Consider the following 457,591-nt stretch of genomic DNA (forward strand, 5'->3'; position numbering starts at 1 on the left):
GGCCTGAAGCTCCGGGGCAAGGAAGGGACGGCTGGCCGCGCCGGGGCGCGGCGACAAGCGAATGGTGCGGCGGAAGCCCCACGGTCCGCAAGTTGAAATTTGGCCGCGCCGGTCCGGGTTGTCGGTGGGATGCGAATTGTCACCTTGACATGGGTTAACATGCGGTAAAATTGCGTGATGGATCGCAGAATCGTCGTGGTATTTTTGATAGGGCGATGGCTGGGGAAGGGCGATGCCGCCGCCAATAGCCGTCGCTGTGGCGGCGGGATGTACCGTGGTTTGATTCTTGCCTTATTTTGCCGGACGCTCTTGCTGGATTGCGGGTCGGCGGGTGCCAACGAACTGGCCGACACCGTCGCCAAGGTCAAACCCTCCATCGTCGGCATCGGCACCTACCAACACACGCGGACGCCGCCCGCCGTGTTCCGGGGCACCGGCTTCGTGGTGACCGATGGCCTGCATGTGCTGACCAACGCCCACGTCCTGCCCGCGACGGTGGACCCGGCCAAATTCGAGAGCTTGGCGGTGTTCGCGGCCGATGGCAAGGGGCAGAACGCCCGGCAGGCGGCGGTGGTCGCCGTGGACCCGGATCATGATACGGCGTTGTTGCGGATCGGGGGAACGCCTTTGCCGGCGTTGCGGTTCGGCGATGGTGGCAAGGTGCGGGAAGGCGAGGAATATGCGTTCACGGGCTTTCCCATCGGCGTGGTGTTGGGTTTGTACCCCGTGACCCACCGGGGCATTGTGTCGGCCATCAGCCCTATCGCCATTCCCCAGCTCAACGCCAAGAGCCTTGATCCCAAAATGGTCCACCGTTTGACGACGCCCTATGAGATATTCCAATTGGACGCGACCGCCTATCCTGGAAACAGCGGTAGTCCTCTTTACAGTATCAAAACCGGCGAGGTAGTGGGTATTCTCAACAAGGTGTTCGTGCAGGAATCCAAGGAAAACCTGCTCGAAAGACCCAGCGGTATCAGTTATGCCATACCGATTAAGTATGCCGTTGATTTGATTGCAAAATAGATGTTTGTTTTGGCCGGCGCCCTTGCTGGGAGGTTGACCCCGATGCCGTCATTGGATACAAAGGCGTCCGGGTTCGGCCCGGCGCGGGGGAGCAGTCCCAAAACCCGTCGACAGGGGGCCATGCTTGGGTTTTTCGGCCCATGTTGTAACCGTATAGCACCGACTTATACCGCGCTATCCGCGCGTTGTCCAACTTGCCTATGAGAGGTTAGGGTTATGTCCGATGAAAACAAAAAGGCGGGGGTATTCGCCGAGCGGCGTGAGCGATCCACAGGGTTGAATTCGACCGCGGTGCCGGATTTCACCAAGCGGCGTTTGGTCCGGGGCGCGGTGGCGGGAGCGCCCGTGTTGCTGACTTTGCGCAGTGGCGCATTGGCGGCGGAATCCTGTAGTGGGGTTCAATCGGCGGGTATCAATACGGCGAATGTCACGGGTGGCAGTGGTACGATCCAGGCCGCGATCCAGGCCGGTACGGGCAGCCCGCCCTATACGCCCGCCCAAGGGGATTACTGCGTCACCCAATATTTCACATGCTCGAACACCAGCAACACCTTTCCGCGTGTGCAGAGCGATCTGCCCTTGGATGTGAATTCTTCCATCGGCGTCGTGACCGAGACCAGTTCGGGTTCCGGTGTCTACCAATGTAAGAATCTTTCGGGGACCCCCTTGAATGGCGCTTTGGCTATCGCGAGTTCGGTCACCAGTTTTTATTGACCGGGGGTGGCGCGGTGCTGGAAGCCGGGGGATCGATGCGGAGAGCGGTATCGGCGGATGAATTGCTATGGCAGGATTGGGGCGACGACTACATCGTCTACCAAGCTTCTTCCGGCGAAACCCATGTTTTCAATCAAACCACCGCCTTGATCTTGGAACGACTCAAACAGGGTCCGGCCTCCTTGGAACAGGTGTTGGTTTGGATCGTGCATTTGCTGGGAATCGAGCCGCAGGAGTTGGCCCTCGACCATTTGCGGATCGCCGCCAAGCGTTTGGATGAGCTGGGCCTGATCGAGTGGGTGGAACCGGCCCCGGCCCCTCCATGACCGTAGGCGGTTTGCCAGTGCCGACCGTGGCATCCTTGCTGGGCGGCGCGGGGTTGGCGGTTCGGATCGGACCTTTCAATATCAGAATCCGGGCGGTGCCGACGCGGTTGGCGGCGACCCTCCACCACCTCTATGGGCTGTATCCCCTGGCGCGGCCCGATGACTTCACCGATATCCACGTCGAGATCGCCTGGACCCACGCCTTGCGCCGCTGGATCCGCCCCCAGGTGTTGTTCCTGGTCGATGGCCGCCCCCCCTTCGCTCCGCATCCCGCCGAACACGCTTTTCCCGCCTTGGAATGGGGTATCAATTGGTGTGTGGCCACCCGCGCCCATCATTTCCTGATGCTGCATTCCGCCGTGGTCGAGCGCGGCGGTCACGCGATGTTGTTTCCCGCCGCGCCGGGTCACGGCAAATCCACCCTGTGCGCCGCGCTCATCCATTCCGGCTGGCGTTTGCTGTCCGACGAGTTCGGCTTGGTCAGGCCGGAGGACGGCCTGTTGCTGCCGATGCCGCGCTTGATCCCGCTCAAAAACGAGTCCATCGCGGTGCTGCGGCGGTTCCGGCCCGAAGCTGTGATCGGTCCTTCCTTCCACGGCACGCGCAAGGGCACCGTGGCCCATGTCCGGCCCCCGGAGGACAGCATCCGCCGCGCCGGCGAACCCGCCCGCGCCCGCTGGTTGGTGTTTCCGCGCTGGGCGGCGGGCGCAACGCTCCGCCTCGATCCCTTGCCGAAAAGCCAAGCCTTCCTCATGGTCGCCACCAACGCTTTCAATTACGAGGTGCTGGACGAAACCGCCTTCCGGCTGGTGGCGGAGATGGTGGACGCCTGCGATTGCTATGCGCTGGTCTATTCCGACCTCGACGAGGCCATGGCCCGTCTCGACGCCTTGTGCCGCGACGCCCATGGCTAGCGGCGCGGAACCGACCCAAAAGGCGCGGAGCCTGTTGCTGGCGGCCCTGCGCGATCCTGGCGGTTTGCCCGCGCGGTCGGCCAAGGAGTGGGAGTTGCTGGTGCGCCTCGCCCGCTCCGTCCGCTTGCTCGGGCGCTTGGAGGCCGATTTGGCGCGGATGGGCCTGCTCGGCGTGATCCCCCGCCCGGCGGCGGATCATTTGACGGCGGCCCGCCGTGTGATCGAACACCGCAACCGCTTGGTGGCCTGGGAAATCGACCGCATCCTGTGGGCGCTGAAGGGCTGCGAAGTACCCCTGATCCTGCTCAAGGGTTCGGCTTATCTGCTGGCCGGTTTGCCGCCGGCCCGGGGCCGGATTTTCGCCGATGTGGATTTGCTGGTACCGGAAACCGGGATCGGTGAAATCGAATCCCGCTTGACCGGGCGCGGCTGGTTCCAGCTCAAGCTCGACCCCTACGACGACCGTTATTACCGCCTGTTGATGCACGAGGTGCCGCCGTTGCGCCATCGCGAGCGCGGCACCGAGATCGATATCCACCACCGCATCCTGCCGCGCAGCAGCCGCCTCCCGTCCGAACCCGCGCCCTTGTTCGCCGCGGCCCGGCCCCTCGGCGAGGGTCGCCTCCACATCCTCGCGCCCATCGACATGGTGCTGCATTCGCTGGTGCATTTGTTCCTGGAGGGCGATCCGCAAGAAGGCTTGCGGCTGCGGGATTTGCTGGATACCCACGATCTGCTATGCCATTTCGGCGCGGTGCCTGGCTTCTGGGAGGACTTGCTGCCCAGGGCGCGGTTGTTGGGTTTGGAGCGGCCCTTGTACTACGGGCTGTGTTTCGCCCGGCGTTTCTTCGCCACCCCGGTGCCGCCGGAGGTGGTCCGCGCCGTCGAGGCCGTGGCCCCGCCCCAGCCCTTGGGCGGGTTGATGGATTATCTGTTCGGTTTCGCCTTGTTGCCGGACCATCCCGATCATCCTAGCCGCCGCGCGGCGGTGGCCCGTTGGCTGATCTATGTCCGCGCCCATTGGTTCCGCATGCCCACCGCCACCCTCGCCAGTCATTTGGCCTACAAGGCTTCCCTGAGGCTGCGCGGGGTCCGCAAGCGGGTCGATCTGACCCGGTTGGATTTGCGCCAGCAGTGAGGGCCGGGGGTGTTTCCCGGCGCGGAAAATCCGGTTAGAGTGGATAGCAGGCCCGCGCCGGAACCTCTGGCCCCGGCGCGGCTCCAGGCGCTTGCCTCGACCCAACTCCTAAGAGAATCCCCGACACCCGCATGACCACAGAGCAATTGCTTCAACTCGTATTATTCGCGCTGGACGACGGCAAGGGCCGCGACATCAAGATCATCGATGTGCGCGGCAAGACCAATATCGCCGATTTCATGGTGATCGCCAGCGGCACTTCGGAACGCCATGTGAAATCCCTCGCGGGCCATGTCGTCGAGGAAGCCAAGAAGAACGAAACCCAGCCCATCGGCGTGGAGGGCGAGAACGTCGGGGAATGGGTATTGGTCGATCTCGGCGACGTGGTCGTCCATGTGATGAAGCCCCAGACCCGCGAGTTCTATCAGCTCGAAAAATTCTGGTACGGCGATTATCCGGCGGCGGTACATTGAACGCCGCCCGCGTCCGGGAACCCCGCGCGGCACCCGGACCGGGCGGAAGCCTTCTCCTTCTCCCCCCTCCCGGCCCCCCCTGAGCGATGCTGCCCGAGTACCACCGGCAATCGGCTTCCCTGCGTGCCCGTTTGATCCTGCCCGCCACCCTGGTGCTGCTGGTGACCGTCATCGGTACCCTGGGCTATGCCTGGCTGGGCCGGGAACAGGGCGCGACCCTGCTCGACGCCTTGTTCATGACCGTCATCACCATCACCACCATCGGCTATGGGGAGGTGATCCGGCTGGACGCGGCGGGCCGCATCTTCACCATGGGCATTGCCATCACCGGCATCGGCAGTCTGTTCTACAGCCTCACGGTCATCATGGACAACCTGGTCGGCAGCCGCCTGCTCGACCCCTTCGGAGAGAAAAAAATGCAGCGCGAGGTGCGGAAGCTCAAGGACCACATCATCATCGCCGGGCTGGGCCGGGTGGGGAAACAGGCCGCCGCCGAGTTGGAAGAATCCAAGGTGCCGTTCATCATCGTCGATCCCAGGCCGGAGGTGCATGGTTACGCGGTGCAGCGCGATTATCTGTCGATGCAGGGCGACGCCAGCGACGACGCGGTGTTGGAACAGGCCGGCATCTACCGGGCCAAGGGTTTGATCGTGACCAGCGGCGACGACGCCAGCAACCTGTATATCGTGCTGTCGGCGCGGGTGTTGCGGCCCGATTTGTTCATCGTGTCGCGGGCGGTGGATGAATCCAGCGTGTCCAAGCTGATCCGGGCCGGGGCCAACCGCGCCATCAGTCCCTACGCCATCGGCGGGCGGCGCCTGGCGCATTTGATCCTCAGCCCGACCGTGATCGATTTCTTCGATACCGTGATCCGCAAGGGCGAGGAAAGCATCAACCTGGAGGGGATCGAGGTCCGCGGCGATGCCCGGGCGGTGGGCCAGAGCCTCGCCGGGTTGAAGCTCCGGGAAAAGACCGGGGCGTCGGTCCTGGTGGTGATGCGCGGCAACCGGGTGTTGCCCAATCCCGAGCCGGAATTAGTGTTGCACCCCGGCGACCGCTTGCTGGCCTTGGGCACGGTCGAGCAATTGGACCGGCTCGAAGCCTTGGTCGGGGAGTGAGCTTCCCGGTTTATTCCGCCGCGCCCGGTCCCGCGAATTGATGGGCGGCGACCGGGGTGCCGCCGATGAGATGCTCCTGGATGATGCGCTCGATGACTTCCGGCGTGCAGCCGCGATACCACACGCCTTCCGGGTAGACCACGGCGACCGGCCCCTCCATGCAGACCCGGAGGCAATTGGCCTTGGTGCGGCCGATCCCGCCCGTGTCGTTCAGTCCCAATTCCTTCAGCCGCCGCTTCAGGTAGTCCCAGGATTCCAGCCCGGTTTCCAGGCCGCAGCATTTGGCCTTGTCCGGCCCCGCGCACAGGAAAACGTGGTGTTTGAGTCCTTCCAGGTTCAGGGTTTCCTTCATGGTCCGCAGTTCGGGGGAGAGGGTCGGTTCGCTCATGGTTCGTCTCTTGGGGTGGGGAAATATGCGGTTCAAGGGTGTCCGGGCCAGACGCGCTGGAAACCGTCGCGGTTGGGCATTTTGATCGCGGCCAGGGTCCGGGCGTCGAGCGTGGCCTGTGCGCCGAGCAGGCCGTTGAGGTATAGCAGATAGGCGGTGACGGCGTAGACCTGGGAATCGTTCAGGCTACGCGGGGCGTCGATGGGCATGGCGCGGCGCACGTAGTCGAAGACCGTGGTGGCGTAGGGCCAATAGGCACCGATAGTGCGGTCGGGATGCGGACTGCCGGGCGGCGCGCCCCCGGCCAGTTCCTCGGCGCTGCCGCCCATGCCTTTAAGGCCGTGGCAACCGGCGCAGTGGCTGTCGTAGAGGGCGTGGCCCTCGGCCACCGTGCCCAGCCCGGTCGGGAGTCCGCCGCCGTCCGGGAAGATGGTGATATCCTGGGCGGCGATGTCTTGCGGGCTGGCGGGGCGGCCCAGGCGCGGGCCTTCGGGCGCGGCCTGGGCCGGGCCGGAGAGCGCCGCCATCGTCAGGAGCGCCGCCAACCGCCTAGGCGTAGACATGGCTGAGGCTCCCGTCGGCGGCCACCGCCCAGGCGACGATGGCGTTGTAGTGGAAATAGCCGTTGTGGCCCCGCGCGTCGATCAGGACCGAGCGTTCCGGTTGGACATAGCCGGTTTCGTCCACGGCCCGGCTTTTCAGCACCAAAGGCTGGCCGTTCCAGCGCCAGGGCAGGCGGAAGCGGGTAAAGCATTGCGCTAGCACCGGCTCCTGCAACGCGGCCTCGGCCCAACTCTTGCCCCCGTCGGCGGAGACTTCCACCCGTTTGATCTTGCCGCGTCCGCTCCAGGCCAGCCCGCTGATTTGATACAGCCCCGGCCCCCGCAGCCTGTGGCCGGGCGAGGGATGGGTGATGAAGGATTTCGCCTCCATGATGAAGCTGAATTGCCGGGCGATGCCCGAGGGTTGCGGTTCGGTGTACTGGGCGGTTTCGTTGCGGGCCATGGCCGGTTCTTGCGCGGCTTGCAGGCGGCGTAGCCATTTGACGTTCAGCACCGCTTCCCAGCCGGGCAGGATGATCCTCATGGGATAGCCGTTCTCCGGGCGCAGGCGCTCGCCGTTCTGGTAGAGGGCGACCAGGGCGTCGTCCAGGGCTTTTTCCACCGGGATGCTCATGTTCAACGCGTCGGCGTCGGCCCCTTCGGCGATCAGCCAGCGGGCCTGGGGCAGGAGTCCGGTTTCGTTCAGCAGGGTCGCCAAAGGTACGCCGGTCCATTCGCTGCATGAGGCCAACCCGTGGAAATAACCCGCCGGGGTCTGGATCGGCTCCGCGTGCCAGCCCGCGTTGCTGTTGCCGCCGCATTCGACGAAGCACAACCGCGACACCAAGGGATAGCGCAGCAAATCGTCCACGCCGAAGCTCAGGGGGTTTTTGACCAGGCCGTGGATCAGCAGGCGGTGTTGGTCCGGGTCGATGCGCGGCACGCCGTTGTGGTGGCGCTCGAAATGCAGGCCGTTGGGCGTGACGATGCCCTCCAACTTGTGCAGCGGGGTCCAGGAAATGCCGTTGCCGGGCGCGCCCGGATTGGCGGAAATCCAGCGGATGGCGTCTTTCTCGAACGGGGAAGGATGGCCGTAATTGGTGAAGGATGCCCCTGGGGTTTTCATCCAGGGCGGCGGTTCCGCGTCGGCCATGGCCTCGAATCCGGCCAAGGCGAGGCCGGTTCCCAGGCTGTGCCGCAGGAATAGGCGGCGGTCCAGCAGGCCGCCACCGGCGACTGGGATGTCGGGATCGGGGGGATGGGAGTATGGCATCGCGCTGCCCTGGAAGTGGGTTCGCACGGATATTAACCGATTTTTCCGTGCCCAAGCGCGGGCGGCGGGTGGGGTTTGGGCGGAAAGGATGGCGGTACCGGCCACCCTTTCCTAAGGCGGGGGCTTTATCATCGGGATAAAGCGCGGGGACACGAAACAATTATTCGCTACAAGGAACGTTTTAATCCCTTCTTGATCAGGTCTTGGAGCGATGGCCAGGCCGGAGGTAACGGAGACCCAAATTAACAATGCGCTGGTCTTAATCCCTTCTTCTTCAGGTCTCGATTCGCGCAAGGGGCATGAAAAACCGAGTCAAATCCAACGGCGGTATTAATGCCTTCTTCATCAGGCCCAACGGCAAAGGTGGCGCAAACTAAATGTCCAAGCCGAAGATGGTCGTAATCCCTGCTTGATCAGGTCGTGGCTTTGACATGGTGGAGGACCGGCCCGGCCCATCCCCAACGTTGCTTGCATGACCGCCCGCTTGGAAGCGGGCCGGTGATAAGCATAACCGAGCCGGGCGGATCGGTAAATCATGAAAATCCACGGTGCCGGGTTCGGAAAATAGCGCACGGGCCACCCCGCTTCTCCATTACAATGCCCGCCGCCATCGTTTATCGCAAGATTCCGGGAGGTTCCGCCATGCGTACGAAGGGGAATATCGTGTTGGGATTGTCGTCCCTGCTGGCGGTCGGCGCTTTGCCGCCTCCCGCGTTCGGCTTCGCGGTCGGCCATCATGGCGGCATCATTCTCAATTGCACCGCGCCGGTGTTCTTCGAGGAGTCGCCGCCCAAAGATGCCAAGGTGGCCGCGTTCGACCGATTTTCGTTCACCGCCTCCGACGACACCGATCCCGAAACCCTCAAGGTCTGGGTCAACGCCCAGCCCGTCGAAATCGCCATCACGCCCCAGCGCAGTGGCCGCTTGACGGTCTCGGGCAAGCTGGCGCAACCCCTCACCCAAGGCAAGGCTTGGATCAAGGCCACCGGCGTCAGCCACGATGGTTGCGACCAACTCCACACCTGGAATGTCTACATCGCCCCTTGAGCCGCGCTTAAAATCCATTGCGCCGAGAGGGCCGCGACCGGTCGAAGCTTTCTGGAAGGGCGGACTTCGGTTCTAGTCCATGTTAATCAGGCTATTTTGGATTCCCAAAACCGGCAGGTCCGGTTTTCCAGCCGGCTTCGCCGCCGCGATCCGCCGCCACGCCCTGTGGGGGCGGGTGGCCCGTGCCGGTCTATGCGCGGCCTTGGGTTTCCTCTTGTTGGTCTGCCTGTTGTTGGGGCTGGTGTTGCAGACCGAGCCCTTGCTCGAACTCGGCTCCCAACCCGCCCAGCGTTATTTCGCCCGGACCCGCGGCTTGATCCGGGAGACTGTCCACGCCGGCGACAACAGTGGGAAAACCCTGGTCCTCACCGCCGACGACCTGACCGCCGCCGCCAATTTCGCCATCCTCCGCAAGAAACTGGCAGGCCGCGCCGAGTGCCGCATCGAGGGCCGCCGCCTGAACCTGACCGCCAGCGTCCGTTTGCCGTTCCGCGCCTTCAAATTGTTCCTCAACCTCCGTTTGATCGCCGACGACGCCCAACCCCAGGCCATCATCAAGCGGCTGAAGCTGGGGCGGCTCAGTATCCCCGCGCCCTTGACCGGCTGGCTGTTGCGCGGCCTGCTGCATGGGACGCCGCTGGCCCGCTACAGCCGGGTCGGCGAGCGTTTGGTCGGGCAGGTCCGCATCCAGGACGATGGCCGTCTGACCCTGGTCCTCAACTGGAACCGGGACGCCCTGGCGCAGGCCGAGGGCTTGATTACCGACCTGGCGGACAAGGAGCGGCTCCTGGCCTATCACGACAAGTTGGCGGAAGTGGTGGGCCAGCCCAACCTCAAGCGTTTCGTGCGGCTGGGCGCGTTGTTCCAGCCTTTGTTCGCGTTGGCCAAAGCCCGCTCCCAGGACGATAACGACCCGGTGGCCGAGAACCGCGCCTTGATCTTCGTGCTGGGTGCCTATGTCAATGGCCGGAATCTGGCGCTGTCGCCGTTGTCGGCCAAGCCCCTACCTCTCGGCGTGTTGCTGAACCGCCGCATCGATACCGCCCAGCACTTCATGGGTTCGGCCAGCATCGCCACGGCGGGGCATGGTACCCTGGTCGATATGATCGGCTTGGCGAAGGAGATGAACGACACCCACGACGGCAGCGGCTTCAGTTTCATCGATCTGGCGGCGGACCAGGCCGGGGCGCTGTTCGGGATGACGGCGGTGCGTTCGGAGGAGAAGGCCCGTAGGTTCCAGGAGGTGTTGAGCCAGAGCAACGACGAGGGTTTGTTCATGCCGGCCATCCGGGATTTGCCGGAGAACCTGAGTCCCGAGGCGTTCGCGGCGCGGTTCAAGGAGGTCGATAGCCCGGAGTTCCAGGCCATGAAAGCGGGGATCGAGGCCCGTATCCTGGCGTGCCCGGTGTATCGGTAGCCCGGATGGAGTGGAATGGAATCCGGGCCGGGAAGCGCGGCGGTCTCAGGCGGTTTTGCGGGCCGTCACCCACTTCACGCTGTAATTCAGCAGGAAGAACAGCACCGCCGCCAGGGCGCAATATTTCCCGAGTTCCACCAAATCGGCCTGGATCGCGCCCGCGCCCATCAGACTGGCGGTCACGCCCAGCGGCAGGAAGCCCAGGAAGCTGCCGACCCAGAAATCCCGGTGCGTCACCGGACTCCAGCCCAACAGGATATCGTTGTACAGGCCGCTGATCGGCAATTGCCGCACCAGTAGCACCGACCACCAGCCCCGGCCCACCGGCACGGTGATGGTTTTGAGCTTGGGATATTTTTGCAATAGGCGCTCCGGGGCGATCCGCCGCGCCAGCAGGAACACCCCGTAAGCGCCCAGCAGCGTGCCGAATTGGCTGAGGACGAAGCCCCAGCCGAAACCGAAGCTCCATCCCGCCAGGAAGCAGAACAACAGCCGCGGCGCCCCCAGCCCGGTCAGGACGGCGGAGGCCAGGAAGAACACCAGCGGGGCGGCCAGTCCGGTGGCGGCGAGTTGGGCTTTGACTTGGGAGCCCAGGAGCAGCCAGTCCTTGGGCAGCGCGAGCAGGAGGGCGAGGCTGGCGGCGAGGGCGAGGCAAAGTAGCAGGGCGGAAAGCAGTTTCATGCGGGGGAGGTTCCGGGGGAATGGGGAAAGGCCATGCTAAGGCGCGGACACGGTGTCCGGGAATGGGTCGCGCATAGACGCAGCGTTCACGGAAAGGGTGGTGGCGGACGTGGCGAGGCCGACCACGCCGACTTCCTTGCAGACCTCGGTGAATTCCTTCTTCCAGGGTTCTTTGTTATAGCCCCAATCGCCCTCGCCCAGCAGTTTCAAGCCCAGGGCCAATTCCTTTTGCACCTGCTCGGCGATGCCGTCGCCTTCCACTTCCCACAGGGCCTGGGCGTAGAACAAATGGTTGAGCGGATGGCCGGGATATTGGTCCCGCGCCCGTTTCAGCAGGTCCAGCGCCTTGTCGCCATCGCCGATCCCGGCGGGCCAGGGCGGGGCTTTGAGATACAACATCCCCAAAAGGCGCAAAGGACCGCCATCGTCCAGTTCCGGGCTGAGTTCCACCGCCCGTTTCATTTCGCGTTCCAGCCGGGCCAGGTTCTGCGCGGCCAGGGCCACATCGTGGCGCACCGCCAGCCCGAGGTTGGCGGCGAGGTAATAATGCACCGCGCCTTTGTTTTCCCCGCCCAGGGCCAGCGCCTTGTCGGAGAAGCGCACGCCCTCCGAAGCCAGTTTGACCTGCCGCTCGGGGTCGGTTTCGCGCTCGGCCAGGTGCAGGCACAGGCGGCTGCCCAGCGAGGTCCGCAACAAGGCCGGGTCTTGGGTGTCGCGCAGGGCTTCCAGGGCGCATTCCAGCGCGGACGTGGCGCTGTGGGGACCGAGTTGGGTTTGGCGGGCGGCGAGGCTGGCGGTGGTTTCCTTGGGGCAGGCGGCGGGATGCTCGAAGCGCACTACATCGCGGTTGAGCCGGGCGCAGCCCCCGGACAGCGCCGCCAGCGCCAAGGCGGAAAACAACGATAGCGGGCGCAAGGCGTTATTTCCCCTGGTTCCATAGCTCGACCATGGGCGCGATGCGGCCCTCGTCGGCGGCCACGAAGGCGTCCACGCCGAATAATTCGCAGAGTTTTTTACCCTCGTCGTCGTGGCACATGCCTTCCAGGGCCTGGGTGAAGCGGGCGCGGTCTTCCGCCGTGGTGGCCTTGCCGTCGGCCACCAAGCCCATCAGCGGGATTTCTTCCGAGGTGAACACGGCTTCCAGCGGGTTTTTCAAAGGTAGGGCGGAGAGTCCCGCGTATTGCTGTTCGTTGAGGATCACCGCGTCCAATTCGCCGCCATCGAGCGAGCGCAAGGCCCGGATGGCCTGCCGCGAGGGCTTGAGGTCGAAATCCTGCAAGGGTTGTTGTCCGGCCAACACGATCTTGCCGATGAAATCGGGTTCTTCCAGCACGGTGCCGCCCAGGGATTTGCCTTTGAGGTCGGCCAGGGTCTTGTATTTGCCGCGCTGGACCACGACCCGGTAGCGTTCGGTGGTCGCGCCCTTGATCCTGGGCTGGACCAGGGGAATCAGGTGGTGGTCGGCCTGCGATTCCAGGAACAGGCCCAGCGAAGTGATCATGAAGCCGGGATGCTTGTCGGCCAAGAGTTGGCGGCATTCGGCGGCCTTGGCGGTGAAGACCGAACTCAGGCTGTTGGCGGGCCAGTGGCCGACCCGTTCCACCACCCGCAGCATGGAGGCCATGGCGGCGTTGGCGTCGTTCTCGTTGACCGGCCCGCCGGGATAGCAGACCAGGATGGGAGCTTTGGTCGCGGCGGATTCGGCGGCGGCCACGAGACAGGGAGCCAGCAAACCGGCCAGGAGGGCGGCGATACGGTGGGTTTTGCGCGTCATGGGGGGTTCCTCTCCGGTCATACAGGTCAAACGGACAACACTTGCGGTGGGCATGGGTCCGCGCCGCGGGGTGGCGATGGCGCGTCGGGTATTTGGGCGTGCGCGGGTGTTTGGCGCGGGGTCCGGTGGTCTAGGTCGGGATTTGCGGGGCCGGGGGGGCGGCGGATTGCCTATCACCATCGGGCGGAAGCCGTCATGGGAAATGATAAAGCGGGGTATTTTAAAGGGTAAACGTTCAAAGTCGAGGAGGGCGGCGATTTTGGCGGTTTCCAAGGTGTGCATGGGGCTTCCTGCCAGGGCGGAAGGGCGGATTGGACGGGGAGTATTCCTTGCGTCGTCCGGGGCGGTGGCGGTTCCGGCATGATAGCGGGAAACCGGCGCTTTGGGGGCGGGGACGGGCGCCGGGTTCCATAGGTTGAATTGCGGGGGGAGGTGGAGCGGGCCGCGACACTGCTGCCGGGCTGGTTATTTGTAGGGTGGACCCGTATTCCGCGCCCACCGGGATAGCCCGAAGCGGTGGGCATGAGTAGTGCCCACCCGACTGAAAATGCGCTAGGCCGGGCCATTCCGTCCGCGCCGGGGGTCCAGCAATTGCCCGATGGCCGGGGCGATCAACAAGGTGGCGGGCAGGCAGCACAACAGGCCGATGGTGATATCGACGCCCAGGGTGGATACGCCCCGGTAGCTCGCCAGGGTGATGGCCCCGAGCCCGGCCAATTCGGTGCCGGCCGCCAGCAAGATCACCTTCCCGGCCACCTGGCTGACTTGCAGCGGGCTGTGGTCCTTGAGTTCACGCCAACGGTGGCTGAACCACACGCCATAATCCACCGCCAAAGCGATCACCAAGGGCAGGGCGATGATATTGGCGTAGTTATATTTGATCCCGGCCAGGGCCATGATGCCCAGCATCCAGCCGCCACCGATCAACAAGGGCAGTGCCGCCAGCACGGTCCCGCGCACATCACGCAGGGCCAGGGCCAGCCAGATCAAGCACACCGCCAAGGCCAACAGCGTGCCGTGGAAGAAGCTCCGCACCACGATCCCGGTGAATTCCTGGTGGGTGATGGGGAAGCCGGTGGCTTCGGGGGAGACGGCGTAGGCGTCTTGGGTCAGGCGTTCCAGGTTGGCCGGATCGTAGACGTTCTCGGCAGGGAAGGCGTAGACGGCGATGGTGCCGTCCTGCGCGAAGAAGCGGTCGCGCAAGCTGGCCGGGACGCCCGCCTGGGTCAGCGGCAGGGCGGAACTCCAGGTCTCCAGCACCGCCAGTCCCTCGCCCGCCGCCGCCAGCAGGGCGCGGAAAAATAGCTCGCTGCGCTCCCGGCCCGCCGCGGGATTTTGATCGATGGCGGTTTGCAGGGCGGCGAGTTGGTTCCGTACCTGTTCCAGGGGATCGACCAGATCGCTATGCCCCGACGAAAAGGCTTGCTCCTGGTAATCCTCGATGCGGGCTAGGCTGGGCGGGAGCAGGGCGCGGAGCCGCTCGAAAGTCGGCATGGGCAAGCCGCCTTGCGCGAGTCCGGCGATTTTCCCACCGTAACCCTGGCCCGCCACTTCCGTGCCGAGGGCCTGGGCCTGGGCGAGGCGGTTTCCGGCATCGGGCGGGAATAGTTCGGTCAGGGATTGCACTTTGGCGAAGGTTTTGCGCTTTCCGGCGTCCTCGGCGATGCGGCGGGCCTCGGCCATGTCCTGGGCGGTGAAGATGACCACCTCGGCTTGGTAATCGCTTTCCGCCACCATGCGGCGCTGGTAATGGGCGGCTTCGGAATCCTGGGGCAGCAGGGACAGGGCGTCGTAGTCGAAGGGGATGGTGGTGCCGCGCCATGCGCCATAGCCCGCGCCCACCACCGCCACCACGACCAACAGGGCCGCGACCGGCAAGGGAAACGCGCCCCGGCCTTTGCGGGTCGCGGCGGGCCGGGGGTTATCCGGGGCGGGCGAATCCTTCAACTTGGGCGGCAGCACGGCGTACAGCGCGGGTTGGACCACCCAGGTGCTGACCAGGATCAACAACACGCCGCCCGCCGCCACCCGCCCGAGTTCGGCGAAGCCGGGGAATTCCACCGTGGCCAGGGCGCAGAAGATCAACACCGAAGCCCCGCCCGCCGTGAACACCGCTCCGAACGAGGAACCGATGCCGGCGCCGATGGCTTCGATCAGGGGTTTGCCCGCCCGGCGTTCCTCGGCGATGCGGGACGAGGTGAAGATGCCGTAGTCCGCGCCCAGCCCGAACAGGATGGCGAGGAAACCGGAGGTGATGATGGTCAGATGCCCCACGCTGAGCCAAGCTAGCCCCAGGCTCCACAACGCGCCCAGCCCCATCGGTACGAAAATCGCCAAGGCCCAGCGGATATCCCGCACCACGCCCAGGATCAACACCGCGATCAACACCGCCGCGCTGCCGACCACCAGGGTGATGTCATGCTCGATATCGATGTATTCCTCGTATTCCACGGCGGGCAGGCCGGTCAAGCCGACCTTGGGCGGGATGCGGCCCTGGGCCTGGGTTTCCGCCGCCAACGCCTGGGCGGTCCGCCGCACCTGTTCCACGAAGGGCGCGATGGCGGCGAATTCCTCCGAGGCGTCCTGGGCATGGACGAACAGGAACAGCATCCGGCCATCGCGCGAGGCGAAATAGCCCTGGGCCAGGGCGTCGGCTTCCGATTGTTGGGCCAGTAGTTGTGTCCAATCCAGCCCGGCGGGCGGTTCCGCCGCCGTGAGCCAGCGCCGCCATTCCGCCAGGATCGCGGCCAGGGTCCGCAAGCCTTGGCCGGCGCTGGAGGGATCGGTCCCGGCCAGCGCGGGCGGGGCTTCGAGCCAGGACCGCGCCTGGCCCAGGGCGGTGTCCAGTTCGGCGGTATTGCCCGGTGGTTTGAGGGCCGCGAGTTTATCCAGCCCTTGGCCGAATTGGCCGAGTTGTCCCGGCGTCATCAGGAGGTAGGCGTGTTCCAGGAAGAAGCGGGTGTCGAGCCGCTCGCTGGCCTGGGCGATGCCGGGCTGGGCGCGGAGCCTCTCGGCCAGTGCGCTGGCGTAGCGCTCCAATTCCCTGCGGGGCAGGCCCTCGACCACCACGATGAGGTCGGAGGCCGCGCCGAATTGCTTGAGGAAGTGGTTGAAGCGCTCGGCGACCACGGTGTTTTGCGGCAGCAGCGCCTGGCGGGAGGTGTAGACCGGCAGCCGGGTCATGGCCCAGGCCGACAGCCCGGAAATCACGAGGGTCAGGGCCAGCACCCACCAGGGATGCCGGGCGCAGCTTTGGGCGGCACGGGCCGCGTGGCGGGAAATGTCCAAGGTGGAAGGCTCCGATGGGTGGGATGGGTCCAGGGCGCTGGCGGCTTAGTGAGGGGCCAGGATAACAAAAAGGCTTGGCGTTTCCGCGCAAGCCTTGTGTGGGGTCGGACGCTCCGGGCGCCCGACGCCGGTCCCGTCCCGGTGTCCCGGTTACGCCTTGCCGTACAGTTCCTCGTCGCAGGCCGCTTGGTCCAGGTCTTCCATCTCGGAGAAATAGCTGTCCACGGCGGAGCCAGGGCCGGTCCGTTGCGGCGCGGGGGCGGCGGATTCGGTCAGGCGGGACATGAACACCCGCATCACATGGTCCACCCCGGCTTCGAGGACCGAGCGCCGGTCCGGGCCGTAATAGCCGCCGGCGGCGTGGGGTCCGGTGATGATTTCGTAGGACGGGAAATAGTAAACGTGGTCGAAAATCCGGGTGATTTCCTCGGCGGCCACCCGCAACACCGATTTGGAATAGGTGGTCGCCGCCAGCACATGCTGGTCGGTGCGGGTCGCCATCAGGGGGACCGGGGACACGGTCAGGATGGCCCGCGCCTTGGGATTGACCAGGCGCAGTTGCTCGAAGAACCGCTTGAGGTCCGCCACCACCTCGGCGACGCCGAAATTGACAAAGGCGTATTGATCTGAATCGTACACGCCGCCCGCGACGCCGGGGGCCACGGGATAGGCCGCGCCGTCGAGGCGGGAGATCCAGCATTCGGTCAGGCCCAGGGTGAATACCAAAACATCCAGTTCCAGGAACAGGCGGCGCACCGCCTTGAGGTGGGTTTCCATCTCCAGGCGGACCGCCTGCCGGGTGGGGAAGCCGTCCGGTTCGATGCGGGGCCGGAACGGATCGCAGAAGCTGGTGTTGTCGCGTCTCCACACCGGCTCGATGGGGGTGAAAAACCCGAACGCCCGGTCGAACAATTGCACAAGTTGACGGGCCGTATAGACATTGCCATAGCGGGCCGAGAAATCGTAGAACCCCCGCGCCCGGCTGGCTTCGTCGTCGGTCGCGGAGGCTTCGGTGACGAAGAAATTGAAGCCGCCACCGCGCAAGCGCTTGGAGATATGTTGGGCGAAGCAACTGCCCGCTGTGGCGACCTTGTCCTCGGGTTTGATTTTGAACCGGACCCCGGCGACCGGGTCCACCTCGCCCGGCGCGGGGTCGGCGACGGATTGTTTCCAATAGGCGCTGTCGGGCAGGCCGACGTAGGGATGGCGTTGGGTCTTGCGCGGGGTGCGGTGAGCGGTAGGCGGCACGCGGTGGGCAGTGGCACCTTCCGCCATGACCGAGGTCAGCATGGTCATGACACGGAAGCCGTATTCCGGATTGCCGTGCATGGGATCGCCGCCGTAGCACTCTTCCTGAAGTAGTCCTTCCGGGGTGAAGACCGAGGCGGGCGGTTCGAGGAAGTGGATGCCGTATTCGCCGCCGAGTTCCGCCGCCAGCTCGCAATAGCGCTTCCAGACGCTCCGCCGGATTTCCAAGGGTTCCAGCGGCAAATGGGCGATGCGCTCGATGCGTTCCGCGGGGAACAGCCCTTGCAGTTGGGTGGCGGCCACCGGGGGCGGGGGTGGCAGGAGGAAGGTTTGCGGCGGTAGCAGGGGGCGGAGGAATTCCAGCCAGGTCCTGAGCGGGCTGTTCGGGTCCAGCACCCTGGTGAGATGGGCGAGCTTGTCCGCGTGGCTGATGGCCTCACCGCCGCACAGGGCCGAGGCCGTGGAAAAGCCGTTGATGCAGATGACGCCGAAATCGGCGGCGGTGCTTTTGATCTTCGCCCGCACGGCTTTGGAGTTGATTCCGGAGACCTGGCTGGTGGCCCCCCGCGCCGGATCGCGGCGCAGGGCGGCGGGTCCGGCTTTTTGCTTCACCGGACCGCCCGCTTGGTATTGTTTCTCCCGTAGCCAGAGGAACTCGAAGGCCGGGTCGGTTTTACCGTCGAGCCTTTCCCGGTAGGCCGCCCTGAGGCAAAGGATGTGGCTGTGGCCGATGACGATCGCTTTACGCATGTTGTTCTACCCGCGACGCGCTGTGTTCGATGGTTTCAAGGGATGTTGCGGTTCCGCCCGTACTGCGCCGCGCCTGGATGCCGGTGGCTTGGGCTCGGCAGGTTTGTGGAGACGGGCTGTTGTGAACCGCCCGGACTGGATTCGGGGAAGGGCTGGGGTCGGCCCACGCGGGGTCGGTGGGTGGTGTGGCTGCTTGAATTAAGTGGTGCCCCGGGCCGGGGTCGAACCGGCACGGATTTTACTCCGAGGGATTTTAAGTCCGTTCCTAACCCCAATAGAATCATGAGTTTGTGTCTCAAGATATTGAAAATAAAGGATTTTAACGAAACCTAGCGTAATAGGACGCAGGATGGTTTGACCGAATCGGTTGGACAGAATCGGACAGGATTCTCCCACAAAAACCCCTCCCGGTCACGATCCAGTCATGGCCCAGATGCCAGCACGGTCGCCTTCTCGGGCGCGATGATCCCGCTATTCAATTCCCAGCGCCCGTCGAACTTGCGGCCCGGCTATGCCATCCGCCACCAGTCCTTGCGATGCCTGGAAACCTTCCAGTGCCCGCTCGATGCCGGGACCGAAGGCCGCAACGGCTGAGGCTGGATCATGTGGCAGCAAGAGGACGTGCGGACAAATGGCGAACTGCGACGAAGCCCGGCGCTATCTCACGGACTGCGGGATGTCGAAGCTGGATCAGTCGAAACCTGCGTCATTTCGGCGGACGGAACCGAAGTCGAGGAAGCCTTGCGGCCAGACGAGCGGGGATTGCTGGAAAGGATCGACGCGGCGCTCAAGGCTCACGCGGGATTCTGTGCCGCGTACCCCGGTGCGCCGCTGGTGCGAGCCGATTCCAACCATGAACTGCGCTACCAGCACCAGGGCGGAATCACCCAACTGTGGGCGCGCAGCAATGGGCAAGCCCGCAGTGGATTTCTCGTGGATGTGAGGAGTGGCAAGTATTGGGGGACTTATACGCGGGCTTCGGCGGCACCGCCCGATGTTGTTGTCGATCCGGTGTGGGCCTTGCCGGAGTTGCGGCAACCATCTTCGGTTTTGTAGGATTTTTCCTACAAAAAATCAGACTTTCCCTACACAAAAATCGGAACTGAATCACAAAAAGATCGATACGAAGTTGTTTCAATACCCGTATTATGGAATTCTGCGACATTGGAACAGGTTCTAGGCATTGGCGGGCGGAATAACAACTTCGAGGTGATGCTGATATGCGTAAAATCACAACGGTCATGGTAGGTCTGTTGCTGATGTGGACTATAGGGAGTGATACGGGTGTCGTATGGGCCGCAGGGGGAAAGGCCGTCGCCGTTCCTATCGGTGTGAATGGCAATGCCCGCCTCAAAACGAGGCGGGGCAGCGCCCTGGCCTCCCGGGCCATGGCAGAGCAATCCTATCCGACCGATACCGAGGTATTCCTGGTACTCCGCAACCAGGAAGCCGATATCTTTGGTTGGGGTTGCTACAACCCGAGCGATTGCTCTCCTTGTGGAACCTATATCCTCTCGGAAACCTCCCCACCCCAGCATGGATCGATCCGCTCCGAAGTGGAAAGCTATGTTGCCCCATCGGGGCATTATTGCGCTGGCTTTACCTTTCCCGTGACCAGGGCTTATTACACCTGGACCGACGGATCGAAAGCGCCCAGTGTGGACTTCTTCGCCCTCAACTGGTCGATTCCCGGCGTGCCAGAAGTCGACGAGAACGGCAATTACCTCGCGCTACTCGTCCCACCCCTCAAGAACCTCGGCGAATGCTGCCCCGCCGAGGGTAATCCCCTGAATCCGGGGACCGGCAATAAATTCCAGGTCGAGACCGACTATGTGGGGGCCGCCCACACCCAGCTCGAATTCCAGCGCTACTACAATAGCCAGGACGGCGGCAACTGGCACAGCACCTACCACCGCAACCTGACGCCACCGGCGGCTGTTGGCGACAACGTCCAGATCATCCGCGCCGATGGGCGTGTCGATACCTTCGCGCCGGTTGCGGGCGCATGGCAGGCCGACCCGGACGTGACCAGCCGCCTCGCCGCCGTTACCGATGGCGGCGGAACCCAGACCGGCTGGAAGCTCACTCTGGACGACGATAGCATCGAACGCTATGCCCTCGATGGCCGCTTGAACTCCATCACCACCCGCGCGGGCTTAGTCACCACACTTTCCTACAACGCCAACAATCAGTTGACCCAAGTGACCGGCCCCTTCGGCCATACGCTGGTTTTCGCCTACGACCCATACGGGACGCTCGTCAAGATGACGACGCCCGACGGCAAGGACTATCTCTATACCTACGATGGCTATAACAACCTGGCCGCCGTGACCTACCCCGACGGTACGGCGCGGAGCTATCAATACGAACACGCCACGTTCCACAACGCCCTGACCGGCATCACCGACGGGAACGGCCAACGCTACGCGACCTTCGGCTACGACGACCAGGGCCGGGCCATCTCCAGCGTCCACGCGGGTGGGGCCGACAGCACAACCCTGGCCTTCAACGCCAACGGTACCACCACCGTCACCGATGCCCGCAACAACACCCACAGCTATACCTTCTCCACCCAATTCGACCTGGTGAAGCCGACCGGCCTGACCGGAACCCCGGTGCCGAACATGGGGGGCAAATCCATCAGCTACGACGCCAACGGCTTCGTCGCCAGCCGGACCGACTTCAGGAACATCAGGACCACCTATAAGCACAACACCCGTGGCTTGGAGACCTCGCGCACGGAGGCCGTGGGCAAGCCGGAGGCGCGGACCATCACGACCGCGTGGCATCCCACCCTCCACTTGCCGACCCAGATCAACGAGCCGGGCCGGGTGACGGCCTTCACCTACGACGCCAAGGGAAATTTGACCCGTCTGACCGTGACCGCCGGGGCACTGGTCCAGACCTGGAACTACGGCTACAACGGCAAGGGGCAAGTCACCCAGATCGACGGCCCGCGCACCGACGCCGCCGACATCACCCAGTACGCCTACGACGCCCAAGGCAACCTGACCGCCATCACCGACGCACTGGGCCATATCACTTCGATCCCCAGCCACGACGCCAATGGCCGTCCGCTCAGCCTGGTGAACCCGAACGGCCTGACCACCACCCTGGCCTACGACGCCCACGGGCGGCTGCTGTCCAGTACGGTCGGCGGCGAGACGACGGCCTACACCTACGACAACGCGGGCCAATTGCTGAAGATCACCCGGCCCGACGGCAGCTATCTCAGCTACCAATACGACGCCGCCCACCGCCTGACCCAGGTCGGCGACAGCGCGGGCAACACCACCACCTATACCCTCGACGCCAGCGGCAACCCCACCAAGGTGGTGGTCGGCGGCACTGGCGCGGGCTTCACCCGCACCCTGGCCTACGACGCGCTCGACCGGCTTATCAAAATGGTCGGGGCGCAAGGCCAGACCACCAAATACACCTACGACGGCAACGGCAACCTCACCGGCATCACCGACCCCCTGCTCAACGCCACCGGCCTGGCCTACGACGCGCTCAACCGGCTGGTGTCCAACACCGACCCGGCCGGCAACCCGACCCAGTACCAGTACGATGCCAACGACAACCTGACCCAGGTGATCGACCCCCGCAATTTGGCGACCCAGTACGGCTACGACGGCCTAGGCCGCAGGCTGCAAACGCTCAGCCCCGACACCGGCAACACCCAGAACAGCTACGACGCCGCCGGGAATCTGCTGGCCTCGACCGACGCCCGCGGCAAGACCGCGCATTACACCTACGACGCCTTGAACCGGCTGACCGGCATCGATTACGGGAGCGGGACGCCGACGGTGTTGACCTACGACGGCGGCGGCAACGGCATCGGCCACCTGACCCGGATCGCCGACGACACCGGCAGCACCGACTGGACCTACGACGCGCACGGGCGGGTGCTGACCCGGACCCAGGCCATCGGCACGGTGGTCCGCCAGACGGCCTACGCCTACGACGCCTATGGCCGGGTCAGCCAGATCACCTACCCTTCCGGCAAGAAGATCGCGCTGGGCTACGACGGGGCCGGGCGGATCGCCCAGTTGAAGCTGGGTGCCACGACGCTGGTTCAGAACATCCAATACACCGCGTTCGGCGCGGTCGGCGGCTGGACCTGGGGCAACGGCCAGACCTATCAACGCGCCTTCGACGCGGATGGGCGTCCGGCCCAATACCCCCTGGGCGGGCGGACCCGGTCGCTGGCCTACGACAAGGCCGGGCGCATCACCGACTACGCCGACACCGACCCGACCCTCAGCCAGCGCTTCGGCTACGACAAGCTGGACCGGCTGGTGAGCGCGGCGCTGAACCCCACGGCGGCGCTGGGGTCCGGGCAGGTGTTGACCGGCTATGGCTACGACGCCGACGGCAACCGGCTGTCGGAGCAGGTCCAGGCAGGAAGCACGCTTTCGACCGGCTACGGCTACGATCCTGCCAGCAACCGGCTGGCCCAGGTGACGCCGCCGGGACAGGCGCCGCTGGCCTACGCCTACGACGCGGCGGGCAACACGCTCGGCGACGGCGCGAACACCTTCCTCTACAACGACCGGGGGCGGCTGGTCCAGGCGAACACCACCAAGTATCTGGTCAACGGGCTGGGGCAGCGGGTCAAGAAAAGCGGACCTTTGGGCACCTCCCTGTTCGCCTACGACGGGGATGGGCGGTTGGTCGGCGAGTACGCCTCCGCCGGGGGCCAGCCCCGCGAGGTGGTGTACCTGGGCGATATTCCGGTGGCGTACCTATCCCTGACCTCGGTGTACTACATCCACTCCGACCACCTCAACGCCCCCCGCGCCCTGGTGGACGCCACCAACAAGACCGTCTGGCGCTGGGATGCCGGTCCCTTCGGCGCGGAACTACCCGACGAAGACCCGGACGGCAACGGCACCAAGGTCGCCTTCAACTGGCGGTTGCCCGGCCAGTACTACGACGCCGAGACCGGGTTGCACTACAACTATGCGCGGGACTACGATCCGGGGACGGGGCGGTATGTCGAAAGCGATCCGATTGGATTGAAAGGTGGGATAAATACCTATGGATATGTAGGGAATAACCCGGTTGGGTTGGTCGATCCGAGTGGGCTGGATGGAACGGGGCCATGGACGGGCTTTGGGTCGGATATTCTGGTGCCTGGAAATCTTAAGGCGCTTGTAGAAGGTGCGCTCGTAGGGGCAATTGTCGAATCTGCTGCAATCGCAGCAGGAGAATTAGGAGCTACGGAAGCGGCAGGTACAATTATTTTTCGTGTGCAAGGAGGCATACTGCCTAATGCAAGCAAGGTAAGGTTCGCAGTAGACGAGGCAGGAAAATTAAGCATCCAAGGCAGTGACATGCTATTTATAAATGTCGGCCAGAAGGCGCGGGCATTGGAGTTTTTAGCTAAACGAGGTGATCAAGCTTACCTAATTCAATGCAAAGTTCGCCAAAAGTTCATTGATAAGCTTCGTGCTTCAGCCGTTGACCAAAGAGTAGGCAGGCAATCTCCTGGGGCACCTCAGCGTGTAGATGCAACGAGAGCCGCTGACCAGTACGGTATCCCTTCAAATATGTTTGAAGAGCTGCTCGACAATATTATATCTGGCACAATAAAGGTGACCATCCAATGAAAAATATCGAGCTTGAGAGAATTGATAACAATATATCTGGAGAGCCTCCGCCAGAAGTTTGGGTAAAAATCATTGGAAGATGTGATAATCCGGTCGAATGCTTGGAAAATATTAAAGGTGTTCAACGAATTATATCCAGTGTTAGAACCAGAGATTGGCCAGATGATGAATGGTGGAAAGACTCACTTCCCAGATGGTTTGTTGAGACATTCAACAAACCTATTGATGAAATCATCGCAAATAAAGACCTCTGGGATTTCGGCTCCTGGATTGACGCGATAAAAAACCCAGGGTGGGAATGGTGGAGTTCGAGATTGCTGGATGATCGATGGGAGATCAACTTGCAAGCCATCGAAGACCCGTTTTCCATAGGTCCCTTGGTATATATCGCCCGCACAGCAGGGTCTACTCAAATTGAAATCACGGAGCCTAGCCCGCATAGAGCGCGATAGCGTACCCTCATATTGCGCCGAATGAGCCAGCATTCTCCACAACCCCGCCCCGGCGGGGTTTTCTTTCCGCACGCTGATCACCGGACACCACCCGCAAAACCGTCTGGCGCTGGGATGCCGGTCCCTTCGGCGCGGAACTGCCCGACGAAGACCCGGACGGCGACGGCACCAAGGTCTCCTTCAACTGGCGGTTGCCCGGCCAGCCCGCGTAAGGCGGAATAGCCGGTACTCCGGCGTATTCCGCCGCATGAGAGCCTGTCCATCACCTCCGCAATCGCGGCGGGCCGGGAACCCAAAACACCACCACCGAACCCAACGCCGAAGCCCCGCCCCTGGTCTCCCCGGCCTGGACGATCAGAACCAATTGATCTGCAACGTGCCGGTCAGGACGGTGGACAACCCGCTGGCGGTCGAGGTGATCGTCAAGAACGTCACGCCGGGGTATTGCCCGCCATTGGCGGGCCAGAGGCCGCTGGGCGCGGGCACGGTGGGATCGTCGAAGGCGAAGGGCGGCGGGAAGCTCCACAGGAACTCCAGCGTCCCGCCGGCGGGATCGTAGGAACCGCTGGCGTCGATGCCGACCACCGCCGAGGCCGCGGATATGGACACGTTGACCACCCAGCCGCTCCCCATCCCCCCACCGCGCATCCCCCATGATCGACCCGGAATACCCTCCGCTTCCCAGGCTCAAAGCGATGCCCGAAGTCCAACAGATCAAGCGCATATACAACGGCACCGCCCGCCCAATCCCGCCGCGCCCGGTCGTGACGCCACCATACCCGCATGGCGCTCACGACGACCAACCCCACACCCCAAGCCGACAAGAACATCGGCTTCATCCTGGACCCCGGCCCGTTCGGCGGGCCGGTGGAATTCCATAACCTCGCCATCCGCCCGGAAGACCTGACCCGGACGGAACCCTCGCGCACCGTGGTCCAACAAACCCTGGGCGGTGCCTTCGTGGATTCCTTCGGGCGGGGCCTGGGGCAGATCACCCTTGCCGGGAACACCGGGTGGAAGCGGAAATTCCCCACCCACCGGGATTGGCTGGAGGAGTACCTGCAACTGCGGGAGCGGGTCTACGCCGGCTGGCATTATCATCGGGAATTCCTCGCCCTCGCGGGTAAAGACCCCAACGAGGTGAAGTTGGTCTTTGTCGATACCCTGGACCAGATTTGCTCGGTGGTGGTCCCGTCCCAGTTCGTCATCAAGCGTTCGAAATCCCGCCCGCTGCTCATCGCCTACCACATCGTGCTGTCGGTGGTGGAAGCCGAGGCCGGGAACGCCTACGTCAAGGCGTTCAAGGATTTCACGGATCAAGAGCGCTGGTTCGCGAGCCAGGCCTCGCTGGGCGACGGCATCGATGCGATCACCGCGTTCCTGGACGACCTCATCAACGACATCGACGGCATCGCCACGGCGATCACCCGGTTCGTCGATGCCTACATCGTCGGCCCGATGCGGGCGTTCACCACCTTGACGGCCAGGGTATTGGGGGTGGTGAACTCGGTCAACCGGGTGGTGGACGCCGTGTTCTCGGTGCCGATGGCCCTGGCCCAGGGCTTGACCCAAGCCGCCACCAATATTTTCCGCGCCGTGGCGAATATCGCCAACCTGCCGAACCGCGTGAAGGCCCGCTACATGGAAGTCGCGGGCGCCTTCCAGAACGCCTATTGCATCCTGACCAAGCTGGCCCGCAGGGCTCCGGCCACCCTGCCGAACTACCAGGATATCTACGGCGCGTCCAACTGCTCCTCGACCGTGCCGGGCACCGCGCCCCTGAGTCCGCTGCGCGGCGTGAATCCCTTCTACTCGCTGACCACGCCCGTCTCCACCACGGTTGCGGTGTCGATATCGCCCGAGGCCCAGGCCGGCATCGACGACATGGCGAAGAGCGATCCGGTGCTTTTCCCGCGCACCGGGGCCAACCTGCGGCGGGCGCTGGACATCATTTCCTCCGGCGTGGGATTGGCCGCATGACCGCCACGATCTACGACCAACCGATCCCGGGCGTCCGCCTCGTCGAACTGCGCCACGGGGAAAGCCTGCAACGGTTGGCCCTGCGGGAACTCGGCGACATGGGTCGATGGGTGGACATCGCCAACCTCAACGCGCTGAAACCGCCCTACACCAGCGACGACCCCGCCGACGCCGGGCCGGGCATGGCCATCGCGGGCGACAGGCTGTCGTTGCCGTCGCCCACCGCCCAGGTATCGGCCTCCGACGCGCCGGACGAGGTGTTCTTCCGTGATTTCGACCTGGGCGCGGACGGCCTGCTCCGCGCCGACGCCACGGGCGACCTCGCCACCCTGTCGGGGGTGCCCAACCTCCGGCAAGCCTTGCGGCACGCCCTCGTCACCGAACCCGGCGAACTCATGCTCCACCCGGACTATGGGTGCCATATCCGGCGGCTGATAGGCCGGACCAACGCCCCCACCATCGCCTTGTTGGGCGGCCAGTATGTGCGCGGCACGCTGTTGTCGGATGCGCGCATCGCGGCGGTGGATAGCGTCCAGGTCGAGGCGTCGGGCGATGTCCTGGCGATCATGGCGGACGCGCGGACCGTCGCCGGACGCACCATCACCACGGGGGTGGCGCTGTGACCTTCCAGATCAAGGACGCCGTTTCCATCGCGGCCAGCCATATCAACCTCGCCCGGTCCATGCAGGACCGGGTGACGGATTTCGGCGTCGGCAGCAAGGCCCGCACGCTGCTGGAAGCCCCGGCCATCGAGCTGGATATGCTCTACCAGGCCATGTTCCATGGGTTGCTGGAGGCTATCGAGGTCTCGGTCTACCAGAGCTTCGGTTTCGGCCAGCTTCCGGCCTCGGCGGCTTATAACTTCGTGCGCTTCGCGGTCGATGCCGCGCCGGATGCGCCCATCACCATCCCGGCGGGCACCCAGGTCCAGGTGCTGGGCGGAACCGTGAAATACGTCACGCGGACCGCCGCCACCCTCACGGCCCCGGCCACCAGCGTATCCGTGCTGGCCTATTGCGACACGGCGGGCAGCGTGGGCAACACGGCGGCCGATACCATCACCGAATGGGCCGACACGCCGGTCGATGGCATCGCCGCCATCACCAACCCCGCCGCGTTCGTCAATGGCGCGGACCTGGAAACCGCGGATGCCCGCAAGGCCAGGTTCCAAGCCTACATCCAATCGCTCGGCAAGGGGCAGGTGGCCGCCCTCCGCTATGCGGCCCTGCAATGCGTCCTGGCCGACGACACCGGCACCGTGATCGAGCGCGTGGCCTATGCCTATGTGGATGAGCCGTGGGAAGCCGAACCGGATACCTATCCCATCGGCCTGGTGAACGTGTACATCCATAACGGGGCCGGGGCCACGTCCGCCGGACTGGTGGCCTTGGTGAAGCGGACCATCGACGGCTATTGGGCCGACGCCGACACGCCGGTCATGGGCTGGAAGGCGGCGGGGGCGCATGTCGACGTGTATGCCGCCTCCGAAATAGGCGTGAATGTCACGGGCGTTTTGGCCCTCGCCGACGGCCATGCCGCAGCCTCGGTCATCGCCGCCGCCCGCGCCGCCACCACCACCTATATCCAGTCCATCCCGCAGGGCGGCACATTCGTCCTGTCCGAACTCGTCGCCCGCCTCAAGCGCGATATCGCCGGGGTGGCCTCCGTAATCATCTCCCTCCCCGACAACACGGATATCGGGTTCGCCCCCGGCCAGAAGCCCATGCCGGGCACAATCACCTTGACGGTAGACCCATGACCCAGGTTCAAGTCCTCGACAACGCCGTTTCCCAACTCCAGAACAAGGTCGTTGCCGGGGCTGTGGCTCTGGCGCTGCTGCCCGGCATGGGCACCCGGTTCCCGCTTCGGGCGGGCTATCACTCCTATGTGCGCCTGGGCACCGACAACGCCAACGAGGTCGTGAAACTCATCAACCGGAACGGCGATGTGCTGACGTGCCAGCCAACCACCCGGGCGTGGCCGGCCGGCACCTATGTCATCGCGACGATTTGCTCGGCCTTGTTGAACGACCTCAAGTCCAACGGCCAGGGCGATATCCTGGCGGAGGCGAACGCTTATACCGACGCGGCGATAGAGAACCTCTATTTGGACACAATCGCCGCCGACCATGTGACCTATGGCAATGACGGCTATCCGGCTATCGCCAATGTCCAGCAGGCGCTCGACACCCTGTTGTATGTGGCCCCCCAGGCATCCATCACGAACAGCGTCGGCACGGTCGAGATCGGCTCGACGGTCGCCGCCGTCACGCTGGACTGGACCGTCAACAAGGCGATCATCGCCCAGTCCATCGCCGCGCCCGGCCCCGGTACCATCGACCCGGCCCTGCGGACGCTGGCCCTGTCCGGGCTGCACCTCACGGCGGACACCACGTTCACCCTGGCCGTGGACGACGGCACCCATACCGCCAGCGCCGCGACCCCGGTGCTGTTCCGCCACCGGCGGCGCTGGGGCGTGTCGGCCCAGGCCGTGCCGGACGCGGCCTTGATCGACGCCCTGGCCGGGGCCGAATTCGCGGCGGGGCGGACACAGAGCCGGAGTTTCTCGCCGTCCGGCCAGTACCTCTATTTCGCCTGGCCGTCGAGCTTCGGCACCCCGGTTTTCCTGGTCAACGGCTTGCTCAACACCGCCTGGGTCAAGACCACGGTGGGCTACACCAACCCCAGCGGGTACACCGCCAACTTCGACGTGTACCGCAGCCAGTTCCTCCAATCCGGCGGCCAGCAGGTGGTGGTCCAATGACGGCGATCCAGGGCACCAACGTCGCCGCGCCCATCGTGCCGGGCGATACGGCGGACACCTTCCCCAGCCACGTCGATATTTACGGCAAAGGCGGCTACCGGGCGGTGGCCGACGACACGGCGCGGGATGCGATTCCGGCCCCGCGCCGTAGCGCCGGTATGTTGATCTGGCACGAGGCGGACCGGGCCTACTATCGCCTCGCCAGCGATCTGACCTCGTGGGAGGCTGGCCCCGGCGGCGGCGGCGGCGACATGTTCGGAGCGCACAACCTGAACGAAATCACCGACCCGGCGGAAGCGCGGGGCAACCTGGGTCTGGGCGAGGTGGACAACACCTCGGACCTGGACAAGCCGGTTTCGACGGCGACGCAAGCGGCGCTGGATTTGAAGCTGGACGCATCGGCTTATAACGACCGTTTCAAGGGGCTGTACGCCGCGTTGTCCGCCCTGCAAGCGGCCCATCCTGCGGGGGCGGCGGGCGACTATGCCCAGGTGGACAGCGGGGTCGGCGGGGCGCTGCACATCTATTCGTGGGACGTGAGCGACGGCGCGTGGGTGCTGACCAGTTCGGACGGCACCGGCGCGGCGAACACGGACCAACTGCCGGAGGGTTCGACCCACCTCTATTTCACGGCGGCGCGGGCCATCGCGGCCTGTACCGGGGTGTTCCAGCCGCTCAATACCTTATTGACGGCCCTCGCCGGGTTGTCCGGGACGGGATGGCTCAAATTCACATCCGGCGCACCTTCGGTGTCGGACATCGCCGCTGCGGACGTGTCCGGCCTGGGCACCGCCGCCACCCGTAACGTGGGCACCGGATCGGGCGACGTGGCGGCGGGGGACGCTCCGGCGGCGGCGATCACGGCCCATATCACGGCCACCGACCCCCATGGGGATCGCGTCTATGCCGACGCCATCGTGGCGACCAAAGCGCCCCTGGTCTCACCCGCGTTGACCGGCATCCCGACCGCGCCCACGGCGGCCCTGGGCACCAACACCAATCAAGTCGCCACCATGGCCGCCGTGAAGGCCGCCATCGACGCGCTGGTGGCGGGGGCACCGGGAGCGCTCGACACCCTCGACGAAATCGCCACGCAGCTTGCCAACGACGAAAGCGCCGTTGCCGCGCTGACGGCGGTGGTGGCGAACAAGCAGCCGCTGGACGCCACCCTGACCGCGCTGGCCGCCCTCGTGACGGCGGCGGATAGGCTGGTCTATGCCGATGGAGTGGATTCCTTCGCCACCACCGACCTCACCGCCTTCGGGCGGACCTTGGCCGGGTTGGCCAATGTGGCGGCGCTGAAAACCCTGCTCGGCCTGGCCGTGGGGGATATTACCGGCCTGGGCAGCGCAGCGACCCACGACGCCGACGACTTCGCCACCGCCGCCCAGGTCGCGGCGCTGGCGGGCTACGACCTGCCGTTTTGCTTCGAGGGGTCGCCCGCCGCCTCCGCGCGGCTGGTCGCCATTATCCTGGTCCGGCCCGTGTGGATGCCCTTCGACCTGGACGGGTCGATATTCCGGGTGGACGGGGCGGCGGGGGATTACGTGCTGGCCGTCCAGCAGGTCCGCGACGGGGAGGTGCTGGTCGCGGGCACGGCCACCCTGCACACCGACGGCACGGCCACGCTTCTCCTGGACGGCGACGTGGACGGCTGGACGGGCGACGAGATTTGGATATTCGCCCCGGCCACGCCCGATGCGGGCGTGACCTCGGTCCGGGGCGCGATCAAGGCGGAGGCCGTCTTGCCATGATGGGACATCGCGTCATCACCGGGATTGCGCGGCACGGGGGCGGCGGTGGCGAAGGGGCGCCGGTCCCGGTGTTCCAGTTCGCCGATTATTTCAGCCCCGACTCGTGGTCGAGCGTGTTCCCGGATGGGGAGGGCGGCTGGGTGGTCAACGTGTCCATATCCGCGGCTTCGGCGGTGGTCGGCATCGACGCCAGCGGTTCCTACGATCCCGCCGGCGGGACGCTGGAGTTCCTGTGGAGCTTCCCGCCGCCCTTCGCCTTCGACGACCCTACCGTGTCCGCGCCCAGCGGCCCCTGGCCCGCCAATGGCGGGCAATACCCCGGCGTGACGTTCTTGACGATCACCTCGACCGCCAGCGGGTTGTCCACCGTCCTGACCGGCCTGTTGCAGATCAATTGGTTTTGAATGTCCCCTTTTAACCGGAGGTTTCCATGGCGCTAGAAGGCGCGGGCGCATGGTCGACGATGCAAGCCCGGATGCTGGACTCCCTGCACCGGGTCTTCAACAAAGACCCCCTTCCGGTCTTGGCCTTCCGCTTGCGCTACGACGGCGACGCCATGACCTGGGCGGTCCAGGATGGGCTGCTGACGCTGACCGTTTCGGGCGGCTCCGGCGCGGGCGGAGTTATCGACCTGCGCGGCCATACCCTCGCTACCCTGGCCGATTTCCTGGCCGCGCAGGCGGGCTACACGGTCCTGGATGAAAACCCCGCCGTGGGCCATCTCTCGGCGCTGACGCTGTTCGGCGCGGGCGATCAGGCGGCCAGCGAGGGCGACCACCTCTATGCCTTCACCAACCTGCTGTGGGCCTTTTTGACGGCCTACGCGGTCGAGTTGGGCGCGGCGCGGGACCAGATCGCGGCGGCGCTGGCGCAAATGGTGTTGCAAACCGCCGATTTGGATTGGCTGCAAGAGCACAATACCTATTATGGGGTCGCCTGGATTCCCGGCGAGGTGCCGGTCGATTATGCCAACCGCACCGTGGCGGAGGTATTGCATCAGCGCGGGAATAACGTCGCTCTGGAATCCTTGATACTCAATGCGACCGGGATGCGCTGCGATGTTGTGGATGTGGGCGATGGCAGCATCTATTGGGATGGGGTGGAATCATTCGATGGGGATGTGCCGTTCTCTGGCTATCCAGCGGCCTATGGTTTATTCGATGTGATTATCCCGAATATTCCTTCCACACCGGACCAAGACGCCATATTGGTGGCGACGATCCGCCGGATCGTGGACGAAAACCGATGCGCTGGGTTCCACGTCCGCCAGATAGGCCGGGTCGTGGCGTGGAATGGCTCGTATTCATTCGATGGGGCTATCGCTTTCGATAGCGTCCCCGCTTAGCTTTTTATAGGGGTTATCCAAATGACAAACTTCACTGGGACCGCATCGTTCGATCCCGTCCGCCGGATCGAAATCTCCGACCGCGTCCTCGGGGGCGATCCCGTATCGTCGCCGATCAATGGCACACTGCAATCCCTGGTCAACCGCGACACCTACCTGCAAAGCGTGGCGGCGTCGGCGGCGGGCTTGGCGATCCGCTACGCCCGCGTGGCCGTGACCGGCAATGTGTCGGCGCTGTCGGGGTTGTCCGCCCGTGATGGCGTGACCCCGAACGCGGGCGACATTGTCCTGTTGACGGCACAAACCACCGCCGCGCAGAACGGCCTGTGGGTGGCGGCGTCCGGGGCATGGACCCGGTTCGCGAACGCGAACGGCGATACCGGCCTGCCGCCGGGGTGTCTGGTGTCGGTGTCGGAGGGTACGCTCGGTGGCGGTACGGTTTGGGGATTAATGACGGTCGCACCCATCGTCGTGGGTACCACCGGACTGGCGTTCCGCCTCGTTGTTGCCAACGATGTGGGCAAAATCGATTTGTTCGCCATGGGCACCCCGCCGCTGGGCTGGCTTGAATGCGATGGCACTGCAATATCCCGCACCACGTATGCAAGGCTATTCGCGAGGGTCGGCACTACATTTGGGGAGGGGGATGGTTCGACCACATTCGGGGTGCCCGATTTGCGCGGCGAGTTCGTGCGCGGCTGGGATCATGGGCGGGGCGTCGATACTGGCCGGGCATTTGGTTCATCGCAATTGGGCAGCCCTATCGCGGGGGAGGATAATACGGCGAATAACTCGGTGTTCGGGGGCACTATCAACGGCAATACGCCCACGCTATACGATGCCGTTCTCTCTGGATATAGCAGTTTTAATACCAAATATTTGGAGTCGGGAATTCCTGAGATCGGGAATGCGGGGTCGTTCGGCATCGCTCGGCCACGTAACGTCGCCTTTATGTATTGCATCAGGTATTGAGGGCGCGAAATGGCCAATGTCAAAATCGGCGTCGAAGCCGAACTGGATTCCGTCTCCCGCGACGTGGAACAACTCGTCGCCCGCGTCCGGTCGGCGACGGAAGACCTGCGGCGCGGCCTCGAAGTCACCCTCGACACCGGCCGCGCCCAGCGGGACATCGACGCGCTCATCGCCAAATTGGGCGAGCTCGACGCCAAGATCGGACAGGCCCGCGCCGTCGGCATCGACACGGCGGGCGCGGCCACGCAGTCCACCGAGGCCCGGCAGGCCCAGGGCGCGTACCAAGCCGAACTGGACCGGGCCAAGCGGGACATGGAGGCATGGCAGAAGTCCATCGGCGGTGGCCCCATGGCGTCATGGCAGGCCAATCTTTCCGGCGCGGGCGGCGGCGCTTTCGATTTCCGTCCGGCGGTCCAGATGGCCGAGACCCTCACGGGCAGGGTGGCGGCGGCGACCACCCACACCGACCGGCTCAGGCGGGCGCAGCGCGAATACCGCGAGGAGGTGCGCGGCACGGCGGAAGAATGGGCGAAGCTCACGGGACAAAGCTTCACCGAGCGACAGGCCGAGGCGGCGAATACATGGCTGGGCCAGCACATCGCCAGCGAGGGCCGGTTCGCGCCGTTCATGCGCGGCTTCGACGTGGGCGACGTGGGGTCCGACGAGTGGCGCGGACAATTCGGCACGCCCGGCGCGGCCAAGCGCATCGCCCAGGGTATCGGCGCGGGTGGCCTGGGCGCCGCCGGTATGGACGCGCCCGACCACAAATGGGCTTCCAGGATGCTCGGAAGTGCTGCGGGCGTGGCGGCGAACGCCGTTCTTAACGGTGGCGACGGCGGCGCGGCGGGATTGGCGGGGGGCGTCCTGGGCGGCATGCTCGGCCCGGCGGGCGCGATAGTCGGCGCGGTGGTGGGCGGCGCGGTGGATCGCGGCATGGAAAAGGCCCTGGCCGAAGCCCTGGAGACCTCGGCGCTCCGCAAGAACCTGGGTGGCCTGTCGGAGGAATTCGACCCACTGCGGGCCGTGGCGCGGGCGGCGTCGGACGGCCTGGGCATGACCGCCACCGAGTTCATGGGGGCGGAAAGGCGCTTCGCCGGGGTGGCCGGCACGCGCCCCGAGGAGGCCCGCAACCTTGTGGCCGAGACCCGCGGCGCTTCGCAGTTCGCCCGCTCGCTGGGCACCGGGCCGGATTCGGCCATCGCCTTCTTCGCCAACCAACGGCAGTTTGGCGTCACCCGCGACGAGGAAGGCTCGCGCCGGATGGCCCTCGTCATCGCCGAGGCCCTCAACAAGGGCGGCCTGTTCGCCAAGGCCGACGAACTCATGCAGGCCGTGGCCGAGTTCACGGTCCAGGCGGCGCGCACCGGCAGGACCGCGCCAGACGTGGGCGGCTATGTGGACCTGCTGGGGACGCTCACGGCGCGGGGCGGTCCCTATGAGCGGGACATCCAAGGGGCGGTGTCGCTGTTCCAGCGGATGGACGCCGGGTTCCGGGGGCCGGGCAGTGAAGGCTGGAACGCCTTCATGGTTGGGTCGTACCAGGGCATCGCCGGGCGGGGATTCAACGGGCTGGACCTACAGGTCGTGAAGGAGGGTGGGCTGCTGGGCACGCTGGCGGGCGCGTGGGACAGCATTAAGAAGGGCGCGGACCCGGCCACGATCCGCCATTGGAAGGCCATGGAGGCGGCGGCGGGGCCGGGCGCCAACCTGCCTATGATCGATGTGATGCTACCGCGCCTGCTGCAGCGGTTTGGTGGCAATACCGAATGGGCGGCGCAGGCCATACATGACAACACGGGTATCGGGGTACGGGAGGCGCATGACGTGATCACGCTCGCCAAGCAGCCCGGTGGCGTGAACGGAATCCTGGAACGGCTGAAGGGCTTCCATGTGGACACGGCCAACGTGCCCATGGGTAACCTGTTGGCCCTGGCCCAACTCGCCACCGGCAACCGCGAAGACCTGATGAAGCAGGCCCGGCGCTTGATGTCGGGCGACGGCTACGAGGCCGTGGCCGGGACCGACCGCGACCGGCTGGAAAAGGCCATGGGCGGTTCCGATGCCGACCTCCGGCAAACCGTCATCGACCTGACCGCGAACCGCGAAATGAAGGACATCGCGGAATCGAGCCTGGACACCCAGAAACGCATCGCGCAAAGCATCACGTCGATTTCCTCGAACCTGTTGAAGCTCAAGGACGCGGCGCTCGCCAAGATGTTCGGGACTCCGGGGACGTATGCCCAGGCCATGAAGGATTGGGCATTGGCGGGGGATGTCGCGGATCGGGATAGCGTGGTTGACCCCGTGTTGACCCGGATGAAAGAGCGGGGCGACCGTATCGCCTTCCTGCGTAATGCGTTGGCACATGGGGAATATCCGAATGGCCCCCATGGAACGCATGTGCCGCCGGAAACCTTGCAGGGTTATAAGACCGAATTGGATCGGTTGCTGGCGGAGCATCAGCGGGATTCGGCGCTCGTCAAGGGGGCGTTTGAGCGATACACCAGCAAGGAACAATCCTACGACCGCCAGGAATTCATCCGCCGGATCCAACCGGCGGCGGAGCGTGCCGCTGAGAAGTACCACATTCCCGCCGATGTGCTGATGGCGCACGCCGCCCAAGAGACCGGCTGGGGTAAACATGTCCACGACAACAACCTATTCAATATCACCGGCAGCTATCACGGCCAAAGCGTGGTGCGCGGCGATACCGATGCCGCCGGAAATCGCATCAGCCAGCGTTTCAAAGTCTATGGGTCCATCGACGAGAGCTTCGAGGACTTGGCCGACCTGTTGAGCCGCAAATATCCGGGCGCGGTCGGCGTGAAGTCGGCCTACGAATATGGCGCTGCCTTGAAAAAGGGAGGGTATGCCGCCGACCCTGGGTATGCCAAGCATATTGACGAGCGGGCGCAGGAGGTACGTCGCATTACGGGAACCCCGCTCCCGCCCGGCAAGGCGCAATACGGCGCGGACGGGCGCATCAGTGTGGACCCCATGAAGATCGAGGTCACGCATACCCATACCGACCCTTCCGGTGCCCCCATCGCGCCGCCGCAAATCCAAACCTACACCGCCAAGCCCCGCTTGAATCCGGGCCGTCCGCCGCTTTCGGAGATTTTCTAGCCGTTCCGCCCGATCATGACCACCACCCACAACCCCCAAGTCTCCGTCAAGCTCATCAAGGTCGTGAACCGCTCGGCCATCGCGCCCGGTATCGCCGTCGCCGGGCGCTACAAGAACCTGCTGGAAATCGACCTCACGCCCTACCTGGGCGATATGGGCGGCGTCCGCACCGTCAAGGGCGTGCGGGAACCGGCGGGCGGCTTCTCCATGACCTTCGCCGACCAGGCCACCGACCGGAGCGAATCGCTCTACGGCCTGATCGAGCCCATGGACCTCGTGGAAATCCGCATGGCCCGGAATCCTTCGGATTATCCCGGCGGGCGGTTGCCCATCGTCATGCGGGGCTTCGTGTCCCGTGTGTCGAGGCCGGAGCAGGTGGCGCACGATGGCCGGGTCCACCGCTCGGTGGTGGTGCAGGGCCAGGATTTCGGGAAGTTGTGGCAGATATTCCAGATCGTCTATTTACCGGATACAACGCTGGACGAGTATGTGCTGACGGCGTTCAAATTCGCGGAAAAATACCATATCGACATCACCAAGCCGCTGCCCGTGGCGCAGTTCATCGGGCAGGTGGTGGCGGCCATCCTCAATCCGCTGGTCCTGCAATTGCAGTGGTCCGGCAACGCCTTGGCTCCCGAATATTCCCGAATCCGGCCCGATGTCAGCACTATCGGCACGGTGTCGGATTCCACGGTGAACAACTGGCCGGGGAACCAGCCCATCTACAACCTGCTGGCCCTGGCCTGCGATGTGCAGAACGGCTTCAACGAGATGTTCATGGACGACCGGGAAGATGGCGTCGCCTTGGTCTTACGTCCCACGCCCTGGAAGCGCCCGGATGGCACCTATATCCAGACCGGCGTGCCGGACATCCCGACGGTCAAGCTGGACGCCGCGGATGTGGTGTCGCTGGCCGCGAGCCGGTCGGATGAGTGCGTGGCGAATTTGTTCTGGGTCTATAACCCACCGTTCGCGTTGTTGACCCAGGACACCATCCGCCTCAACCGGCGGCTCGCGCCCCTGACCGATTATTTCAACAACGACCCCAAATTCTACGGGCTCAGGATGATGGAGCAGGTGACGTACCTGGGGCCGCCCAACTGGCCCGCCAGCGACACCAATAGCCAGGAACGGCAGGCGCAACTCGACCCCCTGATGGATGCTTGGTTGATGCAAACCGCCGAGGTCATGCAGGCCGCCTCACAGGATGCCGTGGTGTTCGAGCAAGGCCATCTGCGACTGAAGGGCAACGAGAAGATCAAGGCCGGGAACTTCGTCGGCGTGGCCCGGAATTCGATGGTGGCGGAGTATTACGCCGCCAGGGTGGAGCATGAATTCGCCTTCGGCCAGCCCTTCATGACCACCGTGCATTTCGAGCGGGGGACCGGGTTTATCCAGCGGGCGCAGTGGACGGCGGGGCCGTATTGGGCGGAGTTGACGCCGACCTAGGGGAGGGCGGGGCCGCATCCTTGCGGCGGGGTTTCCTCAGAGGCTGTGAAAAAACCCCGGAAACGGATATAGCCCCGGTAAAATAGCGTCCTCCGCAGCGAAACGGCCCAACCGATGACGACCCGACTCCAGCCTTCCCTGTTTGCCTACCCGCCCGAGGACGCCGCCGAGGTGGCCTGCCCGGTCAAGCCGATCCCGCGCGGGGTGGCGCGGGTGCTGATGCCGAACCGGACCCAACTGGAACTGCGGGCCACCGATCTGGATTCGCTGTTGCCGGAGGGCCACCGGGCGCGGATCGTCTGGGCCTACGTGGCGCGGGCGGACCTCGGCGGGATGTATGCCGGGATCAAGGCGGTGCGGGGGGGCAGCGGGCGCACCCCGATCGCCCCGGAAATCCTGTTCGCGCTGTGGCTGTACGCCACGGTCGACGGGGTGGGGAGCGCCCGGGCCATCGCCCGGCTGTGCCGGGACCACGACGCCTACCGCTGGATTTGCGGGGGCGTCCCGGTCAACCACCACACGCTCTCCGATTTCAGGGCCGACCATGGCGAGGCCCTGGACGGCCTGCTGACGGACAGCGTGGCGGCCCTGCTGGCGGCGAAGGCGGTGAAGCTCAAGCGGGTGGCGCAGGACGGGATGCGGGTCCGGGCCAGCGCCGGGGCGGCCTCGTTCCGGCGCCGGGCGACCCTGGAGCGGCACCTGGAGGACGCCCGCGAACAAGTGGCCGCGCTCAAATCGGAGATCGACGCCGACCCCGCGGCGGCGGGTCGGCGCCAACAGGCCGCCCGGACCCGGGCGGCCCGCGAACGCCAAGAGAAAGTCCAAAAAGCCCTGGACCGCCTGCCGGAACTGGAGGAAATCAAGGCCCGGCAGGGCAAGAAGCCGGAAGAGGCCCGCGCCTCCGCCACCGGCGACCAGGCCACGGTCATGAAGATGGCCGACGGCGGCTACCGGCCCGCCTACAACGCCCAGTTCACCACCGACACCGAAACCCAAGTCATCGTCGGCGTCGAGGTCGTCACCACGGGCAGCGACATGGCCCAACTCGAGCCGATGGTCGACCAGGTCGCCGGGCGCCATGGCCAAATCCCCGAGGAATGGCTGGTGGACGGGGGCTACCCCGCTCATGAGCAATTGGAGGCGGTCGCGGATCGCACCACCGTCTATGCCCCGGTGCCGAACCCCAAAGATCCCGCAACGGATCCCCACGCCCCCAAGCCCAACGACAGCGAAGCGGTGGCCGAATGGCGGCAACGCATGGGTACCGACGACGCCAAGGAGATTTATAGGGAGCGCGCGGCCACCGCCGAATGCGTCAATGCCCTGGCGCGGAACCGGGGGTTGCAGCAGTTCCGGGTACGCGGGCCGGGCAAGGTCCGGTGCGTCCTGCTCCTCCACGCCTTGGCCCACAACCTGCTCCGCACCTTCGCCTTGGCGCCCGGGTTGCTCGGGCTGGGGATACCTGCGCCCGAAATGGCGGGAATGGCGGCCTAACCGGTCGCCGCCCCCCCAAAACGCGGCTTCCGGCTTCCCGCCGCTCAACGCCGGGTCGAAAACAAGCGAATTTCGTTGCCCGCCGGGCAATCCGTCCGCTCGAAAGCCGCTCCGCCGATCCCTCACTCCAAGGCGCTTTTCCGAAAAGTTCACAGGCTCTCAGTGGAGCGGAAGGGATTCCTGGCGCGGGACACGCGCCGCCAGGTGGTGGAAGGCCTTGTCGCGGATGGTGAGCGCGGTGCTGCCTTCGCCCAGCTTGGGTTCGGCCACGGCGGCCATGGCTTGCAGGATGGTGGTGGGCAACTCCCGCCGTGTCTCGTGGACCGGGACGTGCAGGGTTTGCAGCAGGGCCAATTCCAGGTTGAGGCAGGTCCACCACAGGCGGTAGGCCTGTCCGTGGAAGGCTTCCAGCAGGTTCAGCAATTCGTCGAGGCGGTCGGCGGGGATGTCGCGGACGTTGCCGACGCCGAACTTGGCCCGGAGGTGGGTGTGGATGCGGGGGCTGATCTGCTGGTTGGATCGGTTGAGGTAGCGCCCGAGGCTGCGGGTGTATTCACCCACCACCCATTGCGCGATCTCGCCCAGGGGGGCGGGGGTGGGTTGGGCCGCTTGGGCTTCCTGCTTGGCCCGGAAGTAGACCTTCACCAGTTGCCGCTGGACCTGCCACGCCAGATCGTCCGTGAAGCTCTTCACCAGCATGAGGTAGCCGGTTTCGGTCAGGACGATCAAGCCACGGGGCGGGACGGCGATTCCAAAAGTATGGAATTCATACTTTTAAGCAAAATCAATGCGATGCCAATCCTCGCCCTCAATGAAGTGCTTCCGGTTGGAGTTGAAACGATCCTTGGCAGTGCCTTCCGGTCTACCGTGGGCTTTGTCGATCAAGGCGAAGGTCAAAACGGGCTGGTCCTTGTAGAAGATCAACGGTAGCGCGGTATCGTCGGTGATTTGGATGACTTGTGCGCTCATTGTGTACCCCCTGCCATCGCTTGGAACACCTCAAAAATGCCGACTTTCTTGGTGCAGCGGATCACATCGCGCAATACCCGGTCCTTGCCTTTGCGCGACTTCGTGGCGTCCCGCAACCTGTCGATGATGATTTGACTAACACCGCGCTGCCTTGCCAAAGACATCCATCCATTGAAGATTTCAATGGATTTTGGATTCGGATCGTCCCCGGTGTTGTGCGATAGCGCCATTTCAATAATCAGCACGCCAGCGCCTTCTTGGGAAACATAAACGACCGGCTCCCCGTTCTCGTCTTTTTGCTCTGTTTCAACGAACAGCGGCCCATCGGGGCGGGGTCCGGCCTTCAACATGGAAATATGCGGATCGGGCTTTGGGATTTCGCCGCCACGCCGCCTGTAATCCTCCATGAAGGCGTCCAGGCTTTGCTGGGCCTCGTCCGTGGTCATGCCGTTCCGGCTGGCGTATTCCTCGGGATCAAGCCGGTATAGCGGTTCGCCATCGTTGGAATACGCGGCGGGCTTGTTGGAATCGATTCCCAAGATTTCCGCCGCCCGGCGGTCCATTTCTTCGCGGGTATCTAGCGGCAACGCGTCCATAAGCATTTGGAACTGCCCTGCGGTATGCGCTCCAGCTTTGAACGCATCGAAGGCTTCTTGAAGCTCTTTATCCATTACACAGCCTCCCGCAGCACTTCGATGACGGATTGATTCCACAGGATTTGATAGCCCGCGTGGCCGTTGCGTGTGAAGGGGATGGCCTCCCCATGCGTGGTTCCGGCTTCGGTCAACTCCCAATCCCCGCCTTCCGGCTTGCGCTGGAATCCCAGCAGAGCCAGCCGCCTGTTCGCGGCGATGGCGGAAATCCCGAGTTCTTTGCCGATTTGGGAGGCATTGAGTTTGCCGACCGCTTCCGGAGCTTCCGCCGGAAGCGTCTGCCGCATGGTGTCGAGCGCCAAGCCGGTGTTCTCGGCGATGCACGCCAGGGTTGCGGCGGCGACCATGGCCGGTTTGACGCCGGGGACTTCGGCGACGATCTTGCCGATCATCGAAATGGCCGCGATAGTGTCTTTCAAGCTGGCCTTGCCGAGCCGGGCCTGCTTCGCAGTCTGCTCGCTCGCGGCCACGGCCATTTGCTTGCTCAACTCGTCGTCCAGGTGGTGGATGAGTTCAGCTTGGAAGGTGGCGCTGATGAGCATGATCGGCTTGCCGAAAGTGGCTTTGAAAGCTGGCGCTAAATCTGCGCCAGCTTCGGCCCGAGTTAGCTCTACTATGTCGCCCCGTTCAAGATATAGGGGAAAAGCTTCCACTGAGCGGATTAGGCGATTGAAGTCCTTTAAGTCGCGATACTTTCCACCGCCCCCGTGGCTACGCCGATAATCGGCGTGGATGCGTTGGGACGCGAGATAGATGCGCTCGTTATGGTGGATGGGTTCCATCAAGGGGTTGGCCTTGGTGGGAAGGTCTTTGCTATTATCCATAGGGTGTTACCTACTTTTTAAGAGCGGTGGGAGTTCACATCGAAGCCTCGGGCGGTCGCAACGCTCGGGGCTTCATTCTTTTGTGCGTCCATGCACTGCTTCAACCGAAACACGATCTCTGAGTTCAGGGAACGGTAGTTTCGGCTGGCACCATCTGCGATCCATTCCTTAATATCGCTCGGCAATCGTACCGGCAATGGCATCACTTGCTTCTTTTTAGCCATAGAGTCCTCCTGATTGGTTGCGGACTGTGAGCGCTCACAGTGAGCTTATGATGCTCACATTGAGCTATTGCCGTCAAGCTCAATGTGAGCCATCATTTCTCACATGAGCAAAGAAGACCCACAAATGAGATTTAGGGCCCCGCCTGCCCTGAAAAAACAGATTGAGGATTCAGCCTGGAAAAACAGGCGGTCAGCTAGCGCTGAAATCATTGCCCGCCTTGAGGCGTCCTTTTCCAAGGATTGGGGCGACGATGAAGAAGTGGAGCGCCTCATGAAAGGTGCCGTACTGACGCTCAGCCCTGAAATGGTGGAGATATTCAAACGCCTTGAGGAGGAAATACGGAAAAATCCCGTCGATCTCTCCAAGTTACCGCTGGGACCACCGATCAACTCCGACACTTTAGATGACGAATAAAAAACCCGGCGCGGAAAGCATGGCTCAATTTAACTCATGAGTCAAATTAAATCATTGCTCTGAGTCAGAAAGAGTCAGAAAATTCCGGCATGACAACGAAACCAACACAACCCTACCCGATTCGGATGCCGCAAGAGATGCGGTCCCAGTTTGAGCGGGCCGCCAAAGAAAGTGGCAGGTCTTTACATGCCGAGATCATGATCCGGCTTGAAAGGTCACTTGAATACGATAGGGAAAAAGCAATACTCAGCCCCTTAGCGTCCAACTCGATAGGGAACGAACTCCTTGAAAAGCTTGCTGCGGTACTGAGTGAAATCTATGGGCAGGCCAACAAAATGGCGGAAGATACAAAAAAAACCAGCTAGGCTGACCCTTTGAACTAGACTAGATCAAATCAATTTAGGTCAACATTGGAGAACTGTCATGGATAAAGCTTTTCTCGATGGAATGGTGAAAATATTGGAATCCAATAAAAGCCAAGATATTCAAGAAGGATTTTCCAAGATGGTGAAAGCTATAGAAAAGCAAACAATCGCTTTCGGTACCAAGAAGAAACATATACAAGAGGATATCAAAAGTGGGTCAAGACTTACCAAGCATCGATTATCTTTATGACTTCCTATATTTGGATCGGTCACGCATGGGTTCCTATTGCGCCCAACTATTCGATGGCGGCATCCTGACCGGCACTAAGAGCATTAAAAAGAACACCGAAAGCAAAAGCGCCACTTTTAATGGAGACGCTTTGGTTGCCAAGGCTGGGTTTGGAGGCCAAGAAGCATTGGAGGAATCTTTAGAACACCAATTCGACGCGGGATGGTCCTTGCCGCTCAATGTATTAGATCGATTGGACGAGCTTGATTTCCTTCATCGAGACTTAGATTCAATACAGATTGGTCAATTACTATTAACGAAAGGTAGTATCACGGTCATTGATATAAAAATGCTGAAAAGCTTGTGGCGTCCTATTAGCCTTGCGATTACAAGCGAAGGAAAAGCCACCCATGCTAATAAAAAAGATAAGGAGCAGGCAAAAAAGCGGATGGAGTTGGTGGGAAGCGTATTGGACCAGCTTCCGCCAACAGTTCAGATGTTTTTTGAGGCTGGCAGGAACATTATTTGGTCGTCTCTAAGTGCAGATCAAATGATCATCAACCCCGACGACTTGGCCCTGAAATACGGCGGCAAAGTTGATGGAGAATGGCATATGCTTTCCGTTTTAGATGCTAAACCAGATCAAGCCGTTTTCTCTAGTTTGCCCACCTTCGTGCTGGAACATCAGTTCCTATGCGGGATAGCGGAAATAATAGAAAATATGCGTAAGTGGGTTGGAAGGCCGGGCTATGCATATGGCGCAACACCTATAGCGATATTCCGGGCATTGAAACCTGCTAACCAATCTTGATTCAATTTGATTACGCACAAAAACCCGGCCTAGCCGGGTTTTTTATGCGCGATGGTTTGGGCGGTAGCACAAACCGGGTGGATTGCAATGGTGAATATTTACATTGAATCCGGTCGATAATTGGGTGGATTGGCTTTTCATTTTACTTGAATGGCATTTGACACGGGCATTTTGTTGGCTAACTTGTGGTTAGGCATAGACTTCGCGTGAATTTCATAGCTTTACTTTTCAAGTAATTGTCTGCAGATATAACCAATCACATTGGTCAATTCGTTTTCAAATGGTCTAGTAACGTCGTCATGTCCTGTTTTGGCATGAACCAATTCATGGATCAATGTGCCGGCATAATCTGAAATTGTTTTCAGATTTTTTCGATCAATGACAATTGAATATGAATTTTCATCCCAGCATCCAAGCGTTTCAACCCCAGAAAATAAATCTCTTCTCATCGTAGATGAGATTTTTATCTCCCTGACTTTTTTAGGCTTTCCACCGAAAATGTCAATTATTTTTTGAGTGTGTTGGTAGACAATTTTTTCTTTTTCGCTAAGATTTTCGAAATCGATAAAGTTGAATGTAAAGCTGTCGTTGTAATTTGAAATAAATTGCCCAATATCGACTATGGGATTCCCTGATAAATCTCTTGAGTCTTGAATTTTTAGCTTTAGATTTTCTGGTATCGTAATAATTTCATGACCACTATTTCTTGCTTGGTCAATCATGTCGGGATGCTGCATCGCCTCAAAAGAGGTTATAAAAAGATATTTCCCTTCTTGATTTAAGATTTTTACAGAATGTTCTTGAACATCAATCCAACTCAACTCATCGTGGGCCGTTCCTGCGCTGATATTTGTCAAATCATTTGCGAGTATCTCAACAACTTCCTTTTTTGTGGATGACAATAATATTTTTTTAATTGAATCCGTATATGCGGTGCGTCCAACATTTGTCCGCTCTCTGTTCAGGGCTTTTTTAATTGAAGCATTTAATGTTGTAATGTTGTAGCTAAATAAAAAATTTTCCTCTTCGGCAACTTTTACGCCATTTATATAAATATTTCCATGGCCTTTGCTGTGCTTAACGATCTGTCCTTGCTTTGTTGTTTCAATTATTTCTTCACCTGAGAACTTTAAAAAAAGCTTTTTTGCGTCATCAATATCTTTGTCAGTAACTCCATTTAATTCAATTTCTGTACCCACAAGGTCGGGATCGACCGCATCCTCAATTATTGCATGTAAAGTAACAATATCTTGGAATCCTTGTTTTTGTGATTTTGCAATTGTGATTCTACCATATTTTGATTTAGCGCTTACTATAATCTCCCTTCTATCAAAAGTTGCTAAAGCATCTTTTAAACCGATTCCAAACTTTCCAATTACGTTCGTACTAGCTAATTTCTCTTCGTTTTCATTCTGAGTAAGGTGAGTATATTTTATGCCGCGCCCGAAGTCACGAATTATCCAAGAGTTTCCGCGCTTAAATATTTCTACATCCTTTGTTTTTGTCAAAATCTGCTCATCAAGCGCATTAGCAATTATTTCTCTAATTGCATGATACGTTTCCCAATTTTCAAGAATTCTTTCAATATTCAAATCAAATTTTTTCATGTGTCTGCTCCTTGTTTTTGACGCATATTCTTGGAAACAGGGTATTACATGCCATCGTCCGCCCCATGTGGATAACTGGTGTTATGGCAAACCCAGCACTGGGTGCTGGACATCCTACACCCGTTCAACAATCCCAACAACTGTCGTCCATCGTATGGCGCACCCAAAACACAACCACCGTCACGAATCCAGGGCCGAAGCCCCGTTCCTGACCTCCAGGACAGGCGAGATCGCCGACACTGGAACCTCCACTGCCCGGATGAAGCCATTCAGTTCAAAGCCCTATTCCCTACGCTGAGTAGCGTGTAAAACACGAAATAACCAAGCATTGAGAGAATGAAGAAGGCCGGGATCGTGGCAATCGCCCACTTCACCATCAGGAAAACCATGTCCCAAAATGGAATGTCCACGCCAACAAGCACCACATCATTGGCGTTTAGCGGCCTTAGTTGAGTGTTGATTTTGATTGTAGATGATCCCCTTTCTTGGGTGGTTTCCGTATCCGGCGATTTGCCGCCTTTTGCAAGGGTGACCAATAGCGCCAGAATAACCAAAACTATAAAAATGACCAAGCCGAGCAATGGATTTGCGTGGGATTCGCCTGTATAGCCATACGAATAAGCCGGGGCTAGCAAAGACGCGATTATAAAAGCGGGATATGTTTTCACGGCGAGCCTTCCTATGTTCGATGTGTCTTTGAATCCTAGTCGATACAGCGGACTGGTCAAGCCATAGGGACCACTTCCAGGAATAGTCACCAGCCCAACCGCGCCCTGGCGACTATTTGGACGAATAATCACCAGCCAGTGGTAGGTTCCCGCCGCATGATGCGCCGGCCCCGGTCGTGACTTCAAAATCCCGGCCATCTATCCAGCCGCGCCACGCCCATGCTCTACCTGCTGTTCACGCCCGCCGACCTCCTGAAGGCCGAACAACTCGGCCTCTTCGACATGCCCACCCAGGTCCGCGCCCACACCCGCAAGGACGGCGCGGTCGTCGCGCCGCACATCCGCTTGCAGAAAAAGCGCCTGCATCCGCAAGGCGGACAGCACGACCTATTCGGCCACGCCGAGCCCAGGACCGAGGCCCACAAACTGGGGCGGCTGGGCCAGTTCGTCCACAAGCACGGCGGCTATCGGCGGCTGCTGTCGATCCTGGCGGGCCTGCCCGAGCCGCAGCGCGACAAGCTCCACGAGAGCATGGCCGAGGTGGCCCGCAAGCCGGTGGCGATGGTGCGGGAGTTTTTGGCGTTGGGGGCGAAGCATGAGGCACCGGCGAAGGGTGGGACGGCGCTGACCGGCGAGGAGGTGGCGGGGGAGGTCAGCCCGCACGATGCGCCCAGCCGGGGCGAGGTTGGCCCAAGCGAAGGCGACACGAAGGAAGAAAACGGCCATCGCTACGTCCTGCGCGATAGCCGGTGGCATCGAATCAATGAGGAATCTACGGATGAAAATACTGGACCTACCCAGGGTGATGAAGAACAAGGTGCATCGGCTGGTGCGGGCGGAACTGCGGACGAGGTCTCTGGCGTTCCATCGGAGGGTGGCGCGGGCGCAGAACCGGAAAGCACTGAACCAGCGCATGACCCAGTGGCCCACGCCGAGGCCAAGCAAGACCTTGCCGACGAACTCCTGACCAACCCCGACAGCGAACGGGCGGCGGAGTTGGCGCGGAAGGTGGCGGACGGCTTCAAGGCCGGCCAACTGGAAAAGTTGCGGACCAAGATCGAGGAGATGGGCGGCAAGGCCAAGGTGGCCGAAGCCATCAAGCACGAAATCGGCAAGTCCGGCGGGTTGGATGCAGGCGGCGTCAAAAGCCGCGCGGTCGCCCTGGTCGATGGGCTGGCAACCTCCCTCAACCTGTCGCGCGATGAGGTGTTGGCCGAACTCGGCCTGAAGGAGGTCCGGCGCAAGGCCCGCGCCACCCCCCAGAAGCCCAAGAACACCTTGGAAACCGGCGGCGACTTTTCCGACGACGATCCCAATTCGCCCAACTATCGTTTCCGCGATACCGGCTACATCGGCGGCAGCCGCAAAGAACTGGCCGCCCAGATGATCCGGCAGGCGGGTCGCGAGGGACGGCAACTCCGCGCCACCGATATTGATTGGCAGGAGATCGAACAAAACCCCCGCGAGGCCAAGGAACTCATCACCAAGAGCAACCTGTTCGGCGCCGTCGATTGGGATGCGCTCAAGGCGGGTGGCATGGAACCGGGGGCCGGGTTCCTTGTGGACCGCGTTTATGCCAGCCTTGCGCCCGAACCCCCCGAAGACAGCGCCCAGGCCCGGCGGGATTATGCCGTCGGCCTGGAAAGCCTCCGTACCCGCCTTGAAGCCTGCAAAACCCCCGACGAGGTGACGGATGCCCTCAACACCCTGCGCGACGAATACGAGGGTGCGATCCTGAATGCCCAGGAAGCGGCGGACTACCAGAAGGCGCAGGGGATTTACCGGGGGATCGCCGACCGGCGATGGGCGCTTTCCAAAGAGCGCGATGCGCTGGTGCAGGCCATGATCAACCCCGGCCACGAGGCCAGCGCCCTGGGGTATAAGCAACAACGCCGATTGGATAAGGGATGGAAGGCCGACCCGGCCTTGGAGGGGCAAATCCGCCAACTCAAGGCCGCTGCCGAGCAAGCGCGGGCCGACCTGGAAGAGTGGGATGCCCGGCACCCCGAGGTGGCGAAGGGCCGCACCGACAGCCCGATGGCGCAGGCCGTGGGCCAAGCCTACGGTGTGATGCGCTCCATCGTCGAAAAGGCCAAGGCCCGCAACCAAGAGGAGAACCCGGTCCATCGCGCTTGGAAACTCATGGGGCCGCGATTCCTGGGCATCCTCAACTACCGGCGGCGCGAGGGGTCGGACGCTTTCCGCGAACACCTGGCCGCAGCCAAAATCGGCAAGATCGAGGATTGGTCCTGGGCCGAAAAGGAGCGCAAGACGGTCGATGCGCCCAAAGCCACGAAGGGCCAAGTCCGGTTTCAATTGCAAGTCGCCGAAACCTTCGAGCGCAAGGGCGGCCAGCCGGTCAAGGTGGCTTCCACGGCGGCGCTCAAGGCGATGTTCGGCCTGCGTGACGTGCAGTCCGGCAACTGGGTGCTGTCCGACCCGGCTGCGGCGGCATTCCACGTCCAGAAATCGGCGGAGGCATTGTCCGACTTGGCCGACCTGTTGGACGTGGAACCCGGCCAGATCGCGATGAATGGTCGCGTGGCCCTGGCCTTCGGGGCGCGTGGGCGCGGCGCGGCTGGCGGCATGGCGGCCAGGGCGCATTATGAGCCTGTCCACCGCACCATCAACCTCACGAAGCTGGGGGGCGGCGGCTCGCTGGGGCATGAGCTTTTCCATGCCATCGACAACCTCATCGGTGAAGTTGAAACCGGGCAAGCCAGCAGCAAGGACGTATATGCCAGCGAAGACCCCGCGCTACTGCCAGAGGGGGAGTTGCGCGATGCCATGATCGCATTCCGCCGCGCCATGCTGGACGGCCCCCACCGGCTGGGCGAGAAGATCAGGTACACCGACAAGGACGTGAAGACGGCACGCTACAACATCGACCGATCCATCACGCGGGGCGTGGCCGGGATCATCAAGGCCGCGGGCGATATCCATGCCGCCGTGCGGGCGGTGGATGCCCATTTCGCCGGACGCACGGACAAGATGTCCGAGAAGAACCGCAAGGACTGGCGCAAGATGGCCGCCGCCTATTACGACGCCAAGCCCGCCGGAGGGGAAGCCCTGGTCGAGTCCGGGCCGACCCTGTCCGCGTTCGCCTTCGAGGCCTCCAAACTCGACAGCGACGACCACGGCAAATATTGGAGCAAGCCCCGCGAAATGGCGGCCAGGGCGTTCCAAGCGTGGTGCGAAGACCGGTTGGCGGGGCAAGGGCGGCGCAACGATTACTTGTCTTCGATGGCCGACAACCGCTACTACCGTCTATTGGATCAAAAACCCTTCCCCGAAGGCGAGGAACGCGACCGTATCAACATGGCGCTGGATGGCTTGGTGGTGGCGCTGCGGAAGGCCGGGACGCTGGCGAAGGCGTTTGGGCTGCTGAAAGCCGCCTAGCGGGTCGTGACATTACGCTGGCTCCAATTTCGCACGGGAGACCCTTCCAATGTCCGACTCGCCACGGGATAACGCTCCGCTGACCGGGGGGCTCAAGTTCGCCGCCAAGTTCGTGGCCGGTGTGATGCACCTACGGGCCCTCTGCCAATTCGAGGGCGTGGACGGCATGGCCGACGTGTCGGCTGATAATCCGTTGCCGGTGGCGCTGATGGGCGGCGGCAGTATTGCCGTTTCGGGCACGTCTGCCTCCATGCCCGCCGTGGTCGATGTGTCCGGCTCGCCCGGCCCGGTCACAGTCACGGTGATTCCCGGCGCGGGCAACACCAGCAAGGCCGAATATTCGACCACGCCGGGCGCGGCCACCCACCCCGGTGCCGCGAACTGGCAGGCGTGGCCCCCCGGCACCGTCTCCGTCATCGCCACCGATGTCTTCCTGGGGCGGCTGGCGGCGCTGCGCTTCACCCGCGTCACCGGGTCCGCCACCGACACCTACGAGGTGCTGGCATGAACGGGTGGGCTTCCAGGATGGCGGCGCTACCCGCCTTCGCGTGGGCCGCCCGGCCATCGGCCCAGTCCTACGCGGGCCGGATGATCCGCGTCACCGATTACGGCGTGGGCCACGGCTCACTGTGGTTCTCCGATGGCTCCGCTTGGCGATTGGTCGGCCCCACGGAGGTCTACAACACCACGACCGATTTCGTCGGCACCTACGCCGGGGCCACGCTGGTGGCCCAGGCCATGTTCCCGGCGGGTCTGTTGCGGGTGGGCGATGTGCTGGCGTTGGTCATCCGCACGCTGAAATCGGGGACCGCCGATGCGTTCGCCCGGAATATCCGGTTCGGCGGCACCGGGGATATAGGCGTCGATAGCAGCGTGTTCTCGTTGGGGTATGGGTCCACCAATACCCACACCGCCGAGAATCCACGCCTCAAGATCGTTTCGGCCACGTCGATCCGGGTCACGACCATCGGCTCGACCACTTCGTTCAGCGGCGGCACGTCCGCCGTCGGCGCGACCGATACCACGATCCCGGACATCGCCGCGAACAATAGCTACCTCAGTATCACCTTCAACAAGAACGCCGGGTCGGCGGGGGAAACCCTCACCACCAAGGAATTGACGATCATCCACCATCCCGGACCCTAGTCGCCATGCAAAACGTCAAGACCCTCCAAGCCCGCGACGCCCTCAAGCCGGTCCTGGCCGTCCACGTGGAGGCCGATGATTCCTGGGATTGCTACTTGCATGGGGATGAATTGCCACCGGTGGCCGCGCCGATCCCTATCGCGGCCTGCTCGTCTTGGCAGTTGCGCCGGTATCTCAACCAGAGTGGGTTGAGGAACGCGGTGGATGCCTATATGGCGTCGGCGGACCAAGACACCCAGGATGGCTGGGCGACCGCTTCGGTGTTCCTCAGCACCGATCCTTTTGTCGCGGCGGCGGCTGGCGCCCTCGGTCTCGACCCCTACGCCATCATCGGCGCCGCCTCGGAAATGGTGGGTTGAGCATCGCGTCCCCGGTCGTGACTTGAAAATGCGGGCGGTTTCCCACGGACTGCCCGCGCCATGCCTTCTATCATCCTGGTCTTCCCCTCCGGCAACCGCTATCCCATCCCGCCCGGGCATTACCGCTTCGATGACGCCCTGGCCAAGAGCCACGGGGCGGCCCCTGCCGGAAGCCGCTGGATCACGGTCCATCCCAACGGCCACGAAGAAAAGGGCGTCCCGGTCCTGGTCCAGGAACACAAACCCGGCTCCGGCGTGTACCACGTCATCGGCGGCGCGGGCGGCAAGCTCAACCACCTGCGCTTGCGCGGCCTGAAGCCCCAATCCGATTACAAGCAGCACGCCCGCGAACGCCTGAAGGAAAAGCAACTCGTCGCCAAGCAACAGCGCAAACGCGACCAGGAAAGCGGCATGGCCGAGGCCAAGAAAGCGGCCAAGGCCGGTGTCCTGGACCGCAAGCGACAGAAGCAGGGCGAGTTCATCAATACCGTGGCCCAGGCCATGGGCTGGAAGGACCACGAGTTCAACGAAGCCGACCATGCCGACCTACCCGAGGCCGCGCAGAAGCAGGCCCGCGAACAGCATCACCGGGAAATGCTCAAGCGCGCCCACGAAGCCGTGAACCTGCAACGCGACCGGCTGGTATCGGATCAGGAGGCCCGCGCCGAGGCCGGTCTGGGCGGTGTGCCGCTGACCACCGAGGACCCCGACAAACTATCCGTCGCCGACATCGACCCGGTGAAGCCCGAGGGCGCGGGGGGACTGGGTTATTCCACCGATTTCAAGGCCCGCGCCGAGACCATGGGGGCGACCGACGAAGCCGTAAAGACCGAGGCCGCCCAGGTCAAGGCCGAACGGGAAGCCGGGAAGCCCAGGAAGGCGGAAGGGGAGGGTGGTGGTAAGAAAACCGCCGCCGGTGAAGGTGGGGGTACCGCCAAACCCAAGGGGACCGCCGGGAAGATCGCCCAGGCGTTGGAAACCCTCCGCGAGGAACCCGCCACGGCGCCCTTGAAGAAACTGGTGGACGCCAAGACCGCCGTGAAGCTGATGAAGGCGCAGAAGGCGCTCAAACTCACGGAAAAAGCCGCGGTCGACGCCAACAAGGACATTGATAAATCCGACCGCATCAAGGCGTACAACCTTGAAGTGTCCGCCGATGATCCCGACCTGGATACCAAGGTCGCCGAAGACTTGGAAAACAACCTGCGCACCGCCGCCACCCGTTCATTCTTGGCGGAAGTCGCCGACAAGGACGAACAACAACTCCGGCGGCATATCGGTGTCGGCGCGTTCAACTCGATCAATTCCCTGGCCTTGGCCGCCGGGGGCGATGCGCTGGTGGACCGCTCCGTGGTGGATGTGCTGGGCATCGCGGGCGCGGCGCAAGTCCTGGCCCGGCGGCTGCACGCCGATATGTCCAAGGCGGAAATCGAACAACTACAACAAGGCTTTGAGGATTGGCACGTAAACCATTACATGGAGACCTCCCAGGCCGTGCTGGACCAAGCCAAGGAACTACAAAAGCGGGCGGCGGAAATGGCGCTGGACGAGGCCCACGACGGCCACGACCTCGCCGCCGGGAAGGAAGTTATGCGGCGCAAGCTGGCCGCCCTGGCGGAATCCGACAAAATCCTCGGCACCGCCCTGGGCGAGATGGAGGCCAACGCCGCGTTGGTCATGGCGCTGCGGCAGGGCAGGACCGATAAACCAGTCGAGGTGCCCCTGGGCGGCATCGGTGACGAGGACGCCATCCGGCAGGTCCGCGCCATCGGCTTGAAGCCCGGCGACTACAGCCTCGACCGGATCGGCACCAACACGGTGTTGACGGTGACGCCGGCGGGGCTGGACCGGCTGGCGAAGCCCATGGCCCGCGACGAGTTGACCCGCGTGCGCCGGAACCTGGACATCATCGAGGGCAAGCACGACGAGGACGACTGGCTCCCGATGGGCGTGGCGAACCGGCCCGACCTCGGGATGCCGGATTTGAAACCGGGCATCGCGCCCACCCTGGCGGAACCCTTCCGGCCCGGCCCGGACCTTGCGCGGTCCATGCGCGACTATATCGGCGGGCGGATCGCGGATGGCGACAGCCCGGCGGACATCCTGGCGGACCTGCAATCGCAACCGATGATCGACAAGGCCGGGGCCGACCGTTACCGCGACTACATGGCGGCGCTGGATGCGGTGATGCCGCTCAAAGACCCGAAGACCGGCAAACTCCGGCCCGTGGAAGCACTCAAGCCGGAACTCGAAAAGATGGCCGACGAGTTCACGGCGTCGCGCCATGGCGGCACCCTGGCCCCACTGCACCGGCAACGGTTCGAGGTGGACCAGAAGGCGGTGGATGCACTGCATCGGGCATTGGCCGCGCACCCCGAAGGCGTGGCCGCCTACAAGTCCATCGGGGAACTGACGAACCAAGATCAGCGGGCGCTACGGGAATTCTTCCATGCCAACATCGCCAAGGAGGACGTGGACGCGGCGGACCTGCGGCACCGGTTGGAGCGAGTCCAGGGCGAGGAACCCGAGAAGGAAGTCGAGGATATGTTCGGGGAGGTTTCCGAGAACCCCGATTGGCGGGAATGGAAAGCGCACCGGGACCAACTCGCCGAAAAGGTCAACGCCGCTTCGTTGACTTGGGACAAGTACGCCAAGATGATGCGCGGCCACACCCACGCCTACGCCTCGATCCAGGATTTGATCCGGTCGAACGTCGCGCAGAAGTTCGCCGAGGAACACAACCGCCTGCGCCCCGACGCGCCGCTCAAACTGGGTCGGGAGGTGATCCGCGGCAACCTGAACCACCTGGACGCCGTGGACCCCAAGGCCCGCGACGAACGGCTGGCGAAGGAACGCGCCCTGGTGGATTCCCTGCGGAACCGCGAGGGCGGCAAATACGCGGCGGGGTCGGTGGCCGACAAGCTGGATGCGGCGCGGGAACGGCAGGAGGCGTTCGGACAGGCGCAAATCGGCCTGTTCGGCGGGGAGGACGACCTGTTCGGCGATACTTCGCCCGCGATGAAGGCGAAACCACTCGGGGCCGATGAGCGCCATACCCTCGGCCATGCCGCCGAATCGCAAATCGCCCGGATGATGTCGATTGTGGGGCCGAATTTTCGGCCAGGGAAGCCCACCAAGATTTGGCGGCCCGTGATGGGGAGCCGCGATGCGGAAGGTGGGAAGAACAAGGATTTCGTGCGGCAACGGGCCATCAAGCACATCGTCGCGAACGAGCGGACGGTGCTGGCCGCCGGGGTGGGCACCGGCAAGACGCTCGTGGGCCTGGGTGCCTTCACCCACCTGCACGGCCAGGGCAAGGCCAAGCGCGGCCTATTCTTGGTGCCGTCGGCGGTGCAGTCGCAGTTTTCCGGGGAAGCCCTGCGCTACCTCGAACCCGGCAAGTTCAATTGGCACATCGAACCCGGTGCCAGCCAGGCCGAACGCATCGCGGCCTACAAAGACCCGTCCAGGCACTTCGCGGTGATGACCCACGCGGGATTCCGCGACGACATGATCCACCTGGGCGCGAAACACGCCGGCATCGACGAAAAGGCCATGTCCGAGCGCTTGGGCGCGATGAAACCGGCGGAGCGGCGGGCCTGGGCCAAGGGCGTGATGGACAAGGAAGGGATCGATTTCGATTACCTGAACGTGGACGAGGGCGACAACCTCCTCAACCGGCGCGGGAAAGAGAATTCCACCCTGGCGAACGTGGTGGACTCGGTGTCGGCCCATACGCCCTATTACGTGTCGGCCTCGGCGGACCCGGTGAAGAACGACGTGTCGGAGTCGTTCGACGTGTTGGCGAAGATGGACCCCGAGCGCTACAACGACCGCGCCGCGTTCCTGCGCCGCTACGGCCCGAACACGGAAGCCGCGCAGGAGGGCTTGAGGCGCGAAATGGCCCGCTACTGGTTCCCGGCCAGCGTGGAATCCGGCGTGAAGGCCGATAAGCGCGAGGAGCCAGTCGAGTTGACCCCGGACCAGCACGCCGCGCTCAAGGAGGTGTCGAAGCTGGCGGCGCGGGCCAGGATCGCCCGCATGGAAGGCAAGGTGGACGTGGACGCGCTCAGGCGGCTGTCGCCGACCTCGTTCCATGGCGTGCCGGAGGAGCGGCACGAGGCGCTTGCCAAGCAACTACAGGCCGGGCTGGGCATGGTGAAGGCGGCGGCCACGCGGCGGATCATCGACGCGCATCCCCAGGGGGCGAAGGTCGGGCGCATCGCCCAACTGGCGAAGGAGCGCAAGGGCAAGCCGGGCGTGGTGTTCGCGCACAGCCTGGACGCCGTGAACGCCATCGCCGACCGGCTCAAGCGGGAAGGGCATCGCGTGGTGACGCTGACCGGGGTGGATTCCGGCAAGGACAAGGACGCCAAGCGGCTGGCGTTCCAACCGGAGGCCGGGGAGGCGAAGGCCGATATTATGGTGGCTTCGGACGCGGCGGCGGCAGGGATCAACTTGCAGCGGGGACAATGGCTCGTGCATAGCGACGTGCCCGACACGGCCCGGACCCACGCGCAGAGGTCGGGTCGGATCGACCGGGTGGGCCAAAGGAACGATGTGGAGTTGATCGACCTCGTTGCGAACCATCCAGCGGAACGGGCAGCGCGGGAACGGCTCAAGACCAAGTATGGTTTGCGGGAGTTGATGACTTCGCCGATGGAGGGGCTGGATGATAGCGGTCTGGGTTATTTTCTCAGGCGGAGACAGGCGGAGCAGGGCGGGTAAGTCCCATCCCGATAGTTCCCCACCCCCCAGGTCGTGACATCACCTTACCCGGAAACCAACCGCCATAGCTTCCGGCCATGACCCCCGACGCCCTCCGCCAAGCCCTCGCCCAAAACGCCCGACACCGCGCCCACGCCTCCGCCAGCCTGGCGAAGATCGACCGCGCCGGACGGGACCGCCTCGCCGCCATCAACCAGCGCTTGGATGTCCTGCGTCCCATCGCCCTGACCGACCCCGAAGCCGCCGACGAGTACCAAGCCCTGGTCTTCGAGCGTGGCCGCATCCTCGCGATGTAGTGCCGCCGCCCGGTCGTGACGCCACCATGGGCTCATGCCAACCGCTCAACAACTCCTATCCGCCTGCCCCGACTTCCTGAGCATCGACCTGATGCTCAAGGCCGAACTCGCGACCGAAGGCGGGAAGCGCTTCATCTATATCGAGGCCAGCAACGAAGCCATGGATCAGCAAGGCGAAGTGGTCTTGCAAAAAGCCTTGCGCGATTCATCGGACTGGTATTCCCGGTTCGGCAACCTCGATATCGACCACTACACCTTGATCGGCGCTAAAGCCGGTATCCCCGATTACATGCTGTTCGAGATCGGCCAGCCCCGCGAGGTTTCGTTCCATGGTGTGAAAACCTTCGTCAAGGGCGAGATTTATTCCGGCCAGGGGCCGGCGGCGGAACGCGCCAATTATTTCTGGTCCAGCCTGACCGATATCAATCCCCCGGCCCGCTGGAAGCCCTCGGTCGGTGGCGCGGTACTGGAAAAATCCATCGCGGTGGACCCGGAAACCGGCATGAAGAAGGCGATGATCGGGAAAGTGCGCTGGACCAATATCGGGTTCTCCAAGAACCCCGTCAACCAGGATGTCCCCATGGTGTCCACGGTGCCCTTCGACACCCTGGCGAAAAGCTGGGTGCCGGGCCTGGGCTACGACCTATCGAAGGCCCTGGATTCCACGGGCGCAACCACGAATACAGCCAGCCTGACCGGCGGCGCGGCCCTTGGGCGGCAGTCCTTGGACCGGAAGGCGCGCGGCTATTGGGACTTCCGGGACGCCTTCGCGGGCGACCTCGGCGAGGACCACCGCAGATTCAAGACCCACGCCGATATGGTGCGCCATGCGGCCCACAAGTACGGCCTCGACGACGACCTGGCTTCCGAGTTCGTTGAGCGCTTCATGCACGACTGGAAGACAGCAAGAGAGAAACGGCAATGAACTTCGATTTCAACGCGATGATGGAAGAACTGGACCTGCTCAAGTCCCAGCGCGGCGACGGCGACGGCAAGATCAAGAAAGCCGCCGAAGAAGGCCACGAGGAACTGGATGGCGACGAGGACGGCAGCTACGGCGATGGCGGCGAGGACGACGGCTACATGGGCAAGTCCTTCGAGTTCGAGGTGGACGGCGAAAAGGTCCGCGGCTTCGACGCCACCGCGCTCGTCAAGTCCTTGCAGGACCGGCAGGCGGGCATCGCCGACGAAATGCAGAAAGGCTTCGGCCAGGTCGCGGCCCTGCTCCAGGCGCAGACCGACCTCCTGAAGAGCCAGGGCGTGGAGATGGCGTCCCTCCGGGCGAAGGTCGCCGACCTGTCGGGCCAGGGCAAGGGGCGCAAGTCCGCCGTGGCCGTGCATGGGCGCGAGTCCCTGGACCCGCTCGCCAAGAGCCTGGGCGACGATGGCGGATGGACCGTCGATACCCTGTTGGCGAAGGCCGACGCGCTGTTCGAGGCGGGCAAGCTGGGCACCACGGAATATCGCCAACTGGATGTCTGCGTCCGCAATGGCATCCAGCCCGACGCCAAATTGCTCCGCAAGGTCGTGGCCACCCAGCTTTAACCAGAACCGATCCCACAGAGAGGAACGACACTTATGAATCCCACCATCATCGCCCAATTACAGGGCTTGGCCGCCGGTTCGCTCGGCGGTATGGGAGGGCACGGATCGGCTTCCGGTTCGCTGTCCGATTTCGGCGACCTGTTCAAGGCGCTGGACTCCACCTCGGCGCAATCGGATGTGGCGCAGTTGACCGGCGGCGCGGCCTTGGGTATCCAATCGCTCGACCGCATCATGAAGTCCACGGTGTTCGACCAGAAACATATCGTGTTCTTCAAGGATTTGATGGCCACCAACGCCACCAACATCGTGGACGAATATACCCGCATGAATTCGGTGGGCGGGTTCCCCGGTGGTAGTTTCAACGCGCAAATGGGTACGGTCCGCTCGGCGACCGGCGACTACCAGCGCGAGGTCGGCATGGTGAAGTTCATCATGCAGCTCCGCCAGGTCGGGTTCGTGACCAACATCACGAACAACATCGCCGACGCCATGTCGGTCGAGGAAAACAACGGCGCCCTGTCCATCTTGCAGGACTTGGAATACGCCCTGTTCTACGGTCATTCCGCCGCCTGTCCGGTGCAGTTCGACGGCATCTTCAAACAGATCGACGATAGCATCGCCAGCGGCTACATCTCCGGCGAGCATATCTACGACATGCAGGGCACCAGCCTGACCGATGTGGAGGCGTTCAACGCCATCAACTCGGCCATCATCGGCTATGGCTCCTGGGGTACGCCCACCGACGTGTACCTGCCGTCCAGTGTCCAGGGCGACCTCAACAGTGGGTTGGACCCCTCCTACCGCTGGAACCCGGACAACCAGAACCAGCCGATGATCGGCGGCCATGTGCCGGGCATCCGCTTGACCCATGGCGTGTTGAAAACCCACATCGACACGTTCCTGCATGACGCGAACATGCCGATGATCAAGCCGTTCGAGGTGACGTATTCGGCCTTCGCGAGCGCGTTGTCCACGATCACCCCGCAAGGCGTGGCCGCCGCCTGTGCATCCGATGCGTCCTCGCAGTTCACCGCTGGCCGCGCCGGTAATTATTACTACGCGGTCGAGGCCATCGACGCGCAGGGCCAGGGGTATAGCCCGGTGGTGAAGACCACGCAAACCGCCATCTCCGCCGGGCAGAAATGCACGCTGACCATCACGGCCAGCAGCGCCGGGACCGAAACCGGCTACCGCGTTTTCCGGTCCCGCCAGGATGCGGCCAACACCACCGGCGACATGCGCCTCGTCGCCGTGGTTCCGAAGGCGGGTTCCACCACGACCTATGTGGACCTGAACCGCAATATTCCCGGCACCTTCTCCGCGCCCATCGTGGACTTGGAGCGGGCCTCCGATGCCATCGGTTGGCGGCAATTCCAGCCGATGATCAAGATTCCGCTGCCGTTCGGTATCGGGCTGATGCCGGTCTATTCCTGGTTCCAATTCTTGTTCGGCTATCTGCGGATCACCAATCCGAAGCGGCACGGGTATATCAAGAACATACTCCCGGCCAACGCGGCTTGGCGCCCGCACACGGACGAGTAACCGGTTCTGGCCACCGTCGGACCTTGCGGGCGGGGCTTGCCCCCGCCCCCTCTTTAACCACCGGAAGGATCGCGCGATGCCCTACGTGCTTTGTACCCGCCCGAACGCCTCGGGCAACATCAACGGATTCCCATTTGTCCCCCATCCGGGTGGCGGCATGGTCAGCGCCGACGATCTGCCGGAGGACGTGGTCGCCAATTTCCTGGCCATCCCAGGCTATTCGCGGGTGGCCCCGGCGGGTGGATCGGCCCCCGAGCCCGTGGCCGCCCCGTCGCCCCAGAAACCCGCCAAATCCAAGTAAGGTAAGCCAGCATGGGAAGCACCACCAAGCGGATTCCGCTCCTCATCCAGCAATTGAACCGCGCCATACTCGCCGCCCGCGACGTGCAACTCGGTACCCTGCTCAACGACATCATCACCCAGTTCAATGCGCTCCGGGCCGATGTGGCCGCGCTCCGCACGCGCATGAACACGGCTTCCCTGGCATCCGCCGGGCTGGCGATCAAGACATCCAGTTCCGCCGTGGTCAAGTACACCGGCACCATTTCCGCCATTGTCGCGGGCGTGCCGATCCGCAAGACCGCGGGCGACATGCCCGCCCTGGCCGGTACGCTGGCGACCGCCAAGAGCGCGGCCTGGGCGTTCTATATCGACGAGTCCGGCACGCTGTCGGTGTCCGCCAAGACCGCCGACAAGACCACCCACGATCTGGCGTTGGCCGCGTTGCCCGCCAATCCCGACAACAAGGCGCTGGTGGGCTTCGTGGTCATCGACAACGCCACCGGCTCCAATTTCGTGGGCGGCACCACGGCGCTGGACACCGCCAGCCTGACCGTGACCTATTACAACGCCATCGGCATGACGGCTTTCGTCGCCGTGCTGGCTTCGGCGGATTTGGCGGCATTGAACGAGCGTTGATCGCCGATCCCACCGGGCCATGAGCATCTTCACCAACCCCGACGACGTGGCCAGCCTCCTGGCGATGTCGGTGTTCAAGACGCACCCGGCCTTTTCGGGCGTGTTGCCCTCCGAAGATGAAGCGTGGGCCGCGCTGCTGGCCGCCGAGGCCGACGCGCAGCGCCGTCTGCGCGTGTTTCTGGAGCCCACGGTCATGGTGCCCTCGCAGGCGCCGCCGCCGGAAATCGACGCCTTGGAAAACGCCGGGACCAAGTACGCCTTGGAGGCCCCGAGCGAGTACGAGGCGGAAACCTTCTCCAACACGTTCTTCGGCTGCGTCGAAACCAAACAGCGGCCCATCGTCCGGGGCTCCATCACCTCGATCCGTTTCGTCTATCCCGGCCCCGGAACGGCGGTGTTCGAGGTGCCTGCCGAGTGGATCAGGCCGGAACTCAAGTACGGCTTGATCCACCTGATTCCCACGGGGCTGGCGTCCTACGGCCCCATGAACGCCTTCGTGCTGCAAGCCCTGACCGGGCGGAAGACCGTGCCCATGATGATCGAGGTCCGCTACACGGCGGGCCTCACAGACGCGCACGGCCTCTGGCCGGACGTGGTGGACACCGTGAAGAAGATGGCGGTGCTAAGGCTGATTGAGGGAGCCTTCCCGGCGCAATCGGCTTCGATCTCGGCGGATGGCCTGTCGCAATCGGCCTCGGTGGATACTTCGAAGTATTCGGACATGATCGACAAGAAAATCTCGACTTTGAAGGATGCCCTGTGGGGCGTCCGAGTGGGTGTTTTGTGATGTGCTGGTGTACCCCGGACCTCCGAACCCCATCCTGCGGCAAGCCAGGATGCCACCCACCGGGCAAGCCGCAAAACAAAAAGGCGGCGAAACCCATGGAAACCCCGCTCATCAAGCGCTTCGGGAATGATGAGGGGCTGGGTGTGTTGCATCAATCGCCGCTTCCCGAAGGTCGCATTCCATGAATATCTCTCCCGAACAACTCGCCGCCGCCTGCGGTTGCCGCCTATCGGCCGCCCGGCGCTGGCTCGGCCCCCTCGTCCAGGCCATGGCCCGCTATGGCATCGACACGCCCGCCCGGCAAGCCGACTTCCTGGCCCAGGTCGGGCACGAGTCCGGCTCGCTGGCCCACGTGGAGGAGATCGCCAGCGGCGCGGACTACGAGGGGCGCAAGGACTTGGGCAACACCCGGCCCGGCGACGGCAAGCGCTTCAAGGGACGCGGCCTGATCCAGATCACGGGCCGGGCCAATTACGCCGCCGCCGGATCGGCGCTGGGGATCGACCTGTTGGCGAATCCCGAGCGCCTGGAGGAACCCGAGTTCGCGGCCCTGTCCGCCGCGTGGTTCTGGCGCTCCAAGGGGTTGAACGAGCTGTCCGACCTGGGCGAGTTCGATCAGATCACGCGCCGGATCAACGGCGGCACGAACGGCGCGGCGGACCGCCGGGAACGGCGCAAGCGGGCGCGGGCGGCGCTCGGGCTGGATCCGTCCCCGGCGTTGCGGCGCGGGGATTCCGGCCCGGAGGTGCTGGCCCTGCAAAAGGCGCTGGCGGCACGGGGCGTGCGGGTCGGCGCGGATGGGGTTTTCGGCCCCGCCACCGAGTCGGCGTTGCGGGGGTTCCAGGCATCGCACGGGCTGGTGGCGGATGGTATCGCCGGGCCGCAGACCATGCGGGCCTTGGGGCTATGATTTTTTGTTCAACGAACGGAGATCGACCATGAAAAGCGCTACTTCATTCTTACAGAACGCGGTCGCTTTCCTTTGGGAACGCCTGAAAGAACCCAGCACTTGGGCCGGGCTGGCCGCCGCGTGCGCGGCGATTCCTGGATTGCAGACGGGGGCGCTCATTTGCGGAGCCGTGGCGGCGGGCCTGAAGGAAAAGAGCGTTGCCGACCAGGGGGCTGCCCATCCAGCTTAGGCCATGCTCCTCAATCCACTCCAATTCAACGCTTTCCTCGCCCATTTGGGCCAGAACTTCGGCTGGCAGAAATCCTACGCCTGCCCCTGCCTGAATCCCAATAGCGGCGCGGCCCTGCCGACCTGTCCGCTGTGCGGCGGCAAGGGGCATGCCTGGGATGATCCGGTCGAGGGCGTGGCGGGCATCTCCGGCCAACAACTCCAACTCCGGTGGGCCAAGATGGACCTCTACGAACCGGGCGACGTGGTGCTGACCCTGCCGTCCGATTCGCCGATCTATGACATGGGCCAGTTCGACCGGGTGGCGATGCTGGATTCGTCCGCGCCGTTCTCGGACAAGTTCATCCGGGGGCGGGACGATGTGCTGCGCTACCCGAATGTCAGCATCGAACGGGTGTTCTGGCTGGTGGACGGGGAAGTGGTCGAGGGCGGTATCCCGGATGTGGGCGACGATGGCGTGCTGACGTGGCTGTCCGGCGGCGAACCCCCGGCGGGCATGGTCTACAGCATCACCGGGCGGCGCAGGCCGGAATATTTCTGCTGGGGACCGCTGCCGCAGGACCGGGCGCATCATGGGGGGCGGGATTTGCCGAGGAAGGTCGTGCTGCGGGCTTTCGATTTGTTCGGGCGGTGACGCGATGCCAACCTACGCTATCCGGGTGGACCTGTCCGCCCTAATCGAAGCCATCCCCTGCGTCATCGACGAAAGCGTGCTGCCGCGCCTGGCCCTAGCCGTCCGTAAATTTGCCGAGCAAGCTGAACTGGACTGGAAAGAGGATGTTCTGCGAGCCCACGGCGTCTGGATCGACCATAAGAAGCAGTATGCCGCCTCCATCCAAACCCGCCAACTCGGGCCATTCTCCTACGAGGTGTTCAGCGACCTCAAACTGGCCGAGGCAATCGAAACCGGACGCCCGGCCTACGACCTCAAGCGGATGCTGGATTCGTCGCTCAAGGTCCGCCGGACCAAGGACGGGCGGCGCTACCTCATCATCCCGTTCCGCCACAACACGCCGGGTAACGACGCCCTGGCCCGCCCGATGCCCCAGGACATCTACAAAATCGTGGGGAAGAAGGGTTTTGGGAAGTCGCTTATCACGGGCGTCGGCTGGCGCAATTCCGGCACGGGGGCGTTATCCACCCAAACGCGGCGCGGCCACAACCAAACCAAGGGCGAAGCGGTGCGCGTGGCGACCCGGAAATATGTGTGGGGCGACCGCCTGCCCGCCGGATTGGCCGGAAAACTCAAGCCGCATCATGCCACGGACATCTACGCCGGCATGGTCCGCATGAACACCAGCAGCGGCAAGCAAAAGTCCTCGAAGTACCTGACGTTCCGCGTGATGCGGGAGGGCGTTCCGAAGTGGATCATCCCGGCCCGGCCCGGCCTCAACATCGCCCAGGGCGTGGCGGATCGGCTGCGGCCCTTGGCGGAGGAGGCGTTCAGGGAGGCGGTGGTTCGGTCGGTGGAGGAGGCGTAAAGCGTGGCCGCGTCCTTGCGGCTGGCGGCGGATCAAGCCACATGCAGTTCCAGCCGCTTGCCCACGGCGGAAAAAGCCTTAGCCAAGGTGTCGATCTTGGTGGCGTGGTGCAAATCCATGATCCGGGTCATTTCCTGAGGCTTGACGCCAATCGCCCTTGCCAAATCGGCTGGACGGATTTGCTTTTCGATCATTTCGTTAAGCAACATTACCTTGGCGCTCATGGAAAGCGGTAGTTCGACCCATTCCTCACCCGCTTCCGCCGGGCTGGGTTCGGGAACGCGGCGGCTGTCCTCGATATAGAAATCCATCGCCGAGATGAGTACATCCAAAGCCATTCCACGCGCCTCTTCCAGGGTAAGCCCTTGGGTGACGGCTTCGGGAATATCCCGGAAGCTTACAAAATAAATCCCTTTCTCGTCGGGTTCAAAATGTGCCGGAAATTTAAGCATGGTCATTATATCCTGGTGTTTTTAAGTCGTATCTCTAAATGCCGGTTATGGTGCCCGGCGGCCTTTGCAAGTAACTCCTCCCCCCTGACGGAGGGAGCATTTGTTTAAATACCTAGCTGGCTTAGAATCGCTTTTCGTAGTTTTTCGTTCAGTTCCTGGCTGGGGTGTCTCGGTAGAAAGGAGACTTGCCCTTTATAGGTTAGTTTCCAGTGGTTGGTGGCGTTTGTCACCACCACACCTTTCGACTCAAGCCACCGTTTGAACTCGCTTACTTTCACATTACCCCCTTCGTTATTATGTTGGAATAAATTATAAACTAAAAAGTTTATAGCGTGAATGGCTTTGTTTAAAGCTGGGCGGGTGGGATTTTAAGCGGGGATTGGGGGGTTGGGGCCGCGTCCTTGCGGCGGGGGTTCCTCAGTGGAGCGGGAGGGATTCCTGGCGCGGGATGCGCGCCGCCAGTTGGTGGAAGGCCTTGTCGCGGATGGCGAGCGCGGCGCTGCCTTCGCCCAGCTTGGGTTCGGCCACGGCGGCCATGGCTTGCAGGATGGCGGCGGGCAGCTCCCGCCGTGTCTCGTGGACCGGGACGTGCAGGGTTTGCAGCAGGGCCAATTCCAGGTTGAGGCAGGTCCACCACAGGCGGTAGGCCTGTCCGTGGAAGGCTTCCAGCAGGTTCAGCAATTCGTCGAGGCGGTCGGCGGGGATGTCGCGGACGTTGCCGACGCCGAACTTGGCCCGGAGGTGGGTGTGGATGCGGGGGCTGATCTGCTGGTTGGAGCGGTTGAGGTAGCGCCCCAGGCTGCGGGTGTATTCGCCCACCACCCATTGCGCGATCTCGCCCAGGGGCGCGGGGGCGGGCTGGGCCGCTTCGGGGTGGACATAGCGCCCGGTCTTGCGGATGGCCGGGAGGACTTCCGCAGTCACCCACTTCTTGAACTTCTTGGCCTCGGGCTTGCGACTGGTGAGGATCAGGGAGTAGAGGCCGGATTCGTTGATGAGGGTCATTTCCTGGGGGCCGCCAGGGGTGTGCATAGTATGCACTCCCTTTTCGTCATCATCTAAACGGCGCAGGTTGCTGGCTGGGTGGGCGAATTCGAGGACGGCGCAGACATCGTTTGCGACGAACCAAGGTTCGCCCTCAATGACAAAAACGCGGATTTCGGTAGTGGTGTAGGGAAAAACGGTGGGTGCGGACGCACCTTGGGCGTGGTTGCTCATGACAAGCTCCGATTGATTGCTACTTGGAGCCGCCGCGTCTCGCTGCTAAACGAGATGGCGACGGGATGCACTGGGTTAGCAGACCGGCTCAATCGGACACCGGCAGACCTCGCGATCTCCCAGCGCATCCCGCCATAGAATGGGACCATAGGCACAAAAAAAGCGCCCATGGCAAAGAAGGCGCTTGCGCACCGATTGAAATCTCAGGCTGCTAAACCCGGCCAGCGAAATTTACCGTGGCTGGGGTAGCGTAAGCGGATTTTTGGATTGGTGTCAATGTGAATATTTACGTTGACGGGGAGGTGGGGGTGTTGCAGCCTTTTAACTGACACATTCGTATAGCACTCCAAATCCGGGTGTTAGACGGCTAGCTAGCTATTATAGTAAGGCGCATTGGAATATGCCGGAAAACGAAGCTCTGAAATATCTTGAAGATGAACTTGCTAAACAGGCTTTAAGCTTTGATGATAGCCGGAAATTCTATAGACGGAACTACTTCTACTATACATTAGCAACCGCCTCCCTATCTGCGCTTACAACTATTCTTATTGGAATTGGGCAAAGTTATGAATCTAAATTACTCTCAGTAATTTCTCTTATAACTAGTGCAAGTATTACAGTTGTGGCGGCTTGGGACGGGTTTTTACGTTCACGAGAGCTATGGGTTCAAAAAACAGATACTTGGATGGCATTGCAGAATCTTGATGCGAATATTAAATACGCCAAAGCAAAATCTGGAGGGGTTCTCGCTGAGAGTCAAATCGATGATTTTTATCAACGCTTTGATAAAATCCTTATGGGAGAACATGAGCTTTGGAAGAAAGTTCGCAGCACACAAACTGAAAGCACGAAGAAATCATGATGCATCGTAAGTTCGATAGGGTGTACATGTATATATACCCGCCGCATTCTAGCAGGTTAAACCAGCCTAAAACCCAACCCATACCCACCATGAAAACCGCAGACCTCAAGCGCTTGATGGGCGAGGTGCTGGCCTCCCTTCCGGCCCCCTATTCCGAACACATCACATAACCCATGCCAAATATAATCTATGTGCTTACCAATGAAGCCATGCCTAACATGGTTAAAATCGGGCTAACCAACGACAGCGTGGAAACACGGATTGCCCAACTCAGTTCGCATTCAGGTGTTCCGTTGCCGTTTGAGTGTTATTTCGCCGCTGAAGTCAATGACTGCGTCAAACTGGAAAAAACCCTCCATCAGCTTTTCTCGGAAAACCGCGTCAATCCAAAAAGGGAGTTTTTTAAAATCGACCCGGAAAAAGTGGTGCTTGCCATAAGCATCGGGGATTTTACGGAAGTCACCCCCGGAGTGGCCGAATTCGATAAGGAAGAACAAGCCGCCCTTGAGAAGGCAAAGGCGCGTCGTCCCAGGCTCAAGCTCGACGCTTTGGGCATCAAGCCTGGGGATGTCCTTACCTGCTCGCGGGATGAAACGCTTACCGCCACGGTAGTCGATGGCGGAAAAGTAGACTTCCAAGGGGAAACCCTTAGCCTTTCAGCGGCGGCCCTTAAGGCGCTCCATAGTCTGGGTTACAAAACACCTTCCGCAAGTGGTTCGGATTATTGGATATTCGATGGCGAATTGCTTGACGAAAGACGCCGCCGTATGGAAGCGGAGCAATTCGACGAAACTTTGCCCGTCAATGCCTGACTTGATATAGGCGTATATGGGGGACGCATTTTTCCCGTGCGTCGTTATCGCCGGTCCGCTGCTATTGCGCCGATACCCCTTGGCGGGCTTGATTATGCGGCATTGGAGGCGGGGCTAGATGGCTTTTAGTTTTTTAGCCTTCCCTGTCATGAGTAAGGTTCCGCCACCCGTCAGCGGTTTTGAAGACTTGTTTTCACATTAAAGGGATCAACATGCAGGATGGAAAACATGCCGGAAATGTCGTATTGCTCCGGGGCGCTACATTATGGATATTGATGGCTTTATTGCTGGCGTGGTGCATGGTGGGGCTATATCACAAAACACCCTACCTTGACGTGATATTCGCTGGTAAATTCATGAGGCTATTGCAGGCGCACATCGATTTTCTGCTGATGAGCGCTCTAATTCTGGGGTTTTATGCCGCTAAAGTGCCACTGCCCTGGCATGTGTGCTGGGCCATGGTGGTAGGTGGATTCACCAATTCCAGCCTGTTTCTGTTGCAAGCCATTTTCCCCGCACTTGATCCTACAATGGCCGCTCAAGTGCCTTCGATCGGCATCTGGTCGCAGGTGTTCGAAGTCTACCTCTTTGCCAGTCTCATCACGACCAGCTATGGCTTTGGCAAAGGGGCTGTGGTTATTTTTCGATCCACGCTCAAGAGCAATACCCATTAAAAATTACCGAAAGGAAAAAATATGATAGGTATTTTTGGAGACCATTCTGGCCAATTTTTATCAATCGTGGGCTGGTTGATTATGGTGGCTTTTGCCATACCTATCACCCTCTGGCCATTTCAGTGGGCAAAAGCGGTGGGATGGGAGATTCCGAATCAAACCGATTTAGCCCTATACTTCGGGCGATGTTTGGGTTGCGTGGGGGGCGCCGTTGCGTTATTTAGCATTTTGGCTGCGAACAGCCCGTTGGTGCAACCGTTCTATTTTAAACTCTTACTTACGATCTGGGCTTTAATGGTCATACTTCATATTTATGGAGCCATTAAGCAAATCCAGCCAGCTCTTGAAACCTATGAGATTGGTTTTTGGTTTGGATTGTTTTTACTCACGTTATGCTTTTTCCCAATCGGGTAATCAACAGGATGCCGGTGGATGGCAGGCCTGGAGCCTGGATTTTCCTCATGGGGTATCGGCCTCGCCTCACAGGCCGTTCCAGGGGACCCCGCTATCGCTCCCCCCCTGAACTCGGTCGTTAGGCACATGGAAACATCCCTCGTCCAAGCCGCCAAGCTTGCCATTGTTAGCGCAACCGGGCTCTCGAAAGACGCGCTCCATATCTACGTCGGCCTGACAGTGTATTGGGTCACTACACTGGCGATTGGCAAACATACACGCGCGTTCCACCCTCTTCTGATCGTCGTGTTCATCGCCTGTCTCGGTGAAATGCTGGACATGCGCGACGACATTAGCAGCCTGGGGTATTGGCGGTGGAGCGCGAGCCTACATGACGTCGTCAACACTTCATTTTGGCCCTTCGTTCTATACCTCATCGGGCGCAGAGCTTCGGCTTTTTCTCGCCACGATTAGAGCGGCTCTCATATCACTGTAGGGAATAGCCGCAATGCGCGACCAATAGCGGGCGTCGGCTAGGACGCTGGCGCACCGGGCCAGCGATGCCAAGCCGCCGGGGTTCCACCATGCCTCAAGCACCTATCCGGCGGTGGTGCCCAGGATACTGATTTGCTCCCTGGGATACCGCCGGTCCGGGGGTATCCGATACCTGCGGACCGGCCAACACATACTCAAACCTCCTCGAAATCATCCGGCATATCCTCCTCCCCACCGGATGATCCCCCTTCCTCGCGGTCCAATTCCGCGAATTCCGCCTCTAGCGCATCCGCATCGAAATCCTCGTCCTCGTGAATCTCGATACCCTGCCCGGCATTGAGCCTTTCGGTGAATTGGTGGGCGTAGAACTCGGTGAGGATTTCTTCCGGCGTAAGGGCCAGAAAACGCGGATCATTGGGCGGGACGCGGTAGAACGCCCGGAACCAAACCTCAGCCGTCCCCGCCAGTCTCAGGGCTTTCCGCTTCGCCTGGGCATCCTGCCTCCGGCGGAAAAAAGGCTTCCTGCGCCTCGATCAACGCCCAAAGCTCCAACACCTTGGCGTTGAACCGGCTGTCCCGGCGCGGGAACCGCTCATGGCCCTCCCAGCCCTTCGGCGTCTTCACCGCGCACACCTCGATCCAGGCCGCGACCTGGGCCATGCGGCCATGCCCGACCGAGGGCACCCTGTAGCCCACGAGGTTGTTGACGAATGTTTCCATCTGGGCCTGATCTCCCCACCCCGGTCGCCGGAAGATGAAATCGCCCACGCCGGGCAGGGCGACTAGGAATTGGCTGTCGGAGAATTGCGCTTGTGGTTGGGCCATGCGAGGTATGAATTTGAAGGGTGGAAGTCGGCCCGGCGGCGGTCCACGAGGCCGTGGATCAACGCGCCGAGCAGGAGCGGATAGACGTGCCAGGGAATCCGGGCGAAACCGTCGAAACAGGGCGATGCGGCCATGATGAACGCGCCCACGGCCATCAGGAGGCAAGCCATGCGGATCATGGGACTGGTTCCCCCATCGGCCCGGTTGAGTTGGGCCAAGGCCCGGACCATCAGCGGCAGGCCGACGACCTCGGCCAGGACGATGTGCAGCCAATCAGCGCCCACGGTGCCCCTCCCCCTTGGACGGCAGTCTCCAGACTGCCGAACCGGCCACGATGCGCCGGGCAAGGTTGTGCCCGACCAAGCCGATCAAGAAGGCCACGCCCAGGTCCGAATGCGGCGGGACGACGATATGGGTACCCACCAGCCTTTCCAGGTTGGCCGTCACCAGCGGCGTGAAATAGCAGGCGCTGAGGTAGCCGGACGAGATGCTGGGCACCCAGCCCCACCGGCCCTGGAACGGCGATAGCGTGAGGGCCACCGCCGCGCCCAAGAAGGCGGCGATGGCAACCCCATACTTGACGCCCAGGACGCTGTTGACGCCTTCCATATCCATCATGGGCTAGAGGCCGGTGCCCGCGGTCGTGAGGCAGCGGAAACTGGCCCGGCTCGATATGACGCTGCTCGCCCGGACATCGACGCTGCCGGATTCGAAAGTGGCACCGCGATGGACAAGCAACGGTTCCCCGGTCTCCTTATCCAAGACCACGATGTCGAACACCACCCCTTGCAGCGCCGCCGCCCCGTTCTCGGGTTGCAGCCCCTGGTCCTTCAAGCTGGTCCGGCGCAGGACCATCTGTTCGACGCTGACCCGGTATTCGGCGCGGTTCGGGATGTTTTCCACGGGATCGATGTCGCCGATCTGGTATTGCCCCTCGACGCCGAAATTGGTGTCCAGCGTGACGGAGCGGAAGCCGCCCACGAGTTTGCCGTCCAGCAAAATCTGGTGGGTATTGGCGTGGCGGAAAATGCGGTTGGTCTGTGCCATGGTGATGATTGCCCCCTTCAGGCGGCCAGCGTGCCGCTATAGGCCCGTGCGTGGACGACGATGGTGATGTAATTGATCGGGATGCCCACCGCCGCATCGACCTGGATCGCCAGCACATCGCCGGAAAGGTCCAGCCGCAGGTTTTTCCAGGGCGGGTTTTCCGCATCGCCCACCAGGAGGCCGATACCGTTCGGCTCGGGCTTCGAGAGTTCGTCCAGCACCGCCGCGCAGCGCGTGCGGGCGTCGGCCATGCGGAACGGGCTCCCGGTGCGGCCGACGATGGGCTGCAAGGCTTCGCGCAGGTTGCGGGCCAGGAAGTCGTAGCCCGCGCCGACCGAGATTTCCACCTTGTCGTAGTTGTCGTTGATGAGCCAAGCGCTGATCGACTTGCAGACAAAGTAGCCGGTGGGGCGGTTTTCCAGCGGGATGACGCCGCCCCGGATGAGCGGGTCGGTATCGGTGGGCACGCGCAGCTTGCGTTCCACGCCCTCGACATTCAGGGCGCGGTTGGTCATGGCCTGGCCGGGGTTCTGCCCGGCGAAGCCGGCGGCGATCATCGCGGCGGCGACATAGGCCGGGTACAGCGTCAGCGCGCCGTTGGCGTTGTAGAGGTAGGCCCCGAGGTGGACGAGCGCGGTGCGGTCGGAGTTCAGCGCCTTGGCGGCGGCGATGGCGGCGGCATCCGTGGTGCCCGTGGCGGTGCCCACGAAATTCCGGCGCTCGCTGCGCGCCACCTTGCTCATGTAGGCGCAATGCGCGTCGGCCATATCCCAGACCGCGGGGTTGGACGACAGCGGCGCGACCCACTGCACATCCTCCGCTTGCAGGGCGGTGAAGGCCGCCGTCCAATCCTGCACGGTGGTCGATCCGTCCGAGCCGCCGGCCAGGTAGGTCCAATCCTGGTTGGCGGGGGGTAACGCGCCGGCGCGGCGGGCGTTGACGAATCCCTCGCTGCCCGAGTTGAACCAATCCACGCACGCCTGTAGGTCGCCGGTCACGGTCACCGGGGTGAAACCGACGATCGCATAGGCCGAGGTTTTCACATCATGCTGGAGGGTTGTCCTGAGTTGGTACGCGGCCGTGAACGCCCCGAGCGATCCCGATACGGAAGCGGTCCAGCCCCCCAGTCCGTCGATGGCCGCCACCACATCGGCGATGGTCGGGTTGTCGGTCACGAGGTCCAGCGTGGCGACCGCGGTGCCCGTCGGGGCTTCCAGCACGATTTGCGTGGCCGTGATCGTAATCGCCGCCGATGCCGCCCCTCCCGTGAATTGGACGTTGGCGACAGTGGCGGAGGCCAGGGCTTGGTTGGCCAGGGCATCCAAACCATTGAGGGCGGGCTTGTCCTCGTTGCCGTCCAATACGGTGGCGAGCCAGCCCGGGGTCACGCTGATGCGGTCGGCCAGCGCCTGTACGGTGCCGAAATCGTTCAGGCCGATGGTCGCCACCGCCGTGCCCACGGGGGCTTCCAACGTGACCTGGGTATTCGTCACCGACAGCCGGGCGTCGGCCATCACGCCGTGGTACTGCACCGACAGCGCATCCCGGTGGATGTCGTCCTGGGTGTAGTAGCGGGTCCCGACCTGGGTGGTGATCTTCTTGCCCTTGTGGGTGCCGGACTCGACCTTCACCTTGTCGGCGTTGCCGCCCAACCCGTACCGGGTCGCGGTCAGGGCGATGGCGTTGCCCGAACCGGCGTCCAACAGCGTCAGCGCCGCCTGGGTGGACGGGGCCGGGCTCACGAACACGATGGTCGCGGGAGCGCCGGTTTCGGGGCTGGGGTCGAAACAGGCCGTGACCGCCACCAGGGCCTCGCCGTCCACGCCCGCGTCGATGGCGTCCTGTGGACCGCCGAAGCGATAGGCGGTCTTGGGTTCGAGGGCCGGGGCCGATCCCAGGATGGCAAGCACATTGCCGACGGTCAAATTGCGGTTTGCCAGCGCCGTATCGTCGATCCTGGAAACGACGGCAGGGGTTATGTATAGCTGGCCGTCAAAAAAAAACGCCATGTCGGCTTACCTCTCGCTCAGGCCGGGGTTTGCATGAAGGCATCGAAGCGGGCGCCATACGCCGCTTCGGTATCGCGCAGCCGTCCCGCGCGTTTTTCCGCGCCATAGAAGGCCGATACCGCCTCCGGGGCGTGCTGGCGGGATAGCGCCCGGCACGCCTCGTCCAGCGACGTGGCGAACCGCTCCGGGGCCATCGCCGTGGACGGCGGCGGCGCGGGCACGGGGGGCGATGCCACCAGCCCGGCGGCGGTGGCGGAGGGTTCTTCGGGGGATGGAGGAAGAGTCTTTGCCATGTCTGCGTCGTCGCTCATGATGTGTAAACGTGGTTGATGGCGGTGCCGGTGCGGTCGTCGTCGATGCCCGAGAACACGAGGCCGGCCAGGGTTCCGGCGACGGTATAGACCGGGGCGTCGAACTCGCCTTCCAGGTATTCCACGGCGGCGGGGTTCCATGCCGCGCCCTGTAGCCCGGCGGTCTCGAAGACCGGCACATTGCCGGCCATCAGCGCCCGCAAGGCCCGGTGCAAGGTCACGCGCTCATCCGGGTTGAGGCTCCATGCCCCCACCTCGATGGTGACGTTCGCCAGCCAGCCGGTGCGTTCGGTGAATTCGTCCTCGCCGGACGCCACGTACCACACGGCGCCCATATCCAGGCCGACGGCGTGTTCGGCGGGCGTCTCCGACCGGAGTTGTACCGTCACGACCGGCCAGCGCGTGTGCGCGGCCTGCGGGGGGCCGGTCAATACGTCGATGCGGGTGGATTGCAGCGTGCCGGCCTGCGGCAGGAGTTCCCCACGGGCCACGTAGACGGCCAGCCCCTCGTCCAACCGGTCGCGGACCAGGAGGACGGGATTCAGGGTTGCATCGCGGAAGGTGGCACGGGGCGTGGCAACGGTGGTTTCGGCGTCCAGGGTCCACAAGACGCCGTTCCAGTAGTAGGCCCGGTAGTAATAGGTGACGCCGTTCAGCAGGGCTTGGTAGTCCAGCGCGGCCCGCTCGTCGCCGTCGTAGACGACCGAGGCGGCGGGGTCCACGGGCAGCGGGTCGCCGACATAGAAGGCGTTCGGGGCATAGGTGTTGGACGCGCCCCAATCGCCGGTTTCGGGCGGGGCCAGCCAGTCGTCGGTGGTCTTGCGGAGGACGATCCAGCGCCACGCGCCCACCGGGGGCGCGATGTATAGGCGGATGGCGTTGCCTATGGCGAGGGGTTCGGCGCGGGTGATGCTCATGGGCGGGTAGGATGGCGTCACGACCCGACGCTGGGTTTGCGGGCATTGACGCCGCGCCGGTTCGGATATGAAAAAGCCCGGTCTAGCCGGGCTTTTTTATTCGCGGTCATCAATGACCAGTGGCGTTCCGGGCTTAAGCTTGGATAGATCAACTGGATTCTTCCGTATCTCTTCCTCAAGGCGCTTGAAGTCTGCCCTCAGTTTTTCAGCAAGCATGGAGGCCAGGCGCTCCTCCTGATCCTTTGCGTATTCTTTCAACTCGCTCGCGGCGGGGGCATACGAAGCCTCAAGCCGAGCAACGATCTCGGCGTTCATGCTGCGCCGGTTTTGGTAGGCGGACTCCTCAATTCTTGCCTTCAAGTCTTCGGGCAAGCGGATTTTCATTTGGGGTGCTTCTCTACTCATGCCCGAATAATACACCACGATGGTTCTTGCATGAATGAACCGTCGTGGTTTACGATAAACCACTCTGGTTCACTATAAAGGAGCGAATCATGACCACCGCAAAGTCGGCACCGTCAATGTCAGTGCGATTACCAAACGACCTAAAGGAATGGATTGCAGCGGAAGCTGGCCGGAACTACCGATCTCTGAATGCGGAGATCGTGGTCCGACTAAAGCAGTGCATGGACGCCGAAAAGAGAAAAGCCCCAAGTGTTGCAACCACTTGAGGCTTCGATGTGATGAACACTACCACTTCAAAAGTAGGTAACACCCTATGAATCCTACCACAGCCTTCCAATTCCAAGAATCCCGCGAACTCCGCGTCATCATCGTTGACGGTGAACCCTGGTTCGTCGCCAACGACGTTTGTGCTGTGCTGGAGCATGGCAACCCACGCCAAGTTATCAGCCGCCTGGATGACGATGAAAAGGGGGTCCACAATGTGGACACCCCTGGCGGCCCCCAGGAAATGACCCTCATCAACGAATCCGGCCTCTACTCCCTGATCCTCACCAGCCGCAAGCCCGAGGCCAAGAAGTTCAAGAAGTGGGTGACTGCGGAAGTCCTCCCGGCCATCCGCAAGACCGGGCGCTATGTCCACCCCGAAGCGGCCCAGCCCGCCCCCGCGCCCCTGGGCGAGATCGCGCAATGGGTGGTGGGCGAATACACCCGCAGCCTGGGGCGCTACCTCAACCGCTCCAACCAGCAGATCAGCCCCCGCATCCACACCCACCTCCGGGCCAAGTTCGGCGTCGGCAACGTCCGCGACATCCCCGCCGACCGCCTCGACGAATTGCTGAACCTGCTGGAAGCCTTCCACGGACAGGCCTACCGCCTGTGGTGGACCTGCCTCAACCTGGAATTGGCCCTGCTGCAAACCCTGCACGTCCCGGTCCACGAGACACGGCGGGAGCTGCCCGCCGCCATCCTGCAAGCCATGGCCGCCGTGGCCGAACCCAAGCTGGGCGAAGGCAGCGCCGCGCTCGCCATCCGCGACAAGGCCTTCCACCAACTGGCGGCGCGCATCCCGCGCCAGGAATCCCTCCCGCTCCACTGAGGAACCCCCGCCGCAAGGACGCGGCCCCTTGCCCAGGCCGCCCACATCAGAGTCCCGCCCCCGGCTTGGGCCCGCCAGAATCGCTGCTTCCAATCTGGACACCCTCGTGCTTGTGGTGGCGAAGGCCGATCTCGGCTCCACCATCAACGCCCCCGAGGACGACATCCCCATCCACCACCAGCGTCTTCGTGATATGCACATCGGCGGCGATGGTCAGGGCGTTGGATAGCGTCATCGTGGCCGTGCCGTCCGGATTCACCACAAGGTCGAAGGCGGGCGTCTGGATGCGGAAGTAGGTCGGCGTGCCGGAGGCCGGGACATGCCAATTCTTGTCGAAACCCTGGCCCTGGAACTCCCGGAACTCGGTGGACGCGCCCACCAGCACCTTGATCCCCGCCGGGTGTTGCCACTGGTAGTTCCCGGCGGCATCCACGGCGCTGAACACGCCCGAGGCGTGGCGCTGGATGCGCAGGTTCTTTTCCTTGAACGCCATCTGCGAAACCGGCGGGAACCGGAAGCCCAGGCAATGGGGCATCCCGTGTTGGTCGGTGGCGATGAGCGCCACCCGCTCCCGCTGGCCGAGCGGGGCCGTGGCCGGGTCTTGGCCGTGGCCCAAGACCGGGGCGGGCAGATCGATGGTGCCGCCGTCGGACGCGGCGTCCAGGCTGTAGACCGGCACCCCGACCAGGCGGCGGCCATCGCGCAGCGACACGCAGTCGATGGACGGGCCTTCGGGGTGGACGGCGATGACGCGGGCGTGTTCGAGCTTCATGCGGCGGCGCGGACGAACAGGAGGGGAATCGACTTTATCATCTTGGGCCTCCCGGAATGGTCGAGCACCTTATCCTTGAATTCGGCAAAAGGCATCGTGGTCACGGGGCCGAGGAAGCGCGGATCGTCGTAGTGGCCCAGATAGGCGGCGACGGCGCTTTCCTTGTCGGGAAAGCCGATCATGCACTTATCCTCGTCCCAGTCCTTCCAATTCCCGGCCTTGCGCTGGTGGACGATATAGACGCTCTCGGCGTCCTCGTCCGGGCCGACGTAGACATCGACAGGGTCGCCGTCCGGGGCCACGCCGAGGCTTCCCCGGATATATCCATAATCGTGTTTCATCTTGATCGACCACGCGTGGCCGTCCGGGTCCGTGCCGGAGCGGGTGGAACCGGCGGGATTCTCGATGCTGATGTCTAGACCACGGAAGCGGCGATGCCCTTTTTTGTAATTCCCGGCCTGGATTTGGGCTGCGGTGGGTTGGGCCTTGTGCAGGCTCATGTATTCCAAAATGGCCTTTGGCATGGGTTCGCCGTTGGCGTCCACGCCGCCTGAAAGCTTTGGCACATGCTTTAGGTTAACCCCATTGAATACGGACAAAAGGCGATGTATAGTTACGGTAGACCCGGAATGAGAGGGATGTACGACTTCGGCTGGATTAGCTGAAGTATCGAGTCCCGGTCCTACCGGGTCTTCCACCTTGCTTTTCAGCACAGCCACATCATAAAGCTTCAATCTAGCCATTTCTGGCGGTCCAGCTAACGATTCCCGCACCGTCAGCTTCACAGCATAAAGGTTCCCATTAACCTTTAATGGTGCCACGAAAGTATGGAATGCCTCCGTATCAGATACCCGTCTAGCATCTGGCGGATTCTTATCCAGCCAAACGGCGCGACGAACCAAGTGAGCCAATTTTTCCACCACTTGGGCATCCATTGGCGCTTTGATCCCAGAAAAAGATTCTCCCTTGCCCTCCGCAGTAAATCGGATTTTCCGATTCATGTCCAAGTTTAGAATCTCGTGGCCCTGCAAACGTTCGGCATATACGCGCCGGGCCATATTTTGCAATATCTTTAAATCGCCCTGCCACCCAGGTATAGACAAAGAAGTAATATAAGCTGATTTTACCGGAATTTCCCAATCCCCGAACCAAACCTTGAACTCGGGCGTCCGAACGAGATTCCACTGCGACTCATTCAAATTCGACGGCTTGCCATTCGGGGCCAACCGCGCGTGGGGCGGCGGATGACCGAAACCGCCCCTATCGTTGCGCTCGTGCGACGACCAATAGCCGCCATTATTGCGGTAATACCCGCGCACATGGGTTTTGAGGAATAAAACGGGTATCACCATCGATTTCCGCAGGGGTAGGGATCGGTCGGGGAAAGGCATCTTCATGGCCTGGATTCCTTATTTCCGTTTCAACAGGTTATCGAGATAGGCCGCGAACTGTGGATCGTCGTTGGGCTTGGCGTCCGGCAACTTGAGCCAAGTGCCGCGGCAATGGGGGTGCATGACGCCAGAAGCAAGCCACCAAAGCTCGTCCGGTTCTCGCGCTATCAGCACACCACCCACCCGCTTGCGGGGCGAGGCCGAGCGCCCGATGTTGGTTTTTCCGGCCCATATCATGGTCTCGCCGTCCAGCGGAACGGTATCGGGCGATACCACCTTCATGATCCGACCATCCACGCGGCGGCAGGCGCTACAAGCCCCCCGGTACATCTCCACCCGTTTGAGCCGGGCACTGGGCGGGAATCCCGCAACCATGCCCTGGTTCTGCATCTCCGCCGTTTCGGTCACGGCGATCCGCCGCCAATCGCGGTTCCACCGCCCGAATTGGTCCAGCAGTTCTCCCCGCAGGTCGTCCGCCTTGTTGCCCAGGCTGACCGCCTCCTGGTGCCCGACCAGCGTTTTGCGGATGGCGCTCCGCATGTTGTTGGTCAACTGGACGATGTTTTCCGCCGCCCTGGCCCGGCCATAGTCCAGCACGGCCCGCTGGACCTTCGTGGCTTCCAACTGTCGGGCCTGCCGCACCGCGTCGGCATCGAGGAGACGTTGCGCTTGCCGTTCGGTGATGTTCGCCATATTGGCCTGGACCCGCCCCATGAGCGTGGCCCGCGTCGCCAGCCAGTCGGCCTCGGCCACGAGTTGATCGTGCGGGAGGTAGCGCTGAAAGAGGTAATCCACCACCAGCATCCAGTCATCTAGGGCGAAGCGCTGGGGTGGGAGGGTTTCGAGGTAAAGCTTGGCGATGGATAGTTCGGCCCGGCTCCAGCGCCCCATCAGGCCGGGCCGTTCGACCGGGGCGCGGGTACCAGGCCGGTGCGGCTCGAACTTGAGCCAGCGGTCGAGTTCGGCCTGTAGCCCGGCGATTTGCATCAGGCCGCGCCGGGTGAAGCGCTCGATGAGATCGCGCAGGAACGGCGAGTGGTGCGGCTCCCAGATGTCGCCGCCGGGCGGTTCATCGGAGATAGCCTTGTAGATGTGTTCAAGCGCCGCGTCGGTTTGCGCGGGCGTGAGTGTGGAAATGTCGAGAAGCGTGGCGGTGTCGGGGTCGATCATGGCCCAAGGGTACGGTCACGACCTAAGCACCAGGATTTCTAATCGCGCTCTGCGTCGATTTTTTCCATCATCTTCCTAACTTCCGGTCCATCGATAATATACCCCCAGCTAATCGGTTTTTCCTTCCCGGCATCCGCATAGGGAATCCAACCTTTCCCGCCACCCACATAAACCTCAGTGGGGTTGCTACGGGATGGACCACGGAATAATGCACCTTCGTTTTCTATGAAAACCATTTTCGTTTGCCTTTTTTCAGAATACACAACAACATTATAGACTTTTGAAGGTTTTGCTTCAAACCTTTCGCCCTATCCCAGGCTTCCGCATATAGCCTCTTTGATTCGCTTTGAGCATGTCTATACCTAGACTTATCCTCTTCATGCCAATGATCTTCTAGCCCAGTATCCGTCCCATACTTGGCGTGAATATCGCGAATCACATTATAATGTTCATGTCCTGCGCTTTTCGCCGCCAATATATGTGACAGATGCAGCTGGATTTCCGCCAACATATCCGAACCTGGAACTTTTACGATCAACAGGGCGTCCCGATAACCTTCCGGCGTTGGATGCTGGAATCTATCCTTCGGGGCTTTGGCTAATTGGATGCCTGAGGCTTTCAAGCCTTCCACAACCTTATGAAGTTCTTCCACCGTGTCACATTTGATTGAAGCCCTAAGAACATCGCGGAGTTTTTTCCACTTCCCGGCGTAATCGGCTCGGACCTTTTGCCTAGCCCGCTCCTTACCCTTTAATGGAGCAACCACTATCGCTGGCCCTTTAGCGCCCAATGCCTCCTCGACGCTTCCAGAAACTTTGCCCCCTATAATTTCCGCCACGTTTGCCAATGCCTTTTTGAATTTTGGAAGAGCTTTTTCTGCCGAGGCATACAACTCGTTTTCGGTGTTATGTGGTTGGAATGCGTCTTCCGGTAAATCACTCACATCCCCGAACAGCGACTTATCTCTGCCCCCATTACCGGGATCAGCGGGGGGCTTCGATCCGCCACCACCACCATTCCCGGCCTTAAACCCTTTAACATCGTGCCACTCGACCTTGTGAATGCCTCCGCGCTCGTCGTGGACCGTGGCGCCCTGTTCACCCACCGAATGCACCCGCCCCGACATGCCGCCATCGCCAAAATGCAGGGTATCGCCGGGCTCGATGTTGTGCGTGCCGTAGCCGAGTTTGGACCCGCGAGGCGGCTCAAGCTTTTTCTGCCGCTTGTCGTCGTACTCGTGGACATAGGTGCCATCGCCACGGATATAGCCCTTGACGTGGGATTTCAGGAACAGGATCGGGATAGCCTTCATCATCGCCTTTCCCCCATTGTCGCCGCCCTCTTTCTCGGCATGCCGCACGAACACCCGCCGCCCGCGCTTATCCTCGGCCAGGAAACCATCCTCACCCCGGTCCACCACCTTGAGGGCGTGTTCGGCCCGTTTGCGGTGGCCCTGGACATCCTCCCACGGCACCCGGCGCTTGCCCTTGGCGTGGTGGACTACACAGCCAGCGGTCCCGGCGGACAACACCTTGCCGGGCATGACGCCATGTTCGGGGTGGCGGAAGTAGAGTTCGTCGCCGGGGAGGGCTGTGGGGGTGGATTGCGCTGTCTTCATACTTCGATCCGATAAACCGTCATGCCAAAACTCTTGCCCATGGGTTCGCCCGACGGTTGTTGGGCACCACCCTTTTTGCCAGCAAATCCGGGCTTTCCGGCGGAATTCCCACCCGGTTGCCCCCCTCCCTCATCCTCCCCTTGATCGCCCGCCACGGGCCGCCTGGGCGGCTGTTTGCCACCGTCCGCACCACCGTCCGCGCCCTCGTCCGGCTCGCCCTCCCCATCCTCATCGAACCCTTCCCCGAAGTCCTGGGAGTCCTGCTGCTGCCGGGCCTGCTGCATCTGCACATACAGCCCCATCAAATTGGGATTCACCGGGGCCGCGCCCATCGTCGGGTCGGGGTGCTTATCCTGACCGTCCTGGGCCCGCATCTCGTCCACGGTCAGGTAGAGCTTCTGCCGCTCCTGCTTGGCCTGCCGATCCTCCTCGTCCAGGCCGGTCCAGCGGAACACATACTTCTCATCGAAGGTCGGCAGGATGAAATCGGAAAAGGTGTCCTCGTAGAACCGCAGGAGCGGGATCAGCCCTTTGTCCCGGCTGTTGGCCAGTTTTTCCCCGGTATCGTTGCCGTTGCCGATACCACCATTGCGGGAGCTGAACGACTCGAAGTTGATTTCGTCCGGCGACATGCCGAAGATCGCGCACGAGATGGCCGTGAGGAAGGTCATCCATTTCGAGAAGTACATCTCGTTGAAATCGGCATTCAGCGGCGTATAGGTCGCGCCGGATTCCTTATCCTTGGCGGCCAGCACTGGCAGGGTCCATTTCTGGTTGATCCCCTTGACCATGGCGTTCCAATAGGTTTTGAACGCCAGCATGTCCTGCTTATCGAAATCCCCGTAGATTTGCAGCAATCCCTTCGGAATCGCGTTGTCCGTGAACCCGGTGATATTGAGGTTCATCGCGTTCAAGAACCCCGTCACCACCCGGATCAACAAATCCACCTCCGACAGGCCGTAGCCACCCGAGGCCACGTTCGATACCGGGTTCCGGCACTGGTAGATCAAATCATCATGGGTGTAGGCGCAGCGGATGCGGGATTGGATGACTTGGAGGGCGAAGATTTCGTCGTGGCCTTGGTAGCCCGCCTCCGTGCAGAGCCGGATCGTGGCCCCGTCGATGGCATAGAACCCATCCATCCCCAGGCGGGCATCGCGCTTCATTTCGGTTTCGATGGGCGCGGAATCCAGGGTCAGGCTATCCCGGACGCTCACCGCCATGAAGTCGCCCAGCGACGTGCGGCCCATGCGCTGGCGGGCGCGGGGATCGAATTCCCAGCCACAATTCGCCATGAACCGGGATAGGAGTCCGATGCCCTGCTTTTCGGGGCCGGTGAGCTTGTGGTCCTTGTCGCGGTGGCGGATGGCGAAACCCGGCCCCTCCCCGCTGTCGTTCTGGCGGGCGAAGCGGCGGACGTGGTTCAACCGGGTTTGGATGATGAGGCTGATCGGGGGCTGGGCAGCCATGGCCCGCAGGGTGTCGAAGCCGAGTTGCGAGGGCCGGTCGTAATACTCGCCCTGGATGCCGATTTGCCAGTCGTCGAGGCGGACGGACTTCATCCGCACGCCCTGGGCGTTCTCGCTCGGGAACGGCACGCGGACGGGGGCGGCGGCTTTCAGCAATTCTTGCCGGACCGCCTGTTCGCGCAGGTAATCCACCAGGATTTGCATGCTGTCGGGGCTGGAAAGCCCTTTGGCGAGGTCGCCGGCGGTGGGCGCGTAGGTTCGATGGAGTTCGCCGAGGGCGTCACGTCGCTCGCCGGGCGGGGCGCGGTCGTCGAAGGCTACGGATTGGGGGGGGTCGGGTGGGCGCGTCATGCGCCCAGTGTCATGTCACGACCTGGCGGGCGGGGCCGCGTCCTTGCGGTGGGAATCCCTCAGTGGAACAACCGCTCCTGGACATCGGCTCTCGGATGCTTCTACGGTCTACCGGGGGTCGTCGCGCATCCGTGCGCTCCTTCTCGGATAAAAATAAACAAAAGGGCGCGGAATGCGCCCTGGGTTTTGTCCCTGGGTTATGGCACGGCCAAGCCCTTGAATTATCTGGCTTGCCCGGTTGTGCCAAAATTCCTGAGTTTTGACATGAATCATTTTTTATGTAACGTCTAGTTAGACTGGGGTCGAACTATTAATTCAAATTGCACTTCTATACAATTTACTACGATTAGTTATCGGTATTATGTTCTTCATTGAAGATGGCTTTTTTATTTTTGTTATCTAAATCTGAGATCGTTTTTTGATTGTGCAAATAACGTTTTAAAAGCTTAATAAAAAAGTCATCGCCAAACATTCGGTCAAATTCTGTGAAATTCGCCATTCGATTGAGGATAAATTTTGCTTCCGCTTCGGATGTTGATTTATATAACCTTGCTAGGTCTTTGCGGATTTGAAACTTAACTTCAAAATTAATTTTGTTTGTATAAGATGAAAGCGTATAGTCGAAATCATGGTCTCTATATGATAATGAATTAGCTTCATTGTCAATCGGCACTATGATAGCATCTACCCAGTCACTACCATCCAATAAAATACTATAAGGGTCATTTGTCTTCAATTGATGGCTTTGCGTTAAAGATAAAGGTTCTGATAATAAAGGTCTAGCTGCAATTTTAATAAATTCTCCAATATAATTATTTTTTATATTAAACTCGCTAAACTTATTTGAATTCGTCCTTGAACACATGGCAGATAGCCCAAAAAAATATAAGTCAACTTGGCTGATTTTTGGATTTGGAAGAAAAAAGCTTTGAACTATTTCAACACGCATCCCATAAGATTTATAGCATTTATTATCAAAACCACATACTGCATTATCAATACTTGTGTACCCAACAACCTTTCCAATGAAAATATACTCTTCTGGATCAACTTCTTTATGACTTCTGAGTTCGCCTATTTTACATCCATACGCAAGGCAAGGGAGCATTGCCATTATGGATAATAAAGTTATTATTAACTTAACCATATTTATCAAAGTATCTTATCATCCCAAATAGCATGGTTTTAAGCCAGCGTCTAACACCGCCCCTGCGGATAACGGGCGTTATGTCCAAAAGCGGCGCAGGCTGCCCAATAATCCCACACCCGCCCAACGGTCAAGCTCCGGCCAAACCGCCTAGCCCCGAACCAGCCCAGCGTCATCCCGCATACCGTATTGCCTCCTCCCGATCCAACCCCAACCGCTCGGCAATCCGTCCATGGTCGTACCCGATGCGGCGCAGGCTCCGCACCTGGGCGGCGATCTGGACGTGGACGGGAGTTTCGGGCGCGGGGTCCACGGGAATCCCCGTAGCCCCCTTGGAGATTGGTTTGGGCCGGGCCAAGCCGGATTCGGACGGGGGACGGTGTCTTGGGCGGTTATGGCTCATGCTTGCTCCTTCGGTGCATTATTCATCTCTCACAAAAAACCCACATCCCCGGTCCCGCGCCCGGACCTGGAATCCCCGCCAGCCACAGGCCGCGCTTTCCCGCGCCTTGTCGCCATAGTGCCCGCAGCGCCCGCAGAGATCGCCCGCCGGAAGGTCCAGTTGGCTCAACATGGCCTGGACGGTCGGTGGCAGGGTATTCGACATCGCGTCCATGGCCTCCCGGACTTGGCCCTTCGGTTGCTCGCCCATCGGTTCCGCCTCCGGCAGGATGAACATGCCGGTCCCGTGGCTCCTGGCCCAGGCCACGTCGCAGAGCATGTTGGCGTAGCTGAAATGGGGGTCGATGCCGACCTTCTTGACTACCCGCCGGTACTTGTTCGTTTCCCCGTCCTTCTCGGCCACCAAGGCGGTCTTGGTGAAGTGGTGGAACGCCCGCGGCAATACCGCCACGGTCTGGCGGACGCCCTTCTCGACCACCTCTTGGACCAGCCCTTGCGGGTCCGGGAACAGGCATAGCGGGGTCTTGGCCGTCAACCGCGCCATGGAAACCTGCATGCACTTGTACTGGTCCATCCGCAGGGTATAGCGGTCGCGCTCCGATTCGTCCGTACGCCGGTCGGACGAATCCAGGCCGGCCGCGTCGCCCCAGGCGATCATCCCTTCCGCGATCTGCCCGAACGAATCGCAGATGAACACCCGGCGCGGCCAGCGGTTGGCGAAGCGCTTGGCGTCGTTGTAGTTGGGGTTGATCTCGACCACCGCCACGGCTACGCCGTAGGCCTCCATCAACTCGTCGCAGCGCCCGAACGGGTCGGCGGAGTAGATTTCCTCGACATGGACCACCGCTTGGCGACCATCGGGCATCCGCTCCTTGACGACCACCACATTGAAGTTGCCCATTTGGTCGATACCCATGAAGGTATCCCGCGCCCGCGTCTTCCAGACCACCCCGGCGGCGCGGCCCGCTGCGACACACCGCTCCAGGTGTTCCAGCGTGACCGGTACTTGGGTCGGGTCCAGGTAGGGCTTCCCCAGTTTGCGGTTGAAGAAATTCTTCAGGTCCGTCGCCGTGTTGTAGGCGAACATGATGTCGCCCGGCGAAATCGTGGGGCTCAGGAATTGCGGGAAATGGATGGAGCGGATTCGGAGCGGCCTATCCGCTTTCGGCACCGACAAATCGACCGTCGGATCGGCCAGGGGATTTTCCGCGATCCACTCGCCACGTTGGCTGTCCGCGATGACCGTCCCGCAGGCTGGGTTGCCGCACACGTAGCGCCATGCGTCCAAGGCTTCCACCCACCGGATGCAGGCCGGGAAATAGTCGTCCAGCGGTCGCGCCGCGCCGCAATGCGGACATGCGGTATGGAACCGGTATTGCGCCCCCCGCTTGTACCAATGGTGGATATCGGCATCCGGCCAGTTCGCCGTGGAGCCCATCAGCACGAAGCGCACATCGGAGGCGGACAGGCGCTCCAGGGTCTTCTCCATTTGCTCCAAGGTCATTTCCTGCACCTCGTCGAAGGCCAGGACATCCATGGGGATGGATTCCGTGGTGGCCTTGCCCGAGGTCCACGAGAACACGAACATGGCCTCGCCGATGCGGCGGGTGTAGACGTTGCCTTCGCCGGTTTTGCGCCCGGAGCCGTCCGGGGCGTCCATCGTCATCAGCTTGTGGATGCCGGGGGCCGAGCGTACCAGGGGCATGAACCGCTCGGACGACTTCAAGCCGGCCAGTTTCATGTCGGGAAGGAACAGGCCCACCGTGGCCGGGCCGAAACGCAGTCCGAGGTAGATCGTCGCCAGCATCTCCATGACCGTGAACCCGACCTGGGCGCACTTCATCAGGACCAGGACCAGCCGGTAGGCCTCGTCTTCGGTGCTGGGTATCTGGTCGTAAATCCAGGCCATCGCCGGGCGGTCGTCCAGGCGGAAGGGATGGCCGTCCACTTTCAAGCCTTGGGCGGCGAGGCTTTCGCACCATTGGCGGAAGGTTGTGCCTTCGGGGATGGGCTTGGCGAGGTCCGCGCCCTCGATCCTCGCCCGCCTGCGCCGCCTCAGCTCCAATTCGGCCTGGGCGCGGACGGAAAGGGGAATCCTCATGCCGGGGCTTTGCCCTTCGCCAGGGCCGCGAGTTGTTCGTCGGTCATCGCGCCCAGGTCCATCGGGGCATCCAAGCCGCGAATCCGGCGGATATTCTCAATCGCGGTCTTACTGGCTTCGGCGGCGGCTTTATAGGTTTTGAATCCCTTGGCCTTCGGCAAATCCTCCTCGATCTTTTCCAAGATCAAGCGATTCACCCGGACACCCCGTTCCATATCCTCCACATCGGCCTGGACTTCGCGATCCACTTCGCACGCGACCCTTTGCGAAGTTTCTTGCGAAGCCTCCTGCGAACCAGCGGCAAGCTGCGCATTAACCCGTTCCCGCTTGAGCGAGGCCGGATTCCTCACCCATCCATGTTTTTTAGCCCGCTGACGGATAGCGGCTTCGGTAATATCAAAGTCCCCGGCAATCGCCCGCAGCGGGCGCACCCCCGCCCTAAACTGAACCTCCACCGAATCCCAGTCAACGTCCTTGGCCACGATCAACCCTTACCCCCGCCGCCCCCACAAACTCCCTCAACTCATCATTCCAAGCCCCATACCGCCGCACCACCGAGGTGAATTCTTCGACGCTATGGCCGGTAAGCTTCCAGATGGGCCGCCCGGTCTCGTCGTCATACCGGGGCTCCCCGTCGCCATCGGTCGCATGGACGCAATGGCTCAACTCGTGGAATATCAGGATTTCCCTGTGCCGGTCATCCGCCGCCGTCCAATATTCCCCGTCCAGGACGACGAGGAAGTCCGGCATCGCGCCGAACATGCGCTCCACCATCCAGAGGAACACCCGATTCAATTTGCCCTGGACGCGGGGCAAGTGGACCGCGCCAAGGATGCGCCGGTCGGACTCGAACAGGGGATCGGTCCGCAGCAGGAAAGCCATGTGCGGCTCGCCGTCCTTCAAGTGGACATGCTCGGGGTATTCCAGGCAGCGGCGATACCAATTCGCGGGATGATCCGGGCCGGGTTCGGGGATGATGAAGGGGGAATCCATCATGGAAGCGCGATCCCATCATTCATCGTCGGGCTCTCCAACATACCTAGTCACAACCCCCTTCCTCTCCACCACCATATCCACCTCCTCGACCGGCACGACAATAACCTCGTTCGGATTCTGCGGGGTCCGCTCGGGGTTTCGCACACAGCGCAACCCCGCGTTCTTGCCCGTCGCCGTCTTCGCGCCACACCAGCACAGGTTCCGGGGCTCGCCCACCGCCTTGGTCCCGCACTCGGCACACCGGGCCTGTCCGCCGCCATTCGGCCCGGGACGCCACAGGAGCCGCCCAGAACATATCCGGCAGGCATGCTCGATCAGGAACCATCCGGCGTCCTCGTGGTTGATCCTACGCGGCTTGGCCGAGTTCAACATACGGCGGCGAACAAATCCGGTTCGGGCGGTTGGGCTGGATGGGCGGGAGCCCAACGGAACGCCACCTTGCGCGGCTCCTTGTGCATCACCATCCGCACCGCTTCGAGGGGCGTTGCCGCGGCGATGTCATGCCGGACCACACTGCGGCCTTCAACCACAATGCCCAGGCTCAGGCCACTGTGAACCCGGAGCAGTTTGCTCTTGACCGCCTCCCGGTCCAGCGACCAGAAAATATCCAGGGGGTGGGGTGGATGGCCGCGCCCGTCGCGACCTTTGGCGATCTCGTACTGGCGGTTGACGCAGGACTGGCAATAAAGCCCGTGGACATGCCGGGCCACGGCGGGGCCATCGCAGCGCACACACACCCGGCGGTGGTATTCGGAGTTGTCGCACGCCTGTCCGGCGTGGACGGCACCGATGGGGCAGTTCCGGCAGGACAGATACGAGGCGGCGGTTTCACCACCCTTTGTCGCGGCGACCCAGCGCGTGGCGCAAGATTCCACCGACCAGAATCCCGCCAGCCGGTCGCAGCGGAAATAATCGCCGGACAGGCCAGGGGGCGTGCTGTAGTTGATCGATGGATGGCGCGGCATCAGGCGTTGAGCGAATCCAACAGGGTTTTGGAAGGCTTGAACTTCACCTTGCGGCTGGCGGGCACGGTAATCACCGCACCCGTGCTGGGATTGCGGCCTTGCCGCTCCGGCTTGTCCTCGACCTTGAGCTTACCCAGGAACGGTATTTCTCCATCCTGCTGTAAGCCGGTTTCAATGGCCCGTTCCAAATCTTCCAAGACCACTTTGGCCTTGGTTTTGGATAGGTCGGATTCCGCCGCAAAGGCGGCGATGAGTTCAGCCCTGGTCATGCGGCGGCCTGCTGCGGCTTGAACTCCGGCAACAGGAAATCATCCGCGCCGGCCCCGGCATTGATCTTCTCCTGCAACCACTTGGGCTTCATGCCGCGCCCGGACCACTGGTTTTTTGGATTCGCGGGGTCGCGGTATTTAACCGGCACCTTGGTACCCGTCCGGCCCATCGGGACAACCTTCCGACCCTTCTCGGTCAATTCCACATCCATATTGATGGACGCCGCTAGTTCCTTGATCTTGGCGATAGTTTCAGCTCGGCTTTCACGGCGCTTGGTTTCCAGCGCTTTTTGGGCATTGGCGATAGTCTCGGCCAGTTCTTCCTCGTTCATACCTTCCAATGCTTCTGACATAACTTACCCACTTGTTTGTGAAAACCAAATAATACACCAACTCGATTGGCACATAAACCTGAACAAAGCGCATTTAAAAAATTTCAGGCGGATGCTTGAAAAGCGGCCGCAAATCCTTTTCTAGATGGACCGGATGCCCCGGCTGGCCGCTCCCGGCAATCTTGAAGCATTTGGGGCCGATGCCTTTCGATACCGGCATCGACAAAACCGCCGCGCCCCGGCCTAGCTGCATGCCGTCATTCCCTCAGCCCGCTTCGTTTCCACTCATGGCCTTGCCTTGTATGATTTATCGAAAAACCTCGCGACGACGCCTATCGCACGGCCATCCCGGACCATTTCCCCGGTGGCCCGCAATACCACCCAGCCGCCCAGCGCCGCCTCGTTGTATTTTTCGACATCGTTGGCGAAACCCTGGGCGCGGGTATGCCTTCCCCTGGAATGAATGCCCCCTTCTATTTCCAGGATCAGGCGGTATTCGGGCCAAGCGAAATCGGCCCGCCAATTCCTGCCGACACGGAACTCCCATTCGCGCACCGGAACCGGCAATTTGAGTGTCAAACACTGGCTTTCAAAAAGCCGTTCCAATGGGCTGGTCATTGGTTCCTCACGCGCAGATGGCCAGGAATTGGGAAGCGCGGGTGCAGGCCACGTACAGCGCCCGGTTGAACTGGTACGCCTCCACCATCCGGTTCAGGTCGCGGTAGTCCACCAGGGCGGTATCGAACGTGCTGCCCTGGCTCTTGTGGACGGTGATGGCGTAGGCGTGGCGGATGGGGGCGAAGGCGTTCTTCATGGCCCAGGCCCGTCCCGACGCGCCCTTGGAGTCCGTCAGCAGGCCTTCCTTCAGCTTCGGGTTCATTTCATCGTTGGCCCGGCGCTTGAGGTCGTTCGCCTGCGTGAACAGTTCGGACACCAGGCGCGCGACCAGGTCGGGATCGTGGGCCACGTGGACCATGATCTCGTTGTCGTCGCCGTCGTCCAGGTACAGGAGGTCGGCGCGGAGGCTCGGACGCTCGGGCACGTCCGGGTAGTAGCGGTGCCTGACGTCGCGCTCGATGCGCTTGATCGTGAGTTCCTGGCTGGTGTGGAGTTGGGTGGGGTCCGTGACCGGCGTGGACACCTCCACGCCGTCGATCAAGCGCACCATGTTCTCGGCCACCTTGTCGGCGTCGCAGGCGCTGTGGACGATGACGGGCTCGCCCACGTCGAACGGGGTGCGCCCGTCCGGCACCGGGCCGTACAGGGCTTCGTGGACGGCCCGGTTGAAGAACTCGACGGTGGCGTTGCGGAAGGCCAGCACCCGGCAATCCCGGCCCTCGCGGATTTCCGACACGGCCCATCCGGCGATTTCCTCGGGCCGCATCGAGAACGCCCCGATGGCCGTGGCATCCCGGGGGATGGCGGCCATGATGTCGGCCATGGTCATCCGCTGTTCGGCCTCGATGAAGCGGCGGATCACCATGGACAGCGCGATCATGGGATTGCCCTGGGCCTGCCGGACGACCTCCGTCAGCCGGGCCTGGCGCTCGACGTGGGAGAACACCGGGGACATGCCCACGCCGGCCTTCTCGACGGGCGGCAACTGGGCCGGGTCGCCGACGAACAGGATCAGGCAGTCGCGGCGCACGCGCAGCAGCAGCTTGAACATGTCGGTGCCGACCATCGAGGCCTCGTCCACCACCAGCACGTCCAGGTCGTGGATGGTGCTGTCGCGCTTCTGGGTGATCTGCTGGGTGCCGTCGTCGCGCTCCTGCATTTGCAGGCCCAGGAAGCTGTGGAGGGTGCCGACGCACACCTTGCCGCCCTGGCCGTCCCATTCGTCCCGGTCGAACCGCGAACCCCGCGGCCGCTTGTTGCCGAACCGGACCACGCCGAACTTGCGGAGGTTGGACGCCAGCACCTTCACCGCCTTGTTGGTGGGCGCCGCGACGCCGATCACGCGCTCCGCTTGCAGGTCGGCCACCAGCTTGCCGACGACGTGGCTCTTGCCCACCCCGGCGAAGCCTTCCAGCACCATCAGGGCCGCGTCCGTCTGGCCCCGGCAGAATTCCAGCATCCCGGCGTAGGCGTGCGCCTGCTGGGCCGTCAGGCCGTCCGGGGCGGGTTCCTGGCGCGGGGGTTCGAGGGCGGCGGCGATGGCGGCTAAGAATGGGTGCTCGTTCACCGCTAGGGCTTTCATTTGTTGCATATCAATCACCTGTCGTTGATCCGCCTGATTAAGATGCCGGGCCGCGCGATTCAGGCTTATCGCCTTTCGGGAGCGACCCTAGGCCCGGCAATTCGGTTGTTTTCGGTTCCGGGAGAGGGGTAGACGCGAAGTGGATGAGCCTTCCTCTCCCACTCAATCCCTTGCTACGTAAGGCTTCCAGCGTTCGGGTAGCGGGGTAGATGCTTATATAAAGAGGTCTAATCCTTTATATAGGGGGGGCATAAGCCCCAAGGGGATTCGCCTCTCCCATCTACCCGGAGGCCGGAAGCCAAGCCGGGCGCGGCTTTGGCGGGAGAGCGGCCAGCATCCACCACGCATCCCCCTTCTACCCGAGTTTTCCCGCCCAATAGGCTGGACCCCGCATGGATCAAGAACCCCCAGGTCCATTGGTCGGGATCACCGGCAAGGCCGGTACGGTCGGGGTGCGGGTCGAACTCGATCCGTCCGTTCTTGCCGACCACGGCGTGCAGGACGCCCTGGTGTCGTGGCGATGGGCCGTAGATCAAGTGGTAAACGTCGGTGCCGTCGCGCATAACCCAATCGAAACCGAACGGGTTGGCTTCGAGATGGGCGAGGCCACGGCGTCCCAACCATGCGTTGATGGCCCGGTCGAATTTCCGGGTGTCGGGGTGAAGTTGTGCGAAGTGGGGAACCTCGCCCAGGGGCAAATCCAACAGCGTGGCAAGGCAAGCCCTCACGCAATCGCCCGTCTGTCCCTGGGAAGGATCGTGCAAGAATTCTTGGGTGGTCGGAGTCATAGTGTTGCACCACCTATTGATCCAACATGGCTCCGCTTGAATTCTTCCCAAACCCTAATTCCTTCAACCACCCCATGGGTTGTCGGACCGCATTCCTCTACGAACTCCGCGATCAACCGGTCCAGGCGGACGGAATCGCGATGTTCTATCGCGGCATCGGTATCCTCGAATAACTGCCCATCCTCCGTCCGCGCCGCCCAAACCCAGTCGATCCCCTCGATCCGGGGCGGGCGCGGCCCCAGGACAAACCGCTCGGCCGGAATCGCCGTCTCCCGGAACTCGACCGCCGGGCCGTCGTGTTTCAATTCGGCTTCCAGCGCCAGGGCGGCGAATTTGGCGACGGCCCCGAGCGGGACGGGTGGAAGGCTTTCCTCCACCGTTGGGATGGAATCGTCCACCCCATTTTCCGGGGCGGACGTGTCCGCCCCGGCTCCGGCATCAGCGGTCCCCTCCGCTGCGCCGACCATCACCGCGTCCGTGCCAATATCACCCGGCCCATCCGGGGCTTCGTGGGGGTTCGAGGCCGGGGCGCTATCGACCTTGAACCAATTGAAAACGCCCGAGTTCTCGATTTCACGGGATTCAATCAACCCTTCGCGCCGCAATACCTGTAGGCAATTAGCGACTTCCTTTTTAGGATCGCTGGTGGTGAACCAGGATTTGGGCAGCTTTTCGAGGGCGGTTTTCACCGACACTCCGTCGTAATACCGCCCTACCAACGCCAACAACTCGTCTTTCTTACTGGCCATGGAATACCTCAATTCCAATCTTGATATACAGACACCCGCGTCAAGCGGCGGCTTTTTCCAACCCACCTTCCGCTTCCAGCAGGTCGAATAGCGTGGGCATGGCGTGGTCCCGTTCCGCCGCTTGCAGGTATTGCAGGCCGTCCAGGAAATAGGCCGGGTTGAGTTCCGACCCCCCGCCCCGCCTGCCCATCTTCACGGCGCAGTAGGGCACGGTCATCAGCCCGCCGAACGGGTCGTAGACCCGTTCGTCCCGGTTGCTGTAGCGCTCGATTAGGCGCTCCACGATGTCGAATTGCAGGGGACAGACATGGTTCTGCAAGCCCTTCGCCGACTGGTTGCCGTTGAGGGTCCGCATCCGGTTGATGTCGTGCCAGACGGCGGGATGGCCGGAACCGGGGGCGAGGCTCATGAAGCTGGACGGCAACGCGCCGCGGGCTTCGAGTTCCTCGCCGACCCTGACGTGGAACTCGTAGTCGTAGACGTGTTCCAGGCTGAACCGGGTGAAGGCCTTCGCCAGCTTGTCCGGCCCCATGCCCGCCAGATCATCGGCGGTCAAAGGCCGGTCGCCACGGGACCGCCACAGCGCATGGGCGTCCACCTGCCAGCGGGCGCGGGTGTAGGCGTCTTTGGATTTCTGCACCGGCACATCGGCGTAGCCTTTGGAGCGGTCGGTCTGGGGCTTGCGGAACAGCAGGATGTACTCGGGGGAACCCACGCCCATCTTGGTGCCGTCCTTGCACTGCTCCGACCAGCCCAGGCGGTAGGTCTGGTTGTTCTCGCGCACCACGTCGGTGACGACGGTGATCATGCCCAGGTATTGGAACCCGTGCCGGATGCCATGGAATATCGCCTCGGCATGGAACGGCGACACCGTGGGCACGCCCTGGCCGGTGACGTTGCCGAACAGGATGCGGTCCTTCACATGGCAGCAGTACAGCCGCCCCGGTTGCAGGATGCGCAGCAGCTCCGGCGTGAGGAAATCCATTTGCTCCCAGAAATGGGCGTTGTCCTCGGTGTGCCCGAAATCCTCGTAGGTCGGGGTGTATTCGTAGTGGTTGGCGAAGGGGATGCTGGTGACGATCAGGCCCACGGAGTTTTCCTCCACGCGCCGGGCCTCGTCCACGCAATCGTTGTTCGCCACCCGGAAACGCCCGTGCTTGCCGGAAACCTCCACCCGCTCCACGCCGATGGTCCGGGCCAGGGTGTCCGCGATGGATAGGGTGTTCAATCCGTGTTCTTGGATGATGTCGCTCATATTCGCCGCCAATTCGTTGTGCTGGGTCCACTTCTCCTGCAACGACCGCAGGATTTCCCGTTCCGCCTCGGTGTGGATGATGTGGATTTCACATTCTTCCGTCTGGAGGAACCGGTATATCCGGTGGATGGCCTGGATGAAGTCGTTGAACCGGTACCCGATGCTGGTGAATATCGCCTTGTGGCAATGCCGTTGGAAATTGCACCCGGAACCGGATATTTCCTCCTTGGTGGCGAGATACTTGGCGCGGCCCTCCGAGAACGCCACCACCCGCCGCTCCCGCTCGTCCAGGTCCAGCGTGCCGTAGACCTCGGTGGCTTCCGGCCATGCCGCCTTGATGGCGTGCCGCTCGGCCTCCAGATGGTGCCAGAGGATGTAGTGGGAACCGGGGTCGGCCTTGAGGATGTCCACCATCTTGCGGATGCGGGCCTGGATGGAATCCCGTTTTTCGCCGGCGGCTTCCTTGAGGCCCATGGCCGCGTCGGGGAACAGCAAGCCCTGGCCGTCGCGCCCGTGGCCCACCAATTCCCCGGCGGGCACCTCGTGGTAGACCACCTTGAGCGGCGGCAGGTCGTAGCCTTCGTCGCTGTAGCCCAGGTCGGAAGGGCGTTGCAGGAACACGGCCCAGGAGTTGAGCCAGAGCCAAAATTCCCGTTCCTTGTGCGGATAGAGCGTGAGGTTGTTCGCCTGGGTGGAATCCCTTTTGAAGAACCTCGTGAGCGCCTGCCCGGTGTCCATGATCCCCAGGAACCCGCCGTAGTGGATCAGTTCCTTGTAGCGGTTGGGGCTGGGGGTGGCCGTCGCCACGAACTTGTAGCGGACGCGGGCGAACAGGGGCAGGAACTCCTGGTAGGTCTTGGAGCCGAAGCTACGCAGCACGGACGCCTCGTCCAGGCTGACGGCGGTGAACCGGTTCGGATCGAGCTTCCCGTCCCGGAGGCTCTCGTAGTTGGTCAGGTAGAACCCGCTATCCACGTCCGGCCAAATTTCTTCGGTACGGCGGATGAACTTGAATTCCACCCCCAACATCTGGCCATCGCGGCGGAACTCCTGGCGAACACCCAAGGGCAGGACCACCAGCACCGGCCCGCCCGCATATTTGAGGATCAGCCGTAGAATCTCGATCTGGATGACCGACTTGCCCAGGCCGAACGCGGCGAACACGGCCCGCTGCCCGCCCTTCACCGCCCACCGCACGATGTCGCGCTGGTGGGGTTTCAGGATGGGGTTGATTTCCGACGGGGCCACGTCGAAGCCGCCGAATCCGGCCAGCTTGATCTTGTCCCGCAGGAATTCCTGGTAGGTTTTTCCGTTTTGGTTCATACGCTTCCCCCCGGAGGCGTATCGCCGGATTCCTCCGCGAATACCTCCGCGGCCCCGGCCTCCTTGACGAACCGCGCCGCGATGTAGACCTTGCCGCCGCGCCCCCTGGGCATCTGCACGACCTCCCCATCCTCCAGCAGCAAATCCATCGTCTCGGCCCGCTTTTCCTTGGAAAGCTTCTTGAAGGCCCAACAGCGCTGGCTCAGGTCTTTCGGGGTCCGGCCCTCCGCGCCGCCCTGGGCGATATGGTCGAGGATTTGCTGGTACTGGGTCAGCTTCCCGTCGTCGGTGCTGAGGATGTTGAAGGCTTCCAGGAACGCCCGGACGTTGGCGGCCACGTAACCGGAAGTCCAGGCCAGGATTTCCCGCGACACCACCGGATGGGGCGGGTTGGCCCACACCGCCAGGACGGCGCACAGCCGCCGCAGGATGGCCCGCGCCGACAGCAGGATGGGCCGGGCCTCGCGCCGGTCGGAGATCGCCATGATCGCCGCGTAGGCCGCGTCGAGCTTGGCGTCGAACCGCACGGTCCTCAGGTCCGGCTCTTGCGCGGGGTTGTCCTTCACCAGGTCGGTGTCGTCGCCTTGCTCGATCAGGCGGATGGCCTGGAGATGCGCGGCGATCCAGCCCGGCACGTCGCCGGGCTCGGGGTCGTTCATGGTGTAGGCGGCGGGGTCTTCCGGGGCCAGGACGAACAGGAATTGTTCGAGGGCGCCGCGCCCGAGTTCGGAGGCCCGGACCACGGTGGAGAGCTGGTCCGCCGAAATCATGGCCAGGATGGACAGCGCGGGGTGGTGGATGACCACCCGCTCGCCCTGCTTGCCAATCCCGGCCTCCTGCCCGTTGTTGAGGTATATGGGCTTGGCGTTGTGGATATCGGCGAAGATCGACAGGGTCTGCTCATGCGCCCCTGACGGCTGGCGCTTGGCGAACGCGAGCTGGGAGCCATAGTCGTCCGAGACGTAGAGCAGGGCGGGCGAGCGGTGCAGCATGTTGTAGAGCACGCCCGGCGACGAGAACCGGCCATTGGCGATCATGCCCGCGTATCCGGCTTCGGCCAGGGCGCGGTGCAGGGCCGGTTTGTAGTGCCGCACCAGGCCGATGGAATGGGTGACGATGCCGGTGTAGAGGTTCAGCGGGTCGCCGAACTCCGTCCGGTACCGGCGGCTGGCGGCGGCGCTGGCCAGGGCGATGGCCGCTATCTGCCCGGTCTGCCAACAGATTTCCGGGGCCTCCGATTGCAGCCACGCCGCCACCTCGTTCAGCGTCTCGCAGGGGAACGGCCTGTGTTGGGCCGGGGCTTCCGGCACCACCTCGTACTTCTTCTGCCGGTTCATTTCCGCGATGTTCTCGGGATCGAAGAACTCGTCGACGCCCGGATTGTTGGCCGGGTCGGAGAGGTCCACGTCCAGCCGGTTTTCCAACCTCCAGCGTTCCGCCTGGGCGCGGGCACGGGGAATCTGCCGGGCCACCCATTGCATGGCCGAGGCGCGGATGCCCTTGCGGTTCCCCAGCGGCTTCCCGCTCATCGCGTAGGCCGGGCATGTCGCCACGCCGCACATCGTTTCGTCGTCCAGGCCGGCGGCGGCCAGGGCGCAGAGCATGGCGAAGAAATACTCGGAACGGCTGGGCCAGCGCCCCTCGTCCTCCGGGGCCGGGCCGGACCTGATCTTTTCCTTGATGCCTTCCGGCAACGGCAGGGCGTCGAGGTCCACGTCGGCGGCGCTGATGGGGATGACGACGGCGCGGTGGATATCGGTTTCCGGGACGGTCTCCAGCGCCTCGTAGAAGGCTTCCGGCACGTCGGGGATGCGGTCGAGGGGCACCGCCTCGGTGTAGACGCCCCCCGACGGGTGGACCGAACCGGGGGCCACGAACTGCCGCCCGGTGGAACCGATATCCACCTCCCAGGCCGGTACCCGCTTCTTCCGGGCCGGGTCGTACACCGTGTCCTTGGAGCGCCGGAAGTGGCAGGTGTGGGGTAGCCGCTCGATCTCGACGGCGGCGTAGTAGTGGCGGGAGCCGTTGCCGCGCCCGGACAGGACGGTCGGATATTGGCCGGGGTTCTCCAGCAGTTCCTCGACGGCGGCGTAGGCTTCCTGGAAGTGGCGGGCCTCGTCCGAGCGCACGTCCATGTCCACGCCCACGCAACACACGCCCTCCCGCAGCACCGACCGGACGCCCAGCCGGATGCCCAGGTTGTAGCCTTGCCGCCAGCTTTGCTTGAGTTCGGACAGGGTCTTGCGGTCCTGGGTGGTCCATTGGTTTTGGACGGGCGCCTTGTCGCGCTCCCGGAGCCAGATCAAATCCAGGTCGACCGGCCATAGCCGGTTGATGGCCTGGAACAGGTTGGGTTGTTGGGCCGGTGCCGTCATTTCCGCGCCTCCGTTCCGTGGGAAGGGGCCATGAGCCCATCGAGGGTGCGTGGGTGCAGTGGTATACTGGGCATGTCGATCACCTCCTGTTTAGGTGGTTGAAGTGGAACCCGGCGCTGTGTCACCAGTGGCCGGGTTTTTTGTTGCCTTGAGCCGCCTTCCGGCCGCCCTGGTTCCATCGGCGTTCATCAGCTATCCCGCGAAATCATTCAGCTATCCTCACGACCCGGAACAGCGGCTTTTCCCACCGTTTCTTCGCGCAGGTCGGTGCCTTGGTTTCCCTGGGGCGGGAGGGGCACGACCATTCCCGGTGCCCTTGGGTCATGGCCGCGAAGGTCCAGCCCGCCGCTTCCAGGCTGGTCCCGGCCTCGGTGTCCAGGGTGTAGGTGACGATCCGGCGGTAGCCCATTGCCCGGCAGATCCGGGCGGCGGTGCCGTACAGTTTCGAGCAGGCGTTGCGGGTGCCGTCGGTGCAGCAGCGCGTGACTTCCGCGGTGAAACCGTCGTCCAGGGCGCGGGCCACGGGCCGGCCCACCACGATGACGCCCACCAGGTCATCCCCCCGCGACACCCCGACGCCGAACTTCCACGAGCGGGTGGGGCCGTGGTGGCGGTGGTGGCGGGCGATGAACGCCTTGGCCGTATCGAACGTCACCGGGCGGATTTCCAGGCTCATGGAGCCTTCTCCACCCGGTAGCCGACATCCCGCACGAGCTGGATCAGCGTCGGCATCATCCCTTGCAGGGTTTTGGCGGCCTGCTCGGCCTTCTGCTCCGGCTCCACCAGATGGGTCGCGTTCAACCAATACAGGATGGGCTTCCCTTCCTCCCCGAGCGCCGCGATGAGCAGCGAAAGCTTCTTGAGCGGGAAATTCACGTTGTCGGCACCGTTGGCCGAGAGCTTCCGGCTCAGCGCGTTCTCGTCACGTTCCCCGAGTTTGTCGGCCAGCACCTTGAGGGGGATGCCGGACGCCTTCACCGATGCCCGCACCACGGACATGAGGTCGGGGTATTGGTAGGTGATATCCGGTGGTACGTCGAGTTTCAGTTCCATGATCCTGGGGCGGTACGGCATAGCTGAACATTCCCTGTCATAGCTGATGGTTGCTGGTAGAGACGCACGCCGATCCAGGCGTGCATCATTTCCCCACCGAATATCGGAGGGGCTTTCCAAATGCGATACGAAATCATCAATTCCGGCCCGGATTCCTTGCTCCGGCTCCACTGCGCTTGCGGCCACGCCATCGATATACCTATGGCCTTGTTGGAAGCGGGCCACCTCATGCAATGCCCCGGATGCCAGGGCTATTTCCGGCTGCCCGGCGAGCGCGTCGCCGACGCGGACTACCAGGGGGCGGATGAATGAGCGCCCCACGCCTAGGCGGCTTGGTTCAAAGTTTCCGCATCCTCCGGCACGCGCTTGGCCGTGCCCCGGATGTAGGCCCAATGCTCGATCAGGTCGGGGCGCAGTTCCTCGACCGTAACCGCGCCGCCGGACTGGCGCTCGATGGCCATGGCGAGGGTTTCGGAAGCCTGCTTTGCCCGATACGCCACGAATTTGATGTGCTGCAAGGTGCAGCTACACCGGGTGGCGAAGTCTTCTTTCTGTTGTTGGCTCAAGGAGCGCAGATATGTCTTTAGGTCCATGCGGCAAAGATTACCTACTTGGGTACCATCATGCAATACCTATCCAGAGAATACCCAAGCCGGTAGCGGTGGGGTGTAATTACGCGATGAACATCAAATCGATCCGGCGCCAGAACCTACTCAAGCTCATCGAGGAGCGATTCGAGGGCAACAAAGCTGCATTTGCGCGGGCCATCGACCGTCCGGCCCCGAATGTTCATCGGATGCTGATCGACGTTGAGACCGTTCCTGTCGAGAAGGGGAAAAAAGACAATCGCGGGATTGGCGAAAAGCTAGCCCGCGACATTGAAGGCAAACTCGGCCTCGGCCCGCTTTGGCTGGACCAAGCAAACCCACACGAAACAATGGCACTGTCTCAGGACGAGGCGGTGTTCATTGAAAAAATCAAGCAAGAGATTGAAACGCGCCAGGTTCCCGACCATATGCGTGAAACCATTTTGGCCATCCTGGGCAGTTCTCCACAAAAAAAATGAATTCAATCCATGAAAATTCGTGTTGGCGTCCTTGTGTCCAAGGGCAAAAAAACTGGCGAGGGGCATACCAAGCCCTACAGGGCTGCGGTGAAAGTTGATGGTCAACAATATGCGGCTATTGTCAAGCATTTGCCTTTGGATACGGTGCTGGCGGAATGTGTTTGCGCCATGGTGATGCGCGGATGGGGGCTGCCCGTACCGGAACCGGTGCTGATCCGCGAGCATGGGGAGTGGTTATTCGCCAGCCTGGAGGTTGGGTATCCCAACCTTAAGCAGCGCTTGGGGTTGCACGACGGTTTACCACCAGACACCCAGGTGCTTTTAACGAAATATGCCGCCATGATTGTGTGTGGATGGGCTGACGCTCCACGCGCCCTGGCAGTGGACGAGCTTATCGCCAACGCCGACCGGAACTTGGGGAATTTCCTATGGGATGGCGTGGATCACGCTTATATTGACCACGAACGCACCCTCGGCTTAGCTCCCCATGAGCACAACATCATGGTTGTGCTGGCCGAACTCGCCGGAAAACTGGACGCGATGGAGTCCGGGGCTGTCGCTTCCGCTTTGGCATTGGACCGCAGCATTCCTAGCGAGATTGAATCGCCCGAAGACGTGGATTTTTCAGGCTATGTTCACTACATTGAAAAAAGGCTGGGAGAGCTTCCGGCCAAGGTTTTGGAGCGATTTCCCCAACCGGACGACCTTTTCGCGGTGAAGCCATGACCACTAATGCCTTATGGAGACCCGTCTTTTGGGAGCCTGTCGCGGATACCGGCGAACGGCTGATGGTGGGCGTTTTGCTGGATTTCGCCGACCAAATCACCGCCCATCGCATCATCCGCGACGATGTACTCGATTCCCTTTATGGCAATAAAGCTGCCGTTGGCGCGCGCACCTTGATCGAAACAGGATTGAAAATGCTGGTCGATGTGACCAGGGTAGGCTCTATCCGTGAAGCGTCTCCCACGTTGTTGGGCTTGGAGGCCGGCCCATTGAAAGAATCCTATGCGGAATCCTTGGCGGAAGCCTTGAGGACTGCCGCGCTTTTGCATTCGAGCCTAGCCAACATGGATAAACTTGAGGATATCGAGGAATCGGTGGAACCCGTGCCCGAGGAAGCCAACCGGTTGTTTGCTACCGAGGTCAGGATCCACGTACTTAACGAGCGCCCGGATCTGGAGAAGTGTTTCAACCGAGCTTTACCCTTAATTCCAAACGGCCAACCCATCAAGTTTGGTTTTTGCTCTCCGCGCTCGCTTATCCATTTCGGCATGATGTCCCCATCCCGGCAATCGGCGGGCTTGAGGGATGCCCATGCCCGTCTCTGGGAGCTTTACCGGGCCAAGGAATTCTCCGGCATTTCCATGGCGGCCTTGATTTTGGCCTCGCCCCGCCAGGATGATGCCATCCTGTCGCCGAAGCAGCGCGAATCGCTCGATAAAATCCTCCGCGAAATTGAGCGCGAAGCGGACAGCTACGAAATGCGCTTCATCCCCGTCACCACCGTGCGGGATGGAGCAAGCCGAGTGATTGAATTCGCCTGACGATTATCGAACCCGCCCCGAGCGGGTTTTTTAGTGCCCATCCCAGCCCGCCCAGCGCGGGCTTTTTCATGCCCATTCCTAGCCCGGCCCGTCCGGGCTTTTTTGTGTCCGCGTAAAAAATACCTACTTAGGTATTGCACAACAATACCCAAGTAGGTAGCATTTCTCCCAAGCCGCCCCGCCCACCACGCAAACCAACGGTCAGTCCCCCAAACCAGGCGCGGGCGGCTCCACAAGCGAACGAACAACGGGAAAAAGAACATGCCGACCCCAACCCGCCAAACCCTGATTGCCAGCATCCGCAAACACATTCTGGCCGCTCCCGACGAACCCGTCACCGTCGTCGCCGCCGCCGAGTCCACCGAAAAAACCTACCGCATCCCGGCCCCGCCCGCCGATGTCGTGCCCGGCGTCCCGACCTCCGGGACCACCTATCCGGTGTTCGAGAGCAAGGCGGAAATCGCCGCGGCGATGGCCGAGCCGAAAGCGCCCGCCACCAAACCGGACCCCGCCTTGGCCCTGGCCTACGCCTCGTCCGACCTGGACGCGCCCCGGACGCCCAGCCCCTCCCGCGTCCTGTTCAAGCAGGCCCACGGCGCGGCCCGGCTGGGATGGGATTTATCCAGCCTCCCCGAAGCCATCCAACGGGCCGCGAGAACGGCCCGTCGCCCGGGCCACTTGGAACGCCGCGTCCACGACGCCTACCGGACGCTGAGGGCCACATTCCGGGGCCGGCCGGAAGCGTTCCGGGCATTCATCCGGGCCAAGGCGGGGGTGGACACCATTATCCCGCCCACCTGAAAACCTCCCTTCCCCGGCGGCGACGTGGGTTCCGCCGGGATTTTTTAGGAGAACCCCAACATGCGAACCCTCAAGCACGCCAAGCTCCGCCAAATCCTGGCCCAAGGCCGCGCCCGCGCCCTGGTCGATGAACAGCATTTCGCGCAGCGCCGGGCCGAGAAGGCGCAAGCCGCCATCGCCGACCTGGAATGCGAGGCCAACGCCCCGCGCGGCCCGGTGCAACCGAAGGTATGGCCCCTGTGATAGCGATGTCGGCCTTGGTCCTCTTTCTGGCCCAGCCGCCGCCCGGCACGGCTGCCCCCCCCGCAGGGGCACCGGATACCGCGTGGAACTGGACCACGTAGGCTCGGGTGATAACACGAAATCGATGAATTCCCCCGCCGGGAATGGCCATCGCGGAAGCGAAAAAGTGCCTGGCGGGGAACCCCACGGGGTCATACGTCCCGGCCCTGGCCGGAACGGCAATATCAAACCATTTCATTCCATATTGGAGAAAACCATGTCCGAGAACGCCAACGAGATCGCCGAAACCACCTCCGCCGAAGCCGCCGAGGTGGCCACCGAGCGCTTGGACGAAGCGACGGAAGCCGACGACGAAACCGCCAGCGAATCCGATGGCCCCAGCGCGGCCTTCGTCGAGGGCCAGCAAGCCGCGCTGTCCGGCCTGACCGATGCCGACAATCCGCACCCCATCGGCAGCGGTGAAGCCGTGGATTGGAACGACGGTTGGGTATCCATCGATGTCGGCATCAACCAAAGCGCCGACCCGAACGCCGCCGATTACGAATAACCGGTCCCGACAACCCCAAGGGGGCGGCGACGCCCCCGCTCGAACCCCTCAAGGTGGGGAATATGGCTGAACCACAACAAAAGAAGATGTCGCTGGCGAACGTCACCATCGGCAGGATCCAGAGGCCGTTCATGATGGCGCTCTACGGCGTGGACGGGGTGGGCAAATCGACGCTCGCCGCCGGTGCCCCCAATCCCATTTTCATCAACGCCGAGGACGGCAGCAGCGAACTCGACGTGGCGCGGTTCCCCGGCGCGGAAAACAAGGCCGAGCTTGAGGAGGCCATCAACGTCTTGCTGAGGGAGGAACACGGGTTCAATACCGTGGTGCTGGACAGCATCGACTGGGCGGAAACCATGATCCGGCAGGACCTGTGCGACCAGTTCCGGGTGGAATCCCTGGAGGATGTGCGCGGGGGATTCGGCAAGGGCACGGTGGCCCTGCGCGAGCAATTCGTCCGTTTCCTGGATTTGCTTGCCTACCTCCGCACCTACCGGGACATGAACATCATCGTCATCGGGCACTGCGAGGTGAAGAAATTCGAGGACCCCACCACCGCCGCCGGTTACGACCGCTACCGGATCAAGCTCGACGAGGTGAACGCCGCCCGGCTGCGGGAAGCCTGCGACGTGGTGGCCTTCTACAACTACGACACCGCGCTCATGGCCAAGGAAAACCGCCAGGGCGAAATCCAGGGCAAGGCCCGCGGCAAATCCTTCGACAAGCACGAACTCCACTTCAGGCGCAGCGCGGCCTTCGACGCCAAGGCCCGCACCCTCAACGGCTATGCCCTGCCCGCCAAGATCGTCGTCCCGCCGGACGAACCGCCGGGAAACAGCTTCCGGGCGTTCGGGTATGCCATCGGCATCACCGACCCCCCTATCCAACCGGGGCCATAAGGATCAACGGGGTGCGCCCGCCGCCCCTTGATTATCCCAGCGGGAAACCAACGGTCATTCGGTCAAACGGTCACAACCAATAGGTCAACACTATGAACTACCCAGAATATGAAGATGATTTCGCGTTCGACAACGATATGGGTTCGGTCGATGAAAACGCGGGCAATTACGGCCCGATGCCCGCCGGGAAATATGGGATGCAGGCGGTGGAAATCGAGGTTAAAACCTGCAAGGAACCGAGCAACGGCAAGATGGTGGCCGTCACCTTCCAAGTGGTGGACGGCTCCAACAACCGCAAGATTTTCGAGAACTACTGCTTGCAGCATACCAACGACACCACCAAGCGGATCGCCGAACAGGCGGTCAAGCAATGGATGAAGGCGTGCGGCTATACCGGCAACGAACGCCTCGCCGCCAGGCTGCTGAAGACCCTGGAAGGCCGCGAATTCACGGCCCACGTCATCGTCGAGAAGAGCAAGGACCCGCAGTACGGCGACCGCAACCGCATCCGCCAGTTCGAGGCGTCCGGCGGGTATGCCCCCCAACAGCGCCCCACGCCGGCCCCCGCCCCCCAACAGCGTCCCGCGCCGGTCCCCCGCAGCAGCGGCCCGCCCCGGCTCCCCAGCAACAACGCCCGGCCCCGGCGCAATACCAGGACCCCAGCCAGGCCGCGCCCAGTCCACAGCCCCAGCCCGCCCAAGCCGCCATTCCGCCCCGCCCCACCGGCGGCAAGCCCTGGGAACGCCGCACATAACCTGACCGGATAAACCATCGGCCCGTGGCCCATGCCCCGGCGTGGGCCACGGGGGGCGGAGTATCGGAGGGAAACATGACCCAGAAAAAAATAACGCTACGCGACTACCAGCGCTGGGCGCTGGATAAGCTCTACGAATGGTTCGCCGAGAACCCGGAAGGAAACCCCATCGTTTCGGCCTGCGTGGGCGCGGGCAAATCGATCCTCATCGCCGCCCTGTGCCGGGAGGCCGTGGAATGGGATTCCCGCAATAAAAGCCGGATCCTGGTGATCGCCCCGTCCAAGGAATTGGCGGAGCAAAACCTGGAGAAGCTGGTGGAACTGTGCCCGGACCTGGGGATAGGCGTGCTGTCCGCCAGCCTGGGGCGCAAGCAATACAGCCACCGGGACGACGTGGTGATCGGCACGCCCGGCACCATCGTCAAGGTGGCGGAAAAGCTCGGGTTTTTCGATTTGGTTTTGTGTGATGAAAGCCACCTCATCAACCCGAAGGATACCGGCATGTACCGGGAAATCATCCGCAAGCTGAAAACCAACAACCACTACCTGCGGGTGGTGGGCTGGACCGGGACGGCGTTCCGGGGCAATGGCATCTGGCTCACCGAGGGCGGCGAAGCCCTGTTCACCGACATCGCGGCCAGCGTGGGCATGAAGGAATTGCTCAAAAAGGGATTCCTGGCCCCCCTGGTGATCGGGGCCACCGCCACCCAGGTTTCCGGCGACGGCCTCCGCACGGCGAGCGGCGACTACGTGGTGTCGGAGCTGGCCCAGCGCCTGGACCGCGACGAACTCACGGAGAAGATCGTCGGCGAGATCATGGAGCAGGGCCGGGACCGCAAGAAATGGCTGGTGTTCTGCGTCACAGTGGCCCACGCCGAACACATGGCCGCCGAGTTCAAGCGGCGCGGCATCGCGTCCGCCGTCGTCAGCGAGAAGACCCCCAAGTCGGAACGGGAGGCCATCGTCAAGGGCTTCAAGCTCGGGCGCGTCAAGGCGCTGTGCAACGTCGCCTGCCTCACCACCGGCTTCGACGTGCCCGACCTGGATTTGATCGCCCTGGTCCGCAACACCAAATCCCCCGTGCTGTATGTCCAGATCGCCGGGCGCGGGATGCGCATCGCGGGCAAGGACATCGAGGAATCCATCCGCAACGGCAAGGCCGACTGCCTGTGGCTCGACTTCACCGACACCACGGCCTTGCTCGGCCCCGTGGACGATATCCGCGGGCGTCCCGCGCCCCGCAAGAAAGACGGGGAAAACCACGGAACCCCGTTCAAGCCGTGCGCCGAATGCGGGGCCATCAACCCGGCGGGCGCCACCCGCTGCAAGACCTGCGGCACGGCCTTCCCGCCGCCCGCCCCCACCCTCAACACCGTGGCCTCCCAGGCCACCATCCTGACGGCGACCGGCCCGCGCCTGGAAACCTTCCCCGTCGATGGCATCGGCTACCAATCCCCGATATCCAACAAAACCGGAAAACCTTATCTACAAATCCTGTTCCAAAGCGACCTGTCGTATTTCCGCATCAATCTCTTTTTGGAACACGAGGGTTATGCGCGGGATAAATCGATCAGGCAATGGAAGGAATTGACCACGCCCCCCACGGAACCCCGCGACGTGGTGGATGCCGTTCAAAAAATCCAGCGCGGAGAGGTTCGGTTCAAGGACGTGGAATCGATAGCGGTGGATATGGTTTCCAAATGGAAGGACATAACCCAGGTGAATTATCGGCGGGAAGCGGAGGCGGCGTAATGGATGAAACCCTCCCCCAAACCCATCGACATCGAAATCCGCAACGGCAACGGCAAGGTATGCCTGCTGCATCCCGGCCCCTATCCCACCCCCGTAACCTTTTGCTTTTGGGATGAAAGACACCCTATGAACAATACCCCCGAAGATGAAGAAAGCCTGATCCTCGATACCACGGTCCACCGCATGGACGAGGTGCTGGAAAGCGAGCGGTTCATGGGCGGCGGCATCGGGTTCGGCGCCATCGGCGAAGCCGACGACAGGCTGCTGTGGCTGAATTTCCGCTGGTCGTTCGCCGATGCCCCGGTGCCGGACCGCCGCCGCACCATGATGATGGGCAACGCCATCGAAAAGGACATCGCGGCAACCCTGGCCAAAATCCAGGGCCTGGAATTCCTGGACCGCGACCCGAACACCGGCAAGCAGTTCAAGCACCAGTTCCTGGGCGGGCATTTCGCCGGGAAGATGGACGGGGTGGGCCTGGGTTTCCCCGAAGCCCCCAAGACCTGGCATGTGGTGGAGATCAAGGGGGTTTCCCACAAGGCCTTCCTGGAGGCCATCAAGCGGGGCGTCGAAAACTGGCGTCCCGAATATTGGGTGAACGTGCAATGCCACATGGGGGCCGCGGGCCTCGACCGGACACTGTTCATCGTCCAGGACCGCGACACCGGGGCCGTCCACGCCGAACGGATCAAGCTCGACGACACCGTGTTCGGCGCCTGCCTGGCCCGCGCCGAGCGGATCGTCCTGGCCGAAGAACCCCCGGCCCCGATGTACGAAACCCGGTCCAGGGTTCCGCACGACGTCATGGCCTTCAAGCCGGAATACAACACCCATATCTATTGGGGAATAGAACTACCCCGTCCCCATTGCCGGAATTGCCGGTTCGCCATCCCCCTGGTCGAGGGCACTTCCGGGGATTGGCTGTGCCAGATCGATTCCACCTCGTCGGCGACCGGCGCGCGCCTGGATTATTCCCAGCAGCGGGCCGGATGCCCCCGGCATAACTACCTGCCGTCCCTGCTATCCGAACTCGCGGAAGTCGTCCGGCAATACCCCGATTGCGTGGAGTACCGCGTGGGCCGGACCGTGTTCTGGAACGCCGAGGAAATGGTGGGCGAAACGCATCCCGGCGTGTTCTCCTCCAAGGAATTATGCGCCCTGAGCGGCAACGTCGCGGCGAATGGGCTATGCGAGGAATCGATCAAGGCGCGGTCGGGTTTGGCTGGGGTTAAACAGGGGGCATACACGATTGGGGGCGAAACGGTCATCGTCGATGAACCCAAGTCGGGTGCCGGGGGTGTCGATGATTATGACGACGATGATATCCCTTTTTGACGGGCGCTTCCTTTTTGATAAACCAAGAGATAACCCACATGTTCTTCAAAAACCTCCTGTTATTCCTATTCACCGAACCTTTCCCCCTGGACGCCACCGACCTGGATGGGCGCATCCGGCAACGTCGGTTCCAGGGCTGTGGCTCCCTTGAGCCCGCCAGCCTGGGGTGGGTTCCACCGACGGGCAAATCCGACGCCGCGTCCCTGGTCCACGCCGCCAACGGCTTCCTGATGATCTGCCTGCGCCGGGAAGAGAAGATACTCCCGGCCGGCGTGGTGAACGAGGTGCTGGCCGACCGGATTGAAGAGATCGAATCCCGGCGTGGAACCCCGGTGCGGCGCAAGGAGAAGGACGCGCTGCGCGACGAGGTGATGCAGGACTTGCTGCCGCGGGCCTTCGTCCACAGCAAGCGGACCTATGCCTACATCGATCCCAAGGGCGGCTGGCTGGTGGTGGACAGCGCCAGCGCCAAGAAGGCCGACGAACTCACCAGCCTGTTGCGGCAATGCCTGGGCAGTCTGCCGGTGGTGCCGTTCGCCACCAAGTACATGCCAAGCACCATCATGACCCATTGGTTGGCCGAGGATGGCCCGCCCGCCGGGGTCGTGCTGGACACCGATGCCGAACTGCGTTCCCCGGAGGAGGATGGCGGCACCGTGCGCTGCCGCAAGCACGACCTGGGCGCCCCGGAAATCCAGAATCACCTTGAGGCCGGGAAGGAGGTCATCAAGCTGGCCTTGACCTACCGGGACCGCATCGGCTTCGTGCTGGACGAGGCTTTGACCATCAAGCGCCTGCGGTTCCTCGACCTGGTGCAGGAGAAGGCGGAGGAGGTGGACACGGACGACGCGGAGGAACGGTTCGATGCGGATTTCGCGGTGATGACGCTGGAGTTGGCGGAATTCCTTCCGGCGCTGGCGGGGATGTTCGGGGGGGTGAATGTGGAGCGGCGGAAATGAGCGCAGATACCGGGAAAACGATAGCGATGCCAGAGCGGGCGTTTTTCAACGCCCATCCGATTAGCGGAATTTTGGAAGAGGGTACGGACGGCACGGAGTACCTTCGCGCCGACCTCGCCCAATCCCAAATAGACGCGGCACGGGCCGGGGGAGTACGGGAAGGGCTGGAAAGGGTGACATGAACTCCGAACCCTTCATGACCTGCACCTGCGGTGCCCAAACCCCGCTTTCGGCCATGCCCAACCACCTGCCCATCGATCATTTCGAGTGCGGCCAATGCCGGTCGATCCTGATCCGGCGGCACGCGCGCCCCACGGTCTATCCATCCGGGTTTGTCCTGCCGGGGAAAGTCACTGTCGAGCGGGTTGGATTTGGATTGCTGGGGGGTGTGGCATGACTATTCTGACTATCGCCCAAGTAGCTGGAGAGAGAGGAACCGAAGGATGAGACCAGAGCAAGCAATCCTCTACATCGCCGACGTAGCGGCCTTATTGGGGAAAAGCTACCCAGCAATCCAGGGGATGGATAGGCGCGGAGATTTGCCCCCATCGTTCCGGCTGGGCGGAAAGGTCGCATGGAAGCGTGAGACCATCATGGCGTGGATCGATGGCCAGGAATCCGAGGCCAGGGCGAAGCGGGAGGCGAAGGAAAAGGAGAAGGGGAGGGCGGGGCGGAAGCGGTTAGGGTATGAGGTGGAGATCGTGAGGGCATCAACCTAACTTGTCCGCCAGCCTTTCCGCGCTCATATGGGTGTAGCGCCTGAGCATCGCCAGGGTTTTATGCCCGGTGATGGTGGCGACCTCCATAATCCCCAATCCCTTCTCGAAAAACCGGCTTGTGGCTTCGTGCCGCAGGTCGTGGAAGCGGATTTCCGGGCATCCGGCCCGCGCCGCCGCTTCCCCGAACGCTTTCGTCACCCAATCCAGGTCCATCCCCAGCACGCGCCCATCGATCCGGCGGGGCAGGGCGGACAGCACATCCTGGGCGCGGGGGGACAGCGGCACATCGCGGGCGCTTCCGTTCTTCGTGTCCGGCAACCGCGCTACGCGGCCCTTGATCCACTCCCAGCGCAGTCCCGCCACCTCGCCTCGCCGCATCCCCGTCTCGACCGCCAGGACGATCCACGCGGGCAACTCGGGGTTAATTTGAGCGGCTTCGGCCAGGATGGCGGTTTCCTGGGTGGGCGACATACGGACCTCCCGGCCCGGCCCGGCACTGGGCTTGCGGATGTTGGCGCAGGGGTTGACGACGGGAAGCCCCCACTCTTTGGCGGCAATGGTGTAGAGATGGGAAATCAGGGCGAGTTCCAGGCGCACGGAGTTCGGCGACAGCCCGATCCTGATCTTGGCGTCGCGCCATGCGGCAAGATCGGAACTGCGGAGCGCGGCGATGGACTTGGACGCCAGGGGGTCGGCACGCCACCGCTCGATGCGGTCGGCCTCGCGCTTCGCGCCCTTCTTGCCAGGGGTGACCTCGCGCTTGTAGCGGTTCAGGGCGTCGGCGACCGTGAGAGATTCGGCCTCCCTGGTGTCCACATAGCGCCCGCCCAGCATCTGGGCCTCCACTTCCTTGCTCCATTTCTCGGCGTCGGCCTTGCGGTCGAAGGTCCGGGAAATCGGCTTGAAGCCTTTGCGGATGACTTCGGCCTGCCAGGAGTCGCCGCGTTTACGGATGCGGGCCATTTTTAGCGGATCGGACAGGAATCGGACAAACCGCGAGGGAATTGTCCGCGCGGAATCCCTTTCACCGGCCTATCCCCTTTGTTTGTATGGTGCCCCGGGCCGGGGTCGAACCGGCACGGATTTTACTCCGAGGGATTTTAAGTCCCTTGTGTCTACCAATTTCACCACCGGGGCTGTTTGGAAGCGATCAATTCATCCCGCGCCAAGTCGAACTGGACAGCTAATTTGGTCAGCTCCACGCCGTTTTTCACGCCCAGCTTCTCGAAGGCACGGTAACGGTAGGTGGTCACGGTCTTAGGGCTGATGTTCAGCAGGTCGCCCATTTGCTGCATCGATTTGCCTTGCAGGGTCATGAGGACGAACTGTAATTCCCGGTACGACAGTTGGTCGAAAGGGGTCGTGGTCTGGCCGGGGAGCGAGGCCAGGGCCATCTTGTTCGCCACGTCCTGGCTCAGATATTTCCCGCCCCCGTGGACCGTCCGCACGGCGGCCATGAGTTCGCTGGGCGGACAGTTCTTCGAGAGATAACCGTCAGCGCCCTGGCTCAGCAGTTGGTGCGGGTATGGGCCGTCGGCATAGACGCTCAGGGCCACGATCTTCACTTGCGGATGCTTGTGGTTGATCTTGCGGCAGGCTTCGATACCACCCATGCCGGGCATGTTGATGTCCATCAGGATGACATCGGGGCCGAGTTGTTCGGTCAACTCGATGGCCTCTTCCCCCGAAGCGCCCACGCCCACCACGTTCATATCCTTGCCCGCCCGCAACAGGTGTTCGATGCCAGTGCGAACCAGTTCATGATCGTCTACCAGCAGGATATTGATCATAGGATCGTGTGGGGTCGTTTCCAGGGGTGGCGGAGAGGGAGGGATTCGAACCCCCGGACGGGATCAACCGTCAACGGTTTTCAAGACCGCCGCTTTAAACCGCTCAGCCACCTCTCCTCGTGCTTGTGGCGCGTCGTCGAGCGGGCAAAGGATAACCGATTAGCGCCCCGGTTTCTATCCTTCGCCCTGCCAGAGGCAGCGCCCGCCCGCCGCCTTGGCGATTTCGGCCAGGCGGGCGGCGTGGGCTTCCAGTTCGGTCTCGGTGCAGCGCACGACTTTCAGCCGGGGGTGGTCGCCGGGGCGGGGCGCGCGGGGTTGGAGGCTCAGCGGCGTGGCGGTGGCTTGGGTGGCCGGGATGTCCGGCTCGGATTCGGGTTCCAGGACCAACAGCGTCTGGCCACCGGTCATGGCGAGATAGACCTCGGCCAGGATTTCGGCGTCGAGCAAGGCGCCGTGCAAATCGCGGTGGCGGTTATCGACGCCATAGCGCTTGCAGAGGGCGTCCAGGTTGTTGCGCTGTCCGGGGTGCTTTTTACGGGCCAGCAGCAGGGTGTCGAGGATGGGGCAGCGTGCGGCGAGTTCCGGTAGGGCCGGATTCCAGCGCCGCAATTCGTGGTTGAGGAAACCCACGTCGAAAGCCGCGTTGTGGATGACCAATTCCGCGCCGGTCACGAAGTCCAGGAACCGTTGGGCGACCTGGGCGAAGCGCGGTTTGTCGGCCAGGAAATCCCGGCTCAGGCCATGGACTTTGACCGCCTCGGCGTCGATATCGCGCTCGGGGTTCAGATAGGTATGGAAATGGTTGCCGGTCAGCTTGCGGTTGAGGATTTCGACGCAGCCGATTTCGATGATGCGATGGCCTTGGGCGGGTTCGAGGCCGGTGGTTTCGGTGTCGAGGACGATTTGGCGCATGGTGGATTAACGGCGGGCGGGGGGAAGTTCGTCGATGCCCCGGTTGGCGAGGCGGTCGGCGCGTTCGTTTTCGGGGTGGCCGGCGTGGCCTTTCACCCATTGCCATTCGACCTGATGATCGCGGCGGGCGGCGTCCAACAGCCGCCACAAATCGGCGTTCTTGACCGGGCTGTTGCCGGCGGTGCGCCAGCCCCGGCGGACCCAATTGGGCAGCCATTCCGAGATGCCCTTCATCACGTATTGCGAATCGGTGGCGAGCGTGACTATGCTGGGGCGCTTGAGGGCTTCCAAACCCCGGATGGCGGCGGTGAGTTCCATGCGGTTGTTGGTGGTGGCGGGTTCGCCGCCATATAACTCCAATTCCTTGTCCTTATAGCGCAACAAAACGCCCCAGCCGCCGGGACCGGGATTGCCCCGGCAGGCGCCGTCGGTGTAGATATAAACGGTATCGCTCATTCGTCGAGGGTGAGTATCTTGGGTTGTTCGAACATATGCCCCGCCGCCAAGCTCGGGGCGTTGATCCACTGGGGTTTGAGCGGGATCAAAGTGTAACGCCGTTTAATGGCTTTAATGGCGTAGGCGAAGGACAGCTCGGCCTTGGTGCGGTCCCAGAGGCTATCGGGCCGGCCCAGCACCTGCGAGGTGGAAATGGAAAAGGCCGCGTTGTATTCGGCCTCGAATTTCAAAAGCCCCAGCCAATCCAGCATGCGGTGGCTGCTGACGGAGCGGGTGTGCCAGACGGCGGGTTCGCGGGGCAGATGGCCGATGAGGCCATGCGGGTTCCAGGGGTTGATCCCCAGGATGAACAAGCGGCCCTCCGGCTTCAGGACGCGCTCGGCTTCCCGCAGGACCTGGTGGCGGTCGGTCTCGAATTCGATGACATGGGGCAGGATCAAGACATCGACACTTTCGCTATCGATGGGGAGTTCGGTGGCGGCGGCGATCAGCGAATGCGGCCTTAAACTGGAGGCGGGGGGAATATCATCGACCAGCACGAAATCGCCCAGGAATTCGGGGTCGATATATAGCGTTTCCGAGCCTAATAAACCAACTTGTAATGTTTTTTGATTATAAGTAAGCTTTAGGGCCGATTGCAGGTAGGATGCCTCTATTGTTTGCAGGATTTGTCCAAGGGTCGAGACGAGATACCATTCCAGAAACTTTTCACGCGAGTGGAGCAACGGCGTTTGATTGGTTTTCATACATGAAGCGCTGGCGTGCCGCAATAACCTACCCGAATTGAACGCAGAGGAAACGACCATGACCCGGCCTAAACCCAACGCGCAGTGGCTGTGCTGCGCATCGATCATCGTCCTGTCCTTGAGCGCCTGCTCGCATAACGGGGGTAAGCTGAAGAATGGGGCCAATTTAACCGAGAACGCGCAACCAGCGTCAACGTCCGGCGAAAAAAAATCCCGCTCATCGACCGCCCGGACTTCCGGCAAGTGGCTCCGCAAGAAGGATAAGACCGTAGCTTCCACGGGAGGCTCATCCAGTAGTACCTCGCAATACGACAACCTCTGGGAACGATTGTTCGATCTCTACGACCTCCCGCCCATCGAACACGAGGAGATCGACCGCGAGTTCTCGTGGTTCCTGAACCACCCGACCTACATCCAGCGCGTGCAGCAACGCGCCGAGCCTTTCCTCTATTCCATCGTCCGCCAGGTCGAGAAACACGATATTCCGGGCGAAATCGCGCTGTTGCCGGTGATCGAGAGCGCGTTCCAGCCGCATGTGGTGTCCCCGGCCAACGCCGCCGGCATCTGGCAATTCATCCCGTCCACCGGGCGCATGTACGGGCTGAAGCAGAGCCGCTATTACGACGGGCGGCGCGATGTCTACGCCTCCACCCGCGCCGCCATCAAATACCTGAAGAAGCTGCACAAGGATTTCAATGGCGATTGGCTGCTCGCCATCGCCGCCTACAATTGCGGCGAGGGCGCGGTGGGCCGGGCGGTCCAGCGGAACGCCAACCGTGGCCTGCCCACCGATTTCTGGTCCTTGGATTTGCCGCAGGAAACCCGGACCTACGTGCCGCGGTTGCTGGCGGTATCGAAAATCTTCGTCGAAGCCGACCAACACGGTATCGACCTCCGCGCCATCCCCAACCAAGCCCAATACAAAGCTGTCAAGCTTAACCAACCGCTTGATCTGGCCCTGGCCGCCGATGCCGCCGATATGTCGCTGGATCAACTGTTCGCGCTGAATCCGGGCTTCAAGCGCCAGCATACCGATGTCTCCGGCAGCTATCACCTGTTCATCCCCGCCGACAAGAAGACCGCCGATTTCAAGGAGGAATTGGAGCGGCTGGTCCAGGAAAGGCAGACCTCCGGCGGTTTCCAGGTCGGACAGCAAGAACTGGGATCGGATAGCGCCGCCGCTGTCGAGAGTAGCCCGGCCTTGGCTACTCTCGACAGCGTGGAGCCGGAAGCGACCCCGGTCGCCTATACGCCGGACCCAACCCCTGTTAAATCCAGGTTTTCGGCGCGGCAGGCGGCGGCCACCCTGGCCGTCTATCAGCCGGACGGCCCGGAACCCACCGCCACGCCCCAGCCCGTGGCCGAACCGGAACCGCCCCAGGACGGCCAGGAATCCGATTTTTCCAAGCCCTTGTCGGAACGGGAACTGACCCCGGTGTCCCCTTCTTCCAGCTATCGGCTTGATAGCCAGGATTCCACCGCCCCGGATGACGCGGCCCTTGAGGAAGAACAACGGGAAGCCAGGGCGCGCGCCGCCCGTGAGGAACGCGCCGCCGCCAAGGCCCGCGAGCGGGAAGAGCGCGAGGCCCAGAAAGAGCGCCTAGCCCGTGCCGAGCGTGAATCCGCCAAGGAACGGGAGAAGGAGGCCAAGGCACGCGAATTGCGCGAAAAGTTCGCCCATCGCGACGAAGCCACCGGCAAGCATTCCGCCAAGGACGCGGACAAAGGCCGCGACGCCCACGACCGTCGCCACCCAGGCGAACTCGCCGCCGCCGAGGACAAATTCCGCGATGCCGGTTCGAAGAAAGGCAATTACACCGTGCAGCCCGGCGAAACCCTGTGGGCCGTGGCCCGCAAGCATTCGGTCGATGTCGGGCAACTGGCCAAATGGAACAATATCTCCGAGCAAACCCAGGTCAAGGCCGGGCAGAACCTGGTGGTCTGGGGTAAGGATGCCGGTAAGAAGCTGGTGATGGCGAGTGCCGGGATACGGCCTTCCCAGTCGATCAAGAGCTACACCATCAAGGCCGGCGATACCCTGTTCTCGATTTCCCGCCGCTTCAATGTCAGCGTGGCAGAATTGCGCAAGTGGAACGGCGGCTCCAGCCTCGACAAGCAAATCCAGCCGGGCAAGAACATCACCGTCCAGAACGAGAAGGACTGATCCGGTCCTTGCCGCTTTCCGACCCGCCCCGCCGCCCGGCGGGGCAGTTGCCCTCACTCCCGCGGCGTCAAGTTTCCCGGCAGCGCTACATGGCTGATCACGTAGCGGTGCTTGCCGGAAGCCTCGGGCGGGAGGCTCCCCACCAGGTTCACCTCCACCCGCACCGGGCTTGCCATCCGCAGCCGTAACAGCCGGACGATCTCCTCCCGCGCCCCGTCGCGCCAAGCGGCGTTGGGGACGATGGACACCTCCAGATGCTCCGGCGTCCATTGCACGATCTTGAATTCCCCCACGCCCTCGACCGCTCTCGGCACGTAGATCAGCGCCAGGGCGTGCATGATGGTCCCGTCCGGGCGCACCACGAAATCCGTGGTCCGGCCCACGACCTCGGCCACGACATGCAGGCCGCGCCCGTCCCGGCAGGTTTCCCCGGAGGCGCGGGCCATGTCGCCGGTGCGGTAGCGGAGGAAGGGCTGGGCTTCGGAGCAAAGATTGGTCAGCGTGACTTCGCCGGTTTCGCCCGCCGCCACGGGCCGACCTTGCGGGTCCAGGAGTTCCAGCAGGATCGTTTCGCTATTGACCAGCAATTGCCCGGCGGGCGATTCCAGCGCGACCAGTCCGCCGTCGCGGCAGCCGTATTCGTTGGCGACCGGCACGCCGAATACTTCCCCGATGAGGCGCCGTTGTTCCGGCAACAGGGGTTCCCCGGTGGCGCAGACCACCTTGAGCCGGTGCGTGTTGAGGCTCGCGCCCCGGTTGCGGGCGTGTTGGGCCAATAGGGCCAGGCTGCTGGCATAGCCGTAGACGCAGGCGGGATCGAAACGCTGTATCCGCCCGAGATATTCGTCCATAGCCGGGACCGACATGGCGAAGGCATTCAACAGCAATTGGTTGAACAGCCGGTCGCGGAAGGTCTTGATCCGGTCGGTCTTGTTCAACTCCACCGGCGCACCCCACAGGAACACTTCCGGCTCGCCGACCTCGATCCCCCACCAACGCCGCGCCCGCATCCTCGTGGCGGCGTCGGCGGCCTGCCGGGACCGGCCATAGTAGAAGATCAAGGGCTGGCCGCTGGAACCGCCGGTGTTGTAGCGGAACGCCCCGCCCGGCACGGACTTCCAGACCATGGCCTCGCGGTGGGCCTGGGCATCGGTCTTGTCCATGGTCGGCAGCCGCCGGAAGTCCTCCAGGCTCAATTCCGCGTCGCCGTCGAGCGCCAGCCCGGCGGCGCGGAGGCGTCCGGCGTGCCAAGGGCTGTGTGCCAGGGCGGTGTGGAGCAACGCCTTGAGCTTCCGCAGTTGCAGGCGTTCCAGCGCCGTCCGGTCCAGCCATTGGCTGCGTTCCAATTCGGCCAGATAGGCGAAGGTCGGGCGTTGCATCAGGCGTTCGTGCAGCGGGAACCAGAGGTGTCGGACCAGGGCGGGATGCATGGGATTCCGTCGGGTTGGGGTGGGCGGGACGGATTGTAACACCCGGTTTCAACCGAGGGCCGTAACGGGCTTGTCCGCGCGCCGCGCCCGCCAGATCAAGACCAGGCCGAACGCCACCGCCGGGAGGCTGAGCCATTGCCCCATGCTAATGCTCCAACCGCCCTCGAATTCGGCCTGTCCTTCCTTGAAGAATTCCAGGAAGAACCGCGCCCCGAACACCAGCGCCAAGCAGCGCCCGAACAGATAACCCTCCGGACCGGCATCGCCGCGCTTCAGGTAATAGCGGAACTGGAACAGGAAAATCAGCAGGTAGCCCAGTGCCTCGTAAAGCTGCACCGGATGGCGCGGCACCAGATCGACACGGGAAAACACCACCGCCCAGGGCATGTCGGTGGCGCGGCCCAGGATTTCCGAATTGAAGAAATTGCCGATGCGGATCAACGCGCCGGACAGGGGCACGGCCATGCCGATGCGGTCGCAGACCCAGAGGAAGGAGGGGCCGGCGGCCCGCCGCGAATACAGCCAAACCCCGAGCAGGATGCCCGCCACCGCGCCATGGCTGGCCAGCCCGCCCTCCCACACCGCCGGTATCTTCCACGGATGGCTGAGGTAGAAGCCGGGTTGGTAGAACAACACATGGCCCAGTCGCGCCCCCAGCACCGTGCCGCCGATGACATAGAGGACTAAGTCGTAGACCTCGTCCTCCGGGCGGCCTTCGCGCCGGTAGAGCCAACGGAACAACAAGGTGCCGTAAACGAAGGTCGAGGCGAACAGCAGCCCGTACCAATAGACCGGATAGTGGAATTGGTTGAACGAAAGCGTGAACGCGACGGGGGAAATATCCCAGGTCATGGTGTGGTGCCCTGTGTGGCCGGTGGATTGCGGGGCGGAATTGTAGAACGCGCCGCCGGGACGCGGTAGGCGGGTTTATTTCGCCATCAGGATGAGTTCGTTGTGGGCGTCGTCGATGGTCATGCGGAAGCGTTGCAGGAAGCTCATGCCGAGTAGCAAGGTGCCTTGCAACTTGTCGTCGGCGATGAAGCTGACCTGTATGTTCTGGGCCGACACCGCCCCCACCCGCACCGAATCCAGCACGCCGATCCGCACCGGCACATGGCCGCTGGCGGTTTGGCTGATGCCGGGTTGCAGGCTGTCGGGCGCGAAACCCAGTTCGGCGATGAGCGAGTCGGGCAGCACCAGGGTGGTGGCCCCGGTATCGACCAGCAGGAACAGGTTCTTGGCGACCCCGTTGGGACCGACGATGGCGGCGGGGACTTGGTGGTGGCTACCGCTGCGCTGGGTTTTGATATAGGCGCGGTCGGCGGAGGCTTTGGGACCGTCCGTGGGTTTGCGGCTGGTGATGCGGACTTGCTCGATGGCCTTGGGCGTGCCGATCAGCAGGTAGTTGTAGTCTTCGAGCAGGGTTTTGATCCGCTGGGTGGGCGTGCCTTCGGCCCGCGCCGCCACCGCGCCGGGTTCCAGCCGGTCCAGGCCTTCGATGGTGAAACGGCCTTGCCGGGCGAGGGCTTCCAGTTCGTCGCGCAAATCGCCCGGCGCGGCCTGGACCGGCAGCGAAGCGCACACCACCGACAACAAGGCGGCGACCCGGTGGCGGAGGAGGACGGTTTTCATGGAGGGCCTCGGCGTGATGAAGGAGAAGGATACGCCCGGAATAACACCGGCGACGGCTATTTATCGCGGATATAGTGATAGATGTTCAGATAATCCCGCCCCGGATGGTTCCAGGAAAAATCGCAGCGGATGCCGTTCCGCATCAATTCGCGGAACTCGACCGGATGCCGGTAATAACAGCTGATCGCCCGGCCCAGCGCCGATTCCAACCCGCTGTAATCGTAATCCTTGAACACGTAGCCATTGCGCTCGTCCTCGGGCCGGTCCGAATAATCCCGGTCGAACACGGTATCGGCCAGGCCGCCGACCTCCCGCACCACCGGCACCGTGCCGTAGCGCAATGCGATCAACTGGGTCAGGCCGCACGGCTCGAAGCGGCTGGGCACCAGGATGATATCGGCCCCGGCGTAGATGAGATGGGACAGTTCCTCGTTGAAGCCGATTTCGATATGGATGTCTGGATTGTCGTCGAGCTGGTGTTTCAAGCCCCAGAAATAATGGTTGATCTGGCCGTTGGCGCTCGCGCCCAGCAGCACGAACTGGCCGCGCCGGTGCAAGGTGTAGAACAGGGCGTGGCGCAGCAATTCCAAGCCCTTCTGCGGGTCCAGCCTGCCGATGAAGGCGATGATGGGCTTGTCGCTGTCGGCCAGCATCAGCCGGTCGCGCAGCGCCCGCTTGTTCTTGTATTTGTCGTCGAGGCTGTCCAGTCCGTAACGGTAGGGGATGTAGGGGTCGATCTCGGGATTCCAGACCTTGTAATCGACGCCGTTGACCACGCCGCCGTACTTGGCGTGATGGATGTGCAGGGTCGGCTCCAGCCCGAAACCCTGGCCCTGGTCCTTGGCCTCGGCGGCGTGGCGCGGCGAGACCGTGGTCACGAAGTTGGAATACACCACCCCGGCCTTCATCAGGTTGAGGGCGTGCGGGTTGAAGTTGTCGCGCATCCGGTCGTAGTGGGCGTAATACTCGGGGCGGTTGAGCCCGGTGGCGGATAGGAGTTGGGGTCCGGTCACGCCCTGGTGTTTGAAATTGTGGATGGTGAAGCACACCCTGGGATGGGTCATGCCGAGGTGCTGGTAAATCTCGTACAGGAATACCGGGGCCAGCGCGGTTTGCCAATCGTGGCAATGGAGGATGTCGGGATGCTTGCCCGATTGCCAGAGGAATTCCATCGCCGCCCGCGAGAAGAAGGCGAAGCGCAGCACATCGTCGTCGAAGCCGTAGATGCCCCCCCGGTTGAAGAAGTTATCGCTGGAATGCGGCTCGATGAAGAAACACCGCCGGCCATGCACGAAGCCGAAGTACACGGTGCAATGGACGGTTCCGTTGAACCAGGGCACCCACAGGTCGCTATAGGCTTCGTGCAAATCCCAGATATGGTCGTGGCGCAGGCAATCGTACTTGGGCAGGAGGATTTCGACGTGGTGGCCCCTGAGCTGTAATTCGTGGGCCAGGCCGAACACCACGTCGGCCAGACCGCCGACCTTGGCGACCGGGGCCAGCTCCGGGGTGAGATGCACGATGAAGAGCTTGGGTTCCTGCGGTGTCGCGGGCGGATCGGCTTGGACTTCCGGGGTCGGGGGTTCGGGCGATTGCGGCCATTCCGGTTCGGGGATCAGGAAGGGCGGGTCCGGCTCGATGGCGGGATAGGCGGGTTCCAGCGGCGGCGCTGCGGGAGGTTCTGGGGTGGCGGCGTGGGTTGGGCGGCTTGGCGCGGTGTCCTGGAAGGGCGGTTGTCCGCCTCGGGTTGGTTGTTTCGTAGCCATGGGATGCGTCTGTTGTCCTGCGGATAAGGCTGCATATCGGCCATCGGTCCCGGTGGCGGGCTGGTGGCTGGGTATTTTCACGTTATGCGTGGGCACGTATTCCGTACCCACCGGGATAACCCGGAAGCGGTGGGCATGGGGGCATGCCCACCCCACGGTTGAGCGTAAACCCAAACCGCAAATGTTCTAGGTGGGTGGGCTGTAGTTTAAGCCATCCCTTATGGCGAAAGAATTGTGGGGGAGGAGCGGCCCCGGCTTGGCGCGGACGCCCGCCCGCCGGGGTGCTGGGTTCCGGGTCTCAGGCCCGGTCGGCCACCAGGATGCGCCCCATGCCGGGCGCGAGTTCGAAGCCGAACGGCGCGGGCAGGTACTCCATGGCCCATTCCGGCGAGGCATCGACCATGGGCGCGACGCTCTGCACGTAATGGTTGAGGTTGTCGGTCTGGAAATACTGCCGGTGCCAAACGTCCTTGTTGAGGATGATGAGGGCTTCGCTATGGGTTTTGGGCGAGGCTTTCCACAGCAACAGGATGGAATGGTTCGGGTGGTAGGGCAGCACCTCGGTGACGCTTTCCTCCATGAACACCGGATAGCGGCTCTTCACCGCGTTGACATGCTGGATGAAGCCGGTCAGGTCGATGGCGGGGGTTTCCCAGTCTTCCGGGCGGCTGTCCACCACATGCAGGCTTTTGCGGAAGCCGTACTCGAAACCCATCGGCATCATCACCCCGGCGGAGAACAGCGCGGCGAATAAATAGCGCTGTTTCATGGCGTCCGCGTTGCCATTGACCTCGGCGAACAAGCGGGCGGTGTCGTGGCTTTCCGGGAAGCTGATCGAGGGCACGGTTTCGCGGGTCAGATGATATTGCTCCATCAGCCACGGGCTGGAGAAATCCCACCATTTCGAGCTGTTGAAAATGTAGTCGAACCCGGCGCGGGCGGTGTCCTTGGTTTGCTCGGGATTGCAGCCCAGGGTTTCGGCGGCGAATACCGTATCCGGCCATTTTTTACGGACATCGGCGATCAGGCGCCGCCAAAAGTCGCTGGGCAATTGATAGGCCGCGTCGCAGCGCAAGCCCTTGAAACCCAATTCCAGCAGGTATTCGACCGTTTTCAGGCAATAGCGGTACAAGCCTTCGCGGTCGGAGGTATGCAGGTGGTCGAAGCGGGCCAAATCGCGCCACACCACTTCCTGGCCGTCGTGGACGCAGGACGGATGGGCGATCTGGCCGTTCTTCTTGGCGAACCATTCGGGATGCTGCTTGAGCAGGGCCGAATCGTAGGCGCAATGGTTGATGACCAAATCCACCATCATCGACAGGCCCAGCTTTTCGGCCTCGGCCACCACGGCCTTCATCTGGGCTTCGGGGGTGGCCGTGCCTTTCTCGGACAGCAGCTTGGGATTGAGGGCGAAATAATCTTTGATCGAATACAGGCTGCCGGATTGGCCGGTCAGTTGGACGGGATTGACGAAGATCCAATCGAAACCCATATGGGCGGCGCGTTCCAAATGGGGTTTCCATTGGTTCAAGCGGCCCGCCAATAGGGGGAATAGGTTGTAGATTTTCATGGACTGGGTGTACCGGATAGCGCCCGCCGCGGTATGGGCGGGAAGAAGGAGATTTTAAGTCGCGTCCGGCCTGTGGTTGGGCCAATAGACTGTTTCCCCTGGGCGCGGGCCGCGTTTGGCCCTATCCCGCCTTCATCGCCACGATAACTTTCCCCCGCGCCCGGCCCGTCCGGCTCTGGCCCAGGGCGGCGGCGAGTTCCGCCAGGGGATAAACGCTGTCGATCACGGTGCGGAGTTGGCCCTGCTGGGCCAATCCGGCCAGATAGACGAGGTCGGCCCGGTTCGGCTGGACGGCGGTGAAGCGCAGGCGTTGGCGCGAATACAGCGGCAGGGTCCGGGCCTGGAGCCAAGAGCCGGGTTTGGCCAACAGCGAGACGTAGACGCCCGCCTCGGCCAATAGCGGACGCCAAGTCCCGAACGGGCGGTTCATCACCGTGTCGAGGATGACATCGAAGCCCGGCTTCGAGGCCGCGGGTTCGCCTTGGGTGTAATCGACGACTTCATCCGCGCCCAGGCTGCGCACCAGTTCGATATTGCGGGTGCTGCACACGCCTGTGACCTCCGCGCCCAGGGCCTTGGCGATTTGCATCGCGTAATGGCCGACCCCACCCGCTGCGCCGATGATCAAGGCGCGTTGCCCGGCTTGTAAGCCGCCTTGGTCACGCAGGGCTTGCAGGGCGGTCATCCCGGCCAGGGGCAAGCCCGCCGCCGCCCGGTCGTCCAGCGCGGCGGGGACCGGGGCGGCATAGGCCGCGTCCAGCGCCAGATATTCCGCCGCCGCGCCCTGGGTTTTCAACGGCGACATGCCGAACACCCGGTCGCCGGGCTTGAAATCGACGACTTCCGCGCCGATGGCCTTGACCGCGCCCGCGAAATCGAAACACGGTGTGGCGGGAAAACCGGCCAGTCCCACCACCCAGCGCAGCACGCCACCGCGCAATTTCCAATCGATGGGGTTCACCGAACTGGCAGCCACTTCGACCAGGATTTGCCGGGAACCGGGCGTGGGGATGGGCGTTGCGACCGGGCCGAGTTGGGCGAGGCCGCCATAGGGTTTGAATTGCATGGTTTGCATGGGGGATTGCTCCTGTTGCGGGCTGGCGTGGCTCACCATTTCAGGCGGATGCCGATGGATAGGGTGGAACTCCATAGTTTACGCACCGAGCGCAGTTGGAACGACAAGGCTTTCGGCGCGGCGGGCAGCGGGGTGTAGGCATCGAGCAGGGCGCGGAGGAAGCTGCCGCGGGCCGTGCCGTGCCGGGCCGGGACCAGCCAGCGCAGGAAGGTGGTGGCGATCCGTTCGACGTGGGAGGCCGCCGGACCGCCATCCCGCCAAGAGCGCAGCAGCGCGGGCAGTGGATTCCTGGAGCGTGACCGTGGGCGTCTGGCCAGGGGGATTCGCATGGTGGGTTTCCTCGGGATGGGCCTGGGCGGTTGCGGGGATGTAGCCGGTGGACCGGAACGCCGCGCCATCATAGCCCAAACCCGTGCGGGGATCGCGGGGTCGCCGGGAGCGCGCCGGTTTGCTAGAGTTCCCCCCGCGCTAAGCGAACCGGAGGCGAACATGACCGCGATACTGTCGATGCTGGCCGTGCTGGGGACGGCCCTGTGGTATTACCAAACCGCCGGGCGGCGGGGCTTGCCGGGCTTGGCCTGGGCCATCGCCGGGGTGTTGGTCTATTACGGCGGGTTTTTGTTCTGGATGCACGCCATCCTGCGCCCCGCCATGGGTGGCGGGTTCCAGGTCCATGGCTTTTGGACCGGCATCGGCATGGACCTGACCGCGATTGCCTGCGGAGCGCTGTGCATGGCAGGTTTCCGTCGCCAGGTCTTGCTGAAGAAGGGCAACCCGCCCGCCGCAACCCCGTCCTGAACCGGCGCGGCGCTCACCAGGAGGTCGGCAGTTTGCGGACGATGCGCAGCACCTTGCCCTCGGTCTCGATATAGCCGCCCCGGCCCAAATCCTTCATGATCCGGCTGACCATCTCGCGGGAACAGCCCACCACGTTCGCCAAATCCTGGTGGCTGGGCTTGCCCCGGATCATCCAACCGCCTTCGCATTCCACCGCCATATTCTGCAAGGTCTTTACCAAGCGCCCGTAGACATCGGACAAGGCCAACCCGCGCACGCTCTCGGTCAGGGTGCGGATGCGCTTGGTCAGGTTGTGGATGATCGAGCCCGCCGCGTCGGGGTGGTCCTTCAGCCAGTTCTGGAAGGCGGTGCGCGGGATCAGGAAGCAGGAGGTGGGTTCTAGGGTGATGACCGAGGCCGAGCGCGGCTCGCCGTCGAGCAGGGACAGTTCGCCGAACACCGACCCGGCCTCCTGGGTCGAGAGTGTCACGGTGCGGCCCGATTCGTTGCTGAGATAGGCCTGTATCTTCCCGCTCAGCACGATGAACAGGGCACCGGCCTCGTCGCCCTCGTTGATGACCACGGCGTTTTTCGGGTAGGTCTTCTTGAGCGCGGATCCGGCCAGCCGTTCCAGCGCTTCGTCGGACACTTCCATGAAATAAGGGATGGTTTTCAATCCCGCCAGTGCTGGATTCGGCGCCATGGGCTAGAGCTCGCTGCGAATAGGGTGAAATCCTTCGCATTGTCCGGTTTAGGACGGCACTAGGCAAGGTAGGCGTTCAGTGCTGTGATGGGGTTCACGCCGGTCCCCCGGTTTGGGCGGGGGCGGCGGGGAGGAGGGGACGGGTAGGGGAGTCTTGTCCAAGGACCTGTGGGGGGCGCGGGGATTAGCGGTCCAAGCCCCGGATTTCGCGACGCAAGGTGGCGACTTCGGTTTCCAGGGTTCTGACCCGCTCGCGCAGCCTTTCTAGTTCGCGTTGGGAATCGACCCACTCCAAATCCTCCCGCTCCGGCACGCCGTCGGAATTGGTGGCGTTGACGATGGTCGGTGCGGGCCAAGCGCTCGGCGCCCTGCTTCCATGGGCATTCTCGTCATGCCGCAAAATCAACAGGCTCGCCACCGCGAGTATCAAGCCGCCCCATAATATTTTCATGCCGTTATCGCTGCTGCTATTTTCATGGTGTGACATATGCCAAAGACCTAGCTTCATCTTGATTTTGATTGTCTTTCCGCCGCGGCTTAGGGTTTGGGTCGAACCCATCGCGCCTCTTTTCCTGCGTGTTTCAGGATACAACGCGGACGCGGTATTCATAGTGAAGATTACCGCTGAAGTTGTGAACTATTCACATTCTTGGATTTCCCGCTTGACAAATACGCCCTGAGGGGGTGCCGATCCGGGGCAATCCGGTGGGGATCGGCGCTGGACGTGGACGGGGGATGGATCATGGGGGAGGTGGGGCTGCCCATTGGGGCAATGGGCGCGGAAGCCGTCAGAGCGCCCGTAGTCGCGAGGGCCGGAAATCCGCCACGAGGCTCACGGCCAGATAAAGCCCGAGCAGGGCGCTGCCGACGCCCCAGGGATTCCAACCGCAGTTCTGCACGAACTCGCGGTCCACCCCGTAGAGCGCCAGGCCGAACAGCAGATAGGCACCGATCCGCGCCAAGGGGTAGGGCACCGGGTAATAACGCCGCCCCAGCAGATAGGACACCAGGGCCATCCCGCCATACGAGGCCAGATGCGCCCAGGCCGAACCCCGGTAGCCCAGGGTCGGAATCCACCAGATATTGAGCCCGACCGTCAGCACCGCTGCCCCCAGCGACACCCACGCCCCCATCAGGGTGCGGTCGGTCAGTTTGTACCAGACCGAGAGGTTGACGTAGACGCCCAGGAATAAGTTCGCCATGAGCAGGATGGGCACCACGTCCAAACCCTCGCGGTATTCGGGGCCGATGAACAGCTTGAAGGCGTCCAGGTACAACGTCACCAGCAGGAAGATGAACACGCAGAGGATCACGAAATATTTCAGCACCAAGGCATAGGCTTTCTTGGCGTCGGCCCGGCCCGCATAGGCGAAGAAGAACGGCTCCCCGGCGTAGCGGAAGGCCTGCACGAACAAGGTCATCAGGATCGACAGCTTGTAGCACGCGCCATAGACGCCGAGGATGCGGAGGTTCTCGTCCGGGCCGTAGGGCAGCATGTATTTGAGGATGGCTCGGTCCAGCATCTCGTTGATGACGCCCGCGAAGCCGATGACCACCATGGGCAGCGAATAGGCCAGCAAGGGCCGGATCACCGGCAAGCCCGCCCGCCAGTCGCAGCCGCGCAGTTGTGGCAGCAACAACAGCATCTTGAACACGCTGGCGATGAGGTTGGCGAGGAAGATATAGCCCACGCCCAGGGCGGGATCATAGGCTGCGGCCAGCGGCGAATCCGGCCAGGCACCGGCCAGCCAGGGCCAGCCCAGTAGGAACCACAGGTTCAGGCCGATGGCGGCGGCGATTTCGGTCAACTTCACGCCCGCGAAGCGCCAAGCCCGTTCCTCCGCCCGCAGCCGGGCGAAGGGCAGGGCCGAGAGCGCGTCCAGGGCCAGGATCAGGGCGAACCACACCAGATATTCGGCGTGGTCGGGATAGCGCAAGGCCTCCGCCAAGGGTTGCCGGAACGCCACCACAACGGCCACGAACATCAGGTTCGCCAGCCACAGAACGCCCAAGGCCGCCGGATAAGCCCCGGCGGCCTGGGCGCCTTCCCGGTTGCGGAAGCGGAAGTAGCCGGTTTCCAGCCCGAAGGTCAGCAGCACCGCGAAAAAGCCGGCGTAGGCATAGAACTCCGATACCACGCCATAGGCTTCCGCCTTGAAGGTGTAGGTGTAGAGCGGCACCAGCAGATAGTTGAGGAAGCGGCCCACGATGCTGCTCAGCCCGTAGACGGCGGTTTGGGTGGCGAGTTTCTTGAGCGGATTCAAGGTGGCAAAGGGTGGGAAAGGGGTTCGTCGCGGGGCTTCAGACCAGTCCCAGCACCAAGCCCAGGGTCAACAGCCCGAGCATGATCAGGAGCGCCTTGAGCGTGAAATCGGCGACCTGGCGGAACAAGCGGTCGCGGACCTCGATGAAGCGGGCCAGGGGTTCGGCCTGGGCGGACGGCACCTGGGCCGAGGCTTCCAATTCCAGTTCGATCTGGCGGTGGGCGCGGAGTTGTTCGTGGACCTGGCCGCAGCGGAAGGCGAAATCGGCGATCCGGGCGTCGTCCGGGTCGGGTTCGGCTTGGAGGGAGGCGTGGGTCGCCACCAGTCCGGTCAGGGCTTGCGCGAGTTCGTCGGGAAGATCGGGGCCGATGGCTTGCGCCTTGGCGGCGAAATCCGGCGGGTCGGCGCGGTATTCGGTGGCGATGAGGGCGTCGAGCCGGGCGAGGCTGGCGGCGAGGATCGAGTCTTTGTTCATGGGTTTTAGCGCGGGTTCCAGGGGCGGGAAAAGCGGCAGAGTATGCCAGATGGCGGAAAGCCAGTCCGCGGCGAACCGCCGGTTCGCGCCGGAGGTCGGGCCATGCTTTTTCCGTGCCGCGACTTCGGCTACACTTAGTACTCCCAGCCGGTCGTACCGGCTCCCCTTTCGGAAAAGCTGGCGTAGCTCAGTCGGTAGAGCGGCTGATTTGTAATCAGCGGGTCGCGAGTTCGAATCTTGTCGCCAGCTCCATAAAATCAAAGGCTTGCGCGGTTTTACCGGCAAGCCTTTTTTGCGCGGTGGGAGCGGGGCCGAATCCCGCTCACCGGCATCCATCCCGAAGGCGGGTGGAAATCTTCCAGCATCAGCACGAGGCTCTATGAAAAAACTCATGCTCCTCGCCGCCCTATGGGCCGCTTCTGCGGAGGCCGAAACCTACCGCTGTAACGTCGATGGCAAGACGGTCTATTCCCAAACCCAATGTTCTCACGGGGCGGAGCGGGTGCGGATGGCCCCGGCACCCACCGATTCCCTCGACAATCCGGAGGCGGCGGAACGTCACCGGTTAAAACTCGAACAGGAACAGGCCCGCCAGGAAGCCGAACGCCAGGAACTCGAGCGGCAGGCGGAAGCGGCCCGCCAACGGACTTTGGAAGAGGAGCGCCTCCGCCATGACCGGGCCATGGAGTCCAATTTGGAGGTGGTCAAGTCCAAGCTGGACCGCATCGAAACCGACACCAAACAGTTGCGCCGGGAACAGGCCGAACAGGGTTCCGCGCTGGACCAGGCTCGCTCCGAGCAGGCGCGGTCGAAAGCCTTGGGGACGACCTGCCGACCCAATGGCGGCGGCACGTTGTATTGCGACTGACGGGAAGGGGAGTGCCCGCCGTGGTCGTCCAGCGCCCTGGCGGTGGTCCGCTCCCCGGCCTTGCTGAGCAGGCCCTTCAGCTTGGTGGAAGCCCGCTCAATGGGGTTGAGGTCCGGCCCCCCTTTCCGCGCAGTGTTCCACCATCCTAATCGCTGTTGAGCGAACCAATGGCGGCCTCTAGGAGCCTGTCGGACTTTCCGATAAAAAGATTGAATTGACCATTTTGTGGTCAATTTTGGCGCTTCTACATGAATTTTCGATCATTCGAATTCGATGAGTCGCCAAGTATTCGTGTACAAGCGCTTCACGCTTGGAAGTCCGACAGACTTCTAGGGCTTCCGCATCCGCCGCGAATCCGGCCCAATATCCTCCATCCTGAATTCGAACCCTCCCTTCCGCCGGTCCTCGAAGAAGAACCGCAAGGCCCGGTGGACCGTCTCGAACGAGATTTCGTCCCAGGGAATCTCCTCTTCCCGGAACAAGCGCACTTCCAGGCTTTCCTCCCCGGCGGCGTAGCGCTCTTCCACCATGTTCGCCCGGAAAAAGGCGTAGACCTGCGAGATATGCGGCAGGCTGAACAGGGTATACAAAGGCTCCAATTCAACCTCGACCGTGGCTTCCTCCCAAGCCTCGCGGCGGGCGGCTTCGGCCAGGGTTTCGCCCAATTCCATGAAACCGGCGGGCAGGGTCCAGAATCCCAGGCGCGGTTCGATGGCCCGCTTGCACAGCAACACCCGGTCGCCAAATACCGGGATGCAACCGGCGATCATCTTGGGATTCTGGTAATGGATGCTGCCGCAAACGCCGCAGATATGCCGGAGGCGGTCGTCGCCCTGGGGAATGCTTTGATGCAGCGGACCGCCGCAGTGCGTGCAAAATTTCATGGGGGATGCCGTGTGAGGTCGGGCGGTCCCGGCGTATGCGGAACCGCCTGGGGGCCGGGGTTACGAGGTCATGGCCGCGAGCAATTGGTCTTCCAGGTCGTTGCGCAATACCAGTTCCTCGCCGAGCTTGGACAGGTCTTCCGCCAGATGTTCGCGCAGGGCATCGCCGCTGAGTTTTTCGTATTTGTCGTTGAAATCCACGGCGGTGCCGGTGGCTTGGATGATGCGGGGATAGATTTTCTCCGCCACCCGGAGGATTCTGCCCCGCCGTTCGCTGCCGTCGGTCAGGCGTTGATAAATCCCGAAATGGCCCAGCGAGATGTAATCGACCAGGAGGCCGCAGAACTCCTGGATTTTGATATCCAGCGGTTCCCCGGAGGCGAAAGGTTGCATCCCGCTGAGGGCGCAATATTGCGACCAGAGTTGCTGGCGTTCTTCCAATAATTCCTGGATCAACTGGCCGGTGTTGTGCCGACGCTCTTGGAGGGTCTGGTTCATCGTCGTACCTTGCTGGGTCTTGAGCCCCCTCGGCGCGGGGCTGTGGAGATTCGCCGCCGGATCGGGCCGGACTTGTTGTTGGGATTGGGGGTTGGCGGGGCGGGGGGAACCCGGCAACGGCAGATATTATGCCATCTTCCGGGCGGGTGGAGAGGCGGTGCCGGACGGGGCGGATGGCCTGCCGGGCGGGGGTGCCCGGAGGGCGCCCCGGCCAAGCCGCCGGGGCGGGGCCGGTCCGGGTTATTCGGTCGGCGGTTCCTGGCCGGGTGGGGCCGGGGTCAGCGACATGAGGAATTCGGCCACCGATTGCGGGCGCTGTTCCGGGTGGATTTCCATGGCCCAATCGATGGCTTCCAGCCAGATCGGGGAATAGCGCCGCCGGTACGCCTTCGCCGCCGGGACCAGGATGTCGCGCTCGGCCCGCTCGGGGGCGGAGGGCGGGAACGTCCCGTCCAGGCACATCCGCATGGTGGCCCCGAGCGCATACAGATCGCTCCAAGGGCCGAGCATCCCGTCCTGGTCGTATTGCTCGATGGGCGAGAAGCCATTGCTCAACACCTTGCCGATGCGGCTGCGCTCTTCGTAGGGGTAGGGCTGGCAAGCGCCGAAATCCAGCAGCAAGGGATCGCCGCCGGAACGGATCAGGATGTTGTGGGGCTTGATATCCAGGTGGAGGAGACCGTTGTTGTGGATGGTGCGCACCCCGTCCAACAGCGGCAGGAATACCATGGTCAGGAATTGCTCGCTCACCCCGCCTTTTTTTTCCTTCAGCAGATAATCGCCCAAGACCTTGCCGTACTCGAAGGTCATCACCAGATAGACGGTGGCATTGGCGCGGAAGAAGTTCAGCACCTCGACGATGTTGCGGTGCTTGAGCCGGGTCAGCACCTTGGCCTCTTCCAGGAACAACTGGCGGCCGCGGATGAAGGCGCGGCGGGCGTCCTCGGTGACGGGGACGACTTCGAGCTGGCCGTTGCGGTGGGCGAGGCGGCGCGGCAGGTATTCCTTGATGGCGACCTGGGTTTGGTCCTCGGACTGGCGGGCCAGGTAGACCGAGCTGAAACCGCCGCCGGCCAAGGGGCGTTCGATGATGTACTGGTCGATCAGTGTGCCGGGTTCCAGGAAATAGGACGCCGCCCGTGGTTCCGTTGGCTCCGGTTTCCCTTCTGTCGTGCCGAACAATGGTTTTCTCATGGGCGGATTTCGGCTTACCATCAATGCTTTCAATCCGCGAAGTATAAACAACAATGACACACAGCATGACGGCTTTTGCCGGGGCCGAACGCGAGGTCCAGGGTTGGCGCTTTGCCTGGGAACTGCGCTCGGTCAACCACCGCTATCTCGATGTCGCCCTTAGGCTGCCGGACGCCTTGCGTTTTCTGGAGCCCGAGGCCCGCAACCGCATCGCCGGGCGGATCAAGCGGGGCCGGGTCGATGCCACCCTGTCCTGGAAGAAGACCGAACAGGGCGAGGCGGCGATCCACGTCAACCGCGCCCTGGTGGCGCAATTGCTGGCGGCGGCCCGCGAGGTGGAGGCATTGGGCGGTGCCGCCTTGGCCGGCTTCAACGCCTTCGAGGTGCTGAAATGGCCTGGCGCCCTGCATGAACCCGAGGCCGACCGCGAGGCGCTGGCGGCGGCGGTGTTGGACCTCCTGGCCGAAGCCTTGGACAAGATGGTGGCGGGGCGCGGGGCCGAGGGCCGTTTGCTGGCCGGGTTCATCGAGGAGCGCTGCTTGAAGATGAAGGAGCAGGTCGGCGCGGCGCGGGTGCGCTTGCCGGAGGTGTTGCAGGCTATGCGGCAGAAGGTGGTGGCGCGGCTACAGGAGGTCGCCGCCAATCCCGACGCCGACCGGCTGGAACAGGAATTGGTGTATCTGGCGCAGAAGCTGGACGTGGCCGAGGAACTGGATCGGCTGGGGGCGCATATCGACGAGGTGCTGCGGACTTTGAAGCAGAAGGAGCCGGTCGGGCGGCGGCTGGATTTCCTGCTGCAAGAACTCAACCGCGAGGCCAATACCCTGGGCTCGAAATCGGCGGATGCCGAAACCACCCGCGCCTCGGTGGAGATGAAGGTGTTGATCGAGCAGATGCGGGAACAGATACAAAACATTGAATAGCCTTCCACCCCATTTCATGCCATTCCACTTTTCCCCCGGAAGCCGCTAACCACGCGGCTTTCTTCATGCCATACTGTTTCAGGACATTTCACCGCATTCCGCTTTGAGCGTGTACCCAACCGTGTACCCAAGCGGATTGGGTACATATTTTTTGGGTACACACCCAAGGGGGCGCTATGGGCAAGCTGACCGACGTGGAAATCCGTAATTGGATCAAGGCCGGGGAACGGTTCGATATGCGGAGCATCGGCGATGGGCTTTATCTCCGGTATCGCGAAGCGGACGCCGTTCCCCTCTGGCGGTTCCGCTACCGCATCGGCGGGAAGCAACGGGTGATGAACCTGGGAGGCTATGGCGACCTATCCCTAGCCGATGCCAGGAAGACCGCCAAGGAACTCAGGGCGCGTGTCGCCTTGGGCCATGACGTGGCCGCAGAGAAGCAGGAACGCAAGGCGGAAGCCGTCGCCAAGATGGAAGCCGGGAAGAACGCTTTGACCGTGGCGAAGCTATCCGATGAATACTTTGAACGCATGATCCTGGGGCGCTGGAAACATCCCAACATCGTGCGGAGCCGGATCGAGAAGGACATCAAGCCGAGCATCGGCAAGTTGAAGGTCGAGGATGTGAAGCCCTCCCACATAGACGCGATGCTCCAAACCATCGTCAAGCGCGGCGCTCCCACCATCGCGAACGATGTACTGCGGTGGGCGCGGCGCATATTCGATTACGGCATCAAGCGCCACATGCTGCAATACAATCCGGCGTCTGCGTTCGACCTGTCCGATGCGGGCGGCAGGGAGGAAGCGCGGGAACGGGCGCTGTCCGGGGATGAACTGGTGTTGTTGTTCCAGGCCATGCGCGACGCCAAGGGTTTCAGCTATGAAAACCTGCTGGCCGTGAAGCTGTTGCTGCTGCTGGCTGTGCGGAAGGGCGAACTGGTCGGGGCGCGGTGGGCCGAATTCAACCTTGACCAAGCCGTCTGGTGTCTGCCAGCCGAGCGCACGAAAACCGAAGCGGCCATCGATATTCCCTTGCCGGTCCCGGCTGTGGACGCCTTGCGCGAGTTGCACCGGCTGGCGTGCGGTTCCGAGTGGGTATTTCCGGCGCGGAAGGTCCAACACCGGATGATTCCGCATATCCACGAAAATACCTTGAACGTCGCGCTTTCCAAGGTGAAGCCGCTTATGCCCGGCGTGGAACCCTTCTGCGTCCATGATTTCCGGCGCACGGCCCGTACCCACTTGGCGGCGCTTGGCGTCGATCCGCATATCGCCGAACGGTGCTTGAACCACAAAATCAAGGGTGTTGAGGGCATCTATAACCGGCACGATTATTTCGAGGAACGCCGGAAAGCCTTGGAGCTTTGGGCGAAGTATCTCGAATCGTGCGAGAAGGGGGAGGGCTGGAATGTGGTGCCATTCCGGCGCTCAATGGGGTGAAAACCGATTCCACGGTTCTACCCTCATTCCAATCAGAACCGGAAACCCTTGATTGGCGCGGGTTCCGGCGGGTGGGCGTTTTTAGATGCCCCCAAAAATGCCCCCCGTTTTGGATTTCAGCCTATTCCATGCCGTATCATCCCCGCTCATTTTCCCCGAATTGCCGCGCCTAGCCTTTGGCCGGGCGAAAACCGGGCACCCTTCACCCGGCGGGCGCGGCTCCTGAACCTTGGGTGGCTGGCCCGAAAAGGGTGGTCGTGGGCGATGCCCTGGCCGGAACCAAGGCGGGTGGCTGGGTGGCTGGCCCGGACAGCGGGGATAGCCGCCCCCCCACCCCCCCCGCGCACCCCGCACCCCCCATTCACCCGGCCCACGCCGAGAATCTTGAATTTTTTTCAAGCCCGGCCCGGCTGTCGCGCCGGAGGGTTGGTTTCCGGGGTTTGCCCTCCTGGTGCCAGGACCGGCCCCGTACCCAAGGACCAAGCCCGGCGGTCTCCCCCTCCTGGAGCTTGGGGCGGGTTTCCCTCCATCCCATGCCACGCCGTGCCATGGCGTATCATTGCCGCCCAGTCCGAATGGCCGCGCCCAGCCTTTGGCCGGGCAAACCACGGGATACCCTTCACCCGTTGGGCGCGGCCCCCATCTCGAAGGGCAAGCCCGAAGGGGGCCATGTGGAAATCAAAGATAAAACCGCCCAATATTGGTCCGCCCCCAGGCACAACGATTTCGATGAACGGCTTGCCGTATTTTTGATATGCGATTTTGAGCCGGGAGAAAGATTGGATGGCGGCGAGAAAATCATATTTGAAAGAGAGCGGGACCAATTAAAAAGGACGGTTTACCCTGCCTTTAGCGATGCGATTGACTTTCATGTCAAATCCGAAGGATATAGGTATAAAGCGCAAGAGTTAAGTTATTCCAGAAAGCAGATTGAAGAGTATTGAGAAAAAAGAGGGATTAGACCGAAATTTTTATTATCAAGCACAAGAATAGAGAAATTAAATCCAATTCAATCACCGCTCAAAGGAAGGAAAAAAATCGAAACAAATTTTGAAGAGCTTACTTGCCTAAATATAATTGGCGCAATGCTTGAAATTATAAAGGGAGAAATGCCAAAGCCAGGTGCCAAAGAAAGCAGTGCCTTTAAAAGTGAAGCCGAGCTTATAAGATTTATCGAAGACAAATATAAAGGCATACACGGGCTATCCAAGGCATCACTTGAAAGGGTTTTTGCCATGGCAAAAAAGAGCTTACTCCCTTCCCGGCCTAAGACCACCCACTTTTTGGCAGGCGGTAGATATGCCTGAGGATGTTTTTGATCTGCTGGGGCGTTTGCGGAGGGGCCTGGGCCAAGTGCCGACGGACACGCTCGGCCCGCTGCTGGACGGTCATGGCGTGGGGCAGGTGGTAGAGGGAGTTCTTCCTGACGAGGTGGATGAGGTATTTGGCCGGGTTGAACTTGGGGGAGTAGGCCGGGGTGTGGAGGAAGTCCACGGCGATGCCCTGGGCCAGGGCGATTTCCGCCAGCAGGTCTGCCAGCGCGGCCTTCATGGAGTCGTTGTGGATGGAGCAGTTGTCGAGGATGAACAGGATGTGGCGGAAGCCCAGGCGGGCATATCGCAGGACGATCAGGGCGATGACGTAGACGGCGTTGCCGGTTTTGGCCTGGGGCTGGAAGTCCACGGTGGTCCGGCCACTGTTCAGGTCCAGGGCCAGGAAGCCGTTCAGTTTCTCCCGCCGCTTCTCGTTGCTCGGCGGCGCCGGGGCGGTGTTCTTCTCCGCCCAGGCATAATGGGTGCCGGTCGTGGACAGCAGGGCGAACTCGTCGAGGGCTACAAGGGCGGTGTCGGTTCCGGCCTCGGCGGTTTTTTTTCGAGATCCTTCACGAAGCTGGCCCGCTCGGCGGGCTTGGCGGGGCCGTAGTCGCGGTGGGCGCGCTGGAGGGAGAGACCCAGTTCGTCGAAGATTTCGTAAAGCCGGTTGGCGCTCAGCGACAGGCCCCATTTCTTGCTGAGCAAGTCCTGGACGTGGACCGCCGTCCATTGGTAGCTGTCGATGCCATAGTCCGCCGGCGCCTTGTGGAGCAGGATGTAGCGCAGAACCTTGCGCCGCTGCGGGTTCAGGGTTTGCGGGCGGGGCCGCCTTTGCGGGGCCAGCAGGGCGTCGAAGCCGCCATGAAGGTAGCTGTCCAGCCACTTCTCCAGCGTCTTGCGCTGGACTCCCTGGCTGCGGCAGACCTCGGCCATGCTCTCGCCGTCCCACAGGGACCTCAAGGCCAGCAGCCTACGCCGCCGGCTCTGCTGCTGGTGGCGGTAGAACAGCGCCTGCCACCGTTCGCGGTCCTGCGGGGCCAGCCGTTGGATGCGGATAGAGCGGTTCATCTTGCCTTTCCCGGTCTAGTTCCATTGCCTAGAAGCTTAGCCGTTCTTTAGGCGGGAAGGGAGTAGCCGGAGATTTTGACGTGCCAGGAGAAACAGCGCGTCAATGGCTATTAAAGCCAAACCCACATGGCACGCCAAACAGCGAGATATTGCGCCCATTACGCAACGGAAACGACATTCTAAAAATCAACAAAGACAGATGGGTAATTGACTTTGGGACATCCACCGAAGAATTAGAAGCGGCTTTTTTTGAGCTTCCTTTTTAATATCTTTTAAAACATGTCAAACCCAAAAGGGAAATAAATAGAGAAGCTATTCGAGTACAAAAATGGTGGCGACTTGGGAGGCCAAGACCGGAATTGAGAAAGTCTTTGATTGGCTTAGATCGTTATATTGCTACAGTCGAGACAGCTAAGCATAGAGTCTTTTTCTGGCTTCCCGTCATAATCGCCTCTGAACACAAGCTTATAGTGATTCCTAGGCAAGATGAAACAACCTTTGGAGTATTATCTTCCCGGTTCCACGTTATTTGGGCTATTACCTCTGGTGGAAGGCTTGGAGTAGGGAATGATCCTGTCTATAACTCAACTCGATGCTTTGAAACCTTCCCCTTCCCCGAAGGCGTCTTAACCCACGAAAACCCGGACACCGCTTTTCCCGCCATCGCCGAAGCCGCCCAGCGCTTGCACGAATTGCGGGAAAACTGGCTCAACCCGCCCGAATGGACCGAGCGCGTGCCGGAAGTGGTGCCGGGCTATCCCGACCGCATCCTCCCCAAGCCGGGCCACGCAGCCGACCTGAAAAAGCGCACCCTGACCCACCTCTACAACACCCGCCCCGCTTGGCTGGATAACGCCCATAAAGCCTTGGATCAAGCCGTGGCCGCTGCCTACGGCTGGACCGACTACACGGAGGCCATGTCCGACGCGGAAATCCTGGGGCGGCTCTTGAAACTCAACCTGGAACGGGCGTGAGGGGGCGGAACTGGACGGGCCGGTTCCGCGCTTCACCGGGGCCGGGCGTGGCTTGGGCCGTGTCTTGAAAAGTAAACCTTGCGGGACGTTCCGAAACCATGTCTTAAAACATGTCTTCTTGGGAAGTTCCCGAATCCTTTAAAACGATTCGAGACACCAGTCCGGCCTTTCGGTTCGATCCGGCCCACGGCCAGCACCAGCACCAACCCGGCCCGTTGATCCGGGGCCGGGCTTCCTGGGACAGTGCCAGGGCGCGGCCACGGCCACGGCCACGGCCTCCCGCCCCGAACTTTCCCGCCCGGCACCAGCCCGACCTTGCCCGCTCTTGATCCGGGGCCGGATTTCCTGGGACTGCACCAGGACGCGGCCTTGCTGCCGATGAATTACCCCCACCATCCCGGCCTAAATTTTCCGCACCGGGCTTTTCGCGTGTACCCATATGTGTACCCGTGGAAAAGGCACAGTAAAACAATCCATTTGTAATCAGTGATTTAAGTCGTCACTCTAGGTTCAGATACGAGTGACATTTCAGGCCATTTCACAACGTCCCGCTAATCCTCTGAAAGCCGCTAACCACGCGGCTTTTTTTATGTCTTGACGGTACGCGGGGTCGCCCAATGGCCGCGCACCACCACCGCCAAGGCTTCCGGCAAACCCGCCAATACGATGAACCGGGGTGTTCCTGGCCGAACGCCTGGAGTCTGGCGGAAAACCCATTTTTCTAGGGGAAAGGTCGATATGCCGCATGGACCGGGTTGATCTTTTGTGAAAATCTTCTATACCTCTACATTGTCCATGATAAATCCATGGCTTTTTCTGCGGATTGATCTGCCTATAGGGAAAAGGCGCAGTATTGCTTGAGCTTTATATGAGTATGTTGAATGGGTAAACAAAAGACGAAATTGGCTGCGGCGATGGCATTTTCTGCTGCTTTGGTATGAATGCTAAAAACTCGGATTAAACCCTGATAAAACCAAGATATAGTTTATCTGATCAATGGCGGGAGAATGGCGATCCCAGTCAATCGATTAATTATTTACAGGAAGTGGCGCAGCTTGTGTTTATGAATATTGCTCATGGTTTTTCTCGGTATTTTGTGGGTGGATATATCACGCCCACCAAAATCGAAGGAGTCCAGCACGGGGTGAATATGGCGAGCGGATGTTCCACGGAGATACTGACGATCATCACCGCTACCAGCGCCTCTACCGTTGAGGTATCGATGAAGGGTTTGGATTCGAACGGTGACTTGGCGAAGGATTGGGTCGCCGTGGGTGTAGGCACTAGGGTCCGGTGATTTTATGGATTTGTCTCTATAATGTTGTGAGCCTATTTGGGCCCGTCAACAACGGCGATAACTGCTGGCGAGGGATTGCCCTCTTCCGGGATTTTGAATATGACGATCTATAAGAAAATGTTGCTACTGATAAGCTTCAGCTTATTGGGGTTGATCGGGCTGGCGGTCTTGGCGAACCACCAAATCCAACAAGTGTTCGTCGCGGCCAATTATGCCAACGTCAATAGCGTGCCTTCTTTGGTCGCCGTGAATTCGGCTATTAAAACATTCGGTCAGGTGCGGGTGCGCCTGTTCCGGCATGTGCTCAACGAGGACCGGAGCAAGCAGGATCGATTGGATCAGGAGTTGAAAAGCGCCGAGAGCGATTTGGCGGCGGCCTTCACGGCGTATGAACCGTTGATCTCGAATGACGAGGATCGCCGCTTATACCAAGCTAATCTGGTGAAATGGAGCCAATATGAGGCCGGGATTGTCCCGGTACAGACTTTTTCCCAGAACATGGATAAAAAACAGGCCCGGGAAGCCCTTGACCGGTTGACCGATCCTGGTCGGGATTTGCAGAACAGCCTTGAGGCCCATGCCAAATACAATGCCGACCTGGCGGGGAAGGCCGCCGCCGACGCCGCGCAAATCCAAGCGGCCGCTGTGTGGCAAAGCTGGGGCGGGGCGTTGCTCACGGCGTTCCTGGTCGCCGGGGTCGGCTACTACATCGTTCGGACCGTGGTGCGTCAATTGGGTGGCGAGCCAGAAATGGCCGCCGCCATCGCCAACCGCATCGCCGAGGGCGATCTATCCATGCCCATTACCTTGAAGGCCGGCGATACCGACAGTTTGATGGCCGCCATGGCGCATATGTCCGCCAATATCAAGGCCCTGGTCGATGACGCGCTGAGGCTGTCCCAAGCCGGCATAGAGGGCCAACTCGCCGTCCGCACGGACGCCGCCAAGCACCGTGGCGACTACCGCAGGATCGTCGAAGGCGTGAACGCCACCCTCGACGCCGTGGTCGGGCCGATGGAACGCATCCGCGAAGTCATGGGCCGCGTGGCCGGGGGCGACCTGACCGCCAGCGTCGATGGGGATTGCCGGGGCACTTTCCTGGATTTGCAGGAGGCGATCAATGCCAGCCTGCGCAAGTTGGCGGAAACCCTATCCGAGGTCAGCAACCTGGTGGGCACTTTGTCCAGCGCATCCGAACAACTGAGCGCCACTTCCCAATCCCTGTCCCAGGCCGCTTCCGAGCAGGCCGCCAGCGTCGAGGAGACCTCTTCCTCCACCGAGCAGATGGCGGCCTCCATCAACCAGAACAAGGACAATGCCAAGATCACCGACAACATCGCCGAGAAATCCTCCCGTGAGGCGGCGGAAGGCGGCGAGGCCGTCGCCCGGACCGTTCAGGCCATGAAGCAGATCGCCGGCAAGATCGGCATCATCGACGATATCGCCTACCAGACCAACCTGCTCGCCCTGAACGCCGCCATCGAAGCGGCCCGGGCCGGCGAGCATGGCAAGGGCTTCGCGGTGGTGGCCGCCGAGGTGCGGAAACTGGCCGAGCGTTCCCAGGTCGCCGCCCAGGAGATCGGTGAACTGGCCGCGTCCAGCGTCGGTATGGCCGAGCGGGCCGGGACGCTGCTGGGCGAGATCGTGCCCTCGATCAGGAAAACCGCCGGTTTGGTGCAGGAAATCGCCGCGGCCTCCGAGGAACAGGCGTCCGGCGCCAAGCAGATATCGGAAGCCATGAACCAACTGAGCCGGACCACCCAGCAGAATGCCTCGGCTTCCGAGGAACTGTCCGCCACGGCGGAGGAGATGAGCGGGCAGGCCATGGAATTGCAGCGGACCCTGGGTTTCTTCAAAACCTCGGTGGTCGAGGACAAGGACCCTATGGTCCTGCGCCACACGGCGAGGTCGGAACCCGTCCATCCCCAGGTCCGGCTGCGGGACGGTGCGAATCGGGGATGCGGCGAGCAGGGTTTCTCCCGCTTCTGAGCCGGGACCGATGGGGATAAGGTTCGGGACGCCGCCGCGGTGTGGGGGATAGCGTAAGCTATGGGATTCATCCATCGCCGTCCCGAGAGGAATCCGCATCTATGAAGCATCCCGTCCGCCTTCCCGGCTTGTCCATCCTGTGCATCGCCCTTGCCGCTTGCGCCAGCGTGCGCGACGGGGCCAACGCGGTCAAGGCCCAGGCCGTCGCCCCCGCTCCCGACCAGGGCTTCATCTGGCAGCCGGAGCAAGCCTCCCATCGTAACGATTTGCCGTTCCAGAAGGTTTGGATCAAGCCCGGCTTCGACAAGGGCGGCTATGGCGAATTGGTGGTCGCGCCGGTCAACACCCAGTACATGATGGAGATGGATTGGCTGCACAAGGCCAGTTCGGCCAGTTGGATCGGCGATGTGAAGAAGGATATCGCCGAACTCGCCGTGTATTTCCATGACCGCTTGGTGAAGGCGTTCAAGGAAGACCCCAACCACCGTTTCATGGTCCTGGAAAATCCCGCCGACCATAAGCGCCCGGCCCTAAGGCTGGAATTGGCCCTGATCGAGATCGATCCTTCAACCCCCGTCCTGCACGCGTTGTCCTGGGCCGGGCCAATCGGCACGGGTTCGGCCATGGGTGCGGTGAACCAGCGCCGGGCGGCGTTCGAGGGTCGCCTGCGCGATTTGCAGACCGGCGAGGTGGTCGCGACCTTCGCCGACCGCGACATGGCCGATGTCGGGCCGCTGGACCTGACCCGGCTTACTTGGTATGGCCCGGCCAAGGGCATCATGGACCGCTGGGCGCGGCAATTCGTGCAGATCGCCAATAAGAAGCCCGGCGAGGCCGTCACCGATCCCGTTCCGTATACCTTGAGGCCGTTCTAAAGCATTTTCGGTTGGGTGAAGGCCGGGCCGGTCCATCGATGGGCGACCCCCGCGCCGCCCTTGTATCATGGTCCGCCATCACCACGCCCGACACCGCCATGGATACCCATACACCCGCGTCCGCCCTGCTCACCGTCACCGATCTCCACATCGGTTTCCAACAAGGCCGGGACTACGCTCCCGCCGTGGCCGGCGTCTCCTTCGGGATAGGCCGGGGCGAAAGTTTCGCCCTGGTCGGCGAATCCGGCTCGGGGAAATCGGTCACGGCCTTGTCGGTGCTGCGCTTGTTGCCGCACAACGGGCGTGTCCGGGGCGGTTCGGTGCGGCTGGGCGAAACCGATGTGTTCGCCCTGCCCGAATACGCCATGGGCGGGGTGCGTGGACGGCGCATCGGCATCGTGTTCCAAGACCCCATGAGTTCGCTCAACCCGGTCATGGCTATCGGGCGGCAACTCGGCGAAACCCTGCGCCTGCACCTGGGCTTGAAGGGCGCGGCTTTGCGCCGCCGCGCCCTGGAACTTTTGGATCAGGTCGGCCTGCCCGACCCGGCCCGCCATCTGGACGAATACCCGCACCAACTCTCCGGCGGGATGCGCCAACGGGTCATGATCGCCCTGGCCCTGGCCGGGGAACCCGAACTCCTGATCGCCGACGAACCCACCACCGCCCTGGACGTGACCCTGCAAGCGCAAATCCTGGAGTTGCTCAAGCGCCTGCGCCGGGAACGCGGCATGGCGCTCTGGCTCATCACCCACGATTTCGGCATCGTCGCCGAACTGGCCGACCGGGTGGCGGTGATGCGCTCGGGCCGGATCGTCGAGCAGGGCGGTCCCGAATTCTTCCAGCGCCAGAAGCACGACTACAGCCGCGAGCTACTGGCCGCCATGCCCCGGATCGATGCCTGTCTGGATCGGCCCGTCCGCACCGAAACCGGCCCGGCGCTGTTGGAGGTCGAGGATTTCCGGGTGCATTACCCGATCAAGCGCGGGCTGTTGCAGCGCACGGTGGACCGAGTGCGGGCGGTGGACGGGGTGTCGTTCCGTCTGGGCCAGGGCGAGACCCTGGCCCTGGTGGGCGAATCGGGTTGCGGCAAGACCACGCTGGGCAAGGGCATCCTCAATCTGATCGAAACCTCCAGCGGGCGGGTGCGGTTCGAGGGCGCGGAAATCGCGGGGCTGGCGCGGGAAGCGCGGCGCAAACGCTGCGCCGAGATGCAGATCGTGTTCCAAGACCCTTATTCGTCCATGAATCCGCGCATGGTGGTGGGCGATATCATCGAGGAAGGTTTACGCGCCCAGCGCCCCGAACTCGGGGCCGGGGAACGGCGCGAGCGCTGCGAGGAGTTGCTGCGGGCGGTGGGTTTACCGGTGGCGGCGCGGCTCCGCTATCCGCACGAGTTTTCCGGGGGCCAGCGCCAGCGCATCTGCATCGCCCGCGCTCTGGCGGTCGAACCCAAGCTCATCGTCTGCGACGAGCCGACCAGCGCCTTGGATGTCTCGGTACAGGCGCAAATCCTCAAGCTGCTCAAGCAATTGCGGGAACGGCGCGGCTTGAGCTATCTCTTCATCACCCATGATTTGGCGGTGGTGGCGGAGCTGGCCGACCGGGTGGCGGTGATGCACCGGGGCCGCATCGTCGAGCTGGGGGAAACCCGCCAGGTGCTATACGAACCGGCCCACGACTACACCCGCAAGCTATTGGCCGCCGTGCCCAAACTGCGCTTGGGCCAAGCCGCGCGGTAGCGGGTGGGGCCGTCAACGCCCGCCCCGCTCTGCCAAGGCGTCGCGCAGGATTTCCCGGATCGCTGCTGGAACGCCCGGTGCCGCCGCCCCGGCCTGGAATCCGGCCCGTAGCGCCCGGTCGCGTTTAGACCCCGTTTCGTCATGGGCGAGGAACCCGCCGAGGCTGCCCACCGCCGCCATCCCCACCGTGATATCCGGGTCTTGCAGCGCCGCGAACAGCGCGTCCAAGGTGGCTGGATTGGGTTTGCGGACATGGCCCAGGCTGCGGGCGGCGGCGGCGCGGACTTCGGCTGCGGGGTCGCCGGCCAGCGCCTGGACCAGGGCGGTTTCCGCCGCCCGGTTGGCGTAGGCGGCGAGTTGCTCGGCGGCGTCGGCACGGCGTCCTGGGTCGATATCCCCGAGCCGGGCCAGGGCCGAGTCGCGTTGCCGCCCGGTGGGGGTTTCGTCTTCCCCGGCGGGGAGCGCGGGGCGCGGCGCTATGGAGGATGGGCCGGGCATCTGGGGAGCCACGGGCCGGGGAGATACCTGGGGCGGTGGGGTATCGGCAGGGCCCTGAGGCGTTTCCGGGGGAGGGCGATTCCCGGATGGCGCGATGGTTTCATGGAAGGTAAATACTATTATGGCGAAACCGGCGATCCAGGCGGCGGCGATAATTTTGTTGCGGTAATTGGACATGACGGTGGTTTATCGTGGATTCAGAGGGATGGGGTTTGGAAGCCATGGACGCGGGGCGGCGGGGTTTTATGGGCTTGTCCAAAAAACTGGGCGGATTCCCTTGAAATCCGAATCGCCGCTTGGATAATTGCCCGGTCGATTCTACGGGGTCGACCCGCGTCTTAATGGGCTTAGAAGAATTGGAGTGGACCTATGCATAAGAAGATACTCGACGGCGTTATCGCCGCGTTATTGGCCGTTTCGGCTTCCGGGGTTTGGGCCAAGTGCAACGATGTTTCCGACACCGACCTGGAAAATGCTATCGCGGCGGCGGCTAAGGCCAAAACCGGCGGCTATGGCTTGAAAATGTGGATCACTTGGGTCGATGAAACCGGCATGGTTTGCCGGGTTGAAACCAATGGCAGGGAAGGTCCCTTCGCGGGCAACCGGGAATGGTTGGGCAGCCGGGTGATCTCGGCCCAGAAAGCCTTCACCGCCAACGCCTTCAGCTTGGACGGCTACGCCATTTCCACCGCCAACCTCTACACCCCGGTGCAGCCGGGCGGTAGCCTCTACGGCCTGCAAGCGAGCAACCCGGTCGATGCCAGCCAAGCCTATTTGGGTTCCCCCAAGCTGTACGGCACCGAGAACGACCCGTTGGTCGGCAAGCGTATCGGCGGTATCAACGTCTTCGGCGGTGGTTTGGCGCTGTACAAGGATGGCAAGAAGATCGGGGCCATCGGCGTATCCGGCGATACCTCCTGCCGCGACCACGCTTTCGCATGGCAGGTGCGCGGGGCTTTGAACGCGCATCCGGGCGCGGGCACCGTGGGTATCACCACCTTCAACTACGGCGCGGACGGCACCGTGTACAGCGCGGCCCAGGGCAACCTGCTGCCCAATGCCGCGGTGGGCGACGAACTGGTCATGGGGAGCGGTACCGGCGGGCCTAGCACCTACTGGAGCGCCTGGGCGCACCCGATGTGCCCGAACTCCTTGCCCTTCGCCAACGCGGGCAACGGCACCTTGATGGCTCCCTGATACGGGGCGGTCCGGGTTGGCCACAAGGCCGGAAGCGGGCGGTCGCGCCCGCTTTTTTAATGCCTACGCAATGCTTATGCCGAACAAATCCTTGCCTACCCTGGTTTTGGCGGGCCTGCTCGCGGCCTGCGCCACCGACCGCCGGAGCCCGCTCCCCGCCGGTCCGCCCGCGCCGCCCGACCTCGCGGCCCTGGCCGCCGGATTGGGCGCGGGCCTTGCGCCCACGCCCGGCCAAGCCGCCGAACAGCGGCGCTTGGTAGATGCCCAGGTGGCCGCGGCTTCCCATTTGCTGGACAGCCCGGAGGCCGAAGCGCAGATCGCCGGGGCGGAGCAATTGGCGGCCTATCCCACGCCGGAAGCCGAGCGGGCGCTGCTGCGGTTCCTGGACGCGCCGCGCCGGGCCGAGGCCCAGGTCGCGGCGCTGCGGGCGCTGATGGCGTTCAAGGAGCCGGAAGCGGCCACGGTCGCCCTGCTGCTGAAGGCGGTGGAATGGCGCGGGGCGGGGGTTCAGGCGGCGGCGCTGGCCAGCCTGTCGGCCTACCTCGACCATCTCGACCCCGGCTCGGCGCGGTTCCGGGAGGTGTATCGGGGGCTTGAGGGTGCGGCGCGGTCAAAGCGGGTGGAACCGGCGGTCCGGCAGGGGATCAAGGACATGCTGGCCGGGTTCCCGCCCCTGGGCTGAGGGGCGGGCCGGGACTCAGTGGGTGGCCTGTTCCGCCTGGTCTTGCAGGATATCGTGGATGGCTTCCCGGATATCCTTGGGCGTGCCCCGGTTGTCCATCTTGGCCCGGAGGCCGGCGTCGAGTTGGCGGTAGCGCTTGGAGCCTTCGTCGGTGGCGGCGAGGTAATCCTCCAGGGAAGACAGGGCGCTGGCCCGGACCTCCTCGTTTTGATCCTCCAGCGCGGCCATCAGGGCGGCGACGGTGTCGTCCGAGGGTTGTTCCACATAGCCGAGGCTTTGCGCCGCCGCATTGCGGACATCGGCCTCCGGGTCGCTATTCAGCACCTGGGCCAGGGCCAGCTCGGTTTCCTCGCTGGGATAGGCCCCCAAAATCTCGGCCCCTTCCAGGCGTTGCGCCGGATCGGGGCTACCGAGCTGGGCCAGGGCGGCGTCCATTTCCTCTTGTTCGGTCCGGTCTTCTTCCTCTTCCGCGGCGGGCGTGGCCTGGGGCGGTGGCGGGACCGGACGCGCCGTGGACGGCGGCGGGATCGGGCGCGGCGTGGGTTGCGCCATGGAGGGTTTGGGCGGGGTCGGCGCGGCTTCGGGGGTCGGGACGGGTTCCGGCATGGGCGGGAACAGCGTGTCCACGAGGTACCACGATGCGGCGGCGAAGGACAATATCACCAGGATAAGCAGGCTGATTCTTTGGAACGACATGGGCGGTCGGCGGGTGCTGGGGGAAGGTAGGGGGCGGCTCGGCGCCTGTTGCCATAGTCTAGCAATTTATGGGGCACGGCTATCGGTAGGGTTCCGCTATGGGCCGGGCGGGGTCCAGAACACGCCCGCCGGTAGCGTGCCGCCCACCGCCGGGGACGCGCCGCCCGCGACCTCGCCCAGCCGCCGGTAAATCTCCCCGGCGGCTTGGATTTCCTGGGGGCCGAAGCCCACGACCCGGCCCGCGCAATAATCCCGCCGCAGGGCGTCCTGGACCTTGGGGTCGGTTTCCTGGGTCAGCGGGACGATCTTATGCCACGCGGCGTCGGATTCGCACAGGCGGCGCTGGGCCTCCGTGGCCATTTTCAGGAAGGCGTCCAAAGGGGCGGGATGGGCCTTGGCCCAGCGTTCGTGGAAGATATAGCCCAAGGCCGGCACCGGCACCTCCACCCCCAAGCCTTTCAATAGGCTGTGCCCGTCCAGGACCCGCCGGTAGCCCTGGGCTTCCAGCTTGGCGGCCGGGTTCCAATAGTTCAGCACGGCGTCGAGCCGGCCTTGTTCCAATTGCTGGTTCAGCAGCGGCGGGGCACCGAAGGTTTTTTCGACCACCCGGTCCAGGTCCAGCCCGTCGCGTTGCCGGGCCAGGGCGCGTAGCAGCAGCCAGTTCTTATCCAGACCGCCGCCGGCGATGCCGAGCTTCTTGCCCTTGAGGTCGGCGATGCCCTGGATCGGCGAGCCGGCCGGGACCATCAGGGCGCCATGGCTGGTGGAGTAGGGCGCGAAGCTGAAATCGGCCCCTTGCCCGCGCTGCTGGGCGACCCAAATCCAATCCCCCACGATCATATCCACGCCACCGCCTTGCAGGGCGATCCTGCCCGCCTCGGCGCTGGCGAGCGGGGTGGGTTCGAGCCGGACGCCCCGGCCCTGGTCCAGTCCTTCGCTTTGGATCGTGGCAAGTTCCCAGTTCAAGGTGCCGAAGGCCAGCACGCCGATGCGGAGGGTCTCGGGCGGGGCTTCGGCCAGGGCGGGCCGGGCCAGTCCGAGCAGCAGGAGCAGGGCGGGGAGGATGCGGGGGCGGTGCATGGTCGGGGAAACCGGAAGTGGATGGAAGCCTTATTGTAAGCCGGGGTGGGGGATAAACCACTAGGACATGATGCGCCTTGCGTCCGGCCCGGTTTTTTTTGGCCAAATTCCTGGGATATTTGATAGAATTTGATAATCACCGGCCTGACCATCCATTTGGGGCACGAGAGGGGTGTCCCAACGGATGGAAGCATGCTCCGTGGTGTCGGCGGTTTTACCGCGATCCATCCACCACGGGCCGGGCCGGACACGCCGACCATCTACGCCATTTTCCTGGTTTTCAATGCCTATTTTGCCTAGCGAGGGGACTATGCACACGGCGCGGCCATCCAAGGGCCGGTTTCCCGCCGACAGCCACGGGCCGTTGCTGGCGGGGTTTTTGGTCTTGCTCGTGGTGTTGGGCTTGGGCGGCGTGGCCGGGGTGGCGTTCTACCATGACCAGGTCGGGCAGTTGCGGCAAAAGGTCGAGACCGAACTCAACACGCTCGGAACCTTGAAGGTGGAAGCGCTGAGCGCTTGGCGGGCCCAGCAACTCGGCAACGCGGGCACGCTGATGGACGATCCGTTCTTGATCGCGGCCCTGACCCGTTGGCGTGCCGCGCCCAAGCCGGAACTGGGGCGGCAAGTCCTCGCCAAGTTCCAGAGCCTCGGGCGGCGCCATGGCTACCGGGATGTGTTGTTCGTGGCCCCGGATGGGCGGGTCGGCCCGAGCCTCACCGGCGTCACCGACACCGGGGGGGACAGGGACCGCAGCTTTGTCGAACTGGCCCTGCGCGAACACCGCCCCATCCTCACCGAACTGCACTACGATCCCAACCATGGCTTCCCGCATTTGGGGCTCATCGCGCCGCTGTTCGACCAGGACCGGCCGGTCGGGGCGCTCGAACTGATCATCGATGCCCGTCAATCGCTCTATCCCTTGCTGTTGTCCGCGCCTATCGCCAGCGCCACCCTGGAGAGTTTCCTGGTCCGGCGCGACCGGGGCGGGGCTTTGGTGCTGAGCCCGCTCCGGCACCGCGCCGAGGCCGAATTGGATTTCCATATGCCCTCCCAGCAGAACTGGCTACCTTCGGTGCGGGCGGTACGGGGACAGGTCGGCGTGGTCTACACGCGGAATTACCGGGGCCGGGAGGTGGCGGCCCTGTTGTCGCCGGTGCCGGAGTCGTCCTGGTTCCTGATCACCCAGATCGACACCGCCGAGGCCTTGGCGGAAGGGCGCCAGCGCGTCGCTGCCAGCCTGGGGATGTCGGTGCTGGGCGCGGGCTTGCTGGCCGTCTCGCTCTGGGGGCTGTGGTCGCGGCAAAAACGGGCCGAATACCAAGCCCTGTACGAGGCCGAGGCGGCCCGCCGCGCCAGCGAGGAGCGCTATGCCCTGGTGGTCCGTGGCATCAACGATGGGATTTGGGATTGGAACCTCGAAACCCACACGGCCTATATTTCCCCGCGTTGGAAGGCCATCCTGGGGTTCGCCCCGGACGAACTGCCGGACGCCGAGGCCAGCTTTTTCGAGCGACTGCACCCGGACGACCGGGTCGGCGTCCAGGAAGCCGTCCACCGCCATCTGGAGGCGGGCGAACCCTACAAGGCCGAATTCCGCCTCCGGCACAAGGATGGCGAATACCGTTGGGTGTTGTCGCGGGGCGAGGCCCTGCGCGACGCCGAGGGACGGCCCCTGCGCTTGTTGGGGGCGATCACCGATATCACCGAGCGCAAGCGCACCGAGCGGCAATTGCGCGAGGAGGTGGAGGCCCGCCGTAAGCGCGAGGTCGAGGTCGAGTCGCTCAACCGCCTGTACGCGGCGCTGGGCCAACTCAACCAGGCGCTGCTGCTCAGCCGGACGCGGGACGAGATTTTCGGGGAGGTCTGCCGCATCCTGGTGGATACCGGCCAAATCGCCATGGCCTGGGTGGGCTGGCTCGACCTCCCGACCCGGATCGTGGTGCCGGTGGCCGCGGTGGGCGACGACACCGGCTATCTGGACAGCGTCGCGATCCGGGTCGGGGACGCCTGCCCGGAAAGCCGGGGTCCGACCGGCATCGCGATCCGGGAGGACCGCATCCAGATTTGCCAGGAGTTTTTCCAGGACGAGAGTACCCGGCCCTGGCGGGCGGCGGCGGCGCGGGCCGGTTGGGTGGCCTCGGCCAGCCTGCCCATCCATTGGAACGGGCGGGTCGGCGGGGCCTTGACCCTGTACGCCCGCCAGCCGGGGGTGTTCGATGGCGGGGTGGCGGCCCTGTTGGAACGGGCGGCGGCCAATATTTCCTTCGCCCTGGAAACCTTGGACCGGGAGGAGCGGCGGCGGCGGGCCGAGGCCGGTTTGGCGCGGGCGGCGGATCGTTACGCCCGGATGCTGGCCACCACCAACGACGGTTTCTGGGTGGTTGACGCGGGCACCGGGCTGCTGCTGGACGTGAACGAAGCCGCCATCAGGATGAGCGGCTATGCGCGGGAGGAGTTGCTGGCGATGCGGGTGGTCGATTTGGATATTGAGTACGCCGAGGCGGGCCGGGGTGCCTGCGCCCACACGGGGGGGTGGGAGGTGTTCGAGACCCGGCACCGCACCAAGTCGGGCCAAATCGTCGATGTGGAAATGAGCGTGATGCCGGAGGCCGATTCCCAGACCCTGCTGGCCTTCCTGCGCGATATCACCGGGCGCAAGCGCGCCGAGCGCGAAATCCTGGCGCTGAACGCCGACCTGGAGGCGCGGGTCGCGGCGCGTACCGCCGAACTGGCCAAGGCCAGCCAGGAGGCCGAGGCCGCCAGCCGGGCCAAAAGCATGTTCCTCGCCAACATGAGCCACGAAATCCGCACGCCCATGAACGCCATCCTGGGTTTCACCTATCTGTTGCAGCGCGAGTTGTCCGACCCCACCCACCTGGACAAGCTCGGCAAGATCGATAGCTCGGCCAAGCATCTCCTGGGGATCATCAACGATATCCTCGACCTCTCCAAGATCGAGGCCGAGCATCTGATATTGGAGGCCATCCCCATCAACGTGTTCTCCATCACCGAACACGCCTACGCCATGGTGGCCGAACGCGCCGGGCAGAAACACCTGCTGCTGGTCAAGGAGATCGACCCGTGCTTGTTGGACCTGCCCTTGCTGGGCGATCCACTGCGCCTGGGCCAAATCCTGCTGAACTACCTGAGCAACGCCGTCAAGTTCACCGAGCAGGGCGGCATCACCCTCCGGGCCGGGGTGATCGAGGAGGACGCGGATTCGGCCCTGTTGATCTTCGAGGTCCAGGACACCGGCATCGGCATCTCCGAGGAACAGCAGGCGCGGGTGTTCGGGGCGTTCGAGCAGGCCGAGAACTCCACCACCCGGCTCTATGGCGGCACCGGCCTGGGGCTGGCCATCAGCCGGCACCTGGTGCGGATGATGGGGGGCGAGGTCGGCGTGGTCAGCGCTCCTGGGCAGGGCAGCCTGTTCTGGTTCACCGCGCGTTTGAAACGCGGGCTGGCCCTGCCGATGGCGGCCGCGAGGGGCGAGCGGCCCCGGCTGCGGGCCGGGGCGCGGGTCTTGCTGGCCGAGGACAACCCGATCAACCAGGAAGTCACCCTGGCCTTGCTGGACGAGGCCGGGCTGTGGGTGGAGGTGGCCGGGAACGGGGCCGAAGCCGTGGAACAAGCGCGGACCGGCGGCTACGACCTGATCCTGATGGATATGCGGATGCCGGTCATGGACGGCTTGGAAGCCACCCGCCGCATCCGGGCGCTGGACGCGGGCCGGAGCGTGCCCATCCTCGCCATGACCGCCAACGCCTTCGAGGAGGACCGCCAACTCTGCCTGGACGCCGGGATGAACGGCCATGTCGCCAAGCCGGTCGATCCCGACAACCTCTACGCCACCTTGGCCTGTTGGATACCCGCCGATCCGGCCCAGTTGCCGACGGCGTGCGCGGCCATGGAACGCCAACGCGCCGCCCGGTCCGGGACTCCGTGCTTGATCGACCAGGAAGACGGGTTGCGGCGCTTCGGCGGCCGGCTTGACCATTACCACCAAGTGTTGGGCGGTTTCGCCAGGTTGCACGGTGGCGACGCCGACGCGCTCCGGGCCGCGCTGGCCGGGGGCGACCAGGAAACGGCGGAGCGCATGGCCCATTCGCTTAAGAGCGCCGCCGCCACCCTGGGCGCGGAGCGTGTGTGGCGCTCGGCCCAAGACTTGGAAGCCCATATCCGCGAGGGCCGGGATGTCGGCGGCCTCGCGGGAGAATTGGACGGACTGGCCGAGAACCTGGCCGCGACCTGCGCCGAGGTCCAAATGCTTAGGATCGCCCGGCCGGTCTCGCAACCGCCCGACCCGGAGCGCCTCGAAGGCTTGCTGGAAGAGTTGGAATTCCTGCTGGACCAGGACGATATCCGGGCCATGAACGTGTGGCGGGAATTGCGGCCGCTCTTGATCCTCGTCCAGGGCGAGGTGCCGGTCATGCCCTTGGAGCGCCGCATCGACGGCTTCGATTTCCCGGTCGCCCTGGACCTCTTACGCGGCTTGCGTTTGCGTAGCCGGTCGAGTTAAATGGGCCGCTTTGCCGTAGCGCCGAGGTCGGCGGACGGGCGTGATCGATCATCGACAGGGTGGCTTATGGCGGGAATGGCGTTGCTGACGGGGATGGACGGTGGAACCGGCTCCGGTCCTCCAGGCCATGGCCGTTCCGCCGCCCTGGGGCTGGGCAAGGAATCCCGGCTTTGAGGGCGGGCCGTTCCAGCCAGGGGTCGGACGCCGCCGCGCATCCCGCCGATGTGTTCGCCCAATTGGGCTTGATGGTCTTCGCCCTGCTGGCGTTTTGCGCCCCTTTGGCCAGCGCGTCCGGTCTGGGACTGATCTTCCTGGCCGCGCTGTTTTCCCCCGAGGCCCGCCAATCCTTCCGCCGCGACCCCCTTCTGCGCTGGTCCTTGGTGTTGTGCGCCTATCTGGCGGTGGAAGCCGCCTGGGCCACCATCCGCTTCCCGGAAACCTGGGCGGTCCAACTCCGGTTCCTCGGCCAATGGAGCCTGTGCCTGGGGTTCCCGGTGCTGGCTTGGGGTTTGCGGGGCCGACCCGAGCGGGTCGGTTGGGTGTTGCTGGCGGCGTTCGCCGGTTTGGTGTTCGGGACGGCCTTGCACCTGCGTGGGGCCGACCTCTGGGCCTTCCGGGTCGGCCAGCAGACCGGCTTCCAGATGCGGGCGGGCTGCGCCGGGTTGGTGTGGGCCACGGCCTTGCTGGGGTTGCTCCTGTATGCGGGACCGGCGCTGCGGGCCGTGTGGGGCACGCCTAGGCTGTGGCCGCGGCTGCTGTTTTTCGGGGGAGGGCTTTATCTGGCGGTCTACACCTTGGTGGCGAGCCAGTCCCGGATTTCCTGGATCGCCCTGGCGCTGGCCGTGGCAGCCGGCGTCGTCTACCGCGTCCGCGACTCATGGGGTCGGGAAGATGGAGCCAAACGGCCCTACGTCCTGGTGTTGGCCCTGGTCCTGGTCGGCGCGGGCATCGCCCTCAACACGGATAGGATCGGGGAGCGCGTCGCCGCCGACCGTGTGGTGGTGGCGAAAATCCTGAGCGGCGATACCGCCGACCTGCCGCTGTCTTCCTTCAAATACCGATATTATGTGCAACGGTTCGGCCTGGAAAAATGGTGGGAAAGTCCTTGGTTCGGTTGGGGACCGGGTTCCACCGCGTATTTGATCAAACTGGCCGACCGCAAGGAACTCGTCAACGAGACCGACAACGGGCGGATGATGGGCCAGTTGCACAATACCTATCTGGAAATACTGATGCAGGGCGGTCTCGTGGGCCTGGGTTTGTTCCTGACCTGGGCGGCGATATTCGCCAAGCCATTGTTGCGGCCCGAATATCGCGACCGCTTGCCCGAACCCCTCGGGCTATTCGTCCTGGGTGGATGCTCGATACTCGCCATCTGGGGGTTCGCCGCCTATGGGATGATCGTCGAGAATTGGCCTTATTGGCGCTGCTATTGGCTATTATTGGCAGGTATCGCCCATACCTTTGTCGTCTACCCGCCCGTTGTGCGGGCGGGTGCTTTACATACCTGATTATGAGCGCAACTCGGGAAATCGTCATTACCCCAGGCCGGGCCATGAGCAATTATTGGCTGGACCTGTGGCGGTATCGGGAATTGTTTTACTTCATGGCGTGGCGCGATATTTTGCTGCGCTACAAGCGGATGAGTATCGGTTTCGCCTGGGCGGTGATCCGGCCCGTGCTGACCATGTTGATATTTACCCTGGTTTTCAGCCGCATCGCCAAATTGCCATCCGGGGGGGTACCCTATCCCCTTTTGATTTATACCGCCATGTTGCCTTGGCAGTTTTTCGCTACGGCTTTCACCGACGCGGGTAATAGCCTGACCAACAAGGAATCGATCATCGCCAAGGTGTATTTCCCCAGGTTGATCGTGCCGGCCAGCGCGGTCATCGTGAGCTTCGCCGATTTCGTGGTGGCCTTGGTGGTTTTGGCCGGGCTGATGGTGTGGTATGGCATCGTTCCCGATCTGCGGCTCTGTGCCTTGCCCGCGTTCGCGCTGCTGGTGGTCTTGGTCGCCCTGGGGGCGGGGCTGTGGATTTCCGCCCTCAGCGTCAAATACAAGGATTTCCGTTATATCATTCCGTTCGCGGTGCAACTGGGCTTATATATTTCTCCGGTGGGTTTCAATAGCACGGTGGTGCCGGAAACTTGGCGCTGGGTTTTCGCCTTGAATCCCATGGTGGGGGTCATCGATGGTTTCCGCTGGTCGGTGCTGGGGATGGAGCCGCCCGATCTGAGGTATAGCTTGGGGGTTTCCCTGGCACTCGCCCTATTTTTGCTAGTTAGCGGTACCGCTTACTTCCGTAGGTTGGAACGTTCCATAGCGGAGTTATTATGACGGTCGCCGTTGCCATCGAAGGTCTGGGCAAGAAATTCGCCCTGCACCATCAAGCCGGGCGCAAATCCTATTCCACATTCCGCGATGCTTTGACCGACGGGGTGAAAGCCCTGGGCAAAAAACTCGTGGGCCGGGGGAGCGGCAAGGATTCCATAGAGGAATTCTGGGCGCTCGACGATATTACCCTGGATATCCGCGAAGGCGAGAAAGTGGGTGTGATTGGGCGCAATGGGGCCGGGAAATCCACCTTGTTGAAAGTATTGTCCAGGATCATCGAGCCGACCCGTGGCCGTATCCGTATCCGTGGCCGCGTGGCCAGCCTATTGGAGGTGGGTACGGGGTTCCACCCGGAATTGACGGGCCGGGAGAATATCTTTTTCAATGGTTCGATTCTGGGAATGACCAAGGCCGAGATCGTCCGCAAATTCGACGAGATCGTCGCCTTCGCCGAGGTGGAGAAATTCCTCGATACCCCGGTCAAGCATTATTCGTCGGGGATGTATGTGCGTTTGGGATTTGCGGTGGCCGCCCATTTGGAACCGGAAATTCTGGTGGTGGACGAGGTCTTGGCGGTGGGGGATGCCAGATTCCAGAAAAAATGCCTGGGTAAACTTGAAGAGGTTGGGCGGCAGGGCCGGACCGTCATGTTTGTCAGCCACAATATGAGTTCCATACTGCAATTCACCGACCGCACTATTTTGCTGGGGGGCGGGCGCGTCCTGTTCGATGGCGATAGCGAAGCCGGGGTCATGCAATATATCCGGGTCAACGAGGAAGCCGGCAAAGCCACCGATCTCGATACCCATTTGCCTTGGTTCAAAATCGATAGCCTGATTTTCGACCAAAGCGATATGGCGATTGGTTTCAACCGGCCTTTGCGTTTCCGCCTGGATTTATCGGTGGGACGCAAGGTGAAGGAACTCATGATGACTTTCGGCATTTTCAATAGTATCGGTGCCCGCATTATCACCGCCCGGGGAATGCTGCCATTCTTGCCTTCCGGTACCCATGGCATCGCCTTGGAGATACCCGATCACCGCCTGATTCCGGGTAATTATTCTATTTCGGTGGTGCTGCGGTCCGGGGAGGATTTGATTTTCTCCAAGGAGCAGGTGATCGCTTTTGAATTATTAGCCGATGATATCGACGATCCCTTGTTGCTTCCTATCGTGGCGCGGGCCAAGGATCGTTGGGGGTCTTATTGCGCGATGAGCGCCAAACTCGATGGTTTCAAACGGACTGAATCTGCGGATAGCTGAGGGGGTTGCGATGAAGAACAGTTATCGGGTGCGTTCGGAAAATCCGATGCGGACCTTGGCCCGTTCTGTCCGGGATTTTCTGGTATGGGAGCGCTATCGATGGCATTGCCCGTTGGTGAAGGCGGCTTTGAAATATAAGCCCCCGCAAGACTTGTTGTTCAGCACCAATGTATCCCCGTGTTATCGGTATGTATATTTGGGGAATCCGAAAACCGGGGCTTCGAGCTTGAAGTCGGCCTTGGCGGACTTGGAGGCACGCACTCTCGATACCGATATGGATAAGTATGATATGGAGTTGATTCATAATACAGAAATTTCGCCTTTGAAAAGAATAACCTATTTCGGGGCACCAAACCCGTTATCGTATTTGGTGGATCATGGATTTCGCTTTTTCACCTTCGTGAGGAATCCTTATCATAGGTTATTGTCTTGCTATCGCGATAAGATTTTGAATTACCAAGCATACCAGATGCAAAAACCCAGGTTATTGCGGGCCATGGGGCGTTCAGAAAAAGATTTGGCGATGTCGATCACTTTCGAGCAATTTATCAGGGCCATCGTGCCGCAGAGCGATTACCGGATGGACCCCCATTGGCGCCCCCAGACTTCCAATACCTTGTACGAGGTACTGGATATTGCCTTTGTCGGCAGGTTCGAGAGGTATTCGGAGGATTTCGCGGCGGTGTTCGAGTGGATCGGCGTGGAGCCGGACCGGATACCGCGATACCGCCATTTGAACCGGTCGGGAGCGGCGACCGGCTGTGCCGAATTTTATACCCGAGAATTGCAGGATTTGGTTTATCAGAGATATGAAAAAGATTTCATCAACTTTTCCTATGGCTATGATCTCCCGGATTGAGGCTGGATAAATCGGATTGGAGGGGCATCTGGCTGAAGTTGTGGGTGGAAGATATGCCTAGGGTTACAGTTTTGATGCCGGTCTATAATGGCGGGGAATTCCTGCGACCGGCCATCGAAAGCGTTATCGGACAGACTTATACCGATTTCGAGTTTTTGATTATCGACGATGGCTCCACGGATTCCAGCTTCGCGGTCTGCCAGGAATACCGGGACCGGCGCATCCGCTTGGTCAGGAATGAAGCCAACCTGGGTTTGATCGCAACCTTGAACAAGGGTTTGGAGTTATGCGAGGGCGAGTTCATCGCCCGCATGGATTGCGACGATATTTGCCTGCCCTGGCGTTTGGAAAAGCAACTGGCCTTTTTGGACGCGCACCCCGATATCGGTATCTGCGGGACGTGGTTCGAGAAGTTCTATGGGAATTGCTCCCAGATCATGCGGGTGCCGGTGGAGGATGCCCATATCCGGTTTTCCCTGGTGATGGATAACGCCTTCGGCCATAACACCATCCTCATGCGGCGGGAGGTTTTGGAACGGCATGGCCTGCGCTACGACCCGGATTACCGCTATGCCGAGGATTATGAATTCTGGGTGCGCTGTTCGGCCCATACCCGCCTCGCCAACCTGCCCGAGGTGATGGTGCGCTACCGTTACCATCCCGGCAATACCAGCAACCGCTTCCGGCGCGAACAGGGCGCGACCGCCGACCGGGTCCGGCGGCGGCAGTTCGAGCGGCTGGGGCTGGCCTTGGACGAGGACGCGCTGGCCCTGTTCAACAGCTTGGTCAAATTCGAATTCCGGGGCGATTTCCGGCGTCTGGCCCAGGCCGGTTCGGGTTTGGTGGCGTTGGCCGACCGGGTCGCGGACCGGCTGGGGATTCCCAGGGCCTTCGCCTACCGCAAGCTCGGCCCGCATTGGTATGGGGCTTGCGGCAGTTTGGCGGACGAAGGCTTGCGGGTGTGGAGTTTGTTCCTCTCGACGCCGATAGGCCGGAGGGCGCTGTGGACCTGGGGCTGGAAACTGTTGGCCCGTTGCGCGGCGCACCGGCCCATCACCGGGCCGGGCCTGGGGGAAGGGCTATGAGGCTGGTCCTGTTGATTCCGGCGCTGGGCGCGGGCGGAGCGGAGCGGGTGATGTCGCTGATGGCGAACCACTGGGCTGGGCGGGGTTGGGATATCCGCCTCCTGACCCTGGACGACGGGACGCGGCCACCGTTCTTCCCCTTGCGCAAAGAAGTCCGGCACCGGCCCTTGGGCTTGCTGCGGGATTCCGCCAACCCGGTCCAGGCCGTGTGGAACAACGCGCGACGGCTCCTGGGGCTGCGGGCGGCGATCCGCGCCGAGCGGCCCGAGGCCGTCATCAGCTTCCTCGACACCACCAACGTCCTGTGCTTGCTGGCGACCCTGGGCCTGGGCCTGCCGGTGGTGGTGTCCGAACATACCAATCCAGAGCGCTACTGGCTGAAGCCGATATGGCACCGGCTGCGGCGCTGGGTCTATCCCCTGGCCCACCGGGTGGTGGTACTGACGCCCCGCACGCTGGATTTTTTCCCGGTTTCGCTGCGCCCGAAATTGCGGGTCGTCCCCAATCCCGTGGTCCCATCCGCGGCCGGGGGCCGGGTCGATATCGCCCTGCCCGCGGGCCGTTGGGTCGTTGCCTTGGGGCGTTTGGTGGAATCGAAGGGCTTCGATCTTTTGATCGAGGCGTTCGCCCGTTTGGGTCCGCGCTATCCAGACTGGTCCTTGCTGATCCTGGGCGAAGGCCCGGCCCGGACCGGGCTGGAAGCTTTGCGCGACCGCTTGGGACTCGGCGGGCGGGTGGGTTTACCGGGCTGGGTGTCCCGGCCCGAGGCGGTGCTGGGCCGGGCCGATTTGTTCGTGCTGTCCTCACGCTTCGAGGGCTTCCCGATGGCGCTGTGCGAGGCCATGGCGGCGGGGGTGGCGGTGGTCGCGGCGGATTGCCCGACCGGCCCGCGCGAAATCGTCCGCGATGGTGTCGATGGGCTGTTGGTGCCCGCCGAGGACGCCGCCGCCCTGGCGGCGGCGATGGAACGCTTGATGGCCGACGGGGCGGAACGGGAGCGGTTCGCGGCGCGGGCGGTCGAGGTGGCCGAACGGTTCGGCATGGACCGGGTCATGGCGCTGTGGGAGGCAGTACTCGAAGGGTGTGGCGATTTGCCCCGGACGGGGTTATGAGGGTATGGGAATGAAATATAAAAGTGTACTCGTCGTGACTTATGGGCGGAGCGGATCTACCCTATTGCAGGGGGTTTTGAATGGCATTCCCGGATGCTTGGTCCGGGGCGAGAATTATAATTTCATTTTCGATCTATATTCCGCCCACACCAAGCTAGTCGCGGCCAAGGCGAAAAAAGGCGAAAAACCCTCGAATTCCTGGTATGGGGCGGATTTGCTGGATGATAGCTTGTTTCTCAGGGAAACCACCGATCTGATCCGGCGGCTATTGCTGGCCGACCGCGCCGGGGACGCCTCGGTCCGCGCCTATGGCTTCAAGGAAATCCGCTATTTCCAGGTCGTGGACGGGTTGGAGGGATATTTGGATTTCCTGGGCCTGGTTTTCCCGGAGGTGGCTTTCGTTTTCCTGACCCGCGACCTGGACGAGGTATTGCAATCGGGTTGGTGGGTATTCGCCAATCCTTGGAAAACCAAGCGGTCCTTGCTGCGCTTCGAACAAAAATGCGCCGCTTATCGCGCCGGGAAGGCCAATTGCTTCCATGTGGATTATCGGGACATGGTGGAGAAAACCCCCAGGTTCCGGGAAATGTTCGCCTTCCTGGGCGCGGACTACGATCCTGCCGTGGTCGATGGGATACTGGCCGTGCGCCATAGTTATCCGGGCGGGCGGGAAGTGCCGCGTTGGCGGCGGCTACTCCATTATTACCGGGAGAAATGGCGGGGTGTGAACACCGACGGGTCGGCCCCGTGAAAATCATCCTGTTCATCCGCGCCTTGACCGTCGGCGGGGCCGAGCGGCGGGCGGCTTTGCTGGCCAGGGGGCTGCGCGGGCGCGGCCATGACGCCAAGGTCGTGGTGTATTACGGCGGCGGTGCCTTGGAGGACGACTTGCGCGCGGCGGACGTGCCCTTGATCGTGGTCGGCAAAAGCGGGCGCTGGGATGTGTTCGGTTTCCTGTGGCGCTTGGTCCGCGTCCTGCGGCGGGAGCGGCCCGATGTGGTGTATTCCTGGCTGCCGTCCTCGAACCTCCTGGCCTTGGCGCTCAAGCCTTTCGTGCCGGGGACCGGGTTGGCTTGGGCCGTTTGCGCTTCGAACCTGGATTTGAGCCGCTACGACGGGGTGTCGCGTTGGGCCATACGGGCGGAGGCGTGGGCCTCGCGCTTCGTGGCCCGCAGCATCGCCAATTCCCAGGCGGGCCGGGACCATGCCATCGGCGCGGGTTTCCCGGCGGATCGCCTCAAGGTGGTGCCGAACGGCATCGACACCGCCCGTTTCCATCCCGACCGGGCCTTGGGCCTGCCGCTCCGCGCCGAATGGGGCGTGGACGCGGGGCAAACCTTGATCGGCTTGGTCGGGCGGCTCGATCCCATGAAGGGCCATCCGGTGTTCCTGCGGGCGGCGGCGCGGTTGGCCGCAGGCCATCCCGAAGCGCGGTTCGTCTGCGTCGGCGATGGCGCGGCGGATTACCGCCTCGGCCTCCACGCCCTGGCGGCCGGGCTGGGCCTCGATGGCAAACTGGTCTGGGCCGGTACCCGCGTCGATATGCCGGAGGTCTACAACGCCCTGGATATTGCCGTGTCCGCCTCGTCCTATGGCGAGGGCTTGTCGAATATGCTGGGCGAGGCGATGGCCTGCGGCCTGCCTTGCGTGGCGACGGCGGTGGGCGATTCGGCCTGGGTGGTGGGCGATACCGGCATCGTGGTACTGCCCGAGGCGCCGGAAGCCCTGGCCGAAGCCCTGGCGGCGCTGCTGCTGCGGCGGGCGGAGCAAGGCCCGGAACTGGCGCGGGCGGCGCGGCAGCGTATCGTGGACCGGCTCAGTGTCGAGGCCATGGTGGCCGATACCCTGGCCGAGTTGGAGGCGCTGTCTTGACCCGCGTTTGCCATATCATCAGCGGACTGGGCACCGGCGGGGCCGAGATGATGCTTTATAACCTCGTCGGGCGGATGGACCGCTCGCGCTTCGATGTTTCGGTGATTTCGCTGCTGGACCGGGGCGATCTGGGCGGGCGGATCGAGCGGACCGGGACGCAGGTGCGGGTATTGGGCATGCAGCGCGGCCTACCCACGCCCACCGCGCTGTGGCGGCTGCGCAAGCAACTCAAGGCGCTGCGCCCGGAGGTGATCCAAGGCTGGATGTATCACGGCAATCTGGCGGCGACGCTGGGCGCGGCCCTGGCGGGCGGCGATATCCCGGTGGTCTGGGGCATCCATCATTCGCTGTACGACCTCGGCCAAGAGCGTTTTTTAACCCGGCAGGTGGTCCGGCTCGGTGCCCGGCTGTCCCGGAGTCCGGCGGCGACGGTCTATGTCAGTCGCCTGGGGGCCGGACAGCACGCGGCTTTCGGTTTCGATAACACGAGGGCGCGGGTGATCCCGAACGGCTTCGACGGCGAGCGCTTCCAGCCCGACCCGGATACCCGCGAAGCGGTACGCGCCGAACTGGGGTTGGCGGCGGATGCGGTCCTGGTCGGCCTGTTCGCCCGCTATCATCCGATGAAGGATCATGGCAATTTGCTCCGCGCCGCCGCCCGCTTGATCGGCAGCCAGCCCCAAGCCCGCTTCCTGTTGGCCGGTACCGGGGTGGATGCGGCCAATCCCGAACTCCGCGGCCAGATCGACCGGCTCGGCTTGCAAGGCAAGGTGATCCTCTTGGGCGAGCGCCGCGATATTCCGCGCTGGATGGCCGGGCTGGATATCCTGTGCATGAGTTCCTCGCATGGCGAAGCCTTCCCCATGGTGGTGGGCGAGGCCATGGCGTCCGGGGTGCCCTGTGTCGTGACCGACGTGGGCGATGCCGGGGGGTTGGTGGGCGATACGGGCCGGGTGGTGCCGCCCAGGGACGCCGAAGCCTTGGCCGCCGCGCTGGCCGCTCTGGTCGCGCTGAAGCCGCAACAACGGCTGGCGCTGGGCTTGGCGGCGCGGCGGCGGGTGCTGGAGCATTTTTCGCTGGACGGCGTGGTCGGCGAATACCAAGCCCTGTATCAAGCCCTGGCCCGGCCCCGCTGAATACGCGATTACGCGGCTGGATCGCGGGTTCCCGCCGCCATCCCTCAACCATCTCACGAGAGCAACCTCCCATGTGCGGATTCGCCGGCTTCCTGGACCGTTCCGAAAACACCTCTGCCGAGGATTTGGCCGTCATCGCGGGCCGCATGGCCGCTACCCTGGTCCATCGCGGTCCCGACGATGGCGGGGTGTGGACCGACGCTTTTTCCGGTTTGGCGCTGGGCCATCGGCGCTTGTCCATCCTCGATTTGTCGGTCGCGGGGCACCAGCCCATGCTGTCGCGGGGTGGGCGCTACGTGGTGGCGTTCAACGGGGAAATCTACAACCACCTGGACTTGCGCCGGGAGCTGGATCGCGGCGGGGCGGTGCCGGACCATCCCTTGTTCGATACGCCTGCCGAGGCGTTCGCCACCCAGGCCGGGACGGGCTGGCGCGGCCATTCCGACACCGAAACCCTGTTGGCGGCGGTGGAAACCTGGGGCGTGGGCGAGGCGCTGAAGCGATGCGTGGGCATGTTCGCCTTCGCGTTGTGGGACCGGCATGACCGGGTGTTGTACCTGGCCCGCGACCGGCTGGGCGAAAAGCCGCTGTATTACGGCTGGCAGGACGGGATGTTGCTGTTCGGCTCGGAGCTCAAGGCGTTCAAGCCGCATCCCGCTTTCAAGGCCGAAATCGACCGTTCCGCCCTGAGCTTGCTGCTGCGCTACGGCTATATCCCGGCCCCCTACACCATTTACCAGGGCATCCGAAAACTCCCGCCCGGCACCTTCATCGCCCTGAGCGCCCGCCGCCAAGACGGCGTGCCGGTGTCGTATTGGAGCGCCCACGATGTGGCTTTGCGCGGCCAGATGCAGCCTTTCGCCGGGACCGAAGCCGAGGCGGTCGAAACCTTGGATGGCCTGCTGCGGCAAGCGGTGGCCGGGCAGATGCTGGCCGATGTGCCGTTGGGCGCGTTCTTGTCGGGAGGGTTCGATTCCTCGACCGTGGTGGCCCTGATGCAGGCGCAATCATCCCGGCCGGTGCGGACCTTCAGCATCGGTTTCCACGAAACCGGCTACAACGAGGCCGAACACGCCAAGGCCGTGGCCGCGCATCTGGGCACCGACCATACCGAACTCTATGTCACCCCCGAACAAGCCATGGCGGTGATTCCCAATCTGCCGACCCTGTACGACGAGCCGTTCGCCGATTCTTCGCAGATTCCCACTTTCCTGGTGTCGCAACTGGCCCGTGGACAGGTCACGGTGAGCCTGTCGGGCGATGGCGGCGACGAGGTGTTCTGTGGCTATACCCGCTATCCCTCGGCGGCGAGTGTTTGGCGGCGGATCGGCTATGTGCCGCCGCCGCTGCGGGGCGCGGTCGCCGCCCTGGCAACCGTGGTGCCGCCGCATTTCTGGGATGCTTTGTTCCGGGGCGTGGGATTCGCGCTGCCGGGCGGGCTGCGGGCCGCGACGCCCGGCGACAAGCTCCGCAAGCTGGCTTTGTTGTTGCGGGCGCGGCAGCCGGAGGAGGTTTACCGGGAACTGGTTTCGCAATGGAAGGAACCGGCCCGCGTGGTGCGTGGCGCGACAGAGCCGGGGACGGTGCTGGACGATCCGGCGCAATGGCCGCGTTTGCGTGAATTCGAGCATCGCATGATGTTCCTCGATACCGTGAGCTACCTGCCCGACGATATTTTGGTGAAGGTGGACCGCGCCGCCATGGGCGTGAGCCTGGAGACGCGGGTGCCCTTGCTCGATCACCGGGTGGTGGAATTCGCCTGGAGCTTGCCAGCGTCGATGAAGCTGCGCGATGGGGTGGGCAAATGGCCGCTGCGGCAGGTCTTGTACCGCTACGTCCCCAAGGAGTTGATGGACCGGCCCAAGATGGGCTTCGGCGTGCCCATCGACCAATGGCTACGCGGCCCGCTCAAGGACTGGGCCGGGGCGCTGCTCGACCGTAAGCGCCTGAAACAGGAAGGCTATTTCAATCCCGCCTTGGTCCACGAGAAATGGACTCAGCATCTCGCGGGGCGGCGTGATTGGTCTTATTACCTGTGGGATGTGCTGATGTTCCAGGCCTGGCGGGAGGCCAACCCTTGAACCGGCGGCTGTTGTTCTTCTGCACGGAAGATTGGTTCGTCTGCTCGCACTGGCTGCCGCAGATCGCCGCCGCGCAGCGGGCGGGCTACGAGGTGCATGTCGTTACCCGCGTGCGCGAACATGCCGCCCCTATCGAAGCCACCGGGGCCAAGCTGGTGCCGCTCGACCTGTCGCGGCGTGGCATGAATCCGCTGGCCGAACTCAAACTGCTGTTCCGGTTGATCCGGTTGTACCGCCGCTTGCGGCCCGATCTGGTCCACCATGTCGCCATGAAGCCGATGGTTTATGGCACGCTCGCCGCCCGTCTCGCCGGTACCCGCGCCATCGTCAACTACATGGCCGGACTGGGCTGGCTGTTCACCGCCGACAGCGCCCAGGCCCGGCTGTTGCGGCCTATCGTGCGCTGGACGTTGGGGCGGTTGTTGGCGGCGGGGCGGGTGATCGTCGAGAACCCGGACGACTATGCCCAAATGCTGGCCTTGGGTTTGGAGGCCGGGCGCTTGCACCGGATACGCGGGGCCGGGGTGGATTTGGCCGTGTTCAGCCCCAGGCCGGAAGCGGCGGGCGTGCCCTTGGTGGTGTTGCCGGCCCGGATGTTGTGGACCAAGGGCGTGGGCGAATTCGTGGAAGCGGCGCGGCGCTTGAAGGCGGCGGGCGTGGCGGCCCGATTCGCCCTGGTCGGCGACCCCGACCCCGAGAATCCCGCCAGCGTGCCACAGGAACAACTCGAAGCCTGGGCCGAGGAAGGCGCGGTGGAATGCTGGGGGCGGCGCGGGGACATGCCGCAGGTGTTGGCCGAGGCCCATATCGTCTGCCTGCCGTCCTACCGCGAGGGCTTGCCCAAGGCTTTGATCGAGGCCGCCGCCGCCGGGCGGGCCATCGTCGCCACCGATGTGCCGGGCTGCCGGGAAGTGGTGGCGGCGGGCGATAACGGGCGGTTGGTCCCGGCCCGGAACGCGGCGGCCTTGGCGGAAGCCTTGCGGGCACTCATCGCCGATCCCGGCTCGCGGCGGCGGATGGGACGGCGCGGGCGGGAAATCGCCGAAGCGGAGTTCGCGGTGGAGCGGATCGTGGCGGAGACCTTGGCGGTCTACCGGGCCTTCTCCGCCTGAAAGACACGGGGAGCCTCCTTCCGGTCCAGCAATTCCCGGATCGCCGCCGCCACCGCCCCCGCCGGGTCGGGCGGCGTATAGGTCCAAGGCTCGAAACCGCCGTCCAGATGCCGGGCCGCGCCATATTCGAGCAACTTGCCGACGATGGCGCGATGGAAGCTTTCGGTGGCGCTCTCAGCCAGGTCCACCAACAAGGGTTTGCCGGTATGGCTGGCCTCGGAACACATCGAGACCGAATCCCCGGTGGCGATGAACACATCGCCTTCCGCCAGCAGGGCCGGATAGAGTCCGGGGTCTTGCCGCCAGTCGAAGCAACGGCAATCCAGGCTGTCGAATTCCGCCAACAGCGCCGCCCAGGCGTCCGCCGGGGTGCGGCGGCTGTTGGTCGCCACCAGGCTTCCGCCCAGGGATTCCACCACCCGCCGTGTCTTGCGGCCCAACGCCTGGGCGTGCGCCACGTCGAAGCCCGCGCAATAACGGGTGTTCCCGCCCACCAGCAGGCCCACCAGGGGCCGTTCCAGTCCCGCGAACCTGTCGGCGTGCGCCCGCCGCGCCGCTGCCAGCCGCGCCGGGTTGAGCTTATGGGCGACGCCCAGGGTGGTCACGACCTTGTCGCCCTGGATTTGGGGCGAGGCGATCAGGTCGTATTCGTGGAGGCGCGGATCGGGCGGGTCCGGTAGGATCGAAGCCAGGAAGACGTTCAACAGACGGCCATCGAAGTCGTGCCGGAGGTCGGCGACGGGGCCGAGGGTATCTTCGCCGGTGCCGCTCAACAGCACCAGGGACCGTCCGCCCCCCGCCCCGCAGGCGAGTTGGTAGCGCGCCCTGAGCATCCGGGCGTATGCCGCCGCGTCGGTGCCGGGGAGCGGGATGGTGTCGTAGCCGTAGCCTAGGCGTTCGGCCACGCCGACGCGGGCGCCGAGTTCGCCGGTATAGGTGCTGTCCAAGACCCAGACCAGCGGTTCGGCGGTGGGCGGGATGGGTTTGCTCATGGGGAAATCGGGGGGCTAGGGGCCGTGAGGTCCAGCGCGAGGGTCCGCGCCGCCATCGCGCCGTTGGCGATGGCGGCGACCACGGCGGGCAGGGCCGGATTGGCGACATCGCCGATGGCGTAGACGCCGGGTTGGGAGGCGCGGCGTTGCGCATCCACCCGCACATAGCCTTCGGCGTCCAGGTCCAGCCGGGCCAAGGGACCGAGCGCGGCGGGGAAATCGGTGTTGGGGACCAGCCCCGCCCGCACGAATATGCGGTCCACTTCGATGTGGTGCTGTCGGCCTTCCCGGTAGAAATCGATGGCGATGCCGTCGGCGGTGGTCTGGAAGGCGTCGAGGGTGGCACCGGGATATTCGGCCAATCCGCCCCGTTCCGCCAGCGCCCGGACTTCGGCCTGGAAGCGGGCTTGCGCCTTGGGTTGGCCGCGCAGCAGCAAATGGACCTGGACGGCCTGTCCGGCCAAGTCCAGGGCGGTGCAATAGGCGTTGTCGCCGCCGCCCAGCACCGCCACCCGCAGGCCGGGCTGCGCCAAGGCCGGGTCCAGATGGTCCAGTGGGAAATAGGACACCTGGCCGCTTGCGTGCGCCGTGCCGCCGCCGGGGATGGGGTCCAGCACTTCGCGGCTTCTGGGCCTGAGGCCGGTGGCGACGACCAGGGCGCGGGCCGTCAGGTTTTCCTTTCCCGCCGCGCCGTCCAGGTCCAGCCGGAACCCGCCGTCCGCCGCCGCGACCGCCACCACGCGCCGACCCAGCCAGGGTTCGATGCCCTCGTCCCGGACATGCCCGGCATAGAGCGCGGCCAGTTCCGGTCCGGTCTGCCCCGGCAAGCCCAGCACCCAGCGGTTCACCCGGTCGAGGCGCAGCAATTGTCCGCCGGGTGCCGCGCCGGGATCGATCAATACGGGCCGGAATCCCAAATGCTTGAGCCATAGGGCACAGGATAATCCCGCCGGGCCGCAGCCCAGGATGGCGACGCTATCCGCCGGAGGCCGGGTGGGTTCCATGGGGCGCGGTTCAGGCGGGGTATTCGGAAAGCGGGGGTGGATCGGCGGATTCCAGATCGAACACGAAATACAGCCGCTCCGATAGTTCCTCCACGAACAGCAGTCCTACCCGTTGTTGCGCCAGATCGACATGGTGGTAGGGCTGGCGGCGGAATACCGTCCCCGGATATTGCGCTTGCAAGAACGGAATGGCCCGGAACAACCCGTCCCAGCCGCCCGCGGTGGATGTGGGCGAGAAGGGCACCAATTGTTGAAACAAGGTGGCGGGAATCGGATCGTAGATTTCGGCATTCAAAGTGGGAATCCCCCAAAAACCATACAGAATTGTTTTGGTTCCACCCGAAATATAACGGCGGCGCATCACAAGACGATGAAACCGCCGAGGGTGGACCGGCAGGGGCGTTATTCGGCGGAGCCGTCCTGGCCGCCGGCCACCGTCATCTTATCGATCAAGATCGAGCCGGTCCGGGTATTGCCGCGCAAATCCACATCGCTCCCCACCGCTTGTATCCCGAGGTACATATCGCGCAGATTCCCGGCGATGGTGATTTCCTCGACCGGGTATTGGATGACGCCGTCCTCGACCCAGAATCCCGCCGCCCCGCGCGAATAATCCCCCGTCACCAGGTTCACGCCCTGGCCCATCAGGTCGGTGACGAGCAGTCCTGTGCCCATCCGCGCCAAGAGCGCCGCGAGGTCCAGTTCGCCCGGCTGTATGACGAGGTTATGCACCCCGCCCGCGTTGCCGGTGGTTTTCATGCCGAGCTTGCGGGCCGAGTAGGTGCTGAGGACGTAAGATTCCAGGATGCCTTCTCGCACCAGGTCGTGCGGCACGGTGCGGACGCCCTCGGCGTCGTAGGGCATGCTGCCCAAAGCCTTGATGAGATGCGGCTCCTCGCGGATGCATACGAACTCCGGGAAGACCCGCTTGCCCAGATGGTCCAGCAGGAACGAAGACTTGCGGTACAGGTTGCCGCCGCGGATGGCCCCGATGAAATGCCCGAGCAGGGTGGAGGCGATATCCGCCGCGTAGATCACGGGGCATTGCCGGGTGGTCAGCGTGCGCGAGCCGAGTTTGCGGATGGCGCGTTCCGCCGCCTTGCGGCCCACGGCCTCGGGGGCTTCGAGGTCGCGGGCGTCGCGGGCCACGGTCCACCAGTCGTCGCGCTGCATCTCGTCGCCGCGCTCGCCGATGACCGAACAACTCAGGCTGTGGCGGCTGGAAGCGTAGCCGTGCAGGAACCCGAGGCTGTTGCCCATGACCCGGACCCCTTGGAAGGTGTTGAGGCTCGCGCCCTCGGAATTGGCGATCTCGGGATGGTAGCCGCGGGCGGCGTCCTCGCAGGCGACGGCGATGCCGATGGCGGTTTCGGCGTCGGGTTCCCAGGGGTGGTAGACATCGAGATCGGGGAATTCGATGGCCAGCATGTCCTGATCGGGAAGCCCCGAGTATGTGTCCTCGGCGGCGTAGCGGGCGATGCGGACGGCGGCTTCGACCGTCTCGCGCATGGCTTCGCGGCTGAGATCGGTGGTGCTGGCCGAGCCTTTGCGCTGGCCGATGTAGACCGTGAGCCCCAGGCCGCGGCTGCGGTGGTGTTCGACGGTTTCCACCTCGCCCATGCGGGCGGTGACGGAAAGGCCCAGTTCGACGCTGACCCCGGCTTCGGTGCCGGTCGCGCCTTGCTTGGCGGCTTCTTCCAGGCAGTCGGCGACCAGTGATTCGAGGTGGGCGAGTTGGGCTTGGGTGGGGGCGGGTAGGTTGGACACGGGGACTCCTGGTGAAATTGATCTTCGTGCGTGCTTGCTGGGCGGGGTCAAAAAGCGGGGGGGGTTATTCCTGGGTTATACGTTTTGGATGCTCAAACCCTGGTCCCGCCCACCGTCAACCCATCCACCCGTAAGGTTGGCTGGCCCACGCCCACCGGCACGCTTTGCCCATCCTTGCCGCAGGTGCCGACGCCGAAATCGAGTTCCAGGTCGTTGCCCACCATGCTGACGCGGGTCAGCACATCGGGGCCGTTGCCGATCAGGGTCGCGCCCTTCACCGGGCGGGTGATCTTGCCGTCCTCGATCAAATACGCCTCGCTGGCCGAGAACACGAACTTGCCGGAGGTGATATCCACCTGCCCGCCGCCGAAATTCTTGGCGTACAGGCCGTGCTTGACCGAACGCAGGATTTCCTCGGGGTCGTGCGGGCCGGGCAGCATATAGGTATTGGTCATGCGCGGCATGGGCAGATGGGCATAGGACTCGCGGCGGCCATTGCCGGTCGGGGCCACGCCCATCAGCCGGGCGTTGAGCCGGTCCTGCATATAACCCTTGAGGATGCCGTTCTCGATTAGGGTGGTGCAGTGGGTCGGCGTGCCTTCGTCGTCGATGGTCAGGGAACCGCGCCGTCCCGGCAGGGTGCCGTCGTCCACCACGGTGCAGAGCGGCGAGGCCACCCGCTCGCCCACCCGGCCCGAGAAGGCCGAGGTGCCTTTGCGGTTGAAATCGCCTTCCAGGCCGTGGCCGATGGCTTCGTGCAGCAGGATGCCCGGCCAGCCGGAACCCAGCACCACGGTCAGGGTGCCCGCCGGGGCTTCCTCGGCTTCGAGGTTGACCAGGGCGAGCCGCACGGCTTCGCGGGCATAGCCGGAAGCGGTATCGCCTTCCAGGAAGGTGCGGTAATCGGTGCGTCCGCCGCCACCGCAGCTGCCTTGTTCGCGGCGTCCGTCCTGCTCCACGATCACGCTGACATTGAGCCGCACCAAGGGCCGCACATCGCCGTGCATCGTGCCGTCCTGGCCGATCACCATCACCACGTCGTGGCAGCCGGTGAGGCTCACGAAGACCTGTTCCACCCTGGGATCGAGTTGGCGGCATTCCTGGTCCAGCCGTTTCAGCAGGGCGATTTTTTCTTCTTCCGGCAGGGATTGCAGTGGGTCGATGGGGAGATAAAGCGCGGGCGGGCGTTCCACCGGGGCGATGGCGCTGCGGCCTTCGCCACCTAGCCGGGCGATGGCGCGGGCGTTCTTGGCGGCTTCGAGCAGGGTGGGGAGGGCGATCTCGTCGCTGTAGGCGAAGCCGGTTTTTTCGCCCGACACGGCGCGGACCCCGGCTCCTTGTTCGATGCTGTGGCTGCCTTCCTTGACGATGCCGTCTTCCAGCGCCCAGGACTCGTAGCGGGTGCTTTGCAGGTAGACATCGGCGGCGTCCACGTTCGCGCCGAGCAGTTGGCCCATCACCCGGTCGAGGTCGCCATCGGCGAGACCGGCGGGTTCGAGCAGGGTGTGTTGGGCGATGGCGATGGGGTCTTGGTTCATGGGTTTGGGTCTTGGGCTGGGGTACGCGGCGCGTACCGTGGGAAACTGGGGCGGGTGCGCGGCGGCGGGACGCGACCCGTCCTACGGTTAGCGGCAAAAGAGCTTGATGTGTTCCAGGGCCGGGAAGGCGCTGCGGACCTTGTCCAAGCGGTCGCGGTCGTATTCGGCCAGGACCACGCCCGCGCCCTGGGCTTGGCGGGCCAGCACCACGCCCCAGGGGTCCACGATCATGCTGTTGCCGTAGGTTTCGCGGCCATTGAGGTGGAAACCGCCCTGGTTGGCCGCGATGGTGTAGCACAGGTTCTCGACCGAGCGGGCGCGGACCAGGATTTCCCAATGGGCCGCGCCGGTGCGGGCGGTGAAGGCCGAGGGCACGGCCAGGATGTCCATGCCGACGGTGGACATCTGCCGGTACAGTTCCGGGAAACGGATGTCGTAGCACACGGTGAGTCCCAGCCGTCCGAACGGCGTGTCCATCACCAGGGCGCTCTCTCCGGCCTCGATGGTGGCGGATTCCTTGTAATGCTCCTCGGTGCCGGGCACGCTGACATCGAACAGGTGAATCTTGTCGTAGCGGCCCACGCGCTGGCCCTTGTCGTCGTGGACCACGCAGGCGGCGCGGACCTTGCCCGGCGCTTGGCCCCGGATCGGGAGGGTGCCGCCGACCAGCCAGATTTTATGGCGTTCGGCGGTCTTGGCCAGGAAATCCTGGATCGGTCCCTTGCCATCGTCCTCGCCCGCTTCCAGCTTGTCGCTATCCTGCTTGCCCATCAGGGCGAAATTCTCCGGCAGCACCACCAAACGCGCCCCCTGTTGGGCGGCTTTTTCGATCAGCCGTCCGGCCTCGATCAGGTTGGAGCCCACGTTGGGGCCGGAAGCCATTTGGATGGCGGCGAAGAGCGCTTTTCTCATCGGGATTGTTCCTCTTGCTGGGGGCCGAAACCGGATAGGTCTTTGATGCCGCCCCAAGCCCGGTCTAGCACATCGAGCGGCATATAGTCATGGTTGACGCGGGTGATCGTGGGATGTTCCCAGGGGCCGCGCAGGGCGTAGTGGGTGGCGGCGATGTGTTCGACCTGCTCGCCGATCAGCCTTTGGGCCACGAACATCGCCGCGCCGACCGCCGGGCCACCCGCCAAAGCGCCCGCGATGGGCAGGGCCACCGCGGTATGCGGGATGACCGTCACGGTTTGGTCCATATCCTTGGAGGCCAAACCGATGCGGCCATTGACCAGTATCCGGGCCGAGACGGCGTCGATCAACAGCCCTTCCGTGATCGCCTGGCCCCCACCGAGTTTAAAGGTTCCGGCGCTGCCATCATAGGCCAGCCCCTCGCCGAACAAATCGCTGAAATCGAGGCTGAGCCGCCGCCATAGGGTATTCAAGTTTAACATACCGATCATCCGCCCCAGGCCCGGCTCGACCTTGAGCAGGCTGCCCTTGCCGAGGTTCAGCTTGAGCTTGCCGGCCACCGCCGCCGCCGCGTAGCGCTTGGGAGAACCGGGCCAGTCCAGGGTGAATTCGGCGTCGGTCTGGGTTTCCCGTACATGGCCGCCCTGGCCGACGTGGGCCAGGAAATCGCCCAGGTTGTCGATGTGGAGCTTGCCTTCCAGATGGGTGCTGGCGGGCCGGGCCGGGGTGCGGGTCCAATCGCCCCGCAGTTCCAGCGCGTGGCCTTCGGTTTTGAGCGACAGGTGCCTGATGACCATGCCGTGGGCATGGCGCTCGGTGGCAAGGTCGAGGGGACCGAGTTCGGCGTTGCGCCAATAGAGTTTGTGGGCGTGTAGCTTGAGGCTGGGGAGGATGGCGGGATCGATTTCCGGGGCGGCGGCGGCGGGGTTGGCGCTGGGCGGCGGTTTGGGCGCGTCGGCGGGTTTGGGGATTTTCAGGGATTCTAGATCGAAAGCCACGAGGTCCGGCGTCGCGTCGATATCGCCCTTGGCGTAGGCGCTGTAGAGATGGCCTTGCCAGCGCCCGCCCGCCTGCTTCAGCCGGAGCGAGGCGGGGCCGAGCGGGGTGTTTTGCCAGAGCAATTGGCCGCAATGCAGGCTTAGTTCCCGCAACGGGGCGGCGGGGATGCCGCCCGCGCCACCGCCGTCGGCAAGCTTCCGGTCCCACCAGTCGCGCCAAGCGCTGGCGTCCCATTCGTCCAGATGCAGATAAAGGCCCAGGCCGGTCCCGCCACCCGTGGCGGGCAAGGGCTGGCCGAGGGCGAGGTCGGCGCTGTCCAGCTTGAAACCTTGCCCCAGGCGGTCCGCCACCCATTGCGCCTGGGCTTTGACCTCCGCGCCATAGGCCAGCTTGACCGGGATTGCCGCCCCGGCTTGGAAGCGGGTTTCCAGCATGAGCGGGCGCTCGTCCTGTTCTGGCTTGCCCAGGGGCGCGGGCAAATCCAGGGCCACGCCCTTGAGGTCGGATTGGAGCGCGAGCCGGAGCGGGGCGCTCTTGGCGTCCAGGCTGGCCGGGAAACGCAGGTCCAGCCGATAGCCCAGCGTGCCTTGGGCCGGGTTCCAGGCCGGCGAGGGGAATTGCTTGCGCAACTCGTCCAGGGTGGCGCTGCCCCGCACCGCGAGCGCGATGTCCTGGTGTTCGTCGGCCACGGCGACGGTGGCGGGACCGCCCAGGATGCGGGCTTGGAGGCGGTCGGCGTGGATGCCCTCGGCGTTGAAATGCAGCAGGCCCTCGATGGCTTCCACCCCCAGCTTGGGGTCGCGCAGATGGAACCCGGCCCGGTGCAAATCCGCCGTGCCGGTGACGACGATGGGGGCGCTGGCGGCATCCAGGGGGGCGAACAGGTCCAGGGTGATGTCGGCCTCGCCCGAGACCTCGGCGATGCGCCGCAGCCGTTCGGGAATCCGCCGCAGCGGCGAATGGGCCAGGACGTCCAGGCTGTCGGCCACCCCGGCGCGGGCCTTGCCGGTCAGGGTGAGTTGGGTGTTGTGCAGCAGGTTGGGGATATCGGCGTGGACTTCGACGATGCGGCCCGCACCGATCTGTCCGCCCTGGGCCGTGCCGACCACGCCGGGGCCGCGGAAGGCGACATGGGCGCTGGCCTCGGTCACGGGCGGCCAGTCCGGGTTGAAGCGCAGCTTGACGTGGTCGGCGTCGAACTCGGTCTGGAACACGCCTTCGCCATGGTAGAACGGGAAATCATCGACGAAACCGCTGAACAGCATGTCGGCCTGGGGGATGCGTCCGCTTTCCAGGGCTTGTTCCAGCCAGCGGCAGGTGGCGGACATCACGGCGCAGGGCAGGTAGCCGACCAGCCGGGCCGCGTCCACCTCGCTCAAGCGGGCCAGGAGTTCGAGAAACGGCGCTTGGTCCGGGCGTTTATAAAGCGCCGCCCGCAGCCGCAGCGCCAGGGCCAAATCCGGGGTCCGGGCCGAGAACCTGGGCAGGTCCAGCCACCAGGCGTCGGCGGTTTGTTCCCAGAATAGCCGTGCTTGGGCGGCCAGGAACCCGACCGGATGTTTGAGCTTGAGTTGGGCCAGGGTCAGGCCGTCCAGGGCGAAATCCACCCGGCCCACCGCGTCGGTGCCCCGGAAATCGCCGCCCAAGCCCGCCACGCCGGGGATGTTCCGCCAAGGCTCGAAGCCCACGGCGCGGAACTGTCCATATAAGCCCAGCCGTTGCCCCGCCGCCGCGTCCGGGGCGTAGAACAGCCCGGCGTTTTCCAAGGTGCCATGTGGGGCCAAACCCGCCAGCGCTGCCGTGGTTTCCGGGTCCGGTAGCCCCAAGCCGCGCAGTGCCGCCGCGATATCGCCCAGGTCCAACCGGGAAGCGGCGGCGGCGATGTGGTCCAGCCCGCCGTCGCCGCGCCGGGTGGATTCCAGGGCCAGCCGGGTGGCGGGCCAGGGTTCGCGCAGGGCGGGCCGGAACTGGGCGAGGTCCAAGCGCCAGCCATCCGGTCGGGCTTGCCAATGGAAATGCCCGGCCAGGGAGGCCAGGGACAAGGCCCGTTCGCCCTGTGGCCCGGCGCGGTGGACCAAGGTCGGTCTGGCCAGCTTGAATTCCCCGGTCGCCGAGCCGAGCCCATCCGCCCAATGCAGCCAAAGCCGCGCATCGGCGCTGCCGCCGCGTAGGCCGAAGGCGCTGGCTGGGAGCAGGGTTTGCAGTAGGGCGATATCCAGCCCTTGGGTTTCCAGATAGGCCGTGCCTTGCCAGTTTGCGCCGGATTCGGCCCGGCGGGCCTCCAAGACCACGCGCAAACTCCGGCCCAGGGCTTCCGGCAAATGGACTTCGGCACCGAGGCGGTGGCGGCCTTGCCGGTTGTCCAGGCTGAGGTCGGTGCGGCCCAGCTTGAGCGGCGGCGCGGCGGCGCGTTCGTCCTGCCAATCGACCTCGGCGTCGAGGATTTCGATGCGGCCATCGGCCAGCAGCCAAGCGGGCGGTGGACCGTCCCCGGCGGGGGCCAGTCCCAGGACGGCGATGCCGCCATCGGGCTTGCGTCGGAGCGAAAGCTTGGGACCGATGATTTCGGCCCGGTCGAAGCGCGGGGCGTGGTCGGCGAAACTGCGGAAAGGATCGATAGATAGCCGGACCTGGGCGAAGCGCAGCGCCGGCCGGCCTTGCGGGCCGAGGATGTCCAAGCCGGCGATGGCGAGTTCCGGCTTGAATCCGCGCAGCCGGGCGGAGAGGGTTTCGATCTGGACGGGCGCGCCCACCACGGCGGCGAGATGGGTTGCCAAATGCGCCCGATGCGCCGCCACCCTGGGTAGCAGCCAGTACCGCAGATAGCTCAGGCCCAGCGCGATGGCGACCAGGCCGGCCAATCCCAGATAGAAGGCCGTGCGTAGGGCGTGGCGGAGCAGCGGTTTCAAGGGGGCGGCTTCACAGCAGGACTACATCGTACTGTTCCTGGGTGTATTGGGATTCGGCGCGGAATTTGATCCTGACGCCCAGGAAGGTTTCCAGTTCCGACAAGGGATCGGCTTCTTCGTCCAGCAGGCGCTCGACCACTTCGTTCGAGGCCAGGACCAGGAGTTCCTGCACATTGTATTGGCGCACCTCGCGGATGATTTCCCGGAAGATTTCCAGGCACACGGTTTCCGCCGTCTTGAGGACGCCGCGCCCGCCGCAGGTGGGGCAGGGTTCGCACAGGATGTGTTCCAGGCTCTCGCGGGTGCGCTTGCGGGTCATCTCGACCAGCCCCAGGGCCGAGACTTCGCAGATGGTGTTCTTGGCGTGGTCTTTTTCCAGGCCTTTTTGCAGGCTATGCAGGACTTGGAAGCGGTGTTCCTCGTCGCGCATATCGATAAAGTCGATGATGATGATGCCGCCGAGGTTCCTGAGCCGGAGCTGGCGGGCGATGGCCTGGGCCGCTTCCAGGTTGGTCTTGAAGATGGTTTCTTCCAGGTTGCGCCCGCCGACGAAGCCGCCGGTGTTCACGTCGATGGTGGTCATGGCCTCGGTTTGGTCGAGGATCAGGTAGCCGCCGGATTTGAGCGCCACCCGGCGTTCCAGGGCTTTCTGGATTTCGTCCTCGACGCTGTAGAGGTCGAACAAGGGCCGTTCGCCCGAGTAATGTTCCAGCAAGGGGGCCAGTTCGGGCACGAATTCCTTGGCGAACTTGACGATGCGGCCATAGGTTTCCTTGGAATCGACCCGGACCTTTTCCACCTTGGCGCGGTGCATGTCGCGGAGGACGCGCATGCTGAGGGGCAGGTCTTCGTGCAGCAGGGTCTTGGGTTTGGCGGTTTTGCTGCGCTGGGAGATGGAGTTCCACAGCTTGAGCAGGAACAGCATATCGGCCCGGATCGCCGTTTCGTCGCTGCCTTCGGCGGCGGTGCGGGCGATGAAGCCGCCGGTAGAGTGTTCCTTCTGGAACGCCTCCACGCAATGGCGCAGCCGCGCTCGCTCGCGGTCGCATTCGATGCGCTGGGACACGCCGCAATTCTTGGCGTAGGGCATGTAGACCTCGTACACCGAGGGGATGGAGATTTCGGTGGTGAGCCGTGCGCCCTTGGCCCCGAGCGGGTCTTTCACCACCTGCACGATCAATTCCTGGCCGTCGCGGAAGGCGAGTTCGATCTGGTCGTGGACGGCACGTTCCTTGTCTGCCGCGTTGAGGTCGGAGATATGCAGGAAGGCGGCGCGTTCCAGGCCGATATCGACGAAGGCGGCTTGCATCCCCGGCAGGATGCGGCAGATTTTGCCTTTGTAGATATTGCCGACCAGGCCGCGGCGGCGCTGGCGTTCGATCAGGACTTCCTGGAGGACGCCGTTTTCGACGATGGCGACCCGGGTTTCCGGGGGGGTGACGTTGATGAGGATTTCGTCGCTCATGGGCGCTGGGAGTCCGTGGCCTCTGGGTGGGGGCGGACATGGTAACGCAATGGGGACGGGTTGGGCATGGCCGGTAAAGCGGGGCCGGTCATCGCCCGGTTGGGCGTCCGGGTATGATCGTTTAGCCGAAGCCGACGCGCCCCAGCAATTCCGCCGTCTCGTACAAGGGCAAGCCCATCACTCCCGAATAGCTGCCCGCGATATGGCGGATGAACCGCGCTCCCCGGCCCTGGATGGCATAGGCCCCGGCCTTGCCCTGGGGTTCGCCGCTGGCCCAATAGGCCGCGATTTCGGCGGGGGTCAAGGCGCGGAATTCCACGGTGCTGAGGCTCAAGGCTTCCCAGTGCTGGCCTTCCGCCCGCAACGACACCGCGCTCAAGACCCGGTGTTCCCGCCCGGACAGCCGGGCCAGCATCCAGGCGGCGTGTTCAAAGTTTTGGGGCTTGCCGAAAATCTCCCCGTCCAGCACCACTTCGGTATCCGCCGCCAGCACGGCGAGGCCGGAGCTTTGCGCCTCCCACACCGCCAGCGATTTTTCCGCCGCGATGCGCCGGACATAGGCTTCCGGGGGTTCGCCAGGGCGTGGGATTTCGGGAATATCGGCAGGCAGGACGCTGTGGGCGACGCCGATCTGGTCCAGGAGTTCACGGCGGCGCGGCGAGGCCGAGGCCAGGATGAGGCGGGGCGTGGGATCGTTCATGGTCCTAACGATGATAGGGATGGTTCTGCGACAGGCTCCAGGCCCGGTAAATCTGCTCGGCCACGATCACCCGCACGATGGGATGCGGGAAGGTCAGCCGTGACAGGCACCACACCTGCTGCGCCCGTTGCAAACAGGCCGGGGCCAAGCCATCCGGCCCGCCTACCAAGAGCGCCACGTCGCGGCCATTGCCGAGCCAGCGTTGTAGTTGCTGGGACAGGTCGGGCGTGGACCAATCCTGGCCGCCGAGGTCCAGGGCCACCACATGGCTATCGCGGGGCAGGGCGGCCAGCATCCGCCCGCCTTCGTCCTCGCGCAATTTGCCGATATCGGCATTCTTGCCGCGCTTGGCCGGGGCGATTTCCTTGAGGACCAGGGCGCATTCGCGGGGCAGGCGCTTGGCGTATTCTTCGTAGCCGGCCACGACCCAATCGGGCATGCGGTGGCCGACGGCCAGCAGATGGATTTGCATAGGGATGGGGCGGGACGGAAAAGCGGCGATTATAAGTCCGGGCCGGGTGCGATGGACTCGTCCAGCCATTCGATCCAATGCCGTACCGGCACATCCGTCTGGGTTTGGAGATGGCTCAGGCAGCCGATATTGGCGGTGGCGATGCAATCGGGTCCGCCCGCTTGCAAGGCCCGCAGTTTGTCCGCCAACAGTCGTTGCGACAGTTCCGGTTGCAGCAGCGAATACGTCCCCGCCGAACCGCAGCAGAGGTGCCCATCGGCCACCGGCACCGACTCGAAACCCAGTTCGACCAGCAGGCTTTCCACCAATCCACCGAGTTTCTGCCCATGTTGCAGGGTGCAGGGCGAGTGGAAGGCGATTTTGCGCGGCGTGGTGGTCTTGAAGCCGCTCAAATCCTCGCGGGCCAGGATTTCGCCGATATCCAGGGCCAGCGCCGCCACCCGCGCCGCCTTGTCGGCGTAGGCCGGATCGTGCCGCAAGGCATGGCCGTATTCTTTCACCATGGCCCCGCAGCCGCTGGCGGTCAGCACGATGGCTTCGGCCCCGTGCTGGAGATGCGGCCACCAGGCGTCGATATTGCGCCGCATGAAAGCGCGGGCTTCTTCCTGCGCCGCGAGATGGTGGCTCAGCGCCCCGCAACAGCCGCCCGCGACCGGAACCAAGCCGATGCCGAGCCGGTCCAGCACCCGCGCCGTGGCGGCGTTGATCGACGGGGCCAGGACGGGTTGCACACAGCCTTCGAGCATCAGCATCTTGCGGCGATGTGGTCTTGTGGGCCGGGGCGCGGGTGGTGTGGCGGGCGCGGGCAGCTTGGACTTGAACTGCTGCGGCAGGAAGGGACGCGCCAGCCGCGCCGCCCATAGCAACAGGCCGAACCTCCGGGGATGGGCCAGGAGCTTCCGCAAGGCCAGCCGTTGGAGCCGTTCGCGCCAGGGTCGCCGGGTTTTGGCTTCGATCAAGGGACGGCCCAGGTCCAGCAGCTTGCCGTATTCCACGCCGGAAGGGCAGGCGGTTTCGCAGGCGCGGCAGGTGAGGCAGCGGTCCAGGTGTTGGCGGGTGCGGGCGCTGGTATCCTGGCCTTCCAGCATCATCTTGAGCAGGTAAATCCGGCCGCGGGGTCCGTCGCGTTCGTCGCCCAAGATTTGGTAGGTCGGGCAAACGGCGTTGCAGAAGCCGCAATGCACGCACGCGCCCAGGATGGCGTCGGCTTCCCGGCCTGCCGGCGTGTCCTTGATGAAGTCGGCGAGTTGGGTTTGCATCAGTAGTCCGGGTGGAGCCGTCCGGGATTCAAGAGGCCGTCCGGGTCGAATCTGCGCTTCAAGTCCAGGTGCAGCCGGTGCAGGGCGGGCGCAAGCGGTTGGAATACCCGGTCCCCGGCGTTTCCGCCCCGGAACCGGGTCGCATGTCCGCCCGCCTGGGCGGCGGCGGCGAAGACAACGGCGGGATCGGCCTCCGACCGGAGCCAGCGCAAGGCACCGCCCCAGTCGTACAGCCAATGGCCGGGCAGGTCCAAAGGCGGCGTGGCGGGTGGTAGCGATAAGCGCCACAGCGTCCCGCCCAGGGCCGGATATTGGAAGAAGCGCGAGCGCTGCTCCCGCATATCTTCCCAGAAGCCGGGACCATCGGCGGCGGGATCGCCCCCGAGCCGCCGTTCCGCCGCCGCGACCGCCGCTTCCGCGCCCGCCAGCCGCAGATAGGCCCAACTGCCATCGTAGGCCAGCCCGGAAATCGGCCAGGGTTCGCGGCACCAACGGGTCATCGCCGCTAGGGCCGCGGGTGTGTCGAGGGCGTAGACCAGGGTGCGCTCGCATTCGGGCCGGGGCAGCACCTTCAGCGAGATTTCCAGCAACACGCCCAGCGTGCCCAAAGCCCCGACCATCAGCCGCGACAGGTCGAAGCCCGCCACGTTCTTGATGACCTGTCCGCCGAAAGCCAGGATTTGGCCCTGGCCGTCGAGGATTTTGCAGCCCAGTACGGCATCGCGCACCGAACCCGCGAACGGGCGGCGCGGTCCCGACAGTCCCGCCGCCACGGTGCCGCCCAAGGTCGCGCCCGCGCCGAAATGCGGCGGCTCGAAACCGAGCCTCTGGCCGTGCTGGGCCAAGCGGGCTTCGATTTCGGCCAGGGGCGTGCCCGCGCGGGCGGTGAGGACCAGTTCGCTAGGCTCGAAGCCGACGATGCCCCGGTGGGGCGAAGTGTCCAGTCTGCCGTGGCCGTCGGCGCTGTGGCGTCCGTAGAAGGCTTTGGTGCCGCCGCCCACGAGGGTCAAGGGACGGCGGTCGGCGCGGGCGGCCAGCAGGGTGTCGCGCAGGGCTGCGCTGTGGTCGGTGTTCATGGCGGGAGGCCGGTGGGTCTGGTCATCTGTGTGATTTCCTTGCGGGCGGGCCGGGGTAGTTTGTAGACCGGGAGGGTTTCGATCAAGTCCAGCCATGCCCATCATGCTTATAATCCCGCTATCCTGGTCCTACCCGCCATCACAGGAGATCAGCCCATGAGCCTGGCCCAGCGCGACGACGCCTACCACACCTATGCCGATTATCTGGCCTGGCCGGAAACCGTCCGCTACGAACTGATCGACGGGGTGGCCTATCTCATGGCCCCCGCGCCGGTACTGGATCATCAGCATATCGCCGGGGAGGTCTACTACCAGCTACGCCGTAGCTTGGCCGGCAAACCCTGCCGCCCCTTCATCGCCCCGGTGGATGTGCGCCTGCCCAAGCACGACGAGGCCGACGAATACATCGACACCGTGGTGCAGCCGGATGTGTTGGTGGTGTGCGATCCGGCCAAGCTGGACCGGCGCGGGGTGCGCGGCGCCCCGGATTTCGTGGTGGAGGTGCTGTCGCCCGCGACGGCGGGCCATGATCAGGTGCGGAAGCGCCGCCTCTACGAGCGTGCGGGGGTGAGGGAATATTGGCTGGTCCATCCCACCGACCGCCTCGTCATCGTCTACCGGCTGGCCGGGGATGAATACGGTAAGCCGGATATCCAGGAATTGAGCGGGGAGACGCCGGTCGGGGTGTTGCCCGGCGCCGCCATCGCCTGGGACGAAGTGGTGTCGGGCCTGTGGCCGCAGGAGCTTTGATCCCGCAGCCAGGGAGGCACTCCGGCCCTTATACGCTTAGGCTGTCGTCGTCGTCATCGTTGTAGGCATCGAAGCCGTCGTCCTGCAGATCGAAGCCGCTGTCCAGGAAGCCGTTGCTGTCCGGCGCGTTGTCGTCGTTGCCGTAATATTCGTTGATGGTGACGTTTTCGACCCGCTCGTCGTTGTCCACTCCCGCCGTGTCGAAGAAGCCGTTGCCGGAGTTATGGTGTCCGCCGAACAGGTTCTCCAGCCCTTGGAACAGGAACGCGCCGCCCGCGATCCCCGCCGCAGTCGCCGCCGCCGTGCCGAGGAAACCGCCCAAGCCGCCGCCGCCGGAACCGGCCTGCGGCGCCGCCGGAGCGCCCCAAGAAGAGGCGGGCGCAGCGGGACGGGGCGCGGCGCTGGCCCAAGGGTCACCGCCGCCGAGGAAGCCGCCGCTCCGGGTCGGAGCCGGAGCCGGGCGGGCTTGGGCCTGGGCGAGTTGGTTCCTGAGGTCGGCGATTTGGGCGCGGGCGTTGTTGAGCGCCTGTTCCTGCAACAACGCCTTCTGCACCAGCAGATAGCAGGCGTCGGGTTGTTTGGCGGCGGCCTGGGCGATCAAGCCGTCGGCGTCCGGGTCTTTCGCCACGCCCTTGACCTGGGCGAGTTGATCGAGGAATTCGCTAAGCAATCGGCGTTCTTCGCTGTTCATTGGGGGTACCTGCTGGTTTGGACCCTGGTCTAGGGTCTGAAATCGCCCGCGGCTTGCGGGATTATCCTGCCATGGGCCGGACTCCAAGGCGGGTGGGCCAACCACCGGCCCTTGGGACCGGCCCTTGGGTTGGCGACAATGTGCTGCCTAATTTCGCATCATTCAAGACCCGCAGGAGGGAAAAACCATGACCACCGTACTCATCACCGGGGCCAACCGTGGCCTGGGCCTGGAATTCTGCCGCCAATACGCCGAGTCGGGCTGGCGGGTGTTGGCGGGTTGCCGCGAGCCGGAAACCGCCGGGGCCTTGCGCGGCTTGGCTGACAGCTATCCGCAGTTGTCCTTGCACCGCCTGGACCTGGGCCAGTTCGGCCAGATCGACGCCTTGGCCCAGGAATTGGCGGATCAACCCATCGATGTGTTGCTCAGCAACGCCGGAGTGTACGGCGATTCGGCCCAGACCGGCTTCGGCAAACTCGATTACGCGGCCTGGCGGCGGGTGTTGGACATCAACCTGCTGGCCCCGGTCAAGCTGGCCGAGGCGTTCCAGCCCCAACTGGGCTTGGGTTCCCGCAAGCTCATCGTCGCCCTCACCAGCCTGATGGGCAGCATCGCCGACAACACCAGCGGCGGCTCGATCCTCTACCGCTCCAGCAAGGCCGCGCTGAACGCCGCCATGAAGAGCTTGTCGCTGGAACTGCGGCCCCAGGGCGTCGGTGTCCTGCTGCTGCATCCGGGCTGGGTCAAGACCGATATGGGCGGGCCGGACGCGCCGACCCTGCCGGAAGCGAGCGTCGCCGGGATGCGGCGGGTGATCGAATCCTACGGGCCGGGCGATAGTGGGCGGTTCCTGGATTTCCAGGGTCGGCCCTTGCCTTGGTGAGGGGACGGCGCGGAATCTTCGGGCATGGGTGCCCGCGTCCGGGCCACGCCGATGGGACATGGGTTTGAAAAAGCCCGCTGGCTTGCCTAATCTTAATAGGATTTTCCAGCCGTCCGGGGATGCGTCGCGCCGGTTCGGACGGGCGGTTCCCTCCTGTTTTGCCAGCCATCCCGCGAGGTCGCTATGTCGAAGATGCCCAGAATCCTGCTGCTCGCCGCGTTGACGGCGCTTTCCACCGCCGCCCCGGCCAGCCCGCCCCCGGCCCAGGGGGCGCTTAGCGTCGCCAACGCCCCGGTCCCGCCCGCCGACGACTATGGCGACAAGGTCCGGCTCAAGCTGGCTTCGGGCATCATGAACATGATGACCGGCTTCGTCGAAGTGCCCAAGAACATGATCAACACCGCCAACAACACCAGCAGCTACGGCAGCGCCTTCGACCGTGGCGGCTATGTGTTGTGGGGGATCACCGGCGGCGGGCTCAAGGGCGCGATGCACATGCTGGGCCGCACCTTGGCCGGCCTGACCGACTTCGTGACGTGTTTCGTGCCCACCGAACCCATCACCCATCCGGCCTTCGTCTGGCAGAACTTCTACACCGACACCCAATACGGTCCCTATTTCAAGGTCGATAGCCAGCCCAAGCCCGCCGCGCCCGCCCCCCGCAAATAAGGCCCGGGCCGATCCGGGCAACCGGGTCGGTCTTCCCGCAGGGTTCTCCCGGTTCCATCCCTCAATGCCGCCGGTTTTTCCGGTCCTTGCCCCGGCCCGGCGGGTCGTGCTTGCATAGCTCTCCGGGATCGGAACCCCGGCGGCGCACCGGGGGTCCGAAGGGTCATTGAAGGCGGCTTCCGCCGTCCTGCGAGGAGGGCATTGCCATCGATACCAAAAACCAAGCGTTCAGGCTGGCCGAACCAGGCGGTGGCGGGCCGGGGGGTGGGTTCGCGTTGCCGGGGCGGGAGCCCTTCGCGGCGCAACCCGATCCCGCCTGCGATATTGTCTCCAATTTCCGCGCCATCCTCGACACCATCGCCGACGGCGTGATCGTCATCGACGAGGCCGGGACCATGCATTGGTTCAACCCGGCGGCGGAGCGCCTGTTCGGCTACCACCGTGACGAGGTCATGGGCCGCAACGTCAGCCTGTTGATGCCCGAGCCCGATCATTCTCGCCACGACGGCTACCTGGCCGATTACCTGCGCACCGGCATCAAGAAGATCATCGGCGTGGGCCGCGAGGTCCAGGGGCGGCGCAAGGATGGCTCGCTGTTCCCCATGTATCTTTCCATCGGTGAGCAACGCCAGGGCGATCAGCGCTTGTTCGTCGGCATCGTCCACGACCTGACCCGCCGCAAGCAGGCCGAGGCCGCCCAGCGCCGCGACCACGAGGCGTTGCGGGAGAGCGAGGCGCGGTTCAGCCAGGTGGCCGATATGGTGGGCGAATGGTTGTGGGAACAGGACGCCGCCGGGCGCTATGTCTATTGCAGCAACGCGGTGGAGAGCATCCTGGGCTACCGGCCTGGGGATGTCCTGGGCCGTTCCTACCTGGACCTGATGACTTTCGAGGACCGCCGACACTGGTCGGAAGGCGTGCCACCGCAGGGACGCGACGCCCGCCCCTTCCAACGCCTGGTCAACCGCTACCGCCACCGCGACGGGCACGAGGTGTTCACCGAATCGACCGGCATGCCCATCTTCGACGAGGCCGGGCGCTTGCTGCGCTGGCGCGGCGTGGACTTGGATATCACCGCCCACAAGCGTTTCGAGGACGCCCTGCGCCTCCGCGAACGCGCCATCGAGGCGGCCAGCGTGGGCATCGCCATCGCCGACGCCCGCCGCGACGATTATCCCAACCTCTATGTCAACCCGGCCCTGGTCCGCATCACCGGCTACGCCCGCGAGGAACTCCTGGGCCAGGGCATGGCGATGTTGCAAGGTCCGGGCACCGACCCGGAGTCCAGGGCGGCGATCCGGTCGGCCTTGCGCGGGGGCGGGGTTTACGAAGGCGTCCTGTTGAATTACCGCAAGGACGGCACGCCGTTCTGGAACGAATTGTTGCTGTCGCCGGTGCGCGACGAGGCCGGGGCCGTGACCCATTACATCGGCGTGCAGACCGATGTCACCGAGCGCCGCCGGGCCGAGGCCGAGCGCCAGGAATTGGAAATCGCCAAGCAAATCCAGCTTTCCCTGCTGCCCAAAGCGCCCTTGCGCCTGCCCGGTGCCGAGATCGCCGGGATGTGCGTCCCGGCCACCCATGTCGGCGGCGACTATTTCGACTATTTCTCGCACGATGGCCGGGTGGACCTGGTGATCGCCGATGTGTCCGGCCATAGCGTCGGGGCCGCGCTCATCATGACCGAACTTCGCAGCACCCTGAAGGCCGAGTTGCGCCGCGCCCACGAAGACCGGGCCGCGCCCGGTCCCGCCGCCTTGCTGGGAGCGGTCAACGCCGCCTTGTTCGAGGATTTGCAAGGGGCCGAACTCTTCATCACCTTGTTCTATCTGCGCTATGAACTCGCCACCCGTCGGTTGCGCTTCGCCAATGCCGGGCATAACCGGGTCTTGCTGCGGCGACGGGCGGTGGCGGGCTGCGTCGAACTGGACGCCGATGGTTTGATCCTGGGCGTCAAGCGCGAACCGGGCTTCGAGGAGAGCGGTTTGGTGCTGGAGCCGGGGGATTGTTTGCTGCTCTACACCGACGGAGTGGTCGAGTCCCGCAACGAACAGGGGGAATTTTTCGGGGTCGGGCGCTTATGCCGCTGGATCGGGGCTTATGGGGACATGGCCCCCGGACAGATGGTCCGGTCTTTATTGGAGGAATTGCGTGGCTTTTGTGGCAAGGCCGCGTTCGAGGACGATATCAGCATGGTGGCGATGCGGGTGATGTGACGGGAGGCCCGCCCCGCCATCTTGGCGGCACCGGACCGGGATCGGTGCGCCGTCCCGGCCCGGTGGTACGGACCCTGGTCAACCCGGCCTTGTCTATCGGCGGGGAATATCGTGTCTGGATTTAAGGTTTCCAGGGTTTCGGGGCATCTTGTTTTTGTGCTAACCGGCTGCCGGGACGCTCGTCCTTTTTGGTAGGGGTTTCCTCGGCTTTGTCGGGTTGCGCCGACGGGTTGGGGTTCAGGCCGGCCAATTGCCCTATAGCTTGGTGTATTTGCTGGGCTTGGCTGGTGGGTATCAACAGGCGGACGGTATCCATGGGCTTGCCTTGTTGGTCCAACTGCATGAACTGGATACGGGCCACGTCGTTATGGATGGCGATGGTGGTAATACCATCGACCAGGAATGCGGGGTTGGGGTTGCTCATGATCTTTAGACAGATATTGTTGGCGGAGAAAGCGGTTGTGGCGAAGGTAATCTCGTGGCGTGATGTTGAATTTTTGGGACGCTACTTGCAAAAAATATTGACAGGTTTTTGTAGCCTCCGTTTGCCTTTTTAAGTTTAGCGAATTCAATGGAGTCGCGGAAAAGGTAGCGGATCGAATTTGTATCGGATTGTAGTGGCTTGCCACCCGCCTGGCTATCCCAGGATGGGCGGCAATACGCCTGCCAGGGATCGATCTTCCGCATCGCTTTCCCGGCGTCGGCGGTGGCGGGCAGGGGGCGGAGACCGTGGAATCGCCCGGTGCCCGACGGGCCTTGTCGTGGTTTCCAGGGGCCGGAATAATGCGCCGACGCGGGTGGATCATCAGGGAAGGACCATGGTCTTGACATTCAAGCTGCTGTTTTTGCTGGTCGTGGCCAACGGCGCACCGATCTTGCTGCGTAAAGCCTTGAAGGCCCGCTACGACTGGCCGGTGGATGGCGGCTCGCGCTATTTCGATGGCCGCCCGCTGTTGGGACCGTCCAAGACTTGGCGCGGCGTGGCTGCCGCCCTGTCGGCGACCGGGTGCGCCGCCTGGGCCATGGGCTTGCCGCCGGGCTTGGGGGTGTCGATGGGCGGCGCGGCCATGTTGGGCGATCTTTTCTCCAGTTTCCTCAAGCGCCGGCTTGGGGTGTCGTCCAGCGGCATGGTTTTGGGTTTGGACCAGGTGCCGGAATCTTTGTTTCCCTTGCTCGCGGTGCGGGCCGAACTCGGGTTGGAGCCGGGTTATATCGCCGGGATGGTACTGGCGTTCCTGGTGCTGGAACTGGCCTTGTCGCGCCTGTTGTTTTGGTTGCGCATCCGGGAACAGCCGCACTGAGTCCCGCTCATGCCCGCCGCAGCCGGTGCAAGGTGATTTCCGGCGGGCAATTCAGGCGCACATCCACGATGCTCGCCCCGCTCCCCGCCGAGGTATAACCCCGCAAATCCTGGTAGCGCCAAGGCCCGTGGCAGAACCGGCGCGGCGCGTTCGCGTTCAGCAGCAGGGCGATACCGCCCGGCAGGCAGATTTGCCCGCCGTGGGTGTGGCCGCTCAGCATCGCGCCGCAGCCGGCGTAGGCGGCGTGGCGGTACATTTCCGGCGAATGCGAGAGCAAAATCGACACGGCGTCCTCCGGGATACCCTCGACCGCCTTTTCCAGGTTGTCGGCCCGGTAATAATGCGGGTCGTCGATGCCGGCCAGATAGATCGCCGCCCCGTCCCGCCGCAGGGCCACCGCTTCGTTCAGCAGCAGGCGTATCCCCAAATCCTCCAGGCCCGGCACCATGCGGATGGTGTCGTGGTTGCCGAGGATGCCGTAGATCGGGCTATGGATATGCGGCACCACCCGCGCCATGGCGGCGAGCGCGTCCTGGTAGGGGCCGAAGGTGCGGGCGCGGTAGTCGCCGGTCAGGACGCAGAGGTCGTACCGGCCCGCCCGGCCCAGGGCGTCGATCAGCGCGTCCGGGAAATCGCCGCGCAAGTCCAGGTGCGGGTCGCTGATATGCAGCAGGGTGTAGCCCTCGAAGGCCGGGGGCAGGCGCGGCAGGTGGAAGTCATGATGGCGGACGACGATGCGGCGGGCGTTGGCCCGTCCCCGCCGGTGGAGTCCCAGCAGCCGCAGGGCGTGGCGCATCAGCCCATGCACCGAATACCAGTTCTCGATATGGAACCAGGTCCGGCCCTGGCCGAACACCCGCGCCTCGCAATCCTGTTCGATGCCGAGCCGCTGGCTCAGATGGCAAGGTTGGACCCGTTGCCGGAGGCGGGCCTGGGTCTGGGGGTCCAGGGGCGGGCAGCGGTGTGGCGGGTGCGGTGGGCGGGCGGTGGAACCCGGCGCAATGGGCTGCGGGAGCATGGTGAATTCCTCGGAAGGCCATGCCGTGAGCTTGGCCCCGCCGCCGGGGCACGGGGACGGGCGGGAGGGGCCGCGCCTTGGGCGGCGCGGCGGAAGCGGGATCAGGTCAGGACGTGGTTGAGCAGTTTGGTGAGCTTGCCGATGGCGTCGGTGACGGCGGGGAGCGCTTCCTTGATCTGGCCGGGGTCCTTGGCGGCTTTTTCGCAGCGGGAGGCGGCCAGCCCCATGGCTTGGTGGGCCTGCTGGTAGGGGGTCGCCGCCGGGTTGGTGTTGAGGTTGGCGAGATCGATCTTTTGCTGGAACAGCTGGTCGAGCAATTCTTCCACCCGCTCCACTTGGGGCGGATTCTTTTCGCTCAGGGCTTCCAGGGCGCGAATCGTGCGTTGTAGGCTTTGCTGTAAATTATCCATAGGCTTGTACCCTCGCGAGCGATTGTTTATGGTCCGTGGCGGCTGGCGCGGAGCCGCTGCCACTCGTTCTTATACCGGTTATTTTCGCTTATTTCCGAATCAATCAGAAAGACCTGTCGAGGGAGGGCCGCTGTCATGAATGTCGATGCGATTCAGAAGAGCCTCCGGGAGTTCGCCGAGGAGCGGGATTGGAACCGCTTCCACAGTCCCAAGAATATCGCGACCGCCCTGGCGGTGGAAGCGGCGGAGCTATTGGAGAACTTCCAGTGGCTCACCGAGGAAGAGTCGCGCCGCTTGGCGGAACGGCCCGAGGAGTTCCGCGCGGTGCGGGAGGAAATCGCCGATGTGCAGATTTACCTGCTGCGGCTGGCCGACCTGCTGGACATCGGGTTGGAGGCGGCGGTCCGCGACAAGCTGGCCCTGAACGCCGCCAAATATCCGGTGGCCTTAGCCAAGGGCAACGCGCTGAAATACAATCGCCTTTGCCCCTGAGACCGCCCGTTTTCCCGGAATTGCCCATGATCAAAACCCTTCCCAACCAAGCCATCGCCCTGGCCGGCCTGTCCCAGGCGGTCTGCCTCGTCCAGCAGATCGCCAAGAAGGGCGCGGCGGAGCCGGAACCCTTGCGGGCCAGCATCGCCAGCACCTTGAAGATCGACGCCGACGATGTGCTGGATGTCTACGGCGGCTTGGAGGGCGTCCGCCTGGGCCTCCGCTGCCTGGACAACCAATTGTCCGGCCCGGAACGGGCCAACCCGGAACAGGCCCGCTATGCCTCGACCCTGCTGTTCCTGGAACGCGCCCTGATGAAGGAGCCCGCGATGGTCGAGGCTATCGGCGTATCGGTACACCGGGCGGCGGAATTGGCCGAGACCGTGGGCGTGCTGGACGAAGGCGTCTTGAAAATCCTGGCCGAGGCCTATTCGCGCACCCTGAGCCAGTTGCGGCCCAGGGTCTTGGTGGCCGGGGAACAGAGGTTCCTGGCCGAAGGCGAGAACGCCGACAAAATCCGCGCCCTGCTGCTGGCGGGGGTGCGTTCGGCGGTGTTGTGGCGGCAGTGCGGCGGGGCGCGGTGGAAGCTGCTGTTCCAGCGGGGCCGCTTGCAGCAGGAAGCGCGGCAATTCCTCAAGGCGCTGTGAGCCGGTTCAATCGTATTTCAGGTATTTGAAGCGGGGATCGTCCGGCGTGCCTTCCAACACCCCGCCGCTCTCTTCCTGCGGCTTCCATTGCACCACCGCCTCGATCTGGCGGGCCAGGGCGAAATCCTTGTCGGTGATGCCCTTGGCCGAATGGGTCGTCAGTTTCACGATCACGAAGGCATAGGACACGGTGAGGTCCGGGTGGTGCCAGGCGGCTTCCGCCAGGTGCCCGACCGTGTTCACCACCATCAGGCTGGCCTTCCAGCCGCTGGTGCGGTATTTGCGCCGTATCCAGCCGTTCTCGTAATACCAGTGCGGTAGTTCCTGGGCGAGGCGCTCGCTGATTTGCGCCTCGGTGTAGGTGGTTTCCGTGGTCATGGCCGGGTTTCCTCTGGATTGAAGGGACGGCAGGTTCCGGTTTCCGCCAGGCCCTGTCAAGCGGGGCGTCAGGGCGCGACCACCGTGATCCGGCTGGTGGCGGGGGCGCTGTCGTAGGTGCCGTCGTTGACGATGAGCTGGACCTGGTAGGTGCCGGCTTGGTCGGCCACGAAACTGGGCGAATCGGTGTCGGCGTCGGCCAGGCTGGCTTGGCTGCCCTGGGGTTTCTGGGTGAAGGTCCAGCGGTAGTCCAGGTCCGCGCCCTCGGGATCGTAGGAAGCCGAGCCGTCCAGATAGACGGTGTCGCCGGTCGTGGCGGTTTGATCGAAGCCGGCGTCCGCCACCGGGGAAGTGTCCGCCTGGGCCGAGACCACGATATTGGCGAGGGCCGGGGCGCTATCCATGGCGCCATTGTTGACGATGAGCTGGACCTGGTAGGTGCCGGCCTGGTCGGCCACGAAGCTGGGCGAATCGGTGTCGGCGTCGGCCAGGCTGGCTTGGCTGCCCTGGGGTTTCTGGGTGAAGGTCCAGCGGTAGCCTAGGTCGGCGTCTTCGGGATCATAGGAATTGGTGCCATCCAGGTACACGGTATCGCCGATGCCGGCGGTTTGGTCGCCCCCGGCATCGGCCACGGGCGGCGGGCTGGCGACGGTCAAGGTCAGGGTGGTGGGGTCGCTGGCGGCGTTGCCGTCGGTGACCAGCAGCCGGATTTGGTAGCTGCCGGGCTGGTCTGGGGTCAGGCTGGGCTGGGCGCTGGCCGGGTCGCTGAGGCTGGCCGTGCTGCCGGTGGGCGCGGCGGCAATCGACCAGGCATAGCGCAAGGCCAAGCCCCTGGGATCGGTGGAGCCGGAACCGTCCAGGGTGACGGTATCGCCGAGGGCGGGGCTTTGGTCGGGACCGGGGACCGCCGTGGGCCGTTTGCTGCCGGGGTAGCCGTATAGCTTGCGCTGGAATTTGAAATGGGCGTCGTCCGCGTTGGCGAAGCTGAGGACGTTGTCCTTGATCCGCTGGTGCGGGGCCAGGCCATGATCCGGCAGGGCGATGGACAAATAGGACTTGCCGCCCGTTGTGGTGCCGCTGGCGTTGGCCAGGCTGATTCCGGCCGGTTCGATGGGGCCGACCACTAGGTTGAACGCGCCGTGGAAGGTTTTTTTGGCGCTGCGGTTATGGAGGGTGATCGGGGCGTCGTAGGTATCGGTGTCGGCGTTGTAGGTGGGAACCCCGACGCTGAGGCCGATCTGTGCGCCCAACGGAGTGCCCAGGGCGGGTTTCCGGGCCGTTTGGGCCCAGCCTGGGGTGGGCCACCAGCCCAGGCTCGCGCAGAGCCCGATGAGGGCGGGCAGGGAATGGAAACGGTGGCGTTGCGGGAGCATGGGTTTCCTCCTGGGAAGTGGAATCGAACTCGTGGGCCGGGAGGCCCGCGCCAAAAAAAGCCGGTCCAAGCTGGGGGAAGCCTGGACCGGCAAGCATGAACAAACGACACATCCAATGGGTGTGCGGATCGATGGAAGCAGGAAGCGTGCCGTCCATCCTGGAATAAAAAACCCAATGGAATCAGCGGTTCGCTGCCGCAGGGGGAGGTGCGGGCGCGGCGGGGTGGTGGAATTGCACAAGCGCCGCCGGGGGCTTGGAACCCACGGGAGCGGGGGCCGCCCGCCCGGTTTAAGCGGCGGGGGGCCGGTAGAGTCCCAGGGTCTGGATCGAGCGCAGCACCGCGTCGGGCAGCAAGTAACGGGCGCTCAGTCCTTGGGCGAGGGCGGCGCGGATGCGGGTCGCCGAAATCTCCAACTGCGAGACCTCGATGAAATGGATTTTGCCGCAAGCCCTGGTCCGTAGCGCCCCTGGGTCGGATGCAAGGCGGCGATCCAACCAGGTCCGCAGTTCGGCGGGGAAATCGGGGGCGGCACCGGGCCGCCGCAGCACCGCGATATGGGCGAGGCCGGGCAAATCCCGCCAGCGGTGCCAGCGGTGCAGTTGGAGAAAAGCGTCCAGCCCGGCGATCAGGCACAAGGGTTCGGTGTCGCCGATTTCGGCCCGGATCGATTCCAGGGTATCGACCATGTACGAGGGACCGGGCCGTTCCAGTTCGCGGGTATCGATGCGGAAGCCGGGTTCGGCGTCGGCGAGCGCGGCTTCCAGCAGGGCGAGGCGCTGCGCCGGGGTCGCGCCCGGCGTGGCCCGGTGCGGCGGGATTTGGCAGGGCACCAGGCGGAGCTGGTCCAAGCCCAGGATTTCCTTGGCCTCCAGTGCGGTGCGGAGGTGGCCGTAATGGATGGGGTCGAAAGTGCCGCCGTAGATGCCGATCATGGGGGAGTTTGCATGGGCCGGGAGGTGTGGAGGGCTGCGCCGGGGTGGCACGTTTCCGCATGGGCCTTGTTAATCTATAGTTTCATGTCTAATTCATTCGCGATGATTAATAGGGGCGGGAATTCCATGAAACTCATCCATATGGGCTGTATCGCCACGCTGCTGGGATTGTCGGGGCCGCCGCCATGTGCGATAGCCGACGAATCCCCGGAGGATTGGCGGGTCAAAGGCTCCGATCCCCAGGAAATGATCAGCCGACTCGAACTTCGCTACGAATACCTGGACCTGCCCGCCGGGGAGTATCTGAACCAGTTGTATTTCCATGGCGATTACGCGCCCAACGACAACATGGCGTTCGGGCTGCAACTGCCGGTGGCCTTCGGTGGCGACGCAACCACCAAGACTCAAGCCGGTATCGGCGACATAGCCGTGGGCGGGCGGGGCAAGCTCACCTTCGGCGAATCCATGGCCTGGATCAACGGTGTGGACCTGTGGTTCGACACCGCCAGCCATGAGGTGTTGGGGGCCGGGTGGAACCAGATCGTTCCCAGCACGGTCCTGACCTATTGGCCCAATCGGCGGCTGCTGGTATGGACCATGTATAAATACACCGGCTCCTTCGGCGATGGCCGGGACAAACCGCCGATCAGCGAATCCCTGTTCCAGTGGGGCGGGCTGTATAACTTTCCCGGCGGCTATTGGCTGCTGTTGACCCCCGGCGTCGCGCTCAACCACGAGCAAGGCGACCAGGCCAGCCTGTTCCTGGAGGGCGAGGTCGGCAAGGTGGTTGCGCCGGGGGTGGAATTCTGGATGCGGGGCGGCGACCATCTGTTCGGCATCGGACGCGACGAGCGGATGGGCTGGAAGGCCGAGACCGGTATCCGCTACCTGTTCCATTGAGCGCGGTTCAGGCCCGGACGTGGCCGTCGCCCAGCACCACGAATTTCAGCGTGGTCAGTCCTTCCAGGCCCACCGGCCCGCGGGCGTGCAGCTTGTCGGTGGAAATGCCGATCTCCGCGCCCAGGCCGTACTCGAAACCGTCGGCGAAACGGGTCGAGGCGTTCACCATCACCGAACTCGAATCCACTTCCCGCAGGAAGCGGCGGGCGCGGCCATAGTCCTCGGTGACGATGGCTTCGGTGTGCTTGGAGCTATGGCGGGCGATATGGTCCATGGCTTGGTCCAGGTCCGCCACCACCCGGATCGAGAGGATGGGCGCGAGGTATTCGGTATCCCAATCCTCCTCGGTCGCGGGAACGCAGTGTTCCACCAGTTCGCGGGTGCGCGGACAGCCGCGCAGTTCCACGCCTTTCCCGCGCAGTTGCGCCGCCAGTGCCGGCAGCAGCGTGGGCGCGACGCCTTCGGCGATGAGCAAGGTTTCCAGGGCGTTGCAGACGCCGTAGCGCTGGGTTTTGGCGTTCAGCGTGATGCGGATGGCCTTGTCGGGGTCGCAGCGGTCGTCGATGTAGACGTGGCAGATGCCGTCCAGGTGTTTGAGGATCGGGATGCGGGATTCTTCCATGATGCGCTGGATCAAGCCCTTGCCGCCACGCGGCACGATCACGTCGATGGCGTGTTCCAGCCGCAGCATCGCGCCCACGGCGGCGCGGTCGGTGGTTTCGATCAATTGCACGGCGTCGGCGGGAAGCCCGGCGGTTTCCAGCCCTTGGCGGATGCAGGCGGCGATAGCCTTGTTGGAATGGATGGCCTCGGAGCCGCCCCGGAGGATGCAGGCGTTGCCGGACTTGAGGCAGAGCGCGGCGGCGTCGGCGGTGACGTTGGGGCGCGATTCGTAGATGATGCCGATGACGCCCAAGGGCACCCGCATCTTGCCGACCTGGATGCCGGAAGGCCGATAGGTCAGCCCGGTGATTTCGCCCACCGGGTCGGGCAGGGCGGCGATTTCGCGGAGGCCGTCGGCCATGGTCTTCACGCGCTTCGCGTTGATGTCGAGGCGGTCGAGCATGGCGCTGTCGAGGCCGCTCTGGCGGCCCGCTTCCAGGTCTTTTTGGTTCTCGGCGATGAGGAAGGCGGCTTCGGCTTCCAAGGTGGCGGCGATGGCGAGCAAGGCTTGGTTCTTGGCGGCGGTCTCGGCCCGGCTGATCTGGCGGGCGGCGGCGCGGGCGTTGTGGCCGATGGTTTCGAGATAGGTTTGGATGGATTCGGTCATGGCTGGAGGGTGGGATTATTGCTCAATGGATTCAAGGGTATACGGATGTCGTTGTGCTGGAAATCCGGGGCAGTTTGATTCGCCGCGCTTGACGAGGCGTCATAGGTTTTCCTCTGGAACGGACCATCCATTGGTTTCCAAAGTCGCGATACGAAGCCCGATGACTGCCCGCGATGAATATGTGCCCCATGGAATTAACTCCTATGCCGGATTATGAATGGAGCCGATCCAAAACCGCTTTCCCAGGCGGTGCCGCCACACACAAACACACCGCCAACAACGCATCCCAAGCCTCCCCCACGCCCGCGCCCTTGATGACCCGATCCGCCTCTGCGGCCAGCAACAGGGCGCGATGCACCGTGCCCCGGTCCAGTCGCCGCAGGGCCAGCCCCAGGGTTTCCTTGCGGTTGTCCCAGACCTTGAGCTTGGCGTAGGCCGAGTCTTGGGAGGTCCCGCCCGCGATTTCCCGCAGCAGGGCCGCGACCAGCCGGATATCCCGGCCCAGCGCCCACAGCGCCACGGCGGGGGCCACGCCTTCGGCCTTGAGTCCCATCAGCACCCGGTAGGCTTTCCCGGCCTGTCCGCGCAGGACTTCCTCGGCCAGGTCGAACACATCGTAGCGGGCGCTGTTCGCCACCGCCTGGACGATCTGCTCGTCGCTCAGCTTGCCCCGGCCATGCAGGATATGCAGCTTCTCGATTTCCTGGGCGGCGGCGAGCAGGTTGCCCTCGGTGCGGGCGGCGATGAGGCGCAGGCCCGATTGGTCGGTCAACAGCCCCCGCGTGCTGAGGCGGCGGTCGATCCAGCGCAGGAGTTTCTCGCCTTCCAAGGGCCAGACCGGCAGCACCGCGCCGATTTTGTCGATGGCCTGGTACCACTTGGCCTTCTGGTCGGCGGTGGCCAGCTTGGCGGTGCTGATGACCAGGATGGCGTCTTCCGGTGGGCGCTCGGCGTAATGCAACAGGGCGGCGGTGGCGTTCTTGTCCGGTTTGGCGGGGATGCGGAGGTCGAGCAAGCGCCGCTCGCCGAACAGCGAGAAGGCGTCGGTGGCTTCCCGCAGCAAGGCCCAATCGAAACCGGCGTCGGCGTAGAACAATTCCCGGCTGGGATAGCCCTGGGCCTTGGCGGCGTGGCGCAGGGCGTCGGCGGCCTCGGTCAGTTGCAGGGGTTCGTCGCCGCTCAGGAGGTAGATCGGCAGCAGCTTGCGCTTGAGGTGTTCCTCCAACTGCTCGGGATAGAGTTTCACGTCGGGTTCGCCGTTTTGCGCTGCTGCCGGAGGGTGTAGGACACCTGCCGCAGCAGGGTCCGGGCGGCCTCCTTCTGCATTTCCTGGCGGTACATGTCTTCTTCGTAGCCTTGGCCCAGCGGCGTGGTCTGGTCGTTGAAGTAGTCGCGGCGGATTTCGAGTTCCTGTTGCGGGATCAGGATTTCACCCTTGGGGCTGCGGACATCGTAGACGACCCGGTAGGTCAGGTCGAAGGTGTTGGCGCGGCCTTGCTGGCTCAGGGTGATGGGGCGGCGGGTGTGGGCGGCCGAGGTGATGTGGACGACCGCGCTGGCGAGTCCCGGCGTCGGGGCCAACACGCCGCCGAGGTTGTTCAGCGTCTGGTTGAAGTCGCCATAGAACGGGTTCTTGTTGGTGATGCCGGAGAGGTAGAGCGTGTTTTCGAGCTTGGTGCCCGGCATTTCGCCGCGCAGGTGCCAGCCGCAAGCGGCCAGCGCCAGGGCGGCGGAGAGCGGAGCGGCGAGGCGGAGCCGTCGGGCCATGGGCTTATACCACGATGTTGACCAGTTTCTTGGGCACCACCACGACCTTCTTGGGCGGCTTGCCCTCGATGAAGCGCTGGACGTTGGCATCGGCCAGGGCGGCGGCTTGGATGGCCTCGTTCGGGGCGTCCACCGCCACGGTGATCTTACCGCGCAGCTTGCCGTTGACCTGGACCACGTATTCGAGGCTGTCCTGGACCAGGGCGGAATCATCCCATTGCGGCCAGGGCGCGGTGGCGATGGTGTCAGCATGGCCGAGTTCGGCCCACAGATGCTCGGCGATATGCGGCACGATGGGCGAGAGCATCAGCGCGACCAGTTCCAGGGCTTCCTGGCGCAGGGCGCGGCCTTGGGCGCTGGCGTCCTCGAACTTGGATAGCGCGTTCAGGAGTTCCATATTGGCCGCGATGGCGGTGTTGAAAGTGAAACGCCGCCCCATGTCGTCGGTGACTTTGCGCAGGGTTTCGTGGACTTGGCGGCGCAGGGTTTTTTGGCCTTCGTCCAGCGTGGTTTGGTCCAAAGCCGGGACCGGGCCTTCGTTGACATGCAGGGCGACCTGCCGCCACAAACGCCGCAGGAAGCGGTATGCACCCTCGACACCCGAATCCGACCATTCCAGCGATTGTTCGGGCGGAGCGGCGAACATGGTAAAGAGGCGCACGGTGTCCGCGCCGTAGCGGCTGACCAGATGCTCGGGATCGACGCCGTTGTTCTTGGACTTCGACATCTTCTCGGTGCCGCCGACCAGTACGGGCGCGCCATCGGCTTTCAGCGTGGCCCCGGTGATGCGGCCCTTCTCGTCGGTGCTGACATCGACCTCGGTGGGGCCGACATAGGCTTTCTTGCCGTGGTCCTCGCGATAGAAGGTCGGGGCTACCACCATGCCTTGGGTCAACAGGTTGGCGAACGGTTCGCCGCACTGCACCAGCCCGGCATCGCGCAGCAGCTTGTGGTAGAAGCGCGAGTACAGAAGATGCAGGATGGCGTGCTCGATGCCGCCGATGTATTGGTCCACCGGCAGCCAGTAATTGGCCCGCTCGTCGAGCATGGCCTCGCCGTTGTCGGCGCAGGCGTAGCGGGCGAAATACCAGGAGGATTCCATGAAGGTGTCGAAGGTGTCGGTTTCGCGCCGGGCCGGTTTGCCGCACTTGGGGCAATCGACGTGGACGAAGGATTCCAACCGGGCCAGGGGCGAGCCGATGCCGGTGATCTCCACGCCCTTGGGCAATTCCACCGGCAGTTGGTCGTCCGGGACCGGCACCGTGCCGCAGTCGTCGCAATAGATGACCGGCACCGGGCAGCCCCAATAGCGCTGGCGGGAAACGCCCCAGTCGCGCAGGCGGAAGTTCACTTGCTTTTCGCCCAAGCCTTTGGCCTTGAGGTCGGCGGCGATGGCGTCCACGGCGGCGTTGTAGGCGAGGCCATCGTAGGGGCCGGAGTTGACACAAACAGCCACGGATTTATCGCCGTACCAATCTTGCCAAGCCTCGACGTTGAATTCCGCGCAGCCGTCCTTGTGGCCGATGACCTGCCGGATCGGCAGGCCGTACTTATGGGCGAAATGGAAATCGCGCTCGTCGTGGGCCGGGACCGCCATCACCGCGCCTTCGCCGTAGCCCATCAGGACGTAGTTACCAACCCAGACCGGCACTTGCTCGCCCGTGATGGGATGGGTGACGGCAATGCCGGTCGCCATGCCTTTCTTTTCCATGGTCGCCATGTCGGCCTCGGCGGTGCCGCTCTGGGCGCATTCCTGGATGAAGGCGGCGAGTTCGGGATTGCTTTGCGCGGCATGGGTCGCCAGCGGATGTTCCGGGGCCACGGCGCAGAAGGTCACGCCCATGATCGTGTCGGCGCGGGTGGTGTAGACCCACAGCTTTTCTTCTTTGCCGTCCAGGGTGTAGGGGAAGGCGAAGCGCACGCCGTAGCTCTTGCCGATCCAATTGGCCTGCATGGTGCGGACTTGCTCCGGCCAGCCGGTCATGCCGTCCAGTTCGGTCAACAACTCGTCGGCGTAGGCGGTGATCTTCATGAACCACTGCGAGATTTCCTTGCGTACCACCGGCGTGTCGCAGCGCCAGCAGCAGCCTTCGATGACCTGCTCGTTGGCCAGCACGGTGGCGTCGTGCGGGCACCAGTTGACCGGCGAGGTTTTCTTATAGACCAAGCCCTTTTCCAGCAGGCGCAGGAAGAACCATTGCTCCCAGCGGTAATACTCCGGCTTGCAGGTGGCGACCTCGCGGTCCCAGTCGTAGCCGAAGCCCAAGCGTTTGAGCTGGTCTTTCATGTAGGCGATGTTGTCCAAGGTCCAATCGCCCGGCGGCACGCCTTTCGCCATAGCGGCGTTCTCGGCGGGCAGGCCGAAGGCGTCCCAGCCCATCGGTTGCAGCACGTTCTTACCGCGCATCCGTTGGTAGCGGGACATCACGTCGCCGATGGTGTAGTTCCTGACGTGGCCCATGTGCAGCCGCCCGCTGGGATAGGGGAACATCGACAGGCAGTAGTATTTTTCTTTGCTCGGGTCTTCCACGGCGCGGAACACGCCTTGCGCTTCCCAACGGCGTTGGGTGGCTTCTTCGATCTCGGAGGGCTGGTAGGTGTCGTCCATACGTCGGGATTCGGTCGGGGGATGTAAACCGGGAAGCATACTAGAGGCTAGGCGGCGGGGGCAATTCGGTGGAGCCGCGTGGTTTCATACCGCGCCGCTGCCGGGAACGGCACGATCCACCGGGTCTATGATGGAGGTTGTCCTGTCGGCACATTGCCTGGGTTTCCCTGAACGGAGAGCGCACCATGTTCCAAACCCTCCTATCCTGGTTCTTCCGCGGGGATTTCCTGCCCCATGGCAATTGCTTGATCTGGAGCCGGGGCTTGATCGAACTGCATGTGATTTCCGACGCCCTGACCGGCTTGGCCTATTACTCGATCCCGTTCGGGCTGGCCTTCTTCGTGCGGCGGCGCACCGATCTGGTCTACCGTTGGATGTTCATCCTGTTCGCCAGTTTCATCCTGGCTTGCGGCACCACCCATTTCTTCGATATCTGGGTGCTGTGGCATCCCGATTACGCCGTGCAGGGCATCTTGAAGGCGGTGACGGCGGCGGTGTCGGTGTGTACCGCCATCTTGCTGTGGCCGGTGCTGCGCCGGGCTTTGTACCTGCCCAGCCCTGCCGAGTTGGCACGGATCAACGCCCGGTTGGAGCGCGAAATCGCCTGCCACCGCGAAGCCGTCGCCCATCTGGAGGCCGAGGCCGCCGGGCGGCGGCTGTTGGAGGAAAAGCTCAGGCGCAACGAAGCCCGGTTGCGGGCCATCCTCGACACCGCCGTGGAAGGCATCGTCACCATCGACGACCAGGGCGTGATCGAACTGTGCAATCCCGCCGCCGCCCAGATGTTCGGCTACACGGTCGATGAATTGCTCGGGCGCAACGTCAACCAACTCATGCCCCAGCCCTTGCGGGAGGCGCACGATGCTCTGCTCGCCAAGACCCGGATATCCAGTCCCAACCGTAGCCTGTCTTGCGGGCGCGAATTGTCGGGCTTGCGCAAAAATGGCTCGGTGTTCCCGGTGGAAATCGCCGTCGGCGGGTTCGATGGCGGCGGCCTCCATTTCACCGGCATCCTGCGTGATATCAGCGAGCGCAAGGCTTTGGAGGACCGCCTGCAACAACAGCGGCTTGAATTGCTGCATGTGCATCGCCTCACCGTGGCGGGCGAATTGGCCGCGACCATGGCCCATGAACTCAACCAACCGCTGGGGGCCATCGCCAATTACCTGGGCGGGGCCAAGCTCCGGTTCCGCGCCGTGTTCGAGGACCATCCCCGCCTGGCCGAGGCCATCGACGAGACCTTGCGCCTGTCACAACGCGCCGCCGAGGTGGTGCATGGTATCCGCGACTTGGTCCGGCGGCGCGAGACGGGCCGGGACTGGGTGGCGGTCGAAGCCGTGGTCGATGCCGCCCTGGCCGTGGCCCGCCAGGAGTTGGCCCGGCGCAAGATCGCCGTGGTCCGGCATCTTCCCGCCGCCTTGCCGCCGGTCTGGGGCCAGCGGGTGCATTTGCAGCAGGTGTTGTTGAACCTGATGCTCAACGCCATGGAGGCGATGGAAGCCATCCCGCCCGAACGCCGCCGGCTCGCGGTGAGCGCCGGGCCGGTGTCGCCCACGGAAATCGAAATCGCCGTGGCCGATACCGGGCCGGGGTTTTCCGATGGTTTGGCCGGGACGATGTTCGAGCCTTTCGTCAGCACCAAGGCCAAGGGCATCGGCCTGGGCCTGTCGATCTGCCGCACCATCGCCGAGGCGCATGGCGGGCATATCGTGGCGGACTCGGTCCCGGACGCGGGGGCGGTGTTCAAACTGGTCTTGCCGACGGGCGACGGAAGGAGCGGGGCATGAAGGATTCCACGGTGTTCGTGGTGGACGACGACCAGGACATGCGGCAGTCGTTCAAATGGTTGATCGAATCGGTGGGCTTGCCGGTCGAGGCGTTTGTGTCGGCGGAGGATTTCCTGGCGGCCTACCGGGACGATAGGCCGGGGTGTTTGCTGCTGGATGTGCGGATGCCGGGGATGGGCGGCTTGCGCTTGTTGGAGCGCCTGCGGGAGTTGGGCTTGTGCTTGCCGGTCATCGTCATCACCGGCCACGCCGAGGTGTGGATGGCGGTGCAGGCCATGAAGGCGGGCGCGTTCGATTTCCTGGAGAAGCCGGTGACCCACCAGCAAATGTTGGACCGCATCCAGGACGCCCTGCGCCAGGACCGGGAGCGGCGGGCGCGGGCCGTGGAATGCGCCGCGTTCCGGCAGCGGTTGGCCCTGCTCACCCAGCGCGAGCGCGAGGTGCTGGACCGCATGGTGCGGGGCGAGCCGAGCAAGGCCATCGCCCTGGAATTCGGGCTCAGCGAGCGGACCATCGAGAAGCACCGCGAGAACCTCATGCACAAGATGGAGGCGCGGTCGCTGGCGCAGTTGATCCGGGGGATGGTGGAGTTCGGGCGGGAGGGGTGAGCGCGCCTGTCCTGGCTTCAGCCCCCGTTGCGCCGCTGGTGGGTCTGGATCGACATCAGCATCCCGAAGCCCGCCAGCAAGGTCACCATCGAGGTACCGCCATAGCTCACCAAGGGCAGCGGCACGCCCACCACCGGCAGGATGCCGATCACCATGCCGATGTTCACGAACACATAGACGAAGAAAGTGAGCGTCAAAGCCCCCGCCAGATAGCGGCTATAGCGGTCCGGGGCCTGCATCACGATATACAGGCAGCGCCCGAGGATGAACAGATAGATCGCCAGCAACCCCGCACAGCCCAATAGCCCGAATTCCTCGGCGAACACGGCGAAGATGAAGTCGGTGGAGCGCTCCGGCAGGAATTCCAAATGGGCCTGGGTGCCGTGCAGCCAGCCCTTGCCATAAACCCCGCCCGAGCCGATAGCGATCTTGGATTGGATGATATGGTAGCCGCGGCCCAGGGGGTCGGCCTCCGGGTTGAGGAAGGTCAATACCCGGTCGCGCTGGTAGCCGTGCATGAAATGCCAGACCACGGGCAGGAGGCTCCCGCCCAGGGCGGCCAGCCCCAGGAGATAAATCCAGGGCAAGCCGGCCAGGAACACCACGGCGGCCCCGCCCGTCCCCACCAGGACGGCGGTGCCGAGGTCCGGTTGCTTGGCGATCATGAGGGTGGGCAGCAGGATCAGGAAACCCGCCGCCAGGAGGTGCTTGAAGTTGGGCGGCGGGGCTTGGTTCGATAGGTACCAGGCGATCATCATCGGGGTCGAGAGCTTGGTCAGCTCCGAGGGCTGGAACCGGACCACGCCCAAATCCAGCCAGCGCTGCGCCCCCATGCTGATCTTGCCCATCAGCAACACCAGGGCCAGCAGCGTCACGCCCACCAGGTACAAGGCCGGGCTGTGGAATTTCAAATGGCGCGGATGGATTTGGGCGACGGCCAGCATGATGCCGGTGGCCAGTGCCAGCCGCGCCGCCTGCCGCAGCAGCACCTCCAGGCTTTGCCCGGACGAGGAATACAGGATCACCATCGCCAGCGCCGCCAGCATCCCGAGGCCGCCCATCAAGGGCAGGTCGATATGGAGCCGGCTGAGCGGCGAGGCACCGCGCCGGGCCGGGCCTAGGCGCAACTCGGGAAGGATATCGTTCATGGCCGTTCGTTGAGGTATTGATCCATGACCGCGCGGGCGATGGGCGCGGCCACCGAGCCGCCATGGCCGCCATGCTCGGCGATCACGGCGACGGCGATGCGCGGGTTCTCCGCCGGGGCGAAGGCCACGAACCAGGCATGGTCGCGCATTTCTTTAGTGATGTTCATCTTTTTGTAGTCCTGGCCCTGGCCCACGGTGAAGACCTGGGCGGTGCCGGTCTTGCCGGCCATGTGGTAGCGGAGGCCGGGCGCGATGCCCTTGGCCGTGCCCCGCTGGCTATGCACCACGTCGATCATGGCGTCGGCGATGGCCTGCCAGCGCTTGTGGTCGATCTGGCCCACGGTTTCTTCGTGGTTGCGGGGATAGGGGTTGTCCACCGCGTAGCCGGCTTTGATGCTGTCCACCAGTCGCGGTTCCACGCTGTGGCCCTGGTTGGCGAGCATCGCCACGGCGCGGGCCAGTTGCAAGGGCGTGACCTGCACATAGCCCTGGCCGATGCCGGCGATCAGGGTTTCGCCGGGGAACCATTGCTGGGTCTTGCGCTTTTTCTTCTTCCATTCGCGGGAAGGGAACAGGCCGGATTTCTCGCCTTCCAGGTCGATGCCGGTATGCCTGCCGAAGCCGAAACGGCTCATATATTCTTGCAAATGGTCGATGCCGATATGGTTGGCGAGTTCGTAGAAATACACGTCGCAGGATTGGACCAGGGCCAACCGCAGGTCCACCGGCCCGTGCCCGCCCTTGCGCCAATCGCGGTATTTGTGGTCGGAATTCGGCAGTTTGTAATAGCCGGGGCAATAGCTTTTCTTGCCGGGATTCAAATCCAGGTATTCCATCCCGGCCAGGGCCACGAACGGCTTCACGGTCGAGCCGGGCGGATAGACGCCGCGCAAAACCCGGTCGTACAAGGGTCGTTCCTTGTCGTTTTGCAGGCTGTCGTAGAGTTCCTTGCCGATGCCGTGGATGAAGGGGTTGGGGTCGAAGCTGGGCTTGCTCGCCATCGCTAGCACTTTGCCGGTGGCGGGTTCGATGGCGACCACCGCTCCCGAATATTCGCCCAGGGCGTCGAGGGCGGTTTTTTGCAGGCGGATGTCCAGCGAAAGATAAAGATCGGCCCCGGTCAAGGGATCGGTGGTGCCCAGGACCTGGATGGCGCGGCCCTGGACATTGGTCTCGTATTCCTCGTAGCCGGTCTTGCCGTGCAGGATGGCCTCGTAGCTCTTTTCCACCCCGGTCTTGCCGATATGGTAGGTGCCGCGGTATTGGGCCGGGTCCAGCACCTGCAATTCGGCCTCGTTGATGCGGCCCACATAGCCCACGGCATGGGCCGTCAAATCGGCGTAGGGATAGGCCCGCAACAGCCGGGTACGGATTTCCACGCCGGGGAAATACGGCATCTTCACCGCGAAACGGGCGATATCTTCCTCGCTGAGTTCGAGTCGCAGGGGCACGCTTTCGAAGCTCTTGCGCTGGCCGCGCTGGGTTTGGAAGCGGGCGATCTCCTCGTCGCCGATATTGATGAGCGCCTTGAGTTCGGCCAGGGTGGCCTTGAGGTCCGGCACCTGCTCGGGGACGATCTCCAGGCTGTAGGTGGCGATGTTGTCGGCCAGCACCTCGCCGTTGCGGTCGAAGATCAGGCCGCGGGAGGGGGCCAGCGGGGCGATCTTGACCTGGTTGTCGTGCGAGAGGTTGGTGTATAGCTCGTGGCCGACCACTTGCAGATAGATCAAACGCGCCACCAAGGCCAGGGTCAGCGCCAACATGCCGATGACGCTGGCGACGATACGGTTCAGGAACATCCGGTTTTCCCGGAAGTTGTCCTTGAAGATGAATTCGCGGTCCATGGGAAGCTGGGCGATAGGTTGGGGGCGGCGGCGGAGGGGGTTTATCCAAACATCCGCCCGCGCTTCAGGCGATCTTGTAGCGCCGCCGCAGATGCCGGAGCGCGATCCGCACCCAGGGCCAGACCACGGCCCCGGCCAGGGGCGGCAGCCAATAGGCGCGGGTCATGCTTTCGGCGTTCTTGATGTGCTGGGTCCAATAGACCAACACCTGCCCGGCCAACAGGAATCCCAGCACCCACAGGCATTGCTGGGGTAGCGGATACAGCCGCAGCCGCCGGTAGAAGCGTAGGCTCAGATAGGCGATCACCGAATAGGCCACGGCGTGCTGGCCCAGCATCCGCCCGGTCAGTACATCGGCGAACAGCCCGGTCAGCCAGGCCGTGCCCACGCCCACCCGTTCCGGCAAGGCCATGGTCCAGTAAATCAGGCACAACGCGATCCAATCCGGGTTGAAGATGAACCACTCGTGCGGCAGGGGCAGGATGCGCAACATCATCGCCAGCACCAGGCTGGCTCCCATCACCATGTAGGTGCGGACGTTAAGGTCGGGCATCGGCGGTCGGGCTGCGCGGGGCCGGATTGGGCACGGCCTCGGGAATCCTCGGGATGGGCTGGGAATCGCTCCATACCAGGAGCAATTCCCGGTTGCGGTCCAACTGCGCCACCGGCACGGCGCTGATCTTGGCGAAGGGGCTTTTCTGTGGGGAGATGGCCGTGACCTTGGCCACCGGATAGCCCTGCGGGAACACCCCGCCCATGCCCGAAGTCACCAGCAAATCGCCGACCTGCACATCGGCGTTGCTGGGGAGGTAAGGGAGGGCCAGCCGGTCGATCTGGCCGGTGCCGAGCGCGATGGTCCTCAGGCCGTTGCGGTTGATCTGGACCGGGATGGCGTGGCTGGGGTCGGTGATGAGCATGACCTCGGCGGTCTGCGGCGTGACCCTGAGGACTTGTCCCACCACGCCATTGCCGTCGAATACCGCTTGCTGCGGATGCACGCCGAAGCGGCTGCCCTTGTTGACCACCACCACATGTTCGTAGGGCACGAGGTTGATCGACAGGAGTTCGGCGATCAGGACTTGCTCGCCCACCTTGAACGAAGTATCGAGCAAGCCCCGCAGCCGGATGTTCTCCTGTTCCAGCGCGGCGAATTTCAGCAGCTTGGTTTTGAGGACCAATTGCTCGTCGCGCAGCCGTTGGTTCTCGGCGGCGAGGTCGGTATAGCTGGAAAGCGTGTCGATGGCTTTGCGGACCAGGTGTACGGGGGAATTGACGGCCTGCTGCAAGGGATAGATCAAGGTCGCGAACGGGAGCCTGAGTCCTTGCCAAGCGCCGTGCTGTTCGATGGTCAACAGCACCAAGCCCGCCGCCACGCAAGCGGCCAACCTGATGTTGAGGGAATAGCCGGTGGTGAACAGTCTTTTGCTGGGCCGGCCCTCTGCTTCAAACGGTCCGTTCAGATGGGTGCTCCCTTGAAGTGTGTCGCGGATGGTCGGAGGAGGGATGCCCCGCGTCTTCGACCTTGGAGGAACGGGATTATTCCAGCGAGAACACGGCCGAACCCTTCTCGTCCAGCAGTTCCAGGATTTTGCCGCCGCCACGGGCGACGCAGGTCATGGGGTCTTCGGCGATGTGGACCGGGAGGCCGGTTTCCTCGGCGATCAGGCGGTCGATATCTTTGAGCAGGGCGCCGCCGCCGGTGATATAGATGCCGCGGTCGGCCACGTCGGCCCCGAGTTCCGGCGGGGTTTGTTCCAGCGCGACCTTGACCGCGCCGACGATGCCTTGCAGGGGTTCCTGGATGGCTTCCAGGATTTCGTTGCTGTTGAGGACGAAGCTGCGCGGCACGCCTTCCGATAGGTTGCGGCCCTTCACTTCGATTTCCCGCACTTCGCTGCCGGGGTAGGCCGCGCCGATCTCGTGCTTGATGCGCTCGGCGGTGGCCTCGCCGATCAAGGTGCCGTAGTTGCGGCGCACATAGTTCATGATGGCGTCGTCGAGGCGGTCGCCGCCGATCCGCACCGAGGCCGAATAAACGATGCCGTTGAGTGAAATCACCGCCACTTCGGAAGTGCCGCCGCCGATGTCCAGCACCATGGAGCCGCGGGCTTCGTCCACCGGCAATCCCGCGCCGATGGCGGCGGCCATGGGTTCCTCGATCAAGTACACCTCGCGGGCGCCGGCCCCGGCGGCGGATTCCTTGATGGCGCGGCGCTCGACCTGGGTCGAGCCGCAAGGCACGCAGACCAACACCCTGGGGCTGGGCCGGAACAGTTTGTTGCGGTGGACCTTGTGGATGAAGTACTGGAGCATTTTCTCGGTGACGGTGAAGTCGGCGATGACGCCGTCCTTCAGGGGGCGGATGGCGGTGATGTTGCCGGGGGTGCGGCCCAGCATGGACTTAGCGGCGGCACCCACCGCCGCGATGGTTTTCTGGCCCCGGTTGCGGTCTTCGCGGATGGCGACCACCGAGGGTTCGTTCACCACGATGCCTTGGCCGCGGATATAAATCAGGGTATTGGCGGTCCCGAGGTCGATGGAAAGATCATTGGAAAAAAAACCCCGGAGATGTTTGAAGAACATAGAATGGATGGCGCGTAAATTGTTGTAATTTAACAAGCCGTAGCGGCTGGGGGCAAGCAGTATAGCCGCATAAGCCGACAGTTTCGGGTCGGAGAGGAAGTTAGGAATCCTCTTGTGGATTCCGGGTTCATCGGGGTCGGCCCGCCCTAAAACAGGGCGTTCGGACAGGGTCGCCGGTTTGACCGGCTTGGCGGGTTTCCCGATAATTGACTGAGAATTCATCAGGACTCGATGCCGGATCGGCAACGGTTGTCCGCGCTTCCCGCCGCCGCAAAGAGGTGGCCCGGTCGTGGCGCTGTGCCATTTCCCTTAGATTCTAAACGCCAAGAGACCCCCCGCATGTCCCTGACTTCCGAAAATGTGAACAAAATCGCATGGCTGGCCCGGTTGGCCATCGATCCCGACAAGACCGAAGCCTACGCCCGCGACCTGTCCGGCATCCTCGATCTGGTGGCCCAGATGGAGGCGGTGGACACCGACACGGTGCCGCCCATGGCCCATCCTTTGGACCAAGCCCAACGGCTCCGCCCCGACGAGCCGCTCGAACCCGATCAACGGGCGCGGTTCCAGGCCCATGCGCCCTTGGTCGAAGCCGGACTTTATCTGGTGCCCAAGGTGATCGAATAAGGGTGAATCGTAGATTCCAGTCCTGTCCCAAGTTTGGGATGGGAACGGTCCCTTAATATCCCCTTTGCTTTCTGGAATTTTCCATGCACGACAAAACCATCGCCGAATTAGCCTTGGGCTTGCGGAATAAAGAATTCAGCAGCGTCGAGTTGACGCAAGCCTTCCTGTCCCGCATCCAGCGCTACGACGGCCAGCTTAACAGCTTCATCACCGTGACCCAGGACAGCGCCTTGGCCGCAGCGAAGGCCGCCGACGAGCGGATCGCCCGTGGCGAGGCCGGACCCCTGACCGGCGTGCCCCTCGGCCAGAAGGACATCTTCTGCACCCAGGGTGTCCGCACCTCCTGCGGCTCCAAGATGCTCGACCGTTTCATCTCGCCCTATGACGCCACCGTGGTGGAGCGTTTCAAACAAGCCGGGACCGTGATGCTGGGCAAGCTCAACATGGATGAGTTCGCCATGGGTTCCTCCAACGAAACCAGCTTCTACGGGCCGGTCAGGAATCCTTGGGATACCGGCACGGTGCCGGGCGGTTCTTCCGGTGGTTCGGCGGCGGCGGTGGCGGCGCGGTTGGTGCCGGGCGCGACCGGCACCGATACCGGCGGTTCCATCCGCCAGCCCGCCTCGTTCTGTGGCATCACCGGCATCAAGCCGACCTATGGCCGGGTGTCGCGCTGGGGCATGATCGCCTTCGCCTCCAGCCTGGACCAGGGCGGCCCCATGGCCCGCACCGCCGAGGATTGCGCCCTGATGTTGCGCACCATGGCCGGGTTCGATCCCAAGGACTCCACCAGCGTGGATTTGCCGGTGCCGGATTATGCCGCCTGTTTGAATGGCAGCTTGGAAGGCTTGCGGATCGGCCTGCCCAAGGAATTCTTCGGCGATGGCCTGGACGCCGATATCGCCCGCCTGATCCACGCCGCCGTGGCCGAATACGAAAAGCTGGGCGCGACGGTGAAGGAAATTTCCCTGCCCAATATGCATTTGTCGGTGCCCGCCTATTACGTGGTCGCGCCCGCCGAGTGTTCGTCCAATCTGGCCCGCTTCGACGGTGTGCGCTACGGCCATCGCTGCGAGAATCCCAAGGACTTGAAGGATTTGTACATGCGTTCCCGCGGCGAGGGCTTCGGGGCCGAGGTGCAGCGCCGCATCCTGATCGGCACTTACGCGCTGTCGGCGGGATATTACGACGCTTATTACCTCAAGGCGCAGAAGGTGCGCCGCCTCATCAGCGAGGATTTCAAGCGGGCGTTCCAGGAGGTCGATGTCATCCTGGGACCGACCGCGCCTTCGGTGGCGTTCCGTTTCGGCGAAAAGACCGCCGATCCGGTCGCCATGTACCTGTCGGATATTTACACCATCGCGGTGAATCTGGCCGGTTTGCCGGGCATGTCGATCCCAGTGGGCTTTTCCAATGATCTGCCGGTGGGGATGCAGATCATCGGCGATTATTTCGCGGAAGAGCGCTTGCTAAACGTGGCGCACCGTTATCAGCAGGTCACGGATTGGCATCGGCAAGCGCCGGCCTTGTGAAGATCGACTAGCCGGGCGCTGCCGCTATGGCCGGGGACCGCGCCTATGAAATGCTCTGGGATTGCGGCTACTGCGGTGCCCGGAAACTCCTGGGCAAGAGCCAGAAATTCTGTCCCCAATGCGGTGCGCCGCAGGATGCCCAAACCCGCTATTTCCCGGACGAGCAGGACAAGGTCGAAGTCCTGGGCCACCGCTACCAAGGGGCCGACAAAATCTGCCCGGCCTGCCAAGCGCCCAGCGGGGCCAAGGCGGAATTCTGCGGGCGCTGTGGTTCCCCGCTGGGCGATGCGCCCGAGGCGCGGCGGCTGCAAGACCAAGTACGGGCCGAGGATGCCAAGTTCGCCGAGAGCCTATCGTTGCGGCGGCTGGAGGCGGAACAGCGGAAGCATCCATCGGTGGTGGAATCCGTGGCGGCGATCCCGAAACGACGGGGCTATCTTTGGGCCACCATGGCGCTGGGCATCGTCGCCCTCGTCGTTGGCTTGTTGTTCTGGACCCGGCAGGAAACCGTGGTGGTGTCCGGCCATTACTGGCGGCAAGCAATCCAGATCGAGCGTTACGGGCCGGTGGCCGAATCGGCGTGGTGCGATTCCATGCCGTTCGCAGCCTATGGGGTTGCCCGGCATTCGGAAATCCGCTCGTATCAACAAATCCCCGACGGCCAGGATTGCCAGGTGCGGCGGGTGGACCGGGGCGATGGGACGTTCACCGAACATCAGGAATGCCGCCCCCAATACCGCAGCGAACCCGTCTACGGCGAGCGCTGCGATTACCGCATCGACCGCTGGTCGTGGAGCCGAGAAGCCAGCGCCGAAGGCCACGACCTCGCGCCGCGCTGGCCGCAAACGGGTTTGGCGGGTGCCCGCCCATGCTTGGGTTGCGAGCGGGAAGGCGGGCGCGAATCGCGCTTCGAGGTCTTGCTGCGCGGCCAGGGCCGGGAGTACCGCTGCGGCTTGGCGCAGGAAGCTTGGCACGGGATGCGGGACGGCAGTCGTTGGACCCTCAAGGTCGGGGCGGTGGATAAGCAACCGCGTTGCGATAGCTTGAAGCCGGTGGATTGACCGAAACGGACGGGTTTTAATCGAATATTGAAGAGGTGGAATCCATGACTGGCATTTATGGCGACGCGCATCGGCGGATGCAGGCTTTATTTGAAACCACCGCCCTGGCCGACCGGGTGCGCGATATCATCGTGGCCCCGGCAATCGCCGACGAGCATAAGGGCTTCATCGAAACCCGCGACCTGTTCTTCCTCAGCACGGTGGACCACCGGGGTTTTCCGACCTGTTCGTACAAGGGCGGCGCACCCGGCTTCGTCCGGGTCTTGGATGGCAAAACCCTGGTTTTCCCCAGTTACGACGGCAATGGCATGTTCCTGTCCATGGGCAATATCGCCGCCAATAACAAGGTGGGCCTGCTATTCATCGATTTCGAGACCCCGCACCGGGTCCGGGTCCATGGCACGGCCAGCGCTAGCCCCGACGATCCGCTGCTTCCGAGCTTCCCCGGCGCGGAATTGCTGGTGCGGGTCGAAGTTGCCGAAATCTTCGTCAACTGCCCGCGCTACATCCATAAATACCAGCGCGTCGCCGCCTCGAAATATGCGCCGCAAGCCGACGTTCCAGCCCCGCTGCCGCCCTGGAAGCGCATCGACGCCGTGCAGGATGTCTTGCCGGGACAGGACAGGGACCGGGTGGCGGATCACGGCGGCACGCTCACGCCGGAAGAGTACGGCGTGCTGGTGATGAAGGGCGAGGCGTGAATCGCCGCCCGACGATGCTTATTGGCCCGAATCATTTTCACTGACGAACAAGGTATCACGCCATGCAATGGGAAACCGTCATCGGGCTGGAAATCCACGCCCAGCTTGCCACACAATCCAAAATCTTCTCCGGCGCCCCGACGGCCTACGGGGCCGAACCCAATACCCAGGCCTGCGCCATTGATTTGGGGATGCCGGGCGTTTTGCCGGTCCTGAATAAGGAAGCCGTGCGTATGGCGGTCAAGTTTGGTCTCGCCATCGGGGCCAAGGTCGCGCCGCGCTCGGTGTTCGCCCGCAAGAATTATTTCTACCCGGACTTGCCCAAGGGCTACCAGATCAGCCAGTACGATCTGCCGGTGGTCAGTACCGGGCAACTCAGCATCGAGGTGGACGGCGCGGAGAAAACCATCGGCATCACCCGCGCCCATCTGGAAGAGGACGCCGGTAAATCCCTGCACGAGGATTTCCACGGCTATTCCGGCATCGACCTCAACCGGGCCGGGACGCCGCTCTTGGAAATCGTCTCCGAACCGGATTTGCGTTCGGCGAAAGAGGCCGTGGCCTATATGAAAAAGCTGCACGCCCTGGTGCGCTATCTCGAAATCTGCGACGGCAATATGCAGGAAGGTTCGTTCCGCTGCGATGCCAATGTCTCGGTGCGCCCGGTCGGCCAGGAGAAATTCGGCACCCGCGCCGAGATCAAAAACCTGAATTCCTTCCGTTTCGTCGAGAAGGCCATCAATTTCGAGATCGAGCGCCAGATCGAGCTGATCGAAAACGGCGGCACGGTGGTGCAGGAAACCCGGCTCTACGACGCCAACAAGGACGAAACCCGCTCCATGCGCAGCAAGGAGGAAGCCAACGACTACCGTTACTTCCCCGACCCGGATTTGCTGCCGCTGGAAATCACGTCCGAATTCATCGAGGACGTGCGTGGCGGCTTGCCCGAATTGCCGGATGCCAAGCGCGAGCGCTTCAAATCCCAATACGGACTCAACGACTACGACGCCGGCGTTTTGACCGCCACCCGCGAACTGGCCGATTACTACGAGGCCGTGGTGCGGGCGGCGGGCTGCGATGCCAAGCTGTGCGCCAACTGGGTGATGGGCGATTTGGCCGCCGCGCTCAACAAGGCCGGGTTGGAGATCGAACAAAGCCCGGTCGAACCGGCGCGTTTGGCCGGCTTGGTGCAACGCATCGCCGACGACACCATTTCCGGCAAGATCGCCAAGCAGGTGTTCGAGGCGCTGTGGGAAACCGGCGACAGCGCCGACGCCATCATCGAAAAACAGGGCTTGAAGCAGATCACCGATAGCGGCGCTATCGAAGCCATCATCGACCAGATCATCGCGGCCAATCCCGAGCAGGTGGCGGGCTATCGCGGCGGCAAGGAAAAGCTATTCGGCTTCTTCGTCGGCCAGGCCATGAAGGCTACGGCTGGCAAGGCCAATCCGGCGCAGTTGAACGAGTTGTTGAAGCGGAAATTGCAGGGTTGATCCGGCACGACTGGCGGCGGCGTGGATTGCCGCCATCTTCAATTTGAACAGGAACCTTTCGGATGCAATCCCAGGACACTTCGGATAAGCAGGCGCTCGCCAAACTCGTCCCCACCCTCATGAGCTTCGCCAAGCTGGCGGAAGCGCTCGCCAACCGCTTCAAGGGCGCGGTGCTGTGGGGCACGGTCAGCGGCGGCTTGGCGGCGGTGTGGCTGGCGTTCTTCGCCCACAGCGTTTGGCAGGCATCGACCGCGGTAACGGTCGGCGTGGGCGTGGTGCTGGCGGTGCCGGCCCTGGTCGCGGGCTGGTGCTGGTCGGTGCTGGACGACGCGGTGGGAATGCCGCAGCGCATCGCCGATTGGGTGCAGCGGGCCAAGCTCTATGCGGGCGATGCCAAGGAACGCTTGCAAGGGGCCAAGCCTTCCGGCGGGCGCTTCAAGGATTTATGGCAACTCGGCGGACTCACGGTCGAACTCGCCATGATGGGCGGCGACGCCCGCGATTTGTTAGGCTTGGTCGGCGGCACCCTGGCCCTCACCAATCCCGTGTTCCTGTTCGCCTTGATCGGCTCGGGCTTGGCGATTGGGTTGGTGGATTTGGGCGGCTTCATCGCCGGATTGTTCTACTTGTTCCGCTAAAACGGAATCCTCAGTCCCAATTCCACCGTATTGCTGGTCAAGTAAGGCTGGCCCAGCCGCGCCTCGTAACGCAGGAACGCCCCCACCCCCCCGCCGAACGCCGCCGTCACCCCACCGCCCAGGTTCACATAATCCCGGTCCGGGTTGCCAGTCGGCAGGATGAACTGGCCGGTGCCCGCCGGGGCGTCGGCCAGACGGATATGCAAGAGCTGGTTGTCGTTCAGGAACTGGTGTTCCCACTCGAAGCGCAGGGACGGCGTCAGCACGCCCCAGGACGTGCTGAACACATGGCTGAGTTGCAAGCCCGATACGCTGATGAAGGACTCGTAGGCTTGCAGCCCCACTTGGTAATTCAGGCCGCTGACGCCTTGTTCCTGGTAGGCTGGGATTTGCAGGTTGATGTACTCGAAACGGGCGTAGGGGTTGAGCGTCCAGGCGTCCAGGGCGAAATCCCGGCCCAGCGTGGCCGAGAAGCCATATTGATCGGCGTCGGGTTCGCTCAGTGCGAGGCCGTTGAAGCCGGGATAGGCGAATTTCCGGTTCAGGTCGTTGTTGTAGCTGCCGTAGGTCGCGGCCCAGTCCAGATACATCTCCAGGGGTAGGAAATAACTGCCGTAGAACGCCGCCAACAGGGCGTCGGTGCCCATGTTGCCGGAATCCTGGGTCATCAGCGCGTCGGTGCGGGTGTAGCCGGTGGCGAGGCCCAGCACCAGTTGATCGCTCACCCGGTAATCCGCGCCCAACGTGAGGTTGTAGGTCTGGTAATCGAAGCTCGCGCTGCCCTTGTCCTTGCCGCCCGCCTGATATTTGCCCTGCACGAACCAGCCCCAGGGACCGTCGCGCAATTCCCCATCGCCCGAACCCCCGCCTTGATGGCGCTGTCCATCGATATCGAAGCTATAGGCGGGTTCCTGCCCGGCATGGACGGCGGCGAGGCGGGCGCGGGTGTCGATCTGGGCCATGCGCAGCTTGATCGGCATTCCCGATTGCGGCAGGAATTGGTAGGGGGTCAGTTGGTTGATGGCCTGGGCTTGTTGCTGGGGGCCGAGGGCTTGGAGCTGGGCGCAGCGCCCGGCCAGGTTGCCGGTGGCCTCGGGGCAGGCCTGATCCAGTGCGGCCCCGAGGCCGCGCTGATAAGGCGCGAGGCCGGGCAGGCCGGCGAAATCGTCCGCTCCGGCTTCCGGCGATAGCGCGGCCAGGGCCAGGAGCGGCAGCAAATTCCGCTCGATCCGCCGGGTCGGCGGTTTCTTGAAAACAAGGCGATGGTTCATGGCGGTGGACCCGGAAAGCTGTGGAAGTCCATAAAGTGTCGCATGATCGAGAGCGGTTCATCCCGCCTGTCGCGGACAAGGTGTGATTAAACGGGGGATGGGCGTATCAGGTCCAGTGTGAAAATGCTTGAGGCGGCGGGCGGGCTTCTCGGGTAAATTCTCGGCAACTTTCCCAACCGCCTTCCCGTAGGAGTATTCCCCATGAAATCCCGACCTTCGGCCCCGCCGCCGGATTGGCATAGCCTGAGCCTCGATGCGGTCTTCGCCCGGTTGGAAGCCCGGCCCCAAGGTTTGGGCGCGGCGGAAGCCGGATGCCGTCTGGCCCAATACGGGCCCAACCGCATCGAGCGGGACCGTGGCGTGTCCTTGCCGAGGGTGTTCCTGGCCCAATTCAAAAGCATCCTGGTCTTCATCCTGTTGCTGGCGATAGGCTTCTCGGTCTATGTCGGGCATGGGGTCGAGGCCGGGGTGATCGGCGCCATCGTGCTGCTGGCCGTGCTGCTGGGCTGTGTGCAGGAATACCGCGCCGAGCGGGCCATGGCCGCCTTGCAGAAGTTGGCGGCCCCCACGGCCTCGGTTTTGCGCGATGGCAAATTTATCGAGATGCCGGCCGAGCGGCTGGTGCCGGGCGATGTGCTGCGCTTGCAGACCGGCAAGCGCGTCCCCGCCGATCTGCGCCTGATCGAAACGGTGAACCTCAGGATTAACGAAGCGCCCCTGACCGGCGAGTCGGAACCCGCCACCAAGCAGGCCGAAGCCTTGCCCGATCCCCAATCCGCTTTGGCCGACCGCGGCAATATGGCCTATGCCGGCACGGCGGTGGTCCATGGCCGGGGCCAGGGCGTGGTGGTCGCCACCGGGATGGGTACCGAATTTGGCCGTATCGTCGGTCTGCTCCGCGCCACGGTGCAGCGCGATACGCCCTTGCAGCGCAGCTTGGATAAGGTCGGGCGGGTCCTGGCCGGGGTGGCTTTGTTGATCGTGGTCGCCATCGTGGTTGCGGGAATGCTGCGCGGCGAGGCGCTCCACGACATGCTGTTGTTCGGCATCGCCCTGGCGGTGGCGGTGGTGCCGGAAGCCCTGCCCGCCGTGGTCACGATTTCGCTCGCCATCGGCGCCCACCGCATGGCGGCGCGGAACGCCTTGATCCGCCGCTTGCCCGCCGTGGAAACCCTGGGCTGCACCTCGGTCATCGGCTCGGACAAGACCGGTACCTTGACCAAGGACGAAATGACCGTCCGCAAGCTGTGGGTGGCCGGGAAAGCCCTCAGCGTCACCGGGGTGGGGTACGAGCCGGTGGGGCGGATCGTCTCCGGCGGCTACGAAGTGAAGATGACGCCGCCCTTGTCGGCCTTGCTGGGCGCGATGGCCCTGGTCAACGACGCCGAACTGCTGCGGGTCGGGCGCGGACGCTGGGAAATCAAGGGCGATCCCACCGAGGGCGCGTTATTGGTCGCGGTCGCCAAGGCCGGGGTCAACAAAGCCCAACTCGAAGCCCGCTTCCCCCGTGTCGCCGAAATCCCCTTCACCTCTGAATCCAAGCGCATGACCACGCTGCATACCGACCCGGAGGGCGGTTTGCTCGCCTGCGCCAAGGGGGCGGTGGAGGTGATCTTGGCGTCCTGCACCCATTGGCTCACGCCGCGCGGCGAAATCCCGCTGGATGGCGGTACCCGCGCCCGTATCCAATCCGAGGCCGAGCGCATGGCGGTACAGGCGCTACGTGTCCTCGCCATCGCCGCCAAATCGAACACCGAAGCCGAGACCGCGGAAACCGGGCTGTGCTTCCTGGGCTTGGTCGGCATGATCGACCCGCCCCGGCCCGAGTCCAAAGCCGCCATCGCCACCTGTGCTCAGGCCGGGATCAAGGTGGTGATGATTACCGGCGACCATCCCATGACCGCCCGCGCCGTGGCTCGCGAACTGGGCATCCTCAAGGATGGCCGGGTGGTGACCGGGGCCGAGTTGGACACGATGGACGCGGCCAAGCTGGCCCTGGCCGCGCCGGTGATCGAGGTCTATGCCAGGGTTTCGCCCGAACATAAGCTGCGGGTGGTCGCGGCCTTGCAAGGCTTGGGACGGGTGGTGGCGATGACCGGCGATGGGGTCAACGACGCGCCCGCCTTGAAACAGGCCGATATCGGCATCGCCATGGGCGTGACCGGTACCGATGTGTCCAGGGAAGCCGCCGCCATGACCCTGACCGACGATAATTTCGCCTCCATCGTGGCGGCGGTGGAAGAGGGGCGGGGCATTTTCAGCAACATCAAGAAATACCTGATGTATCTGTTGTCCTCGAATATCGGCGAAATCGGCCTGATGGCGGGGGCGACCCTGGCCGGCTTGCCTCTGCCCTTGAGCGCGGTGCAAATCCTCTATGTCAACCTCGCCACCGATGGCCTGCCCGCCGTGGCTTTGGCGGTCGATCCGCTCGACAAGGGCTTGATGTCGCAACCGCCCCGCGATCCCAAACGCGGTATTTTCAGCCTGCCGGTGTTGTTGCTGATGCTGGTGGGGGGCTTGTGGTCCACCCTGGTGAACCTGGGGGTGTTCGTCTGGGCTTTGCGGGAAGGCCGGTCCCAGGCCGAAGCCATGAGCCTGGTGTTCGCCACCCTGGTCGTGACCGAGTTCGTCAAGGCTTACCAGTTCCGTTCGGACCACCGCTCGGTGTTCCACCGAACTTTCGCCAACCGCTGGCTGAATTTGGCGGTGCTATGGGAGTTGGCGCTGCTGGGCTTGGTGCTGTACCTGCCATTCCTGCAAGATTTGTTCGGCACGCTGCCCCTGACGGCGGCGGATGGACTCAGGGTGGTGGGCGCGGCCTTGACCCTGGTGCCGGTGTTGGAGTTGGCGAAGTGGGGGGTGCGGCGGTGGGGTTGGGGATAACCCGCCGGGTTTCTGGGCGATACCTGCCAAGAGTCTTATGGGTGGTGATTATTCCAGCGGGATGAGGCTTGCCCTGACCTCCTGTTCCATCCGCTCGAAATCGGCCTCGGTCATGGTCTCGGAAAGCGATAGCTTCATATCCTTGCGCTTGTTTTGCATGAAGGCGCTGGTTCTCAATTCCGGTTGGCGCTCCAGGGAAATCTCCGTTTGAAAGAAAGTGGATAGGTTTTGTAGGCAGGTAGGGTTTTCCTCGAACAAATCCTTGGATTCGATTTTGAGGATGGCGGCCCCCAAACCCGATAGGTATCTTTCGTAATAGCGGGCGCGTCTATCAGTTTCCAGGGTATACCAATAGCATAGTTGATAAGGGGTCCATGGTTTTTGGGGGCTGAGCTTATAAACGTGCGGATCGTTGGGGCTGAGCAACCATTTCAGCCCCAGCGGCGTGATGTCGGGTACGGTTTCCAGCCTGAGCAGGCTGAGGGCCACCGCCCGGTTGTCGCGCTTCAAGATCAGGATATCGGGTATCACTCCTAAATCCAGGAGCGGTTCGATAAAGCCTTTGCAAAACATATGGCTGGATTCGAAATAGGTATGTCCATTGGGGTGGGACTTGAGGGATTGGATATGGGGCAGCTTGTAATATTTCCAGAAATCGCGGGCCAGCCGGGAGTCCCTTTGGGCATCGCGCATCACTTCCACGAAATTGGGGGCCGGTTCGTGGAAAGCTTGTACCCCGTTGGCACGCAAGACTTGCGTGATATATTTGGAGCCGGACCGGCCGGTCGTGATGGTGAATATCAGTCGTTTACTCATGGGCGAATCCAGGGTGGCGGGGAAACTTGGCCGGGAGGGGTAGGTATTCATGGCGGGGGGATTTCCCCCGGAAACCACCGGGGAGGTGGCGTGGAATCAGCCGAGCAATAATTCCACCTCGACCGCCCGCTTTTCTCCGTCGATGCGGAAACCCCGCAATTCCAACACGCCTTGGGTATCCAGCGAGACGATGAGATACAGCGCTTCCGGGTAGGCCGCGAGTTCCAAGTCGGTGGCGGAAGGTTCGGCGGGGGCTGCGGGGTGGGAATGGAAGATCGCGAAGAGTTGCTCGCCCTTTTCGCGCATGGCGCGGAGGACGCCGATATGTTGCTCGGGGTCCAGGCGGTAGCGGCGCTCCGGGTCGTCCGCTGTGTTGCGGATGGGGTAGCAGGTGGTGGGCTGGCCGTGCTTGCCGCCGATCAGGCCGCAGATTTCCTGTTCCGGGGAAGATTGCGCGTAATGCAGCAATTGGTTGACCAAGTGGCGGGGCAGGGCGATGGGGGCGTAGGACATGGGCGCTCCGAAGGTTTTAGGCGGATGGGGCAAGGCCGGGCCAAAGCGCCGTGGTGGTGCGCGGATGGCCTTGCAGGTCGTGGTGGTGGGCGATATCGGCGTAGCCCTGCGCGGTCAGGAGATCGGCCAGGGCGGCGGCTTGGTCGTAGCCATGTTCCAGCAACAAATGCCCGCCCGGTTTGAGATGGTGGCGGGCACCCGCCGCGATGGTGGTCAAGGCGTCCAGCCCCGTGGCACCGGAAGCCAGCGCCAACACCGGCTCGAACCGCAAATCGCCCTGGGCCAAATGCGGGTCGCGCTCGGCGATATAGGGCGGATTGCTGGCGATGAGGTCGAAGCGCTGGTCGGCGGATAAGGGCTCGAACCAAGCGCCTTGCAGGAAGCGGATATGGGCCGCGCCGTGGCGGACGGCGTTGGCGCGGGCCACGGCCAGGGCTTCGACGCTGAGGTCGATGGCGGTGACGCTGGCCCTGGGTCGTTCGGCGGCGAGGGTCACGGCGATGATGCCGCTGCCGGTGCCGAGGTCGAGGATCGCCGCTGGTGCCTGGACCGGCATCCGCGCCAGGGCCAGTTCTACCAGCAATTCGGTTTCCGGGCGCGGAATCAGCACGCCGGGGCGCACGATGAAATCCCGCGACCAGAATTCCCGTTGCCCGGTGAGGTAGGCGATGGGCATGCCCGCCGCCCGTTGCCCGATCCAATCCCGGAAGCGCCCGGCTTGCTCGGGCGTCAGTTCCCGTTCTGGCCAGGTCCGCAGATAGGCGCGGCCCTGGCCCAGGCTATGGCAGAGCAGGATTTCGGCGTCGAGGCGCGGGGTGTCGGTGAACGGGGCGAGGCGGTCGATGGCGGATTGGAGCGCCTGTCCAAGCGTCGGCGTGGGCCGGTTCATTCCGCCGCCAACTGCGCCAATAATTCCGCCTGATGCTCGTGGATCAAGGGTTCGATCACCGGATCGAGTTCCCCTTGCATGATGGTTTCGAGCTTGTACAGGGTCAGGTTGATGCGGTGGTCGGTGAGGCGGCCTTGTGGGAAGTTGTAGGTGCGGATGCGCTCCGAGCGGTCGCCGCTGCCGACCTGGAGCTTGCGCGAGGCGGCGATTTCGGCGTCCTGCTTTTGCTGTTCCGCCGAGAGGATGCGCGATTTCAGCAGCGACATGGCCCGCGCCCGGTTCTTGTGCTGGGAACGCTCGTCCTGGCATTCGACCACGATGCCGGTCGGGATATGGGTGATGCGGATGGCCGAATCGGTGCGGTTGACGTGCTGGCCACCCGCCCCGGAAGCGCGGTAGGTATCGACCCGGAGGTCCGCCGGGTTGATGTCGATCTCGACCTCCTCCACTTCCGGCAGGATGGCGACGGTGCAGGCCGAAGTATGGATGCGGCCTTGGGCCTCGGTGGCCGGGACGCGCTGCACGCGGTGGGTGCCGGACTCGAATTTCAGCCGGGAATATACCTCCTGGCCGCTGATGCGGACGATGATTTCCTTGTAGCCGCCGAGTTCGCCCTCGCTCTCGCCGACCACTTCGGTTTTCCAGCCTTTTTGCTCGGCGTAGCGGATGTACATGCGGCAAAGATCGCCCGCGAACAGCGCCGCCTCGGCCCCGCCGGTGCCGGCCCGGACTTCGAGGAAGATATTGCGTTCGTCGTTGGGGTCGCGCGGCAGCAGCAGGATTTCCAGTGCTTGCTCCAAGCCGTCGCGGCGGGTTTGGGCTTCGTCCAGTTCTTCCTGGGCGAGGGCGCGGACTTCGGGGTCCGGGTCTTGTTGCAGGTCTTGGGCGTAGGCGAGGGCGTCCAAGGTGTCCTGGTGGTTGCGGAAGCAAGCCACCACCGGATTGAGCTGGGCATATTCGCGGCTCAGGGCGCGGAAGCGGTCCTGGTCGCTTTGGACTTCGGGTTCGGCGAGCAGCGCGGTGATTTCCTCGAAACGGTGGGAGAGGTGTTCGAGTTTCTGGAGGATGGAGGGTTTCACGAAGATTTATGTGCCGTCTTTCAGTTGGAAGATTTCGCGGGCGGCGGCGATGAGGTCGTGCCGTTCGTAGATGCCCGCCTGTTTCAATTGGATGCTGGGGGTGTGGGTCAATTTATTGGTCAGCAGATGGGCGAGTAGTTCCAGGGCTTGTTCCGGCGGGCGGCCCGACTTGAGGGCTTGCAGGGCCTTGGCGAGGGCTTCGTCGCGCAAGGTTTCGGCCTGCTTGCGGAAATCCTGGATGGTGGTGATCGCGCCTTGGGCCTTGAGCCAGGCCAGGAAATGATCGACTTCGGTGTCGATGATCTCCTCGGCTTGCAAGGCGGCTTCCTGGCGCGAACGCAGGTTTTCCTCGACCGTGTTGCGGAGGTCGTCCACGGTATAGAGGTAGACATCGCGCAGTTGCTCGACTTCCGGCTCGATGTCGCGGGGCACGGCCAGGTCCACCATGAACATCGGCTTGTGTTTGCGGGCCTTGATGGCGCTCTCGACGCTGCCCTTGCCGAGGATAGGCAAAGGGCTGGCGGTGGAGGCGACCACGATATCGGCCCGCGCCAGATGCTTGGGGAGTTCGGATAGCGAAATCGCGAAGCCGTTGAATTGCTGGGCCAGGGCGTGGGCCTTGTCGTAGGTGCGGTTGGCGATGATGAGTTCGCCGATCTTGTTTTCGGCGAGATGGCGGGCGGTGAGTTCGATGGTTTCCCCGGCCCCGATCAGGATGGCGGTCTGGCGGCTCAGGTCGTCGAAGATGCGCTGCGCCAAGCGCACGGCGGCGAAAGCCACCGACACCGGGCTGGAACCGATGGCGGTATCGGTGCGGACTTTCTTGGCGGCGGTGAAAGTGTGTTGGAACAGTTTGCCCAGGGTCTTGCCCAGGGTGCCGGCCTCGGCGGCGGATTGGTAGGCCGTTTTCATCTGGCCCAGGATTTGCGGCTCGCCCAGGATCATCGAATCCAGCCCCGAAGCCACCCGGAACATATGGCGGATGGTATCGGCCCCGCGATGGGTATAGAGGAAGGGCTGGAAATCCTCGCGCCGCAAGCGCTGTTCGTGGGCGATCCAATCGATCAGGGTTTCGTGGGGGGTCGGGGTTTCGGCACCGCAGTATACTTCGGTGCGGTTGCAGGTGGAGAGGATCGCCACCTCGCGGACTTCCGGGAGTTGGATCAGCCCTTGCAGCGCGTGGTGCAGGCGCTCGGCGGGAAAAGCCAAGCGTTCCCGGATCGAGACCGGCGCGGTGTTGTGGTTCAGCCCCAAGGTCAAGATGCCCATGGATTCACTGTATTCGACTTTATTAAGAATATAATTCTAGGAAAAAAGCGGGGGCCGGGCCAATCGAACCCCGGTAAATTTGTCGCCACTCATCAAGGAAGGCTAAAATCCCTGCCGTGCCCGTTGTCCTCGAACTCCGCCATCGTGTGGATACGCCTTCCGGGGGTGCGCTTTTCCGGGAACGCAGCGGAAACCAACCCTTGTCGAGACGACTCCAATTTTCCTTTATTTCGATTCAGAGATTCCATCACCGTGGTGAAACGATTGGTCTATTTGGCCTGCGCCGGGGCGTTCTTGATCTCGGGTTGCGCCGGTTTGGGTATGTCGCGCAAAGGTGCCGACGGCGGCATGGAGAGCGACCTCAGGACGAGCACCCGTCCCGTCGAGCGGGATTCGGAACTGGTCTATCTGCTGCTCGCCGCCGAATTGGCCGGGCAGCGCGGGCAGTACGAACTGGCCCTCAATAATTATCTGCAAGTGGCCCGCCGCGACCCCGATCCCCAAATCGCCGAACGCGCCACCCAAATCGCCCTGTATCTCAAGGATAGCGACAAGGCGCTGGAAGCCGCCCAGCTTTGGTCCGGGCGCGATCCCAACAGCGTTTCCGCCCGCCGCGTCGCCGCCATGCTGCTGCTGAAAACCGGGCAGGTGGACGCGGCCATCGCGCAGTTCCAAGCTTTGCTGGCCCTGCCCAACCCCGACCTCGAAAACACCTTGATCGAATTGGTCAAATGGCTGGATGCCGAGTTGCCGAAGGAGCAAGCCTTGGCGGCGATGCAGCAATTGGTCGGGCATTTCCCGCGCCAGGCGGAATTGCATTTCGCCTATGCCTTGCTGGCGAGTGGCAAGGGCGAGCATCAATTGGCCCTGGAAGAAACCGAACGCGCCTTGGCCCTGCATCCCGATTGGAGTCGCGCCCGCTTGTTGCAGGCCCAGGTGATGTCGCAGATGGGCGATTCCAAGGCGGCGCGGGATGCCGTGCAGCGGGCTTTGAAGGCCGATCCCGGCAATATGCGCTTGCGGTTGATCTATGCGCAATTCCTGGCCAAGACCGGCGATTTCAAGATGGCGGAGCATGAGCTATCCCGCATCCTTGCCAAGGAGCCGGACAACCACGACGCCCGCTTCGCCCTGGCCTCGACCTTGATGGAAATGGGCCAGATCGACCGGGCCAAGCAGGATTTCCTGGAATTGACCGAGGTCTCGAAATGGCAGTCCCAGGCTTATTTCTATCTGGGATTGATCGAGGCCAAGCGCGAACGCCTGGATAATTCGCTGCGTTGGTTCGACAAGATCACGTCCGGCCCCTTGCAATTCGACGCCCAGGTCAACGCTATCACGGCGCTCATCAACCTGGGGCGCATGGGCGAGGCCCGCCAGCGTTTGGGCCAGGTCCGCAAGGCGTTCCCCAACGAGGCGTTGCGGCTCTATCTGCTGGAAGCGGAATTGCTGTCGAAGAACAAGGACTACGACGCCGCTTTCGAGTTGTTGAGCGAAGCCTTGGAGCAGTTGCCGGGACAACTGGAATTGCTTTATGCGCGGGCCTTGGTCGCCGAGGAATTGGGCCGCTTCGATGTGCTGGAAGCCGATTTGCAGGCCGTCCTGGAAAAACACCCGGACGATCCCAATGCGCTGAACGCCCTGGGATATACCTTGGTGGACCGGAATGTGCGCCTGGACGAGGCCAAGGACTATCTGGACAAGGCCATCGAACTGAAGCCCGAAGACCCGGCCATCTTGGACAGCTATGGCTGGTTGCAATACCGGTTGGGCGATCATCCGGCGGCTTTGGATTATCTGCGCCGCGCCTATGATTTGGTGCGCGATCCCGAGATCGGGGCGCATCTGGGCGAGGTGTTGTGGGAATCGGGCAAGCGCCAGGAGGCCAAGAAGGTTTGGAGGGAAGCGATCAAGAAAGACCCGGACCAGGACGCCGTGAAGAAGGTCAGGGCGCGCTACAAGGATGCCTTCAAATAAGCGATGGGGCGCGGCCCTGTTGTTGGCCGCACTGATGGTTTTGCCGGGCTGCGCGTGGTTCCGCGGGACGGGCACCCCGGCACCCGCGGTGGAAGCCGACCGGGCGGCGCTCTACGCCCTCAAGGCTTGGCGCATGGATGGCCGGATCGGTATCCAGACCGCCCACGACGCTTGGCAGGCCAATCTGTTTTGGGAACATGAACCGGCCCAGGACCGGCTGCGGATTTCCGGTCCCTTGAGCCAGGGCATGATTTCCATCGTGCTGCAAAAAGACCTGATCTACATCAACGAGGGCAATGGCGTCACCCAGCTTTCCCGCGATCCCGACGCGGCTTTGCGGGAGCGTCTGGGATTCGCGGTGCCCTTGTCCAGCCTGCGGAGCTGGATATTGGGTATCCCCGATCCTGGCCTTGAGTCCACCCCGTTGCCCGCCGAAGCGGGCGCTGTGGGCGGATTCCGCCAATCCGGCTGGACGATCCACCTCGATCAATACATGGAGGCCAACGGCCATCCGCTGCCCCGGAAGTTCCGCATTCAAGGCTCCGGGGTAAAGCTGAAAATCGTCGCCGACACCTGGGAAATCAAGGGATAAGCCGTGGAAGAAATCGAGACCTTACGTTTACCGGCCCCGGCTAAGCTCAATCTGCTGCTCAGGGTCGTGGGGCGGCGCGAGGATGGCTACCACCTCTTGCAGACCGTGTTCCAATTCATCGACCGCTGCGATTGGATTACCCTGGGTCGGCGCACCGATGGGGAAATCCACCTAAAAACGCCCTTGCCGGGCGTCCCGCCCGAAGCGGACCTCACCGTGCGGGCGGCGCGGGCCTTGGCCGCTGCCACCGGAACCCGTGCCGGGGTGGATATCGGCATCGAAAAAAACCTGCCGATGGGCGGTGGCTTGGGCGGCGGCAGTTCCGATGCCGCGACGGTCTTGGTCGGCCTGAACCGCCTGTGGCATACGGGGTTGGGTGTCGAGGCGCTGATGGAACTGGGCTTGAAACTGGGCGCGGACGTGCCGGTTTTTGTGAATGGCCGGAGCGCCTGGGCCGAAGGCGTCGGCGAACAACTGACCCCGTTGGACTTGCCCGAACCTTGGTATGTGGTGGTCGTACCCGACTGTCACGTCGCGACCAGAACCGTTTTTTCTTCGCCGAATTTGACGCGGGACAACAAACCCATCATAATAGCGGACTTTATCGCGGGGCGGCAGGAGAACCATTGCCTGCCAGTGGTTATGGAGTTATACCCCGAGATCGGTGCGGCCATGGATGATCTCTCCCGCTACTCGGAACCCAGGCTGACCGGAACCGGAGCCTGTGTGTTCGCGGCCTTCGCCGATGAGCGGCAAGCCCGGCAAGCTGCGGTGGATTTGGGATCGACCAGGTCCGTATTCGTCGCCAAAGGCGAGAACCTGTCACCTCTACAGCGGGCGTTGGGATTCGATCCCGGTTCCCGGCAATCTTGAATATTGGGGCGTAGCCAAGCGGTAAGGCACCGGGTTTTGATCCCGGCATTCCCAGGTTCGAATCCTGGCGCCCCAGCCATTCACTCGGCTCAATCCTGTTTGGAGTTGCTCGAATGACCGACACCTCGTTCATGGTGTTCTCGGGGAATGCCAATCTGCCCCTGGCCGAGGGCATCGTCCACAAGCTCAACATGCGCCTGGGGATGGCGTCCATCGGGCGCTTCAGCGACGGCGAAATTTCCTTCGAGATCGAAGAGAGCGTGCGCGGGCGCGAGGTCTTCATCGTCCAGCCCATTTGTTCGCCGATCAGCGAGAACCTCATGGAACTGCTGATCATGATCGACGCTTTCCGGCGGTCTTCGGCGGGCATCATCACGGCGGTCATCCCTTATTATGGCTATGCGCGGCAGGATCGCCGCATCCGTTCGGCGCGGGTGCCGATTTCCGCGAAATTGGTCGCCAAGATGATTTGCGCGGCGGGGGCCGACCGCGTGTTGACGGTCGATTTGCATGCCGACCAGATCCAGGGATTTTTCGATGTGCCCGTGGACAATGTCTACGCCTCGCCTATCTTGCTGGGCGATGTGTGGCGGCAACAATATCCCGATCTGATGGTGGTTTCCCCCGATGTGGGCGGCGTGGTCCGGGCCAGGGCGCTGGCCAAGCGTTTGGACGACGCCGACCTGGCCATCATCGACAAGCGCCGCCCCAGGCCGAACGAGGCCAAGGTGATGAACATCATCGGCGATGTCGAAGGCCGCACCTGCATCATGGTGGACGACCTGGTGGACACGGCGGGTACGCTGTGCCGGGCGGCGGGTGCCCTGAAAGACCATGGAGCCACCAAGGTGGTGGCTTATTGCACCCATCCCGTATTGTCGGGACGCGCTGTGGACAACATCGAAAATTCGGTGTTGGACGGACTGGTGGTGACAGACACCATCCCTTTGCGCCCGGACGCCGAGCAATGCCTCAAAATCCGGCAATTGAGCGTGGCCGAGATGCTGGCGGAAACCATACGCCGCATCGCGGTGGGCGAATCCGTGAGTTCCATGTACGTCGATTGATGGCAATCGGCTTTTTTATTCACTGCTAAGAGTATTTTGGAGAAAAAGATGGCAGGCAGTTTTGTATTCGATGCGGAATTGAGGACCAACACCGGCAAGGGCAACGCCCGCCGCTTACGGAACTTGAACAAGGTACCCGCCGTGCTGTATGGCGGTGGCGAGCCGGTGAGCTTGATCCTCGAACACAACAAGGTCGTGAAAGCCTTGGAGAACGAGGCCACCTATTCCCACATCCTCACGCTCAATATCGGGGACAAGCAGGAGCAGGCCATCCTCAAGGAGTTGCAGCGCCATCCCAGCAAGCCGATCATCATGCACATGGACTTCCAGCGGGTGAGCGAATCCGACAAGATCAAGGTCCATGTGCCCCTGCACTTCATCAACCAGGAAACCTCGGTCGGCGTGAAGAAAGGCGGCGTGGTCAACCACAACCTGGTGGATGTCGAAGTGACCTGTCTGCCCAGCCAATTGCCCGAATTCATCGAGGTCGATATGGCGGACGTGGATATCGGCGGATCCGTGCATCTTTCCGACCTCAAGCCGCCGGTCGGGGTCCAGATCGTGGCCTTGTTGCATGGTCCAGAACACGACACTCCCGTCGCGGTGATCCAGACCACCCGCGCCGCCGAGGCGGGTTGATTGCTCCCATGAACCACGGGTCCGGGATCGGGCGGCATGCCCGCTAACTTCAAGCTTCTGGTCGGATTGGGCAATCCCACCGCCCAATACGAAAAAACCCGGCATAATGCCGGGTTTTGGTTTTTGGACGCCATCGCCGCCCGTTACCGCTTGGGTTTCCGCGAGGAGTCGCGTTTCCACGGCCTGACCGCCAAGCTCGAATTGGCCGGGGATACGCTATGGCTGCTGAAGCCCACCACGTATATGAACCGCAGCGGTTTGGCGGTGGGCGCGATGGCGAAGTATTTCAAGGTCGAACCCGCGCAAATCCTGGTCGCGCACGACGAATTGGATTTGCCGCCCGGCGTGGTGCGGCTCAAGCGTGGGGGAGGGCATGGCGGCCATAATGGATTGCGCGATATCCTGGCCCATCTGGGAACGCCGGATTATTATCGGCTCCGGTTCGGCATCGGCCATCCCGGCGACCGCGATGCGGTAGTGCCCTATGTGCTGGGTGCGCCATCCCGGGCCGAGGCCGGGCTGATCGAGGAAGCGATCTCGAACGTGGCCGATTCGGTCCCGGAGTTGATTGCCGGGAACCTGGCGGCCTTGATGAATCGCCTGCATTCCGAACCCAAGAAAAAAACTTGACAGACATGGGCGATCCATAGAAAATACGGGACTCACTTGCTCGGAGGGGTTCCCGAGCGGTCAAAGGGATCAGACTGTAAATCTGACGGCTCTGCCTTCGAAGGTTCGAATCCTTCCCCCTCCACCACTTGTTTTTGAACGCGGGTGTAGTTCAATGGTAGAACCTCAGCCTTCCAAGCTGATGGCGTGGGTTCGATTCCCATCACCCGCTCCAGTGACGACATAGAGTTTCGGCCCATATAGCTCAGTCGGTAGAGCACTTCCTTGGTAAGGAAGAGGTCACCGGTTCAAGTCCGGTTATGGGCTCCAGTTTTTCGCATATCTCGGCAAAAAACAGTAAGGGGTGTTGGCGGATGTCCAAAGAGAAATTTACACGTAGCAAGCCGCATGTGAATGTGGGAACGATCGGCCATGTGGACCATGGCAAGACGACCCTGACGGCGGCGCTCACCAAGATTGGTGCCGAGCGCTTCGGTGGGGTATTCAAGGCCTATGACCAGATCGACGCGGCTCCCGAGGAACGCGCCCGCGGCATCACCATCGCCACCGCGCACGTCGAATACGAATCCCCGACCCGCCACTACGCCCATGTGGACTGCCCCGGCCACGCCGACTACGTGAAGAACATGATCACCGGCGCGGCGCAGATGGACGGCGCGATCCTGGTCTGCTCTGCCGCCGACGGCCCGATGCCGCAGACCCGCGAGCATATCCTGTTGGCCCGCCAGGTCGGTGTGCCCTACATCGTGGTGTTCCTGAACAAGGCCGATATGGTCGACGACGCCGAATTGATCGAACTGGTCGATATGGAGTTGCGCGAACTGCTGTCCAAGTACGACTTCCCCGGCGACGACACCCCCATCGTAATCGGCTCCGCGCTGAAGGCGCTGGAAGGCGACCAGAGCGACATCGGCGTGCCTGCCATCATCAAGCTGGTGGACGCGCTCGACAGCTACATCCCCGAGCCGAAGCGCGACATCGAGAAGCCGTTCCTGATGCCGATCGAGGATGTGTTCTCGATTTCCGGTCGTGGCACCGTGGTGACCGGGCGGGTGGAGCGCGGTATTGTCAAGGTGGGCAACGAAGTCGAGATCGTCGGCATCCGCAACACCACCAAGACCACCTGCACCGGCGTGGAAATGTTCCGCAAACTGCTGGACGAGGGCGTGGCGGGCGACAACGTGGGCGTGCTGCTGCGCGGCACCAAGCGCGAGGACGTGGAGCGCGGCCAAGTGTTGGCGGCCCCCGGCACCATCACCCCACACACCCACTTCGAGGCCGAGATTTACGTGCTGTCGAAGGACGAGGGTGGGCGCCACACGCCGTTTTTCAATGGCTACCGTCCGCAGTTCTACTTCCGCACCACCGACGTGACCGGCTCGGTCGAGTTGCCGTCGGGCGTGGAGATGGTGATGCCGGGCGACAACGTCAAGATCACCGTCAAGCTGATCGCGCCCATCGCCATGGAAGAGGGTTTGCGTTTCGCGGTGCGCGAGGGCGGCAGGACCGTCGGCGCGGGCGTCGTTTCCAAGGTCATCGAGTAAGTTTTGGTATCAGGGCTTCCCGGTCGGGAAGCCCCGCCTCTCAGGGTAAAGCGTAGGTCAGTAGCTCAATTGGTAGAGCAGCGGTCTCCAAAACCGCAGGTTGGGGGTTCGAGCCCCTCCTGGCCTGCCACCTTTTTCCTTTCCCTGTAATCCTATTCATATAATCAAGGATATTATGGCTGCTCGGGCGGAGTCGGGTGCATCGGCGTTCGATACGGCGAAGCTGGTATTGGCCGTTGTCTTGCTGGTTACCGGGATAGCCGGTTATCACTATTTTTCCGGCCAATTGCTTGTATACCGGGTGCTGGGTGTACTCGTGTTTTCAATCGCCGCTATTGCGACCGTATTGACAACCCCACTTGGAAAGGGATTCCTGGGTTTCTTGAAAGAATCTCAGATCGAAGTTCGCAAAGTGGTTTGGCCCACCAAACAGGAAACCATTCAATCAACGCTGGTTGTGGTTGCCTTGGTATTCTTGGTGGGTATTATCCTATGGCTGTTGGACATGTTCTTGTTTTGGGGGATTAGTTCGCTGACTGGAACTGCGGGGAAGTAGTAACATGTCCCTTAAATGGTATGTTATCCATTCTTATTCCAACTATGAAAATCAGGTCAAGCGTTCCCTTGAAGAAAGGATAAAACGTTCCGGCTTGGAGCAGTATTTCGGGAAAATTCTGGTTCCGACCGAGGAAGTGGTCGAAATGAGGATGGGTCAGCAGCGTAAAAGTGAGCGTAAATTCTTTCCTGGTTACGTACTGGTTCAAATGGAGTTGAACGAAGAAACTTGGCATTTGGTAAAAGAAGTTCCCCGTGTGTTGGGTTTTATTGGCGGTACTTCTGATAAACCTGCCCCGATTAGCGACGCCGAGGCCGATGCGATTTTAAACCGGGTCGAAGAGGGGGCCACTAAACCGAAGCCCAAAGTATTGTTTGAAGTCGGTGAGGTGGTTAGGGTCGTTGAAGGGCCGTTCAAAGACTTTAATGGCGTAGTCGAGGAAGTGAGCTACGAAAAAAGCAAGCTACGGGTTTCCGTATTGATTTTTGGTCGATCCACGCCTGTGGAACTCGACTTTAGTCAAGTAGAGAAAGGGTAGTCGGCAGGAAATGCCGCTGCTATCAGCGCTGTTAGAGCGTTAATAATTTGGGGAGCCTACGGCGTTAGACCCATTGGAGTGATTAATGGCTAAGAAAATAACTGGATATATTAAGCTACAGGTAAAAGCCCAGGAAGCTAATCCTAGCCCGCCTATCGGTCCGGCGTTAGGTCAGCGCGGTGTCAATATTATGGAATTCTGCAAGTCTTTCAACGCCGCCACCCAAGGGGTTGAGAAAGGGTTGCCACTGCCGGTTGTTATTACTGTTTATAGCGACCGTAGTTTTACTTTTATCACCAAAACCCCTCCTGCCACGGTCCTGATTAAAAAAGCGATTGGTTTGGCTAAAGGGAGCAGTAATCCCAATACCAATAAGGTCGGGAAAATTACCCGCGATCAATTGGTTGAAATCGCCAAGCTCAAAGAGCCGGACTTGACCGCAGCCAGCGTCGACGCGGCCGTGCGTACCATCGCGGGCAGTGCCCGTAGCATGGGATTGGAAGTGGAGGGAGTGTAATGGCCAAGCTGACCAAAAGAGCCAAATTAATCAAAGGGAAAGTCCAGCCCGGCAAGAACTACGCGATTGAAGAAGCTTTCGCGGTTCTGAAAGAAGTTGCGAGTGCCAAATTTGTCGAGTCGGTCGATGTCGCGATCAACTTGGGTGTGGACCCAAGGAAGTCGGACCAAGCGGTCCGTGGCGCGACCGTCATGCCGCATGGCACGGGTAAAAATGTGCGTGTGGCTGTCTTTACACAAGGGGCTAATGTCGAAGCCGCCAAGGAAGCGGGTGCGGATATCGTGGGTATGGACGATCTCGCTGCCCAAGTGAAAGCAGGGGAGTTCAATTTCGATGTGGTGATCGCATCACCTGACGCTATGCGCGTTGTGGGCCAGTTGGGCCAAATCTTGGGTCCGCGTGGCTTGATGCCGAATCCCAAGGTGGGCACCGTGACCGCCGATGTGGCGGGTGCCGTCAGAAACGCCAAAGCCGGTCAGGTCCGTTACCGCACGGACAAGAAAGGTATTATTCATTCCACCATCGGCAAGGTTAGTTTCGAGCCGAATGCCTTGAAAGAAAACCTGGAAGCCCTATTGGCCGATTTGAAGAAGATCAAACCGGCGACTTCTAAGGGTATCTACCTCAAGAAGATCACCGTATCCACTACGATGGGGCCGGGTCTCCCTGTTGATCAAAATAGTCTGGCCGCGTAATTCTTGGACTTTGGGTTACCGGAAGCTTGAGGCATGCCGGTAACCGTCAAAGACCGCGGGTGTGCCCTAGGGCGCTTAATCATGAAAACCCGCGTAGACGGTGTACTGAAACCTAAATGGTTATACAGAAGCCGTAATGGGCATCCTCCGGGATGTTTTGCTGGCTCTGAATGGTTCCCAAACTGTTCAGATAATTATTCGGAGATGAAAAGTGGCACTGAGACTGGATGACAAGATCGCTGTCGTCGCGGAAGTCGCCGCTGTTGCCGCTAAAGCCCATTCCGCCGTCGCGGCGGAATACCGGGGCTTGACCGTCGCCCATTTGACCCAGCTCCGCAAGAGCGCAAGGGAGTCGGGCGTTTACCTGCGGGTGGTGAAAAACACCCTGGCCCGTAGGGCGGTCGAAGGGACCGCTTTTGCTTGCATGCAAGAAGGCTTGGTCGGACCTTTGATCTTGGCGTTCTCGCTGGAAGATCCGGGTGCGGCGGCCAGGGTCGTCAGCGATTTCCTCAAGCAGAGCGACAAGCTGGTCGCCGAGAAGCTGGTGGTGAAATTGGTGGCGGTCGGCGGCAAGCAATATGGTCCGTCCGAACTTGAGCGTCTGTCGAAGCTCCCCAACCGGGAGCAGGCTTTGGCGATGCTGATGGGCGTCATGAAAGCCCCCATCGAGAAGTTCGTGAGAACCATGGCGGAACCCCATGCCAAATTAGTGCGCACTGTAGCGGCGATACGAGACCAAAAAGAAGCAGCTTAAGCGTCTCGTACTATCGAAAGTTAAATTTTGGAGCAGATCGATGGCAGTATCTAAAGACGAAATCCTGGAAACCATTGCCAATATGACGGTAATGGAAGTGGTGGAATTGATTTCCGCCATGGAAGAAAAGTTCGGCGTTTCCGCCGCGGCGGCGGTCGCGGTGGCTGCGGCTCCGGCGGCAGCGGCGGCTCCGGTCGAAGAACAGACCGAGTTCGACGTGATCATGACCAGCTTCGGCGAAAACAAGGTCAATGTGATCAAGGTCATCCGCACCATTACCGGCCTGGGCCTGAAGGAAGCGAAGGATTTGGTCGAAGGCGTGCCTTCCACCGTGAAGGAAGCTGTGAGCAAGGCCGACGCCGAGAGCATCAAGAAGCAACTGGTTGAAGCGGGCGCCACGGTCAATATTAAGTAATTGACCCCTGGTTCCAGCAAGAACGCCGGTTCAAGGCTGGCAGCGTTCCGCTGCCGGCCTTTCCGCGTTGCGAATATTATGATTTTACAGTTATTCCGGGAGCGGTGTATCTGGCTTTGACCAGTCCGGTCCGTTATCCCTACAGAATTCCCAGCCGCGTCCTATGTCTACATGGGAATGGTTATCCGAGCTTCGAGGCTCCAGATAGACGCCGTGGTAATTTCGTTTGAATCCCCAAGGTAAGGAACCACTATGGCCTATTCTTTTACCGAAAAAAAGCGCATCCGTAACAGTTTTGGCAAGCGTCGCGATGTACTTGAAGTCCCCTATCTTTTAACAACTCAAGTAGATTCTTACAAGCGGTTTTTGCAGATCGATGCGATGCCGAGCAAGCGGATCGATGAGGGCTTGCATGCTGCGCTGAAATCCGTATTCCCCATCGAAAGCCACTCGGGCCATGCGGTACTCGAATATGTGAATTATTGGCTGGGGGAACCGATTTTCGATGTCAAGGAATGCCAGCAGCGCGGGGCCAATTACGCGGCACCGCTGCGGGTGTTGGTGCGCTTGGTGATTTACGATAAGGAAGCACCCGCCAATGCCAAGGTGATCAAGGATATTAAAGAACAGGAAATCTACATGGGCGAAATCCCGCTCATGACCGATACCGGTACCTTCGTAATTAATGGCACCGAGCGGGTGATTGTTTCCCAACTGCATCGTTCCCCTGGGGTATTTTTCGACCACGACCGTGGCAAAACCCATTCTTCCGGAAAACTGCTGTTCAATGCCCGGATCATTCCCTACCGCGGTTCTTGGTTGGATTTCGAATTCGACCACAAGGATTGCGTCTACGTCCGCATCGACCGCCGCCGTAAACTGCCGGCCACGGTATTGTTACGGGCCTTGGGTTATGGCAACGAAGAAATTATCAGGCTGTTCTTCGATACCAACCGTTTTAGTTTCAGCCAGGACCAGATATTCCTGGAATTGATTCCCGACCGTCTGCGTGGCGATATCGCCAGCTTCGATATCGTGATCGACGGCAAGGTTTTGGTGGAAAAGGCGCACCGTATCACCGCACGCCATATCCGCCAGATGGAAAAGGCGGGTACCAAGCAACTCGAAGTGCCCCGTGAATATCTGCACGGCAAGATTCTGGCCCAGAATATCGTCGCGCCCGCCACCGGCGAATTGGTCGCCAGGGTCAATGACGAACTGACCGACGATATGCTGAGCCGGATCATGGCGTCTGGCGTGGGAAGCGTCGATACCTTGTTTGTCAACGACTTGGATCGCGGCCCCTATATTTCCAACGCCATGCGGATCGATGCGACCGAGTCCCAACTCGATGCCTTGGTCGAAATCTACCGCATGATGCGTCCGGGCGAGCCTCCGGCCAAGGAAGCCGCGCAGGTGTTGTTCGACAACTTGTTCTTCTCGGCGGACCGCTACGACTTGTCGGCGGTAGGCCGCATGAAGTTCAACCGCCGCCTGGGCCGTCCCGAAATCGTGGGGCCCGGCGTCCTGACCAAGGACGACATCATCGATGTGCTGCGCGAACTCATCAATATCCGCAACGGCATCGGCACGGTCGATGACATCGATCATCTCGGCAACCGCCGTGTGCGCTCGGTGGGCGAGATGGTGGAAAACCAGTTCCGCCTGGGACTGGTCCGTGTGGAACGCGCCGTGAAGGAGCGTTTGTCGCTGGCCGACGCCGAAAGCCTGATGCCACAGGAAATCATCAACGCCAAGCCGGTGGCCGCCTCGATCAAGGAGTTTTTCGGTTCCAGCCAACTGTCGCAGTTCATGGACCAGAACAACCCGCTGTCGGAAGTGACCCACAAGCGCCGGGTTTCGGCCCTGGGTCCGGGTGGTCTGGCCCGCGAGCGGGCCGGTTTCGAGGTGCGCGACGTACATACCACCCACTATGGCCGCGTCTGCCCCATCGAAACGCCTGAAGGTCCGAACATCGGTCTTATCAACTCGCTGGCCGTGTATGCGCGGACTAACGAGTATGGCTTTCTGGAAACGCCTTACCGCAAAGTGGTTGATGGCGTGGTGAGCAACGAGATCGAATATCTGTCGGCCATCGAGGAGGGCAAGTATTGGATCGCCCAGGCCAGCGCCAGGATGGGCGAGGATGGCCGCTTGGTGGACGATTTGGTGTCTTGCCGCCATCAGGACGAGTTCACCCTTTCGACCGCCGACAAGATCAACTATATGGACGTGTCGTCCAAGCAGATCGTGTCGGTGGCGGCTTCGCTGATTCCGTTCTTGGAACACGACGACGCCAACCGCGCCTTGATGGGTTCCAACATGCAGCGCCAAGCGGTGCCGACCCTGCGCACCGAAAAGCCGCTGGTCGGGACCGGCATGGAGCGCATCGTGGCCCGCGACTCCGGCGTGACCGTGGTCGCCAAGCGCGGCGGCGTGATCGAATTCCTGGATGCCAGCCGCATCGTGGTCCGCGTCAACGACGACGAGACCGAGGCGGGCGTGCCGGGCGTCGATATTTACAACCTGACCAAGTACACCCGTTCCAACCAGAACACCTGTATCAATCAGCGGCCCTTGGTGAAACCGGGCGACAAGGTGGCGCGGGGCGATATCCTGGCCGATGGGCCTTCGACCGACATGGGCGAATTGGCGCTGGGTCAGAACCTCCTGGTCGCGTTTATGCCCTGGAATGGCTACAACTTCGAGGACTCGATCCTGATTTCCGAGCGCGTGGTGCAGGATGATCGCTTCACTACCATCCACATCGAGGAAAAATCCTGCGTGGCCCGTGACACCAAGTTGGGGCCGGAAGAAATCACGGCGGATATTCCCAACGTCGGCGAGGCCGCCCTGGCCAAGCTGGACGAATCCGGCATCGTTTATATCGGGGCCGAGGTGAAGGCGGGCGATATCCTGGTCGGCAAGGTCACGCCCAAAGGCGAAACCCAGTTGACCCCGGAAGAAAAACTGCTTCGCGCCATCTTCGGCGAGAAGGCTTCCGATGTGAAGGACACCTCCCTGCGCGTGCCTTCCGGCATGGACGGCACCGTCATCGATGTGCAGGTCTTCACTCGCGACGGCGTCAAGAAGGACGAGCGCGCCAAGCAGATCGAGCAGGCCGAGATCGAGAAGGTCAAGAAAGACCTGAACGACCAGCTACGCATTATCGAAAAGGACTTCTACCAGCGTGTCGAACAAATGCTGCTGGGCAAGATCGCCGAGAAAGGCCCGAACCGCCTGCGCTCCGGCGAAACCATCAGCGCCGAATACCTGGAAGGCATGAAACCGGCGCAATGGCTGGAAATCCGCGTCAAGGAAGAGGACATCAACGTCCAACTCGAAACCATCGCCGAGCAGATCGCCCAGCAGCGCGAGGAAATGAACAAGCGCCTGGAAGAGAAGAAACGCAAGATCGCCATGGGCGACGACTTGCCGCCCGGCGTGTTGAAGATGGTGAAGGTCTATCTGGCGGTCAAGCGGCGCATCCAGCCGGGCGACAAGATGGCCGGACGCCATGGCAACAAGGGTGTGATTTCGCAGATCGTGCCGGTGGAGGATATGCCGTATTCCGCCGACGGTACCCCGGTCGATATCGTGCTGAACCCGCTGGGCGTGCCCTCGCGTATGAACGTGGGGCAGGTGCTGGAAACCCATTTGGGTTGGGCGGCACGCGGCTTGGGTCTCAAGATCGGCAGGATGTTGGATGCCAAGCGCCATGTCGATGAAGTCCGCAAGTTCCTGCACGATATTTACAACAGCAGCGGCAATACCGAGGATTTGGATTCCCTGACCGACGCCGAAATCGTGGAACTTGCCAGCAACCTGCGCCGCGGCGTGCCGATGGCGACCCCGGTATTCGACGGTGCCAACGAGGCCAATATCAAGAGCATGTTGGCCTTGGCCGATCTTCCCGAAAGTGGCCAGACCAAGTTGTTCGATGGCCGTACCGGCGAGCAGTTCGAGCGCGATGTGACCGTGGGCTGTATGTACATGCTCAAATTGAACCATCTGGTCGATGACAAGATGCACGCCCGTTCCACTGGACCTTACAGCCTCGTGACCCAGCAGCCCTTGGGCGGCAAGGCGCAGTTCGGTGGCCAGCGCTTCGGTGAGATGGAAGTCTGGGCGTTGGAAGCCTATGGTGCCGCCTATACCTTGCAGGAAATGTTGACCGTGAAGTCGGACGATACCTCCGGACGCACCAAAATCTACAAGAACATTGTGGATGGCGACCATAAGATGGAGGCGGCCATGCCCGAGTCCTTTAACGTGCTGATCAAGGAAATCCGGTCGTTGGGCATCAACATCGAGTTGGAACAGGAATAAATCGTAAGCCGCGTCCCGCCCGTCGGGTGGGACGCGATCCAGATTGGGAGAGTGTCCGTGAAAGATCTTATTAATTTCCTGAAGCGCCAGAACCAGACGGAAGAATTCGACAGCATCCGTATCAGCCTGGCCTCGCCCGATATGATCCGTTCCTGGTCCTATGGCGAAGTCAAGAAGCCGGAAACGATCAACTACCGCACCTTCAAGCCGGAGCGCGACGGCTTGTTCTGCGCCAAGATTTTCGGGCCGGTCAGCGACTACGAATGCTTGTGCGGCAAGTACAAGCGCCTCAAGCACCGTGGCGTCATCTGCGAAAAATGCGGGGTCGAAGTCACCTTGCAGAAGGTCCGCCGCGAACGCATGGGCCATATCGAATTGGCCAGCCCGGTCGCGCATATCTGGTTTTTGAAGTCGCTGCCTTCGCGCATCGCCTTGTTGCTCGACATGACCCTCCGCGAAATCGAGCGCGTGCTGTATTTCGAATCCTATGTGGTGATCGACCCCGGCATGACCCCGCTGATCCGGGCGCAATTGCTGACCGAGGAGGAATTCCAGCAGGCCAGCCAGCAGCATGGCGAGGAATTTGTCGCCAAGATGGGGGCGGAAGCCATCCATGAAATGCTCAAGACCATGGATTTGCAGGCCGAGGTGTCCCGTCTGCGCGAGGAAATCGACGCGACCAATTCCGAAACCAAGATCAAGAAGCACACCAAGCGCCTCAAGGCCATCGAGTCCTTGATCTGGTCGGAGAACCGTCCCGAGTGGATGATCCTGACCGTGCTGCCGGTGTTGCCGCCGGAACTGCGTCCCCTGGTGCCGCTGGATGGTGGCCGCTTCGCGACTTCCGACCTCAATGATCTTTATCGCCGTGTCATCAACCGCAACAACCGTTTGAAGCGGCTGCTGGACCTCAACGCGCCGGACATCATCGTCCGCAACGAAAAGCGCATGCTGCAAGAAGCGGTCGATGCGCTGCTGGACAACGGTCGCCGTGGCCGCGCCATCACCGGCTCCAACAAGCGCCCGCTCAAGTCCCTGGCCGATATGATCAAGGGCAAGCAGGGCCGGTTCCGCCAGAACCTCTTGGGCAAGCGCGTGGACTATTCCGGTCGTTCCGTGATCGTGGTGGGTCCGACCCTGAAGCTCCATCAGTGCGGTTTGCCCAAGAAGATGGCGCTGGAATTGTTCAAGCCGTTCATCTTCAGCAAGCTGCAATTCCGCGGCCTCGCGACGACCATCAAAGCCGCCAAGAAGATGGTGGAAAAGGAAAGCGCGGAGGTCTGGGACATCCTGGACGAGGTGATCCGCGAACATCCGGTGATGCTGAACCGCGCTCCGACCCTGCACCGTCTGGGTATCCAGGCGTTCGAGCCGACCCTGGTCGAAGGCAAGGCCATCCAGTTGCACCCGCTGGTCTGTACCGCCTTCAACGCCGACTTCGACGGCGACCAGATGGCGGTACACGTTCCCTTGTCGCTGGAAGCGCAGTTGGAAGCCCGCACCTTGATGATGGCGACCAACAACATCCTGTCCCCGGCCAACGGCGAACCCATCATCAACCCGACCCAGGACGTGGTGCTAGGTTTGTACTTCATGAGCCGCGAGCGGTTGGATGCCAAGGGTACCGGCATGATCTTCTCCGATGTGGCCGAAGCCCAACGCGCCATGCAGAACAAGGCGGTCGATATCCAGGCCAAGGTGCAGGTACGCCTTAACAAAATGGTCTGGACCGACGAGAACGGCGAAAAGGTCAAGGGCTTGAAGCGGGTCGAAACCACGGTGGGCCGCGCCATCATCTGGACCATCGTTCCGGAGGGGATTCCCTTCGAAATGATCAACACCGACATGACCAAGAAGAACATCTCCAAGCTCATCAACTATTCCTATCGCACCCTGGGCATCAAGGCCACGGTGGTGTTTGCGGACCAGTTGATGTACCTGGGGTTCTCCAACGCGACCCGCGCCGGGGTGTCCTTCGGCATCAACGACATGGCGATTCCCAAGGCCAAGGAAGATATCATCTACCTTGCCGAGCAGGAGGTGAAGGAAATCCAGAACCAGTACGCTTCCGGCCTCGTGACCGATGGCGAGCGCTATAACAAGGTCGTGGATATTTGGTCGCACGCCAACGATCAGGTGGCGAAGGCGATGATGGAAGGTTTGGGTACCGAGCCGGTAACTTTGCTCGATGGCACCGAAACCCACCAGAAATCGTTCAACTCCATTTTCATGATGGCCGATTCCGGGGCGCGTGGTTCCGCCGCCCAGATCCGCCAGCTGGCCGGGATGCGCGGCCTGATGGCCAAGCCGGACGGCTCCATCATCGAAACCCCGATCACCGCGAACTTCCGCGAGGGTCTCGACGTATTGCAGTACTTCATCTCCACCCACGGCGCCCGGAAGGGCTTGGCCGACACGGCCTTGAAGACCGCCAACTCGGGTTATCTGACCCGCCGCCTGGTGGACGTGGCCCAGGACTTGGTCATCACCGAGGACGATTGCGGCACCGTCGATGGCTTGTTGATGTCGCCCTTGATCGAAGGCGGCGACGTGGTCGAGCCTTTGGCCGAGCGGGTACTGGGCCGGGTGCTGGCCGAGGACATCTATAGTCCGGCCCGCCCCGATGAAATGATTTTGCCCGCGGGTTCCATGCTCGACGAAAACGCCGTGGCCCTGTTGGAAACCCACAGCGTGGACAATGTCCGGGTGCGTTCGGTGATCACCTGCCGGACCCGCTACGGCGTGTGCGCCTCCTGCTACGGGCGCGACCTGGGCCGGGGTCACAAGGTCAACAGCGGCGAAGCCATCGGCGTCATCGCGGCCCAGTCCATCGGCGAGCCGGGCACCCAGCTCACCATGCGTACTTTCCACATCGGCGGCGCGGCTTCGCGTTCCGCCGCCATCAGCAACGTGGAGGTGAAATCGGCGGGTACCATCAAGCTGACCAACCTCAAGACCGTGGAGAACAAGGACGGCAACTTGGTCGCCGTCTCCCGTTCTGGCGAGGTCAGCGTGATCGACGAACATGGCCGCGAGCGCGAGCGCTACAAGATTCCCTACGGCGCTGTGTCGACCGTGCGTAACGATGACCGGGTCCGGGCCGGCCAAATCGTGGTCAACTGGGATCCGCATACCCATCCGGTGGTCACCGAGGTGAAGGGCGTCGCCAAATTGGTGGATTTCATCGAGGGCGTGACCGTGCGCGAGCAATCGGACGAAGTCACCGGCCTGAGTTCCATGGTGATCATCGACCCGAAACAGCGCGGCGGCATGGGTAAGGATTTACGGCCCATGGTCAAGTTGGTGGACGAACACGGCAACGATATCCGCATCCCGTCCACCGAGATCGCCGCCCAATATTTCCTTCCGGCCGGCGCGATCATCGGTATCACCGACGGTGGCCCGGTGGAGGTCGGCGACGTGTTGGCGAGGATTCCGCAAGAATCCAGCAAGACCCGCGACATCACCGGCGGTCTGCCGCGGGTGGCCGATTTGTTCGAGGCCCGTAAGACCAAGGACCCGGCGATCCTGGCGGAAGCTTCCGGCACCATCAGTTTCGGCAAGGAAACCAAGGGCAAGCGCCGCGTGGTCGTCACCGACAGCCACGGCGAGCAGCACGAGGTCTTGATCCCGAAATGGCGGCATATCACCGTGTTCGAGGGCGAGCATGTCGAGCAGGGCGAAACCATCGCCGAGGGCGATCTGACCCCGCACGATATCCTGCGCCTCAGGGGCGTGGCGGAACTCTCGTCCTATCTGGTCAAGGAAATCCAGGACGTTTACCGGCTGCAAGGCGTGAAGATCAACGATAAGCATATCGAGGTCATCATCCGCCAGATGCTGCGCAAGGTGGAAATCACCGACGCGGGCGACACCGGCTTCCTCAAGGGCGAGCAGGTGGACCGTTCCCGTATGCTGGAAGAAAACGACCGGGTCGAGGCCGAGGGCAAGATTCCGGCCTGCTACGAGCCGGTGCTGTTGGGTATCACCAAGGCGTCGCTGTCCACCGAATCCTTCATCTCGGCGGCTTCGTTCCAGGAAACCACCCGCGTCCTCACCGAGGCGGCGATCCGCGGCCTCAGCGACAAGTTGTTGGGCCTCAAGGAAAACGTCATCGTGGGTCGCTTGATCCCGGCGGGCACCGGCCTCGCCTATCACCTGGACCGCAAGCGCCGGGCCAAACTGGGCGAGGGCGAAGCCGAGGCCGCGCCGACCCTCGACGCCGGCGATGTCGAGGAGCAATTGAAGCAAGCCTTCAGCACCAGCATGGAATGACGGTGGCAGGGCCGGGAGACACACTATTTTCCCGGCCCTGGGTAAGGGAATTTTGGATTGTCAAATCCGACCCAGCCGTTAATATATGCGCTTCCCTGATTTCCCCGCGCATCCCGCGCCAGACACCCGGTTCCCGCCGGGTTTTTGCTGTGTCCGGGTTGGACACCCACTGCGCGGATGTCGCCAGATTCAAAGCTTATTAGCTTCTTGGAGCACGCAGAATGAAGAAAAAAGTCTTATGGAGCCTGCTGGTCGCGGGTTTGTTTGGGTCCTCGATCCTGTCCGTGTCCCAGGCGGCGGGCGATCCCGAAGCGGGGAAGAAGAAATACTATACCTGCGAGGGTTGCCATGGCGTGGAGAGTTCCACCAATGCCTATCCGACCTACCATGTGCCGCGGTTGGGCGGGCAGCACGCCGATTATGTGGTCGCCGCGCTGGAGGCTTATCAGAAGGGCGAGCGCAAGCATTCCAGCATGTTGGGCAACGCCGCCAGCATGAGCGAGCAGGATATGCAGGATATCGCGGCCTTCGTCTCCAAGTTCAAGGGGTTGAACGTGACCCTGCCGGTCACCGGCAACGCGGCGGCGGGCAAGGACAAGGTGGCGGCTTGCGGCGGTTGCCATGGCGAGGACGGCAACAACGACAACCCGATGTTCCCGCGCCTGGCCGGCCAATACGAGAGCTATATCGTCAAGGCGCTGCAAGATTACAAATCAGGCAAGCGCAGCAATCCCATGATGGCCGGTTTCGCCGCCATGCTGTCCGATGAGGAGATGAAGGACGTCGCCGCCTACTACGCCAGCCAGAAGAAAGGGCTCATCATCCCCCGCGACAACTGACCGGGCCCGGCTTGATAAGCTAATTCCCATCCGGGCACCTGTCGGGATATCCCCAGGTGTCCGCTGCCATCCCCATCGTCCAATCCGCCCGATATTCCGCGCTGTGCGGGGGCCGCATCCCAGGCACCGCCCGTATCCACGCGGACGGCATCCATCCACCTTCCCCATCCCGGCACGCCCATGGAGGCTCCCGTGCATCGTTTGGTCCTATCCCTACAGGCCGGCCTCGTCGCCGCGCTGTGCGCGATCCCCGTGTCCACCCTGGCCGGTCCGCCGGTACGGGAAAAGCTGGTCATGGGCTGGTTGGAATCGGTGTTCCTGCGGCCATGGAATCTCCGGGTCACGGCCAAGCTCGACACCGGGGCCAAGACTTCCTCGCTCCATGCCGACGCCATCGAGCATTTCACCAAGGAGGGTGGGCAGGAATGGGTCAGGTTCGCCCTGGACGGCGTGGACGATAGCAAGCCCTTGGTGGTCGAGCGCCCCTTGGTGCGGATGGCCTATGTCAAGACCCATGGCGGGCATTCCGACAAGCGCGAGGTCATCAGGCTCGCGCTGTGCAAGAACGGCAAGGAATACGAGACCGAGTTCACCCTGGACGACCGTAGCAATTTCAACTATCCGCTGTTGCTGGGCCGGAGTTTCCTGCAAGATGTGGCCTGGGTCGATGCCTCCGCGACCTTTCTCTACAAGGCCGATACCGATCCTTGCCGGGGGGCGGCACCCGTGCCGATGTCCCCCGAGCGCAAGAAGGAAGAGTAGCCATCCCCAACCCTAGGGCGGAACCAGCTTGCGGAACTTGCACGTCAAAATCCTCGCCTTGGTCTTGGTGGGCCTCGGGCTTTCCCTGTGCTGGTATAAAGTCACCCGGCTGGGCCTGCCCCTGCTGCCCACCGAGAAGGCCGAGGTGTGGACCGTCGAGGCCCGCATCGAATTCAAGGCCCGCCACGACACCCCGATCAAGGTGCAGTTTTCCATCCCGCGCCAGCCCCAGGGCTATACCGTGGTGGACGAGAATTTCGTGTCCAGCAATTACGGGCTGGGCACCGGGGACGACGGCCAGAACCGCCAGGCGCAATGGGCGGTGCGCAAGAGCAAGGGCTATCAGGTGTTGTATTACCGCATCCATCTGGCCCGCGATCCCACCGCCCAGCCGCTGCCGGACGCGGTGGCCCTGCTGCCGACCGCCACCGCCCGCGATCCGCAATTCCCGGAATTGATCCGCTCGGCGGCGCTGGGCTTGATGGAGGAGGTGCGCAGCAAATCGGCGGATTCGGCCTCGTTCGCGGGCGAATTGCTATCGCGGCTCAACGCGCCGGGCACCGACCCCAATGTCGCCTTGCTCCGGCAGGATATCCAATCGCCCGAGGATTGGGCGCGGCGCTTGGCGAACCTCCTGGCCTTGGCCAACATCCCGGCGCGGACGGTCCATCTCCTGCTGCTGCGGGATGGCATCAGCCATGGTGCCTTGACGCCCTGGCTGGAGGTCTACGATGGCAGCCAATGGCGGGCCTTCAATCCGCAGACGGCGGAAAGCGGTTTCCCCAAGGACGCCTTGATCTGGCATATCGGCGCGGGGCCGGTGCTGGATATCGTCGGCGGCAAATACGGCAAGGTCGAATATTCCGTCACCGAGCGCACCCAGGACCGCACCCTGGTCGCGGAGCAACGCGCCCGCCAAATGGGGTCGCGCCTGATGGAATATTCGATGTTCAGCCTGCCGGTGGGGACGCAGAACGTCTACCGCGTGCTGCTGATGGTGCCGGTGGGGGCGTTCTTGATCGTGTTCCTACGCAATGTGATCGGACTCAAGACCTTTGGCACCTTCATGCCCATCCTGATCGCCTTGGCGTTCCGCGAGACCGAACTGCTGTGGGGCTTGATCCTGTTCTGCGTGCTGGTGGGTCTGGGGCTGGTGATCCGCTTCTACCTGGAATATCTCAAGCTCTTGTTGGTGCCGCGGCTGGCCTCGGTGCTGATCATCGTCATCCTGTTGATGATGGCGGTGAGCTTGGTCAGCCATAAGCTCGGCTTCGACAAGGGCTTGTCGGTGGCCTTGTTCCCCATGGTGATCCTGGCGATGACCATTGAGCGCATGTCTTTGGTCTGGGAGGAATTGGGACCGGCGGAGGCGCTCAAGCAAGGCTTCGGTAGTCTGTTCGTGGCCTCGCTGGGCTATCTCAGCATGAGCAGCCGGTTCCTGGGGCATCTGGTGTTCGTGTTCCCGGAATTGCTGCTGGTGGTGTTGGCGCTGACCTTGCTGCTGGGGCGTTATACCGGCTACCGCCTGACCGAGCTATGGCGGTTCCGGGCCGCGCTGCGGGGTTAGGCCGTGGCGTGGAAATTCCGCTGGCCTTGGCAGCGGTTGCGGGCTTTGGGCATCATGGGTTTGAATGAGCGCAACGCCGATTTCATCCTGCCCTATAACCCGCGCCGCAATTATCCCCTGGTCGATGACAAGCGCCGCACCAAAACCCTGGCGATGGCGGCGGGGATTCCGGTGCCGGAACTCTATGCCGCCATCGAGATCGTGCATGAGATCGAGCGCCTGGGCGAATTGCTGGGGGCTTACGAGGATTTCGTGGTCAAGCCGGCCCATGGCAGCGGCGGCGAGGGCATCATGATCGTGGCCGGACGCCATGGCGGGCGCTACCGCAAGGCCGATGGCTCCTTGGCCGATGACGAGGAACTGGGCCACCATATCGCCAATATCCTCAGCGGTATGTATAGCCTGGGCGGCTTGCCGGATTCGGCCCTGATCGAATACCGGGTGAAATTCGATCCTATCTTCGAACATGTGAGTTTCCAGGGCGTGCCGGATATCCGTACTTTGGTGTTCCGGGGCGTGCCGGTGCTGGCGATGATCCGCCTGCCGACCCGGCTGTCGGACGGCAAGGCCAACCTGCACCAAGGGGCCATCGGGGTGGGAATCGACCTCGCCACGGGTTGCACCTTCTCCGGTGTTTGGCACGAAAGCCCAGTCGAGCATCATCCCGACACCGGCGGTTGTCTGGCCGGTCTCCAGATTCCCTATTGGGACGACATCCTGTCTTTGACGGCGCGCTGCCATGATTTGGCCGGGCTGGGTTTCATCGGGGTCGATATCGTCTTGGACGAAAGCCTCGGTCCGATGATGCTGGAAATCAACGCCCGTCCCGGTTTGAGCATACAACTTGCCAACAAACTGGGCCTGTTGCCGCGCCTGCGCAAACTCGAAGCCCTGCCGCGCATCCCCGAATCCATCCCCGAGCGGGTAAAATTGGCGAAATCCCTGGCTTTATGGTTGTAGTGGCCTTGTCATCAAGCTTTGGTAAAAAGCCGGGGTGGGGATGTGTACCGCCAAGCAGGGCGGTCTTTGTCATATCCTTGTAATAATCGCTTGCTATCAAGCAGCGTTTTGCGCCCACGAGAACCACGGCGCTCCCGCTTTGCCGGTGGGCGCATTCGTTGCGGGCTTAACGAAGCGCGGCACTGAGGCCACGCGATCCAAGAGGAATCCGAACCGGATGGAGAAATCGACCTTTCTTGTGCTGTTGCTGCTGCTGAGCGCGGTGGCTTTCCACCTCGGGCGCAAGCGTTCCTTGGCGGTGGCGGGCGGCAGCGTGCGGAACCTGCACTCGCTGCCCAGCTATTACGGCTATTACACGGCCTTGTGGTGCGGCATCCCGACCTTGCTGCTGTTGTTCTTCTGGCTGTGCTTCGAGGGCAAGCTGGTCACCGACCTCGTGGTTTCCGGCCTGCCCGAATCCATGCGCTCGGCGGACCCGGACCGGCTCGGCCTCTTGGTCAACGATATCCGCAACGTGGCGAGCCACTCGGTGGCGGAGGGTGCCGATCCGGCCATCCGGGCGGCGGCGGAACGTTATCTACACTACCACGCCTTCAGCAACATCCTGCTGAGCCTCCTCGGGGTGTGCCTGGCCTTGGCCGGTGCGGCTTTCGCCTACCAGCGCATCGCCTGCGAGCATCGCGCCCGCAACCAGGTCGAGCGGGTGTTGCGGATGTTCTTGATCGGTTGTTCGGTGCTGGCGATCTTCACCACCATCGGCATCGTGCTGTCGGTGTTGTTCGAGTCGATCCGCTTCTTCCAGAAAGTGCCGATCACCGAATTCTTGTTCGGCCTCAAATGGAGTCCGCAGATGGCGATCCGGGCCGACCAGGTGGGTTCTTCCGGGGCGTTCGGCGCGGTGCCCTTGATTACCGGCACCTTGCTGATTTCCTTCATCGCCATGGTGGTGGCCGTGCCCATCGGGCTGTTGTCCGCCATTTATCTGTCGGAATACGCCGGGTCGAGGTTCCGCGCCATCGCCAAGCCCTTGCTGGAAATCCTGGCCGGCATCCCCACTGTGGTCTATGGCTTCTTCGCGGCCTTGGTGGTGGCCCCGTTCGTGCGCGATCTCGGCGCCCATCTGGGCTTGGTGGTCTCTTCCGAAAGCGCCCTGGCGGCGGGATTCGTCATGGGCATCATGATCATTCCCTTCGTGTCCTCACTGTCGGACGATTTCATCAACGCCGTGCCGCAATCGCTGAGGGATGGTGCCTACGCCCTGGGCGCGACCCAGGCCGAAACCATCCGCCAGGTGGTCATGCCGGCCGCCTTGCCCGGTATTGTCGGCGGGGTGTTGCTGGCGGTGTCCCGCGCCATCGGCGAAACCATGATCGTGGTGATGGCGGCCGGTTTGACCGCCAACCTCACCGCCAATCCCCTCGAAGCGGTGACCACCGTCACCACCCAAATCGTGACCCTGTTGGTGGGCGACCAGGAATTCGACAGCCCCAAGACCCTCGCGGCCTTCGCCCTGGGGTTGGTGTTGTTCCTGCTGACCCTGGTGCTTAACATCGTCGCCCTGCATGTGGTCAGGAAATATCGTGAGCAATATGAATAACCCCGCACCTTCGCAGCCGCGCAACCGCACCGTCGATATCGTCATGGCCAGCATGGCCCGGCGGCGGCGGGCGGAACAGCGTTTCCGGGCCTATGGGCTGGTTTCCATCATCATCGGGCTGTGCTTTTTGTTCGTGCTGTTCGGTAGCATCATCGGCAACGGCTATAGCGCGTTCCGGCAAACCTTCATCGCGCTGGACGTGGTTTTCGACCCAGCCACCCTGGACCCTGAAAACACCCACGACCGCGCCATCCTGGAAGCCGCCGACTACGACGCCTTGCTCAAGGCCAGCCTGGGCACCTTGTTCCCCGAGGTCGGCGAACGCAAGCAAAAGCGGGCTTTGTACGGGATGGTGAGTTCTTCCGCCTCGATGGAATTGCGCCAGCGTTTATTGGACAATCCCAGCCTCCTGGGCAAAACCGAGCGTATTTGGGTGCCCGCCGACGATGTCATCGACATGTTGGTGAAAGGCCAATTCGACGCCCAAGCCGCCGAGACCGACGAAAAACTGAAAAGTCAACAGGCCTGGGTGGAAAAGCTCAAGGCCGATCACCGCATCGAAACCCGCTTCAATACCACCTTCTTCACCAAGGGCGATTCCCGCGAGCCGGAAGCGGCGGGGATTTGGGGCGCGGTGATGGGTTCGGCCTTCACCTTGCTGGTGACGCTGGCGCTGTCCCTGCCCATCGGCATGGCGGCGGCGATCTATCTGGAGGAATTCGCCCCGCAGAACCAGTGGACCGATTTAATCGAGGTCAATATCAACAATCTGGCGGCGGTGCCCTCGATTGTGTTCGGCTTGCTCGGGCTCGCGGTGTTCATCAATTTCTTCGGCCTGCCGCGGTCCTCGCCCTTGGTCGGCGGCTTGGTGCTGGCCTTGATGACCTTGCCGGTCATCATCATCGCCGGGCGCTCGGCCTTGAAGTCGGTGCCGCCCTCGGTGCGGGAAGCCGCCTTGGGCGTGGGTGCCTCGGCCATGCAGACGGTGTTCCACCATGTGCTGCCCTTGGCGATGCCGGGGATGCTGACCGGGGCCATCATCGGCATGGCCCGCGCCCTGGGTGAAAGCGCACCGCTGCTGATGATCGGCATGGTGGCTTTTATCGTCGATATTCCCAAAGGCATCAACGAACCTTCGACGGTGCTGCCGGTGCAAATCTACCTATGGGCGGACAGCCCGGAACGCGCCTTCGTCGAACGCACCTCGGGGGCCATCCTGGTGTTGTTGCTGTTCTTGATCCTGATGAACGGAGCCGCGGTCTATCTGCGTCGGCGCTATGAGCGGCGCTGGTAATCCCGGCGCCTGGACCCTCAACGAATGGAAGTCGGTACGGCTATGAACGCTTTGTTCGATCTCAAAACCTCGGTATCACAATCGGTATCTCCAACAGAGCCGCCAGGAATGAAAAACAGAGAAAAAACTCCCTCCGAAGTCGCCTTCAACCGTGAATATACGGAAACCGTGGGCGAAATCACCTCGCCCAATCCCCGCATCGAATGCCGGGGCGTCCAGGTCCACTACGGCGAGAAGCTGGCGATTTCGGGTGTCAGCCTGGACATCGGCCGCAACGAGGTCATCGCCTTGATCGGCCCTTCGGGTTGCGGCAAATCCACCTTCCTCCGGTGTTTGAACCGGATGAACGACACCATCCCGGCTTGCCGCGTTTCCGGTGAAATCACCCTCGATGGCCGCAACATCTACGATCCGACCGTCGATGTCGTGCCCTTGCGGGCGCAGGTCGGCATGGTGTTCCAAAAGCCCAACCCCTTCCCCAAGAGCATCTTCGAGAACGTGGCCTATGGGCCGCGCATCCATGGCTTGGTGGCGTCCAAGGTGGAGCTTGAAGAAGTCGTGGAATCCTCCCTGCGCCGCGCCGGGCTGTGGGACGAGGTCAAGGATTATCTGCACCAGCCCGGCACCAGCCTCTCCGGCGGCCAGCAGCAAAGGCTGTGCATCGCCCGCACCATCGCCGTGAACCCGGAAGTCATCCTGATGGACGAGCCTTGTTCGGCGCTCGATCCCATCGCCACCGCCAAGATCGAGCAATTGATCGACGAACTCCGGTCGCAATTCACCATCGCCATCGTGACCCATTCCATGCAGCAGGCGGCGCGGGTGTCCCAGCGCACGGCCTATTTCCATATGGGGCGTTTGATCGAGGTCGGCGAGACGGCGCGTATCTTCACCAATCCCCATCATCAGTTGACGGAGGATTACATCACCGGGCGTTTCGGCTGAGGAGGCATCCATGAACGGGCAGGAACAACCCTCGACGGTACCCAAGGTGGAGGGGCATACGGTGCGCCGCTTCGACGGCGAAATGAACCAAATCCACCTCAAGGTGCTGGAAATGGGCGGCTTGGCCCTGGCCCAACTCAGGGACGCCTTGCGCGCCCTCAAGTACAAGGATGCGGCCCTGGCCCAGGCCATCGCGCCCAGGGAGAACCGGATCGATCATCTGGAAGTCGAGGCCGATGCCGAGGTGTTGGGCTTGATCGCCCGGCGCTGTCCGATGGGCGGGGATTTGCGCATGGTGATGGCGGTGTCGAAGAGCGTCACCGATCTCGAACGCATCGGCGACGAAGCCATGCGTATCGCCACCATCGCCCAGCACATCTATGGCAAGGAAGGGGCTGAACCCAACGCGCAGTTGCTCCGGGATGTGCATCTCATGGGCGATTTCGTGGTGGAGCTGGTGGAGGATGCGCTGAGGGCGTTCGATCTCCTGGGCGAGGATTTGGCGACCGAGGTCATCGCCCAGCAGGACAAACTCGAAGACGAATTCGAGGCCGGATTGCGCCGCTTGATGACCTATGTCATGGAGGACGCCCGCAACATCGGCTTCGCCATCAGCGTCATCCTCATCATCAAATCCTTGGAGCGCATCGGCGCCCATGCCGCCAATCTCGCGGAATACGTGATTTTCCAGGTCCGGGGCATGGACGTCCGCCACCAGGGTGCGCCCACCGCGCCATAGTCCGCGCCGGGTCAGCCCGCCCGGTCCGGCACCAGGGTCAGCCGGTGTTCGGTTTTCCCCGGTAGGAAGGGCAGGGGGCGTCCTTCCGCCCAGGCCCGCTCCTGGTCGCGGTAATAAGGCGACAGCGGATGCCCCGATTGCCCGCCCGGAATATGCAGGATGCCAGCCTCGGGATGGTTGGGCGATACCGCCATGCGCTCGCTGGCCCCGTGGCCGTTGTTCAGCGCCTTGATGCAGAAGCTATTGCAAGCCCCGGCGGTTTCCGGCATGTCCAGCAGGAAGCCCGCCGCCGGGAAGCTCCGGCTGAACGGATGCCGGATCGCCACCCGGTTGATTTCACCCCAAGGCAAGGCCGCGAGTTGGGCCCCTGGATGTTCCGCCAAGAGCTTGGCCGCGCTCCGCTTCAGGTTGTCCAAGAGGAAGCCGTGCCAATCCGTGTGGCGCTCCGGCAGGGTGTCGGGCGCGCGCCCGGCGAGCCAGGCCCGCAACGGGGTTTCCTGCTCGCGCCAGCGGTAGGCGAAACCGGGCTCGGCGGCGGCGCAGCCCGCCATCAGCGGGGCGAACAAAGCCTGCGCCAAATCCAAACGCCAATTGATCAACAAGCCGATTCCGAGGCTGTCCGGGGCCAGCCGTCCATCCCAGGCCTGGATCGCCGCCTTGGCGTCCGCCAGGGCCGGATCGGATTTCAGCGCCGCCTCGTCCAGGGTTGCCAGCGCCAACTCGCGGTAGAACTCGTAGAAGCCGCTGGTGGTATCCAATTGCAGGCCGAGCAAATCGGCTTCCGACCACAGCGGCTTGGCGCGGAGTTGTTCCGCGATGCGGTAGGCGCGGTAGCCATTGGCGAAACCATGGCCGATGATGTAGGGGTAATCCTTGCCCAGGGTGCGGCTGTTGGCGGTGGCGATGAAGCCCTCCGGCGGATCGATCAGCCGCGGCAATTGCTCCGGCGGGATATAGCCGTCCCAGCCGACGCCGGGCTTGGCCCAGGATTCGGCCACGCTGCCATCCAGTCCGACCCGCTTCGGGTAATAGCCCATATAGGTCCAGGCGATATGGCCGTCCGCGTCGGCCAGCACCACGTTTTGCGGGGGCGAGCCGGTGCGGTTCAGGAGCGCCATGGCGTGCTCCAGGGTCGTGGCCCGGTCCATGTCGATCAGCCCCAGGTTCACGGCTTGCGGGTCGAGCGCGTTCCAATGGATGGCGACCGGATCGCCCAGGAGGGGAGCCGGGGACACCGGACCCCACAGCGTGCTTTTCAGCGTCACCGGGACGGGCGGGCCGTCCTTGACCTGGAGGGTTTCCTGGCGGGTCTCGAAGCGCCGCCAGCCTTCCGGGGTCCGGTATTCATCCGCATTGGCCGGGTTGATTTCCAGCCGCACCAGGTCGAGGAAATCGCCCTCGATATTGGTGAAACCCCAGGCGATATGGCCGTTGCTGCCCACGACGATGGGCGGGGCGCCGGGCAGGGTGACGCCGGAAATATCCACTTCGCCATAGCGCAGCCGGGCGCGGTACCAGACATTCGGCACGCCCAGCGGCAGGTGCATATCGTTGGCGACCAGGGCGCGGCCATCGGCGGTTTTCCGGCCCCCGACCGCCCAGTTGTTGGAGCCGATATCGGGCGGTTCCGGTCCCACGGCGGCGAGCGGCGGATTCCGCCCCGCGTTGGCTTCGAGCAAGTGGGCGATGGCGGCGACCGGCACCGGCTGGGCGGGTCGGTGGCTGCCCGCGCCGCCCAGCAAGGGCCGGGTGTATTCGTCGGTGTCGGGGGTCAGGAAGGCCACCACCTCGGGCGGCAACAGCCGCGCCATCGTGGTCAGCATGCGTTCCTCGGTTTCCTGGTCGCTGAGGGTCTGGAACATCCCCAACGCCACCAACAGGCTATCCGCCGCCTGCCAGGGTTCGGGACGGTAGCGCAGCACCCGGAATTCGGGCGGGAATTCCTGGGCACCGGCGATATAGGCGTTGACGCCCTGGGCATAGGCCGCGAGCGCCGCTTGTTGGTCCGGTGGCAGGTGGGCGGCGATGGCCTGGGCGGTGCGTTGGAACTCGTAGACCCGCTGGGCCAGGTCCACCGGCAGCGCTTTTTCGCCGAAGATTTCCGCCAGCCGTCCCGCCGACTTGCGCCGCATCAAATCCATCTGGAACAGCCGGTCGCGGGCGTGGAGATAGCCCAAGGCCCGCTGGGCGTCCTCGCGGATGGGCGCGGTCACGGTGGGGATGGCCTTGGCGTCGGCTTCCACCGTCACCGGGCCGGAGAGTCCGGGAATACGGATTTCGCCGTCCAAGCGCGGCAAGGACATCGCCATCCGGTCGATTTGATAGGCCACCGGGGCGGTGAGGCCCAACAGCGCGAAAGACAGCACGTAAAGCTTGTGTTTGAGGAGCATAAAGCGGGTTCCTGGATGCCTATGACGCCCACCAAGGGCAGGGCGGGGATATTCCGGGTATACTGCCCCGCTTTCCGTTAAGCGAGCAACCACCATGAGACCGAGCGGCCGCCAACCCGACGAACTGAGGAAAATCGCCCTGACCTGCCATTACACCAAGCACGCCGAAGGCTCGGTCCTGGTCGAGTTCGGCGATACCCGCGTCATTTGCACCGCCAGCATCGAGGACCGGGTGCCGCCCTTCCTCAAGGGCAAGGGCGGTGGTTGGATCACCGCCGAATATGGCATGTTGCCCCGCGCCACCCACGAACGCACTGGCCGCGAAGCCGCCAAGGGCAAGCAAGCCGGGCGCACCATGGAAATCCAGCGCCTGATTGGCCGTTCGCTGCGGGCCGCCTTGGATTTGGAAGCCTTGGGCGAGCGCACCGTCACCATCGATTGCGACGTGATCCAGGCCGACGGCGGCACCCGCACCGCGTCCATCACCGGCGGTTTCGTGGCTTTGAGCCTGGCCGTGCGCCATTTGCTCAAGCAGCGGCGGCTCAAGGTCAATCCCATCCACGGGCAGATCGCCTCGGTGTCGGTGGGCATCTACAAGGGCGCGCCGGTGCTGGACCTCGATTACAAGGAGGATTGCGAGGCCGAGACCGATATGAACGTGGTGATGAACGACGCCGGGGCGTATATCGAAGTGCAGGGCACCGCCGAGGGCCACGCCTTCCGCCGCGAGGAACTCGACGCGATGTTGGTATTGGCCGGGAAGGGCATCGGGGAATTGCTGGCGCACCAGCGCGAGGCTTTGGAGCAGAGCAAGCTGGGCTAAAAGCATAATAGGGCGGGCCGTGGCCCGCCCCCGCCAGCAGTCCGCCTTACAGCGGGCTGCCCGCCTTCATGGCGTCCGGCACCTCGACCAGCTTGCCGGTCTTCACATCGTAGATGAAGCCATAGATCGGGATGTACTTGGGTACCAGGCTATGGTTGCGGATGCGTAGCACGTCTTCCACCACGCTCTGTTCTTGGTTCTTGATGGTCAGCCAGTTGATGTACTTGCCATCGGCGGAACCCGGACCCTTGCCCACGTCGTGCCAGCCGCTGGCATCGATGGTGGCGGTGTCGAGGCTCTGGCCCAGCAGATCGGCCATGATGTCGTTGGTGAACAACTCCATGCCGCAGTCGGTATGGTGGATGACGAACCATTCCTGGGTGCCCAGCAGCTTATGGGAAATCACCAGGGAGCGGATGGCGTCGTCGCTGGCGCGGCCCCCGGCGTTGCGGGTGACGTGGGCGTCGCCCTCGGACAGCCCGGCGTACTTGGCGGGATCGAGCCGCGCATCCATACAGGTCAGGATGGCGAAGCCACGGGCCGGCGGCAGTGGCAGATGGCCTTTATCGAAAGTGGAGGCATAGCCTTGGTTGGCGCTCAGAACCTCGGTCAATATCTTACTCATGATCAACTCCTCTTGTCGTAGTGTTTTAGTTTCCGGGCCGGTGTCCGCGAGGGGCGCATACCGGCGCTGGGGGACGCTGTTTTCCAGCCACTTTATGATTTGCCAACGATGAAAAAAATCCTGCTCGCCAGCAATAATCCCGGGAAGGTCCGCGAGATCGCAGCTATATTAGCAGATCATGATGGGGGCGCGGCCATCGGGAATATCGAAATCCTGCCGCAGTCCGCTTTCGATATTCCCGAAGCCGAGGAAACCGGTTTGAGCTTCGTCGAGAACGCCATCCTCAAGGCCCGCAACGCCGCCAAATATTCGGGATTGCCCGCCATCGCCGACGATTCCGGGCTGGAGGTCGATGCGTTGGGCGGTGCGCCCGGCGTGTATTCGGCCCGTTATGCCGGGGTCGCCGCCAGCGATGCCGAGAACAACGCCAAGCTGTTGGAAGCGCTGCGCGAGGTGCCGGACGGTCTGCGGACGGCCCGGTTCCGTTGCGTGATGGTGTTCCTGCGCCATGCCGCCGATCCCAGTCCCTTGATCGCGCAAGGGATTTGGGAAGGGCGCATCCTGCATGGGCCGCGGGGGGAGGGGGGATTTGGCTACGATCCTTTGTTCTTTGTACCGGAATGCGGCTGTGCCTCGGCGGAACTGGCGGCGGAGGCAAAGAACCGGCTGAGCCACCGCGGCAAGGCGGTGCGGGAATTGGCGCGGCAACTATTCGCGACCGGCGGGGTTTGAGGTGGCGTAGCCCGGATGGAACGCGGTGGAATCCGGGCTACGGGTATCGGCCTCAGCGCGAGGCCAGCTTGGAATAACGCTGCTTCACTGCCTGTGCCAGCTGATGCACGGCCATCGCGTAGTTGGTGCTGTGGTTGTAGCGGGTGATGACATAGAAATTATCGTAGCCCAACCAGTATTCGTCGCCGTCCACTGCCTTGAGCCGCAACAGCCGGGCCTTTTCCACCGGGTAATCCAAACTCGGGTAGATGCCGTAGCCTGCCAGGGTCGAGAGCGGATAAACCTTGTCGAAGCCGCATTCGAGTCCTTCCGCGCCCGGTCCCCCCACCGAGGCGGGGGCCGTGACCGGCTCCCCGGCCTTCCAGCCATGCCCCGCGAAATAGTTGGCGATGCTGCCGATGGCGTCCTCCGGGTCCCACAGGTCGCGCCGCCCGTCGCCATCGAAATCCACCGCGTAGCGCAGGAAACTGCTGGGCATGAATTGCCCCAAGCCCATCGCCCCGGCATAGGAACCCACGGGCCGCGACGGGTCCATGCCTTCCTGCCGCGTCATCACCAGGAAGTTTTCCAGTTCCTCCGCGAAATAATCGCCGCGCCGGGGATAATCGAAAGCCAGCGTGGTCAGGGCGTCGATGATCCGGTGGTTGCCGATGTTGCCGCCATAAATCGTCTCCACCCCCATGATGCCCATGATGTGTTCCGGGCTGACCCCGTATTGGGCGCTGGCCCTCCGTAATGCCCCCGCGTGTTGGGCCCAGAACGCCGCCCCGGTGGAAATATGTTTTTCGTCGAGGAATTGGCCGCGGTAGCGGGTCCAGCTACCGGGCTTGGGTTTGGCGCCGGGTTTGGGTTCGCGGCTGAGATAATCCAGGGTCCATTGCTTGCGCCGGGCTTGGGAAAACAGGCCGTAGAGATATTCCCGGCCATACCCGTGATGCGCCACCATGCGCTCGATGAAGTTTTCGAGGGCGGGATACCCGGCATAATCCCCGGTGAGATAACGGGCGTGATAAGCCCCTACCGGCGTGGGATATTCGCTTTCGGTTTGCGGTTCGGCGGGGGCCGGGTCCGGGGCGCGGGAATAAGGGTCCGGGGCGCGGTGGACCGGGGCGGGCGGGTTGCTGGCGCAACCGCCGAGGCAGAGCAATCCCGAGATCAAGGTGAGGGCGTGGACGAAGGATGGGGCGTTCATGGGAGGCTCGCGGTCGGGTGTCGGAAATGCGGATCGCCGGCCTGTGGTGGCCGGTGCGCCGTCGTGGTGGAGGTCGGCAAGCATAGTGCCGGGGTGGCGGGCGCACAAGACACCGATGGTACCGGGCCGGGGGGTGGGGTGACGGGGCGTTGGGGAAAAACCGCCGTCCCGCCCGTGCTTGGCCACGGGCGGGACGGCGGTCTGGGTGGCATCAGGCCCGCCGAGGAGCGCGGCGCGGCGGAAAGCCGCCCTGGTTTTCACGCGGACGGGCTTCGTTGACGCGCACGTTGCGGCCCTTGAGCGGGGCGCCGTCGAGTTGCTTGATGGCTTCCTCGCCGCTGGCGCGGTCGGGCATCTCCACGAAGCCGAAGCCCTTGGAGCGTCCGGTGAGTTTATCCATCACCACGTTGGCGGAACTGACCTCGCCGAATTGCTCGAAAGCCTCGCGCAATTCCTCGCTGCTGAGCTGGTATGACAAATTGCCGACATAGATATTCATCATCTGAAAAACACCGTGCAGAACGCTGTGCCATCCTCATTAAATCCATCAGCTGCTCAACGAATGGCACGGAGATCAAGAACTGATGATCGGTCCCCCGCCTGGGGACCAGATTGTCGGCCTCATACCCTTGGGAACACGAGGCGATGAAATCCCCTTCCGGGGGTTCCTAAACCACTTAGCTTTCAAGGTTAAAACGGCGATGTCAATACTTTTGTGACGGCGGCGGCGCGGATTCAAATTTGGCTTTCCAATAAGCCGCGCAGCCGGGTCAGGTCCGGTAAACCGGGCCGCGCTCCCAAGCGTTCGCAGCACAACGCCCCTGTCGCGCTGGCGTAGCGCAGCAAGCCCGGCCAATCCAATCCCGCCGCCAATCCCGCCGCGAAGCCACCATGGAAGGCGTCGCCCGCGCCGGTGGTGTCCACCGGCTCGACCCGGAACGCGGGTAGCGCCCCGGATTCGCCCTCTTTGCGCCAGATCAGGCCGCGTTCGCCCAGGGTGATGACCACGGCGGGCGAGCGTTCGGCCAGCGCGGCCAAGGCGCGTCGCGGATCGTCCTCCCCCAGCCATTGCCGGGCGAATTTCTCGGAACAAACGAGGTAATCGACCGCAGACATCAGCGCCTCGGTCCCCCGGTGCAGCGAACCCGCGTCCAGCACGCTGGGAATCTTGCGGGCGAGGAGCGGGGCGGATAGCTCGGGTTCGTGGCCGTCGAACAGCACGACCTTGGGCGCGATGGTGGAAAAATCGATGGTGTCGGCGGGCAGCGGGCGGGTATCGCCCTTGTAGTTGACCAGGGCGCGGCGACCATCCGGCTTCACCAAGACGGTCGAGAGCGGCGTCGGCGCAGTGCCCCGCGCGATCCAGCCGGTTGCGACGCCCTCGCGCAGCAATTCGGCGTGATGCAGTTCGCCATGGGCGTCCAGGCCCAGATAGCCCGCGAAAGCCGCCCGGTACCCGAGCCGCGCCACGGTAACGGCGGCATTGGCGGCGGGCCCGCCGCCGCAGGCGATCAGGCTGTCGGCGAAGATTTTTTCGTCGGCTTCCGGGTGGCGCGGCACCGCGAACACCAGGTCGTAGGACGCATGTCCCACGCAAAGCACATCGATAGGGGAGGCGGGGGTGGTCATGGGGATTCGGGGCGGGAAGGCGGTGGGGGCTTATTCCTCCAAGCCCACGAATTGCCAGAGGCGCTCGACCGCGGAGGGTTCGGCCAAATCCTTGGCCTGGCCGGGGACGCCCTGGGCATAATTGAGGCTGTAGACCCTGGCGGCATCGTCGGCCAGATCGTTCTGGCCCAGTTTGCGGTAGGCTTCCTCCAGGGTGCGCAGGGCCAGGGGTACGGCCTGGGTACGTTGGTATTTGCGGATGACTTCGATGCAGCGCCGCGCGGCGGCGAGATAGGCTTCCCGGCGCATGTAGAAATCGGCCACATGGATTTCATACATCGCGAGGTTGTTGCGTAGGGAAACGACGCGCTGTCCGGCGTCCTCGGCATAGCGGCTATTCGGGAAGCGCCGGAGCAATTCCTCGAATTCCTTGTAGGCGTCGAGGGCCGAGCCGGGATCGCGCTGCGAGGAGTCGGTGGGGAGAAAACGGTCGATAAAGCCGATGCCTCGGTTATAATTCACCAATCCCTTGAGGTAATAAGCGTAATCGACGTTGGGATGGGTCGGGTTCAGCTTGATGAAACGGTCCGTCGCGGCGATGGCGGAGTCCGGTTCGTCGTTCTTGTAGTAGGCGTAGGCCACGTCGAGCTGGGCTTGGGTCGCGTATTTCCCGAAGGGGTAGCGGGCCTCTAGCTTCTCGTAGAGCTTCACCGCCTTGTCGTAGCGCTTCTCAAGCAGATTCTGCTTGGCTTCGGTATAGAACTTTTCGGCGGTCCAATCGGCGTATTCGTCGGGCTCCTCCTTATTATTCTTACCGAACCAAGAACAGCCACCCAATAGCAGGGATAGGGCCAAAACCCAGCCGACCCAGCGTTTTCCGCGCGAAATATCCGAATAATTCAACATGGCCGTAACGATAGACGTAACGGTCGCAGTATACCCCGAATTCCCGAGTCCATAAAAGTGAACCCCTTCCAAACCCTCACCGCCGAAATTCCCGTGGCCTTGGCCGGATTGCGGCTCGATCAAGCCCTGAGCGAAATATTCCCCGATTTTTCCAGGGGCCGCTTGCAAACCTGGATCAAAAGCGGCGCGGCCAAGGTGGACGGCGCGGTGTTGCCGCCCAAGCACCGTATCCTGGGCGGGGAATATGTGGTCCTCCAGGCCGAGGTGGAGCCGGACACCGCCGTGGTGGGCCAGGATATCCCGCTGGAGATTGTCCACGAGGACGATGACATCTTGATTATCGACAAGCCCGCCGGCCTGGTGGTGCATCCGGCGGCGGGCCATAGCGACGGCACTTTGCAGAACGCCCTGCTGCACCACGCCCCGGAACTGGCCGGAATACCCCGCTGCGGCATCGTCCACCGCATCGACAAGGACACCAGCGGACTCTTAATGGTGGCGAAAACCCTGGCCGCCCATAACGCCCTGGTCGGACAACTCCAGGAACACAGCGTCCAGCGCGAATATCTGGCCCTGGCGCAAGGGGCGATGACGGCGGGCGGCACCGTGGACGCGCCGATAGGCCGCCATCCCCGCGACCGCAAACGCTACGCCGTCCGCAACGACGGCAAGCCCGCCGTGACCCATTACCGGGTGGCCGAGCGTTTCCCCCGCCATACCTTGCTGCGGGTGCAATTGGAAACCGGCCGTACCCATCAAATCCGCGTCCACATGAGCCACATCGATTACCCGCTGGTCGGTGATCCGGTCTATGGCGGGCGTCCCCGGTTGCCGCCGGGGGCCGGTCCGCATTTGATCGCCTGTCTGCAAGAGTTCAAGCGCCAAGCCCTGCACGCCGAAATCCTGGGCATCGTCCATCCCGCGACCGGGGAGTATTGCGAATGGCAGTCGCCGCTGCCCGATGATTTCGCCGGGCTGCTCGACGTGTTGAGGGCGGGCTGATGGCGGTGCGCTGGATCACGCCCGACTGGCCCGCGCCGCCCGGTGTCCGCGCCGCCAGTAGCTTGCGGGCCGGCGGCGTCAGCGTGGCGGCTTATGCCAGCCTCAACCTCGGGACGCATGTGGGCGACGAACCCGCCCATGTCGCCGAGAACCGCCGCCGCTGGGCCGCCGCCTTGGATTTGCCCGCCGAGCCGGTCTGGCTCAGCCAGGTCCACGGCATCCGCGTGGTGCGGGCCGACGCTCCCGATAGCTTTACCGCCGATGCCGCTTACACCCAGGCGGCGGGCGTGGTCTGCGCGGTGATGACCGCCGATTGCCTGCCGGTGCTGCTGTGTTCCCGCGATGGCGGCACCGTCGCCGCCGCCCATGCTGGTTGGAAAGGCTTGCTGGGCGGGGTGATCGAGGCCACGGTCGCGGCCATCGGCGGTCGCGACCTGATGGCCTGGCTCGGCCCCGCTATCGGTCCCCAAGCCTTCGAGGTCGGCGCCGAGGTCCGCGCCGCCTTCCTGGCCCAGGACGCCGGGTTCGCCACGGGGTTCCGCCCGCTGGGCGCGGGCCAGTGGCGGGCCGATCTTTACCAACTCGCCCGCGTGGTCCTCGACCGGCTCGATATTACCGACATCCACGGCGGCGGCTGGTGTACCCACGGCCACCCCGACGATTTTTTCTCCTACCGGCGCGACCGCGAGACGGGCCGCATGGCCACCTTGATCTGGCGCGAATAATCCCCCATGACCTTGTTTCTCTGGATCGTCCTCTTCACCTTGATCGGCGGTGTGTTGAGCGTCGCCGCCGCCGCCTTGTTCCTGTTGATTCCCGAGCGCCACCATCCGCGCATCCTGCCCCATGGTGTGAGTTTCGCGCTGGGGGCGTTGCTGAGCGTGGCCTTCCTCGACCTGTTGCCCGATGCCTTGCGCGAAGTGGGCGCGGGCGGGGGCGATACCGTGATGGCGACCGTGCTGGCCGGTATCCTGGGCTTTTTCCTGTTGGAAAAGCTGCTGCTGTGGCGGCATTGCCATTCCGACCATTGCGAAACCCACGCCGAGGAGCATTTCCACCAGCCGGCCGGCACCTTGATCGTGGTGGGCGACGGCATCCATAACTTCGTGGATGGCGTGCTGATCGCGGCGGCGTTCCTCACCGATATCCAGTTGGGGGTGGTCACCAGCCTGGCGGTGGCGGCGCACGAGATTCCCCAGGAACTCGGCGATTTCGCCATCCTGCTGCAAAGCGGCTATGGTCGCGCCAAGGCTTTGCTCTATAACCTGCTGTCCAGCCTCGCGACCTTGGTGGGCGGAGTGCTGGCCTATTTCGGGCTGGAGCATTTGCACGGGGCCTTGCCCTATATCCTGGCCTTGGCGGCGTCGAGTTTCGTCTATATCGCGGTGGCGGATTTGATTCCCAGCCTGCACCGGCGCACCACGGCGCGGGAGGCGTTCCAGCAGGTCGGTTTGATCGCCCTGGGAATCATCGTGATCTATTGGGTCCATGCCCGGACTGGCGCGGACCTTGGACCGCCGGTGGCGGCGGGGAGCGGTGCGTATTCGGGCGCGGTGCCTTGATTTTGCCGGGGAGGCGGGTGGAATGCTGGTGCAGGTGATTTACGCGAGCCGGGCCATAAGGCCGTTTTCGGACCGGGATTTGGTGTTGTTGTTGCGGAAATCCCGCGACCGCAACCGGCGGCATGGCATCACCGGGATGCTGGTCTACCAGGAACCCATCTTCCTCCAGGTCTTGGAGGGCGAGGCCGGGGAGCTGGAGCCGGTCTGGCGCGATATCGCCGCCGACCCCCGCCATGGGCAGATCGTCGAACTGCGTTCCGGGCCGGTGGAGTCCAGGGACTACGGGGAATGGTCGATGGGCTTTTTCAATGCTTCTTGGAATGGCTGCGCGGCGCTGGCCGGTTATACCCGGTTCCTGGACCTCGATTTCTCGCCGGAAGGCTTCGCCATGGCCCCCGAGCGGGCGATAGCGTTCATGCGTTGGATCAGGGATGCCGGTATGGGTTTATGACCCGGCCATCGTTTCGATGCCATGGGTCGCTGGCGGGAATCTGGTTGGGGGCGGGAAAAAAGAAGGTAAGGGCATAGATTGGGGGGGAAGCCCCTACCTTCTGGGGAACCTGCGGGCGGAGCGTAAACTCCGGGCGCTAGCGCCGATAGGTGGGTTAAGTCATTGATCGCGACTTCCGGTCGATCCGGTGCGACAATCATCAATTCGGATCACAGTCAAGTTTGCGCGGTGGAAATTAAATCATTCCGTCCAATTCCAGGAAAATACGTAAAACTACGATGCGCCGGGCGTCATGATTACCCCGGTTTATTCCTCAAACTTGGGTTTTTCGACCGGCATTTTGCTCAGCTTGTCCAAATCCCAAATCTTGGCGCTATCCCAACTGATCGAAACCGCCCGTCCCTTGCCTGAACAGGCCAGTTGCTCGACCGGGCCTTCGTGGGCCGCGATCCGTCCCAGCGCCGTGGGGAGCTTGGTATCCCACAGGTATAGGCTACCCGTGCGGGTGCCGACCAGGATCCAGCCCTTCTTGATATCCCGGCAAAACGCCAGCGCATCGCCGTCGTGGTCTTGCAAGGTGGCGATCCACGCCCCGGTCCGCACATCCCATAATTCCAGCACCGGCCCCTCGGCATAACCGGCCACCCGGCCATCCTGGCTCAGGCCCAACAAGGTCCGGTCGGTCTTCATCACGGCTTGGCGGACCAGTTCCAGGGTGGCGGGTTCCCAGAACCAGATTTCCCGGCCCGCCGCCGTCACCATCAGGGTGTGGCTCTTGTCCATGCGGGTGAAGGCCAAGGCGCTGGCCCCCTCGTGGGTGGCGCGGAGGAATTTGCCGGTGAGGGGTTCCCAGATGCCGAGCGGGCCATGGGCCAGCCAGCCCAGGGTTTGGGCGCGGGGTTCGAAGGCCAGGGTTTGGGCGTCGAAGCCGTCGATCAGGTGTTCCCCCACCAAGCCGCCGCTCTGGCGGTCCCAGACCAGCATATTGCCGTTCTCGGCACCGGACAGCCCCGCCGCGACCCAGCTGCCATCGGGCGCGTAGGCCAGGGCCGTGATGGCGTCCCCGCCCTTGATCGCGAAGCTTCCTTCTTCCAAGGGCAGGCGCGTCCCGGTATTGGCGTCCCACAGGTGCGGTTCCTTGCCACCCAGGGCCAGCAGGGTCTTGCCGTCGGAGGAGAACACCGGCAGGGCGACGCTGGCCCGTTCCTCCAAATGGCCTTGCGCCAACCGCGCCACCAATCCCAAACCGTGCTGCAATTCGTCCAGCGCGGCGATGGCGTCGGTTTCATGGGCGCAGGATTGGCAATCGCGCAGAAATTCGAGGTAGCCCTCGATGGTGTTGTGCTTCTTGGCTTGGTGCCAAGTGGCGCCGCCTTCCCCGGATTCGCCCTCGCGGTAGCGCAACACCCCGATGGCGATCAAAGCCAGGAAGCCCAGGACGAAGATTCCGACCAGCAGCTTTTCGATGTAGGACAGCAGCGCGTTCATTGGATGGAATTATGTTTGTTGTATGCGGTGGCGGCGGCTCGCCCAGTGGGGCCGGCTTGGAGGCGGCGGGTGGCGTGGGCCGGGGTGGTCCGCGCCTATGAGGGTTGTTATAGAGTGTTCCCGCCCCCCTGAGCGGACCGGATGCGGCCCCGTCGGCCCGGTTTCCAAGGCCGCGATCCCGTGCTTGGACCTGGGAACCGGCCCGCCTAGTCCTAGATGCTAGCGAAACGCCCGATTGGCTGGCAAGCCGTTTTCCCCGGTCCCGGTGCCATTCCTTGGGCTTGGCGCGACCGGGTCCACGCTTCTTCAAAAAGAATCGGCATCGACTACACTCTAACCCGTGACCTTCCATAACGTAGCAGTTGCGATACGGCTTGGGCTTCGGGCCGACAGCCCGCCGTGGGCGCGGGGCTATGGGAATCCGGTGGTCCGGTTGCGGGAGGCTGGATACAGGAGGTCGTGCGGGCCTGTGATCCCGCGCTTTCCAACCCAGGATTTGTCCTATGAATCCGGCGCGGTGCCAGGCCCGCCCCATGCCGCGCCACAGACCCCAATAAGAGTGTAAAGATTATGCGGAGCATACTGACTGTGGATGATTCGGCCTCGATGCGGCAGATGGTGGTTTTCACGCTCAAGGGCGCGGGCTACGAGGTGGTCGAGGCCAGCGATGGTGTCGAGGCGCTGGGCAAGGCCAAGACCCGCAAGGTGGATTTGGTGATCACCGACCTCAACATGCCCAACAAGGACGGTATCGCGCTGATCCGGGAATTGCGGGCGCTGCCGGATTATAAATTCACCCCGATCCTGATGTTGACCACCGAATCCGGCGACGCCAAGAAACAGGCGGGCAAGGCGGCCGGGGCGACCGGCTGGATCGTCAAGCCTTTCAATCCCGACCAACTCCTCAAAACCGTCGGCAAGGTGTTGGGCTAGGCCGACCGTCCCTCCGGAGTATCTCCCATGGCCATCGACTTGGCTCAGTTTCATCAGGTCTTTTTCGAGGAAAGCCTCGAAGGACTGGCGATCATGGAGAGCGGCCTGCTGGGCCTCGAAACCGGCGATGCCGATCCCGAGGCGATCAACGCCATCTTCCGGGCGGCCCATTCCATGAAGGGCGGCAGCGCCACTTTTGGTTTCACTGCGGTGGCCGATTTCGCCCACCATTTGGAAACCTTGCTGGACGAGATGCGCGAAGGACGGCGGCCCGTGACCGCCCAGGCGGTCGAGGCGCTGTTGGGTTCGGTGGACTGCCTGCGCGATATGCTGGGGGCCAGCCAGTCCGGCCGGCCCGTGGACCGGGCGGCGGTGGCGATCCATCAAGCGGCCTTGGAGCGGTTGCTAGCGGATGATGCGGTGGGCGCGCCGACCCCGGTCCCGGTCCCGGTCCCGGCCCTGGCCGCCGACCGGGACGAGGGTTGGCAGATCGTTTTCAGCCCGCACCGCGACTTGTTCCGCAGCGGCAACGATCCGGCCCGGATTTTCCGCGAACTGGCCGGGTTGGGGCGTCTGGAGGTCGATGCCGAACTGGGGTTCCTGCCCAGTGCCGACGAAATGGATATCGAGGACTGCTACCTCGCCTGGGAACTCAAGCTGTATGGCAAGGTGGCCCGCGCCGATATCGACGAAGCCTTCGCCTGGGTCGAGGACCATTGCGATCTGGCGGTGCGGTCCTTGGCTGAATTGGCGGCATTGGCGGCGGCGGCAGTGCCGGTTCCGGCTCCACAGGAAGCCGCGTCCATGGCGGCGGCGGTCCAATCCGCATCGGTCCCACAGCCCGAAACCGGCACCAAAAACGCCGGCGGCGGTTCGATCCGGGTGGATACCGCCAAGATCGACCAATTAATCAACCTCTGCGGCGAATTGGTCATCACCCAATCCATGCTGGGCCTCCTGGGCGAAACCTTCACCATGGACCGGCTGGAGCAATTGCAAAACGGCCTCGCCCAACTCGAACGCCATACCCGCGCCCTGCAAGAGAGCGTGATGAATATCCGCATGTTGCCGATCAGCTTCGTGTTCAGCCGGATGCCGCGGCTGGTCCACGATATCAGCGGCAAACTCGGGAAGCGCGTCGAACTCAGGCTGATGGGCGAACAAACCGAACTGGACAAGACCGTGATCGAGCAGATCGCCGACCCGCTCATGCATCTGGTGCGTAATAGCTTGGACCACGGCATCGAAGCGCCCCACGAGCGGGTGGCGGCGGGCAAACCCGATACCGGCCTGGTCCTGCTCAACGCCTATCACCGCGGCGGCAACATCGTCATCGAAGTGTCCGACGACGGGCGCGGCTTGGATGCTTCCCGGATTTTCGCCAAGGCCGTGGAGCGCGGCTTGCTGGAACCCCAGGCCCATCCGCCGCCCGCCCAGCTTTACGATTTGATCTTCCATCCGGGATTTTCCACGGCGGAGCAAGTGACCGAGGTGTCCGGGCGCGGGGTGGGCATGGACGTGGTGCGGCGCAATATCGAAGCCCTGGGCGGGCGCATCGAACTCAAGACCCAGCCCGGCCAGGGTTCCACCTTCTCCATCCACTTGCCTTTGACCCTCGCCATCCTGGACGGGCAGACCGTGGCCGTGGGCAAGGAAATCTATATCGCGCCCCTGGTGTCGATCATCGAATCGATCAGCCTCACCGAGGACAAGCTCAACACCTTTACCGGCAAGGGCGAGACCTTCCGCCTGCGCGGCGAATACCTGCCCATCATCCGGTTGCACGAAGTGTTCGGGGTCGAGGGCGGTCACGCCGTCAAGCTGACCGATGGGCTGTTGATGGTGGTAGAGGGCCAGGGCTTGAAATGCGGCTTGTTCGTGGACAACGTGCTGAGCCAGCAACAGGTGGTCATCAAATCGCTGGAGGAGAACTACCGGCGGGTCGAGGGTATTTCCGGCGCGACCATCCTGGGCGATGGCTCGGTGGCTTTGATCCTGGACATTCCGGGGCTGGTGCGGCTGGCCCGGCAGGAGCGTCCCGCGCAAACGAGGCATTAGAAGATGGGCGGACAGGCACACACACAGGCGCAGGACCGGCCCGACGGCGGCCCGCAACATCTCACCTTCGTGCTGGGCACGGAGGAATACGCGGTGGATATCCTCAGGGTCCGGGAAATCCGGGGCTGGGAGCCGGTTTCGCGGATTCCCAACGCGCCGGGCTATGAAAAAGGCGTCATCAATCTGCGGGGGGCCATCGTGCCGATCCTAGACCTCAGGCAACGCTTCGAGGTCGGGCAGCCGGTCTATACACCCACCACGGTGGTGGTGATCCTGCAAACCCAGCAGGAACGGGGCGACAAGATCATGGGCGTGGTGGTGGACGCCGTGGCCGATGTGGTCGATCTGCCGCGGGACGCGGTACAGCCCGCGCCGGACTTCGGCGGCGGCATCGGGGCCGAATTCGTCAAGGGCATCGCTTCCCTCGATGGCCGCATGGTGGCCTTGCTCGATGTGGACAAGCTCTTGCGCCTGGAAGAGCGGCCCGTTCCGGTCCAGGCCCAAGCCGAACTCTCGGCCCATCACTAGCCTCCGAGGAGGGGCAAACCCATGAAAACCAACCTGCCGGTCACCGATGTCGAGCGCCTCCTGGGCGAAGGCACCCTCATCGTCAGCAAAACCGATCCCAAGGGCGTCATCATCTATGCCAACGCCGAGTTTATTGAAATCAGCGGCTTCACCGAACCAGAACTCCTGGGCCAGAGCCACAACATCGTGCGCCACCCCGACATGCCGTCGGCGGTATTCCGGGAGTTGTGGGACGCCCTTAAAGCGGGCAAGGCCTGGGTCGGCCTCCTCAAGAACCGCTGCAAGAACGGCGATTTCTATTGGGTGCGGGCCAATATCACGCCGCTGTGGGAAAGGAGCGAACTGGTCGGCTACCTGTCGGTGCGGACCCGGCCGGAACGCGCCGAGGTCGAGGCGGCCACCGAGCGCTATCGGCGGATGAACGCGGGCGAGACCCTCGAACCCCCCTTGATCCAGCGCTTGAACCCCTTGCCCCGGCTGTCGATGCATGCGCTCGGGTGGATAGCCGGGATATCGCTGCTGGCGGGGGCGGTCATTCCGGCGGGGTTGTTATGGGCGGGCGATGCCGCCGGGCCCGGCCTGCGCGGCCTGGGCGCGGGGTCGGCGTTGGCCCTGGCGCTTTCGGGCGGGGCGTTGCTGGCTTATATCCTGACGCGGATCACGGTGGCCGTGAGGCATGTGGCCGAAAGTCTCATGGAAATCGCCCAGGGCAATTTCACCAGCAAACTGGAGGCCGAGGGCGACGATGAATGCGCCATGGCCATCAACGCCCTGCGCTGCACCCAGACCCGGCTCGGCTTCGACGTGGCCGAACTCCGGCGCGTGGCGGACGAAGCCTCGCGTATCAAGACCGCGCTCGACCATGCCAGCGCCGGCGTGATGGTGGCCGACGAGGAGTTCCGCATCATCTATATGAACCGGGCGGTGCAAGCCATGTTCAAACGGGCCGAATCCGATTTGCGCAAGGTGCTTCCCGGCTTCGATGCCGACCAAATCCTGGGCGCGAACATCGATGCCTTCCACCCGCATCCCGAACATCAGCGGCGGTTGCTGGCCGGGCTGAGGGATATCCACCGCAGCGAGATCGGCGTCGCCGGGCGGAGCTTCTCCTTCATCGCCAATCCGGTGGCCGATGGGCGCGGCAAGCGCATCGGCACCGTGATGGAATGGGACGACCGCACCGACCAGGTGGCCGTGGAAGAACAGGTCAGCACGCTGCTGACCGCGTTCCGGGTCGGCGATTTACAGCATCGCATCGATGTCGAAGGCCGGACCGGCTTCACCCGGCGCATGGGCGAGGGGCTGAACCTGGTGGCCGAGGACGTGGAACTGTCCCTCAAGGATTTTGGCCGGGTGATCCGCGGCATGGCCGAGGGCGACCTGACCCGTAGCACCGGCTACGATGGCTACGAGGGCGTCTATGCCGAGTTCCGCGCCAACCTGATGCAGTCCCAGTCCAAGCTGAGCGAGGTGTTCGGCCAAATCCGCCAAGCCGCCGATTTCATCTACAACGCCTCGCAGGAAATCGCCGCCGGCAACAACAACCTCTCGCAACGCGCCGAGGAGCAAGCCGCCAGCCTGGAACAGACCGCCTCCAGCATGGAGCAACTGACCAGCACCGTGAACCAGAACGCCGAGAACGCCATCGCCGCCAACCAGGTTTCGAGCGTCGCCCGCGACTTGGCGCAAAAGGGCGGGGATGTAGTGGAACGGGCCGTGGCCGCGATGCGCGACATCAACGACAGCAGCGCCAAGATCGCCAATATCATCGGCACCATCGACGAAATCGCCTTCCAGACCAACCTCCTGGCCTTGAACGCCTCGGTGGAGGCGGCGCGGGCGGGCGAGCAGGGCCGCGGCTTCGCGGTGGTGGCGACCGAGGTCCGCAACCTCGCCCAGCGTAGTGCCAAGGCCGCCAAGGAAAGCCGCGAGCTGATCCAGAACAGCCTGGACAAGGTCGGTACCGGCTCCGCCTTGGTGACCCAATCCGGCGGGATGCTCAACGACATCGTGGGTAGCGTGCAGAAAACCGGCGACCTGGTGTCCGAGATCGCCGCCGCCAGCCGCGAACAGGCCCAGGGCATCCAGCAGATCAACGGGGCCGTGGCGCAGATGGACGAAATCACCCAGCAGAACGCCGCCCTGGCCGAACAGGCGTCGGCGGCCAGCGTGTCCATGTGCGAACAGGCCAAGAACATGGTGCAGTTGGTGGGCTTCTTCAAGACCGAGGACACGGCCCAGGCCAAGCGCCCGGCCAAGGCCACCACCGCGTCCTTGGACTTCTCGATGGCCCGCAGCAAGCATCTGGCCTGGAAGGTCCGCATCCGCGACTTCCTCGCGGGCCGGGAGTCCTTGACGATGGCCCAGGCGGTTTCGCACCGGGAGTGCGACCTGGGGAAATGGTTGTATTCGACCGGGCTCAAGCAATACGGCCATCTGCACGAGATGCGCGAGTTGGAGGCCGAGCATGAAAAGATGCATGGCTTGGTACGCACCATCATCGACAAGCAGCAGCGTGGCGATGCCCTGGCCGCCGAGGCCGATTTCCGCGAACTCCAGGGCTTGTCGGACGGGATCGTGGCCTTGCTGACCGTGGTCGAAAAACGCGGCAGCCTGGGCCGGCCACCGCAATCCCCCAATGCCAAGCCGCGGGCCTATAGCCCGCCGCCCGCCCCGACCCCGAAAACGGCGGTGGTGGGCGGCACGGGCGATGAGTGGGAGGAGTTTTGATATGAATACTCTCGTGGCCAGCGCCGGGGCCGAAACCGGCGTACCCAGCCAATACCTGAGCTTCGAACTGGCGGGCGAACCCTACGCGGTCGATATCCTCAAGGTCCGCGAGATCAAGGGCTGGGAACCGGCGCGGGAATTGCCGGAAGCGCCGCTTTATATCAAGGGCGTCATCAACCTCAGGGGCACCATCTTGCCGATCATGGACCTGCGCGAGCGCTTCGGCATGGCGCGGGGCGAATATACCGCCACCACGGTGATCGTGATCTTGGGCCTGGAATCCCCGGCAGGCGGGGAGCAGGCGCTGGGCATCGTGGTGGACGCGGTGTCCGATGTGCTGGATGTGCGGCCCGACGCGGTACGTCCGCCACCGGCCTTGGGGGCGGCGGTCCAGATGCGCTATCTCAAGGGCATCCTGCCCGGCGAGCGGATGACCATGCTGCTGAACGCCGACGCCTTGCTGTCCGAGCGCGACTGGGACGGGATCGAGGTGCAACTGGCCTAGCGCCACTCGCAACCACAACGACGACAGAATCCGTTATGAACAAGATCGTATTGGCCGAACTACAAACCATGGAGAACGCGGGGACGCTCAAGGAAGAGGTCTTGGCCGCCCTGGACCACCCCGAACCGGTGTGGGTGGACGCTTCCCAAGTCGGGCGGATCGATACCGCCGCCCTGCAATTGCTGGCCGTGCTATGGCAGAGCGCCCGCCAGGCCGGGAAACCGCCCCGCCTGGACCGGCCTTCGCCCGAGTTCCAAAGGGTCGCGGGCTGTTTGGGTTTGGCCGGCTTGTTCGGTCTCGCCGGGTCGGCCGGCGATCCTCCATCCCGTTGAGCGGAGCGCCCACCATGTCCGCCCCGGCCAATAAACCCGGCTATTTACGGGAGTTCGAATACGGCCTTGAGGACTTCGAGCGGCTGCGGAGCTTGTCCTTCGCCTACTCGGGGATCAGGGTGCCGGACGACAAGTTCGATATGTTCTATTCCCGGCTGGCGAAGCGGCTCCGGGCTTTGGGCCTGACCCGGTTCCGCGATTATTGCGCGATGGTGGAAGACCAGGCCGGCCCGGAATTCACCGAGTTCATCAACGCCATCACCACCAACCTCACCGCGTTCTTCCGCGAGAACCACCATTTCGACTATCTCCGCGCCCAGGTGGTGCCGCACTGGCTGCGCCGCAACGCCGCTTCCCGCCGGGCGCGGGTCTGGTCGGCGGGCTGTTCCACCGGCGAGGAGCCTTATTCCATCGCCATGACCTTGTTGGAGGCCGACACCCGCCTCGGCGGCTGGGACTTGAAAATCCTCGCCACCGACTTGGATACGCGGGTATTGGCGACGGCGGCGGCCGGGGTCTACGACGCCGACAGCGTGGGCCGTCTGGAGCAGGAGCGGCTGCGGCGCTGGTTCCTCAAGGGCGGGGGCCAGCACGAGGGCCGGGTGAAGGTGAAGGACGCGGTGCGCGACCTGGTGCATTTCCAGCAATTGAACCTGATCGGCCCTTGGGATTTGCAAGGACCGTTCGACCTTATTTTTTGCCGCAACGTGCTGATCTATTTCGACCAACCGACCAAGGCCCGTTTGATCGGGCGTTATTTCGACCTGTTGGTGCCGGGCGGGTATTTGTTCATCGGCCATTCCGAGTCGCTGCACACCTTTGCGCATCGCTTCGAGAACCTGGGCCAGACCATGTACCGCAAGCCGGAGGCCGCGCCATGAGGCACGGCGACCCCAGACTCGCCGCCTGCCTGCCCGGTTTCGAGGCGGTGAGGCGCTATTGGGACGAGGGCGAAAGCATGGCCATCGCCAAAATCCTGCCCGGCGAATATTACGTCACCGCCCAGGACGAACAAATCGTGACGGTGCTGGGCTCCTGCGTGGCGGCCTGTATCCGCGACCGGGTTTTGTGTATCGGTGGCATGAACCATTTCATGCTGCCCTCGATCACCGGCGAGCGGCTGCGGGACGAGCGCTCCGAGATCATCGGTTCCGCCACCCGCTATGGCAATTACGCCATGGAGCATCTTATCAACGCCATCCTGGGGCGCGGTGGCCAACGCAAGAACCTGGAGGTCAAGGTGTTCGGCGGCGGCAAGCTCATGCCGGCCCTGAGCGATGTGGGCGAGCGCAATATCCGTTTCGTCACCGACTATCTGGCCATCGAGCGGATGCCCGTGCTGGCGAGCGACCTGGGCGATATCTATCCGCGCAAGGTGGTGTTCTATCCCGCCTCGGGCCGGGTGCGGGTCAAGAAGCTCAAGGACGTTCCGGCCACGACGGTGCTAGGCCGCGAATTGAAGTACCGCGACGCCATCCAGGATGTCGAGGTGCAAGGCGAGGTGGACCTGTTTTGAGCAAGGCCATGAATAGAATTAGGTTGTTGATCGTGGACGATTCGGCCCTGATGCGGGCGGTGCTGGGCAGGGTGTTCGATGCGGCCCCGGATATTGAAGTGGTGGGCATGGCCCAGGACCCCTACGACGCCCGCGACAAGATCAAGGCGTTGAATCCGGACGTGTTGACCCTGGACGTGGAAATGCCGCGCATGGATGGTTTGACCTTCCTGCGTAATCTGATGCGCCTTAGGCCCATGCCGGTGGTGATGCTGTCCACCCTGACCGCGGAGGGCGCGGAAACCACCTTGCAAGCCCTGGCCTATGGCGCGATGGACTTCATGCAGAAGCCCGCCGCGGCCTTGGGCGGGGATATTTCCGACTACGCGGCGGAAATCATTAGCAAGGTCCGTACTGCCGCCCGTTGTCCGGTGCGGGCTTTGGAACCGGGGAGCAGGCAGCCCGCCTCTCCGGTTTTGGCCGTGGCCCCGTCGCGGCGGGGTTTGATCGCGGTGGGCGCTTCGACCGGCGGTACCGAGGCCATCAAGGTGGTGGTGCGGGGACTGCCCGCGCAGACGCCGCCCGTGGTGGTCAGCCAGCACCTGCCCTTCGCCTTCAGCGCCTCCTTCGCCAAGCACGTGGACCAGGCCGGGGCGCTGAGGGCCAAACTGGCGGAAGATGGCGAGCCGCTCGCCGCCGGGACCGTCTATATCGCGCCCGGCAACCGCCACCTCCGGGTGTTGCGGCGCGGCGATGGCTATAGCGCCCGGCTCGACGACGGCGAGCCGGTCAACCGCCACAAGCCCTCGGTGGATGTGATGTTCCGCTCGGTGGCGGAAGTGGCGGGGGCGGAGGCGGTCGGCGTGTTGCTGACCGGCATGGGCGCGGATGGGGCGCAAGGACTCAAGGCCATGCGCGACGCGGGGGCGGGGACGCTCGCCCAGGACGAGGCCACCTCGGTGGTGTGGGGAATGCCGGGGGAAGCTTGCAGGATCGGCGCGGCCGGGCGCACGCTGCCCCTCGACAGGATTCCCGCCACTCTTCTCGAAATGCTTAACCGACGGCGGTGAGTATGCAGCAGTTTTTCCGTATCTATCGACTCGCGCTCGGTGCCAGCCTGACCTTGCCCGGCGTGGCCTATACCGCCCATTCCCCGATGCTGGCGTTGCTGGCTTCCGCCGTGGTGGCGCTGGCCTGGGCCTCGACCGCTTGGCGGGCGGGGACCGACCCGGAGACCGCCGCCACCCCCGAGGGGGGCTTGCGGAGCGATATCCAGAAGGCCGAGGCGCAATATCTGCGCGAGATGCGCGATTGCGCCCAACAGGAAATGCACAACGTGCAGATCGAACTGGGCCAGATCAAGACCGTGGTGGCCGACGCCGTCGCTACGCTCAGCCAAAGCTTCAACGGCATCCACGAAATCGCCGACCGCCAGACCCGCATGGTCGGGGAGTTGTTGGGCGATCTGGCCGCTCCGCTCAACCCGGACGCCGCCGAAAACGAACGCATCACCTTCACCCAGTTGGCGAGCCAGACCGAGCGGGTGCTGAACAGCTTCATCGAGTATGTGGTGTTGATCAGCAAGCACAGCATCCAGATGGTGGGCATGGTGGACGAGATCGCGGCTCATATGGACCGGATCGAGAAACTCTTGGGCGATGTCAAGAAGATCGCCGACCAGACCAACCTCCTGGCCTTGAACGCCGCCATCGAGGCCGCCCGCGCCGGCGAGGCGGGCCGGGGTTTCGCCGTGGTGGCCGACGAGGTCAGGAACCTCTCGCATTATTCGACCCGGTTCAGCGACGAGATCAGGGGCGTGGTCAACGATTCGAGGGTCAAGATCGCCGCGGCCAAGGAGATGATCGAGGTGATGGCATCCCAGGATATGAACACCGCCATCGAATCCAAGGCCGGGGTCGATACCATGATGGAAAACATCAAGGTGTTGAACCAGGATTTGGAACGGGGGTTGGATTCCATTTCCGGCTTAACCCAGGATATCGGCGAGCGGGTCGGGACGGCGGTGCGGGCCTTGCAGTTCGAGGATATCGCCCGGCAATTGGTCGAGTATGTGCAGGGCAACCTCAGCCATCTGCGCGAATTGATCAACGAGCATGAGCGCCAGATACTGTCCTTGCATGGTTCGGAAGAGGAGACCATCGCCGCCCTGCGCAAGAGCCGCCGGGAGATCGAGGAGCTCAAGCTGTCCTGGGCCAGCCGGACCGGCAAGCCGATCCGCCAGCAGGACTTGGCGGCGGGGGAGATCGAGTTGTTCTAGGCCTGTCCCGTATGGATGCGGATGCCCGTTTCCAAGCTCCGCGGGGAACGCCAATGTAGGCGCTCCGCCGCCACCGACCGGATGCATTCATTCATCACCAAAATCAGCGAGGAACCCCTATGACGATCAGCAGCCAATTGAGCGGCGACGGTGCCGAAATGATTCTGAGGATCGACGGACGTTTCGATTTCAGCCAGCATCAAGCCTTCCGCGCCGCCCTGGAGGCGGCGGGTGGTGCCCGCAGTTTCGTGGTGGACCTTGGCCATTCCGAATACATGGACAGCGCGGCCCTGGGAATGTTGTTGCTGCTGTTGGAGAAGGCCGGTGGCAGCCGGGAACGGGTGAGGATCGTCAATCCTAATCCCAATGTCAGGAAAATCCTGGAGATCGCCAATTTCGACAAACTGTTTACGTTGGCCTAGCCGTCCGCGGGGCCAGGAAGGCCCGCCACTCCCCGAACAGGCCGGGATTGGCGGCGGCGACGACCGAGGTCGGTTTCAAGGCCGTGGCGAGGATGGGCGCGCCATCCAGGGAGGTGGCGCAACCGCCGGCTTCCGCCAGGATCAGGCTGCCCGCCGCGTAATCCCATAGCTTTTGCCCGCCATGCAGATAGGCATGGAAGCGGCCCGCCGCCAGCCAGCACCATTCCAACGCGCCCGAACCCAGATAGCGGTGCGAGCTATAGGGCGGATGTAGGGCGAGTTCGGCGGCGAGGGCCGGGTCCAAGCGCTTGAAATCCACCATCGCCAAGCCATGCCGCAAGGGCAGGCCGCCGCCGTGTCCATCGAGCGGCTGGCCGTTCAGCCACGCGCCCCGGCCTTTCTCGGCGGCGAAGCACTCGTCCCGCACCGGGTCGTAGATCAATCCCAGCACCGGCTCCCCGCCCCGCAGCAAGGCCAGGGAGATGCAGAAGAACGGCAGGCCCGCCGCGAAGTTGCTGGTGCCGTCCAGGGGGTCGAGGCACCATAGTCCCGGCCCGGCCCGGTCCAGCAAGGCCCGTTGCCGGGCTTCGTCCATCTCCTCGCCCAGCAGTTCGAATTGGGGATAACGTTGCTTGAGGGCCAGGGCCAAGCGGTTTTGCACCGCGAAATCCACTTCGGTGACGATGCTGCCGTCGGGTTTGAAGCTGCGTTCGGCGCGGGCGAAGCGGGGAAGGATTTCTTCCTGGGCGGTGGTTTTGAGGAGCGGGACGAGGGCGTCGATATCGGGATGCATGGCGTGTGGCCTGTGCTTGGCGGTGGTCATGGGAGTTATGGCGGATATCGGGCCGCATTTCAAGTTGGCGCGAAGCCCTGGCGATCTTTGCGGCGGTCCGGCGGTATCGGTGGGCATCCTCAATATTCCGCACCATGCCTGTGCGTAGAAGCCCTATGGTGGGGCGGTTTCCGGCGCGTTCCGGGGGGGCTGCGTCCCGCTATATTGTCTTGAAATTTTCATAAGCTTGCTCTGAGATTAAAGGTATAAAATCTGCAATACTAAACAGCCCATTTTGAAACAAGGCCCCGCGCTGGTTTATCGGCATTGTTGTTCAACTAACGTTCGACCTTCATCATTAAAGCCCAAAGCGGCTGCATAAATTCAGAGGTGCACAAGACCATGTCTTCCGAAGCCAATCCTTCTTTTTTGGTCGATGGCATCAAAACCATCGCCATACATAATGACGTAGCGCGAATCCAGTTCATGCAACTCGGCAACGATGGCAAGCCCGAAGACGCCATGGTCCTGCTCGTGCCGCTCAAGCAAGTGGGCCAGATCAGCGAGGCGTTGAGGAATATCCGCAAATAAACCCGCCGCCCCTGTCGGTGATGGCCCGAATCCGCGATCCGGGCGACCGATGTGGGAACAGGCAGGAAGACGCCGCCCCGCTTCACAACGGACCGGACCCCGGGAACCCAAGGTTCCCGGGGTTTTTTATGCCCGGGGGTTCCCGGACCGGGTCCGGCGTGGTGCGGGCCGGTTATTGTTGTGGCGGGGCTTCGGGTTGGGCGGGGGCGGGCTGGGTGTTTTCCTTCTTCTTCATCCATTCCGGCCTGCCTTGGGGCGGGGTATTGCCCAAAGGACCCTCGCCGCCGCAGCCGACCAGCGCCAGCGCGAGACCCGACAATACCCATCCGACCCAATATTTCTTGGACATGGAAACCTCCTCGTAGTGAATAGGGAACCGGCGCGGGCCGATTCCGCGCCAGGGGGCGGCCCAGCCGCTGGTTGTGCCGATTCGGTCATCGACCACGGTCACGGGCGGGGCAACGCCGTTGGATGTTACCCGCTCTAGGGCGGTCTTGCCCGATTTCTTGCCATATCCGCCCGTATCGCGGGGTTCATGGCAACATCGGTCCGCCGGTCCCGCCCGGAAAACCGTCGGGCACGCAGGCGAAATAGGCGTGGACCTGCCGACAGCGTCCCGGCTCCGCTGCCCGGTCCGGCGGTTGTATCCAGCAAACCGCGTCCAGCGCCTTGCCTTGGCAGAGGTCGATGGCGTTTTGTGGAGGCGGGTAGGGGGGATTGCCGCCGGATTGCAAGCCTTGGGGGGGGCCGGGGGTAGCGGGTGGCCACGAGGTTTCCGCCATACCGCCCATCCCGGTCGGCCTGAACCACACCAGTCCCGCCACCAATACGCCCACGCCCGCCGCCGCGCCCAGCGCCGGCCAGCTCCAGGCCGGAAGCCGTTGCCTGGCCGACGGCGGCGCGAGGCTCGCGCCACAACCCGCGCAGCCGAGCAGGCTCAGGCTGATATCGGTCGGCACCGTGTTGCGCTCCCCGCATTCGCGGCAGATGAGGCGCAAGCGCCCTGGCGTGGACCATTCCCGTGGTGGCGATGTTGGACGGGGAGCCGGTGCCGCCGCTTTCCCGGCCAGGAGCAGAGCCTTGAATGCCTGGATCGTTTGCGGACGCTGTTCCGGCTCGATAGCCAAAGCCCGCATGATGGCCTGGCCGACCGCGGGCGTGATCGAGGGTTCCAGTTGTTCCGGCGGCAGTACCTCGTCCCGGCGGCAGCGGTGGGTGGCTTCCTGGGGTCTTTCCCCGGTCAGGAGATAGTACAGCGTGGCCCCGGCGGCATAGATATCGGTGGAGGGGCCGAATTCCGCCCGTTCCAGGTATTGCTCGAACGGGGCGAATCCTGGGGTCAGGATCACCGATAGGGTTTGGGAGCCGTGCCCGCCCAAGGCTTGGCGGGCGGCCCCGAAATCCAGCAGGATCGGGGAGCCGCCCTGGGTCAGATAGATATTGGCGGGTTTGATATCGCGGTGTAGGAAACCCTTGGCGTGGATTTCCGCCAAACCGTCGAGGATCGGCAGGATAAAGGCCAGGGCCGTGGCCTCGGGGAGTTTGCCGCCGTTGCGCCCCAGGTATTCGGTCAGGGATATCCCCTCGTAATAATCCATGGCGAGATAGGCGGTATTGTTCTGTTGGAAAAACTCCCGGACCCGGACCACGTTGGGGTGGCTGAATTTGCACAGGGTGCGGGCCTCTTGCAGGAATTGCCCCATCCCGTAATTGAACCGCTCGCTGTCCTCGCCGCCATGGGGGACGACCTTGAGGTTCAGGGTATCGCGGACCGCCAGGCCGCGGGGCAGGTATTCCTTGATCGCCAAGGGGGTGTGTAGTACCAAATCCAAGGCCAGATAGGTGATGCCGAAGCCGCCGGGATGGCCCAGGATACGTCCGATCAGGAATTTGTTGTTGAGGATGGTCTGGTAGGGCAGGGCGAACACATTCCGCTGCGGGTCCGGTCGATAACCGCATCGGGGACAGCGGGCCGAGTTGCCCTTGTCCTGCATGCAGCCCATGCATAAATCACCGAAATCATCGACATCCATAGGGGGGGCGGTTCTGTTGGGGTGGGTCGAGGGGTTTTTGGAACCAGCGTTCGCGCTGTCCAGATCGGGGGATGGTATTACAGCCGGGCGGGTGCCGCATCCGCCTTCGACAGCCGTTTCCCCGGTGCCTGGGCCGGGACGGCGGACGGCCCGGCTACTGCCCTCAACTTGCCCCCCCGGAAGCCAAATGTAAAAATACCCGGCCATTTGGCAGGCCGCAAACCGCGGATTCCAAGGCCCGGAGGGCCAGCGCCGCCCTGTTCTCCAATTCCAACCACGAGCCATCAGCCATGAACGATTTCTGGATCGCGCCTTCCATCCTTTCCGCCGACTTCGCCCGCTTGGGCGAGGAAGTGGCGAACGTCCTCGAATCCGGCGCGGATGTGGTCCATTTCGATGTGATGGACAACCATTATGTGCCCAACCTGACCATCGGCCCCCTGGTCTGCGAAGCCCTCCGCAAATACGGCGTCACCGCTCCCATCGACGTGCATCTGATGGTGAAGCCAGTGGACCGTATCATCCCCGATTTCCTCAAGGCCGGGGCCAGCTATATCACCTTCCACCCGGAAGCCTCCGAGCATATCGACCGCAGCCTGCAACTCATCAAGGATGGCGGGGCCAAGTGCGGCTTGGTGTTCAATCCGGCCACCCCGCTCGACGTGCTGGAATATACCTTGGCGAAGGTGGACATGATCCTGTTGATGTCGGTCAACCCCGGTTTCGGCGGCCAGAAATTCATCCCCTACGTGCTGGACAAGGCCCGCAAGGTGCGCGAGATGATCGACAACTCGGGCCGCGATATCCGCCTGGAAATCGACGGCGGCGTCGGCCCGGCCAATATCGCCGAAGTGGCGCGGGCGGGCGTGGATACCTTCGTGGCCGGTTCCGCCGTGTTCGGCGCGGGCCAGGCGGGCGACCCGAACCGTTATAACAGCATCATCCAGGCCATGCGCGACGAACTGGCCAAGGTCCGCAACTGATGCTGCCCGCCCGGCCCGGACTGGTTGTCTTCGATCTCGATGGCACCTTGGTGGACAGCGCCCCCGATATCGCCCAGGCGGTGGATATCATGCTGGGCCGCCTGGGTTTGCCGGAGGCGGGCGAGGTCCGGGTGCGAGGCTGGGTTGGCAATGGCGTCGAGATGCTGGTCAAACGCGCCCTGACCGGCGCGGTGCGGCCCGCGGGCGAACCGCCCCGGTTCCGCGAAGCCCTGGCCTGGTTCATGGACGCCTACGCCGAGCATATGTGCGACCGGAGCCGCTTATATCCGGGGGTGAGGGATGGCTTGGCGCGGATCAAGGCCGGGGGCTTCCCGACCGCCTGCGTCACCAACAAGCATTCCCGTTTCACCCAAACCCTGTTGGAACAACTCGGTCTCGCGCCCTATCTCGATTTCGTCGGCAGTGGCGACCAATTCGCCCAGCACAAACCCCACCCGGAACCTTTGCTCAAGACCGCCGCCCATTTCGGCATCGCGCCTGCCCAGAGCCTGATGGTGGGCGATTCGGCCAACGACGCCGAGGCCGCGCACCGGGCCGGGTTCATGCTGGCGCTGGTGCCTTATGGGTATCATGGCGCGGTCGATCTCGCGGCTTTGGAGCCGGACGTGGTGGTGAAATCCATCGCGGAATTGCCGGGTTTGTTCGAGGCCCTCTGATTTTACTTTTGCCCACATGACTTGCATGATCCCCATGCCCCCACTCCTAGAACGATGGCGTCTCCAGCCCGCAACCCCTGAATAACCGGGCGGCGTTCCAGCGCTTGGCCCGGTACGGCTTATCGCCGGATTCTCCCGGCCAAACCCACGATTGGAAACACCATGACGCCCGAACAGTTCCAGCACTACGCCGAGCAAGGCTATAACCGCATCCCCCTCGCCCGCGAAGTCCTCGCCGATCTCGATACCCCTTTAAGCGCCTATCTCAAGCTGGCCGACGCGCCTTATACCTATTTGTTCGAGTCGGTCCACGGCGGCGAGCAATGGGGGCGATATTCCATCATCGGCCTGCCTTGCCGCACCGTCATCAGCGTGCGCGGCCCGGAAATCACGGTGGTCCGCGACGGCCAGCGCGTCGAGACCGCCACCCCGGCCCATCCGCTGGACTGGATTCGCGAGTATGCCGCCCGGTTCCGGGTGCCCGCGATTCCGGGTTTGCCGCGTTTCAGTGGCGGTTTGGTCGGTTATTTCGGCTACGAAACCATCCATTACATCGAACCGCGCCTCGCCACCGCCAAGCCCGACCCCATCGGCGCTCCCGATATCCTGTTGATGGTGTCGGAAGAGGTGCTGGTGTTCGACAACCTCAAGGGGCGGCTGCTGGTCATCACCCACGCCGATCCCACCGAACCCAATGCCTATCCCGCCGCCCAGGACCGGCTCGATACCCTGATCCGTGGCCTGCGCCAGAACCGCCTACCCGCCCGCGAATTCAAAGTCCCCAAGCAGGTGGAGGAAAGCGAATTCGTTTCCGGTTTCACCCAGGAGGGCTATGAGAACGGCGTCCGCCGCATCAAGGACTACATCGTCGAGGGCGATGTGATGCAGGTGGTGTTGTCGCAACGCATGTCGATCCCGTACTCGGCCCCGCCCTTGGATTTATACCGCGCCCTGCGTTGCCTCAATCCCTCGCCCTATATGTTCCATATGAACCTGGGTGCGTTCCATATCGTGGGTTCCTCGCCGGAAATCCTGGTGCGCCTGGAAGAGGGCACCGTCACCGTGCGCCCCATCGCGGGTACCCGCCGCCGTGGCCGGACCCCGGAGGAAGACACGGCCTTGGAAAAGGATTTGCTGGCCGACCCCAAGGAAATCGCCGAACACCTGATGCTCATCGACCTCGGGCGCAACGACGCGGGCCGCGTGGCCGAAACCGGCACGGTCAAGGTCACGGATAAGATGATTATCGAGCGCTATTCGCACGTCATGCATATCGTGTCCAACGTGGTCGGCCAGTTGGCGAAGGACAGCGACGCTTTCGAGGTATTGAAAGCCACCTTCCCGGCTGGCACGGTCAGCGGTGCCCCGAAAATCCGCGCCATGGAAATCATCGCCGAATTGGAACCCGTGAAACGCGGGGTTTATTCGGGGGCGGTGGGTTATGTGGGCTGGTCCGGCAATCTCGACACCGCCATCGCCATCCGCACCGCCGTCATCAAGGACGGCACCCTGCATATCCAGGCCGGTGCGGGCGTAGTGCATGATTCCGTGCCGCTCAACGAATGGGAAGAAACCTTGAACAAAGGCCGCGCGGTATTCCGGGCGGTGGCGATGGCGGAAGCCGGGCTTGAAGGAGGACAGCCATGAAAGTCTTGATGATCGATAACTACGATTCGTTCACCTATAACCTGGTGCAATACCTGGCCGAACTCGGCGCGGAAGTCCGGGTGGTGCGTAATGACCAGATTGCGGTGGAAGAGATTGAAACCATCGACCCCGACAAGATCGTGATTTCCCCCGGCCCCTGTACGCCCAAGGAGGCGGGGATTTCGGTGGAAACCATCCGCCGCTATGCCGGGCGTTATCCGATCTTGGGGGTATGCCTGGGGCATCAGAGTATCGGCCATGCCTTCGGCGGTAATATCATCCACGCCAAGAGCATCATGCACGGCAAAACCTCGATGGTTTATCACCATAATATTGGGGTATTCCATGGGCTGAATAATCCGTTCCAGGCCACCCGCTATCATTCCCTGGTGATCGAGCAAGCGACTATTCCCGAGTGTCTGGAAATCACCGCTTGGACCGAGGATAAGGACGGGAAGATCGAGGAAATCATGGGCGTCCGCCATCGGGAATTGGATATCGAGGGGGTGCAGTTCCATCCCGAATCGATCCTGACCGAGCAGGGGCATGAGTTGTTGGGGAATTTCTTGCGGCGGTAGTTTTATCCGGGGCGGACGGATTCCCGTTCGCCCTCCATTCCCCGAGCATCGAGGTAAGGCCATGAGCGCCACTTTATACGAGAGGGATTTTTATACCTGGACCCAGCAACAATCCGAGTTACTGCGTACAGGCCGCTGGGACGAATTGGATACCAGCCATTTGATCGAGGAACTGGACAGCATGGGGGCGCGGGAGCGGCGGGAATTGGGGAATCGCTTGGCGGTTTTGCTGGCCCATCTGCTGAAATGGCAATATCAGCCCGACCGGCGCGGCAATAGCTGGCGGCGCACTATCAAAATCCAGCGCATCGAGATCAACGAGATATTGGCGGATAATCCAGGGCTGAAAAGCGAATTGACGGAGATATTCGCCAAGGCTTACGAGAAGGCGCGGATTTTGGCGGCGGATGAAACCCGGTTCGATGAGGATGTTTTTCCTGCCGAGCCGTGTTTTTCATTGGCCGCATCTTTGGATGCCGGGTTTTGGCCCGGCGCGGCGACTTAGTGGAGTAACCAAGGCTAGATATGTTTGACGACCCAATGCTTATGGAATCTGTGGCTCCCGAGCAAGATGGGGGTGTTTCGCAATGATGTCGATATCAGTAAATATAATCTAATCATATCGCCTAAATTCCCGCCGCTTACTTAAACCCCCAAGGAACCCCCATGGACATCCCCGCCCTGCTCCAAACCCTCCTCGATAATCAAGACCTCGACCCCGCCCAGATGCGCGGGGCCATGCGGACCATCATGAGCGGTGGCGCGACCCCCGCCCAGATCGGCGCGTTCCTGGTGGCGCTCCGGGCCAAGGGTGAAAGCGTCGGCGAAGTGGTCGCCGCCGCCAAGGTCTTGCGGGAAATGTCCACCAAGGTGCCGGTCAAGGACGAACATCTGATCGATACCTGTGGCACCGGCGGCGACGGTGCCCGCACCTTCAATATCAGCACCGCCAGCGCCTTCGTGGTCGCCGCCGCCGGGGCCAAGGTCGCCAAGCATGGCAGCCGCTCGGTCTCCAGCAAATCCGGCAGCGCCGACGTGTTGGAAGCGGCGGGAGTCAATCTGGACCTGACCCCGGACCAAGTGCGGGCCTGTATCGAGGAAGTCGGCCTCGGCTTCTTGTTCGCCCAGCGCCACCACGGCGCGATGAAATACGCCATCGGGCCGCGCCGCGAACTCGGCATCCGCACCATCTTCAACCTGCTGGGGCCGCTCACCAATCCGGCGGGCGCGAGCCATCAACTGGTCGGCGTGTATTCGGACGCCTGGATCGAACCCCTGGCCAACGCCCTGCGCGAACTCGGCAGCAGCCACGTCCTGGTGGTCCACGCCGAGGATGGGTTGGACGAAATCAGCATCGGCGCTCCCACCCAGGTCGCCGAGTTGCGGAACGGCCAGATCGAAACCTACACCCTGACCCCGGAACGCTTCGGCCTGCAACGCGCCCCGCTGGAAGTCCTGGCCGTCGATACGGCAGTGGAAAGCCTGCGCGCGGTGCGCGGCGTCTTGGGCGGTGCGCCCGGCCCGGCCCGCGATATCGTGCTGCTGAACGCCGGGGCCGCGATCTACGCCGCCGATTTGACCGACAGCCTGGAAGCGGGCGTCGAACGCGCCCAAGCCGCCATCGACAGCGGCGCGGCCCGCGCCAAGCTGGACCAACTCATCCATTTCACCCAAGCCTTCGCCAAGCCATGAGCCAGACCCCCGACATCCTCCAGAAAATCCTCCGCCGCAAAGCCGAGGAAATCGCCCAACGCCTCGCCCTGGTGTCCTTCCAGGACATGTTGCAACGCGCCGCCGCCGCCGATGCCCCGCGTGGGTTCGTGGATGCGCTGCGGGCCAAGGTCGCGGCGGGCCTCCCCGCCGTGATCGCCGAGATCAAGAAGGCCTCGCCCAGCAAGGGCGTGATGCGGCCCGAGTTCTATCCCGCGGCAATCGCCCAGAGTTATGCGAACCATGGCGCGGCCTGCCTTTCGGTGCTGACCGACCGGGATTTTTTCCAGGGTTCGGAGGACTATTTGCGGGAAGCCCGCGCCGCCTGCGCCCTGTCGGTGTTGCGCAAGGATTTCACGGTCGATCCCTACCAGGTGGTCGAGGCCCGCGCCATCGGGGCCGATTGCATCCTGTTGATCGCCGCCGCGCTGGACGATGCCCGCATGAAGGAACTGGCCGACCTCGCCAGCGAGTTGGGGATGGATGTGCTGGTCGAGGTCCATGATGCCGCCGAACTGGAACGCGCCCTGAAGCTGGACCTGCCCATGATCGGCATCAACAACCGCAACCTCCGCAGCTTCGAGGTCCACCTGGAAACCACGCTGGAACTCTTGGCGATGATCCCGGCGGGACGTTTGGTCGTGACCGAAAGCGGCATCCTGGCGCCGGAAGACGTGGCCTTGATGCGCGGTCGCGGGGTGCAGACCTTCCTGGTGGGCGAGGCGTTCATGCGGGCGGCGGAGCCGGGGCAAAAGCTGGCGGAGTTGTTCGGTTTTTAAGCGCGAGCCGAAGCTTTGACGGTCCGGCGGATAAAAAAAAGCGTCCGCCGGACCATCGCGAGGAGAGGGCGATGGGAGGCTGGACGCCGTTGCAAGGAACTTCCGCGCCGCCATTAGCGCTTGAAGGGGGGTGTACTTATATAAGCGGATTCCGTGCCAAACAGGCGTAGCCGGAAATCTTGGGAAATCGATGGGAGGGAGGCGGCGCTTTCGCACCATTGTCGGGCAAAAACCGCCCGAAAATTTGCCCAAGGTTCAACGTAGCCGTTTGCCGCTCACCGCTTCGTAGATCGGCGTGGGACCGCTGGCCCCGCCCAAGCGGCCCGGTACCAGCAGCGCGTCGGCGGCGGGGAAATGCTTGCGGATCGCGAGCGGGCCGCGGGCCGGGGGGTGTCCGCTCTTGTTGGCGCTGGTCGAGACCAAAGGCCCGCCGAAGGTCCGGCACAAGGCCGCCGCCCCCGGATGCGCCGTGACCCGCACCGCCAGGTTGCTGGACGCGCCCCGCAGCCAATCCGGCACCCAGGCCGCCGCCGGGACCACGAAGGTCACGGGGCCGGGCCAGGCGGCGAGCAGCCGGTCGTGGACTTGGGGATTGGGAATATCGAGGAAGGGTTCGACCTGGGCGAAACCGGCGGCGATCAGGATGAAGCCCTTGGCGGCGGAGCGGCCCTTGAGGCCCAACAGGCGCTGGACCGCAGCCCGGTCCAGGGGGGCGCAGCCCAGGCCGTACACGCCTTCGGTCGGGTAGGCGATGAGTCCACCCCGGCGCAAATGCCGGGCGGCGAACCGGGCTTGGAACGGGGAAATCACGGCGGGCTAGGCTTCCGAAGCCTCTTCCAGTGGCTCGCCTTCGTAGGGCACGGCGTAGTCGCAGTCCTTTTGCGGGCAGACTTTCTCGGTGCCGCGGCGCTTGGTGGTCTTCAGGGTGAGGATGGGCCAGCCGCATTTGGGGCAAGGCTCGTTGAGCGGCGGATTCCAGGCCGCGTACTTGCATTTGGGATAGGTCGGGCAGGAATAGAACAGCTTGCCGAACCGCGATTTGCGCTTGATGAGGTTGCCCTTGTGGCATTCCGGGCAGGGCACGCCGGTGTCCTCGGGTTTCTCCAAGGGTTCGATGTGCTTGCAGGTGGGGTAGGCGCTGCACCCGATGAATTTGCCATAGCGGCCCGTCTTGATCGCCAACGGCGAATCGCACAGCGGGCAGGTTTTGCCTTCGACGATCTCGGGGGGGGGCGGTTCGGCATCCTCTTTGAGATTGCGGGTGTATTTGCAGGTCGGGTAGTTGGTGCAGCCGACGAAGCGGCCATTACGTCCCAGCCGGATCGACAATTGGCTGCCGCACTCGGGGCATTGTTCGTCCAATTGTTCATGGGTCACGTCGGCCCGCTTGAGGCTTTCGTCCTTGGTCTCGATCAGGGATTTGAACGGACCCCAGAATTCCCGCATCAGCGGCACCCATTGCTTCTCGCCACGGGAGACGGCGTCGAGGTCGTCTTCCAGCAGGGCGGTGAAGTTGTAGTCCACGTATTGGGTGAAATGCTCGGTCAGGAATTTGTTGACCACGCTGCCCACGTCGGTCGGACGGAAACGCTTGTTTTCCAGCTCGACATAATGGCGCTGCTGCAAGGTGGAAATGATGGCGGCGTAGGTGGAAGGACGGCCTATGCCGTATTCCTCCAGGGTTTTGACCAAGCTGGCCTCGGTGTAGCGCGGCGGCGGTTCGGTGAAGTGCTGGCCCGCGATCACGTCCAGCAGGTCGAGGGCTTGGCCTTCCTTCAGCGTGGGCAGGAAGCCTTCCTCGTCCTCGTTGGCCGCGCCGTCGTCCTTGCCTTCGAGGTAGACGCTCATGAAGCCCGGATTGACCACGGTGGAGCCGGTGGCGCGGAATACGCCCTTGTCGCCGCAGGCCAAATCGGCGGATACGGTCTTGATGGTGGCGTGGATCATTTGGCAAGCCACGGTGCGCTGCCAAATCAGGTTGTAGAGCTTGTACTGTTCGAGGCTCAGGAACGGCTTGACCTTGTCCGGCATGCGCAGGGCGGAAGTCGGGCGGATGGCCTCGTGGGCTTCCTGGGCGTTCTTGCTCTTGGTCTTGTACTGTGGCGGGGTTTTGGGCAGTTTGTCTTCGCCGAAGCGAGAAGCGATGAGGTCGCGCAGTTCCTGCACCGCCTCGTTGGCGAGGTTGACCGAATCGGTGCGCATATAGCTGATGAGCCCCACGCTTTCGCCGCCGAGGTCGATGCCCTCGTAGAGCTGCTGGGCGATGGTCATGGTGCGCTTGGTGGTGAAACCCAGCTTGCGGGCGGCTTCCTGCTGCATGGTGGAAGTGGTGAAGGGCGCGGCGGGATTGCGCTTGCGTTCCTTCTCCTCCACCTTGGCGACCAAGAGCTTGCCCTGGGCGGCGGCGATCAAGGCGTCGCGGGCGGCATGGGCCTCCGCTTCCTGGGTGAGGCTGAATTGCTCCTGCTTTTCCCCGTCCAGATGGGTGAGGCGGGCCTTGAGATTTTGCCCCTCGACCGCGGCGGTGGCTTCGATGGTCCAATATTCGCGGGTGACGAAGCGCTCGATCTCCTGTTCGCGCTCGACGATCATGCGCAGGGCGGGGCTTTGTACCCGGCCCGCCGAGAGGCCGCGGCGGATTTTCTTCCACAGCAAGGGCGAGAGCTTGAAGCCGACCAGATAATCCAGGGCGCGGCGGGCCTGCTGGGCATTGATGAGGTCGGTCGAGAGCGGCTTGGGATGGGCGATGGCTTCGGTCACCGCCCGCTTGGTGATTTCATGGAACACCACCCGGTGGACGGGTTTGTCGTCCAGGAGCTCGCGTTCCTTGAGCAGTTCGTAGATATGCCAGGAAATGGCCTCGCCTTCGCGGTCGGGGTCGGTGGCGAGGAACAGCACGTCGGCCTTGCGGATGGCCTTGGCGATGGCCTGGACGTGCTTTTCGTTCTTCTCGATGACTTCGTATTTCATCGCGAAACCGTTGTCGGGATCGACCGCGCCCTCCTTGGGCACCAGGTCGCGCACATGGCCGTAGGAAGCCTGCACCTGGAAGTCCTTGCCCAGGTACTTCTCTATGGTTTTGGCTTTGGCCGGCGATTCGACTATGACCAGATTCTGACTCATCGAACTCTAGCTTGGGACTCGGCGGGAACGGACGGGCGTTCCCGGCGTTGAATAGGGCCATCCCCACGGGATGGAAGATGCCGCCGGACGGCGGGGATTCTTAGGGGGTCAATGCAGATAGGTGGGCAGGGTTTCGTAGACCAGCGTTTCCATGCGGGCGAAGGCGATTTCCTCGTCCGGCTGGCTGAACAACACCATCAGCACCACCCATTTGAGGTTTTCCAGCGAGATGGATTCCTCGTTGAAGGCCATGACGCGGTCGATCACCAGTTCGCGGCTTTCGGGGGTGAGGATGCCGCTTTGCTCTAGGAACAGGAGGAGGCCGCGGCATTCGGCATCGAGCTTGGCCATCTCCTGTTCGCAGAACACCCGGAACGCGGGGGATGAGACGGATTTGATGGCGTGGCGCTCGGTGAGCGATTCCAACCAGTCGAACGCCTTGTTGATTTCCGGTTGCGGAAAACCGGCTTCGAGCAATTCGGTGCGGATCACGTCGGGATCGGGCGCCGGATCGATTTCCCCGTCCATATAATTCTCGAACAGGTAAATCAACACATCGAATACGTTTTCTTTCATCATCTAGTGATCTCACGCTGGATGGATAACGGGCTGGGGCTTATTTGATCCGGACATAGCATCCTCCGGGCGCGGATTCCACGTAGCCTTGCAGTTCGAGCATCAGCAACATGGCGGCGATGGATTCCGGGCTCTCCCCAGTGACCGCCACTAGAGTATCCACGGAGGTTGGGTCGTACGCAATAAATTTCAAGAGCGCCCAATGGGGTTCGTCGCCGCCGGGCGGAGGCAGTGGCGGGGGTTCCGGGCGTCCGGGCAGGGTCGTCGGGCCGAATTCCTCGACGATATCCCGCACCGATTGCACCAGCTTGGCACCGTCTTGGATGAGGTCGTTGCAGCCTTTGGAAACCGGGCTATAAATCGAACCCGGCACGGCGAATACTTCCCGGCCTTGTTCCAGGGCCAGCCGCGCCGTGATGAGGGAACCGGATTGCTCGGCGGCCTCGACCACCAAGGTGCCCAGCGATAAACCGCTGATGATGCGGTTGCGGCGTGGGAAATTGCCGGCCTTGGGTTCGGTGCCGGGTGGGAATTCGGACAGGATGGCACCGCCGCGTTCGACGATCTCCTGGGCCAGGGCGCGGTGCTGGCGCGGATAGATTTGGTCGGGACCGGTACCGGCGACGGCGAGGGTGATGCCGTTGCCGTCCAGGGCACCGCGATGGGCGGCGGCATCGATGCCCAGGGCCAAGCCGCTGGCCACCCCGTAGCCCGCCACCGCCAACTCCCGCGCCAGATGGTGTGCCGCCTTGCGCCCCGAGGCCGAGGGATTGCGGCTACCGACCATGGCGACCTGGCGTAGCGACAGCGCCGCCGGTTCGCCCACGGCGAACAATAGCGGCGGCGGATCGGCGATTTCGCGGAGCAGGGCAGGATAGCGGGGATCGTGCAGGGTCAGGCAGTGGCGCTGGGAGCCGTTCAGCCAATCGAGGTCGCGGGCGACGCTGCCCCAGTCCGGGTTCTGGAAATAAGCGATGGTTTTCTCGGGGATTTTCAGCGCGGTCCAGGCGGCGGTACCGGCCTCGAACACCGCTTGGGGTGTGCCGAAATGGGAAAGGAGCGAAGCGAAACGGCGGCTACCGATCAGCGGTGCCCGGTGCAGGGCCAGCCAATAGCGTAGATCGGAGCCGCTGTGCTCAGCCAAGGTCAGGGCGTTTGCACGGCGTCGAGGACGTGCAGGGCACGGGCGGCGTGCATGACCAGGGCATAACTGACCCGCTCATAAGGCCGGAACACCATCAGCAGCCCGGCTTTTTGCTCCGGCGCATTGACGGTTTCGCCGCTGTAAGGGCCGATCAAGTCGCGGATCATCGTCCCGCGTTGCAGGATTTGCAGGACGTGCCCGACTTCGATGCCGTCGGCGGTGCCCCGGTCTAGGGCGACGATGGAATATTGGCCGATTTGATTGACGCCGTTGACGACGCCGATGATGTGGCCCCGGACCTTGGATTTCGGTGCGTGGGGTTGGAAGGACAGGCGCAATTGCTCCGAACGCAGGGGCAGCAGGCGGTCGCCGATCCGGGCTTCTTGCTCGGTGCGCTCGATGAACAAGGTCGCCGGATCGCCGACCTGCTCCACATGGGCATCGCCGATATAAACAGCCTCGTAGCCCAGGGTTTCGCCGGTGTCGGCGTCTTTATAGGGGTTGCCGCTGCGCAGCACGGTGTAGGCCGTGGGCGCGCCTTCGCCGATGGAGCGCACGAACATGCGGTTGCCATAGCCACCGATGATATGCTCGTCGGCGAAGGCCACCACATAGGGGGCTTGGTTCAGTTCATCCGGTCCCACCACCTGCGGCCGCGACAGGAACGGATGCACGATGTTCATGGGGATGGTGGGGATCGCCTGGGAGATGGGCTTGGAGCGGATGCGCGGACTCAGTTTTTGTTCATAGGGGTCGCTGTCTTCGTAGGCGGGGGCGCTGTCGTAACCGGCGTTTTCCAGGCCGATCTGGGGGACGCCGTTGACGTAGCTCAAGACCAGCGTATCGCCTGGGTAGATCAGGTCGGGATTGCGGATCTCGGGATTGATATGCCAGATTTCCGGCCATTGCCAAGGCCGGTTGAGGAAGCGCCCGGCGATATCCCACAGGGTGTCGCCCCGGACCACGGTGTAGCGGTCGGGATGGTTGGGGTTCAGTTCGAGGGTGTCGGCGAAGGCGAAGCCGCCGGACAAGCAGAGCGCCAAGGCGAGGCGGGATAACACCGACCAAACGCGCCGCGTCGAATACGAACGCCATGGCCGGGTGAATCGGGGGGAATTCAAGCGGGAGGGGATAGCCATGGGGTTCGCGCAACTTTCATGGAGTGGTGGGGGTCTGTCGTGGAACGGCATTCAAAGTCTAGTGTGATTTCGCTAGAATTCCATCCAATTCTATACAGTGCTTTCCGGTTAAGAAACATGGCTACTTTAACCATCCTCGAATTCCCCGACGAACGGCTCCGCAAAAAAGCCGCTCCCGTGGAGGTGGTGGACGATTCCATCCGGCGTTTGATCGACGACATGCTCGAAACCATGTACGCCGCGCCGGGCGTGGGTTTGGCCGCGAATCAGGTGAACGTGCAAAAGCGCGTGATCGTGATCGACATCTCCGAGGATAAAAGCTCGCCGCTGTGCCTCGTCAATCCGGAGTTGCTCGAAAAAAGCGGGTCCGGGGAAATGGACGAAGGCTGCCTTTCGGTGCCTGGTATCTTCGAAAAGACCAGCCGCGCCGAAAAGGTCAAGGTGCGGGCCTGGGACCGCGACGGCGCTTCTTTCGAACTGGAGGCCGAAGGCTTATTGGCCGTGTGCCTACAGCACGAGATGGACCATCTGGAAGGCAAGTTGTTCGTCGATTACCTCTCGCCCCTCAAGCGCCAACTGGTCCGCAAGAAGCTCAAGAAGGAACAGCGCCAACGCGCCACCCAAAGCCCCAAAGTGGGCGGCAAAGTGGCGGCGATCTAAGCACCATGAGGATCGTCTTCGCCGGAACCCCGGAATTCGCGGTGCCGCCGCTGCAAATGCTGCTCGGTACCGGGCATCGCATCGTCGCGGTCTACACCCAGCCCGACCGTCCCGCTGGTCGGGGCCGCAAGCTCACCCCCAGCCCCGTCAAGCAAGTCGCCACCGCCCACCACATCCCGGTATTCCAGCCCCCGACCCTCAAAGCCGAGGAAGACCAAGCCCAACTCCGCGCTTTGGAACCCGATGTGCTGGTGGTGGTGGCCTATGGCTTGATCCTGCCCAAGGCGGTGCTGGAGATTCCCAGGCTCGGCTGCGTCAACATCCACGCCTCGCTGTTGCCGCGCTGGCGCGGGGCCGCGCCCATCCAGCGCTCGGTGCTGGCGGGCGATGCGGAAACCGGCATCACCCTCATGTATATCGAGCCGCGCCTGGACGCGGGGCCAATGCTGTATAAGAAAACCTGCCGCATCGCCCGGCTGGAAACGGCGGGCGAATTACACGACCGCTTGGCCCAATTGGGCGCGGAAGCCCTGGCCGAAATCCTGCCCGATCTCGAAACCGGCAATATCCGCCCGGAAATCCAGGACGAAGCCCAGGTGACTTACGCCGCCAAGCTGGAAAAGGCCGAAGCTGTGTTGGATTGGACCCTGCCCGCCCTTGAATTGGAACGCCGCGTCCGCGCCTTCAATCCCTGGCCGGTGGCGGAAACCCAATGGCGCGACACCACCCTCCGCGTGTGGCTGGCCGAAGCCCTGGACGAAACCGCCCGCGCCGCGCCCGGCACCGTGCTGGATCGCGAGCGCACCCTTGATGTCGCCACCGGCCAGGGGGTGCTACGGCTGCTCGAAGTCCAGTTGCCCGGAGCCAAGCGGGTGGCGGCACGGGATTTCCTCAACGCTTACTCCCTCAAGACCGAGCGCCTCGGTCGGCCCGCTTGAATACCCGCGCCATCGCGGCCGGCATCCTGGCCCAGGTCGCGGTCGAGGGCGAATTCCTTACTTCCGCTTTGAGCGCGGCCCTGCCCCAAATCCCCAAGGACAACGACCGCGCCTTCGTGCAGGCGCTGTGCTATGGCGTGGCGCGTTGGTATTGGCGTTTGGATCGCATCCTGGCGCTGCTGACCCATAAGCCGATCAAGGATGCCGAAGTCCGCATGTTGGCTTTGCTCGGGCTTTATCAGCTCAAATACACGCGGGTCAAACCCCATGCGGCGGTGGCGGAAACGGTCGCCGCCGTCGGTCCCAAGGTTTGGGCCAAGCCCTTGCTGAATGGCGTGCTGCGCAACTACCAGCGCGAGCAGGACCGCCTCGAAGCCGAGGCCGACACCGATGAAAGCGCGGCCCTGGCCCATCCTGGGTGGTTGATCCGCCAACTCCGCAAGGATTGGCCCGCCCATTACGCCGATACCCTCCACCATAACAACGCGGCCCCGCCCCTGGCCCTGCGGGTGAATCTGGCCCGGAACTCCCGCGAGGCTTATCTGGAGCGCTTGGCCGAAGCGGGCATCGCGGCGGTGGCGGCGGCGGTTGGTGCCGGCGCGATCATCGTCGAGACGCCGGTGCCGGTCGAGAAACTCCCAGGGTTCGCCGAAGGCGCGGTCTCGGTGCAGGACGTGGCGGCGCAGCTGGCCGCGCCCTTGCTGGGCTTGGCGGCGGGGCAGCGGGTGCTGGATGTCTGCGCCGCGCCCGGTGGCAAGACCGCCCATCTCCTCGAAGCCCGTCCCGACCTGGCCGAGGTCGTCGCCATCGATATCTCGTCCGAGCGCCTCACCAGGGTCCACGGCAACCTGCAACGCCTGGGACTCGCGGCCACGGTTTTGGTGGGCGATGCCACCCAGCCCGAATCCTGGTGGGATGGCCGTCGCTTCGACCGCATCCTGGTCGATGCGCCTTGTTCGGCCACTGGCGTGATCCGCCGCCATCCCGATATCAAACTGCTGCGGCGGGCCACCGATATCGCCGAACTGGCCGCGGCCCAGGCCCGCATCCTCGAAGCCATGTGGCCGCTGTTGGCCCCCGGTGGCCGGTTGTTGTACGCCACTTGCTCGGTCCTCAAGCGCGAGAACGAGCAGCGGATCGCCGCCTTCCTCGATGCCCACCCGGAAGCCCGCGAGCGCCCGATCATGGCGGATTGGGGCATCCCGGCCCGCCATGGCCGTCAAATCCTGGCCGGTCAAAACGGCATGGACGGCTTCTACTACGCGCTGTTGGAGAGGGCGTGATCCCGCGCTGGACGCGCTGGCTGTTGCCGTTGGCGCTGTGCCATGGCCTCCAGGGCCGCGCCGCCGAATACGGCTTCCGCATCCTCGACGCCCAATTGGTGCCCGTCGCCGACCAATATGCCTTGAACGCCGACATCGACTACCGCTTCAGCGCCCCCGCCATCGACGCTTTGGAACACGGCGTGCCCTTGACCGTGGTCATCCAGTTCAAAATCCAGCGCCACCGCGATTATTGGCTGGATGAAACCTTGCTCAGCGAATCCCGTCGTTTCTTTATCCACTATCACCCGCTGGCGAAAACCTACCAGATCGCCAACGAAAGCAGCGGCGCGACCCGCGATTTCGCCAGCCTCCGCGCCTTGCTCGACGCCCTGGGCGAAATCCGCGGCTGGCGTGCCCTGCCCAGGGCGGCGTTCGCGCCGGGCCGGGAATATTGGGCCGGCCTTGCCGCCAAGCTCGATATCGAAGCCCTGCCGTTGCCGCTGCGGCCCTTGGCCTATGTGTCGCCGGGCTGGTATCTCGGGAGCCCCTGGTTCCGATGGCGCGTTTCAGGCTGAAGCCGCCCTTGGGGCTGTCCATCCTCGCCCTGTTCCTGGGCGTTCTGGTCTCGTTGCACCTGATGAGTTCGGCGACCCAGGACGCTTCGCAGTTGGGCGCGATGTATTCCTGGTTGGTGGTGGTGAACCTGTTGGGTTCGGTGTTGTTGCTGGGCTTGGTCATCGCCAACGCCTATTCGCTGTTCCGGCAATGGAAGCGCAAGGCGGCGGGCTCGAACCTCACCACCCGCATGGTGTTCCTGTTCAGCCTGTTGTCGCTGGCCCCGGCCGCCATCGTGTTCTATTACTCCATGCAGTTCCTGGAGCAGAGCATCGATAGCTGGTTCGATGTGCGCATCGACCATGCCATGGAGGACGCCTTGCAACTCGGCCAGACCGCCCTTGACGAGCGGATGCGGGCCATGCTCAAGCAGACCGAGCAGACCGCCGAGCAGCTGGCCGATTCCCCGCCTTCTTTGCTCGCCATCCGTCTGGGCGAATTGCGCGATTCCTTGGAAGAGGGCGATTTCACCGTGTTTTCCCGGCAGGGCCGCATCCTGGCCTTCAGCGGTTTCCAGTCCGAGCAGATCATCCCGGACCTGCCGGAAATCGGTATCTTGTTGCAAGTGAAACAGGGCAAGGCCTATGTGGGCCTGGAAGCCCAGCCCGGCGGGGAAGGCTCGCAAATCCGGGCGGTGGTGGGCATGGCGGGCGAGGACACGCTGTTCCTGCAAGCGGTCTATCCGGTGCCGTCGAAGCTGGCGCGGCTGACCGGGACCGTGGAATCGGCCTATCTGCATTATAAGGAACTGACCTTCCTGCGCGGTTCCTTGAAGCTGACCTTTGGGTTGACCTTGTCGCTGGTGCTGTTATTGAGCCTCCTGGCGGCGCTGTGGGCGGCGTTCCAGAGCATCCGCCGCATCGTTGCCCCGGTGCGTTATCTGGCCCATGGCACCCGCGCCGTGGCCGAGGGCAATTATGAAAAACGCCTGCCGGTGCGGCGGCGCGACGAACTCGGCTTCCTGGTCGAATCCTTCAACGCCATGACCGAGAAGATCGGCCAAGCCCGCGACGAGGCCCAGCGCTCGCGGCAGGAGGTCGAACGGCAGCGCGCCTATCTGGAAACCTTGCTGGCGAGCTTGTCTTCCGGCGTGTTGAGCTTCGACGCCTCCTTGCGCCTCCTGACCGCCAACGGGGCGGCGGATGCCATCCTGCACGCCGAACTGGGCCGCTATATCGGCGAACCCACCGCCGCGCTCACCGCCGCCCACCCGCATTTGGCCGATCTCCTGGACGGCATCGCCGGGCGCCTGCGGACCGCCGCCGGGGCTTGGCAGGAAGAAATCCCCTTCGCCGGTTTGGAAGGCCGCCAGGAATTATTCTGCCGAGGCACGCCTTTGTTCGGGGCCGGGGGCGAGCGCCTGGGTTCGGTGCTGGTCATCGATGATGTGACCGCCTTGATCCAGGCCCAACGCGCCGCCGCCTGGAGCGAAGTGGCCCGCCGCCTAGCCCACGAGATCAAAAACCCCTTGACCCCGATCCAGCTTTCGGCGGAGCGCCTCCGGCATAAACTCGCCAAACACCTCGACGAGGCCGATGCCGAGGTGCTGGACCGTGCCACCCGCACCATCGTCCAACAGGTCGAGGCCATGAAAACCATGGTCAACGCCTTCGCCGAATACGCCAAGCCCTCCATCATCCAATTGCAATGGGTGGACCTCGACGCTTTGATCGAAGCGGTGGTGGCGCTCTATCCGCCCCAGAGCGGCTTGGAGTTCGAACTGGCCCTGGCCCACAACCTGCCCGAGGTCCATATCGATCCGGTCAAGCTCCGGCAGGTGTTGCACAATCTGATTAAAAACTCGCAGGAAGCCGTGCCGGTCGGCGGCTCGGGTAGAATGCGCATCCAGACCCAATCCGTGGCGGAAGGCCATCACCCGGTCGTGGAACTGCGGCTGTACGATGCCGGTCCCGGCATTCCCGCCGATCAGGCCGACCGCATCTTCGAGCCTTATGTCACGACCAAGGCCAAAGGTACGGGCTTGGGTTTGGCCATCGTTAGGAAGATCATCGAAGAGCATGGCGGCGGCATAAAATTGGATACCGGCTATCGGGACGGCGCGGGTTTCGTGATCCGCCTGCCGGTGGTGGCCCGAACGGCGGCGGCATCCGCGGAAGCATGAGGATAGGATGAGCAAAACAAGTATCTTGGTGGTGGACGACGAACCCGATATCCGCCGCCTATTGCAGGAAATCCTGGAGGACGAGGGCTACGCGGTCCATGTCGCCGAAAACGGGGCCGTGGCGCGGGAACTCAGGTCGGCGCACAAGCCCGATTTGATCCTCCTCGACATTTGGATGCCCGACGAGGACGGGATCAGCCTGCTCAAAGACTGGCTGCGCGACGAAACCCTGGGTCCGGTCATCATGATGTCGGGCCATGCCACGGTGGAAACCGCCGTCGAGGCCACCCGGCTCGGTGCCTACGATTTCCTGGAAAAGCCGTTGTCCATGGCGAAACTCCTGGTCACGGTGGAACGGGCCTTGGAGAACGCGCAGCTCAAGCGCGAGAACGTGGGGCTGAGGCGGCGGGTGGAAGCCCCGGTCGAACCCGTGGGCCGCGGTGCCGCCATGGAACGCCTGCGCGACCAGGTACGGCGCTTGGCCCAGCACGACGCCCGCGTGTTGTTCGTGGGCGAACCCGGCTGCGGCAAGGAAACCCTGGCGCGTTACCTCCACGCCAACAGCGTGCGCCGCGACGGCCCCTTCATCGATGTCGGTGTCGGTACCATCGCCCCGGAATATTCGGCGGTGGAATTCTTCGGACGGGCCGATGGTGCCGGCAATGTGCAGCGCGGCCTGTTGGAGCAAGCCCACGGCGGTACTTTGTTCTTGGACGAAGTGGCCGACATGGAGGAAGAAACTCAAGTCCGCCTGATGAGCGCCCTCGAATCCAATAGTTTCTCCCGTGTGGGCGGCAGCGAATTGGTGCATGTCGATGTCAGGATCGTCGCCTCCACCCGCAAATCCTTGGAAGAGGAAGTCCGGGCCGGGCGCTTCCGCCGCGAACTCTATTATCTGTTGAACGTGGTGACGCTACGGGTGCCGCCCCTGGCCGAGCATAACGAAGACGTGCCGGAGTTGCTGGGTTTCTACGTGGATTATTTCGTGAGCCGGGAAAAGCTACCATTCCGCCGGTTCGGCGTGGCGGTGCAGAATTTCCTGCGCCATTATCCCTGGCATGGCAATGTCCGCGAATTGAAGAATCTGGTGCAGCGCTTATTAATACTCGGCAGCGGCGAGGAAGTGGAATTGGACGAGGCCAAGGCGGCTTTGGGCGAATCCCTGTCGGTGCCCGGTATCGCCTTGAACCAGCCGGATTTCTATGATTTGCCGCTCAAGGATGCCCGCGAGCATTTCGAGAAAGCCTATCTCGAATACCATCTGGAGAAATACGCGGGCAGCGTGGCCCGGTTATCCCAGGCGATAGGTTTGGAGCGGACCCATCTTTACCGCAAGCTGAATTCCTTGGGGATCAAGTTCAAGGATAAGCGGTGAGGGGCGATGGGAATAGCCCAAGGAATGAGGGAGTACGAGGATGCCTTAAATTAACCCACAGCCAACAATTTCGCGGATGGCCGCGATAACCTACTCACAATAAAACCTACAGTCAACGATACCGCCATGGCTACTACTCAAGATGTCAATCGTCAGAAACGGCTCGCTAAGAAGAAAATCAAGCGCGAAGAAAAAAATCAAAGAGTGATTTATTTGGATAAGGCCCAGTCCGAAAAACTCATCAAGGAAAGCTTAGAGGCCGTTGGAAAGTTCCCGATCCATCAATGCCTGATTCCCCAAGGCTTGTTCGCGAATGGTTTCGGTACGGCGATTATCGCCCGCCAGATCAACGACGAGGAAGTCATCGTCGCCGGGTTTATGCTGGATGTGTATTGCATGGGGGTGAGGAACGCTTTCCTCCGGGCTTTGGAAATATCCGAATATACCCGGACCATAGGCCGGATGCACGAGCATGAAAACTTCGGTCTGGCCGAACCTTCCTTGGTTCTGGCCTTGGTCGAGCAGTGCGCGGAATATGCCGACCAACTGGGTTTCAAGCCCCACGAGGAATACGAGGAGGCCCGCCATATCTTCGGCGCTATCGATCCCAAGGAATGCACCGAAACCTTCAACTTCGGCAAGGACGGCAAACCCCATTTCGTGGCCGGTCCCAACGACGCGCCCAAGCGCTGCCAGCGGATTATCGAGCGGCTGACGGAGAAGTTAGGGGCGGATGGGTTTACCTATAAGCTGCGGAAGGATGCTTGAAAGCGGTAGGGCGGGTTAGGTGGTACTCCGCCGTGACCCGCCGATTCCGCTGATTTAGGCGGGATGGGTTATTCGTCGGTTGGAGATTCGATAATCGTGCCCAACACCGGGGATTGCATTTGGCTGGCCGGGGTGATGGTCAGTCTGGACCAAGGGATGAGGCCGAAAAACCATAACCGCCAGAAGGTCAGCGAGGTATCGGGTTGGCGATGCAGGAGTGCGGAGAATGATTCGAGGGTTCCCACCTCGATACCCGTCGCCTCCCGGTAAGCATCGTAGACGAACTTGGAACAGAATTGCCGGGAAGATTCGTATTTGAATCCCAGGTGGTAGAGCTTTCCCAACCTCGCATCGCAGGCTTGCCGTAGCGCGTCCACTTGGGCGGGCGTCAGGCCGGATTTCAAACGGCGGACGCAAAACCAGCCATTTTCCGAACGCGCCAAAAACCGATCCAGCTTCGAGTATTGGACGCAGGGGACGGCGCTTTCGGCAACCTGCCAAGCGCCTTCCGCATCGGGAAAGACGATCCCGACATGGGAGGCTTTCGATCCGGTGGCGGCGGCCACTTTCCGATAAAGATAATAGGGGATCGAGGTGAATATCAGGTCGCCGGGTTCGAGTGGGATGGCGTTGATGTTGACAGGCATCGATAGGCTCCGGTTCATGGTGTTCTTTTGCGGGATTCCCAAGCGCTGCTTGGGAATCGAGTCTCTACGGGAAGCCTCGGGAATCCCGCTCCCCATGCCAAGGCGCGACCTTGAACAGCAACAACATTCCCGGCAGCGCCGCCGCGAAACATAGCCAGAAGAACCGCTCCCAGCCCAGCGCGTCCACATGGAACAGGAGCGTATCCCCCAGCTTGATATCGCCGCCCTCGACCAAAAACCCGGTCAAGGCGTTCGCCAAGGTGCGCGGCGTAGCGGCGAGGCTGGTGAACAGCGCGAATTGGGTCGCGGTATAGGCCGGATGGGTGGCGGCGGCGATATAGGCCACGAACGCCGCCGTCCCCAGCCCCACGCCGAACGCCTCCGCGCCGATCACCGCCGCCAGCCCCACCGGATCGTGGCCGGCGGTCGAAAGCCAGGCGAAGCCCAGGATGACCACGGCCTGCAACGCCCCGAACACCCACAGGGCGCGGTGCGTGCCCAGCGACACCATCCACACCCCCCCCAGCAAACCGCCCGCCACGTTTGGCCATAGCCCGGCGTGCTTGGCGATCATGCCGATTTCGGTCTTGCTGAAGCCGAGGTCGAGGTAGAACGGCGTCGCCAGCGCCGTCGCCATGCTGTCGCCCAGCTTGTAGAAGAAGATGAAGGCCAGCAGGGTCAGCGCCCCGGCCCAGCCCTTGCGCCCGATGAATTCGTGGAACGGCTCCACCAACGCCTCGCGCAGCGTGGCCGGGGCGCGGCGGGAGCTTTCCGGTTCGCGCACCATCAGCGACAACATGAGGCCGGGCAACATGAACAGCGCGGTGATCGAATACACCGCTTCCCAGGACACATGGTCGGCCAGGATCAGCGACAAGGAACCCGGCACTAGCCCGGCCACTTTGTAGGCGTTGACGTGGACCACGTTGCCCAAGCCCTGCTCCTCGTCCTTGAGGATTTCGCGGCGGAAGGCGTCGATGGCGATATCCTGGGTGGCCGAGAAGAACGCCACGATCACCGCCAGCCCGGTGATGGCGGCCATGTCCTTGCCCGGCGAGAGCCAACCGAACAGCGGCACGGCGGCTAGCAAGGCCAATTGCGTCGCCAGCATCCAGGTCCGCCGCCGCCCGAGTCCCAACCCGTAGCGGTCGCATAGCGGTGCCCACAGGAATTTCCAAATATAGGGGAATTGCACCAGGGCTAGGAGGCCAATCGCCTTGAGATCGACCCCGCCCTCGCGCAGCCAGGCCGACAGTAGGCTGATGAGGATGAACAAAGGCAGGCCCGAGGAAAATCCGGTCAGGACGCAGATCAATATCCGCCGGTTGAACAGCGCCTCAAACCGGGAAGGGGTGGTCATAATCGATGATCAGGGGGGCATGGTCGGAAAAACGCTGGTCCTTGTAGATGGCCACGGCGCGGATCGCGGCGCGGAGGCCGGGACTTACCACTTGGTAATCGATGCGCCAGCCGACGTTCTTGGCCCAGGCTTGGCCGCGGTTGGACCACCAGGTGTATTGGTCCGGCTGGGGATTGGCGTGGCGGAAGGCATCAACCCAGCCGTCCCGCTCAAACACGGTGTCGAGCCAGGCCCGTTCCTCGGGCAGGAAGCCGGAGTTCTTCTGGTTCGAGCGCCAGTTCTTGAGGTCGATGGGCTTGTGGGCGATATTCCAATCGCCGCAGAGGATGTAATGATGGCCCTTGGCGGCGCATTCCCGCAGATGCGGCAGGAAGCGGTCGAGGAAGGTGAATTTCACCGCCTGCCGCTCCGCGCTGGACGAACCGGACGGCAGGTAGACCGACACCACGCTGAGATCGCCGAAGCGGGCTTCCAGATAGCGGCCCTCGGCGTCCATATCCGGCCAGCCCAAGCCCCGGACCAGCATATCCGGCGGGTGGCGGGCATAGATGGCGACGCCGCTATAGCCTTTCTTGTCGGCGTCCAGGTAATAGCAATGGAAATCTTCGGGCCAGTACAGGGGGTCGTCGAGTTGATGGATATGGGCCTTGGTTTCCTGGAGGCAGACCACGTCGGCGCTTTGGTGGGGCAGCCAGTCGAAAAAGCCTTTACGCGCCGCCGAGCGGATGCCGTTGGCATTGAGGGTGACAATACGCATGGGTTCGGGGGTTGGGTTCGGGGAGTCGGAGGTTGGCGGCGCGGGTGTCGGGAACCTGGGCCGGGGACTTGCGCCTTGCGGGGAAAAGCCGTTTTGGGTAGGATGGCTGGCTTTTTCGCCCCCCTGGCATTGTTTTCCTGGAGAACGCTATGAAGTCGGATATCCATCCCAACTATAAGGCCATCACGGTCCATTGCAGTTGTGGCAACACCTTCGAGACCAAATCGACCCTGTGCAAAGACCTACATGTGGAAGTCTGCGCGGCTTGCCATCCATTCTATACGGGCAAGCAAAGGGTCGTCGATACCGCCGGCCGCGTCGATAAGTTCCGCCGCAAATACGCCCGCGGCTGATCCCCGCCCGCCGCGTCCCTCGAATCGGCCCGCCGCCCTCCCGGCCCGGCGCTGGGATTCGAGGGTGGGCCGGGTTCACCCGGTCCCTTCCCGTTTTTCGGCGGCATCCGCCCGCACCAGCGCTTCCACCGCCGCCAGATCGCCCTTGGGCGTGTGCTTCTCCCTGGCCCTGGCCTTGAGTTCGGGCGGCAGCAAGGCCAATTCCACCTCGACCCCGTCCACCCGGAACCGCAAGGCCGGGTAATCCGCCGTGCGTTTGCCGCCGCCGGGCAGGGAGGCGGTCTTTTCCTCGAATGGTATGCCCCGGTCCATCAACTTGCGCAGCACATCCTCCGGTGCGTCGGGGAACAGGTGCAGCGTGACCGGGCTGAATTCACCCGCCGTGCCTTCCAACACCCCGCCGACCAGGCGCGGCGCGAAATCCTGGAGGAAGCGCATGGCTTCCAGCGCCAGCCGCCGCAAGCGGGCGATATGCGGTTTTTGCACATCGGCGCGGTAGAGCCGGTGGTATTCCTCCAGCGCTTCGTCGATTTCCTCGTTGCGGGGCAACAGGCGGGCGTCGGCGATGCCGAGCCGCGCGGCGGCTTTCTGCTTGGCGGGCAGGCGGTCGTGGATGCCTTCCTCGGCCATGATGCGGGCGGCTTCCTGGGCGATGCGGAGCCGCAGTCGGTCTTTGGGGCGCATGGTGGGGAGCGTTAGAACAGCGATTCCAGGGATTTGGCTCCGCCGCCCGCGCCGCCGTCGTCCTGGGCGGAGGAGCCGCCCGGATTGACCGGTCGGGAGCGTTTGGGGACGATGTTGCGCGGTTGCCGTCCCGCGGGGTAGACCTCGAAATTGGAGCCGTTCTTGCCGCTGCCATCGACGCGGACGGTGGTCAGGCCGCTGGGCACGGGGAAGCCGGTATCGGGCACGTCCTTGAGCGCTTCCTTCATGAAGCGCATCCACATCGGCAGGGCGGTTTCGCCGCCGGTTTCGCCATGGCCCAGGGATTTGGATGAATCGAAGCCGATCCAGGCCACGGTTGCCAGGCCCGGCACATAGCCATTGAACCAAGCATCGCGGTATTCGTTGGTGGTGCCGGTCTTGCCCGCGACATCGGAGCGGCCCAGTTCCAGCGCTTGGGTGGCGGTGCCCATGCGCACCACGTCCAGCAGCATCGAATTCATCATGTAATGCACTTGCGGGCTGATGACCCTGGGCGCGAGGTTGCCCTTGGGATCGCCGGAGTCCACGCAATCGGCGCAGGCCAGCCCCGGCGTGGCTTGGTAGATCAAGCGGTCGTCGTCGGTTTTGATGTGGTCGATGAAATAGGGTTCGACCCTGAAGCCGCCATTGGCGAACACCGAATAGGCCTGGGCCATGCGGAGGGGTGTGGCCGAACCCGCGCCCAGGGCCAGCGGCATGGATTTCGGGAGCTCCTGGGGTTCGAAGCCGAATTCCTCGGCCATGGCGATGGCTTTCTTGAGGCCGATGCTTTTCAGCAGCCGGACCGAGACCAGGTTGCGCGATTTGGCCAGGGCCACCCGCAGCCGGGTGGGACCGTAATAGCGCCCGCTGTAGTTCTTGGGTCGCCATACGCCGCCGGCCTGGGAAGGATCGGCGTAGACGATGGGGGCGTCGTTGACCACGCTGGACGGGGTATAGCCTTCGGTGAGTGCGGCGGCGTAGAGGATGGGCTTGAAGCCGGAACCCGGCTGGCGTTGCGCCTGGGTGGCGCGGTTGAAGGTGCTGAGGGCGAAGTCGTAGCCCCCGGCCAGGGCCACCACCGCGCCGGTCTTGGCGTCCACCGACACCAGCGCCCCCTCGGCCTCGGGAACCTGGCTCAAGCGCCATTCGTTGTCGTTGTCCTTGCGTAGGCGGATCAAATCGCCGGGCTTGAACAATTCTTTCGGGCCGCGGTGGGTCCAGCGGGTGGCGTTCAGGCCGAGGTTGGTGTGTTGTCCCGCGCCCAGGTAGACATCGGCCCCGCCCTCCTTGAAGCCCAGCACCAGGCCGGGCACGGTTTCGCCGATTTTCTGCATTTCGGCAAGGCGGGCATCCCAGTCCGCCGGGGATTTGAGTTGTTTCAGGTCGATGCGCTGGGTTTTCTTGCTGCGGTAGCCGTGGCGTTCGTCGTAGTCGTGCAGGCCGAGCCGCAGCGATTTTTCCACCAGGGCGTGCATCTTGGAATCGATGGTGGTATAGACCTTGTACCCGTGGGTATAGGCGTCCTCGCCGTATTGCCGGTACATCTCGTTGCGGACCATCTCGGCGATATAGGGCGCGTTCAATTCGACCGGGCGGATATGCAGCTTGGCGGTTTCCGGGGCGTTGAACGCCTTGTGGAATTGGGCCTCGGTGATGAAGCCGAGCTTGCGCATCCGGTTCAGCACGTAGTTGCGGCGGCTCAAGGCCCGTTCCGGGTTGACGATGGGGTTGAAGCTGGACGGGGCTTTGGGCAGGCCGGCGATCATCGCTATTTCGGGTAATTCCAAGTCCTGGACCGCCTTGCCGTAGTACACTTGCGCCGCCGCTCCGACGCCGTAAGCGTGGTGGCCGAAGTAAATCTTGTTCAGGTACAGTTCGAGGATGCTTTCCTTGGGCAGCTTGGACTCGATCTTGACCGCCAGCATGATTTCCTTCACCTTGCGGGTCAGGGTTTTCTCGCTGCTCAGGAAGAAATTGCGGGCCACCTGCATAGTGATGGTGCTGCCGCCCTGGCGCTTTTCGCCGGTGCGCAGATAAGTGACCGCCGCCCGCGCGATGCCTTGGTAATCGACGCCGGGGTGGTCGAAGAAGCGGTTGTCCTCGGCGGCCAGGAAGGCCTGGACCATTTGCTTGGGGGTGTCGGGGACGCCGACCGGGATGCGTTTCATCTCTCCATACTCGGCCATCAGCAGGTTGTCCTTGCTGTAGACGCTCATGGGGATTTGATAGCGGATATCGCTGAGGACCTCGACATCCGGCAGTTGTGGCTCCAGGTGGCGGTACAGGGCGTAGCCGCCGACCGCCAAGGCGGCGAGGCCACCCAAGAGCATGAACAAGAGCCAGCGGAACAGGGTCGCGGCGGTCGAGCGGGACTGGCGTGCGGTTTTCCGGGTCACTATCGGATTGTCGGCTGCGGGCGCGGTTGGAGCGCGGATCGGCCACGATTTGAAGCGGATCGGGCGTGGCGGGGACCGTTTTGGAACGCCGTGGGCGGCGGGAGGGCCGCAGGGCGGAAGCGAAGGAACACCATTTAGCTACTATACTACATGTGCGCCGAGATGCGCCCGTAAAGCCGAGTAAAACCCTACCCCATTACAGCGAAGACAGGCCAGGCAGGAACCCCCCGATGTTTTTTCTGAACCGCAAGAAGCCGGAGTTATTGGGTATAGACATCAGTACCGCCGCCATCAAACTTTTGGAACTCAGCCGTTCCGGTTCGCGTTTCCGGGTCGAAAGCTACGCGGTGGCCCCCTTGCCCCCCGATGCGGTGGTCGATAAGAATATCGCCAAGGTCGAAGCCATCGGCAACGTCATCAAGGCGGTCCTGAAACAATCCGGTACCCGCCTGAAGCACGCGGCGGTGGCGGTGCCAGGGTCCGCCGTGATCGCCAAGGTCATTTCCATGCCCGCCTCGCTGAGCGAGGACGAACTGGAGGCCCAGCTCGAATTGGAAGCCGACCAATATATCCCGTACTCCCTGGATGAGGTTAGTCTGGATTTCGTGGTTCAGGGCGTCACCGAGAAAAATCCCGAAATGGTCGATGTGCTGTTGGTCGCCTCGCGGAAGGAGAACGTCGGCGACCGGGTGGCGGCCTTGGAACTGGCCGGGCTCAAGGCCGAGATCGTCGATGTCGAATCCTACGCCCTGGAACATTCCTGCTCCCTGATCCTGGATCAACTCTTCGAGCGCGGCACCGACCAGGCCATCGCCATCGCCGATGTCGGCGCGACCATGACCACGCTCAACGTCATCCACAACCGCCGCATCATCTACACCCGCGAACAAGGCTTCGGCGGCAAGCAACTCACCGAGGAAATCCAACGCCGCTACGGCCTGTCCTACGAGGAAGCCGGCCTTGCCAAGAAGCACGGCGGCCTTCCCGACAACTACGGACCCGAAGTCCTCGAACCCTTCAAGAACGCCCTGGCCCAGCAAATCGGGCGCTCCCTCCAATTCTTCCTCTCCTCCAGCGCCCATCGCAGCGTCGAGCATATCCTCCTGGCCGGGGGCTGCGCCTCGATACCGGGTATCGACCGCTATGTCGAGGAAAACCAAGGTATCCCCACCAGCGTCGCCAATCCCTTCGTCAATATGACGCTGTCGCCGCGGGTGAAACCGCAGAATTTGAGCAACGACGCGCCCGCGCTGATGACGGCGTGTGGCCTGGCGCTGAGGAGTTTCGACTGATGGCCGGTATCAACCTCCTTCCTTGGCGCGCCGAGCGGCGCAAACAAAAACAACAGGAATTCTTCACGATCACCGCCTTGGCGATGGGGCTGAGCGCCACGATATTGCTGTCGGTGCATTTGCAAATCCAATCGATGATCGACTATCAAAGCCAGCGTAATAAGTTCCTGGAAAGCGAAGTCGCGGTTTTCGATAAGAAAATCAAGGAAATCGAGGAACTCGAAACCAAGAAGAAACGGTTCATCGCGAAAATGGAGGTTATCCAGCAATTGCAAACCAGCCGCCCGGAAATCGTCCACTTGGTTGACGAATTGGCGCGTACCATTCCCGAAGGGGTTTTCCTTTCCGACCTCACCCAATCGGATAAAAACCTGACCATGAATGGCGTCGCTCAATCCAACTCCAGGGTTTCGGCCTATATGCGTAATCTGGAATCTTCGCCTTGGCTGCAAGACCCGGTGTTGAATATCATCGAAAACAAGTTGGACGGCAAGGATAAATCCGCCAAGGACCAGAAAGACCTGCGTGGCAGCAAATTCACCCTGCAAGTCAAGCAGGCCGGTGAGAAGACCGCCGAGCCCAACCCCAAAGATAGCCAGCGGAAAAAGCCCTCATGAATTTCTCGAACATCAATTGGGATATCGAACATGCCGGTTCCTGGCCAACGCCGATCAAGGTGGCGATTATTGGTTTTTTGTGTTTGGTTCTGGGTGGGCTTTGGTATTATTTCGATACCCAGGATCAATTGCTGAACCTGAGCCAACAGGAAGCCAAGGAACGGCAATTGAAAACCACGTTCGAGCAGAAACAGCAAAAAGCCGCCAACCTTGAAGAATATAAAGTGCAATTAGCCGAGATCGAAAAGACCTTCGGCGATTTGTTACGGCAACTGCCTGATAAGACCCAGGTTCCCGAATTATTGGTAGATGTGTCACAGACTGGTTTGGCCAGTGGGTTAGAATTCGAGTTGTTCAAGCCGGGGGGGGAAATCGCCAAGGACTTCTACGCCGAATTGCCGATAGAAATCCGGGTGATCGGTAATTATATGGAGTTCGGGACGTTCGTGAGCGGTTTGGCTTCCTTGCCTAGGATCGTGACCGTACACAATATCAAGATCACGCCGAATAATGCACAAAAAAAAGGCGGCGGCAAAGACCCTTTGATCATGAGCGCATTGGTCAAAACCTACCGATATATGGAAGAGGGGGCCGGTCCCACCGGGCCGGGCGCGAAAAAGCCGGGGGCACCGGGAGCGAAACCCGCCACCCCCGCCGCTAATAAGCCGAAATAATCTGGATACTATGATCCATTCTTATCGATATTTATATGGGCGGACCCGGCCCGGTCGTCTGTTGCCTTGGATATTGGCGTTGGGGCTGGTGGGTTGCGGGGGGGGTGATATGGCGGATTTGAAAAGCTATGTCGCCGAGGTGAAAGGCCGTCATAGGGGTATGGTCGATCCCTTGCCGGAGGTGAAGACGGTCGAGCCTTTCGTATTCAGGCCCGAGGATTTGCGCGATCCCTTCATTCCCGATGAAAAGAGCCAGGAACCCGAGGAGGAAAAGGTCGAAAGCGGTATCCGTCCCGATACCAGTCGCCCCAGGGAAGAACTTGAATCTTATGAACTCGATAGTCTCAGGATGGTAGGCACGGTGATCCAGCAAGGGGGCTTGTGGGGCTTGGTGCGTGCCAACGATGGCACTATACACCGCGTGCGCGTCGGCAATTATATGGGCAAGAATTATGGGAAAATTATCAATATCAAAGAGAATATGATCGAATTGGTCGAAATATTCTCGGATAGTCCCGGGGCTTGGCACGAACGTAAAGCTAGTCTCGACCTGGCGGAAGCGAGCGGGGGAAACAAATGACGATGAGAGTGAATGGTTCGGGGGCTTGGGGATTGTCGGGACGGATAGTCGTCTGGGTGGTCGTGGCGCTGGGCTTGTTATGGCGTACTCCGGTGTGCGGGGCGGGCGGTTTGGTGCTGACTTCCGTCGAGTTTTCTTCCTTGCCAGGGGATAATCTCCAATTGGTATTGAACCTGAACGGACCGGCGGTTCAACCCAGGGTATTCAATACCGAAAATCCCGCCCGTATCGCCCTGGATTTGCCAGGGGTTAGTAATGGTCTCGATAAAAAATCGATCCCCATTAATACCGCCGGGGCGCAGAGCCTACAGGCGGTGGAATCCGCCGGGCGCACCCGTGTCGTATTGAACTTGACTAATTTGGTGCCCTATACCGCCAAGGCCGAGGGCGACCGCATCCTGATCACCTTGCAAAACGCCCCACCACAGTCCACCGCGCCGGTGGTCAGAACCCCATCGTCCAGTTCCGCGCCGATGCCCGGAGTCCGGTCCGCCTATTATGGGGATGGGGCGGGACGGCGCATCGAGAATGTCGATTTCCGCCGTGGCGAAAAAGGCGAAGGCCGCTTGTTGATTACCCTGAGCGATCCTAATTCCGTTGTTGATATCAAGCAGCAAGGCCGCAAAGTGGTGATCCGGCTCGATGAGACCGAACTACCCCAGAAATTGGCCCGCAGGCTCGATGTCATTGATTTCGCCACCCCGGTGCAGTTGATCGAATCGGCCATGGATGGTAGCGATACCCGGTTGAGCGTGACCCCGGTGTCCGAGGAGTACGACTATTCCTCCTATCAGACCGGCAAGTTATTGACCGTGGAATTCCGGCCTCTGACCAAGTTGGAAAAGGAAGAAATCAAGAAGAAGGATTTCCGCTATGGCGGCGAAAAGCTGACCCTGAATTTCCAGGATATTCCGGTGCGCTCGGTGTTGCAGATTCTGGCGGATTTCACCAACCTCAATATCGTGGCCAGCGATACCGTGCAGGGCAATGTGACGCTGCGTTTGGAGGATGTGCCCTGGGATCAGGCCTTGGACTTGGTGTTGAAATCCAAAAGCCTGGGGAAGCGCCAGGAAGGCAATATCATTCGGGTCGCGCCCTTGGACGAATTGAACAAGCAGGAAAGGGACGAACTGGAAGCCCAAAAGGTGGTGGAGGAATTGGAGCCCCTCCGTACCGAAATGATCCAGTTGAATTACACCAAGGCCGAGGAAATCAAGGAAATCCTGGTGGGCACCACCAAGAAAACCGTGGAGGACACGGCCAGCCAGTCCAATATCACCGGCGCGAAATCACTGACCAGCACCGCCACCCTGGATGTCAGCCAGTCGATCCTGTCCAACCGGGGCAATGTCACGGTCGATCCCAGGACCAACCAATTGATCGTGAAGGATACTTCGCGCAATATCGAGCGGGTGCGGGAATTGGTGCGCCAATTGGATAAGCAGGTCCGCCAGGTCTTGATCGAATCGCGCATCGTGATCGCCGAGAATAATTTCACCCGCGAACTGGGTTCGCGCCTCTCGTTGAACCGGTCCGCCTTCGTCAAGGACACCCGTGGCAAGGAGTTCTTCCAGACCGCCCCCGATGGTACCACCGAAGAATGGCAACAGCGCTGGAGCGGCAATACCGGCGTTTCAGGCGATGCCTTGGTGAATCTGGCCTCGACCGCTGCCGCCGCCAGTGGCGGTTATTTCGGCGTGACCTTCCTCAAGGTCGGCGATTATCTGCTGGACCTCGAACTTTCGGCGGCCCAGATCGATGGCCGCAGCGAGACCGTGGCGACCCCCAAACTCATCACTTCCGACCAGACCAAGGCCACCATCCTCCAGGGCCAGGAAATCCCCTATACCGTGACCAGCGCGGCGGGCGGTGCCGCCATCGCCACCGTGCAATTCAAACTGGCCGTGCTGAAACTGGAAGTGACCCCGCATATCACGCCCGACGACAATATCCTGATGGACCTGTTCGTGCAGAAGGACGAGCCTTCGTCGGTCTTGTTCAATGGCGTTCCGGCCATCCTGAAGCGCCAGATCACCACCCGCGCCCAGGTCGGCAACGGCGATACCGTGGTCCTTGGCGGCGTGTACGAAGGGCAACAGAAAAACCAGACCGACAAGGTGCCCTTCCTGGGCGATCTGCCGGGCGTGGGTTTCATGTTCCGCAAGGACCGGGTAGACGATAACAAGAAGGAATTGCTGATCTTCATCACCCCGAAAATCCTCGATCAAACCCTAAGCACCCGCTGACCCGGAAAGCCGGTGCCAGGGGCGCAAAAAGGCACCCGGCGGGTGCCTTTTTTCTTCCGGGGTCGCGGCTTGGGCCATGGTATGATGCGGTTTTTGTCGGCCCTAGCCGGGTATGAAACAGTCCAAGAATATCTATTTGATCGGTCCGATGGGGGCGGGGAAGACCACCATAGGACGGTTGCTCGCGAAGAGCCTGGGCGTGGACTTCGTCGATAGCGACAAGCAGATCGAGCAGCGCACCGGCGTCACCATCCCCATGATCTTCGAGTACGAGGGCGAGGTCGGCTTCCGCAGGCGCGAGGCCGAGGTGCTGGCCGAATTGACCCCAATGGACGGGATCGTCATGGCGACCGGGGGCGGTTCCATCCTGTTGCCGGAGAACCGGGAACTGATCCGCCGCCATGGCTTCGTGGTCTACCTGCATTGCCCGGTGGAAAAGCAATTGGAGCGCACCCACAAGGACGCCAACCGTCCCTTGCTCAACACCGAAAATCCCCGCCAGAAACTCTTGGACCTTTTCCATATCCGCGAACCGATCTACCGTTCCCTGGCCGATTTCGTCGTCGATACGGGGCAAAGCACCAGCCGTAGCGCCGTCCGGCAAATCCTCAGGGTCTATCACCGAACCCATTCCAGACCCGGCAAACCATGAGGACCCTCACCGTCTCCTTAGGGGAGCGCAGCTACCCCATCCATATCGGCCCCGACCTGTCGGACCAGGGCGAAATTCTCCGGTCCCACCTCGATTCCAAGCAAATCCTGGTCGTGACCAATGCAACCGTCGCGCCCTTATACCTGGAGCGGGTGCTGCGCCAACTCGAAGGCAAGCAGGTCGCTACCGTCATCCTGCCCGATGGCGAGCAGTACAAAACCATGGAATCGGCCCTGGCGGTGTTCGACGCCCTGCTCGAACACAAATTCAACCGCAACGCCCATCTCATCGCCCTGGGCGGCGGCGTGGTCGGCGACCTGACCGGTTTCGCGGCGGCGTGCTACCAGCGCGGCGTGCCCTTCGTGCAGATTCCCACCACCTTGCTGGCCCAAGTCGATTCCTCGGTGGGTGGCAAGACCGCCGTCAACCATCCCCGCGGCAAGAATATGATCGGTGCCTTCCACCAGCCGAAATGCGTGATCGCCGATCTCTCGACCCTCGATACCCTGGCCGACCGCGAATTGAGCGCCGGGCTGGCCGAGGTCGTGAAATATGGCCTGATCCGCGACGAGCCGTTTTTCCGGTGGCTAGAGGAACACATGGAAGCCCTGCTGCGGCGCGACCCGGAAGCCCTGGGCTACGCCATCGAGCGCTCCTGCCACAACAAGGCGGAAGTGGTGGCGGCGGACGAGCGCGAAACCGGCGAGCGGGCCACTTTGAACCTGGGCCATACCTTCGGCCACGCCATCGAAACCGGCCTGGGCTATGGCGGCATTCTGCACGGCGAGGCGGTGGCGATAGGCATGTGCCAATCGGCGGATTTGTCGCGGCGCTTAGGCTGGCTCGCGGAGCGGGACGTGGAACGCATCGTGGCCTTGCTGGCGCGGGCGCGGCTGCCGGTGCGCCCGCCCGCCGAATTGGGGGTGGACGCCTTCCTCGAACACATGGCGGTAGACAAGAAGAATCTCGAAGGCCGCTTGCGTTTGATCCTGCTCGAACGTATCGGTAAGGCGCATCTACCCATACCGGTCGATCTGGCCCCGTTGCGGGCCACCTTGGACGAGTATGGCCGCGCTTGAGGAGGTCCAGGCCGACGGCCCGCTGGCCGGTTCCCTGCTCTCCGAGGCGCGGGAGCGCAAGTTCGACTTGCTGCTGCATCTGGCGGTCAATCTTTCCCAACCCATCGTCGTGTCCGGTCCCGAGGGCATGGGTAAGACGGTATTCCTGCGGCGTTTGGAGTCCAGCGCCCGCGCCTATGCCAGTGTGTGTTATCTGGCCGCCACGGCGGGCACCACCTACGAATTCATCATCGAGGAACTGCGGCGGGCGGCGTTGCGGGATTTGAACCTCGCCAACGCCGGGGGCTGGACCTGCGCGGAAGTGCTGGCGCGTTATGGCAAGGAGCGGCGTTTGCTGGTGTTGATGCTGGATAACGCCCACCGCCTGCTGCCAGGCTTGCTGAGCGGTCTTTGGGAATTCGCCCGCGAACACCCTAGCCTGCATATCGTGCTGGCCTTGCCCAGCCACAGCCTGCGGCGCAAGGCCACCACCGACGCTTTGGCCTTGCGCGACGCCCAGCCGTTGGAAATCCCCGCCTTGGGTCCCTCGGAGTTTTCCGCCTACCTGCGCCAAATGGCCGCCGCCCAGCCGGAACTGGCCCCAGGTTCCGCCGCTGCCGAGTCTCAGGTCATCGCTTGGCATGCCCGCGCCCAAGGTGCGCCCGGCGCGGTCCTGGGCGGGCTGGCACCACCGGCGGAAGCCGCGCCTTCCCCATTGTGGCGCGGGCGCTGGTGGGTGCCGGGACTGGCCGCGACACTGCTGGTCGCCGCAGCCCTGTTATGGTGGAAGCCGGAGGGCCAACCGCCCGAATCGCCACCCGGCTTCCCCTCGCCCAAGGCCGACGCCGATTCGGCCTTGCCGGGCATGATGTTGCACGAACCATCCGCGCCCGCAGTGGTCGAGGGGGGGCATCCCGCGAATCCGGGCGAATCCCAGCCCCAGGCCGACGGTTCCGCTACCCTCCCGGAAGTTCCACCGCAACCACAGGCCGGGGCGGTGACGCAAGCCCCGGAGCCTCAAACGCCGTCGGTGCAACCAGAACCGGCCCAAGCCCCGCCGCCGATACCCGAATCCCAGGCCCAACCGGAGCCATCCGCCGTTGCGACGGCCCGCCCCCCGGAATCTCCAGCCGCGACCCCGCCGCCGGAGCCTTTGTCGCCCGAACAGCAAGCACGGCTCCAAGCCGCCGCCGTCAGCCTGGAAGGGGTGCAGGGTGTGGATTGGATCATGGCGCAGAACCCGGAAGCCTATACCTTGCAAATCCTCGCCATGTCCCAGGCGGGTGCCCTGGCCGGGACCATAGGCCGCTTTCCGCCGGAGAGCGCCTTGTCCGTGCTGCGCTCGCGCAAGGGCCGGGGTGATCTGTACCTGTTGTTCCATGGCGTTTATCCGAATATGGCCGCGGCCAGGGAAGGGGCCGCAGGCTTGCCGCCGCCCTTGACCCAGGCTATTCCCCGGCAATTCAAGTCGATCCAGGCCGACCTGTTGCGCCCGCCGGGTTCGGGTGCCACCGCCCCGGCCCAGCGCTGGCGGGTTCCCCACAAGGCCCAGCAACCTTAGTATCCGCCGGATTCCCCGCATCCCCGTCACTGCCGGCAGCACCGGCCCCGAGGCTTCCCGCCGCCCTATCATAGGAAAGACCACGCCATGACCCGTTTGCACAACGATTGCTTCATCCGCGCCTTGCTCCGCCAGCCCGTCGAACGCACCCCCGTGTGGATGATGCGCCAGGCCGGGCGTTATCTTCCCGAATACCGCCGGGTCCGCGAACAGGCGGGCAGTTTCATGAGCCTCTGCACCCAGCCGGAACTGGCCTGCGAAGTGACTTTGCAGCCCTTGGCGCGTTTCCGGCTGGACGCCGCGATCTTGTTCTCGGACATCCTCACCATCCCCGACGCGATGGGCCTGGGGCTGAGTTTCGCGGAAGGCGAGGGGCCGCGCTTCGCCCGGCCCGTGCGCTCGGCGGCGGAGGTGCGGGCCTTGCCGGTGCCCGACCCGGAGGACCGCTTGCGCTATGTGACCGATGCCGTGCGCCTGATCCAGCGCGAATTGGGCGGGCGGGTGCCCTTGATCGGCTTTTCCGGCAGTCCCTGGACCTTGGCGACCTACATGGTCGAAGGCGGCGGCAGCCGCGAGTTCCGCAAGGTCAAAGGTTTGATGTACCAGGAACCCCAGGTCATGCACGAACTCCTGGGCAAGCTGGCCGAGGCCGTGGGCCTATATCTGGCCGCGCAGATCGCCGCCGGGGTCGATGCCATCATGGTGTTCGATACTTGGGGCGGGGTGTTGTCGGCGGCGCAATACCGGGAGTTCTCGTTGGCCTATGCCCAACAGGCGCTGGAACGGATCGGCCTGGATCGATTGGAACGGAAGGTTCCGGCCCTCCTGTTCACCAAGGGCGGCGGGCAGTGGTTGGAGGCGATGGCTGGCGCGGGCTACGACGCGCTGGGGATCGATTGGACCACCGATATCGGCGAGGCCCGCCGCCGGGTGGGCGACCGGGTGGCGTTGCAGGGCAACCTCGACCCGCAGGCCTTGTATGCACCGGAACAGTCCATCCGCGCCGAGGTGGAACGCATTCTCGAAAGCTACGGTCCTGGCAGCGGCCATGTTTTCAATCTGGGGCACGGGGTGTGGCCGGATGTCGATCCCGGGCGGGTGGGCGCGATGGTCGAGGCGGTACACGAGTTCAGCCCGGCTTGGCATCGCTAGCGTGGGTGGGCGTGGCCGATAATTTGCTTGGAAGGAGCGCGGGGCGCGGCGTCAGGTCGCGCCAGCGAGTCTTGATTTGCGGAGGTGGGCTATGCGTGCGGAAGGCGTATTCGATGAAACCCTGATCACCGGCATGAACCTGACGGAGTATTTCAAGGATTCCGTCCACACGGCCTTGGTAAACCAGCGGGTCCGGGCCGGGGAGGATACCGTTTACTACGTGGTGAACCTGTTGGCGTATTTCACCCGCGCCGAGAAGCTGTTCCAGCGCACCGAAGACGGCGTGGTGTTGCAGCCCCTGGCCCAACTCTACGCCGAGGCGGCCGAAACCCCGAACCCCGAGGAACGCCGCCACAAGCTGCGCCGCCTGGGTGATATCGCGCTGCTGATTTCCGGTTTGTTTTCGGCCAGCCTCAACCGCAAGGTGGTGGATGTCGATTACTACATCGCCATGGGCGGCTCGGCCTACGGGGTGTTGTGCGGATTGGACCGGGGTACGGCGCGGGGGCGGGCGTTTGGTGCCGTGTTCGACGAATTGTCGCGGCGGTTCCAGGTGTTCGTGGACGTGCTGGCCGAGGTTGGCGAGCGCAGCCACCTCAAGCCCGGTAGCGATACCCTGCGCCTGTACGAACTGTGGTTGAAGACCGGCAGCCCCCGCATGGCGGCGAAGCTGCGGAACCAGGGGATAGAGCCGATCCAATCCCTGGCCGGCGCCCGCTTCAACTAGAGCGGCCCGCCATGCCCCTCAATCCTCCTCGCAGCATTCCGCCAAGGGCCGGATTTCCTGGATGATATCCTCGCCGCCGGTGGGATCGACGACCCCCCGCGCCACATGGCTTTTGCGGTAGCCATACAGGAAATAGAACACCAGCCCGATGGCCCCCCAGACCGGGAACACCAACTGGGCTTCCGGCGGCAGGAACAGGAACAGCACCAGGCAGCCCAGCACCGCCAACGGTCCCACCAGCCACACCCCCGGCGTCTTGAAGGGCCGGAACCGCCCGGCGTCCTTCACCCGTAAGATCATCACCGCGATGGCCACCACCATGAAGGCGAACAAGGTGCCGGAATTCGACACATCCGCCAGCTTGCCCACCGGGAAGAACGCCGCCGCCAGGGTGACGCCCGCGCCCGTGACCAGGGTCACGATATGCGGGGTTTTGAAGCGCGGGTGGACCCGGCTCAAGGCTTCCGGCAACAGCCCGTCCCGCGCCATCACGAAGAAGATGCGGGTCTGGCCGAACAGCATCATCAACACCACCGAGGGCAGGGCCAGGAAGGCCGCCAGCCCGATCAGGTTGCCGACGCCGCCCCAGCCGATCTGGCGCAGCACCTGGGCCAGCGCCTCGCGCGAGCAAACCAGGGGTTGGGTTCCGGCACCGGCCAGGGTTTGGCATCGCGCCGCCAGTTCCGCCGAACCCGGCGCCAGCCCCGCGCCGGTCGCGGGATCGACCACCGGCTGGGCGCCGATGGCCCCGATGGCCCCCGCCGACACCAGGAGATAGAACACCGTGCAAATCCCCAGGGAGCCGATCAGGCCGATGGGCACGTTGCGCTGGGGGTTCCGGGTTTCCTCGGCGGCGGTCGAAACCGCGTCGAAGCCGACATAGGCGAAGAAGATCGAGGCCGCCGCCGCCACCACGCCCGTCCCGCCCAGGGGCGCGAACGGTTGGAAATGGGCGCTGTTCAACACCGGCAGGGCCAGGGCGATGAAAACGGCGAGCGCGGCGATTTTCACCGCCACCAGGACGGCGGTGAAGGTGGCGCTTTCCTTGGTGCCGATGACTAATAGCCCCGTCACGAACAGGCTGACCAGCATCGCGGGCAGGTTGACGATGCCGCCGGCATAGGGGCCGTTGGCCAAGGCCAGCGGGAGGTCTATCCCCAGCGAGTTGTGCAGCAGGCCCACGAAATAGCCCGACCAACCCACCGCCACCGCGCTGGCCGCCACGGCGTATTCCAGGATCAAGGCCCAGCCCACCACCCAGGCCACCAATTCCCCCAGCACCGCGTAGGAATAGGTATAGGCCGAGCCCGAGACCGGCACCATGGACGATAGCTCGGCATAGCACAGCGCCGCCACCGCGCAGACGAAACCGGCGATGACGAAGGACAGCATCATGCCGGGACCGGCTTTCTGCGCGGCCTCGGCGGTCAGGACGAAAATGCCGGTGCCGATGATCGCGCCGACGCCCAGCAAGGTCAGTTGCCAAGCGCCCAGGGATCGGTGCAGGCCCTTTTTCTCGGCGGTGGCGAGGATGGCGTCCAGGGGCTTTACGCGCCAGAAGATCATGGGGGTTCCTCCTAGGTCGTGTGGGGGTTTGGAGACAGGGGCGTGGGGCTAGTGTACAGGAAACCCGCCGCTCATCCGGCCCGCCGCCAGGCCAGCGGCTCGCCCGCCCGCAGTGGAACCAGGGTTTCTGCGCCGAAGGGGAAGCTTTCCGGTGCCCGCCATGCCCGGCGTTCCAGAGTGACCGTCCCCTGGTTGCGCGGCAGTTGGTAGAAATCCGGGCCGTGGAAGCTGGCGAAGGCTTCCAGCTGGTCCAAGGCGCCCGCCGCCTCGAAGGCTTCGGCGTAGAGTTCCAAGGCGGCATGGGCGGTGTAGCAACCGGCGCAACCGCAGGCCGATTCCTTGCCCCCGCGTGGATGCGGGGCGCTGTCGGTGCCCAGGAAGAATTTGGGATTGCCCGAGGTGGCGGCTTGTAAAAGAGCCAGCCGGTGGCTTTCCCGCTTGAGGACCGGCAGGCAATAGAAATGCGGGCGCACGCCGCCCACCAACAGCGCGTTGCGGTTATAGAGCAGGTGATGGGCGGTCAGGGTCGCGGCGATGCGCGGTCCGGCGTCGCGCACGAACTCCACGCCCTCGCGGGTGGTGGCGTGCTCCAGCACGATGCGCAGGCCGGGGAACCGCGCCGCCAGCGGTATGAGGTGCCGGTCGATGAACACGGCCTCGCGGTCGAAGATATCGATGGCGGGATCGGTCACTTCGCCATGTACCAACAGGGGCAAATCGTGCGTTTCCATGGCTTCCAGTACTGGATAAAGGGCTTCCAGGCTTTTCACCCCGGCATCGGAGTGGGTGGTCGCGCCCGCCGGATAGAGCTTGAACGCCACCACGGCGGGTTCTGCGGCGGCGCGGCGGATTTCGTCCGGGGTGGTGGTTTCGGTCAGGTACAAGGTCATCAAGGGCTGGAACCCGCTGCCCGCGGGCAAGGCGGCCAGGATGCGCCCGTGGTAGGCCAGGGCGTCGGCCACGGTGGCGACCGGCGGTTTCAGGTTGGGCATGACGATAGCGCGGGCGAATTGCGCCGCCGTGTGGGCCACGACGCTGGCGAGCGCCGCATCGTCGCGCAGGTGGAGGTGCCAATCGTCGGGGCGGGTGAGGGTGAGTGTCTGCATGGTAATGTCGGCGCTTTTTGAGGAGGGCTTATCTTACAGGAACGGATAGAGTGCCAAGTTTGGAGCCGTGTTCAGCGGTGCCGCGCGGATTGGAAGACGACCGGGTTGCCGGTCGGTGGTCGCGGGACGTTTCTCGCGCCGCGGTGAACGCGGTCTCAACCTACCACGAACAAAACCCGCCCGAACCCGCTAAAATCCCCCCGCTTCCAGGTGCCGCTTTGGCGCCCGCCTTGCCATCAGCCGAATTCCAAACCCGTGAACGCGACTACCCACGAACAGATTGCCCTCAAGGATTTCACCGAGAAGGCGTACCTCGATTATTCCATGTACGTCATCCTCGACCGCGCCCTGCCCAACATCGCCGACGGGCTCAAGCCGGTGCAGCGGCGCATCGTCTACGCCATGTCGGAACTGGGGTTGTCGGCCCAGGCCAAGTACAAGAAATCGGCCCGCACCGTGGGCGACGTGCTGGGTAAATACCATCCGCACGGCGATTCCGCCTGCTACGAAGCCATGGTGTTGATGGCGCAGCCGTTTTCCTACCGCTATCCCTTGGTGGACGGGCAGGGCAACTGGGGTTCGCCCGACGATCCCAAGTCCTTCGCCGCCATGCGCTACACCGAGGCCAAGCTGACGCCCTACGCCCAAACCCTCTTGGCTGAATTGGAACAGGGCACGGTGGAATGGGTGCCCAATTTCGACGGCACCTTGGACGAGCCGGCCCTGTTGCCCGCCCGGCTGCCCAATGTGTTGTTGAACGGCACCACCGGCATCGCCGTCGGCATGGCGACCGATATTCCGCCGCACAACCTCCGGGAAGTGGTCGAGGGCTGCGTGCTATTGCTCGACCAGCCCGAAACCACGCTGGAAGAACTCTGCGAGGTGATCCGCGGTCCCGATTTCACCACCGAGGCCGAGTTGGTCACGCCCCGCGACGACCTCCTGCGCCTGTACCGGACCGGCAATGGTTCGGTGCGCCTGCGGGCGCGTTGGGAAGCGGAGGAGGGCAATATCGTCGTCACCGCCTTGCCGCACCAAGTCTCCGGCAACGACATCATGGCCCAGATCGCCGCCCAGATGCAGGCCAAAAAACTGCCCATGGTCGAAGACCTGCGCGACGAATCCGACCACGAGAACCCCACCCGCATCGTCATCATGCCCAAGGGCCGCAAGGTCGAGGCCGAACCCTTGATGTCGCACTTGTTCGCGACCACCGACCTGGAACGCAGCTACCGGGTCAACCTCAACATGATCGGCCTCAACGGCAAGCCCCAGGTCAAGAACCTCCGCGCCATCCTGGTGGAATGGCTGCGATACCGCACCGCTACCGTGCGCAAGCGGCTGGAATTCCGGCTGGACAAGGTCGAGGCCCGTTTGCATCTCCTGGCGGGCTTATTGATCGCCTTCCTCAATATCGACGAGGTCATCGCCATTATCCGCCGCGAGGACGAACCCAAGCCAGTGTTGATGGCGCGGTTCGGCCTGAGCGAGCTCCAGGCCGAAGCCATCCTCGACATCAAACTGCGCCATCTCGCCAAGCTGGAGGAAATGAAGATTCGCGGCGAACAGGCCGATTTGGAACAGGAGCGGGCCATGCTGCGGGCGACCCTGGATTCGCCGGATAAGCTCAAGGCGCTCATCAAGCAAGAGCTACGGCAGGACGCCGAGCGCTACGGCGACGCTCGCCGTTCGCCCATCGTGGCCCGGCAGGCGGCGCAGGCCTTGGACGCGACCCAGGTCATCGCCAGCGAGCCGGTCACGGTGATCCTGTCGGAAAAAGGCTGGGTCCGCGCCGCCAAGGGTCATGACATCGATGCCGCCACCTTGGCCTATCGTTCCGGCGATAGCTTCCTGATGGCCGCGCCGGGGCGCAGCAATCAACCGGCCTATTTCCTGGATTCCACGGGCCGCAGCTACGCCGTGCCCGCCCACGAATTGCCCTCCGCCCGTACCCAGGGCGAACCTTTAACTGGTCGGCTCAATCCGCCGCCGGGCGCGGTGTTCAAAACCGTGCTGACCGGCGGCGACGAGGACTGGTATCTGCTGGCGACCGACAGCGGCTATGGCTTCCTGACCCAGCTCAAGGAGCTATACACCAAGAACCGCACCGGCAAGCTGGTCCTGACCCTCCCCGAGCATGCGGAAGCCTTGCCGCCGCTGCGGGTGCTGGCACCGGACACGGAGGCCGTGGCCGTGGTGACGGCGCAGGGCCGTTTGCTGGTGTTCCCGATGACGGAGATTCCGGTGTTGGCCAAGGGCAAGGGCAATAAGCTGATCCAGGTGGAAGCCGGGGATTTGGCGGCGCGGCAGGATTATGTGCTGCATCTGGTGGCCTTGCCGCCGGGCGCGGGGCTGAAGCTCTATTGCGGCAAGCGCCATATCGGTCTGTCGCCCAACGATCTCGCCCATTATCAGGGGCTGCGGGGCCGCAAGGGCAATCATCTGCCGCGGGGGTTCCAGCGGGTGGATCGGGTCGAGGTGCAGGTTTAAGCGGGGCGTTGCCCGCCCGCTATCGGGACGTGATCGAATTCAAACAACAGGGAGGGCCGTATGCCGCTTTTCTACTCGAACAGCCATTTCTACCACACCCTGATGGGCATCACTTACCGCCACCATCGCAATGAGCGGTTCCGGGCGGTGGCGCGATGGATACCGGAAGGGGCCGATGTCCTCGATGTATGTTGCGGCGACGGGGCGTTGAGCCGGTATTTGCCGGAAGCCACCCGCTATCGCGGCTTGGACCGGAGCCCGGCCTTTTTGCGGAGCGCCCGGCGGCGCGGCAGGCCGGTGGAATATTTCGATGTGGGCGACGGACCCTTGCCCAAATCCCAGGTCGTGGTGTGCCAGGTCAGCCTGTACCAGTTCCATCCGCGGGTGGACGAGATGCTGGCCCGGTTGTACGCGGCGGCGCAACAACGCCTGATCGTCTCGGAATCGGTGTGGAGCCTGACCCGCTCCAAACTGCCGGGGGTCGCGCCGGTCATCGCCTGGGCCATGCGGACGGAAGGCATGGCGGATGGGTATTTCCGCTTCACGCCGGAGGCGCTGGACCGCTTGTTCGAGGCTTACCGGCCCGCGCTGCGCCATAGCGGGGCGATTTGCGGCGGGATGGATCGGTTGTTCGTGTTGGATAAGGCGGGTGCGCGTCCCGTCGCGGCGGAATATTGAAACGGGAGGTTTAGGTTATGGCTAGCAATATCAACGAGCGCGAGGCATTCGATTTGCCGTCTTGGCGGTTCCGTATCGCCAATCTGGGCTGCGTGGAATCGGGCGAGCTTGAGGTGAAGCCGCTGACTTTGCTGTGCGGGCCGAATAATACCGGGAAGACTTGGGTGATGTATGCGTTGTATGGGTTTTTGAAATACTCTATCCCGCCGAACCCCCCGATTTTTCCGGGGTTGGAATTCATTTTTGAAGGGCTAAAACATAAAAAAGTTATTTCTTGGGATTTAGAGGCGTGGGTTCGCAAATATGCAGATGAGTTGATTGAGTTAATTAATGCAAATACGAGGCAAAGATTTTCTGGTATTTTTCATTCTGGCGATGAATTTTTTTATGGTAGTCGCTTTGATTGGGGCGTGAATGCAGAGGCATTTGTTAAATATGCAGTTCGCACACGTTTAGATTTTGAACATTCTGGTGTGGTGCTTTTTAAGCCATCTAATAATGGCGTAGCTAAGTTGGCGATTGACGGCGATAGGGCGATTGATTTTTTAATATATCCGACTTTATCTGCGGCATTGCTTGGTTTTTTGTCGGGCGTAGTGTCTGGCGGGAATAGGTTTTTGATACCGACTGAGCGTAACGGATTGAATCTTTTTTTTCGTGAATTGGTTGGCTTGCGTACTGCACTCTTGCATCCATCTAGTAGAGGGTCGGGATCGTTTCTAAAATATATCGAGAATTTATCTAATTATCCTGAGCCTATAGCAGACTATATAAATTGGTTGAGTTGGGCTGGGTTATGGGAAATCGATGCTGAAAATAGGGGGGGTAAAATTTTTGAGGTGGCAGAGCGGGTTAAAATGGTTGCTGGTGGGCGTTATGCTAAAGACGGTGAAGGTAATGTCTGCTTTATGCCAAGTTTAACGGATAGCGCCCCCAAATTGGCTTTGCATTTAGCATCGTCCACGGTAAATAGCCTCTTCCCGCTCTGGTTCTACCTGGAACACCAAGCCAAACCCGGCGATGTCCTCATGATCGACGAACCGGAATTGAACCTGCATCCCGCCAACCAACGGGCGGTGGCGCGGCTCTTGGCGCGACTGGTCAATGCCGGTATCCGGGTGGTATGCAGCACCCATAGCGATTACATCGTGCGCGAGATCAATTCCCTGATTATGCTGGCCCGCCCGCATCCGCAACGCGCCGCGCTCATGCAGCGCTTCGGCTACGAAGAAGAGGAGATTCTAAGGCCGGAGCAGGTCGGGGCGTATGTATTCGAGAACGGGCATATCGCAGCCATGCCGATTACCGAAGATGAAGGTATCTCAGCCCAAACCTTCGACCAGCAAATCCACGAACTCAACGAAACCAGCGACGAGATTTATTACACCTATCGGGATAATGGCGGGGAGGCGGCGGGTGGGTAATTTGGTGAGTTGCTTCCAGCGCTTGATCCACCCCGATTGGCTATTGGAGCGCAACGGGGGCGAATGGTTATTGCGGGAATCCCAGGCCGGTGCGGATCAGCATGGTTTATTGAGGATTTCCGGCGGGCCATCCTTGGCTTTCTCGTTGGATAAGCCCGGTGCCGATCCCTGGCCGTTCATGAAGGCGGAACAACTGCCGGGTATCCGCAAGGTTTCCGATGCGTTGGTGTTGCTCGAAAAAGCCGGGCAGACTTATGTTTTCGCCATCGAAATGAAATCGGACAACGAATCCAAGGCGCTCCGCCAAATCCACAATGCCCGTTTGTTCACGCATTGGGTGCTGGGCTTGCTGCAATCGCACCGCCATTGGCAGGGCGATTATGGGTTTTGCGGGATTATCAGTTTCGCGCCGCGCAGGCAAGAACGCAGAGGCGTGACTTCAAGGGCGGCGGCTTTGCCCAAGCCGACCCAGAGCCACGGTTATCCGGTGTTCCGCCTGCATAACCACCCCCGCCTGAATCTGATGGATGTGCTGGAAAGCTTGGCTGGGGCTTCGGATGTCCGTCCCTAAGCGCCTTCACACAACCGTCACCGTCCAAAGGTGACGGCCCCGCCCCGGAAAAGCTTACAGTCCGCGCTTTTTTCCAAGGGGAATCCCACCATGTCCATCCGCACCACCCTCGCCGCCGGGCTCGCCCTGCTCGCGCTCGCCACCGGCACCGAAGCCGCCACCAGCCGCCCCTCCTGGCTGGTGCAGAAAATCTACGCCTACAACCATCCCTTCGCCGCCAACTTGCCAGGGGAGTTGGCGACCAAGATGGACAAGATGACCCAGAGCGCTTTCTACTTCTACCGGGGCACGGCCCATCTGTTCTACACCGATATGGCGAACACAGCGGCTTGGCCGACCTCGTATTTCAGTAATTACCTAACCGACGGGGCGTGGCTGGAAGGCGATATGCATATGCAGAACCTGGGCGGTTTCCGCGACGCCAACGGCAACGCGGTGTTCGACACCAATGATTTCGACGAGGCTTATTGGGGGCCCTATGTTTGGGATATCCGCCGCATGGCGGTCGCCATCGTCCTCGCCGCCAAGGAAAACGGCATTGCCAGCAGTGACCGCCAATCCCTGGTCAAGAATTTCGTCGATGCCTACCTCACCCAGATCGCCGCCTTCAAGGGCAACGACAACGAGAAGACCTGGCGCCTGACCACGGCCAACACCAACGGCGTGGTCAAGGATGCCATCCAGGCGGCGGATGCCAAGACCCGTTCCAACCTCCTGGCGAAATACACCGCCGTGACTTCCGGGGTGCGTCAATTCGTGGCGTCCAGCACCTTGCAACTGGTCAATGCCTCGACCCTGTCCGCCCTCAACGCGGCCATGCCCGGCTATATCGCTTCCATCGCTGCTTCCAAGCGCTATGCCAATAGCTTCTACACCCTCAAGGGCGCGGCCCTGCGCTTGGGCGCGGGTACTGGCAGTCTGGGGCGCTACCGCTATTACCTGTTGATCGAAGGGCCGTCCACCGCGACCAGCGACGACGTGATTCTGGAGATGAAGCAGGAATCCGACAGCGCGGTTGCCATCGCCGCGCCGGGCACTATGCCGGCCTCGGCCTATGGCTATCACAACGGTGTCCGCGTCGCGATGAGCCATAAGGCCTTGCTGAACAACGCCGATGTGTTGGTGGGTTCCACCAGTATGAACGGCATGGCGTTCTACCTGCACGAGCGTTCGCCGTACCAGGAGGATTTCGATTACACCTTGCTGACCACCTACACCAAGTTCAACGACGCGGTGAAATACATGGGGCAGGGGGTGGCGAAGAACCACGCCCTGGCGGACAAGGATTACGATTCCACCCTGATCGCTTCCAGCATGGATAAGGAAATCACCGATGTGATCGGCGCGAACGGCTCGGCCTTCAAGACCGAAATCCTCAACTTCGCCCTGGGCTATACCGCCCAGGTCGAGCAGGATTACGTCGATTTCGTCGCCGCCAAGAACAGCGGGGCCACCTTGTACTGAGGCGGGTTCACCCGCCGGGCAAGCGCCGCCGCAAGAAATCCAAAGCCAACGCGGCGGCACCCAGCCGCTTGCGCTGCGGATTGCCCGAAACCACCCGGCTTTCCTGCCACAGCCGGTTCGATCCGGCCAGGGCGAAATGCACCGGGGCGGGGCCGGAACCTTCCTTGAGCGCGTCCGGCTCGGCCAATTGCACCAGCGCGAAATCCGCCCCGCTCCGCGCCAGGGCCATCACGGCCAGGGTGGCGGCGACCCGCGGGCCGTCGCCTTCCGGTTTCCCGCCTAGCCAGCGGTGCAGGGTTTCCGGGGGGGATGCGGCCAGCGTACCCAACAGCCATTCCCGCCCCGCGCAGCGGCTCGCCAACAGCCCGCCGCTCGCCGCCTCGACGATGAACAACTTGGCGCGGCGGGCGTCGAGATTCTTTCCGGCCACGGCTTCGAGGCCGCTGCCGGGTTCCTCGTCGCCGCCGATGGCGTAAACGGCTTCCCCAATCGCCGCCATGGCCCGCCGCACCGTGGCTTCCCGTTGCTCCTCCGGGCAAGCCGCCGGGAACAGCAATTTCACCTGGTTCTCCGGCCCACCGGCCCGGAAACCCAAGCGCACGCCGGGCGGTAGTTCCACCGGCTCCAATAGCTCCTGCAAGGCCGATTCGCCGACGCCGACGGTGCGGAGGATCACCAGCTTTTCGGGGGCCAAGACGTAGCGCCGCGCCAAATCCGGTTTCACCCAGTGTCCGAACATGGCTTTCATCTCGGTCGGCACGCCCGGCATGAACACGAAGCGGCAACGCCCGGCCTGCACCGCGAAACCGGGGGCCGTGCCCCACAGGTTGTCCAGCCGTTCCGCGCCTTGCGGTAACAAAGCCTGTTTGCGGTTGACGGCGGGCATGGGCCGACCCGAGCGGGCGAACCAAGCTTCGATCTGGCGCAGGGCTTCCGGGTCTTCCACCAAGGGCAGGTCGAAGGCGTGGGCGACGGCCTCGGCGGTGAGGTCGTCGCAGGTCGGCCCCAGGCCGCCGCTGCACAGGCAGAGGTCGGCGCGGGCCGAGATTTCGCGCAACAGGGAAACCAAGGCGTCGAGCCGGTCGCCCACGGCGCTGTGGCGGGCGATGTGGAAACCCATCGGCACCAGTTCCCGCGCCAGCCAGGCGGCGTTGGTGTCGGCGATTTCGCCGGTGACGACTTCGTCGCCTTGGGAGAAGATTTCGGCTAGGGGTGGGGTCATGGCGGGCTATGGGGATGGGCTATGGAGAGTTGGATTATCCTGTATGCGCTGCATGTGGGCCAGCATGGAGGGCGGGGTACCGCTCCAGGCCCAAGCGGGATGATAGTGAAAGGCCCGGCCCGTCGCATGAAACGCGGATGGCGTTGCGCAGCGTTGCGTAGGCAACATATTGAAACGAGTCATGCCCCTTTTCTCCCGCCATCCCATCCCATCGATCATTGGCCGGATTCCCGGTTCCACGCCGCGCCGGGCTTTGGCACGGAGCTTGTCTCTTTCTCCGCCATCAGCGCCGCCTGTCGTCACAGGCCCACCCCATTGGAGCAGCACCATGATCTTCCGCCAACTCTTCGAAGCCGATACCTGCACCTACACCTACCTTTTGGGCTGCGAACGCACCCACCGCGCGGTCTTGATCGACCCCGTCGCCAGCGAGTTGGAAACCTACGCCCGTTTGCTGGCCGAACTCGGCCTGACCCTGGTCTATACCCTGGAAACCCATGTCCACGCCGACCACATCACCGCGTCCGGCCTGCTGCGCGAGCGCTTCGGCAGCAAGAGCGTGGTCCATCGCGACGCCGGGGCGATGTGCGCCGACCTGTTGGTGACCGATGGCGTGCCCTTGCAGGTGGGCGACCTGGAATTCCGGGTGCTGCACACGCCCGGCCATACCGGCGGCTGCGTGAGCTACGCCATGGTCGACCGGGTGTTCACCGGCGACGCCTTGTTCATCGGCGGTTGCGGACGCACCGATTTCCAGCAGGGCGATGCCGGACGTTTGTACGACAGCATCCAGCGCCAGCTTTTCAATCTGCCGCCCGACACCCTGGTCTATCCCGGCCACGATTACGCCGGTAACACCGTCTCCACCATCGGCCAGGAAAGGGCCAAGAATCCCCGGCTCGGCAACGGCAAGACCCGCGAGGAATTCATCGGTCTGATGCGGGCCTTGGATTTGCCCTATCCCAAGTACATCGACCAAGCCCTGCCCGCCAACCAGGCTTGTGGCCGGGCGCCCGTGCCGCGCCAGGGGTGATGGCTTGCCTTGATGGCCGACCGGGGAGCCGGAGGTGGATATGGGCTTGATGCTGGGTTTGGCGGGGGTGATCGGCTTGTTGCTGGGCTTGCTCGGCGGCGGCGGGTCGATCCTCACGGTGCCGGTGCTGGTCTACGTGGCGGGACTCGATCCCAAGACCGCCATCGCGACTTCGCTGGTGGTGGTGGGCACCACCAGCCTGGTCGCCATGGTGGGCCATGCGCGGGGCGGGCGGGTGTGCTGGAAGAACGGCTATAGCTTCGGGCTGGCCGGGATGGCGGGGGCGTATGGCGGCGGGCGGCTGGCGGCCTATGTGCCGGGGCATATTTTGTTGCTGCTGTTCGCCCTGGTCATGCTGGCGACGGCGGCGGCGATGCTCAAGGGCCGGGGGCGCGAAACCCAGCCCCATACCGGCGGGCCGATCTGCCCCCGGCGTTTGAACCTGCCCGCCGTGTTGTTCGATGGCTTCCTGGTCGGCGCTTTGAACGGGCTGGTCGGGGTGGGCGGCGGTTTCGTGATCGTGCCGGCCTTGAACCTGTTGGGCGGCTTGCCCATGCACGCGGCGGTGGGGACTTCGCTCCTGGTCATCGCCATGAATTCGGCGGCGGCGCTGGCGGGCTACGCCAGCCATGTCAGCTTCGATCCGCATTTGGTGATGCTGTTCACCGGGGCGGCGGTGGTGGGGAGCGTGGTCGGCGGCTGGCTGTCCAAGCGGATCAGCGGCAACGCGCTCAGGCGCGGCTTCGGGGTGTTCGTCATCGCCATCGCCGCCTATTTGCTCCACCGCGAATTGAGTTGGGCGGTGGTGGACGAGGTCCGGCGGGTGGTGCTGGAACACCGGGATTTCTTCTGGGGTTTGATGACCGCCCTCGCCATCTTGGCGTTATATTGGCTGCGGGGCTTGATCCACCACCACCGCCCGCTGGGCGGGCAGGCGCGTTGATGCCCTGGGGCGCGGGGCGGTTCCCGCTCCGTTTGCATAACCATAACGATCTTCGCACGACACCATACCCATGAACACCAGACTCTTTCCCTGTATCGCCCTGGCTTTGTCCCTGGCCGCCTGCGGTCCCGCCTCCACACCCGGAACCGCGGGCGGCGGCGGCGAGGCCAAAATCGTGGGGCTGGTCCTCACCGAGGACGGGCCGGCCCGCCAGGGCCACATCGAAGCCAAAGACCGCGACGGTGCCGTGGTGGCCCAGGCCGACATCGGCGGTGACGCCCATTACAGCCTGAGAATCCCGGCGGGCGTGGCCTATCCCGTGGTGCTGAGCGCCACGGCGGCGGGGGCCGCGGCTCCGTTGAAGGCCGCCGTCACCAGCGATCTGGTTGCCGACCAGGATATCAGTCCCGTCACCACCTTGGTGGTCGATACCGCCCTGGGCCTGGGCGGACTGACCGAGGCCAACCTCGCCAAGGCCGCCGGGGCCGCCATCGCCCAGCGCAAAAGCTCGGGCGGTTCCGGCGGTTCGGCGGGTTTCAAGGGAGATTCCACCCAACAATACGGCGGCTGGCATTAAGTCCGGTCCGGTGCGGCTTGGGGGCCGGCGGCAGCCGCGATATGGTCACGGGTTCCGCCCAACGCCGTGTCGCGCCTTTTTTGCCGGGATTGGCTATGCTTCGGAGGTTCCGAACCTATCCCCATCCCTATGAACAGCGGCCCTGGTTCACCTTCCTCCCCTTCCACAGAGCCTCCGGGCGATCCGCCGGAGCAGTCCGGCCCGTCCGGGCAAGAGTCGGGTTTTTGCTGCGCCATCGTAAATTCCATACCGGCCCATATCGCCGTGCTGGACCATGACGGCATCATCGTCGCGGTCAACGAGTCCTGGATGCGTTTCGACCGGGACAACAGCGGCGATTCCCGCCCGGACGCGGCGGCTTGGGTCGGGACCGATTATCTGGCGGTTTGCGCCGCCTGCTCGGAGGGCGATGGGTTTGGCGATGTGCAGGAGGCCGAAGCGGCCCGCGCCGGTATCCTGGCCGTGCTGCGCGGGGAAAGCTCCGGCTTTTCGATGGAATATCCCTGCCATTCGCCCACTCAGCGCCGCTGGTTCCTGATGAGCGTCTCGCCCTTGTGTTCGGAGCGGGGCGGGGCGGTGGTGTCGCACACCGATATCACGGGGCGGGTGCTGGCCGAGTTGGCGCTGGCGGAGGCGGCGGAGAGCAAGCGCATCCTGTTCGAGCAATCGCAGGATGGTATCGCGGTCCTCGATACCGACTGCCGGGTGATCGAGGCCAATGCCCGCTTTGCCGCCATGCTGGGTTATACGCAGGAGGAATTGGTCGGGGTTCCGGTTTGGTCCTGGGACGACCAGTGGCGGACGCAGGAAGCTTTGTTCGCCCATTTCGCCCAATCCTTCGACCAGCAGCAACTATTCGAGACCCGCCATCGGCGCAAGGACGGTGGGGTCTACGATGTGGAAATCCTGTCCATTCCTTCGGCCTGGCGCGGCCAGTCGGCGATATTCACCATCTGCCGCGACATCAGCGGGCGCAAGCTCGCCGAGCGGGCCTTGCGCGAAAGCGAGGAGCGGTTCCGCCAACTCGCCGAGCGGGTGCCGGATATTTTCTGGATCACCGAGTGGCCGGAGCGGCGGGTGGCCTATGTCAGCCCGGCGTTCGAGGCCATCAGCGGGCTGTCCAGGGAAGCCCTGTACCAAGATTCCGAAACCTGGTTCCAAGCGGTCCATCCCGAGGACCAAGCCAGGGTCCGGCGCGAGTTCGTGGCGGGACTCAAGGCCGGGTGCTTCGATATCGAATACCGCGTCGTCCGCTCCGACGGCGATATCCGCTGGGTCGAGGATAGGGGTTCCCCGGTGCGGGACGCGGCGGGCCGGGTCTACCGGGTGGTCGGCATCGTGCATGATGTCACCCAGCGCCACCGCATGATCGAGGAACTGGACCGCCACCACCACCACCTGGAGCATCTGGTGGCCGAGCGCACCGAGCAGCTGCGCGAGGCCAACCGCGCCCTCCTGGTCCACGCCGAGGAAATCGCCGACCTCTACAACAACGCCCCCTGTGGCTACCACTCGCTGGGGTCGGACGGCGCCTTCATGGCGGTCAACGATACCGAGCTGGCCTGGCTGGGCTATGGGCGCGAAGAGGTGTTGGGCAGGAATTTCGCCGAATTCCTGGCCCCCGCCAGCGCCGAATTGTTCCGCGCCACCTTTCCCGGTTTCAAGCGCACCGGGCGGGTCAAGGACCTGGAATACGACCTGGTGTGCAAGGATGGCGGCGTCTTGCCGGTGCTGTTGAGCGCCACGGCGGTGCGCGACGCCGCGGGAGCTTATTTGATGAGCCGCTCGATCCTGTTCGACAACCGCGAGCGCAAGGCCCGCGACCAGGAGATCGCCCAGCTCAACGCCGAACTGACGCGCCGTGCCGCCGAGGCCGAGGAGGCCAGCCGCGCCAAAAGCGTGTTCCTCGCCAATATGAGCCACGAAATCCGCACGCCCATGAGCGCTATCCTGGGGCTGGCCGATCTGTGCCTCGCGAGCGGGCCGGGCGAGCGCCAGCGCGATTACCTGGAGAAGATCAGGCGGGCGGCGGATTCGCTGCTCAGGATCATCAACGACATCTTGGATTTCTCCAAGATCGAGGCCGGCAAGCTGACCCTGGAGACCATGGAATTCGGCCTGGAGCCGGTGCTGGACAACCTCGCCACCCTGTTGGCCGGCCAGGCCAAGGAGCGGGGTTTGGAATTGATCTTCGACGTCGACGACAACCTGCCCCAGGTTTTGGTGGGCGATCCCTTGCGGCTGGGGCAAATCCTGGTGAACCTGGTCAGCAACGCCATCAAGTTTTCCGAACGCGGCGAGGTGGTGGTGGCCCTGGACCTGGAAGCCCAGCACGGGCGGGAAGTGGAGTTGCGGGTGGCGGTGAGCGACCAGGGCATCGGCTTGACCCCGGAGCATCGGGCCGTGTTGTTCTCGGCTTTTTCCCAGGCCGATTCCTCGACCACCCGGCGTTTCGGCGGCACCGGGCTGGGGCTGGCCATCAGCAAGCGCCTGGTGGAAAGCATGGGCGGGCGGATCGGGGTGGACAGCGTGTTCGGACGGGGCAGCACTTTTTATTTCACCGTGCGCCTGGGGCTGCCGGGGCAGGAGGCCGCGCCCCGGCCCGAGACGTGGCGGGCGCGGTGCCGGGGGCGGCGGGCCTTGCTCATCGACGGTAGCGCCACCGTCCGCCGGGTGCTGGCGAAGCGCCTGGCCGGGCTGGGCATGGTGGTCGATGCCTATGCCTCCATCACCGCCGCCTTGGCGGCGGTGGCCGACGGCGGAGCGCCGGAGTATCTGTTCGCCTTGGTCGCTCTGGACCCGCCCGGCCTGGGCGGAGTGGAAAGCCTCCACCGGTTCTGCCGCCGGCTCGGGTTGGGTGCGATCACCCATTTCATTCCCATGGCCGCGCCTTCGGCGGTCCCGCCGACCTGGGAGGGCGGCGGGACCGCGCTCACCAAGCCGGTCACGTCTGGCCATTTGCGCGAAATCCTGCGTGGCCGCCTGGGCTTGGCGCGGGAACCCGTACACGAGGTGCCCTGCGGCGGCGATACCCTCGCCGAGTTGGCCGCGCCCTTGGCCGGAGCCGATATCCTCCTGGTCGAGGATACCGAGATCAACCGCGAAATGATGGCGGATATCCTGGAAAACCTGGGAATGCGGCCCCGCGTGGCCGGGAATGGCCGCGAAGCGCTGCGGGCGGTGGCGCGGGCCGTGCCCGAGGCCGTGCTGATGGATTGCCAGATGCCGATCATGGATGGCTACGAGGCCACCCGCGAACTGCGCAAGCAGGCCCACCTGCGGGCACTGCCGATCATCGCGCTCACCGCCCACGCCATGGCCAACGACCGCGAGCGCTGCCTGGAAGCCGGGATGAACGCCTATCTGTCGAAGCCGGTGGATATTCCCCAGTTGATCCGGGCGCTGGCGCAATGGGTGCGGCCCAGGGCGCGGAGCGGCGTTCCGGCGGGCGTATCGCCGCCCGCCGCCGGTTCTGTTCCCCCGCCGGACCTGCCCGCGGTTTTGCCCGGCATCGACCTCCAGGCCGGTTTGGAGCGCACCGGCGGCAACCCGCCGCTTTACCTGCGCCTGTTGCGTAAATTCCGCGATAGCCATGGCCGGGATTTCGAGCGCGATTGCCGGGCCGCGCTGGATGCCGGGGAGTTCGGCACCGCCCGGCGTCTGGCGCATTCCCTCAAGGGCGTGGCCAAGTCGTTAGGGGCCGAACCCCTGGGCGAATTGGCGGCGCGCTTGGAGACCGCCCTGGCCGATAATGGGCCCACCGCCACCATGGAGGCAGACCTGCGGGCGCTGTGTGAGGAACTGGGCGGTGTGGCGCGGGGTTTGGCGGTTTTGGAGGAGGATGGGCGGGATTCCGCCGGGACCGCGCCGCCCGACCGGATGCGCCTGCGGGCCGAATCCGGGCGTTTAACGGCGTTGTTGCTGGCCCACGATGTCGCGGCCATTCCCTGTTTCAAGGCGTTGTCGCCGCTGTTGTCCAGCCATCCGGATAGCGGCGCGGTCGCCGATATCCAACGTTGTCTGGACCGCTACGATTTCGAGGGTGCCCTAATGCGCCTGCGAAAAGTTACTATGCTTGAGTTTTGAAAGCGTTGGGGATTTTGCCGATATTCACTTTCCGGTTTCGCCGGACTTACCCATGGAGAAGCCAAGGCCCGTGTCCGGGAAAGGGTATTTATGATCCATTCCACAAAAGCGGCTCCTGCACCGGAATACCCGGTATTTATACGGTGCCTGGGGTTTTCTGGGATCGGCGATGTTCCAGCCCACGCGTATGGGGCCGGGACTGGGTTCCGGGAGGCGGGCGGGGTGTCCCCAACGAGGGACGGATTGGCGTCGCCGCCAATGTCTACGACGCCTGGGCAGTGTCCGCTCCCACCGGCGGGCTTGGCTTTCCGAGAACGCCATAGCCTATATCCCAGCCCAGGCGGCGCAGGTTTTTGATCCATCCCTGGTGCCACCCTTCGTCGGACTGATGCCGGAATTACTCAGAATCGGGGCGTGGTCCCAATAGCCGCTGTGGCGTTTGCGTTGGGGTATTTTGTTAATATGGAATGGATATATCCGCTTTTATACAGTCGTTGGGCAATGCCTTGAACGCGCCTTTTTAGGAACCCCGGACCCAATCACAGGAATATGCTATGACAGCCGCACACGTACTCTTGGTCGAGGACGAGGAAATTATCGCCACCATCATCACCGAATTCCTCGGTTCCAGAGGTATCCAGGTGAGCGCCGTGGCGGATGGGGAACAGGCTTGGGCCTTGTTGCGGGGCGGCGATCCACCTTATGAAACCATCCTGTTGGACCGGGACTTGCCGGGGATCAGCGGCATGGAATTATTGCAGCGGATCAAAACCACGGCCCAGCTCAGCCAGATTCCGGTGGTGATGGAAACCTCCAGCAATGACGCCAAGAGTATCCAGGAGGGTTTGGACCGGGGGGCTTATTATTATCTGACCAAGCCGTTCCAACCCGATGTCCTGCTCGCCATCGTCAACGCCGCCGTCGGACAGTACCGGGATTACCGGCGGATGCGGGAAACCCTGGAAAAAGCCGAGCGGACCTTGCTGTTCATGGAATCTGGGCGGTTCCGCTTCCGTAGCTTGGCGCAGGCGCAGGCGCTGGCCGGAGGGCTGGCCCAGGCCTGTCCCGAACCCTTGCGGGCGGCGGCGGGCTTGCAGGAGTTGCTGATCAACGCGGTGGAGCATGGCAATCTCGGCGTTTCCTACCAGGAGAAATCCGCATTGATCCTGGCCGGACGCTTGCAGGAGGAATGCGAGCGGCGGTTGGGCTTGCCGGAACACCGGGACAAGACGGTCGAGGTCGTGGTGGAGCGCGGGGCCGACCGGCTGAGTTTCACCATCAGCGACCAGGGCGCGGGCTTCGATTGGCACAAATACCTGGATTTCGATCCGGGGCGCATTTTCGACCCCAATGGCCGGGGTATCGCCCTGGCCCGTAAAATCAGCTTCGACCAGGTGGACTATCTCGGCGATGGCAGTACCGTGCAGGCCGTGGTCAAGCTCTAATCCTTCCCTTCCTACTCCGCTTCAGGATTCCCTCATGACCCCATCGATCCGCCGCGCCGAGCCGCGTGATATGGACGGACTCGTCCGCCTGCTCGAAACCCTGTTTTCCATCGAGGCCGATTTCGCCTGCGACGCCGATAAGCAGCGGCGCGGCCTGGAACTGTTGATCGCCAGCGCCAAGGATTGCGTGTTGGTGGCGGAGTCCGGGGGTGGGGTGGTGGGCATGTGTTCGGTGCAGGGGGTGGTGTCCACCGCCGAAGGCGGGCCGGTGGGCTGGGTGGAGGATGTGGTGGTGGCCCCGGATCACGCGGGGCGGGGGATCGGTCGCCAGTTGCTGGCGGCGGCGGAGGCCTGGGCGGTGGAACAGGGCTGGACTCGGTTGCAATTGCTGGCCGACCGCAATAACGCGGCGGCTTTGGGATTCTATGGGCATTTGGGGTGGGGGCGCACCGAACTGGTGGCGCTCAGGAAATATCCCGGTTGACGGGAACCCGCGGGGTCCGGTTGGCGTGGCAGCCGGACCCCGCGGGATTTTATGCCGGGCGTCCTTTGGAGCGGTGCCCAGGCGCGGTTACTTGGCGGTCACGTCCACCTGGACCTGGAAGTTCGCGCTGTGCTTGGCGGCTGCGTAGTCGTTGCCGCCGATGACGAAGGTCAGCGCGTTCATGGTGTTGTCCTTCTTGTCCAACTTGACCGTCTGGGCAACGATGACTTTCTTGAGGGGGGAGGCTGGTGCGGAACTAACGGCTTCCAAGCCATGGCCATCCAGGGTCGACCACCAGTTGCGGTAGTTGCCGCTGCCGACCGGGTCTTCATAGCTCTCGTTGGGCTGGAAGGCGTTGGGATACCAGTGGCTCTGGGCGCTGGTCTGGTCGACCCCGCGCCATACGGTGGTGGCGGGCACCAAGTCGTCGTCGGCGTCGGCCACGTCGTGGTTGCCGTCGTCCAGGCGGCTCACGCTGATCCTCACGGTGGCGCGGGTGTAGCCCGCCGCGCGCAGGGCGGTCAGGTCCACCAAGCCCCATTTGCTGTTATGGGTCCAACCCAGCAGGGTCTTTTCGCCGTCGCCGTTGGCGTCGTAGTTGAGGTCGCCGAACCAGGACTTGGAGGCGGTCTTGCCCACGGTGGAGGTGATCGTATCGCCCAGGACCGGCAGTACGTCGTCGCTCTTGGCCGAGGCCGAGCCGCTGCCGTCGAAGTAGAAGCCCAGGTGATAGGGAATGCCCACGCCGCCGGAACTCGGCAGCAGGTAGACCGTGGGTTCCCCGGCCTGGGCGGACATGGAAAACACGGAGGCGGCGGCCAGAACGGAAGCGCAAAGGAAATGATGTTTGCTCATGGGTTTCTCGAGTCAAAAATTGTTATGTGGAAACCAGGGGCGTGCCCATTCGGCCCGCAGACCCGGTCCTTGCTGATAACACAAGAAACGTACCATTAGTGGTCGCTGATAAAACAAGGGCTTGGTCCGGGCCGAACGCTCCATGACCGTATAAATCACGTGTTTTATTGGGTTTTATGCCGCATAGTCCGTTGGGGGCATGTCCGGCGTGCCCGCGGCAATCGGGCCACCCGCCGTCCGGGGCCTGCCGGACCGGCGGGCGGCACCGCTGGCGATGGGATAGGGGAAATGACATGAACCCTTATTCATTCCACTATGTCGGTCCGTGCCGCCGTCCGCAGGGCCAGGGCTTGGTTGAGGAGGTCGTTGCGGGGGGCGTCGGAGGCTTCCCGGCGAGCCTGTTTTTGCAGTTGGTAGGCTTGTTCCAGCTTGGCGAGCGCGTCCGGGAACGGGATGAACACCCCACCGCGTAATACCTCGATGGCGTCCTGGGTTTCCGCCATCGCCAGATGGACCATCTGCCCGGCCTGGGGCTGCGGCAGGGCCAGGGCTTTGGTGTCGAGGGCGTTGGCGCTGCGGATGTTCTCCAACACGTTGATGGACCTCAGGAACAAGGCCACGGCCTGGACCTGCGAGGAATCGATGCGGGTCTGGCGGTTGGCTCCTTTGGAGGTGAACGCGCCGGGCGAATTGTTGAAGCTGTCGGTGTTGTAATAGGCCACCGCCTCTTCCAGGGTGGCGACGCTGTTGTTGTGGAAGAACGGGGCGGTGTCGGCGGCTTCGATCAGCGAGGGCGTGTTGAAGCGGTTCAGGCGTGGGTGGGCGGCGGGCCGGACTCCGCGGGGATCGAGGCTGCCGTCGCTGTAGCAGGCCCGGTCGAAGTCGGGGCCGCAATCGGTCTGCAATTGCTGGCCGAAGCCGCCGTCGTAGGCCACGGTGGGGTCGGCCAGGTGATGGAGCTGGTCGCGCATCCGCTCGACCCCGGTGTCGCGGGTCGGGTTGGCGAGGGTGGTCGAACTCATCGCCCCGGCGTTCATATGGCAGCCATTGCAATTGGCGCTCTGGCCGAACACCGGCTGTTGGCCGGCGTCCATCGGGTTTTGCTTCTGGTCGAACAGCGCCTTGCCGCGTTCCACCATCGGTGATTTGAATTTCAGCGCGGCCAGGATCACCTCGGAATCGCGGCCCAGGGACAGCATGTAGGCTTCCAGGGCGTCGAGTTCGGCCTCGGTGGGCAGGCGGAAATCCACGCCCTCGACCCGTGCCAGCGTACGCGGCAGATGCTGGCGCACCGCGCCCTTGGCGAAATCGCGCAGCGAACCGCCATCCGGGGCGCCATCCTGCGACCAACCGATGGCCTGGGCTGTTTGGCCGCTTTGCTCGAAATAATCCGAATCCTCCTGGAATTCCCCGCCCATGGCCTTGGTTTCGAACCCGAGCGAGCTGGACAGGGCCAGCAAATGCGGGGCGCCGCGCATCACGCCGGGCTTGTCGAAGCCGTCCACATTGGCGAGGAACAAGCCGAATTGCCGCAGCAAGGCCGGTTTCTCCAAATCCTTGAGGGCGGGGTTGGTTTCCGCCACGAACAAGGGGTCGGTGGGCGGCAGCTTGGCGATGTATTGGGGATCGATGGTGTGGTTGTGATCGGGCCGGTGGCAGGTGGCGCAGGTCCGGCCATTGCCGCCGAAGGTTTCCTTGGTGAACAGCCTACGGCCCTGGGCGATCAACTGCTCCAGGCTGGGTTTGTTGCCATCGGCCGCCATCGCCACCTTGGGCAGCAGGAAATCGAAGGCCGGGGACATGGGGGCTGGCTCCGCGCCGGGCGGGCCGATCCGCGCCGCCGTCCAGGCCTGGACGGTGTAGCGGAGCCGCTGGAACAGGTTGGGCGAACCCGCCAACAAGCCCGCGGCGGCGGGATCGTCCCCGGCCCGGACCACGGCGATGGCATCCAGGGTGAAGCCGGCCTGGCGGTCGCGGTCCAGGCGGGTGGAGAGCGCGAGCCTTTGCCCGTCCGGGGTCAGGGTGCCGAGTTTGAAGGCGGCGGGCCGGGCCGGGGCGTGGCGGTCGAGCAGCCAAGCCTCGTAGGCTGTGCCCGCCGGTAGTCCCGTGGCTTCGACCCGCATCCAGCCATCGGCCAAATCCAGCGTGGCCCGCCCACCCGCGTCGGCGCTGGATTTCGACAAGGCCCAGGTGGGCGTCAGTCCCACGGCCATCCGCCGGTTTCCTTCTTCCCGGTGGCCCGCTTCCCAACGGTTGAATAAACGGCCCAGGGTGGCGGGATCGCCATGGCCGGTGAACAGGGGTTCGGGGCTGCGCGGGGCGAACAGGGCGAATGCCCAAAGGCCGGCCAAGGCCGCGGTGACGAGTAGTTTTTGATGCTTCATGGCGATATCGGTGTTTCGGGGGGCTGAGGAGGCGCATATGCCTGGATTGGTCCTGCCGGGAGCCGGGTCTGGCGGGAAGGGTGGCTATGTCGGATAGCGGAGGCTTATCCCATACATCCAGTGCGGGCAATCCGGGAGCAATAAGCGCACCAAGGGATGGGAACGGGGGTGGATCGGGATTCGCCGTGGGAAGTGGGATGCGTGTGGGGTTGGCGGTGGCGGGCGGGGTCGGTTCCTCTGGCAAGCGCTTCAATGCATATGGCATTTGGCGCAAATTGACTGGGGTATGCGGCGCATGGCGCGATCATGCGGGATACTTGGGTGGCGCTCGGGGGATAACCCCGCCCGGTGGGTTGAGGCTGTTCCGCCGTGTTTTGCCGTGCGCGGCCCGCCGTTTCTGTAGCCAGCGGATCAGGCCGATCAACGCCAGGAACAACCCCAGCCAGAGATGCACCTTCAACCACAGCTTGCGGCGGGCCTTGAGCCGGGCCAGCCGCAAGCTATGGCGTCCAGCGGGCCGATCCCGCCGAACCGCTTCGGGGCCTTGTCCAGCTCGTGCTTGCCATCGCTTTTCCCCTGCGCCCGCTTAAAACTCCACCCGCACCGAACCCAGGAAAGTGATGGGCTGGCCTGCCGTGATGCCCACAGGACCGCTGGAACTGGCGTAGTAGGTCTTGTCGAGCAGGTTGTAAACGTTGAACTGGGTGGTGATTTTCGATCCGAGTTGTTTGAAGCTGTAGGCGATACTGGCATCCCAGCGCGTAAAGCCCGGCAATTGGAAAGAGTTGGCGTTGTCGCCTTGGCGCTGGCCGCGGGCGAAGACCCCGGTCCCGATGCTCAAGCCCTCCAAAACCCCGGCGTCGAATTCATACTTGGTCCACAGGTTCCCCGAATTCAGAGGCACCCCCATGAGTTGGTTGCCTTCGTTGCCACTGTTGTCCTTGGTGATCTTGGCATCGGTATAGGCATAACTACCGAGCAGGCTCCAGTTCGGCGTCAGCTTGCCGGTGAAATCCAACTCCACGCCCCGGCTACGCGCTTCGCCGACCGAAACGCTGAAGCGGATATCGTTGGGATCGGGCGTCAGGATGTTGCGCTTGGTGATGTCGTAAAACGCCAGCGTCGCGTTCAGGCGCTGGTCGAACCATTCGGTCTTGATGCCGACCTCGCCCTGCTGGGCGGTTTCCGGGGAGAACGGCTGGCCACTGGCGGATTGGCCACCATTGGGCGTGCCGAAGGACTCCACATAATTGCCATAGACCGACAACCACGACCAAGGTTGATACAGGACGCCGACCCGCGGGTTAAAAGCATCGTCGTTGACCGGGGTCATCTGTATATTGCCAAAGGAGAGGTTGGAGAACCCCGTGCTATATTCCGCCCAGTTATAACGTCCACCGCCCAGGATATGCAGCTTGTCCCATAGGGTGATTTGGTCCTGGAAATAAATTCCATACCAAGTTTCATCTTGTTTATAGAAAAAGTTATTAGGCAATTGCTTGATGGCGTCGGTATTCGCGACCACCAAGCTGTTGTTTGGATTGTAAATATCGATAGGCGGTACCAGGGACGAATAGTCGCTGTAACTGTTCCCGGAACTTTGGTTGAACTGGAAGAAGTCGAAACCCACCAAAACCTCATGCCGTGCTATGCCGGTGGCGAATTTACCCACGAGGTCCAGATTGGTGGTGTAGGTGGAACGGTTCTGTTTGACATGGTTATCCAGCCCCCTGACCAGGAATTGGTCGTTTTCCATATTGGAATGCCAGAGGCTGGGTTGAAAATAGTCAGCGGAGTTGTACAGGAACCGGTTGGTGATATGCCAATCCTCGTTGAACTTGAAGGTCCAATCTATTCCAACTAGGTATCTCAGGGCAATCGCACGAAGGAAAGCTTGACAGCATAGGGCCATAAGTGGTTGATGGCGGGTCTTTGCCTTGGACAAGGAGCCCCGATGGAAACCGCCGAGAAGAAGCCGCTGCTGGAGCATTTCGCCGACCTGGAAGACCCGCGCACCCGCCAATCCCGACATGATTTGAAGGAGTTGCTGCTGGTGGCGGTCTGCGCGGTATTGAGCGGAGCGGACGGCTGGGCGGCGGTGGCGTTGTGGGGCCGGGCCAAGCTGCCGTGGCTGCGGCGGTTCCTGCCGTTCGAGAACGGGGTGGCCTCGCACGACACGTTCGGACGGGTGTTCGCGCTGCTGGACGCGGCGGGATTCGAGGAGCGGTTCATCGCCTGGATGGGCGGGGTGTGCGGGGCGCTGGCGGGGCTGCAAGTGGCCATCGACGGCAAGACGGCCAAGCGGTCGAAGTCGGCGGGCGGGAAGGCGCTGCACTTGGTGTCGGCGTATGCCCATGGGCTTGGGCTGGCGTTGGGGCAGGTGAGGACGGCGGAGAAGTCGAACGAGATCACGGCCATCCCGGAGTTGCTGGACGCCCTGCTGCTCAGGGGCTGCGTCGTGACCCTCGACGCCATGGGCTGCCAGAAGGCCATCGCCGCGAAGATCGTGGGGCAGGAGGCCGACTACGTGCTGAGCGTGAAGAACAACCAGCCCGGCCTCGCGGCGGCCCTGGACGGCTTCTTCGACGAGGGCGGGCGCGACGGTTGGGAAGGCAGGCCCCACACCCACGCCGAATGGGTGGAGAAGGACCATGGCCGGATCGAAACCCGCCGCTGCGTGGTCGCAGAGGATGTGGACGGACGGGTGGACCGCGCCGACTGGCCGGGGGTCAGGACGCTCGCCATGGTCGAGGCCATCCGCGAGGTGGGCGGGACCACCAGCCGCGAGCGGAGGTATTACATCAGTTCGCTGAGCGTGGACGCCGCCCGTATGGGCGAAATCGTGCGGGGACACTGGGGCGTGGAGAATGGCCTGCACTGGTCTTTGGATATTGCCTTCGGCGAGGACCAGGCCCGGATGCGCGAGGGCAACTCGGCGGAGAACTTCTCCATCCTGCGCCGCATCGCCCTCAACCTGCTCCGCCAGGACAAAACCACCAAGGCCGGCATCAAGAACCGGCGGTTGCTGGCCGGATGGAACGACGAGTACCGCCAACATATCCTCGGAATTCAAACACTTGCTTGATGCGATTGCCCTGCTAGGTATCTGTCCTGGGTGCTGGGGTTGTATTGGGACCAGCGGTCGTCCAGGTAGCGGCTGATGGGGATTTGCGCCGGACGGTTGCCAACGGCGGGAATGCCGCCGTCCTGGACGAAGCTGTAATGCTGATATTCAAAATCCAGGTTGACTTCCAGCGGGTCGATGGGCCGCCAAGTCAGCGAAGGTGCCACCAGCAGGTTTTCCTGCGAGACGAAATCCCGGAACGAATCGTTGCTGCGGTAGGCGATGTTGGCACGGTACAGCAGGGAGCCATCGTCCAGCACCGGGCCGGTGGCATCCACCGTGGTGCGGTATAGGTTGTAGGAACCGAATTGCTGTTGCACCGAGTAGTACGGTTGGTCCAAGGGCCGCTTGGTGACCAGATTGACCAAACCACCGGGTTGCAAGCGCCCGAACAATACCGCCGCCGGGCCTTTCAGGACTTCGACCTGGCTCAGGTTGGCGGTTTCCAGGGCCGACAGGTTGGTCAGCCGCAGGCCATTGCGGTAGATATTGTTATTGGTATCGAAGCCGCGGATGTTGAAGTTAACGTAGAAATCATCGGCGGATTGCACGCCGCTGACGTTTTTCACGGCGTCCTTGATGTCGATGACCTGCTGGTCGTCCATCACCTGCCGGGGCACCACCTGGATCGACATCGGCGTTTCCATGATCGGCGTGTCGGTCTTGGTCGCCGTGGTCGATCGGGGGATGTAGTAGCGCTGGCGCAGTTCCTGTTCGGCTTGGTAGCGGGGATGGGCATAGCTGTCGCTGACTTCCACGGTGCCCAGGGAAACCGGGCCGCTGTGCGGTTGCTGCTCCGCGCCGGAAACGGGCGTCCCGGCCGGCTTGGCGGCGGGTTCCAGGGCCACGGTGTTGTCGCCCACGACCTTGGCCTGCAAGGGGGCCGCGGCCAGCAGCAAGTTCAGGGCTTCCTCGCGGGTATGCCGCCCCTGCACGCCGGGGCTGCTCTGGTGTTCGGCCAAGGCCGCGTCGTAGACGATCTGCCAGCCATCGACCGCCGCGAGCCGGTTCAGGGCGTTGCCCAACGCACCGGGAGGAATGGCGTAGTCTTGGGTATTCGAGGCCATGGATGCCAAGGGGAACAGGCCGGTCAGGGCCAGGACCAGCGGGGACCGGGCTTGGAGGGGGAAATTCATCGGGGGGTCTCCTGTGATGGCTGTTGCGGGTGTGTCTCCGGGTGAAGACGCGCCACGGCGGCAATCGAGGAGGTCGATGGTGAAAAAAATCAGTGGTGGATCAACACCAGCCATTCGCCCAGCCGGGTGGAACGCAGGCCCAGCGAGCGCTCCAAGGCGTCCACCGCCGCCAGCGGCGGCGCGGTGTGGAACACGCCGCTGACCCGGCGGTCGGCGAGTCCTGGGTCGGCGAGCAGGATACGTCCGCGCCGCGCCCGGTTCAGGCGGGCCACCACCTCGCCCAGGGGTTCGTCCTGGAACACCAGGAGTCCGCGCCGCCATGCCCCCGCCAAGGCGGGATCGACCCGTTCCACCGGACCCGGACCGCGTGTCGAGACCGAGACCCGCTGGCCCTCGCCCAGATCGACCGCCACCCCGGTCGCGCCGCGCACCGCCACGCGATGCTCGAACACGGTGACTTCCACCTTGTCGTCCCCGCGCCGCACCTCGAACGCCGTGCCCAGCGCGGTGGCCGACACCCCGTCGGCCAGTACCCGGAAAGGCCGGGCGGGGTCGGGCGCGACTTGGAACCAGGCTTCCCCCGCCAGCAACTCCAGTTCCCTGGCGTCGGGCCGGTCGTGCAGGGCCAGGGCCGAGCGGCTGTTGAGCTGGACTTTGGAGCCGTCCGGCAACTCGAACAGGCGGGTTTCGCCCGCCGCGGCTTGGTAGTCGGCCCGCCAATCGACCAGCGGATCGGTCCCGGCCAGCACCGCGAGGGCGAGGGCGGCGGCGAGGCCCGGCCAGCGCCAGGATGGGGACGGGCGGGGCTTGCGGACGGGCGTGGGCGGCGGGACGTTCCGGGGGGATGCCGCGGCTGGAGGAATGGATGGGCGCAATGCGTCCAATTCGCCCCAAAGCCGTTCCACCCGCGCGAAGGCTTGCCGGTGGGCGGGATCGGCGGCCAGCCAGGCCTCGAAAGCCGACCGCTGCTGCGGGGACAAGCCGCCCCCGTCGAGTTTCACCCACCAGGCACCGGCCTCGTCGGCCATCCGCTTCACTCCATCCACCTGCGCCTTCATCGCCTTGCTGTCCTCGTTTGATTAGGCCGCGCATTGTAAGGCGCATGGCCCCGCCGCCACAGGAGGCGGCCCTTAGGCTTCATCCAGGGATTGTTGCAAGCGGCTGAGGGCCAAACGCAGATGTTTTTCCACCATGTTGCGGGAGATGCCCAACCGGGCGGCGATTTCAGCCTGGTCCAGTCCTTCGAATTTGCGTAATACCAATACTTCCCGGCAGCGCGGCGGTAGCCCGTTCACCGCCCGCGACAGGATTTCCAGCCGTTCGCGGTCGAGGGCGGTGCGCTCGGGGGTGGGTACCGCTCCCCAGTCTTCCGGGCCGGATGAGGGTTCGGGGTCCGCGTCGGCGTCGAACACCCGCGCTTGGACCCGCCGCCGCCGCAAGTGGTCCACCACCAGATTGGCGGCGACCCTGAAGGCGTAGGCGCGGGGGTTGTCGATAGTCTGGGTCCGGGCGCTTTGCCATAGCCGCAACTGGGCTTCCTGGGCCAAATCGGCGGCGGCTTCCGGGCAGCCCAGCTTGCTGCGGAAATAGTGGATCAGTTCCTGGGTCAGGGTGTGGTCGCAGTGCGGGGCGGGAGCTTCGACATAGGGGGGAGGCATGGAGGCACGCGGTCATTCCGGGAACGGCTGGAATCCGCCGACAGCATAATCCGCGCCAATATGTGGGCTGAAGGTGGCTTTGGCGTGGAAGCCTCCTGTTCCTGCGCTGGGATTCCCGTGGCCAAATCCTGCTATCGGTTATTAAATGCCGTCACTTTTATATATGCGGCATATAACATATATATATGCGCGGCTTACCCAAGTGATGTGTGGGCTGGTTTCCAAGCCGGACTTGGAAGTTGACGTCGGCGTTGCGCACGTATTTCCCACGGCAGCCTAACAAAACCCTTGACGCCAGTCGGTTCCGGTGCTAATAAAGCGGTTTAGTGGGAAATTAATTGTTTCCTTTTAAGTAGCAAGAACGCAGCGCGGAGGTGGTTATGAAACGTTTGTACTATCTCACCGACAACCTGGACAGCACCGAGCAAATCTCCAACGACATCCACCAAGCGGGGATCACCGACTGGAATTTCCATGTCATCAGCAAGGACGAGGCGGGGCTTTATCGCCGCCACATCCACGGGGCCAATCTGTTCCATAAGCAGGATGTGGTTTGCCACGCTGAATTCGGTGCGCTCATCGGCGTGGTCCTGGCGTTCTTCGCCACCCTCTACGCCAAGGAAATGGAGGTTTTCGGGCCGGAAACCAGCGGTTTCATGGATGTGGCGATCTTCGGTTTCATCGCGATGTTCGGCACTTGGCTCGGCGGCTTGGCCGGATTGGCGCGGGAAAACCAAGCCATCGCCAAATTCCACGACGCCATCGGCGCCGGCCAAAACCTGATCCTGGTCGATGTCCGTCGTCAAAAGGAGCCAGCTATCAAGGCGTTGATGGCCGCGCGGCACCCGGAAGCCCGCTTGGTGCAGGAAGGCTCCAACCTCGTCAATCCCTTGAAAATCCTATGGGATTCGGCGGCGTGACGGAATACGGGAACGGATCGCCCTGGATAGGGTATCCGTTTCCCGGAATTCGCCGGGGTTTGATGAGGGACGGGGGAAGGCGGCGAAATTTGGTAGAATCGCGGCATCGCCCACCGCCGCCCGCACTTTGATGACACAGAAGCTATATATTGAAACCTTGGGCTGCCAAATGAACGAGTACGATTCGGCCAAGATGCGCGACGTACTCCACGCCTCCCACGGATTCGAACTCACCACCGATCCCGAACAAGCCGACGTGCTCTTGCTTAATACCTGCTCGGTGCGCGAAAAAGCGCAGGAAAAGGTATTTTCCGAACTCGGCCGCTGGCGTCCCCTGAAGAACAAGCGCCCCGGCGTCGTTATCGGCGTCGGCGGCTGCGTCGCCAGCCAGGAAGGCGAAGCCTTGCAAAAACGCGCCCCTTTCGTCGATCTGGTGTTCGGCCCGCAAACCCTGCACCGCCTGCCGCAATTGCTGGAACAGGTCCGCACCCAGCATAAACCCGCCATCGATATCTCCTTCCCGGAAATCGAGAAATTCGACGCCTTGCCCGAACCCCGCGCCGAAGGCCCGAAAGCCTTCGTGTCGATCATGGAAGGATGCAGCAAATACTGTACGTTCTGTGTGGTGCCCTATACCCGCGGCGAGGAAATCAGCCGCCCGCTCGACGATGTCATCGCCGAGATCGCGACCCTGGCCGAACAGGGCGTGCGCGAGGTGGTGCTGCTGGGCCAGAACGTCAATGCCTACCGGGGCGCGACCGACGAGGGCGATATCGCCGATTTCGGCCTGTTGCTGAACTACGTCGCCGCCATCGACGGGATAGGCCGCATCCGCTTCACCACGTCCCATCCCAACGAAGTTGGCGATAGCCTGATCGACGCCTACGCCGAACTCCCGCTGCTGGCGGGCCATCTACACTTGCCGGTGCAAAGCGGCAGCAACCGCATCCTGGGCCTGATGAAGCGCGGCCATACCCGCGAGGACTACATCGCCAAGATCGAACGCCTCCGCGCCGCCCGGCCCGGACTCAGCTTGTCTTCCGACTTCATCGTGGGCTTCCCCGGCGAAACCGACCAGGATTTCGAGGACACGATGGAGTTGATCGAACGCTTGGGTTTCGATCAGTCCTATAGTTTCCTGTACAGCCCGAGGCCGGGTACGCCCGCCGCCGCCATGGAGGACACGGTGCCGGTGGCGGTGAAGCGCGAACGCCTCGCCCGCCTGCAAGCCCGCATCGCCGCCCAGGCCGCCGAGATTTCGCGCGGGATGCTGCACACGGTGCAGCGGGTCTTGGTGGAGGGCGTGTCGCGCAAGGACTACGAGCAGCTTTCCGGGCGCACGGAAAACAACCGCGTGGTGAATTTCGCGGGGAGTGCCAAGCATATCGGCCAGTTCGTCGATGTGCTGATTACCGAAGCCCTCCCGAATTCGCTGCGGGGCCGCTGGGTCGATACCCGCGATCCCGATTTTTCCATCCCTGCAACCCGCCATCCGACTACAACACTTGTATAACCAACTCTCCACCTTGCACCTCACCCTGGAGCCCGCCGACAACGACCGGCTGGCGAGCCTCTGCGGCCAATTCGACGAACACCTGCGCCAGATCGAGCGGCGTCTGGGGGTCGAAATCTCCAACCGCGGCAACCATTTCGAGATCATCGGGGCCAACCAGCCCGCCCAGGCGGCGGGCAAGCTGATCCAAAGCCTGTTCGACGCCGCCCGCCATGAACTCATCACGCCCGAGCGGGTGCATCTCTCGCTCCAGGACGCCAACCTCGCGGCCATGCTCAAGCAGGAGGGTGAACCCGCCGGGACCGTCACCATCCAGACCAAGCGCGGCACCATCAAACCCAAGGGCGCGAACCAGCAGCGCTATCTCAAGAGCATCCAGGAACACGATATCAATTTCGGGGTCGGCCCGGCCGGTACCGGCAAAACCTATCTGGCCGTCGCCGCCGCCGTCGAGGCGCTGGAAACCGAACAGGTCCGGCGCTTGATCCTGGCCCGGCCCGCCGTGGAAGCGGGCGAGAAGCTAGGTTTCCTGCCGGGCGATATGGCGCAAAAGGTCGATCCCTATCTGCGTCCGCTGTACGACGCCCTCTATGAGATGCTGGGTTTCGAGCGGGTCGCCAAGCTGATCGAGCGCAATGTGATCGAGGTCGCGCCGCTGGCCTTCATGCGGGGAAGGACGCTTAACGGCTCCTTCATCATCCTCGACGAAGCCCAGAACACCACCACCGAACAGATCAAGATGTTCCTGACCCGCGTCGGCTTCGGTTCCAAGGCCGTCATCACCGGCGATATCACCCAGATCGACCTGCCGCGCAGCAAGGAATCGGGCCTCCGCCATGTGTTGGAAGTCCTCAAGGACGTGGACGGTATCAGCTTCACCTTCTTTACCTCGCAGGACGTGGTGCGCCATCCCCTGGTGCAACGCATCGTCGCCGCCTACGAAGCCTACGAACGGGCGCATCCGAAAGAGCCATGATCCAGATCGATATCGAGAACGCCAGCACGGCGGACTCCCTCCCGGACGCGGCGCACTTCCGCCGCTGGGCCGAAGCCGCCGCCCCGGACGGGGACGCCGAGGTCTATGTCCGCGTGGTGGACGAGGCCGAGAGCGCCGAGTTGAACCAGACCTACCGCCATAAATCCGGCCCGACCAATGTGCTGAGCTTCCCGTTCGAGCCGCCGGAAGGCTTGCCCGAGGCGGAGCTAGGCACCTTCCTGGGCGATCTGGTCGTCTGCGCCGCCGTGGTCGAGCGCGAGGCGGCTGAACAAGGCAAGACCCCGGAGGCGCATTGGGCGCATATGCTGGTGCATGGGATGCTGCACCTCCAAGGCTACGACCACATCGAGGACGGCGAGGCCGAGGCCATGGAGGCCGAGGAAATTGCCATCCTCGACCGATTAGGCTTTCCCAATCCCTACGACGCTGAGGCGGCGCAATCATGAGCGATGAGCAATCGGGCGAACACCGAAGTTGGCTCGAACGGCTAAGTCATTTCCTCTCGGGCGAGCCCGAGGACCGGGAGGATTTGTTGGAATTGCTGAGGGCGGCGCAGAAGCGCAACCTGCTGGACCCGGAAGCGCTGGGCATGATCGAAGGCGTCATGCAGGTCTCGGAACAAAGGGTCCGCGATATCATGATCCCCCGCTCGCAAATGATCGTCGTCTCCCAGGACGCGCCCCTCGAAGATGTTTTCCCCCTGGTCGCCGAATCCGCCCATTCCCGCTATCCCGTCATCGGCGAGGACCGCACCGAGGTCGTCGGTGTCCTCCTGGTCAAAGACCTCCTGATCCACAGCCTCAAGGACCGCTCGCGCAAGGTCATGGAAATCATGCGCCAAGCCCTGTTCGTGCCGGAAAGCAAGCGGCTCAACGTGCTGTTGCGGGAGTTCCGTTCCAGCCGCAGCCATATGGCCATCGTGGTGGACGAATACGGGGCGGCGGCGGGACTCGTCACCATCGAGGACGTGCTGGAACAGATCGTCGGCGAGATCGAGGACGAACACGATTTCGGCGAGGAGGAATATATTTTCCGCAAGAACGACCGCGAATTCACCCTCAAGGCGCTGGCCCCCATCGACGAATTCAATCGGTACTTCGGGGCCGACCTCAACGACGACCAGTTCGACACCGTGGGCGGCTTGATCGTCCACCATATCGGCCATGTGCCCAAGCGTGGCGAAAAGGTGGAGATCGGGCCTTTCCGCTTCATCGTGCTGCGCTCGGACAACCGCCGCGTCCATATGCTGAAGCTGGTGCTGCTACCGTTGCCGGAAAGCCGGCCCGAACCGTTCCAACCCCATCACTGAGAGCGACCCCGCCTGTGCTGTTCGACCTCCTGGCCCTCGCGGGCGGCTTGCTGCTGCCCTTCGCCTTCGCGCCCTACGACCAGCCCGCGCTGGCGGTGGTGGCGCTGATGCTGTTGTTCGCCGCGTGGGGGCGGGCCGGGCCGGGGCGGGCGTTCTGGCGGGGTTTCCTGTTCGGGCTGGGGCAGTTCGGAGTGGGGGCGTCCTGGGTCTATATCAGCATGCATCGGTTCGGTGGGGCCAGCGTGCCGGAGGCGGTCGGTTTGACCGCGCTGTTCGTGCTGTTCTGGTCGCCGTATCCGGGGTTCGTGGGCTGGCTGGCTGCCCGGTTGGGGCGGGGCTACGGCCCGGTGTTCAAACTGCTGGTCCTGTTCCCGGCGGCGTATACCCTGGCCGATTGGCTCAGGAGTTGGCTGCCGACCGGGTTTCCCTGGCTGCAAGTCGGCTATAGCCAGATCGATACGCCCCTGGGGGCTTTGGCCCCGCTGTTCGGGAGCTATGGCGTGGGCTGGGCGGTGGCGCTGGTGGCGGGCGGGGCGCTGGCGCTGTTCCGGTTGTCCGGGCACCGGCGGCGGGTAGCGGGCATCGGCTTGGTGCTGTTCCTGGGGCTGTGCGCGGCTTTGGAGCGGGTGCGCTGGACCGAAGCCGCCGGGCCGCCCATCCGGGTCGCCCTGCTCCAAGGCAACGTCCCGCAGAACAGGAAATGGGAGCCGCAGTTCCAGCGCGAAATCCTGGGGCTCTACACCCGTCTGACCCGCCAGCATTGGGATGCCCAACTGGTCATCTGGCCGGAAACGGCGGTTCCGGCGTTCTACCAGCAGGTCAAGGACACTTTCCTCGCCGACCTGGCAGCGGAGGCGCGGCAGCACGGCACCGACCTCCTGCTGGGCATCCCTTATTACGATCCGGCCCAGGACCGCTATTTCAATTCCATCGTCGCGCTGGGCGGGGCGTCCGCCTTCTATTTCAAGCGGCATCTGGTGCCCTTGGGCGAATATGTGCCCTGGCGTCCGTTGTTGGGCTGGGTGCTGGATATCCTCGAAATCCCGCTGTCCGACTTCGGCGCGGGCCGCGACGACCAAACCCCGCTCAAGGCGGCGGGTTATCCGCTGGCGGCTTCGATTTGCTACGAGGACGTGTTCGGCCAGGAATCCTTGCTGGGCTTGCCGACAGCCGCTTATCTGGTCAATGTCACCAACGACGCTTGGTTCGGCGATTCCGCCGCCCCGCACCAACACGCGCAAATGGCGCGGATGCGCGCCCTGGAAACGGGCCGCTGGATGCTCCGCGCCACCAACAGCGGCGTGACCGCGCTCATCACCGACCGGGGCCGCATCGCCGCCACGGCTCCTTTGTTCCAGGAGGCCGAGGTCACGGGCAGCTTCGTGCCGATGCGGGGGCGCACGCCCTATGTGCTGTGGGGGGATGGGCCGGTGGTGGTGGGTTTGGGGCTGGTATTGGGGATAACGGCGTTACGTAGGCGGTGGGCGGTCCCGCAACACCCCGCGTAATGGTGGAGTGAAATCCAGCGGGGTGGGCAAGGGCTTCCAGGTCTCCTGGGATTGGGGTTTAATCGCAGTCGCCGTCCCCAGGATTCGGGTCGATCCAGGCCAAGGTTATTATACTGGGTGGGTAACCGGGCATTCCCGGCTGCCATCCGGGTTTCCTCAGTAATGGTCATTCAATCAAATCAAGCGAAGATAACATGCCAGTAGAAGTTTATGGGGCGGCCCTCGCCGGAGAGTATGGCGGCGTCAGGGACGGGTATCTGACCGGGTGGGTCTGGAACGCGGCGCGGCCCTCCGAATTCGTGGGATTGCGCTTGCTGATCGATGGCGAGGTGGCCGCGGAAGGCCGGGCCAATATCTGGCGGCGGCGGCTCGCCGAGTTGAAGATCGGCGACGGCAGGCATGGGTACTCGCTGGGTATTCCCAGGCGCTTCGTCGATGCGGAGTCCCACCGGGTCGAACTGGTCACGCTGGACGGTATATCGATTGCGCGGCAGACGCTGACCCTCGCTGTCGGCGAGGACTATGTCGCGCCGGTGCGGATCGTCGAGCGGCCTAAAAAATACTATCTGGCGATCCTGGCCATCGCCAAGAACGAAGCGCCCTATCTCCACGAATGGGTGGCCTACCACCGGGCGGCCGGGGTCGAGCATTTCCTGATCTTCGATAACGACAGCGACGACGGCACTACCGAGATGCTGGGACGCCTAGCCGACCTGGGCTGGGTCGAACACGTCCCTTGGCCCAGGGCGGCCCATCCCGAAAGCCCACAGAAGGAAGCCTATGCCGAGGGCGTCGCCCGCTTGAGGGAACAGGCCGAATGGATCGCGGTCGTCGATCTGGACGAGTTCATCGTGCCGCTCCACCACCCGGATATCCCCGCCATGCTCCGGGAATATCCCGATGTCACCGCCCTGGGGCTGTGCTGGCGCTTGTTCGGATCGTCGGGCCTGAAGCAATGGACGCCGGGCCTGGTCATGGAACGCTTCCGCAAATGCCGAGCCACCGGGGCGAAGTTGGTGAAGTCCATCGTCCGGGCCGACTACATCCAGGAGGCCCGCATCCATGCCCATGCCATGAAGGAAAGGGCCACGGTGGACGAACTACGCCGACCGCTGCACGGACCGTACGCCCAGGCCGGGACTGTCGCCGTGGCCCAGATCAATCATTATTTCACCAAGTCCAGGGAAGAATGGGAGCGGAAAAAACTCAGGGGGAAGGCCGACCGCGCCCTGGACGACAAGGATTTCATCCGTATGGACGAGGAATATGCCCAGCACGATTTCAACGAGGTCGAAGACGACGCGATCTTCAAGTTCTATGAAGCGACCCGGCGCGGCGTGGCGTGGCTGAGGGCCAATATCTCCAACGGGCGGGGCGCGGTCGACGCCGGATTCCGGCTGGAACCTTTCGGCGGGCAGGCATTGCGGGCCGGTTCGGTCCATCCCGGACCCGGTGCCGTTCTTGGCGCGGGGCGGCTGATGGCGTTTTCCAGGGACTACCCCGCGCCGGTCATGGCAGCGGCGAAGCATCTCGCCAAGCTGGCTATCCCGCCGGTCCGGCTGGTGGAGGTCCAGGATGCCTGGGTGGCCGGGATGATGGTGGTTGCCCAGGGCGGGACGTTGTTTTTCGATCCCGCCGTTTATCCGGGCTATCTCAAGAAAATCTACGAGGATGGCATTTGGCTCAAGAGGGATATCGAGACGGTGTTGCATGGTATCCATGAAATCACGCTATCCGAACCTTGTTTCGTCTTCTATCACGGCAACTGCAACAACTTCGGCCATTTCCTCACCGAGGCTGTGCCCAAGCTCTTCACCATCAAGGAACTGTACGCCCAGGGTTGGCGGGCACCGCTCCTGCTCGAACGCCACCGGGCCGGGTTCTTCATGGGCTATGTCAAGGCCATCCTGCCGGAGGCCGAAATCGTGTTCATCGAACCCGGCATCCGCTACCGGGGGGATTTCCTGTTGCCGAGCATAGACCCAGGCTACAAATATCATCCAGAGCGGGTGCGGCAGATGCAAAACTACGCGGAAGCGCAGGCCGGGCGGGTGGACAAGCAGTTCCCCAGGGAAATCTTCATTTCCAGGGGCGCGTTCCCCAAATCCTACCGGCGGATGGCGAACAGCCCGGAAATCGAGGAAATCGCCTGTGGACACGGCTTGGCCATCGTCAGGCCGGAGGCATTGCCCATCCCCGAGCAAGCGGCCCTGTACCGGAACGCCGAAATCATCGTCGGGGAGTACGGCTCGGGCCTGCACAACGCGATCTACAGCAGGCCGGGCACGGCGGTGCTGGCCCTGAACTGGATCAACGGCGTGCAACAGGCTATCGCGGACTCGTTCGGGCACGCGGTGGGGTTCGTCTTGCCGGAGGATGGCGGACCCGTGCTGAACCATGGCGAAGGCGTCCAAAAGACTTTCAATATCGCGCCGGAGGAGTTCTCGGCGGCGCTGGCGGAAATATTCAGGATGCGCGATTTCGTGGCCGGGGCCAGGCGGGCCGCGGCGGATTGCCAAGACGACCCGATCAAGGTGACATAGGCCATGCCCTTATATTTGCTAGAAAACAAACTGGTTTTGTTTATCCATGTGCCCAAGGCGGGAGGCACTTCGGTGGAGGAATACCTTTCCACACATTACCTAGGCTTACTGGACCGGGGGTTCCGGGGCCATTTGCCCTGTTCCCCCCAGCATTTCCACGCGGCCATGCTGGCCACCGCTTTAAAAGACGCGCCCTTGGATTATGTCTTTATGGTGGTGAGGAATCCCTGGGACCGGTTGAGGAGCGAATACAAGTTCAGGAAAAGGCATTTCAAGGATGCCAAGGATGTGGATTTCGATGAATGGGTCGAGCGGGTGGTCGCGGCCTACCGCAAGAACCGTTTCCACCTGGACAACCACTTGCGGCCGATGAGCGAATTCCTGTTACCGGGCACGGAAGTCTTCAAACTGGAGGAGGGGCTAGCGGCCTTGCGCGATACCTTGGCGCAAAGGTATCCCACCGCCATCGACGCGGCCTGGCGATTTCCGGCGGTCAATGTGATCGATAAGGATGGCGAGCCGGGCGAAGCGCCTTCCCAAAAGGTCCGCGACCTGGTGCATAGGTTGTACCGGGAGGATTTCGAGCGCTGGTATCCGCTGGCAAACGTGGAAAGCGGAGGCTGACGGCACGGACCGGCCGGGGCGGATCGGATGGCCCGTGTGCTTGGACGTGGTCCGCTTGGAAAGCCAGGTTTTCTGGCGGAGGTGACTGTCTATCTGGACGGGAGGTTGCAGCCGTTTCCGAACGTCCGTAGGCGCCTGTCAAGATTTCAACGTAGGGGGGGCAATGAACGAAAACGCGCATCGTGGCGATCCGCCGCGGATCATATGGTTGCTTTGGCTACAGGGATGGGACCAAGCCCCGGAAGTCGCCTGGGCCGGGCGCACGAGTTGGGAAAAGCGCAATCCCGGTTGGCAAGTCCACGCACTGGACCAAGCCGATATGGTGGATTTCCTGTCATCCGAAGGCTCCAAGCGTATCTTTTCCACGCCGAAACAGCCGGAGGCCATGAGCGACCAAATCCGCTTGGAACTTCTGCACCAGCACGGCGGGGTCTGGGCCGATGCAACCACCCTCTGCGCCCGTCCCCTCGACGACTGGCTTCCCCAGGCCATGCCCAATGGTTTTTTCGCCTTCTACCTGCCCGAGCGCGACCGCATGATTTCGAGCTGGTTCCTGGCGGCCGAGAAAGGGGCGTATATCGTCGAGAAGTGGAGGGAGGCCGCTTGGCGTTACTGGGAGGGTCGCGAGCGCCGCGATAATTATTTCTGGGCTCACAGGCTCTTCACCGAACTCCATGGCCTTGATCCCCGTTTCCGGGCGCTATGGGAGGGTACGCCCCGGATGCCGTCTTATCACCGTTTCCATTTCGGTCCGCGCAACGCCCAGTTATCACAGGAACCACCGCCGGAAATAGAGCGGCTCCTGGCTTCCCCTCCCTCTCCGGTTTTCAAGCTGACCCACAAGTTTGATACGCCACCGGGGCCGGGTTCGCTCATGGAGCGCTTGTGCGCCTTCGCCAGGGAATAGCTTCACCGGGTGGCCGGACCGCCCCGCTCCTGGAAGAAGGCGTTGATGCGGTCGATGGCTTCGTTGGCCCGTTTGTACGGGCAGGGATATATCTGTCCTCCGCCATCCCTGCGGTGGTTATGGCGGATCAAAAGCGGTTTGCAGGCATTGGGGCCGAAGCTGTTGTGGATCACCCCATGGGTGGGGAAATTCAATTCGGTGGGCAATGCCCGGTAGCTGAGCCCGGCCATGGACAAGGCGATGGGCAGGGCGAATTGGTGCGCCAGGAAGGGGTATTGCTCGATGTCGGGAACCTGTGCGCGACAGCCGGACAGGTTGAGGATCGCGCTGTGCCACGCTTCGACCAGGGATTGCGCCAAGCCGCTGGGGACGGCCAGGACGGCGGTATTGAAATAGGGCAGGGTCTCGGCGGCGCCGAAGGAGGTCAGGAAGCGGGCCGGTGGGAAGGGTGCCCCGAACGTCTTGAACAATCGCTTCCATACGCCGAGGGGCAAAGGGTTTTGGTCGGCTATTTTCGCGAGGACCGAATTGCCACGGATGCTTTTTGAAAAATCCCCGGCGACGACCACGTCCGTGTCCAAGGCCAGCGTGTAATCCACCCCCGGATGCGGTCCGATGGCCAGCAGCTTATTCGCCTGTGGGCATCCTATATCGAGCGGTTCGACAATTTCGACCCTCACATCCAGGCTTGAAAGGACCGCGGCGTTTTCTTCCGGGATCGGCCCCAGGAAATAGGCGATGGCCGGGCTGTTCGCCATCGTCCCGCCGAAATGCCGCAAGGTCGTGAATAGATCGAAGATTTCCGACAGGTAAGGCTCGGATGGAGGAGCGATGGTCGTGACGGCGACCTTGGGTTGTTTGGGCGGAACCTGGCCTCCCGGACTTGCAGAACCCTGGGTGCCGGCCTCCGCTGCTTGGGGAGGGCGGTGGTGTGCCGTTGTTTGCCCAACATGGCCCAGCCGTTTCCGCAAAGCGGGCACGAATTTCTGGATATCCAGGTTCTCGTTGCGGTTCGCCCAGTTCCGCCTGCTATCCAAATCCTGGTCGCTATACCCTATGGCTTTATATCTGGGACGCTTCATTTCGTCGAAAGCCTTCCCGTCGAAATTCAAATAATGGTTGATGCGCAGTTTCTTGCATTTGGGGGGATCGACGAACGCCCCGTGGAAATCGGCCTTGGTTTCATCCACATAACGGAAACCGGGCTTGAGCTTGACATAATGCTGGGTGAGCGCGCTGGCGACCGCCGACACCTTGACCAGGCTTTTAATGTGTTTATCGGGTCCGGCGCATTTAATCAAGGTTTCCAACATGCATTGGTTGGCCGGAATCTCATAGATATCCGCGGTGCCGAAGCCGAACCAGTTAACCCCGACAGCCCCTATATCCGGGTCGTTGTAGGATTTTAGCGTCTCCTTGATATCCATCGATTCCAGGGTTAATAGGTACTCGTCGCTATCCAAGAGCGCCAGCCAGTCATATCCTTGGGCCTTGGCATAATCGATGGCCCGTTGCTGCTGGTCGATCTGATAGGCCGCCCAGGCGGGGATATCGCTGCCCGAAAAAGGCGTGCCATCCAGCACATCGACAAAGCCCGACCCGATCCATGGGGTCAAGGGTTCGAGATGCCGCCGGTCCTCGCCGGAAAATGAAAGTATAACCTTGTCCCAACCCGTCACTTCATAGAATGCAATCCATTCTGGAAGGAACTTATAATCCTGATTGAATATGCAGTGACTCACTAATCTCATAATATCCCCGATGACCCTGGTCGTGCCTATGGTGTAGGCGGTCCGATAGCGTGTTAAGCCCGGCCTAAGAATCCCTAAAGGGCTGGAAGTTTGTGATCGTCTGGATACCAGCGCTCGAAATCCTCCTTGTAGAAGCTATAAACAAGGTCGGCGACTTCTTTGCTCACGATGCTACACCGCTCTTTGGTTCCGGTTTCATGGGCGTGCGGGATCGCTTTTTCCTTGGCGATGGCGGTGGGATATCTCGAATGGAGGTCGTCGCGCAGCCGGTCCAAACCATCCTCAAGTTTGTAGACTTGGGTGTTTGGCAGGATGAACTCGGTCATTGGCCGTAGATGGTTGTCGAGGTGGTAGGGGTTTTTTAGGTAGGTTTCCAGAGCGTGGGCGACCCATGCCTCGAAATCCATATTCTTGACATCGCCGAAGTGTTTTTTCCTGAATTTATATTCGCTTTCCAGTCTGCGGAAGGGATTCCTGACGACCATGAATTTATAATCGATGGGGGAATTTTTCAGGATGATGGAAAGCAGCGCGGCGTGGAAGTGCTGCGGGGAGCAAGGCAATCCTCCCGGATAAGAAGTATCCATCAACCCCACATAATGCGGTGCCAGGAAATGCTCTATCGATGATCCCCCGGCTTTGGGGACATGGATAAATAAGACCAACTTTTTTTCTAGCATGAATAAAGGCATAGGTTCACCATTCTCTAAACCGAACTAGGTTATCCGATTAATCTTGTCGCTTTCCGGTGGGACCGGTATTCCGGGGACGATCCCGGCAGCGAGGGGTATAGCCATGGCGGGCGCTGGCTAGGCCGTTATAATCACCCTGACCGCATCCAGGCGCAGATTCGCCGCCTGGATGCAGGCGTTCATTTCCAAGGCTTCTTCCTTGATCCGCTCCAATTCTTCTTTGCGGACGTTCGGGTTCACCCGCTTCAGGGCCACCATGCGCTTGAGTTCGCGGGTTTCCGCATCGACCATGCGCTTGGCGCTCTCGGCGACGAATTGGGGGAGCTTGGCCTTGGCCTCGCGTTCGGCCAGGGCCAGGAGTTGGGTGATGAGCTTGCGCTGGCCCCGGATCAGTTCCACCGCCTGCTCGCGGTCGAATTGGCGCGGCTGGTCGATCAGGCTGTCGAAGGGCAGGGCGCCGAGGTTGTCGCCGGTCTGGTCGTAGAGGAAGCGCAGCAAGGTGGGCGGGAAATAGCGCCCGATCCTGAGGCGTTTGGGCGCGGTGCAATCGACCAGGTAGAAGGCTTCGACCAGGAGTTGCCCCGGATCGAGGTCGGGATGGCGCACCACGCTGAGGGCGGCGTTGCCCTGGCCGCCGTTCACGATCAAGTCCATCGCCCCGCGCACCATCGGGTGTTCCCAGGTCAGGAACAGCATGTCCTCGCGGGCCAGGCCGATGCGCCGGTTCAAGGTGACGGTGGCCCCGTCCTCGGTCAATTCCGGGAACTGGGTGCGGAGATGCTCGCCTTGTTGGAGGATGTGGCAATCCTCCGAGTGTTCCTCGACATTCACCCCGTAGACATCGAACACCTGTTCCAGATAGGGCCAGAGCTTGTCGTCGGCATCCTCGGCCTGGACCAGGGCCACCAACCGTCCGGCTTCCTCGTTGCGGCAGGAGTTGAGTTCCAGCAAACGGTCGCGGCCTTGGTGCAGGGCTTGTTGGATCGCGGCGGACAGGCGGGCGGCCTCGGCGATGAGCGCGTTTTCACGCGCCGGGTCGGGGCGCAGCAGCAGGTCGATCAGTTCCCCGTGCAAACGGGCGAACACGGCGGGCGCGGCCGGATTGGGTTGGGCGAAGGCGTTCAAGCCCTCGTGATACCAGCGGAACAGCAGGTGTTGGGCACCGCCCTCGAAATAGGCGGCATGGATGCGGATGGTGTCGGCTTGGCCGATGCGGTCCAGGCGGCCGATGCGCTGTTCCAGCAAATCCGGGTTCAAGGGCAGGTCGAACAGGGCCAGATGGTGGGCGAATTGGAAATTGCGGCCTTCGCTGCCGATTTCCGAACACACCAGTACTTGCGCCCCATCCTCCGCATCGGCGAACCACGCTGCCGCCCGGTCGCGGGCGACGATGCTCAAGCCTTCGTGGAACGCCGCCGCCTTGATCCCAGCCACGCGCAGGGCTTCTTCCAGGTCGATGGCGGTCTGGGCCTTGGCGCAGATCACCAGCACCTTGGCCGGGCGCAGTTGTTTCAAGGTTTGGGTTAGCCAGGACACCCTGGGGTCTTGTTTCCACCAATCGCCCGCGTCCTTGGGGAACAGGGTTTCCGGGTGCAGGCGGGCGGCGGGATCGTCGTCCGGCGCGGCACGGTAGGCCGCGGGCAGGGGCAGGGCGTGGCCCAGCAGTTCGCGGGCGGGGAAGCCCTGTACCGTGGCGCGGGTGTTGCGGAACAGGATGCGGCCCGTGCCGTGGCGGTCCAGTAGCAGTTGGATCAAATCCTGGCGGGCTTGCGCCGCCGTCGCCGGGTTGCCCAGCCGCGCGAAGGTTTCCTCGGCCAAATCCTGGGTGATGAGGGCTTGGAGCCGGGCCAGGGTGTTGAGGTCGAGTGCTGGATCGTCCAGCAGGTGGTTGATGACATCGGCCAGCGCCTCGTATTCGCGCTCCTCTTCCAGGAAGCGCTCGTAACTATAGAAGCGGTCGGGGTCCAGCAATCTGAGGCGGGCGAAATGGCTTTGCTTGCCGAGTTGTTCCGGGGTGGCGGTCAGCAGCAACAGGCCGGGCGAGACTTGGCCCAGCGCCTCGACGAGGGCGTATTCGGGGCTGGCTTGTTCTTCCGACCATTCGAGATGGTGGGCCTCGTCCACCACGCACAAATCCCAGCCCGCCGCCAGGGCGTGCGCCCGGTGGCGCGGGTCGTTGGCCAGGAAATCCAGGCTGCACAGCACCAGTTGCTCGGTTTGGAACGGGTTGTCCTCGCCGGTTTCGGCGTAGCGCTCCTCGTCGAACAGGCTGAAGCGCAGGTTGAAGCGCCGCCGCATTTCCACCAGCCATTGATGCAGCAAGGGTTCCGGCACCAGGATCAACACCCGCTCGGCCCGGCCCGTCAGCAATTGATGGTGCATGATGAGGCCGGCTTCGATGGTCTTGCCCAGTCCCACCTCGTCGGCCAGCAGGACGCGGGGCGCGGCGCGGCGGGCGACTTCGTGGGCGATGTAAAGTTGGTGGGGGATGGCGCTGGTGCGTCCGCCGCACAGGCCCCGCACTTCCGATTGTTCCAGGCGGCCCAGCAGGTTCAGGGTGGCGTGGCGCAGGCGGAAGGTGGCGGAGCTGTCCAACTGGCCGGTGAACAGGCGGTCCTGCGGCTTGTTGAATTGCAGGAAATGGTTGAGTTCCATTTCTTCGAGGCGGGTTGGTGCGCCGTCCTCGTCGTTGCCCTCGTAGGTGAGGATGCCCTGTTGCTCCCGCACCGCCTCCACCTTCATTTTCCAGCCATCGACGCTTTCCACGGTTTCGCCGGGGTTGAAACGGACGCGGGTGAGCGGGGCGTTGTTGGCGGCGTAGGTGCGCCGTTCGCTGCTGGCGATGAAGAGCATCGTGACGCGGCTGTGTTCGACGGCAAGCACGATGCCGAGCCCCAATTCGGGCTCGGTTTCGCTGATCCAGCGTTGTCCGGGGACGAAGTCGGGCAAGGTCTGATCCTCCAAGGGCTTAGGGGTGTGGCGAAGGGGGGAATTGTAGCAGAGGGGGAGGGTGGGGGAGCGGGCGGGTGTGGGCCGGTATGGTGCTTGGCACGGGCGGTCTCAACTTCGGTACCTTTCTTTTGGGGCGGGAGGTCGGCACAGTTTAGCGTGACGTCTTATTTAAGAGGCTGTCGCGCATTGTACAATGACAGCGTTTGTGTTTGGGGATCAAGTAACTGGGTGGTTGGCCGGGTTTGTTATGGTTGGTCATGAAGATTGACTGAATTTGGGGCGATCCAATATAAACCTGTGGATTGCTTATTCTTCTGCGATTGCCCAAAGTAATAGTGTTCTCTGTGGAATGGAAATATCGAGGTTAAGGTGTGAATGATATGAAGGCGATCAACGGATATATTAAGAAGGTCAGGCTGTACCGTAAGGCTGGGAGTATTTCGGAATCCATGGAGGCCTGCCTTGAAGCGATGGCACGCTTTCCAGATAGTTTCGACCTGTTGTATGAATACGCGGCGCTATTACATGCCGGACGCCAATACTCTAAGGAATGCGGGATTTTGGAGGGGCTTTTATCCATGGAGCAGGATAAAAGGCTGGCTCAGGATAGCCCGGAAGCCAGGAGTTTTTATCTGAGCCTGTGCAAAAGCTATCTCATGGCGAAAAAATATGCCGAGTTCGAGGCTTTATCCGAAGTGGCCCGGCATAAATTCACCATTCCGGCGGCACCCTTCCATGTGGATAAGACATTCGAGCTGGTTATCAATAAGAAAGGTGCGCCTTTGATCATATTGTTCCAAGGCTTCAAACTCGGCGTGATCAAACAGTATTTCAGCATCAGCGAGCCCGAGGATATAAAATCGTTGAACATATCTGGCTTGCCCTATGCGTTCCAAGGGTTTTCCCGTGAATGTGGCGATTATAATTATCTCTTCGTCAAGGATAACTATCAATCCTGGTATTTGTTGAATTTCGACGGGTATGTAAAGTATATGCGTAATGTTATTGATGAGAGTGATGCTCCCCGTGTGGCTTGCGTCGGATTTTCATCGGGAGGGTTTGGCGCGATTGTTTTGGGCCAGGCTATCAATGCCGATATATCTATCGGAATGTCGCCGCAAACTATCGCGTTCGAGGTGTTTTCCAATCCATATAACCGGAAACTCAATAAGTTGTTCATGTTGAGTCTCAACCAATATTCAGATTTGGCCGCCCTCCAGGCACGGGAAGGCGGATTCGGTCGCAAGGTTGCCATCTATGTGTGTGAGCGGAAGAAAGGGGACTATGAACAGGTGATGAGATTGGAGCAGGGCGATGCCAACCTCAAGATCGATTTTTTGAAGTGCGGTAATCATATGGTCGCCAGTTTCCTAGGTAAAAAAGCTTTGTTTGAAAAGCTCTTCGCCGATATCGCGGCGGCTTTTTAGCGGTATTTATAGGGTCGAGCCGGGCGGGCATGTACTCATGCCTACCCTCTCCGAAGCGCTACGGTGGGCTGGGAATACCGGCCCACCCGGCTGTTTTTAAGATTACTAATGGGTTTCAGCCATCGCCTTTATCCATTTACGTTTCTGATTCCCCCATCCCGATATATTTCTTCACCGTCCTCCGGTCCAACCCCGAGCGCCGCGCCACTTCCTCATAGGTCCGGCACCGCCCATACAGCCGCGCCAGATACCCCGCCAGCAATTCGTCGGCGGTCAACCCGCCTGCCGCCACCTGTTGCAGGAACACATCCGGCGCGGCCCGCCCATCGGCCTGATAGCGCCCGGTCAGGCAGATGCGCCGCACGCATTGCTCCAACTCCCGCACATTGCCCGGCCAGGGATAATCGGCGGGCACCGAGGCGCGGGTGCGTTCCTCCACTCCGTCCACCAGGGCCAAGCCATCGGGACCGAAGGTCCGCACCAAGATCGCAGCCACCATCAGCCGCAATTCCGCCGGGTTTTCCGCGATACGCTGGCGCAGCGGCGGCAGCGCGATCACATCGGAACACAGCCGGTAGAAGAAATCGTCGCGGAACCGCCCCTCCGCCCGCAATCGCCCCAGGTCGCGGTGGGTGGCGGCGATGACCCGGCCATTGAAGGCTTGCGGCTCGCGTCCGCCCACCGGGGTGAACCGGCGTTCTTGCAGCACCGTCAGCAGTTTCAACTGGATCAGCGGTTCCACGTCGCCGATCTCGTCCATCAACACCGCGCCATGGGCGCTGCACCGGGCCAGCACGCCCTGGTGGTGGTCGATGGCCCCGCTGAACGCGCCCTTGCGATGGCCGAATAGCTCCGATTCGATCAGTCCCGCCGGGAATTGCGCCAGATTGATACTGACGAAGGCGCGGGTATAGCTCTCCTGGAAGCGTCGGGTTTTGGGATCGTAGGGGATGTAGCCGGAGTGGCCGATGGCGCGGGCGGCGGCGGTCTTGCCGGTGCCGGTCTCGCCCAGCAGCAGGGTGGAGAAATCCTCCATCCGTCCCACCAGGCAGCGCAGATACCAATCCGGGCGGAAGGTGAAGATGGCGTTCCACAACCGCATCCTGAGTTCCACCACGGCGGGGCACAGGCCGATGATTTCGCGTTCGATGCAATGGAAGCCGCGCCGCACTTGGTAGAACACGCCCAGGTAGCGGGCGCGGGCCTCGGCGTCCAGGCCCAGGTCCGCCAGTTCCGCCCACAGCGTGTCGGCGAAGGGCAGGGCCAGGGATTCCGCGCTCTGGGCCTGGCGTTCGATGAACTGGCCGAATTCGTCGCGGAAGGCGTGATAGATGCGGAACAAGCCCACCCATTGCAGGATGCGGGCGTCTTCCGCCGGGTAGCGGTCCGGGCGCAAGCGGCCATCGGGGTCGAGTTCGCGCACCCGGCGCTCCACTTGTTCGATGGCGAGTTCCAAGGTCCGGGCCGGGTCCGCCGGGGCGTGGGAGTCGATCCCGGCGATGCGGCGGTCCAGCGCGGCCCGCTCCGGCCCGAAGGGATTGGCGAACACCGCTTCCGCCACCCAGCCGAAAAACCCGCGCTGCGCTTCGCTCAAGCGTAAGCCGGCCATGAAAACCCCCGTGCTTTTTATGCTGGGGCTATTGTGCATAAAACGTCGGTCCAGGCCAAACCGGCTGGCCTATGAGTTAATCAAGCTATTGATTAGTAATGGTTAATCGCCGCGCATCGGGCTGGCATGCCGACTGCTTTAATAGGGTTGTCACAATCACCCGAGGCATCCCCCATGAATCCCTTTAAACGCATCTTCGTCAGCGTCAAGGCCCAACTCAACGAAGTCGCCGGCGATTTCGAGAACCACGAAGCCGTGGCCGACGCGGCGATCCAGGAATTGGAAAGGCTGGCGGCCACCACCCGCGTGCGGCTGGGCCGTCTCGACCGCGAACTGAAAGCCCTGGACGAACGCCACGCCGCTTTGCGCAAGGACGCCGCGCTCTGGGCCGAGCGGGCGGTGCGGGTCGCCGCCGAGGAAACGCGGGCGCTGGAATGCGTGCGGCGGCTGGAAGCCGTGGAACGCGAGGCCGGACAATTGGCCGTCTCCCTGCGCGAAACCCAGGCACTGCGCCAGAAAATCCGCGCCGAACTGGACCGCCAGACCACCAAGCTGGAAGAAGCCAAGCGGCGGCGGACCTTGCTGAGTTCGCGCCAATTCCACCTGGAATATGCCCAGTTGTCCGACCCGCTGGGCGGCGCGGAGGCGGTCGATGCCGTGTTCGACCGCTGGGAAATACGGTTGGGCGCGGTGGAGCCGGACCTGGCCGAAGGTACCGGCTACGACGATCTCGCCGCCGAGTTTGAGCGCACCGAACAGGCCGAGAGCCTGCGCCGCCGTTTGGCCGGTCTGGTCGCCGCCAACCCCTCCCAATCCAACACCGAAACCGGGGAGTAATCCGCCATGAACCTTTATGACAGCGAATCCCAGGACCGCCGGGAATCCCCCAACTACCGGCCCGGCTTTTACCTGCGCCTGTTGGGCACCGCCATCCTGCTGTTGGCGATGGCCGATTTCCTGGTGCAGGGCTTGAACGGCCTCACGCCCAACTACCGCTACTGGATTATGCCCGGCTTTTCGCTGTTGCTGGCCTTGTGCGGGCTGGTATGCGGCTACCTCTGGCACGACCACAAGGGAGCGCGGTTGTTCTTCGCCCTGGCTGCGGCCTTGGTGCCGGTGCAGTTCACCCAGTTGGGGGCATTGATCTACGCGCCACCCGTGGAACTGGCCGGGTCGGCGCTGTTGCTGGGCGATTTGGCCTTGAGCCTCGGGGTTGCCCTGCCCGTGGCCTACCTGGCGTTTTCCATCCTGGCCAAGCCGCGCCGGGCCAGTTTGTTGACGGAATTGTTCCTGGGCTGCGCTTTGTTCTTGCTTCCGAGCCGGGAACCGGAGGTCGTGGCGGTCTTATGCCTGGGCTTGTTCGGTTTGCTGCGGCTAGGCTGGGTCCGGCAGCGCCAGGACGCCTTGATGCAGGCGGGCGAGGGCGTGGCCGCGCTGGCCTTGGCGCATTTGCCATTGATCATCATGATAGGACGTAGCGCTTTCCTGCCCTGGTCCTGGATCACCACGGCGGCGCTGTTGACGATCTTGGCGGTGGTGTTGTTCGTGGATGCCGCCCGCGCCGGGTTGCTCGGGGGCTGGGCGGAACCCATGGGCGCTTTGGCCGCTTTCCTGGCCTTGAACTGCTTGCTGCTGGCGCTGCCGGTCGGGGTGGGCGGGTTCGGCGGCTGGACCGCCCATGCCTTGGGTGGCGCGGCGCTGTTGTTCGCGCTGGGGCAGAAATCCCTGCGCCAGGGTCCGGCCTTGCGCGGTCTCGGCACTTTGCTCGCGTTGCTCGGTTGCTTCCTGTGCTTGGCGGTCCGCCGCGACCATGCCGCCGCCATGTTGTTCCTGGCGGTGGGCACGGCCTTGGTGTATGCCGGGATCGCTTATCGCCAGCGCTGGGTGTTGTTCGCGGGCATCGTGGGGTATCTGGCGGGGGCGATTTTCTACGCCCGCTTCACCGTCAACCTGTACCAAGCCAGTCCGTGGCTGACCATGATCGGCCTGGGTATCGGCATCTTGTTGTTCGCCTCCTTCCTAGAGAAGCAACGCAAGCCGCTGATGGAATGGGGGCAGCGCTGGTGGCGGACGGTGAATGCTTGGGGGCGGTGAGCGGTTGTCCCTCTGGACATCTACGGATTGCGGGCGGAATAGCGGATATTCCGCCCCACGCGCTCAGTGGAACGGGCAACGCCCACCCTCAGTTTCCCCGTCCTCGACCTTGATCGCCCGCGTCGGGCAATACTTCTCCGCCGCCCTGAGTTTCTCCACCCATTCCGGCGAGGGGTTTTCATCCAGCACGGTGAGCCTGCCCTTGTCGTCTACCTGGAATACTTCCGGCGCTTCCGTCATGCAGTTCGCATGGCCCTTGCATAAATCCCAATCGACCGCGACCTTGATCTGGTGCCCGCCCGCGCTGCCCGTCCCGACGGACGAGGAAGTCGCCGCAGTCCGTTCGGCCTGGGTTTCGCGCCTGCGGTAGCGCACCAAGCATGGCGACACGGGCTCCACCACCATCTTGGTGTAATCGTCGCGGTAGCTTTCGGGCGGGTTGACCAACTCGAAGTCATAGCGCCGCAGCAGCAGGCTGAAAATCACCTTCAACTGGAACAGCGCGAAGGCGTTGCCCGAACATTTATGCCGCCCGCCGCCGAACGCCTGCCAGCCGTAGAGATTGCGGTCCTCGCCGCGTTCCGGGCTGTAGCGGTCGGGGTCGAAGCGCTCGGGGTCGGGGAACAGTTCGGGAATGCGGTGGGTCACGGCGGGCGCGGCGCAGACGAATTTCCCCGCCGGAATCACATACTCCCCGACCTGGAAATCCTGCATCACCTTGCGCAGTAACAGGATCAGGGGCGGATGCAGGCGCAGCACTTCCTTGATGACGTTTTCGAGCCTGGGCATCTGCCGCAGCGACTCGAATGTCACCGGCCCGTCCTCGCCGAACAAGGCGTCGAGTTCCGCCACCACCCGGCGCAATTCCTCCGGGTGGCGCAATAATTCGATCAACACCCAGGCGGCGGTGCCGGAACTGGTGTGGTGGCCCGCGAACACGGCGGCGGTCAGCATCCCGGTGATTTCGTGGGAACTGAGCTTGCTGCCGTCCTCGTAATGGGCGTCGATCAGCATTTGGAACACGTTGGTGCTTTTCTCGCTGCTTTGGGCGCGTTTTTCCATGATTTGCGCCACCAAGCCGTGCAGCTTCACCCGCGCTTTATCCCGGCGGCGGAAGATCGGCAAGGGCAAATTGGGAAAGACGTAGGCGATGGGCTGGATGCTGTGTTCCAGGTCGCGGTAGATTGCGGCGAATTCGGCGCTGAGTTCGTAGCGGAATTCCGGGCCGAGCAAACAATGGCTGGCGGTGTAGATGGTCAGTTCCTTGGTGAAGTCCAACAGGTTCAGGCTGCCGGATTCGCCCCAAGCGCGGGTCATTTGCTCGACCTCGCCGGCGATGACCTCGGAATAGGTCCGCATCGGCTTATCGCGCAGGGCCGGCATGAGCATTTGCAATTGCTCGTTCTTGCGCTGGATCGGCGCATCGAACACCACGCCCTCGCCGAAAATCGGCGTCATCAGCTTATAGGCCGGGCCTTGGTCCAGCACTTCATCCGGGGCGCGGTAGAACGCCTCGCTGGCTTCCGCGCCGGTCATCAACACCATGTCTTGGTGGAACATCTGGAATTCGGCGATATCGCCCAGCTTGGCCCGCAGCCGCATCATGAAATCGTGGGGGTTCTTGCCGAAATCGGGGATGTGTCCGAGCAGGGGCAGGGCGCCCGGCAGTCTGGGCGGGGCTTTCGGGGGGCGTTGGCTCATGATGTGGGACTCCGGTGGGTTTGGGACCAGGAAAAGGGCGCGGAATCTTAGCATCGATGTTCCGCGCCGCCGCAACCGCCCTCAAAATCCGGTATCTTCCCGTTCTTTATCCACCCACCCTAGGAAACCCTATGCCCGCTTATCCCCGCGCAGAATTAGAAGCCATGGTCGAACGCTGGCTGGCCGCGAACCGCCAATCCGAAACCGAGGGCGATTGGATCAAACACCTGGGCGCGATGTACGCCGAGGACGCCGAATACCGCTGGAACATGGGACCGAACCGCGAGTTCATCGCCCGTGGCCGTAAGGAAATCGAGGAATGGGCCTTGGGGGCGCATATGGAAGGCTTCGAGAAATGGCGCTATCCCTACGACAAGATCATCATCGACGAGCAACAGGGCGAGGTGATCGGCATTTGGCGGCAGGTCGCGCCGGTGCGGCGGGTCGATGGCGGCGTGTATGAAGTCGCCGGGGTCGGCGGCTCCTGGTTCCGCTACGGCGGCAATTACCAATGGGCCTGGCAGCAGGATTTCTTCGATCTGGGCAACGTCAAGGCCATGTTCATGGCACTGGCGGCGGATGGGCAATTGGAGCCTTCGGTCAAACAGCGCTTGAAAAAACTGGCTTGGGGGCAGAAATTGCCGGGCGTCTATCCGCTGCACGCCGATCCCGGCCTGGGGCAGAAGCTCAAGGCCGTGGGCGCGATGCTCAAAATCGTATTGCTCGGCAAGTAATCCACGGAGAAACACGATGGCTCTCAACCTTTATCTACTCAGGCACGGCGAAACCGAATCCAGCCGTACCGGCGGCTTCTGCGGACGGCTGGATATCGAGCTTAGCCCCATCGGCCAGCAGATGGCGGAAGATTTCGGGCAAGCCTACCGCGAGCATGTGTGGGCGGGCATCTACGCCAGCCCGATGCGCCGGACCCGCGCCACGGTGGAACCCCTCTGCCGCCTGACCGGCGCGGTGCCGGAACTGCGCGACGGCCTACGTGAAATCGACTATGGCGCGTGGGAAGGCAAGACGGCGGACGCGGTGCGGCGCGAATACCCGGAGGATTATCTGCGTTGGCTGGGCGATGCGGGCTGGAACGGCCCGACCGGCGGCGAACGCGGGATCGACGTGGGCCAACGGGCGCTGGCGGTGGTGGACGAAATCCGGGCGCGGCATGCTTCGGGCGATGTGCTGGTGGTGTCGCACAAGGCCACGATCCGGGTGTTGCTGTGCCAGATGTTGGGCATCGACGTGGGCCATTACCGCGACCGCATCGATACCCCGGTGGCTTCCCTCAGCGTGGTGGAACTGCGCGACCATGGGCCGTTGCTGCGGCGCTTGGGCGACCGTTCCCATCTGCGGCCCGAGCTGCGCGATTTGCCGGGAACCTGAACGGGACGGATTAGAGCGCGTCCGCCGCGAAGTCCGCCAACCTGGACCGCTCGCCGCGCCGCAAGGTGATATGCGCCGCGTGCGGCCAGTGCTTGAAGCGGTCCACGGCATAGGTCAGGCCGGAGGTGGTGCCGGTGAGATAGGGCGTGTCGATCTGGCCGATATTGCCGAGGCACACCACCTTGGTGCCCGGCCCGGCGCGGGTGATGAGGGTTTTCATCTGTTTCGAGGTCAGGTTCTGGGCCTCGTCCAGGATGATATAGCGGTTGAGGAAAGTGCGGCCCCGCATGAAATTCAAGGAGCGCACCTTCACCCGGTTGGCGAGCAGGGTGCCGGTGGCGGCGCGTTCCCAACTCGATCCGCCCTCGTCGTGGCTGCTCAAAAGTTCCAGGTTGTCCAGCAACGCGCCCATCCACGGGGCCATCTTTTCTTCCTCGGTGCCGGGTAGGAAACCGATGTCCTCGCCCAGCGGGATGGTTTCGCGGGTCATGATGATTTCGCGGTAGCGCTTGGCTTCCATCGACAGCGCCAAGCCCGCCGCCAGGGCCAGCAGGGTTTTGCCGGTGCCCGCCGTGCCCAACAGGCTGACGAAATCGATCTCCGGGTCCAGCAGCACGTTGAGGGCGAAATTCTGCTCGCGGTTGCGGGCGCTGACGCCCCACACGGCGTGCTGCGGCGATCTGAAATCGCGGGCCAGTTCGATCACCGCGCCGCCGGGTTCCAGCCCGCGCACGATGGCCTCGAAACCGGAATCGTCCGGCATATACAAGAATTGGTTGATGAACCAGTCCCGCGCCAACGGTCCCTTGACCCGGTAGAAGGTCCGCCCGCGCTGGTCCTGCCAGGATTCCAGCTTGCCGCCGTGGCTTTCCCAGAAATCCGCCGGCAAGGCCTGCGCCCCGCTGTAGAGCAGGTTGATATCGTCCAACACCTGGTCGCTGTGGAAATCTTCCGCCCGTATCCCCAGCAGCGAGGCCTTGATCCGCATATTGATGTCCTTGGACACCAGCACCACCTGGGCTTCCGGGTTTTCCTTGGCCAGGGCTAGGGTGGTGGCGAGGATGGAGTTGTCGGGTAAATCGCCGGGGAGGCTGGCCGGTAAGGCCGAATCCATGCGCCGCACTTGGAAGAACAAGCGGCCCACGCAGCGCTCGTCGATGCGCCCGGCGTAATCCAGCTGGTTCAAGGTGATGCCGTTGCTGATGGCCTGGAAATCGGCCTGGTGGATGAGTTCGTCGAGGAAGCGGCTGGCCTGGCGGGCATTGCGGGCGACTTCCGACAGCCCTTTCTTGGAGTGGTCGAGTTCTTCCAGCACGATCATGGGCAGATAAAGATCGTGTTCCTGGAAGCGGAACAGCGAGGCCGGGTCGTGCATCAGGACGTTGGTATCGAGGACGAAGAGCTTGCGGTGGGGGGCGGTATTGGCGGTCATCGTGAGGGGAGGTTGTGTGGGAGGGGGTGGGATGCGGGCTTCCAAGCTCCGCTTGGGCACCCGCCGAAAGGGCGAATAAATCCGCCCCGGCAGCCGGGTGGACATGTTCCCTATGCCCACCCTTTTCGGGCTAGGCGGAGAGTTCGCGCAATTTGGCGAGTACGGCGGCGGCGTGGCCTTTGACGCTGAGCTTGCGCCACTCGAAGGCGATACGGCCTTCCGGGTCGATCAGGAAGGTGCTGCGCTCGATGCCCCGGACCTGCTTGCCGTACATGTTTTTCAGGCGGATCACGTCGAAGGCTTGGCATAGGGCTTCGTCGCTGTCCGACAGCAACTCGAACGGGAATGCCTGCTTGCACTTGAAGTTCGCGTGGGACTTCAGGCCGTCCCTGGACACGCCCAGGATATCGGCGTTGGCGGCCTGGAATTCCGGGTGGAGGTCGCGGAAATCCTGGCCTTCCTGGGTACAGCCGGGCGTGCTGTCCTTGGGATAGAAATACAGCACCAGGAACCGGCCCCGGAAATCCCGGAGGCCGAGGGTTTGGCCGGAGGTGGCGGGGGCGGAGAAGTCCGGGGCGGGTTGGGTGGCGCTCATGGGGATTCGGGTTTCAGCGTTTGACGGGTTCGAGGATGGCGTCGAGGTTCATCTGGTCGCAGAAGTCGAGGAATTCGTCGCGCAGCGACACGATGCGCGTCCCGGCGGGAATCTTGACGATGATATGGGCCAGGAACAAGGGCGAGCCGGTGAAGGGCGCGGGATAACGGCTGCTGGAAAGGTCGAGGATATCGATACCGCGCTCGGTGAAGAAGTTGCTGAGGTCGTGGATGTTGTTGATCTGGTCGGTGGCGTAGATATCCACGGCATAGGGCAGGGCGGTGTCTTCCGTCGGCTCCTCGCGTTCCTGGGCGCGGAGGGTGGCGATCTTGAGGCCATAGCGGGTGGCGAGGCTCTCCAGGGAGTTTTCCAGCCGGACGATATGGTTCCAGTTGCCTTCCGCCAGCAGATGGGCGGCGAACTCGTTGCCCAGTTCGGTCATCCGGCTTTCCAGGATCATGCATTTGCAATCCTTGAAGGCGCGGGTCAGTTCCACGACGAGGTCGGGGCGGTTCACGCCCAGCACGGTAACGACGAGCTGCATGGTGGTGGGGGTTCTCACGGGGGGGCTTCTTGGCAAAGGAAAAAAGTTTATCACCTTCATATCGCGAATGCCCCTGCCCCTGGCCGTGGCGGGCGGGTCTCGGGGTGGCGGGTTTATGCCGTCCCGAGCGGCGGTCGCGCGGTTGTCAGAGCCGGCCAGCGCACGGTAACATGCGGTTTTTGCCCGAACCCAAAAAGGCATGATGATTCAAGCTAGTATCGTAGCGTTGGTGACGCCCATGGCGGCGGACGGCACCGTCGATTTTGACAGTTTGGACCGCTTGGTCGAGTTCCATATCGAGCAAGGCACCGACGCCATCGTCGCCGTCGGCACCACGGGCGAGTCCGCCACCTTGGACCCCGACGAACATTGCGCCACCATCCGCCGCGTGGTCGGGCGGGTGGCGGGGCGGGTGCCGGTCATCGCCGGGACCGGGGCCAATTCCACCCGCGAGGCCATCGACCTGACCCGCAGCGCCAAGGCCATCGGCGCGGACGCCTGCCTCCTGGTCACGCCTTATTACAACAAGCCGACCCAGGAAGGCTTATATCTCCACTACCGCGCCATCGCCGAGGCGGTGGACATCCCGCAAATCCTCTACAACGTCCCAGGCCGCACCGCCTGCGATTTGCTGCCCGCGACCGTGGCCCGCCTGGCCCCGATCCCCAATATCATCGGCATCAAGGAAGCCACCGGCAAGCTGGAACGGGTGAAGCAACTCATCGAATCGTGCGGGCCGGATTTCCGCTTGTACTCCGGCGACGACGCCACCGCCCGCGAGTTCTGCCTGCTGGGAGGGCATGGGGTGATTTCGGTCACGGCCAATGTCGCGCCCAAGCTGATGCATGACATGTGTGTCGCCGCCATGGCAGGCGACGCCGACACCGCCGCCGCCTTGGATGCCAAGCTGGCCGCGTTGCACCGCGATTTGTTCATCGAATCCAACCCCATCCCGGTCAAATGGGCGGTCCATGAACTGGGCTGGATCGAGACCGGCATCCGGTTACCCTTGACCTGGCTCTCCGAAGGCTGCCACGACACGGTGCGGGCCGCCATGCGCCAGGCCGGCGTGGCGTGAAAAAACCTATGAAGCCTATCCATCTCGGCAGGACCTTGGCCCTCGCGGGCTTGTGCGCGGGGCTGGCCGCTTGCGAAACCATCAGCGGTTGGTTTCCCGACAAGCAAAAGCAGTACAAATACAGCACCGAAATCCCGCCGCTGGAAATCCCGCCCGATCTGACTTCCTCTACCATCGAGGACGCCACCACCCGGAAATTGTCCGAGCCGACGCCGGATGAAACGGCGCGGAGCCGTCCCGGCGAGGAGCCCGCGCCCGAAGCGGAACGTCCCGAGGAAGCCGAGCCGCCGCGTCCCGTCGCCAAACGCACCCAGTCGCCGGAGGTCGATTCGACCCTGGCCCAGAGTTCCGACAATGTGCCCTTGATCGAGATCGAAGCGACGTTCGACCGCGCCTGGAGCGATGTCGCCAAGGCGCTGGGCCGCTTGGAACTGGAAGTCACCGACCAGAACCGTTCCGAAGGCATGTACTTTGTCTATTATGGCGGCGATCAGAAGCCTTACGAGGACCGCGGCTTTTTCGGCGACGTGGCGGCGCTGTTCGGCGGGGGCCAGGAGAAATCCAGGGAATACCGGGTCAAGCTGGAAGGCAAAGATCAGGTTACCTTGCTCTATGTGCTGGACTCCGATGGCAAACCCCAAGACAGCGGACCGGGCTTCGATCTATTGAAACGCCTACACGAAACCTTGAAAACCCTGGCCGAGCCGCCGCCCAAGGCGGGCGAAAAACCCGCCGAATAACGGACGGCGCGGGTTTCCTGCCTACAAGCGTTAAGGGGCTATGTTTTTGCGCCGGGCAGCCCACCATTGCCCTGTTCCACCCGCGCCCCGCGGGTTCTCCTCAGACTCAATCCTATCTGGCAGGTCTAAGTATGATCCTCAGATTTCCCGGTCCCGCTGTGCTGTCGGAGTTTCGGCGCGTCAAATTGCTCGCGGATATGCAGGCCGTGGTGCCCAATGTGTCCGATTTCACCGCCGCCTATGTCCATTTCGCCGAGGTCTCCCACGCCCTGGACGAGGCCGAGCGCAAGGGCTTGGAAAGCGTCCTGCACTATGGGCCGGAATTCAGGCCGGGCGATTTCGCCGATGCCTATTTCCTGGTGGTGCCTCGGCTGGGCACGGTGTCGCCCTGGTCCAGCAAGGCCACCGATATCGCCCGCCGCTGTGGCCTCGACGCCGTGCTGCGGCTGGAACGCGCCGTCGAATACCGCATCCAGGCCAGCGGCGGCATCCCCATCAAGAAGCTGGACCTCCTGAAAGCCCTGTTGCACGACCGCATGACCGAGAGCGTCTTGGGCCATGGCCAGGAGCCCTCGATCTTCCGCCACCGCAGTCCCGCCCCGGTCGAATTCATCCCGCTGTTGGAGCAGGGGCGGTGGGCCTTGATGACCGCCAACGGCAAGCTCGGCCTGGCCTTGTCGGAGGATGAACTGGACTATTTGGAACAGAGTTTCACCGCCCTGGGCCGCAATCCCAGCGATGTGGAATTGATGATGTTCGCCCAAGCCAATTCCGAGCATTGCCGCCACAAGATTTTCAATGCGTCCTGGATCGTCGACGAGGACCTGCAAGACCGTTCCCTGTTCGGCATGATCCGCAATACCAGCCAGAAATCGCCCTCCGGTATCTTGTCGGCCTACAAGGATAACGCCGCCGTGGCCGAGGGTTCGATGGCGCGGGTGCTGCTGCGCGATCCCGATAGCTTGGAATATGTCTACCGGGAGGAACCGGCCCATCTGCTGATGAAGGTGGAAACCCACAACCATCCGACCGCCATTTCCCCGTTCCCTGGCGCGGCAACCGGCTCGGGCGGCGAAATCCGCGACGAGGCCGCGACCGGGCGCGGTTCCCACACCAAGGCCGGTTTGACCGGGTTCTCGGTGTCCAACCTCAGGATTCCCGGCTTCGTCCAGCCTTGGGAGCAGGACCATGGCAAGCCGGGCCGCATCGCCTCGGCCCTCGATATCATGATCGACGGTCCCCTGGGCGGCGCGGCCTTCAACAACGAATTCGGCCGGCCCAACCTGTGCGGCTATTTCCGCACCTTCGAGCAGCCCGCGGCGGACGGGGCGGGGCTGCGGGGCTATCACAAGCCGATCATGATCGCCGGCGGCATGGGCAATATCCGGCCCGGCCATCTCGCCAAGGCGGCGCTGCCGCCGGGCGCGCCCATCGTGGTATTGGGCGGTCCCGCCATGCTGATCGGCCTGGGTGGTGGCGCGGCCTCGTCGGTGGCGGCGGGCGAGAGCGCCGAAGACCTGGATTTCGCCTCGGTGCAGCGCGGCAATCCCGAGATGCAGCGCCGTTGCCAGGAAGTCATCAACCGCTGCGTGGCCCTGGGCGGCGACAATCCCATCCTGTCGATCCACGACGTGGGCGCGGGCGGGCTGTCCAACGCCGTGCCGGAAATCATCCACGACGCCGGGCGCGGGGGCCGCTTCGAGTTGCGCGAGGTGCCCAACGACGAACCCGGCATGACTCCGATGCAAATCTGGTGCAACGAATCGCAGGAGCGCTATGTGCTGGCCCTGAAGCCGGAGGCGGTGGAGCGGTTCCGGGCCTTCTGCGAGCGCGAGCGCTGCCCCTATGCCGTGATCGGCCAAGCCACCGAAGAGGAACACTTGGTGCTGACCGACCGCCTGTTCGGCAACGAGCCGGTGAACATCCCCATGTCCCTGCTGTTCGGCAAGGCGCCCAAGCTGCGGCGGGAAGCCAAGCGCGGCGACTTCGCGTTACCCCAGTTGTCGGTCGCGGGCATCGAATACGCCGAAGCCGCCCGCCGGGTGCTGAGCCATCCAAGCGTGGCGGACAAGAGCTTCCTCATCCATATCGGCGACCGCTCGGTCGGCGGCTTGGTGGCCCGCGACCAGAGGGTCGGTCCGTGGCAGGTGGCGGTCGCCGACGTGGCCGTGACCGCGACCGGCTTTCACGCCTATACCGGCGAAGCCATGGCGATGGGTGAGCGCGCGCCCCTGGCCTTGATCGACGCCCCGGCCTCCGGACGCATGGCGGTGGGCGAGGCGCTGACCAATCTCGCCGCCGCCCGCATCGTGTCCTTGAAGAAGATCAAGCTCTCCGCCAACTGGATGGCGGCGGCGGGTCACGGCCACGAAGATGCCGCCTTGTACGACACCGTGAAGACCATCGGCATGGAGCTATGCCCGGCCCTGGGGATCGCCATCCCGGTGGGCAAGGATTCCTTGTCGATGAAGACCGTGTGGAAGCAGGATGGCCGGGAAACCGTCATGACCGCGCCCTTGTCGCTGATTATTTCCGCCTTCGCCCCGGTGGCCGATATCCGCGCCACGCTGACCCCGCAATTGCGCCTGGATCAAGGCCCGACCGTCCTGGTCCTCATCGACCTGGGCCAGGGCCGCCACCGGCTGGGCGCTTCGATCCTGGCCCAGGTCTATGGACAATTGGGCAACGCCGCCCCGGATTTGGACGATACCGAGTTGTTCAAGGCGTTCTTCGGCGCGATCCAGGGCTTGAACGCCGATGGGCTGGTGTCGGCCTATCACGACCGTTCCGATGGCGGCGTGTTCGCCACCCTGTGCGAAATGGCGTTCGCGGCGCGTTGCGGGCTCGATGTCGATCTGGCCGGCCTGGGCGGCGATACCCTGGCGGCGCTGTTCTGCGAGGAACTCGGGGCCGTGTTGCAAGTGCGCGAAGATCAATTCGATATCGTGCTGGAACGGCTGGGCCGGGCTGGATTGGGTGCTTGCACCTATAGGCTGGGCGCTCCCAGGGGCGATGGGCGGATCGTCTTCCGCCATGGCGACGAGGTTTTGATCGAGGGCACCCGCGCCGATTTCCAAGCGATCTGGTCCGAGACCAGCTACCGGATGCAGGCCTTGCGCGACAACCCCGAATGCGCCCGGCAGGAATTCGAGACCGTGCGCGACGAGGGCGATCCGGGGCTGTCGGCCCAACTGGGCTTCGATGTTCAGCAGGATATCGCTGCGCCCTTCTTGGCCAAAGGGAGGCCCAGGGTCGCGATCCTCCGGGAACAGGGCGTCAACGGCCATGTGGAAATGGCGGCGGCGTTCGACCGGGCCGGGTTCACGGCGGTCGATGTGCATATGAGCGATATCCTCGCGGGCCGGGTTGGGCTGGAGGGTTTCGTGGGGCTGGCGGCGTGCGGCGGCTTTTCCTATGGCGACGTGCTGGGCGCGGGCGGCGGCTGGGCCAAGTCCATCCTGCTCAATCCCGAGGCCCGCGAACTGTTCCACGCCTTTTTCCAGCGTCCCGATACTTTCGGCCTGGGCGTGTGCAATGGCTGTCAGATGATGTCCCACCTCGCCGAGCTGATTCCGGGAGCGGCGCATTGGCCGCGCTTCGTGCGCAACGAGTCGGAGCAATTCGAGGCGCGGGTGTCCCTGGTCGAGGTGCGGGAATCGCCCTCGATCCTGTTCGCCGGGATGGTGGGTTCCAAGATGCCGGTGGTGGTGGCCCATGGCGAGGGGCGGGCGGAGTTCTACAAGAGTCCGATCAAGGCGCTGAGCCAGAATCTGGTGGCGCTGTGCTATGTCGATCACCGCGGCCAGCCGACCGAGGCCTTCCCGTACAACCCCAACGGCTCGCCCTTCGGTATCACCGGGCTGACCAATACCGACGGGCGGTTCACCATCATGATGCCGCATCCCGAACGCTGCTTCCGCACGGTGCAGAACTCCTGGCATCCGGGCGATTGGGGCGAATATGGGCCATGGATGCGGATGTTCCGCAACGCTAGGGCTTGGGTGGGCTAATCCCCGCCCGCCTGTGTCTCCAAGTTCGGCTTGGGTCGGCTAGGAGTCTGTCGGACTTTCCGATAAAAAGACCGAATTGACCATTTTGTGGTCAATTTTGGCGCTTCTACATGAATTTTCGATCATTCGAATTCGATGAGTCGCCAAATATTCGTGTACAAGCGCTTCGCGCTTGGAAGCCCGACAGACTCCTAGGTAATTTTGCAGTCTCGCGGGGCGCGAAGCCCCCATGCTACAAAGGCTTACTAAATATAACCCGCCGAACCAGCGCCCACGTTCCCCCGGTCGGATGGGTCGGTCCCACCCAATGCCAGCCTCATTCGACAAGGACAGTCCGATGGCGATTTTCCCGAGCCGCGCCGTGCTGATGGCGGATGGCAACATACGGCGGCGTCATCTCCGCCGCAAAATCCTGAGCGAACTGGGCTGCCCGGTCATCGAGGCCGGCACTTGCCGCGAGGCCGTGCAAGCGGTGCGCGAGCGCCGCCCGTTCCTGCTGGTGCTGGGCGGACGTTTCGGCGATGGCAGGCCCGAGGATATCTGCCGCCAGATCAGGACCGATGCCGCCGCCCCCTGGATACTCTATCTCTCCGAACGCAACGACGGAGCCGCCGTCTCCGCCGCCGACGGCTATCTGGTCGAACCGGTCAAGCAGGCCGAACTCATCAGCTATGCCAAGTTGATCCACCGCCTGGGGGAAGGCGCGGCGGTCGGCCATCCGCTGGGTTCCGAGGGGCGTTATCTGCGGGAACTGGTCGAAGCCCTGCCGATGGCGGCCTATGCCACCGATGCCGAAGGCCGCTTGATCTTGTACAACGAGGCCGCCGCCACGCTCTGGGGCCGCCGTCCCCGGCCCGGAGCCGACCATTGGTGTGGTTCCCTAGCCTTATCCCTGCCCAATGGCACGCCCCTGCCGCATGCGCATTGCCCTATGGCCGTGGCGCTGCGGGAACTCCGCCCGGTACGCGGCCAGCGCATCGTGATCGAGCGGCCCGATGGTGGACGGGTGGCGGTGCTGCCTTATCCCACGCCGCTACGGGATGGTTCGGGGGTGCTGGTCGGTGCCTTGAATATCTTGTTGGAAGCCGACGGCGACCCCATCGCGCCCAGCGCCCGGCTTTGGGCCACCGTGGCCGAGCATGCCGCCGACGGCATCGTGGTGACCGATGCCGAGGGCACCATCGTCGCCGCCAATCCCGCCTTCCTCCGCATCACCGACCACCCGGAGACCGAGGTGCTGGGCCAGAACCTGCTGCGTCCCCAAGCCGGGTTGGGCGATTTGGCCTTTTTCAAGGAGGCTTGGGACGGGTTGGACGGCGGCGGCACCTGGTTGGGCGAGGTGTGGACCCGCACCGGCACGGGGCTGTTATCCCCGCGTTGGCTGGTCATCAACGCCGTCAAGGACGGGAGCGGCCAGGTGTTGAATTACATCGGTACCCTCACCGACATGGCCCCGGTCAAGCAATCCCTGGAACGGTTGGAATACCTGGCCCACCACGATCCCCTGACCGGCCTTCCCAACCGGCTGTTGTTCCGGGCGCGGCTGGCCCACGCCTTGATCCAGGCCAAGCGCCTGCGCCAGCAAGTCGCCGTCATGTTCGTGGACCTGGATCATTTCAAACAGATCAACGACAGCCTGGGCCATGCGGTGGGCGATGGCCTGTTGCAGGCGGTGGCGGTGCGGCTCACCGAGCAGGTGCGCGAGCAGGACACCGTGGCCCGCTATGGCGGCGACGAGTTCGTGGTGCTGTTGGAGGAACTCGCCAAGGAGGCGGGCATCGCCAACGTGGCCGAGAAGATCGCCAAGGCCATGGCCCAACCGTTCCAGGCGGAAGGCCATAGCCTGAACGTGACCGCCAGTATCGGCATCGGCCTTTATCCCCGCGATGGCTGGACCGTCGATGCCTTGCTCAAGAGCGCCGATAGCGCCATGTACCGGGCCAAGGCCGACGGGCGCAATACCTTCCGCTACCACGACGGCGAGGTCTCGGCGCGGGTGTTCGAGCGCAAGATGGTCGAGGGCCAGTTGCGCCGGGCTATCGAGCGCGACGAATTGGTGCTGTATTACCAGCCGCAGGTGGACTTGGCGGGCGGGCGGGTGTCGGGCCTCGAAGCCTTGGTGCGTTGGCAGCATCCCGAGCAAGGTTTGATTTTGCCGGAGCGCTTCCTGCCGCTCGCCACCGAAGCGGGACTGTTGGAAATCCTGAGCGATTGGGTGTTGCGGCGGGCCTGTGTCCAGGCCAGGGCTTGGCTGGATCAAGGGCTGGACTTCGGCAGGATCGCGGTGAACGTGAGCGGTGCCCAACTCCAGCGCGGCACCCTGGCGCGGGCGGTGCGCTCCGCCCTGGGCCATTCCGGCCTGTCGCCCAAGCGTTTGGCCCTGGAAATCCCCGAGTCCCAGATCATGGCCCAGGGCGAGCCGGGGCTGGCCCAACTCGCCGCCCTGGCCGATCTGGGGGTGGAACTCGCCATCGACCAGTTCGGGATGCGCCATGCCGCGTTGCCCCATCTGATGCGCCTGCCGGTATCCAAGCTCAAACTCGACCCCATCGGCGATCCCCGGTCCGATGAGCGGGACGCCGCCCAGGCCCGCGCTTTGATCGCCCTGGCCCATAGCCTCCGGCTCAAGGTCGCCGCCGTCGGCGTGGAACAGGAAGGGCAGCGCCATTTCCTGGCCGAACAGCGCTGCGATTCGGCACAGGGCTTCCTGTTCGCGCGACCCTTGCCCACCCAGGCCGTCGCCGGTTTCCTGGCCGGATAAATCGATAGCTTTTCCCCCTTGAAAAAATAACGGCCACCTCCATATCGGCGATACCAACGAAAGTGTATCCGCCGGTATTTCCGATACCCTGGCCTAGGGATCGGCAAAAGATGCGCTTTCGGGTATACCGGCACTGTTTCCGCGTGGGCTTCCGCAGTATTGCAGAAGTATGTGCGCGGGCCGCTATTCCCAGATGGCTGGGTATTTCCGGCGCTGGGGAAAGCGGAATCCACCCCACCATGAATCCTATGGAGCATCGCCATGACCCGTTATGAACCCTGGAGCCTGTTGAATCAACTGCAACGCGAACTCGAACGCAGCTTCGAGGGTAGCCGCGCCGGCACCGATACCGCCGCCACCGCCGAATGGACCCCGGCGGTCGATATCAAGGAGGAAGTGAACCGCTATGTGCTGTGGGCCGATTTGCCCGGCGTCAGTCCCGAGCATATCGATATCACCATGGAGAACGGCATCCTCACCCTCAAGGGCGAGCGTTCCACCGAGGCCAAGGTCCAGCGCGAGGGCATCAAGCGGGTGGAGCGGGTGTTCGGCACCTTCTACCGGCGTTTCTCGCTGCCCGATACGGCGGATTCCGACGGCATTTCCGCCCGCTGTAGCAACGGCGTCCTGGAGATTTCCATCCCCAAGAAAGCCGCCGTGCAACCCAAGAAGATCAACGTGACCGGCGAGGGTTGATTCCGCCGCTCGTCCGCCGGATGGGCACCATGGGCACCTGCGGGTGCCCATTTTTTATGGGGTGTATACAATGAGCGCGACATCACATCACCCGCGCCCGCCGGGCCGGAACCATCACCCCCAAATACCACATTCCCTATGAACAAAGTATTTTCCTGGGCGCTGGCGTTTTTGCTATTGCCCGCAGCCACGGTGGAGGCCACCCCCGCTTTCGTGGAATTGCACACCAACTATGGCGCGATTGAATTGCAGCTCGATCCTGACAAAGCCCCGGTCACGGTCGCGAACTTCCTCGCCTATCTCAAGGAAGGGTTTTATCAGGACACGATATTTCATCGTGTTCCCTTGGATTTCGTGGCGCAGGGGGGTGGGGTGATCCAGGATCGCACCGGATCGACCTTGACATACAAATACAAGTCCGGCTTGCACGCTTCCATCGTCAACGAGGCTAGCAATGGGTTGAAGAACATCCGGGGTTCGATCGCCATGGCCAGGAGCAGTGCCGCCAATTCGGCTACCTCCCAGTTCTTTATTAATACCGTGGACAATGCCTTCTTGGATTATGGCTCGGCCCAAAGCCCAGATGGCTACGCGGTGTTCGGTGAGGTCATCGGCGGCATGGCGGAAACCGTCGATGCGATGAACCACCAGTTGCGCCGGGCTTACGAGGTCTACGCCACGGCCACCACCGATCCCAACTATTCGCTCTATGCCGTTTCCCGCAATGGTTCCCTGCTCTACGATATGCCCGTGTTCGACGAGGCGGCGCAACTGCCCGTCTATATCGAATCCGCCGAGGTGTTGCCGGAGGCGCTACCCTTCGCCAGCGCCGGGCCGGACCAAAAGGTCGCCGAAAATGCCGCTGTGACCCTGGGCGGTTCGGCCAGCGATCCCGGCGGGATGGCCATCGCCAGCTATCAATGGGTCCAAACGGCGGGGCCGACCGTCGAATTGAGCGGGGCCGATAGCGCCCAGCCGCGCTTCACCGCGCCCGCCGTCACCGAGGATACCGTCCTCGGCTTCCAAGTGGTGGTGACCAATGCCCAGGGCAAGACCAGCAGCGCCGACGCGGTCGCGGTGACGGTGGTCCAGTCGGGCGGCGGCGGTTCCAATCCGCTCGATTGCGGCACGGCCTATGCCGCGCCGAGCCAACTATGGCCGCCCAATAAGCTGTTCAAACCTGTCAGCGTCCAGAACGTGACCGGGGCGGGTTCCGTCAGCATCACCATCACCGGCATCACCTCCGACGAGCCGGTGAAGAACAAAAAGGGCAAGGATACGACCAAGCCCGATTTCAAGATCAAGCGCGACCATAAGACGGCTTTGCTGCGGGCCGAGCGGCAGTATGGCAAGGCCGGGAATGGGCGGGTGTATACGGTGGGTTTCCAGGCCAGCGATGGCACCCAGACCTGCACTGGCGCGGTCAAGGTGGGCGTGCCGCCGACCCGGAACGCCACGGCGGTGGACGACGCCGCTTCCTAACCCTCCTCCGCTTCCCATAAGACAGCGCCCCGGCTTTCGATCACCCGCCGGTAGAAGCGGGCGCTGTCTTTGGGCGTGCGGGTGCCGGTCGGATAATCGACCCGCACCAGCCCGAAGCGCTTGCCATAGCCATGCGCCCACTCGAAATTATCCAGCAGCGACCAGGCGAAATAGCCCTTCAAATCCACCCCTTCCGCCAACGCCGCGTGGGCGGCGCGGAGATGGTCACGCAGATACGCCACCCGGCGCGGATCGGCTACCCGTCCCGCCACGGCGGGCGGATCGGCGAAAGCCGCGCCGTTCTCGGTGACATACAGCGGCAGCGTGGTGTAGCGCTGTTTGACCCAGGTCAGGCAGGTCTTTAAACCTTCCGGGAACACCTCCCAATCCATCGCCGTATGCTCGGCCCGCTGCCGTACCCGCGCATCGCGCACCGGCAGGTTCGCGGGTTCGTCGCGGACCACCGTGCGGCTGTAATAATTGATGCCCAGGAAATCGAACGGCTCCCGGATCAGCTTGAAATCTTCCTCCGGGAAACGCGGCCAGTCCGCACCGAAGATATCGGCCATTTCCTCCGGGTAGCCGCCCAGGAACACCGGGTCCAGGAACCAGCGGTTCATATAGGCGTGGCTGCGGGCCAGGGCGGCTTGGTCTTCCGGTTTGGCGCTGGCGGCGAATTTGGGTTCCAGGTTGACCACCAAGCCGATTTGCCCGGCCCCGTCGGCGCGGAACGCCTGCACCGCCAGGGCATGGCCGCGCAGGAGGTTATGGGCGGCGTGCGGAGCCTTGGCGAAGGCGGGCACGCCCGGCGGATGCGCCCCTTCGATATAACCGGCGTGGACGATGACCCAGGGTTCGTTCAGCGTGGCCCAGTGTTTCACCCGTCCGTCCAGGGCGCGGAACAGGGTATGGGCGTAATCGGCGAACCATTGTGCGGAATCGCGGTGGGCCCAACCGCCCTGGTCGTCCAGCGCGGCGGGCCAATCCCAATGGTGCAAGGTGGCGCAGGGCACGATCCCGGCGTTGTTCAGGGCGTCGGCCAACCGGAGGTAGAAATCCAAGCCTTTTGGATTCAAACGGCCCCGGCCTTCCGGGAAGATGCGGTGCCAGGCGATGCTGAAGCGGTAGGCTTGCAGGCCCAGTTCGCGCATGAGTTGGATGTCCTCCTCATAGCGCCGGTAATGGTCGCAAGCGGTATCGCCATGGTCGCCGTGGGCGATGGTGCCGGGCCGGTGGGCGAAGCGGTGCCAATTGCTGACCCCCGCGCCATCGGCCAGGGGCGAGCCTTCGATCTGGTAGGCGGAGGTGGCGGCACCCCAGAGAAAATCGGCGGGAAAGCTGGGTTTCGTGGTCATGGGCGGGTCGGGGTCTAATGGGGAGGGGCGGATATTATGCGGTGTCCGGTGCGGTCGATGTTTTTTGAAAAGCCATCTGGCTTGTCCCATACTGCGGCCCGCTGCTTCCAGCCTTCCTGTTCCCCATGAAACCGACACCGGTCTTGTTCATCGCCGCCGTGTTAGCCGCCTGCGCCGCGAATCCACCCCGCAATCCCGCCGACCTTTGCGCCATCTTCCGGGAGAAAACGGATTGGTATGCCGGAGCCAAGCAGGCCCAACGGCGCTGGGGCGTGCCCATCCCGGTGCAGTTGGCGATCATCAACCGCGAGTCCAGCTTTGTCGAGGACGCCCGTCCGCCGCGCTACCGGCTGTTCGGCTTCATTCCGCTGTGGCACTTGTCTTCGGCCTATGGCTACGGTCAAGTCAAGGACGACACCTGGGATTGGTATCAAGCGCGAACCCACAACGACGATGCCGACCGCGACGAGTTCGCCGACGTGGTGGATTTCATCGGTTGGTATGTCCACCAAAGCCACACCCAGCTTGGCATCGCCAAGCACGATGCCTATCGGCAATATCTGGCCTATCACGAGGGGCAGGGCGGGTATAAGCGCGGCACCCATGCCAACAAGGTTTGGCTGCTGAAAGTGGCCCGCAAGGTGGCGGCGGACGCGGGGCGGTATCAGCGGCAATTGGCTGGGTGCCGGGTGGGATTGGAACGGGATTTGGTGGAGCAATGAAGGCGGGCGGGGCAGAGGGATGTTTGCGCTGGTTGATAGGCGGATGCAAGCGACGGACGCCACCGCCAATCCGGGTGCGACCGCCCTATCGCAGCCGGGCGGGTGGAATGGCGGCTGTGGATGCCGCCGCGCTGGCTTAGGGAACGGGGTTGATTTCCCGTGCCCTCTCTTTGCTACTCCGCCCCATCCCCCGGCATCATCCCCAACGCCATCTCCATGAAATCCTCCCGGTCCCGCAAATCGCCATAGCGCTCCAAAATCGCCAGCGCCCCCGCCACATACTCGTCCGGTACCGCCGCCCCGTCGAAAAATGCCCCTTGCCAACGGAACAGCTTCCACAGCACATACAGGGGATTCCTATCGTCGTGTAAACGGTATAGTTCGTCGCGCAGGATGCGCTCGCGGGTCCAGACCGATTTGGGAAATTCCACCACCTTGCCCATCGTTGTCCTCCAAATTTGATAAAACCCGATCCCGGTGTCCGGTCGCGCCAGTATCCGTGGAATAGGGTGGGTTTATGCGCCATATACCGGAACAAACCGCGCCATTGGATCGCGGCGCACCGGGAAGCGCCGCCGCTTTGTCGGTCCTGGGCGGTTTTGGCCCGTGCCTTGCACCCGTGGGCGGGCCGGAATGGTTCCGGCGCACCGATCCACCCTGAACAACCGCACCCGCCTAGGAGATAACGGATGTTATCGATAAGAATATGCCTCTTGGCCTGTTTGACGCTTTTGTCGGGCTTGGCCCAAGCCAAATACGATCCCGAGCAATACCTCTATACCCTGATGGGTTCCACCCCGAATCCCAATGTCAATCAAAATGGTATCGGGATTTATGTCTACGACGGCGTGAACAGTATGGACGCCCTGGGTCCATACCGGGTTTTCAAAACCGCCGGACTCAAAACCTTTTTGATCGCCCAGCAGGCGGGTACGATCACCACCAACGATGGTTTGAAAATCCAGGTGGATAAAGCCATCGATCATGTCGCCGCGCTGGATATCCTGCTGATTCCGGGCGGGGCGCTGGAAACCGCCGCCCAAACCCAGAACCAGCCGGTCCTGGATTGGATCAAGCGCATCGACCAAACCACGGTCTATACCACCAGCGTCTGCACCGGGTCTTGGGTGCTGGGGGCGGCGGGCTTGCTGCAAGGCAAGCAGGCCACCTCCAATTGGTACCGCGCCCAGGAGGTCCTCGCCAAATACGGGGCCAGCTTCCAACAGGAACGCTGGGTCCGGGATGGCAAATATTGGACCTCGGCGGGCGTCAGCGCCGGCATCGATATGGCTTTGGCCATCGTGGTCGATTTGTTCGGCGGCACCGCTTTGAACAACGCCTACGCCCAGGCCATCATGCTTGACCTCGAATACGATCCCAAGCCGCCGATCCGGGGCGGTTCGGTCCGCAAGACCAATCCCAAGGTGTTCGGTGCCATGCAGTATATGTACGATTACTACCTGCTGCCCTTCGTCCAAGGCACGCCTTGAACCACCACACGGGGCGGCATGGACGCCGCCCACCTTCATCCCCCGTCTTCCGGCAGGAAGCCCCCCGCCTGCATGGCCCACATCCGGTGATAAAACCCGCGCTGCGCCAATAACTCCTCGTGCCTGCCATCCTCGACGATGCGGCCCTTGTCGAACACCAGGATGCGGTCGAGATGGGCGATGGTCGAGAGCCGATGGGCGATGGCGATCACCGTCTTCTTGCCCATGGCCCGGTCCAGGTTGTCCTGGATGGCTTGTTCCGTGACCGAATCCAGGCTGGACGTGGCCTCGTCCAGGATCAGGATCGGCGCATCCTTCAGCATCACCCGAGCAATCGCGATGCGCTGGCGTTGTCCGCCCGAAAGCTTCACCCCGCGTTCGCCCACTTCCGAGGCATAGCCCTCCGGGATGGCTTCGATGAAGCCCTCGGCATGGGCCATGCGGGCGGCTTCGCGGATATCCGCATCCGCCGCGTCCGGGCGACCATAGCCGATGTTGTCCCTGAGGCTGCGGTGGAACAAGGTCGGGTCTTGCGGGATCAGGCCGATTTGGCGGTGGAGCGAATCTTGGGTGGCGCGGGCGATATCCTGGCCGTCGATCAGGATTTGCCCCGACTGCGGCTCGTAGTTGCGCAAAATCAGGCTGACGAAGGTCGATTTGCCCGAGCCCGAAAACCCCACCAAGCCCACCCGTTGCCCCGGTTCCAGCACCACATTCAAGCCGTCGAACACCGGGCGCTCGGGCTGGTAGCCGAAGCGCACTTCGCGGAATTCGATCCGGCCTTGTGTGACCCGGAGCGGCTCCGCGCCGGGCGCGTCCACGATCCCGTGCGGCTGGACCAGGGCGTCCACCCCATTGGCGACATTGCCGAGGTACTCGAAGAATTCCAGGAACCGGCGGCTCAGGTTGCGGGCGTCGCCGATGATGAGCAAGGCCAGGCTGGCGCTCATGGCGAAATCGCCCGCGCCGATGCTGCCGGCCTCCCACAGGGTCAGGGCGTAATACACCGTGCCTAGCTTGAGGATAGCGGCGGCGATGAACTGGAACCAGCGCACTTTTTCCATGTACCAGAAGGTCCGGCGGCCGGCCCGGACCTCGGCTTCGAGTTGGGTGTCCAGTTGTTCACGCTCGTGGCGCAGGCGGGCGAATTGCTTGGTGTTGAGGATGTTGGTCACGGCGTCCACGATCTTGCCATTGACCCGGCTGCGCACGGCGGCGAATTCCTGGGCGTAGGGCTGGCAACGGGTGGCGAGCCAGTACGAAATCAGCACATAGACCGCCATCCAACCGGCTACGAACAGTCCCAGTTGTTCATGGGCGCGGAACAGCAGGCCGCAGGTGCAGCCGAAGGTGATGACGATGGGCCAGAAATCGAACAGGATGGCCCACAGCGTATGGTTGACGCTGACGGCGGTTTCGCTGATGCGGTGGGCCAAAGCCCCGGCGAAATGATTGCTGAAATACTGCGCCGAATGATGTTGCAGATAGGCGTAGAGGTCGCGGGCGGTCTTTTGGCGGAGGCGCGGCCCGACCGTGACCAACACCGCGCCGCTGGCCCGGCTGAACAGGATTTCCGCCACGTTCAGCGCCGCGAACAGTAGCAAGGGTTCTTTCAAGGTTTCCACCAGCGCCCCGCCCGCCGCCACGCCGTCCATCAGGCGCTTGATGGCGTAGGGCACCAGGATGCTGCCCGCCGCCTGCCCGGCTTCGAGCAATAGCATCAGGACCAGCCATTTACGGAAATCCCGCAGGCAATACAAGATGAAACGGCCCGTGTCGGCGGGCAGGGCGGGGGCGTCGGCGGCGCGGCGGAACGGGGTGGATCGGCGGCTCATGGGGGTTTGGATTCCGGGGGGTGGGGGAAGCCTATGATAGTGGCGCGGTGGCGGTGGATTCCGTGCGGTGCCGGGCCGGGTGCGGGAAATCCAGCATTTCCTGGGGGTCAGATGTGTTCGTTTGAGTTGGCGTTGATGGTGGAGGCGTATGGATTTTGTGGATTTAAGTTGTGGTTATATGGAAAAGAGTTGACACTATTGATGTACATAGCAATAATTGAGAGACTTCCATCTGTTTCATGTCAAATATCGTAGCTGATTCAAGGTCGCGTTCATTGTTAATCCCTGCGAGGCATTTTTTAAATGAAAAATCAAAAGTCTTTGATGGTTTTTTCAGTGGCTTTTATAATTGTTATTTTGTATTTTTTTAGTGGAATATATAAACATTTTAAGCAAGATATAGATAATATAGCAAATTATATTTATTTGCTTGTTTTTAATGTATTTATTATTACAATAATTGTATTGTCTTTGGTTGTTTTTATTCATAAGAAATTAGAGGAATATGGATCGCATTGGAGTTTTATAACCGAGGCGCTAATAGTTGTACTGTTGATAGGTATTTTTATTGAGGTTCCTCATGTTAATCATTTCCTTCAGGAAGGGGTGATGGAAACAATAAGGGAGGAGCTTAATAAGCATGATGCGTCTGTATTGGCGCTAAAAAATGCTTTAATAGATAGGGAGGATGAAATTAGAGTTTTGAGGAATGATAAAAGTAATATATCTGCGGCTCAAGCAGAAATAAATAGTTTAAAAAATAATTTAATCGCTTTAAGGGCGGAAAAAGATCAGTTAAAAGAAATCATTAAAATGGATTATTTAGTGGGTTGGGAGATAGAAACAAAAAATGCGCTGGAACGTTGTGGAGAGTGCAGAAGTAATTTGCCAGACAACTGTCAGTGCAAAAGAATAGCAATCAAAGAATCGATAAATAGTTCTCCTATTCCTAATGAATTTTCTATTCCTAAATACGATAAAAATGGAGTTTTTGATAATTCGTTAATTTTTTCAAGGATGGGATATATATATTTGGTATATGCGAGTGACTTGCTTAAGCTGGATTTAGGGGTGGATCGGGCTACATTTAAGGGGAATGGTATTTCATCTCCACCGGTCGATTCATCTATGGTTGGAATCCCAGAGTATTGGGCACCTAATAAAAATGATGGCGATGGTAATGTTATTACTTGTAGTATAGTTAATTCATCTTCAAAGGATACGGGAAGAAAAGTTGGTGATATTTTGCAGGCTGCAAGAAAACCTAGTGGTATTAATGATAATAAAGCTATTCTTTGTAAGAATATTCAGCAGGCGGGTCAGGCCATTAGGTACTCTAAAAATAGAGATCGTCCTGCATTGTTTCGGTGTCATAAGTTTCCATCGGCTTTTTATAAAAACACAGTGGGACGACCAGAAGCTAAACGGGTGTTTTTTTCACGTTTAAGCGATGTTTTTGATCTTTCAATAGCAGAGGCCTGCACAAAGACGGGGAGAAACTTGTCAGGCCAAGCCAATCAAGAGGAAACCTTGTTTGTGTGGATATTTATCCCTGATGATCCGCAAGAGGTCATTTCTGCCACATGGGAGAATTTAATTAAAAAATATGGTTTGTTAGTGGGCTTTTAGTTAAAATTCATTATGTGGCATATCTGCCCTTGGGAAGAAAGCGCAAGGCGGGTTAAGCCTTTCGAAAGCAGTAGAAGGGAGTAAACAAAAATGGAAGAGTTCGTAATAAAGATGTTGCGGAATCTTGATGGGTTGACATATTTTAGTATCATCCCGGGCGGTTGGATGACATAAATGTCAAATTTGATTTTGGCGGAATCGCATTTTCTATATTTGTGACGCCTAACTACATGTTGAAGAGATTTTCATGAATAAAAAAGCCATGGCATGCCTAATGGCTACAGCATTAATCTTGTCGTCTTGCTACGCCAGCGCCGATCAACGCCCCATCCTCTACAGCAGTCCCGGCGCTTCGCCCGCCGTCTTGCAGGCGGCGCAAAAAATCAGCGACACCGCCACGCCCAAGATCGATTACGCCGCCCTGGCCCGCCAGGGCGATGTGTTCGTCCGCATCGCACCGCGCCGCCACACCCTGACCGCCGCCAACGCCATCGCCTCCGGTGCCCTCCTGGGCACCAAACCCTATGTGTTCTTCACCACGCCGGAAAGCGTGTACGGCAAATCGCTGTTGGATATCTACCTGGATATCGGCTACGAGGCTGAAGATGTGATTCGGGATCAGCGCGACCAGGACATGGTGGCCATCGTGTTCCGCTTCCCGGATACGGTGCGAGTGTCGGATGTGAGCAATGGCGTCTTGCCCACCCACTGGAATGCCCAGGTCTACGCGCCGACCTGGGACAATCTATTCACACTATTCGATAAGCTCGCGACCCAGGCCGCTATCGATCCGGCCAAGGCTTCCGGCTCCTTCATGCCTTGGGGACTGACGTTCGCCTCGACGGCGGAGCGCGATTTCGTCACCGGCTTTCCCGCTGCCGCCCGCACCGCCGTCAAAACCGCGACCTACGACAAACTCAGCGTCGATGGCGGCGACAACTGGCGCTACCGGCAACTCATGGAACAAAAACTCTCGGTATTCGAGCATTTCTGCGGCGACGGCCATACCCGCAACGAACTGTTCGACCGTGATTGCACCACCCGCACCAGCGGCATCCTGGAGTTCGTCGGTCCCAACCAGAAATTGCCGGAACTCAAAGACGTGGCGGTGGTGCGCCTGGGCAAGCTGGGCATCGGCGATAGCTATGCCCCGGCCTCGCGTTGGGTGGCGGCCAGCGGTGGCGCGGTGCCCGAGGGCGCGGTGAAGGCCGGGGCCGAGGCCGCGCCGGGCCAGCAGCCTTTGTACGTGTGCCGGGCCGGGTATCAGGGCGGGCTGCATCCCGGCAAGCTGCGGCCCGAGTTCAAGGGCTGCAATCTGGGCTGGAGCGGCAAGGAAGTGGTGGTGCCGGATTACGAGGTCTTGACCGAGTAACTCGGGGAAGAGATTGGAATCCGGGACAGCGCGGGGTTCCGGCCAGTTCCCGGATTCCGCGTCGCTGCCCCGGACTATCCGCCGTGGGCGGGGCGTCAGTTCACGAGCTGGAAGCTATGCGTTCCGGCTAATTTCCGGTTGAGGGTGATCCAGAGTTCGGAGCTGGCGGGACGGGCGCTGATGAAGACATCGCTGTCGGCCACCAACGGCACGCCGTCCAGCAACACCTGGGCGGGCGTGGCGGGTCCGGTATAGCCGTGGACGACCAGGATCGGGTTGTTCAGGGTGGACGGTGCTGTGCTCGCGACCGCGAACGACAAGGCGAGGTTGTTGTTGGCGGCATTGACCTCCCAGGTGCCGTAGACCGGGCTGTAGCCCGCCGGGGTGTAGGTCTTGAGGTCGCTGCGGCCTATCCCCGCGATACCCTGGGTGCGTACCGATCCCACCGTGGCGGTCAGGGCGGTCAGGCGTGCGGTCTTGGCTTGTAGGGCGATGTTCTGGGTCGGATTCTTGGAGTGCGGGTTCAGGACGATATGGACGCTATAGCTCACCTTGGGCCAGCCGCTCACGGTATAGCCATTGCTGCTGACGAAAGAGCTATTGCCCAGCGAACCCCAGTCCGCCCCCCAGGCCAAGCGCTTGTCGCTGGTGACCTCCGAGGCGTTCGATAACGAATATTGGATGAGTTGATAAGCCCAGTCGCTGTCGCACGGCAGCTTGTGGTTGTAGCCGGGACCGGCCCCCTGGTCGTTCTGGCAGATTTGACCCATGGTCGTGCTGGTCTTGCCGCGCCACACCGGGGCCAGATAGTTGTTGTAGCCACCCGCGTTCTGCAAAGCCATCACCTGGGTGCCGGCCAACCCCATCTCGGCATCCACGGTCGAGGTCCAGAGAAAATCATAGGGTGCGCCGGGATTGACCTTGGAATAGTCCCAGTCGTTGTTCATCGTGAAGGGATTACCCTTGGACACGAATTTATAGCGGTCGCCCCAGCCCACCCCGCCCACATTGTCGGTGCCGTTGCCACCTTCCACTTTCATATCGCCGTAGGGTGCCCGGAAGTCCGAATCGATGGCATGGTTGGGGGCTTGCGAAAGGTCGAAAGTCACCGTCCAGACCGGGTAGTCCCGTCCGGTGGCGAACAGCCATTGGATGCGGACCGGCATGTTGTAGGCGGTCACATACTGGCGGTTGGGATCGGTTGCGCCTTTGATCCAGGTCCAGGGGTCGATGGCATGGTTGTCCAAGGCGGCTTGGGTCAGGCCGTAGCGGACATAGTTGAGCGTGTATTCGTGGAGGGCGTGGTGCCTGCCGGCGAACAGCTTCTGGTAGGTGGCGCTGTTACCCGAACCCAGCGGCGAATCGTCCTTGCCGTAAGAATTGGCGAACGAGGGGTTGCTCAGATGGGCAACCACGTAGCCGAAACCGCCCGCGTTGCCCGCGCCGGGATTCACCGTGCGGGTAGTCCCGTTCGGCAGGGTGTAGGTGAATTGCTTGGCGTTGCCGCCCTTGCTGGTGTCGTTGCGGGCCAGGGCCACGCTCCTGGGTTTGCAGGCGCTGTCGTGCCAGATATAGCGGTCGTTCAGATAGCCGTTGAGGCTGATCCCGGCGTTGTTGATGCCGGAGTCCACCGCCAAGGCGGCACAGCCTGGGGTGGCGGCGATGGCGGGCACCAGCGCGATATTATCGACATTGAACACCACGCCGCCTTGCCCCAGCCCGTCTTGCAGGTTCAGGCGGTTCATGGCGGTCAGCTTGCCCGCCAGGGTGGAGATGGGCACGCTGACCGTGGACCAGGTATTGGCCGCGAGCGCCGGGCTGGCGTAAGGACCAACCGCGACGGGAGCGCCTGGCGTAGCGCCGTTTTGCAACGAGAACACGAGCGCGGCCACTTTCGGAATGTTGCCGGCGGCACCGGGATTGATATCGAAGCTGACGGCGGATAAGTCGGAAAGATGAGTGGTGGCCGGGGTTTCGCTCAGGCTGAAGCCCGCCCAGGCGTCGACGATGTCCACCCGCGCCGAGGCCGTTCCCGATTTTTTCACCACAGTGTCATTGGTGTAGGTGGTTCCCCAACTCCAATCGCTCCAGCCGGGCGCGAGGCTATCGAGGTAGGCGTAGTCGGGATTCGCAGCGAACGCCGGGAACGGACAGACGAGGGCCGCGATGAGCGGCACGGCGGCGTGGCGGCGGGCTGGGAGTTTCGGGTGCGGGCGCATAAGGAATCCTCCTGATCGATGGGGTGGCGGGAACACCCGGCCGGACGGCATGGCCGACCCTGATGTGCCTGGCATCAGCCTATCCCAGCGCCCGGTATGTATCTGTTGTCGGTTTAACGGAATTTCCGGTATTAATGCCGGAAACCGCTTTGCGTAGCGCCCGGAATCGATGGACGGGGCGAACGCCAAAATGTGGTTGTCCACCCGCGGCGTGATGCGCCAGCCAGGCTATACGGGATAAGGATTGGGCCGCAAATAATTCCCGGTTTGCGCTCATTCCCAAGCAGGGCTTGGGAGCCAGCGAATGCCTGGAAGTTAATTCCAGCCAAATCCTAAGCTTTATTTCCCCGCCTCCCCCAGCAAAGCTTCAATCTTCCCCACCAAAGCCTTGTCGTCCGGCGTGGTGGTCGAAGCGTAGGCTTCCACCACCTTGCCGTTCCTATCGATCAGGTATTTGAAGAAATTCCATTTGGGGCTGGTGCCGGATTGCCCGGCCAGTTGCTTGAAGAAGGGATTGGCGTCCGCGCCCTTCACCGGGCTTTTGGCGAACATGGGGAAGGTCACGCCGTAGTTGAGATAGCAGACCTCGGCGGTCTTGTCGGCCTCGGAGAATTCCTGCCAGAAGTCGTTGGACGGGAAGCCCAGCACCACCAGGCCCCGGTCTTTATATTTCTGGTACAGCGCTTCCAGTCCCTTGAATTGCGGGGTGAAGCCGCATTGGCTGGCGGTGTTGACCGCCAGGACCACCTTGCCCCGATAAGCTTCGCAGAACTGGACGGGTTCGCCGCCGCGCAGGGGTTTGGCGGTATAGTCCAACAAGGGCGGGCAGTCGGCGGCGGCGCGGACCTGGGCCGGTAGCGCCAAGGCGCAGGCCAACAGCACGGAAAGCAGCGGAAAACGGATGCGCATGGGACACCTCGGTTGAAAAACACTGGGGATGGAGCCATAACCGGTCTTTTATCCGGTCGCGGTGGATGCGCCGGTTCCGAGTACGGGTTTGTTATAGTAAGCCGTTTCGGGACCGGACGATCCACCCGCTTTAGGGGCCGGAATCCGGCCCGAATTCCCCCATTCCATTCATCGGAGCCTATGCTATGTCCGCCTTGGCCGAATCCGAACAGAAATCCATCCGCCTTTCCATCGCTGGGATGCGCTGCGCCGGTTGCGTGCAGGCCGTCGAAACCGCCCTGCGCGATATCCCTGGCGTCGCCGCCGCCGATGTCAATTTCGCCGATCATTCCGCCCAGGTGCGCGGCGGGGTCGAGCCCGATATCTTGCGGAAAGCCATCCAGGACGCCGGGTTCGACGCGGCGGTCATGGAAGGCTTGGAAGATACCAGCGAACAGGAATCCCTGGAGCAGGAACGCTACCGCTCGCTCATCAACAAGGCCGCGGTGGCGGGGCTCCTGGGCGCGCTGCTGATGGGCGGGGCGCATTTCGGTGGCCTGCCGACCTTCGGCGCGCCCGGCACCGGCGGCATCTGGTTCCTGATTTCGCTGCTGACGTTGGGGACCATGTGGTACTCGGGCAGCCATTTCTATAAGGGGGCGCTGAAAAGCTGGGAGCATCGCCAAGCCAATATGGATACCTTGATCGCCCTGGGCACCGGCGCGGCTTGGTTCTATTCCACGGTGGCCATCGTGGCGGGCGATAGCTTACCGATCCTGACCCGCGATGCCTATTTCGAGGCGGCGGCGGTCATCCTGGCTTTCATCAACCTGGGCGGTGCCCTGGAAATGCGGGCGCGGGGCCGGACTTCCTCCGCCATCCGCGCCCTGATCGGCCTGCAACCGCGCACGGCGCGGGTGCTGCGCGAAGGCCAGGAGTTCGATATTCCCATCGTCGATGTCGGCCTGACCGATGTGCTGCGGGTGCGGCCCGGCGAAAAAATCCCGGTGGATGGCATCTTGGTCGAGGGCCATTCCAGCGTGGACGAATCCATGCTGACCGGCGAACCCATGCCGGTCGAGAAAACCGTCGGCGACGAGGTGGTTTGCGGCACGCTCAACCAATCCGGTAGCTTCCTGTTCCAGGCCACCCGCATCGGTCGCGACACCGTGCTGGCCCAGATCATCGCCAGCGTGCGCCGCGCCCAGGCCAGCAAGCCGGAAATCGCCCGCCTGGTGGATAAGGTCGCGGCGGTGTTCGTGCCGGTGGTGGTGGCCATCGCCCTCGTGACTTTCCTGGTGTGGTGGATCATGGGGCCGCCGCCCGCGTTCGGCTATGCCTTCGTCACCGCCATGACCGTGCTGGTTATCGCCTGTCCTTGTGCCTTGGGGTTGGCGACGCCGATTTCGGTCATGGTGGCGGTGGGCCGCGCCGCCCAGTCCGGCATCCTCATCCGCAACGGCGACGCCCTGCAAGGCGCGGGCAAGCTGAGCTGCGTGGTGCTGGACAAGACCGGCACCGTGACCGAAGGCCGGCCCAAGCTCTCCACTGTCGCCGCCGCCGAAGGCTGGACCGAGGACACCGTGCTGCAATGGGCGGCCAGCCTGGAAGCCGGTTCCGAGCATCCCTTGGCGGCGGCGGTCCTGGCCGGGGCGCAGGCACGCGGAGTCGAACCCTTGCCGGTGAATGGCTTCGCGGCGGTGGTCGGGCAGGGCGTGTCGGGCATGATCGAAGGCAGCGCCGCCCTCTTGGGCAACGCGGCTTTGATGCGGCAGCATCAGGTCGAGACCGGACCCTTCGCCGAACAACTCCAAGCGCTGGCCGGGCAAGGCCAGACCCCGGTGTTCCTGGCGGTGAACCGGGTGGTGGCGGGGTTGATTTCGGTGGCCGATCCGATCAAGGCCGATTCCAAGGACGCGGTGGCGCGGCTCCGCGCCGCCGGTATCCGGGTCTTGATGGTCACGGGCGACAACGAGATCACCGCCAAGGCCATCGCCGCCCAGGCCGGGATCGCGGAGGTGCGGGCACAGGTCTTGCCACAGGACAAGGCCAAGGTGGTCAAGACCTTGCAGGACCAGGGAGAAGCCGTGGGCATGGTGGGCGATGGCATCAACGACGCGCCCGCGCTGGCCCAGTCCCATGTCGGTTTCGCCATTGGCACCGGCACCGACATCGCCATCGAGAGCGCCGACGTGGTCATCATGGGCGGTTCCCTGGTCAAGGTGGCGGAGGCGATGGAACTGTCCCAGGCCACGGTGCGCAATATCAAGCAGAACCTGTTGGGCGCCTTCCTCTATAACAGCTTGGCGATTCCGGTGGCGGCGGGCTTGCTGTATCCCATGTTCGGCATCCTGCTGAATCCGATGATCGCGGGCGCGGCCATGGCGATGTCCTCGGTGACGGTGGTGACCAACGCCAACCGGCTGCGTTTGGCGGGGAAGTAGGACCGCGCGGGTTCCCCAACCCGGTTGGGGAACGCCAGCCCTGGAGTCCCGTTCCCGGCCTTTGGGTTCAGCCGGGCCGGGCCGTTTAGGGCTTGCGATAAATCGCAGGCCGCACCGGCCTCACCGCGCTGGTCAAACCGTGCAACACCTCCGAATGGCCCACGAACAGATAGCCGCCAGGCCGCAAGCGCTCGATCACCCGTTGCAAGACCTGCCGCTTGGTGGGCGCGTCGAAATAAATCATCACATTGCGCAGGAAGATCAGATCGAAGCTGCCCAGTTCCGGCAAAGGCTCGTTCAGGTTGATGTGCAGGAAACGGACCCGCTCGCGCAACTGGGGCGCGAGCGAGAGCGTGCCTTGGCAGGAGCCGATGCCCTTGCGGCAATGTTCCAGCAGCAAGGGGAAGGGGATGTTTTCGCCGCGGCTCAGGGGATAAATCCCGCGTTTGGCGATGTTCAGCACCTTGGTGCTGATGTCCGAGGCCAGCACTTCCCAATAGGTGTCGGGATAGCGCTCGGCCAGGGTCATGGCGATGCTATAGGGTTCCTCGCCCGAGGAACAGGCGGCGCTCCAGATGCGCGGCGGGGTGGTGCGGGCGCTCCCGGCCAGGAGGTGGTCGCGCAGGAAGGCGAAATGCTCGGGTTCGCGGAAGAACCAGGTTTCATTGGTGCATAGCAGATCGATGGCCGCCTGCATTTCATCGCAACCCGTTTCCAAGAGGTCGAGATAATCCTTGTAACCGCTCAGGTTCAAGGTCCGCAGGCGGTTGGCCAGCCGTCCCGTGACCAGATATTTCCGGGCCGGGGATAAATCGAGTCCCATCCGGTGGCGCATCAAGCGGCCGAGGCTGGCGAATTCCTGATCGTCGATCTCGTCGTAAGCGTATGCGGTGTTCGCTGGATTCATGGCGCGGTCCTCCCATCAAAACCGGATATATTCGCGTTCGTTGACCGGGCTTTCCGCCGCGTGCCCGCGGGGCTTGGTTTTTGGGGGCGGCCCGGCGCGGGGCACCAAGCGGTCCATGGCCATTCCGGTATCGTTCCCGACCCGGAAGAAACCCATGAGCCGGCCCAGCTGCTCGGCTTGGTTGCTCATGTCCTGGGCGGTGGAGGCCAATTCCTCGCCGGAAGAGGCGTTTTGCTGGGTCACTTTGCGCAACTGGTTCATCGCCAGATTGATTTGCTCCACCCCGCTGGATTGTTCGCGGGAAGCCGCCGCGATTTCCTGCACCAGATCGGAAGTCTTGCCGATGGCGGGCACCATCCGCGCCAGCAGGCGTCCGGCCAGTTCGGCCCGCTCCACGCTGTCGGTGGCGAGCTGGCTGATTTCCAGGGCGGCGACCTGGCTGCGCTCGGCCAGCTTGCGGACTTCCGCCGCCACCACCGCGAAGCCCTTGCCGTGTTCTCCGGCGCGGGCGGCTTCGATGGCGGCGTTCAAGGCCAGGAGGTTGGTTTGGTAGGCGATGTCGTCGACGATGCCGATTTTGGAGGCGATCAGTTTCATGGCCTGCACCGTCAGCAGCACCGCGTCGCCGCCTTCGCTGGCTTCCTTGGCCGATTCGTTGGCGATGTTCTCGGTGGCATGGGCGTTGTCGGCGTTCTGGCGGATCGACACCGCCATCTGCTCGACCGAAGCGCCGGTTTCCTCGACGCTGGCGGATTGCTCGGTGGTGGCTTGGCTGAAGGCTTGGGCGGTGGCGTTGACTTGTTCGGTGGCGCTGACCAGGGCGTCGGAGGCCTGGCGCACTTCGGCGATGATCCCCGACAGCTTATCCACGGTGTTGTTGACCGAGTCCCGCAGTTGGCGCAGCTTGCCTTGGTAGGTTTCGTCGATCTTTTCGGTCAAGTCGCCGCGCTCGATCAAGGTCAACAGCCGCATGACCTCGTTCACCGGCCCGATCACCGAATCCAGGGTTTGGTTCACCCCCTCGACGATGCGGCGATAACCACCCTGGTGCTTGGCGGCGTCGGCGCGGGTTTCCAAGCGGCCTTCCAGCGCCGCCTTGGACAGCATGTCGGCGTCGGCGATCAAGGCGTTGACGTTGTCGATGGCGAGGTTGAGGTTGTGCTTGAGGACGTTGAAATCGCCCTGGTAGTTGTCGGCGATCTTGGGCGGGATATCGCCCTTGGCGATGCGGTCCACATAGTTTGCTGCAACGTTCAGGGGACCGATGACGGCGTCCAGGGTCTGGTTGATGCCTTCCACCATGTCCTTGAAGCTGTGCTTGAACTTGGCGGCGTCGGCGCGGGCGGCGAGCTTGCCCTGCAAGGCCGCTTCCACCAGCCGCATGATCTCGGCCTGCATGGCTTGTAGGTTGGCTTTCACCCCGTCGATGGCGGCGGTGATCTGGCCCTTCTTGCCGGGCAGGCGGTCCATGTCCTGGGAGAAATCGCCCTCGGCGTATTGCTTGACGACCTCCACCACCCGCATCTTCACCGCGATGTGCGAGGCCACCAGTTCGTTGATGCTTCCGGCGATGCGGGCGTACACGCCGTTGAACCGTTCGGCGGGGATGGCGTAGTCGATGGCCCCGGCGGCATGTTCGTCCCAGATTTTCCGCTGCGCGGTCTCGAAATCGTTGAGCGTGCCGACCAGGGTGTTGAGGTTGTGCTTGAGGACGTTGAAGTCGCCCTGGTAGTTGTCGGCGATCTTGGGCGGGATATCGCCCTTGGCGATGCGGTCCACATAGTCCGCCGCGACATTCAGGGGACCGATGACGGCGTCCAGGGTCTGGTTGATGCCTTCCACCATGTCCTTGAAGCTGTGCTTGAACTTGGCGGCGTCGGCGCGGGCGGCGAGCTTGCCCTGCAAGGCTGCTTCCACCAGCCGCATGATCTCGGCCTGCATGGCTTGCAGGTTGGCTTTCACCCCGTCGATGGCGGCGGTGATCTGGCCCTTCTTGCCGGGCAGGCGGTCCATGTCCTGGGAAAAATCGCCCTCGGCGTATTGCTTGACGACCTCCACCACCCGCATCTTCACCGCGATGTGCGAGGCCACCAATTCGTTGATGCTCCCGGCGATGCGGGCGTACACGCCGTTGAACCGTTCGGCGGGGATGATGTAGTCGATGGCTCCCGCCTTGTGTTCGTCCCAAATCTTGCGCTGTGCCGCCTCGAAGTCGTTGAGGGTGCCGATCAAGGTATTGAGGTTGTGCTTGATGGTGTCGAAATCGCCCTGGTAGGGGTCGGCGATGGCGGGCGGGATATCGCCCTGGGCGATGCGCTGGATATAGCTGGCGGCCACATGCAGCGGCCCGACCACGGCGTCCAGCACCCGGTTGATGTTCTCGCCGAATTGTTTGAAGCCGCCGCCGACCCGCTCGATATCCACCCTTTGGGCCAGGTTCCCGGCCACGGCTTGTTCCACCAGGCGCTCGATCTCGGCCTGACCCCGGACCTGGTCGGTGATATTGTCCCATTGCACCGCGAACCCGTTGGGACGGCCATCCTTGTGGACCAAGGGAAAGGTGGTCAACCGGAAGGTATGGTCGGCCAGTTGCATGGTGGTCGAGAGCGAGCGGTTGCGCGGATCGGACAGCAATTGGCGCTGATGCCGCGGGTGTTGGTGGAAGGTGTCGATGGAGAGTCCGACCAAGCGGCGTGGATCGACGCCGGGGAACAGCTTCTCGAAGGCTTCGAGGTTGTCCTCGAAAATCCGCAGCACCGCCGGGTTGGCGTAGGTGATGTTGAAATGCTCGTCGCAGGTCATGATGGCGTATTCGGTGCCGGCCAGGATTTGCCGCATGATTTCGCCGATGCGCTCGGTTTCGAGATGGTCGGTCGCGTACCAGAATTCGATGGCGTAGCCCGTGATCTTGCCGGGGCGGGTCGCGAGCGGAATGGCGGTGATGTGGAAGCGTTGTTTGCCCACGGCGACGAAGCCACTGAGGCCGGATTCGCTGTCCCGCAGGCGCTTGGGCAGGGCGGGATCGATGCCGGGCCAGCGGTCGATCCGGCTGCCCGGCAGGGTGTCGGGGCTGAAATCCGGGTTCAGCGCGCGGATATCTTCGGCATAACGCCCGAGCAGCGCCTTGGCGGCGGTGTTGACGTCGGCCACGGCGAATTCCGCGTCCAGGATCACCATCGCGGTGTGGGTGTGGTGCATGGCGAGTCGAAGGCGCCCGCCTTCGCCGTTCCAGAGACCGTTCAACAACCAAAAAGTCATAACAACCTCCTGTGGATAAAATGCCGCCCCGGCGGCTATGGATCAGTGGATGAAGCCTTGTTCCTAAAGTGGGTGGTCGGATCGGCCCTGCCCGCCGGGCAGGCTTTACGCCATGGGTTTCGGGCATGGGGGGCCGGGTGTGGTGGTCGGCGATGGCGCGGCGGACCGGGGGTCTGGCGTGGTCCGCTCGCCGCGAATCCGGTATCGGAACCCATCGTCGGCCTCGCCGCCGAACGGTTGGCGGAGTAGGTCGGTGCCAGGGCCATGGCGGCCGGCCCGGCCCGGTGTGAAAGAGAACCTCAGAAATACGTTTGAGACGGTAAATCCCTTGACTGTGACGATTTCGATACGCAAATCGTAGCGTCTCCTAAAGCTAGATCAGTTTGACATAAATTCCATGGTGAATATTACCCATTTTAGGGGCAGATTTAGGCGCGAAGCTTGCTTCGGGTGCTGATTTTTAGGGATATGAGAGTGCAGAGAAAGCTTGGGGCGGGTTTCGTGCCTAGATGACGCGATAGATTCGGTTCATATCACCCATAATGGGTTTTGTGGCGCGGTGGACTGGGGGGTTTCTTTAGGAGAAATCCTCAGTTTCATTCCCATCCTGGAGGCCGACGACCGCAGGCCGGGGTGTGGTGGGTGCCCGGCGGTTGAGCGGGCTTGCGGATTCCGCCGGGGACGCTGCGGAAATCGGCGATGGTTCACTGATTGGCACGGCGGGGAGTTGCTACGCTTTCCATCCGGTTTCGCCAGAACGTCCAATTCCAGGAACATCCCCATGCCAAGCTTCTACCCCTCCCATCGCCTACGGTCCTTGTCCATCGCCCTGATCCTCGCCGTCCAGGCCGGGGGGGCCGAGGCGGGCCGGACCGGCGGTTTCGCCGTCAACATCCCCAAGAACCGCGAGGATGCCCGCAATTTCTACAACGCCGTGTACGCTGCCTCCGAGGGCGTCGCCATGGGCTGGACCGGCCAGCTGGCGGGCTGCAAGCCGGGCAAGGTGTCCACCGACTACCTCAAAGCCGGGCTGACCCGCGTCAATTATTTCCGGGCCATGGCCGGGGTGCCCGCCGCCGTCACCTTCCTGGCCGATTACAACGCCAAGGCCCAGCAAGCGGCCCTGATGATGCTGGCGAACCAGACGCTCAACCATTACCCGCCCGCGAGTTGGACCTGCTATACGGTGGATGGCGCCACGGCGGCGGGGAGTTCCAATCTGGCGGCGGGCAATGCCGGAGCCGCTTCGATAGATATGTACATGAACGACGCCGGCACGGCCTCGCTCGGCCACCGGCGTTGGGTGTTCTATCCGCAGACCAAGAACATGGGCCAGGGCAGCGTGGCCGATGCGTCGAAGCCCGCCTATAAACAAGCCTCGGCGCTCTGGGTGTTCGACGGCCACGGCGGCGACGCCCGGCCCACCACCCGCGATGGTTTCGTGGCCTGGCCACCCAAGGGCTATGTGCCCTACGGCCTGATCTATCCCGATTGGTCGATTTCCTATCCCAAGGCCGATTTCAGCCAAGCCGGGGTGGCGGTGAGCCGGGGTGGGACCGCCATTCCCGTCACGGTCTCCCATCCCGGCAATGGCTATGGCGAAAACACCCTGTCCTTCCGGCTTGGCACCGCCATCGTCCCGACCGCCGCCGACCAGGTGTTCCGGGTGTCGGTGACGAATGTGCTGGTCGGCGGCGTGGCTCAGAGTTTCGTCTACGATGTCAAGGCGTTCGACCCCCAGGTCAAGACCGCCGCCAGCGTGACGCCGGTCCTCAGCGGCAACGCCCAGCCCGCGCTCAACCAGGCGGAAACCTATGGCTTCACCCCGGTGTCCAGGGCCGACGGTTACCGGCTGCGGGTCGGTAGCCTCCAGGCTTTCACCACGGTGGCGGGCGCGGAATCCAACAGCACCGCCGGTTTCGTGGTCGATGCCGACACCGCCGCCTATGCGGTGGTGGTCGCCGCGCCCGCCACTGGCCAATACGCTTTCCATCTGGCCCATCCCACCCCGCCCCGCACCCAGAGCCTGACTTGGGACCATGATTTCTATGTCAAGGATGCCCAGGCGGCCCTGCGCTTCGATAGCCGCCTGGGTTGGGCGACCGGCACGCAGGCGGCGCAGGTGCAGGTATCGTCGGACGGGGGCAAGAGCTGGCAGACCGAATATGAACAAACAGGCACCGGCGGCGCGGGCGAATCCGGCTATGTGGCCCGCCAAGTGTCCTTGCAAGCCTACGCCGGGCGGACGGTGCGGCTACGGTTCGCCTATGCCTTCAAGGGCGGTTCCTATTACCCACAGACCGGCGTGGGCATCGGCTGGCAGTTGGACAATATCCGCCTGGGCAACACCGCCGAACTCACCGGGCAGACCACGACCGACCAGGGGAAGATTTCCAGCCTGGTCTATACCCCGACGGCCAGCGGCCAATACCTATTGCAACTCCAGGCGACCGCTTTCGGTGCCTATCCCTTGGAATGGGGACCGGGCTTCTTGATCCAGGTCGCGCCCTGACCCGGTTGTGGGGTGGATGGCCCCGGCGCGATCCACCCCGGCCCGCCGCGCCCGGTTCCACCCGACACACGGAGAATTCACGACATCGCCTGTCGGCTTGCCGACAAGCCTGTCGCGCCCGTTCCCAGGGTCCGGCCCCCGATCCGACGGCCTTTGCCGGGCCGGGGTCCACGGCACCGAACTTGCTCGACAGCCATTCCACCATCCCATCATCGAGGACATTCCATGAACGAGCTATTCGCGATCTGCCGCACCATAGAAATCGAGGAGGAACAAGGCCACGGCTACTGGCTGTCGCGCCGCTACGAAAACGGCGAGGTGAAACCCTGGCCGATCTTGATCACCCGCAAGGGCAACAACTTTTTCGGCTTCGAGAACGCCTGCCCGCATACCGGCCAGCGCTTGGATACCACGCCGGGGCAGTTCATGGACGAGGAGGGGAATTTCCTGAATTGCGGCAGGCACCATGCCCAGTTCGACCTGGATACCGGCAAATGCTTCATCGGTCCCTGCCAGGGGAAATACCTGACCCCGGTCGAATTGGTGATCGACGATGGCGATGTCTGCGTGACCGGGGTGGAGTTGGAGGATTAGCGATTAATAAAGGCGATTTCCGAAGGGGTGCGCGCCGCGCCGGGCTTTTTTCTGGAAATCGCCCAAAACCCCGCCCGGTGCTTTGGCTGGCTCCAAGCCTTTCATTTCACCCCGAACACCTCGCCCCGCGCCGGAAACGGCAAGCGCCCGCCTTCCGGCAACAGGAAAGCATGTTCGAAGGGAATCTCCAGACCGTCCTCGCAATAACCATCGGTAATCACCAGCACCGGGCCGCGCCGAGGGAAATCCCCGCGCCGCGCCAAGCCGCGCAGGCAATCCACGCCCGGCTGTAGCACCGTGCCGCCGCGCCCTTTCACCGTATAGCGGTCCAGCAGTTGCTCGGGTTCCACCCAACCGCCGTCGTAAGCCACCGCGTCGCAACACACCAGCCGCACGGCATAGACCTCGCGGGCGATGGCATAGCTGGCAATGGCTCCCAATGCCTTGCCCAATAATTGCGGTTGCATGGAGCCGGAGGTGTCCAGTACCACGCCGAACACCCGGCTTTTGCGCTGTTCTTCCGGCGGTTGGCAGGTGGAGGGACGCGGAATATCCGGCGTGGCATTCTGGCGGCGCGAAGGACGGGCGTAGCTGCGGCGGTATTCCGGCGGCGGGAATTGGCGGTCGAACCATTCGGCCAGCTTCACATCCCAAGGGATCGGTGGTTGCGACAGGGCGCGGATGGCCTCGGCCAGCCCGGCGGGTATCAAGCCCCGCCCGCTGGCTTGGCAACGCTCCCAACCCTGCGCCAAGGCCCGGCGGCAATAGCTTTCGGCGTCGGTGAAACCGGGGCCGCGTTCCTCGCCGAAAAAATCGCATTGCCCAAGGCCGCGCAAGGTGGCGAGCTTGCGGGCGCGGCGGATATCCCGCGCCAGCCGGTCGTAGACTTCCTCCGCCGAGAACTCGGCGAAGTCCGGGTCGAACAGCATCCCGATGACCGGCGGCGTGCCCACGCCCATTTCCTTGAGCCAGCCGTTGATGACGAAATCGCAGGCGGCATTCCACAGGAAGGGATCGCGGCCCCGGCGGCGGGAGGCATGGTTCAACCCGGCGTGCAGGAGTTCGTGGGCGAACACGAACAGGGTTTCGTCCGGCTTCAAACCCGCTGCCGGATTGATCCAGATGCGGCGAGCGCCGACATCGATGGCCGCCACCTGGATATCGTAGCGGCGGCAGGATTCCAGGTTTTCTTCGAGGTCGAAGCCCGCCGCCAACGCGCCCAGCAAGGGGTAATGATCGATCAAACGGCGCTTGGCCCGCTGCGCCGGGCTATTGGGGCGTGGGCGCTCCGGGGCGTTGCCGCCAGGATCGGCGGCGATTTCCAAGGCGCGGCCCACACCTTGGGCGATGCCTTCGGCCAGCAAATCTTTCCAATTCGGGGGCGTAACCCAAGACGGGATTTTCTCGTCCAGGTTGCAGAACACCTGCCGACCCTCGCCGCAGCAGGCTGCGCCGAACACCGTCAAGCGGGGATCGACCTTTTCCACGCACAAACTCCGAAATAACACTTCCTCACCGCCCGCCGGAATGTGTGGCGGTGGGTAGGCCAATATCTCGGGCAAGCGACCGATTTTCAAATCGCCGCAAAAGCGGTCCGCCACCAGCAAGGCCGCCAGTTCCCAAGCCGCTTGCGGCGGGCGGCCCCGCACCCAGCCAAAGCCCAGGCAGGCCAGCATCAAGGCGATGAGCCGCGCCCATTCCTCCGGCTCGGCCCGGCGCTTGGGATGCAGAAACAGATATCCCCGAGGCGTCACCGCCACCCAGCCCGATTCCGCCACATAAGCCTGATCCGTATCCGCCCGGATCGTGGCTTGTTGGACCAGGGGCAATAACACCGGATTGGCCTGGACCAGGGCGATGCCCGCTTCGCGGGCTTCCCGCGCCGGGTCGGGTTTGGCTTTTTGTCGGCTCATGACCAGAGCATTTTCAGTTTGGGTATATGGCGTAAATCGTAGGGTGGGTATGTACTCATGCCCACCTTTCCGCAGGCGTCGCGGTGGGCCGGGAATACCGGCCCACCCTACACAACTTCCCGCGCCGGGTCGGATTTGGATTTCTGGCGGCTCATGGCTGGCCTTTGTCGCGGGCGGCGAGGCGCGGCAGATCACGCGCCACTTCCACCAAGAACCAAGCCGGCAGGCGTTGGCCCTCGTCGTCCTCGGCCAGCACCGATTGGGCGATTTCCACGCTGATGCGGGCCAGCTCGCGTAGCCGGTCCTTGGCTTTCACCGCCAATTGCTTATGCTCGCCGCGCACCGAGGCTTCGTCTTCCGGCAGTTCCTTACGTAGCAAACCCCGGAACGATTGCGCCAGGAAATACAGCACATCGCGGTCGCCAGGCGCGGCGGGCCATTGCGCCTCGCCCTTGAGGATGGCGTGCAAGGTGTGCTTTTGGCGGATTTGCTTGACGAAACCCTTGAACTGCCCGGCATGGGCCGGGCTGAGCAGGCCGAAAGCCAAGGCTTCCAGCAAGGTGTCGGCGATGCCGTCGCCGAAGGAATGCAGGGCGTCGGACAACATATGCCAACTGCGCGGGGTCGAGAACGGCTCTTCGTGCTTGGGCGGTTCGCTCCACAGATGGTCGGGACGCAAGCGGAGGTACTCCAACACCCAGCCATGGATACCACCCTCGGCCATGGCCCAATCCAACCATTGCCGATGGTCGGCGCGGAGATGGATATGGGCCAGCCGGTTGATGAGCGCCGAGGGCATGGGTTTGACGATGGCGGCATCCTTGGCCCGGTTGCCCGCGCCGATGACGATGGTGCCCTCCGGCAAATGGTATTCGCCGACCCGCCGGTCCAGGATCAGCGAATAGAAGGCTTTTTGGATTTCATGGCTGGAGGCGTTGAGTTCGTCGAGGAACAGCACGAAGGCTTGGGCGCGGACGATATTGGCGGGCGGGAAGAAGCGCGAGCATTCGCCGTCGATCTTGGGGACGCCGAGCAAGTCCTCCGGGGCCAACTGGCTGCCGAGCAAGGACACGCATTCGAGTCCCACAGTGTCCGCGAAGCGCCGGACCAAGGCGCTTTTGCCGATGCCGGGCGCGCCCCACATGAATACGGGTCGGACCACGGCGACATTGAGTAGGAAATCGAAGGCTTCGCTGGGGCTGAGTTGGATCGCTGGATTCATGCGGCGGTTAGCCTTCTCCCGACAATAACAGGAACTTCTGATAAAGAGCGTCCCGGTCCTCGACATGGTGGGGATGGGGGATGATGCATTCCACCGGGCAAACCTTGACGCACTGGGGTTTGTCGTGGTGGCCGACGCATTCGGTGCAAAGCCCCGGCTCGATCTCGTAGAAGCGCTCGCCCTGGGCTATCGCCCCGTTCGGGCAAGCGGGTTCGCACACATCGCAATTGATGCAATCGTCGGTAATCAGCAAGGCCATCGTTCATTTCTCCTGGAAAGCGGCGAATTTGCCGGCCAGTGCCGCCAATACCGAGGGCGGCACAAAGCCCGACACATCGCCGCCGAGTTTGGCGATTTCGCGGATGAGGGAAGACGAGATATAGGCGTAGTTCTCGGCAGGGGTGAGGAACATGGTTTCGAGTTCCGGCCCGAGTTGGCGGTTCATCCCGGCCAGTTGGAACTCGAACTCGAAATCCGACACCGCCCGGAGTCCCCGCAAGATCACACCCGCCCCGTGCTTGCGGGCGCATTCGACCAGCAACGTATCGAAACCCACCACTTCGATATTGCCCAAAGCCTGGAGCGCCCCCCGCACCAATTCCACCCGCTCTTCCAGCGCGAACAGCGGGCTTTTGTTCTTGTTCTCGGCCACGGCCACCACCACCCGGTCGAAGATGCGCGAGGCCCGCGTCGCCAGATCGACATGGCCGTTGGTGATGGGATCGAAAGTCCCCGGATAAATCGCGGAAATCTTCATGCTTCGCTCCGGTGTCTTTCGTAGAGGAAAAATGTGACCTCGCCCGCTTTGCCGTTACGGAGCAAACGCCATGCCGGGGGCAAGCCGTCCAGGCTCACCCCATGCTCGATCTCGAAATAGATTTTGGCCTGGGGTTTCAGCCAGCCGCGCTGTTCCAGCAGGACGCAGGAGGGCACCAGCAAACCTTGCCGGAACGGCGGATCGACGAAGGCGAGGTCGTAGGGTTCGGCGGAACCTTCGAGATAGCGGATCACGTCGGCGCGGACGATTCCGATTTGATCGGCTTGGAGCAAGGCGCGGTTCTGTTCCAGGGCGGCGCAGACGGCGGGGTTCATTTCGACTTGGACCACCTGGCCCGCGCCGCGGGAAGCGGCCTCGAAACCCAATGCCCCGCTGCCCGCGTACAGGTTCAGCACGCGGGCATCCTCGATATCCAGGCGCAGCCAGTTGAACAGGGTTTCCCGCACCCGGTCGGGCGTGGGCCGCAAGCCCACCGCGTCGGGAAACTTGAGTTTACGGCTGCGCCAGGTTCCGCCGATGATGCGGAGTTCGTTCCTCACTTCACCGCGCCCCCGACCAGGACGGTTTGCAGATGATCGGGATCGATCCGCGCCTTGAAGGCCCGCTTGATATCGTTCTGGGTCACGGCCTGCACCTTCTGGGTGAAGGTGTCGAGATAGTCCAGCGGACGGTTGTAGAAGGCGATGGAAGCCACTTCGCCGGTCAGCTTCTGGTTGCTGTCGAGGCGCAGCACGAAGCCGCCGACGATGTTTTGTTTGGAAGCTTCCAATTCCTTGTCGGTCGGGCCTTGCTCGACGAAGTCCTTGACGGTCTTGATCGCCACTTGCACCGCTTCCTCGGCCTTGTCGTTGCGGGTCTGGAGGCCGATCTCGAACGGCCCCGCCACCCGTTGCGGATAGAAATAGCTGTAGGCGCTATAGGCGAAACCGCGTTTTTCGCGCACTTCCATGCTGACCCGCGACACCAGCCCGCTACCGCCCAGGATGTGGTTGCCCACATACAGCGCGAAATAATCGGGATCGTTGACCTTCATCCCCAGTTGACCGGCCAGGACGTGGGTTTGCTCGGATGGGAAGGCGGTCTTGACCGGCTCCGGCGCTTTGTTCGGCACGGGCTCGGGCAGCGGCGGTTGGGCTTCGCCATCCGGCAGACCGGACAGCAGGTTGTCGGCCATGGATTCGGCCTCGGCCCGCTTGACATCGCCGACGATGACCACGATGGCGTTTTTCACCACGTACATCCGCTTGTGGAAATCGACCAAATCCTCGCGGGTCAAGGGCTGCACGGTTTCGGTGAAACCTTCCGCCGGATGGGCGTAGGGATGGTCGCCGTACAGGGCTTTCATGAAGGCGATATCGACCAGTTCATCGGGTTCCTCGCCGCGCTGTTTGATCGCCAGCAGGGTGCGGCTTTTCTCGCGGTCCAAATCCTTCTGGTCGAAGCGGGGATGGGCCAGGACTTCCTTGGCGGTTTCCAGGGCCACGCCGAGCTTTTCCGGGTGGGTCAGGCTGCGGAGGGACACGAAGGCGGAATCGCGGGCGGCTCCGGTGCCGAGATTCGCGCCGACATTTTCCAAGCGCTGAGCGATGGCGTCGGCGTCCCACTCGCCCGCGCCGGTATCGAGCAAGCCGGAAGTCAGGGCGGCGAGACCGAATTTGGCCCCGTCGCGGGCGCTACCGGCATCGAACACCAAGCGCACATCGACCAGCGGCAAACCCTGGGTCGGCACGAAATAAACCCGGCCCCCACGGGCCGTGGTCCAATGCTCGATCTTGGGCACGGCGAAACTCTGCGCCGAAACCATCAGCAGGATCAGGAAAAAGCAACGGGATAGGCGCTTAGCGAACATGGCCACCTCCCATCGCCGGGGATTCCTCGGGGGCGGGCATCCCTTCGGGCAAGGGCTGCGGGTCGAGATGGGCGACGCTCAGCCGGTTTTCGATCAGGTATTTCTGGGCCACTTTCTGTACTTGTTCCGCTGTCACCGCGTTCACCTTATCGACGTATTCCTGCACCTTGTTCCAGCCCAAACCCACGGTTTCCGCCATACCAAGCTGCATGGCCTGATAGAACATGGAATCGAGCTGATAAACATGGCCCGCCAACACCTGGGCCTTGACCCGCTGCAATTCGTCGGCGGACACCGGCTCCTCGCGCAGGCGGCGGACTTCCTCGCTGAGCGCCTTTTCCAACTCGGCGACGGTCTTGCCTTGGGCGGGCGTGCCTTCCAAGGTGAATAGCTTGTTCATGCGGGCGTAGAGATCGTAGCCGGCCCCGGCGGAGGCGGCGATTTGCTGGCCGCGCACCAAACGGCTGGACAGGCGCGAGCTATTGCCGCCATCGAGTATCCCGGCGGCGACTTCCAAGGCGTAGGCTTCCCAATCCTCGGTCACGGTGTTCAACACCGGCACCTTATAGGCCATCGCCAGATAGGGCAATTTGGCGGGCAGCTTGACCGTCATCCGGCGCTGGCCCAATTGCTCGACCTCGCGTTGCGGCTTGAGCGGGGCCAGTTTGCTGGGCTTGAGCGGAGCGAAATATTTCTTGGCCTGCTTGTAGACCTCGTCCGAATTCACATCGCCCACCACCACCACGGTGGCGTTATTGGGCGCGTACCACTGGCCGTACCACGCCTTGAGATCGTCCACCTTCAGCCCGGCCACATCGTCCGGCCAGCCGATCACGGGGTTTTTATAAGGGCTGTTGGTGAAGGCCAACGCGTCGAAATGCTCCTGCATCTTGGCGCGGGGCTGGTCGTCGGTGCGCAGGCGGCGTTCTTCCAACACCACCTGCTGTTCCTTGGCGAATTCCGGCTCCAACAGCTTGAGGTTGCGCATCCGGTCGGCCTCCAATTCGAAGCTCACCGGTAAACGGCTCTTTTCCAAAGTCTGGAAATAAGCGGTGTAATCCTCGCCGGTGAAAGCGTTTTCGCGCCCCCCGTTTGCTGCGATAATGCGGGAAAACTCCCCCGGCGGATGCTTCGCGGTGCCCTTGAACATCATGTGTTCGAGCATATGCGATATGCCGGTAATGCCGCCGTATTCGTAGCTGGCCCCGACCTTATACCAGACCTGCGAAACCACGGCGGGGGCGCGATGGTCCTCCTGCACCAAGAGTTTCAAACCATTATCCAGCAGGAATTCGCGCACCTGCGGCTCGGAGGCCGCCAGCGCGGACGGCGAGGCCCATGGGATCAAGGACAGCAGAACCCAGGCAGGTCCATGCGGAAACTTCATTACGTTCTCCTTGGGAAATTGTTCTTAAAACGCGGCCCGAAGCCGCCCGTTGAATCGCGGCGGGCGCGTGTTCGTGCCGCCGCTATTGTAATCGAATACCGAAACCCACCATGACTACCCCCACTCTTCCCGCTTCCGCAGCTTCCGTTTCCGTCACCTGGCGTGCCTATCTGGGGCTGTGCAAGCTCCGGGTGGTCGGGGCCATCGTGTTCACGGCGGTGATCGGCATGTTCCTGGCGGTGCCGGAACCGCCGCCCTTGCTGCTGTCGTTCTGGGCCGCGCTCGGGATTGGCCTTGCCGCCGCGTCCGCCGCCGCGCTGAACCATGTCTACGACCGCGAGGCCGATAGCAAGATGGGCCGCACCGAGTACCGCCCGTTGCCGCAGCACCAGTTGGAACCCCGGCAGGCCAATGTTTTTGCCGCCATCCTGTGCTTGTTGTCGATGGCGATCCTGGGCTTTTTGGTGAATCCCTTGACCGCCGTGCTGACCTTCCTGTCGCTGATCGGGTATGCGGTGATCTATACCCGTTATCTGAAGCGGGTCACGACCCAGAACATCGTCATCGGCGGCGCGGCGGGCGCGGCCCCGCCGGTGTTGGGCTGGTGCGCGATCACGGGGAACTTGGACCCGCATTCGCTATTGCTGTTCCTGTTGATCTTCGTATGGACGCCGCCGCATTTCTGGCCCTTGGCGCTGGCGAAGAAGGACGAATATAAGCTGGCGGATATGCCGATGTTGCCGGTGATTTATGGCGACGCCATCACCAAGCTGCATATTCTGCTGTATACCATCTTGTTGTTCATTTCCAGCCTGTTGCCTTATCTCACCCATATGAGCGGCTTGATTTATCTGGGGGCGGCGGTGGTGTTGGGGCTGGGGTTTTTGTATTTCGCCGTGCGGCTGTGGAAGGCCCAGGATAATAAGCTGGCGATGAAGACTTTCGGGTATTCGTTGTTTTATTTGATGGGGTTGTTTTCGGCTTTGTTGGTGGATCATTATGTGCGGGTGGGTTAGGTCGCCGGTTGCCATGCGCTTAGATCGCAAATCATAAATTTGAAGTTATGATACAGATTTATATTAGCCCAAATTATACCCATAAAAAACTTGAGCCTCCTTTTTTTAGGGACCAAATTGATGTTTTCGAAGATAGAATACGCCACTGGTTGATAGAGCCAGCGAAGACTTTGCTAAAACATAAACACGGAAAAATTCCGGCTGTTTTCCTGGTTATAAACTACATCGAAGGAATTGAAATTTATATTTCAGGGGAAGACAGTAAAAACAAATCAAAAGATTTTTTTAAGCGGGGCTATAAACGAATTTTCGCTTCGGTTAGTGGAGAAGACTATATGCAGGATGCGGTAGCCGAAGGTCTTTATGAAATGCTTCGCTGCGGTTTTGCCCATGATGCCATGTTTCGGGATGGCATTTATTTTAGCGACATAAGAAAAGAAGCGATGTTTATAGATTGGCCAAAAATAAACGGAAAATTTGATTCTTGCGCAAAGCTAAAGTCCGTTGTAATAAACCCTGCTCGTTTTATTGAGTGTATAGAAATTCACTTTGATTTTTACCTTAAAGAATTGAAATCAATTCACCCAAACGTCGCACAAGAAAACTTCAAGAAGGCGGTGAAGCTGAAATGGCCGTTAGCTGGCACTAGCCGGTTAATAGATGTCACAGAGGATGAATTCTACGCCGCCCGGTAGGATGGGTAGAGGCGATAGCCAAAACCCATCGAAAACCTACCCAGCCCACCACGAGGAAAATATATGGAAAGCATAGCCCTGACCATCCATAGCGACAAAGTCAAACAAGAAATCTTCGACTTCATCAAAAAATTCCCAAGCGGAGAAGTGGAAGTGATGTCGATAGAAGATGCCGAGGACTTGCAGCTTTTACAAAAAACCCGCCATGAAGAAACCGTTTCTTTCGCCGATTATTTGAAAGATGCGGATTGAACTCAGAAAGTCAGCGGTCAACGATTTAAAATCCCTGCCAAAATCCATCAAGGATGCCATTCACACCAAAATAGCCGAACTGACAAACTTTCCAAATGTGGGCAATATCAAAAAGCTCACGAACTTTGAACCCGCGTATCGGTTACGGGTTGGTGATTACAGGGTCTTGTTTGATGTGGAGAATGACCAAATTTTGGTAGGCCGGGTTTTGCACAGGAAAGAAAGCTATAAAAGATGATTTCTTACGCGGCGCAACCCGGCAGACGGGTAAAGGCGACAGGCGAAACCCATCGCAAACCCTACTGCGCCTTCCCATCCACACCACCCGCCACCGTCCCAGGCCGGGTCCGGTAAAACCGCAAGGGCTGCGCCTCCACCTCGTTCAGTACGGCGCGTTTGATCTTCCCCACGACGTGCATTTCACAGGCTTTGCAATCGAACAGCAGGGTCAGCTTTTCCTTGCCGTTGAGCAATTGCAGCGGCTCGGCCTTCACCGTACCCTGCACGCCGGTGACGCCCTTGGTTTGCTTGGGGCAGAGCGACAGCGAGTAGCGCACGCAATGCTTGGTAATCATCAGGCTGACTTCGCCCTGCGCCTCGTGGCTTTCGTAGGCGGCTTCGACCACTTGCACGCCATGCTTGAGATAAAAGCGCTGGGCCGCGTGGTTGTAGACGTTGGCGAGATAGCTGAGGCTGTCGCCGGGATAGCGGGCGGGCGGGTCCAGCGGCAGGGCGCGGGGCAGGCGGGTCCAGGCGTCGGCGCGGGCTTGTTCCAGCGCGGCGATGCCGTCGCGGCGCAGCGCGTTCAACAGCGAGGCGGGCCAGAAGCCGGGCCGGTCGCGTTCCAGCGCTTGGATAGAGATTGCACGCGCCTCGAATAAGGTGTTGCCCAGCTTGCCCAGGGCTTCCCGCATCGCGGCTTCGGCGCGGGCCGGGTCGCGGGCGGTTTGGTGGCCGTGGGCCAGTTCGACATAGGCGGCGTGGCCGTCCTCGTCGCCGAGTTGCAGCGCCAAACCGTCGGGTGTTTCGATCAAGGTCAGGTCCACGGCGATGCGGCGTTCCGCTGTGCGCTCGCTGTCCATCAGGCGTTCCCAGGCCATGTCGCGGCTGCGGGAAAGCGCCACGCCTTTTCGCAAATCCTTGAGTTCCGCCATCGGTTCATTGGGAAAAGCCCGCCAGCGCGGCCCGCCCAAGGCTTCGGCGATATTGACCCGGAAGCCCCGCAATTCCTTTTGCAAGTCGAAATAGGTGAGGGTGTCGCCGTTGTTGAGGGCCGTGCCGCCTGCGTACAGTTCCAGCTCGAAATGGTCGGCGGCGGTCTTGACCACCCAGCCCAGCGCCAGCCCGGCGGGTTTGGGCGTGTCGAACGCGCCGATATCGTCCTGGCGGCCATTGACGAAATAATCGGTGCTGCCCCGGTTGAAGCTGCGTTCCGGTTCCGGGGTGAAGAACAGCCGGGTCGTGCCGCTCGCCGCCCGGCCCAGGTCCGTCCGTTCTTCCAGCAAGTCATCCAGCAGGCGGCGGTAATGGCCGGTGATGTTCTTCACATAGGCCATGTCCTTGTAGCGGCCTTCGATCTTGAAACTCCGCACCCCGGCTTCGACCAACGCCCGTAGGTTGGCGCTCTGGTCGTTGTCCTTGACCGACAGCACATGCTTTTGATGCGCCACGATGCGGCCCTGGCCGTCCAGCACTTCGTAGGGCAAACGGCAGGCTTGGGAACAATCGCCGCGGTTGGCGCTGCGTCCGGTGTGGGCATGGCTGATATAGCACTGGCCGCTATAAGCCACGCACAGCGCCCCATGGATGAAGAATTCCAGCGCCGCCCGGTCCAGGCTCCCGGCCACGGCGCGGATTTGGTCCAGGGTCAATTCGCGGGCCACCACGATTTGCGAAAAACCGGCGTCTTGCAGGAAGCGGGCTTTTTCCGGGGTGCGGATATCGCATTGGGTGCTGGCATGGAGTTGGATCGGGGGCAGGTCGAGCAGCGTCAGGCCCATGTCCTGCATGATCAGGGCATCGGCCCCGGCTTCGTAGACCTGCCAAGCGAGGTCGCGGGCGGTGTCCAGTTCGTCATCGCGCAAAATGGTGTTGAGCGTGATGAAGATGCGGGCGTTGTAGCGGTGGGCGTGGCGGGTCAGGCGTTCGATATCGGCGAGGCTGTTGCCGGCGTTGTGGCGGGCACCGAAATCGGGACCGCCGATGTAGACGGCATCCGCGCCGTGGTTGATGGCGGCGATGCCGATGTCGGCGGTCTTGGCGGGGGCAAGTAATTCGAGGTGTCGGGGGGAGGCGCTCATGGGAAAACCCTGCGGGGCGGTGGACGGAAAACGTGCAAGTGTGAACGGGATTGGCGGGGCGGGCAATGATTCGCCAGACCCGTCGCCCGGATGGCATGCCACGGAATCCGGGAAGCCCGGCGTTCGGCCCAGGCTCCCGGATTCCGCTATCGCTCCATCCGGGCTACGCGACAGCGCCTAGCCGCAACTCCCCACCGCCCCACACGCCGTGCAGAACTCGCAACCATCCTTGAGGATCACCGCGTAATTGCCGCACTCGTTGCAGCGCTTGCCCGGTTTCACCTCCATGGCCCCGACCGACCGCGCCCTGAGCGGAATCACGTTCTCGGCGTCATAGGCCACGATGCCCATGTCCTCCATCGGGAAACCTTCCTCGTCCAGAATCCCCAGCATGGCGTAGCGGTGCAGCATCAGCCGCGCCAGATAGGCCACGGTCGAGGGGAAATTCGACTTGCGTTCCCCGCCCGGCACCCAGGCCAGGAAATCGCCACGCGGTTCCGGGAAATCCTGCAATTGCCGCAGCTTGGCCCCGATCCAGGCCGGGTCGATCACGCGCATATCGTAGGACATCGATTTGCACAGCCCGTCCAGCACCTTGGGATATTCGCCCGACAGCCACACCGAATAGGGGCGGCGCTGGCCGTTGGGCAAGACCAGCTCTTTCAGGCCCATCACGAAATCGTCGCCAGTGGCCGGATTGAGAATATCCACGGTCCAGGACAGCGTGCCGTCCGGGCCGGTCTTGGGTTCCTTGGGCGACATCAGGGCGTGGAGGACCGGGGTTTCGGTGATGTGTTCGAACGCGCCCAGTTCCGCGCAACGGTAATGCACCAGCCGGGCGAAGCCCGACACCAGGCTCGGTACCCGCGTCGGTGTGCCTTCCGGCGGCATCGGCAGGTCGAAGCCATCGTCGCCGGACGCCTTCATCAGGCTTTCCAGCTTGGCCCGCAGCCAGCCGCGGTCGTTGGAACGCAGGTCCATCGATAGCGATTTCGCCAAAGCGCCCAGGCCACGCGGCTGCTCCGCGCCATTGATCCACACCTCGAACGGGGCGCGGTGCCCATTCTCCAGATGTCCCACGAACACCGCGAACGAACCCCGCGGATGATCGACCATATAGCACCACGACGGATTGCCATTGCCGGGGCGGGGACGGCGTTTCCAGCGCAGGGAGGCCAGGGCCGGTTCCGGCACCCGTTCCAGGCGCAGGCGGCGGTTGGGGTCGGATTCGTCGAAATCGGGTTCGGCGGTGGCGGTCTGCGCGGCCTGGGCTTCGGTGGCTTCCAGCACCGAGCCGGTGATGAGGTTGGGACGGAAGGTCGCCAAGCCCTTCAATCCGTTGCGCCAGGCTTCGAGATAGAGGTCTTTGAAGGACTCGAAGGGGTAGTCGGTGGGGACGTTCACGGTTTTTGATATCGACGTGTCTACGTAGGGCTGCACCGCCGCCAGCATCCGCATATGGTCGAGCGCGGCGATGTCCAAAGCCGTGACCCAATGCGCCGGAAGCTTCTCCACATCGCCGCCCGCCGCCCGGTACAGCCGATAGGCGTGGTCTTCCACGGCGTAATCCAAGCTACCGCCGTCGGGCATCCGCTTGCGGCGGGTGTAGGTCCAGGAAAACGGCGGTTCGATGCCGTTGGAGGCGTTGTCGGCGAAGGCGAGGCTGATGGTGCCGGTGGGCGCGATGGACAGCAGGTGGCTGTTGCGGAGGCCGTGTTCGCGGATCGCGCTTTGCAAATCTGCGGGAAGCCGACCAGCGAAACCGGCGGCGAGATATTTTTCCGCGTCGAACAACGGGAAAGCGCCTTTTTCTTTGGCGATTGCCACCGAACCCCGGTAGGCGTGGTCGCGCAAAGCCGCGGCGATTTGGCCCGCCATGGCGCGGGCGGCGTCGGTGTCGTAGCGCAAGCCCAGCATCACCAGGGTATCGCCCAGGCCGGTGAAACCCAGGCCGATGCGGCGTTTCGCCATGGCTTCGGCGTGCTGGGCTTCGAGCGGCCAGAAAGTGATGTCCAGCACGTTGTCGAGCATCCTGACCGCCAGGGCGACCACGCGCTCGAATTCCGCGAAGTCGAACCGGGCCGGTGCCGTGAACGGGTCTTTGACGAAATTTGTCAAGTTTATGGAGCCGAGACAGCAGCAACCGTAATCTGGAAGAGGTTGCTCCGCACATTGCCCGGTCACCAAGCCGTTGAAAATCACCGTGTTGTGGTCGGGCTGTGTGGTATCGAAGACGGGTTCGACGCCGGCGGGCACGATAGCCGCGATGCGGGTGGCGAAACGTTGGGTTTTGCGTAATACCTTGCCGTCCGCCCAATCCCGATATTTCTGGGTTTTGCGCGGCAGCAGGAAACCAATCTCCCGCATGAAAAGGTCGCGGGATTCGCCATCGATGATGAGTTCGTGGAACGCTTGGCAGGCATATTCCCGTTGACCGCCCTTGCCGTCGGGCAATGGCCGCAGGGTAGCGGTGCGGCGTTGATGGATGCGGCAGAAGATGCCGAAGTTAGCCAGCAGGCGTTGGATTTCTTGGAGCAAAGGGCGGTGTACGGAACCCAGGCGGATCGAACAGGTTTGGCTGTTGGGCGAGGCGTTGACCGTGCCATCGCTCTGGAATAGGCCGCGCAGATAGCCTTTGACGCAAGCCTCGCTACCCCGCCAGACCACTTCGGGCACGCGCAGCTTGGTTTCACGGTTGAAACCATAGGCGGCCAGGACTTGGGCCAAGAGGGTGGAGCGGATGAAGGTTTGACGGCGTTCGGGAATCGCCACGGGTGCGACGCGGTAGGTCCGGGTATTGGCCGCGATGCCGCCGATCAAGCCGTTGATGAATTCCGCCAAGGGGGCACCGAGTTCCCGGTCTTCGTTCCAGAGGTTCACCACCGCCGCCGTTTGGCCCCGGCCCCGATGGGAAAAATGCCCGTCCCCGGTAATCAGGCCAAGCAAAACCCCCAGCATTTCAGAACCTTCGCCGCCGAATTGTCCCTTGCCGGATTGCACCCAGAGTTCATCGCCCGGCATGAGGTCGGCCAATTTGAGTTTGCCGCGTTGGGTATAGAACTCGTGCCATGCGGTGGCCTTGATTTCGTAGCCGTCTTCGCTAACGACCTGGAAGACTTCGGCTTGCTGGGCGGTTAGGAAGGCCGGGACTGCGGGCCGGATTTGGGTGCCGCGTTCGTCCTGGCCTAGGGCGCGTGGGTCCACCGTGACTTTCAGGTCGAGTCCCCTGCGATGGAGTTCGCCGATGGGAATCAGGCCGTATTGGGTGGCGAGGCGGGTATCCGCTGTCACGCACGGGTTGGTCGCTTCGATACGCTCGGCATAATGGAGATTGTTATCCGTGTTCATCTTGTCCATGAACAACACGCCCGGTTCGGCATGGTCGTAGGTCGAGGCCATGATCTGGTCCCACAATTCCCGCGCCCGCACGCTGCGATAAACCCACCGGCCATCTTCGCGCCGGGCCGCGCCGATTTCGGGATTGGGTTCGGCCTGGTGGACCAAGTCCCACGCGGCGTCGGCCTCGACCGCCCGCATGAAATCGTCCGTCACCGCCACCGAGATATTGAAATTGGTCAGTTCCCCGGCCCGGTCCTTGGCGTGGATGAATTCCTCGATATCGGGATGGTCGCAGCGCAGCACGCCCATCTGCGCCCCGCGGCGGCTGCCCGCCGATTCCACCGTCTCGCAGGAGCGGTCGAACACCCGCATGTACGACACCGGCCCCGAGGCATTGGAAGCCGTGCCCTTGACCCTGGCCCCCTTGGGCCGGATGCGCGAGAAGTCGTAGCCCACGCCGCCGCCCCGGCGCATGGTTTCGGCGGCTTCCCGCAGCGCCACATAGATGCCGGGTTTGCCGTCGCCGTCCGGTTCGGAGATGGAATCGCCCACCGGCTGCACGAAGCAATTGATGAGCGTGGCATGGATATCGGTGCCCGCCGCCGACATCACCCGGCCCGCCGGGATGAAGCCTTGGCGCAGGGTTTCGAGGAAGCGCGGCTCCCAGGTGTCGGGTTCGGCTTCGACCGCGGCCAGGGCGCGGGCCACGCGCTGGAAAATCTGTTCGGCGCTGGTTTCGTCGCCCTTGGCGTATTTTTCGCGGAGGACGTCGCCGGAAATGGGTTGTGCTTGCATGGTGTGGCTCCTGGGGGATATCCGGGTATTGTAGTGGCCCGCCGCCTTGGGCGGGGCGTTGGCGGGGCGCGGATAGTACCGGATTCGCGCCGACGAGGGGATGCGTGAAGCGCTGCGTTTCCCGGCGGTCGCCCCGGCTTGGGGTCGGGATTCGCATCCGCCGCCTATAATCCGGCTTGAACGCCGGTATCTTGCGCGTGGCCTGGGGCCGCGGCGGGCGGTGTGTCGATGCAATCCGCTTCTTCCACCTTGCCGATAGCCACCATGCCGAGAAAAATCCTGGTCCTCAATTCGGGCAGTTCTTCCCTCAAGTATCGCTTGATCGATCTCGACGGCGAGGCGGTCCTGGCCACGGGGCTGGTCGAGCGCATCGGCGAGGACGGTGCGCCCGCCGCCGATCACCGCCAAGCCATCGCCGAACTGGTGCGGCGCTTGGAAGCTTCCGGCCATTGGCGCGGTGCGGGCGATTTGTACGGCATCGGCCACCGGGTGGTGCATGGGGGCGAAAACTTCGCCGCCGCCGCCTGGGTGGACGATGCGGTGGTCGCGGCCATCCGCGCCGCCATCGCCTTGGCCCCTTTGCACAATCCGCCTAATCTCCTGGGGATCGAAGTCTGCCGCGAGCTATGGCCGGGCGTGCCCCAGGTCGCGGTGTTCGACACCGCTTTCCACCAAACCATGCCGCCCCCGGCCTACCGCTACGCCTTGCCGGAAAGTTGCTATGGCGGGGTGCCTATCCGCCGCTATGGTTTCCATGGCACCTCGTTCGCCTACGTCACGCGCCGGGTGGCGGAGTATCTGGGCCGCGTCCCGGACGCGCTGAACCTGATCGCCCTGCATCTCGGCAATGGCGCGAGCGCCTGCGCCATCGGCGGCGGACGCAGCCTGGACACCTCCATGGGCTTGACCCCGCTGGCCGGTTTGATGATGGGCACCCGCTGCGGCGACCTCGATCCGGGCGTGGTGCTATATCTGTTGGGGCAGGGCCGGACCCTGGCCGAAGTCGCCGACCTGTTGAACCGGGACAGCGGTTTGAAGGGCGTCGCGGGCGGCAACGATATGCGCGATGTACTGGCCCGCGTCGCTGCGGGCGATGCCGAGGCCGGTTTGGCGGTGGCGATGTATTGCCACCGGATCAAGCACTATGTCGGGGCCTATAGCGCGGTGCTGGGCCGGGTCGATGCCCTGGTGTTCACCGGCGGCATCGGTGAACACGCCGCGCCCATCCGCCAGGGCGTTTGCGCCGGGCTGGCGAACCTCGGCATCGTGTTGGACGAGGCCGCCAATGCCGCCCTGGGGCCGGGCATCGCCGAACTCCAGGGGGGCGGCGGGGTGAAAATCCTGGTGGTGCCCGCTGACGAGGAATTGGAAATCGCCCGGCAGGCGGGCGGGGTCATCGCCCAGGCCACCGTATGAACGGTGCCATCGACCCCCTGGCTCCGCCCGGAAACCGGCGCGGACCCGTGTGTTCCAACGCCATTCACCCTTGATCGCCAAGCAAAGCCATGTGTATATCGCTTTATATCAGCACCATCGAGGCCGGGAGCGGTAAATCCGCCATCGCCCTGGGGCTTATCGAATACGCCCTCCGCAAGACCACGCGGGTGGGTTTTTTCCGGCCCGTGATCCACGAACCCCCGCCCGGCAAGCAGGACGAGGATATTGATTTGATCCTGCGCCATTTCTGGTTGCCCCAACCCTACGACGCCTCCTACGCCTGGACCGACCGCGAGGTCGATCACCTCCTGGGCCAGGACCGCCAGGATGAGGTGTTGGACCGCATCATCCGCTGCTACAAGTTCCTGGAGCAGCATTGCGATTTCATCCTGTGCGAGGGCACCGATTTCCTGGGCGATACCAACGTCCTGGAATTCGATTTCAATTGCGTGATCGCCAAGAACCTGGGTTGCCCGGTGCTGATGGTGGGCAATGCCCATGGCCGGGCGGTGGGCGATACCCTGCACGCCGCCCGCATCGCGGTCGATGCCTACGCGGAACGCGGCTGCCGGGTGGCGGGGATGTTGCTCAACAAGGCCGAATCCGACGCGATCCCGACCCTGACCGCCGCCTTGCAGGCCGATTTCGGCGCAAGCCTGGACCTCCTGGCCGTGTTGCCCTTCGACCAGAAGCTCAAGAGCCCGCGGGTGCGCGAAGTCGCCGAACAACTGGGTGCGGAAGTATTGTTCGGCCATAGCCGGCTCGATACCTTGATTTCCGGCTATCTGATCGCGGCCATGCAGGTGCAAAATGCCATCACGTGGCTACAGCCGGACCAATTGATCATCACGGCGGGTGACCGCGCCGATATCGTCATCGGCATGATGCAGGCCGATAAATCGGCCAATTATCCCCGGCTGGCGGGCATCGTGCTGTCGGGCGGGGTGCGGCCCGATCCGGCCCTGGTCCGGCTGATCGAGGGTTCGCGCGACCCCTTGCCGGTCCTCCTGGTGAAGTCCGACACCTTCACCACGGCCTCCCGCGCCGCCGAGGTGCATACCGCCATGGTGGCGGGCGACGCCGAGAAGATTCACCGCGCCATCGGCAACTTCGACGCCCATGTGGACCTCGCCAAGCTCGAACATCTGTTGAGTAACATCCGGGGCGTAGGGATGACGCCCAAGATGTTCACCTACAACCTGGTGGTGCAGGCCAAGAGCGACCGCCGCCATATCGTCCTGCCGGAGGGCACCGATACCCGTATCCTCCGCGCCGCCGCCGATTTGTCGTCCCGCGGCATCGTCGAAATCACCCTGCTGGGTATCGCCAAGAACATCGAGCAGATGGTCCGCGCCCAGAGCATCCCCTTGGATTTGTCCTTGGTGCGCGTGGTCAATCCCGCCGACAGCCCCCAACTCGAACGCTATGCCGAAGCTTTCCACCGGCTCCGCAAGCACAAGGGCGCGACCCTGGAAACCGCCCGCGAATATCTGCTGGACGTGTCCTATTTCGGCACGATGATGGTGTACCTGGGCGATGCCGACGGCATGGTCTCAGGCGCGGCCCATACCACCCAGCACACCATCCGTCCGGCCTTGCAGATCATCAAGACCCAGCCGGAAGTGTCCATCGTGTCCTCGGTGTTCTTCATGTGCCTGGACGATGGCGTGGTGGTGTACGGCGATTGCGCGGTGAATCCCGCGCCCGATCCCGAGCAACTGGCGGAGATCGCCATCAGTTCGGCGGAGACGGCGCGGACCTTCGGCATCGAGCCGCGGATCGCGCTGTTATCCTATTCCTCGGGCGAATCGGGCCAGGGCGAGGATGTGGAAAAGGTGCGCAAAGCCACCCGCATCGCCCGCGAACGGCGGCCCGATTTGAAGCTGGAGGGTCCGATCCAATACGACGCGGCGGTGGACCCAGGGGTGGCGGCGCAGAAAATGCCGGGTTCGGAGGTGGCGGGCCGGGCCACGGTGTTCGTGTTCCCCGACCTCAACACCGGCAACAACACTTACAAGGCGGTGCAGCGGGAGACCGGGGCCATCGCCATCGGCCCGATCCTGCAAGGCTTGAACAAGCCGGTCAACGACCTGAGCCGGGGCTGCACGGTGGAGGATATCTTCAACACGGTGGTGATTACCGCGATCCAGGCGCAGAAGGGGAGGCGTGGGGGGGACGGTTGATCCGACCAGGGTTGGCGGAGCGCGAAGGCCGGCCCCGGCTTGAGGGGCCGGGTTCCGTGTCCGTTTTGTAACGCGCTTTCTTGCGGGAGTCAGCAGGCGACCTGCCCTTGCTTGATGTAGATGACCGGAATCACGTTGCTTGCGTTGTTGGTATCGCAGAAATCATAGGAACCGCCGCCCACATCGAAGACCTTGTAGGTGAAGTTCGGGCCTCCGGTATATGAATAGTTGAGGACCGTACTGGTGCCGCTCCCCGAGATGGACCAAGTGCCTATGGTTTCGCTGGGATCGACCGTGCTGGACGGTCCTTGCTTATAATCGATGACACTTCCCGTCGTGCTGTTTGGGTTGCCTTGGTGGTATTCCTGGTTGTACCAGGGGGCGGCGGTATAACCGACAGCGGAACCCTGGACGCAGACCGTGTTGCCGAGCACTAAGGTGGCCAGCCCAGGGGTCGATGTGATCCCTTTAATTACGTTGGGGTCGTTGGTCGAAGATGCCGAGAATGTCCCCGCTCCAGAGAATGTTATTAGATTCGTGGCACTGCCACCGCTACCGGACTGGGTTGCCGCGCCGGATGTAAACCCGAGCGTCCCAGAACATGTGCCTCCTATGGCGGTTACGGCCGCGGCATTGCATGAGGAAGTGGGCGTGAGATTGGTGAATAGGGCGGCCACTTGTGCGGATGTGCTATTTCCGCTGCCATTGGTGACGGACAGTCCCCCAACGACCACACTTTTGTTGGCGTTTAAGCTTCCAAAAGTAACGGCATTGCCTGTAACGGTCGAAGTGATCTGCCCGCTGGTCGGACAGGCCGCCATGGTTTGGATGGGGAGGGTGGATAGGACGAGAGCGCAGGTTCCGGTTAATAGTCTCATGGCATATCTCAATGGAAAGGGTCGATTTGAAAGGGGTGGGTGGGAACGGCCCGGAAGCCATGCCGACTCGAACAAGAAGCCGCGACCCACCCAACCCATCACCGGGAAGCTAAAGGATAGTAATTAAAATTGGGCTTGCGGAACTATTTTATGCCACTCCGGTGGGAACCGGTATCTGGCCCCATAGGGGAGTGAACAGGTTGGTTGGGTTGCGGACGGCGGGCATCTGCGCAGGGTAAGGACGGGTCGGGCCGGGGCTGCACGGTGGAGGAATCTTCAACACGGTGGCGGCCGCGACCCAGGCGTAGCAAAGCAAGAAGCGAGGGCGGGGAGGTCCACTTATGGGGAACAGTTGGAAATATCGCCCGAAGGCTTGCCGTTAAAGACATTGGCCACGACCAGTTCGGTGCCATTGGCCGCCGTGCAGAACGAGAGCTTGGTACTCGAACTGGATGTGCCTTGGCTAGGGGTATTGCCATAGACGATATACGTCATGGTGAGCGTGCCGTAGGTGTATTTCACGGTCGCGCCTGGGTTGCCGGGGCCGGGAATATTCACAAACGCCCAGGTGCCTATCGGGGAATTGTCGGGGTCCGCCGGATCGGCGGTCGTGTTGCTGTGCTGCTCTATGATGTTGCCGTTGGCGTTGTGGTATTCGTGCCAGGTGCCGGTGATCGCTCCGGGAGTTCCATTGGTGTTCGAACCGGTGCTGCTCGCGCCCGTGCCGGTGCCGCAGACAAAACGACCGCTCAGCGCGTTGATCAGGCTGCTTCCGGTGGAGGTATAGCGGATCCAGCAATTGCCTTCGCCTAAGGTGCATACTCCACTGCCCGCTGAAGTTTCACCGCCCACGGCGGAGCATTGCGCCCCGGCTTCCCGCGCCAAGCCGACACACAGGATTAACCCCGCCATCATGATCGTGTTCAGTTTCATAAGCCTGATTCCTCGTTTTCTAAGCAAGTATTTCGGGGGTGGGGGAATGGGCGGCACTACGGGCCGCGGTGGCCGGAGCCCCAGAATCCGGCACTGAAACAGCACATGTAGAATATCATCGACAACCTTGGCGCATCCATCGTACTCCCCAGTAATCCCACTGCCAGGAAGCCCACGATCCCCCCGGCCAATCCCGCCGCCGGGAGCCGCCCCGCCCGGAGGCCCGGCCCGAGCGCCCGGCCCGCCCCCGCCAGCAGCGCCGCCAGTGCGGCCAACCCCAATCCGCCTTGGGCCACGTACAGTTCCACTGCCATCTGGTGGATATGCCAGGCCAAATCCTGGTCCGCCGCGAACAGCCAGCCCGCCGTGCCGCGCCCGAAGTCGCCGTTCTCCAATAATTCCCGCCCGTCCGGCCCCTTGAGGCTGATATCGTCCAGGTCCAAGGGTTCGCCGCCGCCGGGATTGTGCAGGGAGAACTTCACCGTCCGCCAGCCCCGGCCCAACTCGCCGGAATCCAACTCGACAGCGACCCCGTGCCAGCCCGGTCCCGCCGCGGCCATGGGTGGGACGCCGTCCGCGCACGCGAAGGAATACAGCAGCGCCTTGGCGCATAGGGTCGCTTCCAGCGTGGCCCCGCCCCGTTCCCGCCGCAGCCGGGCCGAGAGCGTGTAGGGGGTGTTGGGCCGGAGCGCGACGATTTGCTCCAGGAAGGTCGATTCGCCCGCACCCAGGCGCAGAAAGGTATTGCCGTCCTCGTGCGGGAGGTTATAGGTGCCCGGCGGATGCGGGCCGTCCCCGCGCAGGAGGTAGAGCAAGGGATATTGGCCGAAGCCCATGCCGGTCAGGGCGGCGGTCGGTCCCCCGTCCATCAGGCCCAGGGCGTTGCGCCAATGGGCGAGGCGGACAGCGAAATCCTGGGAAGACCGCGCCAGCCGCTGCTGGGCGAAGCCGCCGGACAGCACCGGCACGGCGGCGGCGGTGACGGCCAGCGCCAATCCGGCCAGCGCCCAACGCCGATGGGGGGATGCCGCAGCGCCGGGCCGCAACGCCCCCAGCGCCACCGGCACCAGTCCCAAGACCAGCCCGGCATAGCCGCCCCTGGAAAAAGTCACCAGCATGGCATAGACCGCGCCCAGCGCCAGGGCGCAACCGCCCAGTTTCCAACCCCAGTGCCGGGCGGCGAGCGTCCGCGCCGCCAATACCGGGAAGCAGAGGGCCAGGAAGGCTTCGATATAGGCGCCGCCGGTACGTAGATCGGCGAAGGTGCCGGTGACGCGGAACACATTGTCGAAATCGCCCAGCCCCACAAAAACCTGGCGCTCCCACAGCACGGCCAGGACTTCCACCGCAAGCCCCGCGACCAGTCCGGTCAGCAGCCGCTCGCGCATGGCCTCCGCGTAGCTCGGCGGAATGCGCCGCATCAAGGGCACCAACAGCAAGGCCCAGAACAGCCCCTTGCCCACCTGCCAGGCTTCGAGCGGCGAATGCGAACTGGGCGGCAATCCGGCCAGCGGCGCGGCGGGGGGCCATAGTCCGCGTAGGCTGGACAGCGCCCAACTGGCCCATAACAGGGCGATGGCCCACCCCAGCCAGCGGTTGGGCCAGGGCGCGGGCCGGTTGGCCGCGGCCCGCCAATAGCCTATCGCCAGCGCGACCAGCACCGCGAGGTCGAATTCGTTCAACAGCAGGTCGCCCGTATAGGGCCGCAGGTCCAAGACCGGCAGCAAGGCGGGCAGGAGCAGGAACAACAGCGAAGGCCGCCGCCACAGCAATAGCCCATAGGCCGACAAGGCCAGCGCCAGCCAGGGCGTTCCGGTGGGATACCAAGCCAACCCGACGGCGATGGCCGCGCCCGCCGCCAGGGCCATGGCCAGCCCCAAGGGATGGGGTCGAGGCCAAGGGGCCGGGGCGGATGCCGCCCTGTCCGGGATGGATTCGCGGCCCGGCTTCCCGGCGAGGCTGTTCGCGGTCCAATCCAGCAGGACGTAGGCCAGGGCCGCGCCGGCGGCGGCGATCAAAAGGTTGGTCGGGTCCGGGTGGCGCGGCGGCACCCAGAGCTTGCCCGCTTCCATCGGCAAAACCAGCGCCAGGGCGACCAGTCCGGCCAGCCCAGGACCGACCCCGCCGCGCCGGTCCCGCCATGCCCAGACCGCCACGCCGACCGGGGCGTACATTCCCGCCACCGACAATAGGCTGCTCATGGCCACCATCTCGGTGGAGTAATAATGGTAATAGAAGGGCAGGAACCGCACCTGTCCGAGCCGGTCCAGGGCGGCGGCGGCGGGCAGCCAGGGCGGCGATAGCCAGCCGCTGATCTTCGCCAACAGCAGCAAGTAGGGCAGGGCGGCGAAGGGGATGATCCGGCGCAGCGTCCGGGCCATCCATTCCGGTCCCAGGACGCGGAGGCTCCGACCCAGTACCGCGCCCGCTACCAGTCCCAAACCCCGTTCCGGGACCGAAAGCCCCTGCGAATAACCCGAGGCCAGCAGCAATTGGACCAGTTCCAATCCCAGTCCCAGCCCGCAGCCGATCAGGAATAGGCGGCGATAGCCCATATCCGGCCAGGCCCAGGCGATGAGCAATCCCAAAGGCAGGACGGCGAGGACTTCGCCCGCCTGGCGTGCCAGGCAGACCAGGCCGCCGCATCCATCCACCAATAGCCAGCCTTGTTGGCCCGAGGACAGCTTCCAGGCCAGTTCCTCGCGCGACAGCACGAAGTCGTAGGGGAACAAGGCCAGGGCGACATAGGCCAGCGCGTAGGCTGTGCCCAAGGCCAGCGCGGATTTCCTGCCGCCCTGGGCGAATTGGTCCAGCAGGTAAGCGATGCGCCGCCGCCCCGCGCCGAACAGGCCGACCCCGGCCAGGCTGCCCAGGATTTCGGCCAGGAGGTCGTTGAGCGAGACCGTGCGCGGGGCGAAGAAAATCTGGATGAATTCCACCGCCACCGCCACCCCGGCGCAGAAGGCCAGCACCAGCACTAGGGCCAGATGGCGCGATTGCGCCAGCGGACGCAGGCCCACCGCCCAGTGGCAGCCCAGGAAGGCCAGGGGGAGATATAACACGAGGTTGGCGATCCAGTCGGCCCGCGACACGATGCCCAGGTCCAGCCAGGGGATGGCGGCGAATTGTTGGAAAGCTTGTTGTAGCGAGACGCCGCGGTACTCGAAGGGTACCAGGCTGCCGTAGACGACGAAGACGAGGTAGGCGAAAAAGGCGTGGCCTGGGCGCATCGGGAATATCCTGGACGAGGGATGCGGCGCGGTCGCGCCGCCAGGGCAGGATAACCAGCCTGGGGTCGCCGGAGCAACCGGGGTGGGACGCGGGCTTGGGGAAGATTAGTTTGCGCGTTCAACCGGGCGGGCGGAACGGCTTTTGATCTTGTCCGGGCATCCGGTCCCGGCGGGGGCGCGATGGGGGTGGTCACGCCTACGCGGCTTGTTTAAGCGAAGTGATCCGGTCACTCGAAATAGCCATCCAGGCGGGGCGAGTCCGTGATAGCCTTACGGTTTCCTGCGTTCGGATCGCTGGCTTTCCCTATGGGTCGATAGGGGGGCGCGTCTGGCGCGGGGGAATTGGATACCGGAGTAATCGCTTTTGATTTACAGATGTCGCTGGCTGATTCGTTGCGCGTGTTGATGTGTACACCCCATAAATATATCGCTTTAGCGTGGCCATGGCAACTCTATATCGAATCAAGCGCCCCGGATTTTCTTGCAAACAACGTTATTAAGTCATATGGCTGAACTCGAATCCCAACAAAATAGTATCAGGGAAGCGCCTAAACACTATGGCGTGGAACAGGAGCCCACCGCCGTCCCAGGGCCGGAACTGGCGGTGGACGCCGAATTCATCGAGCGTATGAGGGCTTGCGCCGACTTGGTGGGTAGTGTCAATGCGCTGGCCCGCAAGTCCGGGCTATCGCAATCCGGGATACGCCGCTACTTTACCGGCGGCGACCCGACCCGGCGGGTGTTGATCGCCATCGCCGAGGCGGCCGGGGTCAATGTGTTGTGGCTGGTCAGTGGCGAAGGGACGATGCTGAGGGAGTCCCCGGCGGGGTCGGTCGCTCTGGGCGAGACCTTGGCCCTGGCACCCGAGATATTGCAGCTCAGCCTCGAGACCATCGAGGAAGCCCTGCTGAAATCGGGCCGCAAGATGTCCCCGGCCAAGAAGGCGGAATTGGCGATGGCGGTTTATGAACTCTACCGCCGCGGCGATGGCCGGATCGACAAGTCGGCGGTGTTGCGCTTGGTGAAATTGGCGACCTGATTCGGGCCGCGCACCCCGGCGGTTCGGGGCGGGCCGGAACCCGCCCACGCTGGAGACCTTACACCCAAGCCGGAAATGTTTAGGGGCGGTCGCGCTGGGCGAGCAGGCTGGGCCGTCCCGGCCGCGCCCGTTCCATGAGTTCGTCGGCGGGCATCGGCGGGCCGAAGAAATAGCCCTGGATCAAGTCGCACTGGTGGCGCTTGAGGAATTCGAACTGGCCGGCGGTTTCCACGCCTTCGGCCACCACCCGGATATCCAGGCTGTGGGCCAGGGCGATGATAGCCCGCACGATGCGGGGATCGGCCTGCTGGGCGTCGATATCCTGCACGAAGGAGCGGTCGATCTTGAGATAGTCCACCGGGAACAGTTTCAGGTAGCTGAGAGAGGAGTAGCCGGTGCCGAAATCGTCGATGGACAGCGCCAAGCCCCGGCTTTTCAGGCGGCGCACGGTGTCCACCGCTTGTTGTGGATCGTGCATCATGGTCGATTCGGTGATCTCGAATTCCAGCCGGGAACGGTCGGTCCCGGTGGCTTCCAAGATGGCGTCGATGCGTTCCAACAGGTTCTTCTGGCGGAATTGATGGGGCGAGAGGTTCACCGCCACCGCCATGTCCAGCCCGGCGTCGCGCCATTGCGCGATCTGTAGGCATACCGTCCGCAGCAGCCATTCGCCGATTTCCACGATCAGCCCGGATTCCTCCGCCAGGGGGATGAACTGCCCCGGCGAGACCAGGCCGTGGCCGGGCCTGCGCCAGCGCAGCAGGGCTTCCGCCGCGTAGCAACGGCCACTGTCCACTTCCACCTTGGGTTGGTAATAGACCTCCAGCTCGCCGCGTTCCAGGGCGTAGCGCAGGCCCGTCTCCAGCGCCAGGTTCTTTTCCCCATCCTTGCGGCGCGGCAGTTCCTTGTAGAACTGGTATTGGTTGCGCCCGAGTTCCTTGGCCCGGCCCAGGGCGGCGTCGGCCATCTTCAGCAATTGCTCGGGGTCGGCGTGGTCGGTGGGATAGAGGCTGATGCCGATGCTGGCGGTCACGAACAAGGTGTGGCCGTCGATCACCCAGGCTTCCTTCATGGCCTCGCCGATGGCGGTGGCGGCGGCCCCGGCCAGGGCCGGATGGGACAATCCCGGCAGGATGAGGGCGAATTCGTCGTCGCCCAGCCGGGCCAGGATATCCTGGTCCCGCAGCGATTGGCGCAGGCGTCCGGCCACGGCGGCCAGCACCCGGTCGCCGAAGGCGTGGCCCTGGTCGTCGTTGATGTTCTTGAAGCGGTCCAGGTCCAGGTGGAACACCGCGAAACCCTGGTCGTCCGCCAGGGTTCCGCGCAGCCGCTCCATGAACAGGGCGCGGTTCGGCAATTCGGTCACGGGGTCGAAATAGGCGAGGCGGCGGATGGTTGCCTCGGACTGCTTCAACTCGCTGATATCGTGGGACATCACGACATAGTGGATCAACCGGCCCCGCTCGTCCCGGATCGGGGCCACGTATTGCAGGCACCAATAGGGAACGCCGTTCTTGTTTTGCTCGCGGACCTCGCCCTCCCAGGTCTCGCCGCGCTTGAGCTTGTCCCACAAGGTCTGCCGCGCCGCCGGATCGACCCGGTCGGGATACCAGATCGAAGCCCGGCGTCCCATCATTTCCTGGCGGCCGAAGCCCGAGAGCTTGCTGAAGGCCGGGTTGCAGTATTCGATCAGGCCGTCCCGGTCGGTGATCAGCACCATGCTCGGGCTATGCTCGACCGCCAGGGAGAGCTTGCGCATCTCGCCGGCGGTTTCCTGGTGTTCTTGCAAGGCGGTTTCCAGGGCTTGGTTGGTGGCCAGCAGTTGCCTGGAATCGGGCAGGTCCATGAGTCCGGCCAGGACCGGCCGGAGCCGGAGGGCGGCGACCAGGGCGGCCAGGGCGGCCGACACCTTCAAGGCCAGGGCCGGTACGCCGTCGACGGGGCCGGGGGTCCATAGGTGCAGCAGGTGGTAGCTGCCGCAGAGCAGGGCGAAACCGCCGAGCAGGAGGGGCGGTCCGCGGCGGGGGAGGTCGTTGCGGTGGCGGAGGAAGGCCCAGAGCGCGAACGGGATGGCATAGAACGCCAGCGCCAGCAGGCCGTCCGCGATCAGGTTCGGCCAAAACAATTGGGGCGGCGGAACGGGCATCTCCAACCGTGCGGGGAAGGGTGGACTCGCAAACAGCGATAACAGCGATTCAATCATGGCGGGCGGTTTGGAAAATAAGGCTGAATAACGCTCCTACCCAGGCCGGCCTTCGGGGTGGGCGAAGGGACCGTATGGGGCAACGGCGGCAGGCTGCGCCGGGGATGTTATTGGTTGCGATATCCGCTGCCGGATTTACGGGATGTTTTACGTGGAAACATAAGGGTGTTGGGGTAATTTCGGGTTTCGTGTATTCACTATCGCCGGCCTTGCTGGTGCTTGCCGTCCCGGACGGATGTGGACAAGGCGGGACCAGTCCGGAGCCGGGGGAGCCTGTCCTGCGGCGCGGCGTCATGGGCCGGAATCGCGCACCAGAGTTGTGCGGTGAATCCCGTGCGCCTTAGCGTGGTGCGTTTTCCCTAGGCACGGAATCGACCGGAATATTCCCTTACCGCTTCCATGGGCGCTAGCCGCGGCTTGGCATGGCTGATGCTTATTCGGTGTTCGGGCGTCTTCACCGAATCGGCGCATGATCTCAACCCGGCCCAGAGTATTACTAGCATCAGGAGAGCTTTTTCCATGAAATTCGTGACCGCGATATTGAAACCATTCAAGCTGGACGATGTCCGCGAAGCCTTGTCCGAAGTGGGGATTTCGGGCATCACCGTGACCGAGGTGAAGGGCTTCGGCCGGCAGAAGGGCCACACCGAACTTTACCGGGGCGCTGAATATGTCGTCGATTTCCTGCCCAAGGTCAAGCTGGAAGTGGCCGTGACCGACGAACAACTCGATGTCGTGCTGGAAGCCATCTCCAGGACCGCCAACACCGGCAAGATCGGCGATGGCAAGATTTTCGTGTTCGACCTGGAACAGGTGGTCCGTATCCGCACCGGCGAGACCGGCGCCGACGCGCTCTGACAACGCCTGCGGAAATTTAAACAAGGGGACTCCAATGATAAAAATATTCAGTCGCTTGGCCTTGCTCGCGCTCCTGGGTTATGTGGGGATGGTTTCCGCGGAGGAAGCCGCCGCCGTCGCCGCCGTCGCGCCTCCGGCCCCGAACAAGGGTGATACCGCGTGGATGATCGTCGCCACCGTCCTGGTCATCCTGATGATCGTGCCGGGCTTGGCGCTGTTCTACGGCGGCATGGTGCGGGCCAAGAACATGCTGTCGGTCCTGATGCAGGTGTTCGTGATTTTCTCCCTGATCGGCGTGCTGTGGGCGATTTATGGTTATAGCGTCGCCTTCACCGAGGGCAATGCCTTCTTTGGCGGCTTCAGCAAGTTGTTCCTGAAGGGCGTGACGCCCGAATCGGCCGCGGCGACCTTCAGCAAGGGCGTGTACGTCCCCGAATTGATCTATGTCGCCTTCCAATTGACCTTCGCCGCCATCACCCCGGCCTTGATCGTCGGCGCCTTCGCCGAGCGGGTCAAGTTTTCCGCCGTGTTGATGTTCATGGTGTTGTGGTTCACCTTTTCCTACCTGCCCATCGCCCACATGGTGTGGTACTGGGCCGGTCCCGACGCCTACACCGACAAGGCGGCGGGCGACGCGGCGGCGGCCACGGCGGGCTTTTTGTTCCAGAAGGGCGCCTTGGATTTCGCGGGCGGCACCGTGGTACATATCAACGCCGGTATCGCCGGCCTGGTCGGCTGCCTGCTGATCGGCAAGCGCATCGGCTATGGCAAGGAATTCATCGCCCCGCATAGCGTGACCATGACCATGATCGGCGCTTCGCTGTTGTGGGTGGGCTGGTTCGGTTTCAATGTCGGTTCCAACCTGGAGGCCAATGGCGTCGCCGCCCTGGTGTTCGTCAATACCTTGCTCGCCACCGCCGCCGCCACCCTGGCCTGGACCTTCGCCGAATGGGGCGTGCGTGGCCAGCCCAGCATGTTGGGCGGTGCTTCCGGCGCGGTCGCGGGCTTGGTCGCCATCACCCCGGCCTGCGGTTTCGTGGGTCCGATGGGGTCCATCGTGCTGGGCCTCTTGGCGGGCGCGGTATGCTTCTGGTCGGTGACCAAGATGAAGCACATGCTGGGCTATGACGATTCGCTGGACGTGTTCGGCGTGCATGGCGTGGGCGGCATCCTGGGAGCCTTGGGTACCGGCGTGTTCGCCTCGCCCGACCTGGGCGGCACCGGCGTCTACGATTATGTCGCCAACGCCGTCGGCGAGTTCGACATGGTGGCCCAGGTGACCAGCCAGGCCTGGGGCGTCGGCACCGCCATCGTGTGGTCCGGCCTCGTGTCCTTCGTGTCCTACAAGATCGTGGACCTGACCATCGGCCTGCGCGTCACCGAGGAAGTGGAGCGCCAGGGCCTCGATATTGTCGAGCATGGCGAAACAGCCTATCACTTGTGATCCGGGCCGGTTCCAACCCTTCCTGGAAAAGGCACCTGCGGGTGCCTTTTTCGTGGGCGCGGAAGCTTGCCGGTCCGCGCCGCCGCTGGGGCGGGCTGCTTACAATTTTCCCGGTGGATGCGACAATACCCGTCGATAGATGTGGGCATCCGCGCCCCTCAGCCACGGGAGACACCGATGAAAATAGCACCGATACTCGCATTGGCCTTGTTCGCCTCGACCGCCGGGGCCGGGGATTTGCCCGACCTTAATATCACCCCCGGTTCCACCGATCCGGAGGTCACCGAGGCCAACCTCAAGGAATCGATCTGCAAGGTGACCCATTTCACCTGGACCGAGGGCCATATGCCGCCGGCCTCGTTTCTCAACAGCATCGCCCAGCAGGAAATCAAGCAATACGGCTACACCGACGAGAACGCCAAGCACTACCAGATGGACCATCTGATTCCCCTGTCCCTGGGCGGCAATCCCACCGACCCCAAGAATATCTGGCCGCAGGTCCTGGTGACCAAATGGTCGGCGCGGCGTAAGGATTTCCTGGAGCAAACCCTGCACGACAAGGTGTGCAAGGGTGAGGTCGGGCTGAAGGTCGCCCAGGAGGAGATCAGGACCAATTGGATCGAGGCGTATAAGAAGTACATTGGCGACCCGGACAAGCATTCCTGAGATTCCGGCAGCGGGGTGGAAAGCGCGGGATCAGGGTCGGCCCGCGTCCAAATCCTCGATCTTGAGAAAGGTACGGTTGTCCTGGCTGCGGGTGGAATAGGTGTGGCCGGTGTAGCCGTGGCTTTCGAGGGTGGTGGTTTCGGTCTGGCCGCCCAGTTCGATCCACTCGCCCAGCGCGGCTTTGACCTGGGTATGCAAGCCCTGGGTGGCGATGATGCCGCCCTGGTCGCGACTGGGGCGGTCCGACCAGGGGGAGATATCGATCAGGACCTGCCCGCCCATGAGTTTGGGCGTGACCGAGAAGCCGGTCGTCACCGGGCGGTAGTCGATGCCGCCATAGCCATATATTGACTGGGTGGGCACCGGCATTTGCGAGCCGGCCTGGATGCTGGCGGCGGCTCCGTCCAGGGTTTGCACCTGCTGGGTGGCTCCCGCCGCGTCGCGGTTTTCGAGCGAATAGCTGTGGCCACCGAGGCCGATGCCCGTCCCGTCCGGTCCGGTGCGGGCTTGGAGCCCCAGGCCGGTATCGAGCGCGTCCTTCGTTAGGTTGCTGCCTTGGATCACGGTGATGAGGAGGCGGTGGGGGCTGCGGTCGATCTGGTCGAGCAAGGAGCGGATTTCCCCGACCCGCTCCGGGCTGGCCTTGAGGATGAGTTGGTTGCGGGCCGGGACCACGGTCTCGAACGGGCCGAGTAAGGGCCGGATCAACTCGGCCAATTCCTCGGCGGGGCGGTGGTAGACCTCGATGGTGGTGACGACCTCGTTGCCATAGCCCCAGGCGGCGGGTTGGCCCGCCAGGCAGAGCAGCAAATAAATGACGAGGGGTTCCGGGCGGCGCATGGGGGCGGCGCTAGGCGGTTCGGAGCAGGCTTCCGGCCTGGGTGCGGTCCTGCAACGCCAATTCGTAAAGCTCCAGATAACGTTGGGCGCTGGCTTCCCAGGAAAATTCCTTGTTCATTCCGGCCTCTTGCACCCGTCGCCAAGCGGCTTTGTCCTGGAACAGGGCGAGGCCGCGCCGGAGGGCGTGCAGCAACGCCGCCGGGGTCGGCTCGTCGAACACGATGCCGGTGGCGGTGCCCGCCGCGAGTCGGGCGGGATCGGCGTCCACCACGGTGTCGGCCAGTCCGCCGACCCGGCGCACCACCGGCACCGCGCCATAGCGCTGGCTGTACATTTGGTTTAGACCGCAAGGCTCGAAGCGTGAGGGCATCAGGAATAGATCGGTGCCCGCTTCCAGCAGGTGGGCGCTGGATTCGTCGTAGCCCAGCTTGACCGAAATCTTGTCCGGGTAGAGCTTGGCCCAGCGTTGTAGCAGGCGTTCGTAGCGGTCCTCGCCGCTGCCGACCACCACCAGTTGCAAGGGCAGGCCGACCAGCTTGGGCAAGAGGTCGATGACGAGGTCGATGCCTTTTTGTTGTACCAAGCGCCCGACCCAGGCCAGCACGGCGATATCGGGATCGGGCGGCAGGCCGAAGCTTTGTTGCAGGGCGGCTTTGTTTTCGGCCCGCTTGGACAGGCCCGCCACATCGAAATGGGTCGGCAGGAAGGGATCGGTGGCCGGGTTCCAGGCTTCGGCGTCGATGCCGTTGATGATGCCGCTGAGGCGTTCGCGGCGGTGGCTCAGCAAGCCTTCCAGGCCGCAACCGAATTCGCCGCCCTGGATTTCCTGGGCATAGGTGGGACTGACGGTGCTGATGCGGTCGGCGAAGGCGAGACCGCCCTTGATGAACGACATCTGACCGTAGAATTCCAGGGCGTGGGCCGACCAGAAGCGCTGCGGCAGGCGCAATTTCTGGAAGGTCGCGTAGGGGAACACGCCTTGGTAAGCCAGGTTGTGGATGGTGAACACGGTCGCGGGCCGGCCCGGTTCGTCGCCCAGCAAGACCGGCACCAAACCGCTTTGCCAATCGTTGCCGTGGGCGACCTGGGGCCGCCAGCCGAGGCCCAGCCGGTCCATGGCGATTTCCGCCGCCACATGGCAGAGCAGGGCGAAACGCTCGGGGTTGTCTTCCCAGGGCTGGCCGTCGGCAGCCAGATAGGGATTGCCGGGCCGGGCGAAATAATCGTCATGGGTCAGCAGCCACACCGGCACCTCGGAACCGGGCAATAGCCCTTCCAGGATGGCGATGCCTTTCTCTTTGTGCAGCAGCTTGGCCGTTTGGAACTCGCCGGCCGCGATGGCCGGTTCGTAGCCCGGCATCAGGATGCGGACATCGTGGCCCAAGGCCCGTAGCGCGATGGGCAAGCTGCCGGAGACATCGGCCAAGCCGCCGGTTTTGATGAGGGGATAGGCTTCGCTGGTGACGAACAGGATTTTTTTCATGGAGCGACTTCTGGCGCGTCCGTTGCGCCGGGTGTTTCGGGTGTTCCCGCCTCTGGCAATTCGCGGATCAGGACGATCCCGGCCAGGGGCGGTAGGGTGATGTTGAGGGAATAGGGACGGCCCATCCAGGCCTGGGCTTCGGCTTCCAGCGGTGGGTTGCCCATATTGCTGCCGCCGTAGTAGATCGAGTCGGAATTGAGGATTTCGCGGTAGGTGCCGTCCGCCGGGACGCCGATGCGGTAGTGGTGGCGGGGGATGGGTGTGAAATTGAACGCCACCACCACGAATGCGTCCTTGGCCCGGCGGAGGTAGCTCAGCACCGATTGCGGGGCGTCGTGGCAATCGATCCATTCGAAGCCCTGGCCGTCGCCATCGTAGCGGTGCAGGGCGGGATAACGGGTATAGGTGCGGTTGAGGTCGCCGACCAGGGTGGCGATGCCGCGATGGTTGGCACGGTCGTAGAGGTACCAGTCCAGGGGTTTGGCGGCGTTCCATTCCTCGGCCTGGGCGAATTCGCAGCCCATGAACAACAGCTTCTTGCCGGGATAGGTGAACATGAAGGTGTAGAGCAGCCTGAGATTGGCGAAACGCCGCCATTCGTCGCCCGGCATCTTGCCCAGCAGGGATTGCTTGCCATGCACCACTTCATCATGCGAAAACGGTAGGATGAAGTTTTCGGTGAAGGCGTACAGCAGGCCGAAGGTCAGTTGGTCGTGATGGAATTGGCGATGCACCGGGTCTTTGCCCATGTAGACCAGGGTGTCGTGCATCCAACCCATGTTCCATTTCAGGGAGAAACCCAGGCCGCCGGTCCAGGTCGGGCGGGTGACTTGCGGCCAGGCGGTGGATTCCTCGGCGACGATCAGGGTGCCGGGGAATTGCTGGTGGGCGACGGTGTTGAGTTCGCGCAGGAAGGCGATGGCTTCGAGGTTTTCGTTGCCGCCGTATTTGTTGGGAATCCAATCGCCCGGATCGCGGGAATAATCCAGGTACAGCATCGAGGCCACGGCATCGACCCTGAGCCCATCGAGATGGAATTCCTCCAGCCAGAACAAGGCGCTACCGATCAGGAAATTGCGGACCTCGTTGCGCCCGAAGTTGTAGATCAAGGTGCCCCAGTCGCGGTGTTCGCCCAATCTGGGGTCTTCGTGTTCATAGAGCGGCGTGCCGTCGAACCAGGCCAGCCCGTGGGCGTCCTTGGGGAAATGGGCCGGCACCCAGTCGAGCAACACGCCGATGCCGTGGGTATGGCAATGATCGACGAAGGCGCGGAAATCGTCCGGCGTGCCGAAGCGGCTGGTCGGGGCGAAATAGCCGGTGGTTTGATAGCCCCAGGAGCCGTCGTAAGGATGTTCGGTGATGGGCAGGAGTTCGAGATGGGTGAAGCCATGGGCCTGGGCATGGGCTACCAGGCGCTCGGCCAGGACGCGGTAATTGAGGAAGCCGCCGTCGTGGTCCCGCTGCCAGGAGCCGAGATGGACTTCGTACACCGACAGCGGTTCGTGCGGCCAGTCGCGGCTTTTGCGGTCTTCCATCCAGGTATCGTCGGTCCAGGCGTATTCCGGGTCGGCGGCGACGATGGCGGCGTTGTCGGGGCGGACTTCGAATTGGCGTCCGTAGGGATCGGTCTTGAGCAGGAGGGTACCGTGCTGGCGGTTGCGGATCTCGAATTTATAGACCGTGCCCGGCGCGATTTCCGGGATGAACAACTCCCAGACCCCGCCGCCGCCCCGGACCCGCATCGGATGGCAGCGCCCGTCCCAGGCGTTGAAATCACCCACCACGCTGACCCGCTCGGCATTGGGCGCCCAGGTCGCGAAGCGGACGCCCGCGATGCCATCGACCGTTTGCGGATGGGCGCCGAGGATGCGGTGGATATGCCAGTGCTTGCCTTCGCCGAACAGGTAGAGGTCGAAATCGGAGATTTGCGGCGGGAAAGAATAGGGATCGCAATATTCGTGGGCCCGCCCGGCTCCATCGGTCCAGGACAGCCGGTAATGACGGGGGAGCTTGGCGGCGCGGTCCGGTCGGTATTCAAACAGGGGGCTGTCGGCAACGCGCTGGAATTCGGGGCCGCCGGGGCCGAGGCGCACGGTTTCCGCCCGTGGCAGCAAGGCCCGCAGCACCGCGCCCCCCGGAACCGGGTGCCGGCCCAGTACCGCGAAGGGATCGGGGTGGCGGGCGGTGATGATGCGCTGGAGTTCGGATAACGGCTCCGCTTCGTCTGCGTGTCCGGCGACGCGGCCCGCTTCGGTCGAGTTCACTTTATTTGGCCTCTGAGAGTAGAATGTCGCGGTCTTATGGATACCCGAACACCGGCCTAATGTTAACAAATTTGGGCTTTCGGTGTGCGCCACCTTTCTCTTAGAGGAGCTTTAGCCCATGCCAGAATCGATGCATTCCTCCCGCTTCGTTAGCCGCCTCACCCGGCACACTTTGGCGCTGATTCTGGCCGGGGGACGCGGTAGCCGCCTCTACAAACTCACCGAATGGCGGGCCAAACCCGCCGTCCCCTTCGGCGGTAAATTCCGTATCATCGACTTTCCATTGTCCAACTGCCTGAATTCGGGAATCCGCCAAATCGGGGTATTGACCCAGTATAAGGCCGACTCCCTGATCCGCCATATCCAGCAGGGTTGGGGTTTCCTCCGCGCCGAACTGGGCGAGTTCGTGGATATCCTCCCGGCCCAGCAGCGCTTGCAGGAATCCTGGTATGCCGGTACCGCCGACGCCGTCTACCAGAACCTCGATATCCTGCGCCAGCAAAACTCCGAGTACATCCTGATCCTGGCCGGCGACCACGTCTACAAGATGGATTACGGCCTGATGATGGCCTACCACGCCGAAATGGAAGCCGACCTCACTATCGGCTGCATGGAGGTGCCCATCGCCGAAGCCAGGGAGTTCGGCGTCATGCATGTCGACGACAACAAACGCATCATCGATTTCGTCGAGAAGCCGCAGAATCCCCCGCCCATGCCCAACCGCCCGGATACCGCCCTGGCCTCGATGGGCATCTACGTCTTCAACACCAGCTTCCTATTCGAGCAACTCATCAAGGACGCCGACACCCCCGGTTCCAGCCACGATTTCGGCAAGGACATCATCCCCTCGATCATCAAGAAATACCGGGTGTTCGCCTATCCGTTCCGCGACGCGCAAAGCGGCGTGCAGGCCTATTGGCGCGACGTGGGCACGGTGGATGCCTATTGGGCGGCCAATATGGAATTGATCGGCGTGGACCCCGAACTCAACCTGTACGACCACGATTGGCCGATCTGGACCTACCAGGCCCAGACCCCGCCGGCCAAGTTCGTGTTCGACGACGACGACCGCCGCGGCATGGCGGTGGATTCGATGGTCTCGGGCGGCTGCATCATCTCGGGTTCGGAAGTCCGGCACTCGCTGCTGTTCAGCAATGTGCGGGTGAATTCCTACGCGGTGGTGAAGGATTCGGTGATCCTGCCCGAGGTGAATATCGGCCGCCATTGCCGCATCACCAAGGCCATCATCGACCGCGGCTGCCATATCCCGCCCAACACCGTCATCGGCGAGAACCCGGAGGAGGACCGCAAGCGCTTCCATGTCAGCCCCGGCGGCGTGGTGCTGGTCACCCCGGACGCCTTGGGCCAGCGGCTGCATTTCGCCCGCTAACGGAGGGTGCGTTTTTATTTCGTCCCACGGTCTTTATTTCCCCCTCGGGCATAAAATAATATTTGTGCCTGGAATCACGGAACCCGGTCCCACCGGGTTCCGCCTTTTTCGTTCCGCCATCCCTGAGCGATCCACGCGACACGCCAATCCCCCCAGTCCATGGCTGCCGCCCCTAACCGATGCCGATGCCATCCTCCCGGTCCGTCCCGGCTTCCGTTCAACCCCATCGGGCTTCACCGCCCCAGGCCCATCGGCCTAACCGGCCCATTCCCTCAAGCAGCGACATGCAATCGAACCAATATCCCTCCAATTCCCCATCGACGGTAGGTGTGAAGTGACGCAAGCCCATAGTATCCTCGACCGGCGCCGCGCCGGCGTCCTGTTGCACATCACTTCCCTGCCCGGCCTCCCCGATAATGGCGACCTCGGCGTGCACGCCTACCGTTTCGTGGACTTCCTCGCCGACCACGGCGTCACGGTCTGGCAGACCCTGCCCATCGGTCCCACCCATCCCGATGGTTCGCCCTACCAATGCCTGTCGGCCCACGCCGGCAATCCCTGGATGATCGACTTGGAGTGGCTGCTCCGGCGGGGCTGGCTGGAAGAAGCCGATATCGCCGCCGCCTGGACCGCCGCCGATCCCACCAGGCACCGTGGGCAATGCCTGGGCAAGGCTTATGGGCGCTTCGCCCAATTGCCCGAGGACGACGAATACCGCCAAGCCTACCGGCGGTTTTGCGGGGGGCAGGCGGCTTGGCTGGCCGATTACGCGCTGTTCATCGCCCTGCGCCAGGAACTCAAGCACCGGCCTTGGCAGGACTGGCCCATCGCCTTGCGCGACCGCGAACCCGCCGCGCTGGACGAGGCCCGGCGGCGCTTGGCGGAAGGCGTGGACCGGGTCGGGTTCGAGCAATTCGTTTTCTTCCAGCAATGGGGGGAATTGCGGGACTACGCCAAGCGCCGCGGGGTGCTGTTGTTCGGCGATATGCCCATCTTCATCGCCAGCGATAGCGCCGATGTCTGGGCGCGGCGGGAATATTTCGACCTCAGGGAGGACGGGCAGGCGCGGGTCGTGGCCGGGGTGCCGCCGGACTATTTCTCCGCCACCGGGCAGCGCTGGGGCAATCCCCATTACCGTTGGGCGCGGATGGCGGAGGATGGCTTCCGCTGGTGGTTGGAGCGCATCCGCAGCCAGTTGGCGCTGTACGACTGGGTCAGGATCGACCATTTCCGGGGCTTCGAGGCCTACTGGGAAATCCCCGCCGAATCGGAAACCGCCATGCATGGCCGCTGGGTGGAAGCGCCCGGCGCGGCGTTGTTGGACGCCGTGTTCGCCACCCTCGATGGCGCGGGCCTACCCCTCGTGGCCGAGAATCTCGGCATTATCACGCCGGAAGTGGAAGCGCTGCGCAACCGTTTCGATATTCCCGGTATGTTGATCCTGCAATTCGCCTTCGACGGCGGGCCGGATAACCCTTATCTGCCGCATAATCATACCCCGAATAACGTGGTTTATACCGGCACCCACGATAACGATACCACCTTGTCCTGGTTCGAGGGTTTGTCGGAGGCGCAGCGGACCCATGTCTACGAGTATCTGGGCCATTCCAGCCTGAAAATGCCCTGGGCTTTGGCGCAATCCGCGCTGGCCTCGGTGGCGAAGCTGGCGATACTGCCGATGCAGGATATCCTGGAGCAGGGCAAGGGATATCGGATGAATACCCCCGGCACCATGGACGATACCAATTGGCGCTGGCGGTTCGGGTGGGAGCAATTGACGGTGGAGCAAGGGGCCGAACTGGCACGCCTGATCCATTTATATGGCAGGCAGCCCGAGGCTTGAGCGGCCCGGAGGGCGGGCGGTCCCCATAATATAAAAAGCTTTGCCGCATAAACGATGGCGCGGACTCGCCGGCTTCGCGTTACGCAACAAAGCTTGATTTCGTGGGCTGTTTCCGGGCCTTTGTTATTTCGATCCTTGGATCGACCGGCAAAACGCCGTGCCCGATGGGCGCGGCGTTTCGGCTTGGCTTCCCGCCTTGGATGGGACGCGCGTTTTTACCTCAACAGACTTTATATTCGCCAAAGGACGTTCCCGCTGGTTATCCGGGCGTCCGCCGGGACCGTAACTTGGGTTACGCCCGTGGGTGGCTTTTCCAAATGCTCCGTACCCAAGGCGCGGCTATTCTATGAACCTTAATAATCTTGTTCAAGCGCCCGCGCCCGACTTTTTTGGTCCGGGGCCGGGATGGCGGCGCGGCCCGCCTGTTTTCAAGCCCTTAGCCTGCGGCCAAATTCGGCCTGAGCGCTTCTAGCAATCCCGCCGTCGCGGCTTCCAACATCTCCCGGACCTCGATGAAGGCCGCGTCGTCGGCATGGAAGGGGTCGGGCAGGCTCCGGGTCCCGAGCCGGGGGGCGTAATCCAGCATCCGCACGATCTTGTGGACATGCTGCTTGGGGCAGATATAGCGCAGCGTGTCGAAGTTGTGGCCGTCCATGGCCAGGACTAGGTCGAAGCGCTCGAAATCCGCCCGCCGCACCGCCCGCGCCCGCTGTCCGCTGATATCGATGCCGAGTTCCGCCATGGCTTTTTGAGCGCGTGGGTCGGGCGGCGCGTCCGGGAAATTGGCATGGGTGCCCGCCGAATCGACGAAGACCACGTCCCCGAACCCGGCGTTCTCCGCCAGGTGCCTGAATAAACCCTCCGCCATCGGGGAGCGGCAGATATTCCCCATGCAACAAAACAACAGCTTCACGTCGTCCATCCTCCTCGGAATCCAGGGCGCGGCCTAGGTCGCGTTCCCGTCCGCGCCGCCCAAAACCACGAAGATACAACAGCGCCCCTTCCGCCGCGAGTCCTGCCGCGCCGGTGCCGCTTGGGACCGGGGTTTTGCCGCTACACTTCGGGGGTGGATAACACGACCCCGACCTCCCAGGAGCCTATGCCATGAGTCGATCCAAACCCAAAACCCCCGGCGCATCCGCCACCGATCCCGTCGCCACCGCCCCGGCGCAAACCCCGGAACCGCCCAACCCGGAAGCCGCGGCGGAAATCGGGGCGATCAGCCACGGACCCACCGCGCTCTTGGTCGCCAACGCCCCCGCCGGCACCGGGGAGGACAGCGACGAAGCCCGGTTGCCCCAGGACTACCCCTATCCGGGCCGGATGCGCAGGCGCGAATACGAGCGGCTCAAGCAGGAATTGCAGATCGAATTGCTCAAGGTGCAGAGTTGGGTGAAACAGTCCGGCCAGCGCATGATCGTGCTGTTCGAGGGGCGGGACGCGGCGGGCAAGGGCGGCACCATCAAGCGCTTCACGGAACATCTCAATCCGCGCGGGGCCAGGGTCGTGGCCTTGGAAAAACCCACCGAGGTGGAGCGCGGCCAATGGTATTTCCAGCGTTATATCGGGCACTTCCCGACCGCCGGGGAGATGGTGTTCTTCGACCGCTCCTGGTACAACCGGGCCGGGGTGGAGCGGGTCATGGGCTTTTGCAAACCCTTGGAATATCTGGAATTCCTGCGCCAAGCCCCATTCTTGGAGCGGATGTGGGTGAACAGCGGCATCCGCTTGTTCAAGTACTGGTTCTCGGTCAGCCGCGAGGAGCAGTTGCGGCGCTTCGTGGCCCGCCGCGACGATCCGCTCAAGCATTGGAAACTCAGTCCCATCGATATCAAATCGCTGGACCGCTGGGACGATTACACCGAAGCCAAAAAGGCCATGTTCTTCCATACCGATACCGCCGACGCGCCCTGGACGGTGATCAAATCCGACGATAAGAAACGCGCCCGCATCAATTGCATGCGCCATTTCCTCTATACCCTGCCTTATCCCGACAAGGACCCCAAGGTCGCCTGCGAACCGGACCCGCTCTTGGTCGGACCCGCCGCACGGGTATTGGAAACAAGCGAAGATAGTCCGGGATTATCCTAAGGGAGACCGTGCCGGAAACCCGCAAAAACGCTGGCCGGATGGGAATGAAGCCGGAAATGGGAGCGGGTGGGGTGGGGGTATATCGGACTGGGCGGCGCGGCGGGCTGGGCCGGTATGCGTGATTTCACGCGGATTTGTGCGGGTTTTCACATGGGCGGGGTTTCATTCGCCGCCCGCCGCCGCGGGTAGGATATCGTGGTCGACCTGGCCGCTGCCTTCGTCGATCATCGTCCGCAACATCATGCCATGGTGCTCCCCCAGGACACGTTCCAAGTGCCGTTCGATGGCGTCGGACATATTGAGCCCCTCCAGTTCGGACAAGGTTTTGACCAGCAGATGGGCGCGGGGCGACAGCATCACGGTGCGCTTGTACACCCGCTGATGCTGGGCGGCCATGCGCAACGCCCGCCGCAAGACCTGTATTTGCTCATCGGATAGCCATTCCCCGCACCACGCCCCCAGGCGTTCGGGGTCGCGTTCGGCCAGGGCCAGGGCGCCCAGGGCCGCGGTCGGGTCTTCGGTTTCCCAAGAGGGGGTCGAGCGGAGTTTCCGTTCCAGGAAATCATGGGCGATTCTGGCTTCGGCGGAGGATTTGAAAAGCTGGGATAGGCGTTCTGATATTTTGACCATGCGGCTCGGTGAATAGCTGTTATTGGCGGCGATTCCCGCCGAAAGCAATAATCGAGCCATATTGTGCCAGTGGCGGATTGATCCGCCCGTGCGACCGGGCCGGTTCCCTGGGGTCCAGTCGGGCCGCCCGCCCTAAGAAGCCTCCATATCGGTGCCGAGCCACCGTTCTTCCCGGCCCCAGATATAGGTATGGCCGGAGCCATACACGGTATACACCGTGAACAGGTTGTCCTTTTTGGCCTGGCGCTCGATGGCGGCCAAGTCTGCGGCGGTGGTGGTTATTGCCAACAGTTGATAACCCAGGTGCGAAAGGTCCACAGATTCGTTGGCTGGGTGGATGTCCATAACGATCTCCCTGCGAGGACGCCCTCAAGAGTGTTGAATCTTGAGTTTCGTATAGTTTCCGTCGCCGAAGCGCGAAAAAAGTCACGGAATCCATCGCGTTTCCGATGAATCCCCTTGCACGCGGGGCGGGGTTTCCAGCGGATGGCGCGGACAAGGGCGATACCGCCGTGCCGGGCCATTTTTACGCCCCGTTTATGCCGTCACCGCGAAACCTTACGCACTTTTTACCCGCCTTTTCCTAAGATCATGCCGTGCCGATGGCCCGGTGCCCATCGGCCTGGGTAGGCCCGGAACGGGCCGGTTCGCAACGCCATCCTTTCCCGAGGAGGTTCCTGATGGACATCCTGTATCTCGCCCTCATCCTGGTTTGCTTCGGGCTCGGTTTCGCCCTCGTCTACGGCTGCGACCGGCTCAGGAGGTCGCCATGAGCGGGCTTTATCTTGTGAGCGGGCTGCTGGCCCTGGGCGTCTTCCTTTATCTGGTGTTCGCCTTGCTCTACCCGGAGAAATTCTGATGACCCTGGATAGCCTGTTGCAAATCACGCTTTACCTGGTCATGTTGCTGGCCTTGGCCCGGCCTTTGGGCGTTTATATGGCGCGGGTCTACCAAGGCCGGCCAACCTGGTTCGATCCCAGTTTGGCCCCGCTCGAACATCTGATCTACCGCCTGTCCGGGGTCGATCCGGGGAGGGAAATGCGCTGGACCGACTATGCCATCGCCTTGCTGTTGTTCAATCTTGTGGGGACTTTGGCGCTGTTCGCCCTGCAGCGGTTGCAGGCCGATCTGCCGCTGAACCCGCAAGGACTGCCCGCCATCGGCCCGGATTCGGCCTTCAACACCGCCGTCAGCTTCGCCACCAACACCAATTGGCAGGGCTACGCGGGCGAAACCACGATGAGCTACCTCACCCAGATGTTCGGTCTCACGGTGCAGAATTTCGTGTCCGCCGCCACCGGCATGGCGACCCTGGTCGCCCTGGTGCGGGGTTTCGTCCGCAAGAACGCCGCGACCCTGGGTAATTTCTGGGTGGACCTGACCCGGAGCATCCTTTATATCCTGCTGCCGCTGTCCCTGGTGCTGGCCTTGGTGTTGGTGGGGCAGGGCGTGGTGCAGACTTTCGGAGCTTATCAGACCGTGGCTTTGCAACAGCCGGTCGGCTATACGCAGGTCCAGGTCGATGCCCAGGGTCAACAGGTCGCGACCCCGGTGGAAATCAAGGAGCAGACCCTGGCGCTCGGTCCGGCGGCGTCCCAAATCGCTATCAAGCAACTCGGCACCAATGGTGGCGGTTTCTTCAATGCCAATTCGGCCCATCCTTTCGAGAATCCGACACCGCTGTCGAATTTCCTGGAGTTGATCGCCATCCTGCTGATCCCCGCCGCGCTGTGCCATACCTTCGGCGCGATGGTGGGCGACGCCCGCCAGGGCTGGGCCATCCTCGCCGCTATGACGCTGATTTTCGTGGCCTTGGTGCTGGCTGCCGTGCCTTTGGAGCAAGCGGGCAATCCGGGCCTCGCCGCCTTGGGCGTCGATCAAGCCGCCTCGGGCACGCAGTCCGGCGGCAATATGGAAGGCAAGGAGGCCCGCTTCGGCATCGCGGATTCGGTGCTGTGGGCGGTGGCGACCACCGCCGCTTCCAATGGCTCGGTCAACGCCCTGCACGATTCCTTCACGCCACTCGGCGGCATGATTCCGCTGTGGCTGATGCAATTGGGCGAGGTGGTGTTCGGTGGGGTGGGTTCGGGGCTGTACGGGATGATCGTGTTCGCCCTGGTCGCGGTGTTCGTGGCCGGGCTGATGATCGGCCGCACCCCGGAATACCTGGGCAAGAAGATCGAAGCCTACGAGGTCAAGATGGCCACCTTGGTGATCCTGATTCCGCCCTTGTTGGTCTTGGTCGGGACCGCCGTGGCGGTGCTGGCCGACGCGGGCAAGGCGGCGGTCGCCAATCCCGGTGCCCATGGGTTCACCGAAATCCTCTACGCCTTCTCCTCGGCGGGCAATAACAACGGCAGCGCCTTCGCCGGGCTGTCGGCCAATACGCCGTTCTATAACACCGCGTTGGGATTGGCGATGCTATTCGCCCGCTATGGGCTGGTGGTGCCGGTGCTGGCCATCGCCGGTTCCTTGGCCGGGAAGAAGACCGTGCCGGTCGGCGCGGGCACTTTGCCGACCCATACCCCCTTGTTCGTGGCTTTGCTGATCGGCACGGTGATCGTGGTCGGGGCTTTGGCGTTCTTGCCGGTGCTGGCCCTGGGTCCGGTGGCCGAGCATCTGCAAATGATCGACGTCCATTGAACAGCGAGGCATCCACGATGAGCAAAAAAACCAGTTATTTCCTGGCCCCGCCCGGCGACGGCCCGACTGCCCAAACCCCGTCGGCGGTTTCCGCCGGGACGGCCCTCGCGCTCGAACCCGGACACCGCCCCAAAACCCAATCCCTCACCGATCCCGCTTTGCTGAAAGCGGCCTTGGCCGAGTCTTTCCGCAAGCTCACCCCGGCGGTGCAGGCCAAGAACCCGGTGATGTTCGTGGTCTATCTCGGCAGCTTGTTGACCACCTTGCTCTGGGTCCAAGCCCTGCTGGGCCGGGGCGAAGCGCCCGCCGGGTTCATTTTCGCCATCGCGTTGTGGCTGTGGTTCACGGTGCTGTTCGCCAATTTCGCCGAGGCGGTGGCGGAAGGCCGCAGCAAGGCGCAAGCGGCCTTCCTGCGTAGCGCCAAGCGCGACATCGTGGCGAAAAAACTGGACGAACCGCGCCACGGCGCGAAATTCCAGGCCGTGCCCGGTGCCGGTTTGAGGTTGGGCGATGTGGTCTTGATCGAGGCCGGGGATTTCGTGCCCGGCGATGGCGAGGTGATCGAGGGTGTGGCCTCGGTGGACGAGAGCGCCATCACCGGCGAATCGGCCCCGGTGATTCGCGAATCCGGCGGCGATTTCAGTTCGGTGACGGGCGGTACCCGCGTGCTGTCGGATTGGCTGGTGGTCCGCATCACCGCCAACCCCGGCGAAGCTTTCCTCGACCGCATGATCGGCATGGTCGAGAACGCCCAGCGCCAGAAAACCCCCAACGAAATCGCCCTGACCATCCTGCTGGTGGCTTTCACGCTCATCTTCCTGAAAACCACCGCCACCCTGCTGCCGTTCTCGCTGTACAGCGTGGAGGTGGCCGGGACCGGGGCGCCCATCACCATCACCGTGCTGGTGGCGCTATTGGTGTGTTTGATCCCGACCACTATCGGCGGCTTGCTGTCGGCCATCGGCGTGGCCGGGATCGGGCGGATGATGCAGAAGAATGTGATCGCCACTTCGGGCCGGGCGGTGGAGGCGGCGGGCGATGTCGATGTGCTGCTGTTGGACAAGACCGGCACCATCACCCTGGGCAACCGCCAAGCCGCCAAATTCCTCGCCGTCGCGGGGGTGCGGGAGCAGGATTTGGCCAGCGCCGCGCAACTGGCGTCCCTGGCCGACGAGACCCCGGAAGGCCGCAGCATCGTGGTCCTCGCCAAGCAGAAATACGGGTTGCGCGAGCGCGATGTCCACAGCCTGGGCGCGAGCTTCGTGCATTTCAGCGCCCAGTCGCGCATGAGCGGGGTCAACCTCAAGGACGGGCGGCCAATCCGCAAGGGTGCGGCGGATGCCATCCGCCGTTTCGTCGAGGAACAGGACGGCGAGTTGCCCAAGCAAATCCAAACCCTGGTGGACGAGGTGGCCCGCCGCGGCAGCACGCCCTTGGTGGTGGCCGAGGGAGCCAAAGTCCTGGGCGTGATCGAACTCAAGGACATCGTGAAGGGCGGCATCAAGGAGCGCTTCGCCGAATTGCGGCAGATGGGCATCAAGACCATCATGATCACCGGCGACAACCGGCTGACCGCCGCCGCCATCGCCGCCGAGGCCGGGGTGGATGATTTCCTGGCCGAGGCCACCCCGGAAATGAAACTCAAGCTGATCCGCGAGCATCAGGCCGAAGGCCGTTTGGTCGCCATGACCGGCGACGGCACCAACGACGCCCCGGCCCTGGCCCAGGCCGATGTGGCGGTGGCGATGAATTCCGGCACCCAGGCGGCCAAGGAGGCGGGCAACATGGTGGACCTGGATTCCAACCCGACTAAGCTGATCGAGATCGTCGAGACCGGCAAGCAGATGTTGATGACGCGGGGAGCCTTGACCACGTTCAGTCTCGCCAATGATATCTCCAAGTATTTCGCCATCATCCCGGCGGCGTTCGCCGGCACCTATCCGGCCTTGGGTGCCCTCAACATCATGCACCTCGCGACCCCGGCCAGCGCCATCCTGTCCGCCGTGATTTTCAACGCGCTGATTATCGTCGCCCTGATTCCCTTGGCGTTGAAGGGCATCCGCTACCGTCCGGTGGGGGCGGCGGTGTTGCTGCGGGATAACCTGTTGATCTACGGATTGGGTGGCTTGGTGGTGCCTTTCGTCGGCATCAAGGCGATAGATATGCTCTTGGCCGCGCTGGGCTGGGCTTGATTGATCCATCGAAGGAGGCGAAACCATGATTTCCCATCTCAAACCGGCCTGTGTGCTGCTGGTCGTTTTCACCGTGCTGACCGGGATGATCTATCCCGCCGCCGTCACCGGCCTCGCCCAAGTCCTGTTCCCGGCACAGGCCAATGGCAGCTTGATCCAGGGCCAGGACGGCCAACGGCAAGGCTCGCGCCTGATCGGCCAACCCTATAGCGATCCGGGCCTGTTCTGGGGACGGCCTTCGGCCACCGCGCCCTATCCCTACAATGCCGGGGCTTCCGCCGGTTCCAACCTGGGACCGCTGAATCCCGCGCTCAAGGCTGCCGTGCAGGCCCGTATCCAGGCTTTGCGCGAGGCCGATCCTGGCAATATCGCGCCGGTCCCGGTCGATCTGGTCACGGCCTCGGCCAGCGGACTCGATCCCCAGATCAGTCCGGCGGCGGCGGAATACCAGGTCGGGCGCGTCGCCAGGGCGCGGCAACTCGCCCCGGAAATCGTGCGCGACCTCGTTGCCCGCCACACCGAAGGCCGGCAATGGGGCGTCCTGGGCGAGCCCAGGGTCAATGTGTTGGAATTGAATTTGGAACTGGCCGCGCTGCCGCGTTGAGCCGGGCCGCTAGCGCCGGACAAGCCCAGGCCGATGCCGTAAACTCTCCGGCTTTGCGTCCATCCAGAGAGAACCATTCATGAGGAAGATTTTTACGCTCGCCTTGTTGTCCTGCGCTGGGTCCGCCCTGGCCGATGCAGCGCCGGTGTTGGTCGATGTGCCCGCCCTGGTCCACGCTTCCCAGGCCCAGGTCGAGCAGACACTCGGGGCGGCCGAGTTCTGCCGGAAATCCAGGCATGGGTTGGCATGCCGCTACGCCGCCTACGGGGTGGAAGTGGTTTTCGCCAAGGATAAGGCCGAGCAAATCATCATCAACGATCCGGGCGAACTGCCCTACGACAAGAGCGCTATCGCCCGCCTGGGATTCAAGGGCCAGGAGCCGGAGGTCGCCACCGACGAGGTCATGACCTGGCAAACCATCCCCGGCATCGCCGAGCTATCGCTGTTTCCCGACCACGACAAGATCGATTACGCCCTGGTCGTGGTGACTCCGCCACCGGGCAGGAAATAAGGAGGGCCGGACCCCGGCCTGCGCGGTGGTTTCAGGCGACCACGCCCAGGATCACCGCGCCCGCCTTGAACACCGCCGTGGCGGTTTCGCCGACCTTGAGCCCCAGGGCGTCCACGCTGTCGTTGGTGATGGTGGCCGCGATGGTGTCGCCGCCTTCCAAGGCCACCACCACTTCGGCGTTCACCGCGCCTTTCTGCACCCGCGCCACGGTGCCGGCCAGTTGGTTGCGGGCCGACAGCCGGTAGCCGCCGAATTCCTTCACGATCATGACCTGCGGTGCCTTGATGAGGGCGAGCGCGTCGCCGCCCACGGCCAGCCCCAGTTTGTCCACCGATTCGTTGGTGACCGAGGCGCAGAGGGTGGTGCCGCCCTTGAGGCTGATATCGACCTCGGCATAGGTGGCCCCGGTGCGGACGCCGGTGATTTTGCCGCTCAGTTGGTTGCGTGCGCTGGCTTTCATATTGGATCTCCTGGATCGGGTGCTTGGGTTGGAAGGACGGGTTCGGGCTTCAGGGCGGAGGCTGGGCGGGCCGTACCGGGGAGGCTGGTTGCGATGGGTTCCCGGCGCGGTCCAGCAGATAGGAGAACGACCGGGTCTTGACCAGGCAATATAGGGTGTCGCCCACCGCCAAGGCCAGGTCGCGGGCGGAGCGCGGGGTGATCTCGGCCACCAGCGGGCTGCCCGCGTCGATCCAAACCTGGACCCCGCTGCCCTTGGATTCGATCCGTAGGATACGCCCGGCGAATTGGTTCTGGATGGAAATTTCCGTGATTTCCCGCCGCGACAGGGCGATTTCGCCCCGGTGCAGGGAGACGTAGGCGATATCGCCGGGGGCCAGTTCGGCGCGCAGGGGCAAGGCCAGCCGCGTGGGCCCGCAGCGGGCCAGGGTGCAACCGTGGTCGGGGTCGTGGCCCTCGACCGTGGCCGCGAGCAAGTTGTCGGGACCGAGCGGACGGGGTCCGCCGTGCCCTTGGCCCATGAGGATATCGCCCAGGTCGCCGAACGCCAGGATGCGCCCGCCGCCGACCAGGGCCATGCGGTCGGTCAGGTGCAGGATTTCCGGCAAGGCGTGGGAGACGAAGATCATCGGCAGTTTGAGTTCGTCGCGGATTTTTTGCAGGAAAGGCAGGATTTGCGCTTTGAGGTTCGTGTCCAGCGCCGCCAGGGGTTCGTCCAGCAGCAACAGCCGCGGCGCGGCCAGCAGCGAGCGGCCCAGGGCCACCCGCTGTTTTTCCCCGCCGGAGATGCGGCGCGGATGGGCGTCGAGCAAAGGACGCAAAGCCAGGAGATCGACGATATCGTCGAACTGGAAACGGCGCTCCGGTGCCGGCCTGCGCTTGAAACCGTACAGCAGGTTGCCCTTCACCGAATAATGCGGGAACAACTGGCTGTCCTGGAACACCAGCCCGATGCGGCGGCGGTGCGGCGGCAGACACAGGCCGCTCGCGCTGTCGTAGATGGGTTCGCCGTGGAGCGTGATCCGGCCCCGGTCGGGCCGCACCAAACCGGCCAGGATGCCCAGGAGCGTGCTTTTGCCGGAACCCGAGGGACCGAACAGGCCGGTCACGCCGCCGTCCAGGTCGAGTTGGGCTTCGAGGTCGAAACGGCCCCGGTTCAGGGCCACGTCCAGATGCAACATGGTGGGCCTAGTCCCCGTTCAAACGGCGCTCGGCGCGGCGGGTGAGGATTTCGCTGCCGATCAGGGCGGCGAAGGCGGTGGCGACGGAGATCAGCACCAAGCGTAAGGCGGGGCCGTCGCCGTCCGGCGTCTGGGTGTAGGTGTAGAGCGCCAGCGGCAGGGTGCGGGTCTCACCTTCGATATTGCCGACGAAAGTGATGGTCGCGCCGAATTCGCCGAGGCTGCGGGCGAAGCCGAGGATGGCCCCGGTCAGGATGCCGGGCAAGGCCAGGGGCAGGGTGACGGTGAGGAACACGCCGGCCGGCCCGGCCCCCAGGGTGCTGGCGGCTTGTTCCAGCCGGGGTTCGATCAGGCTCATGGACAGCCGCACCGAGCGCACCATCAGGGGAAAGCTCATCACCGCCGCCGCGATGGCCGCGCCCTTCCAACTGAAGGCCACGCTGAGGCCGAAAGTGTCCTTGAGCCACGGTCCCAGCCAGCCGCGCCGTCCGAACAGCAGCAGCAGCACATAGCCCGTAACCACCGGCGGCAACACCATCGGCAATTGCAGCGCCGCCTCGATCAGCGCCTTGCCGGGGAATCGCCGCCGCGCCAACAGCCAGCCCAGCCCGATGCCGGGCGGCAGGATCGCCAGCACCGCGCACAGGCTGACCTTGAGCGAGAGCCACAGCGCGGAGAGTTCCTCGGGGGTTAGGGTGGACATGCCGGGCTTATTTCCCCAGCCATTTGAAGCCGTATTTCACGAACACGCCTTGGGCCGCCGGGCCTTGCAGGTATTTCAAGAAATCCTGGGCCTCGCCCGCCTGGGTGACCAGCACCGCCGGATAGACGATGGGCGCGTGGGTGTCGTCCGGGAAGCGGGCGATCACGTCCACCTTGGTGCTTTGCTTGGCGTCGGTCTCGTAGACGATCCCGGCCTCGCATTCGCCGCGTTCGATCAGGTTGAGCGCCGCCTTCACATCGTCGGCCCCGACCACCCGGTATTGGATGGTTTTCCACCAATCGAGATGGGTGAGGGCTTCTTTGGCGTAGATGCCGACCGGCACCGATTCCACCGTGCCGGTGCAAAGATTGCCCGCGAAGGCGTGGGCGAAATCGAAGCCCTTCCGCATTTCCACCTTGAAGCCCTGGCCCTTGGGCGCGATCAGCACCAGGGTATTGCCCAAGAGGTTGCTCAGCGAGTTGTGGTCGATCTTGCCCTTGTTGTCGAGGTAATCCACCCATTTGGTGTCCGCCGAGATGAACACATCGGCGGGCGCGCCTTGCTCGATCTGTTTGGCCAGGGCGGAGGACGCGGCGAAGGACAGCTTCACCGGGGTCTGGTGGGCTTGCTCGAAGCTTTTGGCGATATCGGTCAAGGCGGCGGTCAGGCTGGCGGCGGCGTAGACGGTGATATCGGCCAGGGCGGGCGTCGCGCCCAGGCCGTAGAGCGCGGCGGCGAGCAGGCCGGTTTTCAGGGTTGGACGGGGCTTCATGGGGCGGTCTCCTCAGCGATGGGTTGGCGAAAGCAAAAACCGGGCCGTATCGGGGCCGGACGGTTTGACGCGGGACGGAAAAACCAGCGAAACCGGCGGGTCTTCTTAATAGGACAATTGGAACCGGGTGAAGAACACTTTTTCCATGGGCCGGTCCACCACCTGCTTGGCGCTGTTGACCGCGCCACCCTGGAAATAGGTCTGCTCGTAATCGGCCATGATCTTGGTGTTCTGGTTCAGCCACCAACTGGTGCTGATGCCCCAGGTCGTGGCGTGTTGCACCGAGGCGCGGGGGTCGGCGAACAGGTACACAGGTTTGCTGCCGGTGCCGAAATTCTTGAAAGTGTCTTTGTCGATGTCCAACTCGGTCCAGCGGGTGCCGATCTGGAACGCGCCCCATTGCCCCTCGAAGGGGTTGAAATTGTGGCTGGGCTTCACGCCCATGAAGGTGTTGTCCTCGCCGGTCAGCACATAGGACAGGGAGACATGCCAGGCTTGGTTGTTCTGCCGGGTCTGGTTCACCGTCACGGGCTGGCCCGCCGCCACCGTGGTCGTGGTCTTGCTGGTGGTGCGGGTGGTGTTGGGGGCCACGGTGCTTTTCACGTCGGTCTTGACGGCGGTGGTGGTGGAATCGGTCTGCTGCACCGCCAAGTCCTGCGAGGACAGCGCGTATTCGGCCATCAGCCCGAACGGACCCCAGTACCAATAGCCTTGCGGGGCGATATGGTATTGCTCGCCGTTCGACAACGCGGCGGAGAAGGCGGTGCTGGAGGTCGTGGTCGTGGTGGTGGTCGTAGTCTGGCCAGTGGCGGGGGTATTGGATTGGGTCGCCGCCGTGGCGACGCTGCTGCCGGTGAGGGTGGTGCCGGTGGCATAGCTCAGGATGGTGTTCTGGCCCACCGACAGCAGGCTGGGCATGTTGCCCTGGCGGGTGGGTGTGGCGTAGGTGCCCGCGAACCCGAGTCCCAGGCCGTCCAGGGCGGCGATACCGGTATGCTGGAACGGATGCGCGAACAAACGGCCCTCGAAGGCCTTGTTATCGAAGCTGGTCGTATCCACGTTCTGCACCGCTTGGTTGTCCAGCGTGCCGTTGTAGACGCCGACTTGGTAGGTGAAGAAATTGGCGAGGTTGTTGGGGCCGCGATATTGCGGTTTGTAGCCGGGATAGCCGAATTCGCCGTGCAGCATCGCGCCGATTTCGCGATTGGGCACGATCTCGCTGACATAGGCGCGTTCCGCGAATACCAGGTTGGTGGCGGTCAGGGCGCGTTCCAGGCCCACGGGGCCGCGTTGCTTGCCCACCGACAGGCTGGCGAACGGGAAGTAATGCATGTCCATATAGGCGTCGAACAGCCGCGCCTGACCTTGCCCGAAATCGACTCCGACCAGGAAATCGTTGTATTTGAACAGGGTGCCGCCGGTTTGCAGGCGGGCGCGGCGCACCCAGAATTTATCCGTGCCCAGCCCGGTGCCTTGCTGGATGGGATTGGGCTGGCCGCTGGCGTTGAGTCCGACCCCGACCGCGTTGGAATGCTTGTCGTCCATGAAGAAATCGCCGTCGGTCTGCACATAGCCGCGTAGGAACAACTGATGATCGCCGCTCGCCGATTTGATACGGAACCCGGTCGAGGGGTCGGCTTCGACGGTGGCGGTGGTTTTCTTGGCGGCTTCCACGGTTGCCTTGTCTATTTCCAGCTTGCGCTCCACCAGCCTGATTTTCTGGTCCAGGGTTTTGAGGTCCGGGGTGTTCACCCCGGCTTGGGCGGCGCTGGCCGCCGGGGTCGCCGCCGGTTGCGCGGCCAATTGTTTGCGCAACCGGGCGTTCTCGCCTTCCGATTTTTCCAGCCGCTGTTCCATTTCCAACACGCGCTTTTCCATGGCTTCCATACGCTCCTCGAAACTCATCGCCGGACTGGCCGAAGGTATGGCGAACCAAAGCCCGGTCCCGGCCAGGGCCAGGGTTTTATTTCTATTCATCGCGACCCTCGGGGGTGGTAGTCGGTTCGCGTGCCACATTGGGGCAGCGTCAAGGTGGGCGTGGGAATGCGCCCGATTATGATGCGGGAATCCGGCCCGCTATTTATTTAAGGTGTTAACGATGCAGATAGCAAGCCAAAGGCGGGAACCGGGAGGGAGAAAGGCGGGGAAGGAGACGGAGGGATTCGGTGGAATCCGGGGCCGCTGGAGAACGGAGCCCGGATTCCCGGCGGTTCAGCCTGGATTAGGCGGCCAACTCAAGCGGTTTGCCGCGGCGGCTCCGGGTCAGAACGGACACCGCGCCAATCGCCAACAGCGCAAGCGAGCCCGGTTCGGGCGTGGCGGAGGGCGGTGGCGGGGTTATATCGGTCAGGCTGATGCCGTCGATCAAGGTGAGCGGGCCTAAGCCGGAGGAACCCGTCGCGATAAAGGACAGGGTTTGGGACGTTGATGCGGCGGTAAAGGTGGCGTTGACGGACAGCCAACCGCTGAAGCCTTGGCTTGCATTAAATGTGGACACGTTCGTGGAGTCGCTGCCAAAGTCCACGCTGATGCTTTGCGTGGTTGCGCCCGAGGCGGCGCTCAGTTGGGCAGCCGCCCATTCAAACGCCAAGGCGTATTGATTGCCTACCGTCAATCCGTTGATCGTTTGCGATATCCCCGCGGTGCCGACATCACTCTGCAAGCCCAGGAAGAAGCCGCTGTTCGTGCTGCCGGTGAAACCATTGTTCACGCCATTGTCGGGACCCCAAATATTGTATGGGTTGCTGGTCGAATCGTCGGCTGTGGTATCGAGGATGTAGGCGGTTGCCGAGCCGTCTAGGGTCCAGCCCGTGGCCGAACTGCTGCCGAAGCCACCGTTCGACTCGAAATCGCCGTTGACCAGGCCCGCCTGGGCACCGGAGGCGGCGGCCATGGCGAGGAGCAGCCCCGCCAGGTGGAAGAGAGATGGGTTTTTCATAGAGAGAACCTCATGGATTGAAATTATAAAAATACCGTTGATGCCGGAATCCGGCAGGTCGCGTTGGGACCGGAACGGGTGGATGCGCTTTTTCCTATGGTTGTCCATTCCGATGTGTTATCGGGTCTACATCGGCACTGGCGGTGATAGCTTAACAGAGCGAGTAGTTGGCAAGAATCCAGCCGCACCATTTGCCAAATTCCCCCGCCATTCCGTCTTGTCCAGGCCCGGGATGCCGCCGTGCTGGCCCAACAATAAACCGCTATATCCGCTATGGGAGGACGGGGCCGGGTGAATTTATCGCGGCGGGCGCAATCGAAAGGAAAACCTCCCGCCCCGCCCCAGAACACCGCGCCACCATGAAAGATGTCCGGGTTTTCCTAGGAAAGAACAGCCAGACCTTGTGGCTGGCCGTCTTGCTGGTGTTCGTCCCCGTCTTGCTCGGTGGCGTCGCCTACTATTTCCTGCGCGAATCGGCCCGCGCCGAAATCCAAAACCAACTTCGCACCGCCGCCACCCTCAAGGCCGAGCGCATCGCGGCGTGGCTGGCCGAAAGCCGTACCCAGGTCGAAGCCCTGGCGAACGGACCTCAATTCGTGATTCGCTTGCAACAATACGCCAGGGGCGCGGCGGTGGAGCGCCAGGAATTGCTGGACCGGAACGAGTATATGCGGCGGCTGTTCGATTTCGACGCGGTCCTGCTGCTGGACGGCCAGGGCCGGGTATCCCTCGGCAGCGGCGATACCCGGCTACCGCTCGATGTGGCCCGCATCCTATTGGAAGGCCGGACGCCCGGCGTGCATTTGTACGATCTCGCCTTGGTGCGCGACGCCCAGGGTGGGGAACGGGTCGAAATGGGCTTTTTCACCCGCGTCGACCTGGATAGCCCCTCCGCCTCCCTGGTCCTGTACGCCCGGATTGATGCCCGCAAATTCCTGTATCCCCTGGTCCGGGAATGGCCCACCGATAGCGCCAGCGCCGAAACCTTGCTGGTGCGGCGGGAAGGCGACGAGGTGGTGTTCCTCAACGAACTGCGCCATCGCCCAGGCACGGCCCTGACCTTCCGTCTGCCCCTGGACGCCGCCAACCGCGAACACATCATCGCCGGGCAGGCGCTGAGCGGACATTTGGGCATCCAGGAAGGGCTGGATTATCGCCGGGTGCCCGTGTTGGCCTATGCCCAGCCCATCCCCGGCACGCCCTGGATCATGGTGGCGAAGATGGACCGCGATGAAGCCTACGCCATGGTCAACCGCTTGTCGCTGATGACGGTGGGATTGGGTTTGGTGTTCATCTCCGGGGTGTTCCAGGCTTTTTTGTTGCTCAGGCGCTCGGAATCGCGGCGGCGTGACCTGGAACGCCAGATCATGGCCAACCATTTCGACTACCTGAGCAAATACGCCAACGACGCCATCCTCCTGGCCGACGCCAACCGCCGCATCATCGAGGTCAACGACCGGACCATGCAGTTCTACGGCTACGCCCGGCAAGAATTGCTGGGGTTGCGGATCGACGACCTCCGGGCCGAGGCGGAACGCCCGTGGGTCGAGCCGCAGTGGCGGGAATTGCTGGAAGCGGGGGCCATGGTGTTGGAAACCGTCCACCGGCGCAAGGATGGCAGCGCCTTCCCGGTGGAAAGCAGCCTGCGGGTGATCGAGCGCGGGGGACTGCGGTTCTGCCAGGATATCGTGCGCGACATCACCGAGCGCCGCCTGGCCCAGCAGCGCATCGAGCGCCTCAACCGGTTCTACCTGCTGCTATACCGGGCCGACGATGCCATTGTCCGGGCGCGGCGGGTGGGCGATATGTTGGGCGAGGTGTGCCGGGTGATCGTCGAGACCGGCGGTTTCCAGTGGGTCTGGGTCGGGTTGAGGGAACCCGGCTCGCGCAAGCTCCGTCCCGCTGCCCAGGCCGGGGCGTCCGGGTTTCCCGATGCCACCGCCGCGCTGGCCCAGGCCCGTTCCTGGGAAGGGCAGGGACCGTCCAGCTTGGCGTTGCGCCTGGGGCGGCCCTATGTCTGCAACGATGTGGCGACCGATCCCAGCGTCTACGCCTGGCGCAACCAAACCGGGCTGGATCGCCTCCTGGCCTGCGCCGCCTTCCCCATCGCCGGGTCGGAAGGCCATTGCGGCGTGCTGTGCGTGGGCAGCGACCGGGCCAACGTCTTCGACCACGAAACCGTAAACCTCCTGGCCGAACTGGCCGCCAGCCTGTCCCTGGCCCTGGATCGGTTCCAGACCGAGCGGCGGCGCGAGGAAGCCGTGGCCTTGCTGCGCGACCGCGAAGAGCGGCTGAGCTTGGCGATGCAGGCCGGCAATACCGCGCTGTTCGATTTCGATATCGCCGCTGGCGAGAGCCGGGTGTCGCCGGAATATCCGAGGATGCTGGGCTACGATCCGGCCAGTTACCAGGAAAGCTATGCCGGATGGATCGAGCGCCTGCATCCCGACGACCTGGGGGTGGTCGAGACTTTGCGCCAATATCTGGCGGGCGGGGTGGACAGCTACCGTGTCGAATACCGCCAGCGCACCGCCAGCGGGGATTGGCATTGGATCCTCGCCGTGGGCAAGGTCATGGAATATTCCCCCGAAGGCAAGCCGCTACGCCTGATGGGCACCTTGACCGATATCCATTCCCTCAAAACCACCGAACAAGCCCTGCGCGACAGCACCGAGCGCTATGGCCAGTTGTTCCGGCTGATCCCGGAACCCTTGTGGGTCTACGATTGCGGGAGCCTCGCCATCCTGGAGGCGAATGCGGCGGCGGCCCGGCGCTATGGCTACGCCCCGGATGAATTCGCCCGGCTGAGCCTGGCCGATCTATGGCCCGAGGCCGGTTGCGATAGCCTCCGGGTGGCGCGGGCGCGGCACCGCCGCAAGGACGGCACAGCGGTCGAGGTCGAGGTGTATTCGCTGAGGATGCGCTACGGCGGCCGCGACGCCAGTTTGGTGCTGGCCATCGATATCGGCGAGCGTTTGCGCTACGAGGCCAGGTTGCGGCTCTCGGCCCAGGTTATCGAGAGCAGCAACGAGGGCATCATGATCGCCGACCGCGACAACCTCATCGTCTCGGTCAATCCGGCCTTCGCCGAGGCCACCGGCTACAGCGCCGCCGAGGTCGTCGGCCAGAATCCCAAGCTGCTCAAATCGGGCCGCCACGGCCCCGAGTTTTACGCCCGGCTGTGGCAAACCCTCGACGGCGCGGGCGCTTGGCGCGGTGAAATCTGGAACCGCCACAAGGACGGCCATTTCTTCCCGGAATGGCTGTCCATCAGCACCATCCGCGACGAACAGGGCGAGGTCCAGAACTACATCGGCATCTTCACCGACATCAGCGAACACAAGCGCAACGAGGAACGCATCCGCCATCTAGCCTATTACGACGCCCTCACCAACCTGCCGAACCGGGCGTTCTTCCGCGAGCGCCTCGCCGCCGCCCTGGCCCACGCCGAACGGGAAGGCGAACCCATGGCGGTGTTCGTGTTGGACCTCGACCATTTCAAGCACATCAATGATTCCCTGGGCCATTTGATCGGCGATGCCTTGTTGCAGGAAGCCGCCCGGCGGATGCGGACGGCGGTCAGGGAACAGGACACCGTGGCCCGGCCCGGCGGCGACGAATTCATGTTGATCCTGCCCGGCACCGATGCCGACGGGGCCGCGCACACGGCGCAGAAGATCGTCAAGGCGCTCAGCCAGCCGATGCGGATCGAGGGCCACGAATTGCACATCAGTTGCAGTCTGGGGATCAGCCTCTACCCGGATAATGGGCAGGCGGGCAGCGATTTGATCGGCAACGCCGATGTGGCGATGTACCGGGCCAAGCAGCGCGGTCGCAATGCCTACCAGTTCTTCACCGAGGAAATGCAGCGCGAGGCGGTCAACGCGCTGACCCTGGAACAGCATCTGCGCCAAGCCCTAGACAGCGACGAGTTGCGCCTGCATTACCAACCCCAGGTCGATATCCGCGATGGGCGGGTGGTGGGTTGCGAGGCTTTGCTGCGCTGGTCGCACCCGGAATGGGGTGATGTCGCGCCCAGCCGCTTCATCCGCGTGGCCGAGGAAAGCGGCTTGATCCGGGATTTGGGGCTGTGGGTTTTGCGCCGCGCCGCCCGCCAATTGAAGGACTGGGCCGATGCCGGCCATCCGCCCTTGCCGACCTCGGTGAATGTCTCGGCCCTACAGTTCCACCACGACGGCCACCGCAGCGCCATCGGCGAGCAAGTGGCGCGGGTGCTGGACGAGACCGGCATCGCCCCGGAATGGCTGGAGTTGGAAATCACCGAAACCGGGCTGATGGAGGACCACGAGCAAACCAGCCGCAGCCTCAACCAGCTCCGGGATATGGGGGTCCGGGTCGCCATCGACGATTTCGGCATCGGCTATTCCAGCCTTAACTACCTCAAGCGCTTCCCGGTCAGCCGCTTGAAGATCGACCAGTCCTTCGTGCGCGATATCGCCGTGGACCCCGGCGACGAGGCCATCATCGACACCATCATCCAACTGGGGCGGAATTTCGGCCTCACGGTGATCGCCGAGGGCGTCGAAACTGCCCAGCAATTGGAAAAGCTCCGCGTCAAGGGTTGCGACCAGGCCCAGGGTTTTTATTTCAGCCACCCCCTGCCCGCCGACCAACTCGGGGCTTGGCTGCGCGGGGACCGGGCCGGGTCGGCTTGAAGCCCGGCCTGCCTGGTTCCGCCCCCACCCACCGCCCCATCTTCCTGGAGTGGCCTGGCCTGCCTGTCCTACCGCCCCGGCGGAGGGACGATATTTTTCCCGGCTAGGCATGGCTAGCCGGGGCCGTGTTCTTTCATAATGGCTGGATAACGCGCCGCCCCGCCATTTTTCCACCAAGGGCATGAAACTTTTCCGAGGAAAACGCTTCCTTGGGAGGAACGGGCGGGCTGGGCCATGACGGGCGGATGGTCGCCGTGACGGTGGAGGTTCCGCCGCCAGGGCGGGACCGTTCCCCCGGCAGGAAGCCGCCAACCCGCCGGACCCGGCGGCTTCCAGGCCCGTCACAATAATCATCCGCGCTATCCCCCATCCCGGATTTTTCGATGAATAAGGAGAACCCTATGCCCCTAGCGCCTTCCCCAGCCGTGGGAGTCACATCCATGCACGTCCATCCCCGCCGGTCCGTCCCGGAACTGGGGACGGCTTGGGCCGGTGCCGCGCTTTTGGCCGGTGTGTTCCTGCCCTGGCCGGCCTGGTCGGCGGAAGCGGCCAACCCGGTCCCGCTCGATTTGACCCGGCATTGGGTGGGCTATGCCTCGGTGGCGATTTTCTTCCTAGCCTATGCGCTGGCGATGCTGGAAGAATCCACCCTGTTGCGTAAATCCAAGCCCATGCTGTTCGCCGCCAGTTTGATCTGGGGCTTGATCGCCAGCACCTATGTGTCCCAAGGTATGGGCGAGGAATCCGGGCGGGTGTTCCGTGCCTCCTTGGAGGGCTATGCCGAGTTGTTCCTGTTCATCCTGGTGTCGATGACCTATCTGAACGCGATGGAGCAACGCGGGGTGTTCGACAACCTCAGGATTTGGCTGTTGAGCAAGGGTTTCGGCTACCGCAAGCTGTTCTGGATCACCGGCATCCAGTCCTTCCTGCTGTCTTCGGTGTGCAATAACCTCACCACCGCCTTGCTGATGGGGGCCGTGGTCATGGCGATGGCGCGGAAGAATCCCCGTTTCGTTTCGGTCGCCTGCGTCAATATCGTGGTCGCCACTAATGCCGGGGGTTCCTTCAGCCCGTTCGGCGATATCACCACCTTGCTGGTCTGGCAGAAAGGCACGGTGCCCTTCACCCATTTCTTCGATCTGTTCATTCCCTCGGTCGTTAATTTCCTGGTGCCCGCCACGATCATGCATTTCTGGGTGCCCAAGCAATATCCGGCCTCGGCGGGCCGCCCACTGCCTTTGCAGCATGGGGCCATGGGCATCATCATCCTGTTCATCTGCACCATTATCACGGCGGTGGGTTTCGAGAATTTTCTGGAACTCCCGCCCGCCGCCGGAATGCTGGCCGGTTTGACCTATCTGAGTTTTTATTTCTATTACCTGTTCAAAGTGCGGGCGGGGCATAAATCCGAGCATTCGGGGGAGAACGCGGTCCTCGCCGAGGAAAAACTGGAGATTCCCTACGATATCGAAGTAAGCAAACAGCGCTTCGATGTGTTCCATAACGTGGCCCGGCTGGAATGGGATACCTTGCTGTATTTCTATGGGGTGATGGTCAGCGTGGGTGGCCTGAGTTTTATCGGCTATTTGGCCCTGGCCTCGGATTTCCTGTATACCGACCTCAATCCGATCTATGCCAATATCCTGGTCGGCATCGTGTCGGCCTTCATCGATAACGGCACCATCATGTATGCCGTATTGACCATGAACCCGCCGATCTCCGAAGGCCAATGGTTATTGGTGACGCTGACCGCGGGTGTGGGCGGGAGTTTATTGGCGATAGGCTCGGCGGCGGGCGTGGGTCTGATGGGGCAGACCAAGGGGGCTTATTCGTTCGTGACGCATTTGAAATGGACGCCGGTGATCGCCTTGGGTTATGCCGCCAGTATCGGCGTACATTTGTTGCTCAACCAGGATTTGTTTTGAACCGATGGTCGCGCAACTGTTCTGGAACTCAAGGCTTGCCTGGGCCGTGCGAGGCTTCCAAAGCAAGCTTTGGTTTCGCGATGACGCTTATCCGGGGTAGGTTGGGGTGGAAATCCTGGCTCATCGCATCCTAATCACGGGCCGGGTGCAGGGAGTTGGCTTCCGGCCTTTCGTCAGCCGCATCGCCCAGGCATACGGGCTGGCCGGTTGGGTGTTGAACCGGGGCGGACGGGTGGATATCCAGGTCGAGGGGTCCGCTGCGGCCTTGGCGGCGTTCGGGCGGGCCTTGATCGAACGCGCCCCGCCCCTGGCCCGGCCCGATCCGCCCCG

410 protein-coding genes, 8 tRNA genes and 1 pseudogene (1 of these 419 cut by a window edge) are annotated in these 457,591 nt (G+C 63.0%); 239 read left to right on the forward strand and 180 right to left on the reverse strand.

Translation table 11 applies throughout. The annotated features are described in order from the left end of the window. The first annotated feature begins 177 nt into the window (after positions 1–177). The 7 genes from B9N93_RS03045 (at position 178) to B9N93_RS03075 (ending at position 5,709) form a co-directional block, all read left to right on the forward strand. Positions 178–1,026 carry a S1C family serine protease gene (locus B9N93_RS03045; protein WP_254899324.1) on the forward strand — a complete coding sequence of 283 codons (849 nt, stop codon included), beginning with the start codon at positions 178–180 and terminating at the stop codon, positions 1,024–1,026. Positions 1,027–1,242: 216 nt separating this feature from the next. Next, the gene (locus tag B9N93_RS03050; RefSeq protein WP_085210770.1) at positions 1,243–1,740 is read left to right on the forward strand and encodes a hypothetical protein; all 498 of its coding nucleotides are present in this window, start codon (positions 1,243–1,245) and stop codon (positions 1,738–1,740) included. 35 nt (positions 1,741–1,775) lie between these two features. Beyond that, on the forward strand, positions 1,776–2,066 hold the full coding sequence (locus B9N93_RS03055; RefSeq protein ID WP_125468806.1) for an HPr-rel-A system PqqD family peptide chaperone: 291 nt from the start codon (positions 1,776–1,778) through the stop codon (positions 2,064–2,066). After that, complete coding sequence (locus B9N93_RS03060; protein ID WP_085210774.1) at positions 2,063–2,980, forward strand: HprK-related kinase A; 918 nt, start codon at positions 2,063–2,065, stop codon at positions 2,978–2,980. Before B9N93_RS03055 ends, B9N93_RS03060 begins: the two co-directional genes overlap by 4 nt. After that, positions 2,973–4,118 (forward strand): nucleotidyltransferase domain-containing protein, encoded by a 1,146-nt coding sequence (locus B9N93_RS03065; protein ID WP_085210776.1) that lies wholly within the window; start codon positions 2,973–2,975, stop codon positions 4,116–4,118. Before B9N93_RS03060 ends, B9N93_RS03065 begins: the two co-directional genes overlap by 8 nt. A 131-nt stretch (positions 4,119–4,249) precedes the next feature. Beyond that, a complete protein-coding gene (gene rsfS / locus B9N93_RS03070; protein ID WP_085210778.1) occupies positions 4,250–4,591 on the forward strand; it encodes a ribosome silencing factor in 342 nt (113 codons plus the stop codon). Between the two features lie 86 nt (positions 4,592–4,677). Continuing rightward, positions 4,678–5,709 (forward strand): potassium channel family protein, encoded by a 1,032-nt coding sequence (locus B9N93_RS03075; protein ID WP_085210780.1) that lies wholly within the window; start codon positions 4,678–4,680, stop codon positions 5,707–5,709. Positions 5,710–5,719: 10 nt separating this feature from the next. On the opposite strand, the gene B9N93_RS03080 is transcribed toward B9N93_RS03075, so the two are convergent. The 3 genes from B9N93_RS03080 to soxC are packed head-to-tail and all read right to left on the reverse strand — an operon-like array spanning position 5,720 to position 7,939. Further along, positions 5,720–6,097 (reverse strand): (2Fe-2S) ferredoxin domain-containing protein, encoded by a 378-nt coding sequence (locus tag B9N93_RS03080; RefSeq protein ID WP_085210782.1) that lies wholly within the window; start codon positions 6,095–6,097, stop codon positions 5,720–5,722. A 32-nt stretch (positions 6,098–6,129) separates the two neighbouring features. Further along, positions 6,130–6,660, reverse strand: a complete 531-nt coding sequence (locus B9N93_RS03085; RefSeq protein WP_085210784.1) for a c-type cytochrome — start codon at positions 6,658–6,660, stop codon at positions 6,130–6,132. Next, positions 6,647–7,939 (reverse strand): sulfite dehydrogenase, encoded by a 1,293-nt coding sequence (gene soxC, locus B9N93_RS03090; RefSeq protein WP_254899325.1) that lies wholly within the window; start codon positions 7,937–7,939, stop codon positions 6,647–6,649. The genes B9N93_RS03085 and soxC overlap by 14 nt, the downstream gene beginning before the upstream one ends. A gap of 615 nt (positions 7,940–8,554) precedes the next feature. On the opposite strand from soxC, the gene B9N93_RS03095 reads away from it, so the two are divergent. Continuing rightward, a complete protein-coding gene (locus B9N93_RS03095) occupies positions 8,555–8,959 on the forward strand; it encodes a hypothetical protein (RefSeq protein ID WP_085216152.1) in 405 nt (134 codons plus the stop codon). 79 nt (positions 8,960–9,038) lie between these two features. Continuing rightward, positions 9,039–10,376: a YfiM family lipoprotein gene (locus tag B9N93_RS03100; RefSeq protein WP_085210787.1), complete on the forward strand. Its 1,338-nt coding sequence runs from the start codon at positions 9,039–9,041 to the stop codon at positions 10,374–10,376. Between the two features lie 45 nt (positions 10,377–10,421). Here the strand turns inward: B9N93_RS03100 and B9N93_RS03105 are convergent, their stop codons facing one another. The 6 genes from B9N93_RS03105 to B9N93_RS26790 form a co-directional block, all read right to left on the reverse strand. After that, on the reverse strand, positions 10,422–11,057 hold the full coding sequence (locus B9N93_RS03105; protein WP_085210789.1) for a TVP38/TMEM64 family protein: 636 nt from the start codon (positions 11,055–11,057) through the stop codon (positions 10,422–10,424). 36 nt (positions 11,058–11,093) lie between these two features. Then, on the reverse strand, positions 11,094–11,972 hold the full coding sequence (gene bstC, locus B9N93_RS03110; protein WP_176225106.1) for a sterol transporter outer membrane protein BstC: 879 nt from the start codon (positions 11,970–11,972) through the stop codon (positions 11,094–11,096). Between the two features lie 4 nt (positions 11,973–11,976). Next, positions 11,977–12,831, reverse strand: a complete 855-nt coding sequence (gene bstB / locus B9N93_RS03115) for a sterol transporter periplasmic substrate-binding protein BstB (RefSeq protein WP_085210791.1) — start codon at positions 12,829–12,831, stop codon at positions 11,977–11,979. Positions 12,832–13,383: 552 nt separating this feature from the next. Further along, entirely contained in the window at positions 13,384–16,119 is a 2,736-nt protein-coding gene (bstA, locus tag B9N93_RS03120; protein ID WP_085210793.1) for a sterol transporter cytoplasmic membrane protein BstA, read from the reverse strand. A gap of 150 nt (positions 16,120–16,269) precedes the next feature. Beyond that, positions 16,270–18,117 carry a GSCFA domain-containing protein gene (locus tag B9N93_RS25910; RefSeq protein ID WP_217807255.1) on the reverse strand — a complete coding sequence of 616 codons (1,848 nt, stop codon included), beginning with the start codon at positions 18,115–18,117 and terminating at the stop codon, positions 16,270–16,272. A gap of 471 nt (positions 18,118–18,588) precedes the next feature. After that, positions 18,589–18,732, reverse strand: coding sequence for a peptidoglycan-binding protein (locus B9N93_RS26790; protein WP_217807256.1), 144 nt, complete (start codon positions 18,730–18,732; stop codon positions 18,589–18,591). Between B9N93_RS26790 and B9N93_RS24400 the strand changes: the two genes are divergently transcribed. From B9N93_RS24400 to B9N93_RS24405, 3 genes are all read left to right on the forward strand, one after another. Then, the gene (locus tag B9N93_RS24400; protein WP_125468807.1) at positions 18,721–19,173 is read left to right on the forward strand and encodes a hypothetical protein; all 453 of its coding nucleotides are present in this window, start codon (positions 18,721–18,723) and stop codon (positions 19,171–19,173) included. The genes B9N93_RS26790 and B9N93_RS24400 overlap by 12 nt on opposite strands. A 332-nt stretch (positions 19,174–19,505) precedes the next feature. Then, positions 19,506–23,732, forward strand: a complete 4,227-nt coding sequence (locus B9N93_RS03135) for an RHS repeat domain-containing protein (RefSeq protein WP_176225107.1) — start codon at positions 19,506–19,508, stop codon at positions 23,730–23,732. Further along, on the forward strand, positions 23,729–24,184 hold the full coding sequence (locus tag B9N93_RS24405) for a hypothetical protein (protein ID WP_125468808.1): 456 nt from the start codon (positions 23,729–23,731) through the stop codon (positions 24,182–24,184). The genes B9N93_RS03135 and B9N93_RS24405 overlap by 4 nt, the downstream gene beginning before the upstream one ends. Positions 24,185–24,538: 354 nt before the next feature. Here B9N93_RS24405 and B9N93_RS03140 read toward each other — a convergent pair whose 3' ends face one another. Further along, positions 24,539–24,793, reverse strand: coding sequence for a hypothetical protein (locus tag B9N93_RS03140; RefSeq protein WP_125468809.1), 255 nt, complete (start codon positions 24,791–24,793; stop codon positions 24,539–24,541). A 174-nt stretch (positions 24,794–24,967) separates the two neighbouring features. Between B9N93_RS03140 and B9N93_RS03145 the strand changes: the two genes are divergently transcribed. The 11 genes from B9N93_RS03145 to B9N93_RS03195 all read left to right on the forward strand — a co-directional run bounded on the left by B9N93_RS03145 (position 24,968) and on the right by B9N93_RS03195 (position 39,067). Next, on the forward strand, positions 24,968–26,164 hold the full coding sequence (locus tag B9N93_RS03145; RefSeq protein WP_085210801.1) for a hypothetical protein: 1,197 nt from the start codon (positions 24,968–24,970) through the stop codon (positions 26,162–26,164). Then, complete coding sequence (locus tag B9N93_RS03150) at positions 26,161–26,787, forward strand: hypothetical protein (protein ID WP_085210803.1); 627 nt, start codon at positions 26,161–26,163, stop codon at positions 26,785–26,787. Before B9N93_RS03145 ends, B9N93_RS03150 begins: the two co-directional genes overlap by 4 nt. Next, positions 26,784–27,923, forward strand: a complete 1,140-nt coding sequence (locus B9N93_RS03155) for a baseplate J/gp47 family protein (protein WP_085210804.1) — start codon at positions 26,784–26,786, stop codon at positions 27,921–27,923. The genes B9N93_RS03150 and B9N93_RS03155 overlap by 4 nt, the downstream gene beginning before the upstream one ends. Beyond that, positions 27,920–28,927 (forward strand): hypothetical protein, encoded by a 1,008-nt coding sequence (locus B9N93_RS03160; protein ID WP_085210806.1) that lies wholly within the window; start codon positions 27,920–27,922, stop codon positions 28,925–28,927. Before B9N93_RS03155 ends, B9N93_RS03160 begins: the two co-directional genes overlap by 4 nt. Then, the gene (locus tag B9N93_RS03165) at positions 28,924–30,681 is read left to right on the forward strand and encodes a hypothetical protein (RefSeq protein WP_085210808.1); all 1,758 of its coding nucleotides are present in this window, start codon (positions 28,924–28,926) and stop codon (positions 30,679–30,681) included. The genes B9N93_RS03160 and B9N93_RS03165 overlap by 4 nt, the downstream gene beginning before the upstream one ends. Continuing rightward, positions 30,678–31,085: a hypothetical protein gene (locus B9N93_RS03170; RefSeq protein ID WP_085210809.1), complete on the forward strand. Its 408-nt coding sequence runs from the start codon at positions 30,678–30,680 to the stop codon at positions 31,083–31,085. Before B9N93_RS03165 ends, B9N93_RS03170 begins: the two co-directional genes overlap by 4 nt. A gap of 26 nt (positions 31,086–31,111) precedes the next feature. Beyond that, entirely contained in the window at positions 31,112–32,026 is a 915-nt protein-coding gene (locus tag B9N93_RS03175) for a hypothetical protein (protein WP_125468810.1), read from the forward strand. A gap of 21 nt (positions 32,027–32,047) precedes the next feature. Continuing rightward, positions 32,048–32,998, forward strand: coding sequence for a phage tail protein (locus B9N93_RS26175; RefSeq protein ID WP_085210813.1), 951 nt, complete (start codon positions 32,048–32,050; stop codon positions 32,996–32,998). Positions 32,999–33,007: 9 nt separating this feature from the next. Next, on the forward strand, positions 33,008–36,124 hold the full coding sequence (locus B9N93_RS03185) for a glucosaminidase domain-containing protein (protein WP_085210815.1): 3,117 nt from the start codon (positions 33,008–33,010) through the stop codon (positions 36,122–36,124). Positions 36,125–36,139: 15 nt separating this feature from the next. Continuing rightward, complete coding sequence (locus B9N93_RS03190; RefSeq protein ID WP_085210817.1) at positions 36,140–37,573, forward strand: hypothetical protein; 1,434 nt, start codon at positions 36,140–36,142, stop codon at positions 37,571–37,573. A gap of 114 nt (positions 37,574–37,687) precedes the next feature. After that, complete coding sequence (locus B9N93_RS03195) at positions 37,688–39,067, forward strand: IS1182 family transposase (protein ID WP_085210819.1); 1,380 nt, start codon at positions 37,688–37,690, stop codon at positions 39,065–39,067. A gap of 159 nt (positions 39,068–39,226) precedes the next feature. Here the strand turns inward: B9N93_RS03195 and B9N93_RS03200 are convergent, their stop codons facing one another. The 5 genes from B9N93_RS03200 to B9N93_RS03215 form a co-directional block, all read right to left on the reverse strand. Next, the gene (locus tag B9N93_RS03200; RefSeq protein ID WP_217807258.1) at positions 39,227–39,796 is read right to left on the reverse strand and encodes a hypothetical protein; all 570 of its coding nucleotides are present in this window, start codon (positions 39,794–39,796) and stop codon (positions 39,227–39,229) included. A 45-nt stretch (positions 39,797–39,841) separates the two neighbouring features. Then, positions 39,842–40,036 (reverse strand): ORF6N domain-containing protein, encoded by a 195-nt coding sequence (locus B9N93_RS24410; protein WP_125468811.1) that lies wholly within the window; start codon positions 40,034–40,036, stop codon positions 39,842–39,844. Continuing rightward, positions 40,033–40,707, reverse strand: coding sequence for a hypothetical protein (locus B9N93_RS03205; RefSeq protein ID WP_085210821.1), 675 nt, complete (start codon positions 40,705–40,707; stop codon positions 40,033–40,035). Before B9N93_RS03205 ends, B9N93_RS24410 begins: the two co-directional genes overlap by 4 nt. Beyond that, positions 40,707–41,231, reverse strand: coding sequence for a hypothetical protein (locus B9N93_RS03210; protein ID WP_085210823.1), 525 nt, complete (start codon positions 41,229–41,231; stop codon positions 40,707–40,709). The genes B9N93_RS03205 and B9N93_RS03210 overlap by 1 nt, the downstream gene beginning before the upstream one ends. Before the next feature lie 299 nt (positions 41,232–41,530). Further along, positions 41,531–41,737 carry an Arc family DNA-binding protein gene (locus tag B9N93_RS03215; RefSeq protein WP_085210826.1) on the reverse strand — a complete coding sequence of 69 codons (207 nt, stop codon included), beginning with the start codon at positions 41,735–41,737 and terminating at the stop codon, positions 41,531–41,533. A gap of 103 nt (positions 41,738–41,840) precedes the next feature. Here B9N93_RS03215 and B9N93_RS03220 point away from each other — a divergent pair, with 103 nt between their 5' ends. From B9N93_RS03220 to B9N93_RS03230, 4 genes are all read left to right on the forward strand, one after another. Next, the gene (locus tag B9N93_RS03220; RefSeq protein WP_085210828.1) at positions 41,841–42,152 is read left to right on the forward strand and encodes an Arc family DNA-binding protein; all 312 of its coding nucleotides are present in this window, start codon (positions 41,841–41,843) and stop codon (positions 42,150–42,152) included. A gap of 89 nt (positions 42,153–42,241) precedes the next feature. Further along, entirely contained in the window at positions 42,242–42,517 is a 276-nt protein-coding gene (locus B9N93_RS03225) for an Arc family DNA-binding protein (RefSeq protein ID WP_085210830.1), read from the forward strand. Positions 42,518–42,575: 58 nt separating this feature from the next. Continuing rightward, entirely contained in the window at positions 42,576–42,767 is a 192-nt protein-coding gene (locus tag B9N93_RS24415) for a hypothetical protein (RefSeq protein ID WP_125468812.1), read from the forward strand. Between the two features lie 25 nt (positions 42,768–42,792). Continuing rightward, positions 42,793–43,557 (forward strand): hypothetical protein, encoded by a 765-nt coding sequence (locus B9N93_RS03230; protein WP_085210832.1) that lies wholly within the window; start codon positions 42,793–42,795, stop codon positions 43,555–43,557. A 221-nt stretch (positions 43,558–43,778) separates the two neighbouring features. Here the strand turns inward: B9N93_RS03230 and B9N93_RS03235 are convergent, their stop codons facing one another. Next, positions 43,779–45,164 (reverse strand): ATP-binding protein, encoded by a 1,386-nt coding sequence (locus B9N93_RS03235; protein WP_085210834.1) that lies wholly within the window; start codon positions 45,162–45,164, stop codon positions 43,779–43,781. Positions 45,165–45,433: 269 nt separating this feature from the next. Continuing rightward, positions 45,434–46,030: a hypothetical protein gene (locus B9N93_RS26180; RefSeq protein WP_125468813.1), complete on the reverse strand. Its 597-nt coding sequence runs from the start codon at positions 46,028–46,030 to the stop codon at positions 45,434–45,436. Positions 46,031–46,051: 21 nt separating this feature from the next. Here B9N93_RS26180 and B9N93_RS03245 point away from each other — a divergent pair, with 21 nt between their 5' ends. The 16 genes from B9N93_RS03245 to B9N93_RS03320 all read left to right on the forward strand — a co-directional run bounded on the left by B9N93_RS03245 (position 46,052) and on the right by B9N93_RS03320 (position 63,171). Then, positions 46,052–49,231 (forward strand): LPD1 domain-containing protein, encoded by a 3,180-nt coding sequence (locus B9N93_RS03245; protein WP_085210838.1) that lies wholly within the window; start codon positions 46,052–46,054, stop codon positions 49,229–49,231. Between the two features lie 49 nt (positions 49,232–49,280). After that, entirely contained in the window at positions 49,281–49,739 is a 459-nt protein-coding gene (locus B9N93_RS03250) for a hypothetical protein (RefSeq protein ID WP_085210840.1), read from the forward strand. Next, positions 49,736–50,377 carry a hypothetical protein gene (locus B9N93_RS03255; RefSeq protein ID WP_125468814.1) on the forward strand — a complete coding sequence of 214 codons (642 nt, stop codon included), beginning with the start codon at positions 49,736–49,738 and terminating at the stop codon, positions 50,375–50,377. The genes B9N93_RS03250 and B9N93_RS03255 overlap by 4 nt, the downstream gene beginning before the upstream one ends. Before the next feature lie 5 nt (positions 50,378–50,382). Beyond that, positions 50,383–50,736 carry a hypothetical protein gene (locus B9N93_RS03260; RefSeq protein ID WP_085210844.1) on the forward strand — a complete coding sequence of 118 codons (354 nt, stop codon included), beginning with the start codon at positions 50,383–50,385 and terminating at the stop codon, positions 50,734–50,736. Positions 50,737–50,796: 60 nt separating this feature from the next. Beyond that, complete coding sequence (locus tag B9N93_RS03265) at positions 50,797–55,464, forward strand: helicase-related protein (protein WP_085210846.1); 4,668 nt, start codon at positions 50,797–50,799, stop codon at positions 55,462–55,464. A gap of 77 nt (positions 55,465–55,541) precedes the next feature. Then, positions 55,542–55,760 (forward strand): hypothetical protein, encoded by a 219-nt coding sequence (locus B9N93_RS03270; protein WP_085210848.1) that lies wholly within the window; start codon positions 55,542–55,544, stop codon positions 55,758–55,760. A 34-nt stretch (positions 55,761–55,794) separates the two neighbouring features. Then, positions 55,795–56,685 (forward strand): hypothetical protein, encoded by an 891-nt coding sequence (locus B9N93_RS03275; RefSeq protein WP_085210850.1) that lies wholly within the window; start codon positions 55,795–55,797, stop codon positions 56,683–56,685. Then, the gene (locus B9N93_RS03280; RefSeq protein WP_085210852.1) at positions 56,682–57,305 is read left to right on the forward strand and encodes a hypothetical protein; all 624 of its coding nucleotides are present in this window, start codon (positions 56,682–56,684) and stop codon (positions 57,303–57,305) included. Before B9N93_RS03275 ends, B9N93_RS03280 begins: the two co-directional genes overlap by 4 nt. Before the next feature lie 33 nt (positions 57,306–57,338). Beyond that, positions 57,339–58,847 (forward strand): hypothetical protein, encoded by a 1,509-nt coding sequence (locus B9N93_RS03285; RefSeq protein WP_085210854.1) that lies wholly within the window; start codon positions 57,339–57,341, stop codon positions 58,845–58,847. Between the two features lie 76 nt (positions 58,848–58,923). Beyond that, positions 58,924–59,148 (forward strand): hypothetical protein, encoded by a 225-nt coding sequence (locus B9N93_RS03290; protein WP_085210856.1) that lies wholly within the window; start codon positions 58,924–58,926, stop codon positions 59,146–59,148. Between the two features lie 11 nt (positions 59,149–59,159). Then, positions 59,160–59,765 carry a hypothetical protein gene (locus B9N93_RS03295; RefSeq protein ID WP_085210858.1) on the forward strand — a complete coding sequence of 202 codons (606 nt, stop codon included), beginning with the start codon at positions 59,160–59,162 and terminating at the stop codon, positions 59,763–59,765. A gap of 19 nt (positions 59,766–59,784) precedes the next feature. Then, positions 59,785–60,552: a hypothetical protein gene (locus tag B9N93_RS03300; RefSeq protein WP_085210860.1), complete on the forward strand. Its 768-nt coding sequence runs from the start codon at positions 59,785–59,787 to the stop codon at positions 60,550–60,552. A 181-nt stretch (positions 60,553–60,733) separates the two neighbouring features. Beyond that, positions 60,734–61,462: a peptidoglycan-binding protein gene (locus tag B9N93_RS03305; RefSeq protein ID WP_085210862.1), complete on the forward strand. Its 729-nt coding sequence runs from the start codon at positions 60,734–60,736 to the stop codon at positions 61,460–61,462. Positions 61,463–61,490: 28 nt separating this feature from the next. After that, positions 61,491–61,691 carry a hypothetical protein gene (locus B9N93_RS03310; RefSeq protein ID WP_085210864.1) on the forward strand — a complete coding sequence of 67 codons (201 nt, stop codon included), beginning with the start codon at positions 61,491–61,493 and terminating at the stop codon, positions 61,689–61,691. A gap of 3 nt (positions 61,692–61,694) precedes the next feature. Next, positions 61,695–62,324 (forward strand): hypothetical protein, encoded by a 630-nt coding sequence (locus B9N93_RS03315; RefSeq protein ID WP_085210866.1) that lies wholly within the window; start codon positions 61,695–61,697, stop codon positions 62,322–62,324. A 4-nt stretch (positions 62,325–62,328) separates the two neighbouring features. Then, positions 62,329–63,171, forward strand: coding sequence for a hypothetical protein (locus B9N93_RS03320; RefSeq protein WP_085210868.1), 843 nt, complete (start codon positions 62,329–62,331; stop codon positions 63,169–63,171). A 32-nt stretch (positions 63,172–63,203) separates the two neighbouring features. Here the strand turns inward: B9N93_RS03320 and B9N93_RS03325 are convergent, their stop codons facing one another. Next, the gene (locus B9N93_RS03325; protein WP_085216154.1) at positions 63,204–63,623 is read right to left on the reverse strand and encodes a type II toxin-antitoxin system HicB family antitoxin; all 420 of its coding nucleotides are present in this window, start codon (positions 63,621–63,623) and stop codon (positions 63,204–63,206) included. Positions 63,624–64,040: 417 nt separating this feature from the next. After that, a complete protein-coding gene (locus B9N93_RS03335) occupies positions 64,041–64,841 on the reverse strand; it encodes a BRO-N domain-containing protein (RefSeq protein WP_085210871.1) in 801 nt (266 codons plus the stop codon). Positions 64,842–65,241: 400 nt separating this feature from the next. Here B9N93_RS03335 and B9N93_RS24425 point away from each other — a divergent pair, with 400 nt between their 5' ends. The 5 genes from B9N93_RS24425 to B9N93_RS03355 all read left to right on the forward strand — a co-directional run bounded on the left by B9N93_RS24425 (position 65,242) and on the right by B9N93_RS03355 (position 68,056). Further along, the gene (locus B9N93_RS24425) at positions 65,242–65,703 is read left to right on the forward strand and encodes an SLATT domain-containing protein (protein WP_125468815.1); all 462 of its coding nucleotides are present in this window, start codon (positions 65,242–65,244) and stop codon (positions 65,701–65,703) included. Positions 65,704–65,876: 173 nt separating this feature from the next. Beyond that, complete coding sequence (locus B9N93_RS03340; RefSeq protein ID WP_085210873.1) at positions 65,877–66,515, forward strand: GIY-YIG nuclease family protein; 639 nt, start codon at positions 65,877–65,879, stop codon at positions 66,513–66,515. 212 nt (positions 66,516–66,727) lie between these two features. Beyond that, positions 66,728–67,189 carry a hypothetical protein gene (locus B9N93_RS03345; protein WP_085210875.1) on the forward strand — a complete coding sequence of 154 codons (462 nt, stop codon included), beginning with the start codon at positions 66,728–66,730 and terminating at the stop codon, positions 67,187–67,189. Positions 67,190–67,210: 21 nt separating this feature from the next. Further along, positions 67,211–67,603, forward strand: a complete 393-nt coding sequence (locus B9N93_RS03350; protein WP_085210876.1) for a hypothetical protein — start codon at positions 67,211–67,213, stop codon at positions 67,601–67,603. 126 nt (positions 67,604–67,729) lie between these two features. Beyond that, on the forward strand, positions 67,730–68,056 hold the full coding sequence (locus tag B9N93_RS03355; RefSeq protein WP_085216155.1) for a hypothetical protein: 327 nt from the start codon (positions 67,730–67,732) through the stop codon (positions 68,054–68,056). Positions 68,057–68,527: 471 nt separating this feature from the next. On the opposite strand, the gene B9N93_RS03360 is transcribed toward B9N93_RS03355, so the two are convergent. The 8 genes from B9N93_RS03360 to B9N93_RS03390 form a co-directional block, all read right to left on the reverse strand. Further along, positions 68,528–68,902 carry a hypothetical protein gene (locus B9N93_RS03360; protein WP_125468816.1) on the reverse strand — a complete coding sequence of 125 codons (375 nt, stop codon included), beginning with the start codon at positions 68,900–68,902 and terminating at the stop codon, positions 68,528–68,530. Beyond that, on the reverse strand, positions 68,860–69,186 hold the full coding sequence (locus B9N93_RS03365) for a hypothetical protein (RefSeq protein WP_085210879.1): 327 nt from the start codon (positions 69,184–69,186) through the stop codon (positions 68,860–68,862). The genes B9N93_RS03360 and B9N93_RS03365 overlap by 43 nt, the downstream gene beginning before the upstream one ends. Next, a complete protein-coding gene (locus B9N93_RS03370; RefSeq protein WP_085210881.1) occupies positions 69,176–69,520 on the reverse strand; it encodes a hypothetical protein in 345 nt (114 codons plus the stop codon). Before B9N93_RS03370 ends, B9N93_RS03365 begins: the two co-directional genes overlap by 11 nt. A 3-nt stretch (positions 69,521–69,523) precedes the next feature. Beyond that, positions 69,524–69,949 (reverse strand): hypothetical protein, encoded by a 426-nt coding sequence (locus B9N93_RS03375; protein WP_085210882.1) that lies wholly within the window; start codon positions 69,947–69,949, stop codon positions 69,524–69,526. 17 nt (positions 69,950–69,966) lie between these two features. Then, entirely contained in the window at positions 69,967–71,958 is a 1,992-nt protein-coding gene (locus B9N93_RS03380; protein WP_085210884.1) for a hypothetical protein, read from the reverse strand. 17 nt (positions 71,959–71,975) lie between these two features. Beyond that, complete coding sequence (locus B9N93_RS24430) at positions 71,976–72,269, reverse strand: hypothetical protein (protein ID WP_125468817.1); 294 nt, start codon at positions 72,267–72,269, stop codon at positions 71,976–71,978. Beyond that, positions 72,266–73,186, reverse strand: coding sequence for a hypothetical protein (locus B9N93_RS03385; protein ID WP_085210886.1), 921 nt, complete (start codon positions 73,184–73,186; stop codon positions 72,266–72,268). The genes B9N93_RS24430 and B9N93_RS03385 overlap by 4 nt, the downstream gene beginning before the upstream one ends. Before the next feature lie 96 nt (positions 73,187–73,282). Continuing rightward, on the reverse strand, positions 73,283–73,591 hold the full coding sequence (locus B9N93_RS03390; protein WP_085210888.1) for an Arc family DNA-binding protein: 309 nt from the start codon (positions 73,589–73,591) through the stop codon (positions 73,283–73,285). An 89-nt stretch (positions 73,592–73,680) separates the two neighbouring features. On the opposite strand from B9N93_RS03390, the gene B9N93_RS26795 reads away from it, so the two are divergent. Both B9N93_RS26795 and B9N93_RS03400 read left to right on the forward strand, forming a co-directional pair. Further along, positions 73,681–73,857, forward strand: coding sequence for an Arc family DNA-binding protein (locus B9N93_RS26795; RefSeq protein WP_085210890.1), 177 nt, complete (start codon positions 73,681–73,683; stop codon positions 73,855–73,857). 47 nt (positions 73,858–73,904) lie between these two features. Further along, positions 73,905–74,687 carry a BRO-N domain-containing protein gene (locus tag B9N93_RS03400; protein WP_085210892.1) on the forward strand — a complete coding sequence of 261 codons (783 nt, stop codon included), beginning with the start codon at positions 73,905–73,907 and terminating at the stop codon, positions 74,685–74,687. Positions 74,688–74,733: 46 nt separating this feature from the next. Here the strand turns inward: B9N93_RS03400 and B9N93_RS03405 are convergent, their stop codons facing one another. From B9N93_RS03405 to B9N93_RS03505, 22 genes are all read right to left on the reverse strand, one after another. Beyond that, positions 74,734–75,459: a hypothetical protein gene (locus tag B9N93_RS03405; protein ID WP_085210894.1), complete on the reverse strand. Its 726-nt coding sequence runs from the start codon at positions 75,457–75,459 to the stop codon at positions 74,734–74,736. Continuing rightward, positions 75,456–76,856: an LPD3 domain-containing protein gene (locus B9N93_RS24435; RefSeq protein ID WP_125468818.1), complete on the reverse strand. Its 1,401-nt coding sequence runs from the start codon at positions 76,854–76,856 to the stop codon at positions 75,456–75,458. Before B9N93_RS24435 ends, B9N93_RS03405 begins: the two co-directional genes overlap by 4 nt. A gap of 12 nt (positions 76,857–76,868) precedes the next feature. Then, positions 76,869–78,020, reverse strand: a complete 1,152-nt coding sequence (locus B9N93_RS03415) for a hypothetical protein (protein WP_085210898.1) — start codon at positions 78,018–78,020, stop codon at positions 76,869–76,871. A gap of 38 nt (positions 78,021–78,058) precedes the next feature. Then, a complete protein-coding gene (locus B9N93_RS24440; protein WP_125468819.1) occupies positions 78,059–78,256 on the reverse strand; it encodes a hypothetical protein in 198 nt (65 codons plus the stop codon). Next, complete coding sequence (locus B9N93_RS03420) at positions 78,244–79,638, reverse strand: nucleotidyltransferase family protein (protein WP_085210900.1); 1,395 nt, start codon at positions 79,636–79,638, stop codon at positions 78,244–78,246. The genes B9N93_RS24440 and B9N93_RS03420 overlap by 13 nt, the downstream gene beginning before the upstream one ends. After that, positions 79,635–81,458, reverse strand: a complete 1,824-nt coding sequence (locus B9N93_RS03425; RefSeq protein WP_085210902.1) for a phage portal protein — start codon at positions 81,456–81,458, stop codon at positions 79,635–79,637. The genes B9N93_RS03420 and B9N93_RS03425 overlap by 4 nt, the downstream gene beginning before the upstream one ends. A 346-nt stretch (positions 81,459–81,804) precedes the next feature. After that, positions 81,805–82,605 (reverse strand): hypothetical protein, encoded by an 801-nt coding sequence (locus B9N93_RS24445; protein WP_125468820.1) that lies wholly within the window; start codon positions 82,603–82,605, stop codon positions 81,805–81,807. 172 nt (positions 82,606–82,777) lie between these two features. Next, entirely contained in the window at positions 82,778–83,008 is a 231-nt protein-coding gene (locus B9N93_RS03430; RefSeq protein ID WP_125468821.1) for a hypothetical protein, read from the reverse strand. An 18-nt stretch (positions 83,009–83,026) separates the two neighbouring features. After that, positions 83,027–85,108 carry a phage terminase large subunit family protein gene (locus B9N93_RS03435; RefSeq protein WP_085210907.1) on the reverse strand — a complete coding sequence of 694 codons (2,082 nt, stop codon included), beginning with the start codon at positions 85,106–85,108 and terminating at the stop codon, positions 83,027–83,029. Next, on the reverse strand, positions 85,105–85,596 hold the full coding sequence (locus B9N93_RS24450; protein WP_125468822.1) for a hypothetical protein: 492 nt from the start codon (positions 85,594–85,596) through the stop codon (positions 85,105–85,107). The genes B9N93_RS03435 and B9N93_RS24450 overlap by 4 nt, the downstream gene beginning before the upstream one ends. After that, complete coding sequence (locus tag B9N93_RS03445; RefSeq protein WP_085210912.1) at positions 85,574–86,104, reverse strand: putative metallopeptidase; 531 nt, start codon at positions 86,102–86,104, stop codon at positions 85,574–85,576. Before B9N93_RS03445 ends, B9N93_RS24450 begins: the two co-directional genes overlap by 23 nt. A 365-nt stretch (positions 86,105–86,469) precedes the next feature. Next, entirely contained in the window at positions 86,470–87,069 is a 600-nt protein-coding gene (locus tag B9N93_RS03455) for a hypothetical protein (protein ID WP_085210916.1), read from the reverse strand. Beyond that, entirely contained in the window at positions 87,069–87,338 is a 270-nt protein-coding gene (locus B9N93_RS03460; RefSeq protein WP_085210917.1) for an HU family DNA-binding protein, read from the reverse strand. The genes B9N93_RS03455 and B9N93_RS03460 overlap by 1 nt, the downstream gene beginning before the upstream one ends. Next, the gene (locus B9N93_RS03465) at positions 87,335–87,691 is read right to left on the reverse strand and encodes an H-NS histone family protein (RefSeq protein WP_085210919.1); all 357 of its coding nucleotides are present in this window, start codon (positions 87,689–87,691) and stop codon (positions 87,335–87,337) included. Before B9N93_RS03465 ends, B9N93_RS03460 begins: the two co-directional genes overlap by 4 nt. A 264-nt stretch (positions 87,692–87,955) precedes the next feature. Further along, positions 87,956–88,249, reverse strand: coding sequence for an endonuclease domain-containing protein (locus B9N93_RS03470; RefSeq protein ID WP_217807260.1), 294 nt, complete (start codon positions 88,247–88,249; stop codon positions 87,956–87,958). Between the two features lie 46 nt (positions 88,250–88,295). Beyond that, a complete protein-coding gene (locus tag B9N93_RS03475; RefSeq protein WP_085210923.1) occupies positions 88,296–89,879 on the reverse strand; it encodes an ATP-dependent DNA helicase in 1,584 nt (527 codons plus the stop codon). 218 nt (positions 89,880–90,097) lie between these two features. After that, a complete protein-coding gene (locus tag B9N93_RS03480) occupies positions 90,098–90,658 on the reverse strand; it encodes a hypothetical protein (protein WP_085210925.1) in 561 nt (186 codons plus the stop codon). Next, positions 90,655–91,407 carry a hypothetical protein gene (locus B9N93_RS03485; RefSeq protein ID WP_085210927.1) on the reverse strand — a complete coding sequence of 251 codons (753 nt, stop codon included), beginning with the start codon at positions 91,405–91,407 and terminating at the stop codon, positions 90,655–90,657. The genes B9N93_RS03480 and B9N93_RS03485 overlap by 4 nt, the downstream gene beginning before the upstream one ends. A gap of 40 nt (positions 91,408–91,447) precedes the next feature. Then, positions 91,448–93,985, reverse strand: coding sequence for a DNA methyltransferase (locus B9N93_RS03490; RefSeq protein WP_085210929.1), 2,538 nt, complete (start codon positions 93,983–93,985; stop codon positions 91,448–91,450). Then, positions 93,982–96,360 carry a bifunctional DNA primase/polymerase gene (locus B9N93_RS03495; RefSeq protein WP_085210931.1) on the reverse strand — a complete coding sequence of 793 codons (2,379 nt, stop codon included), beginning with the start codon at positions 96,358–96,360 and terminating at the stop codon, positions 93,982–93,984. The genes B9N93_RS03490 and B9N93_RS03495 overlap by 4 nt, the downstream gene beginning before the upstream one ends. 205 nt (positions 96,361–96,565) lie before the next feature. Beyond that, entirely contained in the window at positions 96,566–97,036 is a 471-nt protein-coding gene (locus tag B9N93_RS03500) for an XF1762 family protein (RefSeq protein ID WP_085210933.1), read from the reverse strand. Then, positions 97,033–97,434 (reverse strand): hypothetical protein, encoded by a 402-nt coding sequence (locus B9N93_RS03505; protein ID WP_125468823.1) that lies wholly within the window; start codon positions 97,432–97,434, stop codon positions 97,033–97,035. Before B9N93_RS03505 ends, B9N93_RS03500 begins: the two co-directional genes overlap by 4 nt. A gap of 99 nt (positions 97,435–97,533) precedes the next feature. Here B9N93_RS03505 and B9N93_RS03510 point away from each other — a divergent pair, with 99 nt between their 5' ends. Next, positions 97,534–97,725, forward strand: coding sequence for a hypothetical protein (locus tag B9N93_RS03510; protein ID WP_085210937.1), 192 nt, complete (start codon positions 97,534–97,536; stop codon positions 97,723–97,725). Positions 97,726–97,736: 11 nt separating this feature from the next. Here B9N93_RS03510 and B9N93_RS03515 read toward each other — a convergent pair whose 3' ends face one another. Beyond that, complete coding sequence (locus B9N93_RS03515) at positions 97,737–98,006, reverse strand: helix-turn-helix domain-containing protein (protein ID WP_085210939.1); 270 nt, start codon at positions 98,004–98,006, stop codon at positions 97,737–97,739. An 86-nt stretch (positions 98,007–98,092) separates the two neighbouring features. On the opposite strand from B9N93_RS03515, the gene B9N93_RS03520 reads away from it, so the two are divergent. The 13 genes from B9N93_RS03520 to B9N93_RS03585 all read left to right on the forward strand — a co-directional run bounded on the left by B9N93_RS03520 (position 98,093) and on the right by B9N93_RS03585 (position 108,035). After that, positions 98,093–98,479, forward strand: coding sequence for a hypothetical protein (locus B9N93_RS03520; protein WP_085210941.1), 387 nt, complete (start codon positions 98,093–98,095; stop codon positions 98,477–98,479). Between the two features lie 9 nt (positions 98,480–98,488). After that, positions 98,489–99,205 carry a hypothetical protein gene (locus tag B9N93_RS03525; RefSeq protein ID WP_085210942.1) on the forward strand — a complete coding sequence of 239 codons (717 nt, stop codon included), beginning with the start codon at positions 98,489–98,491 and terminating at the stop codon, positions 99,203–99,205. After that, positions 99,202–100,026, forward strand: a complete 825-nt coding sequence (locus tag B9N93_RS03530; RefSeq protein ID WP_125468824.1) for a hypothetical protein — start codon at positions 99,202–99,204, stop codon at positions 100,024–100,026. The genes B9N93_RS03525 and B9N93_RS03530 overlap by 4 nt, the downstream gene beginning before the upstream one ends. A gap of 261 nt (positions 100,027–100,287) precedes the next feature. After that, on the forward strand, positions 100,288–100,827 hold the full coding sequence (locus tag B9N93_RS03535) for a hypothetical protein (RefSeq protein ID WP_085210946.1): 540 nt from the start codon (positions 100,288–100,290) through the stop codon (positions 100,825–100,827). A 60-nt stretch (positions 100,828–100,887) separates the two neighbouring features. Next, the gene (locus B9N93_RS03540) at positions 100,888–101,070 is read left to right on the forward strand and encodes a hypothetical protein (protein ID WP_085210948.1); all 183 of its coding nucleotides are present in this window, start codon (positions 100,888–100,890) and stop codon (positions 101,068–101,070) included. A 256-nt stretch (positions 101,071–101,326) separates the two neighbouring features. Continuing rightward, positions 101,327–101,617: a hypothetical protein gene (locus B9N93_RS03545; protein ID WP_085210950.1), complete on the forward strand. Its 291-nt coding sequence runs from the start codon at positions 101,327–101,329 to the stop codon at positions 101,615–101,617. 62 nt (positions 101,618–101,679) lie between these two features. Continuing rightward, on the forward strand, positions 101,680–102,516 hold the full coding sequence (locus tag B9N93_RS03550; RefSeq protein ID WP_085210953.1) for an ATP-binding protein: 837 nt from the start codon (positions 101,680–101,682) through the stop codon (positions 102,514–102,516). Positions 102,517–102,608: 92 nt separating this feature from the next. Continuing rightward, positions 102,609–103,283, forward strand: a complete 675-nt coding sequence (locus B9N93_RS03555) for a DUF669 domain-containing protein (RefSeq protein WP_085210955.1) — start codon at positions 102,609–102,611, stop codon at positions 103,281–103,283. Between the two features lie 62 nt (positions 103,284–103,345). Then, positions 103,346–105,022: a DEAD/DEAH box helicase gene (locus B9N93_RS03560; protein ID WP_085210957.1), complete on the forward strand. Its 1,677-nt coding sequence runs from the start codon at positions 103,346–103,348 to the stop codon at positions 105,020–105,022. Between the two features lie 3 nt (positions 105,023–105,025). Then, positions 105,026–106,357: a hypothetical protein gene (locus B9N93_RS03565; protein ID WP_085210958.1), complete on the forward strand. Its 1,332-nt coding sequence runs from the start codon at positions 105,026–105,028 to the stop codon at positions 106,355–106,357. A gap of 38 nt (positions 106,358–106,395) precedes the next feature. Then, positions 106,396–107,316 (forward strand): recombination-associated protein RdgC, encoded by a 921-nt coding sequence (gene rdgC / locus B9N93_RS03570; RefSeq protein WP_085210960.1) that lies wholly within the window; start codon positions 106,396–106,398, stop codon positions 107,314–107,316. Between the two features lie 178 nt (positions 107,317–107,494). Then, positions 107,495–107,713 (forward strand): hypothetical protein, encoded by a 219-nt coding sequence (locus tag B9N93_RS03580; RefSeq protein ID WP_085210963.1) that lies wholly within the window; start codon positions 107,495–107,497, stop codon positions 107,711–107,713. 46 nt (positions 107,714–107,759) lie between these two features. Next, positions 107,760–108,035 carry a helix-turn-helix transcriptional regulator gene (locus tag B9N93_RS03585; protein WP_085210964.1) on the forward strand — a complete coding sequence of 92 codons (276 nt, stop codon included), beginning with the start codon at positions 107,760–107,762 and terminating at the stop codon, positions 108,033–108,035. Here B9N93_RS03585 and B9N93_RS03590 read toward each other — a convergent pair. The 7 genes from B9N93_RS03590 to B9N93_RS03620 form a co-directional block, all read right to left on the reverse strand. Beyond that, positions 108,027–108,998 carry a tyrosine-type recombinase/integrase gene (locus B9N93_RS03590; protein ID WP_085210966.1) on the reverse strand — a complete coding sequence of 324 codons (972 nt, stop codon included), beginning with the start codon at positions 108,996–108,998 and terminating at the stop codon, positions 108,027–108,029. The genes B9N93_RS03585 and B9N93_RS03590 overlap by 9 nt on opposite strands. Before the next feature lie 87 nt (positions 108,999–109,085). Continuing rightward, positions 109,086–109,172 (reverse strand) — tRNA-Leu (locus B9N93_RS03595). After that, positions 109,160–109,825: a response regulator gene (locus B9N93_RS03600; protein ID WP_085210968.1), complete on the reverse strand. Its 666-nt coding sequence runs from the start codon at positions 109,823–109,825 to the stop codon at positions 109,160–109,162. Before B9N93_RS03600 ends, B9N93_RS03595 begins: the two co-directional genes overlap by 13 nt. A 27-nt stretch (positions 109,826–109,852) precedes the next feature. Next, a tRNA-Ser gene (locus B9N93_RS03605) sits at positions 109,853–109,942 on the reverse strand. Positions 109,943–109,999: 57 nt separating this feature from the next. Continuing rightward, positions 110,000–110,737 (reverse strand): DNA polymerase III subunit epsilon, encoded by a 738-nt coding sequence (dnaQ, locus tag B9N93_RS03610; protein WP_085210970.1) that lies wholly within the window; start codon positions 110,735–110,737, stop codon positions 110,000–110,002. Between the two features lie 6 nt (positions 110,738–110,743). Next, complete coding sequence (gene rnhA, locus B9N93_RS03615; protein WP_085210972.1) at positions 110,744–111,193, reverse strand: ribonuclease HI; 450 nt, start codon at positions 111,191–111,193, stop codon at positions 110,744–110,746. After that, positions 111,190–111,939 carry a class I SAM-dependent methyltransferase gene (locus B9N93_RS03620; RefSeq protein ID WP_176225108.1) on the reverse strand — a complete coding sequence of 250 codons (750 nt, stop codon included), beginning with the start codon at positions 111,937–111,939 and terminating at the stop codon, positions 111,190–111,192. Before B9N93_RS03620 ends, rnhA begins: the two co-directional genes overlap by 4 nt. 58 nt (positions 111,940–111,997) lie before the next feature. Here B9N93_RS03620 and B9N93_RS03625 point away from each other — a divergent pair, with 58 nt between their 5' ends. Beyond that, positions 111,998–114,103: a lytic transglycosylase gene (locus B9N93_RS03625; RefSeq protein WP_085210976.1), complete on the forward strand. Its 2,106-nt coding sequence runs from the start codon at positions 111,998–112,000 to the stop codon at positions 114,101–114,103. A 53-nt stretch (positions 114,104–114,156) separates the two neighbouring features. On the opposite strand, the gene B9N93_RS03630 is transcribed toward B9N93_RS03625, so the two are convergent. The 7 genes from B9N93_RS03630 to B9N93_RS03660 form a co-directional block, all read right to left on the reverse strand. After that, positions 114,157–115,533: a phenylacetate--CoA ligase family protein gene (locus tag B9N93_RS03630; RefSeq protein WP_085210978.1), complete on the reverse strand. Its 1,377-nt coding sequence runs from the start codon at positions 115,531–115,533 to the stop codon at positions 114,157–114,159. A gap of 48 nt (positions 115,534–115,581) precedes the next feature. Beyond that, entirely contained in the window at positions 115,582–116,385 is an 804-nt protein-coding gene (lgt, locus tag B9N93_RS03635) for a prolipoprotein diacylglyceryl transferase (RefSeq protein WP_085210980.1), read from the reverse strand. 75 nt (positions 116,386–116,460) lie between these two features. Beyond that, entirely contained in the window at positions 116,461–117,165 is a 705-nt protein-coding gene (locus B9N93_RS03640) for a retropepsin-like aspartic protease family protein (protein WP_085210982.1), read from the reverse strand. A 56-nt stretch (positions 117,166–117,221) separates the two neighbouring features. Beyond that, positions 117,222–118,931: a glycogen synthase GlgA gene (gene glgA / locus B9N93_RS03645; protein WP_085210984.1), complete on the reverse strand. Its 1,710-nt coding sequence runs from the start codon at positions 118,929–118,931 to the stop codon at positions 117,222–117,224. 298 nt (positions 118,932–119,229) lie between these two features. Beyond that, positions 119,230–120,501, reverse strand: coding sequence for an alpha-amylase family glycosyl hydrolase (locus B9N93_RS03650; RefSeq protein WP_085210986.1), 1,272 nt, complete (start codon positions 120,499–120,501; stop codon positions 119,230–119,232). Between the two features lie 121 nt (positions 120,502–120,622). Then, positions 120,623–121,576, reverse strand: a complete 954-nt coding sequence (locus tag B9N93_RS03655) for an NAD(P)-dependent alcohol dehydrogenase (RefSeq protein ID WP_125468825.1) — start codon at positions 121,574–121,576, stop codon at positions 120,623–120,625. 32 nt (positions 121,577–121,608) lie between these two features. Continuing rightward, positions 121,609–121,905 carry a hypothetical protein gene (locus B9N93_RS03660; protein WP_085210989.1) on the reverse strand — a complete coding sequence of 99 codons (297 nt, stop codon included), beginning with the start codon at positions 121,903–121,905 and terminating at the stop codon, positions 121,609–121,611. Between the two features lie 160 nt (positions 121,906–122,065). Here B9N93_RS03660 and B9N93_RS03665 point away from each other — a divergent pair, with 160 nt between their 5' ends. Next, positions 122,066–122,374 carry a hypothetical protein gene (locus B9N93_RS03665; RefSeq protein ID WP_085210991.1) on the forward strand — a complete coding sequence of 103 codons (309 nt, stop codon included), beginning with the start codon at positions 122,066–122,068 and terminating at the stop codon, positions 122,372–122,374. Between the two features lie 13 nt (positions 122,375–122,387). On the opposite strand, the gene B9N93_RS03670 is transcribed toward B9N93_RS03665, so the two are convergent. From B9N93_RS03670 to B9N93_RS03685, 4 genes are all read right to left on the reverse strand, one after another. After that, positions 122,388–123,056 carry a Crp/Fnr family transcriptional regulator gene (locus B9N93_RS03670; protein WP_217807261.1) on the reverse strand — a complete coding sequence of 223 codons (669 nt, stop codon included), beginning with the start codon at positions 123,054–123,056 and terminating at the stop codon, positions 122,388–122,390. Between the two features lie 184 nt (positions 123,057–123,240). Further along, on the reverse strand, positions 123,241–123,507 hold the full coding sequence (locus tag B9N93_RS03675; RefSeq protein ID WP_125468826.1) for a hypothetical protein: 267 nt from the start codon (positions 123,505–123,507) through the stop codon (positions 123,241–123,243). A 337-nt stretch (positions 123,508–123,844) separates the two neighbouring features. After that, positions 123,845–125,320: a lipopolysaccharide biosynthesis protein gene (locus B9N93_RS03680; RefSeq protein WP_085210995.1), complete on the reverse strand. Its 1,476-nt coding sequence runs from the start codon at positions 125,318–125,320 to the stop codon at positions 123,845–123,847. Between the two features lie 37 nt (positions 125,321–125,357). Then, a complete protein-coding gene (locus B9N93_RS03685) occupies positions 125,358–125,795 on the reverse strand; it encodes a hypothetical protein (RefSeq protein ID WP_085210997.1) in 438 nt (145 codons plus the stop codon). Between the two features lie 176 nt (positions 125,796–125,971). Here B9N93_RS03685 and B9N93_RS03690 point away from each other — a divergent pair. Continuing rightward, positions 125,972–126,047, forward strand: a tRNA-Thr gene (locus B9N93_RS03690). A 127-nt stretch (positions 126,048–126,174) separates the two neighbouring features. After that, positions 126,175–126,663 (forward strand): DUF4124 domain-containing protein, encoded by a 489-nt coding sequence (locus B9N93_RS03695; protein WP_085210999.1) that lies wholly within the window; start codon positions 126,175–126,177, stop codon positions 126,661–126,663. 329 nt (positions 126,664–126,992) lie between these two features. Here B9N93_RS03695 and B9N93_RS03700 read toward each other — a convergent pair whose 3' ends face one another. The 3 genes from B9N93_RS03700 to B9N93_RS03710 form a co-directional block, all read right to left on the reverse strand. Beyond that, positions 126,993–127,547: an NUDIX hydrolase gene (locus B9N93_RS03700; protein WP_085211001.1), complete on the reverse strand. Its 555-nt coding sequence runs from the start codon at positions 127,545–127,547 to the stop codon at positions 126,993–126,995. A gap of 60 nt (positions 127,548–127,607) precedes the next feature. Next, a complete protein-coding gene (locus tag B9N93_RS03705) occupies positions 127,608–128,045 on the reverse strand; it encodes an Rsd/AlgQ family anti-sigma factor (protein WP_085216157.1) in 438 nt (145 codons plus the stop codon). A 240-nt stretch (positions 128,046–128,285) separates the two neighbouring features. After that, positions 128,286–129,239, reverse strand: coding sequence for a serine/threonine protein kinase (locus tag B9N93_RS03710; protein ID WP_085211003.1), 954 nt, complete (start codon positions 129,237–129,239; stop codon positions 128,286–128,288). Positions 129,240–129,304: 65 nt separating this feature from the next. On the opposite strand from B9N93_RS03710, the gene B9N93_RS03715 reads away from it, so the two are divergent. The 3 genes from B9N93_RS03715 (at position 129,305) to B9N93_RS03725 (ending at position 132,545) form a co-directional block, all read left to right on the forward strand. After that, positions 129,305–130,162 carry a YicC/YloC family endoribonuclease gene (locus B9N93_RS03715; RefSeq protein ID WP_254899327.1) on the forward strand — a complete coding sequence of 286 codons (858 nt, stop codon included), beginning with the start codon at positions 129,305–129,307 and terminating at the stop codon, positions 130,160–130,162. Positions 130,163–130,338: 176 nt separating this feature from the next. Then, the gene (locus B9N93_RS03720) at positions 130,339–131,601 is read left to right on the forward strand and encodes a tyrosine-type recombinase/integrase (RefSeq protein WP_085211006.1); all 1,263 of its coding nucleotides are present in this window, start codon (positions 130,339–130,341) and stop codon (positions 131,599–131,601) included. Positions 131,602–132,176: 575 nt separating this feature from the next. Then, positions 132,177–132,545, forward strand: coding sequence for a hypothetical protein (locus B9N93_RS03725; protein WP_125468827.1), 369 nt, complete (start codon positions 132,177–132,179; stop codon positions 132,543–132,545). A 322-nt stretch (positions 132,546–132,867) separates the two neighbouring features. On the opposite strand, the gene B9N93_RS25295 is transcribed toward B9N93_RS03725, so the two are convergent. Beyond that, the gene (locus tag B9N93_RS25295; protein ID WP_254899457.1) at positions 132,868–133,416 is read right to left on the reverse strand and encodes a transposase; all 549 of its coding nucleotides are present in this window, start codon (positions 133,414–133,416) and stop codon (positions 132,868–132,870) included. 17 nt (positions 133,417–133,433) lie between these two features. Beyond that, a complete protein-coding gene (locus B9N93_RS03735) occupies positions 133,434–133,982 on the reverse strand; it encodes a winged helix-turn-helix domain-containing protein (protein ID WP_085211012.1) in 549 nt (182 codons plus the stop codon). Between the two features lie 80 nt (positions 133,983–134,062). On the opposite strand from B9N93_RS03735, the gene B9N93_RS25925 reads away from it, so the two are divergent. From B9N93_RS25925 to B9N93_RS03760, 6 genes and pseudogenes are all read left to right on the forward strand, one after another. Next, on the forward strand, positions 134,063–134,248 hold the full coding sequence (locus B9N93_RS25925; RefSeq protein WP_217807262.1) for a hypothetical protein: 186 nt from the start codon (positions 134,063–134,065) through the stop codon (positions 134,246–134,248). 105 nt (positions 134,249–134,353) lie between these two features. Next, a pseudogene (locus B9N93_RS26800) lies at positions 134,354–134,590 on the forward strand (type IIL restriction-modification enzyme MmeI); the annotation flags it as partial. 75 nt (positions 134,591–134,665) lie between these two features. Beyond that, positions 134,666–134,956 carry a type IIL restriction-modification enzyme MmeI gene (locus tag B9N93_RS25930; RefSeq protein ID WP_217807263.1) on the forward strand — a complete coding sequence of 97 codons (291 nt, stop codon included), beginning with the start codon at positions 134,666–134,668 and terminating at the stop codon, positions 134,954–134,956. Between the two features lie 1,396 nt (positions 134,957–136,352). Continuing rightward, on the forward strand, positions 136,353–138,242 hold the full coding sequence (locus B9N93_RS03750; RefSeq protein WP_085211016.1) for a HAMP domain-containing methyl-accepting chemotaxis protein: 1,890 nt from the start codon (positions 136,353–136,355) through the stop codon (positions 138,240–138,242). Between the two features lie 101 nt (positions 138,243–138,343). Further along, positions 138,344–139,117, forward strand: a complete 774-nt coding sequence (locus B9N93_RS03755; RefSeq protein WP_085211018.1) for a DUF3313 family protein — start codon at positions 138,344–138,346, stop codon at positions 139,115–139,117. 98 nt (positions 139,118–139,215) lie between these two features. Then, positions 139,216–140,859, forward strand: coding sequence for an ABC transporter ATP-binding protein (locus B9N93_RS03760; RefSeq protein ID WP_085216158.1), 1,644 nt, complete (start codon positions 139,216–139,218; stop codon positions 140,857–140,859). Between the two features lie 12 nt (positions 140,860–140,871). Here the strand turns inward: B9N93_RS03760 and B9N93_RS03765 are convergent, their stop codons facing one another. Next, entirely contained in the window at positions 140,872–141,357 is a 486-nt protein-coding gene (locus B9N93_RS03765; protein ID WP_176225109.1) for a HEAT repeat domain-containing protein, read from the reverse strand. Between the two features lie 369 nt (positions 141,358–141,726). Between B9N93_RS03765 and B9N93_RS03770 the strand changes: the two genes are divergently transcribed. Then, entirely contained in the window at positions 141,727–142,554 is an 828-nt protein-coding gene (locus tag B9N93_RS03770) for a GlcG/HbpS family heme-binding protein (RefSeq protein WP_085211022.1), read from the forward strand. A gap of 76 nt (positions 142,555–142,630) precedes the next feature. Next, positions 142,631–143,236 (forward strand): hypothetical protein, encoded by a 606-nt coding sequence (locus tag B9N93_RS03775; RefSeq protein WP_085211024.1) that lies wholly within the window; start codon positions 142,631–142,633, stop codon positions 143,234–143,236. A gap of 15 nt (positions 143,237–143,251) precedes the next feature. Here B9N93_RS03775 and B9N93_RS03780 read toward each other — a convergent pair whose 3' ends face one another. Both B9N93_RS03780 and B9N93_RS03785 read right to left on the reverse strand, forming a co-directional pair. Then, positions 143,252–143,932 (reverse strand): HEAT repeat domain-containing protein, encoded by a 681-nt coding sequence (locus B9N93_RS03780; protein WP_085211026.1) that lies wholly within the window; start codon positions 143,930–143,932, stop codon positions 143,252–143,254. Positions 143,933–144,028: 96 nt separating this feature from the next. Further along, on the reverse strand, positions 144,029–145,012 hold the full coding sequence (locus tag B9N93_RS03785) for an ABC transporter substrate-binding protein (protein WP_085211028.1): 984 nt from the start codon (positions 145,010–145,012) through the stop codon (positions 144,029–144,031). Positions 145,013–145,295: 283 nt separating this feature from the next. Here B9N93_RS03785 and B9N93_RS03790 point away from each other — a divergent pair, with 283 nt between their 5' ends. The 12 genes from B9N93_RS03790 (at position 145,296) to B9N93_RS03845 (ending at position 162,388) form a co-directional block, all read left to right on the forward strand. After that, a complete protein-coding gene (locus B9N93_RS03790; RefSeq protein WP_217807265.1) occupies positions 145,296–149,531 on the forward strand; it encodes a PAS domain S-box protein in 4,236 nt (1,411 codons plus the stop codon). A gap of 170 nt (positions 149,532–149,701) precedes the next feature. Beyond that, positions 149,702–151,042 (forward strand): O-antigen ligase family protein, encoded by a 1,341-nt coding sequence (locus tag B9N93_RS03795; RefSeq protein ID WP_085211032.1) that lies wholly within the window; start codon positions 149,702–149,704, stop codon positions 151,040–151,042. Positions 151,043–151,086: 44 nt separating this feature from the next. After that, the gene (locus tag B9N93_RS03800) at positions 151,087–151,872 is read left to right on the forward strand and encodes an ABC transporter permease (RefSeq protein ID WP_217807266.1); all 786 of its coding nucleotides are present in this window, start codon (positions 151,087–151,089) and stop codon (positions 151,870–151,872) included. Then, positions 151,869–153,131, forward strand: coding sequence for an ABC transporter ATP-binding protein (locus B9N93_RS03805; RefSeq protein WP_085211036.1), 1,263 nt, complete (start codon positions 151,869–151,871; stop codon positions 153,129–153,131). Before B9N93_RS03800 ends, B9N93_RS03805 begins: the two co-directional genes overlap by 4 nt. Before the next feature lie 46 nt (positions 153,132–153,177). Beyond that, positions 153,178–153,990 (forward strand): sulfotransferase family protein, encoded by an 813-nt coding sequence (locus B9N93_RS03810; RefSeq protein ID WP_176225110.1) that lies wholly within the window; start codon positions 153,178–153,180, stop codon positions 153,988–153,990. Positions 153,991–154,043: 53 nt separating this feature from the next. After that, complete coding sequence (locus B9N93_RS03815) at positions 154,044–155,075, forward strand: glycosyltransferase family 2 protein (RefSeq protein WP_125468829.1); 1,032 nt, start codon at positions 154,044–154,046, stop codon at positions 155,073–155,075. After that, positions 155,072–156,187, forward strand: coding sequence for a glycosyltransferase family 4 protein (locus tag B9N93_RS03820; protein WP_085211041.1), 1,116 nt, complete (start codon positions 155,072–155,074; stop codon positions 156,185–156,187). The genes B9N93_RS03815 and B9N93_RS03820 overlap by 4 nt, the downstream gene beginning before the upstream one ends. A gap of 10 nt (positions 156,188–156,197) precedes the next feature. Further along, positions 156,198–156,938 carry a sulfotransferase gene (locus B9N93_RS03825; RefSeq protein WP_176225112.1) on the forward strand — a complete coding sequence of 247 codons (741 nt, stop codon included), beginning with the start codon at positions 156,198–156,200 and terminating at the stop codon, positions 156,936–156,938. Further along, entirely contained in the window at positions 156,935–158,059 is a 1,125-nt protein-coding gene (locus B9N93_RS03830) for a glycosyltransferase (RefSeq protein WP_176225113.1), read from the forward strand. The genes B9N93_RS03825 and B9N93_RS03830 overlap by 4 nt, the downstream gene beginning before the upstream one ends. Then, entirely contained in the window at positions 158,056–159,195 is a 1,140-nt protein-coding gene (locus B9N93_RS03835; RefSeq protein WP_125468830.1) for a glycosyltransferase, read from the forward strand. Before B9N93_RS03830 ends, B9N93_RS03835 begins: the two co-directional genes overlap by 4 nt. Before the next feature lie 71 nt (positions 159,196–159,266). Continuing rightward, complete coding sequence (gene asnB / locus B9N93_RS03840; RefSeq protein WP_085211044.1) at positions 159,267–161,276, forward strand: asparagine synthase (glutamine-hydrolyzing); 2,010 nt, start codon at positions 159,267–159,269, stop codon at positions 161,274–161,276. Then, complete coding sequence (locus tag B9N93_RS03845; RefSeq protein ID WP_085211046.1) at positions 161,273–162,388, forward strand: glycosyltransferase family 4 protein; 1,116 nt, start codon at positions 161,273–161,275, stop codon at positions 162,386–162,388. Before asnB ends, B9N93_RS03845 begins: the two co-directional genes overlap by 4 nt. Here the strand turns inward: B9N93_RS03845 and B9N93_RS03850 are convergent. The 12 genes from B9N93_RS03850 to glcE all read right to left on the reverse strand — a co-directional run bounded on the left by B9N93_RS03850 (position 162,367) and on the right by glcE (position 177,481). Then, positions 162,367–163,380, reverse strand: coding sequence for an ELM1/GtrOC1 family putative glycosyltransferase (locus B9N93_RS03850; protein ID WP_085211047.1), 1,014 nt, complete (start codon positions 163,378–163,380; stop codon positions 162,367–162,369). The two genes, B9N93_RS03845 and B9N93_RS03850, sit on opposite strands and share 22 nt — an antisense overlap. Further along, on the reverse strand, positions 163,377–164,384 hold the full coding sequence (locus B9N93_RS03855) for an NAD(P)/FAD-dependent oxidoreductase (RefSeq protein WP_085211049.1): 1,008 nt from the start codon (positions 164,382–164,384) through the stop codon (positions 163,377–163,379). Before B9N93_RS03855 ends, B9N93_RS03850 begins: the two co-directional genes overlap by 4 nt. Positions 164,385–164,394: 10 nt before the next feature. Then, a complete protein-coding gene (locus tag B9N93_RS03860) occupies positions 164,395–164,679 on the reverse strand; it encodes a hypothetical protein (RefSeq protein ID WP_085211051.1) in 285 nt (94 codons plus the stop codon). A gap of 107 nt (positions 164,680–164,786) precedes the next feature. Further along, the gene (gene pmbA / locus B9N93_RS03865) at positions 164,787–166,151 is read right to left on the reverse strand and encodes a metalloprotease PmbA (protein ID WP_085211053.1); all 1,365 of its coding nucleotides are present in this window, start codon (positions 166,149–166,151) and stop codon (positions 164,787–164,789) included. Between the two features lie 92 nt (positions 166,152–166,243). After that, positions 166,244–167,689, reverse strand: coding sequence for a metalloprotease TldD (gene tldD, locus B9N93_RS03870; protein ID WP_085211055.1), 1,446 nt, complete (start codon positions 167,687–167,689; stop codon positions 166,244–166,246). 87 nt (positions 167,690–167,776) lie between these two features. Continuing rightward, positions 167,777–168,601 carry a carbon-nitrogen hydrolase family protein gene (locus B9N93_RS03875; protein ID WP_085211056.1) on the reverse strand — a complete coding sequence of 275 codons (825 nt, stop codon included), beginning with the start codon at positions 168,599–168,601 and terminating at the stop codon, positions 167,777–167,779. After that, positions 168,598–172,509 (reverse strand): YhdP family protein, encoded by a 3,912-nt coding sequence (locus B9N93_RS03880; protein WP_085211058.1) that lies wholly within the window; start codon positions 172,507–172,509, stop codon positions 168,598–168,600. Before B9N93_RS03880 ends, B9N93_RS03875 begins: the two co-directional genes overlap by 4 nt. Positions 172,510–172,519: 10 nt before the next feature. After that, entirely contained in the window at positions 172,520–173,974 is a 1,455-nt protein-coding gene (gene rng / locus B9N93_RS03885; RefSeq protein WP_085211059.1) for a ribonuclease G, read from the reverse strand. Positions 173,975–174,095: 121 nt separating this feature from the next. Then, positions 174,096–174,674 carry a Maf family protein gene (locus B9N93_RS03890; RefSeq protein WP_085211061.1) on the reverse strand — a complete coding sequence of 193 codons (579 nt, stop codon included), beginning with the start codon at positions 174,672–174,674 and terminating at the stop codon, positions 174,096–174,098. Positions 174,675–174,678: 4 nt separating this feature from the next. Beyond that, the gene (gene rlmH, locus B9N93_RS03895; RefSeq protein WP_085211063.1) at positions 174,679–175,146 is read right to left on the reverse strand and encodes a 23S rRNA (pseudouridine(1915)-N(3))-methyltransferase RlmH; all 468 of its coding nucleotides are present in this window, start codon (positions 175,144–175,146) and stop codon (positions 174,679–174,681) included. Positions 175,147–175,175: 29 nt separating this feature from the next. Continuing rightward, positions 175,176–176,405, reverse strand: a complete 1,230-nt coding sequence (glcF, locus tag B9N93_RS03900) for a glycolate oxidase subunit GlcF (RefSeq protein ID WP_085211065.1) — start codon at positions 176,403–176,405, stop codon at positions 175,176–175,178. Next, on the reverse strand, positions 176,405–177,481 hold the full coding sequence (gene glcE / locus B9N93_RS03905; protein WP_085211067.1) for a glycolate oxidase subunit GlcE: 1,077 nt from the start codon (positions 177,479–177,481) through the stop codon (positions 176,405–176,407). The genes glcF and glcE overlap by 1 nt, the downstream gene beginning before the upstream one ends. Positions 177,482–177,637: 156 nt before the next feature. Here glcE and B9N93_RS03910 point away from each other — a divergent pair, with 156 nt between their 5' ends. Next, positions 177,638–178,231 carry a Uma2 family endonuclease gene (locus tag B9N93_RS03910; RefSeq protein ID WP_085211069.1) on the forward strand — a complete coding sequence of 198 codons (594 nt, stop codon included), beginning with the start codon at positions 177,638–177,640 and terminating at the stop codon, positions 178,229–178,231. A gap of 28 nt (positions 178,232–178,259) precedes the next feature. Here the strand turns inward: B9N93_RS03910 and B9N93_RS03915 are convergent, their stop codons facing one another. Then, positions 178,260–178,922 (reverse strand): DUF2076 domain-containing protein, encoded by a 663-nt coding sequence (locus B9N93_RS03915; RefSeq protein ID WP_085211071.1) that lies wholly within the window; start codon positions 178,920–178,922, stop codon positions 178,260–178,262. A gap of 187 nt (positions 178,923–179,109) precedes the next feature. Here B9N93_RS03915 and B9N93_RS03920 point away from each other — a divergent pair, with 187 nt between their 5' ends. From B9N93_RS03920 to B9N93_RS03930, 3 genes are all read left to right on the forward strand, one after another. Then, positions 179,110–179,805 (forward strand): SDR family oxidoreductase, encoded by a 696-nt coding sequence (locus B9N93_RS03920; protein ID WP_085211073.1) that lies wholly within the window; start codon positions 179,110–179,112, stop codon positions 179,803–179,805. 192 nt (positions 179,806–179,997) lie between these two features. Then, positions 179,998–180,474 (forward strand): exosortase system-associated protein, TIGR04073 family, encoded by a 477-nt coding sequence (locus tag B9N93_RS03925; protein ID WP_085216161.1) that lies wholly within the window; start codon positions 179,998–180,000, stop codon positions 180,472–180,474. Between the two features lie 275 nt (positions 180,475–180,749). Then, complete coding sequence (locus B9N93_RS03930) at positions 180,750–182,690, forward strand: SpoIIE family protein phosphatase (protein ID WP_254899329.1); 1,941 nt, start codon at positions 180,750–180,752, stop codon at positions 182,688–182,690. A 121-nt stretch (positions 182,691–182,811) separates the two neighbouring features. Here B9N93_RS03930 and B9N93_RS03935 read toward each other — a convergent pair whose 3' ends face one another. Then, positions 182,812–183,114, reverse strand: coding sequence for a hypothetical protein (locus B9N93_RS03935; protein WP_085211075.1), 303 nt, complete (start codon positions 183,112–183,114; stop codon positions 182,812–182,814). 394 nt (positions 183,115–183,508) lie between these two features. On the opposite strand from B9N93_RS03935, the gene B9N93_RS03940 reads away from it, so the two are divergent. Next, a complete protein-coding gene (locus B9N93_RS03940; protein ID WP_085211077.1) occupies positions 183,509–183,991 on the forward strand; it encodes a cytidylyltransferase family protein in 483 nt (160 codons plus the stop codon). 7 nt (positions 183,992–183,998) lie between these two features. Here B9N93_RS03940 and B9N93_RS03945 read toward each other — a convergent pair whose 3' ends face one another. Together B9N93_RS03945 and B9N93_RS03950 are read right to left on the reverse strand one after the other, a co-directional pair. Continuing rightward, complete coding sequence (locus tag B9N93_RS03945; RefSeq protein WP_085211079.1) at positions 183,999–185,009, reverse strand: metallophosphoesterase; 1,011 nt, start codon at positions 185,007–185,009, stop codon at positions 183,999–184,001. A gap of 101 nt (positions 185,010–185,110) precedes the next feature. Next, complete coding sequence (locus tag B9N93_RS03950; RefSeq protein WP_085211081.1) at positions 185,111–185,419, reverse strand: hypothetical protein; 309 nt, start codon at positions 185,417–185,419, stop codon at positions 185,111–185,113. Between the two features lie 135 nt (positions 185,420–185,554). Here B9N93_RS03950 and B9N93_RS03955 point away from each other — a divergent pair, with 135 nt between their 5' ends. Beyond that, the gene (locus B9N93_RS03955; RefSeq protein WP_085211083.1) at positions 185,555–185,911 is read left to right on the forward strand and encodes a nucleotide pyrophosphohydrolase; all 357 of its coding nucleotides are present in this window, start codon (positions 185,555–185,557) and stop codon (positions 185,909–185,911) included. 26 nt (positions 185,912–185,937) lie between these two features. Continuing rightward, positions 185,938–186,558 carry a high frequency lysogenization protein HflD gene (gene hflD / locus B9N93_RS03960; RefSeq protein WP_085211085.1) on the forward strand — a complete coding sequence of 207 codons (621 nt, stop codon included), beginning with the start codon at positions 185,938–185,940 and terminating at the stop codon, positions 186,556–186,558. Between the two features lie 6 nt (positions 186,559–186,564). Here hflD and B9N93_RS03965 read toward each other — a convergent pair whose 3' ends face one another. The 3 genes from B9N93_RS03965 to nadD all read right to left on the reverse strand — a co-directional run bounded on the left by B9N93_RS03965 (position 186,565) and on the right by nadD (position 189,243). After that, positions 186,565–186,936: a 4a-hydroxytetrahydrobiopterin dehydratase gene (locus B9N93_RS03965; protein WP_085211087.1), complete on the reverse strand. Its 372-nt coding sequence runs from the start codon at positions 186,934–186,936 to the stop codon at positions 186,565–186,567. Between the two features lie 68 nt (positions 186,937–187,004). After that, on the reverse strand, positions 187,005–188,309 hold the full coding sequence (locus B9N93_RS03970) for a PKD domain-containing protein (RefSeq protein WP_085211089.1): 1,305 nt from the start codon (positions 188,307–188,309) through the stop codon (positions 187,005–187,007). A 289-nt stretch (positions 188,310–188,598) separates the two neighbouring features. Beyond that, the gene (gene nadD / locus B9N93_RS03975) at positions 188,599–189,243 is read right to left on the reverse strand and encodes a nicotinate-nucleotide adenylyltransferase (protein ID WP_085211091.1); all 645 of its coding nucleotides are present in this window, start codon (positions 189,241–189,243) and stop codon (positions 188,599–188,601) included. A 126-nt stretch (positions 189,244–189,369) separates the two neighbouring features. Between nadD and B9N93_RS03980 the strand changes: the two genes are divergently transcribed. Then, positions 189,370–190,143 (forward strand): hypothetical protein, encoded by a 774-nt coding sequence (locus B9N93_RS03980; protein ID WP_085211093.1) that lies wholly within the window; start codon positions 189,370–189,372, stop codon positions 190,141–190,143. A gap of 7 nt (positions 190,144–190,150) precedes the next feature. On the opposite strand, the gene B9N93_RS03985 is transcribed toward B9N93_RS03980, so the two are convergent. The 4 genes from B9N93_RS03985 to leuS all read right to left on the reverse strand — a co-directional run bounded on the left by B9N93_RS03985 (position 190,151) and on the right by leuS (position 195,788). Next, entirely contained in the window at positions 190,151–191,413 is a 1,263-nt protein-coding gene (locus tag B9N93_RS03985) for a glutamate-5-semialdehyde dehydrogenase (protein WP_085211095.1), read from the reverse strand. Positions 191,414–191,624: 211 nt separating this feature from the next. Next, positions 191,625–192,659, reverse strand: a complete 1,035-nt coding sequence (gene holA, locus B9N93_RS03990) for a DNA polymerase III subunit delta (protein WP_085211097.1) — start codon at positions 192,657–192,659, stop codon at positions 191,625–191,627. Beyond that, complete coding sequence (locus tag B9N93_RS03995; protein WP_176225114.1) at positions 192,656–193,180, reverse strand: LPS-assembly lipoprotein LptE; 525 nt, start codon at positions 193,178–193,180, stop codon at positions 192,656–192,658. Before B9N93_RS03995 ends, holA begins: the two co-directional genes overlap by 4 nt. 4 nt (positions 193,181–193,184) lie before the next feature. After that, a complete protein-coding gene (gene leuS / locus B9N93_RS04000) occupies positions 193,185–195,788 on the reverse strand; it encodes a leucine--tRNA ligase (protein WP_085211101.1) in 2,604 nt (867 codons plus the stop codon). A 185-nt stretch (positions 195,789–195,973) separates the two neighbouring features. On the opposite strand from leuS, the gene B9N93_RS04005 reads away from it, so the two are divergent. After that, complete coding sequence (locus tag B9N93_RS04005) at positions 195,974–197,575, forward strand: two-component system sensor histidine kinase NtrB (RefSeq protein WP_085211103.1); 1,602 nt, start codon at positions 195,974–195,976, stop codon at positions 197,573–197,575. After that, positions 197,572–198,183: a response regulator transcription factor gene (locus B9N93_RS04010; protein ID WP_085211105.1), complete on the forward strand. Its 612-nt coding sequence runs from the start codon at positions 197,572–197,574 to the stop codon at positions 198,181–198,183. The genes B9N93_RS04005 and B9N93_RS04010 overlap by 4 nt, the downstream gene beginning before the upstream one ends. A 17-nt stretch (positions 198,184–198,200) precedes the next feature. Here B9N93_RS04010 and rodA read toward each other — a convergent pair whose 3' ends face one another. The 5 genes from rodA to B9N93_RS04035 all read right to left on the reverse strand — a co-directional run bounded on the left by rodA (position 198,201) and on the right by B9N93_RS04035 (position 203,758). Next, on the reverse strand, positions 198,201–199,331 hold the full coding sequence (gene rodA / locus B9N93_RS04015) for a rod shape-determining protein RodA (protein ID WP_085211107.1): 1,131 nt from the start codon (positions 199,329–199,331) through the stop codon (positions 198,201–198,203). Continuing rightward, on the reverse strand, positions 199,328–201,175 hold the full coding sequence (mrdA, locus tag B9N93_RS04020; protein WP_085211109.1) for a penicillin-binding protein 2: 1,848 nt from the start codon (positions 201,173–201,175) through the stop codon (positions 199,328–199,330). Before mrdA ends, rodA begins: the two co-directional genes overlap by 4 nt. Positions 201,176–201,239: 64 nt before the next feature. Beyond that, positions 201,240–201,728 (reverse strand): rod shape-determining protein MreD, encoded by a 489-nt coding sequence (mreD, locus tag B9N93_RS04025; RefSeq protein WP_085211111.1) that lies wholly within the window; start codon positions 201,726–201,728, stop codon positions 201,240–201,242. Further along, positions 201,715–202,560, reverse strand: coding sequence for a rod shape-determining protein MreC (gene mreC / locus B9N93_RS04030; protein ID WP_439897113.1), 846 nt, complete (start codon positions 202,558–202,560; stop codon positions 201,715–201,717). Before mreC ends, mreD begins: the two co-directional genes overlap by 14 nt. Positions 202,561–202,711: 151 nt before the next feature. After that, positions 202,712–203,758 (reverse strand): rod shape-determining protein, encoded by a 1,047-nt coding sequence (locus B9N93_RS04035; protein ID WP_085211113.1) that lies wholly within the window; start codon positions 203,756–203,758, stop codon positions 202,712–202,714. Positions 203,759–204,097: 339 nt separating this feature from the next. Here B9N93_RS04035 and gatC point away from each other — a divergent pair, with 339 nt between their 5' ends. From gatC to B9N93_RS04065, 6 genes are all read left to right on the forward strand, one after another. After that, positions 204,098–204,385: an Asp-tRNA(Asn)/Glu-tRNA(Gln) amidotransferase subunit GatC gene (gene gatC / locus B9N93_RS04040; RefSeq protein ID WP_085211115.1), complete on the forward strand. Its 288-nt coding sequence runs from the start codon at positions 204,098–204,100 to the stop codon at positions 204,383–204,385. A gap of 83 nt (positions 204,386–204,468) precedes the next feature. Then, on the forward strand, positions 204,469–205,917 hold the full coding sequence (gene gatA / locus B9N93_RS04045) for an Asp-tRNA(Asn)/Glu-tRNA(Gln) amidotransferase subunit GatA (RefSeq protein ID WP_085211117.1): 1,449 nt from the start codon (positions 204,469–204,471) through the stop codon (positions 205,915–205,917). Between the two features lie 26 nt (positions 205,918–205,943). After that, on the forward strand, positions 205,944–206,978 hold the full coding sequence (locus tag B9N93_RS04050; protein ID WP_085211119.1) for a zinc ribbon domain-containing protein: 1,035 nt from the start codon (positions 205,944–205,946) through the stop codon (positions 206,976–206,978). A 44-nt stretch (positions 206,979–207,022) separates the two neighbouring features. Next, a complete protein-coding gene (locus B9N93_RS04055; RefSeq protein ID WP_085211121.1) occupies positions 207,023–207,679 on the forward strand; it encodes a pyridoxamine 5'-phosphate oxidase family protein in 657 nt (218 codons plus the stop codon). A gap of 62 nt (positions 207,680–207,741) precedes the next feature. Beyond that, a complete protein-coding gene (gene gatB / locus B9N93_RS04060) occupies positions 207,742–209,175 on the forward strand; it encodes an Asp-tRNA(Asn)/Glu-tRNA(Gln) amidotransferase subunit GatB (RefSeq protein WP_085211123.1) in 1,434 nt (477 codons plus the stop codon). A 62-nt stretch (positions 209,176–209,237) separates the two neighbouring features. Beyond that, positions 209,238–209,813: a hypothetical protein gene (locus B9N93_RS04065; RefSeq protein WP_085211125.1), complete on the forward strand. Its 576-nt coding sequence runs from the start codon at positions 209,238–209,240 to the stop codon at positions 209,811–209,813. Here the strand turns inward: B9N93_RS04065 and B9N93_RS04070 are convergent. Beyond that, positions 209,810–211,084 carry an autotransporter outer membrane beta-barrel domain-containing protein gene (locus B9N93_RS04070; protein WP_085211127.1) on the reverse strand — a complete coding sequence of 425 codons (1,275 nt, stop codon included), beginning with the start codon at positions 211,082–211,084 and terminating at the stop codon, positions 209,810–209,812. The two genes, B9N93_RS04065 and B9N93_RS04070, sit on opposite strands and share 4 nt — an antisense overlap. 201 nt (positions 211,085–211,285) lie before the next feature. Here B9N93_RS04070 and B9N93_RS04075 point away from each other — a divergent pair, with 201 nt between their 5' ends. Beyond that, on the forward strand, positions 211,286–213,970 hold the full coding sequence (locus tag B9N93_RS04075; RefSeq protein ID WP_085211129.1) for a cation-translocating P-type ATPase: 2,685 nt from the start codon (positions 211,286–211,288) through the stop codon (positions 213,968–213,970). Between the two features lie 48 nt (positions 213,971–214,018). Here B9N93_RS04075 and B9N93_RS04080 read toward each other — a convergent pair whose 3' ends face one another. The 5 genes from B9N93_RS04080 to hemA form a co-directional block, all read right to left on the reverse strand. After that, the gene (locus B9N93_RS04080; RefSeq protein WP_125468831.1) at positions 214,019–214,786 is read right to left on the reverse strand and encodes a hypothetical protein; all 768 of its coding nucleotides are present in this window, start codon (positions 214,784–214,786) and stop codon (positions 214,019–214,021) included. A 96-nt stretch (positions 214,787–214,882) separates the two neighbouring features. Then, positions 214,883–215,299 (reverse strand): M67 family metallopeptidase, encoded by a 417-nt coding sequence (locus B9N93_RS04085; RefSeq protein WP_085211133.1) that lies wholly within the window; start codon positions 215,297–215,299, stop codon positions 214,883–214,885. Between the two features lie 16 nt (positions 215,300–215,315). Next, entirely contained in the window at positions 215,316–216,188 is an 873-nt protein-coding gene (gene prmC, locus B9N93_RS04090; RefSeq protein WP_085211134.1) for a peptide chain release factor N(5)-glutamine methyltransferase, read from the reverse strand. Then, positions 216,185–217,267 (reverse strand): peptide chain release factor 1, encoded by a 1,083-nt coding sequence (prfA, locus tag B9N93_RS04095; protein ID WP_085211136.1) that lies wholly within the window; start codon positions 217,265–217,267, stop codon positions 216,185–216,187. Before prfA ends, prmC begins: the two co-directional genes overlap by 4 nt. Positions 217,268–217,273: 6 nt before the next feature. Then, the gene (gene hemA, locus B9N93_RS04100; protein WP_085211138.1) at positions 217,274–218,536 is read right to left on the reverse strand and encodes a glutamyl-tRNA reductase; all 1,263 of its coding nucleotides are present in this window, start codon (positions 218,534–218,536) and stop codon (positions 217,274–217,276) included. Between the two features lie 252 nt (positions 218,537–218,788). On the opposite strand from hemA, the gene B9N93_RS04105 reads away from it, so the two are divergent. From B9N93_RS04105 to phoU, 28 genes are all read left to right on the forward strand, one after another. Beyond that, positions 218,789–220,513 (forward strand): tetratricopeptide repeat protein, encoded by a 1,725-nt coding sequence (locus B9N93_RS04105; protein ID WP_254899330.1) that lies wholly within the window; start codon positions 218,789–218,791, stop codon positions 220,511–220,513. Continuing rightward, positions 220,500–221,105, forward strand: a complete 606-nt coding sequence (gene lolB, locus B9N93_RS04110; protein ID WP_085211140.1) for a lipoprotein insertase outer membrane protein LolB — start codon at positions 220,500–220,502, stop codon at positions 221,103–221,105. Before B9N93_RS04105 ends, lolB begins: the two co-directional genes overlap by 14 nt. 3 nt (positions 221,106–221,108) lie before the next feature. Next, positions 221,109–221,978: a 4-(cytidine 5'-diphospho)-2-C-methyl-D-erythritol kinase gene (gene ispE / locus B9N93_RS04115; RefSeq protein WP_085211141.1), complete on the forward strand. Its 870-nt coding sequence runs from the start codon at positions 221,109–221,111 to the stop codon at positions 221,976–221,978. A 4-nt stretch (positions 221,979–221,982) separates the two neighbouring features. Further along, positions 221,983–222,057, forward strand: a tRNA-Gln gene (locus tag B9N93_RS04120). A gap of 34 nt (positions 222,058–222,091) precedes the next feature. Next, entirely contained in the window at positions 222,092–223,045 is a 954-nt protein-coding gene (locus tag B9N93_RS04125) for a ribose-phosphate diphosphokinase (RefSeq protein ID WP_085211143.1), read from the forward strand. 48 nt (positions 223,046–223,093) lie between these two features. Next, the gene (locus B9N93_RS04130; RefSeq protein WP_085211145.1) at positions 223,094–223,684 is read left to right on the forward strand and encodes a 50S ribosomal protein L25/general stress protein Ctc; all 591 of its coding nucleotides are present in this window, start codon (positions 223,094–223,096) and stop codon (positions 223,682–223,684) included. A gap of 36 nt (positions 223,685–223,720) precedes the next feature. Next, a complete protein-coding gene (gene pth, locus B9N93_RS04135; RefSeq protein ID WP_085211147.1) occupies positions 223,721–224,314 on the forward strand; it encodes an aminoacyl-tRNA hydrolase in 594 nt (197 codons plus the stop codon). 42 nt (positions 224,315–224,356) lie between these two features. Further along, positions 224,357–224,441: transfer RNA gene (locus tag B9N93_RS04140), tRNA-Tyr, on the forward strand. A gap of 13 nt (positions 224,442–224,454) precedes the next feature. Continuing rightward, positions 224,455–224,528: transfer RNA gene (locus B9N93_RS04145), tRNA-Gly, on the forward strand. A gap of 19 nt (positions 224,529–224,547) precedes the next feature. Beyond that, positions 224,548–224,623, forward strand: a tRNA-Thr gene (locus B9N93_RS04150). Between the two features lie 44 nt (positions 224,624–224,667). Continuing rightward, positions 224,668–225,858, forward strand: a complete 1,191-nt coding sequence (gene tuf, locus B9N93_RS04155; RefSeq protein ID WP_254899331.1) for an elongation factor Tu — start codon at positions 224,668–224,670, stop codon at positions 225,856–225,858. Positions 225,859–225,912: 54 nt separating this feature from the next. After that, a tRNA-Trp gene (locus B9N93_RS04160) sits at positions 225,913–225,988 on the forward strand. Between the two features lie 45 nt (positions 225,989–226,033). Then, a complete protein-coding gene (gene secE / locus B9N93_RS04165; protein WP_085211151.1) occupies positions 226,034–226,414 on the forward strand; it encodes a preprotein translocase subunit SecE in 381 nt (126 codons plus the stop codon). 4 nt (positions 226,415–226,418) lie between these two features. Next, complete coding sequence (nusG, locus tag B9N93_RS04170) at positions 226,419–226,952, forward strand: transcription termination/antitermination protein NusG (RefSeq protein WP_085211153.1); 534 nt, start codon at positions 226,419–226,421, stop codon at positions 226,950–226,952. Positions 226,953–227,037: 85 nt separating this feature from the next. Then, positions 227,038–227,469 carry a 50S ribosomal protein L11 gene (gene rplK / locus B9N93_RS04175; RefSeq protein WP_085211154.1) on the forward strand — a complete coding sequence of 144 codons (432 nt, stop codon included), beginning with the start codon at positions 227,038–227,040 and terminating at the stop codon, positions 227,467–227,469. After that, positions 227,469–228,164: a 50S ribosomal protein L1 gene (gene rplA / locus B9N93_RS04180; protein WP_085211156.1), complete on the forward strand. Its 696-nt coding sequence runs from the start codon at positions 227,469–227,471 to the stop codon at positions 228,162–228,164. The genes rplK and rplA overlap by 1 nt, the downstream gene beginning before the upstream one ends. A gap of 211 nt (positions 228,165–228,375) precedes the next feature. Then, positions 228,376–228,918 carry a 50S ribosomal protein L10 gene (gene rplJ, locus B9N93_RS04185; RefSeq protein ID WP_085211158.1) on the forward strand — a complete coding sequence of 181 codons (543 nt, stop codon included), beginning with the start codon at positions 228,376–228,378 and terminating at the stop codon, positions 228,916–228,918. Positions 228,919–228,958: 40 nt separating this feature from the next. Then, a complete protein-coding gene (rplL, locus tag B9N93_RS04190) occupies positions 228,959–229,333 on the forward strand; it encodes a 50S ribosomal protein L7/L12 (protein WP_085211160.1) in 375 nt (124 codons plus the stop codon). Between the two features lie 252 nt (positions 229,334–229,585). Continuing rightward, on the forward strand, positions 229,586–233,662 hold the full coding sequence (rpoB, locus tag B9N93_RS04195; RefSeq protein ID WP_085211162.1) for a DNA-directed RNA polymerase subunit beta: 4,077 nt from the start codon (positions 229,586–229,588) through the stop codon (positions 233,660–233,662). A 69-nt stretch (positions 233,663–233,731) separates the two neighbouring features. Further along, on the forward strand, positions 233,732–237,937 hold the full coding sequence (rpoC, locus tag B9N93_RS04200) for a DNA-directed RNA polymerase subunit beta' (RefSeq protein ID WP_085216164.1): 4,206 nt from the start codon (positions 233,732–233,734) through the stop codon (positions 237,935–237,937). Positions 237,938–238,158: 221 nt separating this feature from the next. Beyond that, positions 238,159–238,776: a c-type cytochrome gene (locus tag B9N93_RS04205; RefSeq protein WP_085211164.1), complete on the forward strand. Its 618-nt coding sequence runs from the start codon at positions 238,159–238,161 to the stop codon at positions 238,774–238,776. Between the two features lie 192 nt (positions 238,777–238,968). Further along, entirely contained in the window at positions 238,969–239,538 is a 570-nt protein-coding gene (locus B9N93_RS04210) for an ATP-dependent zinc protease family protein (RefSeq protein ID WP_254899332.1), read from the forward strand. A 28-nt stretch (positions 239,539–239,566) separates the two neighbouring features. Continuing rightward, a complete protein-coding gene (locus B9N93_RS04215; protein ID WP_085211168.1) occupies positions 239,567–241,105 on the forward strand; it encodes an inactive transglutaminase family protein in 1,539 nt (512 codons plus the stop codon). Between the two features lie 3 nt (positions 241,106–241,108). Beyond that, positions 241,109–242,065, forward strand: a complete 957-nt coding sequence (locus B9N93_RS04220; protein ID WP_085211170.1) for an alpha-L-glutamate ligase-like protein — start codon at positions 241,109–241,111, stop codon at positions 242,063–242,065. Positions 242,066–242,282: 217 nt separating this feature from the next. Further along, complete coding sequence (pstC, locus tag B9N93_RS04225) at positions 242,283–243,662, forward strand: phosphate ABC transporter permease subunit PstC (protein ID WP_085211172.1); 1,380 nt, start codon at positions 242,283–242,285, stop codon at positions 243,660–243,662. Then, positions 243,655–244,956 (forward strand): phosphate ABC transporter permease PstA, encoded by a 1,302-nt coding sequence (gene pstA, locus B9N93_RS04230; RefSeq protein WP_085211174.1) that lies wholly within the window; start codon positions 243,655–243,657, stop codon positions 244,954–244,956. Before pstC ends, pstA begins: the two co-directional genes overlap by 8 nt. Positions 244,957–245,064: 108 nt before the next feature. Continuing rightward, the gene (pstB, locus tag B9N93_RS04235) at positions 245,065–245,901 is read left to right on the forward strand and encodes a phosphate ABC transporter ATP-binding protein PstB (RefSeq protein ID WP_254899333.1); all 837 of its coding nucleotides are present in this window, start codon (positions 245,065–245,067) and stop codon (positions 245,899–245,901) included. A 10-nt stretch (positions 245,902–245,911) separates the two neighbouring features. Further along, positions 245,912–246,640 carry a phosphate signaling complex protein PhoU gene (gene phoU, locus B9N93_RS04240; protein ID WP_085211178.1) on the forward strand — a complete coding sequence of 243 codons (729 nt, stop codon included), beginning with the start codon at positions 245,912–245,914 and terminating at the stop codon, positions 246,638–246,640. A gap of 11 nt (positions 246,641–246,651) precedes the next feature. On the opposite strand, the gene B9N93_RS04245 is transcribed toward phoU, so the two are convergent. Then, positions 246,652–249,030 (reverse strand): penicillin acylase family protein, encoded by a 2,379-nt coding sequence (locus B9N93_RS04245; RefSeq protein ID WP_085211180.1) that lies wholly within the window; start codon positions 249,028–249,030, stop codon positions 246,652–246,654. Between the two features lie 94 nt (positions 249,031–249,124). Between B9N93_RS04245 and rph the strand changes: the two genes are divergently transcribed. Further along, positions 249,125–249,853 (forward strand): ribonuclease PH, encoded by a 729-nt coding sequence (rph, locus tag B9N93_RS04250; RefSeq protein ID WP_085211182.1) that lies wholly within the window; start codon positions 249,125–249,127, stop codon positions 249,851–249,853. A 46-nt stretch (positions 249,854–249,899) separates the two neighbouring features. Here the strand turns inward: rph and B9N93_RS04255 are convergent, their stop codons facing one another. Beyond that, positions 249,900–250,478 (reverse strand): beta-class carbonic anhydrase, encoded by a 579-nt coding sequence (locus B9N93_RS04255; protein ID WP_085211183.1) that lies wholly within the window; start codon positions 250,476–250,478, stop codon positions 249,900–249,902. 108 nt (positions 250,479–250,586) lie between these two features. On the opposite strand from B9N93_RS04255, the gene rdgB reads away from it, so the two are divergent. Next, positions 250,587–251,210 carry an RdgB/HAM1 family non-canonical purine NTP pyrophosphatase gene (gene rdgB / locus B9N93_RS04260; RefSeq protein ID WP_085211185.1) on the forward strand — a complete coding sequence of 208 codons (624 nt, stop codon included), beginning with the start codon at positions 250,587–250,589 and terminating at the stop codon, positions 251,208–251,210. Between the two features lie 52 nt (positions 251,211–251,262). Here the strand turns inward: rdgB and mltB are convergent, their stop codons facing one another. From mltB to B9N93_RS04280, 4 genes are all read right to left on the reverse strand, one after another. Further along, positions 251,263–252,402, reverse strand: a complete 1,140-nt coding sequence (mltB, locus tag B9N93_RS04265; RefSeq protein WP_085211187.1) for a lytic murein transglycosylase B — start codon at positions 252,400–252,402, stop codon at positions 251,263–251,265. A 211-nt stretch (positions 252,403–252,613) separates the two neighbouring features. Further along, positions 252,614–252,904, reverse strand: a complete 291-nt coding sequence (locus B9N93_RS04270; protein ID WP_217807267.1) for an RNA recognition motif domain-containing protein — start codon at positions 252,902–252,904, stop codon at positions 252,614–252,616. Between the two features lie 233 nt (positions 252,905–253,137). Beyond that, entirely contained in the window at positions 253,138–254,031 is an 894-nt protein-coding gene (locus B9N93_RS04275) for a carbohydrate kinase family protein (RefSeq protein ID WP_085211189.1), read from the reverse strand. Between the two features lie 30 nt (positions 254,032–254,061). Next, a complete protein-coding gene (locus B9N93_RS04280) occupies positions 254,062–254,916 on the reverse strand; it encodes an outer membrane protein assembly factor BamD (RefSeq protein ID WP_085211191.1) in 855 nt (284 codons plus the stop codon). A 57-nt stretch (positions 254,917–254,973) separates the two neighbouring features. On the opposite strand from B9N93_RS04280, the gene rluD reads away from it, so the two are divergent. From rluD to B9N93_RS04300, 4 genes are read left to right on the forward strand one after another with little or no spacing between them, the layout of a single operon-like run. Continuing rightward, entirely contained in the window at positions 254,974–255,918 is a 945-nt protein-coding gene (gene rluD / locus B9N93_RS04285; protein ID WP_176225116.1) for a 23S rRNA pseudouridine(1911/1915/1917) synthase RluD, read from the forward strand. After that, a complete protein-coding gene (gene pgeF, locus B9N93_RS04290; protein ID WP_176225117.1) occupies positions 255,918–256,643 on the forward strand; it encodes a peptidoglycan editing factor PgeF in 726 nt (241 codons plus the stop codon). Before rluD ends, pgeF begins: the two co-directional genes overlap by 1 nt. Positions 256,644–256,649: 6 nt before the next feature. Beyond that, on the forward strand, positions 256,650–257,480 hold the full coding sequence (locus tag B9N93_RS04295) for a ZIP family metal transporter (RefSeq protein WP_085211195.1): 831 nt from the start codon (positions 256,650–256,652) through the stop codon (positions 257,478–257,480). A 28-nt stretch (positions 257,481–257,508) separates the two neighbouring features. After that, complete coding sequence (locus tag B9N93_RS04300; RefSeq protein ID WP_176225118.1) at positions 257,509–257,931, forward strand: BLUF domain-containing protein; 423 nt, start codon at positions 257,509–257,511, stop codon at positions 257,929–257,931. A 306-nt stretch (positions 257,932–258,237) separates the two neighbouring features. On the opposite strand, the gene B9N93_RS04305 is transcribed toward B9N93_RS04300, so the two are convergent. Next, on the reverse strand, positions 258,238–259,419 hold the full coding sequence (locus B9N93_RS04305; protein ID WP_085211199.1) for a WD40 repeat domain-containing protein: 1,182 nt from the start codon (positions 259,417–259,419) through the stop codon (positions 258,238–258,240). A gap of 567 nt (positions 259,420–259,986) precedes the next feature. Between B9N93_RS04305 and B9N93_RS04310 the strand changes: the two genes are divergently transcribed. The 11 genes from B9N93_RS04310 to B9N93_RS04360 all read left to right on the forward strand — a co-directional run bounded on the left by B9N93_RS04310 (position 259,987) and on the right by B9N93_RS04360 (position 270,700). Beyond that, complete coding sequence (locus tag B9N93_RS04310; RefSeq protein ID WP_217807340.1) at positions 259,987–260,352, forward strand: response regulator; 366 nt, start codon at positions 259,987–259,989, stop codon at positions 260,350–260,352. A gap of 27 nt (positions 260,353–260,379) precedes the next feature. After that, positions 260,380–262,410, forward strand: a complete 2,031-nt coding sequence (locus B9N93_RS04315) for a chemotaxis protein CheA (protein WP_085211202.1) — start codon at positions 260,380–260,382, stop codon at positions 262,408–262,410. A 3-nt stretch (positions 262,411–262,413) separates the two neighbouring features. Then, entirely contained in the window at positions 262,414–262,938 is a 525-nt protein-coding gene (locus B9N93_RS04320; protein WP_085211204.1) for a chemotaxis protein CheW, read from the forward strand. A 21-nt stretch (positions 262,939–262,959) separates the two neighbouring features. Next, entirely contained in the window at positions 262,960–265,668 is a 2,709-nt protein-coding gene (locus B9N93_RS26685; protein WP_085211206.1) for a methyl-accepting chemotaxis protein, read from the forward strand. Between the two features lies 1 nt (position 265,669). Next, positions 265,670–266,173, forward strand: coding sequence for a chemotaxis protein CheW (locus B9N93_RS04330; RefSeq protein ID WP_125468833.1), 504 nt, complete (start codon positions 265,670–265,672; stop codon positions 266,171–266,173). Positions 266,174–266,208: 35 nt separating this feature from the next. Next, positions 266,209–266,505, forward strand: a complete 297-nt coding sequence (locus B9N93_RS04335) for an STAS domain-containing protein (protein ID WP_085211210.1) — start codon at positions 266,209–266,211, stop codon at positions 266,503–266,505. Positions 266,506–266,519: 14 nt separating this feature from the next. Next, entirely contained in the window at positions 266,520–267,386 is an 867-nt protein-coding gene (locus B9N93_RS04340) for a CheR family methyltransferase (protein WP_085211212.1), read from the forward strand. After that, positions 267,383–268,021 (forward strand): chemoreceptor glutamine deamidase CheD, encoded by a 639-nt coding sequence (gene cheD / locus B9N93_RS04345; protein ID WP_085211214.1) that lies wholly within the window; start codon positions 267,383–267,385, stop codon positions 268,019–268,021. The genes B9N93_RS04340 and cheD overlap by 4 nt, the downstream gene beginning before the upstream one ends. An 8-nt stretch (positions 268,022–268,029) precedes the next feature. Next, on the forward strand, positions 268,030–269,070 hold the full coding sequence (locus B9N93_RS04350; RefSeq protein ID WP_085216167.1) for a protein-glutamate methylesterase/protein-glutamine glutaminase: 1,041 nt from the start codon (positions 268,030–268,032) through the stop codon (positions 269,068–269,070). Between the two features lie 2 nt (positions 269,071–269,072). Beyond that, a complete protein-coding gene (locus tag B9N93_RS04355; RefSeq protein WP_085211216.1) occupies positions 269,073–270,278 on the forward strand; it encodes a methyl-accepting chemotaxis protein in 1,206 nt (401 codons plus the stop codon). Positions 270,279–270,397: 119 nt separating this feature from the next. Further along, positions 270,398–270,700, forward strand: coding sequence for an STAS domain-containing protein (locus tag B9N93_RS04360; protein WP_085211218.1), 303 nt, complete (start codon positions 270,398–270,400; stop codon positions 270,698–270,700). Here B9N93_RS04360 and B9N93_RS04365 read toward each other — a convergent pair. After that, a complete protein-coding gene (locus B9N93_RS04365; RefSeq protein ID WP_254899334.1) occupies positions 270,687–271,523 on the reverse strand; it encodes an inositol monophosphatase family protein in 837 nt (278 codons plus the stop codon). The two genes, B9N93_RS04360 and B9N93_RS04365, sit on opposite strands and share 14 nt — an antisense overlap. A 351-nt stretch (positions 271,524–271,874) precedes the next feature. On the opposite strand from B9N93_RS04365, the gene B9N93_RS04370 reads away from it, so the two are divergent. After that, positions 271,875–272,063: a hypothetical protein gene (locus tag B9N93_RS04370; protein WP_085211220.1), complete on the forward strand. Its 189-nt coding sequence runs from the start codon at positions 271,875–271,877 to the stop codon at positions 272,061–272,063. 172 nt (positions 272,064–272,235) lie between these two features. Here B9N93_RS04370 and B9N93_RS25300 read toward each other — a convergent pair whose 3' ends face one another. Further along, positions 272,236–272,412: a hypothetical protein gene (locus tag B9N93_RS25300; protein WP_176225119.1), complete on the reverse strand. Its 177-nt coding sequence runs from the start codon at positions 272,410–272,412 to the stop codon at positions 272,236–272,238. 184 nt (positions 272,413–272,596) lie between these two features. Next, the gene (locus B9N93_RS04375; RefSeq protein WP_176225120.1) at positions 272,597–274,066 is read right to left on the reverse strand and encodes a serine/threonine protein kinase; all 1,470 of its coding nucleotides are present in this window, start codon (positions 274,064–274,066) and stop codon (positions 272,597–272,599) included. Between the two features lie 320 nt (positions 274,067–274,386). Here B9N93_RS04375 and rpe point away from each other — a divergent pair, with 320 nt between their 5' ends. The 7 genes from rpe (at position 274,387) to trpC (ending at position 280,470) form a co-directional block, all read left to right on the forward strand. Beyond that, positions 274,387–275,079 (forward strand): ribulose-phosphate 3-epimerase, encoded by a 693-nt coding sequence (gene rpe / locus B9N93_RS04380; RefSeq protein WP_085211224.1) that lies wholly within the window; start codon positions 274,387–274,389, stop codon positions 275,077–275,079. Continuing rightward, positions 275,079–275,756: a phosphoglycolate phosphatase gene (locus tag B9N93_RS04385; RefSeq protein WP_085211226.1), complete on the forward strand. Its 678-nt coding sequence runs from the start codon at positions 275,079–275,081 to the stop codon at positions 275,754–275,756. The genes rpe and B9N93_RS04385 overlap by 1 nt, the downstream gene beginning before the upstream one ends. Before the next feature lie 162 nt (positions 275,757–275,918). Continuing rightward, positions 275,919–277,403, forward strand: coding sequence for an anthranilate synthase component I (trpE, locus tag B9N93_RS04390; protein ID WP_085211228.1), 1,485 nt, complete (start codon positions 275,919–275,921; stop codon positions 277,401–277,403). Continuing rightward, positions 277,400–277,981: an anthranilate synthase component II gene (locus B9N93_RS04395; protein WP_085211230.1), complete on the forward strand. Its 582-nt coding sequence runs from the start codon at positions 277,400–277,402 to the stop codon at positions 277,979–277,981. The genes trpE and B9N93_RS04395 overlap by 4 nt, the downstream gene beginning before the upstream one ends. A gap of 61 nt (positions 277,982–278,042) precedes the next feature. Next, positions 278,043–278,486 carry a DUF29 domain-containing protein gene (locus B9N93_RS04400; protein ID WP_085211232.1) on the forward strand — a complete coding sequence of 148 codons (444 nt, stop codon included), beginning with the start codon at positions 278,043–278,045 and terminating at the stop codon, positions 278,484–278,486. A 161-nt stretch (positions 278,487–278,647) separates the two neighbouring features. After that, the gene (gene trpD, locus B9N93_RS04405) at positions 278,648–279,673 is read left to right on the forward strand and encodes an anthranilate phosphoribosyltransferase (RefSeq protein ID WP_085211234.1); all 1,026 of its coding nucleotides are present in this window, start codon (positions 278,648–278,650) and stop codon (positions 279,671–279,673) included. Beyond that, entirely contained in the window at positions 279,670–280,470 is an 801-nt protein-coding gene (gene trpC / locus B9N93_RS04410; protein ID WP_085211236.1) for an indole-3-glycerol phosphate synthase TrpC, read from the forward strand. Before trpD ends, trpC begins: the two co-directional genes overlap by 4 nt. A 255-nt stretch (positions 280,471–280,725) precedes the next feature. Here the strand turns inward: trpC and B9N93_RS04415 are convergent, their stop codons facing one another. The 5 genes from B9N93_RS04415 to B9N93_RS04435 all read right to left on the reverse strand — a co-directional run bounded on the left by B9N93_RS04415 (position 280,726) and on the right by B9N93_RS04435 (position 286,452). After that, complete coding sequence (locus B9N93_RS04415) at positions 280,726–281,280, reverse strand: L-threonylcarbamoyladenylate synthase type 1 TsaC (RefSeq protein ID WP_085211238.1); 555 nt, start codon at positions 281,278–281,280, stop codon at positions 280,726–280,728. Between the two features lie 6 nt (positions 281,281–281,286). Next, positions 281,287–283,593 (reverse strand): type I DNA topoisomerase, encoded by a 2,307-nt coding sequence (gene topA, locus B9N93_RS04420; protein ID WP_085211240.1) that lies wholly within the window; start codon positions 283,591–283,593, stop codon positions 281,287–281,289. A 108-nt stretch (positions 283,594–283,701) separates the two neighbouring features. After that, entirely contained in the window at positions 283,702–284,169 is a 468-nt protein-coding gene (locus tag B9N93_RS04425) for a Smg family protein (RefSeq protein ID WP_085216169.1), read from the reverse strand. A gap of 40 nt (positions 284,170–284,209) precedes the next feature. Next, positions 284,210–285,313, reverse strand: coding sequence for a DNA-processing protein DprA (gene dprA, locus B9N93_RS04430; protein WP_085211242.1), 1,104 nt, complete (start codon positions 285,311–285,313; stop codon positions 284,210–284,212). A 2-nt stretch (positions 285,314–285,315) separates the two neighbouring features. Next, entirely contained in the window at positions 285,316–286,452 is a 1,137-nt protein-coding gene (locus B9N93_RS04435) for a LysM peptidoglycan-binding domain-containing protein (RefSeq protein ID WP_085211244.1), read from the reverse strand. A gap of 117 nt (positions 286,453–286,569) precedes the next feature. Here B9N93_RS04435 and def point away from each other — a divergent pair, with 117 nt between their 5' ends. From def to B9N93_RS04470, 7 genes are all read left to right on the forward strand, one after another. Then, complete coding sequence (gene def / locus B9N93_RS04440; RefSeq protein ID WP_085211246.1) at positions 286,570–287,112, forward strand: peptide deformylase; 543 nt, start codon at positions 286,570–286,572, stop codon at positions 287,110–287,112. Positions 287,113–287,117: 5 nt separating this feature from the next. Further along, positions 287,118–288,050, forward strand: coding sequence for a methionyl-tRNA formyltransferase (gene fmt, locus B9N93_RS04445; RefSeq protein ID WP_085211248.1), 933 nt, complete (start codon positions 287,118–287,120; stop codon positions 288,048–288,050). Further along, positions 288,047–289,333 carry a 16S rRNA (cytosine(967)-C(5))-methyltransferase RsmB gene (gene rsmB, locus B9N93_RS04450; protein WP_085211250.1) on the forward strand — a complete coding sequence of 429 codons (1,287 nt, stop codon included), beginning with the start codon at positions 288,047–288,049 and terminating at the stop codon, positions 289,331–289,333. The genes fmt and rsmB overlap by 4 nt, the downstream gene beginning before the upstream one ends. Continuing rightward, positions 289,330–289,890 carry a DUF4390 domain-containing protein gene (locus tag B9N93_RS04455; protein WP_176225121.1) on the forward strand — a complete coding sequence of 187 codons (561 nt, stop codon included), beginning with the start codon at positions 289,330–289,332 and terminating at the stop codon, positions 289,888–289,890. The genes rsmB and B9N93_RS04455 overlap by 4 nt, the downstream gene beginning before the upstream one ends. Then, on the forward strand, positions 289,872–292,052 hold the full coding sequence (locus B9N93_RS04460; RefSeq protein WP_085211254.1) for a sensor histidine kinase: 2,181 nt from the start codon (positions 289,872–289,874) through the stop codon (positions 292,050–292,052). Before B9N93_RS04455 ends, B9N93_RS04460 begins: the two co-directional genes overlap by 19 nt. A gap of 7 nt (positions 292,053–292,059) precedes the next feature. Then, the gene (locus tag B9N93_RS04465) at positions 292,060–293,427 is read left to right on the forward strand and encodes a sigma-54-dependent transcriptional regulator (RefSeq protein ID WP_085211256.1); all 1,368 of its coding nucleotides are present in this window, start codon (positions 292,060–292,062) and stop codon (positions 293,425–293,427) included. A gap of 126 nt (positions 293,428–293,553) precedes the next feature. Continuing rightward, positions 293,554–294,195: a hypothetical protein gene (locus tag B9N93_RS04470; RefSeq protein ID WP_125468834.1), complete on the forward strand. Its 642-nt coding sequence runs from the start codon at positions 293,554–293,556 to the stop codon at positions 294,193–294,195. Positions 294,196–294,263: 68 nt separating this feature from the next. Here the strand turns inward: B9N93_RS04470 and B9N93_RS04475 are convergent, their stop codons facing one another. The 3 genes from B9N93_RS04475 to B9N93_RS04485 form a co-directional block, all read right to left on the reverse strand. Beyond that, a complete protein-coding gene (locus B9N93_RS04475; protein ID WP_217807268.1) occupies positions 294,264–294,842 on the reverse strand; it encodes a YiiX/YebB-like N1pC/P60 family cysteine hydrolase in 579 nt (192 codons plus the stop codon). 64 nt (positions 294,843–294,906) lie between these two features. After that, complete coding sequence (locus B9N93_RS04480) at positions 294,907–296,202, reverse strand: AmpG family muropeptide MFS transporter (protein ID WP_085211262.1); 1,296 nt, start codon at positions 296,200–296,202, stop codon at positions 294,907–294,909. Then, positions 296,180–296,959, reverse strand: coding sequence for an exodeoxyribonuclease III (locus B9N93_RS04485; protein WP_085211264.1), 780 nt, complete (start codon positions 296,957–296,959; stop codon positions 296,180–296,182). Before B9N93_RS04485 ends, B9N93_RS04480 begins: the two co-directional genes overlap by 23 nt. 149 nt (positions 296,960–297,108) lie before the next feature. On the opposite strand from B9N93_RS04485, the gene rpmE reads away from it, so the two are divergent. Beyond that, on the forward strand, positions 297,109–297,312 hold the full coding sequence (gene rpmE / locus B9N93_RS04490; protein ID WP_085211266.1) for a 50S ribosomal protein L31: 204 nt from the start codon (positions 297,109–297,111) through the stop codon (positions 297,310–297,312). Between the two features lie 75 nt (positions 297,313–297,387). Here rpmE and B9N93_RS04495 read toward each other — a convergent pair whose 3' ends face one another. Both B9N93_RS04495 and B9N93_RS04500 read right to left on the reverse strand, forming a co-directional pair. Then, positions 297,388–297,996 carry a hypothetical protein gene (locus tag B9N93_RS04495; protein WP_085211268.1) on the reverse strand — a complete coding sequence of 203 codons (609 nt, stop codon included), beginning with the start codon at positions 297,994–297,996 and terminating at the stop codon, positions 297,388–297,390. 11 nt (positions 297,997–298,007) lie between these two features. Next, the gene (locus B9N93_RS04500; RefSeq protein ID WP_254899335.1) at positions 298,008–300,395 is read right to left on the reverse strand and encodes a penicillin-binding protein 1A; all 2,388 of its coding nucleotides are present in this window, start codon (positions 300,393–300,395) and stop codon (positions 298,008–298,010) included. 230 nt (positions 300,396–300,625) lie between these two features. Between B9N93_RS04500 and B9N93_RS04505 the strand changes: the two genes are divergently transcribed. The 10 genes from B9N93_RS04505 (at position 300,626) to B9N93_RS04550 (ending at position 310,954) form a co-directional block, all read left to right on the forward strand. After that, positions 300,626–301,687 carry a pilus assembly protein PilM gene (locus B9N93_RS04505; RefSeq protein ID WP_085211270.1) on the forward strand — a complete coding sequence of 354 codons (1,062 nt, stop codon included), beginning with the start codon at positions 300,626–300,628 and terminating at the stop codon, positions 301,685–301,687. Next, the gene (locus B9N93_RS04510; RefSeq protein WP_085211272.1) at positions 301,687–302,304 is read left to right on the forward strand and encodes a PilN domain-containing protein; all 618 of its coding nucleotides are present in this window, start codon (positions 301,687–301,689) and stop codon (positions 302,302–302,304) included. Before B9N93_RS04505 ends, B9N93_RS04510 begins: the two co-directional genes overlap by 1 nt. Beyond that, positions 302,301–302,978 carry a type IV pilus inner membrane component PilO gene (locus B9N93_RS04515; RefSeq protein ID WP_085211274.1) on the forward strand — a complete coding sequence of 226 codons (678 nt, stop codon included), beginning with the start codon at positions 302,301–302,303 and terminating at the stop codon, positions 302,976–302,978. The genes B9N93_RS04510 and B9N93_RS04515 overlap by 4 nt, the downstream gene beginning before the upstream one ends. A gap of 109 nt (positions 302,979–303,087) precedes the next feature. After that, entirely contained in the window at positions 303,088–303,558 is a 471-nt protein-coding gene (locus B9N93_RS04520; RefSeq protein WP_254899336.1) for a pilus assembly protein PilP, read from the forward strand. Next, positions 303,555–305,804 (forward strand): type IV pilus secretin PilQ, encoded by a 2,250-nt coding sequence (gene pilQ, locus B9N93_RS04525; protein ID WP_254899337.1) that lies wholly within the window; start codon positions 303,555–303,557, stop codon positions 305,802–305,804. Before B9N93_RS04520 ends, pilQ begins: the two co-directional genes overlap by 4 nt. 112 nt (positions 305,805–305,916) lie before the next feature. Further along, the gene (gene aroK, locus B9N93_RS04530) at positions 305,917–306,456 is read left to right on the forward strand and encodes a shikimate kinase AroK (protein WP_085211280.1); all 540 of its coding nucleotides are present in this window, start codon (positions 305,917–305,919) and stop codon (positions 306,454–306,456) included. Beyond that, positions 306,453–307,535, forward strand: a complete 1,083-nt coding sequence (gene aroB / locus B9N93_RS04535; RefSeq protein WP_085211282.1) for a 3-dehydroquinate synthase — start codon at positions 306,453–306,455, stop codon at positions 307,533–307,535. Before aroK ends, aroB begins: the two co-directional genes overlap by 4 nt. Next, a complete protein-coding gene (locus B9N93_RS04540) occupies positions 307,522–309,075 on the forward strand; it encodes an AAA family ATPase (RefSeq protein WP_085211285.1) in 1,554 nt (517 codons plus the stop codon). The genes aroB and B9N93_RS04540 overlap by 14 nt, the downstream gene beginning before the upstream one ends. Before the next feature lie 87 nt (positions 309,076–309,162). After that, complete coding sequence (gene hemE, locus B9N93_RS04545; protein ID WP_085211287.1) at positions 309,163–310,227, forward strand: uroporphyrinogen decarboxylase; 1,065 nt, start codon at positions 309,163–309,165, stop codon at positions 310,225–310,227. 91 nt (positions 310,228–310,318) lie between these two features. Continuing rightward, on the forward strand, positions 310,319–310,954 hold the full coding sequence (locus tag B9N93_RS04550; protein ID WP_085211289.1) for a hypothetical protein: 636 nt from the start codon (positions 310,319–310,321) through the stop codon (positions 310,952–310,954). 18 nt (positions 310,955–310,972) lie between these two features. Here the strand turns inward: B9N93_RS04550 and B9N93_RS04555 are convergent, their stop codons facing one another. Further along, a complete protein-coding gene (locus B9N93_RS04555; protein WP_085211292.1) occupies positions 310,973–312,520 on the reverse strand; it encodes an amino acid permease in 1,548 nt (515 codons plus the stop codon). A 71-nt stretch (positions 312,521–312,591) separates the two neighbouring features. After that, on the reverse strand, positions 312,592–313,626 hold the full coding sequence (gene pyrC, locus B9N93_RS04560; RefSeq protein ID WP_085211295.1) for a dihydroorotase: 1,035 nt from the start codon (positions 313,624–313,626) through the stop codon (positions 312,592–312,594). A gap of 255 nt (positions 313,627–313,881) precedes the next feature. On the opposite strand from pyrC, the gene parC reads away from it, so the two are divergent. The 5 genes from parC to B9N93_RS04585 all read left to right on the forward strand — a co-directional run bounded on the left by parC (position 313,882) and on the right by B9N93_RS04585 (position 320,253). After that, the gene (gene parC, locus B9N93_RS04565) at positions 313,882–316,116 is read left to right on the forward strand and encodes a DNA topoisomerase IV subunit A (RefSeq protein ID WP_085211297.1); all 2,235 of its coding nucleotides are present in this window, start codon (positions 313,882–313,884) and stop codon (positions 316,114–316,116) included. A gap of 60 nt (positions 316,117–316,176) precedes the next feature. Beyond that, a complete protein-coding gene (locus B9N93_RS04570; protein ID WP_085211299.1) occupies positions 316,177–316,794 on the forward strand; it encodes a class I SAM-dependent methyltransferase in 618 nt (205 codons plus the stop codon). A gap of 17 nt (positions 316,795–316,811) precedes the next feature. Next, the gene (locus B9N93_RS04575) at positions 316,812–318,218 is read left to right on the forward strand and encodes an AAA family ATPase (RefSeq protein WP_085211301.1); all 1,407 of its coding nucleotides are present in this window, start codon (positions 316,812–316,814) and stop codon (positions 318,216–318,218) included. Further along, positions 318,211–318,789, forward strand: a complete 579-nt coding sequence (locus tag B9N93_RS04580; protein ID WP_139826510.1) for a hypothetical protein — start codon at positions 318,211–318,213, stop codon at positions 318,787–318,789. Before B9N93_RS04575 ends, B9N93_RS04580 begins: the two co-directional genes overlap by 8 nt. A gap of 90 nt (positions 318,790–318,879) precedes the next feature. Continuing rightward, a complete protein-coding gene (locus B9N93_RS04585; protein WP_085211305.1) occupies positions 318,880–320,253 on the forward strand; it encodes a DUF2252 domain-containing protein in 1,374 nt (457 codons plus the stop codon). Between the two features lie 7 nt (positions 320,254–320,260). Here B9N93_RS04585 and B9N93_RS04590 read toward each other — a convergent pair whose 3' ends face one another. After that, positions 320,261–321,475 (reverse strand): molybdopterin-binding protein, encoded by a 1,215-nt coding sequence (locus B9N93_RS04590; protein WP_085211307.1) that lies wholly within the window; start codon positions 321,473–321,475, stop codon positions 320,261–320,263. Positions 321,476–321,803: 328 nt separating this feature from the next. On the opposite strand from B9N93_RS04590, the gene B9N93_RS04595 reads away from it, so the two are divergent. The 6 genes from B9N93_RS04595 to B9N93_RS04620 all read left to right on the forward strand — a co-directional run bounded on the left by B9N93_RS04595 (position 321,804) and on the right by B9N93_RS04620 (position 330,043). After that, the gene (locus B9N93_RS04595; RefSeq protein ID WP_085211309.1) at positions 321,804–322,508 is read left to right on the forward strand and encodes an MBL fold metallo-hydrolase; all 705 of its coding nucleotides are present in this window, start codon (positions 321,804–321,806) and stop codon (positions 322,506–322,508) included. Positions 322,509–322,548: 40 nt separating this feature from the next. Next, positions 322,549–323,451 (forward strand): sulfite exporter TauE/SafE family protein, encoded by a 903-nt coding sequence (locus B9N93_RS04600; RefSeq protein ID WP_085211311.1) that lies wholly within the window; start codon positions 322,549–322,551, stop codon positions 323,449–323,451. A gap of 70 nt (positions 323,452–323,521) precedes the next feature. Next, the gene (locus B9N93_RS04605; protein WP_085211313.1) at positions 323,522–324,028 is read left to right on the forward strand and encodes a hypothetical protein; all 507 of its coding nucleotides are present in this window, start codon (positions 323,522–323,524) and stop codon (positions 324,026–324,028) included. Positions 324,029–324,157: 129 nt separating this feature from the next. After that, positions 324,158–328,114 carry a PAS domain-containing hybrid sensor histidine kinase/response regulator gene (locus B9N93_RS04610; RefSeq protein ID WP_085211315.1) on the forward strand — a complete coding sequence of 1,319 codons (3,957 nt, stop codon included), beginning with the start codon at positions 324,158–324,160 and terminating at the stop codon, positions 328,112–328,114. Between the two features lie 554 nt (positions 328,115–328,668). Further along, entirely contained in the window at positions 328,669–329,559 is an 891-nt protein-coding gene (locus tag B9N93_RS04615) for a response regulator (RefSeq protein ID WP_085211317.1), read from the forward strand. 34 nt (positions 329,560–329,593) lie between these two features. Beyond that, positions 329,594–330,043: a GNAT family N-acetyltransferase gene (locus B9N93_RS04620; RefSeq protein WP_085211319.1), complete on the forward strand. Its 450-nt coding sequence runs from the start codon at positions 329,594–329,596 to the stop codon at positions 330,041–330,043. Between the two features lie 87 nt (positions 330,044–330,130). On the opposite strand, the gene B9N93_RS04625 is transcribed toward B9N93_RS04620, so the two are convergent. From B9N93_RS04625 to B9N93_RS04640, 4 genes are all read right to left on the reverse strand, one after another. Next, entirely contained in the window at positions 330,131–330,898 is a 768-nt protein-coding gene (locus B9N93_RS04625) for a hypothetical protein (protein ID WP_085211321.1), read from the reverse strand. Between the two features lie 305 nt (positions 330,899–331,203). Beyond that, on the reverse strand, positions 331,204–333,282 hold the full coding sequence (locus B9N93_RS04630) for a hypothetical protein (protein WP_085211323.1): 2,079 nt from the start codon (positions 333,280–333,282) through the stop codon (positions 331,204–331,206). 304 nt (positions 333,283–333,586) lie between these two features. Continuing rightward, a complete protein-coding gene (locus B9N93_RS04635; RefSeq protein WP_085211325.1) occupies positions 333,587–333,781 on the reverse strand; it encodes a hypothetical protein in 195 nt (64 codons plus the stop codon). Between the two features lie 87 nt (positions 333,782–333,868). Further along, positions 333,869–335,314: a TonB-dependent siderophore receptor gene (locus B9N93_RS04640; RefSeq protein ID WP_085216171.1), complete on the reverse strand. Its 1,446-nt coding sequence runs from the start codon at positions 335,312–335,314 to the stop codon at positions 333,869–333,871. Between B9N93_RS04640 and B9N93_RS04645 the strand changes: the two genes are divergently transcribed. Then, on the forward strand, positions 335,237–336,367 hold the full coding sequence (locus tag B9N93_RS04645) for an ISAs1 family transposase (RefSeq protein WP_085211327.1): 1,131 nt from the start codon (positions 335,237–335,239) through the stop codon (positions 336,365–336,367). The two genes, B9N93_RS04640 and B9N93_RS04645, sit on opposite strands and share 78 nt — an antisense overlap. Here the strand turns inward: B9N93_RS04645 and B9N93_RS04650 are convergent. From B9N93_RS04650 to B9N93_RS04660, 3 genes are all read right to left on the reverse strand, one after another. Further along, the gene (locus B9N93_RS04650; RefSeq protein ID WP_176225123.1) at positions 336,352–337,542 is read right to left on the reverse strand and encodes a TonB-dependent siderophore receptor; all 1,191 of its coding nucleotides are present in this window, start codon (positions 337,540–337,542) and stop codon (positions 336,352–336,354) included. The genes B9N93_RS04645 and B9N93_RS04650 overlap by 16 nt on opposite strands. Positions 337,543–337,631: 89 nt before the next feature. After that, complete coding sequence (locus B9N93_RS04655; RefSeq protein ID WP_085211331.1) at positions 337,632–338,600, reverse strand: FecR family protein; 969 nt, start codon at positions 338,598–338,600, stop codon at positions 337,632–337,634. Positions 338,601–338,672: 72 nt separating this feature from the next. Further along, positions 338,673–339,200 (reverse strand): RNA polymerase sigma factor, encoded by a 528-nt coding sequence (locus B9N93_RS04660; RefSeq protein WP_085211333.1) that lies wholly within the window; start codon positions 339,198–339,200, stop codon positions 338,673–338,675. 380 nt (positions 339,201–339,580) lie between these two features. Between B9N93_RS04660 and B9N93_RS04665 the strand changes: the two genes are divergently transcribed. From B9N93_RS04665 to B9N93_RS04705, 9 genes are all read left to right on the forward strand, one after another. Then, positions 339,581–340,120 carry a hypothetical protein gene (locus B9N93_RS04665; RefSeq protein WP_085211335.1) on the forward strand — a complete coding sequence of 180 codons (540 nt, stop codon included), beginning with the start codon at positions 339,581–339,583 and terminating at the stop codon, positions 340,118–340,120. Between the two features lie 130 nt (positions 340,121–340,250). Next, a complete protein-coding gene (gene miaB, locus B9N93_RS04670) occupies positions 340,251–341,633 on the forward strand; it encodes a tRNA (N6-isopentenyl adenosine(37)-C2)-methylthiotransferase MiaB (RefSeq protein WP_085211337.1) in 1,383 nt (460 codons plus the stop codon). Further along, the gene (locus B9N93_RS04675; RefSeq protein ID WP_085211338.1) at positions 341,626–342,609 is read left to right on the forward strand and encodes a PhoH family protein; all 984 of its coding nucleotides are present in this window, start codon (positions 341,626–341,628) and stop codon (positions 342,607–342,609) included. Before miaB ends, B9N93_RS04675 begins: the two co-directional genes overlap by 8 nt. Next, complete coding sequence (gene ybeY / locus B9N93_RS04680) at positions 342,606–343,076, forward strand: rRNA maturation RNase YbeY (protein WP_085211340.1); 471 nt, start codon at positions 342,606–342,608, stop codon at positions 343,074–343,076. The genes B9N93_RS04675 and ybeY overlap by 4 nt, the downstream gene beginning before the upstream one ends. Next, positions 343,073–343,939, forward strand: a complete 867-nt coding sequence (locus tag B9N93_RS04685) for an HlyC/CorC family transporter (protein ID WP_085211342.1) — start codon at positions 343,073–343,075, stop codon at positions 343,937–343,939. Before ybeY ends, B9N93_RS04685 begins: the two co-directional genes overlap by 4 nt. A 14-nt stretch (positions 343,940–343,953) precedes the next feature. Further along, positions 343,954–345,447, forward strand: a complete 1,494-nt coding sequence (gene lnt / locus B9N93_RS04690; RefSeq protein WP_085211344.1) for an apolipoprotein N-acyltransferase — start codon at positions 343,954–343,956, stop codon at positions 345,445–345,447. 194 nt (positions 345,448–345,641) lie between these two features. After that, the gene (locus B9N93_RS04695; protein WP_085211346.1) at positions 345,642–347,990 is read left to right on the forward strand and encodes a glycosyltransferase family 2 protein; all 2,349 of its coding nucleotides are present in this window, start codon (positions 345,642–345,644) and stop codon (positions 347,988–347,990) included. 3 nt (positions 347,991–347,993) lie between these two features. Then, on the forward strand, positions 347,994–348,614 hold the full coding sequence (locus tag B9N93_RS04700) for a sulfotransferase family 2 domain-containing protein (RefSeq protein ID WP_085211348.1): 621 nt from the start codon (positions 347,994–347,996) through the stop codon (positions 348,612–348,614). A 163-nt stretch (positions 348,615–348,777) separates the two neighbouring features. Continuing rightward, positions 348,778–349,521 carry a capsular polysaccharide synthesis protein gene (locus tag B9N93_RS04705; protein ID WP_085211351.1) on the forward strand — a complete coding sequence of 248 codons (744 nt, stop codon included), beginning with the start codon at positions 348,778–348,780 and terminating at the stop codon, positions 349,519–349,521. A 2-nt stretch (positions 349,522–349,523) separates the two neighbouring features. Here B9N93_RS04705 and B9N93_RS04710 read toward each other — a convergent pair whose 3' ends face one another. The 3 genes from B9N93_RS04710 to rapA all read right to left on the reverse strand — a co-directional run bounded on the left by B9N93_RS04710 (position 349,524) and on the right by rapA (position 354,913). After that, positions 349,524–351,137: a hypothetical protein gene (locus B9N93_RS04710; RefSeq protein ID WP_125468837.1), complete on the reverse strand. Its 1,614-nt coding sequence runs from the start codon at positions 351,135–351,137 to the stop codon at positions 349,524–349,526. 209 nt (positions 351,138–351,346) lie between these two features. Further along, positions 351,347–351,964 carry a sulfotransferase family 2 domain-containing protein gene (locus B9N93_RS04715; RefSeq protein ID WP_085211355.1) on the reverse strand — a complete coding sequence of 206 codons (618 nt, stop codon included), beginning with the start codon at positions 351,962–351,964 and terminating at the stop codon, positions 351,347–351,349. A gap of 117 nt (positions 351,965–352,081) precedes the next feature. Continuing rightward, a complete protein-coding gene (gene rapA / locus B9N93_RS04720) occupies positions 352,082–354,913 on the reverse strand; it encodes an RNA polymerase-associated protein RapA (RefSeq protein WP_085211357.1) in 2,832 nt (943 codons plus the stop codon). A gap of 383 nt (positions 354,914–355,296) precedes the next feature. On the opposite strand from rapA, the gene B9N93_RS04725 reads away from it, so the two are divergent. Next, a complete protein-coding gene (locus B9N93_RS04725; RefSeq protein WP_085211359.1) occupies positions 355,297–356,343 on the forward strand; it encodes a hypothetical protein in 1,047 nt (348 codons plus the stop codon). 136 nt (positions 356,344–356,479) lie between these two features. On the opposite strand, the gene B9N93_RS04730 is transcribed toward B9N93_RS04725, so the two are convergent. Continuing rightward, positions 356,480–357,952, reverse strand: coding sequence for a sigma 54-interacting transcriptional regulator (locus tag B9N93_RS04730; RefSeq protein WP_125468838.1), 1,473 nt, complete (start codon positions 357,950–357,952; stop codon positions 356,480–356,482). 174 nt (positions 357,953–358,126) lie between these two features. Between B9N93_RS04730 and B9N93_RS04735 the strand changes: the two genes are divergently transcribed. Both B9N93_RS04735 and B9N93_RS04740 read left to right on the forward strand, forming a co-directional pair. Continuing rightward, on the forward strand, positions 358,127–358,789 hold the full coding sequence (locus tag B9N93_RS04735) for a PspA/IM30 family protein (RefSeq protein ID WP_085211363.1): 663 nt from the start codon (positions 358,127–358,129) through the stop codon (positions 358,787–358,789). A gap of 6 nt (positions 358,790–358,795) precedes the next feature. Further along, positions 358,796–360,046: a hypothetical protein gene (locus B9N93_RS04740; RefSeq protein ID WP_085211365.1), complete on the forward strand. Its 1,251-nt coding sequence runs from the start codon at positions 358,796–358,798 to the stop codon at positions 360,044–360,046. 63 nt (positions 360,047–360,109) lie between these two features. Here B9N93_RS04740 and B9N93_RS04745 read toward each other — a convergent pair whose 3' ends face one another. Beyond that, positions 360,110–361,747: a cytochrome P450 gene (locus B9N93_RS04745; RefSeq protein WP_085211366.1), complete on the reverse strand. Its 1,638-nt coding sequence runs from the start codon at positions 361,745–361,747 to the stop codon at positions 360,110–360,112. 131 nt (positions 361,748–361,878) lie between these two features. Between B9N93_RS04745 and B9N93_RS04750 the strand changes: the two genes are divergently transcribed. Further along, a complete protein-coding gene (locus tag B9N93_RS04750) occupies positions 361,879–362,481 on the forward strand; it encodes a nuclear transport factor 2 family protein (RefSeq protein ID WP_085211367.1) in 603 nt (200 codons plus the stop codon). A gap of 16 nt (positions 362,482–362,497) precedes the next feature. Then, the gene (locus B9N93_RS04755) at positions 362,498–363,136 is read left to right on the forward strand and encodes a histidine phosphatase family protein (protein WP_085211369.1); all 639 of its coding nucleotides are present in this window, start codon (positions 362,498–362,500) and stop codon (positions 363,134–363,136) included. 10 nt (positions 363,137–363,146) lie between these two features. Here B9N93_RS04755 and B9N93_RS04760 read toward each other — a convergent pair whose 3' ends face one another. The 3 genes from B9N93_RS04760 to B9N93_RS04770 all read right to left on the reverse strand — a co-directional run bounded on the left by B9N93_RS04760 (position 363,147) and on the right by B9N93_RS04770 (position 365,725). Beyond that, complete coding sequence (locus B9N93_RS04760) at positions 363,147–364,568, reverse strand: PhoH family protein (protein ID WP_085216172.1); 1,422 nt, start codon at positions 364,566–364,568, stop codon at positions 363,147–363,149. 130 nt (positions 364,569–364,698) lie between these two features. Further along, positions 364,699–365,163 (reverse strand): peroxiredoxin, encoded by a 465-nt coding sequence (locus tag B9N93_RS04765; RefSeq protein WP_085211371.1) that lies wholly within the window; start codon positions 365,161–365,163, stop codon positions 364,699–364,701. A gap of 13 nt (positions 365,164–365,176) precedes the next feature. Next, positions 365,177–365,725, reverse strand: coding sequence for a glycine cleavage system transcriptional repressor (locus B9N93_RS04770; RefSeq protein WP_254899338.1), 549 nt, complete (start codon positions 365,723–365,725; stop codon positions 365,177–365,179). Positions 365,726–365,909: 184 nt separating this feature from the next. On the opposite strand from B9N93_RS04770, the gene dapA reads away from it, so the two are divergent. The 6 genes from dapA (at position 365,910) to B9N93_RS26200 (ending at position 376,474) form a co-directional block, all read left to right on the forward strand. After that, entirely contained in the window at positions 365,910–366,785 is an 876-nt protein-coding gene (gene dapA / locus B9N93_RS04775) for a 4-hydroxy-tetrahydrodipicolinate synthase (RefSeq protein ID WP_085216173.1), read from the forward strand. An 8-nt stretch (positions 366,786–366,793) separates the two neighbouring features. Next, positions 366,794–367,525: an outer membrane protein assembly factor BamC gene (bamC, locus tag B9N93_RS04780; protein ID WP_085211375.1), complete on the forward strand. Its 732-nt coding sequence runs from the start codon at positions 366,794–366,796 to the stop codon at positions 367,523–367,525. Positions 367,526–367,656: 131 nt separating this feature from the next. Further along, positions 367,657–371,535, forward strand: a complete 3,879-nt coding sequence (purL, locus tag B9N93_RS04785; protein WP_085211378.1) for a phosphoribosylformylglycinamidine synthase — start codon at positions 367,657–367,659, stop codon at positions 371,533–371,535. 337 nt (positions 371,536–371,872) lie between these two features. Beyond that, positions 371,873–374,296, forward strand: a complete 2,424-nt coding sequence (locus B9N93_RS04790; protein ID WP_176225126.1) for an EAL domain-containing protein — start codon at positions 371,873–371,875, stop codon at positions 374,294–374,296. A gap of 261 nt (positions 374,297–374,557) precedes the next feature. Beyond that, a complete protein-coding gene (locus B9N93_RS04795; protein ID WP_439897114.1) occupies positions 374,558–374,992 on the forward strand; it encodes an Hsp20/alpha crystallin family protein in 435 nt (144 codons plus the stop codon). A 138-nt stretch (positions 374,993–375,130) separates the two neighbouring features. Next, on the forward strand, positions 375,131–376,474 hold the full coding sequence (locus tag B9N93_RS26200) for a peptidylprolyl isomerase (RefSeq protein ID WP_125468840.1): 1,344 nt from the start codon (positions 375,131–375,133) through the stop codon (positions 376,472–376,474). Here B9N93_RS26200 and B9N93_RS04810 read toward each other — a convergent pair. Then, the gene (locus B9N93_RS04810) at positions 376,471–377,829 is read right to left on the reverse strand and encodes a GH1 family beta-glucosidase (RefSeq protein WP_085211386.1); all 1,359 of its coding nucleotides are present in this window, start codon (positions 377,827–377,829) and stop codon (positions 376,471–376,473) included. The genes B9N93_RS26200 and B9N93_RS04810 overlap by 4 nt on opposite strands. 125 nt (positions 377,830–377,954) lie before the next feature. Between B9N93_RS04810 and B9N93_RS04815 the strand changes: the two genes are divergently transcribed. Then, positions 377,955–378,551, forward strand: a complete 597-nt coding sequence (locus B9N93_RS04815; RefSeq protein ID WP_085211388.1) for a transglycosylase SLT domain-containing protein — start codon at positions 377,955–377,957, stop codon at positions 378,549–378,551. 173 nt (positions 378,552–378,724) lie between these two features. On the opposite strand, the gene B9N93_RS04820 is transcribed toward B9N93_RS04815, so the two are convergent. After that, positions 378,725–378,994: a hypothetical protein gene (locus tag B9N93_RS04820; protein ID WP_085211390.1), complete on the reverse strand. Its 270-nt coding sequence runs from the start codon at positions 378,992–378,994 to the stop codon at positions 378,725–378,727. 246 nt (positions 378,995–379,240) lie between these two features. Here B9N93_RS04820 and B9N93_RS04825 point away from each other — a divergent pair, with 246 nt between their 5' ends. Beyond that, a complete protein-coding gene (locus B9N93_RS04825; RefSeq protein ID WP_085211392.1) occupies positions 379,241–380,041 on the forward strand; it encodes a DJ-1/PfpI family protein in 801 nt (266 codons plus the stop codon). 35 nt (positions 380,042–380,076) lie between these two features. Here B9N93_RS04825 and B9N93_RS04830 read toward each other — a convergent pair whose 3' ends face one another. Beyond that, positions 380,077–381,876 carry an ABC transporter ATP-binding protein gene (locus B9N93_RS04830; protein WP_085211394.1) on the reverse strand — a complete coding sequence of 600 codons (1,800 nt, stop codon included), beginning with the start codon at positions 381,874–381,876 and terminating at the stop codon, positions 380,077–380,079. Positions 381,877–382,179: 303 nt separating this feature from the next. Here B9N93_RS04830 and B9N93_RS24460 point away from each other — a divergent pair, with 303 nt between their 5' ends. Then, positions 382,180–383,505 (forward strand): hypothetical protein, encoded by a 1,326-nt coding sequence (locus B9N93_RS24460; RefSeq protein WP_125468841.1) that lies wholly within the window; start codon positions 382,180–382,182, stop codon positions 383,503–383,505. 274 nt (positions 383,506–383,779) lie between these two features. Further along, on the forward strand, positions 383,780–384,877 hold the full coding sequence (locus tag B9N93_RS04835) for a DM9 repeat-containing protein (protein ID WP_176225127.1): 1,098 nt from the start codon (positions 383,780–383,782) through the stop codon (positions 384,875–384,877). Positions 384,878–384,972: 95 nt separating this feature from the next. On the opposite strand, the gene B9N93_RS04840 is transcribed toward B9N93_RS04835, so the two are convergent. Further along, positions 384,973–387,096 (reverse strand): hypothetical protein, encoded by a 2,124-nt coding sequence (locus B9N93_RS04840; RefSeq protein ID WP_085211397.1) that lies wholly within the window; start codon positions 387,094–387,096, stop codon positions 384,973–384,975. Between the two features lie 339 nt (positions 387,097–387,435). After that, complete coding sequence (locus B9N93_RS04845) at positions 387,436–388,005, reverse strand: glutathione peroxidase (RefSeq protein WP_085211399.1); 570 nt, start codon at positions 388,003–388,005, stop codon at positions 387,436–387,438. 185 nt (positions 388,006–388,190) lie between these two features. On the opposite strand from B9N93_RS04845, the gene B9N93_RS04850 reads away from it, so the two are divergent. Then, entirely contained in the window at positions 388,191–390,428 is a 2,238-nt protein-coding gene (locus B9N93_RS04850) for a heavy metal translocating P-type ATPase (protein ID WP_085211400.1), read from the forward strand. Between the two features lie 85 nt (positions 390,429–390,513). Here the strand turns inward: B9N93_RS04850 and B9N93_RS04855 are convergent, their stop codons facing one another. Both B9N93_RS04855 and B9N93_RS25935 read right to left on the reverse strand, forming a co-directional pair. Continuing rightward, the gene (locus B9N93_RS04855; RefSeq protein ID WP_085211402.1) at positions 390,514–391,335 is read right to left on the reverse strand and encodes a CheR family methyltransferase; all 822 of its coding nucleotides are present in this window, start codon (positions 391,333–391,335) and stop codon (positions 390,514–390,516) included. 15 nt (positions 391,336–391,350) lie between these two features. Then, positions 391,351–394,593, reverse strand: a complete 3,243-nt coding sequence (locus tag B9N93_RS25935) for a methyl-accepting chemotaxis protein (protein WP_125468842.1) — start codon at positions 394,591–394,593, stop codon at positions 391,351–391,353. Between the two features lie 781 nt (positions 394,594–395,374). On the opposite strand from B9N93_RS25935, the gene B9N93_RS04865 reads away from it, so the two are divergent. Both B9N93_RS04865 and B9N93_RS04870 read left to right on the forward strand, forming a co-directional pair. Beyond that, positions 395,375–397,105: a CAP domain-containing protein gene (locus B9N93_RS04865; RefSeq protein WP_085211403.1), complete on the forward strand. Its 1,731-nt coding sequence runs from the start codon at positions 395,375–395,377 to the stop codon at positions 397,103–397,105. Between the two features lie 225 nt (positions 397,106–397,330). Further along, positions 397,331–397,699, forward strand: a complete 369-nt coding sequence (locus tag B9N93_RS04870) for a Rieske (2Fe-2S) protein (protein ID WP_085211405.1) — start codon at positions 397,331–397,333, stop codon at positions 397,697–397,699. A gap of 101 nt (positions 397,700–397,800) precedes the next feature. Here B9N93_RS04870 and B9N93_RS04875 read toward each other — a convergent pair whose 3' ends face one another. The 7 genes from B9N93_RS04875 to B9N93_RS04905 all read right to left on the reverse strand — a co-directional run bounded on the left by B9N93_RS04875 (position 397,801) and on the right by B9N93_RS04905 (position 404,848). Next, on the reverse strand, positions 397,801–399,612 hold the full coding sequence (locus B9N93_RS04875; RefSeq protein ID WP_085211407.1) for a vWA domain-containing protein: 1,812 nt from the start codon (positions 399,610–399,612) through the stop codon (positions 397,801–397,803). Between the two features lie 151 nt (positions 399,613–399,763). Further along, positions 399,764–400,834 (reverse strand): AAA family ATPase, encoded by a 1,071-nt coding sequence (locus B9N93_RS04880; RefSeq protein ID WP_085211408.1) that lies wholly within the window; start codon positions 400,832–400,834, stop codon positions 399,764–399,766. Positions 400,835–400,841: 7 nt separating this feature from the next. Then, positions 400,842–401,093 (reverse strand): YfhL family 4Fe-4S dicluster ferredoxin, encoded by a 252-nt coding sequence (locus B9N93_RS04885; protein WP_085211410.1) that lies wholly within the window; start codon positions 401,091–401,093, stop codon positions 400,842–400,844. A gap of 3 nt (positions 401,094–401,096) precedes the next feature. Then, positions 401,097–401,591: a pantetheine-phosphate adenylyltransferase gene (gene coaD, locus B9N93_RS04890; RefSeq protein ID WP_085211412.1), complete on the reverse strand. Its 495-nt coding sequence runs from the start codon at positions 401,589–401,591 to the stop codon at positions 401,097–401,099. Next, complete coding sequence (gene rsmD, locus B9N93_RS04895) at positions 401,588–402,151, reverse strand: 16S rRNA (guanine(966)-N(2))-methyltransferase RsmD (protein ID WP_085211413.1); 564 nt, start codon at positions 402,149–402,151, stop codon at positions 401,588–401,590. The genes coaD and rsmD overlap by 4 nt, the downstream gene beginning before the upstream one ends. Then, positions 402,148–403,461, reverse strand: a complete 1,314-nt coding sequence (locus B9N93_RS04900) for a M16 family metallopeptidase (protein WP_085211415.1) — start codon at positions 403,459–403,461, stop codon at positions 402,148–402,150. The genes rsmD and B9N93_RS04900 overlap by 4 nt, the downstream gene beginning before the upstream one ends. Next, entirely contained in the window at positions 403,451–404,848 is a 1,398-nt protein-coding gene (locus B9N93_RS04905; RefSeq protein WP_085211416.1) for a M16 family metallopeptidase, read from the reverse strand. The genes B9N93_RS04900 and B9N93_RS04905 overlap by 11 nt, the downstream gene beginning before the upstream one ends. Before the next feature lie 110 nt (positions 404,849–404,958). Between B9N93_RS04905 and cyoE the strand changes: the two genes are divergently transcribed. From cyoE to B9N93_RS04925, 4 genes are all read left to right on the forward strand, one after another. Then, the gene (gene cyoE / locus B9N93_RS04910; RefSeq protein ID WP_085211418.1) at positions 404,959–405,864 is read left to right on the forward strand and encodes a heme o synthase; all 906 of its coding nucleotides are present in this window, start codon (positions 404,959–404,961) and stop codon (positions 405,862–405,864) included. A gap of 47 nt (positions 405,865–405,911) precedes the next feature. Further along, a complete protein-coding gene (locus B9N93_RS24465) occupies positions 405,912–406,559 on the forward strand; it encodes a hypothetical protein (RefSeq protein ID WP_125468843.1) in 648 nt (215 codons plus the stop codon). 63 nt (positions 406,560–406,622) lie between these two features. After that, positions 406,623–406,811 carry a hypothetical protein gene (locus tag B9N93_RS04920; RefSeq protein ID WP_085211421.1) on the forward strand — a complete coding sequence of 63 codons (189 nt, stop codon included), beginning with the start codon at positions 406,623–406,625 and terminating at the stop codon, positions 406,809–406,811. After that, a complete protein-coding gene (locus B9N93_RS04925) occupies positions 406,801–407,049 on the forward strand; it encodes a type II toxin-antitoxin system RelE family toxin (protein WP_085211423.1) in 249 nt (82 codons plus the stop codon). Before B9N93_RS04920 ends, B9N93_RS04925 begins: the two co-directional genes overlap by 11 nt. 61 nt (positions 407,050–407,110) lie before the next feature. Here B9N93_RS04925 and B9N93_RS04930 read toward each other — a convergent pair whose 3' ends face one another. Together B9N93_RS04930 and B9N93_RS04935 are read right to left on the reverse strand one after the other, a co-directional pair. Next, on the reverse strand, positions 407,111–409,111 hold the full coding sequence (locus tag B9N93_RS04930) for a peptidase U32 family protein (RefSeq protein WP_085211424.1): 2,001 nt from the start codon (positions 409,109–409,111) through the stop codon (positions 407,111–407,113). 177 nt (positions 409,112–409,288) lie between these two features. Beyond that, positions 409,289–413,245 carry an LAGLIDADG family homing endonuclease gene (locus B9N93_RS04935; protein ID WP_085211426.1) on the reverse strand — a complete coding sequence of 1,319 codons (3,957 nt, stop codon included), beginning with the start codon at positions 413,243–413,245 and terminating at the stop codon, positions 409,289–409,291. Positions 413,246–413,509: 264 nt separating this feature from the next. Between B9N93_RS04935 and B9N93_RS04940 the strand changes: the two genes are divergently transcribed. Both B9N93_RS04940 and pta read left to right on the forward strand, forming a co-directional pair. Beyond that, positions 413,510–414,661: an acetate/propionate family kinase gene (locus B9N93_RS04940; RefSeq protein ID WP_085211428.1), complete on the forward strand. Its 1,152-nt coding sequence runs from the start codon at positions 413,510–413,512 to the stop codon at positions 414,659–414,661. A gap of 89 nt (positions 414,662–414,750) precedes the next feature. Beyond that, positions 414,751–416,865: a phosphate acetyltransferase gene (pta, locus tag B9N93_RS04945; RefSeq protein WP_085211429.1), complete on the forward strand. Its 2,115-nt coding sequence runs from the start codon at positions 414,751–414,753 to the stop codon at positions 416,863–416,865. An 89-nt stretch (positions 416,866–416,954) separates the two neighbouring features. Here pta and B9N93_RS04950 read toward each other — a convergent pair whose 3' ends face one another. The 3 genes from B9N93_RS04950 to B9N93_RS04960 form a co-directional block, all read right to left on the reverse strand. Then, on the reverse strand, positions 416,955–417,299 hold the full coding sequence (locus tag B9N93_RS04950) for a hypothetical protein (RefSeq protein ID WP_085211432.1): 345 nt from the start codon (positions 417,297–417,299) through the stop codon (positions 416,955–416,957). 783 nt (positions 417,300–418,082) lie between these two features. Beyond that, positions 418,083–418,676, reverse strand: coding sequence for a hypothetical protein (locus B9N93_RS04955; RefSeq protein ID WP_085211433.1), 594 nt, complete (start codon positions 418,674–418,676; stop codon positions 418,083–418,085). 56 nt (positions 418,677–418,732) lie between these two features. Continuing rightward, the gene (locus tag B9N93_RS04960; protein WP_085211434.1) at positions 418,733–421,906 is read right to left on the reverse strand and encodes a VanZ family protein; all 3,174 of its coding nucleotides are present in this window, start codon (positions 421,904–421,906) and stop codon (positions 418,733–418,735) included. 505 nt (positions 421,907–422,411) lie between these two features. On the opposite strand from B9N93_RS04960, the gene B9N93_RS04965 reads away from it, so the two are divergent. Further along, complete coding sequence (locus B9N93_RS04965; protein ID WP_085211436.1) at positions 422,412–422,945, forward strand: helix-turn-helix domain-containing protein; 534 nt, start codon at positions 422,412–422,414, stop codon at positions 422,943–422,945. A 79-nt stretch (positions 422,946–423,024) separates the two neighbouring features. Here B9N93_RS04965 and B9N93_RS04970 read toward each other — a convergent pair whose 3' ends face one another. Next, the gene (locus tag B9N93_RS04970) at positions 423,025–425,091 is read right to left on the reverse strand and encodes a putative bifunctional diguanylate cyclase/phosphodiesterase (protein ID WP_176225128.1); all 2,067 of its coding nucleotides are present in this window, start codon (positions 425,089–425,091) and stop codon (positions 423,025–423,027) included. A 576-nt stretch (positions 425,092–425,667) separates the two neighbouring features. Between B9N93_RS04970 and glnK the strand changes: the two genes are divergently transcribed. The 3 genes from glnK to B9N93_RS04985 all read left to right on the forward strand — a co-directional run bounded on the left by glnK (position 425,668) and on the right by B9N93_RS04985 (position 428,116). After that, positions 425,668–426,006, forward strand: coding sequence for a P-II family nitrogen regulator (gene glnK / locus B9N93_RS04975; protein ID WP_085211440.1), 339 nt, complete (start codon positions 425,668–425,670; stop codon positions 426,004–426,006). A gap of 34 nt (positions 426,007–426,040) precedes the next feature. Next, positions 426,041–427,450 (forward strand): ammonium transporter, encoded by a 1,410-nt coding sequence (locus B9N93_RS04980; RefSeq protein WP_085211442.1) that lies wholly within the window; start codon positions 426,041–426,043, stop codon positions 427,448–427,450. A 177-nt stretch (positions 427,451–427,627) separates the two neighbouring features. Continuing rightward, a complete protein-coding gene (locus B9N93_RS04985) occupies positions 427,628–428,116 on the forward strand; it encodes a hypothetical protein (protein ID WP_125468844.1) in 489 nt (162 codons plus the stop codon). A gap of 30 nt (positions 428,117–428,146) precedes the next feature. Here the strand turns inward: B9N93_RS04985 and B9N93_RS04990 are convergent, their stop codons facing one another. The 3 genes from B9N93_RS04990 to glgB are packed head-to-tail and all read right to left on the reverse strand — an operon-like array spanning position 428,147 to position 432,703. Then, positions 428,147–428,956, reverse strand: coding sequence for a secretin N-terminal domain-containing protein (locus tag B9N93_RS04990; protein WP_085211447.1), 810 nt, complete (start codon positions 428,954–428,956; stop codon positions 428,147–428,149). Positions 428,957–428,966: 10 nt separating this feature from the next. Further along, the gene (gene glgA, locus B9N93_RS04995) at positions 428,967–430,439 is read right to left on the reverse strand and encodes a glycogen synthase GlgA (RefSeq protein WP_085211449.1); all 1,473 of its coding nucleotides are present in this window, start codon (positions 430,437–430,439) and stop codon (positions 428,967–428,969) included. Beyond that, positions 430,436–432,703 carry a 1,4-alpha-glucan branching protein GlgB gene (glgB, locus tag B9N93_RS05000; protein ID WP_085211451.1) on the reverse strand — a complete coding sequence of 756 codons (2,268 nt, stop codon included), beginning with the start codon at positions 432,701–432,703 and terminating at the stop codon, positions 430,436–430,438. Before glgB ends, glgA (B9N93_RS04995) begins: the two co-directional genes overlap by 4 nt. Positions 432,704–432,821: 118 nt before the next feature. Here glgB and glgC point away from each other — a divergent pair, with 118 nt between their 5' ends. Then, entirely contained in the window at positions 432,822–434,093 is a 1,272-nt protein-coding gene (gene glgC / locus B9N93_RS05005; RefSeq protein ID WP_085211453.1) for a glucose-1-phosphate adenylyltransferase, read from the forward strand. Positions 434,094–434,427: 334 nt separating this feature from the next. Then, positions 434,428–435,936: a 4-alpha-glucanotransferase gene (gene malQ, locus B9N93_RS05010; RefSeq protein WP_254899339.1), complete on the forward strand. Its 1,509-nt coding sequence runs from the start codon at positions 434,428–434,430 to the stop codon at positions 435,934–435,936. 436 nt (positions 435,937–436,372) lie between these two features. Here the strand turns inward: malQ and B9N93_RS05015 are convergent, their stop codons facing one another. Continuing rightward, entirely contained in the window at positions 436,373–436,858 is a 486-nt protein-coding gene (locus B9N93_RS05015; protein WP_085211455.1) for a low molecular weight protein-tyrosine-phosphatase, read from the reverse strand. Between the two features lie 182 nt (positions 436,859–437,040). Between B9N93_RS05015 and ppk2 the strand changes: the two genes are divergently transcribed. After that, the gene (ppk2, locus tag B9N93_RS05020; RefSeq protein ID WP_085211457.1) at positions 437,041–438,027 is read left to right on the forward strand and encodes a polyphosphate kinase 2; all 987 of its coding nucleotides are present in this window, start codon (positions 437,041–437,043) and stop codon (positions 438,025–438,027) included. 162 nt (positions 438,028–438,189) lie between these two features. Here ppk2 and B9N93_RS05025 read toward each other — a convergent pair whose 3' ends face one another. Beyond that, positions 438,190–438,657 (reverse strand): hypothetical protein, encoded by a 468-nt coding sequence (locus tag B9N93_RS05025; protein WP_085211459.1) that lies wholly within the window; start codon positions 438,655–438,657, stop codon positions 438,190–438,192. Between the two features lie 132 nt (positions 438,658–438,789). Next, positions 438,790–439,002: a hypothetical protein gene (locus B9N93_RS05030; RefSeq protein ID WP_085211461.1), complete on the reverse strand. Its 213-nt coding sequence runs from the start codon at positions 439,000–439,002 to the stop codon at positions 438,790–438,792. 424 nt (positions 439,003–439,426) lie between these two features. Here B9N93_RS05030 and kdpF point away from each other — a divergent pair, with 424 nt between their 5' ends. The 5 genes from kdpF (at position 439,427) to B9N93_RS05055 (ending at position 444,607) form a co-directional block, all read left to right on the forward strand. Beyond that, complete coding sequence (kdpF, locus tag B9N93_RS05035) at positions 439,427–439,516, forward strand: K(+)-transporting ATPase subunit F (RefSeq protein ID WP_085211464.1); 90 nt, start codon at positions 439,427–439,429, stop codon at positions 439,514–439,516. Continuing rightward, positions 439,516–441,300, forward strand: a complete 1,785-nt coding sequence (gene kdpA / locus B9N93_RS05040; protein ID WP_085211466.1) for a potassium-transporting ATPase subunit KdpA — start codon at positions 439,516–439,518, stop codon at positions 441,298–441,300. The genes kdpF and kdpA overlap by 1 nt, the downstream gene beginning before the upstream one ends. Before the next feature lie 17 nt (positions 441,301–441,317). Then, a complete protein-coding gene (kdpB, locus tag B9N93_RS05045; protein ID WP_085211468.1) occupies positions 441,318–443,492 on the forward strand; it encodes a potassium-transporting ATPase subunit KdpB in 2,175 nt (724 codons plus the stop codon). Between the two features lie 25 nt (positions 443,493–443,517). Beyond that, on the forward strand, positions 443,518–444,096 hold the full coding sequence (gene kdpC, locus B9N93_RS05050) for a potassium-transporting ATPase subunit KdpC (protein WP_085211469.1): 579 nt from the start codon (positions 443,518–443,520) through the stop codon (positions 444,094–444,096). 79 nt (positions 444,097–444,175) lie between these two features. Then, positions 444,176–444,607 carry a hypothetical protein gene (locus tag B9N93_RS05055; RefSeq protein ID WP_085211471.1) on the forward strand — a complete coding sequence of 144 codons (432 nt, stop codon included), beginning with the start codon at positions 444,176–444,178 and terminating at the stop codon, positions 444,605–444,607. A gap of 31 nt (positions 444,608–444,638) precedes the next feature. Here B9N93_RS05055 and B9N93_RS05060 read toward each other — a convergent pair whose 3' ends face one another. The 6 genes from B9N93_RS05060 to B9N93_RS05085 all read right to left on the reverse strand — a co-directional run bounded on the left by B9N93_RS05060 (position 444,639) and on the right by B9N93_RS05085 (position 450,768). Continuing rightward, positions 444,639–445,067 carry a TOBE domain-containing protein gene (locus B9N93_RS05060; protein ID WP_085211473.1) on the reverse strand — a complete coding sequence of 143 codons (429 nt, stop codon included), beginning with the start codon at positions 445,065–445,067 and terminating at the stop codon, positions 444,639–444,641. Positions 445,068–445,116: 49 nt separating this feature from the next. Then, positions 445,117–446,247: a molybdenum ABC transporter ATP-binding protein gene (gene modC, locus B9N93_RS05065; RefSeq protein ID WP_085211475.1), complete on the reverse strand. Its 1,131-nt coding sequence runs from the start codon at positions 446,245–446,247 to the stop codon at positions 445,117–445,119. 7 nt (positions 446,248–446,254) lie between these two features. Beyond that, complete coding sequence (modB, locus tag B9N93_RS05070; RefSeq protein ID WP_085211476.1) at positions 446,255–446,950, reverse strand: molybdate ABC transporter permease subunit; 696 nt, start codon at positions 446,948–446,950, stop codon at positions 446,255–446,257. 7 nt (positions 446,951–446,957) lie between these two features. Then, entirely contained in the window at positions 446,958–447,722 is a 765-nt protein-coding gene (gene modA / locus B9N93_RS05075; RefSeq protein WP_085211478.1) for a molybdate ABC transporter substrate-binding protein, read from the reverse strand. A gap of 105 nt (positions 447,723–447,827) precedes the next feature. After that, a complete protein-coding gene (locus B9N93_RS05080) occupies positions 447,828–449,699 on the reverse strand; it encodes an OprO/OprP family phosphate-selective porin (RefSeq protein WP_085211480.1) in 1,872 nt (623 codons plus the stop codon). Positions 449,700–449,943: 244 nt separating this feature from the next. Beyond that, on the reverse strand, positions 449,944–450,768 hold the full coding sequence (locus B9N93_RS05085; RefSeq protein ID WP_085211482.1) for a DUF642 domain-containing protein: 825 nt from the start codon (positions 450,766–450,768) through the stop codon (positions 449,944–449,946). A gap of 251 nt (positions 450,769–451,019) precedes the next feature. On the opposite strand from B9N93_RS05085, the gene B9N93_RS05090 reads away from it, so the two are divergent. From B9N93_RS05090 to hypF, 3 genes are all read left to right on the forward strand, one after another. Further along, entirely contained in the window at positions 451,020–455,336 is a 4,317-nt protein-coding gene (locus B9N93_RS05090) for an EAL domain-containing protein (protein WP_085211484.1), read from the forward strand. Positions 455,337–455,776: 440 nt separating this feature from the next. Further along, positions 455,777–457,261 (forward strand): sodium:proton antiporter NhaD, encoded by a 1,485-nt coding sequence (gene nhaD / locus B9N93_RS05095; RefSeq protein ID WP_085211486.1) that lies wholly within the window; start codon positions 455,777–455,779, stop codon positions 457,259–457,261. A 106-nt stretch (positions 457,262–457,367) separates the two neighbouring features. Then, positions 457,368–457,591, forward strand: the beginning of a protein-coding gene (gene hypF / locus B9N93_RS05100; protein WP_085211488.1) for a carbamoyltransferase HypF. The gene runs 2,041 nt beyond the window's last position; the window shows 224 of its 2,265 coding nt (coding positions 1–224); the start codon lies at positions 457,368–457,370; its stop codon lies beyond the right edge, outside the window.

Source organism: Methylomagnum ishizawai, from assembly GCF_900155475.1.
GTDB classification, from domain to species: Bacteria; Pseudomonadota; Gammaproteobacteria; order Methylococcales; family Methylococcaceae; genus Methylomagnum; species Methylomagnum ishizawai_A.

What these genes read in the sequence shown, in the direction of transcription:
- B9N93_RS03045 (WP_254899324.1), top strand. Translation starts at nt 178, where the DNA reads ATGGATCGCAGAATCGTCGTGGTATTTTTGATAGGGCGATGGCTGGGG.
- B9N93_RS03050 (WP_085210770.1), top strand. Translation starts at nt 1,243, where the DNA reads ATGTCCGATGAAAACAAAAAGGCGGGGGTATTCGCCGAGCGGCGTGAG.
- B9N93_RS03055 (WP_125468806.1), top strand. Translation starts at nt 1,776, where the DNA reads ATGCGGAGAGCGGTATCGGCGGATGAATTGCTATGGCAGGATTGGGGC.
- B9N93_RS03060 (WP_085210774.1), top strand. Translation starts at nt 2,063, where the DNA reads ATGACCGTAGGCGGTTTGCCAGTGCCGACCGTGGCATCCTTGCTGGGC.
- B9N93_RS03065 (WP_085210776.1), top strand. Translation starts at nt 2,973, where the DNA reads ATGGCTAGCGGCGCGGAACCGACCCAAAAGGCGCGGAGCCTGTTGCTG.
- rsfS (WP_085210778.1), top strand. Translation starts at nt 4,250, where the DNA reads ATGACCACAGAGCAATTGCTTCAACTCGTATTATTCGCGCTGGACGAC.
- B9N93_RS03075 (WP_085210780.1), top strand. Translation starts at nt 4,678, where the DNA reads ATGCTGCCCGAGTACCACCGGCAATCGGCTTCCCTGCGTGCCCGTTTG.
- B9N93_RS03080 (WP_085210782.1), bottom strand. Translation starts at nt 6,097, where the DNA reads ATGAGCGAACCGACCCTCTCCCCCGAACTGCGGACCATGAAGGAAACC.
- B9N93_RS03085 (WP_085210784.1), bottom strand. Translation starts at nt 6,660, where the DNA reads ATGTCTACGCCTAGGCGGTTGGCGGCGCTCCTGACGATGGCGGCGCTC.
- B9N93_RS03095 (WP_085216152.1), top strand. Translation starts at nt 8,555, where the DNA reads ATGCGTACGAAGGGGAATATCGTGTTGGGATTGTCGTCCCTGCTGGCG.
- B9N93_RS03100 (WP_085210787.1), top strand. Translation starts at nt 9,039, where the DNA reads ATGTTAATCAGGCTATTTTGGATTCCCAAAACCGGCAGGTCCGGTTTT.
- B9N93_RS03105 (WP_085210789.1), bottom strand. Translation starts at nt 11,057, where the DNA reads ATGAAACTGCTTTCCGCCCTGCTACTTTGCCTCGCCCTCGCCGCCAGC.
- bstB (WP_085210791.1), bottom strand. Translation starts at nt 12,831, where the DNA reads ATGACGCGCAAAACCCACCGTATCGCCGCCCTCCTGGCCGGTTTGCTG.
- B9N93_RS25910 (WP_217807255.1), bottom strand. Translation starts at nt 18,117, where the DNA reads ATGCGTAAAGCGATCGTCATCGGCCACAGCCACATCCTTTGCCTCAGG.
- B9N93_RS24400 (WP_125468807.1), top strand. Translation starts at nt 18,721, where the DNA reads ATGTGGCAGCAAGAGGACGTGCGGACAAATGGCGAACTGCGACGAAGC.
- B9N93_RS03135 (WP_176225107.1), top strand. Translation starts at nt 19,506, where the DNA reads ATGGCAGAGCAATCCTATCCGACCGATACCGAGGTATTCCTGGTACTC.
- B9N93_RS24405 (WP_125468808.1), top strand. Translation starts at nt 23,729, where the DNA reads ATGAAAAATATCGAGCTTGAGAGAATTGATAACAATATATCTGGAGAG.
- B9N93_RS03145 (WP_085210801.1), top strand. Translation starts at nt 24,968, where the DNA reads ATGGCGCTCACGACGACCAACCCCACACCCCAAGCCGACAAGAACATC.
- B9N93_RS03150 (WP_085210803.1), top strand. Translation starts at nt 26,161, where the DNA reads ATGACCGCCACGATCTACGACCAACCGATCCCGGGCGTCCGCCTCGTC.
- B9N93_RS03160 (WP_085210806.1), top strand. Translation starts at nt 27,920, where the DNA reads ATGACCCAGGTTCAAGTCCTCGACAACGCCGTTTCCCAACTCCAGAAC.
- B9N93_RS03165 (WP_085210808.1), top strand. Translation starts at nt 28,924, where the DNA reads ATGACGGCGATCCAGGGCACCAACGTCGCCGCGCCCATCGTGCCGGGC.
- B9N93_RS03170 (WP_085210809.1), top strand. Translation starts at nt 30,678, where the DNA reads ATGATGGGACATCGCGTCATCACCGGGATTGCGCGGCACGGGGGCGGC.
- B9N93_RS03175 (WP_125468810.1), top strand. Translation starts at nt 31,112, where the DNA reads ATGGCGCTAGAAGGCGCGGGCGCATGGTCGACGATGCAAGCCCGGATG.
- B9N93_RS26175 (WP_085210813.1), top strand. Translation starts at nt 32,048, where the DNA reads ATGACAAACTTCACTGGGACCGCATCGTTCGATCCCGTCCGCCGGATC.
- B9N93_RS03185 (WP_085210815.1), top strand. Translation starts at nt 33,008, where the DNA reads ATGGCCAATGTCAAAATCGGCGTCGAAGCCGAACTGGATTCCGTCTCC.
- B9N93_RS03190 (WP_085210817.1), top strand. Translation starts at nt 36,140, where the DNA reads ATGACCACCACCCACAACCCCCAAGTCTCCGTCAAGCTCATCAAGGTC.
- B9N93_RS03195 (WP_085210819.1), top strand. Translation starts at nt 37,688, where the DNA reads ATGACGACCCGACTCCAGCCTTCCCTGTTTGCCTACCCGCCCGAGGAC.
- B9N93_RS24410 (WP_125468811.1), bottom strand. Translation starts at nt 40,036, where the DNA reads ATGAGCGCACAAGTCATCCAAATCACCGACGATACCGCGCTACCGTTG.
- B9N93_RS03205 (WP_085210821.1), bottom strand. Translation starts at nt 40,707, where the DNA reads ATGGATAAAGAGCTTCAAGAAGCCTTCGATGCGTTCAAAGCTGGAGCG.
- B9N93_RS03210 (WP_085210823.1), bottom strand. Translation starts at nt 41,231, where the DNA reads ATGCTCATCAGCGCCACCTTCCAAGCTGAACTCATCCACCACCTGGAC.
- B9N93_RS03215 (WP_085210826.1), bottom strand. Translation starts at nt 41,737, where the DNA reads ATGGCTAAAAAGAAGCAAGTGATGCCATTGCCGGTACGATTGCCGAGC.
- B9N93_RS03220 (WP_085210828.1), top strand. Translation starts at nt 41,841, where the DNA reads ATGAGCAAAGAAGACCCACAAATGAGATTTAGGGCCCCGCCTGCCCTG.
- B9N93_RS03225 (WP_085210830.1), top strand. Translation starts at nt 42,242, where the DNA reads ATGACAACGAAACCAACACAACCCTACCCGATTCGGATGCCGCAAGAG.
- B9N93_RS24415 (WP_125468812.1), top strand. Translation starts at nt 42,576, where the DNA reads ATGGATAAAGCTTTTCTCGATGGAATGGTGAAAATATTGGAATCCAAT.
- B9N93_RS03230 (WP_085210832.1), top strand. Translation starts at nt 42,793, where the DNA reads ATGGGTTCCTATTGCGCCCAACTATTCGATGGCGGCATCCTGACCGGC.
- B9N93_RS03235 (WP_085210834.1), bottom strand. Translation starts at nt 45,164, where the DNA reads ATGAAAAAATTTGATTTGAATATTGAAAGAATTCTTGAAAATTGGGAA.
- B9N93_RS26180 (WP_125468813.1), bottom strand. Translation starts at nt 46,030, where the DNA reads ATGGCCGGGATTTTGAAGTCACGACCGGGGCCGGCGCATCATGCGGCG.
- B9N93_RS03245 (WP_085210838.1), top strand. Translation starts at nt 46,052, where the DNA reads ATGCTCTACCTGCTGTTCACGCCCGCCGACCTCCTGAAGGCCGAACAA.
- B9N93_RS03250 (WP_085210840.1), top strand. Translation starts at nt 49,281, where the DNA reads ATGTCCGACTCGCCACGGGATAACGCTCCGCTGACCGGGGGGCTCAAG.
- B9N93_RS03255 (WP_125468814.1), top strand. Translation starts at nt 49,736, where the DNA reads ATGAACGGGTGGGCTTCCAGGATGGCGGCGCTACCCGCCTTCGCGTGG.
- B9N93_RS03260 (WP_085210844.1), top strand. Translation starts at nt 50,383, where the DNA reads ATGCAAAACGTCAAGACCCTCCAAGCCCGCGACGCCCTCAAGCCGGTC.
- B9N93_RS03265 (WP_085210846.1), top strand. Translation starts at nt 50,797, where the DNA reads ATGCCTTCTATCATCCTGGTCTTCCCCTCCGGCAACCGCTATCCCATC.
- B9N93_RS03270 (WP_085210848.1), top strand. Translation starts at nt 55,542, where the DNA reads ATGACCCCCGACGCCCTCCGCCAAGCCCTCGCCCAAAACGCCCGACAC.
- B9N93_RS03275 (WP_085210850.1), top strand. Translation starts at nt 55,795, where the DNA reads ATGCCAACCGCTCAACAACTCCTATCCGCCTGCCCCGACTTCCTGAGC.
- B9N93_RS03280 (WP_085210852.1), top strand. Translation starts at nt 56,682, where the DNA reads ATGAACTTCGATTTCAACGCGATGATGGAAGAACTGGACCTGCTCAAG.
- B9N93_RS03285 (WP_085210854.1), top strand. Translation starts at nt 57,339, where the DNA reads ATGAATCCCACCATCATCGCCCAATTACAGGGCTTGGCCGCCGGTTCG.
- B9N93_RS03290 (WP_085210856.1), top strand. Translation starts at nt 58,924, where the DNA reads ATGCCCTACGTGCTTTGTACCCGCCCGAACGCCTCGGGCAACATCAAC.
- B9N93_RS03295 (WP_085210858.1), top strand. Translation starts at nt 59,160, where the DNA reads ATGGGAAGCACCACCAAGCGGATTCCGCTCCTCATCCAGCAATTGAAC.
- B9N93_RS03300 (WP_085210860.1), top strand. Translation starts at nt 59,785, where the DNA reads ATGAGCATCTTCACCAACCCCGACGACGTGGCCAGCCTCCTGGCGATG.
- B9N93_RS03305 (WP_085210862.1), top strand. Translation starts at nt 60,734, where the DNA reads ATGAATATCTCTCCCGAACAACTCGCCGCCGCCTGCGGTTGCCGCCTA.
- B9N93_RS03310 (WP_085210864.1), top strand. Translation starts at nt 61,491, where the DNA reads ATGAAAAGCGCTACTTCATTCTTACAGAACGCGGTCGCTTTCCTTTGG.
- B9N93_RS03315 (WP_085210866.1), top strand. Translation starts at nt 61,695, where the DNA reads ATGCTCCTCAATCCACTCCAATTCAACGCTTTCCTCGCCCATTTGGGC.
- B9N93_RS03320 (WP_085210868.1), top strand. Translation starts at nt 62,329, where the DNA reads ATGCCAACCTACGCTATCCGGGTGGACCTGTCCGCCCTAATCGAAGCC.
- B9N93_RS03325 (WP_085216154.1), bottom strand. Translation starts at nt 63,623, where the DNA reads ATGCTTAAATTTCCGGCACATTTTGAACCCGACGAGAAAGGGATTTAT.
- B9N93_RS03335 (WP_085210871.1), bottom strand. Translation starts at nt 64,841, where the DNA reads ATGAGCAACCACGCCCAAGGTGCGTCCGCACCCACCGTTTTTCCCTAC.
- B9N93_RS24425 (WP_125468815.1), top strand. Translation starts at nt 65,242, where the DNA reads ATGCCGGAAAACGAAGCTCTGAAATATCTTGAAGATGAACTTGCTAAA.
- B9N93_RS03340 (WP_085210873.1), top strand. Translation starts at nt 65,877, where the DNA reads ATGCCAAATATAATCTATGTGCTTACCAATGAAGCCATGCCTAACATG.
- B9N93_RS03345 (WP_085210875.1), top strand. Translation starts at nt 66,728, where the DNA reads ATGCAGGATGGAAAACATGCCGGAAATGTCGTATTGCTCCGGGGCGCT.
- B9N93_RS03350 (WP_085210876.1), top strand. Translation starts at nt 67,211, where the DNA reads ATGATAGGTATTTTTGGAGACCATTCTGGCCAATTTTTATCAATCGTG.
- B9N93_RS03355 (WP_085216155.1), top strand. Translation starts at nt 67,730, where the DNA reads ATGGAAACATCCCTCGTCCAAGCCGCCAAGCTTGCCATTGTTAGCGCA.
- B9N93_RS03360 (WP_125468816.1), bottom strand. Translation starts at nt 68,902, where the DNA reads ATGGCCCAACCACAAGCGCAATTCTCCGACAGCCAATTCCTAGTCGCC.
- B9N93_RS03370 (WP_085210881.1), bottom strand. Translation starts at nt 69,520, where the DNA reads ATGATGGATATGGAAGGCGTCAACAGCGTCCTGGGCGTCAAGTATGGG.
- B9N93_RS03375 (WP_085210882.1), bottom strand. Translation starts at nt 69,949, where the DNA reads ATGGCACAGACCAACCGCATTTTCCGCCACGCCAATACCCACCAGATT.
- B9N93_RS03380 (WP_085210884.1), bottom strand. Translation starts at nt 71,958, where the DNA reads ATGGCGTTTTTTTTTGACGGCCAGCTATACATAACCCCTGCCGTCGTT.
- B9N93_RS24430 (WP_125468817.1), bottom strand. Translation starts at nt 72,269, where the DNA reads ATGAGCGACGACGCAGACATGGCAAAGACTCTTCCTCCATCCCCCGAA.
- B9N93_RS03385 (WP_085210886.1), bottom strand. Translation starts at nt 73,186, where the DNA reads ATGAGCATCACCCGCGCCGAACCCCTCGCCATAGGCAACGCCATCCGC.
- B9N93_RS03390 (WP_085210888.1), bottom strand. Translation starts at nt 73,591, where the DNA reads ATGAGTAGAGAAGCACCCCAAATGAAAATCCGCTTGCCCGAAGACTTG.
- B9N93_RS26795 (WP_085210890.1), top strand. Translation starts at nt 73,681, where the DNA reads ATGACCACCGCAAAGTCGGCACCGTCAATGTCAGTGCGATTACCAAAC.
- B9N93_RS03400 (WP_085210892.1), top strand. Translation starts at nt 73,905, where the DNA reads ATGAATCCTACCACAGCCTTCCAATTCCAAGAATCCCGCGAACTCCGC.
- B9N93_RS03405 (WP_085210894.1), bottom strand. Translation starts at nt 75,459, where the DNA reads ATGAAGCTCGAACACGCCCGCGTCATCGCCGTCCACCCCGAAGGCCCG.
- B9N93_RS24435 (WP_125468818.1), bottom strand. Translation starts at nt 76,856, where the DNA reads ATGAAGATGCCTTTCCCCGACCGATCCCTACCCCTGCGGAAATCGATG.
- B9N93_RS03415 (WP_085210898.1), bottom strand. Translation starts at nt 78,020, where the DNA reads ATGATCGACCCCGACACCGCCACGCTTCTCGACATTTCCACACTCACG.
- B9N93_RS24440 (WP_125468819.1), bottom strand. Translation starts at nt 78,256, where the DNA reads ATGGTTTTCATAGAAAACGAAGGTGCATTATTCCGTGGTCCATCCCGT.
- B9N93_RS03420 (WP_085210900.1), bottom strand. Translation starts at nt 79,638, where the DNA reads ATGAAGACAGCGCAATCCACCCCCACAGCCCTCCCCGGCGACGAACTC.
- B9N93_RS03425 (WP_085210902.1), bottom strand. Translation starts at nt 81,458, where the DNA reads ATGACGCGCCCACCCGACCCCCCCCAATCCGTAGCCTTCGACGACCGC.
- B9N93_RS24445 (WP_125468820.1), bottom strand. Translation starts at nt 82,605, where the DNA reads ATGGTTAAGTTAATAATAACTTTATTATCCATAATGGCAATGCTCCCT.
- B9N93_RS03430 (WP_125468821.1), bottom strand. Translation starts at nt 83,008, where the DNA reads ATGAGCCATAACCGCCCAAGACACCGTCCCCCGTCCGAATCCGGCTTG.
- B9N93_RS03435 (WP_085210907.1), bottom strand. Translation starts at nt 85,108, where the DNA reads ATGAGGATTCCCCTTTCCGTCCGCGCCCAGGCCGAATTGGAGCTGAGG.
- B9N93_RS03445 (WP_085210912.1), bottom strand. Translation starts at nt 86,104, where the DNA reads ATGATGGATTCCCCCTTCATCATCCCCGAACCCGGCCCGGATCATCCC.
- B9N93_RS03455 (WP_085210916.1), bottom strand. Translation starts at nt 87,069, where the DNA reads ATGCCGCGCCATCCATCGATCAACTACAGCACGCCCCCTGGCCTGTCC.
- B9N93_RS03460 (WP_085210917.1), bottom strand. Translation starts at nt 87,338, where the DNA reads ATGACCAGGGCTGAACTCATCGCCGCCTTTGCGGCGGAATCCGACCTA.
- B9N93_RS03465 (WP_085210919.1), bottom strand. Translation starts at nt 87,691, where the DNA reads ATGTCAGAAGCATTGGAAGGTATGAACGAGGAAGAACTGGCCGAGACT.
- B9N93_RS03475 (WP_085210923.1), bottom strand. Translation starts at nt 89,879, where the DNA reads ATGCAACAAATGAAAGCCCTAGCGGTGAACGAGCACCCATTCTTAGCC.
- B9N93_RS03480 (WP_085210925.1), bottom strand. Translation starts at nt 90,658, where the DNA reads ATGACTCCGACCACCCAAGAATTCTTGCACGATCCTTCCCAGGGACAG.
- B9N93_RS03485 (WP_085210927.1), bottom strand. Translation starts at nt 91,407, where the DNA reads ATGGCCAGTAAGAAAGACGAGTTGTTGGCGTTGGTAGGGCGGTATTAC.
- B9N93_RS03490 (WP_085210929.1), bottom strand. Translation starts at nt 93,985, where the DNA reads ATGAACCAAAACGGAAAAACCTACCAGGAATTCCTGCGGGACAAGATC.
- B9N93_RS03495 (WP_085210931.1), bottom strand. Translation starts at nt 96,360, where the DNA reads ATGACGGCACCGGCCCAACAACCCAACCTGTTCCAGGCCATCAACCGG.
- B9N93_RS03500 (WP_085210933.1), bottom strand. Translation starts at nt 97,036, where the DNA reads ATGAGCCTGGAAATCCGCCCGGTGACGTTCGATACGGCCAAGGCGTTC.
- B9N93_RS03505 (WP_125468823.1), bottom strand. Translation starts at nt 97,434, where the DNA reads ATGCCGTACCGCCCCAGGATCATGGAACTGAAACTCGACGTACCACCG.
- B9N93_RS03510 (WP_085210937.1), top strand. Translation starts at nt 97,534, where the DNA reads ATGCGATACGAAATCATCAATTCCGGCCCGGATTCCTTGCTCCGGCTC.
- B9N93_RS03515 (WP_085210939.1), bottom strand. Translation starts at nt 98,006, where the DNA reads ATGGACCTAAAGACATATCTGCGCTCCTTGAGCCAACAACAGAAAGAA.
- B9N93_RS03520 (WP_085210941.1), top strand. Translation starts at nt 98,093, where the DNA reads ATGAACATCAAATCGATCCGGCGCCAGAACCTACTCAAGCTCATCGAG.
- B9N93_RS03525 (WP_085210942.1), top strand. Translation starts at nt 98,489, where the DNA reads ATGAAAATTCGTGTTGGCGTCCTTGTGTCCAAGGGCAAAAAAACTGGC.
- B9N93_RS03530 (WP_125468824.1), top strand. Translation starts at nt 99,202, where the DNA reads ATGACCACTAATGCCTTATGGAGACCCGTCTTTTGGGAGCCTGTCGCG.
- B9N93_RS03535 (WP_085210946.1), top strand. Translation starts at nt 100,288, where the DNA reads ATGCCGACCCCAACCCGCCAAACCCTGATTGCCAGCATCCGCAAACAC.
- B9N93_RS03540 (WP_085210948.1), top strand. Translation starts at nt 100,888, where the DNA reads ATGCGAACCCTCAAGCACGCCAAGCTCCGCCAAATCCTGGCCCAAGGC.
- B9N93_RS03545 (WP_085210950.1), top strand. Translation starts at nt 101,327, where the DNA reads ATGTCCGAGAACGCCAACGAGATCGCCGAAACCACCTCCGCCGAAGCC.
- B9N93_RS03550 (WP_085210953.1), top strand. Translation starts at nt 101,680, where the DNA reads ATGGCTGAACCACAACAAAAGAAGATGTCGCTGGCGAACGTCACCATC.
- B9N93_RS03555 (WP_085210955.1), top strand. Translation starts at nt 102,609, where the DNA reads ATGAACTACCCAGAATATGAAGATGATTTCGCGTTCGACAACGATATG.
- B9N93_RS03560 (WP_085210957.1), top strand. Translation starts at nt 103,346, where the DNA reads ATGACCCAGAAAAAAATAACGCTACGCGACTACCAGCGCTGGGCGCTG.
- B9N93_RS03565 (WP_085210958.1), top strand. Translation starts at nt 105,026, where the DNA reads ATGAAACCCTCCCCCAAACCCATCGACATCGAAATCCGCAACGGCAAC.
- rdgC (WP_085210960.1), top strand. Translation starts at nt 106,396, where the DNA reads ATGTTCTTCAAAAACCTCCTGTTATTCCTATTCACCGAACCTTTCCCC.
- B9N93_RS03580 (WP_085210963.1), top strand. Translation starts at nt 107,495, where the DNA reads ATGAACTCCGAACCCTTCATGACCTGCACCTGCGGTGCCCAAACCCCG.
- B9N93_RS03585 (WP_085210964.1), top strand. Translation starts at nt 107,760, where the DNA reads ATGAGACCAGAGCAAGCAATCCTCTACATCGCCGACGTAGCGGCCTTA.
- B9N93_RS03590 (WP_085210966.1), bottom strand. Translation starts at nt 108,998, where the DNA reads ATGGCCCGCATCCGTAAACGCGGCGACTCCTGGCAGGCCGAAGTCATC.
- B9N93_RS03600 (WP_085210968.1), bottom strand. Translation starts at nt 109,825, where the DNA reads ATGATCAATATCCTGCTGGTAGACGATCATGAACTGGTTCGCACTGGC.
- dnaQ (WP_085210970.1), bottom strand. Translation starts at nt 110,737, where the DNA reads ATGCGCCAAATCGTCCTCGACACCGAAACCACCGGCCTCGAACCCGCC.
- rnhA (WP_085210972.1), bottom strand. Translation starts at nt 111,193, where the DNA reads ATGAGCGATACCGTTTATATCTACACCGACGGCGCCTGCCGGGGCAAT.
- B9N93_RS03620 (WP_176225108.1), bottom strand. Translation starts at nt 111,939, where the DNA reads ATGAAAACCAATCAAACGCCGTTGCTCCACTCGCGTGAAAAGTTTCTG.
- B9N93_RS03625 (WP_085210976.1), top strand. Translation starts at nt 111,998, where the DNA reads ATGACCCGGCCTAAACCCAACGCGCAGTGGCTGTGCTGCGCATCGATC.
- B9N93_RS03630 (WP_085210978.1), bottom strand. Translation starts at nt 115,533, where the DNA reads ATGCATCCCGCCCTGGTCCGACACCTCTGGTTCCCGCTGCACGAACGC.
- lgt (WP_085210980.1), bottom strand. Translation starts at nt 116,385, where the DNA reads ATGACCTGGGATATTTCCCCCGTCGCGTTCACGCTTTCGTTCAACCAA.
- B9N93_RS03640 (WP_085210982.1), bottom strand. Translation starts at nt 117,165, where the DNA reads ATGAAAACCGTCCTCCTCCGCCACCGGGTCGCCGCCTTGTTGTCGGTG.
- glgA (WP_085210984.1), bottom strand. Translation starts at nt 118,931, where the DNA reads ATGGCTACGAAACAACCAACCCGAGGCGGACAACCGCCCTTCCAGGAC.
- B9N93_RS03650 (WP_085210986.1), bottom strand. Translation starts at nt 120,501, where the DNA reads ATGAAAATCTACAACCTATTCCCCCTATTGGCGGGCCGCTTGAACCAA.
- B9N93_RS03655 (WP_125468825.1), bottom strand. Translation starts at nt 121,576, where the DNA reads ATGCAAACCATGCAATTCAAACCCTATGGCGGCCTCGCCCAACTCGGC.
- B9N93_RS03660 (WP_085210989.1), bottom strand. Translation starts at nt 121,905, where the DNA reads ATGCGAATCCCCCTGGCCAGACGCCCACGGTCACGCTCCAGGAATCCA.
- B9N93_RS03665 (WP_085210991.1), top strand. Translation starts at nt 122,066, where the DNA reads ATGACCGCGATACTGTCGATGCTGGCCGTGCTGGGGACGGCCCTGTGG.
- B9N93_RS03670 (WP_217807261.1), bottom strand. Translation starts at nt 123,056, where the DNA reads ATGGCGCCGAATCCAGCACTGGCGGGATTGAAAACCATCCCTTATTTC.
- B9N93_RS03675 (WP_125468826.1), bottom strand. Translation starts at nt 123,507, where the DNA reads ATGAAAATATTATGGGGCGGCTTGATACTCGCGGTGGCGAGCCTGTTG.
- B9N93_RS03685 (WP_085210997.1), bottom strand. Translation starts at nt 125,795, where the DNA reads ATGAACAAAGACTCGATCCTCGCCGCCAGCCTCGCCCGGCTCGACGCC.
- B9N93_RS03695 (WP_085210999.1), top strand. Translation starts at nt 126,175, where the DNA reads ATGAAAAAACTCATGCTCCTCGCCGCCCTATGGGCCGCTTCTGCGGAG.
- B9N93_RS03700 (WP_085211001.1), bottom strand. Translation starts at nt 127,547, where the DNA reads ATGAAATTTTGCACGCACTGCGGCGGTCCGCTGCATCAAAGCATTCCC.
- B9N93_RS03705 (WP_085216157.1), bottom strand. Translation starts at nt 128,045, where the DNA reads ATGAACCAGACCCTCCAAGAGCGTCGGCACAACACCGGCCAGTTGATC.
- B9N93_RS03710 (WP_085211003.1), bottom strand. Translation starts at nt 129,239, where the DNA reads ATGAGAAAACCATTGTTCGGCACGACAGAAGGGAAACCGGAGCCAACG.
- B9N93_RS03715 (WP_254899327.1), top strand. Translation starts at nt 129,305, where the DNA reads ATGACGGCTTTTGCCGGGGCCGAACGCGAGGTCCAGGGTTGGCGCTTT.
- B9N93_RS03720 (WP_085211006.1), top strand. Translation starts at nt 130,339, where the DNA reads ATGGGCAAGCTGACCGACGTGGAAATCCGTAATTGGATCAAGGCCGGG.
- B9N93_RS03725 (WP_125468827.1), top strand. Translation starts at nt 132,177, where the DNA reads ATGGCCGCGCCCAGCCTTTGGCCGGGCAAACCACGGGATACCCTTCAC.
- B9N93_RS03735 (WP_085211012.1), bottom strand. Translation starts at nt 133,982, where the DNA reads ATGAACCGCTCTATCCGCATCCAACGGCTGGCCCCGCAGGACCGCGAA.
- B9N93_RS03750 (WP_085211016.1), top strand. Translation starts at nt 136,353, where the DNA reads ATGACGATCTATAAGAAAATGTTGCTACTGATAAGCTTCAGCTTATTG.
- B9N93_RS03755 (WP_085211018.1), top strand. Translation starts at nt 138,344, where the DNA reads ATGAAGCATCCCGTCCGCCTTCCCGGCTTGTCCATCCTGTGCATCGCC.
- B9N93_RS03760 (WP_085216158.1), top strand. Translation starts at nt 139,216, where the DNA reads ATGGATACCCATACACCCGCGTCCGCCCTGCTCACCGTCACCGATCTC.
- B9N93_RS03765 (WP_176225109.1), bottom strand. Translation starts at nt 141,357, where the DNA reads ATGCCCGGCCCATCCTCCATAGCGCCGCGCCCCGCGCTCCCCGCCGGG.
- B9N93_RS03770 (WP_085211022.1), top strand. Translation starts at nt 141,727, where the DNA reads ATGCATAAGAAGATACTCGACGGCGTTATCGCCGCGTTATTGGCCGTT.
- B9N93_RS03775 (WP_085211024.1), top strand. Translation starts at nt 142,631, where the DNA reads ATGCCGAACAAATCCTTGCCTACCCTGGTTTTGGCGGGCCTGCTCGCG.
- B9N93_RS03780 (WP_085211026.1), bottom strand. Translation starts at nt 143,932, where the DNA reads ATGTCGTTCCAAAGAATCAGCCTGCTTATCCTGGTGATATTGTCCTTC.
- B9N93_RS03785 (WP_085211028.1), bottom strand. Translation starts at nt 145,012, where the DNA reads ATGCACCGCCCCCGCATCCTCCCCGCCCTGCTCCTGCTGCTCGGACTG.
- B9N93_RS03790 (WP_217807265.1), top strand. Translation starts at nt 145,296, where the DNA reads ATGCCTATTTTGCCTAGCGAGGGGACTATGCACACGGCGCGGCCATCC.
- B9N93_RS03800 (WP_217807266.1), top strand. Translation starts at nt 151,087, where the DNA reads ATGAGCAATTATTGGCTGGACCTGTGGCGGTATCGGGAATTGTTTTAC.
- B9N93_RS03805 (WP_085211036.1), top strand. Translation starts at nt 151,869, where the DNA reads ATGACGGTCGCCGTTGCCATCGAAGGTCTGGGCAAGAAATTCGCCCTG.
- B9N93_RS03810 (WP_176225110.1), top strand. Translation starts at nt 153,178, where the DNA reads ATGCGGACCTTGGCCCGTTCTGTCCGGGATTTTCTGGTATGGGAGCGC.
- B9N93_RS03815 (WP_125468829.1), top strand. Translation starts at nt 154,044, where the DNA reads ATGCCTAGGGTTACAGTTTTGATGCCGGTCTATAATGGCGGGGAATTC.
- B9N93_RS03820 (WP_085211041.1), top strand. Translation starts at nt 155,072, where the DNA reads ATGAGGCTGGTCCTGTTGATTCCGGCGCTGGGCGCGGGCGGAGCGGAG.
- B9N93_RS03825 (WP_176225112.1), top strand. Translation starts at nt 156,198, where the DNA reads ATGAAATATAAAAGTGTACTCGTCGTGACTTATGGGCGGAGCGGATCT.
- asnB (WP_085211044.1), top strand. Translation starts at nt 159,267, where the DNA reads ATGTGCGGATTCGCCGGCTTCCTGGACCGTTCCGAAAACACCTCTGCC.
- B9N93_RS03850 (WP_085211047.1), bottom strand. Translation starts at nt 163,380, where the DNA reads ATGAGCAAACCCATCCCGCCCACCGCCGAACCGCTGGTCTGGGTCTTG.
- B9N93_RS03855 (WP_085211049.1), bottom strand. Translation starts at nt 164,384, where the DNA reads ATGGAACCCACCCGGCCTCCGGCGGATAGCGTCGCCATCCTGGGCTGC.
- tldD (WP_085211055.1), bottom strand. Translation starts at nt 167,689, where the DNA reads ATGAACCAAGACCCCATCGCCATCGCCCAACACACCCTGCTCGAACCC.
- B9N93_RS03875 (WP_085211056.1), bottom strand. Translation starts at nt 168,601, where the DNA reads ATGAGAAAAGCGCTCTTCGCCGCCATCCAAATGGCTTCCGGCCCCAAC.
- rng (WP_085211059.1), bottom strand. Translation starts at nt 173,974, where the DNA reads ATGAGCGACGAAATCCTCATCAACGTCACCCCCCCGGAAACCCGGGTC.
- B9N93_RS03890 (WP_085211061.1), bottom strand. Translation starts at nt 174,674, where the DNA reads ATGAACGATCCCACGCCCCGCCTCATCCTGGCCTCGGCCTCGCCGCGC.
- rlmH (WP_085211063.1), bottom strand. Translation starts at nt 175,146, where the DNA reads ATGCAAATCCATCTGCTGGCCGTCGGCCACCGCATGCCCGATTGGGTC.
- glcF (WP_085211065.1), bottom strand. Translation starts at nt 176,405, where the DNA reads ATGCAAACCCAACTCGCCGACTTCATCAAGGACACGCCGGCAGGCCGG.
- glcE (WP_085211067.1), bottom strand. Translation starts at nt 177,481, where the DNA reads ATGAACACCGACCACAGCGCAGCCCTGCGCGACACCCTGCTGGCCGCC.
- B9N93_RS03910 (WP_085211069.1), top strand. Translation starts at nt 177,638, where the DNA reads ATGAGCCTGGCCCAGCGCGACGACGCCTACCACACCTATGCCGATTAT.
- B9N93_RS03915 (WP_085211071.1), bottom strand. Translation starts at nt 178,922, where the DNA reads ATGAACAGCGAAGAACGCCGATTGCTTAGCGAATTCCTCGATCAACTC.
- B9N93_RS03920 (WP_085211073.1), top strand. Translation starts at nt 179,110, where the DNA reads ATGACCACCGTACTCATCACCGGGGCCAACCGTGGCCTGGGCCTGGAA.
- B9N93_RS03925 (WP_085216161.1), top strand. Translation starts at nt 179,998, where the DNA reads ATGCCCAGAATCCTGCTGCTCGCCGCGTTGACGGCGCTTTCCACCGCC.
- B9N93_RS03935 (WP_085211075.1), bottom strand. Translation starts at nt 183,114, where the DNA reads ATGAGCAACCCCAACCCCGCATTCCTGGTCGATGGTATTACCACCATC.
- B9N93_RS03940 (WP_085211077.1), top strand. Translation starts at nt 183,509, where the DNA reads ATGGTCTTGACATTCAAGCTGCTGTTTTTGCTGGTCGTGGCCAACGGC.
- B9N93_RS03945 (WP_085211079.1), bottom strand. Translation starts at nt 185,009, where the DNA reads ATGCTCCCGCAGCCCATTGCGCCGGGTTCCACCGCCCGCCCACCGCAC.
- B9N93_RS03950 (WP_085211081.1), bottom strand. Translation starts at nt 185,419, where the DNA reads ATGGATAATTTACAGCAAAGCCTACAACGCACGATTCGCGCCCTGGAA.
- B9N93_RS03955 (WP_085211083.1), top strand. Translation starts at nt 185,555, where the DNA reads ATGAATGTCGATGCGATTCAGAAGAGCCTCCGGGAGTTCGCCGAGGAG.
- hflD (WP_085211085.1), top strand. Translation starts at nt 185,938, where the DNA reads ATGATCAAAACCCTTCCCAACCAAGCCATCGCCCTGGCCGGCCTGTCC.
- B9N93_RS03965 (WP_085211087.1), bottom strand. Translation starts at nt 186,936, where the DNA reads ATGACCACGGAAACCACCTACACCGAGGCGCAAATCAGCGAGCGCCTC.
- B9N93_RS03970 (WP_085211089.1), bottom strand. Translation starts at nt 188,309, where the DNA reads ATGCTCCCGCAACGCCACCGTTTCCATTCCCTGCCCGCCCTCATCGGG.
- nadD (WP_085211091.1), bottom strand. Translation starts at nt 189,243, where the DNA reads ATGATCGGCATCTACGGCGGCACTTTCGACCCCATCCATTACGGCCAC.
- B9N93_RS03980 (WP_085211093.1), top strand. Translation starts at nt 189,370, where the DNA reads ATGAAACTCATCCATATGGGCTGTATCGCCACGCTGCTGGGATTGTCG.
- B9N93_RS03985 (WP_085211095.1), bottom strand. Translation starts at nt 191,413, where the DNA reads ATGACCGAATCCATCCAAACCTATCTCGAAACCATCGGCCACAACGCC.
- B9N93_RS03995 (WP_176225114.1), bottom strand. Translation starts at nt 193,180, where the DNA reads ATGGCCCGACGGCTCCGCCTCGCCGCTCCGCTCTCCGCCGCCCTGGCG.
- leuS (WP_085211101.1), bottom strand. Translation starts at nt 195,788, where the DNA reads ATGGACGACACCTACCAGCCCTCCGAGATCGAAGAAGCCACCCAACGC.
- B9N93_RS04005 (WP_085211103.1), top strand. Translation starts at nt 195,974, where the DNA reads ATGTTCCAAACCCTCCTATCCTGGTTCTTCCGCGGGGATTTCCTGCCC.
- B9N93_RS04010 (WP_085211105.1), top strand. Translation starts at nt 197,572, where the DNA reads ATGAAGGATTCCACGGTGTTCGTGGTGGACGACGACCAGGACATGCGG.
- rodA (WP_085211107.1), bottom strand. Translation starts at nt 199,331, where the DNA reads ATGAACGATATCCTTCCCGAGTTGCGCCTAGGCCCGGCCCGGCGCGGT.
- mrdA (WP_085211109.1), bottom strand. Translation starts at nt 201,175, where the DNA reads ATGGACCGCGAATTCATCTTCAAGGACAACTTCCGGGAAAACCGGATG.
- mreD (WP_085211111.1), bottom strand. Translation starts at nt 201,728, where the DNA reads ATGCCCGACCTTAACGTCCGCACCTACATGGTGATGGGAGCCAGCCTG.
- B9N93_RS04035 (WP_085211113.1), bottom strand. Translation starts at nt 203,758, where the DNA reads ATGTTCTTCAAACATCTCCGGGGTTTTTTTTCCAATGATCTTTCCATC.
- gatC (WP_085211115.1), top strand. Translation starts at nt 204,098, where the DNA reads ATGTCCCTGACTTCCGAAAATGTGAACAAAATCGCATGGCTGGCCCGG.
- gatA (WP_085211117.1), top strand. Translation starts at nt 204,469, where the DNA reads ATGCACGACAAAACCATCGCCGAATTAGCCTTGGGCTTGCGGAATAAA.
- B9N93_RS04050 (WP_085211119.1), top strand. Translation starts at nt 205,944, where the DNA reads ATGGCCGGGGACCGCGCCTATGAAATGCTCTGGGATTGCGGCTACTGC.
- B9N93_RS04055 (WP_085211121.1), top strand. Translation starts at nt 207,023, where the DNA reads ATGACTGGCATTTATGGCGACGCGCATCGGCGGATGCAGGCTTTATTT.
- gatB (WP_085211123.1), top strand. Translation starts at nt 207,742, where the DNA reads ATGCAATGGGAAACCGTCATCGGGCTGGAAATCCACGCCCAGCTTGCC.
- B9N93_RS04065 (WP_085211125.1), top strand. Translation starts at nt 209,238, where the DNA reads ATGCAATCCCAGGACACTTCGGATAAGCAGGCGCTCGCCAAACTCGTC.
- B9N93_RS04070 (WP_085211127.1), bottom strand. Translation starts at nt 211,084, where the DNA reads ATGAACCATCGCCTTGTTTTCAAGAAACCGCCGACCCGGCGGATCGAG.
- B9N93_RS04075 (WP_085211129.1), top strand. Translation starts at nt 211,286, where the DNA reads ATGAAATCCCGACCTTCGGCCCCGCCGCCGGATTGGCATAGCCTGAGC.
- B9N93_RS04080 (WP_125468831.1), bottom strand. Translation starts at nt 214,786, where the DNA reads ATGAGTAAACGACTGATATTCACCATCACGACCGGCCGGTCCGGCTCC.
- B9N93_RS04085 (WP_085211133.1), bottom strand. Translation starts at nt 215,299, where the DNA reads ATGTCCTACGCCCCCATCGCCCTGCCCCGCCACTTGGTCAACCAATTG.
- prmC (WP_085211134.1), bottom strand. Translation starts at nt 216,188, where the DNA reads ATGAACCGGCCCACGCCGACGCTTGGACAGGCGCTCCAATCCGCCATC.
- hemA (WP_085211138.1), bottom strand. Translation starts at nt 218,536, where the DNA reads ATGGGCATCTTGACCTTGGGGCTGAACCACAACACCGCGCCGGTCTCG.
- lolB (WP_085211140.1), top strand. Translation starts at nt 220,500, where the DNA reads ATGCCTTCAAATAAGCGATGGGGCGCGGCCCTGTTGTTGGCCGCACTG.
- B9N93_RS04125 (WP_085211143.1), top strand. Translation starts at nt 222,092, where the DNA reads ATGACCGACACCTCGTTCATGGTGTTCTCGGGGAATGCCAATCTGCCC.
- B9N93_RS04130 (WP_085211145.1), top strand. Translation starts at nt 223,094, where the DNA reads ATGGCAGGCAGTTTTGTATTCGATGCGGAATTGAGGACCAACACCGGC.
- pth (WP_085211147.1), top strand. Translation starts at nt 223,721, where the DNA reads ATGCCCGCTAACTTCAAGCTTCTGGTCGGATTGGGCAATCCCACCGCC.
- tuf (WP_254899331.1), top strand. Translation starts at nt 224,668, where the DNA reads ATGTCCAAAGAGAAATTTACACGTAGCAAGCCGCATGTGAATGTGGGA.
- secE (WP_085211151.1), top strand. Translation starts at nt 226,034, where the DNA reads ATGGCTGCTCGGGCGGAGTCGGGTGCATCGGCGTTCGATACGGCGAAG.
- nusG (WP_085211153.1), top strand. Translation starts at nt 226,419, where the DNA reads ATGTCCCTTAAATGGTATGTTATCCATTCTTATTCCAACTATGAAAAT.
- rplK (WP_085211154.1), top strand. Translation starts at nt 227,038, where the DNA reads ATGGCTAAGAAAATAACTGGATATATTAAGCTACAGGTAAAAGCCCAG.
- rplA (WP_085211156.1), top strand. Translation starts at nt 227,469, where the DNA reads ATGGCCAAGCTGACCAAAAGAGCCAAATTAATCAAAGGGAAAGTCCAG.
- rplL (WP_085211160.1), top strand. Translation starts at nt 228,959, where the DNA reads ATGGCAGTATCTAAAGACGAAATCCTGGAAACCATTGCCAATATGACG.
- rpoB (WP_085211162.1), top strand. Translation starts at nt 229,586, where the DNA reads ATGGCCTATTCTTTTACCGAAAAAAAGCGCATCCGTAACAGTTTTGGC.
- B9N93_RS04205 (WP_085211164.1), top strand. Translation starts at nt 238,159, where the DNA reads ATGAAGAAAAAAGTCTTATGGAGCCTGCTGGTCGCGGGTTTGTTTGGG.
- pstC (WP_085211172.1), top strand. Translation starts at nt 242,283, where the DNA reads ATGGAGAAATCGACCTTTCTTGTGCTGTTGCTGCTGCTGAGCGCGGTG.
- pstA (WP_085211174.1), top strand. Translation starts at nt 243,655, where the DNA reads ATGAATAACCCCGCACCTTCGCAGCCGCGCAACCGCACCGTCGATATC.
- pstB (WP_254899333.1), top strand. Translation starts at nt 245,065, where the DNA reads ATGAAAAACAGAGAAAAAACTCCCTCCGAAGTCGCCTTCAACCGTGAA.
- phoU (WP_085211178.1), top strand. Translation starts at nt 245,912, where the DNA reads ATGAACGGGCAGGAACAACCCTCGACGGTACCCAAGGTGGAGGGGCAT.
- B9N93_RS04245 (WP_085211180.1), bottom strand. Translation starts at nt 249,030, where the DNA reads ATGCTCCTCAAACACAAGCTTTACGTGCTGTCTTTCGCGCTGTTGGGC.
- rph (WP_085211182.1), top strand. Translation starts at nt 249,125, where the DNA reads ATGAGACCGAGCGGCCGCCAACCCGACGAACTGAGGAAAATCGCCCTG.
- B9N93_RS04255 (WP_085211183.1), bottom strand. Translation starts at nt 250,478, where the DNA reads ATGAGTAAGATATTGACCGAGGTTCTGAGCGCCAACCAAGGCTATGCC.
- rdgB (WP_085211185.1), top strand. Translation starts at nt 250,587, where the DNA reads ATGAAAAAAATCCTGCTCGCCAGCAATAATCCCGGGAAGGTCCGCGAG.
- mltB (WP_085211187.1), bottom strand. Translation starts at nt 252,402, where the DNA reads ATGAACGCCCCATCCTTCGTCCACGCCCTCACCTTGATCTCGGGATTG.
- B9N93_RS04270 (WP_217807267.1), bottom strand. Translation starts at nt 252,904, where the DNA reads ATGATGAATATCTATGTCGGCAATTTGTCATACCAGCTCAGCAGCGAG.
- B9N93_RS04275 (WP_085211189.1), bottom strand. Translation starts at nt 254,031, where the DNA reads ATGACCACCCCCGCCTCCCCTATCGATGTGCTTTGCGTGGGACATGCG.
- B9N93_RS04280 (WP_085211191.1), bottom strand. Translation starts at nt 254,916, where the DNA reads ATGTTGAATTATTCGGATATTTCGCGCGGAAAACGCTGGGTCGGCTGG.
- pgeF (WP_176225117.1), top strand. Translation starts at nt 255,918, where the DNA reads ATGGCGGTGCGCTGGATCACGCCCGACTGGCCCGCGCCGCCCGGTGTC.
- B9N93_RS04295 (WP_085211195.1), top strand. Translation starts at nt 256,650, where the DNA reads ATGACCTTGTTTCTCTGGATCGTCCTCTTCACCTTGATCGGCGGTGTG.
- B9N93_RS04305 (WP_085211199.1), bottom strand. Translation starts at nt 259,419, where the DNA reads ATGAACGCGCTGCTGTCCTACATCGAAAAGCTGCTGGTCGGAATCTTC.
- B9N93_RS04315 (WP_085211202.1), top strand. Translation starts at nt 260,380, where the DNA reads ATGGCCATCGACTTGGCTCAGTTTCATCAGGTCTTTTTCGAGGAAAGC.
- B9N93_RS04320 (WP_085211204.1), top strand. Translation starts at nt 262,414, where the DNA reads ATGGGCGGACAGGCACACACACAGGCGCAGGACCGGCCCGACGGCGGC.
- B9N93_RS26685 (WP_085211206.1), top strand. Translation starts at nt 262,960, where the DNA reads ATGAAAACCAACCTGCCGGTCACCGATGTCGAGCGCCTCCTGGGCGAA.
- B9N93_RS04330 (WP_125468833.1), top strand. Translation starts at nt 265,670, where the DNA reads ATGAATACTCTCGTGGCCAGCGCCGGGGCCGAAACCGGCGTACCCAGC.
- B9N93_RS04335 (WP_085211210.1), top strand. Translation starts at nt 266,209, where the DNA reads ATGAACAAGATCGTATTGGCCGAACTACAAACCATGGAGAACGCGGGG.
- B9N93_RS04340 (WP_085211212.1), top strand. Translation starts at nt 266,520, where the DNA reads ATGTCCGCCCCGGCCAATAAACCCGGCTATTTACGGGAGTTCGAATAC.
- cheD (WP_085211214.1), top strand. Translation starts at nt 267,383, where the DNA reads ATGAGGCACGGCGACCCCAGACTCGCCGCCTGCCTGCCCGGTTTCGAG.
- B9N93_RS04350 (WP_085216167.1), top strand. Translation starts at nt 268,030, where the DNA reads ATGAATAGAATTAGGTTGTTGATCGTGGACGATTCGGCCCTGATGCGG.
- B9N93_RS04355 (WP_085211216.1), top strand. Translation starts at nt 269,073, where the DNA reads ATGCAGCAGTTTTTCCGTATCTATCGACTCGCGCTCGGTGCCAGCCTG.
- B9N93_RS04360 (WP_085211218.1), top strand. Translation starts at nt 270,398, where the DNA reads ATGACGATCAGCAGCCAATTGAGCGGCGACGGTGCCGAAATGATTCTG.
- B9N93_RS04365 (WP_254899334.1), bottom strand. Translation starts at nt 271,523, where the DNA reads ATGACCACCGCCAAGCACAGGCCACACGCCATGCATCCCGATATCGAC.
- B9N93_RS04370 (WP_085211220.1), top strand. Translation starts at nt 271,875, where the DNA reads ATGTCTTCCGAAGCCAATCCTTCTTTTTTGGTCGATGGCATCAAAACC.
- B9N93_RS25300 (WP_176225119.1), bottom strand. Translation starts at nt 272,412, where the DNA reads ATGTCCAAGAAATATTGGGTCGGATGGGTATTGTCGGGTCTCGCGCTG.
- B9N93_RS04375 (WP_176225120.1), bottom strand. Translation starts at nt 274,066, where the DNA reads ATGGGCTGCATGCAGGACAAGGGCAACTCGGCCCGCTGTCCCCGATGC.
- rpe (WP_085211224.1), top strand. Translation starts at nt 274,387, where the DNA reads ATGAACGATTTCTGGATCGCGCCTTCCATCCTTTCCGCCGACTTCGCC.
- B9N93_RS04385 (WP_085211226.1), top strand. Translation starts at nt 275,079, where the DNA reads ATGCTGCCCGCCCGGCCCGGACTGGTTGTCTTCGATCTCGATGGCACC.
- trpE (WP_085211228.1), top strand. Translation starts at nt 275,919, where the DNA reads ATGACGCCCGAACAGTTCCAGCACTACGCCGAGCAAGGCTATAACCGC.
- B9N93_RS04395 (WP_085211230.1), top strand. Translation starts at nt 277,400, where the DNA reads ATGAAAGTCTTGATGATCGATAACTACGATTCGTTCACCTATAACCTG.
- B9N93_RS04400 (WP_085211232.1), top strand. Translation starts at nt 278,043, where the DNA reads ATGAGCGCCACTTTATACGAGAGGGATTTTTATACCTGGACCCAGCAA.
- trpD (WP_085211234.1), top strand. Translation starts at nt 278,648, where the DNA reads ATGGACATCCCCGCCCTGCTCCAAACCCTCCTCGATAATCAAGACCTC.
- trpC (WP_085211236.1), top strand. Translation starts at nt 279,670, where the DNA reads ATGAGCCAGACCCCCGACATCCTCCAGAAAATCCTCCGCCGCAAAGCC.
- topA (WP_085211240.1), bottom strand. Translation starts at nt 283,593, where the DNA reads ATGAGTCAGAATCTGGTCATAGTCGAATCGCCGGCCAAAGCCAAAACC.
- B9N93_RS04425 (WP_085216169.1), bottom strand. Translation starts at nt 284,169, where the DNA reads ATGAAAGAAAACGTATTCGATGTGTTGATTTACCTGTTCGAGAATTAT.
- B9N93_RS04435 (WP_085211244.1), bottom strand. Translation starts at nt 286,452, where the DNA reads ATGGCTATCCCCTCCCGCTTGAATTCCCCCCGATTCACCCGGCCATGG.
- def (WP_085211246.1), top strand. Translation starts at nt 286,570, where the DNA reads ATGGCTACTTTAACCATCCTCGAATTCCCCGACGAACGGCTCCGCAAA.
- fmt (WP_085211248.1), top strand. Translation starts at nt 287,118, where the DNA reads ATGAGGATCGTCTTCGCCGGAACCCCGGAATTCGCGGTGCCGCCGCTG.
- B9N93_RS04460 (WP_085211254.1), top strand. Translation starts at nt 289,872, where the DNA reads ATGGCGCGTTTCAGGCTGAAGCCGCCCTTGGGGCTGTCCATCCTCGCC.
- B9N93_RS04465 (WP_085211256.1), top strand. Translation starts at nt 292,060, where the DNA reads ATGAGCAAAACAAGTATCTTGGTGGTGGACGACGAACCCGATATCCGC.
- B9N93_RS04470 (WP_125468834.1), top strand. Translation starts at nt 293,554, where the DNA reads ATGGCTACTACTCAAGATGTCAATCGTCAGAAACGGCTCGCTAAGAAG.
- B9N93_RS04475 (WP_217807268.1), bottom strand. Translation starts at nt 294,842, where the DNA reads ATGCCTGTCAACATCAACGCCATCCCACTCGAACCCGGCGACCTGATA.
- B9N93_RS04480 (WP_085211262.1), bottom strand. Translation starts at nt 296,202, where the DNA reads ATGACCACCCCTTCCCGGTTTGAGGCGCTGTTCAACCGGCGGATATTG.
- B9N93_RS04485 (WP_085211264.1), bottom strand. Translation starts at nt 296,959, where the DNA reads ATGCGTATTGTCACCCTCAATGCCAACGGCATCCGCTCGGCGGCGCGT.
- rpmE (WP_085211266.1), top strand. Translation starts at nt 297,109, where the DNA reads ATGAAGTCGGATATCCATCCCAACTATAAGGCCATCACGGTCCATTGC.
- B9N93_RS04495 (WP_085211268.1), bottom strand. Translation starts at nt 297,996, where the DNA reads ATGCGCCCCAAAGACCGACTGCGGCTCCGCATCGCCCAGGAAGCCGCC.
- B9N93_RS04505 (WP_085211270.1), top strand. Translation starts at nt 300,626, where the DNA reads ATGTTTTTTCTGAACCGCAAGAAGCCGGAGTTATTGGGTATAGACATC.
- B9N93_RS04510 (WP_085211272.1), top strand. Translation starts at nt 301,687, where the DNA reads ATGGCCGGTATCAACCTCCTTCCTTGGCGCGCCGAGCGGCGCAAACAA.
- B9N93_RS04515 (WP_085211274.1), top strand. Translation starts at nt 302,301, where the DNA reads ATGAATTTCTCGAACATCAATTGGGATATCGAACATGCCGGTTCCTGG.
- B9N93_RS04520 (WP_254899336.1), top strand. Translation starts at nt 303,088, where the DNA reads ATGGCGGATTTGAAAAGCTATGTCGCCGAGGTGAAAGGCCGTCATAGG.
- pilQ (WP_254899337.1), top strand. Translation starts at nt 303,555, where the DNA reads ATGACGATGAGAGTGAATGGTTCGGGGGCTTGGGGATTGTCGGGACGG.
- aroK (WP_085211280.1), top strand. Translation starts at nt 305,917, where the DNA reads ATGAAACAGTCCAAGAATATCTATTTGATCGGTCCGATGGGGGCGGGG.
- aroB (WP_085211282.1), top strand. Translation starts at nt 306,453, where the DNA reads ATGAGGACCCTCACCGTCTCCTTAGGGGAGCGCAGCTACCCCATCCAT.
- B9N93_RS04540 (WP_085211285.1), top strand. Translation starts at nt 307,522, where the DNA reads ATGGCCGCGCTTGAGGAGGTCCAGGCCGACGGCCCGCTGGCCGGTTCC.
- hemE (WP_085211287.1), top strand. Translation starts at nt 309,163, where the DNA reads ATGACCCGTTTGCACAACGATTGCTTCATCCGCGCCTTGCTCCGCCAG.
- B9N93_RS04550 (WP_085211289.1), top strand. Translation starts at nt 310,319, where the DNA reads ATGCGTGCGGAAGGCGTATTCGATGAAACCCTGATCACCGGCATGAAC.
- B9N93_RS04555 (WP_085211292.1), bottom strand. Translation starts at nt 312,520, where the DNA reads ATGATCTTCTGGCGCGTAAAGCCCCTGGACGCCATCCTCGCCACCGCC.
- pyrC (WP_085211295.1), bottom strand. Translation starts at nt 313,626, where the DNA reads ATGCAGACACTCACCCTCACCCGCCCCGACGATTGGCACCTCCACCTG.
- B9N93_RS04570 (WP_085211299.1), top strand. Translation starts at nt 316,177, where the DNA reads ATGCCGCTTTTCTACTCGAACAGCCATTTCTACCACACCCTGATGGGC.
- B9N93_RS04575 (WP_085211301.1), top strand. Translation starts at nt 316,812, where the DNA reads ATGGCTAGCAATATCAACGAGCGCGAGGCATTCGATTTGCCGTCTTGG.
- B9N93_RS04585 (WP_085211305.1), top strand. Translation starts at nt 318,880, where the DNA reads ATGTCCATCCGCACCACCCTCGCCGCCGGGCTCGCCCTGCTCGCGCTC.
- B9N93_RS04590 (WP_085211307.1), bottom strand. Translation starts at nt 321,475, where the DNA reads ATGACCCCACCCCTAGCCGAAATCTTCTCCCAAGGCGACGAAGTCGTC.
- B9N93_RS04595 (WP_085211309.1), top strand. Translation starts at nt 321,804, where the DNA reads ATGATCTTCCGCCAACTCTTCGAAGCCGATACCTGCACCTACACCTAC.
- B9N93_RS04600 (WP_085211311.1), top strand. Translation starts at nt 322,549, where the DNA reads ATGGGCTTGATGCTGGGTTTGGCGGGGGTGATCGGCTTGTTGCTGGGC.
- B9N93_RS04605 (WP_085211313.1), top strand. Translation starts at nt 323,522, where the DNA reads ATGAACACCAGACTCTTTCCCTGTATCGCCCTGGCTTTGTCCCTGGCC.
- B9N93_RS04610 (WP_085211315.1), top strand. Translation starts at nt 324,158, where the DNA reads ATGAACAGCGGCCCTGGTTCACCTTCCTCCCCTTCCACAGAGCCTCCG.
- B9N93_RS04615 (WP_085211317.1), top strand. Translation starts at nt 328,669, where the DNA reads ATGACAGCCGCACACGTACTCTTGGTCGAGGACGAGGAAATTATCGCC.
- B9N93_RS04620 (WP_085211319.1), top strand. Translation starts at nt 329,594, where the DNA reads ATGACCCCATCGATCCGCCGCGCCGAGCCGCGTGATATGGACGGACTC.
- B9N93_RS04625 (WP_085211321.1), bottom strand. Translation starts at nt 330,898, where the DNA reads ATGAGCAAACATCATTTCCTTTGCGCTTCCGTTCTGGCCGCCGCCTCC.
- B9N93_RS04630 (WP_085211323.1), bottom strand. Translation starts at nt 333,282, where the DNA reads ATGAAGCATCAAAAACTACTCGTCACCGCGGCCTTGGCCGGCCTTTGG.
- B9N93_RS04645 (WP_085211327.1), top strand. Translation starts at nt 335,237, where the DNA reads ATGGAAACCGCCGAGAAGAAGCCGCTGCTGGAGCATTTCGCCGACCTG.
- B9N93_RS04640 (WP_085216171.1), bottom strand. Translation starts at nt 335,314, where the DNA reads ATGTCGGGATTGGCGGGTGCGCGGGTCTTCCAGGTCGGCGAAATGCTC.
- B9N93_RS04650 (WP_176225123.1), bottom strand. Translation starts at nt 337,542, where the DNA reads ATGAATTTCCCCCTCCAAGCCCGGTCCCCGCTGGTCCTGGCCCTGACC.
- B9N93_RS04655 (WP_085211331.1), bottom strand. Translation starts at nt 338,600, where the DNA reads ATGAAGGCGCAGGTGGATGGAGTGAAGCGGATGGCCGACGAGGCCGGT.
- B9N93_RS04660 (WP_085211333.1), bottom strand. Translation starts at nt 339,200, where the DNA reads ATGCCTCCCCCCTATGTCGAAGCTCCCGCCCCGCACTGCGACCACACC.
- B9N93_RS04665 (WP_085211335.1), top strand. Translation starts at nt 339,581, where the DNA reads ATGAAACGTTTGTACTATCTCACCGACAACCTGGACAGCACCGAGCAA.
- miaB (WP_085211337.1), top strand. Translation starts at nt 340,251, where the DNA reads ATGACACAGAAGCTATATATTGAAACCTTGGGCTGCCAAATGAACGAG.
- ybeY (WP_085211340.1), top strand. Translation starts at nt 342,606, where the DNA reads ATGATCCAGATCGATATCGAGAACGCCAGCACGGCGGACTCCCTCCCG.
- B9N93_RS04685 (WP_085211342.1), top strand. Translation starts at nt 343,073, where the DNA reads ATGAGCGATGAGCAATCGGGCGAACACCGAAGTTGGCTCGAACGGCTA.
- B9N93_RS04695 (WP_085211346.1), top strand. Translation starts at nt 345,642, where the DNA reads ATGCCAGTAGAAGTTTATGGGGCGGCCCTCGCCGGAGAGTATGGCGGC.
- B9N93_RS04700 (WP_085211348.1), top strand. Translation starts at nt 347,994, where the DNA reads ATGCCCTTATATTTGCTAGAAAACAAACTGGTTTTGTTTATCCATGTG.
- B9N93_RS04705 (WP_085211351.1), top strand. Translation starts at nt 348,778, where the DNA reads ATGAACGAAAACGCGCATCGTGGCGATCCGCCGCGGATCATATGGTTG.
- B9N93_RS04715 (WP_085211355.1), bottom strand. Translation starts at nt 351,964, where the DNA reads ATGCCTTTATTCATGCTAGAAAAAAAGTTGGTCTTATTTATCCATGTC.
- B9N93_RS04725 (WP_085211359.1), top strand. Translation starts at nt 355,297, where the DNA reads ATGAAGGCGATCAACGGATATATTAAGAAGGTCAGGCTGTACCGTAAG.
- B9N93_RS04730 (WP_125468838.1), bottom strand. Translation starts at nt 357,952, where the DNA reads ATGGCCGGCTTACGCTTGAGCGAAGCGCAGCGCGGGTTTTTCGGCTGG.
- B9N93_RS04735 (WP_085211363.1), top strand. Translation starts at nt 358,127, where the DNA reads ATGAATCCCTTTAAACGCATCTTCGTCAGCGTCAAGGCCCAACTCAAC.
- B9N93_RS04740 (WP_085211365.1), top strand. Translation starts at nt 358,796, where the DNA reads ATGAACCTTTATGACAGCGAATCCCAGGACCGCCGGGAATCCCCCAAC.
- B9N93_RS04745 (WP_085211366.1), bottom strand. Translation starts at nt 361,747, where the DNA reads ATGAGCCAACGCCCCCCGAAAGCCCCGCCCAGACTGCCGGGCGCCCTG.
- B9N93_RS04750 (WP_085211367.1), top strand. Translation starts at nt 361,879, where the DNA reads ATGCCCGCTTATCCCCGCGCAGAATTAGAAGCCATGGTCGAACGCTGG.
- B9N93_RS04755 (WP_085211369.1), top strand. Translation starts at nt 362,498, where the DNA reads ATGGCTCTCAACCTTTATCTACTCAGGCACGGCGAAACCGAATCCAGC.
- B9N93_RS04760 (WP_085216172.1), bottom strand. Translation starts at nt 364,568, where the DNA reads ATGACCGCCAATACCGCCCCCCACCGCAAGCTCTTCGTCCTCGATACC.
- B9N93_RS04765 (WP_085211371.1), bottom strand. Translation starts at nt 365,163, where the DNA reads ATGAGCGCCACCCAACCCGCCCCGGACTTCTCCGCCCCCGCCACCTCC.
- dapA (WP_085216173.1), top strand. Translation starts at nt 365,910, where the DNA reads ATGATTCAAGCTAGTATCGTAGCGTTGGTGACGCCCATGGCGGCGGAC.
- bamC (WP_085211375.1), top strand. Translation starts at nt 366,794, where the DNA reads ATGAAGCCTATCCATCTCGGCAGGACCTTGGCCCTCGCGGGCTTGTGC.
- purL (WP_085211378.1), top strand. Translation starts at nt 367,657, where the DNA reads ATGATCCTCAGATTTCCCGGTCCCGCTGTGCTGTCGGAGTTTCGGCGC.
- B9N93_RS04790 (WP_176225126.1), top strand. Translation starts at nt 371,873, where the DNA reads ATGGCGATTTTCCCGAGCCGCGCCGTGCTGATGGCGGATGGCAACATA.
- B9N93_RS04795 (WP_439897114.1), top strand. Translation starts at nt 374,558, where the DNA reads ATGACCCGTTATGAACCCTGGAGCCTGTTGAATCAACTGCAACGCGAA.
- B9N93_RS26200 (WP_125468840.1), top strand. Translation starts at nt 375,131, where the DNA reads ATGAACAAAGTATTTTCCTGGGCGCTGGCGTTTTTGCTATTGCCCGCA.
- B9N93_RS04810 (WP_085211386.1), bottom strand. Translation starts at nt 377,829, where the DNA reads ATGACCACGAAACCCAGCTTTCCCGCCGATTTTCTCTGGGGTGCCGCC.
- B9N93_RS04815 (WP_085211388.1), top strand. Translation starts at nt 377,955, where the DNA reads ATGAAACCGACACCGGTCTTGTTCATCGCCGCCGTGTTAGCCGCCTGC.
- B9N93_RS04820 (WP_085211390.1), bottom strand. Translation starts at nt 378,994, where the DNA reads ATGGGCAAGGTGGTGGAATTTCCCAAATCGGTCTGGACCCGCGAGCGC.
- B9N93_RS04825 (WP_085211392.1), top strand. Translation starts at nt 379,241, where the DNA reads ATGTTATCGATAAGAATATGCCTCTTGGCCTGTTTGACGCTTTTGTCG.
- B9N93_RS04830 (WP_085211394.1), bottom strand. Translation starts at nt 381,876, where the DNA reads ATGAGCCGCCGATCCACCCCGTTCCGCCGCGCCGCCGACGCCCCCGCC.
- B9N93_RS24460 (WP_125468841.1), top strand. Translation starts at nt 382,180, where the DNA reads ATGAAAAATCAAAAGTCTTTGATGGTTTTTTCAGTGGCTTTTATAATT.
- B9N93_RS04835 (WP_176225127.1), top strand. Translation starts at nt 383,780, where the DNA reads ATGGCTACAGCATTAATCTTGTCGTCTTGCTACGCCAGCGCCGATCAA.
- B9N93_RS04840 (WP_085211397.1), bottom strand. Translation starts at nt 387,096, where the DNA reads ATGCGCCCGCACCCGAAACTCCCAGCCCGCCGCCACGCCGCCGTGCCG.
- B9N93_RS04845 (WP_085211399.1), bottom strand. Translation starts at nt 388,005, where the DNA reads ATGCGCATCCGTTTTCCGCTGCTTTCCGTGCTGTTGGCCTGCGCCTTG.
- B9N93_RS04850 (WP_085211400.1), top strand. Translation starts at nt 388,191, where the DNA reads ATGTCCGCCTTGGCCGAATCCGAACAGAAATCCATCCGCCTTTCCATC.
- B9N93_RS04855 (WP_085211402.1), bottom strand. Translation starts at nt 391,335, where the DNA reads ATGAATCCAGCGAACACCGCATACGCTTACGACGAGATCGACGATCAG.
- B9N93_RS25935 (WP_125468842.1), bottom strand. Translation starts at nt 394,593, where the DNA reads ATGACTTTTTGGTTGTTGAACGGTCTCTGGAACGGCGAAGGCGGGCGC.
- B9N93_RS04865 (WP_085211403.1), top strand. Translation starts at nt 395,375, where the DNA reads ATGCCAAGCTTCTACCCCTCCCATCGCCTACGGTCCTTGTCCATCGCC.
- B9N93_RS04870 (WP_085211405.1), top strand. Translation starts at nt 397,331, where the DNA reads ATGAACGAGCTATTCGCGATCTGCCGCACCATAGAAATCGAGGAGGAA.
- B9N93_RS04875 (WP_085211407.1), bottom strand. Translation starts at nt 399,612, where the DNA reads ATGAGCCGACAAAAAGCCAAACCCGACCCGGCGCGGGAAGCCCGCGAA.
- B9N93_RS04880 (WP_085211408.1), bottom strand. Translation starts at nt 400,834, where the DNA reads ATGAATCCAGCGATCCAACTCAGCCCCAGCGAAGCCTTCGATTTCCTA.
- B9N93_RS04885 (WP_085211410.1), bottom strand. Translation starts at nt 401,093, where the DNA reads ATGGCCTTGCTGATTACCGACGATTGCATCAATTGCGATGTGTGCGAA.
- coaD (WP_085211412.1), bottom strand. Translation starts at nt 401,591, where the DNA reads ATGAAGATTTCCGCGATTTATCCGGGGACTTTCGATCCCATCACCAAC.
- B9N93_RS04900 (WP_085211415.1), bottom strand. Translation starts at nt 403,461, where the DNA reads ATGTTCGCTAAGCGCCTATCCCGTTGCTTTTTCCTGATCCTGCTGATG.
- B9N93_RS04905 (WP_085211416.1), bottom strand. Translation starts at nt 404,848, where the DNA reads ATGAAGTTTCCGCATGGACCTGCCTGGGTTCTGCTGTCCTTGATCCCA.
- cyoE (WP_085211418.1), top strand. Translation starts at nt 404,959, where the DNA reads ATGACTACCCCCACTCTTCCCGCTTCCGCAGCTTCCGTTTCCGTCACC.
- B9N93_RS24465 (WP_125468843.1), top strand. Translation starts at nt 405,912, where the DNA reads ATGATACAGATTTATATTAGCCCAAATTATACCCATAAAAAACTTGAG.
- B9N93_RS04920 (WP_085211421.1), top strand. Translation starts at nt 406,623, where the DNA reads ATGGAAAGCATAGCCCTGACCATCCATAGCGACAAAGTCAAACAAGAA.
- B9N93_RS04925 (WP_085211423.1), top strand. Translation starts at nt 406,801, where the DNA reads ATGCGGATTGAACTCAGAAAGTCAGCGGTCAACGATTTAAAATCCCTG.
- B9N93_RS04930 (WP_085211424.1), bottom strand. Translation starts at nt 409,111, where the DNA reads ATGAGCGCCTCCCCCCGACACCTCGAATTACTTGCCCCCGCCAAGACC.
- B9N93_RS04935 (WP_085211426.1), bottom strand. Translation starts at nt 413,245, where the DNA reads ATGCAAGCACAACCCATTTCCGGCGACGTCCTCCGCGAAAAATACGCC.
- B9N93_RS04940 (WP_085211428.1), top strand. Translation starts at nt 413,510, where the DNA reads ATGCCGAGAAAAATCCTGGTCCTCAATTCGGGCAGTTCTTCCCTCAAG.
- pta (WP_085211429.1), top strand. Translation starts at nt 414,751, where the DNA reads ATGTGTATATCGCTTTATATCAGCACCATCGAGGCCGGGAGCGGTAAA.
- B9N93_RS04955 (WP_085211433.1), bottom strand. Translation starts at nt 418,676, where the DNA reads ATGAAACTGAACACGATCATGATGGCGGGGTTAATCCTGTGTGTCGGC.
- B9N93_RS04960 (WP_085211434.1), bottom strand. Translation starts at nt 421,906, where the DNA reads ATGCGCCCAGGCCACGCCTTTTTCGCCTACCTCGTCTTCGTCGTCTAC.
- B9N93_RS04965 (WP_085211436.1), top strand. Translation starts at nt 422,412, where the DNA reads ATGGCTGAACTCGAATCCCAACAAAATAGTATCAGGGAAGCGCCTAAA.
- B9N93_RS04970 (WP_176225128.1), bottom strand. Translation starts at nt 425,091, where the DNA reads ATGCCCGTTCCGCCGCCCCAATTGTTTTGGCCGAACCTGATCGCGGAC.
- glnK (WP_085211440.1), top strand. Translation starts at nt 425,668, where the DNA reads ATGAAATTCGTGACCGCGATATTGAAACCATTCAAGCTGGACGATGTC.
- B9N93_RS04980 (WP_085211442.1), top strand. Translation starts at nt 426,041, where the DNA reads ATGATAAAAATATTCAGTCGCTTGGCCTTGCTCGCGCTCCTGGGTTAT.
- B9N93_RS04985 (WP_125468844.1), top strand. Translation starts at nt 427,628, where the DNA reads ATGAAAATAGCACCGATACTCGCATTGGCCTTGTTCGCCTCGACCGCC.
- B9N93_RS04990 (WP_085211447.1), bottom strand. Translation starts at nt 428,956, where the DNA reads ATGCGCCGCCCGGAACCCCTCGTCATTTATTTGCTGCTCTGCCTGGCG.
- glgA (WP_085211449.1), bottom strand. Translation starts at nt 430,439, where the DNA reads ATGAAAAAAATCCTGTTCGTCACCAGCGAAGCCTATCCCCTCATCAAA.
- glgC (WP_085211453.1), top strand. Translation starts at nt 432,822, where the DNA reads ATGCCAGAATCGATGCATTCCTCCCGCTTCGTTAGCCGCCTCACCCGG.
- B9N93_RS05015 (WP_085211455.1), bottom strand. Translation starts at nt 436,858, where the DNA reads ATGGACGACGTGAAGCTGTTGTTTTGTTGCATGGGGAATATCTGCCGC.
- ppk2 (WP_085211457.1), top strand. Translation starts at nt 437,041, where the DNA reads ATGAGTCGATCCAAACCCAAAACCCCCGGCGCATCCGCCACCGATCCC.
- B9N93_RS05025 (WP_085211459.1), bottom strand. Translation starts at nt 438,657, where the DNA reads ATGGTCAAAATATCAGAACGCCTATCCCAGCTTTTCAAATCCTCCGCC.
- B9N93_RS05030 (WP_085211461.1), bottom strand. Translation starts at nt 439,002, where the DNA reads ATGGACATCCACCCAGCCAACGAATCTGTGGACCTTTCGCACCTGGGT.
- kdpF (WP_085211464.1), top strand. Translation starts at nt 439,427, where the DNA reads ATGAGCGGGCTTTATCTTGTGAGCGGGCTGCTGGCCCTGGGCGTCTTC.
- kdpA (WP_085211466.1), top strand. Translation starts at nt 439,516, where the DNA reads ATGACCCTGGATAGCCTGTTGCAAATCACGCTTTACCTGGTCATGTTG.
- kdpB (WP_085211468.1), top strand. Translation starts at nt 441,318, where the DNA reads ATGAGCAAAAAAACCAGTTATTTCCTGGCCCCGCCCGGCGACGGCCCG.
- kdpC (WP_085211469.1), top strand. Translation starts at nt 443,518, where the DNA reads ATGATTTCCCATCTCAAACCGGCCTGTGTGCTGCTGGTCGTTTTCACC.
- B9N93_RS05055 (WP_085211471.1), top strand. Translation starts at nt 444,176, where the DNA reads ATGAGGAAGATTTTTACGCTCGCCTTGTTGTCCTGCGCTGGGTCCGCC.
- B9N93_RS05060 (WP_085211473.1), bottom strand. Translation starts at nt 445,067, where the DNA reads ATGAAAGCCAGCGCACGCAACCAACTGAGCGGCAAAATCACCGGCGTC.
- modC (WP_085211475.1), bottom strand. Translation starts at nt 446,247, where the DNA reads ATGTTGCATCTGGACGTGGCCCTGAACCGGGGCCGTTTCGACCTCGAA.
- modB (WP_085211476.1), bottom strand. Translation starts at nt 446,950, where the DNA reads ATGTCCACCCTAACCCCCGAGGAACTCTCCGCGCTGTGGCTCTCGCTC.
- modA (WP_085211478.1), bottom strand. Translation starts at nt 447,722, where the DNA reads ATGAAGCCCCGTCCAACCCTGAAAACCGGCCTGCTCGCCGCCGCGCTC.
- B9N93_RS05080 (WP_085211480.1), bottom strand. Translation starts at nt 449,699, where the DNA reads ATGAATAGAAATAAAACCCTGGCCCTGGCCGGGACCGGGCTTTGGTTC.
- B9N93_RS05085 (WP_085211482.1), bottom strand. Translation starts at nt 450,768, where the DNA reads ATGGACAACCATAGGAAAAAGCGCATCCACCCGTTCCGGTCCCAACGC.
- B9N93_RS05090 (WP_085211484.1), top strand. Translation starts at nt 451,020, where the DNA reads ATGAAAGATGTCCGGGTTTTCCTAGGAAAGAACAGCCAGACCTTGTGG.
- nhaD (WP_085211486.1), top strand. Translation starts at nt 455,777, where the DNA reads ATGCACGTCCATCCCCGCCGGTCCGTCCCGGAACTGGGGACGGCTTGG.